Consider the following 461,373-nt stretch of genomic DNA (forward strand, 5'->3'; position numbering starts at 1 on the left):
TGCGCCAGGCGGGGCTCTCCGTGGACGAGGGGCTCTCGGTGATGGGCGCCCCGGCCGGCGAGGTGCGCGCCGCCGTGCAGGGGCTCGGCCGGTTTCGCTCCTTTCCGGCGGGCCTCCGCCTCTCCCGGGTGTCACCGGACGACGACGACGTCACGATCCGGTCGATCCAGGAGCTCCAGGCCGAGAGCGGCCACGCGCCGCTCCCTGGCTGGACGCTGCGCGGCGCCGAGGGGCGCTCCGTGACCCTCGCGCTGCGCGACGGCCGGGGCGCGCTGATCGGCTGCACGACCCTGTGCGTCCTGACGCGGCCCGAGGCCGCCGAGGACGGCGGGCCCAGGGCGCTCTCCCAGCTCGGGCTCCTGGGGGCCCCGCCGCTCTGGATCTCCGACGTCGGCGAGGCCCCCTCGTGGACGGGCATGCCGATCTGCACCTGCCTGCGCGAGGAGTACCGCGGCCGCGGGCTCGGCGCCCCGCTCCAGGCCGCGGCCCTCCGGGAGGGGCACGATCGCTTCGGGATCCGGTGGTTCTACGCGCTCGTCCGGGCCGGCGACGAGATCGCGAAGCGCATGAACGCGCGCTGCGGCCTCGCCCCGCACCGGGCCGAAGGGTTCATCGTCGCGACGGCGGGCCCCGCCGAGAGGGCCCGGCGGCCCGGGGAGGCGCGCCGCGCCTCAGGCTGACGCCGCGGGCGCGGGGATCTGCGGGGGCCGCCGCGCCTCAGGCTGACGCCGCGGGCGCGGGATCTGGCGGGGGCCGCCGCGCCTCAGGCCGACAGCACGGGCGCGAGGATCTGGCCGAGCTCCGCGGCGACCTTCTTCTGCTGCGGGACGCGCGCGCCGATCGAGGCGAGGTAGAGCGTCCGCTCGCACACCGTGAGCCGCGTCGCGTAGAAGTCGTCGTCGCCGGCGACCGCATCGACGAGCGCGTCGAGCTCGGCGTAGCCGGCGATCCTGTCGGCGCAGCCGGCGCCCAGCGCGGCGAGCAGCGCGAGCTCGTCGTCGCTCGCCGCGGCGCCCCCGGGGCGCGCGCCGCCGAGGAGCGCGCCCTCCTCGCCGGCGAGGGCGACGGCGCGCACGCCGCTCCCCTGCGTGGCCTTCGCCAGATAGCGCCCCACGGCATCTCGAGGGACAGCGCTCGGAGTCTTCTGTCGGTTCATCGGGCAGCCTCCGGCCGCGACTCTGCCCCGCCCGGCGCGAATGCCCAAGAAATCGGCGCCCGCGCGCCGGAGCCAGGACGAGCTCGGTGGGAGCGCTAGCCGAGCGTCCACGGGGCCGGCGTCTCGCCCGCGGCGTGGCGGCGGATGCTCTCGAGCGCGCACTCGTAATAGCCGTCGCGCGCGGCCACGAACTCGTCGAGCCGCACGTCGCGCGGCGCGATCTTCACGGCGCCGCTCTCGTCCGGCGCTTGCCGCACCAGGCCGGTCACGCTGGGCACCTCGCCCCGGACGAGGCGCAGCGCCGCGTCGAGCGGGAGCGACAGCAGCGCGGTGACCTCGGCCGGATCGGGGCGGAACGCCGCGAGCGTGCGGCGGGTGGTCGCGAGCAACACGTCCACCAGCTCGCAGTCGATGATGCCGGGCGCGTGGTCGTCCATGTGGCGGCACGTGCCGAGCCGGAGCACGTCGCCCGGCGCGAGCGGCAGGCCGATCTCCTCCTCGGCCTCACGCAGCGCCTCCGCGAGATCCTCGCCGGCGCGGTAGTGCCCCGACACGGCGACCTCGAACGCGCCGGGCCAGGTGTCCTTGTCCGGGCTGCGCTGCTGGAAGAGCACCCAGGGCTCCGCGCTGCTCCGGCGTCCGTCGGGCGCGCGCTCGAGGACCACCCACACGTGGACGCTCCGATGCCAGTCGCCGTCGCGATGGACGAGCTTGCGCGCCTTGCGCACGCCGAGCGGCTTACCGCTGCGATCGAAGATGTCGAACAGCTCGTCCCCGTCCTGCGCCGCCATGGGCCCGAGGGTAGCGCACTTCGAACGGAGGGGCGGCGTTGCTACCCTGCGTGCTCCTCGACGAAGCCGTGCTTCGTCAAGAAGCTCACGGTCCGGGCGACGACGTTGGAGCGCCCGGCGATGCTCGACGAGCTGTTCCGGCGCGCACCGTGCTCACGCGGCGCACAGACACGAACGGCGCAGCCTCGCGGATTCGCGAGCCGCAGCCGCAGGGCGACGCGGAGGAGCTCTCGGTAGCCAGGAGAGCTGAGGTGATGCTGGCGATCCCAGCGGGAATCGAACCCGCGTTACCGGCGTGAGAGGCCGATGTCCTAACCGCTAGACGATGGGACCTTGTACTGTCGAGAAGGCCGATAGCAGAGCTGATCGACCTGGCTGGGGGACAAGGATTCGAACCTTGATAGCAAGAGCCAGAATCTTGCGTCCTGCCGTTAGACGATCCCCCAAGGGGTCAGCGCTGTGTTCATCAGCGCCACGGGCCGCGGAATCTACTCGGACCGGTGGGGTTGTCAAGCGATCAAAATCGGACCCGATCGAGAAATCGTCACGGGCCCGAAAATCCCCTGTGTTTCGCGCGGTTCGCTCCGCCCTCTCCGCCCCCCTCGAGCCCGCCGCTCTCTCTCTCAGCCACCGCCACGCCGTCCGGCGCCGCCGCCCCCTCCGTCCGCAGCGTCATCGCTCGCCCTCGCACCCCCGGCCGCCCGATCTCCCCGGGCGGGCCTCCACGGCATTGTGACGGTTGCCCGGACGCTTTCTCCAGGAACTCCTTCTTCGTTCCGCGCGGACGACGGCCCCGGAAAAGTCGCGACTGTCTGCTGCGCGCCCTTGACGTGCCGGGCGACTGATTTACTTTCGGCCGCGGTTTAGCCACCGGCCTAGGAGAGTGCCAAGCGACTGTGATCCTGGGCACTTAGCTCTCGTCGTGTGGGCGGAAGGCCCCTGCGGGGGGGCGAACGGGACCTCCGGCGAGCCGATGGTCAGTCAACCAGCCGAGGACGAGGGAGCCACCATGAAAATCAGGCCGCTGCAGGATCGGATTGTCGTCAAGCGCGTGGAGAGCGAGACGAAGACCAAGGGGGGCATCATCATCCCCGACACCGCGAAGGAGAAGCCGATCGAGGGGCGCGTCGTTGCGGTGGGCAACGGCAAGGTCCTGAAGGACGGCAAGGTTCGCCCGCTCGAGGTGAAGGTCGGCGACAAGGTGCTGTTCGGCAAGTACAGCGGCACCGAGGTGAAGCTCGACGGCGAGGAGCACGTGCTCATCCGCGAGGACGACGTGCTCGCCGTGACCGAGTCCGCCTCCTGATCCGCATCGAAGGCAACCGAACGCAAGCGCTAGCAGACGCGGCCGCGCGGCCGCGAGGGGATTGAGAGATGGCTGCGAAGCAGATCGTTTATAGCCGCGGCGCCCGCGCCGCGATCCTGAAGGGCGTGAACACGCTCGCCGATGCGGTCAAGGTGACCCTCGGGCCCAAGGGGCGGAACGTCGTCATCGAGAAGAGCTGGGGCGCGCCCGTCGTCACGAAGGACGGCGTCACGGTCGCGAAGGAGGTCGAGCTCGCCGGCAAGCTCGAGAACATGGGCGCCCAGATGGTCCGCGAGGTCGCCTCGAAGACCAGCGACAAGGCCGGCGACGGCACGACGACGGCGACGGTGCTGGCCCAGGCGATCTTCGGCGAGGGCCTCAAGCTCGTCGAGGCCGGGCACAACCCGATGAACCTGAAGCGCGGCATCGACGCGGCCGTCGCGAAGGTCATCGAGTCCGTGCAGCAGGCCGCCAAGCCGACCAAGGACAAGGACCAGATCGCCCAGGTCGCCACCGTCAGCGCGAACGGCGACAAGGAGATCGGCCAGATCCTCGCCGACGCCATGGAGAAGGTCGGCAAGGAGGGCGTGATCACGGTCGAGGAGAACAAGCGCATGACGACGGAGCTCGAGACCGTCGACGGCATGCAGTTCGACCGCGGCTACCTCTCGCCCTACTTCGTGACCGATCCCGAGAAGATGACGGCGGTCCTCACGAACCCGCTCATCCTCGTCCACGAGAAGAAGATCTCGGCCATGGCCGACCTCCTGCCGCTGCTCGAGCAGGTGGTGAAGCAGGGCCGCGAGCTGCTCATCCTCTCCGAGGACGTCGAGGGTGAGGCGCTCGCCACGCTCGTCGTGAACAAGCTGCGCGGCACCATCAAGGTCGCCGCCGTCAAGGCGCCCGGCTTCGGCGATCGCCGCAAGGAGATGCTGAAGGACATCGCGATCCTCACGGGCGCGACCGCGTTCATGGAGGACCTCGGCCAGAAGCTCGAGAGCGCCACGGTGCGCGACCTCGGGACGGCCAAGCGCGTCGAGATCGACAAGGACAACACGGTCATCGTCGACGGCCAGGGCGACAAGACGGCGATCAAGGGCCGCATCGAGGCGATCCGCAAGCAGATCGCGGACACGACGAGCGACTACGATCGCGAGAAGCTCCAGGAGCGGCTGGCGAAGCTCGCCGGCGGCGTCGCGGTGGTGAAGGTCGGCGCGGCGACCGAGACGGAGATGAAGGAGAAGAAGGCGCGCGTCGAGGACGCGCTGCACGCGACCCGCGCGGCCGTCGAGGAAGGCATCGTGGTCGGCGGCGGCGTGGCCCTCCTCCGGGCGGCCGCGGCCCTGGAGCAGCTCAAGTTCAACGACGAGCGCGACGTCGGCGTGCGGCTCGTGCGCCGCGCCCTCGAGGCGCCGCTCCGCCAGATCGCCCAGAACGCGGGCGTCGACGGCACCGTGGTCGTGGAGAAGGTCCGGTCGGGCGCGGCCACGTTCGGCTACAACGCCGCGACCGACGCGTACGAGGACCTGCTCGCCGGCGGCGTCATCGACCCGGCCAAGGTCGTGCGGCACGCGCTCTCCAACGCGGCCAGCGTCGCGAGCCTGATGCTCACGACCGAGGCCCTCGTCGCCGAGAAGCCCAAGAAGGAGAAGCCGGCGGCCGGCGGCGCCCCCGGCGGCATGGGCGGCATGGGGGGCATGGGCGGCATGGGCGGCATGGGCGGCATGGGCGGCATGGGCGACTTCGACATGGGTTGACCGCCTGTCCGGCCGCGCGCCGGTCGTCGCCGCCCTCCGGCGACGCCGGGCGGTCGACGCGGCGCGCGCCGCTCCCGACGAAGCGGGCCGAGGGGTCCTCCAAAGCATACTGGCTTGGAGGGCCCCTCGCGCTTTGTGAGGCCGAGAGCCTTTGCCTGGGTTTTTGACCCGCGGTCACGCGCGGCGCTAGACTCTCGGGCAATGTCGGAGTCGTCGTTCGCCCGCTATGGCCGCGAGTATGTGCCGGGCGACGTGCTCTTTCGCGAGGGCGACCCCGGCGAGGTCATGTTCGTCATCCAGTCCGGCGCTGTGCGGATCACCAAATCGGTCGAGGGCGAGGACAAGGTGCTCGCCGTGCTCGGGCCCGGGGAGTTCGTCGGCGAGATGGCGATCCTGAACAGCAAGCCGCGCAACGCGACGGCCACCGTCAGCGAGCCGTCCCGCTGCCTCGTGGTCGAGGCGCGAAAGCTCAAGGCCATGCTGCAGCGGGACACCGAGATCGCGTTCCGGCTGATCAAGAAGCTCGCGAAGCGGCTCGACGCGGCGGACGCGCTCGTCGAGATCCTCATGCACCGGGATCCGAAGGCGCGGGTGATGCTCGCGCTCGCCCGCCACGCCGAGGCGTTCGGGGAAGAGACGCCGCAAGGAATACGCCTCCGCGCCTCCCCCGCGGACATCGCGCGCGAGGTCGACGTCGAGCAAGGAATGGTGGACGAGGTGATGGCGCGGCTCCGCCGGCTGAAGCTCCTCGCGGAAGGGCCCCCTGGGCAGGGGGCGATCATGGTGACCGACATGCGGAGGTTTCAGGATTTCATCGAATTCCTGGAGACGCCGCAGAAGTTCGGCGGAGCGAGCTGAGCCAGTGGAGCTGCGCGTCATCGGCTGCCACGGCGGGGAGACCCCCCGGCATCGCACGTGCGCGTTCGTCGTGGACGACGTCCTCGCGATCGACGCGGGCTCGCTGACCAGCGGGCTCGAGGTGAAGGAGCAGGCGAAGATCGAGGCGTGCCTCGTGAGCCACGCGCACCTCGACCACATCCGCGATCTGGCCACGATCGCGGACAACCGCTGCCAGCTCGGGTGCCCGCCGCTCGTGATCGCGGGCACGCGCGAGACGCTGCGCACGCTGAAGAAGCATTTCTTCAACAACGTGCTGTGGCCCGATTTCGCGGTGATCCCGACCCCCGCGCAGCCGACCATCGAGTACCTCGAGCTCAAGCCGGAGCGCCCCACGATGGTCGCCGGGCGGCTCGTGCGCGCGGTCCACGTGACGCACACGATCGACGCGTCGGCGTTCGTGATCGAGGGGAGCGGCGGCGCGATCGCGTACAGCGGCGACACCGGGCCGACCGAGCGGCTCTGGGAGGTGCTGAACCAGCAGCAGGACCTCCGCGCGCTGTTGATGGAGGTCAGCTTCCCCGATCGGGAGCAGCGGCTCGCGACCGTGAGCGGCCACCACACGCCGCAGACGCTCGCCATCGAGCTCCAGAAGTTCCGCGCGCCGAAGGATCTGCCGACGATGCTCTACCACATCAAGCCCGTCTTCCAGGCCGAGGTGGAGCGGGAGTGCGCCGCGCTGAAGGGGCTGAACCTGGAGGTCCTTCAGCTCATGGATCACTTCGTCCTGTAGCGGCGCGCCAGCCGTCGGCTGGAGCCGGCTCGACAGCCGCCCGCTAGAGCCGGCGCGACAGCCGTCGGCTAGAGCCGGCTCGACAGCCGCCCGCTAGAGCCGCCGCCAGCCGCCCGCTAGAGCCGGCTCGACAGCCGCCGATGGCCCTGCTGCGCACGGCGCAGCCGGCGCCGCATGGCGCGCGCTCGCCGCCCGGGCGCCGCGGGAGGCGGCGGGGCGGGCGAGCGGCTAGCGGCTCTCCTGCGTGGGCTCGTCGACGAACGCGCGCTTGCCGTCGGGGACCTCCTCGACGCGGGCGAGGACGACCGTGATGTTGTCGGTGCCGCCGAAGTAGTTCGCCCGATCGATGAGCGCCTTGCACGCCGCGTCCAGCGAGCCGCTCGACATCACGAGCTCGAGGATCTGATCGTCGCTCACGAGGCCGGACAGGCCGTCGGAGCAGAGGAGGTAGACGTCACCGTGGCGTGTCTCGTCCGTCACGAGATCGACGAGGACGTCCTCGCGGATGCCGAGCGCGCGCGTGATGACGTTGGCGGGCAGCTGCCGGACCTCCTCCTCGGTCATCCACGGCGCCATGTGCGCCGCGTCGCTGACGAGCGAGTGATCGCGGGTGAGCTGCGTGATCTGGCTGTCGCGCAGGCGATAGCAGCGGCTGTCGCCCACGTGGCCCACGGTCACGTGCTCGGCGTCCTTGGAGAACATCGCCGCCACGATCGTCGTGCCCATGCCGAAGTCGGCGAGCGTCTTCAGCGAGCGATCGAAGATGCGCCGGTTCGCCAGCCTGAGGCCGGTGACGACGTAGTTCTCCTCCTCGGTGAGGTTCGGATCGGCGGGGAACGGCCAGGTGGCGTCCCTCCCCACCGTCACGGACAGGAAGTCCGAGAGGGTGCTCACGGCAAGCTGGCTCGCGACGTCGCCCGAGCGGTGTCCGCCCATTCCATCCGCCACGGCCACCACACGGTACTCCTCGCTGACGAGGAGGTTGTCCTCATTGTGGTCCCGGAGGAGCCCGGTATCCGTCATCCCGGCAAACCGGGTCCGCAACATGGGCAGAGAGTAGACGCGGAGCCGGGGGGCAGCGCAAGTTCAAGGCGAGGGCAAAGCTGAAATCCTGGGCCGGATCTCCCACCGCGGCCGCTCCACGCGGGGCAGAAGCGGCCGGCGGCCGGGGCGACGGACCCTCCCGGAGGCGCCCGCCCGCCGGACGCACTTTGCTCTTGAAAGATGAGAGGGGACGTGGGGTTCCCCGCCGAGCAGCGCCGCTCGCCGCGAAAGCGCGCCCGCGCCGCGCGCTTTCGCCCGGGCGCGCGAGCTCAGAGCCAGCTCTCGCCGATCGCGAGCCCGAGCGCGGCCGCGATCGTCTCGGCGGCGCGCACGCCCGACGCATGCGCCTCCTCGAAGAGCGCCATCCCGGGCTGATCGACGTGCGCCCAGGCGACGCGCTCGTCGAGCGCGCAGACCGGCTCGAACGGCCGCGGGCCGAGGAAGCCGGGGCGCGGGCGCGGCATCGCGTGGCCCCAGATCATGACGTCCATCCGGCCCACGTCGTCGCGCAGGTGCGGGTGCGCCGGCGCGAGATCGCGCAGCACGCCCTCGGCGAGCGACGCCCACGGCGCGCCGAGCAGCGCCGCGCGCGCGCCGGCGACGTCGGGCCCGCCGTACGCGCGGTAGTACGTCAGCACGGTGCGCTGCATCGGCGCCTCCAGGCGCGAGCGCTGCGTCGCGCCCGCGCCGAGATCGGTGAGCTGGTGGCGCGCGTCCACGTAGCCGAGCCCCTCCGCGCCGTAGAGGACGGAATCCCACGCGTGGTTGGGATCGAGGGGCCGCTCGACGTGCAGGTTCGCGACGAGCCACGCCGACGCGACGCGCGCCGGCAGCGCGCCCGCCGCGCCGCCCGCGAAGATGCGGCGCACGACGAACGCCGGCGCCGCGAGGATCGCGGCGCGCGCCTCGACGCGGCGGGCCTCGCCGCGCTGCACGTCGACGTAGTCGACCTCCACGCGGCCGCCCGGCTGCGGGCGCACCGACGTGACGAGCGCGCCCAGCGACACGCGCGGCGCCGCGCGCTCGATCAGCGCCTTCACGAGGCGCCCGTTGCCCTCGGGCCAGATCAGGTAGTGGCTGCCCGCGAGCTCCGGGGTGCGCACCTTGCGCCCCGCGAAGTAGTGCAGCCCCGCCCAGGCCGAGATCTCCTCGAGCTCGCCGCCGAAGTCGTCGAGCATCGCGTAGCGCACGTACCAGCGCAAAAAAGGCGTGCGGTACCCCTCGCGATCGAGCCAGGCCGCCATGCTCATCCGGTCGAGCGCGAGCAGCTCCGGATCGCGCGACGAGCGATCGAGCGGGATCTGGAACGCCGCGCGCCCGTCGCTGCCTCGGAGCTCCGTGAGCTCCTCCTCGAGCGCGTGGAACCGCTCGAGCTCCTCGAGCGCGTCGGCCGGCAGCGCGTCGACGGGCGCGAGGCCGGCGTGCCAGGCGCCCTCGTAGAACAGCCGCTCGCCCGGCGCGTGGCAGAGCCGCCGCGGATCGAACGTGGGGCGGCCGGCCGCGTCCCACCCGGTGACGACGCCCATCTGCTCGAGCAGCCGCAGCGTCGCGCGCGCCTCGACGTTCGGCGCGGCCAGGTAGTGCGCGCCCCACGGGTAGGGCACGACGCCGTCCTCGCCCCACGCGCTCGTGCCGCCCGGCCGCGGCTCGAGCTCGAGGACCCGCAGGTCGAGCCCGGCGCCGGCGAGCCGCCACGCGGCCGACAGGCCGCTCACCCCGCCGCCGACGATGACGACGTCCGCGCGCTCGGCCGGGCCCGACGGCGAGGCGCGCGGCGCGCCGCCGCGGAGCAGGTGGCCCGCGCCGTGGGCCGCGCCCACGATCTCGCCGGCGAGCGGCGCCCGCCCCGGCGCGGCCGTGTGCACGAGCCAGCCGGCGGCCACGGAGCTGAGGAAGCCGCGGCGGTTCACCGGATCACCGCGTCCACTCCGCCCACTCGCGCGTGTAGACGGAGACGAGCTTCTGGTCGTTCAGCCGGTTGACCGGGGCGTCGACGCGGCCGAGATCGCGCGGGAACCGGAAGAGCTCCGGCAGGCCGCTCGAGTCGAGGTAGCGGAGCTTCGACGCGTCGATCCGCAGGGCGCCGGGCGCGGCGAGCCCCTCGCCGCCCGCCAGGATGAACCCCCACTCGCCGAAGCTCGGCACGTAGACGTGCAGCGGCGCGGCCTTGAAGCCGGCCGCCTCGAGCGTCGTCACGACGCACCAGAACGACTCGCGCGCGTAGTGCGGCGACGTCGCCTGGATCACGGCGAGCCCGCGCACGGAGATCCGCTGCCGGAGCAGGTGGTAGAAGGCGTCGGTGTACAGCTTGCCGACGGCGTAGTTGCCCGGATCGGGGAAGTCGACGACCGCGAGATCGAACGACTCGGTCGACTCCTCGAGGTATTTGAACGCGTCCTCGTTGCGGACGACGACGCGCGGATCGCGGAGCGCGCCCCCGTTCAACGCCGCGGCGAGCGGCAGGTCGCGGAAGGCGCCGGTGACGGTGGCGTCGAGGTCGACGAGCAGGATCTGCTCGATCGACGGGTAGCGGAGCAGCTCGCGCGCGGCGAGGCCGTCGCCGCCGCCGAGGATCAGCGCGCGCCGCGGATCGCGGCCGAGGGCGGCGACGGCCGGGTGCACGAGCACCTCGTGGTACCGGTGCTCGTCGTCGGACGAGAACTGGAGGTTGCCGTTCAGGAAGAGGCGCGTCGTGCGCGGGCTCCGCGTGATGACGAGGCGCTGGTACGGCGACTGCGCCGCGTGGACGATGGGCGCGCCGAAGTAGAGCGCCTCCGAGCGCTCGACGAACCGCGAGACGAGCGCGAAGGCGACGCCGAGCCCCGCCATCACGACCACGCAGAGCGCCCGCAGCCGGACGACGACCGAGCGCTCCAGCGGGAAGAGGAACGTGCTCGTGAGCGCGACCGCCGCGTTGAGCAGGCCGAAGAACAGGCTCGTCTGGTGGATCCCGAGGCGCGGCAGGAGGAGCGACGGGAAGAGCAGGCTCGCGGCGAGGGCGCCGATGTAATCGAGCGTGAGCACGCGCGCGACGAGCCGCTTGAGATCCAGGGAGAAGTTGAGCAGCCGGATGAGCAGCGGGATCTCGAGGCCGACGAGCACGCCGATGAGCAGCACGAGCGCGTAGAGCAGCGCGCGGAACGCCCCGAGCGCGGTGTACACGCGGAAGAGCATCGGCGCGGAGAGCCCGCCGACGAGCGCGAGGCCGAGCTCGATCTCGACGAAGCGCTCGAGGAGGCGGCCCTCGATGTACTGCGAGAGGTACGAGCCGATCCCCATCGCGAACAGGTAGAGGCCGATGACGAAGCTGAACTGCGTCACCGAGTCGCCGAGGACGTAGCTCGCGAGCGTGCCGGTGATGAGCTCGTAGATGAGCCCCGACGTGGCGATGACGAACACGCTCGCGAGGAGCGCGGGGTGCACGAGCCGGGGCAGCGGCTGCGCCGCAGGGAGCGCCGCGGCGTCCCCGCGCGGGGCGCCCCGAGCGCCCGTCGAGCTCTCCTCGGTGGCCGACATCGGCGCGGTCCTACCACCGCTCGTGCGGGATCACAGCCGGTTCTCGTGCGCGGATCGAATCGACGCGCGCGCGGCGCGGGCCGACGCCGCGGCGCGGGAAGCAGCTTTGAAACGCTTCCTCTTCCCTGGCCGGCGCTTCTAGTATGGTGCTCGCGTGAGCACGCCCTTCGACCGAGCAGCCGCGTGCCCCTCGTGCGGCGCGCCGATCACGTTTCGCTTCGCGGGCGCGATGGCGCAGGTGTGCAAGCACTGCAAGTTCGTGGTCGCCCGCACCGACCGGGACCTCCGGGCCGTCGGGCGCGTCGCGGACCTGGTCGAGATCCCCACGCCCCTCCAGGTCGGGGTCACGGGGCGCTGGGGCAACGAGCCCTTCGTGGTCGACGGCCGCGTGCAGCTCGATCGCGCCGGCGCGCCGGGCGCGCCCTGGCAGGAGATCTTCATCGCCTTCCCGGCCAGCGGCCGCTGGACGTGGGTCGCCTACGCCCAGGGGCGCTGGTACGCGACCACCGAGGCGCCGCTCCCGCTGAACGGGCTGCCCCCGTGGGCCTCTCTCCAGCCCGGCGGCCGCGTCCACCTCGAGGGGCACGGCATGTTCACCGTCGTCGAGGTCGGCCGCCGGCGCGTGATCTCGGCCGAAGGGGAGATGCCGCACGTCGCCGCGCCGGGGGTGGTGACCGGCTTCGTCGACATCGCGGGGCCGCGGGGCGAGTTCGGGACCCTCGACTACGGCGACGGGCGGACCCTCCCGCCGAAGCTCTACCTCGGTCGGCAGATCGACCCGGCCGTGATGCAGCTCGACGCCGGCGCGCCCGTGGATCGGCCCACCGCGCAGGTGACGGCCCTCGCCTGCCCGAACTGCGGCGGCAACCTCCCGCTCGCCGCCCCGGGGACCGCGGAGCGCATCGTCTGCCGCTACTGCGGCACGGCGAGCGATCTCACGAACGGCGCCCTCGTCGCCCTCGGCCAGGTGCCCCGGCCGCCCATGGAGCCGTACGTCCCGCTCGGCGCCGAGGGCCAGCTCCGTGGCATGCGCGTGCTCTGCATCGGCTTCGTCATCCGCGGCTGCACGGTGGAAGGCGAGCGCTACCGCTGGCGGGAGTACCTGCTCTACGGCGGACCGAGCGTCGGTTACCTGTGGCTGATGGAAGAGGACGGCGCCTGGCAGCTCGTGACGCCGCTGTCACCCGGCGAGGTCCAGCCGATGGGGTCGACCGCGAGCTACCAGGGGAGGACGTACGCGCTCAAACAAAGCGTCCACGCCGAGGTGGAATACGTCATCGGCGAATTCTACTGGAAGGTGGAGATCGGCGAGGGGGTACAAGCCACCGAGTACCAGGGCGAAGGCGGCAAGATCAGCATCGAGCAGGCCCCGACCGAGGTCAGCGTGTCGTTCTGCTCACCGTTGCCTGGCGCGGAGCTCGCCGCCGCCTTCCACCTGCCGCCCCCGCCGAAACCCGGGCTCGGCAGCGGGACGGGCCTGAGCGCCGGCACGGTGATCGTCCTCGTCGTCGTCCTGATCATCGTCCTCCTCATCCTCATCTCGCTCAGCGACTGTGGCGGGGGCGGCGGCGTCATCTTCGTTCCGACCGGGGGGGGCAGCCCGAGCTTCGGGGGCGGGAAGTGATCCAGCTTCACTGCCAGATTCGGCTGAATCTGAATTAAAGGCCGTCGTGGGGCCGGGAATGGCATGGTGCCGGGTGGTGCCGAATCGGGCGCGCGCGGGGCTGGACATGTCTATGTCCACCGTCGCGGAGAGAGCGGCCTCACGTCGCGGGAAACGGTCGAATCCGGGCAGGTGATGGTCAGTTTCGGGTATCGGTCGCCTCCGGCCGCTCCCCTCGATCGAATGATTTCAATGGTTTACACGCTGGCCTGCGGCGGCCCATGACGTGCAATGTGCCGCCCGAAGCCGGCGCGGACCGGTGACGGAGGCCCATGCAAACCGTGAATTCGGTCGACCCGCACGCACAGCTGCGTGCGCTCTACATCTCCCTGCTCCGGAACCAGGAGCACTTCGACGAGTTCAAGCAGCTGCTCTCCCTCTACATCGTCTCGCCCGAGGCCGACGAGGAGCCGGTGGACGCCGCCAGGGTCCGCGCGCAGCTCAACAGCCGCATCCGCTCCTGGATCGGCGGCTTCTTCGATGGGCTGAGCGCCGCCCAGGTGCTCCAGTGGCGCGCGATCGTGGTCGAGGAGCGCATCAACGTGTGCCTGTCGCCCTGGAAGGAGTCGAACATTTATTGATGCTGCGGCGCAGGCGACAGGCGGGGTTGCACCGCCATCGGCGTACGTCCCACCGGCGCGGCTCCGCGCCGGTCCCATCTCCCGGCGCCCGGCGCCCGCGCCGCGCCTCGGCCGCGAGCGCCGGGCCGCGCGCGCCGCGCCCGGCCACGGAGGTGTCCGCCCATGGATGAAGCGCTCTGGGTGGACGAGCTCTACACGGCGTTCTGGCGGACCCTCCCCGGGATGCTCCACGCCGAGGCGCAGGGGCTGGCCTACACGCTCGGCCTGGCCCCGTCGCGCGACGTGCCCTGGAGCGCGGTGTTCCGCAACGAATTCACCCTGGCCGCGCCAGCGCTGCTCGCCGAGGCCATGCCAGGGGTCCGCGGGGCCACCGTGCAGGACGCCCTGCTCGCGCACCTCCTCGCCGTCATCGAGGCGTTCGGCACGGACCGCATCCAGGACGCGCAGGTCCGGCCGACCTGGCAGCTCGAGGCCATCCTGGCCCACGCGCGGCGGGCGCGCGACGAGGCGCTGCGCCGCGTGGCGCCCGACGTCGACGACCCGGCCATCGACTTCGCCCGCGCGGACGAGGCGACGCTGCTCGCCATCGAGGCCGAGCGCAGCGTCCTCGCGAGCGGCGAGCCCGCCGGGTTCAGCCGCTACTACGCGCTCTCCCTCGGCAAGCAGAGCGTCGGCTTCCCGGCGTCGATCGCCCTGGCGCACGCCGCGGGCTGGACCGCCGCGCAGCGCGAGGTGCTCGCGCGGCTGCTCTCGTCGGTGTGGCTCGGCCTGCAGCTCCACGACGATGTCATGGACTGGCAGGACGACTACCAGCGAGGCGGCGCCTGGGCCGTCGTCCTGGCCTCGGAGCTCCGATCGCGGGCGGAAGGCGAGCCCGACGCCACGGCCACGCGCGCGCGCGATGATGACCGCGCGTCCGGATCGTACCACCGCGGCGCGATCGCCTACGGGCCGCTCGGCACGCCGCCCTGGGGGATCGCCGCGACGCCGAGGGCGAAGAGCGAGCCGCCGGCCTCCAGCGCGGCCTCGTCGCTCGTCCCCGTGCGCCGCATGGTCCTCGAGTCGGGCGTGCTCGCGGCGATGCTCGACGGCGAGCGCCGGTGCTTCGGCGCCGCGCGCCGGCGCGCGGCCGCCCTCGGCGCCCGCCGCGTCGCCGCCTGGGCGGCGGCGAGGGAGGCGCACGCGCAGGAGCTCGCGCGCTGCGAGGCCGAGAGCCCGGGCTTCGCCAACCGCGCCCACGCGCTCAACGCCTGGGCCAAGGCCGTGCTGGCATGAGCCGGGGCCGCGACGCGGCCTCGCGGGGGGGAGCGGGCGCTCCGGAGGAGGGGCCTGCGCGCGCTCGCCCGGCGCGCGGCCGCCCGAGCGCGCCGCCCCCCGCGTCGACGGCCTCCCCCAGGGCGCGCCCGGCGCGCCCGCCGTGGGACTTCGGCTACGCCCCGGTGCCCACGGCCGCGGGCGACGACGACGGCGGCCCCCTCGACATCGTCGTGGCCCTGCGCTGCGCCGCGGCCCCCGGCGACGTTGTCGCGGCGCTCTCGGCGCGCTGGTCCGCGGTCGAGGTCGAGCGGGTCATCGAGCGGGCGCCCATCTTCTGGCTCCGCGTCCGGTCGCCCGAGGGCGGGCGGCGCGCCGAGGTCGCCGCCGCGCTCTCGGCCGCGGCGCTCCCGGTGCGCTACGTCGCGTCGGCCCGGCGCCCGAGCGCCGCCGTGGCGCCGCGCTTCGACGCGGCCGCGGGCGCCGCGGCGCGCCCGGACGCGTGGACCGTCCGCGGCGCGTCGTTCGAGGAGGATCCCGTCACGCCCGGCCGCTGGTTCCTGCGCGACGAGGAGGGCGGGATCGGGGTCGACCGCCGCCGCTGCGGGAGCGGCGCGGGGATGCGCCTCGGGGTCATCGACGACGACGCCTGGGCGGCCGACGAGCTCGGCCTCGATCGCGAGGTGCTCGTCATGCTCGAGCACCCGCCGCGCAGCCAGGCGCACGGCTCGTTCATGGTCGCCTGGGCCGTCGGATCCCGCCGCCCCGGCGGCTTCCGCGGCGTCGCGCCGGACGCGTCGCCGCGGCTCTACCTGATCCCGAAGCCGGGCTCGTGCGTCCTGGCCCTCCCGGTCGCGATCGTCCAGGCCGTCAGCGACGGCGCCGACGTCGTGGTCTGCGCCGCGTACGTCGAGGGCTCGACCACGCCCATGCTGGACGACGCGCTCGAGTTCGCCGCCCGCCTCGGGCGCCGCGGCCGGGGCTGCCCGGTCGTGTTCCCGACGGGCCGCGAGGCCTCGAGCCCCCCTGCGTCGCTGCACGCGAGCTTCTCGCTCGGGTTCGGCGAGCCCGCGAGCGACCCGCGGGTGTTCTGCGTCGGCCCGGGCGCCCGCGGCGAGGGGTGGTTCCTCTGGCGGGATCGCCGGGGGCGCAGCCGCCCCTTCGCCAACCGCGGCCCGGCGGTGCGATGGCTCGCGCCCGGCGACGATCTCACCTGCCCGCTGCCGCCGGCGTCCGGCGCGGCGCCCGCCTCCGGCGCCTCCGGCATGGCGCCCGAATCCGGCGCGGCGCCCGCCTCCGGCGCATCCGGCGCGGCGCCCGAATCCGGCGCGGCGCCCGCCTCCGGCGCGGCGCCGCTGTCCGAGCGGCTCTGCCACGCCGAGTCGAGCGGGGCCTCGGCCCTGGCCGCGGGCGTCCTGCTCCTCGTCCTGTCGCGCAACCCCGCGCTGCGCCTGCCCGAGCTCGACGCCCTGGTCCTGCGCACGCTCGCGCCGGTCCCCCCCGCGGCGCCCGCGTCGGCCGAGCCGATCGCCGATCCGTGGGACCTCTTCCCCGACGGGCGCGATCGCGACGGCCACAACGCCAAGCACGGCTACGGCCGCATCGACGCGGGCCGGGCCTGCCTCGCCGCCGGCGACCCCATCGCGCTCGCGCTGGTGCTCATCGGCGAGGACCGCGCCGCGCGCGCCTGGCACGACGCCCGCGCCGCGGGCCCGCTCGCCCGCGGCCTGTACTCGCGCCGCCTCGCGCGCTGGGCCGTCCGCGCGTTGCTCGCCGACCCGAGCCTCTGCCACGGCGTCTGCGCGCTCGCGCGCCACGCCCGCCTCACCGCGGGCGACGACGCGCGCCGGCGCGCCCACGGCGCCGGCGTCGTGCTGCGGCAGCTCTCGGTCCTCGTCCGCGGCCTCGCCGCGAGCCGCCAGGCGCCGCCGGCGCCGCCGCGCGTGCGCGGCGAGGTCGCGGCCCTGCTCGACGACCTCGAGCGCTCGGCGACCGACGCCGCCGCGGTCCAGGCCGTCGAGTCGCGCTTCGGCGAGCTGGCCGACGCCGTGTTCGCGGACGCCGCGGAGCGCCGCGCGCGCCAGGGCGCGGCCTGAGCGCGCTCCCGCACCGGCGGCTCGGCGTGATCCCCCTCTCATCCCCGCATGAAAACGTAATGAAAATCGCGTAACAGCGCCGCCGGGCCCGCCGGGGCGCGGGCGATCGCGGCGCGGCGGGCCGTCCGGCGCGTGAGCCCCGTTGGTTCACCCGGGGTTCCAGCGTATCGTGGGTGGCTCGTGGCGCAATTTACGCGCCGTCGAGTCTCCCGATGCCAGCTATCGAGAATCGGCGTTGGCTCCTTGCGGCGGTCGTCTTCGCGGCGCTCGTACTGGGCGGCTCCGGGATCAGGAGCGCCGTGAGCTGGTACGAGCGCCCGTTCCCGGGCGTCCTCGTCGATCCGGACGGCGTGGTCTCGAGCCTCGGCCTGCCTTCCTGGGAGGGCTTCCAGAAGGGCCTCCGGTTCCCCGATCGCGTCGTCGAGGTCAACGGCTGGCGCCTCGAGAGCACGGAGGGGCGCTACCGCGCCAGCACCTGGGACGCCGCGATCGAGCAGGCGGCGCGCGAGGGGCAGCGCTCCGTGCGCGCCCGCGTCGAGACGGCCGAGGGGGTGCGCGACGTCGAGCTCTCCCTCGTCCCGTTCGATCCGCTCGCGTGGTGGTTCTACGCCGGCGGGCTGATGGTCGTCGCCTCGCTCTACGTGGGCGCCGCGCTCATCGCCCTCAGCGCGAGCCCGCGCGGCAAGCTCGCGCGCGCGTTCGCGACGGCCGCGCTGTTCACCGCGCTCTTCCAGTTCTCGATCTTCGACTACCACAGCTCGCGCGACCTCGTCCCGTTCTTCCACGTCGCCTACGCGCTCGTCCCGATGAGCTTCTTCACCCTGGCGCTGCGGCTGCCGGACGACGTCGCGCTCATCGCGCGCTACCCCGCCTTCGCGCGGATCGCGCATGGGCTCGGCGGCCTGCTCGCCGCCGGCATGCTCGCCTCGCACGCCATGGGCTGGACCACCGTCGGGCTCCGGGGCGTCTGCGCGACCCTGGTCGTCGCCTCGTTCCTCTTCTTCGCGATCACGCTGATCCTCCGCTTCGCCGCCGCGGAGGGGGACCGCCGCCGCACGCTGCGCGCGCTGCTCCTCGCCATGGCGCCGCCGCACGTCGTGATCGCGGTCGGGTTCCTCTTGGCGATGCTCGGCGTCGCGGAGTCGGCGCTCGCGTGGTTCTCGATCCCGGCGCTCGCCCTCACGCCCGTCTCCAGCGTCGTCGCGTTCATCCGCTACGACCTCTGGGGCAGCCGCGCGCTCCTGTCGCGCCCGCTCACGCGGATCATCATCGCCGGCATGATGGTCGCGCTCACGGTGATCGTCTGCTCCGCCTGCGCGGGGTACGCCGGCCTCCCGCTGCTCGGCGCGATCAAGGTCGCCGCGCCCGCCGCGATCGTCAGCGCCGCGCTCGTCGTGTTCGCGCTCGGCGCCGGCGACCGGAAGCTCTTCCCGGCGCGCGCCGAGTACAAGCCCACCGTCGAGCAGCTCAGCGAGGAGCTCACCCTCGTCGCCGATCCCGACGAGGTCGCGGACGCGGTCGAGCGCACGGTGGCGCGCTGGCTGTCCTGCGAGCGCGTCACCTTCCGCCGCATCGAGGTCGACGCCGCCGACGCCCCCGGCGAGCAGGAGCCGAGGGGCGCCGAGGCGAGCGGCGAGCGGCTCATCGGGATCGATCCGCCGCCGGCGAGCGCGAGCGAGCTCTCGCTCACGCTCATGTTCCGCGGCCGGCTGCTCGGCGTCCTCGAGGTCGGCAAGAAGCGCGGCGGCGCCCTGTTCACGAGCGAGGACCTCGACCTGCTCCGCACCATCGGCAACCAGGCCGCGCTCGCCCTCGCGCACGCGCACAGCTACGCCGAGCTGGAGCGGCGGCGGCGCGAGCAGGCCGCCGCCTGGCGGGACGAGCGCGCGGCGCTCATCGAGACGCTCGCGGCCGAGATCACCCACGAGGTGCGCTACCCGATCAACTTCTTCCGCTCGGTGTTCAAGCGCGGCTCGAGCGACCAGAGCCTGGACGCCGAGGAGGTCGAGATCGGCTGCGAGGAGGTCGAGCGCCTCGAGCGGCTCGTGATGGGCCTGCGCCGGGTGACGCACAGGAAGCTCGAGCGCCGCCGCCTCACGGTCGAGGAGCTGGTGAGCCGGGCGGAGATGCTCCTGCGCGATCAGCTCGGCAAGCGGCGGATCGAGGCGCGCGTGAGCGCGACGCCGCGGCTCAGCTGCGACCCCGACCAGGCCACGCAGGTGCTCGTCAACCTCCTCTCGAACGGCCTCGACGCCGCCGGCGACAAGGGGACCGTCGGGGTCACCTGGGAGCCCTCCGAGGGCGGCGCAGAGCTCGTCGTGTGGGACACGGGGCCGGGCTTCGGCGGCGACGCTTCGCGGATCTTCGCGCCCTGGTACACGACGAAGCCGCGCGGGACCGGGCTCGGGCTCGCCATCACGCACCGCATCGTCCGCGCCCACGGGTGGTCCATCAACCCGGAGCGGCGCGACGGCAGGACGCGGTTCGTGATCGCGATCCCGGCCGCCGACGTCGCCATGACCGCAGAGGACGAGGTCGCGTGAAGATCCTGGTCGTCGACGATCAGCGGAGCGGCCGCCGCACGCTCCGGCAGATCCTGGCCGCGCTCGACGAGGTCGAGGTGCTGGAGGCGGTCGGCCTCGACGACGCGATGGCGGCGGTGGAGCGGAGCGCGCCGGACCTCTTGCTCCTCGACGTGCGCCTCTCGGACGATCCGCGCGACCGCGGCGGCCTGGAGATCCTGCGGCGGGTGCGCGCCTCGGGGCGGAGCACGCCGGCGGTGATGGTCACCTCGGTCAGCGAGCTGTCCGAGATCCGGGAGGCCATGCGGCTCGGCGCGCAGGACTACGTGCTGAAGGACGAGCTCTGCCCGGAGATGCTGCTGCCGATCATCGAGGGGCAGCGCGAGCGGCTGCTCCTCAAGGGCGAGGTGGTGCGGCTGCGCGAGCGGGTCGACCGCACGTTCGGGACGAAGGCGCTGCTCGGCTCGTCGGCGGCGATGGAGCGCGTGCGGCGGATCGTCGAGCGGGTCGCCGAGTCGAACAAGACCGTGCTCATCCGCGGCGAGACCGGCAGCGGCAAGGAGATGGTCGCCCGCGCGCTGCACGAGATGAGCTCGCGCCGCGGCGAGCCGTTCGTGGCCGTCAACTGCTCGGCGCTGCCGGGGACGCTCATCGAGTCGCTCATCTTCGGGCACGAGCGCGGCGCCTTCACCGGCGCCGAGAAGCGCATCCGCGGCCAGCTCGAGCTCGCGGGCGCGGGCACGATCCTGCTCGACGAGATCGCCGAGATGCCCGGCGAGCTCCAGGCGAAGCTCCTCCGCGTGCTCGAGGATCGCCGCTTCCGCCCGCTCGGCGCCGAGTCGGAGATCCCGTTGCGCGCCCGCGTCCTCGCGGCGACCCACGTCGACCTGGAGAAGCGCATCAGCGAGGGGCGCTTCCGCGAGGATCTCTTCTACCGGCTCAACGTGGTCACGGTGCACGTCCCGTCGCTCGCCGAGCGCGACGCGGATCTCATCGAGCTCCTGCTCGCCTTCAGCGCCGAGCTCCCGCGCAAGCTCCGCTACACCGACGAGGCGATCGCGTGGCTCGTCCGGCGGCCCTGGCCGGGCAACGTGCGGGAGCTCCGGAACGTCGTCGAGCGGCTCGGGCTGCTCGCGGACGACGATCTCATCGACGTCCCGACGCTCGAGGAGCTCGCGCGCGAGCGGCCGATCGTGGACGCCACGGCGGAGATCGACCGGCTGGCGCGCGCGCTGCTCGCGCTGCCGGAGCGGCTCGGATCGAAGCTCCGCGTGATCGAGCGCGCGGTGCTGCACCACGCGATCGAGAGCTGCGGCGGCAACAAGGCGGCCGCGGCGCGGCTCATCGGCGTCGATCGGAAGATGCTCGAGCGGCGGTGGGACCGGCACACCGGCGAGGAGCCGCCGAGCAGCCGGCGGGTCACGCCCGTGAACGCGCCGCGGTACCTCGGCGAGGAGCCGCCGAGCAGCCGGCGGCTCTCGCCCGCGAACGCGCCGCGGTACCTCGGCGAGGAGCCGCCGAGCAGCCGGCGGCTCTCGCTGCCGTCGGACCCTGGCGACGGCTGAGCCGCGCCCGGGCGGCGCGCTACTTCCTGCCGATGCCGGTGTAGACGAACCCCATGCCGCGGAGCTCGTCGGGCTCCCAGACGTTGCGCCCGTCGAAGAGGGTCGGGGAGCTCAGGATGCGCTTCAGCCGGTGGAAATCGGGGCGCCGGTACTCGTGCCACTCGGTGACGACGACCAGCGCGTCCGCGCCCTCGGCCGCGCCGTACATGCCGTCGCTCAGGAGGATGCGGTTCCCGTAGATGGCGCGCACGTTCGGCATCGCCTGCGGATCGTGCGCCTGGACCGTCGCGCCCGCCTCGAGCAGCTGGTCGATCAGCGTGAGCGCCGGCGCCTCGCGGATGTCATCGGTCTGCGGCTTGAACGCGAGCCCCCAGACCGCGATCGTCTTGCCCTTGAGCGCCCCGTCGAAGTGGGCGCTCACCTTGCTCCCGAGCAGCCGCTTCTGCCGGGCGTTGATCCGCTCCGTCGCCCGCACGATCTCCAGGTCGTGCCCCACCGCGCCCGCGGTGTAGAGGATGGCCGAGAGATCCTTGGGGAAGCACGACCCGCCGAACCCCGGGCCCGCGAAGAGGAACTTCGTGCCGATGCGCGGGTCGGCGCCGACGCCCTTGCGCACGAGCTCGATGTCCGCGCCGAGCTTCTCCGCGAGCACCGCCAGGTCGTTCATGAACGAGATGCGCGACGCGAGCAGGGCGTTCGCGGCGTACTTGGTGAGCTCGGCCGAGCGGGCGTCCATGAGCTGGATGCGGTCGCTCGCCCGCACGAACGGGTTGTAGAGGTGGCGCAGGATCTCGCGCGCCTTCGGGTCGTCCGAGCCGATGATCACGCGGTCGGGCTTCATGAAGTCGTTCACCGCGTCGCCCTCCTTGAGGAACTCCGGGTTCGACGCGACGGCGAACGGCTGGGTGGTGAGCCCGCCGATGATCTGCTTGAGCCGATCCGCGGTCCCGACCGGGACCGTGCTCTTCGTGGCGATCACCTTGAAGTTGTTCAGGTTCTTGCCGATCGTCTCGCCGACGGCCTCGACGGCGGAGAGGTCGGCGGAGCCGTCGTCGGCCTGCGGCGTGCCGACGGCGATGAAGACGATCTCCGCGTCGCGGATGGCGCCGGCGACGTCGGTGGAGAACCGGAGCCTGCCGTCCCGCGTGTTCTTGGCGATGAGCACGTCGAGGCCGGGCTCGAAGATCGGCATCTCTCCGCGCTTCAGCATCTCGATCTTGGCGGCGGACACGTCGACGCACGCGACGTCGTTCCCGAAGTCCGCGAAACCCGCGCCGGCGACGAGGCCGACATACCCTGTTCCCACGACCGCAAGCTGCATGCGCGGGACGCTACCACGACTCTGCGGCTGTTCGAGCCGGGAGGAGCCCGAAGTGTGATCCCCGATCGATCTGTCCCGCTCCTCAAGCGCTCGCGCCCACGCCGGGGCCGGGCGCGGGCCTCGCCGGTCGCGCTCCTCGCGCGCCCTCCGGCGGCGGGGCCTCGCGCTCCTCGCGCGCGCCTCTCCGGGGGCGGCCCTGCCCTCGGGCGCGCGCTGGGCCGGGCGCTCGACGCCCGAGGGGCGCGTGGCTCAGGGGTGCACGAACACCACCGTTCCGGTCAGCGAGCGCGCCGCGCCGTGCCATCCCGGCGGGACGGCCGGCTCGGTCCAGAAGAAGAGGCGGCGGGCGTCCTCCGGAGACAGGTTGATGCAGCCGTGGCTCTTGGGTCGGCCGAACTTGTCGTGCCAGTAGGCGCCGTGCAGCGCGTACCCCTCCTCGAAGTACTGCACGTAGGGCACGTCGCGCAGCTCGAACTCCTCGCCGACGGCGTCCGAGTCCATCGTGATGGAGATGTACTTCGTGTGGATGCGGAAGATCCCGCGCTTCGTCGCGGTGCTCGACTCGTGGTCCTCGAGCCCCGCCTCGCCGCTCGAGATCAGGGTGGCGTAGACCGGCTTCGTGCCCTCGTAGGCGACGAGCACCTGCTTCGTGATGTTGACGTCGAGCCACTTCTCGCCGTTCTTGCCCCAGGCCGGCATCTTCTTGGCGGGGTCGATGCGGCCGGCGTGGCGATCGTCGATCCAGTCGCCGTCCTTCGTCTCGTAGTGCAGCTTGCCGCCGAAGAACTGCTGCTTGCCGGTGAGGGCCACGGCGGCGCGCCACTCGAGCTCCCCGGCGTCGACGAGCTTCTTGCCCTCCACGCGCCACCGCTTGCCGCCGGCGCGGCGCACGAGCGCGAACGGGAAGTCGATGTCCTTGCCGATCTCGACGCCGTGGAAGTCGGACCCGCGGATGGGGCGGAACCGATCGGCGGGGACGACGCGCAGGTCGGTGGTGACGTTGTAGCGCCGGCCCTCGTGGAGGAACGACTCGATGAAGGCCATGCCGTTGCGCCGCGAGACCTCGTCGATCTTCACGGCGTCGTCGGACTTGATGAGGCCGGAGAGGTTGGGGGCCTTCCGGCCGTCGCGCAAGAACCACGGGATCTCGCGATCGGTGATGCGCTGCGCGAGGGCGTCGAGCGCGGGCGGGGCCGGCTCGTTGCTCCATTTGAGCCACACGTCGAGGCCGTAGGTGGCGCCGCTCTCCTCGTCCTTGGCCCAGCGATCGAGGTGCTTCTTGAGGCTCGGCTCGTGGCGCTCGAGGTCGTCCTGCGTCGGGATGCGCGCGTACGCGGGGCCGCCGCGCGTGACGGTGCCGTACATGTACGGGAGCTTGTGGGTGACGTCGGGGCGGCGGGCCGCGGCGCGGACGATCTCGTGGTTCAGGTCGAGGGTCGCGTCGGGGCCGAGGCACACGTAGCCGAACGGCTTGATCTTGCGGAAGCCGCCGGGGCAGCCGTCGGTGCCTGCGGGCTCGGGATCCATCTCGACGACCGCGCCGGCGCGGAGGAAGCCGACGCGCTTGGCGCCGGTGCTGGGCCGGGCGTAGACGCGGGTGAGCATCGCGATGCTCGCGAGCCGCGGGCTGCCCTCGGGGGGCGGCGGGGGCGGGGTGGCGACGCCGCTCAGCGAGACGATGGGCGGGCCTTGGGGCTGGCCGGGCGGGGGCTCATCCTCGGCCGGGGCAGGGGAGGCGGAGGGGGCGCCGGAGGCGGCGGAGGCGGGGCCCTGCGCGGCGGCCTCCTTGGCGGCGGCGCCGCCGTGGGCCTCGGCCGGCGAGTCGGGGGTGCTGCCGGACTGGGACTGGCCGCAGCCCGAGAGGAGCGCGGCGAGGGCGAGAGACGCGAGCGCAGGGCGGCGCGCCGCGCGCGGTGCTGCGGGGCGCGTTCGGGGCGGCGTGTCCATGGCGGGGCGACCGTAATGCACAGGAGGGGGAGGCGGGCCAGTTTTCGGCGGGGTCTGCGCCGGGGATGGTCCGCTCCCGCTTCGCGCCCGGGCCACGTGGAGGGTGGCGTTCTCCACGAGTCGTGGCGTTGAGACGAGCGACACGTGCGTGTGATGGCGACCGTTGCCGAGCGAGGCGCCGCGCGAAGACTCCGCGCCGTTCGGCGGAACACAGCGTCGTTTCAGTGCGCCACGCCGCGGCGGCAGCGAGTTCGGCCCAACTTCCCGCGACGCAAGAGGCCACGCGATCCCGTTGCTCGCGGAAGCCAGAGGGCGAGCAGGTCAGGCGGGCGAGGTAGCCGAGATGGGCGGGGTCGTCTAGGCTCCCGGGGCCCGTGGAGGGCTCCGGTGCAGGACCATGATCGAGACCGTCAGCTTCAAGAATTTCAAGGCGCTGCGGGACATTTGCCTCCCGCTCGAGCGGTTCACGGTGCTGGTAGGGCCGAACGCCTCCGGGAAAACGAGCGTGCTTCAAGGGCTGGCGTATCTCCATTCGGAAGACCCTTGGTCACTCCTGGAAGGTGAGCGACATCCGTCGGTGCTCCGCTCTCATGGCACCGGCGAGCCGATCGAGATTCGATGCACAGGAACTTGGAAGGGTAGGGCGGGCTCGATCAGCTTTGTCGCAGAGGAATATGATGATGATAACTGGGGAATGCACCTGACGGTCGAATCTGGCGAGAGCAGACATCTCCTGCATAGCTCCCGTTGGTCCGACGAAGATCGAGACACGCTAAATACCGTTCGTCCCCCAGCGGACTTGCTCAGGTTGGATGCGACGAAGCTCGCCCAGCCATCCTACAGCGCCTCCCTCGTGCCACGAGTAGAGCCGGACGGCGATGGCCTGGCTGCCGTGCTCGCCGAGATGCTCATCTCGCGCGCGGACGACTTCCGACGTGTGGAGGATGCGCTGCGCGCGGTCATCCCCGCTGTGGAGAGAGTTCGCTTGGAGCGTTCAGCGGTGAAGCGTCCCGAGATCCAGCGGGTTACCATCAACGGCCAGACGATGACGAGCACCGTCGAGCGAGAATACGTCGGCCATCGTGCCGTGCTGGACATGCGGGGTGCGGCCAATCTACCAGCCCACGCCGCGAGCGAGGGGACGCTCATCGTGCTCGGGATCTTGACGGCGATCATCGCCCGTAAGGGCGCACATTTGCTCCTCATCGACGATCTTGAACGCGCGATCCATCCGAGGGCCATCGCCGATCTGGTCGCGCAGATCCGCAAGCTCCTCGACGTGTTTCCTGAGCTGCAGATCGTCGCGACGAGCCATTCTCCCTACCTCATCGATCATCTCGAGCCTGAGGAGGTTCGACTGATGAGCGCCGACGAGACCGGCGCCGTGAGGTGGGCCCGGCTGAGCGAACATCCGCAGTTTGAGCGCTGGAAGGAGTTCATGAGCCCCGGGGAGATCTGGAGCATGGTGGGCGAGGACTGGGTCCGCGAACGAGGCGCGCAGCCCCATGCCTGAGCAAGCAGGTTACTCGATAGCGGTCGTATGTGAAGCGGACGCAGACCGGCGCACGGCATGCGCGCTCTGCGATCGAGTGCTCTGTGAAGCCGTTGAGTGGATCGATGCGGCGACGATCGATTTCATTCGCGGCTATCACGGCATCCGCCGCCAGGATTCTTGCTTGAAGTGGACGAGCATGAAGGCGATGGCGAGGTCGAGGCATGTCGTTGCGCACGGGTTTTCTCGCGGAGAACCGCGCGAGCCGGACGCGGCGATGGCCGAGCAGGCGTTGAAGCTCCTCGCCACGCTCGATCCTCCTCCGGATGCCGTCATCCTCATGCGCGACGCGGACAAGATGAGCCGGCGTCGTGAGGGCTTCGAGCAGGCGCGGCACGCACAGCCGTGGCGCTTTCCGGTCGTCATCGGCGTCGCCCACACCAAACGAGAGTGCTGGATCCTCGCTGGCTACGAGCCTCGCGACGATGCCGAGAGGGCGCTCCTCGAGCGCGAACGCAAGGAGCTCGGTTTCGATCCCCGCTCGCGCGCCGAGCAGCTCACGGCCAGCGAGGATGGCGCGAAGCGGGATGCCAAGCGAGTGCTCCATGCGCTCACAGGAGGAGACCAGGAGCGGGAGGAGGCATGCATGAGAGAGCCTCCCCTGGCCGTCCTGAAGCGTCGAGGCGCCGCGACTGGACTGACGGCTTACCTCGATGAGATCGAAGCGCGCCTCGTGCCTCTCTTCGGCCAGGTCGCGAAGCGCTGACGAGCGTCCCTCGCGCCGGCGGCGCGCGGGCACTCAGGCCGTACACGAGGCCTCAGGGCGGCACCGCAGCGCGCTCCCCTGCGACGAGCACGACGCCGGCAACCAGACAGCCCGTGCTCATCCGGAGCAGCCGTCGCTCCCCGGATGGAGGACCACCGCGAAGGGATATCGCTCTTCTCCTCGGGTGTCGGGGTCGTAAGGGCCCGTGGGCAGGGCCGTCACGACGAGCGTTCGCTGCCCGTCCGCCGCGAGCTCCAGGGGTGCGGGGCCGGACGAGAGGTCGAGGAGCTCGCCGTCGGAATCGGGCGTGAGCCCGGGCACGGCCTGGACGACGAAGCGGCGCCGCTCGTCGTCGGGCGCATCGAGGGATACGCAGACCGACCGCGCGGCGTCCGCGCCCGCCGACAGCTCGATGTAGCTGGTGCCGAGCATCATCGGCGCGCCGTCGCGGATGTCGATCCTGCCCGGCGCGGCCTCGACCTGGGCCGCCAGCGTCAGCCTGGCCTCCTCGAGGTTCTCGCGGCCCCCCGCGAAGTGACGGAAGTGCCGGTCGTCGACGTGATCGCCGGTATACCAGCGCCAGCGCGCGAGCTCGGGGACGACGTCGACATAGCTGGTGTCCGCCACCTCGCGCAGCATGTCGTCGAGCGCATCGACGAAGTCGGGCTCGTTGCGATCCAGCGCGCCCTCGGCGCCTCTAGGGTTGCGCGAGGCGAGCCACATGCGCGAGACGAACGTCGGATCGCCGTCGAAGAACCGGTCCTTGAGGTACAGGAGGACCATGGAGGAGCCGTACATGGCCCACGTCTCGTAGTCGTCGTCGTGGTCGATCGCCCGGTCCGGGTGCCTTTGAAAATCGGCGAGGCCCTCGTCCGCATAGCGATCCATGTAGATCTGGTCGAGGAAGCTGGCCGACATCTCGAAGAGGACGGGGCTCTCGTTCCAGTCGTCGGCGGCCTGCGACGCGTGCGCCATCTCGTGCACCACGGTCTCCTCCAGATCGGCGCCGCCGTAAGGCCCCCACGGATCGACGATCATGAAAGGGTGCCAGTCGTTCCAGGAGGTCGACGGCTCGTCGCCGAGGACGTCGACCACGCAGCTGCGGTGTCCTCGCCACACGAGCACGTCGAACGCGTCGTCGGGGCCGCACTCCCCTGCATCCGTGAGCGGCGGGCGCATGCCGATCCGATTCACATGGTAGTCCCACCCCTTCTCCGCGAAGGCGAGGACCTGGCGGGCGGTGTCGCGCTCCTCTTCCCGGGAGTGGTGGACGAGCACGGGCAGCGTCGCGGACCGGATCGAGAAAGGAAACACCTCCTCGAAGTCGGCTCGACCACAGGCGCTCTCCCCTTCGGACAAGGGATGCGTGTACTCGGGAAATGTGGCTCGGGTTGTATCGTCGCTCTCCGCGCCGCAGCCGGCGGTGAGGATGAGGGGAGAGCAGGCCAGCCACGCCAGGGCCTTGATCATCGTCGACCCTTTAACCGAGCCGTCGGCGAGCCCGCAAGGCGGCCAGGACCCTCCGAACCGGGACGGAGCGGGCTTCGGAGGTCCTCCGGCGGGGTCTCGACCTAGCCCCTAGCCGCCCTTCGGGATGGGCCGCGGGCAGGTCGCGACGTGCCCGCGCGGGCTTTCGAGGCCCTCCGGCTAGGTCGCGAATCGACCCGACCCCCCTCGGAAGGGGTCGTAGACAGGTCGCGACGTGGCGAGGCGGGCTTCGGAGGCCCTCCGGTTCGGTTTCGGATCGACCCGACCCCCCTCGAAAGGGGGTCGCGGCAGGTCGCGACGTGCCGGCGCGGGCTTCGGAGGCCCTCCGGTTCGGTTTCGGATCGACCCGACCCCCTCGGAAGGGGTCGTAGACAGGTCGCGACGTGGCGAGGGGGGCTTCGGAGGTCCTCCGGTTCGGTTTCGGATCGACCCGACCCCCTCGGAAGGGGGCGCGGGCAGGTCGCGACCCCTTCTGCGTATGATGCGACGCGTCAAGCGCTCCCGTCGCCGGACTCCATCCACGCGAGCCACGCGTCCGCGCCGTGCAGGGCATCCGCCACGACGGCGAGCGCGCTGTCGCCGCCGATCCGCGCCAGCAGCGGCGCGAGCATCTCCACGCCTCCCCAGCCGCTCAGGGTCGATGCCAGCGTGACCGAGCCGGCAGCGTCGCCGAGGCTCCTGGCGAACAGCCACGCTGCGTCATGAGGCGACATCCAGGCGGCGCAGCGGATCACCGCCTCCAGCCCGTCCGTGTCCCCGCTCTCGCGGTAGGCCGCGACGGCGCGGGCGGCGAGCGCCGGCCGCGACGGCGCGGGCGCGGCGCAGCAAAGCGCCGCGAGGGCCGCGATGCGCGCCTGACCCGAGCTCCCACCGCGCCCGGCGATCTCGACCGAGGCGTCGAGCCCCAGCGCGTCGATCGACTGGGCGGCATGGTCGGCCACCAGCGCGGCCGCAGCCCACGCCGGCTGGAGCGACGCCACCGCCTCGCGCGCCGCGTCGACGAGCGGACGCCCTCCCCGGGTGGCGGCGGCGCGCAGCAGCGGGCCCGCGCCGTGGACCCCAGCGCCGCAGAGCTGTTCGATGACGTCGAGCGCACGCGCGGTCTCGCCGAGCTCCGCGAGCCGCACGGCGAGCGGCGCGCCCATGCCGGTCATCGGGTCGTCCAGCAGCTTCGAGACCTCGGGCAGACCGAGGAAGGGGGCGAGCGCCTCGGTGCACGATGCGGTGTCGATCGGCTCGCCGTCCGCGCCCTCGCCGGCGAGCAGGGCGTCGAAGAGCGCGGATACGCCGCGCGAGAGCTCCTCCTCGGGCAGCGCCCGCACGAGCGGCGCCAGCGCGTTGGCGCGCGATCCCGGCGGAAGATCCATCGCCGCGCGAAAGAGCGAGCGCGCCTGGCGGGCGTCCAGCGGCGGCGCCGCGGCGAGCTGCGCGAGCGCGTGGCCCCGTCGCGCGTCCGAGCGCGCGCGCTCGACGGCCTCCGCGACCAGCGCCTCGGCCTCGGACGGCGGAAGGAATCGGGCCGCGGCGAGCCACACCGGCAGGCTGGGCCCTTGCTCGTCGCGCAAGGTGGCCGATACTGCCCAGCGCGCGAAGCTCGCGGCATCGTCGCCCGAGCTGGCGCGCGCCGCCGCGAGCAGCGCCTGCGCGTCGCTCCAGGGCTCGCCACGCCAGGCGGCTCCGCGCCGCCGCACGAGCTCGCGCGCCCTCGCCGCGATCTCCTCGCCGGGCCGCCCCGAGGCGCGCGGTGCCTCCGCCGTCCATCACGAAGACTCCCGGGTTCATGTCGGGGCTCTCAGGGATGTTACCGGGGCGGTCCGCACCATGAGAGCACCTCCACACGTCAACAGGGTTCACCGCCCAATGGCTGTCAAGCGCGCTCCGGGCGTGCAGCATTCAGGGATCGCGGGGTGGTCAGCTGTTCTCCGGTCCTCCCGGCGCAGCGGCAGCGCCCGCGCGCTCCGGCTGCCGCCGGCCCGCTCCTGGGACACGCACGTCGCCCCTGATGCCACGCGCTCGCTCGCGCCCCGCATCCGGCGGTCCCTCCGAAGCTAGCCCCGCCCGAACCTGAGCAGCAGCCCGAGCCAGCCCCGCGCCAGGTAAAGGCCGTTGATCAGCACGTAGATCCAGAAGAACACGTCGAGCCGATCCGCGAGCGCGAACGCCCAGATGTGGCTCGGGTAGTGGTTCAGGAAGCGCAGGAACGTCGTCACGAGCGCCGCCGCCCGGGCGGCGGGCGACCGCGGGCGCTCCTCCGTGACGGTCTCGTAGTGCGCCGAGACCGACGTCTCCTTGCCGCTGATCTCCGGGCGGCGGACGAAGTTCGTCAGCGAGATCGCCGAGGCGATCACCGCCACCCCGACCACGCCCGCGAGCAGGAAGCGCGGGTCGCCCGCGGGCCAGAGCGCGCCGTCCAGGCCGAGGCCGCCGGCGCGGAAGAAGCGCACCGAGAGGGCGCCCGAGAGGAGCACCGCCTTGAGCTCATCCGTGAAGAAATCGAAGAGGTGACCCTCCTTCGACGCGACCTGCTTGTGGCGCGCGAGCATCCCGTCGGCGCAGTCGAGGAGGTAGCTCAGCTCGAGCACGGCGATGGCGACGAGGCCCCCCGCCGCCGTGGGCAGCGCGACGAGCAACGCCGCCGCGACCACGAACACGGCGAGGTTGAGCAGCGTGACCTGGTTCGGCGTGAGCGACGTCCGCGCGAGCAGCGCGACGACGCCGCCGGCGAGCGGGCGCATGACGTAGGTGTTGAAGAGCTGATCGTGCTTCTTCCGCGTGGCCAGGTAGATGCGCTTCGCTTCGCCGAGCATGGCGGGCGCATCCTAGAGCGGCGGTCCGACGGGAAGGACACAAACCGCGCCGCGCCGCCCCGCCCGACGCACAAACCGCCCCGCGCGCGGCGCACGCCGCGTCTCCGCCCGCCTCCTCCCGTCCTCCGGGCTCGTTTCCGCCGGGCTTCGTCCCGGTAGCGAAGAGCCCGCCCGCCGCCGCCCGCCGCCGTCGAGGCCGCCTTCTCCGGAGCACGGCCCGCCCCGAGCCGTTGAGCGGCTTCCCTCGTGCGGCGGGAACGTCTATCAAAGGTCTTCATTCCTCAGGCCGGTTTCCCGCTCGGGAACGAAGCGATCCGGCGGCACGACCGCTGTCCAGCCACGCACGGAGTAGATCGGATGAAGCGTTCCATTCGCGGTCTCACGCTCTCGCTCGCGCTCCTCGCCGGATCGCTCGCGCACGCGGCCCCCGGCAAGCGGCCCGACCTCAACGCCTACCTGCGCGCGCCCAGGGCCGCGCGCGCCCTCGGCGACGCGCGCGGCGCGGCCGCCGCCCGCGCCGCGGCCGCCGCCCGCGCCGCGCGCGCCGGCGGGGTCGTCACGTCCATCGACGAGCAGCGCGGCGCGCCGACCTTCCTCTGGGCCGCGAGCGGGGCCGCGCCGGCCGAGGCCCCGTCGGCCGTCGCCCCGGGCGCCACCCCGGAGGCCGCCGCCCGGCGCCACCTCGCCCGCTTCGCCGCGGCCTACGGCCTGTCCCGGGCCGCGCTGGAGGCGGCGCAGGTGGTCCACGTCCACGACCTCGGCCAGGGGCCCGTCATCGTCGTCCTGCGGCAGCGCGTGGACGGCGCCGACGTCTTCCAGACCGACGTGAAGGTGCTCATGCGCCAGGACCTCGCGCTCGTCGCCATCTCCGGCAACCTGCACCCGGCTGCCGTGCCCGCCATGGAGCGCGCGCGCCGCCATGCGTTCCGCCTCTCGCCGAGGCTGGCGCTCGGCCGGGCGCTCGAGGACCTCTACGGGATCCACCCGGGGCAGCGCGGCGTCGTCGATCTCCAGCGCCCCGCCGGCGACTACCAGGCGTTCGACCTCGCGCCGGACAGCGCGCTCCGCGCCGCGGGCCTCCACCTGGTCGAGCCGGCCCGCGTGAAGAGGGTCTATTTCCCGATGCCGGACGCGTTGATCCCGGCGTACTTCGTCGAGTTCATCTCGGGAGAGGTCGAGTCCGTCTCCTCGGACGCCTACGACTACGTGATCGCGGCCGACGACGGCCGCGTCCTCTACCGCCGCGATCTGATCGAGTACGACGCGTTCAACTACCGCGTCTGGGCCGAGACCACGGGCGACCGGCGGCCCCTCGACGGGCCCCAGGCCGACTTCCTGCCGCACCCGACCGGCATGCCGGACGGGTCGCAGCCGGACTTCATCCCGGCGCCGCTCGTCTCGATGGAGGGGTTCAACAAGGGCCCGGACGGCGCCGCCGACCCCTGGCTGCCGGACGACGCGGTCCAGACCTTCGGCAACAACGTGGACGCCTACGCGGACCACAGGGCCCCCGACGGCTACTCGAACGGCGACGTCCGGGCGACCCTCACCGCGGCGCGGACGTTCGACCACGTCTACGACCCCCTGCTCGATCCGGTGTCGAGCGAGGCGCAGACCATGGCCGCCGTGACCCAGCTGTTCTACGTGAACAACTGGCTGCACGACTGGTACTACGACTCGGGCTTCGACGAGGCCGCCGGCAACGCCCAGCTGGACAACATGGGCCGCGGCGGCCTCGGCGGCGATCCGATGCACGCCGAGGCGCAGGACGGCGCCCTGGTGCCGAACGCCCAGCGCAACAACGCGAACATGAACGCGATGTCCGACGGCGCCTCGCCGCGGATGCAGATGTACCTCTGGAACAGCAAGGACGTCCGGCGCACGCTGACGCTCGACCCGGGCGGCGCGAGCCTGAGCACCGGCACGGCCGCGTTCGGGGCCGGGAACTTCAACCTCTCCGCCGAGATCGCGCTCGTCGACGACGGCGTCGACGCCACGCCCGACGACGCGGTGGATGGAACCCGGGACGGGTGCGAGGCGCCGGTCTCCGACGTTACGGGCAAGATCCTGCTCGTCGATCGGGGCGGCTGCACCTTCAAGCAGAAGGGGGTGAACGCCCAGGCCGCCGGCGCGGCCGCGCTCATCATCGCCAACAACGCGCCCGGCGACCCCGCGCCGGGCATGGGGAACGGCGCGCCGGAGGACGCCACGGTGACCATCCCGGTGCTCTCCACCTCCTACGAGGAAGGGATCAGCCTCAAGGCCGCGCTCCTGGAAGGGACGGTCAGGGCGGCGATGGAGCGCGTGCTCGGCGTCGTGCGCGACGGCACGATCGACAACACCGTCACCGCCCACGAGTGGGGGCACTACATCCACCGGCGCCTGACCCAGTGCTTCACCGCGCAGTGCGGCGCGCAGAGCGAGGGCTGGGGCGACTTCATCGCGCTGCACATGGCGATGCGCGACGGCGACGACCTCGGCGGCACCTTCGCGACGGGGATCTACGCGTCGGAGGAGAGCGGCGAGAGCGCCTACTACGGCGGCCGCCGGGCGCCCTACACGATCAACTTCTCGAAGAACGGGCTCACGTTCAGGCACATCTCGGACGGCGTCGCGCTCCCGGAGCACCCGATCCTCGAGGGCAGCGACCCGAGGAACTCCGAGGAGCACAACGCGGGCGAGATCTGGGCGCTCATGCTGTTCGAGGGCTACGTCGAGCTGCTCGCGCGGGAGGACGAGGGCGGCCGCATCTACACGCACGACGAGGCGCGGCGGCTCATGTCGGACATCGTGGTGGCGGGGATGAAGCTCGCGCCGGTGGACGCGACCTACACCGAGCAGCGGGACGCCCTGCTCGCCGCCGCGTTCGCGCGGAGCGAGGCCGACATGATCGCGCTCGCCCACGGCTTCGCGCGGCGCGGCGCGGGGACGTGCGCGGCGTCCGCCCCGCGCGACTCGGAGGATTTCGTCGGCGTGGTCGAGAGCTTCGCGCTGGCGCCGCTGGCCGCCGTCTCGCCGGGGGAGCCGGACGACGGCGTGCGCTCGTGCGACGACGACGGCTTCCTCGACGCGGGCGAGCGCGGCAAGGTGGCGATCGAGGTGCGGAACGCGGGGCCGGTGCCGCTCCTCGGCGCCGCGGCGACGGTCTCCTCGACGAACGAGCACGTGTCGTTCCCGGACGGGACCGCGATCGTGCTGCCCGATATCCCGGCGTTCGGGGCCGGGACGGTCGAGATCGAGGTCGACGTGGACGAGGCCGCGGTCGGGATCGAGACGCTGGAGCTCCGCGTGGACGTCACCGCCCCCCGGGCGTGCGAGGTGACGGTCGCCGGCGTCGCCGGGGCGCGCCTCAACGTCGACGACGTGCCGGCGGCGTCGGCCGTCGATTCGGTCGAGAGCGAGGCGCCCGCCTGGTCGAAGGACGGCGAGGAGGCGGACGCCATCTGGTCGCGCGAGAAGACGGACCTGACGAACCACGCGTGGCGCGGCGCCGACCACCCGAGCCTCTCCGACACGCAGCTCGTCTCGCCGCCGCTCTCGGTCGGCGAGGGCGAGCCGCTCGTGATCTCGTTCAAGCATCGGCATTCGTTCGAGATCTCGCCGGCGACGGAGGACGCGGCGGCGGTCCACTGGGACGGCGGGCTCATCGAGATCAGCGACGACGACGGCGAGACGTGGCAGGACGTCGCGGCGTACGCGGATCCCGGGTACGGCGGCCCGATCGGCAACACGGTGGACGAGCCGTCGGTGAACCCGCTCGCCGGCCGCCAGGGCTTCGTCGGCGCGAACGAGGCCTGGCCCGATCCGGAGCCGGTGACGCTCGACCTCGGCGACGCGTTCGCGGGGAAGACGGTGAAGGTCCGCTTCCGCATCGGCACCGACGCCTACTCGGGCGATTTCGGCTGGGAGATCGACGACATCGAGGTCCGCGGCATCGAGAACACGCCGTTCGGCGCGCTCGTCCCGGACGCGCCCGGGTGCGGCGATCCGGTCGGCGAGGGCGGCGCCGGGGGCGAGGGCGGGGCGGGCGGTGAGGGCGGCGACGGCGGAGAGGGCGCCGTCGGCGGCGCGGGAGGCGCCCCGAGCGGCGCGGGCGGCAGCGGCGGGGCCGACGCGCCGACCGATGGCCCCCCGGTGGTCGCCGAGGGCGACGGCTGCGGCTGCCAGGTGCCCGGCGGCGGCGCGACCCGGGCCGCGGGGCCGCTGGCCACGCTGCTGGCGATGGCGCTGCTCGGCCTGCGGCGGCGCCGGGGCGGGGCCTGACCGGGCTGGGGCCAGCGGGGCGCGTCCCAGCGGGGCGCGTCCCAGCGGGGCGCGGCCCAGCGGAGCGCGGCCCAGCGGAGCGCGGCCTGACCGGGCGCGGCCCAGCGGGCGCGGGCTGACGGGCCGCCGAGCCCGTCAGCGCCGCACGCGGTGCGACGCGGGCGCGTCCGGCGGCTCGTCGCTCCACTCGACCGCGATCGATTCCTCGTTCGCGCCCGCGGGGCGCTCCCACTCGGTGGTGATCGATCCGCCGCTCACGGGCGGCTCGTCGCTCCACTCGACCGCGATGCTGTCGATGGCGGTTGGGCTGCTCGCGGGGCCTACCGGGACCGTGATGGGCCCGTTCTCGTCGTCCGGCGCGGCGGGCGCGCGCTGCCCGTGCAGCGTGATCGCGTCGGGATCGAGCGCGTGCGCGAACCGCGACGCGTACGGGGGCGGCTCGCGGCGCAGCAGGGCGAGGACGTCCTCGAGCATGCGGCGCGCGTCGGGGTAGCGCTGGTCGCGGTCGAAGGCGAGCGCGCGGTCGACGACGAGGCACACCTCGCGCGGCGCGTACGGCGCCCGCTGCGAGAGCGGCGGCGCCGGCTCCCGGCCCATCTTCAGCAGGAGGTCGAAGTCGGTGCTCGCCTCGTGCACGTGGCGGCCGGCGATCAGGCGGAACATGGTGGCGCCGACCGCGAACAGATCGGCGCGGGCGTCGATGTCGCGGCCCTTGGCCTGCTCCGGCGGCATGTACGGCGTCGTGCCGAGCACGAGGCCCATGCGCGTGAGCTCCCCCAGGAGGCCAGAGTCCTGCCGGATCCGCGCGAGCCCGAAATCGAGGACCTTGATGCGCGGGCCGCCGGCGGGCGCGGGCGTGGACGCCGGGTCCCCGCGGACGACGTACAGGTTGGGCGGCTTGATGTCGCGGTGGATGATCCCCTGCGCGTGCGCCGCGCCGAGCGTGTCGAGCACCTGCGCGGCGAAGCCGAGCACCTCGGCGAGCGGCAGGCCGCCGAGGCGGCGCTCGCGCTCGGCGAGCGACTCGCCCTCGAGCAGCTCCATGACGAGGAACGGCGCGCCGTCCTCGGCGACGTCGATGTCGCGGATCTCGACGGCGCCCGGGTGGCGGAAGCGGTTCGCGGCCTGCGCCTCGCGCTCGAACCGGTCGCAGATCTCCTTCGACTGCGCGGCCTGCGGGTGGAGGATCTTGAGCGCGTCGCGGCGCCCGATGCGGTGGACGCCGACGTACACCGCGGCCATGCCGCCGGCGCCGAGCAGCCGCTCCAGCGTCCACTTGTTGCGGATCGTGGTCCCCACGCGTTGTAAGGCCGTGTCGCTGCTCATGGGGTCCTTGCTGGGCCCATGGAAGCGGGGCGGGCGCACGCGGTCAAGCGTATGCTCTGCGCGCGGGGACGCGCGGGAAGGAGAGCGATGGCGAAACCGGACAAGCAGAGCGGGCGGCGGTACACCGAGGCCGAGGTGCGGGCGATCCTGGAGCGCGCCCTCCGGGACGCGCAGGCGCGCGACGTCGGCCATGACGAGCTGGTCGCGGCCGCGGAGGAGATCGGCATCTCGCGGGGCGCGATCGAGGCCGCGTCGCGCGACATCGAGCATGTCCGGGGCGAGGCGGAGGCGCGCGCGGCGATCCTCGCGCGCCGGCGCAAGGGGTTCCGCTCGCACCTGTTCTCGTTCCTCGTCGTGAACGCGTTCCTCTTCGCGGTCAACGCGCTCACGCCCGGGCCGTGGTGGTTCTTCTGGCCGCTGCTCGGCTGGGGCCTGGGGCTCGCCTTCCATGCGCGCGCCGCGCTCTCCAGCGACGTGTCCCCGCGGCAGCTCCGGCGGCAGATCGAGCGCAGCGCCGCGCTGGCGCGGCGGGAGGAGGACCGGCGGCTGAAGGAGCGGCGCAGGGCGGAGCAGCTCGAGCGCAAGCAGCGCCTCGAGCGGAGCGCGGAGGAGCTCGGGCACGCCGTCGAGGAGGGCGTCGCGACGGTGCTGTCGCGGATCGCGCACGAGATCCGCGGCAGCGCGCCGCCGCCGCCGCCGCCGGAAGGCGCGCCGCGCGGGCGGCGGATCGCGCCGCTCGGCGCGGACGAGGCCGGGGCGGACGACGCGGAGTCCGAGGCGCTCGGCGAGGAGGAGGCGGATCGCGCGGCCCGGCGAGGCCGCGGCGGGCGCTGACGGAGGCGGGTGGCGCGAACGCACAACCGAATGGCGCGTTCGTGAACGCGCGCCCATCGCCCCGCGCGTACACATCCTCACGACGATCGCGCGACGGGCGCGCCCTTCGCTCACCCCGGCTGCGCGCTGACCCGCTGCGGCGGGCGGGCGCCGGGGCGCGCGTTCGCGCCATCACAACGAGGGAGTAAGCAGACCATGCTGAAGAACATCTTGATGGCTCTCGGACTCGCCACCTCTGTTGCCGCCTGCATGGCCGAGCCGAGCGAATCGGCACCTGAGGCCGAGGCGGTCGCCGGCGAGGAGGCCGTGGACTCCGCCGAGCAGGCGCTGATGTCGACCGGCTTCACCCGGACCTATTACAGCGACAGCTCGTTCAAGACACCGATTGGCGTCGAGACCCGCGACTGCGACCCCGATTATAATGAGTTCTTCGGAGAAGCGTCGAGGTACTACAAGCAGCGTCGCTACAACTGCCCCGGCAGCACCATGCCCGGGCTCCCCTCGACGAACTGTTACATCTGCTACGACAACGCGGTCCCCGGCGGCCCGCCGTCCGTGGCGTGCGTCGGCTCCTCGTGCCCGGCCTTCTGAGCGGACGCGGCGCGGACTGAGCAGGCTCGGCGCGGACCGAGCAGGCTCGGCGCTGGCGCCCCGGTGGTGCGCCGACCTGCGCCAGCCCCGATGGCCCAGGTTGGCGCGGTCCTAACGCCGGCACCCGGGGCGGCGGTGGCCTACGCGCGCCGGTGCGGACGGCGCGGGGGGGGGCCGGGGCGCGCGCGCTCCGGAAAGCGCGCGGAGAGGCGGGCCCCGCGAGGGCGTGGAGGCGGCTGGCGCCGAGGCGAGGGGCGCGGCCGGGCGCGTGGCATGTCGAGTGCGTTAGTCAGGCTAACGAACTAACCAACCGACAACCCGAGCCCTCCGCGTCGGCGCTGAACGGCCGCAGCGCGCTCCGCGCGCCGCGGCGTACAGCGCTCGATCGATGGCGCACGCCCGATGTCCGCCAATGGTCTCTCTCGACGAGTTGAAGAGCGCTTCCAGCATCGATGAGCTCCTGGCCGATCCGATCGGCAAGTACTTCGTCGACCCGACGTTCGTCTTCTGGTACCCCGAGCGCGCCTTCAAGGGGTTCTCGCTGTGGGGGCGGCCGAGCGCCGGCGACATCGAGCGCCTCAATCGGCTGAACGACGCGGTGCTGACGCCGCACGGCGGCCGTCACGTGTCGTTCGTCGACCTCCAGGGCCTCGAGGGCGCCGACCCGGCGGCGTTCGCGTCGATGGCGGCTTACCTCTCGGCGCGCTGGCAGCCGTTTCGCGAGCTGGTCCTACGGCAGGCGCTGGTGCGGCCGCCGGGCTTCGCCGGCGCCGTGGTCTCCGGCTTTTACGAGGTCCTGAAGCCTTCGTTCCCGGTCGCCGTGTTCGACGGCATCGGCGAGGCGCTCGCCTGGCTCGGCTTTGGCGATCGCGAGGCGCTGGTCGGGCGCGTGATCGGGCTGCGAGAGCAGGCCGGCGAGGCCGCCGGCGTGCTCGGCTCGCTTCGGCGCTCGCTCTGCGCGTCGCCCTGCCGGCCCGCCCTGGCGGAGGCGGCGCGGGCGCTCCACCTCTCCGAGCGCTCGTTGCAGCGGCACCTGCGGCGAGCCGGCACGACGTTCCAGGCCGAGGTGAACGCCGCGCGGGTGCGCGTCGCCCAGGGGAGGATGCTCACGGGCGACGACAGCCTGACGGCCATCGCGCTCGACGTGGGCTGCGCGTCGGCGCAGCACTTCAGCGCGATGTTCCGCAAGGCGACGGGGCAGAGCCCGAGCGAGTGGCGGGCGCGCGCGCGCGGCGCGCCCCGCCGCGCCGCGCCCAGGAGCGCCGCCGCGTGACCCCTGCACGTCAGGGAGCGTCTTCCCCCGGGCTCCGCAGGAATCGAGCGCAAGCAGCGCCTCGAGCGGAGCGCGGAGGAGCTCGGGCACGCCGTCGAGGAGGGCGTCGCGACGGTGCTGTCGCGGATCGCGCAGGAGAGCTTCCTGTGCTCTGCCGGAGCTCGTCCGGCGGCGGTCAGCGCGGCCCGGGGAGATCTTTGCCCATGCACACGCTGAGCGGCGAGCCCAGGTACTCGCCGAACGGCGGGATCTCCACGAAGCCCGCGCGGCGGTAGAGCGCGAGCGCCTCGGGCTGCCTCACCCCGGTCTCGAGCACGAGGCGCGTCCGGCCGAGGGCCAGCGCCTGCTCCTCGAGCGCGCGGAGGATGGCGCCCGCGATGCCGCGTCCGCGCGCTTCCGGGACCACGTACATGCGCTTGATCTCGGCGGCCGTCGCGTCGAGGGCGCGCACGGCGCCGCAGCCCACGGGCACCTCCCGCGCGTACGCCACGAGGAAGGCGCCGCGCCCCGGGGCGACCTCCGCTGCATCCAGCCGGAAATGGGTCGCTCCCTCCTCGGGGTACCGCTCGGTGAGCTCCGCGTTTAGCCGCCCGATCAACGAGAGCGCTACGGAGGAGAGCAGATCTTCGGCCCGGATCACCGCGGGCAGCGCGCGCGACGCCATGCCGCCTCTAGAGCATGGTTTGCAGGCGGGGGGAAGGCCGCGCCGTCGCAATCCACCTTCGCCTCGATGGACAGGAGGGCCATCAACCACGACCGCACGATGCCTGTCCGGACACGGACCCAGCGCTCAGGCGGGCCCTGCTGGCATCGGCCCGCGAGCTCTACTCGAGCCTTCGATGCCGGACGTCATCATGACGAAGAGCGATCGCCGGCACCGCAACTTCGTCTGATCCGTGCCGTGACGTCGCGAGGAACAGCGCAATGTGGGGCGTAACGGCAACCCACAGCCAAACGCATTTTAATCAGCGTGCAGCGCGCGCAGCGTGGCTGTATGTTGGGACGGCCGCTAGGAGAGAGCTTGACTTTAGGATCGAGTTTGGATTTCCTAACATATGGAGAGGATTGGAGGATGGCATGCGGCACGCAGGGGGCGCGGCCCCGGACATCGGCCCCGCGACCCTGAACCCGGACATCGGGCCCGCGACCCTGAAGCGGATCACCCGTCACCTGATGCCGCTCTTCTGCCTGATGTACCTGATCGCGTACATCGACCGGCAGAACGTCTCCTACGCCAAGCTGGAGATGGTGGGCGCCCTGGGCCTCACCGAAGCCGCCTACGGCCTCGGCGCCTCGCTGTTCTTCCTCGGCTACTTCCTGTTCGAGGCGCCGGCCAACCTGATCCTCGTCCGCGTCGGCGCCCGGGTCTGGTTCAGCCGGATCATGGGCACCTGGGGTCTCGTCACCATCGCGCTGGGGTTCACCCAGAGCCCGGCCATGTTCTTCGTCCTGCGCTTCCTGCTGGGCGTGGCGGAGGCCGGGTTCTTCCCGGGCGTGCTCTATGTCCTGACCCTCTGGTACCCGCAGGCGCACCGCGCCCGCATGATCGGCGCCTTCATGATGGCCAGCGCCGTGGCCAACGCGGTGGGTTCCGTCATCGGCGGCGCGCTGCTCGACCTCGACGGCCTCCTGGGGCTGGCTGGCTGGCAGTGGGTGTTCGTGGCCACCGGCGCTCCCGCCGTCCTGCTCGCGCCGTACGTCCTCTGGCGCCTGCCGAGCCACCCCGAGCAGGCCGGCTTCCTCACCCCCGACCAGAAGGCCTGGCTCGCCAGTACCCTTGCCGCGGAGCCCCGCCAACAGGCGGAAGGCTCCCCCTGGCGGGCCTTGCTGGATATACGAGTGATGGCGCTCGCCGGACTGTATGTCGGTTTGCCGCTCGGCGCTTACGGCCTCAGCTACTGGCTGCCCACCCTCGTGAAGGGCTTCGGCGCCTCCAACATCCAGAACGGCTTCATCAACGTCATCCCCTGGGTCTTCGTCGCCTTGGCGCTCTGGTGGGTGCCGCGCCATGCCGCCCGCAACGGCGTCAGCGCCTGGCACATCTCCGGCCCCATGCTGCTGGGCGCCCTCACCCTGGTGCTGAGCGTGGTCGTGCCGGGCGCAGCGCCCAAGTTCGCCCTGCTATGCGTCGCCGCCGCCGCCATCTTCGCCGGCCAGCCGGTGTTCTGGAGCGTGCCCCAGAAGATCCTCGCGGGCCCGCACGCCGCCGCCGGCATCGCCGCCATCAACTCGGTGGGCAACCTCGGCGGATTCGTGGCCCAGAACGTGGTGCCGCGCATCTACGACGCGACCGGCAGCCAGCTCGCCCCCATGCTGTTCCTGGCCGGCTGCCTCATCATCGCCGGCGTCAGCATCCAGGTGCTCGTCCCCCGGCTGGCAGACTGGTAGGGCGCCGGCGGAATCAGCCGGACGCGCCGAGCGTGCCGGTGGCGAACGCCCTCTTCCGCGTTCGCCCTGCGATTCGCATTTCGCAGGTCGTGGCTGTGGAGTGAAGGCGGCGCCTTCGATGCGTGAATCAATGGTGGAGATGGCGTCGCTTTTTCCGTGGGTGGTGGATCGCATTCGATGTGCCGCATCGGCCGGTTGAAGACGAGGCTCGACCATCGAGGAGCTTGACATTTGAATCGCTTTTTGATTCCCTAGCCCAGTTGTTCTTCGGAACGCCTGAGGCGTAGTTTTGCACGCTACCTGCAGCGCGCTGCGCGCTTAGGACGCCGCGGTGAGAATGCAGAATGCGCCAATGCATTGATAGCGCGGGCTGCGGAATTCGATTTTGGCACTGATGCGCGTTGGAGGTCCTCATGCACCTAAAGAACTGGCCTGCTGTCCTTTCGCTCTCGGTCATCTCTGTCCTCCCCGCCGCGGTGTATGCCAGCGACCCCGCTAACCTTCCCGTTCCGCCCGCGGGTTTCGATGCCAAGAACCCCGGCATTCCCCATGGGAAGGTGGACGTCTCCGTCAGCTATCCGACCCGGAACTACGGAATGCGGAAAGTGACGGTTTATACGCCGCCGGGGTATTCGACGGACCGGAAATATCCTGTCGTTTACCTGCATCATGGAATCGGCGGCAATGAGGTTTCCTGGATCGGCCAGGGGAGCAACGAAGGCAATGCCGACAACATCATGGACTATCTGTACTCGAAGAACATGGCCAAGCCCATGATCGTCGTGATGCCCAGCGGCAAGATGGACGGAGCGGACGATTTCGCGCGCTTCGCGAATTTCGGGGACGTCCTGCTCAACGACCTGATCCCCTGGGTCGAGAGGACGTATTCCGCCGCGACGGATGCCGATTTGCGGGCCATCTCCGGCCTGTCGATGGGCGGGGGGCAGACCTTCAACTTCGGGTTCCCTAATACCGATGTTTTCCACTACATCGGGCCGTATTCGGCTGCGCCCAACACCCAGCAGCCAAGTCAGACCATCAAGGATGTGGCTGCGGTCAAGGAGAACGTGAAGCTCATCTTCATCTCTTGCGGGAGTACGGACGGGCTGATCGGCAATAGCAAAAATTATCACGACTTCCTGGACGAGAACAACATCGACCATATTTACCAGATCGAGCCGAATGAAGGCCATACCAAGACCGTCTGGAACCGCAGCTTTTACAACTTCGCCCAACGCATTTTCCTCGACGATGGCGCGACGGGCGGCGGCGGGGCCGGCGGCGGCGGCGGCGGCGGGGCCGGCGGCGGCGGCGGGGCGGGCGGCGGCGGGGCGGCCGGCGGCGAGGCGGGCGGCGGCGGGGCGGGCGGGGCCTCGGGCGACGGCGGTAGTGCAGGGGACGGAGGCGGAAACGGCGGGGGCGCGACCGGAGGTGATGCCGTCACGACAGGCGGTTCTCCAGCGACTGGCGGGCAGGTCGCGAGCAGTGGGAGCAGCGGCACCGACGAAGGTACGCCTCCGACGGACGACTCTGGCTGCAGCTGCTCGGTCCCCGGGTCCAACCCCGGAACGCCGCCTTGGCGCTTCGGGCTCTATCTTGCGGCAATCGGCGCCGTCCTCTTCAGAGCGCGAGCAAGACGGAATCAAGGCTGATCCGTCGAGCGTCGCTCCGTGCGGCTTCACGCGAGGAGCCACAGGCGTCTTGCCGGCACCGTCGACCGGTGCCGGACTCGGCCGGCGAGCGAGGCAGATCGTCGAGACCCTTCGGGCTCCTCTCTACCTCGATAACCTCTTCACGAGCTGGCTCCACCTCGGGATCGAGGAGTAGCGGTCGCTGATCTTCCTCGTGCTCGTGGTCGCCGGGCAGGCCCCGGCGCTCTTCGTCGCGCGGACGCCGCCCGGATCCCGTGGACCTAGGTCGGCGTCGTCTGGATTTGCTGCCTCACCTGGCTGCCGATCGACGAGCTCTTGCCGCGGAGGGAGGGCTCGGAACGTCGCCCTTCCCCAGGGCGAGCCGCGCGCCCCCGGGACAGGGATCGTGGTCCCCGTTCATTTTTCCTGTCCGGAGGGCGGGCCCTCGGTCGTCAGGCCTTCGGAGGCGGCGGGCAGCGTGCCCGTCGGCCTCCGGGAGGACTGAACCATGAAGCTCTACATCGTCCCGGGGTCGCCCAACTGCCGCAAGGTCCAGGCTGTCGTCCACGAGCTGTCCCTACCGGTCGAGACGGTCGTCGTCGATTTCACCAGGGGCGAGCACAAAGGGCGCGAGTATCTGGCGATCAACCCGAACGGCCTCGTCCCGAGCCTCACCGACGGCGAGCTGCGCCTGTGGGAGTCGAACGCGATCATGCAGTACCTGGCCGACGCGCACGGCGAGACCTCGCTGTTCCCCCGCGACCCTGCGCGGCGCGCCGACGTGGTCCGCTGGCAGTGCTGGGAGCTCGCGCACTTCGGGAGAGCGCTCGGCACGGTGCTGCTCGAGCGGCTGTTCAAGCCGTTCATGGGCGCGGAGCCCGATGAGTCGAGCGCGGCGCGCGGCCTCGAGCAGCTCCGGCCGCTCGCGGCGCTGCTCGACGCGCACCTCGCGGGGCGGCCCTTCGTCACCGGGAGCGCGATCACGCTCGCCGACTACTCCCTCGGTTGCCAGCTCCCGCTGGCGGACCTCGGTCGCGTCGACCTCGGGCCGTACGCGAACATCCGCGCATGGCTCGGTCGGCTCGACGAGCGGGAGGCGTGGCGCGCGACCGCGACGCCCGTCGCGACGCGGCAAGCGCTGGAGCAGGTGACCCGGGCGCGTCAACCGAGGTAAGGAGGGGCTCATCCATGAAGAACGCCACCGGCGCGGAGCTCTTCGCGCGCCTCGCCGACCGATGGCTGCTGGAGCCGGGGGTCACGAAGAGCACGATGATGGGCTTTTCGTGCCTCCGCCTCGGCGGCATGTTCTTCGCGTCGGTGGATCGCGAGGGGAAGCACCTGATCGTGAAGCTCCCGGAGGGACGCGTCGCGTCCGCGGTCGCCGCCGGAGAAGGGTCGGTCTTCGCGCCCAATGGGCGGGTCTTCCGCGAGTGGCTCGCAGTGCCGCTCGCGCGCGCCGATCGGTGGGAGGGGTACGTGGGCGCGGCGCATGCGTTCGCGCGCGGGGACGCGTCCTGATCTACGCGCTCCTCATCCACAGCGCGCGCCCCGAGGACGATCCGCTGCCCGCGGCGGAGGAGCGCGCGATCCTGAGCCGCCACCGCGCGCTGCAGGCCGAGGCGATCGCGCGCTCCGAGCTGCTCAGCGTGGCGCGGCTCGACGGGCGTGACAAGGCGCGCACGGTGCGGGTGAAGGGCGAGAAGGCCTCGGTCACCGACGGACCCTACATGGAGACCAAGGAGTGGCTCGTCGGCTTCTACCTGGTGGAGTGCGCCGACGAGGCCACCGCGCTGGCGCGCGCGCGGCAGATCTGCCCGGAGGATGGATCCGTCGAGATCCGCCCCGTCAACTGGCAGCGCACGCCGTGAGCGCCACCGACGAGATCGCGACGCTGCTCCGCCGCGCGTACCCGGCGGCGCTCGCGCGGCTCCTCCGCGTCACGCGCGATCTCTCCGCGGCCGAGGACGCCGTGCACTCGCGCGCTACCCGTATGCCCACCTGGTCCACGGCGCCCTGCTCGCCGACGCAGGGAGGGTGGAGCCAGCCGTCGCGGCGCTCGAGCGAGCGCGCGACCTCGCGATCAACGATGCCGAGCGCGCTCAGATCGAGCAGCGGATCGAGGCGCTCCGCCCGAGCACCCGATGACGCGCCGCCGCGGGTAATGCCTCGCGCGGCGACATGGCCATGGCTACGGTGCGGTGCTGCCGCTACTCGGAGCGCTGCGCGCCGAGCGGCGCCTCGCCGGATTCAGGGCCGAGGCGCTCGACCTCGCTCCAGAGGGCGTCGAGATCGAGCGTGAGCCCCTCGAGGCCCGGCACGCCGGAGACAACGCCGTCTGCCGCGGCGCGCGCGTGCACGTACCGGCCGTCCGCGCCGAGCTCCAGGAGATCGAGCGTCGCTGCCTGCGGGTCGATGAGCCAGTACCAGCGCACCCCGAAGAGCGCGTATTCGTGCAGCTTCTCCACGCGGTCCCGGCGCGCGTCGCGCGGCGAGGGAGAGAGCACCTCGACCATGATGTCGGGCGGGAGGTGGAGCACGCCGCGGCGCGGCGGCTTGCGGCTCCCGGGCAGGTACGCGGAGGCGTCGGGCTTGCGGCCCGACGAGGAGGTCACGGCAAACTTCGCCTCGGAGCCCAGCACCAGCCCGCCCCGCGCGATCAGCCAGCTCCGGAGCACCCCGATGACCCAGGCCACGATGACCTCGTGAACCGCGTCCGGCACCTCTTCCTCCGCGAGCACGCCGTCCACGAGCTCGCCAGGCTCGTCTTCCGGCAGGCTGGTCCAGTCGGCCAGGGTCAGCCTCGGCCTGGCCGGCGCCTCGCTGACCGCGGTCTGCTGACGGATGACGACTGCGCCCTGCACCATGACGACGGGTCCAGCGTAGCACGCCGTCGCCGGTGTCCCCGGAGCATCGCCCGGGCCCAGCGGCGGCCCGGCGCTCCCCGCCCTCCCGCTTCCGCCCCGCGGCCGCCCCGGCTACCCTCGGCCGGATGTTTCACCCCGTCGTCGACCGGTGGTTCCAGGGGCGCTTCGGCGCCCCCGCCCCCGCGCAGGAGCGCGCCTGGCCGGTCATCGCGGCCGGCCGCGACACGCTGATCTGCGCGCCGACCGGCGCCGGCAAGACGCTCGCCGCCTTCCTCTTCTGCCTCGACCGGCTCGTCCGCGACGCGGCGCGGGGCGCCCTCGAGGACCGCACCGACGTCCTGTACATCTCGCCGCTCAAGGCGCTCTCCCACGACGTCCACCGCAACCTCGAGCAGCCCATCGCCGAGATCTCGGCGGCCATGCGGGAAGCGGGCCTGCCCGCGCCGGGCATCCGCGCCGTCGTGCGCACCGGCGACAGCCCGGCGCAGGAGCGGCGCGCCATGGCCGCCCGGCCGCCGCACGTGCTCGTCACCACGCCGGAGTCGGCGTTCATCCTGCTGACGAGCGAGTCGGGGCGGCGCGCGCTCGCCGGGGTGCGCACCGTCATCGTCGACGAGGTCCACGCCGTCGCCGGGGACAAGCGCGGCGCCCACCTCGCGCTCACGCTCGAGCGGCTCGAGGACCTCGTGACCTCCCGCGGCGGCGCCCGGCCGCAGCGCGTGGGCCTCAGCGCCACGGTGCGCCCGATCGAGATCGCCGCCCGGCTCGTCGCCGGCGCGCGCGAGCTGCCCGAGATCGTCGACGTCGGGCAGCGGCGGGACCTCGACCTCGCCGTCGAGGTGCCCCGCGACGAGCTCGGCGCGGTCTGCACGAACGAGCAGTGGGCCGAGCTCTACGACCGCATCGCGGCGCTCGCGGGGGAGGCGCGCTCGACCCTGGTCTTCGTCAACACGCGCCGCCTGGTCGAGCGGGTCGCGCACGCGCTCGCCGAGCGGATCGGCGAGGACGTCGTCGCGGCCCACCACGGCAGCCTCTCGCGGGCCCGGCGGCTCTCGGCCGAGCGGCGGCTCAAGGCGGGGGAGCTCCGCGTCGTGGTCGCGACCGCGTCGCTCGAGCTCGGCATCGACGTGGGCGCGGTCGACCTCGCCTGCCTCGTGGGCTCGCCGCGGTCGATCAACGTCGCCCTCCAGCGCATCGGCCGCTCGGGCCACGCGCTCGCGGCGACGCCGCGCGGGCGGCTCTTCCCGCTGACGCGCGACCAGCTCGTCGAGTGCGCGGCGATCGTGCGCGCGGCGCGGCGCGGGGAGCTCGACCGGATGACGTCGCGCGAGGGGCCGCTCGACGTGCTGGCGCAGCAGATCATCGCCGCGTGCGCGTGCGAGGAGCGGGACGAGGAGGGGCTCTACGCGCTCGTCCGCCGGGCCGCGCCGTACGAGGGCCTGTCGCGCCGCGAGTTCGACGCGATCGTGGCCATGGTGTCGGGCGGCGCCGCGGGCTCGGGCGGCGAGGGCGCCTCCGCGGCCCGGGGCGGGCGGCAGCGGGCCGGGTCGCTCGTCTACCGCGACGCCATCGGGGGCCGGCTGCGCGGGCGGCGCGGCGCGCGGCTCGCGGCGCTCACGTCGGGCGGGGCGATCCCGGACCTCGCGGCCGTCGACGTGGTGCTCCAGCCCGACGGCACGAAGGTCGGCACCCTCGACGAGGACTTCGCGATCGAGTCGTCCGCCGGCGACGTGTTCCTGCTGGGCAACACCTCGTGGCGCGTGCTCCGGCTGGAGGGCGGGCAGATGTGGGTCGAGGACGCCCACGGCGCCGCGCCGACGGTGCCGTTCTGGCTCGGCGAGGCGCCCGCGCGCACGCCGGAGCTCTCGGCCGAGGTCGCGGCGCTCCGCGCCGAGGTCGCCGCGCGGCTCGAGGAGGAGCGGGCCGAGGCCGGCCGGCCGGCGGCGCGGCGCGGCGAGGGCGGGGGCGAGGACGCGCGCGCGGCGAGATCGCGGGCCGCGCGCTGGCTCATGCAGGAGTGCGCGCTCGACGCGCGCGGCGCGCTGCTCGTGCGCGACTACATCGAGGCGGGGCGCGCGGCGCTCGGCGCGGTCCCGGGCGGCGCGACCGTGGTGGTCGAGCGCTTCTTCGACGAGGCCGGCGGGCAGCAGATCGTCGTGCACACGCCGCTCGGCGGCAAGGTGAACCGCGCGCTCGGGCTCGCGCTCCGCAAGCGCTTCTGCCGCTCGTTCGACTTCGAGCTCCAGGCGGCGGCGACCGACGACGGCGTGCTGCTCTCGCTCTCGGCGGAGCACGGGCTGCCGATCGAGGACGTGCTCGATCTCGTCCGCCCCGAGGGCCTCGAGGAGGTGCTCGTCCAGGCGGCGCTCCAGGGCCCGATGTTCCGCACGCGCTTCCGCTGGGCCGCGTCCCGCGCGCTCGCGCTGCTCCGCTTCCGCGGGGGGCGGCGGGTGCCGCCGGCGCTCCAGCGCATGCGCGCCGACGACCTCCTGCTCTCGATCTTCCCCGAGCAGCAGGGGTGCCAGGACAACCACGGGCTCTTCGCGCACGTCGAGCCGCCGGACCACCCGCTCGTCCGCGAGGCGCTGCGCGACTGCCTGACCGAGCTCATGGACGTCGAGGGGCTGCGCAGCCTGCTCGTCGGCCTGCGCAGCGGGGCGATCCGGGTCGTCGCGCTCGACACGCCGGAGCCGAGCGTCTTCTCGCACGAGATCCTGAACGCGAACCCCTACGCGTTCCTCGACGACGCCCCGCTGGAGGAGCGGCGGGCCCGCGCGGTCCGGGTGCGGCGCGGGCTCCCGGCGGAGGTGTCGGAGCGGCTGGGCGGGCTCGATCCCGAGGTCATCGCCGAGGTCGTCGCCGAGGCGCGGCCGGAGGTGCGCGACGCGGACGAACTGCACGAGCTCCTGCTCGACCGGGTGGCGCTCCCCGCCGACGAGGGGATCCGGAGCGGCTTCGCGCGGCTCTTCGAGGCGCTCTGCGCCGCGGGGCGGGCGGCGGAGGTGCGCGCCCCGCGCGACGCCGGCGCGGGGTCGCCGGCCGCGCCGCGCTGGGTCGCGACGGAGCGGCGGCCGCTTGTCGAGGCGATCTGGCCGGGGGCCGCGTTCGCGCCCGACGTCGCGGTGCCGCCCGCGCTGCGCCCGGAGGGCGGGGGCGAAGATCGCGGCGCCGCGATCACGGCGCTCGTGCGCGGCTTCCTGAGCGCCGCGGGGCCGATCTCGACCGCGGAGCTCGCGCGGCGGCTCGACGTGCCCGCGGACGAGGCGCTGTCGGCGCTCGCGCGGATCGAGCTCGCGGGCGGCGCGCTGCGCGGGCGCTTCCTGCGGGGCGCGCCGGCGCAGGGCGAGGCGGGTGCACCGGGCGATCTGTGCGATCCGTGCGATCCGTGCGATCCGTCGATCGAGTGGTGCGACCGCCGCCTCCTCGCGCGCATCCACCGCCGCACCGTCACGGGCCTGCGCAAGGCGATCGAGCCGGCGACCGCGGCGGAGCTCATCCGGTTCCTCCTCGCGTGGCAGGGCGTGGCGCGGGGCACCCAGGCGCGCGGGCCGGGGGGCCTCGGGCGGGTGATCGAGCAGCTGCAGGGCTTCGAGCTCGCCGCCGGGGCGTGGGAGAGCGAGGTGCTGCCCGCGCGCGTGGCCGGTTACGACGAGGGGCTGCTCGACGCGCTCTGCCTGTCCGGCGAGGTGGCCTGGGGCCGCGTGGTCCCGCGCGACGCGTCGGCGCCCACGCGCGCGGCGCCGATCACGCTGGCCCTGCGGCGCGATCTTCCGTGGCTGCTCGCGCCGCGGGAGGCCGAGGGCGAGCCGCCGCCGGCGTCGCTCTCGGAGCCGGCGCAGGGCGTGCTGTCGTTCCTCGCGCGCGCGGGCGCGTCGTTCTTCGACGACATCGCCGCGGGCGCGGGCCGGTCCAGGGCCGAGGTCGAGGAGGCGCTCTGGGAGCTCGTCGCCGCCGGGCTCGTGACCGGCGACGGCTTCGCGGCGCTGCGCTCGCTGCTCGGCGGCGGCGCGGGCGCGGCCGTCGCGCTGGGCGCCGGCCGCTTGCGGGGCGGGGCGCGCCGGGCGGGGCCGGTCGCGTCGGGCCGGTGGTCGCTCCTGCGGACGCGCCCGGACGCGCCCGGCGCCGGCGCCGGCGGGGACGGGGCCGACGGCCTCGACGTGGTCGAGGCGCTCGCGCACCAGTACCTCCGCCGCTACGGCGTGGTCTGCCGCGAGCTGCTCGCGCGCGAGCCGCGGCCGCCGGCGTGGCGCGACCTCCTGCGGGTCTACCGGCGGCTCGAGATGGCGGGGCAGATCCGGGGCGGCCACCTCATCGCCGGCTTCGTGGGCGAGCACTTCGCGCTGCCCGAGGCGCTCGACGGGCTCCGCGCCGTCCGGCGCGAGCCCCCGTCCGGCGAGATCGTCCAGCTGTGCGCGTGCGATCCGCTGAACCTCGTGGGCATCGTCACGCCGGGGCCGCGCATCCCGGCCGCGCTCGGTCACGTCGTGATCTACCGCGATGGAGTCCCGCTCGCGCCCATCGCCCCCGCGGCGGGCGAGCGGCCCCGGGCGCAGGCCGCGTTCTCGCGAGCAGCGGTGTGAGCTCTCCGCCGCGCTCCTCGCCTCCTCCGCTACAGCGTTGAGCGGCGGCCCGCGGATTCAAAGAAACCTCGCGCTCGCGCCGTTTATATACTCGAGGGATGCGTTCACTCAACCATGGCACTCATGTTCGCGCCCTCGTGCTGCTCTCGATCGCCGCCCTCGGCGCCGCGGCCTGCTCGCCCAAGGTGAGGAATTACGGCGATGGAAGCGGCGGTGTCGGCGAGGGGGGCGGCGGCGGCAGCGCTGGCGGAGGTGAGCCCGCCGCCGGCGGCGGCGGAGGCGGCGGCAGCCGCGGCGACGGCGGCGGCGGCGGCGAGGGGGGCGCCGCGGCGGAGCCGGGGCGGCTTCGATGGGCGATCCAGATCGGCGAGAACGGCTTCGACTCGGCCGCGAGCGTCGCCGTGGACCCCGAGGGGAACCCGATCGTCATCGGGCGGTTCGCCGGCGCGATCGATCTCGGCGGCGGCCCCATCGTCGCGCAGGACGGCTCCGCGTCGTACCTCGCGAAGTTCGATGGAGACGGCAAGCACCTCTGGAGCAGGTCGTTCGGTTTGAGCCTCCCCGGCGGCCAGCACGTCGCGCACGGCCCCGGCGGCGGGCTCTTCGTGGGCGGGAGCTATTTCCAGAACCTCGATTTCGGCGGCGGCCCGCTGCCCCAGAACAACGGCGGGCTCGGGCTCGCGAGGTTCGAGAGCGGCACAGGCAACCACGTCTGGAGCAAGGGGTTCGGCGATCAGTACGTGAAAGAGCTCGAGTACGTCGCCGTCGACGGGCAGGGCGCGGTCCTCATCTCCGGGACCCTCGGCGGCACGGCGGATTTCGGCGGCGGGCCGGTCGGCGACGCCATCAGCGGCAATGCGGTCTATGTCGCGAAGCTGGACGCGGACGGCAATCACGCCTTCACGCTCTACATCGATGATGGCAGGGCGTCGCTCGCGGCGGGCGGGCTGGCCGTGGACGGAGAGGGCAACGCCGCGATCGCCGGCACGTTCGATCAGAGCTTCAACCTCGACCCGATGAGCGCGCCGCCCCTCGCCTCCAAGGGGGGACGCGACATCTTCTTTGCCAAGGTCGGCCCGAAGGGCGGGCTGCTCTGGCAAAAGGCGTTCGGCAACAGTCTTTACGACGCGGCCTCTCAAGTGGCCTTCGACGCAGCAGGGAATGTGTTCCTGGCCGGGATGTTCCAGGGGAGCGTCGATTTCGGCGGCGGGCCGCTCGTCGCGCTCGGCACGAAGCCGAACTTCTTCGTCGCCAAGTTCGATCCGGCGGGAAACCACCTGTACAGCCGCGGATTCGGCGACTCCGAGCTGCAGGAGGTCGCGTCGCTCGCCGTGGATCCAGCGGGCAGCGCGGTCGTCACGGGGACGTTCCTCGGGAGCATCGATTTCGACGGCACCGCGCTCGAGAGCCAGGGCACGAAAGAGGACCGCAACGGGTATCTCGGCGGGGGAGACATCTTCATCGCGAAGCTCGGGATCGACGGCAAGCACCTCTTCAGCCGTCAGATCGGCGATCCCGACATGCAGATGGCGGGGGGCGTGGCCCTCGGCCCCAAGGGCGAGGTGTTCGCCGTCGGATCGTTCCGCGGCACCGTGGATTTCGGCGGCGGCCCCTTGACCACGCGCGGCGAGACCGACGGCTACCTGGTGAAGCTCGACCCCTGAGCGACGCGCGGCGCGGGAGCCGCCGCGCCGCCGGAGCAGCGCCCGGCTCCGAGCGCCGAGGCGCGGGCCTCCCGCGCTCCGGCGATCGCGGCCTCGGCGTGCCTGAGCGCACGTTGCGCCCCAACGCTGATGCGTCAATATCCGTTCGCTGCACGCGCTCGGGGGGGCGTTCCTGGTCATCTGAGGCCGCCGACATGTGGATTGCCCATCCAGCGCTTCGCCAACCCTCCAGCCAACCCTCCAACTCGGTCAGCTGTTCCCGCAGTCGGCTCAGGGTGTTCTGGACATCCTGGGCCGCGCTCCTCGTGGCGCTTTTGCAGTGCGCTGCGTGCGACAAGGAGGCAGCGCCCCAGCCTGAAGGCGCGAAGGGGGCGAAGACGGCGCCGAGCGCCAAGGAGGTGACGCTCGCCCCGGTGACAGAGCTCGTCGTTGAACAAACCATCGACATCTCCGGGACCCTGGACGCCGATGAGCAGGTGACGGTCGGGGCCAAGGTGCCAGGCCGCCTCGCATCGATAGCGGTCGATCTGGCGAGCCCGGTCGAGAAAGATCAGGTCGTCGCGCAGCTGGAGACGAGGGATTACGAGCTGCGCATCGAGCAGGCCGCGGCCGCGCTGGCGCAGAGCCGCGCTCAGCTCGGCTTGCCTCAGGACGGGCCTGATGGCGAGCTCGACGTCGAGAGCGTCGCGATCGTGAGGGAGGCCCTCGCGACGTTCAAGGAGGCGCAGGCCAACCTGGTGCGCGCGCGGAGCCTCGCCAAGGAAGGGCTGATGTCGGGCATGGACCTCGACGCGGCCGAGGCGGCGGCGGTCCGCGCGGAGACGGCCGTGCAGTCGGCGCGCGAGGAGGTGCGGATCCGGAAGGCGGCGGTGCGCCAGCGGCGCTCGGAGCTGAGCATGGCGCGGCAGCAGCTCGCGGACGCGGTGGTGCGGTCGCCGATCGACGGCGTCGTCCAGGTGCGGCGGGCGAGCGTGGGCCAGTTCCTCGCCGCGGGGGCGCCGGTCGCGGACATCGTCCGCGTCGACCCGCTGCGGCTGCGCGTGGCCATCCCGGAGACCGAGGCGGCCGCCGTGCGCGCCGGGCAGCAGGTGCGCGTCACCGTCCCGGGGGACAGCGCCGTCTACGCGGGGACGGTCGCGCGCCTCGCGCCCGCGATCGACCCGCAGAGCCGCACGCTGCTCGTGGAGAGCGACATCAAGAACCCCGGCCACCTGCGGCCGGGCAGCCTGGTCACCGCGCAGATCGTCGTGACCTCGAAGCCGGGGCCGTCGGTGCCCGCGACCGCCATCGTCCGGTTCGCCGGCCTCGCGAAGGTGATCACCGTCGAGGACGGCAAGGCGAAGGAGAAGCAGGTCGTCACCGGGAAGACCGCCGGGGATCGCGTCGAGATCGTCTCCGGCCTCGCGGTGGGCGAGTCGGTCGTCGCCCGCCCCGGCTCGCTCCAGCAGGGGCAGCCGGTGCGCGTGGTGGAGGGGAGCTAGATGCAAGCGCTCGCCAGGATCTGCATCCAGCGGCCCGTGTTCGCCGCGATGCTGGGGCTCGCCCTCATCGTCGTCGGCGCCGTGGCGTACTTCCGGCTGGGCGTGGATCGCTTCCCCGCCGTGGACCTGCCGACGGTCTCGGTCCGCACCACGCTCCCCGGCGGCGCGCCCGAGGACGTCGAGGCGGAGATCACCGAGGAGATCGAGGAGGCGGTCAACACGGTCGAGGGGATCACCGAGCTCCGCTCGATCTCGTCGAGCGGCAGCTCCATCGTCATCGCCACCTTCAACCTGGACCGGGACGTCGACTCGGCGGCGCAGGACGTGCGCGATCGCGTGCAGGCGGCGCTGCGCCGCCTGCCGGTGGGCACGGATCCTCCCGTCATCGCGAAGCAGGACAACGACTCGACCCCGGTGATGACGATCGCCCTCTCCGCCGATCGCTCGATCCGGGAGCTCACCGAGATCGCCGACAAGCTCGTGCGCGTGCAGCTCGAGCGCTCCTCGGGCGTCGGCGAGGTGCGCGTCGTCGGCGGGCAGGAGCGCGCGATCAAGATCTGGCTCTCCGCCGATCGGCTCGCCGCCTACGGCCTCCCGGTCACCGCCGTCCGCGAGGCCATCGTCCAGCAGAACGCGAACATCCCCGCGGGCAACGTCACGGGCAAGGAAGAGGAGCGGACGCTGCGCACGATGGGTCGCCTCGAGCACGCGGGCGATTTCAACAACCTCGTCGTCGGGAACGTCGACGGGAGGCCCATCCGGGTGCGCGACATCGGCCGCGCCGAGGACGGCACCTACGAGCAGCGGTCGCTCGCGCGCCTCGACGGGAGGCCCACCGTCGTCCTCGACGTCGTGCGGCAGTCGGGCGCGAACACGGTCGCGGTGATCGAGGCCGTGAAGGCGAACGTGGCGAAGCTCTCCGACCAGCTCCCCTCGGACGTGAAGCTCGAGGTGATCCGCGACCAGTCGGGCTACATCTACACCGCGCTGCACGAGATCAACGTGCACCTCGTCCTCGGCAGCTTCCTGGCGTGCGCGGTCGTGCTCCTGTTCATGAGGTCGTGGCGCTCCACGATCATCGCGGGGGTCGCGATCCCGACGTCGGTCGTGGCGACGTTCGGCATGATGTGGGCGCTCGACTTCACGCTGAACAGCGTGACGATGCTGGCGCTCGTCCTGATGGTGGGCATCGTCATCGACGACGCCATCGTCGTCCTCGAGAACATCTTCCGCTTCGTCGAGGAGAAGAAGATGGACTCCTTCGAGGCGGCCAGGGCCGCCACGCAGGAGATCGGGCTGGCCGTGCTCGCGACGACGCTGTCGCTCGTCGTCATCTTCGTCCCCGTGTCGTTCATGTCGTCGATCTCGGGGCGGTTCTTGTTCCAGTTCGGGATCACGGCCACCGTCGCGATCCTCGTGAGCCTGCTCGTCAGCTTCTCGCTGACCCCGATGATGAGCGCGCGCCTGCTCCGCAAGGAGGCGAGCCGCGCTCACGGGTCGGGCGAGGCGGGCGGCGAGGGCCAGGCGGCGACGCGCACGGGCTTCTACGGGCGGCTCGAGGCCAAGTACATGGGCGCCCTCGCGTTCGCGATGCGGCACCGCGCGCTCGTCGCTGTCGGCGCCCTCCTCGTGACGGCCTCGGCGGTGCCGCTCTACGGGCTCGTGAAGCAGGAGTACATCCCCTCCGGCGCGGACGACGCGGAGTTCGAGATCCGCGTGTCGGCCCCGCTCAACGCCAGCATCGGCGCGATGGACGACGTGATGCGGCGGATCAGCGACGACGTGCGCTCGGTGCGCGGGGTGCGCAGCGTGCTCGCCACGGCGGGCGGCGGCTTCGTCGGCGGCGTCAGCTCGGGCGAGGCCTTCGTCCGGATCGCCCCGCACGACGAGCGCACGTTCTCCCTGACGCGGCTGTTCCGGGAGACGTTCTCCGGCAACCCCCTCCGCGCGTTCAAGGACAACTACGCGCAGAGCGAGGTGATGCAGGAGGTGCGGCGCAAGCTGCGCAAGTACACCGATCTCCGGATCTCGGTCCGCAACGTGCCGTCGTTCAACATCGGCGGCGGGAACTTCGAGATCGACTTCGCGATCCAGGGCCCGGACATCGCGGCGCTCGAGCGCTACGCGAACGAGCTTCGGGACCGGTCCGCGCAGCTCGGCGGCATCGTGGACGCGGACGTGACGCTGAAGATCGACCGGCCCGAGCTGCGGGTGATCATCGATCGCGAGCGCGCCGCGGCGCTCGGGGTCCGGACGGAGGACATCGCGAGCGCGCTGCGCCTGATGGTGGGGGGCGATCAGGAGGTCTCGCGCTTCCGCGACGAGGAGGCCAACGAGAACTACGACGTGCAGCTCCGGCTCGTCGAGGAGGATCGCGATCAGCTGGCGGCCGTCCGCCGGCTCTACGTGCCGCGGACGGCGCGGCCGCAGGCGGCGCCGCAGCCGGGCAGCGCTGGCGCCGCGGCGGGGGCGCCGCTGCTTCGGGGCGACCTGGTGCGCCTCGACAACCTGGTGCGCATCGAGGAGGCGAAGAGCCCGTCGCGCATCGACCGGCTGGATCGCCAGCGGGTCTCGAGCCTGCGGGCCGGCGTGGCGCCCGGCTACGCGCTGGCCGACCGGCTCGAGGCGCTGCGCGGCGCGGCGCGGGAGATGGACATGCCGTCGGCGTACACGACCAGCGTGCGCGGCCGCGGCGCGGAGCTCGAGCGCACGTTCGGCGAGTTCATCTGGGCGTTCCTCCTGTCGATCGTGCTCATGTACATGATCCTCGCGTCGCAGTTCGAGAGCCTCGTGCACCCGGTCACGATCCTGCTCTCGCTGCCGCTGTCGGTGCCGTTCGCGCTCTTGAGCCTGTGGGCGACCGGGAACACGCTGAACCTCTACTCGGCGCTCGGCTTCCTCGTGCTGTTCGGCGTCGTGAAGAAGAACTCGATCCTCCAGGTCGATCACATGAACAAGCTCCGCGCCGAGGGCATGCCGCGGGCGGAGGCGATCCTCCACGCGAACCGCGATCGGCTGCGGCCGATCCTGATGACCACGCTGGCCCTGGTCGCGGGCATGCTCCCGCTCTGGCTGGGCACGGGGCCTGGGGCCGAGGAGCGCCACACGATCGCGGTGGTGGTCATCGGCGGCCAGTCGCTGAGCCTGCTCCTCACCCTGATCGTCACGCCCGTCTCGTACTCGCTGCTCGACGATCTCGCGCACAGCGAGCGCTGGGGGCGCGTCCGGGCGCGCATGGGCGCCTTCCGCGAGCGGACGTCCGCGCGGCTCGGGCGGCTCTTCGCGCGCGCGCGCAGGTCGACGTAGGCGGGGTGGGGCGGTCGGCCCGGGGGCGCCTCAGCCCTTCGCGAGCCCGAGCGCGGCCACGAACACCGCGCCCCAGCCGGCGAGGAAGAACAGCCCGCCGAGCGGCGTGACCGCGCCGAGGACGCGGACGCCGGTCAGGGTCATCACGTAGAGGCTGCCGGAGAAGAGGAGCACGCCGGCCGCGAAGCAGAAGCCGGCGACCGTCGCCGCCGCCCCGCCGGTGCGCGCGGCGAGGTGGGCGGCGAGCGCCAGCGCGAGCGCGTGGACGAGGTGGTACAGCGAGCCCGTCTGCCACCACGAGGCGCGCAGCGCGCCGTCCGGCAGCGCGTCGAGCTTCGACTTGAGGCCGTGGGCGCCGAAGGCGCCGAGCGCCACCCCGAGGAACCCGTAGACACCGGAGAGCAGGAAGAAGAGCCGTTCCATCGGGCGCGGAGCTTAGCCCATGGCCGGAGCGCGTCACGCGGCGCGCGCGGCGTCGACGCAACTGCGGCGCGCTCGCGTCGATGGTCGAGGTGCAGGAGGACGGCGCGTCGACATGGGCAAGCGACACCGCAGGCAGCGATCGGGGACCAGGACGCCGCGCGACGAGCAGGACGACGTCGATCTGATCCTCCGCCACGTATCGCGGCAGTTCCCGCGCGACGTGGCGCGAGGCCTGCTCGGCACGGCCGAGCCCATCGAGCCGCTCGGCTGGGTGGACACGCAGGTCACCGGTCGCCAGCGGCGGCTCGATCGGGCGCTCTCCGTCAGGGTGGGCGGCGAGCGGCGGCTGCTGCACACCGAGTGGACGCTGGCGATGACCGACGAGATGCCCTTCCGCGTGTTCGAGTACAACTGCTTGACGGCGCTGGCGATGGCGGACGAGGCGCGGGCGAGCAAGGGGGCGCCGGCTCCGCGGCTTTCGCCCATCGACAGCGTGGTGGTGGTGCTCTCCGGCCGGGAAGAGCCGTGGCCATCCCACGGCGCTTACAGGACCTCGGCGCCAGGCGAGCCGTTCTCCGGGGTGCAGTTCCGCATCGAGCCGGTCTATCAGCGGACCGTGGCCGAGCTGACGGCGCGGGAGAGCCCGTTCTGGCTGATCTTTGCGCCGCTGGCGGCGGACGCGAACGGGCGGAACCTGACGCACGTAATCGAGGCGATTCGAGCCCGGTCCGGCGAACGTGACTTCGCGGAGCTCGGCGCAGCGATGATGGCGCTCGCCGAGGCGGACAGGCGTGAGCGGGGTCTTGCGGATGTGGTAAAGTCGCTGCTGCCGCGGGAGATCGTCATGCAGAACTCGATTTACAGGGAAGGCAAGGCGGCCGGGCTCAAGGAAGGGCTGGAGAAGGGCGTGGCGCTGCTCGCACACCAGGTCGAGCGGCGGCTGGGGCGCCCCCTCACGGCGGAAGAGCGAGGCCGCCTCTACGGGCGGCTGCACGCCGACGGCCCGGAGAAGGTCGGCGATGTGGTGCTGGACCTCTCCGCGGACGACCTGTCGAGCTGGCTCGCCGCGCCGGCCGACTCCTGACGATCCGGCTGGCCGACGCCGCGCGCCGAGCCAGCACGCCGACGCCGCCCGCGCTCCCGGCCAGCGCGCCGACGCCGCCCGCGCTCCCGGCCAGCACGCCGACGCCGCGCGCCGGCGCTGCGCGAGGCGCGTCAGCCGCCCGGCGCCGGCCGCCGCGGGAAGATCGTCCCCCGGATCTCGGCCATCGACGCGCCGGACATCGCCGCGATGCGGCCGAGGACGACGCGGTTCAGCCGGCCGTCCGGCGGCGCCTTGACCGCCATCACGAACGCGATGTCGACCGCCGCGCCGGCGTGCCTCGCCGCCCGCTCCGCGAGCGCCGCCGCCTCGCCCTCGGAGAGCTCCTGCCGCCGCGCCACGCGGATCTTCACGTAGAGCGCCGCCCGCATCAGCGCGTGATAGCCGTGCATCCACGCCATCCAGCGCTCCTCCGCGCCCCCGGCGAGGGCCCGCGAGAGCGCGTCGTGGCGCCGCTCGATCTCGTCGAGCGGGAGGTTGTCGAGCTCGTTCAGCGCGCCGGGGAACTCCCCCGCGAGCGCGCGGAACACCTCCTTGCCCGGGATCGCCTCGCCGGCCGCCCGCGCGCGCCGCAGCTCCGCGAGCGTGCGGTACTTGCGGGCGAGCTGCGCCAGGATGTCCGGCGAGAGGCGCGCGCCGCCCTCAGGGTCCGCCCCGGAGGTCACAGCCAGCCGTGGGGGAACGCGAGGACGTCGCCGATCGACGCGGCGCCGAGGCACAGCGCGACGAGGCGATCGACCCCGAGCGCGTTGCCCGCCGCCGGCGGCATCCCCTCCTCGAGCGCGCCGAGGAAGCGCTCGTCGATCGGGTAGACCGGCTTGCCCCGGGCCGCCCGCGCCGCCTGATCGGCGAGGAGCCGCGCGCGCTGCTCGACCGGGTCGGTCAGCTCGCCGAAGCCGTTGCAGAGCTCGACCCCCGCGACATAGAGCTCGAACCGCTCGCACACCCGGGGATCGCCCGGCTTGAGCCGCGCGAGCGACGCGAACGGCGCGGGGAAATCGACCAGGAACACCGGGTGCGGCAGCGCCGCGATCGCCGGCTCGACGTCGTCGACGAGCAGGCGAAAGAACCGCTCCTCGTCGCTCGACGCGAGCGCGATCGCGTCGTCCGCGGGCACGCCGGCCCAGCGCGCGAACGCGTCGCCGACGGAGATCCGCGGGAACGGCGGCGTGAGCTGCACCGCCTTGCCCGACACCGAGATCGCGCCGCCCGCGCCGAGCGCGCCCGCGACGCGCTGCACGATCGCCTCCGTGTCGGACATCACCTCGTCCACACCGGAGAAGGCGCGGTACCATTCGAGCATCGTGAACTCCGGGTTGTGCCTGTCCCCGAGCTCGCCGCGCCGGAAGCAGCGCGCGAGCTGGAAGCAGCGCGGGACGCCTCCCGAGAGCAGCCGCTTCATCTGGTACTCCGGGCTCGTGATCAGGAACGTCGGCCGCGCCGCCTCCACCGCGAACGCGTCGAGGTGCAGGTCGAGCCCGGGGGAGGGGACCATGCTCGGCGTCTCCACCTCGAGGAACCCGCGCTCGGCGAACAGCGCTCGCACCGCCGCGAGCGCCGCCGCGCGCCGCGCGAGCGCGAGGCCGAGGCCACGCTGGATCACCCGCTCGGTCTCGCTCGACGGCGGCGCCGCGGCCCCCGAGCGCCCCCGCGGCGGCCTCTGCGGCGCGATCCGCTCGACGAGCCGCGCCGAGGCGAGCGTTCCGCCGGCCGGCGCCCCCTCGACCACCGCGAGATCGCCGATCTCGACCGGCGGCGCGGGCGCGCCCTCCAGCGCGACGCGCAGCGCGCCGAAGGCGTCGCCGAGGACGACGGCGCCCTCCGCGACGTCGAGCACGCGACCGCCGACGCGCACCCTTCCGGGCAGCGTCGCACCGGCGGAGGCGATGTCGCTCGGCGCGAGCGTCGCCGGGGCCCCAGTCAAGACGTCGGTGTGGAGGAGAGTCACAGGATCCTGCGCCGGGTGTGCCGGAGACATATCACGCAAGTTGCCCAAAGACGTTAGGCAAGAAGCCAACGGCCGCTACAGCTCGTTATTTTTCCGGGAGAGCACCGCGCCTCTCCTCCTTGATGAGCCAACGTAAGTCGATACGTTGGTCGCGCTCGTCGGTCCGGCCATGCCGCGCCTCGCGCGAGCGCCGCTCGCAGAAACCCAGCCGGAGAGGAGAATCATGGGACGACAGCTGCTCTTGCTTCCGTTGACCGCACTCGCAACGTTGACCTTTGCGGGGGCCGCTGCCGCGTCCGAGTGGCACACCGTACCGCCGAGCTCGGTGGTGACCGCCCCGTCCCTGCGCGTCGCCGGCGGCGCGCGCAGCGCGGCGGAGGCGTACCTGAAGCGCGCCGTTTCCGAGCTCCGGCTCCAGGGGGTCTCGCTGCGTTATGAGCGCGAGCTCCAGGACGGCGATCACCGCACCGTCCGGTTCGCGCAGTTCCACGCAGGGCTCCCCGTGCTCGGCGGCGCCGCGGCGGTCCACGTCGCCCCGGGGGGCCGCGTGGAGCTCGTGGTGCTCGACGTGGCGCGCGACCTGTCCGTCCCGGCGGCGCCGAAATACCGAGAGGAGGCGGCGCGGAGCGCGGTCGAGGCGACCTACGGGATGAGCCTGCCAGAGCGTCCGAGCGCGGCGCTCGCGGTGTTCCCCGAGGCGGAGACGGGCGGCAAGCTCGTCTGGGTCGTCGACGTCCGGTCGGAGCTCGGCGGCGAGCGCTTCCTCGTGGACGCGCACGCCGGCAAGATCGTCCACCGGCGATCCCTCGCCGTCCACGCGCGCGGGCGCGTCTACCCGATCAGCTCCGCGGTCACGCCAGAGCTCGAGGATCGCGAGCTCGTCGACCTCGACGCGGGGGATCCGCAGACGTTGAGCGGCTGGGGCGGCAACCTCAGGGTGGTGAACTACGTGGATGGCGACCTCATGAGCGGCATCCCGCTCACCCTCGAGCAGAGCGTCGGTCCGAACGCGGGGGAGGACTTCCTCTATGATCCGCCGCGCAGCGCGGACGACGCGCGCGACGAGTTCGCGCAGGTCGGCGTCTATTACCACCTCACCCGGATGCGGGATTACTTCACGACGACCCATCAGCTCGACATGGCGTCGCCGAGCTGGAAGCTCGTCGCGATCGCCAACATGCTGGAGTCGGGCCGGCCGATGGACAACGCGTTCTTCTCGCCGATGGGCTCCGAGGCGCCCTTCAGCGCGCCGAACCTCATCGCCATCGGCCAGGGCTCGTTCTTCGACTTCTCGGACGACTCCGACGTGTTCCTCCACGAGTTCACCCACTACGTCACCGCCAACGCGGTCGGCTACAGCGAGGGCCAGTTCGCGGTGAGCGAGTACGGGCTCTCCCCCTGGGCCGGCAGCATCGACGAGGGCCTCGCGGACTACTTCGCGTGCACCGTGAACGGCGACTCGACGCTCGGCGAGGCGTCGCTCGAGCCCTTCGGCGCGCAGCGCGAGCTCTCGGACGACGTCAAGGTGTGCCCCGACGATCTGGTCGGCGAGGTGCACGACGACGGCGAGCTGATCGGCAGCCTCGCGTGGTCGTTGCACGAGAAATTCGGGGCCGAGCTGGGCGACAAGCTCGTCTGGAGCGCGGTGACGCTGCTGACCCGCAACGCCTCGCTCGGCGACTTCGCCAAGGCGCTGACGAGGGCGACCGACAAGCTGGTGGGCTCCGGCGAGCTCACGGCGGCGGACGCGGACACCGTCGCGGCGCTGCTCAAGAGCCGCGGCCTGGACGACTGCGAGGAGGTGCTCGACCTGAGCGGGGGCAAGTCGCGCAGGACGCACATGTTCGGCATCGACTCGCTGGTCTACGGGACCGGGGCGTCGTGCGTGGAGTGGCGCAGGCAGCTCAGCCTCCAGAGCCTCTTCCACTTCAAGAGCACGCCGGACCGGGCCGCGAAGGGCATCCGCTTCACCGTGGAGCTCGAGCCCCGCGGCGGCACCGATCTCGACTGGAGCATCTACGTGAGGAGCGGCCGGCACGTCGGCTTCGCGATGGGCGACGTGATGCCGGAGGCCAGGAACTACGAGTACAGCGTCGAGGGGATCACGGACACGTACGGGGAGATCGTCATCGACGAGACGTCCGATCCGCCGTTCGACCCCACGCAGACGTACTACATGGTGATCGGTCACGCGAACTGCCCGTCCGCCGCCGTGGCGGTGGACAGCGCCGATCTCGGGGTCGAGCCGCCGCCGGTCGATCCCGTGGACCCGGTCGAGCCAGAGCCGGAGCCCGGCTCGACGGGCGGCGCGACGCCGGGGCCGACCGATCCGGCCGAGGAGACGCCCGCCGAGGCGCCCGCAGCGGGGTGCGCGTGCCGCGCCGCCGCGCCGAGCGCGCCGATCACACCGTGGACGGCGCTCGCGGGGATCGCGCTCGCCGGAGCGGCCGCGCTCAGGCGGAGCGCGCGCCGGAATCAGCGGGAGCCGCGCTGAAGCCGCGCAGGGCGGACGGCTGGCGAGGCGCGCAGCGCTCGTGCGCCTCGCTGGGATAGCCGTGGCGCGGCGTCCGCTGCGCTAACGTCCGCCGCTGCCGCCGCTGCCGCCGCTGCCGCCGCTGCCGCCGCTGCCGCCGCTGCCGCCGCTGCCACCGGCGCCGCCGCTGCCCGCGCCCGCCCCGCCGTCGCCGCCGTTGCCGCCCGTGCCCGCCCCGCCGTTGCCGCCGTCGCCGTCGCCGCCGTCACCGCCGTTGCCGCCCATTCCAGCACCCCCCGTGCCGCTCGTGGTGGTCGTGGTGGTCGTGGTGGTCGTGGTCGTCGCGGTGCTCGTCGCCGGATTCTGGGTCGGATCGCAGACCTGCGTCACCACGCCGGGCGTGCAGCAGCGGTGTTGTTGCTGCTGCTGGCCGATGCCCCTGCACTCGAGGCCACTCGCGCAGTCGTCGTTGCCGTTCGCGATGTCGCAGGGCTCGCCCTCTTGCTGCTGGCTGCAGCTCGCGGCGGAGGCGACGAACGCCGCGGCGAGCGCGGCCAAGAGGAGCGCGGGGCGCAAGGCGTTGCGCGACGTCTTCAGGGCTTTCACGCGCGCTGGTCTAGCAGAACCCGGCGGGCTTGCCTATTGCCCATCTACGGCGGAGGAGCGGCCCGGTTCTTCGCGTCGATCGCGTCGATGAACAGGCCCATGTACTGCGCGGCGCTCGTGATCGAGAAGACGAGCGATAGATAGATGAGCAGCCGGCCCACGTGCACCACGTCGACCTCGCCGAAGTCGACGCCGAGGTGGATGTGGTACGGGTAGCCGAGGATCAGGCAGACGATGCCGATCATCTGCAGCGCCGTCTTGATCTTCCCGCCGTCGCCAGCCGCGATGACGAGCCCCTCGGTCGACGCGATCGAGCGGAGCGCCGTGATCGTGATCTCGCGCGAGATGAGCAGCACCACCGCCCACGCCGGGATCCGGCCCATCGGGACGAGCCACACCAGCGTGCCGGCGACGATGAGCTTGTCGGCCAGCGGATCGAGGAACTTGCCGAGCACGCTCACGAGGCCCTGCCGGCGCGCCAGGTAGCCGTCGAGCATGTCCGTGATCGCCGCGAGCGAGTAGACGCACGCGGCCCAGAAGCAGTCCCGCGGCGCGCCCCTCGAGAGCAGCAGGAGGACGGCGGGGATCATGAGGATCCGCGCGAACGTGAGCAGGTTCGGGAGGTTCCTCGCGTCCTCCCAGAGCGTCCTCCGCCGCTGCGCCTTGATGCCCCGCAGGGACGTGTCCGCGCTAGCGACCATCGACGAGAACCATCCCCTCTCCACCGAACGTCACGAAGCCCTGCAGCCCGCCGGGCGCCTCGGTCGCGGGCAGCGTGCGCGGCAGGAGCCGGCCCATCCACCCGAGCACCGCGGTCGCGCGCATCGACGTCGGCCGCGACGGGGTGATCTCCAGCGCCGCGGCGCGCTCGGGCACCGAGAGCACCATGTGGCCGCGGCCGCGCAGCTGCACCATCGCGACCGCCTCGCCGTCGCCGGCCGGCAGGCGGCCGTTCTCGTAGCCGATCGGCAGCTCGAAGCCGACGAGCACGTCCTCGCGCAGGAAGATCGGCTCCTCCCCGAGCGTCACCGCGTGCAGCCGCCGCCCCTCCAGCGCGCCGAGCACGAGCTCGCAGCGCGCGCCGATCTCGACGAAGGGCGTGCTCGGTCCGCCGAGCGGCTCGTCGAAGACGCGGCCGCGCGCCTGCCGCTTCAGCACGTGCGTGGCCGTCCCGGGGAGCGTGCTCATCGTGCGGAGCGCGTCGAGCCGCGCCACGAAGCCCTTCGCGGCCTGCACGAGGACGACGCCGCTCGCGTGCCGCGCGACCGCGACGTCGCGCGGGAAGACGAGCAGCCGCTCGCGCGCCACCGAGAGCAGCGCCTCCGGCGGCTGCACCGCGAGCGGCGTCGTGGACGGCGGCGGCGTGCCCGGCGCCGCCGTGGGGGGCGGCAGCGACGACGACGACGCACGCGCGGCCGCCTTCCTGCCCGCGAGCGCCGCGTCCCCGGCCGCGGAGACCGGGACCGTGAAGCGGCCCGTCATCGACGGCTCCTCCGGCGCCATCGAGCCGCGCCGCACCGTCGGCGCCGCGCCCCCGCCGGGCGGCGCCTGGACCGCCGCCATCGACGGGACCGTCGGCGCCGCGCTGCCCCTCGGCGCGGGCGATCGGCTCGGCCCGGCCGCGCCCGCCCCGAGGCTCCGGAGCGACGGCGGCGCCGGGATCGTCGGCATCGTCTCGCGGCCAGGCTCGATCGCCGACCAGGTCCCGGACGGGATGCGCGGCAGATCCGAGTCGTGCCGGAAGCCCGCGCCGGCGCGGTCGAGCGCCTGCACCGCCTCGCCCGCGGCGCGCTGCACCTCGGCCCTCGCCTCCGCCCTGGCCTCGACCGGCGGCTGGTCCTCGGTGTCGGGCGGCTCGGCCGGGTACCTGCCCGTGGAGCCGCCCGTCATGTCGAGCAGGCGGCGCGCCATCGCGTCATGGCCGCCCGCCGCGAACGCGTGGCTCGCGCGCTCGTAGTCGCCCATGCGCTGGAACGCGAGCCCGAGGTAACCCCAGGCGCGCTGGTGCTTCGGGTTCTGCTCGAGCGCCTTCTCGAGCTCGGACCGCGCCTGCGCGGGCTGCCCGGTCTTGAGGTACGAGAGCGCGAGGTTGATGCGCGGCTCGACCGCCTCCGGGTGGGCCTGGATCAGCCGCTCGTAGATCGCGATCGCCCGCGGGTAGAGCCCCAGCCTGAAGTAGACGATCCCGAGGAGGTCCTGCCCCTTGGGATCGCTCGGCTGGAGCGAGAGGGCGCGCTCCAGCTCCGCCTTCGCGGCGTGGACCCGGTTGTCCTGCAGGAGCTCGCTGCCCCGGTGCAGGTGGAACAGGAACTCCTCCGCTGCGACTTCGCGGGTGGAAGGCCGGGGGTCGTCGCGCTCGGGCATCGTCGGCTGGAGCGTACACGAAAACGCACACGCGCCGTCAGGCGCTCGCCGCCTCGATCGCCTCGGCGAGCGTGAAGGCCCCCTCGTAGAGCGCGCGGCCGACGATGACGCCGCTCACGCCGGGGATCTGCGCGAGCGCGCGCAGGTGAGAAAGCGAGCCGACTCCGCCGGAGGCCAGCACGGGGAAGCCGCACGAGCCGGCGAGCTCACGGGTGGCCTCCACGTTGGGGCCGACCTGCGTCCCGTCGCGGGAGACGTCGGTGTAGAGGAGCGCGGCGATGGGGGCGCCGGCGAGCGCGCGGGCCACGTCGAGCGCCGTGACCGAGGAGACCTGCTCCCAGCCCTGCACGGCCACGCGCCCGTCCTTCGCGTCGACGGCGACCACGACGCGCCCCGGGAAGCGGCCGGCGAGGTCGCGCACGAGCGCGGGGTCGTTCACCGCGGCGGTCCCGAGCACGATGCGATCGGCGCCGAGCGCGAGGTAGCTCTCGGCCGCGGCGGCGGAGCGGATGCCGCCGCCGACCTGCACGCTGCCCCCGTCCACGCCGAACGCCGCGACGACGGCGCGGACCGCGTCGGCCTGCACGGGCCGGCCGGCCCGGGCCCCCTCCAGATCGACCACGTGCAGCCGATCGCACGAGCGGCGGAGGCGGGCGGCGAGCGCCGCCGGGTCCTGGTCGTAGACGGTGACCTGATCGTAGCGGCCTTGATGGAGGCGCACGGCCTGGCCTCCGAGGAGATCGATGGCGGGGATGAGCTGCACGCGGCGGGTCTAGCGCGCCTCCGCGCCGGCGGGTAGAGGCGGCGAGGGCGCGCGCGCTCGTCCGCGCGGGCGCCGCGCCGCCGCGCCGCCCCGCCGCGTCACCACGCCCCGCTCGCCCCCAGCACCACGCCTTCGGGCCCCGCCGAGAGGACCCCGGCGCGGATCCGCCTTGACGTCGCGCCGGCGGTCGCCTCGCTCTGGTTCGGCTCGGTCAGGTAGAGCACCGCCGCCGCCCCGAGCCCGACCAGCCCCACGCCGAAGCCGATCGTGCTCACGAGCCCCGTGGCGCTCGCGCTCTCGGCGGCGTCGAGCCCGACCTGGTCGCAGGCCGTCTCGTCGCTCGAGCCGATCCCGCTGCCGCAGTGCTTCTCGACGACGCTCTTCCGGCCCAGGGTGAGCGCGCCCGTGATCCCGCCGAGCACGAGCCCCGCCACCCCGACGCCGCCGGCCACGTACACGGCCGTCCGCCGGCCCGACGCGCCGCCCGCGGGGGCCGCCCCGGCGTCGTTCACCTGCAGCTCGACCCGCCTCTTCTCGCCCTGGGCGAGCTGGATCCGCGTCTCCCAGACGGACCCTCCCGGCGCCTGGGTCGACACGACGTGCTCCCCCGGCTCCACCGGGACGCTCGCGCCGAGCGCGGCGCTGTCCACGACGTCGCCGTCGCGCTTCACCACCGTCCCTGTCGGGGCGCCGGGCGGGAGGGCGAGCGAGAGCTCCGGCACGAGCGGGGCCAGCCTGTCGCGCTCCTGCCTGGCCACCTTCGGCCGGTCCCCTTGCCGGCTCTTCTGCTCCGGCGGCAGCTGGTCGTACTGCGCCAGGTACTCGCCGAAGTGCGCGGACGCGGCGGCGATGCGGCCCCACCGCGACTCGCAGGTCGCGAGCGTGAAGAGCGCCCCCAGCTTGGGCTCGAGCCGATGGCTCTCGGCGATCGCCTTACAGCCCGCCTCGTACCGGCCCGCCTCCATGTCGGCGAGGCCTTGGTTGAAGAGGGTCTCCGCGGCCGCGCTGTCCTGCGCCGCGGCGGGCGCCGCGGCGGCGAGCGGGCAGAGGGCGAGGGCGAGGGGGGCAATCCGGCGCAGGCAACGTGTCATGGTCTGGCGCATCCACAGGGCGAGAGGTCGGACGGCGTGGGCGATGAGGGAGCCGGCATCGCGGCGGACATGGATCTCAATCCCGTCCGAGCAAGGGGACTTTGGGGCGCGTCGAGGGGCCCTTTCGCTCGCTCGGGGCCGGCCTCGGCGGCGTCTTCGGGGGAGCGCTCGCCGGCCTGCGCGCGGCCGGGCCGGCGCTGGCGCTCGGCGCGGACGCCGCGGCGTCGGGCTGCGCCGCCGCGGGGTCGGCCGCCGCGGCCGAGGGCTCGGCCGACGCCGCGGGGTCGGCCGCCGCGGCCGAGGGCTCGGCCGACGCCGAGGGCGCCGCGCTCGGCGCGGGGGTGACGGCGGCGCCCGACGCGCCGGCGTCCTGCGCGGCGGCCTCCGGCGACGCGGCCACGTCCGGCTCGGCCCCGGTGCGCATCAGGAGCCAGCTCCCCGCGATCACCAGCACCCCGAGCCCGAGGACCGCCGCCGCGGCGACGAGCGGCGCCCGGCCCGGCTTCGCAGGCGCGATCAGCCCTGCGGGGACGGAGGTCATCGAGGTCTCCATCATGGTCGCCGCGAGCGGCACGCCCGGCACGCGGGCCGGGTGCTCCGGACCGAGCGGGGCGACGCTCGTCATCGCGGGCGTCATCAGCACGGGCGCGGTCATCCCGGGCGCGGGCATCCCGGGCGCGGGCATCCCGGGCGCGGTCGTCCCCGGCGCGGGCATCCCGGGCGCGGTCGTCCCCGGCGCGGTCATCCCGGGCGCGGGCGTGGCGAGCGCCGGCATTCCAGGCGCGGTCGTCCCGGGCTGCGGCATCCCGGGCGCGGTCGTCCCGGGCGCTGGCGTGGCGAGCGCCGGCGTGGGGGCGCTCGCGAGGGACCAGGACGGAGCGCTCGGGTGGGGCGCAGGCCCGCTGCTGGCCGCCGCGAAGCCGAGCACCTCGGAGAGCGCCTGCGCCGCCTCGCTCGCGGTGCGGAACCGCGCCGCCGGATCGACGGCCGCGACCCTGGCGAACCACGCGTCGAAGCCCGGCGGCAGCACCACCCGATGCGCCATCGCGCGCTGCACCGGCGGCTCCTTCGGCCCGTGGACGACCACCAGCGCGAACGCGATCACATCGCCGGCGCTGATCGCCTCCGGGCTCCAGTACGGCGTCCCCACGAGCAGCGTGTACGCGATCATCCCGAGCGCGTAGATGTCGACCGCGCTCGTGAGCTTCGTGTCGACGCGGAACTGCTCGGGCGCCATGTAGATGGGCGTCCCGAGGCTGCGCGTGAGGCCGGCCGCGGTGCCGCCCTCGGCGAGCAGCTTCGCCACGCCGAAGTCGAGGATCTTCATGCGGGGCGTCCCGTCGTCCCGGTGGGTCACGAACAGGTTCTCGGGCTTCAGATCCCGGTGGATGATGGCCGCGGCGTGGGTCCGGTCGAGGGCCGACGCGGTCTGCTGGAGGTACGTCGCGACCTCGCCGGGCGGCAGCCGGCCGAGGCGCTTGAGGCGCTGGCCGAGCTCCTCGCCGCGGAGCAGCTCCATCACCAGGAACGGCATCCCCGTCGCGTCGTCGATGCCCGCGTCGAAGACGTCGACGATGTACTCGCTCTCGATGTCCGCCGTGATCTGTGCCTCGCGCTTGAAGCGGCTGCGCATCTCCTCGCTCTGGAAGAGGTACGCGTGCATCACCTTCAGCGCCCGGCGGCGGTTGGTCTCGAGGTGCACGGCCTCGTAGACGGACCCCATCGCGCCGACGGCGAGGAGGCGCACCACGCGATAGCGGTGCGCAAAGACCGTTCCGTCCGCGAGCGTGGCCGACACGGCGGGAGGGTCGCGCGCGGCGGCGGTCGCGTCAAGGATTCAGGGGGCGGCGAAGGACAGCGCGCGCGCTCCTCATCGGTTTACCGGGATCGGTTACCGGGATCGGTTACCGGGATCGGTCACCGGCGGCGGCCATGGCGGAGCGGGCCCATCACCGCGCGCGCGCGCACCGAAACCCGGTGCCCGCGAACTCCCCGCCGGGGCTGCGCTCCTCGAAGGCCGAGGTGAGCAACGTCTCCTTCTCGCTGCGCCAGCCCCCGCCCCAGATCATGCCGTTCGCGTCCGGGGTGAGGACGGCGCAGTCCTCGCACTCGAGCGGGATGTCCTCGGCGAACGAATCCAGCACCCACTCCCACACGTTTCCGCCCAGGTCTGCATGCCCCCACCGCCCGTCCCCGCGCGGCGACCTCGACCCGCCCGGCTGGAGGTCCGCGATCTCGCACGACCCGTCGAGGCCGCAGCCGTACACCGCGTAGCTCTCGTCGGGCTCCGCGGCGCTGTCCGCGGTCGACCAGGGGTACGGTCGCTGCTCGTCCCCGCCGGCCGCCGCGTAGCGCCGCTCCGCCGCCGTGGGCAGTCGACCGCCGTCCCAGGCACAGAACGCGAACGCCACGAACCAGCTCACACAGGTCACCGGCAGGAGCTCGTGGTCACCGACCTCGTCGGTCCACGAGTAATAAGGGTCTTCGCAGTGCGTCCACGCCATCAACGCGTCTCGATCGACTGGCATCTTGTCGTCCCATTCGGCGCGCCACCCGCTGTCCGGGATCTTCGGGTGCGCTCCCGCGCCCACGACCGGCCACGCCGCCGGGTACTCCGAGACGAACGCCCGGAACCTTCCCACCGTGACCTCGAATCGATCCAGCCGGAAGTCGCTCACCGTCGCCGGGCGCGGCTCGGCGTCGCCGCGATCGAACGTGCCTCCGGGCACCCCCAGGCTCGCGCAGCAGCTCTCGTCCCCCCGCGGCCCGCAGATCGCGTCCATGTCGGCGCAGCTCCTCGGGACGGTGCAGCCGCCGTCCTGGCACAGGGGCGCCTTCTCGGGGCACTCGGCCTCGTCCTGCCATCGGCCGGCCTCGTCGCACGCCTGCGGCCTGTTCTCCCGGCACCGCACCTCGTCCGGCGTGCACGCTTCACCGCCGCCACCGCCGCCGCCCGCGGCCCCGCCGCCGCCTCCTCCGTCCGCGAGGTGGTACGGCTCGTCCACGCCCACGATCGCCGTGCAGCCTCCCATCGTGAGGCATGACGCCGTCCACATCGCCACCGCCGACCTGCTCATGTCCATCTTCTCTCTCCCTAGGGCAATCGCTCCGTCGGCATCGCCGGGCCCGCGCGGCGTCAGCGGCTGACCCCGGTGGCCGGGTGCTGGACCTTACCGCACCTCCGCGCGCGGCGAGGCAAGGCGCGCGCGCGCGCCGGCCGCGAACGGCGTGGCGGAGGTCCGAGGGCTGCTGGTAAGCTCCGGTGCGGGCTCGATCTCCACGTGGCCCGGGGCGGCGAGCGGGCGTGAGGCAGGAGGAGCATGGGGGAGCGGAGGAGCGCACGCGCGACGCGCTCGTCTTGCCCCTGTGACTGCGGATCGCGGGCAAGGCGGGGATGCACATCACAGAGTCGACTGCGCGCGGACACGATGCCCTCGCCGAGCGGCGGGCCGAGCCCATGGACGTGAACGGACCGGAGGGCGCTCGACCGGAGACCCTCCTGATCGTCGACGACACGCCCGCCAACCTGGCTGTCATCATCGATCACCTGGAAGACCAGGGCTTCGAGATCGCGATCGCCCAGGATGGCGAGGAGGCCGTGGAGCGGGCGGAGCTCTTGCGACCCGATCTGATCCTGCTCGACGTCGTGCTGGTGCCCGGGATCGACGGCTTCGAGACGTGCCGGCGCCTGAAGGCGTCCGCGAGCACCCGGGAGATCCCGGTGATCTTCATGACCGCCCTGGCGGACACCGCCGACAAGGTCGCTGGATTCGAGGCCGGCGGGGTCGATTACGTCACCAAGCCGTTCCACCTCGATGAGGTCGTCGCGCGCGTCAGGACACACGTGGCCATGCACGCGATGCGCCGGAAGATCGCGGCGCAGAACGCGCAATTGCAGCGGGAGATCGCCATGCGCGAGCAGTTCGAGTCCGCCCTGCGGCTCGCCCACGGCGCCCTGGAGCAGCGCGTCGCCGAGCGCACGGTCGAGCTCGCTGCGGCGAACGCCACGCTCCAGGAAGAGAGCGCCGAGCGCAAGCGGGCCCTCGCGGCCCTGGGCGAGAGTCAGCACCTCCTCCGGGCCGTCATCGACAACTCGACGGCCGTCATCTACGTCAAGGACGTGGCGGGGCGATACGTGCTCATCAATCGCCACTTCGAGAGGCTCTTTCATGTGACCGAGGCGTCGATCCTCGGCAGGACCGATGACGAGCTGTTCCCGCCCGCGCAGGCCAGCGCGTTCCGCGCCTTCGACCGGCGGGTGCTCGACGCCCGGACGCCGCTGCAGGCCGAGGAGCTCGTGATGCAGGACGACGGCCTGCACACCTACATCTCGATCAAGTGCTTGCTGCGCGACGCGGCCGACGAGCCGTGGGCCGTCTGCGGCATCTCGACCGACATCACCGAGCGCAAGCGGGCGGAGGAGGAGCGGGAGGCGCTCCTCGCCCGCGAGCAGGCCGCGCGCGAGAAGGCCGAGGCCGCCGACCGCCTGAAGGACGAGTTCCTCGCCACGCTCAGCCACGAGCTGCGCACGCCGCTCACCTCCATCGTCGGCTGGGCGCAGCTCCTCTGCACGGGCACGCTGGACGCGGCCACGACGCGGCGCGGCTTCGAGTCCATTCAGCGCAACAGCCTGGCCGAGATGCAGATCATCGAGGATCTGCTCGACGTCTCCGCCATCGTGAGCGGCAAGATGACCCTGAAGGCGCAGCCGGTCTGCCTCGCCTCGGTCCTCCGCGCCGCGCTCGACACGCTGACGCTGGCCGCCGACGCCAAGGGGGTCAGCGTCTCCCTGTCGTTGAATCCGGAGGCCGGCAAGGTCTGGGGAGACGGCGGTCGCCTGCAGCAGGTCGTCTGGAACCTGCTCGGCAACGCCGTCAAGTTCACGCCGCCGGGCGGGCGCGTCGCCGTGTCGCTGGACAAGGTCGGCGCCACGGCTCAGATCCGCGTCAGCGACACCGGGGAGGGGATCAGCGCGGAGTTTCTGCCCCTCGTCTTCGAGCGTTTTCGCCAGGCCGACAGCTCGATCCAGCGCCGGCGCGGCGGGCTAGGCCTCGGCCTCTCCATCGTGCGGGATCTCGTGGAGCTGCACGGCGGCGCGGTCCGCGCCGAGAGCGGCGGTCCGGGCCAGGGCGCGACGTTCACCGTCGAGCTGCCGCTCCTGCCGTCGGCCGAGGAGCCCGCTGCCCCGGGCGCCGCGCTCGCGCCCCGGGGCCGCGGCGCGGCCTCCCCGCCGGTCCTGGCCGGCCTGCGCGTCCTCGTGGTCGACGACGCGCCGGACATGCGGGAGCTGATGGCGCGCCTCCTCTCGGGGGCGGGCGCCGAGGTCCGCGTCGCCGGGTTGGCGCGGGAGGGCTTCGAGCTCGTCGAGCCGTGGCGGCCGGACGTCATCGTGAGCGACATCGGCCTGCCCGGCGAGGACGGTCACGCGCTGATCCGCCGCGTCCGGGCGCTCCCGGCCGAGCGCGGCGGCGCGACGCCCGCGATCGCGCTCACCGCGTATGCCGGCCAGATCGCGCGCGATCGGACGCTCTCCGAGGGATACCAGATGCACATCCCCAAGCCGGTCGATCCCGCCGCGCTCGTCGAGGTGATCGCCCGCCTGGCCCACCCCGGCGGGTCCGATCTCTCCCGCACGTAGCCCGGCGCCATGGATATACTCGGCGATATGTCACTCTCGGAAGCGGCGCGCGCCCTCGAACAGGCCCGGGCGAATCATCGGTTGGACATGGATCGGGGGGTATTCTACTCCTACGGCATCCCCTCGGCGATATTCTGGCTCAACCCGTCGCTCTTCCGGATGCTCGAGCCGCTCGTCGTCGAGGTCGGCGTCCCGCTCTTCCGTCTCCTCGTGGCCCAGCACTCCAGCATGGGCACCGACGAAGATTACCACTCGATGGTGACCACGTTCGGGAAGACGTTCGAGGAGGGGTTTCTCGCCTGGGGGCTCGCCGTCTCGACGGGGGGCTGGGGTCGATTCGAGCTCCCCGTGTTCGACAGGGCGTCTCAGCGCGCCGTGGTGGTCGTGCGCAATCCCTGGGAGCTCGAGATGCAGCGCGGCTCCACGGTGCGCTGGGGCTGCCCGTTCCTCCAGGGGAAGATCATCGGAATCCTCTCTCACGCCCTCGGGGTCAACTGCTGGGCGGATGAGCTCCTGAGCGCGCCGGACGAGGCCCAGGCCTCCGTCGAGTTCCGCATCTACCCTTCGGACAGGACGCTCGACGCGGAGATGGCGCGGCTGCGGCTCGCGCATCACGAGGAGGCGAAGCGGAAGCTCGAGGAGCGGGCGCTGGAGCTCCGGCAGAGCGAGGCGCAGCAGCGGGCGATCCTCGCCTCGCTCAGCGAGGTCGTCTTCACGCTCGACGAGGAGGGCCGGCTCACGAGCTATCATGTGCCGAAGGAGATGAGCGCCTTCCACGAGGCGCCCGAGCGCGCGATCGGCCGGCACGTGCGCGACGTGATGCCGCAGCGGATCGCCGCCGTGCTCCTCGGCGCGATCGACGATCTCGCCCGGGATGGGGCGCCGCGCACGGTCAGCTACGCCCGGGAGCATGGGGGAGAGGAGCGGTTCTTCAGCGCCAAGCTCTCGATCCTGCGGGATCCCGTCTCGGGCCGCGGCGGGGTGACCGTGGTCGAGCGCGACGTGACCGACCGGGTGCGCGCCGAACAGGCGCTCACGGAGCGCCTCAGCGTGATCGAGCGGCAGCAGGAGATGATCCAGGTCCTGTCCACGCCGATCATCCAGGTGTGGGACGGGGTGCTGGCGCTGCCGCTCGTCGGCGTGATCGACGGCCGCCGAGCGGCGTCGATCACCGAGAGCCTGCTGCAGGAGATCGTGAGCACGCAGGCGCGCGTGGCGATCCTCGATCTGACGGGCGTCGACGTCGTGGACTCGGCGATCGCCGATCACTTCCTGCGCATCGTGCGCGCGGTCGAGCTCCTGGGCACGACGTGCCTGATCTCGGGGATCCGGCCCGCGGTGGCGCAGACGATGACGCAGCTCGGGACGGGGATCGAGAAGGCGCGGACGTTCGGCACCATGCGGGCCGCGCTGATGTCCGTGACGCGGCGGAGGGCCTGAGCCCGAGCTCGGGAGGCCGTCGGTCGGCGGCGGGCCTCCTGCGCTCGTGATGCGCTGCGTCCGTCCGGTCCGTCCGCGCGCCGCGAGGCGATCGAGCGAGCGGGCGCCTCGTTCGTGCCGCCGGGCGCCGGCGCTCCCGTCCAGTCCGCCGTGGTCGAGAGGTGCTGCGAGCGACCGGGCCGGACGGGATCGCGAAGCGCCCTGGCCGAGCCAGCGCTGGTTGCGCGAGGTCGGCGGGTGGATACCATCGCTCGCCGACGATGGCTGTTCTGACGCTCGAGCAAGCGGCGGTCCCGCTCCGGCAGGCGTACCGGGAGGGGCGCCTCATCCCGTTTCTGGGCGCAGGCTTCTCCGCCCCGCTCCAGCTGCCGATGTGGAGGGAGCTGATGGGGTGGATGGGCCAGGCGCTCGGCTTCGAGCCCGCGCTCTTCGAGCTGCACGGCCTGCCCCCTCAGCTCGCCGGCTTCTTCGCCCGGGAGTGCGACGGCGGCCTCGACAGCTTCATCGCCGAGATGCGCGCGCGCTTCCACGCGCGCGAGGTCAACGAGCGCCGCAGGAGCTCGTCCCAGCACATGGCGCTGGCGCGCCGCCATTTCCCGACCATCTACACGACCAATTTCGAGCACCACATCGAGGAGGCGCTCCGCGACGCGGGCAAGCAGGCCGTGGCGCTCTCCACGTTCGACGACTTCGCGCGTTGCCCGGCCCAGGGGGCGTGCCACGTCATCAAGTTTCATGGCGACCTCAACCGGCCCGAGACCGTGGTGCTGACCGAGACCCAGTATTTCGGCCGCCTCCGGCTCGAGGCCGCGCCCGATCAGCGCCTGCGGGCCGATCTGCTCAGCAACACCTTCCTCTTCCTCGGTTACAGCTTCAGCGACGTGGACATCCGTTACATCTGGTATCGCATGGAGCAGATGCGCCTCGAGGGCAGCTCGCCCGGCGCGAAGCGCGCGTTGAACCGCCGCGGCTACTGGGCGACCTTCGGCGCCGGGCTCATCCAGCCGGCGCTGCTCGAGGACTGGCACATCGACGTGATCGAGCTCGACCCGAACGACAAGACGAAGAGCGTGGTGGACCTGCTCGACGCGCTGGAGGGGTGAGGGCCGACGATCATGGTCTATTTCGTCTCCTCGAACGAGGACAAGCTCGAGGACATGATCCACGCCTGGAAGGACGGCCCGTCGCCGCTCCGGGTCCTGCGGCTCGACGTGCCCGAGGTGCTCTCCTCGGATCTCGACGTCGTCGTGCGGGAGAAGGCGCTCGCCGCGTACCGGCTGGCGCTCGTGCCGCTCTTCGTGGAGCACGGCGGGCTGTTCATCGAGCATCTGAACGGCTTTCCGGGGCCGCTCGTGAAGCCGTTCTGGGAGCGGCTGCAAGACCGGATATGCTCCCTCATCCCCCCGGGGACGTCGCGCGCCGCGCGGGTCGTCCAGAAGGTGTGTTACTGCGACGGCCGGACGCTCCGCATCTACACGGGCAGCGTCCTCGGGGAGATCGCCTGCGAGCGGCGGGGCGACGAGGGGATGCACTGGGAGCCGATGTTCATCCCGGCCGGGCACGCGCGGACGCTCGGGCAGATGCCCCGCGACGAGCGCCTCCGCTGCTCGGCGCGCACCGAGGCCCTGCGGGCGTTCCGGAGCGACATCGGCCTGTGATCGGCGCCGCGCGGCGCGGCCCGCGCACCCGGGGGCGACGCGCGTCTCCCGATGTCGCTTGACTTTCGGATCGCCCTGGAGTTCCTAACCGTCCACGACCGCGGCAAAGGGGCAAGCGCCTGGTGTCCGGCGTCCGCTCCCTGCGTCGGAGGTTGTCCTCATTACGCGGAGAAGATCCATGGAATTCAGGCTGCTGGGCGGGTCAGGGTTCAAGGTGCCCGTGCTGAGTCTCGGGACGGGCACGTTCGGCGGAGGCAACGAGTTCTTCCGGGGCTGGGGCGCGACCGACGTGGCCGAGGCGACCCGGCTGGTCGACGTCTCGCTCGAGGCCGGGATGAACATGTTCGATTCGGCCGATGTCTACTCCAACGGACTGGCGGAGGAGATCCTCGGCCAGGCGATCAAGGGCCGGCGCGATCGGGTCATCATCTCCACGAAGGCGACCTTTCGCTTCGGCTCGGGCCCGAACGACGTCGGCTCCTCGCGGCACCACCTGCTCCGGTCGGTCGAGGGCAGCTTGCGCCGCCTGCAGACGGATTACATCGACCTCTTTCAGCTGCACGCCTTCGACGCGCTCACGCCGATCGAGGAGACGCTGGGCGCGCTCGACGACCTCGTGCGGGCGGGGAAGATTCGGTACCTGGGCTGCTCGAACTTCTCCGGCTGGCACCTGATGAAGTCGCTCGCGGTGTCGGAGAAATACGGCCTCTCTCGGTACGTGGCGCATCAGGCGTACTATTCGCTCGTCGGGCGTGACTACGAGTGGGAGCTGATGCCGCTCGCGCTCGACCAGAAGGTCGGCGCGGTGGTCTGGAGCCCTCTCGGCTGGGGGCGCCTCACCGGCAAGATCCGGCGCGGACAGCCGTTGCCGGAGGTCAGCCGGCTCCGGAACAAGCTGGCCGCCGAGGGCGGGCCGCAGGTCGATGAGGAGTATCTCTATCGGGTGGTCGACGCGCTCGACGAGGTCGCGAAGGAGACGGGCAAGACCGTCCCGCAGATCGCGATCAACTGGCTGCTCCAGCGGCCGAGCGTCGCGAACGTGATCATCGGCGCGCGCAACGAGGAGCAGCTTCGGCAGAACCTTGGGGCCGTCGGGTGGAGCCTGACGCCGGAGCAGAGCGCGAAGCTGGAGGCCGCGAGCAAGACGCCGCTCGCCTACCCCTACTTCCATCAGACCGGGTTCGCCGAGCGAAACCCGTTCCCCGTCGCGGTCTGACCGTCTGCGCTGGCGGCCGGCGCGAAGGCGTGCACAATCCGCGGCCGTGCTCATCCTCAGCGACTTCGACGGAACCATCACCTGCGCCGACCTGACGAACGAAGTCTGGGACGCCCACCTCCGTTATGACTGGCGGAAGGAGCTGCTCTCGCTGTCGGCCAGCGGCCAGATCACGCCGCTCGAGCTCCTCCGGCGCGGCTATGCCGATGTGGACCGCCCGGCGGACGAGCTCCTGGCCTTGCTCCGCCCCCACGCCGGTCTGCGCCCGGGCTTCGACGAGCTGCTCGCGCTGTGCGCCCGCCGGGGGTGGGTGTTCCATGTGGTCAGCCACGGTCTGCCGTTCTACATCCGCGAGTTCCTGCCGCCGGGCACCGCGTTTTCTTGCTTCGATGCCGTCTTCGACGGCCGCTGGCGCGTGACCGTGCCGGAGGCGGTGCGGCTCGGCCCCGGCGACGACTTCAAGATCCGCGTCCTCGACCAGCTGAAGGCCGCGACCGGCGAGGCCGCCACCGTCTACATCGGCGACGGTCGGCTGGACTATCCCGCGGCGCGGCGCTGCGACCGTGTGTTCGCGGTGCGGGGCAGCGCCCTCGACGTGCTCTGTGCGCGCGACGGGGTGCCGTGCACGCCATTCGACAGCTTCACCGAGGTCTGCGCGGCGCTCGACCTCGGCGACGAGCGCCCGGCGGGCGCCGCCCGTGCCGGAGAGCGAGCTCCCGGAGGCGGTTGACGCGAGCTCGCCTCGGCCCTCGGGCGGCGCCCTCGCCGGGGCTCGAAGGCCCTGAACCGGAGGAGATGGGGGACACCGCGGCCCCGGGCCGGTCAGGCGTGCCAGACGGCGTTGCGGCAAAGCGACCTCCTGGGGTGACGTCACCGTCCGGCGACGCTTTCTTGCGCGAGCAGCGCCGCGGACGATCACTCGGCGGCGGCCCGTGAACCACGCATCGCGACACGAGCCGGGAACACGGGGGAACACGGCGCGACACGGCGCGACACAGCGCGACACGGCGGGACAAGCGACGGTGAACGGCCAGGGCGTCTGAATCGAGCTCAGGGCCCATGCTGCATGGCGCGTATGCCGACTGGGTGCTAGGTTGCAGATTTTACGGGCTGTCCGCGCGCAACCGGCGCGCAATCCTCGCGCAAACACGCGCAATTCGCGCAAACAGTGCGCGTTCTCGCGACCTAGATCGTTTGAGACAGTGTCTATCAGCGGCGGTGTACAGTGTGTCTGTATAATGGGTGTAATTAACGAATAACTTGACTTTCGAATCACATTGGTTAGTTCCTATCCGCTTATCTCGTGCATGTGAAAGCAACGTAGGAGGCGCTCGTTCGTCTTGTCCGCTGCTTGTCAGTGAACACGCTGCAACCCGTCTGATCGCCTGATCGTTCGGGGCAGTATTTTGTGCTGACATCCGCTCAGCCGCGCATCGCCCATGCGGGGCGGCATGCGGCTCGGGGTGAGCGTGGCGCACGTGACCTGCAAACTGCGGCCCTTGCGAGGGGGCCAGCAGAAGGAGATCGGCATGATCAGGCGAATGACCGGCGTGGCATTCCTGCTGTCTGCTGCCGCGTGCAGCGTGGCCCAGGATGATCAGGGGTTGGCAGAGCAGACCGCGGCAAAGGAGACCGCGGTCGAGATCAGTGGCCTCGACGTGGCGTACATCCGCGTGGACGATCGCGGGATGTCCCACGTCACCGCATGGGACGAGAAGGCGGGTTACGGCGGCCTTTGCTATGCGATGGCGCGCGACCGGCTCTTCCAGATGGACGTGCTGCGCCGGAGCGCAGAGGGGCGCCTCTCGGAGATCTACGGGCCCGGCGACGACGACGGCATCCTCGGCCAGGATCTCCTCGCCCGCGCGCAGAACCTGCGCGCGTTCGCGGCGGCGCGCTACGCATCGGCGGCCTCGCGGACGAAGCGCGCGCTGCAGGGCTGCGCGGCTGGCGTGAACAAGTACATCTCCGAAGCCAAGGCGTCGAGCGGTGGCCTGCCGATCGAGTTCCAGACCCTCGGTTATCAGCCGGATCCCTGGACGCCCGAGGACAGCGTCCTCGCCTACATTTACGTGGGTGTCACCTTCGACACCCTGACGTGGTTCACCAAGCTCGAGCGCGCGGCCGTCGCCTCGATCGCGGGGACGGAGGTCGCGACGACGCTGATCAAGGAGGCTGCGAACGAGGTGTCGATGTTCGACGCGCAGGGCAACCTGAACCCGGTCTCGACGTTCCTCGTGCCGCCTGGCCCGACCTCGCCGTCCGCGACCATCGTGAACCCGCCCCCGCCGACGTGCCTGGAGGGGGCGCGCCAGCTCACGGAGCAGCTCCGGCAGATGACGCCCGTGAGCGGGCGCGCGAGCAACGCGTGGGCGGTGGACGGGCACCTCACCTCGACCGGGAAGCCCCTCCTCGCGACCGATCCGCACTTCCCCCACGCTACCCCGTCCGCCGTCTACCTGGCTCAGCTCAAGGTGAACGGGCAGTACAACGTGGCAGGCTGGATGGTGCCCGGGTTCCCCGGGTTCATCAGCGGTCACACCGAGAGCATCGCCTGGGTGCCGACGTTCTCGCTCTTCGACAGCGTCGACCTGTACGTGGAGACGCTCCGCCCGGCGAGCGGGGGACGGGAGGAGGTGCTCATCAACGGCCAGTGGAAGCCGGTCACCAAGCGCGTGGAGACCCTCCGTGTGAAGGGGCAGCCGGATGTGCAGCGGACGTTCCGCTCGACGCCGCACGGGCCGATCCTCAACGACGGTCTGGACGGGCTGGAGGCGTTCGGGACCCTCGCGCTCAAGTCGACCGCGGGCCAGCCGGAGTGGAAGGTCGACGGCTACTTCGAGATGCCGGCGGCGCAGAGCTTCCCGCAGTTCAAGGCGGCGGCGCTGAAGCAGAGCATCGGCTGGAACTTCATCTTCGCGGACTACGCGGGCACGCACGGCCACATCGGCTACCAGAACTCGGGGCTCGCGCCGCAGCGCCAGAGCCCGCTGAACGCGCTCTATCCGGTGCCGGGGACGGGCGGGTATGAGTGGACCGGGTACGCCACGAACGCCGAGCTGCCCTCGGTCTACGATCCGCCGTCGCATATCCTCGTGACGGCGAACAACCGGATGGTGCCGCGCGACTACGCGCCGCAGGGGCGGCCGGTGCACCTCGCGAACTACTGGGACATGCCGTGGCGCGCGCAGCGGATCATGACCCGGCTGACGACGGCGACGCAGCCGCTCACGCCGCAGGACATGGCGTCGATCCAGCTGGACACGCAGACCACGATCGGGTTGCCGCTGCGCGACAGCTACCTGGCTGCGCTCGGGCGCGTCGGGCTGCCCGCGGACGATCCGAGCGCCGTCGCGGCGGTGGAGGCCCTGCAGCAGTGGGACGGGAACGCGGCGGCGAGCAGCCGCGGCGCGGCCGTCTACGAGATGCTGACCTTGATCCTGCTGCGCAACACGGTGACGGACGTGGTCGGTCCCGACGAGTATGCGCTCTTCGCGCCCAACGTGTTCCTCACGAACCAGCTCAACGGCTTGATCGACGTGCTGGAGAACCCGCGCGCGCCGTATTTCGGGATCAGCGAGGGCGTGGATCCTGGGGTCGCGCGGGACGAGGCCGTGCGCCGGGCGCTCGGCGAGGCGGACGCGATGCTCCGCGGGACGCTGGGGTCGGACGTGAGCGCGTGGACCTGGGGCGGGATCCACGAGCTGACCTACAACCACCCGCTTGCGGGCGAGGACGCGCGCTTCGATATCGGCACCTTCCCGGCGACCGGCGATGTGGAGACGGTGAACATCGGCGGGTGGTTCGCGAAGGTCGGGATCCTGGCGCTTCCGCCCGGCGAGTTCGAGGCCGCAGGCGGGGTGCGGGGCGCGCTCGACCAGGACTCGCTCAGCGCGACGCGGCTGGTCTGGAACCTCGCCCCGCTCGACGGCTCGCTCGGGGTGATGAGCACCGGTATCAGCGGGGATCCGCGGACGTGCCATTACGCGGATCATGCGGAGGCGTGGAGGTCGGGTCAGATCTTCCCGATGCCGTTCACGTCCGCCGCGATCCCTTGAGTGGACCGCCGCTGGCGGGCGACCTCACTGTGATCGGCGCATCCGGATAGCGCCGCCCTACCTGCCGCCGGTCGATCTGCTGCCGGCGACCTCCCACCTGTGCGCTGCCCACCCGCCATCGGTGACCCCAACCTGGGTCGGTGACCCCAACCTGGGTCGGCGGTGACCCCAACCCGGGTCGGTGACCCCAACCCGGGTCGGTGACCTCAACCTGGGTCGGTGACCCCCGGTGACCCCAACCTGGGTCGGTGACCTCAACCCCGGTCGGTGACCTCAACCCGGGTCGGTGACCCCAACCCGGGTCGGTGACCCCAACCTGGGTCGGTGACCTCAACCCCGGTCGGTGGCGTCAACCCGGGTCGGTGGCGTCAACCCGGGTCGGTGGCCTCAACCCGGGTCGGTGGCCTCAACCCGGGTCGGTGACCTCAACCCGGGTCGGTGGCCTCAACCCGGGTCGGTGGCCTCAACCCGGGTCGGTGGCCTCAACCCGGGTCGGTGGCCTCAACCCGGGTCGGTGGCCTCAACCCGGGTCGGTGGCCTCAACCCGGGTCGGTGACCTCAACCCCGGTCGGTGACCTCAACCCGGGTCGGTGACCTCAACCCCGGTCGGTGACCCACCGCCGACCGACGCACCTCGGTCGCGCCACCGGCCACCGAACCCGGGTCAGGCCCCCGCCGGTCAGGCCCCCGCCGGCCATGGCGCCAGGCCCTGCTTGACGTGGCCCGCCGCCGCACCAGACGACGTAGCGATGGCGGCGATCAGCGACCGACCCACGGCATTCCGGAGACCCACGCGGGTATCTGGCGTGATCCGCATAACAGTTTCTGCGTTCCCGCCTTATCGCCATCAGGGAATCCAGGAGGCCCGCCACGCCGGCCTCCATCGCGCAGATGCGCGCACCCGGGTTCGTCGTGAGCTCCCTCTCCTGGCGCGAGCCGGATGCGCCATGCCGTTCCCGCGCCGCCTCGCCGCGCGGCGCGCCCGCTGGACAGGTCGAGCGCGCTGCGGTGGCGCCCCTCCGCCCTACATTCCCCGCCTCGCCGGCGCAGCGCGCCCCTCCGACCTCGCCTGCGCGACGACACGGTGCAACGGTGGAGCCGGCGGTCGGCGCGCGCGTCGGCCGGCGCTCGGCAGCGCGCGCAGCTCGCCGCTCCCATGCCTGCTGCTCGGCGGGAACGGTCGGTTCATGGATGGAAACGAGGAAACAGGAGACATCACATGACAGAAGCGACACTGGGAGCCGGGGACATCACCGTGAAGGCCTGCGGCATCACCGACCTCGGGCGAGTTCGCAAGAACAACGAGGACACGCTCCTCATCGCGCACCTCACCTCCGCCGCCAAGACCGCGCCGCCAGCCCATGAGGTCACCTTCGAAGCCTCCTATCCCGTCCTCCTCGCCGTCTCCGACGGCATGGGCGGCGCGGCGGCCGGCGAGGTCGCGAGCGCCCTGGTCGTGGAGGCGCTCCGACGGGCGATGGCCTCGGCGCGCGGCAACTGGGACGACGCGACCCTCCAGGCCGTACAGCGCGCCAACCGCGAGGTGTGGCAAGCCGCGCAGCAGCCGGGCCGCCACGGCATGGGCGCGACGCTCACCGCGATCTGCGTGCACGGGACCGAAGCGCACGTCGCCGAGGTGGGCGACTCGCGCGCCTACCTGATCCGCAACGGGCAGATCCTCCAGATCACGCACGACCAGAGCTTCGTGCAGGCGCTCATCGACGCCGGCATGATCCAACCCGAGGAGGCCGAGCAGCACCCGATGAGGAGCATGCTGCTCCAGGCGATGGGCCTCGATCCCGACGTCAAGGCCAGCGTCGCGCGGCTCGATCTCCGGCGCGACGATCGCCTCCTGCTCTGCTCCGACGGGCTCTCGAACAAGCTCTCGGCCGCGGACATGCTCGCCGTGGTCGAGCGGGGCCCCTCGATCGAGGCCGCGTGCGAGCGGCTCGTCGCGCTCGCGAACGATCGCGGCGGCGAGGACAACATCACCGCCATCGTCGCCGAGCTGCACGGAGGAGGGCTCACGCCGCCGAGGAGAGGCGAGAAGCCGACCCAGACGCTCCACACGGTCACCGAGTTCGACCCGAGAAAGAAGGCCTGACGTCGAGCCCGTCGGCTCCTCGAGCTCCCGGCGCCCGAGCCCCGCCCGAGCCCCGGTCCGCCCGCGCGCCGCGAGGTGACGTCAGGCGCCTCGCCGCGCCGAGCTCCCGTCGCTGCCGCGCGCGGCGACCGCCGGACGGCTCGCGCGCGCGCGCTCGGCTGTGGTACGGGCGGGCGGCAGGCAGGAGAGCGCGCATGGTCCCGGGGAGCTTTCGCGGCGTGGCCTTCGATCTGGACGGGACCCTGCTGCGGTCCGATCATTCGATCTCGCCGGAGATGCGGTCGCTGTGCTCGGCGCTCACCGGGCGGGGGCTCCTGGTGACGCTGATCAGCTCGCGCCCCCCTCGCTCCGTGGGGCAGATCGCCGCCAGCCTGGGGCTTTCGGGCCCGTGGGCGGCGCTGAACGGCGCCTTCGTCGCCGGCTCCGGCGGCGAGAGCCTCGGCCGCTCACCCCTGCCGGAAGCCACCGTCGAGCTCATCCTGGCGCGCTATGGACGCGACGAGCGGATCAGCCTGAACCTCTACGCCGGCTTCGACTGGATCGTTCAAGCCGCGGACCGGCGCGTCAGGGCCGAGGCCGACATCGTGGGCTTCGCGCCCATCATCGATGCCGGCTTCGCGAGCCGCCCCGCGACCGAGAAGCTCCTGATGATCACCGACGAAGAGAGCAGCGAGAACGCGCGGCTGGCCGAGGAGCTCGCGGCGCTCGACGACGGCATCGCGGTCGCGCGCTCGAAGGACAACTACATCGAGATCACGCGCCGCGAGATCGACAAGGGGCGCGCGCTCGCGCTCATCGCGGCCAGCCGAGGCCTGTCCGCGCGCGAGATGGTCGCAGCCGGCGACGGCGAGAACGACGTTCCCATGCTGAAGGCCTGCGGTCTTCCGATCGCGATGGGCCACGGCCCGCAACCGCTCAAGCAGGCGGCGGCGCTGATCGTCGGGAGCAACGACGACAACTCCCTCACCGACGCGATCGGCCGCATCTTCGGGGCCGCTCCGGCGCGCTAGCTCGCGCGGCGTCCGCCTGCTCGCGACGCGCGGGGTCGCTCCGCCAGCGCACCGCCCTCGCCGGCCGCCCCGGCGGCGGACCCCGCGCTCATCGCCGGCCGATCGCCGAAACGGTCGCCCCCGGCGGGAGGACATCGAGCCACGTCACGCCCATCGCTCGTCTCTGCGCGACGCGCAGGTATCCCTTCTGATATGGAAAATTCCACTCCCTCAGGAGGTGCATTTCTATGCCTCGACGAGCGCTGAAGGCGCACATCACCGCGTTGGTCATGGCGCCGCTCTCCGTGCTGCTGCTTCATTGCGGCGACGACGAGTCCACGGAGCCGGTGAACAACACGACCGGCTCCGCGACGACATCCTCGGCCGCGACGGGCGGCGGCGGCGGCGGCGGCGACGGCGGCGGGGGCGACGGTGGCGGCGGGGGCGATGGCGGCGGGGGCGACGGTGGCGGCGGGGGCGATGGCGGCGGCGGCGCGCTCCCCGACCTCGATCCGACGCTCGCGTGGTACGGCGACAACCGGCAGCGGCTCGACGCCATGATCGACGAGCACGGCGCCGTGAGCCCCGGCTACGACCCCGACCGGAAGCCGGTCGCCGTGTTCGACTGGGACAACACCGTCATCAAGAACGATGTCGGCGACGCGACGATGTTCTGGATGCTCCGGCACGACAAGATCCTCCAGCCGCCGGACGGGAACTGGGCGTTCACGAGCCCTTACCTCACGGCCGCCGCGGTCGCCTCGCTCGGCGAGGCGTGCGGCGCCGCCGCCGAGCCGGGCGAGCCGCTGCCGACGAGCACCACGGCCGCCTGCGCCGACGAGATCCTCAGCGTCTATGTCGACGGGGAGACCACCGGCGGCGACGCCGCCTTCGACGGTCACAACCGCCGCACCCTGGAGCCTGCATACGCCTGGTTCGCCCAGCTCGGCGCGGGCCACGCGCCCGACGAGATCGCGGCGTTCGCCGCCTCGGCGATCGAAGAGAACCTGGCGGCGGAGGAGGGGACCGTCCAGACGATCGGGACGCGCGCGGGGCTGACCGCCTGGCTCCGGATCTACGAGCCCATCCAGGATCTGATCGGCGTGCTGCAAAAGAACGGCTTCGACGTCTGGGTGGTGTCCGCATCACCGCAGTTCGTGGTCGAGCCGTTCGCGGCGATGGTGAACATCGCCGCGGACCGGGTCATCGGCGTCCGGCAGGTGACGGCCGAGGACGGCGCGCTGACGTACAACCTGCAGGGGTGCGGTCCGATCCCCGACGGCACCAACGACGGCGCCGGCGAGTTCTCGGGGAACAGCCTGATCACCTACATCGAGGGAAAGCGGTGCTGGATCAACCAGGTGATCTTCGGCGCGTCGGGCCCCGCCGCGCTCGAGAAGAACCCGGACGCATCGCAGCGCCAGGTCTTCGGGGCGGGCGACTCGGACACCGATCTGAGCTTCCTCCAGGACGCCACCGGCCTCAGGCTCGCGATCAACCGCAACAAGAGAGAGCTGATGTGCAACGCGTACAGGAACTACGCGGGCACCTGGCTGATCAACCCGATGTTCATCGCGCCCAAGGGACACCTCGCCTCGGGTTACCCGTGCTCGACCACCGCCTGCGTGGACGAGGACGGCGCCGCGGTCCCGTGCCTCGATGAGGCCGGCGCGGTCATCCCCGACCAGGCCGACAACGTCTACTGATCTCGATCGCTCGCCGCCGCTCGGCGCGGGGAGCCGGGCCGCCGCGCCGAGCGGCCGTCGGATGTGGCCGTCAGATGTGCTTCGGCGGGTTCAGCTTGTCGCTCGCCGACTTCCCCTGAACGAGCGCCTTGGCCTTCTCGTAGAGGACCCGGAGCCGACCGCCCTCGGGCTCCCAGTACTCGGCGCGCTCCACAACCAGCTTCAGGATGGCGGCGTGCGGGTGATCGGGGCCGTCCGGCAGCCACGCCTTCCACGAGGGCTTCCAGAGGCTCCGGATCTTCTCCTCGTTCCTGTCGACCGTCGCGCGCGCCGAGATCGAGATGTACGCCCGATCCCGCGGCCGGTAGCAGCAGACCGCCACCTGGTGCTCGCGGACGATCTCGCCGGTCTTCGGCGTCTCGTCGTGCGTCACGAACCAGAGATCGCAGTCCATCTGCTCGGCCGGCTCCTGGATCTCCATCGGCCGACCCCGCATCAGCCCCTCCGGGGTCATGGTGACGAGCATGGCCGTGTCGAACTCTCTGAGCAGCGCGTGCAGCTCACCCATGGATCCGCGGGCCTGAGCCGTGGCTCCTGGCTCTCCGCCCTGGTGTTGCTCTCCGCTCTGGTGTTGCATGCGGAAAAGCTGCTCCGCGCGCGCTTCCCCGCCAAGCAAGGGCGCGCCCGGACCCGCCTGCGCCGCGGCCCGTCGGCGCTCCGGAGCGGCCCGAGGCGCCGCGCGCGGCAGACGGTCCAGGCGGCTCCCTCCGCGAGGTTTTGCGCAGTCGGTTGCGCAATGCGACGCCTTGAAGCGCGTCCGCTCGGCAGACGTGGCCCTCTCCTGCCGCGGAAAGTGCCGATCTGCGAAGAGCCATGAGCGGCACGAGCCATGCTTTGCCGGGTCACGACCCCCTCTGCCAGCAGGCTCCTCCATGACCGCGTTTTGCGACGAACTCGACGACCGCGTCCCCGCCGTCCCGAGCCGGGAAGACATCGCCCGGCTCCGGGAGGACTTCCTCGTGCTCGCCGCGCACGAGATCAGGACGCCTGTCACATCGCTCCTCCTGCAGCTCCAGCTGACGAAGCGGATGAGCGAGCGGGAGCCGGAGAACACCCCGGCGTGGGCGGCGGCGATGCTGGCCGTCTTCGACCGCCAGCTCGGCCGGCTCGCCCGGCTGTGCGACGACATGTTCCAGGTCCGGCGCGCCGAGCCGCCCCAGCGCGCGCCGGCCCGCTCGCCGGTCGATCTCGTCGCCCTCGTCCGCGAGGTGGTGGCGGCGGCGGTCGCGCATCGGCCGGCTGCGCGCGGCGCCATCGCGGTCGCGGCCGAGGGCGCCGTCGTCGGCCGCTGGGACCGATCCCAGCTCGAGCGCATGGCGTTCCACCTGATCAAGAACGCGCTCACCTTCGGCGAGGGCAAGCCGATCGCGATCGAGGTGCGCGCGACGCGCGCGCGGGCGCGGCTCATCGTGCGCGACCACGGCATGGGGATCGCGCGGGAGGACCAGGAGCGGATCTTCGCGCGCTTCGAGCGGGCGGTGCCGGCGGAGCGCTTCGGCGGCCTGGGGCTCGGCCTCTACATCGCGCACGCCGCGGCGCGCGCGCACGGCGGCGCGATCCGCGTGGAGAGCGAGCTCGGTCGCGGCGCGGTGTTCATCGTCGATCTCCCCCTCGCGCCGCGGCCGCTGGGGCGCGAGCGCGCGGCGCGCGCGGGCCGGGCGCGCCCGTCGCGGCGCGGCCTCGCCCGCCGGCCTTCGGAGCTGCCCCTGAGCGCGCACCTCAAGCTGGCGCACGTCAAGCACGCGCACCACCGCGCGCAGCGCCCGCACTAGGCGGGCCGCGGTCGGCTCACCCGTCGAGGAAGCGGACGAGCAGGCGCAGCCCGGTCTCCTGGCTCTTCTCCGGGTGGAACTGCGTCGCGGTGACGTTGTCCCGCTCGATCGCCGCGGTGATCCGGTGCGGGCCGTGCTCCGTCGTCGCCGCGACCAGCGCCGGGTCGCGCGGGACGGCGTGGTAGCTGTGGACGAAGTAGACGAACGGGCTCTCGCCCGCGAACACGCCGAGCGGGCCCGCCACGTCGCGCGTGATCGCGATGCGGTTCCACCCCATGTGGGGGATCTTGATCCCGACCCACGGCTCGCCGGCCGTCGCCTCGGCCGCGCTCGGCGCCGGGGTGAGGCGCTTGACCGTGCCGGGGAACACGCCGAGCCCCCGCGCGCCCTCCGCCTCCTCGCTCGAGTCGAAGAGCGCCTGCATGCCGAGGCAGATGCCGAGGTACGGCGTCCCCTTGCGGATCTGCTCGCGCAGCGCCTCGCCGATGCCGTTCTGCAGCGCGGCCGCGCAGTCGCGGAAGGCGCCCTGGCCTGGCACCACCACCTTGTCGGCCCGCGCGATGACCTCCGGATCGCCCGTGCGCGTCACCGCGCACGGCGCGCCGGCGTCCCCGGCGGCCTGGAGCAGCGCGCGCTCCACCGAGCGCAGGTTGCCCATCCCGAAATCCACGAGAGCGATCGATTGCATGGTCAGAGGCTCCCCTTGGTGGACGGGATGCCGGCGACGCGCGGCTCGATGCGGGTCGCCTTCATCAGCGCCTTGGCGAAGGATTTGAAGCAGATCTCGACGATGTGGTGCAGGTTGTCCCCCTCGAGGAGGCGGACGTGGAGGTTCGCGCCCACGCCGCGCGCGAAGCCCTCGAAGAACACGGGCGCGAGCTCGACGTCCCACGTGCCGAGCTTCGCCTTGGGCAGCGGCACGCGCCAGACGAAGTACGGCCTGCCGGAGAGGTCCAGCGCGCACTGCGCGAGCGCCTCGTCCATGGGGAGCGTCGCCTCGCCGTAACGCGCGATGCCCGCCTTGTCGCCGAGCGCCTGCTGCACGGCCGCGCCCAGGGTGATGCCGCAGTCCTCGGTGGTGTGGTGGCCGTCGATCTCGACGTCGCCCTCGGCGTGGATGGTGAGGTCGAACAGGCCGTGGCGGGCGATCTGATCGAGCATGTGCGTGAGGAAGGGGAGCGGCGTCCTGATCGACGAGCGGCCCTGGCCGTCGAGATCGATCTCGATGCGGATGTCCGTCTCGCGCGTCTTGCGCTCGACTTTGGCGATGCGGGGCATGGCGCGTAGGGTAGTCGCCCCGGCCGGGGATGGGGAGCGCCACGGATGAGCCGGCCGCCCGGCTCGGCCCTTCTGGGGCCGAGCGCAGGGTCGCCCGAAGCACGGAGACCAAGCGCGTCGACCGGGCGTGACCGGCCGAGGCGAGGTCTTGGATGCGAGCGCCGGATGGAATAAGGTGGCCCCTGGATAACGTGGCGATGGTGGCGCCCTGAAGGCAGCCCCAAGGCAGGAGCGTCCGTGAGCGCACCGGTTGCCGAAGGTCAAATTCTGTCGGGGAAATACCGGGTCGAGCGCATCCTCGGGCAAGGTGGCATGGGCGTCGTCGTCGCCGCCTTGCACGAGCAGCTCCACCAGCGGGTCGCCATCAAGATGCTCCACCCCGGCGCGAACGCCGAGATGGTGGAGCGCTTCGTGCGCGAGGCGCGCGCGGCGGTGCGCCTGAAGAGCGAGCACGTCGCGCGCGTGCTCGACGTCGGGACGCTCGAGACCGGCGCGCCGTTCATGGTGATGGAGTACCTGGAGGGGAGCGACCTGCAGGAGACGCTGCGGCAGCGCGGCCCGCTCGAGCTGGAGGAGGCGGTGGGCTACGTGCTCGAGGCCTGCGAGGCCATCGCCGAGGCGCACGCGGCCGGCATCATCCACCGCGATCTCAAGCCGGCGAACCTCTTCCTCACGCGCGGGGCGGACGGCAGCGGCATGGTGAAGGTGCTCGACTTCGGCATCTCCAAGGCGCTCGCCGAGCCGTCCGCGGCCGGGACCGCGCCGGAGCTCGGGCTGACGAAGACGTCGATGGTCCTCGGCTCGCCGCTCTACATGGCGCCGGAGCAGATGCGCTCGGCGCGCACGGTGGACACGCGCGCGGACATCTGGTCGATGGGCGCCATCCTCTACCAGCTGCTCACGGCGCGGGTGCCCTTCGACGCGACCTCGCTGTCCGAGCTCATCATCATGATCAACACCGAGCCGCCGCCGCCGCCGAGCGCCCACCGGCCCGATCTGCCGCCGGGCCTGGAGGCGGCGATCCTGCGCTGCCTCGAGAGGGACGTCGGGAAGCGCTTCAAGTCCGTCGCCGAGCTCGCGGGCGCCATCGTCGATTTCGGCCCCCCGCTCGCGCTGGCGTCGCTGGAGCGGATCGAGCGGACGCTGGGGCTCGTGCCCGCGGTCGCCTGGCGCGACCGGGCGAGCGCGGCGCGCGATCGGAGGAGCATTCCCCCGTGGCCGACGGCGCAGGACCGGATGAGCGGCGTGCCGGCAGGGACCGCGCAGGACCGGATGAGCGGCGTGCCGGCAGGAACCGCGCAGGACCGGATGAGCGGCGTGCCGGCGGCGACCGCGCAGGGGCGGTCCAGCGCGCCGCCCGCCGGCGTGACCGCAGGCGCCGCGGTCGGCCCCTCGGCGGGCACGGCTCCGGGCTGGGCGGCCGCGGGGCCCGCGCCTTCGGGCCGCAGGCGGACCGGCGTGGTGCTCGCGATCGCCGGGGTGGGCGTCGCGGCGGCGCTCGGTGGGGTCCTGCGCTTCGTCACGTTCCGCGGCAACGCGGCGGATCCGCCGGTCGAGCCGCTGGCCGCGAGCACCTCGGCCGAGCCGCCGGCGGTCGCGCCGACGGCCGCGCCGCCGCCGCCGGAGGTCACCGCCGTGACCACGGTCACCGCCGCGCCGCCGCCGATCACCGCGGCGCCGCCGACGGCCTCGGCGCCCTCGTCGAGCCCCACGACGCCGACGGTCACGACGGCGACCGCGAAGCCGCCCCCGTCGTCCACCGCCACGGCGCCTCGGCCGAGGGTCCCCACGGCGGCCTCGACCGCGGTTGCCGCGACGGCGGCGCCTTCGGCCGCGCCGCCCACGACCGCCACGTCGCAGGGGGACGGCAGCCGCAGCGTCTTCGATGTGCTGAACGACAAAGGGAAGCCCAGATGATTTGGCTTGGAAGCGAACGGCTCCCGCTGCGGAGCCGCGCCAGCTTGCGCGTCTGCGCCGCGCTCGCGCTCGGCGGCGCCGCGCTGACGGGGCTCGCGCCCGCGGCGGCCCAGCCCGCGCCGCCGGCGGCCCAGAGCGCGGCGAAGCCCGCGCCCGCGGCCCAGAGCGCGGCGAAGCCCGCGCCCGCGGCGGCCCAGCCCTCGGCGAAGCCCGCGCCCGCGGCGGCCCAGCCCGCGCCGGCGGCCGGCGCCGCGACGCAGCCGGCGCCGGCCGCCGGCGCGCCTGCCGCGAGCGCTCCAGCTCCCCAGGGGCCGCTGTCCGAGACCCTCACGGGGGAGGCCAAGGCCGAGTACGAGGCCGCGCGCATCCTCTTCAACGACGGCGATTTCCGCAACGCCATCATCAAGTTCGAGCGCGCCTACCAGCTGTCCCGCGACCCGCGGCTGCTCTGGAACATCGCCCTCTGCCAGAAGAACCTGCAGCGCTACGCGCGCCTGCTCGGAACGGTCGAGAAGCTTCTCCAGGACGCGGGCCCGCAGCTCTCGGAGCAGGATCGCAAGGACGCCGCGGCGCTCATCGAGGCGACGAAGGCGTACGTGAGCCGCCTCGATCTCCAGGCCAGCGAGGCCGGCGCCACCGTCTTCGTCGACGGCGAGGAGGTCGGTCAGACCCCGCTGCGCGAGCCCGTCCTGCTCGACGTCGGCACCCGGAAGATCCGGGTGACCAAGAAGGGCTTCGAGGCCTTCGAGGTCTCGCAGCAGGTGCCGGGCGGCGGCGTGGTCACCGTCGCGGCCACGCTCGAGAAAGAGGTCCACGAGGGGCGGCTCATCGTCGCGGCGCCGCCGAACGCCGTCATCTCCGTCGACGGCCGCGTGGTCGGCCGCGGCAGCTACGACGGCCCGGTGCCGAGCGGCGGCCACACGCTCCGCGTCACGGCGTCCGACATGGTGTCGCACCAGTCCGAGGTCATGATCCACGACAACCAGACGCGCCGCGTGCAGGTCTCGCTCGAGCCGGCGCCCAAGAAGAGCAACGTCGAGCAATGGCTCTGGATCGGCGGCGGCGTGGCCGTGCTGACGGGCGCGCTCCTGGTCGGCCTGGGCGTCTTCGCGTCGGAGCCGCCGGTCGACGGCAACCTGTCGCCCGGCTCGGTCGCCCTGTCCGCGCGGGGCGGCGCCTCGTTCTCGATCCCCTTCGGGGGTAGCCGATGAGCCGCGGCCGCCGGCTCGCGCTCGCGGCGCTCGCGGCGCTCGCGTGCGGAGGCTGCGGGGAGGTGGACGAGATCGTCGTCGCCATCTCGACGGACCTCGCCGTGCCGAAGGACTTCGATGTCCTTCAGGTCCAGGTGTTCGAGGGCAACCAGGGCAAGTTCAACCGCCCCTACCGGCGGCTCGGCGAGTCCGATGCCGAGGCGAAGCTCCCGGCGACCATCGGGTTCTTCTCGTCGGACGCCGGGGGTGAATCCATCCGGATCAAGGTCGCCGCCCGCAACAAGGACGATGTCGGCCCGGTGCGCATCCTGCGCGAGGTGGTCACGACGATCCCGAAGGATCGCGTCGCGTTGCTCACCGTATCGCTCGACTTTCTCTGCGACGGCTCGGGGATGGGCGCGGGGATCGACGTCGAGAGCACGTGTGGCGAGGGCATGACCTGCGTCGCGGGGGCGTGCGTATCGAACGAGATCGACTCGAGCACGCTGCCCGACTATTCGCGCGGCGACGTCTACGGCTCCGGGGACGGGGAGTGCTTCGACGTGACGGCCTGCTTCGCGCAGGCGACGCCGGCGGAGGTCGACCCGGCGGGTTGCACGATCGCGGGCGACGGCGCGGCGCTGCGGAACGTGGCGCTGGAGACAGCCGGGGACGACGGCATCTGCGACGGCGACGAGGGCGACGAGGACCGTCGCTGTCTGGTGGCGCTCAACGCCGACAGCGACAACGGCTTCCGGGTGGCGGCCGACGGGCGGATCCAGCTGCCGCCGAAGGTGTGCGAGCAGATGGCGCAAGGCAAGATCGCGGCCGTGCTGACGGCGCCCGCGACGAGCTGCGCCCAGAAGACCACGGGGCTGCAGATGTGCGGGCCGTGGCTCGCGTCGGGGTCCGAGGAGCCCTGACCGAGGGCCCATCGCTGCGCGGATAGCGCCCAGCGGCGTCGGCGCCGCGGGGAACGCGCCCAGCGGCGTCGGCGCCGCGGGGGAACGTCCAGCAGCGTCAGCGCCGCGGGGAACGCGCACAGCGGCGCGAGCCCGGACCCGGCCTCATGCCGCGCGCGCCGGAGCCGCGCGTCACGAGGGCGCCCGCACCGCCGCGCGGCGTCACGCGCGCCGTCGCCGCCACCCGGCGAGGAGCGCGGCAGCGGCGAGCCACGCCGCCGCCGAGGTCGCCGACCCATCGCCGCGCACCGCGAGCCCGCAGCCGTTGCCGTGCGCCCTCGGATCCGCGCCTCCGGGCCGGGGGGCCGCGCCACCGCCGTCCGCGCCGCCACCGCCGCCGTTCCCAGCGTCGCCGCCCGCGCCGGCATCCCCGCCGTCCCCGCCTGCGCCGCTGTCCCCGCCTGCGCCGCCGTTCCCAGCGTCGCCGCCCGCGCCGGTGTCGCCGCCTGCGCCGCCACCGCCATTGCCGGCGTCGTCGGGCACGCAGCCGCCGGCCACGCAGGTGCCGCCGGGGCAGCGGGCGCCCTCGTTCGGGACCAGCGTGCACTCGCCGTACCTCGGGTGGCACCGCGCGGCGGTGCAGACGTTCCCGGAGGGCGCGCACTCGACCGGCGCGCCGCCCCTGCAGACGCCGCCGTCGCACGCGTCGGCCAGCGTGCAGGGATCGCCGTCGTCGCAGGGCGTGCCGTCGGGCTTCGGGGGCGCGTCGCAGGCGCAGGCGTCGCCCACGCCGTCGCCGTTCGCGTCCTCCTGCCCGCGGTTCGACAGGAGCGGGCAGTTGTCGGCGCCGTCGGGCGCGCCGTCATTGTCATCGTCGTCGTCGCACCGGTCGCCCTGGCCATCGCTGTCGGTGTCGCTCTGGCTCGGGTTCGACAGGAACAGGCAGTTGTCGGCGCCGTCGGGCGCGCCGTCGTTGTCGTCGTCGCCGTCGCACGCATCCCCGTCGCCGTCGCGGTCGATGTCGGACTGGTCGACGTTGGGGGTGGAGGGGCAGTTGTCCGAGCCGTCCTCCACGCCGTCGTTGTCCCGGTCGAGCGCGCCCGCGTCGCAGGCGTCGCCCAGCCCGTCGCCATCGGCGTCGGTCTGCTCGGGGTTGGGGACGAGGGGGCAGTTGTCGTCCTCGTCGCTCGACGCGTCGTCGTCGTCGTCGCCGTCGCAGGCGTCGCCCAGCCCGTCGTCGTCGGTGTCGATCTGCTCCGGGTTGGGGACGAAGGGGCAGTTGTCGTCCTCGTCGCTCGACGCGTCGCTGTCGTCGTCGCCGTCGCAGGCGTCGCCCAGCCCGTCGTCGTCGGTGTCGATCTGCTCGGGGTTGGGGACGAAGGGGCAGTTGTCGACCTCGTCGCTCGACGTGTCGTCGTCGTCGTCGCCGTCGCAGGCGTCGCCCAGCCCGTCGTCGTCGGTGTCGATCTGCTCCGGGTTGGGGACGAAGGGGCAGTTGTCGACCTCGTCGCTCGATGTGTCGTCGTCGTCGTCGCCGTCGCAGGCGTCGCCCAGCCCGTCGCCGTCGTGGTTCGCCTGGTCGGGGTTGGGGACGAAGGGGCAGTTGTCGTCCTCGTCGCTCGACGCGTCGTCGTCGTCGTCGCCGTCGCAGGCGTCGCCCAGCCCGTCGCCGTCGTGGTTCGCCTGGTCGGGGTTGGGGACGAGGGGGCAGTTGTCGTCCTCGTCGCTCGACGCGTCGTTGTCGTCGTCGCCGTCGCACGCGTCGCCCAGCCCGTCGCCGTCGTGATTCGCCTGGTCGGGGTTCGGCACCGACGGGCAGTTGTCGTCGGCGTCGCCCGCCCCGTCGCCGTCGGCGTCGTCACCGAGGTCCCAGTTGACGACGCCGGCTCTCTCGGCCGCCGTCAGCCCCAGCAGCGCAGCCGCCGGGAGGGCGTCGAGGGTGACCGCGCTCGCGTGCGCGTCGGCCTGGCTCGCGTGCTGCCCGCCGAAGTGCATGAGGATCCGCGTCCCGCCGGGCGGCACCGACAGCGCGAACTCGACGACGGGCCCCTGCGTCGCCGCGCAGTCGTCGGTGACCATCCCGACGCTCCCCGGCATCGCCGCCGCCGAAGGCCCGTAGAAGTTGAAGTGGAGGCTCGGATCCCCGCCCCCATCGAGGTCGTCCGTGGCGAGCCACCGGTCCGCCGGCGTGAACTCCAGGTCGCCGGTGTGCGACTGCGTGATGACGGTGCTGTTGTCGGAGCCGACGTTCGTCTCGACGCGCACGACCGCGGGCAGCGCGGCGGCCGTCGGGTTGTGGACGATCTCCAGGAAGCGCGCCCAGCCCTCGTCGGTGGGCACGTACACCTTCCGGGTGACCTCGAGGCTGCCGAGGAGCGCCGGCCCATGGACGAGCTGCCGCCCGTCCAGCTCCGCCGCCCGGGTCGACGACGGGAACCTCAACCCGTTCACCCGCAGCAGCATGCCGGTGTCGAAGGCGTCGATGGTCCCGTTGTTGATCACCCCGTCCGTCCCGACGTCCCACAGGAAGGCGCGGCCATCCACGAGCTGCTCAAACGGCGGCGCGGCGCCGCACTGCGCCGCCGCGCTCCGCGGCGCCGCCGCGAGCGCCAGCGCGACGCCGAGCCCCGCGGCCATGACGGTTCGCTTCATGCTCTCTCTTCTGCTCCCCGGGTCCGCGTCTCACGGCCCGATCGCGCGTCGGCGCGGCGGCGCTGCGCGGCCGCCGCCCGCGGGCTACTTCTTCTCCAGCACCACGAGCTCGATCCGCCGGTTCTTCTCCCGGCCGGCCGCGCTCTTGTTGTCCGCGATCGGCTGGCTCGCCCCGTACCCCTTCGCGACCAGCCGCTCGGCCTCGACCCCCTTCTCGACGAGCCACTTGCGCACCGCCTCGGCGCGCGCCGTCGAGAGCGCCTCGTTGAACTTGGCGTTGCCGGCGCCGTCCGTGTGCGCGCCGACCTCGATCTTCACCCACTCCGGGTGCTGCGCGATCACGTCGCGCACCTCGGCGAGCACCGCCTCGCTCTTCGGATCGATCGGCGCCGGGTCGCTCTTCAGCACGCGGAACGCGACGGGCTCCAGCAGCACGACCCGCTCGCCCTGCACCCGCACCCGCGTCGGGCAGCCGCGCGCGGCCGCGTCCTCGCTCGCCGGGCCCTTCTCGCGCGGGCACGCGTCGACGTCGTCGAGAAGGCCGTCGCCGTCCTGGTCCGCGGGCAGGCTCGGCGCCGCGGCGGGGCAGCCCGGGCGCGTCGCGCCGCCCGCCGCGTCGCCCTTCTCCGCGGGGCACGCGTCGAGCGCGTCGGGCAGGCCGTCGCCGTCCTGATCCGCGGGGCAGCCGCGCCGCGCCGGATCGCCGCCCCCGCGGCCCGCGGCCGCGTCGGGGCACGCGTCGTCCGGATCGGCGACGCCGTCCTCGTCCCGGTCCTCCACGGGGCAGCCGTTTCGCCGCGCGTCCGCGCTGGCCGGCCCGTACGCGTACGGGCACGCGTCCGCCGCGCCGGAGACGCCGTCCGCGTCCGGGTCCGGGTCCGCCGCCCGCTCGGGCGGCCCCGCGGGCGGAGCCCACGCCACGGTCCCGATCGCGCGGAACGACGGCGCGCCGATCGCCTCCCCGAGGCCCGGACCGGCGGCCGCCCCGACGACGAGGCCCGCGAGCGGGCGGAGCCTGGCGCCGAGCAGGAGCTCGGCGCTCGTCGTCCGATCCACGGCGACCCGATCGCGATCCGTGAGCGACAGCGAGCCGCCCTGCAGCATCGTCTCGGCGTACACCTCCGGGCCGATCTGCAGCCGCTCGTCCCAGAGCAGCACGGCCGCGCCGCCGCCGTACGTGAGCGTCGACGGGTTCTCGGAGCTCCGCATCACCGCGCCGCCGGCGACGCTCCACACGAAGCGCGCGACCCGCCCGCCCAGCAGGAGCTGCGGCGTCACGCGCACCGCGCCCTCGCCGACGTACGCGTCCGAGCTGCCCGTCGGCAGGTGCAGGGCCGCGCCCGTGCCGATCTGGAACGCGCCGCGATCGTCGCCGAGCAGCCGGACGCGCACGCCGAGGCGCAGGTCGCCGAGCGCCGGGGACGAGGGCGCCTCGGGCGCGCCCGCGCCGGCCGCGGCCGCGGGGCCGTCGCCGCTCTGGGCGAGCGCGATCGGCAGGGAGGCCGACACGAGCAGCCGATCCCAGAGCGAGAGCGAGCCGCCGACGTGGAGGTGCGACTGGCTGCCGACGATCACCCGCTCGGGCGAGACGCCGTCCGAGAGCGTGAGCAGGTCCTCCGCGTGATCGAACAGGACGAGCCCCCGCGGGACGAGGTGCCCACCGATGAGCGGCGACGGCACGCCGAAGAGCGGGTCGCCCGCGGGGGTCGGCTCGAACCGGCTCAGCGCGACGGCGCCGGGCCCCTCCGCGCGCGCCGGCGGCGCGCCCAGGGCGATGCCGAGGAGCGCGCCCGCGAGCGCCGCGCCCACCGTGATGAGGCCTCTCATGATCGGCGGATGGTATCCTCGCGAGCGCAGGCGGAGCAAAGGCGATTTGTCCTCGGCGAATTCCATGTTGCTCGCCGGGCGCGCGCATCGGTTAGCATCACGCTGACCGGAGCGCGGCCTGCGAGGGCCGCCTCCGCCAGCAAGGAGCATCGATGCGAGGGAAGCATCTGGGCCAGTGGGGGCGCGCCGTCGTGGCCGCGCTCGGGGTGGGGCTCGCGGCGGGCAGCGCGGCGGCCCAGCCCACGCCGGCCGCGCCCGCGCCGGCCGCGGAGAAGCCGCTCGCGGAGTCGCTGACCGGGATGGCCAGGGCCGAGCACGGGGCGGGCGACGCGCTGTTCGCCGACGGCGACTACGCGGGCGCGCTCGCGCGGTTCGAGCGCGCCTACGAGCTGTCGCGCGATCACCGCCTGCTCTGGAAGGTCGCGCTCTGCCAGAAGAACCTGCGGCGCTACGCCAAGATGCTCGCGACGCTGCGCCGGATGGAGGCCGAGGCGGGCGCCGCGCTGTCGCCCCGCGACAGGCAGGACATCGCCGACCTGATCCAGGCCGCCGGGGCGTTCGTGTCCCGCCTCGAGATCACGGCGAGCGAGCCGGGGGCCACGGTGTTCGTGGACGACGAGCCGGTCGGGACGACGCCGCTCGCCGAGCCGGTGCCGATCGACATCGGCGACCGCCGCATCCGCGTCTCGAAGCCCGGCTTCGTCGATTTCGTCCGCCGGGAGACGGTGGTCGGCGGCGGCACGCTCGCCCTCGTGGCGCGGCTCGACCGGGCGGTGCACCGCGGGCGGCTCGCGATCGCCGCGGGCCGGGACGATCTCATCGCGATCGACGGCAAGGTGGTGGGTAAGGGCCGCTGGGAGGGCTCGGTGGCGAGCGGGACCCACGCGCTGCGCGTGACGGCGCCCGGCATGACGCCGCACGAGGTCGACGTCCTGGTCCGCGACGAGGAGCTCCGCCGCATCGACGTCTCGCTGGAGCGCGCTCCGGAGCGGGGCGGCGCGCGCAAGTGGCTCTGGATCGGCGGCGGCGCGGCGATCTTCGCCGGCGCGCTCGTCGCGGGGGCGCTGCTGTTCGAGCCGGGGACGCCGGCGGAGCGGGGCAGCCTCGGCACGGTCCCGCTCGGGTTTGGAGGGAGGCGTTGATGCGCGCGAAGCGGACGAGCTCGAGGTCGATGGCGGCGGCGCTCCTCGCGCTCGCGGGGGCGGCGGGGGCCGCGTCCTGCAGCGGGGAGAAGGGGCAGCTCATGGTCGTCTTCCAGACGGACATGTCGCTGCCGAAGGACATCGACACGATCCGGGTCGAGGCCACGCTCGAGGGGGCCATCGTCTACGACGAGACGTTCGAGCGGCTCGGGAGCGAGGCCTCGATCCGCCTGCCGGCCACGCTCGGCTTCCTCACGCCCGACGATCCTTCGCAGGCGCTCCGGGTGCGCGTCATCGCGAGCCGCGGCGGCAAGGAGGGGGTGCGCGTGCTGCGCGAGGTGCTCACGACGGTGCCCGAGGGCCGCACCGCGACGCTCCACATGCCGATCCAGTTCCTCTGCGACGGGTCGGCCGACGTGGAGCGCGACGAGCAGGGCAACGTGGTGCGCGACGCGCAGGGCAACGTGCTCGTCAAGAACAGCTGCCCCGAGGGCCAGAGCTGCGTCGCCGGCGAGTGCAAGCCGCGCGAGATCGACTCGCGCGACCTGCCCGAGTTCGAGGTCCAGGCCGTGTTCGGCGGCGGCGGGGAGAGCGACGGGCTCTGCTTCGACACCGTCCGGTGCTTCTCCTCGGCCACGTCGGCGCAGGTCGATCTGGCGAGGTACGAGGCGAACCCCGACGACTGCGTGGCGACCGCGCCGAGCGGGGACGTGAACGTCGCGCTCCTCACGCAGGGCGGCGGCATCTGCGGCGAGAGCGCGTGCTACGTCCCGCTCGACGCCGAGAGCGAGGCGGGCTTCCGGGTGGAGGAGGGCAACGTCCTCCGTCTCCCCACCGCGGTGTGCAAGCAGGCGAAGGACGGCAAGCTCGCGGGGATCGCGATCGCGATCGCGGGCGAGAACGCGGGCGAGAGCGCGGGCCAGAGCGCGGGGACGTGCCGCACGAAGGGCACGGATCTGCCGACGTGCGGCCCGTGGTCGGCCTTGGCCGGCGGCCAGTACACGGGGCCCGACGCGGCGGCGCCCATCCCGGTCGCGGTCGCGCAGGTCCACCCGGTGTCGCTGCGGGTGACCGCGGGCGGCGTGGCGTGGATCTCCGGCACCACCTTCGACGAGGCCGGCATGGCCCGGGACGACGGGGAGCTGAAGACCGCGCCGCAGGGCGGCGGCGAGCCGCTGGTGCTCGGCGCGGCGCAGGCCTCGCCGCGGGATCTCGTGGTCGACGAGGCGCGGCAGGTCGTCTTCTGGACGAACGCGGCGGACGGCACGCTGAGGGCGGCCCCGCTCGCGGGGGGCGAGCCGCGCGTGCTGCTCGCGGATCTCAAGCAGCCCGAGGGGCTCTCGCTCTCGGGCGACGCGCTCGCCTGGACCGAGCTCTGGGGGGGCGGCGTCTTCAGGGCGACGCTGAGCGGCGAAGGCGCCGAGGTCGCGCTCGGCACGCCGGAGGATCTCGCGCAGCCCGGCTCGGCGTACGCGTCCCCGTACCGCGTGGCCAGCGCGGGGGACGTCGTGTGCTGGACCTACCAGGGCACGCTGGGCAGGCCCGACGGCGCGGTGGCGTGCCGCGTGCGCGGCGAGACGCTGACGGTCGCCGCCGAGCAGCTCACCCCGCGGGAGCTCGCGCTCGACGTGGACGGTCAGGGGAACGCGGCGGCGGTCTACTGGGCGAGCTTCGAGGGCGGCAGCGTCTTCCGGGCCGACCTGAGCGGGGAGGCCGTGGGCGAGCCCGAGGAGATCGCCTCGGATCAGGGCCAGCTGAACGGCATCGCGGTCGACGCGGAGCACGTCTACTGGACGCGCCGCGACGAGGGGACGGTCGTGCGCATGCCGAAGGACGGCGGGGCGCCGGAGGTGCTCGCCTCGCAGCAGGCGCGGCCCGGCGACGTCGCGGTGGACGCGACGACGGTCTACTGGATCAACGAGGGCTCGCCGGATCTGGAGGACGGCACCCCGGTGAAGGACGGGGCCGTCCTGAAGCTCGCGAAGTGACGGGGGCGGCGGCGCCCGGGGCCGGGCGCGCCACGGCGGGCTCGCCCGGCGCGCCGCCTGCGCGCTCGGCGCCGCGTGTGCTATGGCCCGACCCGTGAAGCGCACGGCCCTCCTCCTGTTCACCCTCGCGCTCCCCGCGTGCGGATCGAGCTACGCCCAGCAGGGCCCGAGCGACACGCTCCGGGCCTACGCGCAGGCGCTCCAGGAGGGGCGCGTCGACGCCGCCTACCGGCTGCTCTCGGACGAGGCCAAGCGGTCGATGTCGCTCGAGGCCTTCCGGCGCGCGGTCCGGGACAACCCGGACGACGCGCTCGAGATCGCCCGGGCCATCGCGCGGCCCGCGGCCGATCCGGTGGTGACGGCGACGGTCACCATGCCGAACGGCGAGGAGCTCCTGCTCGTCTTCGAGGGGGGCCGCTGGCGGCTCGACGCCGCGGCGGTCGATCTCTACGGCCAGGCGACGCCCCGGCAGGCGCTCGTGGGGTTCCTGAGGGCGTTCGAGCGGAGGCGCTACGACATCATCATGCGCTACGTTCCCGACGCCGAGAAGGAAGGCCTCGTGGAGCCGGCGGGGGGCGCGGCCGGCGAGGCGGGCGATCCCGGCGAGGCGGGCGCCCTGCGCGCCGAGGGCACGGCACAGCCCGCTGCGCCCGGCGGCGCGGCGGGGAGCGCGGGCGCTGACGCAGCGCAGAAGCCGGGCGGTCGGCCCGGGACGGCGCGGGGTGGGGCGGGCGCGGCGCAGCTCACCCCCGAGAAGCTGAAGGCCGCCTGGGAGGGGCCGCAGAAGGAGCAGATCAACCGGGTCGTCCAGGCGATCAAGGCGGCGCTGCCGACCGCGACCATCGAGGAGACCGGGGACAGCGCCTCGATGGCCTATGGCGCCGGCGGCACGGTCGCCTTCACGCGCGAGCACGGGGTCTGGAAGATCAAGGACTTCTAGCGGCGCGCCCGCTCATGGCTTCGAGAAGAGCGCTGTACTAGGGTTGTCGGCATGCCGACCGGCGATCCTCCTTCGCGAACGCCCCCCTCGCCCGACGCCGACAGCGTCCCGATCCTCCCGCTCCGCAACTCGGTTCTGTTCCCCATGTCGGTCGTGCCGATCAACGTCGGCCGGCCGCGGAGCGTGCGCCTCGTCGAGGATCTCCTCGGCCGCGAGCGCGCGCTGGTCGGCGTGATCAGCCAGCGGTCGCCGGACGTGGACGAGCCGACGTTCAAGGAGCTCTACTCCGTCGGGACCATCGCGCGCGTCGTGAAGGTCATCCGGCTCGGCCCGAACAACTACTCGGTCGTGCTGAACGGGCTCGGCCGCTTCCGCGTGAAGGCGGCGTTCTCGCTCGAGCCGTACATGCGCGCGCGGATCGAGCGCATCCCGGAGTCGCTCGTGCGCGACGTGGAGCTCGAGGCGCTCGGCGCGGGCCTGCGCGAGGCGACGCGCGAGGTGCTCGGCCTCATGCCGAACCTGCCGCGCGACACCGCGGGCATCCTCGACAACGTGCGCGAGCCCGGCGCGCTCGCGGATCTCATCGCCTCGAACTTCCCGCAGGCGCAGGCGTCGGTCGGCGACAAGCAGGAGATCCTCGAGGCGTTCGACGTGAAGGCGCGCGTCCGCCTCGTGCTCGCGATGGTCGGCCGGCAGCTCGAGGTGCTGCGGGTCAAGAAGGAGATCTCCTCGATGGTCCAGGAGGAGATGGGCAAGTCGCAGCGCGAGTACATCCTCCGGCAGCAGATGAAGTCGATCAAGGAGGAGCTCGGCGAGGGCGGCGACGACGACGAGATCGAGGAGCTCCGCGAGCGCATCCGCCGCGCCAAGGTGCCGGCGGAGGTCGACAAGGTCGTGCGCAAGCAGCTCAGCCGGCTGCGCTCGATGGCGCAGCAGTCGGCCGAGTTCAACGTGACCAAGACCTACCTCGAGTGGATCGCGGATCTGCCGTGGTCCAAGACGACGGTGGACAAGCTCAGCGTCGAGAGCGTGCGGCGCTGCCTCGACGAGGATCACCTCGGGCTGGAGAAGGTGAAGAAGCGGATCGTCGAGTACTCGGCGATCCGGCAGCTCCGCTCGGACAAGAAGGGGCCGATCCTGCTCTTCATCGGGCCGCCCGGCGTCGGCAAGACGTCGCTCGGCAAGTCGATCGCGCGCAGCATGGGCCGGCGCTACGAGCGCATCGCGCTCGGCGGCGTGCGCGACGAGGCGGAGATCCGCGGGCACCGGCGCACGTACGTCGGCGCGCTGCCCGGGCGCATCCTGCAGGCGCTCAAGAAGGCGGGGACGAAGAACCCGGTGCTGGTGCTCGACGAGGTCGACAAGATGGGCGTCGACCTGCGCGGCGATCCGGCGGCGGCGCTCCTCGAGGTGCTCGATCCCGAGCAGAACTCGACCTTCCAGGATCACTACCTCGACCTGCCGTTCGATCTGTCGCAGGTGATGTTCCTCGCGACGGCGAACAACTGGGACGGCATCCCGGGGCCGCTCGTGGACCGCATGGAGGTCATCGAGGTGCCCGGCTACACGCGGACCGACAAGCTCGGGATCGCGCGGGAGTTCCTGGTGCCGAAGCAGCTGTCGGCGCACGGGCTGACGGACGAGCGGCTGGAGTTCACGGAGCCGGGCATCGCGTCGATCGTCGACCACTACACGCGCGAGGCGGGGGTGCGCGGCCTGGAGCGGCAGATCGCGGCGGTGTGCCGCGCCACGGCGGTGAAGGTCGCCGAGGGCCACGACGTGCGCGAGGTGGCGACGCCCGAGCACGTGGAGCAGGTGCTCGGCCCGCACAAGCACCGGCCCGAGCTCGCGGAGCGGACGCTCCAGCCCGGGGTGGCGACCGGCCTCGCGTGGACGCCGGCGGGCGGCGAGATCCTCTTCATCGAGGCGACGAAGATGCCGGGCAAGGGCAACGTGGTGCTCACCGGCAACATGCGGAACGTGATGCAGGAGTCGGCGAGCACGGCGGTGAGCTTCGTGCGCAGCAAGGCCGATCGGCTGCACCTCGATCCGGAGTGGCTGAAGGAGATCGATCTGCACGTGCACATCCCGCAGCACGGCACGCCGAAGGACGGGCCGAGCGCCGGGGTGACGATGTTCGCCGCGGTGGCGTCGCTGCTCCTCGGCGCGCCGGTGCGCAGCGACGTGGCGATGACGGGGGAGATCTCGCTGCGCGGGCGGGTGATGCCGGTCGGCGGCATCAAGGAGAAGCTCCTGGCGGCGCACCGGGCCGGCATCCGGCACGTGCTCATCCCGGCGAAGAACCGGCGGGATCTCGAGGATGTGCCGCAGGACGTGAAGGACCAGGTCAAGATCACGATGGTGTCCTCGATGGAGGAGATCCTGCCGCTCGTGCTGGAGCCGCCGCGGCGGGCGTCGACGCAGAGCGCGTCGGCGGACGAGCTCGAGGAGCAGGCGGGGGCGTAAGCGAGAGGCCGTGGCAGGCGGCCGTGCGGGGCCGCCCGGCCCCCGGCGAGGGTGTTCTCGGCGCGGGGCGGGGTGGGGGCCCCGCCGAACTCGCCTGAGAGTTGAACCATCCGGCAAGCCGGATGGCTCAACTCTCAGGCTCAAACATCGGCCCATCCCCCACCCCGCCCCGCGCCGAGAACACCCTCGCCGGGGGCCTTACGGTTTTGGGCCGAGCCTGCTCGTCGAGATCGCCGGGGACGAGCTTCTGGGCTCGCCGCGGGGGGTATACTCGACCGATGCGGATCGCGGTGGTTTCGGGCGGGAATCGGGGAATCGGGCTCGAGATTTGTCGGCAGCTCGCGCGCCGCGGGGTCCACGTCGTGCTCGGAAGCAGGGACGAGGGCCGCGGGAACGCGGCGGCGGCCGCGCTCAAGGAGCAGGGGATCTCCGTGGAGCCGCGGCGCCTCGACGTGTCGGACGAACGGAGCGTCGAGGAGCTCGCACGCGCGCTCGCGGCCGAGCACGGCGGGGTCGACATCGTCGTCAACAACGCGGGCATCGCGATGCAGGGCTTCAACGCCGAGGTCGCGCGTAACACCATCGAGGTCAATTTCTTCGGGGCGCTCCGGCTCACCACCGAGCTCCTCCCGCTGATGCGGGCGGAGGGGAGGATCGTCATGGTGACCAGCGGGCTCGGCGATCGACGCAGCGTCTCCGAGGCGCTCCAGGCGCAGTTCGGGGAGGCAGCGCTGACGCGCGAGGCGCTCGTCCAGCTCATGCGCAAGTTCGTCAGCGACGTGAGCGCGGGGAGGCACACGGCAGAGGGGTGGCCGTCGTCGGCCTACGCGGTGTCGAAGATCGGGCTCAACGCGCTCACGGGCGTCCTCGCGAGGGAGCTCGAGGGCGACCGGCGCAAGATCCTCTGCAACGCGGCGTGCCCGGGCTGGGTGCGCACGGACATGGGCGGCGCGCACGCGCCGCGGTCCGTGGAAGAAGGGGCCGAGACGCCGGTGTGGCTCGCGCTGCTGCCGAGCGGCGGCCCGCAAGGGGGCGTGTTCCGCGACAAGGCCCCCGCGCACTGGTGAGCCGCGCGGCCCAGGCCGGGAGCGCGGCGCCGCGCCCCGGCGAGGAGGCTAGCCGTGGCAGGCCCGCACGAACCCGCAGCGGAGCCTGCGGCACGCCTCGATCGGGACGCCGTCGAAGCGGCCCTCCGCCGTCGCCTCGGAGAAGCGCTCGGCGAGCCGGGCGAGCTCGCGCTCGAACCGCGCGTGCTCCTCGTCGGCGATCGCCCCCATCGGGCCCGACCCCTTGAGCCACACGGGCTCCACCTCGGCGCCGAGGAACAGCACGCCGGCGCGGATCGGGCGGTCCGGGTGGCGCCTCCGGAGGGCGAGCGCGCACGCCCGGAGGCGGAGCTCGTAGGGCGCGAGATCCGCCCGGGGTCGCGCGCGCTTGACCTCGATGACGTCGACAAGCCCGCCCGGATGCAAGACCACCAGGTCGATCGCGAGCGACAGCGCGAGCCTCGCCCCGCGCCGCTCTCCGGCGCTCTGGGGCTCGACGTCGAGCACGAGCGCCTCCTCCCGCAGGAGCGCCGCCTCCTCGCCGCGCGCCTGCCGCGCGTAGGGCCCGCCCAGGAAGCGGGCGATGCCCTCGGCCGTGCGCAGCGCGTCCGGGCCGTTCGGCGCGAGCCCCTCGAAGGCGAGCCGCGCGACGACATCCGCGGCCTCGGTCGGCTCTCCCCAGCGCGCGCGCGGCCAGCGCTGGAGCACCCGGTGCGCGGCGCGGCCGGGCGGGCGCGGATCTGCGCCGTCCTCGAGCTCGACGCGCTCCTCGCCCGGCAGCTCCGGCGGGCCCTCGACGTCGAACAGGCCGAGCTGGCCCTCGCCGGCGGGCTCGCCGATCCCGAGGAGGTGCCGCAGCCGGAAGCGGCGCGCGCACCCCTGGAACGCCGCGAGCGAGGCGGCCGCGATCAGCACGGTCCGCGCCCGCGCGGGCGCCGCCGCCGGCGCGGGCCGGGGGACCGGCGCGGCGCGCGCGTACGCGTCGGTGCCAGGCGCAGGCGGCCTGGCCTCCGCGAGGAGCGAGCGGGCCTCGAGCGTCGCGCCGATCGCCCCGGCGAGCGGCGCGGCGTCCTCGGCGCTCGGCCCCTTCAGCGTGAGCCACGCCGAGCCGCTCCGCGGCTTGGCCGCGGCGCCGACGAGCACCAGCTCGCGCTCGGCGCGGGTGATCGCGACGTACGTGAGCCGCTGCCGCTCGGCCCGCTCCCGCGCCCGCACCTCGGCGCGCGCCGCCTGGAGCGCGGGCGTGCTGAGGGGCAGCGACGGCCCGTGCGCCGACGCCTCGACGTCGTAGAGCGCGCCGAGCCGCGACGTCCGGTCGACGCGCCGCGCGTGGTGGCGCACGAGCAGCGCGGCGGGGCGATCCCCCGCGGCGGGGACGTAGCTCAGGCCGGGCTGATCCGCGCGGGGCTCCGCGTTGAGATCCAGGAGCACCACGGCCGGGAAAGCGAGCCCCTTGCTGGCGTGGATCGTCGTGAGCCGCACGGCGTCGTCCTCGGGCGAGAAGACGGCGGCCTCGGGCTCGTCCGCCTCGTCGCGGATCCGGCGCTCGAGCCAGCGGACGAAGCTCGCGAGCGAGCCGCCCCGGCGGCGCGCGATCGAGATCAGCCGGTCGACGTTGCCGAGCCGGGCCTGGGCGCGGGGGAGCGCGGCGAGGACGCGGTCGAGATCGAAGGCGGAGATCGCGGCGCGGATCGCCTCGCCGGGCGTCGAGCGGAGCGCGGCGCCGCGCAGGCCGGCGAAGCGGGCGCGGAACCCCTCGAGCCGCTCGCGATCCGCCGGGGAGAGCCGCGCGAGCGCGGGGAGGGGGCGCGCGCCGCCGGGCCCCTCGTCCTCGGGCCCCGCCGCGCGGCCCCCCGGCGAAAGAGCGGCGCTCGACCAGCGGCCGAGCAGCGGGACGGTGAGCCCGCGGCCCGGCGGCGCCAGGACCGCGAGCGCCGTGTCGGAGAGCGCCACCACCGGGCCGCGGAGGACCGTCGCGAGCGCCAGGCGATCGCGCGGATCGAGCAGCAGGCGGAGGATCGCGGCCACGTCGCGCACCTCCGGCGCGTCGAAGAGCGCCCGGCCCGCCACCACGTACGGGATCTCGAGGCGCGCGAGGGCGAGCTCGACCAGCGGGATGGTGCTCCGGCGCCTCGCGAGCACGGCGACGTCGCGGAAGCGCAGATCGCCGCCGGCGCCCTCCGCCGCCCCACCGCCGCCGCCCGCGCCGCGGACGCGCCGCGCGATGTACGCGGCCGCGATCAGCGCCTCGCGCAGCTGCCCCCGCGCGTCCCGCACCAAGGCGTCGACCCCGTCCGGGGCGCTGCCGTCGTCGTCGACGAGCACGACCTGCGTCGGGCCGCGCGCGGCCCCGCCCGGCGCCACGACGAGGTGCTCCGCCGCGCTGTAGGCGATCTCGAACTCGCGCGGCGCGCCCGCGCCGCCGCCCGGCGCCCCGGGGGCGCGATCCTGGGCGAAATCGCGCGCCGAGAACGCGTTGATGAACGCGAGCAGCTCGGGCGTCGACCGGCGGCTCTCGCGGAGCGCGACGAAGTCGGCGCTCGGCTCGGGCGACCACAGCGAGGGCGAGAGCTCGAGCGCGCGGCCCGCGGCGGCCCCCGCGAGCTCCGCGCAGACGCGGCAGAAGATCGACACGTCGGCCCCGCGGAACCCGTAGATCGACTGCTTGCGATCGCCGACCAGGAACAGCCCGTGACCCCACAGGCTGGCCGCCGTCGGGGCGACCCCGGCCGGGCGCGCCAGCGCCGCGTCGCCCCGCTCCCGCAGGAGGTACACGAGATCGCGCTGCACCGCGCTCGTGTCCTGGAACTCGTCGACGAGCAGCACGTCGACCGACCCGCGGACCGCCTCGCCGATCGCCGGATCGTCGCGCAGGCCGTCGCGGGCGGCGCGCAGCAGGTCCCCGAACCCGAGGCCGCCCTCGGTGCGGCGGGTGGCCGCGAGCCGCTCGCGGATCTCCTCCAGCAGCTCGATGATCTGCGCCTCGCGGCGCGACAGCGCCGGCGCCTCGCGGAGGAAGCCGAGCAGCTGCAGCGCCTTGTCGCGGTTCGTCTCGCCGGGCAGCGCCTCCCGGAAGGCGAGCAGCGCCTCGTCCGCCGGCGTGCACTTGCTCTTGTGCGGCCTCCGCTGCGTGAGCAGCTCGATCAGCGGGGCGCTCGCCGCGCTCGCGGGGAACGGCGCGCCGTCGCCCTCGCGGCCGAGCGCCGCGGCGAGCGCCGCCGCCGGCTCGCGGAACGCCGCGCTGCCGAGCGCGGCGCTCTCGACCGCGAGGCGGCGCAGCTCCCGCGCCAGCGCGCGGCCCTCGGCGGCGTGGTCGGACACCGCGAGCCGGCGCGGCGCGAGGCCGTCCTCGTCGAGCCGGTCGAGCAGCCGCGTGACCTCGCTCCGCGCGCCCTCCACGCCGCCCGTCGCGGCGACGAGCGCGCGCGCGGCCTCGGCGCGCTCGCCCCCCTCGGCGAACGCCCGGCTCAGCGCCTCGTCGACCGCGAGGTCGCTCAGCGCCTGCGCCTCCTCCTCGTCGAGGATCCGGGCGGAGGGGGAGAGCCCCATCGCGATCGCGTGCCGGTCGACGATCTGCTTGGCGACGCCGTGGAGCGTGTCGATGCGCGCCGCCGGGAGGCGGGCGAGCGCGTCCTCCGCGCGCTTGCGCAGCTCGGAGAGCGACAGCGCCGCGGCGCCGCCCGCGCCGCGCGGGCCGGCGACGGCCGCCTGCCGCGCGCGGAGGATGTCGGCGAAGGGGATGCTCGACGCGCCGTCCCAGCGGGCGATCTCCCGGAGCGATCGCTCGATGCGGTGGGCGATCTCTCGCGCCGCCGCGCGCGAGAACGTCGTCGCCACGATGCGGTCCGGCGGCACCGGCGGCGCGGCGGTCGCGTCGTCGGCCTGGCCGACGGAGGTGAGCCCGAGCGTGAGCAGCACGTAGAGCGCCGTGAGGCGGTGGGTCTTCCCGGTGCCGGCGCTCGCGGCGACCACGACGTTGCGGCGGAACGCGTAGATGAGCGCGTCGCCCTCGGCGAGCTCCGCCCCGTGCGGCGCCGCGCTCACGCGACCTCCTCCGCCGCCTCGTCCGTCGGCACGACCGCGGGGCGCCGGCACACGTCGCGCGCGTCGCAGCGCGCGCACATCGTCGCCACCACCGGCCGCGGCGCGGCCTTGCCCTCCCAGAGCGCGACGACCGCCGCCCGCGCCGCGCGCGCGGACTCGGCCCAGCCCTCGGCGAGCGCGCGCTGCTCCTCGACCTTGCCCGGCCACAGCTCGATGAGCCCGCGCTGGCGCACGCCGATGTAGACGGCGCGCACCTCCTCGGCGCCCAGCGCGCGCGCCGCGATGGCGCTGTACAGCGGCAGCTGGAGCGCCCGCCGCCGCTCCTTCGCGTCCGGGAGCTTCCCGGTCTTGTAGTCGACCACCCGCACCACGCGCCGATCGGTCGACCGATCGATCCGGTCGATCTGCCCGTCGACCCACAGGCTCGGCGCGCCGTCCGCGTCGTCGTCCGACGGCGGCAGCTCGAGCGGCTGCCAGGGGGGCGGCTCCCCCGCGCCGAAGCGCCGCTCGGCCAGGAAGAAGCGGAGCTCCGGCGACGACTCCTCCCCGTCGACGGCGCGCACCACGACCTCCATCACGTCCGCGATCGCCTTCTCGACCGCCTCGCGGCGGAGCGGCGCCATGGGCGCCGACACGCCGAGCGCCGCCTCGGCCGCCGCGCGCGCGGCCGCGAGCTGCTCGGCCGGATCGCGGTCCGGGCCGAGCTCGCGCAGCGCCTCGAACGACGCCTGCAGCGCGCGGTGGATCAGCGTGCCGCGCTCCCGCGCGTCGGCCGACTCCGCGAGGTCCTCCGCGCGGCGCACCTGCAGCACGCGGCGCGCGAACCCCGCGAACGCGCAGCCCACGGCGCGCTCGATGTGGGTGACCGCGATCGGCCGGTCCGGGTGCGCCCCGCCGATCGCCGCCCGGAGCTGCGCGCCGAGCCCGGGATCCTCGTCGAGCACGACCCGCCCCGTGTAGCGATCGAGCGGCGCCCGCGGATCCAGGAAGAAGTCCGCGCGGGCGCGCTCGATCCGGACCCGCTCGGCGATGTCCGGCGCCGGCCGCCCGCCGCCCGCGAGGGCGATGAGCTCCGCGTCGCGCGGCCCGAGCGCCGCCGCGTCCGGCGCCACGCGCGAGGCGGGCTCCGCCCGCTCGGGAGCGCCCGCCGCGACGGCCGCCGCGAAGACCGGGTGCGGCTCGTTCGGCTCGCTGTCGTCCCCGCGCGTGAAGCAAAGCGCGACGCTGCGCGCGCCGGCGAGCGCCCAGCCGAGCTCCGCGCGCTGGGCCGCCTGGCGCTCGCGCCCCGACGCGGGGCGGCTCGGCGCCGGCAGCCTCGCGCGGAGCGCCTCGCCGAGCAGGGTCTCGTCCGCCCCGGGGCTGCCGCCGTAGGCGCGCGCGTCGAGCCCGGTCACCACCACGACGTCGTGCTCGAGCGCCGCGAGCCCGGCGGCGACGTCGACGCGCACCGCGCCGGCGCGGCCCGCGTCGCCGCGCGGCCCCGCGCCCTGCTCGGCGGCGGCCCGCTCGAGCTCCGCGTAGACCTCGGCCGCGCTGGCGGGGCGGTCCTCGCAGCCGAGATCGCGCGCCGCCCGCGCGAGCGCCTCGGCCTGCTCGCGGATCGCGCGCGCGGCCCGCGCGCTCTGGCCCATCGCGCCGATCGCCTCGAGCGCGATCGCGCCGCCGCTCCGCCGCTCCCCGCGCAGCGCCGCGCGGAGCTCCTCGACGCCGGGCTCCCCGAAGCTCAGCTTGTCGAGGAGCGACACGAAGCGCCGCACGATCTCGGGCCGGGTCGTCGCCTCGCCGATCCAGCGGGCGCTGGCGAGCAGCCGCTCGAGGGCGTGCGGCATCCACGCCTCGTCGTCGTCGCCGTGCGCGTCGCCCGCGCGGTGCAGCGCCTCGAGGCCCAGCTCGAGCTCCGCCTCCTCGATCCGCGCGTCGCGCCCGGCGGCCCGCGGCGGCCCCGCGCGGCGGTCGGCGCGGCGGGCGGCAACGACCGAGATGAGGCTCTCGATGAGCAGCCGGCCCGTGCGATCCACCTCGACGGGCACGTCGCGCAGCCGGTGGGCGAGGTCGGCCGAGCGCTTCTCTGCCTCGGCGGCGGACGTGCGGTCCACCCAGGCGCCGGCGTGGACCCCGGGCGCGCGGAGGATCTCGATCGCCTGCTCGCGGCGCACCGGCCCCACGGCGAGGCGGAGGATCGCGAGCGCGACGCGCCCGTCGGGGCAGCTCGACGCGGCGCGGCCGCGCGGCTCCGAGAAGCGGACGCCCGCGTCGGCCAGCGCGGCCCGGAGCGGCTCGAGCGCGGCGTCGTCGAGGGCGGGCACGACCACGGCGATCCGCTCGGGCGGCACCCCGCGCCCGAGCGCGGCGGCCACCTCGGCGGCGGCGGCGCGCGCCTCGCCCTCCGCGGTCTTCGCGCTGATCGCGGCGAGCGGCTCCGCCTCCCGGTCGGGCACCCACGCGATCTCCGGCGCGTCCTCGAGCGAGGCCCAGCGCCGCTCCAGGACGTCGGCGACCGCCGCCGCGCCGTCGCCCTGCAGCGCGGGCAGCTCGACCGTCACGCCCGCGCCGCCCGAGGCGCGGACGGCGGCGTGGAGCGCCTCGACCCAGGCGAGATCGTCGGGCTCCCAGCCGACGGCGCCGCGGATCGTGACCCTGCGCGGCAGCGGCAGCGCGCCCGCCGCGCCCGCCGACCGGAGCGCCCGGCCGAGCAGGAACCCTGCGCCGCGCGGGTCCACGAGGCGCGCCGCCCGCAGGGCCGCGTCCGCCCGCTCGAGGACCTCGGCGATGGCGACCGCGTACGAGGTGCCGAGCGCCCGCAGATCTGCCGGGGACGTCCCGGCGCGCCGGAAGCTCCCGAGGGCGCGGTCCAGGGCGTGCGCGAGCGCGACGCGCGCGGCGGGCTCGGCCGGCTGCCTGAGCCGGTCCGGCGGCAGCGCGTCGAGGGCGAGGCGGGTGGCCAGGCGGGTCGCCTGCGGGCTCGCGACGGCGACGTCGGGCGCCAGCAGGGCGAGCGCCTCGGACACGAAGCTCCACCGAGAGCGCACTTCCTGGCCCGCGGCGCGCGGGTCGAGCGCGGCGAGCTCGCGCTCGACGTGCCGCTCGGTCGGGACGATGAGGAGCGATGTCCTGATCACCGCCACGAGACGGCCAGTCGCCGCTCCTGGGAAGCGCTGGCGCCCGGCGCGGCAGGATGCTGGGAGGGCGCCGGTGCGCCTGGATGCTCGTCCGGCAAGGGATACCTCACCGCAGAGCCTTTACTTCATGCATCCGTCCCCTCGCAACCTCCGCCGGGCGCGTGGGTTGTTGAAAAACTCCCGCGGAATGTGGGAATTCTTGTGGGAAGATCGGAAGGCGTGTTGAAAAGCCGGTTGGGCGCCGCGGGCGGTCCGGGCGGTGATCGCCCGTGATCCTGCGGATTTGCAAGCGGCCGGGCGGCAAGAGGGCACGCCCGGGGCGCTCTCCGGTTATCAACAGGCTCGGCGGTCCGCGGCGGTTACCGGCGGCGACAGCGCTTCACGATGCGCGTCGCGAGCGATCTCGACAGCGATGGAGGGGAAGGTGTCTGGGTCGCTCGGTCGGGAGACGTCCAACCGATGGAGGGGATAGCTACCGGCGCGCCATGTCCTTGTGGCGACGCACGCTGTCGTCCTCGGCCGGCGGCATCTCGGACGCGACCTCGGACGGGGCGGGAGCGGCCTTCGTGCGGCTCGGTTCGCTGGCTTGCGCGGCCGGAGCGGCGCCGCCCGAGGCGGCCGCGGGCGCGCCCGGGGCCGCCTCGGGCGCGCTCGAGGCGGTCGCGGGCGCGCTCGAGGCGGCGGGTGCGCCGGGAACCGCAGCGGCGGTGGTGCCGGCCCGCGCGCCGGCGGGCGCCTCGGCCTGCGCGCGATTCCGCACGGCGGTCACCGCCTTGTCCGCCGCCCGGGTGAGCTGCGTGGTGACGGCCGAGGGCGGGAAGGGGAGCTTCGGGTCCACGAAGAGCTCGAGCTTCAGGATCGTGTGGTGCTCGTCGACCGCGCGGAGCCGCCACCGGGCGCGGAAATCGGCGACGTTGCCGCGCTTGTGGCGCCCGGAGATCACCTCGTCGGCGCCGTCCTTCGTCGGCGGCGACATGTCGGCGACGGTCCAGATGTGCGCGGCGCCGTTCAGGATCGGCACCTGGAGATAGACCTCGCTCGTGCCCTTGCGCTTCGCCAGCACGCGGCTCTGGTCGAAGGAGGTGATGAACGACTTGTAGCTACCGTAGGAGGTGACGATCTTCCGGACGGTCGGCAGGGGCGCCTTGATGAGGATCGCCGCGCCCCCGGTGTCGATCGTGGATGCTGGCCCGGTGGTCTTCAGCGTGTACCGGAGCGCTTTGCCGAGCGAAGCGAGCTTCTCGGACTCGGCATCGGCGGCGCGGGCCGCGCGCGGCGAGAGCGAGAGGGCGAGGACGGCGAGCGAGAAGGCGATCAGGGACAGGGACCACCACTTCTTCATGGACTCTCCTGTGCGAGCAGCGTCCGTCGGCGTGTGGCTGCCGGCCACGTCGCGGGCGTGCGCCTCGGGCGGCGAGAGCGCAGCCGCTCGATAGATGTAACTCGCTGAGCGGGCAGCCGCACCCCTGCACGCTACAGAAAATGTGCGATCTTCGGCGGAGGTCGGAATTCAGCGATCCGCGTCGGAGCGCTTCGCGGTCGGGCCGCGCTGCGCGCCGCCGCCGCTGTCCTCGGCGGTCTTCGCGCCTTGTCCGGCGACGTCGGCGTCTGGCTCGGAGGACGCCGCGGGCGGCCGCAGAGGTCGCTCGCCAGCGTCGTCGTCGAGCGGGGCCATCTTGCACGACCCGTCGAACTGCACGCCGCGATCGATGAAGATGGCGGGCGCGTGCAGCGCGCCGGTCACCTTGGAGGGCGCGTAGAGCTCGATGGCGTCGCGGGCGCGGATGCTCGCCTGGACCTCGCCGCCCGTGACGATGCAGGTGACCACGTGGATCTCTCCGATCACGAGCGCCCCCTCGCCGATGACGAGCACGTCTTCGCCGCGGATCTCGCCGCGGAAGCTGCCATCGATGCGCACCCGGCCCTCGAAGAAGAGCTTGCCTTCGAAGTGCGTGCCGCGGCCCAGGAGGGCATTGATCTCGGTGGGCCGGTGGCCCCCCGTGTCGTCGCCGCGGGGGCCTCCGGGAGATCGCGACGAGAGGGGCGAGTCCCTGTCGCCCGGGAAGGACATCGGGTCCATGGCCTGTTGGCTTACTTCAGCCATCGTCACATTCGCAACGGCGGCGCGCGTCAGCGGGGTAACGCGCGCGCGGTGGTTGCCCTGAATATATAATGGTTTCGAATATTTATCGAGAAACTTCGGCGGGGTACGTTTTCTGCAAAGAGGGCGGATTCCCGGCGCCTAGGCCCGGGGGGCGTGCGGAGCGCGGGCGGACGTCTGGCCGAGCGCGCGGTGGAGCGTGAGGGTCCGAAGGGACCAGGAGAGGGAGTGCAGATGACGTTCCGTTCGTTGCTTGTGGCTGCCGGTGTCCTGGGCAGCATCTCGGTGGCGTCCGCGCAGACGCCGCCCGAGCCGCCGAAAGCGCCGCCGGCCGATCCGGCTCCGCCCGCCGGGCCAGCTCAGCCGACCGCTCCGGCGCCGGCCGCCCCGGAAGCGTCCGCGCCCGCTCCCGGTACCCCTGCCGCTCCTGCCGCGCCCGGTGCTGCTGCCGCGCCCGGTGCCGCTCCCGCTGCTGCGCCGTCCGTTGCTGCTCAGCCCGCGGAGCCGCCGCCTCCCGCGGAGCCGCCGCCTCCGGCGGAGCCGCCGTCGCCCGCGCAGACCCCGGGACCTGAGCCGGGGCCGATCACGTCGCCCGCGGTGCGGTGGAGCCAGGGCACCGCGGCCGACGCCGTGCTGGAGGAGGAAGAGGAGACGACCCTGCGCTGGCGCGGGTCGACGTTCACCTGGAACCAGGGCGCCAGCACGACCCTGTTCGGCGTCGGCGGGGAGTACATCCCTGCCGACCAGGTCTACGGCTGGGACTTCACCTTCCGGCCGAACTTCTACGTGCTCGACCGGCCGAAGGACAAGGTGTCGGTGTCCGCCGAGATCGGCTGGGTCACCGAGCTCACGAACAGCGACATCACGACGACCTACCGTGAGCCGCAGTTCAAGGACATCGCGCTCAACGGCCGGTACAGCCGCGAGCTCTGGGAGAGCGGCGGCGCGGACCGCGGCGAGTACAAGACAGACGCCGCCATGCGGCTGCGCCTGATCCTGCCGACCTCGCCGGCGAGCTGGAACTCCGGCAAGTACTTCACCGTGTCGGTGGGCCCGCAGCTCATCCAGAAGATCAAGCTCCTCGGCGCGAAGGCCGACGGGCTCAACCACGTGACGGCGACGCTCGGCGTGAGCTACTCCCACCTGTTCGCGGACTCGTACACGCCGGTGAGGGAGGGCCTCGCGCGACCGCGGATGACCCCGAGCGGCGAGACGGCGCCGGACGACCAGCTGAGCGGCACGTCGCTGGCGATGGATCGTCTGGCCACGAGCCTCCAGGTCGACGTGCCGCTCTATCAGGACCTCTCCCTGGGGACGAGCTTCGCCTTGCTCAGCGATTTCAAGCACGAGTTCGAGGGGGGATGCGCCGAGACGGCGACCGGCTGCGCCCCGTACGACGGCTCCCAGGGGACCACCTACGTCCCGCAGACGGCCTTCGACGTCAGCCTGAACTACCCGATCTTCGAGGTCGTCGACCTCACGCTCGGGTACAACAACACGAACCGGCAGATCGGCCTCGACGGCAGGCGGCGAAACTTCTTCCACAGCCCCGAAGCGCAGTTCTACCTCGACATCACCGCCAACCTCGACGTCATCTACTCGAAGGTGACCGGCCGCGGGAAGAAGGTCGAGAAGCCGGGCACCGCCAGCGCCGCGAGCCGCCTCCCGCTCTAGCCCCGCCCGTCACGCGCGCCCGCGGCTCTCGCCGGTGGTCAGCCCGCCGGCGATGAGGTGCGCGGCGCGCAGCGGCTCTGGGAGGTTGCCGTGCACGGACAGCCGCGCGAGCAGCGCGGTCGTGTCCTCCAGCGAGAGCCCGGCGCGCTGCACGTACACGCCCCCGACGGGCTCCATCGGCCCGGCGCGCTCGATGAGCGCCCACTTGCGGCGCCCGCCCCGCACGCGCGAGAGCAGCGCGTCGCGGATCGCGTCGAGGTTCGGGAGGCGCCGCGCCACCACCACGACCGGGAGGGCGAGGGCGTCGCGCAGGGCCGCGATGTCGACCACGTTGAACCCCGCCACCGCGATGCCCTGGAGCAGGACCACCTGCGCCTGCGCGTAGAAGCGCGAGCCCCGGATCATCGCGGCGATCGCCGGGGTGGCGTTCCGCCCGTCGCGGCGGGCGCGGGTGGAGAGCACCCCCTCGAGGCGCAGCCCCGCGAAGACGGCCCCGACCACCGGCACGTCGCCGCGGTGATCGCGGGCGAACGGCGCGTCGTCGACGCCGATGACGTGCGAGAGGCGGGCGACGCGGGGCGGCACGCGCCGAGCTTAACGCGCTGCCGTCTTTTCCGGACCCGGCGCGCGTGCTGTACTTGGTAGCGTGCGACCTCCCCGGCATCTCTCGCTGAGCCTCTCGCTGGCCCTCGGCCTCGCCTCGCCGCTCGCCCTCGCGCAGGGCGCTCCCGCCGCCCCGGCCGCCCCGAAGGCCGCGCCGGCGCCCGCGAGCGCCGCCGCCCCGCAGAAGGCGGCGGCCGGCAGCCCGCGCGGCCAGAGCGCCGGCGCGCCGCAGCCCGCCCGGCAGCGCGCCCCCCGCGCGCGCAAGCCGAAGCCGAAGGACGCGCAGGCCGACCTCACCGGACGGCCGGTCGCCACCTTCCCCGGCTTCCGCATGCTCCCGACCGGGGGCTCGCGCGTGTTCGTGCAGATCCACGGCGGCAAGGTCGACGTCGCCGAGTCGAAGGCCGCGGGGCGCCTCGTCTACCGGATGAAGGGGGCGGGGGCGATCCAGACGAACCGCTTCCCGCTCGTCACCTCGTTCTTCGCGACCCCGGTGACCCAGGTGCAGCTCGTCGACCAGGGCAACGATCTCGACATGGTGATCGAGCTGCGCGCGCAGACCGACGCGACCTACCGCGTGATCGAGACCGACCAGGGGATGGTGCTCCAGGTCGACTTCCCCGCGTCCCTCCCCGCGCAGAGCGCCGCGGCCCAGGCCGGAGCGCCGCGGCAGCGCGCGGTCCGCCGCACGATCTCGCAGGAGCCCGAGCGGGGCGACGAGAGCTCGGGCGATCTCTAGCGCGCTGCCGGCCTACCCCGGCGTGGCGACCGCCTCGGGCCGCGCCTTCTCCCCGCGCGCGCCCGCGTCCGGCGCCGGGACCTCCTCGCTCAGCGCGGCGGCCGCGAGGGTGACGAGGACCATCCACAGCGCGTCGGCGAGCAGGAGGTGGACGAGCTGCATCCACACCGGCGCGAGCAGCAGCAGGTTGACGACCCCCGCGCCGATCTGCAGCAGCACGAGCCCTCCGGTCGCCGCGGAGAGCCGCTCGACCAGCGGCGAGGGGCGCCGGGCCGCGATCGCGCCGCGGGCGTAGAGCAGGTAGACGCTCACGACCGCCGCCACGACCGGGTGCAGGACGCGCAGCGACACGAGGAAGTGCGCCGCGGGCGAGAAGTCCTGCGCGAGGCCCTCGCGGAGCGAGCCCGCCGCGAAGAGCGTGTCGCCGAGCGCCGCGATCGCCCCGGTCACGCCCACCGCGAGGACGCCCGCGAGCGCGGCGGCGAGCAGCGCGCCCGTCGCGCCCTGGCCGCGCAGGCGCACCCGCCGGCCGCCGCGCGCCCAGTAGAGCGTGCACGTCATGGCGCCCACGAGCAGGAACGTGTTGATGAGGTGCACCGCCATCCAGAGCGCGCGCGCCGCCGACGCGTCGTGGGCGACGTACTCGAGCAGGACGATGCCGGCGCCCACCGCCGCCTCGGTCACCATGAACAGCATCGACGCCGCCGCGCCGCCGCGCACCGGGTGCCCCGCCGGATAGGCGACCAGCGCCCAGACGAGCTGCAGGGCCACGAGCAGGAAGGCGACGCCCGAGGTGGCGCGGTGCGTGAACTCGATGAAGGTCGCCGCGCTCGGTGAACGTGGGATGACGTCGCCGTTGCACGTCGGCCAGTGGCTGCCGCAGCCGGCCCCCGAGCCGGTCGCGCGCACGGACGCGCCCCACAGGATCACGCCGAGCGTGAACGCCAGCGCGAGCGCCGCGAGCTTCCAGAACCGCGCCTGATTCATGCGGGGTCCTTACCGCGAAACCAGCGCGACGGCAGCCCGCGCGCGACCCCCGCGGCGGCCGGCGCCGCGCGCGACCCCCGCGGCGGCCGGCGCCGCGCGCGACCCCCGCGGCTGCCGGCGCCGCGCCGGCGAGCGGCCCGCGCGACCGGCGGCGAGCGGGCTTCCGCTGTCGTGCGATCTCGTTGCGCCCGGCCCCGCCCGAAGGGAGGATGTGCCCGTGCCGAACAGCGAGGACATCCGAGGCGCTCCGCTCTCCGCGCCGGCCGAGCTCATGAGCAGTCGACCGGCGAGGATCGTGGTCGCCGACGACGACCGCCTCGCGCGCCAGATGCTGGTGAGCATCCTCCACAAGGCCGGGTTCCAGGTCGAGGCGGTCGACGACGGCCAGGAGGCGATCGAGGTCATCGGGCGCGGGGGGGTCGACCTCGCGCTCCTCGACATCGTGATGCCCCGGCTCACGGGCCTCGAGGCGTGCCGGCTGCTGAAGAGCATGACCGCCGAGTCGTTCCTCCCCGTCGTGCTGGTCACGGTGAAGGCCGACACGGCGAGCCGGGTCGAGGGGCTCAAGATCGGCGCCGACGACTATGTGTGCAAGCCGTTCGAGGAGGAGGAGCTCCTCGCGCGCGTCGGGGCGATGCTCCGGATCAAGCGGCTGCACGACCAGGTCGCGGCGCAGCGCGCGTACCTGGAGCAGCTCTCGATCCACGACGAGATGACGGGGCTCTACAACTACCGCTACCTCTTCACGCGGCTCAACGAGGAGTTCAAGCGCGCGGAGCGCTACCACGAGCCGTTCGCCTGCGTGCTCGTCGACATCGATCGGCTGAAGGCGATGAACGAGACCGGCGGGCGCACGCTCGGCGACGCGGTGATCCGGCGCGTCGCCGACGGGATCCGCCGCTCGGTCCGCGAGGTCGACGTGGTCGCGCGCTACGGCGGCGAGGAGTTCCTCATCGTCCTGCCGAGCACGCACTTCGCCGGGTCGCTGACCGTGGCCGAGCGGATCTGGCGCGAGGCGTCCGGCAACCCGGTCGAGTTCGGCGGCGCGTCGCGGCCGTGCAGCGTGTCGATCGGCGTCTCGCTCTACCCCTCGCGCGACGTCCGCTCCAAGGACGCGCTGATCCGCGCCGCCGAGAGCGCGCTCCACCAGGCGAAGCGCGAGGGCGGCAACCGGATCTGCGTCTTCCAGCAGCACGGCCAGATCTACACGCCGACGGGGAGCGCCGATCCGCCGCCCCCGCCGCCCCCGCCCAAGCTCCGGAAGTCCAGCGATCCCGCCTTCGCCGCGGCCACGGACGAGCCGAGGGAGCCGCAGACGCGCCGGGGCACCGATCTCCCGCCGCGCAAGCCGCTCTAGTCCCGCCCCGCCGCTCCGCCTCGTGAACGCCCGAGCTCGCGCCCGCATCCTCCTCGTCGACGACGAGCCGGCCCAGCGCCGCAACCTCGCGCGCGCGCTCGTGCGCGACTTCGACGTCCTCACCGCGGAGGACGGCCCCGCGGCGCTCGGGCTGCTCGCGACCACCCGCGTCGAGGCGGTGCTGCTCGACCTCGCCATGCCGCGCATGAGCGGCGCCGAGGTGCTCGAGCAGATCAGGGCGGCGCACCCCGACGTCGAGGTCGTGGTGATGGCCGGCCACGCCGAGCTCGACGCCGCGGTCGCGGCCGTGCGCGCCGGCGCGTACGCCTTCGTGACGAAGCCGGTCGAGCCCGAGGCCGCGCTCTCGATCGCCGTCGAGCGCGCGATCGAGCGCCGGCGGATGGAGGCCCGCGCGCGGGCCCTCGAGGAGCGCGTCGGCGAGCACGAGCAGCTCGGCGAGGTGATCGCGAGCTCCGCCGCGATGCAGGACGCCTACCGGAGGGCGCTCGGCGTGGCGTCCGTGGCCGCGCCCATCCTGCTCGTGGGCGAGCGCGGGACGGGCAAGGAGCTCGTCGCGCGCGCGGTCCACCGGCGCGGGCCGCGCGCCGGGCGGCGGTTCGTCGCGGTCGACTGCAGCGCGCTCCCGGCGCCGCGCGCCGAGGAGGAGCTCTTCGGCGGCGATCGCGGCGCCTCGCCGGACGGGGGCGCCGGCGGGGGCCTGATCGAAGCGGCGGACGGGGGCACGCTCTTCCTCGACGAGGTCTCGGCGCTGCCGCTCGCGGCCCAGGCCCGGCTGCTGCGGGTCCTCACGCACGGCGAGGTCGCCGCGGCGGGGGCCGCCGTGGTGGCGGACGCGCCGCGCCGGGTCGACGTCCGCGTCATCGCGTCGACGTGCGCCGACCTGAGGTCGCGCGCCGCCGCCGGCGACTTCCGGGAGGACCTCCTCTACCGCCTCGGCGTCGTCGTCATCGAGCTGCCGCCGCTCCGCCGGCGCCGGGAGGACATCGCGCTGCTCGCGAGCCACTTCCTGCACCGGTGCGCGCGCCGGCACGGGCGCGGCGTCGCGCGGATCGGCCCCGAGGCGGCGCGCCTCCTGCGCGAGCACGCCTGGCCCGGCAACGCGGGCGAGCTCGAGAGCGCGATCGAGCACGCCGTGCTCTCCGCGCGCGGCGACGCGATCCTGCCCGCGGATCTGCCGCCCGCGGTGTCGGGGCGCGCCGGGCCGGACCGGCGCCCTCCGAGGGACGCGCTCGTCCTGCCCGCGCAGCTCTGCGAGCTCCCGTACGCGGAGGCCAAGGAGCGCGCCATCGAGGCGTTCGATCAGATCTACATCCGGCGCCTGCTGCAGCGCACCGGCAACAACCTCAGCGAGGCGGCGCGGCAGGCGGGCATGGATCGCTCGAATTTCCGGAGGCTCAAGAAAAAGGTCGCGTCGCGGGGCGACGAGGCGGCGATGGGGGACGCGCCAGGGGAGGGGGAAGGCCCCGGGGAGGGAGGCGGCGCAGGGGAGGGGGAAGGCCCCGGGGAGGGGGAGGTGGACGGCGCGGAGACGGCGGCGCCGCCGCGCAGGGGCGGCGCGGGCTGACGCGCGCGTCGGGCAGAGCGCGCCGCGCAAGCGCGCGGCCAGCTCGTGCTACGTTGCGCCGAAAATGGCCCGACGCGCTGCACGAGGTGCTCTTGTCGCCGCCGCCGTCTCCCTCGCGGTCCGGCTCGCCCCGCTCCCCGCCGCCGCCGCCGACACCGGCGGCGCTCCCCGGCGGCAGGCGGCGGTGGTCCTCGATCTCCCGCGCGTCCTCGCGCTCGCCGATCGCAACCACCCGCACGTCCTCGCCGCCCGCGCGAAGCTGAGCCAGGTCCGCGCGCAGCTCGACGAGGCCCACTACGCCCCGTTCTCGCAGTTCAAGCTGACCGGCGGCGTCGCGCTCGCGCCGACCGTCCGCGGCAACAACATCTTCAGCCCGAACACCGACGTCTCGCTCACCTCGAGCCTCGGGGTCGCCTGGCGCGCGAACATCGACGGCGTGGTGCCGCTCTGGACCTTCGGGAAGATCACGAGCCTCTGGGACGCCGCCGAGGCGAACGTCCGCGTGAACCAGGCGAGCGTGGAGAAGGAGCGGGACGCGGTGCGGCTCGACGTCCGCAAGGCCTACTTCGGCCTCCAGCTCGCGCGCGACTCGCGGAGCCTGCTCACGGACGTGCGGACCGAGATGGACAAGGCGCTCCGGCGCCTGGAGGAGCAGGTCGAGGGCGAGGAGGGCGATCCGATCGAGCTGCTCAAGCTGCAGACCTTCGGGGCCGAGCTCGAGGCGCGCGGGGCCGAGGTCGACAAGTACATCGCGGTCGCGCTGGCCGGGCTGCGCTTCTACACGGGCGTCCCGGAGCTCGACATCCCCGACGTCCCGATCCGCCCGCCGAAGCACCGGCTCGGGCACGTCAGCCGTTACCTGACCGCGGCGCGCCTGTACCGGCCGGAGCTCGCGCAGGCGCGCGCGGGCCTCGACGCGAGGTCCGCCCAGGTGCGGCTCGCGCGCGCGCAGCTGTTCCCCGACATCGGCATCGGGCTGCAGGCCGGGGTGAGCGCCGCGCCCGAGGTCGCGGATCAGCTGAACCCGTTCACCAGCGACCCCGGCAACTACTTCCACTACGGCGCCGCGCTCGTGCTGCAGTGGAAGCTCGACCTGCTCCCGCAGTCGGCGCGCATCCGCTTCGCCGAGGCGCAGCTCGAGGAGATGGCCGCGACGCAGCGCTTCGCCATGGGCGGGGTCGCGACCGAGGTCGAGACCGCCTACGCCGAGGTCGTGGAGGCCCAGAAGCGCCTCGACGCCTACACGAAGGCGGCCAGGTACGGGAAGCGCTGGCTCGTGATGGTCCAGCAAGGAATCGACGTCGGGACGATGGCGGAGAAGGACCTGATTGATCCAGCCAAGGCGTACGCCACGAACCGCTTCAGCCAGCTGAACGCGACGATGGAGCTCGACATGGCGATGTCGCGCCTCGCGAAAGCGACGGGCTGGGACGCGATCGCTCCGGACGGCACGTGACCGAGGGGGCGGCCGCGCTGAGCGCGTGGGCTGCCTCGCCGGCGCCTCGCCGTCCCCGTCCGACCTTCACCGCGGCTTGAACGCGACCGTCCTTGGCACTACGGTGGCGCGCCAGCATATGGGAGCCAACGACGAGCGGGCGCCGCGCAGGGTGGCTTTGGCGGCGAGCGGAGATGCGGCGGGGCGCGGCGCGGGCGGCGCGTCGAGCGCCTCCACCATCGCGTTCTCGGTCCTGCTCGCCGCGTCGGCCCTCGCCATCATCGGGACGCTCCATTTCGTCGCCTACGTCGTGCCGACGGAGGCCTCGATGGGGGTCGTGCAGAAGATCTTCTACTTCCACGCCCCGGCCGGCTACGCGATGTACCTCGGCGCCACCGCCTGCTTCATCGGCTCGGCCGGCTACCTCGCGCGCGGCACGCAGTGGTGGGACTCGCTGGCGAAGGCCGGCGCGCAGGTCGCCGTGGCCATGGGCCTCATCGTCCTCATCACCGGCCCGCTGTGGGCCGCCAAGGCGTGGGGCGTGTACTGGACGTGGGATCCGCGCCTGACGACCTCGCTCCTCAGCGTCCTAATCTACATCGCCTATGTCGTGCTCCGCGCCTTCACGGGCGACAGCGAGGCCGAGCGCAAGTTCGCCGCGGCCCTCGGCGTCCTCGGCGCGGCCAACCTGCCGATCATCCATTATTCGGTGAAGATGTGGGGCGGTAACCACCCCACGGTCATCACGGGCAAGGGCGGTGGCCTGGGGCACCCCGACATGAAGCTGGCGCTCGGCTTCGGCTTCCTCTCGTTCACCCTGCTCTCCCTCGCGCTCCTGTGGTCGCGCCTCCGCGTCGATCTCGCGTCCGCGCGGCTCGCGGAGCTCGAGCAAGAGGCCCTCGAAGTCGGTATCGGAGAGGACTGACAACGTGAAATCCCTTCATTCCTTGTTCTCCCACGCGGCCCTGCAGCAACCGACGGGCACGGCCACGGACGACCGAGCGCAGGCGTTCCGCCCCGTGGAGGGCGGGAACGAGATGCAGAGCGGCGAGAAGCTGCTCGTCGAGGCCTACGCCGCGATCTGGCTCATCATCTTCGGGCTGGTCTTCCTCTCCTGGCGCCGGCAGAAGCAGATCGACCGCCGCATCGACGCGCTCGAGGCCGCCGTGCGGAAGGCGCGGGCGGGCGCGGGTCAGGGGACGAGCTGATGCCCAACCTCGGGGAGATGACCCCGCAGCACGCGCTCTACATCCCCGTGGTGCTGATGCTGGGGCTGATCATCGGCTATATCCTGGGCAGCCGCGCCGTGCGGGCCGAGCTCGAGCGACGCAAGCGCAGAATGAAGGAGTGATCGGGGGCGCGAGCCCTCGTCCCCGTTGCCGGCGGGCTCGGCGAGCGCCGTCCCTGCCGTACTAGCCGGAGGTCACGTGGTCGATTTCTCTCTGAGCGAAGAGCACAAGGCTCTCATCGATACGGCGCGTCGCTTCACGAAGGAGCGCATCACCCCGATCGCGGCCGAGTGCGATCAGAAGTCGCACTTCCCGATGGACGTCTTCGTGGAGGGCTGGAACATCGGCCTCGTCAACCCGAGCTGTCCGGCCGAGTACGGCGGCCCGGGGATGGGCGAGATGGAGAACGCCCTCCTCGCCGAGGAGCTCTCGTACGGCTGTACCGGCATCCAGACGAGCTTCCTCGCGAACGGGCTCGCGCTCACGCCGATCAAGCTCGCGGGCAGCGAAGAGCAGAAGAAGAAGTACCTCGGCATGCTCACCGCCGAGCCGATCATGGCGAGCTACTGCACGAGCGAGCCGGACGCGGGCAGCGACGTCGCGGGGCTCAAGACCCGCTTCACGAAGCACGGGGACGACTACGTGCTGAACGGGCAGAAGTGCTGGATCACGAACGCGAGCTACGCGCGCTACTACGTGATCTTCGCGACCGCGAACCCGGAGCTCCGGCACAAGGGGATCGCGGCGTTCATCGTCGACCGGGACACGCCCGGCCTCCGCGTCGGCAAGAAGGAGGACAAGCTCGGCCAGCGGGCGAGCGACACCGCGCAGGTGTTCCTCGAGGACGTGAAGGTGCCGAAGCAGAACCTCCTCGCGGCGGAGGGGTACGGCTTCAAGCTCGCCATGGAGACCTTCAACCAGACCCGCCCCGACATCGGCGCGGCCGCGACGGGCCTGATGCGCCGCTGCCTCGACGAGTGCGTGGCCTACGCCAAGGAGCGCAAGACGTTCGGCCAGCCGATCGGCAACCACCAGCTGATCCAGTGGATGCTCGCGGAGATGGCGATCCGCGTCGAGGGGACGCGGCTGCTCTACCAGAAGGCCGCGTGGAACCTCGATCACGGGGTGCGCGACCCCATCGTCTCGAGCTTCGCCAAGGCCTACGGCGCCGACAGCGCCATGCAGACCGCCGTGGACGCCGTCCAGGTGTTCGGCGGCAACGGCTACGTCAAGGAGTACCCCGTCGAGAAGATGATGCGCGACGCGAAGGTCCTCCAGATCTACGAAGGCACGAGCCAGATCCAGCGCATCGTCATCGCGCGCCAGCTCCTGTCGTAGCGCGCGGCGCGCCGCGGGGGCCGGCAGGGCGCCGGGGGAGCGATCGCCTCGTCCGGCGTCGCGCCCTGCGCCGGCTCGCGCTCCCCTCGCCGGCGCGCGCCGGCGCCGCTCCGGCCCGCCGCGAGGGCGGACGGCGTCACGTCTGCGGGTGCCAGATCAGCGTCAGCTCGGGGCCCAGCGTGAGGGCCAGGCCCTCGGCGGGGATCATCACGCGGCGCACCTTCTGGCCCGCGTACCTCGTCCCGTTCGTCGAGCAGAGATCGAGGGCCATGACCTCGGTGCCGTCGCGCAGGAGCAGCAGGTGGGTCCGCGAGATGTGGGTGCTCAGGACGGCGCGCAGCCCGCGATCCAGGCAGTTGTCCGCGCGCCCGAGCAGCACGCCGTCGTCGAGCGCCCGCTCGGGCAGCTCGACCGCGGCGCTGCGCTCGCTCGACTGCAGCGTGAGCCGCACGTACCCGGTCTTGGCGCGCGGCGCGACCATCTCCTCGATGTGCGAGACGGGCCGCACCGACGTGATGTGCGAGATCTCCCCGCGGGCGAAGCGGTGGCTGGTCGTGATGCCCTCGGTCGGGGACGGGGGCACGGCGGCGCCGCCTTCGGGCTTCTCCGAGACGCTCTCGAGCCCGCGCGGCGGCTCGCTCATCCCGCACGAGCTCACCTGCAGCACCCGCGACGAGGCGCGCGGCCCGACCGGGAGCCCGCCGACCACGTGCTTGCCGATGCGCACGAGCAGCGGGCCGCTGACCACGATCGAGCGCCGCGGCACGTCGTCGTCCACGAAGAACGGGATCGAGGTCTGCAGATCCATGAGCCGCAGGCCGAAGCCGCCGTCGGGCAGGTTGCAGCACGTGGCGACCAGGTGCCGCACGCACACGTCGTCGCCCGACGCGAACTTCACGTCGCAGCGCGGGTGCGAGCCGAACACGGCGTACGCGCCGGTGTTCGCGGGCATGTCCAGCCACGCGACGTCGCCGCCCGACACCCGGAACAGCCGGTAGCCCTCGATCATCGGCGACTCGGGCGGGTTCAGCGCCATCACCGCCTCGGCGGTGGACAGGGCGCGCCGCATCGTCGCGACGTCGATCCGCGGTTGCACGGTCATCGCGCGCTCCAGACGACGCGCCGAGTCGCGCGCGGGATCGCTCGCGGCGCCGGCCTGCCAGGCTCGAGCGTGAACGGCGGAATCGCTGTGCGGGCCTGCGGCGGCGCCGCGGCAGGAGCGAGCGTGGTGGATGGCAGACAGCAGCAAGGCCTCATGCGGTCGAGCCGAATCCTACCGGAATTTTTCGTCTGAGGCTCTTTCGCTGCACGTCCCGAATCTGCTGCGGCCGCTGGCCGAGGGTCGAGACGACGGATGTCCGGCTCAGCTCACGCCGACGCTGACCTCCGCAACGAGCTCGCCGCCCCAGCGCCAGAAGGCGACCGAGCGGCTGAACAGGAGGATGACCTCCAGCCCGAGCCCACCGCCGAATTCGAGCCGAAAGCGCCCGACGTCCACCTCGATGAGTTGCATGCCCCCGGAAGACGCGAGAGTCGGGCCAACCGTGGATCCGTGCGCGTTGCACGCTGGTGTGTCCGCCGGGGGCACGGCCTCGCCGCGGCCGGTGCGCAGGGCCTGCCGGGCGGCGTCGGCGTGGCCCCGGCAACGAACGCGCGGCGCAGGGTCGGGGCGAGCGCGGACGAGCGCAGGCGAGCGGGCGCGGAGCGACCGCGCGGTCGCCGAGCCCCGCGCGATTTTGACGCCGCCCGCACGGTGTCTATCCTGGTCGCGGTGTCCCGGATCCTCCCGCGCTTCGACTATCGCATCGAGTTTGCCGCATCGACCGATGTCGGCCTCGTCCGCCCGAGCAACGAGGACCGGATCCTCTGTTGCCCCGAGCTCGCCCTCTTCGGCATCGCCGACGGCATGGGCGGCCACGCCGCCGGCGAGGTCGCCGCCCAGATCGCGATCGACACGGTGCGCGACGAGGTGCTCCGCCCGCCCGCGGCCGCCATCCTCGACGCCTACGTGGCCGACCCGAACATCGAGGCGCGCCGCGAGGTGTTCGCGCTGCTCCGCCGCGTGGGCGAGGCGGCGCACGCGGCCATCCTGGAGGCGCGCCGCACCGAGCCGAGCTACCAGGGGATGGGCACGACGCTCGACTTCGTGGTGCTCGCGCACAGCCGGGCCTTCTTCGCCCACGCGGGCGACAGCCGCGCGTACCTCGTCCGCCCGACGACGACCGTCCAGCTCACGCAGGACCACGCCCTCTACGACACGCTCCGCGCGGCCGGCACGCCGACCCCGGCCAGGAAGCCGCAGCGCAACCCGCTCGTGAACGCGATCGGGCTCGCGGGCACCGTCTCGGTCGACACCCTGTTCGTCGATCTCTCGCGCGGCGATCGCATCCTGCTCTGCACCGACGGGGTGCACAACGCGATCGAGAGCGAGGCGTCGCTCTCCCGCTTCTGCGCGAAGGGCGGCCCCCAGGACGTCGCCGAGGGCCTCCTCAAGCACGCGCGCGAGCGCGGCGGGCTCGACAACGCGAGCGTGATCGTCATCGACATCATGGAGCGCTTCGTGAAGCGCGCGGACGACGCCGGTCCGTCCTCGCGCGACCTCTCGGTGCTGTCCGCGTGCCCGCTCCTCGCCGGCATGAGCCCGGCCGCGGTGCTCGGGGCGCTCGCGGCGGGCGTCGAGGTGGAGCTCGGCGCGGGCGATCGCATCCCGCGCGACGTCGCGAGCGACCTGGTCGCCTACCTGGTGCTCGACGGGGCCGTGGACCTGCCCGACGGGCGGCGGATCCTCTCCTCCGGCCTGCTCTTCCCGGAGTCGCTCGTCGGCGCGCGGCGCAAGGGCGACCTGCCGGTCGCCGCGGCGCGGACGCGGCTCATCCGGATCCGCAAGGACGATTTCGCCGAGGTGTGCGAGCACGACGCCGAGCTCGCGGCCGCCCTGTACCAGCGGCTCGCGCGGTACCTCGCCCTGGGGACCGGCTGAGCGGCGCCTCCGCGATGCAGCTCTCCCTGCTCCACCTGGACGATCGCGTCGCGGCCTTCGCGAAGCCGTCCGGGCTGCTCGTGCACCGCGGCTGGGGCAGCGCGCCGGTCGTGTTCGTCGATCTCGCCGAGCGAGCCCTGGGCCGGAAGGTGTTCCCGGTCCACCGCCTCGACCGGGCGACGAGCGGCGTGCTGCTCGTCGCGCTCGACGCGGCCGCGGCGGCGCTGCTCGGCGCGCAGTTCGAGCAGGGCCTCGCGCGGAAGCGCTACCTGGCGCTCGTCCGCGGCGTGCCGCCCGAGCGCGGGTGCATCGATCACCCGATCCCGCGGCGCGAGGGGGGCCCGCGCGTCCCGGCCGTCACCGAGTTCGAGCGGCTCCACGCGCTCGAGCGCTACGCCGTGGTCGAGGCGCGCCCGCGCACGGGGCGGCTGCACCAGGTGCGGAGGCACCTCAAGCACATCAGCCACCCGATCATCGGCGACGTGAACTACGGCAAAGGCGAGCACAACCGCCTCTTCCGCGAGCGCTACGCGCTGCACCGCCTCGCGCTGCACGCGGCCGAGCTCGCCGTCGCGCACCCCGAGACGGGCGCCCCGCTGCGCATCGCCGCGCCGCTGCCCGACGACTTGCGGGGGCCGTTCGACCAGCTGGGCGTGCCGGCGTGGATCGGCGCGGCGCCCGCGGCGTGAGCGCGCCCTCGGCGCGCCGGCGGTCCTCCTCCGCGGGGACTGGAGCGCGCTAGCCGGCTCCCGGATCGCGGCGCTTCGGCGCGGCGCCGTGCCCCGCCCGGATCCCCTCGAGCGAGAGCGCCGGGCCTCGCTGGGCGAAGCCGCCGTCGAAGGGGTTCTCGGCGAGGAACATGGGCGTGTCGAGATCGACGAACGAGAACCCCCCGAGGCCGGCGGCGAAGCAGGCCGACGCCGTCATCGCGAGCACCGACTCGACCATCCCGCCGATCATCAGGCCGAGCCCCGCCGCGCGGGCGACCGCCGCGATGTCGAGCGCCTCGGCGATGCCGCCCTTCATCAGCTTGATGTTGACCACGGTCGCCGCGCGCTCCGCCGCGACGCGGAGGACGTCCGCCGCGGAGGCGGCGCTCTCGTCGGCGGCCACGTCGACCCCGGCGCGCCGCGTGACCTCCTTCATGCCGTCCCAGTCGTCGCGCGGCACCGGCTGCTCCAGGAGCGCGACGGTCGCGCCGAGCCGGCGCGCGTGCGCGACGAGCGCGAGCGCCTCGGCCGCCGTGAGCCCGCCGTTGCCGTCGAGGATCAGCGACGCCTCCGGCGCCGCCGCGACGATCGCCTCGATGCGCGCCGGGTCCGACGCGGCGAGGCGGCCGCCGACCTTCACCTTGAGCGCGCGGAAGCCCATGGCCGAGGCCCGCCGCGCGGCCTCCTCCGCGCGCTCCGGCGAGCCCGTGGTGATGGTGATGTCGGTCGTGAGCGCCGTCCCTGCGCCGCCGAAGAAGGCCCAGAGCGGCATGTCCGCGCGCTTCGTGAGCGCGTCGAGGATCGCCGTCTCGATCGCGCAGCGCGCCGCGCCGGCGCCGCCTCCCGCCGCGGCGCGGAGCGCGACCGCGATGGCGCGCCACGCGCGCGCGTCCGCGCCCACGACGGCGGCGCGCAGCGACAGGGCGGCGGCGCGCGACGCCTCCTGCGTCTCGCCGTTGAAGGCGGGCAGCGGCGCGGCCTCGCCGAAGCCGAGCGTCCCGTCGGCCAGCTCCACGGTGACGAGGAGGTTCGCCGCGCGCTCCTGCGCGCCGCCGGCGATGCCGAACGGCTCGTGCAGCGGGATGTCGAGCGCCTCGACCGAGACGCGCTGGATCAGGGTAGGGGACATGAGGATAGCCGCCGCCTTCGCGCGAGGCTCACGGGGAGGGGCGGGCGCCGCCGCCGGGCGCGGGCGCCTCGGCCGGGGGAGGCGTCGCGTTCGGAGCGGCCGCCGGCGCCGCCGCGTTCGGAGCGGCCGCCGGCGCTGCTGCCGGCGGCGGAGGGGCCGCTTCGCCGAGCAGCGCCTCGATCTCGCGGGCGATCTTCTCCTCTTCGCCGTCCTCGTAGCCGGCGTGGATGTGACGCACGACGCCGCGCCGGTCGACGATGAAGGCGGTCGGCATCCTCCGCGGGTTATAGCTCTTCACCGCGCGCTGGTCCTTGTCCCAGAGGATCTTGAACTTGACGCCTGCCTCGTCCGCGAACGCGACGAGCTGCTCCTTCGAGACGTCCTCGGGGGCGTCGAGGGCGACGGCGAGCACGGCGAGCCCGCCGCCGAAGCGCTCGACGAGCTCCTGGTACTTGGGAAAGGACTTCCGGCAGGGGTGGCAGTAGGTCGCCCAGAAGTCGACGATCACCACCTTGCCGCCCGCCTCCCTGAGCGTGGAGGGCCCTTCGCCGCTCACGACCTCGGCCGCGAGCTCGGGGGCCGCGGAGCCGACGAGGCCGCCGCCCGCCTCGGGCGCCGGGGGGGCGGCGGGCGCGGCGCCGCCGCAGCCGGCCGGCAGCGACAGGGCGAAGGAGGCGCAGAGGACAGCGGCGACGCGGGCGAACGATGGGCTCCGGCTCATGGGGCGATCTCCCTCTCCGATCATCATGGCTCGCGATCGACGACGGAGGCGAGCATCTCCCCCTCGGCGCAGAGCGTCCCGTCGACGCTCGCCTCGCCGCGCAGCTTCCACACGTTCGAGCGGTGGTGCAGCACCTCGACGTAGAGGTCGAGCCGATCGCCGGGCGTCACCGTGTGGCGGAACTTCGCCTTGTCGATGCCGAGGAAGAACATCAGGTTCGACGTCGCGTCGAACGGGTCCGACGCGTAGGCGAGGATGCCGCCGAGCTGCGTGAGCGACTCCAGGATCAGCACCCCGGGCATGATCGGCCGCTGGGGGAAGTGCCCCTGGAACCAGGGCTCGTTGTACGCGACGCACTTGTAGCCGCGGATGCTCTTGTTGGCGGTGACCTCCGTCACCCGATCGACCATCACGAGCGGATAGCGGTGCGGCAGGATCGACAGGATCTGATGGATCTCGAGCGAGACGGGCTCTTGGGTTCGGTCGGGCAAGGCCGGCTCCTTTCGGCGGCGTGGCGCGCGCGGGCAGGGCGCTACTTGGCGTCGTCCTTCTTCTCCGCCTTGTCGCCGCCCGCGTCGTCCTCGCCGCCGCCGGTGTTGTAGAGCTGGACGACCTGCTCCGTCAGGTCGAGATCCGCGCGCACGTAGGGGGCCGCCTGCTTGTCCAGGATGATCTCGTAGCCCGACTTCTTCGCGATCCGGCCGACGATGATCATCATCTTCTTGATGATGGGCCCGGTGAGCTCGCCCTGCTTCTTCTGCAGCTCCTTGTTGTAGTCGACGAACACGGTCTGGAGCTCGACCATCTGGCGCTGCCAGTCCTCCATCCGCTTTTGCAGCGACTCGCGCGAGAGCACGCGCGACTGCTTCTCGATGTCCTCGCGCGCTCGCTGGAGCTCGGTCTGCTTGGCGTCGAGCTCCTGCTGGCGCCGGTCGAAGAGCTTCTTCAGGGTGGCCTGCGCGCGGATGCCGTCCTCGGTCTGCATGACGGCGTGCTGCACGTCGACCACGGCGATCCGGGTCTCGGCGGCGGCGACGCTCGGCGCGGCGAGGGCGAGCGACACGACGGCGGCGCGGGCGATCCGGACGAGGAGCGGCGCGGGACGATGCACGGGGGAGCGGGCGACCATTCGAGGCGATTACCCGCCGCGTGACGGACGGTCAAGGTGTGCGGGGCAGGGCCGCGGAAGGTGAGGGTGCGTCGATGGAGGCTCGTCGTCCGCCGCTCCGCCGCGGCGGAGCGGCGGCGGGGGCCTCGGTCAGCGGCGGTGGATCAGAGGCACTCGCCGGAGATGCAGTCCTTGCCGTCGGGGCAGGGCTCGTCGAGCGTGCACTCCGGCGCGACCTCCTCCCGCGTCTTGCAGAAGCCGTCCTCGCAGCGGACGAAGCGGCTGTCGATGAGCCTGCAGGCCTGCTCGCTCGCGCACGGGTAGTGGCAGTAGCCGTCCTCCATGCACTCCTGGCCCTGGGCCGCGCAGGACGTGGCGGCGCAGCCGGGCTGCGGCGACGGGTCGGCCATGCAGGCGCCGGTCACCGCATTGCAGACCTCGCCGGGGGCGCAGTCGTCGTGGGTGGCGCAGCCCGCGGCGCAGGCGCCGTCGACGCAGAGCGCGCCGCCCTCGCACGGCGCCGCGTCGCTGCACTCGGGGTTCTCGGTGTCGGGGACGCAGACCCCGCGGTCGCAGCGCGTGCCGGGCGCCTCGCAGGGGGCGCTGTCGGAGCAGCCGTCGGCACACTCGCCGTTGACGCACAGCCGGCCCGCGCCGCACTCGTAGCTGAACTCGCACGCCGCGATGCAGAGCCCGTCGACGCACCGCGTGCCGTCCGCGCACGCGTCGTCGCCGTCGCAGGGACATGTGGTGAGGTCCGCGTCGCAGGCGGCCTCTCCGCCGCCCTCGCCGCCCTGGCCGGCGCCGCCCTGGGCGACGCCGCCCTGGCCGGCGCCGCCCTGACCGCCGACGTCGGGCTCCGCCGGGCGACAGCCGTAGCCGTCGCAGATGAGGCAGTTCTCGCCGTCGCGGTCGCAGTGGATCGCGGCGTCACCGCAGCCGCCACAGCCCGTCGCGGTCGCCGCGAGCATCAGGAACAGCGCGCCTCGACCCAGGATCTTCGCAAGGGGGGAATGAAGAAGCATCGAAGTCCTCCAGCGGCGGCCGGCACCGGCGCGGCCCTCCCGCACGACTACCATGCCGCGCGCTAACACGCAGCGTGCCACGGGGCGGCCGGAGAGGCGTGCCGCGGGGCGGCCGGAGAGGATCGCGGGGAAGCCCGATCGGGCTCTCGTTTTGTGAACCTGCGTTCACCAGCGCTCGTCGCGCGAGGTTCACTGGCCGCGGGCGCAGCGCGAGGCGGGGCGGCCGTCGCTCCGGGCGGCATGGCTCCGCCGGACGCAGCAGGGGGTTCCGGTCAGGGCGCAGCTGCGGGCGCGCTCGCGGCGAGCGGCCCGGCCGGTCGCCCCGCGCGGCTCACGAGCGGTAGCCGGCGTTCACGTCGACGTAGCCGTGTCCGAGGTCGCTCGTCAGGTAGGAGAAGTCGCCCGGGCCGCTGCCGAGCACGAGCTCGATGACGTAGGTGTCGCGCGCGAGCACCTCGTTCGCCTTGCGCTCGGCCTCCGCCCCGATCGGCGCGCCGTTCTGCACGATCGGGATGCCGCCGACGAGGATCTGGGCCTCGGTCGGATCGAAGGGCACGCCGGCGCGGCCGGCGGCGGCGAGCAGCCGCCCCCAGTTCGCGTCCTTGCCGAACAGCGCGGTCTTCACGAGCATCGACGTGGCCACCGTGCGCGCCACGGCGCGCGCCGCGTCGCGCGTCGAGAGCCCGCGGACGCGGATCTCGGCGACGTGCGTGCTGCCCTCGCCGTCGGCCACCATCGAGCGCGCCAGCTCGCCGCAGACCTCGGTGAGGGCCGCCGTGAGCTCGTCGCGCGACGCGCGGCGCTGGGACGCGCCGGAGGACAGGAGGAGCACCGTGTCGTTGGTGCTGGTGTCCCCGTCGACGGTGCACGCGTTGAACGTCACGTCGCACGAGGCCGCGAGCGCCTCGTTCGCCTCGCCCGGGTCGAGCACGGCGTCGGTGAACAGGAAGACGAGCATCGTCGCGTGGGGGGGGCCGACGTCGGGGTGGATCATCCCGGCGCCCTTGCCGATGCCGAGCAGCGTGGCGCCCCCGGCCAGCTTGCGTTGAGAGAGCTTCGGCCAGCGGTCGGTCGTGCAGATCGCCTGGGCGAAGTCGAGGTAGCCCTTCGGCGACAGGCGCGCCGTCAGCTCGGGGACGCGCTCGACGATCCGGTGCGCCGGCAGGACGGCGCCGATGACGCCGGTCGACGCGGGGAGGACCTCGTCCTCCGAGGCGCCGATGGCCTCGGCGACGGCGCGCGTCGTGTCGAGGGCGGCCTTCCAGCCGGCCTCGCCCGTGCACGCGTTGGCGCACCCGCTGTTGGCGACGACGGCGCGCGCGCGGCCCGACCGGACGCGCTGCGTGGCGATGTCCACGGGCGCCGCGCGCACGAGGTTCCGGGTGAACATGCCGGCCACCACGGCCGGCTGATCGGCCACCGCGAGCGCGACGTCGATACGTCCGTCTTTCCGGATCCCCGCGCTGATGGCGCCGAAGCGAAACCCTGCAACTGGCTCGAAGCTCATGAGGGCGCGGAGTCTACGCACGAACGCGCGCCGGGAGAAAGCGGCAATGGGGGACCAGAGGCCACGTCGAGCGCTGTTCGGCGGATCGCTCGCGGATCGCTCGCGGTGCTCGGCGCTGCGCTCCGGCGGCGGAGCCCCTCCTCGGGAGCGGCTCCGCCGCCAGGGAGCTCGGATGCGGCGCGTTTCTCAGGGCCGCTCCACTCTTCTTGCTATTCGCGTCGCCGCGAATGACACGTCCGGAGGCGGCCGGGCTGAGCGCGACATTTGCAATGCTCCGGGACGATGGCCGCCGTCCGGATCGTCGATGTCAAAGGCCTGTATCTCCCGGGCTCTCCGGACAGCTCCGCGCCGCCGGGGACGACGCGAGCGGCTGCGTACAGCCCCGGATACACGAGCCTGGACAACCAGGGACGCGTCTACATCAATCGAGATCTCGACGGCCAGTGGGCGAGGAATACGCAGCTCATCGAGCTCACCGTCGAGGTGACGAGCCCCGACGGCGAGCTCCCGGAGGGCGCGCGGATCCGCTGGAGCGCGCGCGATCCCGACGACCCGTTCAACGAGCGGCCGGAGGTGCACCCGGACTGGGCCCCCACCTTCGACGAGAACGATTATGACGCCGCGGGGGCCTACGTGGCGCCGGCCGAAGACGACAACGAGGGGACGCCGGACCAGAGCCCCAGCTGGGAAGAGGTGGACGGCTATCCGATGTCCGACGCCACGGAGACCAGCGCGAGCACGGCCATCGTGGGGATGAGGAGCACGATCCGGCGCCACATGACCGATATCGCCGGCGACAACCTGATCGTCCGCGCCGAGCTCGAGGCCGAGGGCCTCGCGGAGGCCCCCGCCGACGAGACCGGGATCATGACGATGTGGCGCCGGATCGACGTCGAGTACATCCGCATGGAGAGCGCGCCCCCGCTGCCGCTGGACCAGGTGCCGAGCCATTTCGAGCCGGTCTTCACGCAGCTCGATTTCTCCGAAGAGCGGGTGATCCAGGACCGGCAGCACCTCGCGCCCGACGCGAGCACGCTCGGCGAGCATGCGCCGCGCTTCGTGAGCGAGGCCTTCTCGCACGCCGGGGAGCCGGGCTGGTTCTGCCTGATCGCCGCGCTCGAGCCGCACCCGGTGCCCGAGGTCCAGGGCGCGCCGCTGTTCACCGGGATGGTCACGATCCTGGACGGCGGAGAGGGAGAGAGGCGACGGGAGTACGTGGAGATCCCGGGCGATCACCCCGAGGCGGGCCATGTCACGTTCCGCTGGAACGGCGAGCAGATCGGCTTCTCGGTGGCGATCGCGACCGTCCTGTCCGACCCGCCGCGGACGCGGCTCTGGCTCGAGCCGCACGACATCCAGAGCCAGTTCACCGCGGGCGACGGGTCCATCGCGCACGCCTACAGGGACCGCCTCTTCTTCTTCCCTCGCGCTCGCCGCAGGGGCGCCGCGTGGGAGCCCCCGGGCTACGGCATCCCGGCGCGCGTCGAGGCCGTCGTGCGGGGGGCGGGCGCCGCCTACGCCGCCGGCATGAGCCCCACGATCGACGTCGGAACGGCGAGGTACTTCGCCGGCAGGACCATCCTCTTCACCCACCACAGGGCGTGGTGGGACGCCGCGCGCGAGCAGCCCCGGCCCGGCTACGAGCAAGGCACGCTCCACACGATCGTCCACGAGCTCACGCACGCCTTCGGGATGCCGCACAAGTGCGGCTACTTCGACTACCGGACGCCGCGCTCGAGGACGTGCTGCATGAACTACCGCTCCCACTGGATGATCGACGCCGACCAGCAGCTCATCCCGGGGACCGCCGGGCTGGTCGGCGCCGACCTGTGCGGGCGCCACGCGAAGGAGACCCGACGCGTGCGCCTGGAGAGCAACAAGGGACTTCGATGGAGATGAGGGGCTGTCATGTCCGATGAACACGCGCGGAGCGACCGGGATCCGGCCGATCCGCCGGGCCTTTCGCTGCGCTCGCTCGACCACGATCGCCGCTACGTGCTCGGCTTTCCCCTGCACGTGGCCATCACGCTGTGCGCCGACCGACCCGAGACCTGCATCCGGCGCCTGCCGCGCCCGAGCTGGGCGGGCAACGCCGGCGCGATCGGCGTCCGCCTCGCGCGGGCCGGCACCGGCGAGGAGGTCGTGAGGGCCGAGCCGTCGCCGGTCGCGCTCCCCGAGCACGGCACGCCGGTGTTTCGCCTGTGCCCGGGCGCGTGCAGGCGCATGCTCATCGATGTCTCGTCGTACCTGCCCGCGGGGCTCGCGCCCGGGAATTACACGCTTGCGGTCGTCTACGCGGGGCCGCCGGACCGGGTGGAGAGCGCACCGGTGCCGATCGAGCTCGCGGCGCCGAGCGCCGAGGAGCAGCGCGAGCTCCTGCGCCTCGCGCCCGCGGTCGCCCGCGCGGGCTCGTGGGGCCGCTGGACGATCCTCCCCCCGGAGGGCGGCGCGCCGGTCACGGGCCGCGCGGCGCCGGGCGATCCGCTCCGCTTCAACCGCATCTTGCGGACCCTGATGTACGGGCCGGAGTCGCTCTGCGACGTGGATCCGGCCGTGCTCGACGCGCTCGACGGCGTCTATGCGCCGGAGGCCCACGCGCTGCGCGCCGAGCTCCACGCCGCGCGGGGCGACGCGACACGGCTCGCGGAGAAGGCGCAGCTCATCCGGACCACCTACCCGGGGCTCGCCTGGTGGATCGAGCGGATCGAGGCGGGGGAGAGCGAGATCGGCTTCGTCCGGGCATGCCGGGCGACGCCGCGCGGCGGGTGAGCGCCGGCGCCGCGCCCGCGCCGTGAGGCCGGCGCGAGGGCGTCGTGTCCACACGCGGATCACCGAACTGCAACACGACCTTCACCACGCCCGAGGTACTCCTGTCGGGAAGCAATGGTGACGACGAGGCGAGCCATGGCCGGTAGCAGCAGCCGGAGCGCGCGGGCGTGAGCGCGCTCCCCCCCGACATCGTCACGGCGCTCCCCGGCGCCGAGGCCGCCGCCGTCGCCTGGCGCACGCAGGGCCAGCGGTACATCACGATCATCGTCAAGGCGAGCTTCGCGTTCACGCCCGGCGCGGCCATGTGGCGGACGGAGCCGCAGGAGATCCTCCGCGCCGAGGTCCATCACGGCAAGAACCCCGCGCGGAGCGTGCGGTTCACCGGCGACCTCGCGCCGTACCTGGGCCGCGCCGACGTCCTCTTCACGGGTGACGCGCACGCCCCGCTCGGCGCGCAGGTCCTGTCCTTGCCGGTGCGGCTCGCGGTCTTCGGCGCGAGCGGCTGCGCGCTCGACAAGCGCCTCCTGGTCCGCGACAAAAAGCCGTTCCAGCGGGTGCCGCTCGTCTACGAGAAGGCGGTCCGCGGCGCCAACGGGTGCGACAACCCGTTCGGCGTCGACCCGAGCGAGGGCGCGGCGATCGTCGTCGATCCGCAGGACCCGGCGCGGCCCGCAGGGCTCGGCCCGATCGCGCGCGCCTGGCCCGCGCGCAAGCGGCTGCTCGGCAAGATCCGGCGCGAGGCGCTCGAGGGCCCGAACGCGGAGATCCCCGCAGGCTTCGACTGGTCGTACTTCCAGGCGGCGCCCCCGGACCAGCAGATCGATTTCCTCCGCGGCGACGAGTGGATCGTGCTCGAGAACCTGCACCCGGCCGCGCCGCGGCTGGAGATGCGCCTGCCGAGGGCGCGCGGGGTGGCGCGGATCGAGGGGCTCGCCGCGTCCGCGGCGTCCGGGGGCGAGATCCTGGAGCTCTGCGCCGATACGCTCCGCATCGACGGCGCCGAGCAGCGCTGCACGGTCGTGTGGCGCCAGATCGTGCCCGTCCCCGGCGAGGACGACCTCGCGGCCCTGCGGATCGCCGCCGGCGTCGCGATCGACGGCGAGGAGCTCGCGTGGCCCGAGCGGCGCCCCGGGCGCGCCGGGCGCGTCGAGGCAGCGCGTCCGGTCGAGCCCCGGATCGGTCCGGAAGGGACCGTGCTGATCGAGGCGCCGCCCGACGTCGCCGCGCCGGCCCTCCCGTGGGGCGCGGATCCGGGGCGCACGATCCACCTCTCGGACGACGAGATCGAGATCATCGATCTGCTCCAGGGGCCGCAGCAGACGATCGCGCTCTCCGAGGAGCTGAGCGCGACGGCGGTGCGCGCGCCGGCGCTGCCGTTCGAGCCCTCGCCCGCCGCGCCAGCGCCGGCGCGGCCAGGCTCGCCGGGGCTCGCGTCATCGCGGGGCGACGTCGCCGACTCGAGCAGGACGATCGCCCTGTCGGACGCGGACGAGGCGCGCGCCAGCGAGCGGCCGGCGACCCCGTTCTTCCTCCAGCCGACGCCGTCGCCCCGCCTCGCGATCGACCCGCCGATCCCCGGCGCCCCGTGGTCCAGCGAGCGCCCTTCGCCCGCGCCCGATCCGTCCTCGGGCCTCGCGACCCTCGCGCTGGACGACGAGGTCGCGCCTCCGCTCGAGGTCGCGCCCCCGCGCCTTGAGGCCGTCCTCCCGGCCCTCCCGGCCCTGGGCGCCCTCGGCCGCGAGCCCGAGCCGCCGGCCGCCTCCCGCTTCTTTCACGTCCTCCGGTGCCCGGGCGACCCGCCGCCCTCCGAGCCGCTCCCGCCGCTCGGCGAGGACGACGAGGTGAGCCTCGAGCGGTGCGCGATCGTCGCGGCGGAGCTTGAGGAGCGGCCGATCCCCCGCGCCGACGTGCTCGAGGCGCACGGCCTCTCCGAGGCGCGCTGGCAAGAGGCCGACCGCCGCTGGCGCGAGGCGATGGCGGACGAGGTCAGGCGCCGTGAGCGAGCGCTCCGCGACCGGTTCGACAGGGCGTATGTCACCGCGTGGGAAGCGGTCCGCGGCGCCCTGAGCGCGACCGACTACGCCCGGCTGGTCGTCGCGACCGAGCGCAACGGGGTCTCCGCCGCGCTCGGCGAGAGCGCGATCCGGCGCACCGTGTGGGCGCGCATGCGGCGGGTCTGGGCCAGGCGGCTCGCCGACGATCCGCGCCTCCGATCGCGGGTCGAGGCCGAGATCGCGAGCCTTCGCGAGGCGCCGCGGCCGCGCGCGCAGGGCGGCGCGCTGTCGGCCCACGCCCTCTGATCGCGTCGGATCGCGCGCCGTCGTCATCGCGCCGTCCGGTCCGAGGGCGATCGCGCCCCGGCCCCCGCGCCGCGCCCGGCACGTGCGCCGCGCGCCGTGCCCCTTGACCGCGGCGCGCGGGGTTCCGAACATCGCTGCTGGTGCAAGCGATGGTTCGTCCATGATCGACGCGTTGACGCTGGGCAGGGAGCTCGCCGGCCGGTACAGCGTGGATGGGCTGCTCGGCGTCGGCTCGATGGGCGCCGTCTTCCGCGCGCGCCACCTCGCCCTCGCGCGGGACGTGGCGATCAAGGTGCTCACGGGGCACGCGGAGCCGAACGCGGGCGAGCGGATGCTGCGCGAGGCGCGCATCTCGGCGCTCATCAAGTCGCCGCACGTGGTGAGCTGCTACGACTTCGGCTTCCTCTCGAGCCGGTCGCCGTTCATGGTGATGGAGTACGTGGGCGGCCCGTCGCTGGCCGCGCGCCTCCAGGGCGGGCCGCTGCCGCTCGACGACCTGCGGCGCTACATGCTCCACGCGGCGCGAGGGATGGCCGCCGCGACGGAGCTCGGGGTGATGCACCGCGACCTGAAGCCGTCGAACATGCTGATCGCGCCGTCCGGAGAGCTGAAGGTCGCCGACTTCGGCCTCGCGCGCCTGACCGCCACGACCGGGCCCACGGCCCTGCGCGAGCAGCCCCTCACGGCGATGGGGACCGTGCTCGGGACGCCCTTCTACATGGCGCCCGAGCAAGCGTGGAGCCCGCAGGAGAGCGACACGCGCGCGGACATCTACAGCTACGGCGCCTCGTTTTACCACGCGGCCACGGGGCAGCGGCCGTTCGAGGAGCAGGAGCTCCTGCCGCTCTTGCTCGCGCACCGGCAGGACATCCCGGCGCGGCCGCGGGCGCTCCGGCCCGAGCTCGACGAGGACGTGCAGGCCGTCCTGGAGCGCTGCCTGGCCAAGGACCCGAAGGACCGCTTCCAGTCGTTCGAGGAGATCGAGGCCGCGCTCCTGGGCGCGCAGAGCGCGCGCTGGGGGGATCCGCACGATCTGACGCTCAGCGCGTACCTGGAGCAGTACCAGCGCGTCCGCCCCGTCATCCTGGCGGGCGGCCCGATCGGGCCGGTCACCTCGTTCCAGTTCCACGGGGACAGGACGCTGTCGATCGTGCGCGCGAACATCGCGTCCGTGTCGGCCGACGCGCTCGTGAGCTCGGACGACGGGCAGCTCACGATGTCCGCCGGCGTGGCGATGGCCCTGAACCACGCGAGCGGCGGCGTGTGCCACCTGGAGACGCGCAAGTACGTGCCCGTGCGCCACGGCGGGGTGGTGGTCAGCTCCGCCGGCAGGCTGAGCGCGCGGTTCGTCTTCCACGCGATCACGCTCGACTGGGATCACGTGGCGACCTACCGGCCGACCCGCGATCTCATTTTGCGGCTCCTCGAAGGGTGCTTCTACCACGCCGACACGATGAAGCTCCGGAGCATGGCGTTGCCGCTGCTCGGGTCCGGGCGGGCGGGCTTCTCACCCGCCGAGTGCCTGGACACGATGGTCGAGTTCCTCGTGAAGGCGATGCTCCTCGGCGGGACCGGGCTCTCGCACGTCACCATCGTGCTCCGGGACGGGCATGCGTTCTGAGGCGTTTTTCGGCCCGGCGGGGCCGCGCGCGGCCGCGCTCGGGGCCGCGCTCGGGGCCGCGCCGACGCCGTGGGCCAGGAGCGCCATGGGGTGCCATCGCCAGTTGTTCTCGATCGATGTCATCGGTGACCTCGGGGCTCTGTTGCGGCGCGCGCGGCCCCGTGGCCCGGGGCGCTCCGGCGACGCAACGGCGGGTGGATGGATGCCGTTCGCCGGCGAGGCTGTGCACAGGGCCTGCCATGCCGGGCAGCGGGCGCGCCGGCCGGTCCGGCCGCGGATCAGCGCCGCGAAGCCAGGGGAGCGGGCGCCCGCTCGATGACGGAACGCCGCAGGGGCGACGGGCGGGTGAGCCGATCAGGCATCAAGCAAAGCACCGGCGCGGGCACCGAGCCGCGCACGACCGCCGTCGGGGCTCGGCGAGCGAGCCGCCGTCGGCTCGATCGCTCAGCGGGCGCCGGCGCCGTTCTGCGGAGCCGCGACGGGCACGTGCAGCGGCCCGACCCCGGGCGCGCCGGCCGTGGCGCCGACGATGTCGATGACGAGCTCGTCGCCGGACACGAGCGGCCCCACGCCCTGGGGCGTCCCGGTCGCGATGACGTCGCCGGGCTCCAGCGTCATCACCCGGCTGATGTACGCGACAAGCGCGGGCACGCTCCAGAGCATCTGCGCGGTCATCCCGTCCTGCCGCACCTGGCCGTTCACGACGGCGCGCACGCGGAGCGCCGCGGGGTCGAGCTCCGTCTCGATCCACGGCCCGACCGGGCAGAACGTGTCGAACCCCTTGCCGCGCGTGAACTGCACGTCCTTCCGCTGCAGATCCCTCGCGGTGATGTCGCCCAGGCAGGTGTAACCGAACACGTGATCCGCCGCCTCCTCCGGCCGCACGGCCTTGCAGCGGCGACCGATGATCACGCCGAGCTCCGCCTCGTGCTCGACCCGCTGGCTCTCCGGCGGGAGCACGATCGACTGGCCCGGGCCGATCAGCGCCGAGGGCGGCTTGAGGAAGAGCAGCGGCTCGACCGGGACCTCGTTGCCCAGCTCCTGCGCGTGCGCGGCGTAATTGCGCCCCACGCACACGATCTTCGTGGGCGCCACGGGGCAGGCGAGGTCGACCTCGGTCCACGCCACGGCCTCGCCGGTGGTCTTGCCGCCCAGCCAGGGCGGCGCGTCGAGCACGAGCGCGGCCGCGCCCTCGAGGCGCGCGAAGAAGGCCGGGCGATCTTGATCCGGAGGCGAGAGACGGGCGAAGCGCATCGCGCGAGCAAAGCGCGATCCGCGCGTCGCGGCAAGTCCGCGCCCGGCGCGGCGCGCGGTCGCGCCCGCGCCGTCACGTCCGTGTCGTCACGGAGGGGGCGGCGCGGCGCCCCGCCGCCGCGCGACGAGGCGGGCCTCGTGGCGCCCTTCCTCGAGCCACCCTTCGTCGTACCGGACCACCTCGAGCGCGTCGCCGAGGAGGCCGGGGAGCTCGCCGTCCTCGAGCAGCCAGCGCGCGCTCGGGTGCGCGTGCCGCAGCAGGTTCGACCGCGTCGGATGCACGACGACGAGGTGGCCGCCCGGGGCGAGCTCCGCCGCGCAGGCCGCGAGCCTGCGCTCGAGGAAATAGAAGATCAGGATCAGGTCCCAGGGCCCCCCGGGCAGCGGATCGCGCTCCACGTCGAGCAGGGCCGTGCGCAGCGCGAGCCCCTCGCGCGCCGCGGCGCTCCGCGCGACGCCGAGCCCGACCTCGGAGATGTCGGCCAGCGTCACGTCGAACCCGCGCCGCGCGAGCCACAGGGCGTGCCGCCCCGCGCCGCCGGCCAGATCGAGCGCGCGCCCGCGGCGGGGCAGGAGCGGATCGAGCGCCGTGAGCACCGCCGAGGGCTCGCCCGGATCGCCGCCGCCCTCGCGGTAGCGGGCGTCCCACCTGATCCGATCGTCGTCCGACACGCTGGCCTCCTGTCCGGTGGAGCGCGCCGCGCGCAGGGGCAGGCCCCCGCACGGCGACGCGCGCGCGGGCCGCTCGCCCTCGGGCACGAGCCCGCGGGCCCCTCGCGCGGCGCGGAGCCTACCACCGCCCTGTTCGGCGGCGCGAGGGCAGGGCGGGGGCGACGGCGGCTGGACGCGCGAGATGACCTGGCCTACCGCGCCGCCATGCCCGAGTGCCTGACCCTGGCCCCCACCCCGGATCCCCGTCGCTTCCGCGCGCCCGACGGCGCGCTGCTCTCGCCGCCCGAGGGCTGGGCGTGCCTGCCGCCGGGCGACGCCGGGCTCACCCGCCGGGTGAAGCTCGCGGGCCCCTCCTGGATGGTGGTCGAGAAGCGCGGGAGAAAGACGTTTTCCCGGGGCCTCTGGGCGCCGGCCGCCAACATCGAGGCCGCCCGCGCCGCGCTCGAGGCCGAGCGCAGCACGCCCGCCTACGCGAAGAAGCGCGAGGCGGACGCCCGGCGGCGGGAGCGCGACCAGGAGGCGTACGTGCGCGAGTTCGAGGCCGAGGTCGCGGCGTTTCTCCGGTTCTCGCCGCGCTACGCGGCGCTCGCGCGGGCGCTCGCGACCCGGGTGACGGAGCACGCGACGCCCGTGGGCAGCGGCACGGTCGCCCGCACGGAGCGGATCCCGGTCGCGCGGCGCGCCGAGTCGGCCGTGATCGCGTGGATGCGGCACCAGACGACGGCGTACGACTCGATGGCCATCCCGCGCGTGAAGGGGATGCGCCGCGAGGTGCGGCGCGATCTCGCGCAGATCTCGCGCGCGATCCTCGACCTGCACCGCGGCGACGCGCCGCACGCCGCCGCGTCGTGCCCGCTCTGCGGCGCGCTGGCCGGCGCCGGCGCGACGGCGCCCGCCCCGGCCGAGCGGGCCTAGCGCCCTCAGGCGTCGAGCAAGCCCTCGTCGACGAGCCGGGCGCGCAGCCCCGCGGCGCCGTCGAACAGGTGCGCGCGCATCCCGACCGCGGCCGCCGCGTCGCAGTTCTCCGCGCGATCGTCGACGAACAGGCAGTCGCCCGCGTCGACGCCGATGCGGCTCACGAGGCGATCGAAGAACTCGCGCGCCGGCTTGCGCACGCGCAGGTGATGGCTCGAATAGACACCCTCGAACAGGGCGTCGAGCGCGAACGCCTCGCGCAGCTCCTCGACCCACACGGGGTAGTTGCTCGCCACGAACCGGAGCGCGCGGCCCTCCAGCGCCTCGACGAGCTCCCGCACGCCGGGCAAGAAGCGGTATTCCGCGCGGCGCACGCGGTTGAAGGCGTCGATATCGAACGAGACGCCCTCGGCGCCCTCGCGGAAGAACCGGCGGACGAACTCGGCCTCATCGATCTCGCCGCACTCGAACGCGGGCCAGCACGTGGGGTCGCGGTGCCGGGCGACGTCGCCGGGCGCGGCCGCCCGGATCGCCGCGGCGAGCGCCTCGCGGTACGGGTCGTAGAGGACGGTGTCCATCAAATCGAAACAAACCGCGCGGACGGTGCGAACGATGCGGGCCATACGGACCATACGGTACGGAGCCTAGCACCGGCGAGCGCCCGTGTGAGCGCGCAGGTCACATCGGCTTACAGGTTTTGCCGCCACACGGGTGAGTTGCGGTGACGGCGCCTCAGACGGGCACCGACTGACACCGTATTTTAGAAACCATGTCTCGCAATGAGGAGATTTCTGGCTTATACTATTCATGGGTGGCGAGGTCTCATGAGCGCGGTCCGGCGGCGCGTCGGCTCGTGAGGCACTCATGTGGTGGGTTGCTTCTCTCTACCGGCGCACGGCGCCGGCACTTGCTTATAAAGGAGTCAGGCCATGAGATTGCCTGCGATGGGCATTGCCTTGTTCGTGGTGGCTGCGGTCGGTACGGCGTGCGGCGGCTCGGGCGGCGACGATCTCTCCCCGGGCGGCTCGAACAGCTCGGGCAACGGAAGTGGCGGCGATGACGGCGGCTTCGGCTCCGTCGGCTCAGGGAGCGGTCTGACCTCGGGCAGCGGCTCGAATCCGAGCGGCGCCGGCGGCTCGACCGGCGCCGGCGACGCGTGCGCCACGCACAGGGCGAGCGCCGAGCTCCAGCCCGTGTACCTGGCGGTCGCGTTCGACGTCTCGGGTAGCATGGGCGCGAACGATCGGCCCTCGCACAGCAAGGAGCTCAAGTGGGATCCCGTCGTCGCTGCGACAAAGCAGTTCTTCGCGGATCCTGCGTCCGCGGGGCTCACCGCCTCGCTCACCTTCTTCCCCGGCGCGGAGCGGCGGCGGATGTGCTCGGCCAGGACCTACAGCTCGCCGGACGTCGAGATGACGCCGCTGCCCTCCGAGGCGTTCGCCGAGGCGATCGATGACGTCACGCCGGAGAGCGACGACGACTGGCGCATGGGCACGCCGACGGCGTTCGTGGTCGAGGGGACGATGTCGTTCGTCCAGCAGCAGCGCCGGGAGAAGCCCGGTAAGTACGCGCTCGTGCTCGTGACCGACGGCTACCCGCAGCTGTGCGAGGGGTCCGACTCGATCGAGGCCGTGGTCGAGCACGTCGAGGAGGGGCGCCAAGACAACATCCCGACCTACGTGATCGGGGTGGCGAACCCGCCGGACGACAATCCGGGGAACGTGGACAACCTGGCCGAGATCGCCGTGGCCGGCGGCACGGGGGAGGCGTTCATCATCGAGACCGGCAACCCCGACGCGACGGCGACCAGCTTCAGGGCGGCCATCGACCAGATCCGCGGCGCCGCGGTGTCGTGCACGATCGCGATCCCGCCGGCCCCCGAGGGGAGGACGTTCGACAAGCAGCGGGTGCGCGTGACGTACGCGAGCGGACAGAGCGAGCCAAAGGCCCTCGCGTACGATCAGGAGTGCGCGAGCGGCGACGCCTGGCGCTACGACAACCCCGCGAACCCGACGCAGATCGAGCTCTGCGAGGACGCGTGCAGCGCGGTGCAGTCCGACCCCGCGGCGGCCCTGGGCGTCGACTTCACCTGCGAGGACGTGATCGAGATCCCGCTGTGATCGGCGGCGGGGGCGCCCCGTCCAGGGGCGCGCCTGCGCGACCCTCAGGGCGCGCAGGCGGCAGGTGGGCTGAAGAGCGCCGCGGCGAGGGCCCGGTAGTCGTCGTGGTGCACGCCGCCGCGGAGATCGCCGCCGAGCTTGTAATAAAAGCATCGTGAAGGGGCGATCCCCGCGGCCGTGTACGTCGCGACGTCGCTCGGCATGTTGCCGAAGCCGAAGGACGGCACGATGCCCGTCCGCGCCTTGAGCCACCCGAGCTCGATCGTCTTGTACTCGGCGGCCGCGCGGCCGAAGGCGCCGGTGACGCCGATGGTGGTGTGGAGGATGCCCGGCGGGAATCCCTGCCTCCTCAGCCACGCTCGCGTGCTCCCCACGAGCCACTCGGGGCGCGCGGTCACGTAGAAGAGGTGAACCCCGCTGTCGGCCAGCGCGCGCATCGCCTCGGCCGCGCCGGGGTGGGCAGCCGGCGGGGCGCCGCCGAAGAGCTCGCCGACCACCGCCACCTCGCTCGAGGTGAGCGTCCCGTCGACGTCGGTGACGGCCACGCGCGCGCCGGGCGGGAGGACCTCGATGAACAGATCCGCGCTCGTGCCGTCGCCGACCACGGCGAAGTGGACGCGGTGCCGGCCGACGTCGAGGCGCCGCCCCGCCGTGAGATCGAGGTAGACGCGCCCGCCGGTGTCCGGGATGCCCTCCGCGGTCGGGCGCGGGCGATCGTCGCCGCTCGTCCGGAAGGTGCCGAGCCGCTCCCAGGCGCCGCTGCAGCCGCGCAGGAGATAAGCCTCGACGTCCTCGTCCTCGAGATCGTCGTCCTGCGGCCCGTAGGCGAACTTCGCGATGGCCCACTGGGGGCCTCCGGGGCGCGCGAAGAGGTCGCGGCCCCGGTGGCGCGGCCACCCGCTCGCGACGAGGCGCGAGCGCGTGTGCCTGAACCCGCGCGGCAAGGCGGCCGGCGGCGGCGCATCGCAGGCCGGGCGGGGCGGGCAGGCGCCGGCCCTGGCCGGCGGCGCGGGCGCAGCGGTCGGGCGCGGGGCGCCGGCGCAGGCGACGGCCGACAGGACGGCGAGGAGCAGCGGGGCGAGCGGACCGGGGCGCAATGCGAGGCCACCTATACCGCGGCGGCGCCGCGGCGCGATCGGGTCGCGCGCGGCGGGCGCGGCGTACGGGCGCGCTCGGCTCAGGTCCAGAAGCCGGTCGGCTGGCCGAGGAGCGCGGCGCCGGCCTGGCCGAACCACCCCTCCGCGGCGGCGGCGTGTTGAGAGAAGGTGTGGATGTCCCGGAACCGCCGCTGCACGGGCGAGGCGTTCCGGGCGACGCCGCCCCCGCCGGCCTGATAGCAGGCGTCCACGGCGCGGGCCGCCACCTCCGTCACCCAGGCCAGCGCGCCCGAGATCCGCGGCGCCATCGCCAGGGCGGCGCCGGGGTCGTTCACGCACGCGGCCCAGAACTCTTCCCCCGTGTCGCGCAGCAGGGCGCGGGCGGCGCGCACGCTCGTCTCCGCGCGGCCGAGGTGCACCTGGAACACCGGCGAGTCGGCGAGCTGGGCGCGCGCGTACAGCCGCTTCTTGCCCGAGCTCGCGAGCGCCACGATGTCGTCGAGCGCGCCCTGGGCGATGCCCACCGCCACGGCCCCCATGTGGAGCACGAAGTGCAGGACCGGCGCGACGAACCCCGGGCCCGGCACCGACGGCTGGCCCTGGAAGATATCGAAGCTGTGCTCCGCGGGGCAGTACGCCCCTTCCATCATGATGTCGTGGCTGCCCGTGCCGCGCAGGCCCAGCACGGACCAGGTGTCGATGATGCGCACCTCGCTCGCGGGGAACAGCATGCCCCGCATCTCTGGCATTTCGCGCGCATCGCCCGCGGGGCCCATCCGGGGGCGGCCGCCGTCGAGGATCACGCAGTTCCCGAACAGCCAGCTGGCGTGCTCGCAGCCGCTCGCGAAGCTCCAGCGCCCGGTGACGCGATAGCCGCCCTCGGCCGCGTGGGCCTCGCCCTGCGCGTTGAAGCCGCCGCCGATGATCACGTCCGGCCCGCCCGCGTAGACGGCGTCGAAGCGCTCGCGCGACAGGAGCGCGAAGAGGTGCGGGCTCTCCGAGCCGATCATCACCGTCCAGCCGGTGGCCCCGTCCGCCCGGGCGAGCGTCTCCAGGACGTCCATCCCCGTGCGCAGATCCACCTCGTGGCCGCCATGGCTCCTCGGCAGGAACATCCGGAAGCAGCCCGCGGCCTTGAGCTGCCCGAGCAGGTCCGCCGGGAGGCGCCGCGCCTCCTCGATCTCCGCGCTCCGCGCGGCGATCGCGGGGGCCAGGTCACGGACCGCATGCAGCACCTTCGCACCGTCGTCGTTCTTCATCGCTCGCTCCTTGGCGTCGAGGGGTGGCGGAGCCGGCGTAGGCCCCGGCAAAACGGCGCATCGTACCGCGGTTCCCCTGCGCGGCGCGGACATTCGGCGTCCCTCGGCAGGGCCGCCGATCGGGTCACCGCGGATCGGTCACGCGGCCCATGAACAGCACGGCGCCGGTCGCCACGTCGCGGATCAGGAACGCGAACGGGTGATCCGCGCGGAACACCTGCGGCGGCGCCGGGGCCGCCCGCGTCGACACGACGACGCCCGTTGCCGCGGCGGCCTCGGTCCCTTCCTCGTTGACCTCCACGAACGCCTTGTGCCGGACCTGCGAGAGGAAGAGCGGCTCCGCCCTCGTGATCCCGGAGAAATCGGCCTTCGCCGCGTCGAACGCGAGCGGCATGCCGAGCCCCGCCAGCGCCTTCGAGAGCTCGAACTCCGCGGTCATCTTGAAGCGCGGCAGCGCCACGTCGACCCGCGCCGGCTGGAGCGCCTCCACGTACGCCTTGAGCTGCCCGGCCGAGAGGCGCTGCTCCACCTTGGGAAGCCCGTCCGCCTGCGCGGGCAGGATGACGACCATGGCCAGGGGGCGCTCGGGGTCCTGCGCCTCGTAGGCGAGCTCCAGCACCGAAGCGTCGTCGACCTGCCCGAAGCGCGCCTTGAGCGTCTTGCGCATCATCGGCACCGCCGGCGCCGTGCCGGGCTTCACCGTGAACGGCTCGTTCTTGGTCGCCTGCTTGTCGAAGGGCGTCGCCCATCTCCCCTTGAAGTAAATGGCGTTCGTGAGGACGAGCCGCGTGAGGGGCGTGATGCTGCCCGCCGGCATCAGGTCTTTGATCTTCGCGTTCGTCTGCTCGTCGACCCATCGGTTGATGCGCCCTCGCGCCTGCTCGCTCGCGCCCTTGAAGTCGACGAGCTCGATCCCCGCCCCGTAATGCTGCTGGGTGGCGCTCTGGAACGCGGGCTCGATCGGCAGCCCGGCCTGGCCCCACAGACGGTTGGCGATCCGGAGCTCGGGCGCCTTGGGGTCCGCCTGCGTGAGCTGCTTGACGAGCCCGCCGAACGCGGGGTGCAGCGCCTCGGGCGGGAGGGTGAACTCGAGCGCCTTCGCCATCTGGGCCGCCGTCTCGCCCCGGGCGCCGGCGTAGGTCATGGCCAGCGCGGTCGAGACGCTCGCCGGCGAGAAGAAGAGCTTGCCTGTCGTGCCGGCGAGCGCGCCGTAGAGCCGCTGCGCGAACGCTGCGTTCGCGTCGGCGAAGCCCGCGCCGGGCGGCTGCGCGTCCGGGGCGGGCTGGCTCGGGCCCGGGGCCGGCGCCTCGGCCGCCGGCTTCGGGCCGGGGCAGACGTGCTCCCAGCGACACGCCCCGCCCTCGGCGCGCGCGCACTGCGGGGCGGCGGTGGAGCCGTCGTCGCAGATGCGGGCGATCTTCGCGAGCGGGCCGCAGTCGGCCGGCTGGCACGCGGGGGCGTCCGGGGTCGAAGCGGGCGGCGGGGCGTGGCTCTGGGCCTGGCACCCGAGTCCGAGGAGGCTGCACAGCGCGGCGGCGAACAGGAACCGTTGGGCCATGCCGCTTCGGTACCAGCGCCCAAGGCCGCTGGGAAGCCCGACCCCGAGGCGACGTCGCCGGCGCCGCTCAGAAGTTGTGGATGAACGTGAACCGGCCAGCGATCTTGTCGTTGAGCTGGCTCTCCTTCTGCGTCTCGTAGCCGAGGTAGAGGAGCAGCTTGTTCCCCGTGCCGTAGTTCAGCCCGATCACGCCGCCGATCTGCAGGCTGGCGAGGCCGGTGTTGTCGATAGCCTCCTCGTTCACGCCGGCCGTGGCCGGATCGTCCGCGGCGAGCACGACCTCGTTGAGGTCGACCGAGAGCTCGAGGTGCGGGCCGATGCCGAAGTCGTCGGTCGGATAGAAGAGGAGGAAGTCCCTCGAGTAGAGGTAGTTCTGGACGCTCTCGTTGAACATGCTGGAGAACGATCCGAGGATCCACGACTCGAAATACACCGGCTTCGCGTCGATGTAGGTGAACAGCTGCGGGGCGACCAGCGCCGCCGGCTGCTGCGTCACGAAGTTGAACGCGAAGCCCACCATCGGATTGATGGTGACCGGACCGAACGTGAAGGCGGGGCCGATGTCGAACTCGGCGGTTCCCAGCGTGGTGAGATAGATGTCGCTCGAGAGGCTGATCGGGCCGAGCTGGTGCGAGGCGCCGGCCCAGACCTGGAGACCGAGGTTGTCCGCGTCGACCCGGAACCAGCTCGGGATCTGGCTCGGCGCCGGCGGCGGCTCTCCGACCGGCTCGGTGGTGCCCGGCGCCGGCGTGGCGGGCGCCGCCTGGCCGCCCGTCGCCGCGTCGCCCGCCGTCGCGGTCGGCTCTGCCGGGGGCGCTGGCGCAGGGGTGTCCGCGGGGGCCGCCGCGGCGCCCGGATCAGCCGGGGGCGGCGCGGGATCCTGAGCCCAGGCGGCCGGCGACGCGAGCAAGCCCACGACGCACGCGAGCGCCGAGCAACATTTCCCCATAACGTTCTCGATCATTGGAACTGCCTCCTCTGCGCGACATGAGGTGAAAGCAACATGAAACGTGAGAGCAACACGGAGCGTAACGGCAGCGGGACGACAGTAACGTAGTCGAGAGCGCTTAGGCAAAGCCGTTGTGCAGGGGCGCGAGCGATCGACGCCGCGCCCGCGCTCCTGGGCGGCGCGCTCGCCGCCCCCGCCGCGGCCGAGGCGGCGCGCTCGCCGCCGCCCGCGCCCGCCGAACGCCGCAGCCGAGGCGGGGCGCGGCTCGTCCATCGCACCGCGGCCGGCGCTGCAGGCATGGCGCGGGCGATCGGGCGGAGCGCAGCGCGCGGGCCGTGCGGCCGGTAGGCTACATCACGTCCGGGCGCACCGCCGGCCGAGGCGGCGAGCGCTCCGTGCCGCGGGCGCGACGTGCTATGTTCGCGCCGCGAATCGACCGCGAAACGACCGAACGGAGCGCCCGACATGCTCGATGCACGGTGGTGGCAGCGCGGGATTGTCTACCAGATCTACCCGCGCTCGTTCATGGACTCGAACGGCGACGGCATCGGCGATCTGCGCGGCATCCGGTCGCGCCTCTCGTACCTGGCGTGGCTCGGCGTCGACGCGATCTGGATCTCTCCCATCTACACATCGCCGATGGCCGACTTCGGTTACGACGTGTCGGACTACCGCGGCATCGACCCCCGCTTCGGCACGCTGGACGATTTCGACGCGCTCGTCCGCGACGCGCACGGCCTGGGCCTCAAGGTCATCCTGGATTTCGTGCCGAACCACACCTCGGATCAGCACCCCTGGTTCGTCGAGTCGCGCGCGTCGCGCGAGAGCGCGAAGCGCGGCTGGTACCTCTGGCGCGATCCGGCGCCGGACGGCGGCCCGCCCACGAACTGGCTCAGCGAGTTCGGGGGCCCTGCGTGGGAGTCGGACGCGGCGACAGGGCAGTATTACTACCACGCGTATCTGAAGGAGCAGCCCGACCTCGACTGGCGCAACCCCGAGGTGCGCGACGCGATGCTCTCGGTGATGCGCTTCTGGCTCGATCGCGGCGTGGACGGGTTCCGCGTGGACACGATTCACCACCTCATCAAGGACAGCGAGCTCCGCGACAACCCGCCGAACCCGCACTGGAGGCCCGGCATGCCCCCGCACCGCAAGCTCCTCCGGCTGTACACGACCGATCGCCCGGAGGTGCACGAGGCCGTCGCCGCCATGCGCCGCGTGCTCGACGACTACGACGATCGGGTGCTGATCGGCGAGGCCTACCTGCCGTTCGATCGGCTGATGGCCTATTACGGACAGGACCTCTCCGGCATGCACCTGCCCTTCAACTTCCACCTCATCGGCGCGCCCTGGGACGCGCGGGCGATCGCGGAGATCGTGCGCGAGTACGAGGCGGCGCTGCCGGAGGGCGCGTGGCCGAACTGGGTGCTCGGCAACCACGACAAGCCGCGCATCAAGAGCCGCGTCGGCGCCGCCCAGGCGCGCGTCGCCGCGATGCTGCTGCTCACGCTCCGCGGCACCCCGACGCTCTACTACGGCGACGAGATCGGGATGTGCGATGTCCCGATCGCGCCCGGCGAGGTGCAGGACCCGTTCGAGAAGAACGTGCCCGGCCTCGGCGTCGGGCGCGACCCGGAGCGCACGCCCATGCAGTGGGGCGGCGGCGCTGGCTGTGGCTTCACCGCCGGCAGGCCGTGGCTGCCGCTCGCGCCCGACGCCGATCGCAACAACGTCGAGGCGCTGCGCGGCGATCCGGGCTCGATCCTCTCGCTCTACCGCGCGCTCATCGCCCTCCGGCGGGCCGAGCCGGCGCTCGCCGTCGGCGCCTACGCGCCGCTCGCCGCGGGCGAGGACGTGCTGGCCTACGCGCGCGAGCACGGCGGCCGCCGGCTCCTCGTCCTGCTCAACCTGTCGTCGCACCCGCGCCGTCTGGCGCTGGCCGCCGGCGCCGGAGGGGCGCGCGTCCTGCTCTCCACCGGGCTCGATCGGGCAGGGGAGCGGCTCGACGAGGCCGCCGAGCTGCGCCCGGACGAGGGGCTGATCGCCGAGGCCCAGGGCGCGCCGGGCTGAGGGGGCCTGCGCTCGGGCCCCGGGCGATGCCTCGGGGCGGCGCGCCGCCTCAGAGGGGGATGTACTGGATGCCCGCGGCCGCCCCGAGCGACGCGGCCGCGGCGGCCCCGACGAGGAGCAGCGTCGTGACCAGGAGCGTCCCTTCGATCTCGTCCGTGACCAGGTCGTCCACGCCCTGGGCGACCTCGTCCCGCACCTTGACCAGATCGATGCCGCCCTTCTGGTGGGCCTCGTTCCGGAAGCGCGCCAGCGTCAGCGCCTCGATGCTCTTGAGCAGCTGCGCCTCGATCTTGCGCCGCAAGATCCCCCGCAGGCCGCCCCCTTGCGGCGCCGCCTGCACCCTGTGGATCACCGCGAGGCGCAGCCGCTTCACCGCCTCGTTGATCGGCACGCCCTCCACCGCCTGCGCCACCCGCCCGCCGCGCGCGCCCACCTCGGCCTCATCCGAGACGCCGAGCAGCCGCTCGAACACCGCGGTCACGAGCATCCCGCCGAGGCGCTTCGACCGCACGACCTGCAGGACGCCGGCGCCGAGCGCCCGCTTCCACGAGAGGGTGAAGCCGACCACGGCAGAGAGCGCGAGCGCCACGATCGCCGCGAGCGCCCCGCGCAGCGCCGAGCCGTCCGCCGCGATCGCATAGGAGGACCCGGCGAGGACGACCGCCAGGAGCGACATGGTCGCGGCGGTCAGGAAGAACGCGCGGAGCGCGGGCCCCAGCGCCGCGCCGACACCTTGCATGAACGGTCGGAGATCCATGATCGCCCAGCTCACCACGGCCGCGGTCCGGCGAAAATGCCGAACGCGGCGGCGATCGCCGCGATCGCGAGGGCGCGGGGATCCGCGGGGCGCGGCGCCGGCGCGCGGCGTCGGCGCGCGCCGCGGCTTACCGGAGGTGGTCGCGGTAGAACCGATCCCGGAAATCGAAGAAGCGGGCGAGGGCGGGGTCCTCGGTGATTCTGCGCACCGACGTGCCCGCGAGCTCCGGCTTGAAGAGGTGCTTCGACGGCGGGAACTTGAGCGGATAAACGAGGGCCACGGCGGCGACGTCGGCGAGCGACGGCGCGTCGCCGACGAGGTACGCCGAGCCCTCGAGGCGAGCGCACAGCTCGGCGAGGGTCGTGCGCACGGCGCGCTCCGCGGCGTCGAGCCACCGCTCCACGGCGCCCACCCGCGCCTCGGCCAGCGGGAGGACGGCCGCCAGGGCGCCGAGCCCGGCGTGCGCGAACGGCCCCATCGCGGCGCCCAGCGCGTCCAGGTAGTGCTCCTCGCGGAGGCCGCGGCGCAGCAAGCAGAAGGGCGCGTACTTTCCGAGCGTATCGTCGAGGTGCGCCTCCAGGGCGAGGACCTCGCGCCGCTGCTCCGGATCGTCGGGGAGCAGGCGCCGCCTCTCGGGGAAGGTGCGCTCCAGGTAGAGCGCGATCTCGGTGGAGTCCGCGACGACCGCGCCGTCGTGCTCGATCACCGGGAGCTTGCGCTGGCCCGAGAGGCGGTAGATGGCGATCTGCTCGGGACCGGGCTTGTGCTCCTCGATCCGGTAGTCGAGCCCCTTGAAGTCGAGGGCAGCCCGGGCCTTCTCGGAGAAGTGACTGAGCGGGAAGCGATGGAGGACGATCGTCATCGCCCCTCGATACCACGGGCGGGCGGGGGCGGAGGCGCCTCGGGGCCCGCCCGCGCGCGACCGGCGAGCCCGACGGCGCGGCGCTCGGCTCAGATCACGCCGAACTTCTTGCCGACCTTCTCGAACGCCTCGAGCGCGTGATCGAGGTGCTTGCGCTCGTGGGTCGCCATGTAGCTCGTGCGGAGGACCTGCTGCTTCGGCGGGACGCCCGGCGTGATGAACGGGTTCACGTAGAGCGAGTAGTCGTCGAGGAGCGACTTCCACATCATGACGGTCTTGAGGTCGTCGCGGATGTAGATCGGGATCACGGCCGTCTCGGTCTTGCCGAGCTCGAAGCCGAGCCGCTGCAGCTCCGTGCGCATGTAGGTGAAGTTCTCGCGGAGCTTCTCCTGCCGCCACGGCTCCTCCTGCATGACCTCGAGCGAGGCCATGGCCGCCGCGACGCAGGGCGGCGCCGCGCTCGCCGCGAAGAGGAAGCTGTAGGCGAAATGCTGAATGTAATCGAGCACCTTGCGCTCGCCGACGAGCCAGCCGCCGATCGAGGCGAGCGACTTCGAGAAGGTGCCGCCGATGAGGTCGACCTCCTTGCCGAGGCCGAAGTGCGCGGCGGTGCCGCGGCCGCCCGGGCCGATGACGCCGAGGGCGTGCGCGTCGTCGACCAGGAGCCGCGCCTTGTGCTTCTTCACCACCTCGACGATCCCGGGCAGGTTCGCGATCTCGCCCTGGGCGCTGAAGACGCCGTCGGTGATGACGAGCGCCCCCTCGGTGTCGGCGATCTCGGAGAGCGCGCTGTCGAGCGCCGCGGGGTCGCTGTGCTTGTAGCGGACCATCCGGGCTCCGGCCGCCTGCGCGAGCCGCACGCCGTCGTAGATCGACGCGTGATCGTCCTTGTCGATGATCGCGACGCTCCGCTTGTTGCTGAGGAGCGCCGAGATCGTCGCGATGTTCACCTGGTAGCCGGTCGTGAACACGAGCCCCGCCTCCTTGCCGTGGTAGGCGGCGAGCTTCTCCTCGAGCTCGTTGTGGAGGCGCATCGAGCCGTTCACGAGCCGCGAGCCGGTCATGCTCGTGCCGTACTTGTCGATGGCGTTCCGCGCCGCTTCCCGCACCTTCGGGTGGGTCGTCAGCCCGAGGTAGTTGTTCGAGCCGAGCATGATCACGGTGCGCCCCTCGAGCTGCGCCTCGGGGCCGTTGTTGAAGTCGAGCGGGCGGAAGAAGGGGTAGACCCCCATGGCGCGGGCGTTGTCCGCGGTCATGAACTTGTACGCCTTCTCGAACACGTCGCGCCCGCCGATCCGCGCGAGCGACGTCCGCGCCGCCATCTGGGTCGCGAGCTGCTGCTCGGCCGCCGCCGCCACGTAGGTGCCCGCGCCGTTCGCGCCGGCGCCGTTCACGGCCGCGCCGTTCGCGCCGACGCCGTTCACGTGCGGGCGGGCGGCGGCCCGCTCGGACGGGGCGCTCGCCGCCTCCTCCACGGCCGACAGCCCCGCGGCGCCCGCGGCGCGCGCGGACGGCCGCGGCGACGCCGCGCGGGCCGGCGTCGCCCCGTGGACGCCGGCCTCGTCGTCGAGCGCCGGATCGATGTTCGGGAGCGCGTGCCCGTTCAGCAGGATGTCCCACGCCTCCGCGGCCCGCTCCCGGGCGGCGCGCAGGCGGTTCTTCGCATCCATGACCCCGGTGGCGAGCCGCATCACGCGATCGTTGCTGACGACTCGGACGACCGTGCTCGACGAGGCGAGCTTCTTTGCTTGGTCGACCAGACGATCCTTCATGCTCATGCCCTGGCTCCTCACGCGATCGGTTAAGGGACGCGGTCCTGCCCGCGAAGGCCGCTCCGGCGTATCACGTCGGGCCGCGCGCGGCCCTGCTCGCTTCCGGTGCGCGTCGCCGCTAAAGCAGCCTGCGCGACCTGCGTCAACGGGAACAGCCCCGCGCGCCCGCCGCGGAGCACGGCCGCCGCGCAGGCGCATCCCGCGTCGCGCAGCGGCCTTCGCGCGGTGCGCGTCGCCCTTCGCAGAGCCCGCCCGCCGCCCTGTCGTCCCCCCGACACCGCACCCCGCGTTCGAGGTCGGCTCCCCGCGGATGGCCGCACCGCGGCATACGGCAATGTGCAACTCGTTGCGGAGTGATGCGCGCCGGTGTAGGAAAAGTTTTCAGGGTCTATGCGCCGCGTCCTAGTCGTCGACGACGAAGAAAACCTGCGCCTCGTGGTGCGCACGTTCCTCAAGCGGGATGGCTATGAGGTCGAGGCGGTCTCGAGCGGCGAGGAGGCGCTCGCGATGGTCGAGACGTTCGGGCCCGACGTGATCCTCACCGACGTCCGGATGCCCAGGATGGGCGGCCTCGACCTCCTGGCGACGCTCAAGGCGAAGGGGAACGAGGCCACGGTCATCGTGATGAGCGCCTACGGCAACGTCGACATGGCCATCGAGGCGATGAAGGCGGGCGCGTACGATTACATCCAGAAGCCGTTCAAGGCCGAGGAGGTGCTGCTCACGCTCCGCAAGGCCGAGGAGCGGGAGGCGCTCCGCCGCGAGAACCGCGCGCTGCGCCAGGAGATCCGGCGGGAGAACCTGTTCGAGGAGATCCTCGCGAAGAGCCCGCCGATGCAGGCGATCTTCAAGACGATCGCGAAGGTCGCCGACTACAAGACCACGGCGCTCATCACGGGCGAGAGCGGGGTCGGCAAGGAGCTCGTGGCCCGGGCGATCCACCGGAGGTCCGGCCGCCGCGGCGGGCCGTTCGTCGCGGTCAACTGCGGGGCCATCCCGGAGAACCTGCTGGAGAGCGAGCTCTTCGGGTACAAGCGGGGCGCGTTCACCGACGCGGTGAACGACAGGGCGGGGCTGTTCGAGCAGGCGAACCACGGCACGCTGCTGCTCGACGAGATCGGCGAGCTGCCGCTCTCGCTCCAGGTGAAGCTGCTCCGGGTGCTCCAGGAGGAGACGATCCGCCGCCTGGGTGACAACAAGGACATCAAGGTCGACGTCCGCATCCTCGCGGCGACGCACCGCGACCTCCTGGCCGAGACGCAGGCCGGCCGGTTCCGCGAGGACCTCTTCTACCGGATCAACGTGCTCCCGATCGCGATCCCGCCGCTCCGGGAGCGGCGGGAGGACATCCCGATCCTCATGGATCACTTCCTCGCGAGGAACAACGCGCGGTTCGGCATCAACATCCGCGGCTTCGAGCCCGAGGCGCGGCGGCTGCTCCTGGAGTACCGGTGGCCGGGCAACGTCCGGGAGCTGGAGAACACCGTCGAGCGCGCCATGGTGCTCTGCGAGGGCGAGCGCATCGGCGAGGCCGACCTGCCCGAGCGGATCCGCGAGGCGCGCGACCCGATCCAGATGCAGCTGACGAGCGGCGAGCTGTCGATCAAGAAGACGTCGCGCGTCATCGAGGAGATCCTCATCCGGCGCGCGCTCCAGAAGACGAAGGGCAACCGGACCAAGGCCGCCGAGGTGCTGGAGATCAGCCACCGGGCGCTGCTCTACAAGATCAAGGACTACCGGATCGATCTGTGACGGCGGCGACCCGCCTGGAATCTGACGTAGACGATGGAGACGCCGCGGGCGCGCTGGCGATCTTCCGGATCCGGCCGAGTCGAAGCGCGGTATTTCTTCTGATGTCGGCGAGGAGCTCCCGCCGATCTCCAGATGGCGACATCCCCGGGCGGGCGGCGCAACACGCTCTTGCGCCCGTCGCCTCAGGCGGCTACGCCGTCGCGCTCCCCCTATGAAGAAGAATTACGTCCTCGACGCGAACGTCCTGCTCCACGATCCCCACGCGATCTTCAAGTTCGAGGACAACGACGTCATCATCCCGATCTACGCGATCGAGGAGATCGACCAGTTCAAGCGGGAGGGCTCCGAGCGCGGGCGCAACGCGAGGACGATCGCCCGGCTGCTCGACGAGGTCCGCGGCGCCGGCACGCTCGCGACCGGCGTGCTCCTGGAGAGCGGCGGCACCCTGCGGATCGCGATCCCGGAGCGGCGGCCGGAGCTGCTCGTGGGGCTGGAGTCGGGCTCGCAGGACAACGCCATCCTGCAGACGGCGATCGACATCCGCGACCGGCACAAGGACCGGCCGACCATCTTCGTGACCATGGACACGAACCTCCGGATCCGCGCCGACGCGCTCGGGATCCCGGCGGAGACGTACGAGAACCAGCGGGTGCACGATCCGGCCATCGAGCAGTCGGTGGTGGAGCTCGAGGTGCCCGGCGCCGAGGTCGACGCGTTCTTCCAGAACGGCTTTCTCGCCGGCGCCAACCTCGCGGATCTCTTGCCGAATTCGGCGGTGCTCCTCCGCGACGCGGGGGCGCCGAGCCACACGGCGCTCGGGCGCTTCGACGCGGCGCGCGGGCAGATCGTCGCGCTCCGCGTCGGGCGGGAGGGGGTGATGGGGGTCCGGCCGCGCAACAAGGAGCAGGCCTTCGCGCTCGACCTCCTGCTCGACGATTCCGTCCGGCTGATCACGCTCATCGGCAAGGCGGGGACGGGCAAGACGCTCCTGGCGCTCGCCGCGGCGCTCAAGCGGACGACGGAGGACAACGCCTACAGCCGGCTGCTCGTGAGCCGGCCGATCATGCCGCTCGGGCGCGATCTGGGCTTCCTTCCGGGCGACGTGGACGAGAAGCTGAACCCGTGGATGCAGCCGATCTTCGACAACCTCGAGTTCCTGTTCTCGAACGGCGGCACGAAGCCGGGGCGCGACGCGCGCGGCTTCGTGGAGCTCCTGGAGAGCGGGCGCATCCAGGTCGAGCCGCTGACCTACATCCGCGGGCGCAGCCTGCCGCACCAGTACCTCATCGTGGACGAGGCCCAGAACCTCACCCCGCACGAGGTGAAGACGATCATCACCCGGTGCGGCGAGGGGACCAAGATCGTGCTGACGGGCGATCCGCAGCAGATCGACAACCCGTACGTGGATCACGCGTCGAACGGCCTGCTCGTGGTGGCGGAGCGGTTCCGGCGCGAGCGCATCGCGGGGCACGTGGTGCTCGCCAAGGGCGAGCGCAGCGAGCTCGCGGAGCTCGCGGCGAACCTGCTCTGACGCGCGCGGCAGGGGGCGCGCGGCGCGTTCGCGCGGCGAGCAGGACGGGAGCAAGCGGCGTGGGGGCGAGCAGGACAGGGGCGACCGGGGCGAGAGCCAGCGGGGCGGGGGCGAGCGTGAAAGGGGCAGCGGAGCGTGGCGCGGCGTCCTCGGGCTAGGCCCGCCGGGCCGCCGGCCTGGGTGCCGGACGCGGATCGGCTCCTCGGCGCCGCCGCGCGGCGGATCCGCGTGGTCGGCTCGAGCACGCCGGTGAACCTCGTCGAGGAGCTCGCGCGGCTCGCCGCCGCGTGGGGCAAGGGGGGCGGGGAGGTGCCGCGGTTCGTCTACGCGCCCGCGCAGGACCACAGCGATCTCCGGATGGCGATGGACACGGCGGCCGAGCGGCTCGCGGATCTGGGGGAGCTCGGCGCGGTCTACGCCGGGCGCGCCCTCGAGCTCGCCGCGGAGGCCGCGATCTGCGAGGTCGCGGGCGGGGCGGGGTGCTGGGCCGCCGCGCGCCGCCGCTACGCCGCGCGCGACGCGTTCGACGCGCAGGCGGACGCGCTCGCCGCGGCCTGGGTCGAGCAGGGCGCGGGCGCGACCGCGGGCGACGAGGAGCGGGTGCGGAGCGACGACGCGCGCTCGCCCCGGTCGCTCGTGTCGCGGATGCGGCGCGAGATCGGGGCGCGGCGCCTGCCGCTCCGGGTCGTGATCGCCGACATCGCGCCGCTCGCCGCGACGGGCGACGGGGTGATCCAGGTCGCGCGGGGGCGCATGCTCACGCGCGACGACGTGGAGCGCACCGTGCTGCACGAGATCGAGGGGCACGCGGCGCCGGGCGTGCGCGCCGCGGCGCTCCCGCTCGGGATCTTCGCGATCGGGACGGCGAACGGCGGCGACGACCAGGAGGGCTGGGCGCTCGCCCGCGAGCGCGCCGCGGGGTACCTGGTCGGCGCCCGCCGCGTCGAGCTCGGGCTGCGCCACCTCGCCGCGCGCAGCGTCGAGCGCGGCGCCAGCTTCGTCGAGACCGCGCGGCTGCTCGAGGCGCGCGGCGCGCGCTCCACCGCCGATGCCCTGCGCATCGCGGCGCGGGTCCACCGGGGCGGCGGCCTGGCGCGGGAGGTCGTCTATCTGCCGGCGCTGCTGCGGGTCGAGGCGATGCTCCTGGAGCAGCCGGCGCTCGGCGACGTGCTCTCCTCGGGCAGGGTCTCCGTGGGCGCCGCGGCGTCGCTTGCGTCTTGGGCGCGGGTGAGCTGAGGAGGGCCGCGGCGGCCCGGTCCGGCGTCGCTTGCGCCCGGGGCGCGGTCGAGCGGAAGGCCGCGGTTGCCGGGTGATCCGTGGTTGTCCGGCTCACGCGGGAGCATGGGAAGCCGGGAAGAAAAGTCCGATCGTCCCCTGAACTTCCTATCTTCCCGCCACGCCGATCCGATGAAATGGAGGCGCAGCGGGTCGGGCGAGGAGCGGAGAGAAAGGGGGCTGCGTGAAGGGAAGGATCACTTCGGCCGTGCGAGCACGGCATGGAACGCGCTTGTCGTGTCCGCTGGCGAGCGCGGCGCCGCGCGCGCGCGATCGCGCCCGGCGGGGCCGCGCGGCGCGCGGAGGTGGCTCCGGGGGCGCGCGGCTCGGACGGGCCAGCGGGCGGAGGGGGGCATGAACTCGAAGAAGGCCATGGAACGGGAATCCAGGCGGCCGCCGAGGGGAGGCGAGGCCCCGGCGGTGGTCCTCAAGGACGATCTCCACGTCGTGGATCTCGGCGCCGGCGTGATGCTCGACGTGTTCATCAACGTCGAGGGCCGGCTCACCACCTTCGTGAGCCTGGATGGCCAGCTGATCGCGGAGCTCCGCGTCGCGGGCCACGCGTGAAGCGCGCGCCCGGGTTCGACCCGGTCGACGAAGACGCCGCTCACGTTCATCGAACGAGAGGTGAGCCGCCAAGGACGGCAAGAACGCCGAGAACGCCACGAAGAGAATGAAATCTCGGCGTCCTTGGCGCCCTTGGCGGTTCGAATCTCTGCTCTTTCGAGCGGCTTCGACCCGTTCGTCGCTCTAGGCGCCCGAGAACTCCCGCACCACGCGGAGGATGCCCTCGCCGTAGCTCGAGATCTTCGCCTGCCCCATGCCGCGCGCGAGCGCGAGATCGTCGAGCGACGCGGGCCGGATCCGCGCGATCTCCCGGAGCGTCCGGTCGTGCGCGATGATGTAGGCGGGGAGCGATTTCTCCTTGGCCAGCGCGGCCCTGTGGGCGCGCAGCGCCTCGAACAGCGGGACGTCCCGCTCCTCGAGGTCGACCCCGGGCTCCGCCTGCGCGGGCGAGGAGGCGACGGGCGCGGCCGGCGGCCGGTCGTGGGCCGCCGCGGAGGACGCGCGCGCGGCCGGCGCCGGGCGCGCGGCGGGCGAGGGGGCCGCCGGTCGGCGCGGCGGCTTCCGGCGCGCGGCGGGGAGCGGGAGCCGCACCCGGGCGGGCACCTCGCCGCGCATCACGCGCCAGCCCGAGGGCGTGACGAGCGGGACGGGGAACTCGCCGGTGGTGAGATCGATCCAGGCGTTGGCCAGCAGGACCCGCAGGATCGACATGGCCTCGTCGTGGCGCTTCCCCTCGAGGACGCCGAAGGTGGAGAGCCGGTCGAGCCCCATGCGGCGGACGCGCTCGTTCGACTCGCCGATGAGCATCGACGCGATCGCCTGCATCCCGGCGCCGCCCTTCGCCCGCGCGACGCCGGCGAGCGCGCGGCGCACGAGGTCGTTGTCGCGGGCGAGCGCGGCCGGGTCGCTCTCCTCCAGGGCGTCGACCTCGAGGCAGACGTCGCAGTGGCCGCAGCCGCCGAGCGACTCGGCCTCGTCGCCGAAGTAGCGGAGGATGAAGTCGTGCCGGCACGTCGCGGCGTCGATGTAGCGGAGCAGCTCGCGGAAGAGCCCCCACGCGCGCGCGGCGTCGTCGGCGCTGGCCTCGGCGCCCCCCTCGCCGAGCTGGCAGAGCCGGCGGCGCAGCGCGATGTCCGCGGGCGCGAACAGGAGCAGGCCGCGGGCCGGGTCGCCGTCGCGGCCGGCGCGGCCGACCTCCTGGTAATAGGCCTCGATCGACGACGGCGGCTGGGCGTGCACGACGAGGCGCACGTCGGGCCGGTCGATGCCCATGCCGAAGGCGTTCGTAGCGACCACCACGGAGAGGCTGCGATCCGCGAAGCCGGCCGACAGGCGCGCGCGCGACTCGGGGGCGAGGCCGGCGTGGTACGCCTCGGCGTTCCAGCCGGCGTCGCGGAGCGCCTCGGCGAGGCGCTCCGCCCCCTTGCGGGTGGCGGCGTACACGATGCCCGCGCCGCGGGGCCGCCCGGGGTCGCCGAGGGCGTCCAGGAGCGCGCGCGCCGTGAGGCGCCCGGCCTCGCGCGGGCCGTCCACCGCGGAGACCTGCAGGTGGAGGTTGGGCCGGGCGAAGCCGCGCAGGATGACCTTGGGCGGCGGCCCTTCCGGCCCGGGCTCGCCCGCGGCGCCGCCGTCGTCGCCGGGCGAGCTCCGCGGCCAGCCGAGGCGCCGGATGATCTCGTCGCGCGCGTCGGGGGTCGCCGTCGCGGTGCAGGCGAGGACCCGGGGCGGGCGGAGCCGCGCGAGCGCGGCGCCGATGCGCAGGTAGTCGGGCCGGAAGTCGTGCCCCCACTGGACGATGCAGTGCGCCTCGTCGACGGCGACGAGCGAGAGCCGGCTGTCGGCGAGCGCCTCGAGGAAGCCGTCGAAGGCGAGGCGCTCGGGCGCGGCGTAGACGAGCTTGTACTCGCCGCGGCGCAGGGCGGCGAGGCGGCGGCCGTTCTCCTCGCGCGGGAGGCTGGAGGCGACGAACGTCGCGGGGATGCCCCGCGTTTCGAGCGCGCGCACCTGATCTTCCATCAGGGAGATGAGCGGGCTCAGGACGAGCGTCGTGCCGGGCAAGGCGACGGCCGGGAGCTGGTAGCAGAGCGACTTGCCGCCGCCGGTCGGCGCGACGACGAGGACGCGGCCCGCGCCCCCGAGCAGGGCGTCGATCGCCTCGCGCTGCCACGGCCGGAACGACGCGATGCCGAACCGATCCGCGAGCACGGCGTCGATCGACGGGGGCGGGCCCTCCGGGGGGCGCAGCGGGGAAGAGGCGAGGCGCTCGGTCACGATCGGCGAGGGGGGCTCAGCGAAGATCATGGCGGCGGCGTCGAGCGAGCGCCGTGCCCGCCGCGAGCCCTAGCACTTTCGTGGGCTTGCGTCGCGCCGGGGGTGGCGGCGCCATGGCGGCGCGGGGGTCGCCGTGGGGTCCGCCGCCGGCCTCGCGCCGCCGGCGCGCGCGCGCCTGGGCGGCGCGGCGATCAGGCCTGGACCACGCCGAGGCCCTTGGCGAGCGCTTCCATGTCGTCGAAGTGGTAGACGTGGCGGCCGGGGCTCCCCTGGAGCGCGGCCGCGACCATCGCGCCGGCGACGGTCCTCGCGTCGATGGGGCGGTACCTGCGGAGGCCGCCCTTCATCGTGAACCGGAGCGTCTGCGCCGCCGCGACGCCGATCGCCTCGCCCTTCCTGACCTCGCCCCGCTCGCCGAGGAGCAGGCTCGGGCGCAGGACGTGGACCGCCGCGAAGCTCGCCCCCGAGAGCTCCTGCTCCAGCTCGCCCTTCACGCGCAGGTAGAAGCTGGTCGAGCGCGGATCGGCGCCCACGGAGGAGACCAGGACGAACTGCTTCACTCCCGCCTTCTCGGCGAGCCTGGCGATGGTGATCGGGTAACGATAGTCGATCTGGTAGAAGGCCTCTTCGGAGCCCGCTTTGGCGATGGTCGTCCCGAGCGCGCAGAACACGTCGGTGACGCCGGCGAAGTCCGCGCCGTCCAGCCGATCGAAGTCGACGATTCGCTGGGAGAGCCGCGGGTCCTCGATCGGGGCCGGGCGGCGCAGCAGGGCGACGACCCGCGCGTACGCGGGTTGCTGCACGAGGAGGCGCAAGCAGTGGCCGCCGACGAGGCCCGTTCCTCCCACGATGAGAGCTGTCTTGTCGACCGTCATGGATTCCATGTTCCTGCGGAATCACCTGCGGAGGGCGCCGCCGCGGGGATCCACAGCCGTACCGCGCAGCGTAACCCAAGCGGCGCGCGAACCATAGCGGCCGGCTTCGGGCGCCGCGAGCGGACGGCCGGCGCAGATCCCCTACGGTTCCTTCCGCTTCCGCTCCAGGTTCCCCGGTGTGCGCGGGCGCCGCATCGCCGCGGCCGGCTCCCCGCTTTCCTGCGAGCTCTCTCCGGGCCGAGATCGCCACAACCGGGACAGATCACCCGACGGAGATCGCTGGCCTGCGCGGCGGCGGCGCTCGTCGTGGCGGGAGGCCGCGAGGGGGGGCGGGGCCCGCTCGCGCGACCGGCGAGGGGCCCCGCGGCGCGCTGCTCACGTGATCGGCGCGGGGGCGACCTTGGGCGCGAGCTTCGCGCGCTGGGCGTGGAAGGCCTTGATGGCCATCGGAATGAGCTGCTCCCGGTGCTTGGGCACCATGTTGTTCGGCAGCTGCTCGACGGGCCACCAGGCGCCGGTGGCCGGGACCTCGGCGAGCTTCGCCTGATGGACCCGGGAGAGCATCCAGCCGCGCGCGGCGGCCGAGAAGTAGTCGCCGACGAACGTGAAGTCGGAGATCGTCATTCCGACGCGGTGGAGCACGTGCTCGGGCTGCTCGCCGGGCGAGAGGACGCTGCCGGGGCAGCACCACGCTCCGGGGCTCGACTCCGACGCTCCGCGCTGGGTCAGGAGGACCTCGAGCGCGCCGGAGTCCGCGTTCTTCCGGAGGCACACGGCGTCGGCGGCGAGGTGGATGGGCAGCCGGGAGATGGCGTTGATCAGCGAGCTGCCGAGAGGCTCCCTCGGATCGACGTGCCCGAGCAGCCAGCCGGCCATGGACTTGATGAGCCTCATCGCGGGACCCTCCGCGAGGGCAGGGCGTGGGGCCGCTGGCGCATCGCCGCGCGGGCCGCGCCCAGGTGAGCGCGCCCGTTTCGTTCGGGGCCGGACGCCGTGTCAGCGCCGTTCTTCGCGCCGCTACCCGGGCGGCGCGGTGGGTTCGATGGGATCGCAGTTCGAGTTGGATCTAGCATAGGGGGTTGCTGCGTTGGATTCCTTGTGCGTTGTCGCGGGACGTTGTGTGGGCTCAGATCTTCATGTCGTTTCTCCTGAGATGTCGGACCTCTCCGACGACGTTGAACAGCCTACAATGGGCATTGTTTCTTTGTCGTTTCATTCATGCAGCCCGCGCGTGAATCATCATTGGATGTTGTTGCTTGCGCGTTTCGCCGGGGCCCGACGCGGGAGTTCAGGCGTCGAGGGCCAGAGTCGCTCGTGCGCGGAGGGCGCGGGCGCGCGCGTGCGCTCGCCGGAGCGCCGATGTCATTGCGGTGTCAGCGGGGCAGTCGTCGCGTCTCTCGCGCTGGCCCGCCGCGCTCGTCCTCCTCGGTCACCTCCGCCTCGACGTCGATGACCTGGCCAGACGCCGGCCACGCCGGCCGCTCGCGGGGCGCGCCGGGGCGCGCTCTGCCGCGTCCGCCGAACGGCCCGCCGCTGAGGTCGATGACCCTCATGCTGAAGAACGCCCCGTCGACCGGGCCGAACCCGCCGAGGCCGGCGGCGGTCGCCGCGGCCGCGCGCCGCTCGAACCGCTCGCGCACGGCCGCCGCGATCCGGCGGCGCGCGGGCGGGAACAGGAGCACGAGGCCCGCCACGTCGGTCAGCACCCCCGGCGTGACGAGCAGCGCCGCGCCGATGAGCACGAGCAGCCCGCCGGTGAGCCCCTCGTCCGGGACGCGGCCCTCGGCCATCGCGCCCCGCCAGGAGGCGAGCACCTTGAGCCCCTCGCGCTTCGCGAGCGCTGCCCCGAGGACGGCCGTTCCGAGCGCGATCGCCACCGTCGGCCAGAAGCCGATGCGGTCGCCGATCGACAGGAGCAGCCAGAGCTCCAGGATGGGGACCGCCGTGAAGAGCAGGATGAGCTTGCCCATGCCCCCCGTCTAGCGCCGCCCGCCGCGCGGCGCACGCGCGGGCCCGCCCGCCGATGCCGCGCGCCGCGTCGCCGATGCCGCGCGCCGCGTCGCCGATGCCGCGCGCCGCGTCGTCGATGCCGCGCGTCGCGCCCGCGTCGCCGACACCGCGCGCCGCGTCGCCGATGCCGCGCGCCGAGCGCGCCGCTCGCGGCCGGCTGCTCCGGCGCGGCGCTGGCGCCGGAGTACCGGTCGCGGTGAGAGTGCGCTAAGACCGCCTGCCCCGGAGAAATCCATGACGACCGTCCCCGTGGAGCAGGAAAAGGTGGAGGCGTGCCGCGCGTTTGCCGCCGACATCGCGGACGAGGTGCAGCGCTTCATCGACCGCCACACCACGGTCGGCGTCGAGCGCACGGTGGCCCGGGCCTACGGCGTGGTCGGCGCCGACGCGGAGGGGACGCCGCTCGTGAACGCGCTCGTGGATCGCATCCACAAGGCGGGGCAGCTGGGCTGGGGCGTCGCGTACCACCTCGGCCGGGCGCTCTGCGAGGGCGCCGCCTCGGTGCAGGAGGCGGCCGAGGCGCTCGCGTTCAGCGAGGCGGCCGACTTCGGCGCGGGCCCGACCGCGGCCGAGGCGCGCGGCGCGCTCGAGGCGGCGACGCGGGAGGCGATCGCCCGGATCGACCGGGCCCGCGAGGAGCGCGAGGCCAACAAGGCGGCGCACCGGGTCGGCGTGGCGCCGCTCAAGTACGTCATCGTCGCGACCGGCAACATCTACGACGACGCCGTCCAGGCCAAGGCCGCCGGCTTCGCCGGGGCCGACATCGTCGCCGTGATCCGGGCGACCGCTCAGTCGCTCCTCGATTACGTCCCGGAGGGGCCGACCACCGAGGGGTACGGCGGCACGTACGCGACGCAGGAGAACTTCCGGATCATCCGCCGCGCCACCGACGAGGCGACCCGCGACACGGGCACCTACCTGGCGCAGACGAACTACTCGTCCGGCCTGTGCATGAGCGAGATCGCCTGGATGGCGGCGGTCGAGCGGCTCGACATGCTGCTCAACGACGCGATGTACGGGATCCTGTTCCGCGACATCAACATGCAGCGGACGTTCATCGATCAGTACTTCTCCCGCCGGATCATCGCGAGGAGCGGGATCGTCATCAACACGGGAGAGGACAACTACCTCACGACCGCGGACGCCGTCGAGAAGGCCCACACGGTGCTCGCGTCGCAGTTCATCAACGAGGCGTTCGCCCGGCGCGCGGGGCTGCGCGAGGAGCAGATGGGCCTCGGCCACGCGTTCGAGATCAACCCCTGGCTCGAGGACAGCCTCCTCTTCGAGCTCGCCCAGGCCCAGCTCGTCCGGCAGATCTTCGACCGGCACCCGATCAAGTGGATGCCGCCCACGAAGTTCAAGACGGGCGACATCTTCCACAGCCACGTCCACGACGCGATGTTCAACCTGGTCGGGATCACGACCGGCCAGTCGATCGAGCTGCTCGGGATGTTCAGCGAGGCGATCCACACACCGCTCCTCATGGACCGGTATCTCTCGCTGAAGAGCGCGCGCTACATCTTCACGGCGGCGCGCCACCTCGGCGACGAGATCCAGTGGAAGCCGGGCGGCATCGTCGAGACGCGCGCCCGCGAGGTCCTCGACAAGGCGCACGCGCTCCTCGGCGAGGTCGAGCGGGAGACCCTCTGGGACGCGATCGGGCGCGGCGCGTTCGGCGACGTCAAGCGCACGCGCACCGGGGGGAAGGGGTACGCGGGCGTCGTGGCCCGGCACCCGGAGTACCTGAATCCGATCCTCGAGGTGCTGGAGCGGTCGTAGGTCGCCCCGCCTCCCTGCGCTGGCGGGGCGGCGGGAACGGAAAGCGGACCGCCGAGACGCCAAAGACGCCAAGATGCCAAGACGCGAGATCTCTGGTTCTCTTGGCGTCCTTGGAGTCCTGGCGGTTCATCTCCTCCCGCACCGGAGCCGGGCGTGAACCGTTACCGGAAGCCGCCTCACTGACGTCTTCAAAAGGCATTCTTCCTGTCCTCGCGGGCCGCTGCGCGCTCTCTCCGCCGCGCGATGGCCCTGGCCACGCGAGGCCGCCCGGCGCTACTGTTGATGGGGATCGGCCCCTTCCGACCGGTGAGACCGAGGTGAGCATGACACAGCGAAACATCCTGCGTGCGTATGGCGATCGCGAGGGCGACGGGATGGTCCAGATGTCGTTCACCCTCCGCGTCCTGCCGGGCGACCGCGCGCGCGAGGCGGCGAAGCGGTTCGCGGAGGCGCACGGGCTGCGCGAGCCTCTCGTCACGGCCATGGAGCAGGCCAGCCGGGAGCACACCTATTTCGTGGTGTACGGCCACTCCCAGCACGGGGTCGACACCTCGGACATCGAGGTGGAGGAGCTCGCGGCTCAGCCCCTCACGCGCGACCAGATCGAGGAACAGGCGAAGAAGCTCGGCCGCAAGATCGTGGTCGTGGGCGCCTGCACCGGCAGCGACGCGCACACCGTGGGGATCGACGCGATCCTGAACTACAAGGGCTTTGCCGGAGAGAAGGGCCTCGAGAGCTTCAAGTGTTTCGACGCCCACAACCTCGGCGCGCAGGTCGAGAACGCCGAGCTCTGCGAGCGGGCCAAGGCGCTCGGCGCCGACGCCATCCTGGTCTCGCAGGTGATCACGCAGCGGAACTGCCACAAGGAGAACGCGGCGGCCCTCGTCGAGATGGCGACGCGCCAGGGCTTCCGGGACAAGGTGATCCTGCTCCTCGGCGGCCCGCGCATCGACCACAACCTGGCCGTCGAGCTCGGCTTCGACGCCGGCTTCGGCCCCGGCACGAAGCCGATCACCGTGGCGTCGTTCCTGGTCGAGCGCCTCGTGGGCAGGGTCTAGGCGGCAGGCGACGCGCCGGCGGGCGGCAGGCGGCGATCAGGCGACGAGCAAGTGGTAGGCGGCCGAGAGCTCGGCGAACCGCGCGGTGCGATGCGCGCGCTCGGCGGGCTGCGACGCGCCCCGGTCGGGGTGCAGGACCGCGGCGAGGCGGCGGAAGCTGCGGCGGATCTCGGCCTCGGTCGCGCCCTCGCGCAGGCCGAGCACCTCGAGGGCCCGGCGGCGCGGCTCGTCCACCCGGGCGGCGCGCGGCGCGCTCGACGGCCCGCCGCGCGGGGGCGCGCTCGATGACGATGCGCCGCTCGACGCCCCGCCGCGCGCGGCGCGCCGGTAGCGATCCCGCGCGCGCGGGCGGCCGTGGAGGAAGTCGCTCGGCGAGAGCGGGCCGGTCTGCCGCAGCGATGCGGCGAGCGGCCTCGCCGTGTGGAAGCAGATGGTCGCCTCCTCGATGGCGAAGAGCGCCTCGAGGCGGGCGCGGAGCTGGATCCGGAGCGCGCGCTCGACCGCGCTCTCGGGGATGAGCCCCGCGGCCACGAGCACCTCGCCGGTCCGGCGCCCCCGGTGCGCGGCGACGAGCGCGGCGAGCCGCTGGATCGACGGCTCGGGCGCCGAGCCCTCCTGCGCGAGGATCTCGCCGAGCCGCGGCACCCGGAGCGGCGTCTCGACGGCCGTCACCAGGCCGGAGAAGAGCTGGATCCTGTGCTGCCGGCCGGGCACCGTGGAGCCGCTCGGCGTCCGGAGCTCGCAGAGCTCCAGGAGCCCGGTGGTCCTCTCGCGGTAGAGCGCGCCGAGCAGGTCTCCCAGGGTCGACGTGGAAAGGCGGCTGGGCAGTTGCATCGCGATCGCGGCGTTATCATCGCCGCCCGCGATCGGGCAAAGAAGCGGCGCGGCGCGGGCAGGCGGCCGACGTTCGCGCGCGGATAGGCGGGTAGGTAGGCGGCGCCGCCGGAAGGGTCCGCTCGCGCGCGTTCAGGTCGCGCCGCCCGCGCCCGTCCGCCGGCGCGCACGAATGTGCGCCCAGGTCGCGGCCCGCTGTGCGAAGCTCCGCGCGAAATCGGCCCGGCGCGGCGCGCCGGCGCGCGGATCAGGAGGACTCTGCGATGGGCTTGCTCGACGGGAAGGTCGCGATCATCACGGGCGCCGGCGGCGGGATCGGCCGCGAGGAGGCGCTGCTCTTCGCCCGGGAGGGCGCGAAGGTCGTCGTCAACGATCTCGGCGGCGCGCGCGACGGGTCGGGCTCGAGCGATGCGATGGCGGCGCAGGTCGCGGAGGAGATCCGGGCCGCGGGCGGGCAGGCCGCGCCGAGCTTCGACAACGTGGCGACCCCCGAGGGCGCGGCGAAGATCGTGAAGACCGCCGTCGACGCGTTCGGCAGGGTCGACATCCTGGTGAACAACGCGGGGATCCTCCGCGACAAGACGCTCCTCAAGATGGATGAGGGGATGTGGGACGCCGTCATCGCCGTTCACCTGAAGGGGACGTTCCTGTGCACGCAGGCCGCCGCGAAGCAGATGGTCGGGCAGGGTGAGGGAGGGCGGATCGTCAACACCACGAGCGTCTCGGGGATGCTCGGCAACTTCGGACAGGCCAACTACGCGGCTGCCAAGGCCGGCATCTACGGGCTCACCCGCACCGCCGCGATCGAGCTGCAGAAGCAGCGGATCACCGTCAACGCGGTCGCGCCCATCGCCAAGACCCGCATGACGGAGGATCTGCCCATGTTCCAGTCGGCCGGCGACACGCTCACGCCGGCGCACGTCGCGCCCGCGGCGCTGTTCCTCGCGTCCGACCTGTGCGCCGACCGGACCGGCAACGTCCTCGCCGTCGCAGGCGCGCAGATGTACATTTACAAGGTCGTTCAGAGCCCCGGAAAGTTCAAGGACGAGGGCGGTATCTGGACGGCGCAGGAGATCGCGGAGCACTGGGACGCGATCAACAAGCTCTGATCGCGCCGCCCGCCGAGCGCGCGGCGCCGAGGGCGGCGGGCGCGGGCCCATGCGCGCGCGGGGTGCCCGCGCGCGCGGCGGCGGACGCGGCAGAAGCGAGCGCCCGGCGCGCGCCGACCGTTGCTGTGCTGATCCCCGGATGCTAGGTTCGAGGCGCTTCCTGGGTGCGCTTTTCGCATCGGCGTACTGGTGTACTGTTCGAGCAGGTCGTTCACGCGGAGTCTGGAGGTGCCACCGGTGACCGTCGTTCGCTGCTGTTCCGGCTGCGCCGCATCGCGCGGTGCGGCCTCTGCGGCGCGGAGGCGCTGAGCGACCATGTCGCGCGACGCCGCCCACATCCCGCTCGCCCTGTGGGTCTGCGCGGCGATCGTGGCGCACATGGCGGGTGGCGGGGGCGCGGTCGAGGTGGCGCAGGTCATCGAGGATCGGGCGCAGCTCCGCCGGATGGTCCACGCGGTGCGGGAGGGCCTCCGCCCGGCCGACACGACGTTCGAGGTGCTGACCGACGGCGTGGCGGCGACGCCGCCTCCCGCCCCGCTGGCGCCGCCGGAGCGGTCGCCGGACGGCGAGCCCGACAAGGACGCGCCGCCCGAGCCGCAGCAGAAGCCCGAGCCGACCAAGGCGGAGACGACGCCGCGGAAGCCGCCGAAGGCGGAGCCGCCGCGCCAGGCGAAGGCGCCTCCCAAGAAGCCGGAGCCGCCCAAGGAAGAGGTGGCCAGGGTCGTGCCGGTCCAGCCCGCGCCGCCGCCGCCGCCGCTCCCGGCGGATCGGAGGATCGCCGTCCGCCAGCACGTCGAGAAGAACCAGGAAGACAACCCCGAGGCGAACCGGATCGCGGACGACGCCAACAAGGTCGCCGAGGAGACCATGGCGCAGATCCGCTCGAAGGATCAGGACGATCCCACGCCCACGCCCGGGAGCCCGACCGGCCCGCGCGGGCCGGCGGACAAGGTCGGCGACAGCGACCACGATCACAGCGCCCACAGCGAGGAGCGCGCCGGCAACGAGCAGCACGCGCCCGGCGAGAAGAGCCCCGACAGCGAGAGCGCGGAGCACCACAGCCCACCGTCCCCGGCGCAGGCCGCGCAGGCGCCTCGGGCGGCGCCGCCGCAGAGCGTCCCGGGCGCGACCGGCGGCGGCCGCGTGGCGCAGGCGCCCGCCGCGCCTGCGCCGGAGAGGGGCGCCGCGGGCGGCTCGGGCCCGGCGTCGCCCGAGGTCGTCGACGGCTCGCGCGGGGGCTACACCCTCAATCCGGCGAACCCGGGCGGCGACGGCAAGAGCCGCGTCGCCGGGAAGAAGGCGACGCCGCAGCCCTATGAGAGCCCGGTCCGCGTCGGCTCGATCGGCCTCGGCGCGCCAGGGCTGCCCGGCGGCCCCAACCTCAACCTGAACATGGCCGGCGTGCAGGCGGCCGTGGGCAACGAGAAGCTCAGGGCGGAACGGGCCTCGGACGGCGCGTCTCGCAAGAGCGCGCACCGGGGCTCGTGGGAGACGACGGACAAGTGGAAGAAGTGGCGCGCCGCGATCGAGAACTACGACCCCTCGGTCAAGCCCGGCAACCAGACGTCCCTCAACGCCGCGCGGGTGCCGTTCGCGACGTACATCAACATGATCCACAACCGGCTCCACCCGATCTTCGCGGAGGAGTTCCTGGCGTCGCTCGAGAGCCTGCCCTCGGGGCACGCGTTCAACCAGAACCGGGTCACGCACGTGGAGATCGTGCTGAACAAGGACAGCGGCAGCATCGTGCGCCTCGGGGTCACGAAGCCGAGCGGCATGACGGCGTTCGACATGGTCGCGCTCAACTCGGTGCACCGCGCGTCACCGTTCGGAAAGGCGCCGGACGCGATCGTCTCACCCGACGGCAATGTGTACTTGCACTGGGAGTTCCACAGGGATCCGTACGACGCGTGCTCCACCCGCAACGCCCGCCCCTTCCTGCTGAAGGCGGCGTCCGACGCCGCCCCGGCCGAGCCGGCGCCGGTGCGCAGGGCGCCGCGTCCCGTCCCGGGCGACGAGAAGACGCTGGCGCCACCTGGGCCGCTGCTTCCGCTCCGTCGTTAGGTCCCGGCTCTGCACCGGGACCGCGGCGATGTATCCTCGGCGGCATGTCGAAGGATTCCGACGCGGCCGTTCAAGTGACCAACGCGCGCATCGAGGCGGCGCTCGCGGATTCTCCGGCGTTCACCCGGATCGAGCCGCATTTCTATGTGGTCCGCCAGGGGACCGCGTACGTCTACCTGCACGTCCTGCCCTGGGCGCCGGATCGCGCGCTCGTGCGGCTCGTGGCGCAGCTCGCCCGCGGCGTCGAGATGACGCCGGATCTCGCGATGAAGCTGCTCCGCCTGAACGCGCGCATCCGCTTCGGCGCGTTCGGCTACGTCGCGCAGGGCTCCTGTGTGGTCATCGTGCACACGCTCCTCGGCGGCGAGACGCTCGACGCCGAGGAGATCCTGGTCGCCCTCCGAGATCTGTCGGTGCTCGCGGACGAGTACGACGACCGCATCGTCGAGGAGGCCGGCGGCCAGCGGATGCAGGACCTGATCGACGCCTCGGCGACCGCCGCGGTCTTCACCGATCTGGACGCCCCCCGCGCCTGGGACAAGGGCTGAGCGACGGGCCCTCTTTTTCAATGCTCCTCAACATCGATCTTCCCCCCGAAGCCCCTCCTCCCTCCGCCGCACCGGACCCCGCGCCCTCGCCCCGCCGCGAGGAGGGCGGCGACGCCCCGCCCGCCGAAGGGCGCGCGTCGTCCGCCGAGCGCGCTGAAGGGCGCGCGCCGTCGGCCGCGCCGGCCGAAGAGCGCGCGTCGTCCGCCGAGCCGGCCGAAGGGCGCGCGTCGTCCGCCGCGCCGGCCGAAGGGCGCGCGTCGTCCGCCGAGCGGCCGCCGCTCGCCGGCCTGCCCGTGCTCCGGCTGATCCGGCCGCTCGCCGTCCTCGCCCTGCTCGCGATGATCCTCGGCCGCATGCTCGCGCCCGCGATGGTCGGCCTCGCGGTGGGCATCGAGCGCGCCGCGCACACCGTCGAGCTCGCCGGCGCCGGCGCCTCGCAGCTGTTCGCGATCGGCGCGATCGTCACCGCGATGGCGCTGATCGGCGCGGTCGTGCGGAGCCGCGTCCCGTACGCGCTGCGGATCGCCGCGATCGTGGCGGGCAGCTTCGTCATCCTCGTCGTCCTGCACGCGACCGTGCAGCGCGTGCCCGATCTCTCCGCCGCGCTGATCGGCGTGAGCGCGGCGATCCTCGCCGTCGGCAGCGCCTGGGAGGCGCTCCGCGTCCCGTTCATGCGGCCCGTCGCGGCCGCGCTCGGGCTCGTCGGCGCCTCCGCGCTCGTGCGGCTCACCGGCGTCCTCCTCGCCGTCTGGGCGAACGACCGCGGCTCGAAGGCGCTCGCCGGCGCGACCAGCTCGGTGGCGACGGCCGCGTTCGCGCTCGACGCGCTGGCCGTCCTCGTGGCGACGGTCGCGCTCGGCGCTGGCCGCGAGGCGCGCCCGCGCGAGGCCGAGCCGCCGCGGCCGCGCCTCGTCAGCCCGCTCTCGCTCGCGGCGCTCGCCTCGGCGCTGCTCGCGACCCGGGCGGCGCTCGCGGGCGCCTCCGACGACGCGTCCGTGGTCGAGGCGCTCTTCCGCCGCGCGCTCGACCGGCTGCTCACGCGCCCCGCGCCGGTCGTGCCGCTCTCGATGCAGCTCTTCGCCGCCGCGCTCGCGGTGGTGGTCGTCGCGCTCGCGCTCATCGCGCCGCCGCGGCTGCCCGCGCTCGGCGGCGCGCTGGCGCTGCTGCTCGTCGCGCGCAGCGCCCCCGAGGTGCCGCTCGGGGCGCTGTCGCTGGTGATCGCCGCCCTGTGCGTCGCGCTCGCCGCGCGCGACGAGCGCGGCTTCTGGGCGGCCGTGCTCGCGACCGAGCGCGAGCGCCCCTCGAGCGCGCTCCCGGGCGCCGGGAAGCCGGACGCGACCGGGGGCGCGTCCGGTTGACGCGAGCGACGACACTCGTTAAGCACGCCCTCGCCGCGCGGGGATCCGCGCGCAGCGTTCCACCTGATGCTCGCCGCCGGGACGGCGCGGGAGCCGTCCGGTCCCGCCGGTCTCTCCCGCTCACCGGGCCGCGCGGGGCGCGGCCCAGGCTCGCGTGGCGCGCCGTGGGCACGGGAGAGTCCTCATGCATCGTCGCGATCTCGTCTCGCTGTCCACCCTCGCGCTCGCCGCGCTGACGCTCGGCGCCGGGTGCCCCGAGGAGCCCTCGCGGCCCGCCGGCGGCGCGGCGGCGACGTCGAGCGCGGCCCCGCCCGTGGCCTCGGCCGAGAAGCCCAGCGCGCCGCCCAACGCGCCCGAGGCGCCGAAGGCGACAGAACAGGCGGCCGCGCCGCCCGTGCCGCCCACGCCCGAAGCCAAGGGGACGATCAAGGGGGTCGTCAAGCTCACCGGCAAGCCGGTCGAGATGAAGGTCCCGGCCGCGCGCAAGGACGCCCCGGTCTGCCAGGAGAAGGACGTCGTGCACAACGCTGTCGTCGTCAACGACGGCAAGCTCAAGGACACCCTCGTCCGCATCGCGGTCGGGGGCGTGCAGGGCAGCTGGAAGGCTCCCGACGCCCACGCCGTCGTCGACCAGAAGGACTGCATGTATGAGCCGCGCATCCAGGGCGTGGTCTCCGGGCAGCAGGTCGACATCAAGAACAGCGACCGGACGCTGCACAACGTGCACACCTACAAGGGCTCTGAGACGCTGTTCAACCAGGCGCAGCCGCGGGGCGCGGACCCGCTCACGAAGTCGTGGAGCGACGGCATCATCAAGCTCACCTGCGACATTCACCCGTGGATGCGTGGCTTTGTCGTGGTGACGGATCACCCGTTCTTCGCGGTGAGCGGCGGTGACGGATCCTTCGCGATCGAGAAGGTGCCTGCCGGCAAGTACAAGCTCGAGGCGTGGCACCCCCGCTATGGCCTCAAGACGGCCGACGTCACGGTCGCGGACGACAAGCCCGCCCAGGTCACGTTCACGTACGCCGGCACCGAGCCTGAGCCGGCGGAAAACAAGGACGAGCTCAAGGGCCTCTGGTGAGCTCCCTGGCGGCGCTCGCGGCGGGCGTGAGCGCGCCCGGGGCCGCCCGGTTGGCGGCGGGCAGCGCCGGGGAGCGAGCTTCCCTGGCTCGCGCGACGCGAAGAAAGACGCTGGGGCGTCGCGGCGGTTGCCACTCGGCCCCTCGTGCCCTAAAGGGAAGCGGCGACAACGGTCGAACTCGACTCCCCGAGCCGCGTTGCGCGCGCTAGTCTCCCGGCCCCGATGCTGTTCTCACCCGCCACCCGCGCTCAGGCGATGACGTCGTTTTCCGGCCTGGCTATCCCGCCTACATGGGTCTCTGGAGGTGCCGCGCGGTCGCCGCGCGGCGCGAGCGCCGGCCGCCGCGGCGAGGTGCGCGCGTGACCATGAGCGTCGAGCAGGCCACGGAGCGGGCCCCGGTCCGTTACATCCGCCAGGCCGAGGCTTCCGAGAGCGACGGCTCCGCGCTCCCCGCGAGCGCGCGCCCGCTGCTCAAGGTAGCGGCCGATCTGGTGAGCCTCACCAAGCCGCGCATCACGAGGATGGTGGTCGCCACGATGCTCGGCGGCATGTGGGTCGCGAGCCGTTACCTCCGCGCCGGGACGGGCGGAGAGGGCGCGGTCGACCGCGCGGCGGTCCCCGTGACCCAGCTCGCGCTGGCGCTGCTCGGGACGGTCCTCGTCGTGTCGGGCGCCAATGCGCTCAACATGTACATCGAGCGCGACACCGATCGGCTGATGGAGCGGACGCGGAACCGCCCCTTGCCGGCGCGGCGGCTCACGCCGGACGTGGCGCTCTGGTTCGGGATCGCGCTCTCGGCCAGCTCGATTCCGCTGCTGGTGTTCGGGGTGAACGCGGTCACCGGCGCGCTCGCCGCGCTCGCGCTGCTCAGCTACGTGCTCGTCTACACCCCGCTCAAGCGCAAGACGACGCTCTCGCTGCCGATCGGCGCGATCCCCGGCGCCATCCCGCCGCTGCTCGGGTGGACGAGCGTCACCGGGCAGATCGACGCGCCCGGGTTCCTGCTCTTCGCCGTCATGTTTCTCTGGCAGATCCCGCATTTCCTGGCGATCTCGCTCTTCCGTCAGGACGAGTACCGGCGCGCGGGCCTCAAGGTGCTGCCGCTCGAGAAGGGCGATCACACGACGTGGCGCCACATCGTCGGCTATCTCGCGCTGCTCATGGTCGCCTCGATGCTCCTCGTCCCGCTCGGCGTCGCGGGCCCTGTCTACTTCGGCGTCGCGGTCCTCCTCGGCGGGGCCTTCTTCGCGCTGGGCGCCTGCGGCCTGCTCGCGGGCACCAAGGCGCGCTGGGCGCGCCGGGTCTTCTTCGCCTCGATGGTGTACCTGGTGCTCCTCTTCGCCGCGCTGATGGTGGGCGCCTGAGCGGCGCCCGCCGCCTTGACGCGCCTGGGACCGGCCCTTAAGCGTCCGCGAATGGTTGCCATGGAGCCGACGCGCCAGGCGAACGGCGCTCCTCCCGCAGAAAAACCGGCCAGCGAGCTGCCTCCGTCCGTCGGCGCCCGCGCGCCGACGCCCCGGCGCAGGGCGCTCACCCGGCGGCCGCTCTTCTGGGTCGCGCTCGTCGCGCTCATCGGGCTCGCCGCGCCGTTCTTCGTCGGCCGCGCGGTCCGCGGCCACGCCGCGGAGGCGCCCGCGGTCCGCATCCCGCTGCCGGCCTTCGCGCTGACGGACCAGCGCGGCCAGCGGTTCGGCCTGGAGCAGCTCCGGGGCCGGGTGTGGATCGCCGACTTCATCTTCACGACCTGCCCGACCGTCTGCCCCAAGCTCACGCAGCGCATGAAGGAGATCGAGCAGCAGGGGCGCGATCTCGGGGACGCGCTGCACCTCGTGACGTTCACCGTCGACCCGGAGAACGACACGCCGGAGGTGCTCGCGGCCTACGCGGCGTCGCAAAAGCTCCCGCTCGAGCGCTGGACGTTCCTGACAGGCCCTCTCGATCAGATAGAGTCGACGATCCTCAAGGGCTTCAAGATCGCGATGGGCAAGCAGGAGACGAGCCCGGGCCTCTTCAGCATCTTCCACGGCGAGCGCCTGGTGCTCGTCGACCAGGAGGGCGTGATCCGCGGCTATTACGAGGCGAACGACGAAGGGATCCCCGCGATCCTGCGCGACGCCGGCGCCCTCGTGAAGCAGCGGTGACGCGCCCGGGCTCGCCTCACGCCTCGATGGCGAGCCGCTTGATCATCTTCTGCAGGCCGAACCTCGACAGCCCGAGCAGCTTGGCGGCCTGCGTCTGGTTCCCGCGCGTGCGCTCCAGCGCGTCGCGCACGAGCTCCGTCTCCAGCGCGTCGATCCTCGCCCGGACGTTGAGGCCGAGCTCGCGCGGCGCCCCGCCGCCGCCGTGCGCGATCTCGGGCGACAGGTGCTCTCGGTCGATGGTCCCGTCGCAGAGCACGATCGCCCGCCGGATCTCGTTCTCCAGCTGGCGCACGTTGCCGGGCCACCCGTAGGCCGAGAGCCGCTCCATCGCCCCGCGCGTGACCCGGACCGGGCCGCGGCCGTGCTTCGCGACGAGGTGCTGGACGATGAGCGGCACGTCCGTCGCGCGCTCGCGCAGCGGCGGCACCCGGATCGTGATGATGTTCAGCCGGTAAAACAGATCCTCGCGGAAGGCGCGGGCGCGGACCAGCGCCTCCAGATCGCGGTGGGTCGCGGCGATGACGCGCACGTCGACCTTGCGCGCCCGGTCCGAGCCGAGCGGCCGCACGAGGCCGTCCTCGAGCACGCGCAGCAGCTTCGTCTGCATGGCGAGGCTCATCTCGCCGATCTCGTCGAGGAACAGCGTGCCTCGATCCGCCACCTCGAAGAGCCCGGCCCGCGGCCGATCCGCGCCGGTGAACGCGCCGCGCACGTGCCCGAAGAGCGCCGACTCGAGCAGCCCCTCCGGGATCGCGCCGCAGTTCTCGCTCACGAACGGGCGCGCCGCGCGCGGGCCGTTGTGGTGGATGGCCCGCGCCACGAGCTCCTTGCCGCTGCCGGACTCGCCGTGGATGAGCACCGGCACCTCGGACGCGGTCACGCGATCCACGAGGCGCAGCATCGCGCGCACGGCCTCGCTCTCGCCGATGATGGCGTCGTACCGGTAGCGCGTGTCCCGGCCGCCGCGCGCCCTGGCGAGCTCGAGCGCCGCCGCGTCGAGCTCCGCCTCGCGCCGCGCGAGCTCCCCGGCGAGCCGCGACGAGGCGCGCTCGGCACGGCGCACGGCGCGGCGCAGCTCCACCTGCGCGCGCGCGTCGGCGATCGCCAGCGCCGCGACCGAGGCGATGGTGCGCGCCCACCGGAGCTCCTGCGCCCCGAACGCGCCGCGGCGCACGCGATCGTCGAGGTAGACGACGCCGAGCGCGTCGCCGCGCGCGATGAGCGGTACGGCCAGCACGCTCCGGAGCTTCAGCGCGTGCACGCTGCGGTGCACGCTCGGCAGCTCCCCCGCGGCGTCGACGGCGACGACCGGCTCGCGCGCCTCCAGGGCGCGGCGCGCGAGCGTCTCCGACAGCGCGAGCTGCTCGGCGCCGAGGCGCGAGCGCGCCAGGTTGCGCGCCGCCCGCGGGACGAGGCGCCCGTTCGGGGCGCGCAGGAGCAGGAGCCCCCGCTCGACCCCCGTCCAGAGCACGAGCGCGTCGACGACCCGGTCGAGCAGCGGCGCGAGGCGCTCGCGCTCGCCGAGCGCGCTGACGAGCGCCTCCAGATCGCGCGCCTGCTCGGGCCCGAGGCCGGCCTCCGGCAGCGCCCGCGCCCGGGCCACCCACGGCAGCGACCGCACCGCGCCGGCGAGCCCCGGCGCGCCCGGCGAGCCGGCCGTGGCCCCCGCCTCCCCCGCGTCCGCGGTGCGCCCGCAGAGCTCGCGCGCGGCCTCGGCGAGCGCCGCGAGCACCCGGTGCGCGACGTCCGTCTGGCCAGCCTTGACCGCGAGCGCGTGCGCCGCCGCGAGCGCCGGGCCGCGCGACGCGATCGGCGCCCGCGCGCCCGCGAGCGCGGCGAGCGCGGCGAGGACGCGGTCGCTGCGCCCGCCGTCCGCCGCCGGGCGCGCCGCGCCGCCCTGCGGAGGGGCCTCGGCCGGGGCGCCGCCGACGTCGTCCGCGGCGAGCGCGCGCGCGGCGCGCGCCCCCCACCAGTCGAGCCGCGACGCCGCAGCGAGATCCGGGCCGCTCGCGAGCTCGTCGAGCTCCTCGACGCGGGCGGCGTCGATCTCGCCCGCGCCGTGGCGCAGGAGCCGCGCAGCCGCCCGGAGCGCGTCGTCCGCGGATCCTCCGGCGAGGAGCGCCGCCGCGCGCTCCGCCGCCGCGCGCGCGCCTTGGAGCGCGCCGGCCTCCGCGCCCGCGACGCCGTCGCCGCCGCGCGCGGCGGCCACGTCCGCGATCGCCCAGAGCGCGTAGGCCTCCGCCTTCGCGTCGCCCGCGTCGCGGGCCCGCGCGATGGCGTCCTCGGCCGTCCGGCGGGTCTCGTGCGCGAGGCCCGCGGTGGCGTAGGCGGCCGCGCACGCGAGCAGCGCGCGCGCCGCCTGAGCGGGCCGGCCGAGGTGCTCCCAGAGCAGCGCCGCGCGGGTCGAGGTCGCGATCGCGCCCTCGAGATCGCCGAGATCCACCGCGGCCGCCGCCTCCCCGGTCCGGTAGGTCGCCTCCTCGAGCACGGCCCCGGCGCGCACGGCGTAGTCGACCGCGGCGCTGAACGACGCGTGCGCCCGCTCCGGATGGCTCGCGTGCAGCGCGTACCCGCGCACGGCGGCGATCCGCGCGAGCTCCTCGACCGAGCTCGCGAGCGCCTCGCCGCGCGCCACCTCGGACAGCGCCCGCGCGGCGTCCCCGCGCAGCGCCGCGATCAGCGCGCGCACCTCGCAGAGCGGCGCGGTGGCCGCCTCCCCGGCGAGCGCCTCGGCAGCGCCGAGCGCCCCCGCGTCGATCGCCATGCGCGCCAGCACCGCGGCCGCGCGCCCGTCCGGGTCCGCACCGGCCTCGATGGCGGCGCGGGCGCGCTCCTCGGCGAGCGCGCGATCCCCGGCGCGCCGCAGGACCTCGGCCGCGAGCGCCGCGGGCTCCGTCGCGCCCCGCACGGACGCGCGCAGCATCAGGCTCCGCGCGCGCCCGAGATCGCCGCGCAGCCGGAGCGCGTTCGCCGCGGCGACGACGAGGCTGGCGGGCGCGTCGTCGCGCTGCTCGATCGCCTCGAGCGCGAGCGGATCCGGCGGCACCCGCGCGATCGCGAGCGCCAGCTCCGCCGCCTCCGCCGCGGAGGTGGCCTGCGCCGCGGCGCCCCCGCTATCGCGCGCCTCCCCGGCGGCTCGCCGCCGCGCGCCGCGCCCCAGCACGGCCGCCTCGACGTCCGCGAACGTCCAGGCCCGCGGGGGGACCTGCCGCGCCAGGGCGACGAGCGCGTCCGCGAGCGCGCGCTCCGGTGCCGCCGCGAGGGTCGCCATCGGCCACGCCGCGGCGCTGGTCCCCACGAGCGCGGTGAGCCACCGCGCGACGTGGTCCGGGCCGAGCCGGCCCAGCCACGCCCCGTCGCCCTGCGGCGCGCCCGCGCGGGCCGCGACGGCGCCCGCGCTCTCGAGCGCGCGCGCCCGCTGGACCACCGCGAACGCGTCCGCGAGCCACGAGGCGACGTCGTCGCGCACCCCGAGCGCCGCCTCGAGCTCGTGCCGCCGCAGGCGCAGGTAGGCGGCGCGCACGCGGCGCGCGTCGCGGTCCTGCCGATCGCGCTCCTCGCCCGGCGCCCCGGGATCGCGGCCGGCGCGCGCCGGCTGCGCGCCGGCGAGCGCCGCGCGGGCCGACTCGGTGACCCACGCCGAGGACGGCCGCGCCCCGGGTGAAGGCGACAGGAGGGCCCTGCAGATCGCGTCGAGCGCGGGCCCGGCCGCGCTCGGCGCCGCCACCGCGGCGCGCGCCGCCTCGATGGGATCGCCCGCGGCGGCCACGCCGGGGAGCGCGATCTCGGCGAGCAGCGTCCCCAGCGCGAGCAGATCCCTCGCCCGCGCGTCCCCGAGCTCCGCGTCGTGGCGCGCGAGGTACCTGAGCGTCGCCCCGTCCACGGAGGTCTCGTGGATCGAGCAGGCGAGCCCCAGGTCGATCATCCCGATCCGCCCCTCCGGCGTCAGGATCAGGTTCTCCGGCTTGAGATCCCCGTGGGCGAGGCCGATGCCGTGCAGATCGCCGAGCGCCTCGCCCGCGTCGCGCGCGACCGCGAGCGAGAGCGCCGCGCGCTCGCCCTGGGGCAGGCCGCGCACGGCCTCCGCGACGGATCGCCCCTCGAACCAGCGCATCGCCACGAACGCGCGCCCCTCGGCGCCGGGGGCGCCCTCGACGCGCGCGGCGCCGGCGCGCGCCGAGAGCCAGCCGACGTCGACGAGCTCCGGCAGCCGCGGCGAGAGCGCGAGCGCCGCGTGCAGCGCCTCGCGGGCGAGCGCCCGCCGCGCGGCGGCGCGCTCCTCCGCGGGCGCGCCGAGGCCCTGCCGCTCGATCTTGAGCGCCACCACGCCGCCGCGCTCCTGGTCGACCGCCCTCCAGACCTCGGCCGACCCGCCCGACCCCGCGAGATCCAGCAGCCGGAAGCGCTCTGCCAACCGAGGTGTCACGGTCGACGGCTCGCTCATCCCGGGAATGCTCCTGGGCGGCGAGGCACCTGTCAACCTGGTTACGGCCCCGGCGGGCCGCCGTCGGCCGCGTCGCCCGCGCCTGCGTCGGGCGGCGCGTCACCGCAGCTCGGCGCGCCCCCCGCTGGCTGATCGACGTCGACGGCGGCCGCGCTGCTGCACGTGTCTTCCGGGCCCTTGCCGTAGTGTTCCGCCACGAAGCGCGCGAGCGACGGCTTGTCGAGGCACGTCGCGGTGTAGGTGGCGCCCCAGGCCGCGGCGGCGATGGGGGTGTCGAGCGCGCTGTCGGGCGTCATCACGAGGCGCGCCTCGGGCCCTCCGGAGAGCGTGAGGCACTTCGGATCCGAAGCGGCCTCGGTCCGCACCTCCTCGAGCATCGCCTCCACCTCGGCGCAGCCGGACGACGGGCACCGGTAGGCGAGGACGATCGCGCCGTGCTCGAGGTTGTGCACGTAGATCTCCCGCGGGACCTCCGCCTTGTAGCGCTTGAACTCGGCCCAGATGCCCCAGTGATCTCCGCCGCTCGGCGGGTTGGTGTCGTACTGGACGGGCGTGCACTGCGGCACGTGCTGCGCGGAGGCCACGCGGATCCCCGTCTGGACGACGACCCTGCACTCGGCCTCGCCCGGGAGCGGCGCGGCGCCCGGGGAGAGCGTGATGGTCTCGGGCTGCTGCGTCGAAGCGTCGCTCTCGTCGACCGGGGGCGCGCTCTGACCACACCCGGTCAGGGGAGAGGAGAGCGCGGCGGCCGCCGCGGCGGCGGCCCACATCTGCGCGAAACCGCAGCGTTTCATGGTCGAAGCCTACCATGTCCGACGCGCGACGTGCGTTGCTCCGGAACGCCGGCTCTGGTGTACTTGGGTCCTCTAGCGTGGCGAAGCAAGAGAACGATCATCGGCAGACGCTCGTCACCTGCACGTCCATCGCCCCGCCGGCGCTCCCGGTGGAGCCCGGCACCGCGTGCCTGGTCGTGATCTACGGCACGGAGCTCGGGCGCCGCATCGCGCTCGGCACGGGCTCGATCGAGTGCGGGCGCGCGATCCAGACCGACATCCCCCTCGACGACGAGGCGGTGAGCCGCCGGCACGCGCGCATCTCCTGGAACGGGATGGGCTACGTCGTCCGCGATCTCGGCTCGACCAACGGCACCTACGTGAACGACGTCTCGATCGACGAGCGCGCCCTCAAGGACGGCGATCAGGTCAAGATCGGGCGGACGATCTTCAAGTTCATCCAGGGGGGGAACGTCGAGCTCTCGTACCACGAAGAGATCTACCGCCTGATGACCTTCGACGGGCTGACGCAGGTCCACAACAAGCGCTCTTTCGAGGTCGCGCTCGAGCGCGAGGTGTCGCGGGCTTGCCGCTACCATCGCCACCTCGCGCTCATCATGTTCGACATCGATCACTTCAAGAGCATCAACGACACGCGGGGGCACCTCACGGGCGACGCCGTGCTCCGCCAGATGGCCGCGCTCGCCGCCGCGAACGTCCGCCGCGACGACGTCCTCGCGCGCGTCGGCGGCGAGGAGTTCGCGCTGCTCGTCCCGGAGATCCCCGTCGAGAGCGCGCGCCACGTCGCCGAGAAGCTGCGCGCGCTCGTGGAGCGCACGCCGTTCCGCTTCGAGGACGGCGAGATCGCCGTCACCGCGAGCTTCGGCGTCGCCGGCATCACACCGGACGCGCCGGTCTCGCCCATGGAGCTCTACCGCCGCGCCGATGAACGGCTCTACCACGCGAAGAAGGGCGGGCGGAATCGCGTGATGTGACGGCGCGCCGGCGCGTCAGGGCGGGAGCGGAACGGAGCAGTCGCGCGGCGCGGCGCCGTCGAGGATCCACGCGGACAGGATATCCATCCCGTCCACGTACATCGTGACCTCCTGGTCGGGCGACATCTGGGGGTGGAACCAGAACGAGGCGGGGGAGCCCGGGGGCGGCATGGGCAGCCCCATGACGAACGCGGCGCGCAGCCGCTCGATCTCCTCGCGGAGCCGCTCGGCCTGGTCGGCGGGCAGGGAGGGGTCGACCGCGCTCTGCCCGACGATGATCTTGTAGAGGAGGTAGCTGTTCCCCGGGTTTCCCGGGTCGATGAGCGGCATGGCCCTGCCGAAGCGCTCCGGGGTCTTCTCCCCCACGTGCGCGCGCTCGCCCATCTGGGTCTGGTGCGCGGCGTGCCCGATCGCGGTGTCGTAGAGCGGCTCGAGCCGGTTGTACCTGAACTGCTGCACGGCCGGATCGAGCGAGGCCACGCTCAGGTTCAGCCCCGCGGCGGCGTTCGCGTCGCTGTGGCACCCCGCGCAGGCGTTGAGGAGCCTCGCGGCGCCCTTCACGCAGGGGAAGCACGTCGGATCGGCCGGAGGCTCGCCCTGGCACTCTGGCGTGCGCCCGATGCACTCCAGGTCCTGCTGGCAGTAGAAGTCGCCGCTCGGCTGGCGCTCCGGCATCGCCTGGGGCGGGTTGGTCGCCGCGACGGTGAACTCGACGCGGTGGCTCTCGGCCAGGGGCGCGCCGTCGAACGCGCGGATGCCCGACGGCGCCGCGTCGTCCACCGGCCCGAGGACCCAGAGCACGTACCGCGTCCCCGGGACGAGCCCTGGCGTGCCTTCGATCTGGCGGAAGATGACCTCCCGCTGGACGGGGTTGTACGTCGGCGCCAGCGGGATCGGGTTGACGCAATCCGCGTACGTCCGGACCTGCTTCGCGAGATCGCCCGAGACGCACAGCGACTCGGGCCCCACCGCGCCGCTCACCGAGCCGGGCAGCAGGAAGCGATCGAATTTCAGCACGAAGCTCGCGGTCGACAGCACCAGGGTGCTGCCGTCCGGAGCGAGCGGGGTGCGGACGGGCTGGTAGTTCTGGTCGAGGCCGGTCGTGGCCCGCGCCTCGATCAGGTGGACAGGGGGTGCGTCGATCGGCTGGTACGATGCTTCCCCCACGTCGCAGCCGGCCGTCGCGAGGGCTGCGTGCAAGCAGAGGGGGAGGGGAGCGAGGCGCGCCGCTCGGGCCAGCCTGCTCAGCTTTCGGCGTAGAGCGAGAGCTGCTCGCGGACGACCTTCTCGTTCACCCCGCTCTGGATGTGTTCCTTGAGACAGTCGGCCAGCGTGATCAGCATGTCGTCGACCCCTTTCTCCTCGATGAGCTTCGACAAAAGTTGCCGCGCCTCCCGTCCGTCGTCCTCGCGGAGGAAGCCCCGCACTGTCTCCAGCGTGATTTCCCCCTGGAAATCGAGATAGAGGTTGTCGATCAGGTACTTGATCAGCTCCTTCACGCCCGTTCTCCTTGGCGTTCGCGGCGATCGTTAGGGAAGCCGCGCGCACTTCGCTATACCCGTCGCCGGAAGGCCAGGGCAAGGAATATACTGACCGATTTTGACTTTTCACTGGCAACCCCGCAGGGACCTGTCGCTCGACTGATGGCACACCAGGCACGGGCGCGGGTTCCGGGAGAACGCGGTCTTGCAATTGGTCTCGTCGAACCCGATCGGATGCGGGTTCACCCCTTGCCCGCCCGAGATCCCCCGGGTCGCGTGGCAGGTCGCGCAGTCCCGCTCGGTGTGGCAGGAAACGCACGCATTCAGGTTTCGCTCTGCTTCCCAGGCGTGGTGCTTCGCGCCGCGCGGCGCGGTGGTCCACTCGGCCGGCGGGGGGTGGAAGCGGCGCCCTGCGGGCCGAGCGGCGCTCGGCGCCTCGCGCGCCACGCCCGTCCGGCGGTGGCAGTCCGCACAGAACGTCTGCTCCTGATGGCAGCTCACGCAGCGCGGATTGTCCTGCCGGGCCGCCTGCGCGTGCATCGAGAGGAAGTCGTTCGGGTGGACGTTGCGCGGACGGATCTTCCCGTCATGGCAGTCGGTGCAGTAGTTCTCACTGTGGCACGTCCCGCAGAAGGCGCTGTCGTTCGCGGCGATCTGCTTGTGCCGCTCGAGCCAGTCGGGGGTGTGCCCCGCGTTGTGCAGCCACCGCGGCGGCAGCAGATCGCCCGTGGCGAACGCGGTCACGAGCCGCCCGTCGGGGCGCGTCAGGTGGCACACGTCGCAGTCGCTCTTCGCGTCGCCCTGGGCCGCGCCGCTCATGTTGTGGCACGAGAAGCAGCCCGCCATGCGCGGCAGCTGCTCGCGCGTGGCGAGCTCGAGGCGATCGACCCGGCCGTGGCACTGGCTGCACTTGATGTTCCGGCTCACGTGCTTCTGGTGCGGGAACCGGAGGTTCGCGTGCGGCAGCACGAGCGGCGCCACCTTTCCGCCGCTGCCCGCGTCTTCGCCGATGTGGCAGTAGACGCACTGTCCGTTCTCGTTCGTCCCCGCCTTCACCTGGGTGAGGTCGGAGTGATCGACGTCGTGGCAGTTGTCGCAGGTCTGCGCCGGGCTCGGCAGCAGCCGGTCCGTGACCGTGCCGCTCGTGTAGGCCCCCGCGTGGCACGACTTGCACGTCTGCTTGAGCCCCTTGACGTGCTTCTTGTGGTTGAAGCGGATCGTCAGCGTCTGCGGCGGGTAGATCTCGTCGCTCGGGATCGGCGTCGCGCTCGTCCCGGGCGGCATCCAGGCGAGCGGCACCTCCGCGTCGTCGGGCATCGGGTGGAGGCCCGACTTGTACCCGCCCGGCGGCGGCTGCGCGGCCTTTCCCTCCTCGGCGTCGCCTTCCTCCGCGTCCTCGGCCGCGTCGGCGCCGTCGTCTTCTGCGGTCGCCGGCGGCTTCGGCTGGGCGGCCGCCTCGGGGCCCACGATCGCGAGCGCCAGCGCGCCCAGGCACGCGACGATCGCGACCCACCCCGGGACGAGCCTCGGGTGGTCCCGCCGCGCGCGGCGCGGGCCGTCCTGTGTTGCGTCCATGCGTTCCTCGCTCACGGCGCCACCCGAAGGTTCACGAGGCCGACGACGCGGAAGCGCTGGCCCACCAGCCGGTTCATGTCGTGCTCCCACTCGAGCTTGAAGTCTGCGAACTCGCCCGGCCGGTACCCGGCCCCAAGGACGTACCCGAACGACGTCGCGTCCCGGTCCGGCCGGAGCGGATCCGCCCAGTTGTACAGTGACACCCGCGCCCCGAGCGCGTAGCGCTGCCCGTGCAGCCGCTTCTCGCCCGATAGATCGGCGCCTGTCCGGCGCCCGCGCTCCCCGGTCTGCAGCATCCCGCGGAGCTCGACCGACGACGTCCGCGTGCGGTAGCGGCTCGCGAGGTTCGCGAGCACGTCGGTCGTCATCGTCGTGGCGCGGTGATCCTCGTCGCGCGTGTACTTCTCCAGGGCGCTCGGATCGAGCGTCGTCGTCCCGACGCACTCCGGCCCGAGCCGCACGACATCGCACTGGCCGGCGCCGAACTCCTCCGGGTTCCCTTCGGACATCCACATCCGCGTGCCGCCCCAGGCGGCGAGATCGACCTCGCGGGTGATGTCGACCGCGGCCCGCCCGGTGATCGTGGTGATGGGCGCGTGGGTGAACCAGTTCCAGATCGAGTCGGCGTCGAAGGTCGGAACGAAGTAGTCGACGTCCGCGCCCAGCGTGACGCGGCTGCCCGCGTACACCTCGAGGCCGCCGTAGAACGAGCCGACGCGCTCGCTGTAGAGGTCGTATGTCACCCCGCCCTTGAGCCCGCCGAGGTTCGGCACGTTGACGTCGGCCGCGTACCCGAGCCGCTCTTGCGAGATGCGCGACCCGTCGGTCGTCTGGACGTCCCCGTCCGCATCCGGGAACTGCTGGGTGATCGCGGTCCCCGTGTTGTAGACGCGCCGGTAGGTCAGCCGGCCGTGGAGGAAGCTCGGACCGGCGCTCTCCAGCGCGACGCCGAACGCCGGGGCGATCTGCGCCTCCTGGAACGCCGGGTAGTCGGCCGCGCTCCCGGGCAGCGTCCGGTCGTCGCCGAAGCCCCGGTGGCTGCCGCGCCACATCCCTTGCGCCTCGAAGCGCGACGTCGAGAGCGGCAGGCCGCCGCGCTGCTCGAGGCCGCCGTACGCCTCGATCTGGACGTAGTAGGGCGTTGTGACCCGGAGGAGCGCGCCGTCGAACGACCACCATCCGAGCACGTCGCTCACGTACTGGCGGCCGACCCGGAAGCCGAGCCACCCGCTGGCGACGTTCCGCCCCTCGAAGTACGCGTACATCAGATCGAGCGGCGCCTCGCGCAGCCCCGGGATGTAACGCGAGCCGCCGGCGACGCTGTAGTCCGTCTCGCCGCCCTGCTGCGCGCCCTCGAGGTGGCCGTTCACCCCGAAGTCCGCGTCGAGCCGGAGCCGCACGGTCGCCGAGTAGTCGGCCGCGCCTGGCATCGAGTCGCCCTGGATGTTGTAGACGGCGAGCCCCAGCGTCTGGAGGAGACGCCGTCGCTCGATGTTCGTGGCGCCCCAGGGGCTCGCGACCTCGTAGGCCTGGACGCCGGTGGTCGACTGGACCTCGAAGTCGGCTGCCGCGGCGGCGCGCGGGGCGAGCGCGAACGGCAGGAGGCTGGCCGCGGCCATCGCGCGCAGCGTCGAGGAGCGCCGCGCTCGCCGCTCGCGCGCTCCTCGACGCGCCTCGCCGGAGCAGGGGCATGGCTCACGACGTCGTGACGGGAGCTCCGCCATCGACGAGCGGTGCTCAATCACGGACTCTGCGCTCGCTTTCCGCTGCTGCGGGCCGCTCTACGCGACCTCTGCGCTCAGCTGCCGCCGAGGGCTGAACAAGCATGGCGCGGAGTTTCGTCCACGCGCGGCAACGCTGTCAACCCGATCGCAGGGCGAACAGCTTTGTCGCAAAAGCGGGCCGTTCAGCCGTATCCAGCGCCCTTCCGGAGCTTGCCGTCCGCGCCGACGCTGAAGCCGTTCGAGTCCTGGAGCGCCTGGTTCGCGCCGCCCCGCAGCTCCGCGGGCACCGTCCAGCCGCGGGTCATCAGCCCCTCGGCCACCTTGTTCTTCACCCGGACCGACTCTTCGCTCGCGAGCATCTTCACCAGCGCCGGCACGCTCGCCTCGTCGCCCTGAGCGAAGATGGTCTGCACGGCGTGGAACCGGACCGTCTCGTTCACGTCGTCGAGGAACCGCTCCACCGCGACCCGCACGTCGTCGCCCTTGATCTCGCCGAGCGCGATGATGATCTGCTGCTTCGGCTCGATGTTGCGCGCATACTCCGTGTCGCACCGATCGAGCAGCCGGACGAGCTCGGCACGGTAGTCGTCGTCCTCGAGCAGCGCCCGCAGGACCTTGAGCGGCCAGGTGAGGGTCTCCGCCTTGAGGCAGAACTCGACCACGGCTGGCACCGCATCCTTGCCCGCGTCGACGATGCCCCGGAACGCCAGATCTTTCTCTTCCTGATCCGTGATCGAGGGGTCGATCGAGAACGTGAAGCGCCTGACGAGCGCCGCCGCTGCGTCGGCGTTCTTCATCGCCGCGAGCGTCTGGATGGCGTCGAGGCGGTCGTAGGTCTGAGCGCGCTTGTCCGCGACGACCTTGGCCGGCCCGGCCACCTTCTTGTTGTCGGAGGGTACACCTCCGGCCGGAGGGTTGCTTTTGCGGAGAAAATCGAAAATACCCAACGCTGACCTCTGGTGGCTGTCCCGCCGCCGCGGTCCGAGCTGCCCGGCGGTCTTCGCCGGGCTCCACTGCCGAGGGCCGAGCCTGCTGCTCCCGGCATTGGACGCTTCCCGCCCGGGTTACCCCGGGCGGGGCGGCTCGGGTGACCGAGCCGGCGAAGCCGTCTACTCCGTCGTCTTGATGGCGGTGGGGAATTGGATGCTCAAGCTCACGGTGACCATGCTGGTGAAGTGGAATTCGCGATCCTTGTCGTCCACCTTGGTGTCGGGGAACGCCTCATCCGTACCTAGCCCGTGGTTGTCGAAGCCCGAAGTATTCCACTCGAAGGGCAGGGCGCGCCACTCCGCGCCGAAGCCGAGGAAGTCCGACGGGTAGAAATTCAAGCCGAGGCCGAACGTCGGCGCGATGGCCATGCGGCTCTCGAGGCCGAAGGTTTGGGCGCAGTTGGTGGTGCACTGCTTGCGCTCCTTGACCCCGATCGCCGCGACGCCGGCGAAGAAGTTCACGTCGGTGTCCACGAAGAGCTCGGCGAACAGCGCCAGCTTGCCGCGGAACGGCACGACCGTGACCTGCGGCGCCGCGACCCACTGGATCTGGGCGAGCTGGTCCTCGGTGAGGTCGCCCCGCGTCAGGTTGACCCTGGTCAGCTGGCACGCCTTCGTGAACGGCCGGTCGGCGCAGCCGCGGTTGTCGATCGCGACGCGCTGGAGCTCGTCCGTCAGCCCGGTGTTGTACTGGAACCCGTAGCCGCCCCAGGCGCCGATGCCGAACCAGTCGGTGAGGTGGTAGGTGAGGCGCAGCCCCGGCATGATCGTCCGCCGGTACTCGTCCAGGAGCGTGAACGACGCGCCTGGAGCGACCTCAAACCGTCCGTCACGGTGGAGCCGGAGCTTCCGCACGGCGGGCGCACCGGCCAGGGGGCCCGTCAGCTGGATCTCCTGCGCCTCCGCGGGCGCAGCCGTCATCAGAAGTGCACAGCCGGTCAGCCCTGCAACCACGGTGCAGAGGCTTTGGACGAATCGACGCATCATGCCTGTCCCCGTCTTTGGCTGAATCATCCCATGTCTCGCGCTCGGCGTCGGCGCGTCTCCACGTCCAAAGGCCTTACTTCGGCAGCCGGTATTCCCAGGAGAACGGCAGGAAGACCGAGAACCCGACCTGTGCCTGTACGTTGTTGGTGAAGCTCTTCCCCTCGGCGAGCCACGTGCTCTTGTCCTGAGGGCTCTGCGCGACGCTGGGGTTCTCGAGCTCGTCGAAGAAGATGTAGTCGCTGACCTCGGCCATGGCCGCGAACCAGCGGTTGAAGAAGATGCGGAGGCCCCCGCCGACGTGGAAGGCGAGCTTGGGCTTCCAGTTGAAGGTGCGGTTGTCCGGATCGACGACGGCGATGGGCCGCGTCGAGATCGCGCCGACGCCGCCCAGCACGAAGAAGTCGTAGTGGAAGATGAAGTCGCTGAACCCCGCGAACTTGCCGTACGCGGGGACGTACGTGAAGTTCGCGTTCGCGTTCCACTGATACTCGGTGATCGGCTCACCGATACGCGCCGCCCTGCTCGTCTGGAAGTTGAAGTCCGACGGCGTGTTGAGGCCGGCGTACCAGTTGCCGTTGACCCCGATCGCGAGGACGTTGGTGAGGTACCAGTTGATCGCGAGCCCCGGACCGTTGTGCCCGACGAACTGGTCGTTCATCGTCAGCCCGAAGTACGGGTTCACCTCGAAGCGGTGGTAGCGCAGCGCGTAGATCTGCTGCACCGCGTAGGTCTCCGGGTTGAGCTCCTTCGCCGCTTCCTTATTCAAGTCGATCGTGGGACACGCCGAAGGGTCGATCTTACAGATGTCCCCAAGCCCCGCCTCATCGCCGCCCTCGCCCTCGGCCGGAGCCGCGGGGGCCTCCGCCGGCTCCGTGCCCTCGGCAGGAGTCTCTGGCTCGTCGAGGTTAATTTCCTTGGGTTGCTCTTTTGGCTGAGCCGACGCCGTGAGCGGCACCGCGACCAGCGCAGCCGCAACGAGAAGCCCCACGCGAGCCTGGTTCATCGCCATCCCTTCCGAAGTCCGTGCGATGCGAGCGATCGATCGCCCAGGTAGTACAGCTTTCTAACTACGCGAATTCATTAATTAATTCGGTCAACCGCCAAGCCCGACGGACTATATCACGCCGAAAATAAAAGGATCAACAACCAAATCCGTTTGCCTTGGGCGACCGGTCGAGCCCCCGGACGGCGCGCGCCCGGGGGACTCGCGCCGACCGGCAAATTCACTGCACAATCGCCGCCGGCCCGGATCCGCCGTTGCTTGCGCGGGCCGAGGTGCCGGCTCCTGACGGTCCAGCCGGCGCGGGCGAGGCGGTCCGAGGGATCGGACCATCGCCCATTTCTTTGACCGATGTCGAGGGGAGTGATTGGGAGGTGAGGTCGAGATCGCTCGCCGTGAGGCGCCGCGCTCGTCAGGCGGCCGCGTCCTCGGCGCCGCTCGGGCGGCCGAGCATCGCCTCGACGAACTCGTCGGGCTCGAACTCGCGGAGGTCCTCGGCGCGCTCGCCGATGCCGACGTAGCGGACGGGGAGCCCGTGCTCGGCGCAGATGCCGAGGATGACGCCGCCCTTCGCGGTGCCGTCGAGCTTCGTCAGCACGATGCCGGTGATGGGCAGCGCCTCCTTGAAGAGCGCGGCCTGCTGCATGGCGTTCTGTCCGTTCGTGGCGTCGAGCACGAGCAGCGTCTCGTGAGGCGCCCCCTCCATCGCCTTGTTCATCGTGCGCGCGACCCGGGCCAGCTCCTCCATGAGGTTCGTCTTCGTGTGCAGCCGGCCGGCGGTGTCGGCGAGCACGACGTCGGCGCCCGTCTCCTTCGCCTTCTGGATCGCGTCGAAGATCACGGCGCCCGGGTTCGCCCCGTCCTTGCCGCGCACGACCTCGCAGCCCACGCGCTTGCCCCAGACGTTGAGCTGCTGCACCGCCGCCGCGCGGAACGTGTCGCCCGCGGCGAGCACCACCGTCCGGCCCTCGGCCTTGAGCTGCGTCGCGAGCTTGCCGATCGTGGTCGTCTTGCCCACGCCGTTCACGCCGACCACCATCACCACGGTGGGCTGCGTCTTCAGCGACAGCCCGCCGCCGGCGCCGACGCGCAGGATCCGCTTCGCGTGCTCGCGCAGCGCGTCCCAGACCTTGTCGGTGTCGGCGAGCTCGTTGCGGCTGAGCGCCGAGCGGATCTCGTCGAGGAGGAGCTCCGTCGTCTTCACGCCGACGTCCGAGGTGAGCAGCACCTCTTCGATCTGCTCGACGACGTTGGGATCGATCTCCTTCTTGCCGGCGAACAGCGCCTTGAGGCGGCCGAAGAAGCCCTCTCGCTCCCGCACCTTCGTGAGGCCCTTGCGGAGCCCCTCGACGTCGCGCTTGCGCGCGCCCGGGGGCGTCGTCTCCCGCGCCGGCCTCGCGGGGGCCGGCTTCTCCGCGGGCGCCTCGACCACGGGCGCGGCGACGGGCGGCGCCTCCGCGACCGCGGGCTCGGGCGGCAACGCCCGGGCGGAGGGCGGCGGGACGGCGGGCACCTCGACGGGGAAGGGCGTCGCCGCGGGCGGCTCCTCCTGCGGCGCGGGCTCCTTCGCCTTCGCCGGAGGCTCTTCCTCCGCCGGAGGCTTCTTCTGGACGCGCGGCTTGTCGGCCGGCTTTTCCGCCGGCTTCTCGGTGGGCCGCTTCGCCTTCTCCGGGAGCTTCTTCGGTTCGGGGGGCGCTGCGATCTCGGGGGGCGGCGCCTTCTTCGTGACGAAGTAGACGATCGCCGCCACCACGACGAGGCCGACGATAATTAGGGCGATTTCCACGTTGGCGTTCTCCGGCGAGGGAGCCGACTATATGGGACGCACCCCATACGTCAACGTGCGCTCGCGCGGTCGCCCGATCCAGCCAGCGAAACGGCAGGTCGGCGCGGCGTCGGGGCCGCCGCCGCGCGCCCCGAGCGCTCGGCTCACGGGGCGAGCTGCGAGACGCCGGGCTTCGGCTCCGACGCGCCGAGGTCCTGCTCGAGCCGCTCGTCGACGGGATCGGGGCCGAAGGCGGCGTGCTCGATCCGGGTCGCCCACAGCTCGACCTCGCGCTGCTGGACCCTGCTCGCCACGCGGCGCACGTGCCCGGGCGTCGGCTCCGGCGGCCCCTCGAACGGCGCCCCCTGCCGCCGCGCCCACCGGACGAGGCGATCGAGCACGGCGCGGCGCCGCGTGACCAGCGCGATGCCCAGCCTGCTCGGCGGCGGGAGCGCCTGCTCGTAGCTGCTGTGCGTCGGCGCGCGCACGACGAGCTTCGCGTCGTTCCGGTACGGCGCCTCGATCGAGAACTCGCCGGCGTCGTCGGTCACGGCGCGCGCGACGACGCCGCTGCCGTCGAACGCGGGCACGACGATCGTGAGCTCGGCCTGCGCGATGGGCGCGCCGTCGTGCGCGTCGGCGACGGCGCCGCGCCAGCCGGTCGCGTCGTCGATCGACCCGACGATCCGCACGCCCGCGCGGCCGGGCGGCGCGGCGGGCTTCTCGTCGGCCGCGCCGGCGGCCGCGCGCTTCGGAGCGCGCCGCCAGCCGCCGAGCACCCAGCCCGCGATCGCGAGGACGGCGGCGCCGAGCGCGAGCTGCCGCCACACCCCGGGGCCCGCGACGGGGACGTCGATCGCGAGCTCGGCGCCGGGGATCCACCACGGGGCGGCGGGAACGTAGCGGAGCGACAGCGGCACCGTCCCCTCGCGCTCGGCGGTGAACGCGGCGATCACCCGCGCCTTGCCGGCGACCACCGCCGCCGCGCCCACCGGCTCGCCCGCGCGCAGCGCCTCGACGACGCCGCCGTCGACCGCGCCGCCGGACGAGCGCACGTCGACGTCGATCGGCACGCCGTCCTCCGCGCGCGCCGGCTCGACCGGGTGCGAGAGCGCGAGCGTGACCTGCGCGTACCGGACGACGCCCTGGCTGACGCTCGCCTTCGCGAGCGCGGCGGTCCCCTCGAAGCGCGCGCGCAGCGCGCCCTGCCCGGCGCCGCCGAGGCCCTCGGTCGCGAGCTCGAACCGCGCCCGGCCGTCGCCGCCGGTGGGCGCCTCCGCGAGCCGCGTGCCGCGATCGTCCTCGAGCACGACGGCGAGCCGCTCGCGCTCGAACGGCGCGCCGCCCGCGGCGCCGCTGCGATCGATCCGGAGCGCCACGGTGACGTTGACCGTCGGGCGATCCAGATCGATCGCGTCCACCGGCGGATCGAACCGGAGGATCACCGGCGCGAGCGGGGCCGCGTGCGTCTCGATCGGGACCTTCGCCTCGGACGGCTCGTAGAGCTTCCCTCCCGGGAAGCGGACGCGCAGCGTCGCGTTCGCCAGCGTCGCGCGCCCCCGGAGGCAGAACGTGCCCCGCGCGTCGGTCGTGATCGCGTATCCTCCCTGCGAGGCGCGGTGCTCTCGAACGCGCGCCGCGCCGCCCTCCGCGCACCCCTCCGCCTGCGGAAGATCCACGGGGGCGCCGCCGCTCGTGACGGCGTCGATGGAGAGCGGCGCCTCCGCGACCGGGCTCCGCGCGTCGTCGATGACGCTGCCGCGCACGACGAACCCGTCGGGCTCGGTCCACGCGACGGCGTCGATCTGCGCGCTCCCCCGCACATGGATGCGGAGCGGCGCGCCTCGCGTCTGCGCGTGCGCCGGGGGCGCCGCGACGAGCGCGGCCGCCGCGACGAGCGCCGCCTTCAGGCATCGTCTCAAGCCACGCATCTCCCGAACGCCTCCGGCGAGCTCCTCGTCATGGTCGCGCATTATTCGTCACGCGGGCCGAGCCCGGGCAAGGGGAAGCGGATCCGCGGCAGCTCCGAGCTCGAGCTCGCCCGGCGCGCGGCGGCGAGAGCGGGCGGCGAGGGCGAGCGAGGACGTACGCGGACGTGAGCGGACGTGCACGCGACGCGCCGACAGGACGTCGGCAGAGCGCCGGGGAGACGGGTAGATAAGTGGATGATGATGTCGTGTTCACCCTGAAACCCAACGTGTTTCGCGCCTTGAAGCGCCGCGGGCAGGCGGCGTCAAACCGTCCAGTTCGGTGGCAACGAGGAGCGAGCGAATGCAAGGCAAAAGTGCGAGCGTGTGCGCACCAAATTTCGAGTGCAGGTCCGCAGATCGGATCGCCACGGCGGCGATGCGCTCGTGTATCGTCGAACGTGGAATGCGTCGGCCCTTTCCTGCGCTCGTGTTGCTGGTTGTGACGCTCGTACTCTCGCTGATGCCGACGAGGAGCTACGCGGATCAGCGTACGAGCCACTTCGCCGAGCAGCTCAAGACCAACGACGACTACCGCGTCCGGACGCAGGCGGCGCTCGCGCTCGGCGCGTCGGGGGACGACGCCGCCGCGAAGCCGCTCTGCGACGCCCTGACGGACGCCAACGCTTCCGTCAGGGTCGCGGCGGCCGCGGCGCTCGGCAGGCTGGGCAAGCCCGCGGGGCTCGCGTGCCTGCAGCGGGCCGAGGGCCGGGAGCAGACGCCGGCCGTCAAGTCGCAGATGCAGAAGTCGATCGCGACGCTGTCCGCCGGCGGCGGGGGCGGCCCGTCGCAGCCGCCTCCGCCGGGCGCCGACACGAAGTACTACGTGGCCATCGAGATCACGAACAAGAGCGGCCGCCCCGAGTCCGAGATCGAGCCGCTCGTGCGCGCCGCGATGCAGGAGAAGATCCTCTCGAAGGCCGGCTACGCGGTGGCCCCCAAGGGCGAGACGCTCGCCCAGGGCAAGAAGATTCTGAACGGCAAGAAAATGAAGGGCTTCTACCTGCTCGCGACGGTCGAGCCCGCCGTGTACCAGGGCGGCAACCTCACCCAGGTGGTCCGCGTCAGCATGTGGACCTATCCGTCCAAGTCGCTCCAGGGCGAGTTCGCGCCCAAGCTCACGCAGAGCGGCACCCCGAAGAAGGACGTCCAGAGCGAGAACATCCTGATGAAGATGTGCGTCGAGAACGCGGTCGAGACCTTCCAGAAGGTCGCCGCCTCGCTGTGACGCACCATCGCGGCTCGACATCGGCTTTCCCCGTGCCTCACGACCCTTGTCATCTCCAGCCAGCTTCGAGGATCCCATGAGCGACGCTTCCAGCACGGCCCCGCAGACCTCCGCGCCGGAGGTCAGAGCGCGCTACCAGCGGAGCGCGCGGAACTACCTGCTCGATCAGAAATTCCAGCTGAAATACACGGGGTTCCTCGTGGGGATCAGCCTCGCGCTCTCCGTGGCGCTCGGGATCCTCCTCTGGAACGCCAGCTCGAAGATCATCGAGCAGAGCCGCACCGCCGTGCAGCAGGGGCAAGAGACCGTCCGTCAGGGTCAGGAGACCGTCAAGCGCGGCCAGGAGGTGCTCGTCCAGAGCCGCCGGGTCAGCGAGGTCGTCGCGATGAACATCGCGAAGGAGTACAAGGACGACCCCGAGCTGGCGAAGACGTTCGGCGAGGCGGCGCAGCGCGACGAGAACAAGCTCAAGGACGAGCAGGCGCGGCTCGAGCGCGACGCGGCGTCGCTGCAGCAGCGCGCCGAGGCGCTCGAGCGGCAGGCCGCCGAGGTCGCGGACAACCAGCAGATGCTGCTCCGCCTCATCGTCGCGCTGCTGTCGCTGCTCGTCCTCGGCGTCGGCGTGGCGGGCATCGTCTTCACGCACAAGATCGCCGGCCCGATCTTCAAGATGAAGCGGCTGCTCCGCCAGGTCGGCGAGGGCAAGCTGGTCGTGCGCGAGCGCTTGCGGAAGGGCGACGAGCTCCAGCACTTCTTCGAGGCGTTCGAGAAGATGGTCGAGGATCTGCGGGCGCGCCAGCAGGCCAAGATCGCGAAGATGGACGCGATCCTCACGAAGCTGGAGACCGACGCGCACGCGCAGAAGGGCTCCGCCGAGATCGACCCCGACGGCATCGCGCAGCTCAAGCGCCTCCGCACCGAGATGCAAGAGCAGCTCGACGCGTGACCCGCCCGCGCGCGCCCCGAGCGGCGCGCGCCTCCTCGAGCAGCCTCGCAGCGGCTCGAAATCGATCCGAAATCAACCCCGAAAATCGAAGCGCGCTAGAAGGCAGCTTTGATGAGCTCGACGGCGGCCTCTCCGTTCGGGAGGAACGTCACCGACGCGGCGTCGAAGCGCATCCGCTCGACGCCGCGCACGCGCGAGAAGCGGGCGCGCCAGAGCTGCTCTCCGGCGCGCCGCACGCGCGCTCGCTTGCCCGCGTCGATGCTGTCGAGGGCGCGGACGTACGAGCCGGCGCCGCGCGTCCGCACCTCGATGATCGCGATGACCGGGCCGTCCCGCGCGATCACGTCGATCTCCAGGCGGCCGACCCGCGCGTTGCGCGCGACCACCTCCATCCCTCGCGCCGCTAGGTAGGCGACGACGGCGTCTTCCGCGCGCGCCCCGAGCGCTCTCCGCGCATCCACCGGCGGAGCCGCAGCGGGCGCGATCGCCGCTCGGCGAGACGACGCTCCACCGGGGTCGCCGCGCTCTTCGACGCCCGCGGCGCGCGCGCCTCCCGCGAGCCCGCCGTCGCGCGTCGCGCGGACCGGCGGTTCGCCAGTGCGCGACGCGCGCGCCGGTCGCCCCGGCGGCGAGCCGTCGTGTGAGCCAGAACCGTCGCTGGAGGGGAGGGCGCCGCCGGCCTGATCGACCGGCGCACGCCGAGGGCTGCGCGAGGCGCGGCGGCCCGTCACCCGATGCCTAGAAGCCTGCGCACTGGTCCGAGTTGACACGGCCGGGCACGTCGGCGCACTCCCCCTCGCTCTCGAACTGCGAGTCCTGCTTGATGCAGTACTTGCCGGTGAGGAGCGGGTCCCCGAGCCCGACGTTCGGGCGGATCTCGGAGCAGCTGAAGCCCTGCGGGCACTCGCAGAAGTTGAAGTTCGGATCGTCCGGCTCCCCCTCGGCCACGCCGCACCGGCAGGAGCAGTACACCGCCTGCTGTGCGTTCCGTTGCGAGTCGGGGGCGCACTGGCCGCAGACGGGCGAGGCGACGGGATCCTCGGTCCCCGGCACGCAGCAGATCTTGCCCGCGTTGTTCGCTGCTGAGTCGGTCGGGTCCTGGCAGCCGACGAACTTGCCCTCGCCGTTCAGGGGGCGGCACACGTGCGCTTTGCACATGCCGTCCGTGTCGCAGCTCCAGCCCTCGCCGTAGCAGTCGTCGTTGGTCTGGCACCGGCAGTCCTGGTTCCCGGCGCAGTTCGGCGGCTCGACCGCCCCGGACAGGACGCACTCGCCCTTGTCGCCGCAGGACGCCGCGTTGTTCGGATCGCAGGGCGATGGCGCCTCCTGGCCGAGCGGGCAGCTCACGCGCCCCTGGAAGTGGTTCACCAGGCAGATCCGCGTCTGGCACTGGAAGGACCGCGATTCGATGTTCTCTTCCGTCACCTTGAAGCCAGCGAACTGCGGATCGTACTCGTCTTCGGGCAGACAAGGGTCGCCCACGCCGCCGCTTTCACATGCGGCGGGCAGGCTCGCCATAGCGACGACGCTGAGCAGGCCGAGCAGGCCGGACAGAATGGAACGGGTCATCAGAACGTGCTCCTTCGGCGGCGGTGCGCGCCATCGCCTCGGCAGAAGGCGCGCGGACGGGAGGCAAGAAAACGCTCAAGTCGAGGTGCTCAAAGGCACAACGTCAGCGGTTGGACCCTAGACGAAGCGCGCCTTGAGCGTCAACAGCCGGATGGGGCGCGCCCCGCCGAGGTGGGGGGCCGTCGCCGGCGCGCAGCGTTCGACCCCCGCGCCCGGCGGTCCCTTGGCAGGGGGGTGGCCACACCGCCGCGGCGCGACGCCGGCGTGGCGTTCCGGTGTAGGAAGCGGCGCCGCAGCTCTTCGATAATTCCACCCTCGACTGCTACGCAGTGCGCAACCCCAAGGTCGACGCGGCGCCCGGTGTCCGAGGCCGGGAATGTAGCGCAGGCCCATGCCCGGCATCGCTTGACAAGCCGCGCGCCACAATCCTACCATCCCCCGCCACACGCAAGTATCCGTTGATTCTCATTGAACTTTTTGGTTCTCGACCGAGCTGCCTCGGGGGTCTACGGCGCGCGCTTCCGGTGTGTGGAGCCGCGAACGGGGCGAAGGGGCCACGATCTTTACGTCGCCGAAAGCGAGGAACGACGATGCGGAACCGGCTGGCGAGTATCTGCCTTGTAGCTTCTGCCCTCTTGCTCTCCCCCGCCGTGGGGCGCGCGCAGGCCGGCAAGGGTAAGCCCGTCGCGGCTGAAAAGGCGGACGCCAAGGGCGGCACGAAGCCCAACAAGGAGATCAACCTCGACGAGGATGCGGGCCCCGTGACCGCGGGCCAGATGACGGAGGAGGCGGCGCAGGCGAAGCGGCTGTTCGACAGCGAGCGGTGGAGCGACGCCGCGCGGCAGCTGAAGCGCGTCGTCGACGGCGACACGGGGGACGACGAGGGCAACCGCCAGATCGCGCAGTACCACCTCGCGATCGCGCTGTACCGGCTGCAGTTCTACCAGGCGAGCTATGCGATCTTCTCGCAGATCGCCGACAAGCCGAACCACCTCAAGTTCAACGAGACGCTGCTCTGGCTGTCCAAGCTCGCGACGCAGCTCCCCGAGCCGGCGGACATCATCGAGCGCGTCGGCAAGTACAAGACCGAGCAGATCGCGCGGTTCAACAACCCCCAGCAGCGCGACCTCTACTGGCAGCTCAACTACCTGCTCGGCCGCTACAAGTACCGGAACCGGAACTACGAGGAGGCGATCGCCCTCTTCGCGAAGGTCGACCCCAACAGCAAGTACTACGTCCAGGCCCAGTTCTTCAGCGGCATCTCGTACGTGCAGCTGCGCAAGTCGGTGCCGGCGGTCAAGTCGTTCCAGCGGATCGTCCAGGCGATCGACGAGGGCGTCGAGGGCGTCGAGGACGAGGCGCGCATGCGCGACCTCGCGTTCCTCTCGATGGCGCGCACCTACTACTCGGCCTCGGTCCGCCTCGACGACAACAACGTCCCGACGATCGACGCCGCGAAGCTCTCCGCCGCCGTCAAGTACTGGAACCGCGTCGACGTCGCGAGCGAGTACTGGCTGGACAGCCTCTTCGAGCAGTCCTGGGCGTACTTCATGGCCGGCCTGTATCCGCAGGCGCTCGGCAACATCCACACGATCGAGTCGCCCTACTTCCCGAACTCGTTCTATCCCGAGGCCGACATCCTGAAGGCCGTCGTCTCCTTCACGATCTGCCAGTACGGCGACGCGACGACGATCGTCGCGAAGATGAAGAAGAAGTACGAGCCGATCAAGAAGGAGCTCGAGTCGATCCTGAACCGGTTCCAGGGGGAGGGGAACGAGGAGCGCTTCTTCCAGTTCCTCAAGGACGTGAGCGCCGGCAAGGCGAACCTGTCGCCGACGGTCCGCCCGATCGTCGAGAACGCGCTCTCGGATCGCCAGCTCCGCCGCAACATGGAGTACGTGCGCGTGCTCGATGAGGAGGGGGAGCGGTTCAAGAAGGCGCCCGTCAACTTCCGCAACTCTCCGGTGGGCAGCGAGGTGACCGACGCCCTCGAGTTCGCGCGGAGCCTCGCGATCCGGAACGCCGGCACGCTCGGCCGGGAGCGCTACCAGCGCAACCTCGACGAGCTCAACGAGCACCTCCGCGACTCGTCGAAGATCCTCATCGACATCACCGCGGCCGAGCGGAACAAGCTCGACCAGCAGGTCGTCAGCGGCCAGCTCTCGAAGGAGGACGCGCTCACGTACGGCGTCGTCAAGCCCGACGATGAGCACGTGCTGTGGCCGTTCGACGGCGAGTACTGGCGCGACGAGCTCGGCTTCTACCGGCAGGTCGTGACGTCGAAGTGCAGCAAGTGAGAGATTTCTTAAACGTTTGCCCCGCGGCTTGGGACCGCGGGGCAGGGAGCGCTTCCTCACGGGGGTCCGTGGCGGAGGGACGGAGATGGAGATGAAGCAGTCGAAGTTCGGTGTACTGCATGCGCTCCGCGCGGCGGCAGGCACGCTGGCCGTGGCGGCGTGCGCCGTCACGACGAGCCCCGCGTCGGCGGCCGACGCATGCATCACGCAGCCCGCGAAGGACGCGATCGCCGCGTGTCCGGGCGGCAAGCTGCAGGTGTCGGCGGGCAAGAAGCCGCAGGTCAGCTTCAAGTCGGCCCCCACGGGCATCCAGCTGAAGAAGCGCGACGACCTGACGAAGCCGGCCAACCCGACCGCGTCGCAGGCCTCGGCGCAGCGCGACGAGCGGCGCAACCGCCTCGCCCCGAAGGTGAGGAGCCTGCTGATCACCGAGATCCAGGGCCTCGAGAGCCTGTACGCCTCGACGCCGAAGAACGCGCCGGATCGGCCGAAGCTGATGCGGCGCCTGGCCGAGGGGTACGTCGAGCTGGAGTCGGCGGCGTTCCGCGACAAGACCGAGGGGCAGATCAAGGCGGACGAGGCCAAGCGGAAGAACCCGAAGGCCGTCGCCGGGATCCAGGCCGAGGTCGGCAAGGCCGACAAGATCCTCGCCGCCGCGCGGAAGAGCGCGATCAAGTACTACACGCAGCTCAAGACGCAGTACCCGAAGTACTGCCAGAGCACCAACGCGTCCGACCCCGCGAAGAGCACGGGCTGCACGGACGAGGTCCTCTACTACCTCGCGTACGAGTACGAGCAGGCGCAGCAGCTCGAGGACGCGCGCAAGGTCTACTTCGAGCTCATCAAGAACTGGCCCAACTCGAAGTACATCCCCAACGCGTACCTCGCGTTCGGCGAGCTCTTCTTCAACGAGGCGCAGGGTGACCCGTCCAAGTGGGACCTGGCCGAGCAGTCGTACGTCAAGGTCACCCAGTACCCGCCGCCCGAGAACAAGGTCTGGGGCTACGCCCATTACAAGCTCGGGTACGTCTACTGGAACAAGGGCGACTTCGCCCGCGCCATCAGCGAGTTCAAGAAGACGATCGAGTACGGCCAGCAGTTCCAGCAGATGCCGAACGCGGCCCAGCTCGCGGTCTCGGCGCGGCGCGACATCATCCCGGTCTACGCGCTCGCGGGCGACCCGCGGAAGTCCCACGACTTCCTCCGGCCGCTCAGCGGCGACTCGAGCGGCAGCTCCGAGAAGACGTTCAAGATGATGGACGACCTCGGGCAGAACTACCTCGACACCGGTCATTACAAGGAGGGCATCGAGCTCTACACCGACCTGATGACCCGCGATCGGGGCCCGAAGTACTGCGTCTACCAGGGCCACATCGCCGAGGCGACGCTCGCCATGAAGTCTGGCAACAAGGACCAGATCATGGACGTGCTCGGGCGCCAGCTCGACGTCCACAACAAGTTCCTGGGCGAGGGGCACCCGGCGGACGCCAAGCTGAAGTGCTCCAACATCACCGCCGGCCTGATGACCGAGACGGCGATGGCCTGGCACCTCGAGGCGGTGGGCTCGGGCGGCGTGCGCGGCACCGGCGACAAGAAGACGATGCAGCTGGCCGCGCAGCTCTACGACAAGGTCGTCAACAACTTCAAGCAGGAGCAGTTCGCCAAGTTCGAGTTCCCCCGCATCCTGAAGGAGGACTGGCCGAACATCTTCAAGATCAAGTACGCGATGGCCGACCTTCTGTACTTCCAGAAGGACTGGGCCAAGTGCGGCCCCGCCTTCGACTCGGTCGTGGCGGAGGACCCGAACGGCCCGCAGGCAGCGGAGGCCGCGTACGCCTCGGTGCTCTGTTACCAGAACATCTACACCGAGACCCACAAGGACGGCTCCCACCTCAAGGGGTCCGGCAACCTCCCCGACGGGGGGGGGACGGGCAAGAAGGGCGAGAAGGACAAGAAGGCGGACAAGGCGAAGTTCCAGCCCAAGGAGTTCAGCGACAGCCAGAAGGGCATGATCACCGCCTTCAACCGCTACGTCTGCTACATCAAGCCCGCCGCGAACGACAAGGAAGCGCAGGAGCAGTACGTCGAGGTGAAGTACGCGCGCGGCCGCACGTACTTCGAGGCGCAGCACTGGGAAGAGGCGGCGCTCGCGTTCCGTGACGTGGCGCTGAACCACGCCGACAAGGAAGTCGGCATCTACGCGTCCCAGCTCTACCTCGAGTCGCTCAACGTCCTCGGCGCGAACATGGACCCGCCGCGTCCGTCTTGTTACGACGACATGGCCGCGGACGTGCCCAAGTTCATCGACCTCTACTGCAAGGGCGGCAAGGAGAAGGAGAACGCCGAGCAGTGCGGCATCCTGATCCGCATCCAGCGCGACATCGAGCGCCTGCGCGCCCAGAAGCTTGTCGAGGCGGCGGACGCGTCCGGTGGCGTCGAGGCCCTCAAGAACTACGAGAAGGCCGCCGTCGCTTACATGGAGATGTGGAAGAAGTACGGCGAGGCCGCCTGCGAGGCGAAGCAGCCCGCGTGCGAGAAGAGCGAGGAGGTCCTCTACAACGCCGCGAAGGCGTTCCAGGCCGCCCGCCTCATCGCCAAGTCGATCGCGGCTCGTAAGATCCTGCTCGACCCGAGGTACAACCTCCACAACACCGAGCTGGCGAAGACGTCGATCTACGAGATCGGCGGCAACTACCAGGCGATCGCGGTCTACGACGAGGCGGCGAGCTGGTACGAGCGCTACGCCCGCGAGAACCCGAAGGGGGAGAAGGCCGCGGAGGCGCTCCAGGACGCGGTCGTGCTGCGGCTCGGCCTCGGCCAGGAGGACCAGGCCATCAAGGACGCCGACCTCTTCAACAAGAACTACGGCAAGGCGAAGCCCGCGCAGACCGCGCAGATCGCGTTCGCGATCGGCGCGCACTACATCGACCGCGAGGACTGGGATCAGGCGCGCAGGCGGCTGTCGACGGCGATGCCGCAGATCGACCGCAACGCGACGTTCGACGTCCAGGTGCAGGCGCACGCGATGTACGCGCGCGTCCTCCTGCAGACGAAGAGCGTGACCCCGGCGAACGGCGAGTACAACAAGGTCCGCGGTTACTGGAAGGACCCCGCGGCCGCGATGAAGAAGCTCGACGCGATCGGCGGCGAGGAGCCGGAGAAGCTGCGCCGGCTCGGCAAGGTGCTGACCGCGGTGGGCGAGGCCTACTTCCACTTCGCCGAGCAGAAGCGGAAGGACGTCGATAAGATCAAGTTCCCCGAGTACAAGGGCGCCGGGAACCGCGAGGACGTCCTCAAGCACATCAACACCAAGGTCGCGGACTGGGTGAAGAAGAAGCGCCCGGCGATCGAGGCGGCCGACGCGGAGTACCAGAAGATCCTCAAGCTGGAGCCGACGCCTCCGCCGAAGTGGGTCATCGCCGCCGGCGCGCGCGTCGGTCAGATGTGGGGCAAGTTCGTCGCCGAGTTCCGCGCCGCTCCCATCCCCAAGGAGTGGAAGGGGCACGGCATGGTGCCGGGCACCGACGTCTCGTACGACGAGATCCGGGGCGAGTACTACTCGCGCCTGGACGAGGCGAGCGAGCCGCAGAAGCAGATGGCGAAGGGCGCGTTCAAGACCTGCCTCGACCTGTCGGTGAAGTACCAGTACTTCGACGATTACTCCCGCACCTGCGAGGTGTGGCTGTCGAAGAACTACGGCGCCGAGTACCACCTCATCGACGAATTCCGCGGCTCTCCGTCGCGGGTCAACTCCGGCCTGAGCGATCGTCCTGCGCCGCTGAACCTCGACGGGACGCCCTTCCGCGAAGCGCCGACCGTCACGGACAAGCCGGCGGCGGCGGCGGGCAAGGAAGAGGGTGAGGACAAGAAGGCGGCGCCCGGCGGCTCGAAGGAAGGCTCGGCGCTCGATCGGGCCACGACCCGACCCAGGAAGTGATGGAGCGAAACATGAGAAGCTTCACCTCATTGGCAGCGGTTGCGGTGCTCCTCCTGGCCGCAACGGGTTGTGGCGGCGGGAGCGTCAGCGGTACGTCTCGCGCGGCGAAGGATCCGACGACCGGCAAGGAGATCACCGACAGCAAGGGCAACGCCGTGTCGGTCGCGGCGGCCAACAAGTTCAAGACCGCCATGGACGCCATGGTCCAGCACGACAAGGCGGGCGACTGGAACGAGGCGACCTGCAGCTCGACGGCCCAGCTGTTCCTCGACGCGGCGGACGAGCAAGGAGACGCGACGTTCGCGGAGGCCATCTACAACGCGGGGCTCGCGTACCAGCGTTGCAAGAAGGACTCGGAGGCGAAGAAGTACTTCCAGCAGGCGCTCCAGAAGAACCCGAAATTCCACCCGGCGCGGGTCCAGGTGGCGCTCTACAACCTGGCGGAGTCGGGCGAGAGGAACCTCGACGCGGCGATCAGCGAGATGCGCCAGGCCGCCGTCGTCGACGCCCAGTACAAGAATGTCGAGGCGCTCGTGCACCTCGCGCTCCTGTACATGAAGCGCGGCAACAACGTCGCCGACAACGACGGCCCCAACGACTTCCAGCGCGCGAAGCGGTACATCCAGAGCGCGCTGGCGGTCGACGACGCCTTCATGCCGGCGTTCAACCAGCTCGCCATCTACTACCTGGAGACGGCGAAGCAGAAGGCGGGCCGGAAGTCGGGCAAGGCGGTCGCGACCAACGTCAGCAAGCAGAAGAAGATCGACACGCAGGCGCTGGAGCTCGCGGCGCTGGTCTGCTCTCAGGCCATCCGCAAGAACCCGAACTACGCGCCGATCCACAACACTGCGGGCATGATCCAGGTCGAGCTCGCGAACCTGAACGGCGCCGTGCAGGAGTTCAACATCGCGAGGAAGCTCGACCCGACCTTCTACGAGGCGCAGATGAACTACGCGGCGGTGAACCTGCAGTTCCGCGGGTTCCAGCAGGCGGAGGAGGCGTACCGCGCGGCCCTGAAGATGCGTCCGAACGACTACGACGCTCACCTGGGGCTCGCGCTCGCCCTGCGCGGTCAGATCGACGACTCGAACTTCGACAACATGGTGGCGGCCGCCAGCGCCGAGCTCGACGCCGCCAAGAAGCTCGCCCCCGAGCGCCCCGAGACCTACTACAACGAGGCGATCCTGACCCAGGAGTACAAGGCGAAGTCGGGCGGCAAGTCCGCCGAGGGCGCCCTCATGTCGGCGAAGGGTCTGTTCGGCCAGTTCATCCAGAAGGCGGGCGCCAATGCCGAGTTCGCCGACGCGGTGAAGCGGTCGAAGGAGCGCATGGAGGAGATCGATCAGATCATCGCCTTCAACAAGCAGACCGAGGCCGAGCGCAAGGCGGCCGAGGCCGACATGAAGACGAAGGAAGCCGAGCAGGAGGCCGCTGCCGGGAGCGAGGGCGAAGGGGGAGAAGGGGCGACTCCGGCTCAGTAGGCAGCAGGAGCCTTGTCTCAGAGGCTGTCGGATGAGCGCCGCGAGCGGTCCGAGCCGCCAGGGAGAGCTCGCTCGGGACACTGAAGGTTTCCGAGCGAGCTCAACCGGCATGCCTGGCCGTGCAGCGGCGCGTCAGACAGCGCGTCGAGCCCCCTTCTCTCCCTGACGTAAAGAGAAGGGGGTTCGGCGTTTTCGTCGCAACGCTCTGGGAACCTTGGGTGAATTCGGTTGTCGAGGCGAGCGTGGGTCATGCTCTCCGTCGCACCGATGGCATGCGAAGCTGGTTGACCGGCCGCCGTGGTAGGCGGTACAATGGCACTGTAACCGCGTCGGAACATTGTCAGGAGGCTGGAATGAGAGGGTTGACCCGATTGGGTGCGGGAGTCGTGGCTGCCGTTCTTACGAGCGTGGTCGCCTCATCGGCGTTCGCGCAGGCCGCTCAGGGCGGCGGCGGCGGGAAGAAGGAAGAGGGCTACGGGTACGAGTTCTCCGACGATCCGCTGAACGCCGGCGGATTCGGCCCCAACGACGCCACCATCCGCGTGCGGCCCGGCCCCGTCCGGACGACGCTGATCCGGCCCCGTACCTCGTTCGTTCCGGAGATGCTCAAGTCGGTCGAGAACCTCTGATGTGCTGGGCAGGTTGGCACCTGCCCTGTCGATTGATCCCCCGGAGCCGGGGGCGTGCGCCGCGGGGCGTATAGGGAAGGCTGGCGGAGATGGAAGGCAAGCAAAGGGTCGCTCTCACATTTGCGCTCTACCAAAACGAAGCGCTCGTCCGTCGGGAGACGATCACGCAGGATATCGTCAAGGTAGGCAAGGACGCGAAGAGCCATCTGCGTGTCGATGACGAGCTTGCCTCGCGCATGCACGCGGTCATCGAGGTCGCCTCCCCGCAGGACATCACGCTCATCGATCTCGGCAACGAGCCGGGGACGATGGTGAACGGGGCGCGCGTCAACAAGTGCAAGATCAGCCCCGGCGATCAGCTCCAGATCGGCGGCACGAAGATCATGCTGGAGCGCGCCGAGCCGGTGGCGGTTGCCGCGGCAGCGGGCCCTGCCAAGCCGGTCCCCGCGAACCCGTTCGCCGCCGCGCCGCCCGCGAACCCGTTCGCCGCCGCGCCGCCCGCGAACCCGTTCGCCGCCGCGCCGGCGAACCCGTTCGCCGCGACCGCCGCGGGCGGGGCAGATCCGTTTGCCTACAACAACCCGTTCGCGCAGTCGGCGCCCGCGGTCGACGAGGTGCCCCCGGACGCGCCCGAAGGCTCGTACACGTACACGCTCGTGAAGAACGGGCCGGACGTGCCGAGCGAGGAGGTCGAGGTCCCGGCGGCGTCCGTCGAGATCATGATTCTGTGGGATGCCGCGGTGCTTCACGTCGCGCACCTCACGCCGCCGCGCTCCTTCTACGTGGGTGAGGAGGAGGGCAAGAACTTCAAGTGTGACTACTTCATCCCCTCGGAGAAGCTCGGCACCACGCGGGCGCCCATCGTCCTCGCCGACCGCTCCGGCTCGGTCTCCGTGGTGCTCCTGCCCCGCGCCACCGGCACCATCGAGATCCCTGGCACGCCGAAGATCACGGTGCAGCAGGCGATCGACCAGGGCCGCGCGCAGCCGTGCTCCGAGCTGTCGGGCGCCTACCAGATGGCGCTCCCGTCCGGCGCCAAGGCGAAGGTCGAGCTCGACGGCATCGTCTTCCAGGTGTCCGCCGTGAACGCGGGCAAGGTCGTGGCCGGCCACTTCCAGCTGGACACGCAGAGCCTGCTGTACACCGGCCTCTCCATGGCGGTGCACCTCGGGCTGCTCGCGGCGATGGCGTTCTTCATGCCGCCGCTCGGCGACACCGGCGAGGACGGGATCTCCGCGGACCAGCAGTTCCTCATCCAGCAGTACCTCGCGGCGGCCGCCGAGAAGGAGATGGAGGAGAAGGAGACCGAGCAGGTCGCCGAGAACGCCGCGGACAACAAGGAGGGCGGCACCGGTACGCGCGCCAAGGGTGAAGAGGGTTCGATGGGTAACCCGAACACCAAGGCCACCGGCAACCGCTACGGCGTCCAGGGCCCCGCGGACAACCCGGATCCGCACATCGCCCGCCAGGCCGCGCTGCGCGACGCCGCCGAGTTCGGCATGATCGGCCTGCTGAACGCCGGCGCCGGCGGCGACCCGAACGCCCCGACCGCCCCGTGGGGCCGCGACGATTCGCTCGGCAACGATCCGCTGAGCGCCCGCGGCAACATGTGGGGTGATCAGATCGGCGACTCCTTCGGTGCGGGCGGCCTCGGCCTCTCCGGTATCGGCGAGGGTGGCGGCGGGCGCGGCGAGGGTATCGGCCTCGGCTCGATCGGGACCATCGGCCACGGCGCCGGCACCGGCACCGGCCAGGGCTTTGGCTCCGGCCACGGCCGCCTCGGCGGGTCGCATCGCACCAAGCCGCCGCAGGTGCGCATGGGTGCGACGAGCGTGAGCGGCCGCCTGCCGCCCGAGGTCATCCAGCGTATCGTCCGTCAGAACTTCGGTCGATTCCGGCTTTGCTACGAGAACGGGCTCAGGAACAACCCGAACCTGCAGGGCCGCGTTGCGGTGCGCTTCGTCATCGGGCGCGACGGTGCGGTCTCGAACGTCGGTAACGGCGGCTCGGATCTGCCGGACAACGGCGTGGTCTCGTGCGTGGTGCGGGCGTTCTACGGGCTGTCGTTCCCGCAGCCCGAGGGCGGTATCGTCACCGTCGTCTACCCGATCATGCTCAGCCCCGGCGGCTGAGCCCGCCTCGTCGGTCGGCTCGCTCGAACGCCCCGCACGCACCGTGCGGGGCGTTCGCCATTTCCCGGACCGGACGCAGCAGGCGCCGGGCGCCGCGCGGCGTCTCCGGCGGTCGCCGCGCCGCGATCGCAGGGGGGCGCACAGGTCGCCGCGGCGCGATCGCAGGCGGGCGCACCAGGTCGCCGTGCGGCGTCGCGTGGACGCCCACCAGGTCGCCGTGCGGCGTCGCAGGGGAGGGGGCGGGGGCCTGCCGGAAGGCGCTGCCGGCCGGCGCAGGGGCGGGGTCTGAAGCCCTGGACTTCCGCGGTTCCCTCCGCCTATTCTCGCGACGCCGCGCGAGGTTGAACGCGCGCCACCTCAGGAAGCTTGTGACGGTGCCACACGGAGCGGCGCAGCCCGTCTCCGGATTGCTGAAGGAGCGGCGCAGCCGACTCCGGATTGCTGAAGGAGCGGCGCAGCCGGCTCCGGGGACTGTTGGACGGAGCGGCGCAGCCGGCTCCCGGGACTGTTGGGCGGAGCGGCGCAGCCGGCTCCGGGGACTGTTGGAGAGGGGCGACACGACGCCCGCGGTCGCTTGGACGCTGGCAGAGTCGATCCCATTCGAAAGGTGAGCAGATGAAGCTTGGAGCATTCTTGATGGTTGGGCTGGTCGCGGCGAGCGCGGCGGGGATGGGCTGCTCCCGGCATCGGCAGGAGGCCGTCATCCTGGCGAATCAGGCCGACAAGGAGGTCGCCGTCAACCCCGAGGGCGCGGCCAACAAGTACGAGCAGGCGACCAAGCTCGACCCCACGAACCACCGCATCTTCTTCAAGCTGGCGATGGCGTACAAGAAGCGGGACGAGTGGGATAAGGTCGCATCCACGCTGGCCCGCGCCACGCAGATCGCCCCGAAGTTCGCCAATTACTGGTTCGAGCGGGGCTGGGCGCTCGAGCAGCAGGCGAAGAAGAAGACGATCTCGTACGAAGAGGCCAAAGAGCCCTACCAGAAGTGTATCGAGAACGATCCCAACTTCGCGGACTGCTACTCGCAGCTCGGGAACGTCTACCTCTGGACGGACGACGAGCAGAAGGCGCTCGAGAACCTCACCAAGGCGATCGAGCACAACCCGAGCGAGATCCGGTACTACGCGGCGCTCGCCGATCTCTACATCCGCCTCGGCTACACCAAGGAGGCCGAGCAGGTGCTCAAGGAGGCGAAGTCGTTCGCGAAGCCCGGGGACAAGTACCTCTTCGGCGTCCACAGCCTGCTCGCGTCGGTCTACCAGGAGCGCGGGTCCACCGCGGAGATGGTGACCGAGCTCGAGGCCGCCAAGGCGGCCGCGCCGCAGGACGGCCCCGAGGCCGTACAGATCCTCTGGAGTCTCGGGAGCACGTACGCGACCCTGGATCCGCCGCGCAAGCAGGAGGCGATCCAGATGCTCAAGGGGTTCACGACGCGCGCCTGCAAGGGATCGAAGGCGGCGAGCTTCAAGACCGAGTGCGAGACGGCGAACACGCTCGTCGCGCGGCTCGGTGGCTCGTGACGTCGCGCGCGGCGCGGGGCACGTAAGGCGTTTCAATCCGTTCGAAGGTCGGGGCCGAGGGTCGATAATCAATGGATCTTGCGCAGCGTCTCAATCATCTCGAGTCGGTTCATGACTGGCAAGGGCTCGTCGAGGAGCTCGAGAAGGGGATTGCGGCCGAAGGGGACGCGACCCGGAAGGCGGCATATCACCTGAAGCTCGGGCGGCTGCTCGAGGAGAAGTTCCTTCAGGCCGTCAAGGCGCTGAAGCACTTCCAGGACGCCTACAAGCTGAATCCAGCGCTGCTCGAAGCGCTGGAGTCGGCTCGTTCCATCTACTGGGACCTCGGCAAGACCAACATGGTCCAGAAGCTCCTGGAGCTCGAGCTGAGGAACTCGCCGGAGGGGACCGCGGCCGCCGAGCTCCTCGTGGAGCTCGGCGACGTGCTCTGCGACGCGGGCGATTTCGAGCGCGCGACGGCGACGTACGCGCGCGCGCTCGCCGCCTCGGGCGGGACGAGCGAGGAGGCGCGGGCCTGCCTCGGCGACATGCAGGTCGACCAGTCGTCGTGGGCGGCGCACATGGCGGAGCTGGTCGAGGCGGCCGACGCGGCCGCGACCACGAGCGAGCGCAAGCGGCTGCTGCTCCGCGCGGCGCGCCTCGCCAAGCGCTTCGATCGCGGCCAGCTCGAGGGCCTGCTCCGGCGCGCGTACGAGACGGCGCCTTCCGACAAGCAGGCCGCGGCGATGTTCGAGGGGCTGCTCGCCGAGGAGGAGCGGCCGCAGGCGATCGTGGAGACGCAGCGACGCATCCTCGAGTCGCGCACCGGCGTGGCGCGCGGCGAGGCGGCGTTCAAGTTCGGCGTCCGCTGGGCCACGCGGCACCAGAACGTCGAGATCGGCTCGAAGCTCCTGGAGGAATCGCTCCGGTACGACCCCTCGAACGAGGCGGCGTTCGCCTACCTGCGCGAGCTCTGGGGGACGAAGGAAGGCAACTGGGAGCGCGTCGCCGCGCTGGCGGAGAGCGCCGCGAACCAGAACGGCAGCTCGCCGTTCATGATCGCTCAGGCGGGCGGCATCGCCTGGCGGCAGCTCGGCAATCTCATCCGGGCGAGGAGCTGGTTCGAGCGGCTCTCGGCGGTCGCGCCGACGCACCCGAGCGTCAGCGCGTTCGAAGCGCAGATCGGCGAGCGCCTCACGGGCGCCGCCGCGCCCGCGCCCGTCGCGGCGCCCGCGCCCGTCGCGGCGCCCGCGCCGGTCGCCGTCGCGCCGGCCGCGCCCGCGCCCGTCGCGGCCGCAGACGCCACGCCGCTCCCCACGAGCACGCCGGCGCCCGTGAGCGCGCAGGCGCCCGTGAGCGCGCCGGCGCCCGTGAGCGCGCAGGCGCCCGTGAGCGCGCAGGCGCCGGTCAGCACGCCGGCCCCGGTCAGCGCGCCGGCGCCCGTGAGCGGCAGGGCGAGCACCCCCGCGGACGTTCCGGTCGACGAGGTCAACGCGAGGTCCTCGGTCGCCGACGTCGAGCCGGCGCCGCCGCCGCGCGCCCCCGCCGAGAGCCGGCCCGCCGATTCGGAGATCGGCCGGCGGCCGACCGCGCCGCCGCCCCCGGCCGCCGAGGTCGCGGGCCGCGTCGAGGAGCTCAAGGCGAAGGCCCAGAAGCAGGAGCAGGCCAAGCGGTACAACGAGTACGTCAAGACGCTGATCGAGATCGCCGAGGCGGTCTCCGATCCCGCCGAGAAGATCGAGAACTACGCGAAGGCGGCGGAGCTCTACTCGGGCAAGTTCTCGAACGCGGCCGAGGCGGTGAAGTGCTACGAGGCGATCCTCGCGATCGACGGCGAGCACCCGCAGGCGATCGACTTCCTCCGCCAGAGCTACGAGAAGCGGCGCGACTGGGAGAAGCTCATCGGGCTGCTCCGCCGCGAGGCCGCCGCGCTCCCGGAGGGCGGCGAGCGCGCCGCGAAGTACCTGGAGATCGCGAAGCTCGCGTCCGAGCGGGTGAAGAAGGTCGACTTCTGCATCGAGCTCTGGGACGAGGTCCTCGCGAACGATCCGGAGAACCCGGAGGCGCTGAACGCGCTGGCGGGGCTCTACGAGAAGAACAAGGACTACCAGGCGTTCGCGCGGGTGCTGCAGAAGCAGGTCGACACGACCTTCGACAGCACCCAGAAGCTCGCGCTCCTCAGCAAGCTCGCGCAGCTCTACGGCGAGCGCCTCAAGGACGACGAGGCCGCGGTCAAGGCCTGGCAAGAGGTGATCGCGCTGAACCCCCAGGACCGCAAGGCGCAGGAGGCGCTCAAGAAGGCGTACCTCCAGCTCCAGCGCTGGGACGATCTCGAGGTGTTCTACGCCGAGAGCGGCAAGTGGGACGAGTTCATCCGCGTCCTCGAGTCGCAGGAGGCCAAGGAGACCGACGACGCGGCCAAGATCAGCCTGCTGATCAAGATCGCCGAGCTCTGGATGAACCAGAAGCAGAAGGCGGATCGCGCGGCGCGCGCCTACGAGAAGGTGCTCTCGATCGACGGCGCGCACCTCGCCGCGGCCGAGGCGTTGATCCCGATCTACACGCAGGCGAACAACCCGAAGGGGCTCGCCGGCGCGATCGAGGTGAAGCTCTCGCACGACCAGGACGACGTGTCCCGGCTCGACCTCTACCGGCAGGTCGCGGCGCTCTACGAGACGCGGCTCAAGGAGCCGCAGAAGGCGTTCGAGCGTTACCTCTCGGCCTTCCAGATCGCCCCGCAGGACGAGCAGTGCATCGAGGACGTCGAGCGGGCCGCGCGCTCCACCGAGGGGTGGGACGCCCTCATCGGCGCCTACTCGACGGCGATCTCCCGCGCCGAGAGCGAGGGGGACATCGCGCTCGGGGTCGATCTCCGGCTCCGGCTCGGGCGCGTGCTGCTCGACGAGGTGAAGCGCATCGACGAGGCGCTCTCGCAGTTCCGCGCCGTGTACGAGGCGGACGGCGAGAACCAGGCCGCGATCAGCGCGCTGGAGCGGCTCTACCGCGAGACGGGCCGCTTCGGCGAGCTGCTCGGCATCTACGAGAAGAAGCTCGGCATCATCACCGAGCCCGAGGAGCGCAAGCAGATCCTCTACGCGATCGCCGAGCTCTACGAGGGCGAGCTGCGCGACCCGGTGCGGGCGATCGCGACGCACCGCCAGGTGCTCGACGATGAGCCGACGGACCCGCAGGCGCTCGCGGCGCTCGACAAGCTCTACCGCGAGCAAGAGGACTGGGAGTCCTACGTCGACGTGCTCCGCAAGCGGATCGACTCCCCGCTCGACGAGCAGGCGCTCATCGACCTCAAGTTCCGGCTCGGGAGCACCCTCGAGAAGCACCTGAACGATGCGGCCGGAGCGCTCGAGAACTACAAGGAAATCCTGATCCTCGATCCGGGCAACGACGCGGCGCGCCTCGCGCTCGAGGCGCTGCTCTCGAACGAGTCGCTGCGCGCCGAGGCGGCGGCCATCCTCCAGGAGATCTACGAGGGGCGCGGCGACTGGGAGAAGCTGATCCAGGCGCTCGAGATCCTCGCCGCGGCCGAGGGCGACACGGCGACGCGCGTCTCGCTGCTCCGGAAGGTGGCGCGGACGGCGGCCGACAGCCTGAACGACCTGAACCGCGCGTTCGACGCGCAGTCGCGGGCGCTCAAGGACGATCCGTCGCACGCCGAGACGCGGGCCGAGCTCGAGTCCCTCGCCGCGCAGGCGGGCGCCTGGGATCGGCTCGACGTCATCTTCAGCGAGATCGCCGACTCGCTGAGCGACGCGCGGCTGAGCCGCGAGTACTGGATGCGGCTCGCGAGCATCCACGAGCGGCTCGGCAAGGTCGAGGACGCGGCGAACGGCTACCTCCGCGTGCTCTCGATCGATCCCTCCGACTCCGAGGCGCTGGAGGCGATGGACGCGCTCTACCGGCGCACCGAGCGCTGGGGCGATCTCATCGGCGTCTACCGGCGCCGCATCGAGCTCGTGCACGAGCCCGCCGAGCGCGAGAGCCTCTACGCGCAGATGGCCGAGGTCTACGAGCAGCGGCTCGGCCAGCCGGAGGAGGCGATCGCCGCCTACCGCGAGGTCCTCTCCACCGACGACACGAGCCTCGTGGCGCTGACGGCGCTCGACGGGCTCTTCAGCCGCCAGGGCATGTGGGAGGAGCTGGCCGACAACCTCGAGGCGCAGCTCAGCATCGCGGCCGAGGAGGAGGCGCAGATCCGGCTGATGCTCCGGCTCGCCGCGCTGCGGGAGTCGCGGATGCGGCTCGTCGAGTCGGCGATCGACATCTACCGGCAGGTGCTCGAGCGCGAGCCGACCAACGTCGAGGCGCTCGCGGCCCTCGAGCGCCTCGGGAAGCTCCCCGAGCACGAGGTCGCGATCGCCGAGATCCTCGAGCCGCTGTACCGCCAGTCGGGCGACTACCAGAAGCTCATCGGGGTGCACGAGGTGCAGGTGCGCCGCAGCGACGACGTGACCCGTCGCGTCGAGCTGCTCCACCAGATCGCCGTGCTCTACGAGGACGCCGGCGGCGACCTCAACTCGGCCTTCGACACCTACGCGCGGGCGCTGAGCCAGGATCCGGCGTCGGAGTCGACGCAGGAGGGGCTCGATCGGCTCGCGCGCGCGACCGGTCGCTTCGCCGACCTGGCGCGCGTGTTCGAGACGCTGGCGGCCCAGCAGACCGACGCGGAGCTCGCGAGCACGCTCTACACGATGAGCGCGCGCATCTACGAGGGCGACCTCGGCGACATGGACAGCGCCGTCGGGCACTACCGGCGCGTGCTCGAGATCGATCCGCGCAACCTGCACGCGGCCGAGTCGCTCGAGCGGCTGTTCCGGACGTCGGAGCGGTACAACGAGCTGTCGCAGATCCTCCAGCAGAAGGCGGACATCCTCGACGACCTGAACGAGAAGAAGCTCGCCCTGTTCCAGGCCGCGAGCATCGAGGAGGAGGTGCTCGAGCGGCACGACCAGGCCATCGCGGTCTACGGCAAGGTGCTCGAGCTCGACGCCGAGGATCTCCGGGCGATCGACGCGCTGACCAAGCTCTACCTCAGCCTCTCGCGCTGGCAGGAGCTGCTCTCGGTCTACGCGAAGAAGGCCGATCTCGTCCTCGATTCGAACGAGAAGAAGCGCATCTACTACCAGATCGGCGCGGTGTACGAGCGCGAGCTCGGCAACGTCGCGAGCGCGATCGACACGTACCAGCGGGTGCTCGAGATCGATCCGGACGACCTGCAGGCGCTCGGGCGGCTCGACGTCCTCTACCAGACCTCGCAGAACTGGCTCGAGCTGCTCAGCGTGCTCCAGCACGAGGCGGAGATCACCGCGGATCCGGCCGAGGGCATCAGCTACCAGTACCGGATCGCGGAGCTCTACGAGAAGCACCTCGACGACGTGTCGAGGGCCATCGAGCTCTACCGCGATCTGCTCCAGCAGATGCCCGACCACGAGCCGACGCTCCGCGCGCTCGAGCAGATCAAGGACGGCACCCGCGATCCGCTCGGCGCCGCGCTGGTCCTCGAGCCGATCTACGACGCGTCCGGCGAGTGGCAGAAGCTGATCAGCGTGCTCGAGGTCCGGGTCAAGGTGGCCGAGGACCCGTACGAGAAGGTCGACCTGCTCCACCGCATCGCGCGCCTCTCGGAGGAGATGCTGAGCGACCACGTGACCGCCTTCGAGACGTACGCGCGGGCGGTGACGTTCGACATCGGCAACGAGGAGTCGCTCTCGAACCTCGAGCGGCTCGCGATCATGGTGAACCGCTGGCCGCAGGTCGCCGCGCTCTACGACACGGAGCTCGGCCGGCTCGGCGAGGAGCCGGGGCGCTTCGTCGAGCTCGGGCTGCGGCTCGCGCAGATCTTCGAGACGCAGCTCGACGACATCGACAGCGCCGTCGCGCGCTACCGGCGCGTGCTCGAGGTCGAGCCGGAGAACCAGACCGCGATCGCCTCGCTCGACCGCCTGTTCACGGCGACCGAGCGGTGGAGCGACCTCGTCACGATCCTCTCGCGCGAGTCGGAGATCGCGCAGTCGCCGGACGAGATCCTCGAGTTCAAGTACCGGCTCGGCGTGGTGTACCAGACGCGGCTCAACGACCTGCCGGCGGCCATCGCGGCGTACCGCGAGGTGCTCACCGCAGCCCCCGAGCACTCACCCACGCTCGAGGCCCTCGAGGGGCTCTTCGCGGCCGGGATCAAGCAGATCGAGATCGGCGCGATCCTGGAGCCGCTCTACCAGGCGGCGGCGGAGTGGGAGAAGCTCGGCGGGGTGCTCGAGGCGGAGCTCACCCACCTCACCCAGGAGCCGGATCGGCTGTCGATGTACTACCGGATCGGCGAGCTCCAGGAGGAGCGCCTCATCTCGCCGGACGGGGCCCTCGCCGTCTTCATCCGGGCGCTGAAGGAGTACCCGCGCGACGAGAAGACGCTCGAGGAGGTCGAGCGGCTCGCCGGCTCGGTCGACGGCGGCTGGGAGCTGCTCGCGAACGCGTACGCCGACGTGCTGGGCATCCACGCCGACAAGGACGTGCAGACCAGCATCGGCAAGCGGCTCGCGCGCGTCTTCGAGACCGACCTCAGCGACGTCGCCAAGGCGGAGGAGACGTACCGGTACGTGCTCGGCATCGAGCCCCTCGAGGCCGAGGCGCTCTCGAACCTCGACCGGATCTACACGCAGCTCGAGCAGTACCCGGAGCTCGCGAGCGTGCTCGAGCAGCGGGTGCGCGCGACCGAGGATCGCCCGGAGCTCGTCGACCTGTACCTCCGGCTCGGCCAGACGTACGAGGAGCGGCTCGGGCAGCTCGACGACGCCATCCGCGCCTTCCGGCGCATCTTCGACGAGCTCGAGACGACGAACGAGCAGGCGATCAGCGCCCTCGAGCGCATCTACACGACCAAGGGCGCCTGGACCCAGCTCAAGGTCGTGCTGGAGCGGGAGCTCGAGAACGCGATGGGCGACAGCCAGGAGGCGGACATCCGCGCCAAGATGGCGCACCTGCTCGCCGATCGGCTGAACGACGTCCAGGGCGCGGTCGAGACGTGGAAGCGCGTCCTCGACCTCCGCGGCGAGGACCCGGAGGCGCTCGGGGCGCTGTCCAACCTGTACGAGCGGGTCGGGCAGTGGGCCGAGCTCTGTGACGTCCTCGAGCGCCACTACGACATCGCGACCGACGACGAGTCGCGCGTCGCGGTGCTGCTCCGCCGCGCCAAGCTGTTCCACGAGCAGCTCGGCCGCGACGACTCGGCGCTCGACGACTACCAGCGCGTGCTCGACATCGACTACGCGAACCTCGAGGCGCTCTACGCCATCGCGGCGATCTGGCGGCTCCGCAACGAGCCCGAGCAGATCGTGAGCGCGCTCCACCAGACGGTGGATCGGGCGCGCGACGTGCTGCCGGCCGAGAACGTGATCGCGCTCTACCGCGAGCTCGGGACGACCTACCAGCACGTCCTCGGGCAGGCGTACGACGCGATCGACGCCTGGCGGAAGCTGCTCGAGGTCGACCCGAAGGACTTCGAGGCGATGGCCGCCCTGGAGAACCTGCTCCGCGCCGAGGGGCGCTGGGTCGAGGTCATCGACGTGAAGATGGGCCGGGCCGCGGCCTACGAGTCGCCGGCCGACAAGGTGCGCGAGTACCTCGAGGTGGCGCAGATCTGGGAGCACCAGGTCGAGGAGAAGGACCGGGGCACGCTCGCGTACGAGAAGGTCCTGGAGCTCGATCCGACGCACGACCAGGCCTTCGCGGCGCTCGAGGAGCTCCACGACGCGGCCCGGCGCAGCGAGCCGCTCATCGAGCTCTACCTCGCGCGGCTCGAGTCGCGCGAGGAGGTGCACGAGAAGACCGACATCCTCCGCAAGGTGGCCCGCGTCTTCGAGGAGCAGCTCGAGGACAGGCCGCAGGCCTTCGACGCGCTGCTCACGGCGTTCGAGATGGACTACTCCGACATGGAGACGGTCCGGTACCTCGAGCGCATGGCGCAGGCGACGAACCGCTGGCCCGAGCTCGTGCAGACGGTGAACGGGTGGCTCCAGCAGGAGACGGCCCCGGTCCAGAAGATCACGCTCTGCCTGCGCCTGGCCAAGTGGTACTCGGAGGACCTCGGTCACCCCGAGTACGCGCAGCCGTACTACCAGCAGATCTACGCGTACGACCCGAACAACGTGGCGGTGCTGCGCCAGATGGCGAACTTCTTCAAGAAGACCGGCCAGTGGCAGCGGCAGGGCGAGATGCTGACGAACGCCCTCAACGTCGCGGTGATCGACGTCGACCGGAAGGAGATCCTGACCGAGCTCGGCGAGGTGCTCGAGAAGCACATGGGCGAGGTCGAGCAGGGGCTCAGCTTCTACCGGCGCGCCCTCGACGTCGATCCGCTGCACCTCCCGGCCCTCGAGGCGCTGGAGCGCATCTACACGGATCGCGACCAGTCGAACGATCTCGTCGACGTCCTGCTCCGCAAGGCGAAGGCCGTCAGCGAGCCCGACGTCGTCGCGAGCGTGAAGCTGCGCACCGCCGGCCTCTACGAGACCAAGCTCGGCCTCATCGAGAAGGCCGGCGCGGTCTACCGCGAGGTGCTGGACATCGACGCGTCCAACCTGCTCGCGATGCGGGGGCTCGAGCGTGTGTACACGACCACCCACCAGTGGCCGGATCTCGTGCGCGTCCTCGAGATGCAGCTCGACGTGGTCACCACGGAGCGCGAGCGCATCGACGTGTTGATGAAGATCGCGAACCTCCAGGAGGAGCAGTTCCTGAAGCCCGATCTCTCGGCCGCGCGGCTCGAGCAGGTGGTCGAGATCGACCCGTCGCACGAGCCCGCGCTCGAGGCCCTGGAGCGCTGCTACCGCCGGCTGCGGCAGTGGCACGACCTCATCAACACGTACGACCGCCACATCAACGCCGCCGAGGATCGCCAGAAGAAGATCGAGCTCTGGTCCCAGACGGCGAAGGTCTACGCCGAGGAGATCGAGGACCTCGACCGCGCGATCGACGCCTACCTGAACATCGTCGACATCCAGGACACGCACGTCCCGTCCCTGGAGGCGCTGGCCAAGCTCTACGAGAAGCAGGACAACTCGTCGAAGGCCATCGAGTACATGACGCGCGTCGCGGACCTGACCGTGGACGGCAAGCAGCGCGTCGACATGTACTACCGGATCGGCCGGCAGCTCGACGAGAAGCTCGGCGAGCGCGGGCTGGCCCAGGAGCGCTTCGAGATGGCGCTCGATCTCGACCCCACCCACGTGCCGACCTTGGCGGCGCTGCGGGTGATCGCGATCGACGCGGCCGACTGGGATCGCGCGGCGCGCTACCTCGAGCAGGAGCAGATGAACACCGACGCGCCCCGCGCCAAGGCGCGGCTGCTCGTCGAGCTCGGCAAGCTCCGCGACGACATGCTCGGCGAGCACGGGCTCGCCGTGCAGGCGTACGAGATGGCGCTCCAGAGCGACCCCGACAACGAGGACGCCGCGATGCCGCTCCTCAACGAGTACGTCTCCACGGAGCGGTGGGCCCAGGCCGAGCCGCTCGCGGAGATGCTCGTCAGGAAGAGCGGCAAGCGCGATCGTTCAGAGCAGCACCGGCTGCAGCGGACGTTCGGCAAGGTCCTCGAGCGGCTCGGCAAGGACGAGGCGTCGCTCAAGGCGTACACGGCGGCGCACAACCTCGATCTCACCGACCAGGAGACGATCCGCGGCCTCGCCGACGTCAGCTTCAAGCTGAACGACTGGGCGAGCGCGCTGACGAACTACCAGAAGGTGCTCACCAGCCTCGACGAGGCCGAGACCGAGGAGCGCGCCACCGTCTACTACAAGCTCGGCTGCATCAAGCAGGCGCAGGGGCAGTCGAAGCAGGCGGTCAACAACTTCGAGAAGGCGCTCGGCGCCGAGCCGTCGCACCGGCCCACGCTCGAGGCGATGGTCGCCGTCTACGACGCGCTCAAGGACTACAAGCAGGTCTGCCACTACAAGCGGCTGATCCTCGACAACATCATGGACGGCGCCGAGCGGTTCAGGATGTTGAACGAGATCGGCGACATCTGGGTCGAGAAGGAGAACAACATCCCGAAGGGCGTCGAGGCCCTGGAGGAGGCGCTCGATCTCGAGCCGCAGAACCACGTCCTGCTCCACAAGCTGCTCCAGCTCTACCAGCGCACGGGGCAGTGGGAGCGGATGGTGGACTGCCTCCAGCGGATCGCGGACCTCGAGCCGCAGCCGGATCGCAAGAGCCGCTACCTCTACACGATGGCGCAGATCTACCGCGACAAGCTGGAGGACCCGGCGCGCGCGGTGGAGCTGTTCAACGAGACGCTGGACCTGAACCCGCACTCCCTCGAGGCCTTCGAGCGCATCAACAAGATCCTCACGGCGCAGAAGGAGTGGAAGCAGCTCGAGCGGGCGTACCGCAAGATGCTGCACCGGGTCGCCGGCAAGGGGAACACGGACCTCGAGTACAACCTCTGGCACGCGCTCGGGCTCATCTACCGCGACCGGCTCGGCGACCGGACGGCCGCGGTCGAGACGTTCCGCATGGCCTCGCGGCTCAAGCCCGAGGACGCGACGGAGCACCTGATCCTGGCGGAGCTCTACGAGCAGTCGGAGCAGTTCGATCTGGCGACCGGCGAGTTCCAGGCGATGGTCAAGATCGATCCGATGAAGATCGACCCGTACAAGCGGCTCTACCGCCTGTACGTCGACGGCAAGCGCTACGACCAGGCCTGGTGCGTCGCGGCGGCGCTCGCGTTCCTCCGCAAGGCCGATCCGGACGAGCAGCAGTACTTCGAGGACTACCGCCCGCAGGGCCTGATCCCGGCGAAGAGCCGGCTCGACAACGAGCAGTGGATCAGGAACCTGTTCCACGAGGAGGAGAACCTCTACGTCGGCAAGATCTTCGAGATGATCGCGGGGGCCGCGCTCAGGGCGAAGATCGAGACGCTGAAGCAGAGGAAGGAGCTCCCGGTCCTCGATCCGCGGTTCCTGCAGGATCCGGCGACCTCGACGGTGACGTTCGCCCGGACCTTCGGGTGGGCGGCGAACGTCCTCGGCCTCCCGGCGCCGCGGCTCTACGTGCGCAGCGACGTGCCCGGCGCGCTCGTCGCGGTGGCGAACGAGCAGCCGGCGTCCGTCGCGGGGCAGACCGTCCTCACCGGGTTCTCGCCGCAGGAGCTCACGTTCATCGTCGGCAAGCACCTCGCGATGTACCGCGGCGAGCACTACATCAAGACGCTGTTCCCGACGGTCACCGAGCTGACGGTGCTCCTGTTCGCCGGGATCAAGCTGGTCGCGCCCGACACGCCGGTGCCGCAGGACATCGAGAAGCAGATCATGGCCACCGCGCAGACGCTCCGCGGCTTCATGCAGCCGATGCAGCTCGAGGGGCTCCGCATGGTGGTCAAGAAGTTCCTCGCGGAGGGCGCGAAGGCGAACATCAAGCGGTGGGTCCAGTGCGTCGACATCACCGCGGCGCGCACCGGCCTGCTCCTCTCGGGCGATCTCGAGATCGCGAAGAAGATCATCGCCGCCGAGCCGCAGCAGCCCGGGGATCTCCCGCCCCAGGACAAGCTCAAGGAGCTGATCGTCTTCTCGACAAGCGATCAGTATTTTGCGCTGCGTCAGGCGCTCGGCATCGCCATCGGCGAGGGGTGAGCGCGCGCGTCGGTGACACTAAATAACTGAATCTACATCGGAATCAGAGCATCCGAGGCCGGGGGCGGCTCGCTCCCGGCCTCGGATCGCTCTGCGCCGTCGGGAGGCACATCTCCATGAGTCTGCTTGACGAGTCAGCAATCCTTACGAACGATCGGGTGCTGTGACCTCGTCATCGATGATCGTCCGGCTCCCCGTGCAGTCCGCGAGAGGCTTCGGGAGATACAGGCTGATCGCAAAGCTGGGGCAGGGTGGGATGGCCGAGGTCTTCCTCGCTGCGCATCGCGGCCCGCTCGGCTTCGAGAAGCTGGTCGTGATCAAGCGGCTCAAGCCGGGGATCGCCACCGAGCCCGAAGTCAACGCGATGTTCCTCGATGAAGCGAGGCTCGCCGCGCGCCTGAACCACCCGAACGTCGTGCAGACGTACGAGTGCGGTCAGATCGACGACCAGTACTACATCGTGATGGAGTACCTGGAGGGGCACTCGCTCGATCGGATCTGCAGGAAGATCGACCCCTCGCGTCACCGCGCGGTCTACCTGGCGATCCTCTCGGACGCGCTCGCCGGGCTGCACTACGCGCACGACCTGATGGACTTCAACGGGCAGCCGCTCCAGGTGGTCCACCGCGACATCAGCCCGCACAACATCTTCGTCACCTACGACGGGCAGGCGAAGGTCGTCGACTTCGGCATCGCGAAGTGGGCGACGCGCGACGCGGACACGAGCACGGGCGTCGTCAAGGGGAAGATCCGGTACATGGCGCCGGAGCAGGCCCTCGCGACGACGGTCGACCGCCGCGCGGACATCTTCTCGATGGGCCTGATCTTCTGGGAGCTCGTCGTGGGCGAGCGCTTCTGGGGGGATCTCTCCGACGTGCAGATCCTCCAGCGGCTCACGTTCGGCGAGATCCCGCAGCTGCGCGAGCGGTGGCCCGCGGCGCCCGAGGCGCTCGATCGGATCTGCTCGCGCGCCCTCGCGATGGCGCCCGAAGAGCGCTACGCGACGGCGGCGCAGATGCGCGAGGACGTCGAGGCCTACCTCGCGACGATGGGCCGGCGCCCGTCGTCGGCCGAGATCGGCCGCCTCATCGGCGAGACGTTCGCGCACCGCCGGGCCGAGGTGCGGTCCGCCATCAGCGACCAGCTCGGGCGGCTCCACGCGGCCTCGGGCGAGGGCGCGGAGGAGTTCGAGATCCTCCCGGTGCTCGAGGAGCGCGGCGCGGTGCCGTGGTCGCAGCGCATGCCGGTGTCGCAGATGGCGCAGCAGTTCGCCGCCGCGCCGGTCGCGGACCCGATGCTGGGCGACGACGGCGCGCGCGAGGACAGCATCTCGAACCGCCAGACGATCCCCACGATCATGGTCGCCAACACGAAGCCGACCGGGCGCAAGGCGCTCTTCTGGGGCGCGGGGGTCGCGCTGCTCTCCGCGCTCTTGATCGGCGGCACGTGGGCGGTCGTCTCGCAGTTCCCGATGAAGGACGAGCCGGAGACGACGGTCCCTCCGGTCGACACGACCACGCCCATGGTGATCCCGCCGGCGCCGGCGCCGCCGGTCGCCAACCTGATCGAGCTCCGGATCATCGCCACGCCGATGGACGCGAAGATCTACCTCGACGACGTGGAGCTCCCCAGCAACCCGTTCTTCGCGCGGTTCAGCCGGGATGGCACCGGACACCGCATCCGGGTCACGGCCGATGGGTACACCCCGGAGGCGCGCTTCGTGGTGTTCACGCGCGACGAGGTGCTGACCATCAACCTGCGCCCGGTGCAGACGGCGCCCCCCAAGCAGGGCGGCGGCTCCGCGCCCCGGAAGTGACGGGCAGGGCCGCGGGCTCGCCGTAGCCGCCCGGGCGGGCGCGCGGCGGCCCGGAGGGCGCGCGGCGGCCCGGAGGGGCGACGCGGCGGCCCGGAGGGCGCGCGGCGGCCCGGAGGGGCGACGCGGCGGCCCGGAGGGCGCGCGGCGGCCAGGAGGGTGGCGCGGTGGCCCCGAGGCAGACGCGGCGGCGCGGCGGCCCGGAGGGCGGCGCGGTGGCCCCGAGGCAGACGCGGCGGCCCCACTCTCGCCCGCGGCCGCGCCGGAAGCGCGCGGCGCGCAGGCCTACGGCCTGCTGCTCATCATCGCCTCGAGCGACGGCGGCACGCAGCCGTAGGCCTCGGCGGCCGCGAGCAGCGCCGAGTTCTGCGGCAGGTTGAGCAGGAACGAGCTCGCGTAGGGCGTCCCCTCCAGGCCCTTCAGCCGGCGCAGGAGCGGCGGCATTGCGCGCTCCATCGCCTCCCGCGCGCCCACGAGGTCGCCCATGTCCACGCAGGCGTCGTGCAGCGCGAGGTAGATCGGCGCCTCGTTGAGCAGGCTCGGCGCGCCCGCCTCGACGAGCGCCGCCGCCTCCCGCGCGATCTCGCGGGCCTGCTCGGCGTTGCCGAAGCGGCGCTCCGCCTCGGCGCAGAACCCGAGCGCCACGGGGAGGACGTCGCGGTTCTCCGTGACGCGGTAGGCCTCCGTGGCCTTCTTCAGCAGCGAGCGCGCCCGCCCGAGGCCCGACGACTCGACGCGCAGGAGCTCGCAGCCCCGGTAGAACAGGATGCCGAGCGTCACCCGGTCGCGCACGACCCACATGCTCCCGGCGGCCTCGTCCGCGCTCGCGCGCGGCTCGGCCAGCGCGGCGTCGAGCCGCGGCTCGGGGCCGAACGTCGCCGCCCAGCAGAGCAAGATCATCTGCCCGTGCCGCGCCGCGCCCGAGCTGCCGATCGCCTGCGCCCGGGCGATGCCCGCCTCGATCTCCTGGAGCGCCTCGTCCCGCGCGCCGATGGTCGTGAGCGCGAAGCCGACGTTCATCGTCAGCATCGCCTCGCGCTCCTGCAGCCCGGCGCGGCGCGCCGCCCGCGCCGCGTTCCGGCGCGCCTCCAGCGCCGCGGCCGGCTCGCCGCGCGTCTGGTGCGCGACGGCGCGCGTCTGCCAGGCGTCGACCGCCGCCCAGACGAGGCCCCGCCGCGCCGCGAGATCGAGCAGGTGCGCGGCCTCCTGCTCCGCCATCGCGAGCTGCCCGGCGAACGCGTGGACCTGCGCCAGCGTGGCCGAGCACTGCGCCTCCTCCTCGACGAGATCGATCGTCCGGGCGCGGTCGCGCAGCGCCGTCAGGCGCTCCTCCAGATCCATCCCGGAGCCGCACGCGTGATCGTAGCGGGCGCGCGCGGTGAGCGTGCGCAGCTCGCTCGCCTCGTCGTAGACGTTCTCCCACATCGCCCGGATCGCCGAGTCGCGCTCGGGCGAGCGCGCGTCGAGCCGCGAGTACGCCTCCTCCAGGAGGACGGCGCGCGCGAAGGCCGTCGGCTTGTCGGGCGCGAACACGAGCGCGCGATCGGCCATGGTGACCGCGTCGCGGAGCGAGTTCGTCGCGAGGGCGCGCCGCGCGGCGGCCTCCCAGCGGATCGCGGCCTCCTCGTGCTCGCCGCCGAGGTCGAAGTGCTGCGCCACCGTGGCGCTGTCCTCGCCCAGCCGGTCGAGCCAGCGCGCCGCCGCCGCGTGCAGCTTCTTCCGGAGCTCGTCGCCGACCGACGCGTACGCGACGTCGCGGACCAGCGCGTGCTTGAACAGGAACTCGCGCGCGGCCGGGAAGCGCGACGCGGGCTGCTCGACGAGCAGCTCCGCGGCGATGAGCTTCTTCAGCGCGGTCTCCGGCTCGGCCACGCCGACCTCGGCGAGGCCCACGTCCCAGACGGACAGGCCGAAGACGCTCATGCGCACCACCGCCTCGCGCGTCGGCTCGTCGAGCGCGTCGAGGCTCACCTGGATGGCGGCCTCGATGGTCGGCGCCGTGGCCGCGTCCTTGCCGGAGGCGATGACCCGCGCGAGCTCCTCGGCGAAGAGCGGCGAGCCGGCCGCCTGCTGCGCCACGCGGTCGAGCGTCGCGTCGTCGAACGGCCGCGCCGCCGCGGCCGCGCTGAAGACGGCCCGCGCGATCTCGCGCGTGGCCCGGCGCGCGATGGGGCGCAGCTCCACGCGGACGTGGTCGCGGCCGGTGAAGCGCTGGCCCTGGTCGCGCCAGAACGCCGGGCGCACCATGAGCATGATGAAGAGCGCCCTGCCCGTCGCCCGCCCGAGGAGGTGATCGAGCCACGCGACGCTCTCCGGGTCGGCCCACTGCGCGTCCTCGACGAGCAGCGCGCACGGCTCGATCGAGGCGGCGCCGACCGCGATGTCGGTCATCGAGAGGTACAGCGCGTCGCGCGCGCCGCGCAGGTCGACGCCGTCGGGGAACGGCTGGTTCGCGAGGAGGCGCGCGAGGAGCCCGCCGTCGCCGTGGAGCAGCCGCCGCGCGCGCACCGCCTCGTCGGCCTGCTCCAGCGACGCGCCCTTCGGCAGGCCCGTGAGGACGCGCAGCGCGTCGGTGGCCACGCCGAGCGCCTGCGCCCGGCCGAACGACTCGCAGCGCAGCTGGACGAGCCGCGGCGGATCCGGCCGGTCGGCGATGCGGGCGACGAACTCGCGCGCGAGCCGGCTCTTGCCGATGCCCGGCGGCCCCGAGATGCTCGCCACGACCGGCGTCCGGTCCTCCACGCAGCGGTCGAACGCCGCGACGGTGGTGATGAGCTCGGCGTCCCGCCCGACGAAGGGCGTCTGCGCGTCGGGCCGCTTCGGCGCGCGCGAGAGCACCCGCACGGAGCCGCTCTCCAGCGCCTCGCCCAGGAAGCGCCCGCGGGACAGCTCCACCGTGGTCGCGTCCGCGAGGACGCGGCCGAGGCCCGCCTCGCGCGCGAGCGCGACCGCGCGGTCGACGACCTCGCCGGCCGATCGCGTCCGGTCGACGCGCATGCGGCCGGAGGCGACGCCGACGCGGCCCCCGCGGTCGCCGAGCCCGAGCCCGAGCTCGAGGGCCCGCGACGCCTCGTCGCCGTGGGCCTGCCGCACGCCGAGGTGGGCGACGATCGAGTCGGCGCCGAGCGGCAGCGCGTCGGCCCCGCGGCGCCGCAGCGCCTCGAGCTCGCGCTGCCGCTCCTCGCCGGTGGCCACGTGCAGCGCCACGATCGTGGTCACGAGCCGCGTGCCCATCACGCCCGGCGGGTTGTCGCTCACGCGCAGCGGGGAGGGGGTGGGCAGGTGCGGCTCGTGGACGAGCGCCGCGAGCTTCTCCGCCACCTCGCGCGCCGAGCTCGGCCTGAGCTCCCGGTCGGCGAGCAGGAGCGCGTGGATCAGGTCGTCGAGCGCCGGGACCACGTCGAGCAGGAACTCCGACAGCCGCGGCGCGGGCGTGGTCGCGAGGCGCACGAGGGTCGCGATCGAGGTCGGCCCCATGTGCGGCGGCCGGCCGGCGACCAGCTCGAACAGCGTCGCGCCGAGCGAGTAGAGGTCGCTGCGCGCGTCCACCGTCGCGTCGCCGCGCGCCTGCTCCGGCGAGATGTACGCCGGCGTGCCGACGGGGCTGCCCGCGTCGGTCGTGAGCACGACCTCCTTCGACGCCGCCACCCCGAAGTCGACGAGCTTGACCCGGACGCCGGCGTCCGGCGTCCCGCGCAGGAGGAGGATGTTCGACGGCTTGATGTCGCGGTGGACGACGCCCGCGTCGTGCGCGGCCGCGAGCGCGCTCGCCACCTGGCGCCCGACCTCCAGCCCCTCGCGCAGCGACAGCGGGGAGCGCCGCTGGCGCGACGCCAGGTCCTCCCCGTCGAGCCACTCCATCGCGATGAAGGTCGTCCCCTCCTCGATGCGTCGCCCCTCCGCGTCCGCCGTGGTCGAATCGAGCGTCCCGAACGCCACGACCCGCACGATCCCGGGGTGATCGAGCTCCGAGAGGATCTGCCCCTCGCGGGAGAGCCGGGCCTGGCCCTCGGCGTCGACGCCGAGCGCGGTGATGATCTTCAGCGCGACGTACCGCTCGGTCTGCACGTCGTACGCGCGGTGCACGGTGCCGATCCCGCCGCGGCCGACCTCGCGCTCGATGTGGAATCGGCCGGCGATGAGCGGCCTTGCGGGCTCGATGCGCGCTGAGCTCATGCGCTAGCCAACGTGATCCGTGGGATGGGCGCCGAGCGCGCTCCGGCGCGGCGGAGAGGCGATCTCATGACGCCGGGCCGGGCGGGTCTGCGGTGTTCCGACGGGGCGCATTCGCCAAGGAGACTACGCTGTCGTCCAGGGTAGTTCCAGTGTCGCGGTCGCGCCGCGCGCGGTCGCGCCGCGAATCCGGGCCGCGCCGCGACGCCGGGTCGCGCCGCGCGGGAAGGAAGACTGGGCGCGCCGCGAGGGAAGCCTGAGCGCGCGGGGGCCTCTCTTGACGGATCCGAAAGCTCCTCTTACGGTCAGCGGCTCTGCGCTAACGTCGGGAGTCCCTCGATGCTCGATCGCGTCGCCGTTCACCAGACCCGGCTGCGCACGCCCGGCCTCGGGCTCGATGCCAAGGGCGTCGCCCTCGGGGCCAAGGGGCTCGTCCTCCTGCCGTCGATCGATCGGCTCGTCGCCTTCCTGGCGCTCTACACGCGGCAGGGCTCGCTCGGCGACATCCTCCGCTCGCTCGTCGTCGAGGTCGTGCGATCGAAGCTGGGCGCCCGGGAGGTCACCCTCCTGTTCGCCGCGGAGAGCAGCGACCGGCTCGACCGCGTCGCCGAGATCGCCCGGCTGGCCGGCGGCTACTGCTTCACCGGGACGAGCCGGCACTTCGTCCAGTACCGCGACGCCGCCGCGCCGTTCGGGTACGACGTCCCGCAGATCCTGCCCAGCGACGCGGCGCTCTCGCTCTACCACAACGCCTTCTCGCAGACGTACGAGGTCGAGCGGCGCCTCGACGTGCGCGCGCTGCTGCTCCGGCTCGAGCCGCACCTCGATCCGGCCGCCGGGCGCGAGCCCGGGTCCCGCTGGCTCGTCGCGGAGTCGGGGCTCGGCCCGGCGCTCATCCGCTACCTGTCCCGGAGCAGCGTCGAGGCCGAGGTCGGCCTGTGCGAGTGGCCGCCGGAGTCGAGCTTCGACGACGCCCCGGTCCTCCGCTACCTCTTCCGCGTGCCGACCATCCCCGACCGGATGGTCCCGCTGCTGACGAGCACGCCCGGCCTCGGGTACTTCGTCCCGGTCGCCCCCGGCGCCGCGGTGGAGATCGGGTTCCGGCACCCCGTCAACCTCCGCGCCTGCCCGGTGTTCAGCGAGGCGGGCCTCGTGCTTTTCCGGGGGAGGGGCCGCGAGGCGCTGGAGATCACGAAGCTGCCGGCGATGGGGGACGTCTCGGCGTTCGCCCGGGTCGAGCTCAGCCGCGAGCCCGCGGTGGCGCGGGTGACGCCGGAGGGCGACGCCCGGCGCCCCGCGTCGGTCGTGCTGTCGCTCCGCCTGGTCCCGAGCTCCGAGCCGTGGCGGACGGTCACGGCCTCGTGGATCCGGCCCGAGGAGATGCAGCTCCTCCGGCACGTCGCCTACGCGCTCGGCCCCGAGACGCTGCGGCGGGCCCGCATCGCCTTCACGGCCGCGGGCGCGTTCCTCCGCCACCCGACCGGCATCGAGGGGATCCCGGTCGGCGAGTTCTTCCGGGAGGTCCACCCGGGCCTCTACATCCCCGCCGGCTACGACGCGGTCCCCGCGGTCGCGCCCGGCGTGCTGTTCCGCGCGCTGGGCGCCCCGGCCGGGCAAGCGCTGTTCATCGGGCGCGACGGGCGGGCGATCGGCGTGCCCGAGGACGCGTTCGTCCCCCTGGAGACGGCGCTCCTCGAGGCGCAGCAGTGGTCGCCGCTGGCCGCGCAGTCGGCGGGCCTCACGGCCGCGCTGGCGACCGAGCTGCCCGAGGTCGTGCTCGGCGGCGTCGGCATCCGGCCGCTGCGCGACCTCGCCCCGCCCGACGCGAGCGGCGAGCCGAAGGCGCTCCCGCCGGGCGCCGGCCGGGCCCCCCAATGACCGATCCCGACGCGATCGCCGAGCGCCTCTCCGAGCTCCAGGCGAACGTGCTCGCCCCGCTCGTCCTCGGCGGCCCCCTCCACCCGGTGCGCCCGTTCGGCGTCCGGCTCGCGCTCCTCCTCGGCGACGGCGCGCGGGCGCTCGATCGCGACCTCGGCTCGCGCATCGATGTGGTCCGCGTCCGCGTCGCCCGGCTCGTCGCCCCGGTGGACACGCTCCCGGAGCTCACCGCCGCCGACTGGGCGCTGCTCGCCGCGCTGAACGACCTGCTCCAGCTCACGAACCACGAGCTCGCCGGCGTCCTGACGCGCAGCCGCTATCCGCGCCTGCTCGCGAGCGTGCGCGACCTCTGCGAGCTCGTGCCGGCGCCGGCGGACGTCGCGACCGCGCTGTCGCGGCACGCCACGTTCGCGCGCGTGCTCGACAGCTTTCGCACGGACGCGATGGTCGCCTGGTGGACGGGCCGCGCGAGCTTCCGCGGCCAGCGCCCGCCCCCGCGGCTGCTCCGGTGGCGGCAGCTGCGCAACGTCGAGGTCGAGACCCGGCGCGTCGGTCTGGCCGAGATGGGTCACGGCATCCCCGGGCTCGCCCCGCCGGACTTCACGGACGCGCTCGCCCTCTGGATGACGCGCACGCCGCTCACGGATCTCGCGACCGCCACCCGGAAGAGCCCGCCGTTCGCGTGGTCCGCCTCGACGCTCGCGGTCGTCGCCACCCCGCCTGGCCGGAGCCTCGCGTACCGCGTGCTCCTGCGCCAGCCGCACGACCTCGCCGTCGCGACGCTCGCCCGCGCCGCCAGGGAGGTCCCGCCCCGGTTCGGTCGGGCGCGCGCGATCGCCGAGTCGTTCGCCAGCGAGGTCGCCGCCGGGATCAAGCTGCTCGACGAGCGCTCCGGGGCCGCGTGACGCGCGTCCAGCGCGCGGCGAGCGGCGAGCGGCGAGCGCGATCGGTGAGCGACGATCGGCGTGCGGCGCGCCGCGCGGTTTTGATCGGTTCAAACGGGGCGTGATACGCTCCGGCCCCCTTTCACGCGCCTCGCGCTGGAGCGACGAACCGTTTGGACCGGCAAGACGCTGAGAACTCCGACGACATGCTTTCTTTTCCCCGGCGCCCTCTCCGCGTCGGCCTGCTTCGGGAGGCGGCCCGGCGCGCGCGGGGCCCGCGGGCGCGCATCGCCGGCGCGGCGCTCGCGCTCTCGCTGGCGGTGAGCCCGGGCGTCGCGTTCGCCCAGGCGTCTGCGCTGCTCGACGAGGGCAAGGCGCTCATGAAGAAGGGCAAGCTCGCGGAGGCCTGCCCCAAGATCGAGGAGAGCTACCGGCTGAGCCCGAGGTCGGCCACGCTCCTCGCGCTGGCCACCTGCCACGAGAAGCAGGGGAAGCTCGCGACCGCCTGGTCCGAGTTCATCGATCTCAGCGCCGCGGCCCGCAAGGAGGGCAACAAGCGGCTCGAGGCCGACGCGAAGGCGAGGGGAGCGAGGCTCGAGCTGCGGCTCCCGCGGCTCACGGTGAACGTGCCGCGGGCCGCCGCCGTCGAGGGGCTCGAGGTGACGCTCGACGGGGCGCCGGTCGACAGCGCGAGCTGGGGCCAGGCCCGGCCGATCGATCCCGGCGAGCACAAGGTGAGCGCGAGCGCGCCCGGCCGAAAGACGTGGGAGGCGTCGGTCTCGATCAAGCGGGGCGAGCGGAAAGCCGTGGCGGTTCCGGCGCTGGCCAAGGACGGCTCGGCGGCGCCCGAGCCCGCGCCGGCGGAGGAGGCGCCCGCGAAGGAGGCGGCGGCTGCGGCCACCGCGGCGCCGGACAAGGGCGCGGCCGGGGTGGGGAAGGGGGCAGCTGGGGCCGGGAAGGGCGCGGCTGGGGAGGGGAAGGGCGCGGCTGGGGGCGGGAAGGGCGCGGCTGGGAGCGGTAAGGGCGCGGCTGGGAAGGGCGCGGCTGGGGCCGAGAAGGGCGCGGCGGCGCCGGAACAGGCCGCTGCGGGGCCGGAGGAGGGCGCGCAGCCCGAGGAGCCTTCCGCGGCCGAGGAGCCGGAGGCGAGCCCGGGCGCCTCACCGAAACATGCCGGCACCTTCGTGCTCGAGGTCGGCGCGGCGGGCGGCGCGCTGATCGGGCTGATCGACTCCGGCAGCTTCGGCGACCTGAGCACGTATTCGTACAGCTACAACATCCTGCCGGAGGGCGAGCTCATCGCGCCCTGCAACGACGAGGTCTGCCACGCCAGCTTCGAGCCGGCGATCGGGCCGTTCGCCGGCGGCCAGGCCTTCGTCGGGGTCGCGCTCTCCGAGCGGCTGCACCTCGGCGCCCGGGTGCTCGGCGGCTACCGGTTCGGCGGCGGCTACCTGGCCGTCGGCGGCCCGTCTGCGTCGCTGCGCTTCGGGCGCCTGTGGCTCGGCCTGACGGGGCTCGTCGGCGCGGTGGGGCAGGACGCGAAGGTCACCGGCGTGAAGGGGGAGATCCCCTCCGAGCTTGTCGACCGCAACTACGGCCGGACCGAGGTCGACGTGAACGCGCGCGAGGGCAGCCTCCCCGAGACCGCGCTCGTCGAGACGCTCGCGTTCGGCGGCAGCGTCGAGGTGTCGCTCGTGCTCGCGGATCTGCCGAGCTCGAGCTGGACGTCCGGCGCGCTGCTCCTGAGCGCCTGGCCGACGTTCATGAAGGGGCTCGATGGGTTCGTGATCGCCGCGCCGGTGGGCCTCGGGTATCGGTTCTACTGACCGCGTCGTCTACCGGTGTCACGAACGGCGGCGTCGGGGGCGCGCCGCCTCCTGGCTCCGCGGCCCGAGCAGAGAACCGACGCGTTCGCTGCGGGTGGCGCCCCGGTGGCGCTCATGGAACGGCGGAACGGATCGTCGCACGTGAGGCGCGTTCCTGCGCAGAGGAGCTCACCGTTGCGCCTGCGTCCAGCCGAGCGCGGCGATGTCGAGCGCCAGGACCTCACGTCGATCGTAGCTTGCGAGCTCGACCGCGGGCCATGCGGCGAGCTGCGCCTGAACGCGCGCTGGTACGAGGTGCCCTCCGAGGAGAATTCGGGCGAGGTGCGAGAGGGACGCGCGCAGCGCGAGGAGATCCTCGAACGGGAACCTCCTGGCGTCGTCTGCCGACCAGATCTCGAGCGACCGAAGTCGCCGGACGAGAGGATGCGCTCCGAGCGCACGGAGTCCTTCGGGGCGCGTCGGGCGGTACCACAGCGCGAGGTGCTCGAGCGACGGGAGTTTTTCTGGACCGAGCGGTGCAAGGGCTCCTCGTACGTCATCGTCGCCGCGAAATACGGTCAGGTGGCGTAACGCCGGCGCGGGCTGGGCGAGCAGCGGCGCGAGGATGCGCTCCGGCGCGCCCAGCCCGCGTAGGCCAGGGAGCGCCGCGCCGACCGGCGGACTGGACCCACGGATCACGAGCGACGTGACCACCGATGCGCAGCCGTGCGCGTTGAGCAGATCGAGGAATGGCCCGAGCGCGCCAGAGATCATGAGGCGGAGGGATCGGAGCGAGCGTCCGGCGACGCTCGCCAGGAGTCGGCGCAGCCGATGCAGTCCGACGACGCCGAGCGAGACGTCCGGATCGTCGGGCGAGAAGCCGAGCGTGTCGCGTCCGATGAGCGAGAGCTCTGGCCGGAGCTCGTCCTCGATGGTGGCCGCATCTTCATCGTAGGCCCAAGCGATGAGGCCGCCGTGACCGTCATCGATGCACGCGAAGGGCTCGCCGAAATCGGGAATTGGGCCGAAGGTCATCGTCTTGAGCGAGTCGAGGAGCTCGCGTTCCATGGCGCGCGCATCGTCCCCATCGCGAAGCAGCCGCTCGGCTTGAAAGGCGATCAGGGTGCCCGTCGGGTCGCCCCGCCGCTCGAGTTGCGCGCCGATCAGGCGGGGCGCGGTGAGCATGTCTTCCTTGGGAGGAGCATTGATGATGGGTTGACCGCCCGTGACGAACCCCTCCGCGCGGAGTCGAGCAAGCCGGTGCTCAAAGACAATTTCGGCGATATGTGTCCTGGGGAAACGCCGTTCGAAGGGGGCACGGCGGCTTCTCCCGACTGGACGCTCCACGACGCGGGCGCCGTCGATGCGCAGGTCGATGTGCTCGTCGCGGCGGTCTAGCCGCAACGCAAGGCTGGCCGGTGGCGTGACGGTGTCGAGGCCATGGTGGAACGCCTTCCCGGAGCTCATCGCTGCCTCACGAAGCTGCCGTTGTCAGTACTCCACGTACCAAGATTCATGGGTCCGTGTGCGTTCGGCCGGCTGAGGTGGTTCGTGGGATGGGATGAAGAATAGCGACTTGCGTTCGTGCCTCCGCCGATCACGCGCCCGCTCGGCGGCGGTTGTCCAGCCATCGTCCAGAGGCGCGGGATGAGCTGAGAGCCCCGCCCCGCGCTCGTCGCTTGGTACCGCCGCCGACGCGCGCTACCGTCTCGCCGTGACGAAGATCGGGCGGCGCAAGCAGAAACCCACGCCGCGACAGGGCGCCCCGGAGCTCACCCCGAAGAGCGTCGCGCGCATGGACGTCGGCGACGCCGTCTACCGCCTGGTGAAGCTGCTCGCCCGCCACCCCGACGAGCGCCTCGACGCCAAGGCCCGCGGCGCCCTCGAAAAGACCCTGCCCGCCCTCGACGCGCTCCGCGCAAGCCACCCGGACCACCCGCAGGTCGCGTGGGTCGCCGGCATGATCCTCCGCAAGCTCGGCCGGCTGGACGAGGCCGCGCAGCTCGCCCGCCGCGCGTTCGAGCTCGAGCCCACGTTCGCCACCGCCGTGAGCCTCGCGTACGCCCTCCGGGAGCGAGGCGACATCGACGCGGCCCAGGGCGCGTTCGAGGCCGCCGCCCGCCTCGATCCCGAGGACGTCTCGGCCCGCTGCGACCTCGGCGCGATGCTCTGCGAAGCCGGCCGCACCGCCGAGGGCCTGCGCCACCTCGAGGCCGTCCTCGACAAGCAGCCGGCGCACCCCGTGGCCTTCCCGGCCTACGCCTGCCACCGCGCCGTGCGCGATGGCGACGCCTCCTGGTACGACAAGCTCGCGGCGTACGAGAAGGCGCACCCGGAGAGCGCAGCCGCCGCGCGGGCGCTCGAGCGCCTGCGCGCCGAAGGGCTCCACCACCCCGCGCCCATCGCCGTCGTCGAGGGCTTCATCGCCGGCGTCGCCGAGGCGCTCGACCACCTCCACCGCGATCACGACCCGTGGCTCAACCGCTTCGGCGCCCGCGAGCACGGCTACCGGCTCCTCCCGCCGCTCGCGCCGGAGGAGCTCCGCCGCATCGAGGCGTCCTCGGGCACCCGCATCCCCGCCGACTACGCGGCGTTCCTCACCCGCGTGGGCAGCGCCGGCGCGGGGCCCTACTACGGGCTCCTGCCGCTCGACGGCCCGGGGCAGCTCGAGAGCCTCGCGGGCGACTTCCCCCACACGCGGCCCTACCGGCCCCAGCCGCGGGCGATGAGCGCGTCCGAGCGCGCCGCGTACCGGGCCGACGCGACGGTCCGCGGCACGATCGCCCTCGCGCACATGGGCTGCGGCTACTTCTCCGTGCTCGTGGTGCGCGGCCCGCGCGCCGGCACCGTCTGGGCCGATCTCCGCGCGGCGGGCTCGGGCCTGCTCCCGACCCACGACAGCTTCACGGCGTGGTACCGCGACTGGATCGAGGCGCTCTCGAAGGGCGCGCCGGCCGAGCTCCCGATCAGCGCGCCCCGGTGCGCGGCGCCCGCGGCGCTCAGCGACTACCTGATGGCGTGGGAGCGCGAGCGGAGGCTCCCGCCCGGGAGCGCGGGCGAGGCGAGGGTCCGGCAGGCGCTCCGCGAGCTCCCCGACGGCGGGATCGCGATCCAGGCCGAGGCGTCCAGGTACTTCGACGCCGGCGATCCCGTCAGCCCCTGCCCCAGCTGCCGGCACATGTTCGAGCACTTCATCCAGAAGGACATGCTGCGCCCCGCGGCGCTGCGGCCCGGCGTGCCGCCCAGGGCCGCGCGGCGGCTCCGGCCGGAGGCGTAGCGACCCGCTTGCTCCGGCGGCGGTCCCCCCACGGCGGATTGCGTGCTGGCGGCGGTCCCCCCACGGCGGATTGCGTGCTGGCGGCGGTCCCCCCACGGCGGATTGCGTGCTGGCGGCGGTCCCCCCACGGCGGATTGCGTGCTGGCGGCGGTCCCCCCACGGCGGATTGCGTGCTGGCGGCGGTCCCCCCACGGCGGATTGCGTGCTGGCGGCGGTCCCCCCACGGCGGATTGCGTGCTGGCGGCGGTCCCCCCACCGTGAGCTGCGCGCCGGCCGCGCGGCTACCCCGCCTTGTCCGCGCGCCGCCGCCGGGCGCGCCGCGGCTCGCTCCGGGCGGCGCCTCCCTGGCTGGAGGGCTCCGGCTGCGGGGCGAACCCGATCGCCGCGAGCTCCCGCTCGCCGATCACGTCGCCCTTGGCCATGAGCGCCGCGCGGAGGAGGACCGCGCCCATCTCGGCGTCGTTGCCGGGCCACGGATGATCGAGCACCGCCTGCAGGGCGCGCAGGTCCAGGCCGAACGGCCGCCCCCGCAGCCGGACGCCGATGCGCGCGAGGTGATCCAGCGCGAGCGCCCGGAGGTCCTCGGCGCGCGACGACAGCGACGGCAGCGCGACCGCCCGATCGCCGAGACGATCGCCGAGCCGCTCGCTCATCTGGCCGGTCGCCACCAGCGCGTCGACCGTCTGGGGCACCGCCACGACGAGCCGCACGTCGTCCGGCAGCGCCGCGCCGAGGTAGCTCTGCACCTCGGCCGGCAACGCCTGCGCGTCGAGGATGAGCAGCGTGCCCCCCTTCGCCGCCTCGATCGGCGAGCTGTCCGGATCGCGCCACAGCGCCAGCGCGGGCGGCGCCCCCTCCGCGCCCGCGGGCCCGGCGCCGCCCGCCGGCGCGGAGGGGACGCCGCCCGCGGGCCCCGCGGAGGCGCCCCGCGCCTGCGCGAACGCCTGCGCGAACCCCTCGGGCACCGGCGCCGCGCCGTCGACGATCGCCAGCGGGCCGCCCGCGCGCGCGGACGACAGGTGCACGACCGCGCCCCACGCGACCGCGTCGATCCCGGGCGCGGTCAGCAGCGTGACCGGGCCGCCGGCCTCGCCGAGCCGCTCCAGCTGCTCGAGCGCCGCGCGCGCGGCGGGGCTGTAGGCCGCGGCCCGCGCCGGCCGCGAGAGCAGCGCCGCGATCGCGCGGAACCGGCCCGCGCCCTGCGCCACGGCGCGCTCGAGCCGGCTCACCTCCCGCGCGCGCTCCTCGGCCTCGCGGCGGGCGGCGACCTCCCGCCCGCGCGACCCCGACAGCATCGCCGACACCGCGATCACCGCGCCGAGCCGGTCGGCGACCGCGCGCAGGCCGCACACCTCCTCCAGCGTCATCGGCGACGCGCGCCGGCCCCGCGGGATCGCGAGCGCCCCGATCGGCCCCTCCGCGTCGTTCACCAGCGCCACCACGCCGATGTCGCGCTCGGCGAGCCACGCGAGCAGCGGGCGCACCTCCGGCCGCCGGACCTCGACCGCCTCGGCGGCCTCGACGCGCAGGACGCGCTCCGGCTCGAGCTGCGCGAGCTCGACGAGGCGCGCCGGCACCTCCGCCGGCGCGGTGTGCGCGTAGCCCGCGCGATCGACGGTCACCCGCTCGGGCGGCGAGAGCAGGTACAGCGCCGGCGGCGCCTGCCCGGCCGTGCCGGCGTCGGACGCGTCGCGCAGCGCGGAGAGCGCCGCCTCCAGCGCCGCCTCGGGCTCGGGGTTCATGGCCGCGCGCGTCGCGGCGTCGAAGGCGCCGAGCCAGCGCGCCCCCTCCGGCGCGAACCGCCGCGAGAGGGCCGGCGCGGCGAGCCCGGCGAGCGCGCAGAGCGCGCACGCGCCGAACACGGCGACGCCGACCGACGACGCCGGCGCGCCGCGGAGCCCGAGATCGCCGCGCGGCGCCTCGTGCACCGCGTACACCGCGAGGAGCGCCGGCGGGGTCGCGAGCGCCGCGAGCGCCAGCGTGCGGCGGAGCGCGCGCGAGACCTGCGCGGCGTCCGCGGCCACGGTGCAGAACGCGACGCAGACCGCCGCGACCGCGCTCGTGACGGGCAGGATCGACTCGGGCGCCGCGACGCCGACGAACGCCGCCGCGAGGCCGACCGCGAGCGCGGTCGCCGAGAGCAGGAGCGCGGCCTCGACCCGGTCGGCGACGCCGAGCTCGAGCCGCCGCGCGATGCGGACGCGCGCGATCGCCACGAGCATCACCGTGAGCGAGCCGAGCGACGCCGCGGAGGTGGCGTAGTGCACGAGCAGCGGATCGAGATCCGCCGCGCGCTCGGGCGCCGCCGCGGACACGGCGGGCAGGGCGACCGCGACGGTCCAGAAGAGCGAGGCGAACGCCGCGGCGTCGAGGCGCCGCGTGCTGGGCGGGGGCTCGAGCAGCCCGCCGAGGCCGGCGATGCGCGCGAGCCCGACCAGGGCGGCCATCGACGCCGCCGCCGCGCCGAGGTTGCCGAGCGCGATCAGCGCGAGCCCGGTGGGGCCGCTCCGCGCGGCGGCGAGCATCGCGGCGCCGGTGAGGCACACGGCGGCGGCGCCGCGGGCGGCCGGCTCGATCCGGTCCTCCCCGCGCGGCGGCCGCTCGACCCACCGCAGGCCGAGCGCGAGCAGCGCCGGCAGCCCGAGCAGGGCGAGCCACGCGGGCCCGTGGCCGCCGGACGCCCGGAGCGCGGCGAAGGCCGTGTAGGCGACAGCGGCCGCGGCGATCCAGAACGAGCGCCGGCGCAGCATCGCGGCGAGCGTAGCGTCTGGCCGCGGGGGCGCCAACGAGGCGGGCTCGTCGGTGGAACGACGCGCCGCCCCCGCCGCCGCCCGCGGCGTTCCGCTCCCTCAGGCCCTCACGGCGGGAGCGCGGTGATCCAGTCGCGCACGCACGCCTTCTGCTCTTCGGTGAGCGGATTCATGTTGAACGGCATCCGGTTGCCGCACGGCGGATCATCCATGAGCTTCGTGTAGAGCGAGCTCATGTCCGGCTGACCCGGCACGAGCACCGAGCCGCCGCACGACTGGGACGGCTGGTCCCTGAACTTCGTCTCGAACCCCGCCGCCAGGACGATGCCCGAGACCTTCGTGCCTTCGTCGTGGCAGCCTGCGAAGCCGCACGAGTTCGCGATCAGCGTCGGGGCCTCGGCGCACGTCGGGGGGCCGCCGCCGGTGGTCGCGGTGGTGGCCGCCGCGTCGCCGCCGGTGGTCGCCGCCGCGTCGCCGGTGGTCACCGCGTCGCCGCCGGTGGTGGCGCTGGGGGCGCCGCCGCCGCCGGCCGCCGTCGTGGCGCCCTGGCCGTCGCTGGCGCCGGCGCCTTCGTCGCCGCCGGCGGCGTACTCCTCCTTGAAGTCCTCGTCGAGGGTCCCCGCGCAGCTGGCGAGCAGCGCGGCGCCGCTCAGCAGCGCGGCGGCGGCGAACGCCGCGCGCCTGGAAAGGGAAGCGATGGTCGTCACGTGCTACCTCACTCTCAGTAGATGTAGGCCCCGGCGAGCCGAATCCCCAGGTACTGGTCCGTTGCCCCGCCGGCGGCGTAGTCGTCGCTGAGCTCCGGCTGGAACGACGAGAAGAACCGGGCGTACTCGACGAGCAGCCGCGCCTCGATCCCCTTCGCGACCGGGACGAGCACGCCGGCCGTCGCGCCGATGCCCTGGACGCTGGCGCCGGTGAACCGATCGTAGACCGGGCCGGTCGAGAGGGGCATCAGGTAGTCGGCGCCCAGCGCCAGCGCGACCGGGCCGGCCGGGATGCGCGCGTCGAGGCCGGCGCGGAAGATCGTGTAGTCGACGTTCGGCACGGTCGCAGCGAGGTCGTCCGGCGCGTCGATCTCGAAGGTCAGGAACCGGACCCCGGCGTTGATCCCGAGCACCGTCGACTCGCCGAGCGTCAGCCGCTCGCGCAGCCCGAGGTTGATGCGCTGGTAGGTCGTGCTGAGCGGGTCGCCGTCGCCCACCGCCGAGTTGAGGCCGAGCGCCCGCGCGTACCCGGCGGTGATCCCGAGGCCCTTGAGCACCGCGATGTTCGTGCCCGCGAGCGGGTACAGCTCTGCGGAGACCGACAGCGCCGGCTGACCGAAGACGTTGTAGGGCCGGAGGTTCTGCGAGAGCGGATCGGAGTAGTCGAACCAGCGGCCCACGAACTCGACGCCGAGCTCGACCGAGAAGAGCGCCGAGCGGACGTCGTTGCGCTTGCGCGCCGGGCCCCCGTCGTCCTTGCCGCCCTCGGCCTTCTCCTCGCCGTCGCCGTCGCCGTCGCCGCCGTCCTCGCCGTCGCCGCCCTCTCCCTCGCCGTCGCCGTCGCCGTCGCCGCCGCCGTCCTTCTTCTCGTCATCGGCGGGCGGCGGCGCGATCTGCGCCAGCGTGGGGCCGAGCAGATCTTCCAGCGCCTTCTTGCGGTCGTCGTCCGAGCCGCCCAGCGGCACCGCGCCGTCCACCGCGAGGTCGCCCGCGTTCTCGTCGACGTAAACGAGGTAGACCTCTTTCTTCTTCTTCTTGTTCGTCCGCGAGACGCCGTAGATCACGCCCTCCGCCTTCACGGTCTTGCCGGCCTTGCGGATGCGGTCGATGGACTTCTTCCGCAGGCCCTTCATCACCACCGCGTCCCCGACGGGCTTGGTCTGGCCGGCGCCCTTCAGCGCCTTCGAGAACGCGGCAGGCTCGACGACCTCCAGCGTCTTCGGGACCAGCGAGAGGATGTCCTCGCGGATCGCATCCGCGTTGGGCCCCTCGACGTGGACCGCGATCGACTTCGACGCCTTGGGGGCGGCGAGCACGACCGGCGAGACCGCGAACGTGGCTGCGGTCGCGGCGGAGAGCCCGAGGAGGATCCTCCCACAGAGGCTCAAAGAGAGGGACAGCGTGGTGAACCTAGTGAGCTTGCGCACGGGCCTTTTCGTGGTGGCAGCGACGTCGACTGAAGCTTGCACGCGCGCGAGCCTACAAGCGATGTCGGGACGGAATCCAGCGTCTTGCGAAAGGATGGGGGATATTTACGCGCGACACGCAGTGTCGCTAAGAGACTCCGCTACGACCGGATTCTGAAGGCTTGCCGCGTCGCGCGCCCGCCTTCCTTGACTGGCTTCAATCAAGTAGAAAAGTGTCGAGCGATGCGCGGCGCCGCGACGCAACGCATCTCAGACCAGCACGTCCCAGGCAGAGGGCACATGGATCGGTCAAGAGGACGGCACTCCCGCGCGCGGCGCGGCCCTTTCTCCTCGCTGGGGGCCGCGATGATCGCCGTGATGGCGGCAGCCGCCTGCTCGGGCAGGTCCGGCGCCGGGGCGGACGGCGAGCCGACGCGCTGCGCCGAGATCCGGCCGGGCGCCTCGCCGCTCCGGCGGATGACGCGCTTCGAGTACAACAACACGATCCGGGATCTCCTCGGCGACGACAGCGCGCCGGCCGACGCCTTCGTGGTCGAGGAGGAGGCGCTCGGGTTCAACAACCAGGCGGCGGCGCTCGGCGTCACGCCGCTGCTCGCCGAGCAGCTCATGAAGGCCTCTGAGGCGATCGCGGCCCGGGCCGCGCGAAACCCCGAGAGGCTCCTCGAGGGGTGCGATCCGGCGGTGCAGGGGCCCGAGGTGTGCGCCGACGAGCTCATCGCGCGCTTCGGCAAGCGCGCGTTCCGGCGGCCGCTCACGCCGGCGGAGGGCGAGCGGTTCGCGCGGCTCTTCGCCTGGGGGAACGGCGAGCACGGCTTCTCCACCGGCGTCGAGCTCGTGATCCAGGCGATGCTCCAGTCGCCGCACTTCCTCTACCGCGTCGAGCTCGGCATGCCGGATCCGATCGGGGACGGCGTGGTGCCGCTCTCCGATCACGAGATCGCCTCGCGGCTGTCGTACCTGCTCTGGGGCTCGATGCCCGACGACGCGCTGTTCGCCGCGGCCGACGCGGGCGAGCTCCGCACCGCCGCGCAGATCGCCGCGCACGCCCGCCGCCTGCTCGACGACCCGCGCGCCCGCGCCGCGGTCGCGAACTTCCACGCGCAGTGGCTGCAGCTGTCGAACATCGACACCCTCACCAAGGACCCCGCGGTCTACCCGAGCTTCCAGGCCGGGCTCCCGGCGCTCCTCCGGGCGGAGACCGAGGCGTTCCTCGAGCACGTCGTGTTCGACGACGCCGCCGGCGACGTGGCGACGCTGCTGACGGCGCCGTACTCGCTGATGAACGCCGAGCTCCGCGCGTTCTACGGGCTCCCGGAGGGGCCCGCCGGGGCGCCGGACGAGCTCGCGATCGTGCCGCTCGATCCGTCGCAGCGCGCCGGCTTCCTCACCCACGCGAGCCTGCTCTCGGTGCTCGCGAAGCCGAACCAGTCCTCGCCCGTGCACCGCGGCAAGTTCGTCCGCGAGCGGCTGCTCTGCCAGATCTTGCCGCCGCCGCCGCCCGACGTGGACATCCAGCCGCCCGAGGTGCGGGACGGGATCCCGACCCGCCGGCGGTTCGAGCAGCACGCCACGGACCCGAGCTGCTCCGGCTGCCACAAGCTCATGGATCCGATCGGCTTCGGGTTCGAGCGCTACGACGGGATCGGCCTCTACCGCGAGGCCGACCAGGGCGTCCCGATCGACGCGAGCGGCGAGATCGGGGGGACCGGCGGCGCGGACGGGCCGTTCGACGGGGCGGTGGAGCTCGCGCACCGCCTCGCGGAGAGCGACGGGGTGCGCCAGTGCGTCGCGACGCAGTGGTTCCGCTTCGGCTACGGCCGCGCCGAGCAGGCGGAGGACGAGTGCAGCATGACCCAGATCCAGGCGGCGTTCGCCGAGAGCGGTTACAACATCAAGGCGCTGCTCGTGGCGCTGACCCAGACGGACGCGTTCCGCTACCGCCGCGCGCTGCCCGGCGACGGGGGGGCGCCGTGAGCCGCGCCGCGCCGCGCCGCGCGCCGCGGAGCCGCCTGGATCGCCGCGCCTTCCTGCGCGGCGCGGGCGGGCTCGCCCTCGCGCTGCCGTTCCTCGACGCGATGGGCGGCTCGGCGAGCGCCGTCGATTTCCCGAAGCGCTTCGTCGTCTTCTTCACGGGCCTCGGCACCGTCAAGAAGGCGTGGGAGCCGACCGGGACCGGGGCGTCGTTCGAGCTCGGCGAGATCCTCGCCCCGCTCTCGCCCTACCGGGAAAAGCTGCTCGTCATCGACGGCATCAACATGGACTCGGCCTACCACGGGCCGGGCGATCCCCACCAGCAGGGCATCGGCCAGGCCCTCACCGGCACGGAGCTCCAGGAGGGGACGCTCTTCCCGTACGCCTGCAACCCCGCGGCGCGCGTCGGCTGGGGCGGCGGCATCTCGGTCGACCAGTTCCTCGCCGCGAAGCTCGGGCAGAGCACGAAGCTCTCGTCGCTCGAGCTCGGCGTGCAGGTCCAGTACGCCAACGTCTCGTCGCGCGTCTCGTACCTCGGCCCGGCCCAGCCGGTCCCGCCCGAGGACGATCCGCGCGCGGCGTTCGACCGGCTCTTCCTCGACCTCAGCGCCGACCCGGCGGACCTCGAGCGGCGGCGCGCCCTGCGCCGCCGGGTGCTCGGCAGCGTCATGGAGGACTACGGCTCGCTCGCGAGGACGCTGGGGGGCGAGGACCGGCAGAAGCTGGAGCAGCACCTCGACGCGGTGGGCGAGATCGAGAAGCGCCTCGACGCGCCGGGGCTCCTCGGCGGCGCGTGCGCGCTGCCGGAGCTCGGCGATCCGCTCGACGTCTACGCGAACGACAACTACCCGGCGATCGGGAAGCTGCAGATGGATCTGCTCGCGATGGCGCTCGCCTGCGATCTCACGCGGGTCGCGTCGCTCCAGTGGAGCTCGACGCAGGCCGGGAAGGTGTTCACCTGGCTCGGCCAGTCGGACACGCACCACTCGCTCTCGCACTCGAACGTGACCGACGAGACCAAGCAGCAGCAGCTCATCGACATCGGGCGCTGGCACGCGGAGCAGCTCGCGTACCTGCTCGGGAAGCTCGACGCGGTGAAGGAGGGCACGGGCACGCTGCTCGACAACACGCTCATCCTCTGGTGCACCGACATCTCGGAGGGGCAGACCCACTCGCGGCACAACATGCCGTACGTGATCGCGGGCGGCGCCGGCGGGGCGCTCCGGACCGGGAGGTACGTGCGCTACGGCGGCGACGCCCACAACGACCTGCTCGTGACGCTGTGCAACGCGATGGGCGTGGACGTGCCCACGTTCGGCAACCCCGCGTACTGCACGGGTCCGCTGCCGGGCCTCCTGGCCTGAGCGCCGGGCGGCCGTTTTGGGCTTTTCGTCGCGCGCCGTTTTTGGCAAGTACGCGCGCATGGGCGGCCTGCTGTCTTCAGGGAAGCCTCGCCGCGCGGCGCGCTCGACGCGCGCGGCGCGCCTGGTCCTTCGTCTCGCGCGCCTCGCGGCGCTCTCGGCGGCCGCGTGCGGCGCGGTCGGGTGCAAGAAGCCCGCGGACGCGCCGGCGGACGCCGGGGCCCAGGCCGGCGACGCGGGCGCGGAAGCCGTGGCCGCTGCGGCGGCGGCGCCCGCGGCAGCGACGGCGGAGGCGGCCGCGTGGCCGCCGAGCGACAAGCCGCTGCTCGGGGTCACCGCGTTCGTCGCGACCGTTTACAAAGAGCCGCGCGACACCTCGAAGAAGCTCGGCTACCTGCGGGTCGGCTCGAGGGTGCCGCGCGCCGCGGAGCCCGCCGGCACGGCCGGCTGCCCGGGCGGGTGGTACGCGATCGAGCCGCGCGGCTTCCTCTGCGTCGGCGAGGACGCGACGCTCGATCTCGACGACCCCATCCTCAAGGCCGCCGGTCCCGGGCCGAACCTGAGGAGCGCGCTCCCGTACCGGTATGCCTTCGTCCGCGCCGTGCTGCCGCTCTACCTGCGCGTGCCCACCGCCGAGGAGCAGCGGAAGTCGGAGTTCAAGCTCGACGAGCACCTCGCGTGGTTCGAGGAGAACAAGGCGACGGTGCAGCGGGTCGACCTCGGCGCGAACGACGTGCCGATCGACGCGCGGGGCGTGCCGCTGCCGGGCAAGCGGATCGGCGAGCTCGGCCTCGGGAAGAACTCGCTCGAGCTCGGCGAGGGCGCCCTGCTCGGCGCGGAGGGGGAGAACGACCCGATCCCGTTCTGGCTGGAGGGCGGCAAGCGCCTCATCCGCAACATCAGCGACTTCAAGGTCCCGGACTACGCGGTCTTCGCCGATCGGGCGCGCCGCTTCACCGGCCTGTCGCTGATCGGCTCGTTCCCGACCGGGCCGGAGTCGTTGAACCGGCGGTTCGCGATCACGACGGATCTCCGGCTCGCGCCCGCGACGAAGATCAAGCCGGACACGGGCTCGCCGTGGCACGGCGTCGAGCTGAACGACGAGCTCACGCTGCCGCTCGCGTTCGTCCGGGCGCGGAGCGCGCGCGACGTCGAGATCGAGGGGGACAAGGCGACGCCGGGCAAGGAGCTCCCGTTCCGCGAGGTCCTCCCGCTCACCGGCAGGATGCGCCGGCTCGAGGGGGTGAAGTACTACCGGACGAAGGACCAGCGGTACGTGAGCCAGCTCGACGTGGGGCTCGCGGTCGCCCCGTCCGCGTGGCCGGCGGTCGCCGAGAAGGGCGAGAAGTGGATCGAGGTCTCGATCACGCACCAGACGCTCGTCCTCTGGGAGGGCAAGCGCCCCGTCTATGCCACGCTGGTCTCGACCGGTCAGGCGGGGGTGGCCGATCCCAAGACCACGACCGCGACGGTGCGCGGCGTCTTCCGCATGCGCAACAAGCACATCACGGCGACGATGGACTCGAACGAGTCGTCGAGCGTCGGCGGCCGCCCGGAGACGACCGCGGAGGCGCCCTCGGCCTCGCGGGGCGCGAAGCCGGACAAGGGCGGCTCCTCGAAGGAGCGCTCGAAGAAGAAGCCGGGCGCGAGCGCGGCGGAGAAGCCCGAGGCGGGCCAGAAGGCGGTGCCCCGCAAGGGCGACGGGGAGTACGGCGTCACGCGGCGGCGCGGCGAGGGGACGTACGCCCTCAAGGACGTGCCGTACATCCAGTACTTCGCGAGCGGCTACGCGCTCCACGCCGCGTACTGGCACGACGTCTTCGGCACGCCGCGCAGCCACGGCTGCATCAACCTGTCGCCCATCGACGCCCACCGGGTGTTCCTGTGGACCGATCCCCCGGTGCCGCCCGGGTGGCACGCCATCAACACGGGCGAGGAACTGGGCGAGGGGACGACGATCATCATTCACGAGTGAGCTGCCTGTCGGGCGGCTCCGTGACGGGAGAGATTCGAACCACAGAGGGCACAGAGGGCACAGAGGAGAGAGAAGAGAGTTGTTGTTTCCTCTCTCCCCTCTGTGCCCTCTGTGCCTGTGTGGTTCCCTCTCTCCTCCAACCAGGGACGGCGCCGGGCGACGCGGTATCAACCAGCGCTGATCGGCGCCGTGCGGAGGAGGTCGTCGAGCGCGTCGTCGGCGGCGCCGGCGAGGGCGTCGAGCAGCGCGGCGAGGCGGTCGTGCTGCTCCGGCGTGAACGGGGGCATGCCGAAGCGAGAGCGCACGCGCGAGAGCATGAACGCTAGGCCGACGCCGTCCTGGTAGCCGGCGATCCAGGGGCCGCGGGCGAGCTCGTCGCAGATGCGCCGGAGGCGCGCCTCGAAGGCGGGGCGATCGGCGAGGGCGGCGGCGGGGGAGGGGGCGCGCCGCTCGAAATGGTGGATCGAGGCGGCGGCCGCGGTCGGGGGGCCGTCGATGGCGGCGAGGCCGGCGCGGAGGTCGTCGAGGAGGGGGGCGAGGCCGAGCCGGCGCACGAGCGCGCCGTCGAGGCACATCTCCCAGAGCACGTGGGCGAACAGCGCGAGCCGCGGCGCGCCGAGCGCGGCGCCGCGCAGCGCCTCGGCGAGGCGGCGCTCCCCCTCCACGAAGACGGGGGCGGCGTGGAACCAGCGGTCGACGGCGACGTGGTGATCGATGCCGGCCAGCACCTCGGCGAGGCGGGGCGCCGGGGCGGCGGGGGGCTCGGGCGCGCGCGCGGGCTTCACGCGCCGGTCGGCCATGCGCCAGAGGTCGGGGAGCATCGCGCCGGCGCCGGCGGCGACCGAGCCGAGGTCGCGCGCGGCGAGGTGGCGATGAAGCAGGAAGTTCATGCGTTCAGGATGGCGCCGCGGCCTCCGGCGGTCGACGGTGAACCGATGCCGCGCGCCCTGCCTCGCCTGTCGCTCTTCGAGTGGAACGATTCATCGTGGTCTCCCGGTCCGCTGCGCGAGCTCATCATCGAGTCGCTGAGCCGGACGATCCGCTGGGGCGGCATGCTGCGCGGCCTGATCGCGCCGTTCCGGCGCTTCGTCGCCGCCTCGGGGGCGACCGAGGTCATCGAGCTCGGCGCGGGCGCGGCCGGGCCGTCGGAGGTGCTCATCGACGAGCTCCTCCGCGCGGGCGCGGCGCCGCCGCGCTTCGTGCTCACCGACCTCCTGCCGCAGCCGGAGGCGTGGGCGGCGGCGGCCGCGCGGCACCCGGCGTTCGTCGCCTTCGAGCCCTCGCCGGTGGACGCGACGCGCATCCCGCGGGCGCTCGCCGAGGGCCGCGCGCGGCTGATGATCAACGCCTTCCACCACTTCTCTCCCGAGCTCGCGCGGGCGATCCTGGCGGACGCGGTGCGCGGCTCGTCCGGCATCTTCCTGTCCGAGGGCTTCGAGCGGAACCCGCTCGGCTTCTTGCCGATGGTCCCGGTCGGCGTCGCCGCGCTCGCCGCGAACCCGCTGCTCGCGCGCCGCTCCCGGGCCGCGAAAGCGTGGCTCACGTGGGCGACCCCGATCGCCGCCGCGGCCAGCGTATGGGACGGCCTGGTGAGCACGCTCCGCGTCTACACCGAGGCCGAGCTGCGCGAGATGGTCGCCCCGCTCGGGGACGCGTTCGCGTGGGAGTACGGCACCTACGACTTCCCGCTGTGGGGCAAGGGGTACTACTTCTTCGGCGTTCCTGCGCGATGAGCAGGCGCCGAGGGCGCTCGGCGATCCAGCGCAGGAGCCTCCGACGAGCAGCTCACCAGGGATGGACGAGGCAGCTGTATTTTTGCGGCCGGGAACGCCGGTCATTTTGTTGAATAAAAATTTGACCCGTTCCACCCACCCCCGCGCACAGGGGCGGAAGCTGGCGACGCGGTGTCTCCGACGTCGTTCCATGCGGATTCGATGGCTTCCGGCGGCTGGGAAGAGGGGCAAGACATGATGGCTTATCGGCGGATGGTGGTGGCAGTATCGGCGTGCGTGGCCCTCGTGGCGGCGACCGCGTGTGGAGGGGGGACCGGCGACGCTGGTGACGCTGCCTCGGGCGGCGACGGGACGGCGAGCGGCGGCGACGGGACGGCGAGCGGCGGCGACGGGACGGCGAGCGGCGGCGACATCGGGCAGGACCCCTTCGGCGACATCGGGGGTAGCGCGAGCTCGGGCGGTGACCCGAGCGCGGGCGGCGACGCCTGCGGCAGCGAGCTCATCGCGATCGTGCGCGACTTCAAGGATACGCACCCGGATTTCGAGGCCCGGCCCGGGGAGGACCGGGGCATCGTGGAGGCTCAGCTCGGCGCGGACGGCAAGCCGGTCTATGCGGGCGGCAGCGAGGGCACGTTGACCACGACCGGCAAGGAGGCCTTCGATCAGTGGTTCCGCGACGTGCCCGACGTGAACACCGCCATCCAGATATCCATCTCGCTCGTGGACAACGGGAACGGCACGTCCACGTACGACGATGCCGACTTCTTCCCGATCGACGACATGGGGTTTGGCAACGAGGACCGGCGCCACAACTATCACTTCACGCTCGAGCTCCACACCACGTTCGAATACAAGGGTGGCGAGGTGTTCACCTTCTCGGGCGACGACGACCTCTTCACCTTCATCAACGGCCGTCTCGCGATCGATCTGGGCGGTATTCACAAGCCGGAGAGCGCGACGATCGACCTCGACGAGCGCGCGCAGGACCTCGGCATCACGCCGGGCAACACGTACGCGCTCGACTTCTTCTTCGCCGAGCGCCGCACGACCGAGTCGAACTTCCGCATCGACACGTCCATCGGTTGCTTTACCCCGGTCATCAACTGAGCTCGGTCGTCCACTGACCCGGCGCGACCTCAGCCCACAGCGCCCTTCATTTCCCACCGTCCGCGTTCCTCGGCTCACCGCCCCGCCCGCGCCGTATCCCGCCCAGCGGCTCGCGCCGACCGCCCCCCGTTTCCCCCTGGAGCGGCCGCCGTTGCCACCTTGCTCGTGGTTCGGCGCAACAGGTAGCCTAGGCAACGATGCAGGCCAGCGACCCGTTCGGCTGGGTGGGGTCGATCATCGACGGTCAGTTCGCTGTCGAGGCGCTGGCGGGCGAGGGAGCGTTCGGCGTCGTCTACCGGGCCCGGCACCTCGGCTTCGACGCGCCGGTCGCCGTCAAATGCCTCAAGATCCCGACGGGCCTGGGCCCTGATCAGCAGGACGCCTTCCTCGCCAAGTTCCGCGAAGAGGCGCGCCTGCTCCACCAGCTCTCGCGCCGGACCATGGGCATCGTCCAGGCGCTCGACATCGGCGCTGCGGCCGCGCCGAACGGCCCCTGGACGCCGTACATCGTCATGGAGTGGCTGGAGGGCGAGACGCTGGAGCAGGACCTCCGGCGCCGCCGCGCCGAGAACGCGCCGCCGAGGAGCCTCACCGAGGCGATCAAGCTCCTCGCGCCGGTCGCCTCCGCGCTCGCCGTCGCCCACGACGAGAACGTGTCCCACCGCGACGTCAAGCCGGCCAACCTGTTCCTGCTCGGCGACCGCATGAAGGTCCTCGACTTCGGCCTCGCCAAGGTCTTCTCCGAGACGCCGACGTTCGCCGAGGCGCTCGTCCAGACGGGGCGAACGTTCCGCGCCTTCACGCCGCAGTACGGCGCGCCGGAGCAGTTCAGCCCGCGGTTCGGCGCCACTGGACCGTGGACCGACGTCTACGCGATGGCCCTCATCCTCATCGAGGTCGCCAGCGGCCAGCCCGCCCTCTCCGGCGGCGACGTCATCCAGCTCTTCGTCGCCTCGAGCGACGAGTCGATCCGGCCGAGCTTCCGCGCCCGCGGCGTGAGCGCGAGCTCCGACGTCGAGGCGGTCCTCGGCCGCGCGCTCGCGATCAACCCGTCGCAGCGGTTCCGCCACCTCGGCGAGATGTGGTCCGCCCTCGAGGCGGCCCAGCGCTCCAGCGTCGTCGTGGTGGCGCGCGACACCCTGCGCGCGCCCGCGTTCGGCCCCGGCGGCGCCGACGCCGCCGACCCCGTCGACGACGACGGGCTGCTCGACTTCGCCGCCCTCCACCTGCCGCCGCTGCCGCCGCCGCCCGCGCTCTCGGTCCCGCCGCCGTCGCTGCCGCCGCCGTCGCGGCCGCAGCGGCGGCCCCCGGAGAGCAGCGGGGGCCGCGGGAGCGTGGGCCCCGAGCGGAGCGCGCCGAGGGGCCGCGGCGTCGTCCCGTTCGAGGGCGGCGAGCACCGCGTCTGCACCGTCCTGTTCGCCGATCTCTCGGAGGCGACCGCGCTCTCGTCGAGGCTCGATCCCGAGGACGTCAAGGACGTCGTCGATCGCTGCTACCAGGCGCTCGCGGAGCACGTCGAGCAGATGCACGGGATCGTCGAGCGGCCCATCGGCGGGCGCGTCATGGCCGTCTTCGGCGTGCCCCGCGCGACCGACTGCGACGCCGAGCGGGCCATCGTCGCGGCGCTCGCCGCGCAGGCCGCGATCCCGCGCCTCGCGCTGCCGCGCGCGGCGCGGACGGTCCGCCTCTCGGTGCGGATCGGGATCTCGACGGGGCGGGTGTTCGTCGGCGCCGGGAGCTCGGCGCGCCAGGATCTCGCCGTCATCGGCGACGCGGTGGACGGCGCCGCGCGCCTGCAGCAGCTCGCGCCGCGCGGCGCGATCGTGATCGGCCGCGACACCCACCGCCTCGTCCTCGGGCGCTTCCGCGTCGAGCCGGTCGAGGCGAGCGCGGCCCGCGCGGCGCCGGCGGAGCCCGCGGCGCGCGGCGCGGCGCTGCCGATCTACCGCGTGCTCGGCGAGGCCCCGCCGAGCCACGGGCTCGCGCCGGCCGATTTCCACGGGCTCGCGACGCGCCTCGTCGGGCGCGGCGCCGAGATGCAGCGCCTGCGCGATCTCGTCGAGACCGCCTTCCACGAGCGGCGGCCGCGCCTCGTCACGCTGGTCGGCGCGCCCGGCGTGGGCCGGACGCGCGTGCTCGCCGAGCTCGCCGCGGGCCTCGGCGGCGGGCCGGCGTCCGGCGCGCCCTCGTCCGGGCGCGCCGCCGCGCCCGCGCCGCCCGACGCGCCGTTCGTCCTCTCGGCGCAGTGCTCGGCGCTCGCGCGCGAGACGAGCTACGGGCTGGCCGGCGCGCTGCTCCGCCGCTGGTTCGGGATCCACGAGGCCGACCCGGCCCAGGTCATCCTGCGCAAGCTGCGCCTGGGCCTGCGCTGGCTCCGCCTGCGGGCCGCGCGCGCCCGCGCCCGCGCCGAGCGGGAGGCCGCCGGCGCGGGGACGAGGGCCGCGCTCGGGGGCGCGTCGCCCATCGTGACGCGCGCGTCGGCGGTCCCCCTGCGCGGGCCGGTCAGCTCGACCGTGAACGCGCGCAGGGCGGCCGGCGCGGTGCGGTACGAGGACGACGACGAGCTCGATCCGTCCCCGTCGCTGGCGACGTCGAGCGGCTCGAGCGACGTCGAGGACATCCTCGCCCGGCTGGCGGCCATCCTGGGCGCGCGGCCGGCGCCCGCGGGGCTGCTCGAGGCCGCGGCGCGCGGCAGCGTGCTGGCGAAGCGCCGGATCGCCGCCGCGCTCGCGCAGCTCGTCACCTTCGCGCTCGAGCGGACGCCGGTCCTGATCGTGTGCGACGACCTCCAGTGGGCCGACGACGCCACGCTCGACCTCATCGAGGAGCTCGTGGCGCACGCCGAGGGGCTGCCGCTCTGCGTGGTGTGCGCCGCGCGCCCCGAGCTCTACGAGCGCCGCCCGGACTGGGGCATCGCGAAGGAGGCCTACGTCCGCGTCGACGCGCTCCCGCTCGCGCGGCGGCACGCGGAGGAGATGATCCGGGATCGGCTCCGCGGCGCGCCCGAGCTCGACCCGGAGCTCGTGCGCGCGCTCGCCGAGCGCGCCGAGGGCAACCCGCGCACCGTGGAGGAGATGCTCCAGCTCCTCGTGGACGCCGGCGCGATCGAGGCGCAGGACGGCGCGTGGCGCGTCCACGAGGGCGCGGTCGGCGCGCTGAGCTTGCCGCCCTCGGTGCACGGCGCCGTCCAGGCGCGCCTCGACCGCCTCGACGCCGACGCGCGCGGGATCCTCGTCCAGGCGGCCGTCGTCGGCCGGACCTTCTGGGAGGGCGCGGTCGAGCGGCTCAGGAACGACGCCCCGCAGGCGCGCTCGCCCATGTCGAGCGAGCGCATCCTGGCCGAGCTCCAGGATCTCGATCCGCCGTTCTCGGTGCGGCACGGCGCCGGCGCGTCCACCGCCGAGCTGCTCGCGCGCCTGTGCGATCGCCAGCTGATCCGGCTCCGCTCCCCCGCGTCGTTCCCCGGCGAGCGCGAGTACGTGTTCACGGAGCAGGCCACGTGCGAGGTCGCGTACGAGATGCTGAGCCTCAAGGTCCGGCGGCGGATCCACCTGCTCGTCGCGGACTGGCTCGAGCACCGCGCGCTGGGCGACGACGGCGCGGCCCTGCTCGCGCACCACTACGATCGGGGCGGCGATCTGCGGGCCGCCGCGGCGGCGTACGACCGCGCGGCGGCGTACGCCGCGGCGATCGGCGAGGGCGCCGCGGCGGCGCGCCACGCGGCGCGGGCCAGCGAGCTCTGCGACGAGCTCGCGGCCGAGGAAGCCTAGGCGCGCGTCGCTAGCGCGCCTCGCGCCGCAGCCTCGGCAGCCGCGCGCCGGACACGCGCAGCGCGTGGCGCAGGGCGTCCTCCAGCTCCCCGAACGTCTCGAAGGTCCGCGCGTCGCTGCCGAGCTCGACGATCGCCTGCGCCACGCCGGGGGAGATGCCCGAGACGAGGCAGCGGCTGCCGAGCAGGCTCGCGGCCCGGGCCACCTGGAGCAGGTGGTCGACCGTCGGCCCGTCCACGTCCTCCACGCCGGTCAGGTCGAGCACGGCGAAGTGGGCTTGCGTGCGGACGATCTCCCCGAGCAGCTTCTCCATGATCTGCGTGGCCCGGCCGCTGTCGAGCGCGCCGATGATCGGCAGGACGAGGACGCCCTCCCACGCCTGGATGATCGGCGTCGACAGCGCGCGGATCGCCTCCTGCTGCTGGCGCAGGACGCTCGCGGTCCGCTCGCGCTCGGCGTTCTCCTCGGCGAGCATCCGGTTCTTGCCTTCCAGCTCCTCGGCGTACGCCTCGAGGCGCTCGATCGACTGGCGCAGCTGGTCTTCGAGCCGCTTGCGATCGGTGGTGTCCCGCATCGTCACGGCCACGCCGTCCCGGATCGGCACGATCTGGTGGTGCACCCAGACGCGCGGGCGCGACGGCTGGGCGGGGGGCGCGGGCAGGAGGATCTCCTCCTCGAGCGGCGCCCCCTTTCGGACGACGCGCAGGCACTTGTCGAGGAGGACGCCGGCCTCGGTCGAGTGCTGGAGCTCCGAGAGGCGCTGGCCGAGGAGCGCTTCGCGCTGCATCGACAGCATCGCCGCGGCGCGCGCGTTGAGGCCCGTGATCACGAAGTCGGCGACCTCCTCGCCCTCGTCGCGGTGGGACGTCATCGTGAGGAACGCGTCCATGCTGGCCTCGACGGCGGCGTGGAACCGCGCCTCGCTCTCCCGGCGCTGCTCCTCGGCGCGCCGGCGCTCGGTGATGTTCTCGGTCACGATGAGCACGTTCGTGACCTCCTGGGCGCCCCGGATCGGGCTCGCGTGGTTCGCGTACCACGCTCGCTCGCCGTTGGCCCCGAGGCCGACCACCTCGTAGTGCGCCCGGCCGCCGGACTTGAGCACGGTGTCGAGCGCCTGCGTCAGGGTCGCGTGGTACTCCGGCGACGTGAAGTCGTAGATGGTCCGGCCGAGGACGCTCTCCGGAGCGAGCCCCGGGTGTGTCCGGTTGACGGAGACGATCCGCGCGTCCTTGTCGGCGACGATCAGGACGTGCGGGATGCCCTCGTAGAGCGCCCGCAGCTTCTCTTCGGACTCGCGGAGCGCCATCTCGGCGCTCTTGCGCCGCGTGACGTCGCGGACGACGAAGTAGACGAGCCCCTCGTCGAGCGCGAGCATCGCGTTCCACTCGAGCCACCGGTACGAGCCGTCCTTGCAGCGGAAGCGGTTCTCGTAGGTGAGCGTCTGCGCGCCCGTGGAGAACGTGTCGGTCTCCGAGAGGGTGCGCGCCTTGTCTTCGGGGTGGATGAACTCGACGTACGGCCGGGCCATCAGCTCCTGGCGGCTGAACCCGAGGGTCCGCTCCCACGAGGGGCTGAGCTCCTTGAAGCGCCCGTCGAGCGTCGCGATGCCGAGCATGTCGACGGCGAGCGCGTAGAGGCGGCGCTGCTCCTTGTCCTCCTCGCGCACCACCGCGCGCAGGATCGGCCCCGAGCCGTCGGCCAGCGCGAGCTTCGCGAGCTGCGTGTCGGCCTGGATGAAGCCCCCGTTCGGCCGCCGGTAGAGCCACCGAAACCGCTGCGGCTCGCCGCGGCTCGCCGCCTCGATCCGCTGCTTCAGGCCCTCGGCGGAGGCCTGTCCGTCGGGCTGCAGGAGCGGCGAGAGCCCGGTGAGCTCGCGCCCGAGCAGGCCCACCTCGGGCCCGGCGAGCAGCCGCACCGCGCTCGGGTTGGCGTCGATCACGCGCCCGTCCTCGAGGAGGAGGAGCGCGTCCTCGGCCGCCTCGAACGCGGCGCGGTAAAGATCACGATGGCTCATCGTCGGCGCCGCCTGGCGCTGGGAGCGCCCTCGTGCCGGGTTGTCCTCTCGAGCTCGATCGCCAATCCGCACCTCGAGCGGCCGCCTGCGCCCCCCCTCCGTCGCCGCCGCCAACGGCCCATTGTGCAGGAAGCCTCGGTGGAGATCGAGGATCATGAGCCCGCTCGCTCCGCGGGCGACGTCCCGCGGCCGTGCTGCCCCGAACGTCGCCCGCGCCGGCGCGGCGCGCCTGCCTCGGCGCAGCTCGCCCGGTTCGGCGCGCGCGGCCGTCGCGTCGGGCGGCCGCGCGTGTTGTCTGCCTGCCACTTGCCGGCGACGACCTCTCGCGTGCCGCGCGCGTCGTGGTAGCGTTGCTCTGTGTCGGGGAGGTTTCCTTCAGCGCGGCCCGCTGGCGGGTGGTTCTCGTGCGGCGCGAGGTGGGCGCGATGATCTCCGAGGCGTGCGGGCTCTGCGCCTGGCCGGCGAGCCTCGTGGTCGACGACGTGCAGCGGCACAAGAGCGCGCTCATGGATGCGGCGCTGGCGAAGCGCGCCGAGGGCAAGGAGCCGCTCGCGCGCGTGGCGTTCCGCGGCGCGCTCTACTGGCAGCGCTGGCTCATGACGAAGGAGCCCGGGCTGCATGAGGAGGCCCGGGTCGTCTCCGGGCTCGAGTTTGCGCGCGAGGCGGGCGACTGGAAGGAGGCCGATCTGCTCCTCGCCCACGCCGACAGGTCGAGCGCGCTCGCGGAGCTGCCGTTCGTCGAGCACTGGAAGCGGCTCGTCACGGAGCACTTGCCGGAGCAGGTGAGCGACGAGCACGAGCTCGAGGAGGCGTTCCAGGAGTTCCGCCGGCATCCCAGCGAGGAGGCGGCGGAGAGCGTGCGCCGCTGCGCGACGGCGATCGCGCCGCTCGGGTCGCCGGTCCCGGTGCACACGATCCTCGCGCGGGTCGCGGTGGATCTCGGCCAGACCGACGAGGCGGAGTTCCATTTCGCGGCGCTCGTCGTCTGCCGGCCGCTCTGGATCCCATACGTCGTGCAGCTGGCCGAGCACCAGGCGAAGCTCGACCTCCCGCGCGCCCTGCGCACGATCGAGGCCGCGCGCCGCCTCTTCGGCCCCGACTTCTGGCTCCCGCTTTAGTCACGCGGCGGGGGCACGCGCTCGGGGTCCCCGCTCGCGTCAGGCGAGCGCCAGCGTCCGCATCCACCCGCTGATCCGCGTCCCCGCCGGCTTGGGCCACCCCATCCGCGCGAACCGCTCCAGGAGCTGCGGCGTGTGGTCCCCGGTCCGGCTGTCCTTGAACGACGCCCGCGCCGCGTCGAGCTCGCGCGCCGCCTCGTGGAACCGCCCCTCGTGGTACGCGAGCCACGCCAGCGTCAGGTGCCGGTGCTGCCGCGGCTCCGCCTCCGCGAGCGCCACCGCCTCGCACGCCACGAGGTGCTCGCGCGCCTGCTCCGCGTCCCCGCGGTGGAGCGCGATCTGCGCGAACAGGAGCCGCGCCTCGACCAGCCCCCACGGGTCCGCCAGCGTCTCGTAGATCCTGCCCGCCGCGAGCGCGTGCTCCTCCGCGAGCTCGGGCGCGCCCGCGTCGAGCGCGACCATCGAGAGCAGCCGCTCGCACCCCGCCTCGCCGCGCGGGTTCGCGAGATCGCGGAAGCTCTGCCGCGCCGCGAGCGCGCCCGCGCGCGCCGCGTCGAAGTCGCCGAGGCGATGATCCACGTGCGAGAGCGTCAGGTCGCACTGCGCGAGCCCGAGCCGGTAGCCGATCGCGTCGAAGTCGGCCCGCGCGGTCGTGAGCAGCGACCGCGCCGCCTCGGAGAGCGCCCCCGCCTGCTCGACCATGCTCTGGAGCAGCAGGCACTGCGCCCGCCCGAGCCGATCGCCGACCTCCAGGAACCGCGCCTCCCCCGACGCGAGCACCGCCCGCGCCCGCGCGTGCTCCCCGAGCTGGTAGTCGATCTCCCCGAGCAGCACCTCGCACTGCGCCTGCCCGTGGCGGTGGCCGATCTCGTCGAAGATCGCGTGCGCGCGCGCCACGAGCCGCCGCCCTTGCGCCTCCGCGCCGACGTCCGACGCGATGTGCCCGAGCAGGCGCAGGCAGTGCGCCTGGTTCTCCCGGTCGCCGGCGTGCTCGAAGATGCGCCGCGCGTCCTCCGCGTCGCGCCGCGCCTCGTCGAGCCGCCCCGCCAGCCGCAGCGCCTCGGCCCGGAAGCGCAGCTGCGTCCCGAGCCGCGTCCCGGTCAGCACGGGCCGCGCCTCCGCGCCCCGGAGGCCCGGGCGCGAGTCGCTCCCCCCGGGCAGCTTGCCGTCGAGCACGGCGAGATCGCGCAGCGTCGCGGCGATGTCGCGCGAGCTCTGCCAGTGCGCCGCCACGTGCGCGTGCATGAGCGCGGCCGCCTCGTCGGTGTCGCCCGCGCGCAGCAGGCTCACCACCCGGTGCCGGAGGATGCGGCGGCTCGACGCGAACGGGTGCGCGCCGAGCGCGTCGGCGGCGGCGCGGAAGACGCGGGCCGCGTCGGGCTCGAGGAACAGCTGCGAGAGGAGGTGCTCCTGGAGCAGCGCGTGCGGCCAGCGGAGGCGATCGCCCACGGCGAGGAGGATCTGGGCGCGCTGCATGGCCGCGATCGCGCGGTCCGCGGCGATGTCGAGCGACGCGAGCAGCGCGCGCAGGATCTCGCGCCGGATGTCGCCGCCGAGCGCCGCGGCGGCGCGCGCGCCGGCCCGGAGCTCCTCGGGCAGGGCCGCGAGCCGCTCCTCCCACAGGTCGGCCGTGGTCGCGGCCTGCACGGCCATCGACGCCTTCGGCACGAAGTACTTGCCCGCGCGGAGCTGGAGGTGGCCGCCGCCCGCCCACGCGTGCAGGAGCTGCAGCGCGAACAGCGGGTTGCCCTTGCTGCGGGCCGTCGCCGCCTCGGCCGCCGCGTCGTCGAGCGGCAGCGTCTCGCGGAGCAGCGCGTGCGTCTGCGCGGGGTTCAGCGGGGCCACGTCGAGCCGCTCCCCGCCGTAGGCCGCGAGCGCCCCCTCCAGCCGCTTCGCCGCGACCGGGTCGCACTCGACCGCCTCGCTCCGGACCGTCGCCACGACCAGGAGCCCGAGGTTCGGCGCGTCCCGGTGCAGCGTGAGGAGCCCCTCGAACGTCGTCGAGGACGCGTAGTGCAGGTCGTCGAGCCAGAGCAGCACCGGCCGATCGCGGCCGATCCGCTCCAGGGTCTTGCGGATGATCAGCCAGCGCAGCTCCGGCCGGTCCAGGCGGAAGCGCTTCCCCGTCGGGCCGACCGCCTCGCTCCCGGGGGGCGACGGCTTGATCCACTCGGCGGTCGCCGCGACCCACGTCTTGCCGACCTCGTCCTCGGGCGGCACCTCCCAGAGGTTCATCAGCACCTTCTCGACGATCTCGCGCTCGGCCCGCTCCAGCCGGTAGTGCTGGGTCACGGCGCCGAGGACGCCGTCGAGCGGCGCCGCGATCCGCCGGTAGCGCGCGCGGAGCGGCACCATGAGCGCCCGCTCGTGGACCTCCTCGCAGAGCCACTCGGCCAGCCGGCTCTTGCCGACGCCCGCCTCGCCCGCGAGCAGGACGAAGCGGTGCATCGCCTTCGGCGCGTCGACCATCTCGGCGACGACCTCCATGAGGCGCGCCCGCTCGCCGGTCCGGGCCACGAACGGGCTCGGCCGGAGCGCGAGCAGGCCGGTGGTCGTCACCGACGGCGGCGGGTCGTCGTCTGGAGGCTCGATCAGCTCGGGGGTGAGCAGCTCCTTGCGGCTCGGCGGCAGCCGTCCGGTCGTCAGCAGCGCGAGCGGCAGCGGCGTGGCGGTCACGTTCACGTCGCTGCGCGGCTCGAACCGCTTCCAGACCCGCCGCGCGTCGCCCGCGAAATCGAAGCGGTGCCACGGCCGCTTCGCGAGCAGCCGCTTCGCGAACTTCGCGACGTCGCTCGGCACCTCCGGGGGCAGCGGCAGGTCCGGGATCGGCGCGCTCCGGTGCTGCTGGAGGAGCTCGTCGTTCGTGCCGTCGTAGACCTCGCCGCCGGCGAGCAGGGCGTAGAGGATGCAGCCGAGGGCGTAGAGGTCCGTCGGGGGCCCCACGTGGGGCGCCGCGAAGCGGATTTGCTCCGGCGCCATCCAGCCCGGGGTGCCCGCGCCCCAGCGCACGGTAGGCTCGCTCTCCCGCGAGCCGTCGAGCCGGTGATCGATCCGGTCCTGGATCAGCCAGGCGAGCCCGAGGTCGAGCACGTGCACGAGCGGCGGCTCCCCGCCGTGCTGGAGGTCGACGAGGACGTTGGACGGCTTCAGGTCCCCGTGGATCACCCCGCGCGCGTGCGCGTGGGCCAGCGCGCCGAGGACCTGGTCGATGACGCTCCAGATGATCGGCCAGGGCAGCGGGTCCTCGAGCCGGGCGAGATAGAGCCACTCGTGGAGCGACCTCCCCGGGACCGCGTCCATCACGAGGTAAGGCGTCCCGTTGCTGAGCGCCCCGAAGTCGCGGGCCTTCACGAGCGCCGGGTGCGAGAGGCCGGCGAGCGCCCGGGCTTCCTCCTGGAACCACCAGGCGTCCTCGGGGCGCGCGGCCGCGCCCGGCCGGTCGAGCAGCTTCACGGCGACGCGCTCGTCGATCACGAGATCGCGGCACAGATAGACGACCCCCATGCCGCCGCGACCCAGCTCGCGGCGGACCTGGTAGCGACCGGCCAGGATCGTGCCCGGTAAGAACCCTTCTTCGGACATGGCGGTGAGCGGTCCGATGATAGCCGTGCCGGCCGGGCCCGGTAGACTCGATCTCGCCCGGCTGGCCCGAGGTCGCTCGGCCCCAGTTCGTCGTGTCGCTTCCGCGGAGCGATGCTAGGTTGCGGCGATGGATGCGGCGGTTCGCGTGCTCGCTTTCGCTGGCGCGAGGGACGTTCTCGGCGCGGGAGAAGTGGCGTTGCCGCTGCCTGGCCCCTGCACCGCGGCGGAGCTCCTGGATCGGGTCTGCGCGCGCTATCCGGGGCTGATCCCCTACAAGGGCTCTATCCGGGTGGCGGTGAACGGCGTTTATGCGACGCCGAGCGATCCTGTAGGTTTCGGGGACGAGGTGGCGCTCATTCCACCGGTGGCGGGCGGGTAGGGGCCCGCGAGGGACGCGTCATGTCTTCTTCGACCGGCCTCGATTCTGCGCGCGTGGGGGGCGAAGCGCTGGCCCAGCGGCGGCGGTCGCTGCCGCTCGTCGGCGACGGGGAGGGCGGCCGCCGCGCCGCCGTGATCCCGTACCGCGACGGCGCCCGCGGCGCGCCCTCCGCGCACGCCGGGCCCGCGCCGCGCAGCGTGCGCATCTCGGTCACCGATCGATGCGATTTCGCGTGCACCTACTGCCGCCCGTCGCGCCACGACGGCTACACCGACGGCCGGCTGATGACGCCGGCCTGGCGCACCATGTTCGAGGCCCTGCGCGACGCCGGCATCCGGCGGGTCCGCCTGACCGGCGGCGAGCCGCTGCTCCACCCCGAGATCGTCTCGATCGTCGCGTCCCTCGCCGCGCTCGGCTTCGAGGATCTGGCGCTCACGACGAACGCCTCGCAGCTCGCGCGGCTCGCCGCGCCGCTGCGCGACGCCGGGCTGCACCGCCTGAACGTCTCGATCGACACCCTCGACCCCTCGCGTTTCCGCGAGGTGACCCGCGGCGGCGAGCTCGCCCGGGTGCTGGAGGGCATCGACGCCGCGATCGCGGCGGGCTTCTCGTCGATCAAGCTCAACACGGTGGTCCTCCGCGGCGTGAACGACGACGAGATCGAGCGGCTCGCGCTGTGGGCCTGGGAGCGGCGGATGGTCCCGCGCTTCCTCGAGGTGATGCCGATCGCCGAGGGCGCGCGGCTCGTCGGCGAGCACCTCGTCACCGCGGCCGAGATGAGGGCGCGCCTCGCCGAGCACCTCCTCCCGGAGGAGGCGATCTCGGATCCCGGCCTGGGGCCGGCGCGGTACGTCCGCGCGCGCCGCGACCCGTCGCTCCGCGTCGGGTTCATCACGGGCACGAGCGACACGTTCTGCGAGAGCTGCGATCGCCTGCGCGTCTCGTCGACGGGCGTGCTCCGGCCGTGCCTCGCCACCGACGACGGCGTCGACGCCTCGCGCGAGGCGAAGGCCGGCGATCCGGCGGCGATCCAGCGGCGCCTGGAGGAGGCGTGGCGCCTCAAGCCGGACGGCAAGGTCTGGAAGGGCTGCACCGAAGAGACGGCCTCCACGGTGTCGATCCGCGCGATCGGCGGCTGACGCCGCGGCCGTCGCGGGCCCTGGCTCACGGATCGGCTTCCGGTCCTGCGGGCTGCCGTGTCAGATTCCGGAGCGATGTCGCACACTCCTGATCGAGCCGGCGAGGGCGCAGCGCTCTCGACCCACCTGTCCCCGAGCGGCGAGGCCCGCATGGTGCCTGTCGAAGGCAAGCCCGTCACGCACCGCCGCGCGGTCGCGTCGGGCGCCGTCCTGATGCGGCCCGAGACGATCGCCCGCGTCGCGCGCGCCGACGCGCCGAAGGGCGACGTGCTCGCCGCGGCGCGGATCGCCGGGATCATGGCGGCGAAGCGCACGCCGGAGCTCATCCCGCTCTGCCACGGGATCGCGCTCACCCACGTCGCGGTCGAGCTCGACGTGGACGAGCCCTCCGCGGCGATCCGGGTGACCGCCGCCGCGGAGGCGCTCGATCGCACCGGGGTCGAGATGGAGGCCATGGTCGCGGTGAGCGCCGCGTGCCTGACGATTTACGACATGCTCAAGGGGATCGATCGCGAGATGGTGATCTCGGACATCAAGCTCCTCGAGAAGAGCGGGGGTCGCTCCGGTCACTTCCAGAGGAGCGCGCCGTGAGCCGGATCCGCACCGAGCCGCTCCGCCTCGACGAGCTCATCGCCGCCGTGTCCCACCCTGGCGCGGGCGGCGTCGCCACGTTCCTCGGCGTGGTCCGCGACGTCAACGACGGCCGAGCGGTCACGCTGCTGGAGTACGAGGCGTACGGGACGATGGCCGAGGCCGAGCTCGAGCGCATCCTCGCGGAGATCGCCGCGGAGATCCCCGGCGTGCGCGTCGCCGCGACGCACCGGGTGGGCGCGCTCCGGATCGGCGACGTCGCCGTGGCCTGCGCCGCGAGCGCGCCGCACCGGGGCGAGGCGTTCCGCGGGTGCCGCCTGCTCATCGACCGCATCAAGGCGCGCCTGCCGATCTGGAAGCGCGAGCACGGGCCGGACGGCCCGTACTGGGTCGGCTGGGAGGACGCCCGCTGCGGCGGCGAGCACGGGCCCGAGGAGCACCACGGGCACGCGCACGGCCACGGCGGCGCGGCGCCTCCAGGCGGCGCTGGCGGTGGCTAGCGCAGGCGCAGCCCGGGCGGCGGCGGGGTGGAGAGCGGATCGTTCTCCCGCAGGCGGTTGTTGTGCCGGATGTCCGTGCCCTTGACGAGGAACACGACCGACTCGGCGATGTTCATCGCGTGATCGGCGATGCGCTCCAGGTACTTCGCGATCGACTGGATGCGCGTGGCCCTGTACACGGTGCTCGGGTCGCGGCTCATCGTGAGGAGCACCTCCTGGAAGATGCGGGCGTAGTGCTCGTCGATCACGTCGTCGCGCGTGAGCAGCCGCTGCGCCCGGTCGCAGTCGCGGGCGACCAGCGCGTCGAGGGCCTCGTGCACCACCTCGATCGCCTCGTCCGAGAGGCCTTGCAGCTCCGCCGCCGGCGCGAGCGGCGGCTCCTCGTTGAGCTCCTGCACCCGCTCGCAGACGTTCACCACGAGGTCGCCGATCCGCTCGAGATCGGTGACGATCTTGAGCGCGGTCGTGACGAAGCGCAGATCCGAGGCGACGGGCTGGCGCGTCGCGAGGATCCTCATGCAGAGCTCGTCGACCTCGCACTCCAGGCTGTTGATCCGGCGATCGAGCCGTATCGTCGCCTTGGCGAGGCCCGTGTCGCGCGTCGCGAGCGCGGTCGAGCCTTTCTGGATCATCTCCTCGACCAGGCTGCCCATCAGCAGCAGCTTTTCGCGCAGCGTGCGCAGCTCGTGCTCGTAGACCTTGCTCGTGTGCGACGTCGGCATGAAATCCCCACTCCCCTCAGCCGAACTTACCGGTGACGTAGTCTTCCGTCTTGCTTTCCTTCGGATTGGTGAAAATTGTCTGGGTCCTGTCGAACTCCACCAAATCCCCCATGTAGAAGAAAGCCGTGTAGTCAGAGCACCGCGCGGCCTGTTGCATGTTGTGCGTGACGAGCACGCAAGTATAGCGCTGCTTGAGCTCATCGATGAGCTCCTCGATGCGCGCGGTCGCGATGGGATCGAGCGCAGAGCACGGCTCGTCGAGCAGGATCACCTCGGGCTCCACGGCGAGGACGCGGGCGATGCAGAGCCGCTGCTGCTGGCCGCCGGAGAGCGAGAGCCCGGACTGATCGAGCTTGTCCTTCACCTCGTCCCAGAGCGCGACCTGGCGAAGGCACTTCTCCACGAGGCCGGTGGCGTCCTTGACGGAGATGCCGTTGAGCTTGTGTCCGGCGAGGACGTTCTCCCGGATCGACATCGTGGGAAATGGGTTGGGCTTCTGGAACACCATGCCGACGCGGCGGCGCAATCGCACCGGGTCGACCGCTTTATCATAGATGTTCACGCCGTCGATCATGACGGAGCCCTTCGCCGTGGCCCCGGGCACTTGCTCGTGCATCCGGTTGAGACAGCGCAGGAACGTCGACTTGCCACATCCGGACGGGCCGATGACCGCGGTGACCTGGCCGTCCGGGATGTCCAGCGTGATGTCGTGGATGGCGTGGAACTTGTTGAAGTAAGCGTTCAGCCGGGTGACGCTGATCTTGGCCGGCGGCGCCTCGGGTTCGGGCTCCGCAGAGCGGCGGTCGCCCTCCGCGCCGAGCCCGATGCGGCGTTGTCCGGCCTGTCCATGGTGCGGTGAGTCAAACGAGCTCATCGGGTGCCTTTAACGCGCCTTGACGCTCCGGGACGTCACGATTCGGGCGAGCAGATTGAGGAAGAAGACGATGGCGATCAGCACGAGCGCGCCGGTCCAGGCCTCCTGCTGCCACTTCGGGTAGGGCGAGGTCGCGTTCCTCCAGATCTGCACCGGCAGCGAGGCGATGGGTCGGTCGACGGCGACGCTCCAGTACTGGAAGCCGAGCGCAGTGAGGAGCACCGGCGCGGTCTCGCCGGCGATGCGGGCCACGGCGAGCATCACGCCGGTGCCGATGCCCGGCGAGGCCGTCCGGAGCACGACGAGGAGGCTCGTGCGCCACTCCGGGACGCCGAGGGCGAGCGACGCCTCGCGGAGGTGCGCGGGCACGAGCTTGAGCAGCTCCTCCGTCGTGCGGGTCACCGTCGGGAGCATCACGATGGCGAGCGCGATGCCGCCGGCGAGCGCCGAGAAGCGCTTCATCGGGACCACCACGAGGGCATAGACGAACACGCCGATGGTGATCGAGGGCACGCCGCCGAGCACGTCGGCGATGAACCGGATCGCGCTCGCGAGCTTGCCCCGCCCGATCTCGGCGAGGTAGATGCCGGCGAGGATGCCTGTCGGCAGCCCGATGCAGCAGCCGATCGCGACGAGGATGAGCGTGCCGACGACCGCGTTGCCCATGCCGCTCCGCTCGTCGCCGAGCGGCGGCTTCGGGAGCTGGGTGAAGAAGTCGAGGGAGAGCCCGCTCAGGCCCTTGCTGACCACGTAGATGAAGATCAGAAACAGCGGGACCAGGACGACGACGGCGCTCGAGACGCAGAGCCCTTCGAAGAAGTAGCTGCGGGCGCGGCGCAGGCGCTCGCCGGGCGCCGGCTCGAGCAGCGTGCGTCGAGCGGCGGCGGAGGGGCGCGCCGCGGGGGCAGGGGAGTCGTTGCTCATGCGCGTCTCTCCAGCTTGCTCTTGGTCGAGCTCACGAGCCACCGGGCGAAGAGGTTGAGGAGGAGGGCGACCCCGAAGAGGAGCAGCGCGATCTTGGAGAGCGCCGACACGTACATGTCGCTCGTCGCCTCGACGAACTCGTTGGCGATGACGCTCGCCATCGAATACCCAGGGTGGAAGATCGACGCGCTGATCTTCGGGGCGTTGCCGATCATCATGGTGACCGCCATGGTCTCGCCGAGCGCCCGGTTCAGCCCGAGGATGATCGCCCCGATGATGCCCGAGCGCGCCGACGGGAGGACCGCGTAGCGGATGGTGTCCCACGCGGACGCGCCGAGCCCGACCGCCGCCTCGCGGTGCAGCTGCGGGACCGCCTGCATCACCTCGCGCGAGACCGAGGTGATCGTGGGGACGATCATGATCGCGAGGATGATGCCCGCGGCGAACATGCCGATGCCGACCGGCGGGCCCTCGAAGAGCGGCAGGAAGCCGAGGTGCTCGATCAGGAACGGCTCGATGGTCTCCTGGAGCCAGGGGCGGAGCACGGCGATGCCCCAGAACCCGTAGACGACGCTCGGGATCGCCGCGAGGAGCTCGACCATGAAGCCGAGCGGCTTGCGGATCCGGTGGGGGGCCAGGTCCGAGAGGAAGATCGCGAGGCCCAGCGAGACCGGGACGGCGAGCGCGATGGCGATGAGCGAGCTGACGACCGTGCCGTAGATGAACGGCAGCGCGCCGAACTCCTCGCGCGCGGGGTCCCACACGGTGCCGGTGAGGAACGCCAGGCCGAACTTGTCGATGGCCAGCCGGGACGACCGGACGAGCTCCAGCACCATCAGCGTGGGCACCGCGAGCACCGTCAGGCCGAACACCGTCAGGATGACGCGGAACGCTCGATCCGCGCTGCGCGTGCCGCGCGCCACGTCGCCCCCCGACGCGGTCGAGGCGGCTTGTTGCATGGGGACTTCTACCGTGCTCATGGGCCTATCCTGCGCGCGCGCCGGCGGCGCGCGGCGGAGCGCCGTGTGCGCCGCTGACGCGCCTTCTTTCATGGCGTTGGGGTGAGCAGGGGCTTGCCGTCAGGGCCCACCAGCGTGGCGAGCTTCTTGTTGACCTTCTCGACGACCGCCGTCGGCAGCGGCGCATAGTGGAGGTCGCTCGTGAACTTCTGGCCGTCTTGCATCGCCCACTTCACGAAGTTGGCGAGCACCTTACCCTTCGCGAGGTCCTTCTGCTCCTGGTAGACGAGGAGGTAGGTGAAGCCGGCGATGGGGTACGCGTCCTCGCCCTCGGCGTCGACGATCGACATCCGGAGGTCGTCCGGCATCTTGGCGGCGGCGCCGGCGCCCGCGGCGGTCGTGCTCTCGAGCGACGGGGCGACGAACTTGCCGCTCTTGTTCTTGAGCGAGGCGAAGGTGAGCTTGTTCTGCATCGCGTACGCGAGCTCGATGTAGCCGATCGAGGCGGGCGTGCTCGTGATGAGCGCGGAGACGCCGTCGTTGCCCTTGGCGCCGAGGCCGCCCGGCCAGTTGACGCTGGTCCCGGTCCCGGGGCCGCTCTTCCACTCCGGGCTCACCGCGCTCAGGTAGTCGACGAAGATCTTGGTGGTCCCGCTGCCGTCCGAGCGGTGAACCGTCGCGATCTCCTTGTCGGGGAGCTTCACGTCCGGGTTCTCCTGCTGGATCGCCTGGTCGTTCCACTTCTTGATCTTGCCGAGGAAGATCTGCGCGGCCGCCTCCGGCGTCAGCTTCAGCCCCGACGCGACGCCCTCGAGGTTGTAGGTCAGCACGACGGCGCCGAGGCAGGTCGGCAGGTGCAGGATGCCCGCCGCCTTGCCGAGTTGCTCCTCGCTCATCGGCGCGTCGGTGGCGCCGAAGTCGACGGTCCGCTCGGTGATCTGCCGGATCCCGCCGCCGGAGCCGATCGACTGGTAGTTGATCTTGACCTTGGTGTTGGCTTTTTGAAACTCGGAGATCCACTTCGTATAAAGCGGATACGGGAACGTCGCGCCCGCGCCCGTCAGGGTGACCTCCCCATCGGCGCCCGGCTGAGGCGCCGCGTTCGGCTTCGAGCCGGGCAGCGAGCCGGTCTCTTGGGGACCGTCGGAGCGACCGCATCCAGCGGCCAGGAGGAACATCGCCAGGGTGAGCAGAATTCGAGCCATGCACCGTCAGGCGTAGTCGAGCTTTGTGACAGCTGTGTGACGGCAGGGTGGAACAGCGAGTACCGGATTTTCCTGACTTTGCGGGGATCACGCGGCGCGCGCGAGGCGGACGGTGAACTTGGTGCCGCGGCCGATGGCGCTCTCGACCTCGATCGAGCCGTTCATCAGCTCGACCAGGTGCTTCACGATGGCGAGGCCGAGCCCCGTGCCGCCCAGGTCGCGCGAGCGGCCGGCGTCGACGCGGTAGAACCGCTCGAAGATGCGGCCCAGGTGGTGGGGCGGGATGCCGGGCCCGTCGTCGGCGACGGCGATCGTCACCTGCTGATCGACCGAGCGCGCCCGCACCGTGACGTGAGCGCCCTCGCCCGCGTACTTGATGGCGTTGTCGAGCAGGTTCATGAGCACCTGCTCGAGCGCGCGGCGGTCGCACCGCGCGGACGGGAGCGCGGCGGCGTCGACCGTCAGCGTGACCCTGCGGCGGCGCGCCGCCTCGGCGAGCAGCTGCGTCACGTGCTCGATGGCGGGGGCGACGTCGAGATCGGCCAGCGCGAGGCGGAAGTTCTTCGCCTCGATCTTCGAGAGGTCGAGCAGGTCGTCGACGAGGTGGCGGAGCCGCTTCGCGTGCCGATCGATCACGTCGACGAACTCGGCGGCCTCGTGCGGGTCCTGCAGCGCGCCGAGCTGCAGCGTCTCGGCGGCGGTGCTGATCGCGGTGACCGGCGTCCTGAGCTCGTGGGACACGTTCGCGACGAAATCGGTCCGGATCGTCTCCAGCCGGCGGAGATCCGTGACGTCGTGGAACACCGCGATGAGCCCGGGCTCCGTGGGCGCGCCGTCGTGCTCCGCGCGCGCGTCGAGCGCGTCGTGCGCCGGGGCCTTCCGGCGCGACACCCGCACGAGCAGCCGCCGCGGCAGCGTCCGCCCGAGCTCGACCTCGACGTCGACCGGCTCGTCGCGCTGGCCGGCGAGCTGGATCGCCTCGGTGAGGTGCGCGTTGCGGATCGACTCGATGACCGATCGGCCGAGCGCGTCCTCGCCGAGGGAGGCCATCGCGCGCAGCGCCCGGTTGGCGAGGAGGATCCGCCCGTCGCGATCGAGCACGAGCACGCCCTCGCTCATGCCGTCGAGGATGCCCGCGAGCAGATCGCGCTCGGTCCGGACCTCGGCGATGGAGCGGGAGAGCTCGCTCGTCAGGTGGTTGAGCGCGCGCGCGAGCTGGCGGAGCTCGCCCGAGCCGCGCAGGGGCGCGCGCGTCGACAGGTCGCCCTCGGACATCGCCAGCGCGAAGCGGGTCAGCCTCCGGATGGGGCGCGTGATGAAGAAGGTGGTGGCGGCGCCGACCGAGATGGCGACGACGATCACGGCGCCCATGCCGAACAGCATGGTCCGCCGCGAGCGCGAGAGGGCCGCGTCGACGGCGGCGCGCGGGCTGTGCTCCGCGAGCAGCGCCGCCTCCATGTCGCGCGCGGCGAGGCGCTCGATCGGCACGCCCGCGACGAGGAGGACGAGCACCGTCGCCGCTACGAGCTTCGCGCCGATGCCGAGCCGCCTCAACACGAGCATGAGGGCCCCTAGGCGGCCTCGGGCTCGGCGCGGAACCGGTAGCCGACGCCGCGCACGGTCTCGATGTAGTCGCCGGCCGCCCCGAGCTTCTCGCGGACGCGCTTCACGTGGGTGTCGACGTTGCGCGCGGTGACGTCGACGTGCGAGCCCCACACCTCGTCGAGCAAGAGATCGCGCGAGAGCACGCGCCCGCGGCGATCGTAGAGCATCATGAGCAGGCGGAACTCGAGCGCCGTCAGCGCGATCTCGTTCTCCTGCACCCACGCCCTGTGCGCGGCCCGGTCGACCCGGAGGATGCCGAAATCGAACTTCTCCGGGGCCGACGTGGGGCTCTCGGAGCGCTTGAGGATCGCCCGCGCGCGCAGGATGAGCTCTCGCACGCTGAACGGCTTGACGACGTAGTCGTCGGCCCCGAGCTCGAAGCCGACGATCCGATCGATCTCTTCCCCCTTGGCCGTGACCATGATGACGGGGACCGCGGAGGTCTGCGGGTTCTGCTTCAGGCGGCGGCAGATCTCCGTGCCCGACATGTCGGGGAGCATCAGGTCGAGCAGGACGAGATCGAACCGCTCCTCCTTGACCGCGCGGAGCGCTGTCTCTCCGCTCCCGGCGGAGACCACATCGAAGCCAGCTTGACGGAAGTTGTACGTGAGGACGCGCTGGAGGTCGCGCTCGTCCTCGACGATGAGCACGTGGCTCGGCATGGACGGTGGGTGTAGCAGCGCATTGTGACAGCTTCATGGCGATCGCGCGTGCCGCGCGTCGTCGACACGAGCCCACGAGGCGGAGCGCCTGCGAGCAGGCGGTGGAGCGCGAGGGCGACGGAGCGCGAGGCCGACGGGCGCGAGGCCGACGGGCGCGAGGCCGACGGGCGCGCGGCGACGGGCGCCGGACGGCGCACGGGGGGGCGCGCCGGGCGGCGGACGGCCCGATCGGAGGCGGCCCCGGGCGCAGCCGGGAGACCGGCCGGGAGCGGCGAGGCGCAGGCGGACGGGAACGGCGGGAGCGCGGAGGCGCGCAGGGGACGCGCAGCGAGGCCGGTCGCGGACCTTGAGGACGGAATGCGTAGCGCTTGCAACGCTCGGCGTTTTCGCCTAACTGGCCCGCCCATGGCCCTCGAGCGAACCCTCTCAATCATCAAGCCCGACGCAATGGAAAAGAACAAGGCAGGCGCGATCATCGCTCGCCTGGAGCAGGAGGGCTTCACGATCAAAGCGATGAAGCGCATCCACCTCAGCCGCGCGGAGGCGGAAGGCTTCTACGCCGAGCACCGGGGGCGCGGCTTCTTCGACGAGCTCGTGACGTTCATGTCGCGCAGCCCCATCCTGGTGATGGCCCTCGAGCGCGAGGACGCGGTCGCGAAGTACCGCGAGGTCATCGGCGCGACCGACCCGGCGAAGGCGGCGGAGGGGACGATCCGCAAGCTGCACGGGGCGAGCGTGGGCGAGAACGCGGTCCACGGCTCCGACAAGACGGCGACCGCCGCGCGCGAGATCGCCTACTTCTTCGCTGGTTACGAGGTCGCTCCGAGCGCGACCAACTGATGCTCGGCGAGCGGCTCGCCGCCGCGCTCGGCGCGGCGCGGGACGGCGCTGCAGGCATCGAGAGCTTCGCCCACCTGCTCGGCTCGCGCCGCGTCGGGCCGCGCGGGGTCGCCCTCGCGCTGCCGGAGGTGTGCGAGGGGTGCGCGGCGCTGGTCGCCGCCCTCGACAGCCTCTCAGCGGCGGTCCGCGACGGCTTCGTGGCGACCGACGACCCCGCGGCGGCGGACGCCGCGTGCGCGGTGCTCGGGCACGCGGGCGTCGACGTCGCGCGCCTCACGGACGAGCTGTCGCGCGCCGCCGCGGGCGCCCCGACGGGGCGCGGCCCCGGGCGTGGCCGCGGGGAGCGCGCCGGCGCCGAGCGCGGCATCGACGCCCGGCAGCGCCTCGCGCTCGAGGCGTCGGTGCGCAGGACGGCCCGGGAGCTGAGCGGCGCGCTGCGGCTGTCCGAGCTCGTGATCGCGACCCTCGAGCTGCGCCCCACGCCGCTCGATCTCATCGACGTGCTCCGCAACTGGAGCGCCGCCGCGGTCGAGGGGCGGCCCGTCGTCGGCATCTCGGTCGCCTCCTCGGACGGCCGCGCCAACGAGGTCGAGGGCGACGTGCGCGCCGTGAGCGGGCTCATGGAGCTCGCCGTCGGCATGGTCAGCGCCGCGGGCGTCGCGAGCCCCCACCTCGCCGTGTCCCGCCTGCCGGACGGCCGCTCGACGGTGCGCATCGCGGAGCGCGGCCCGCGCGAGGGGGCGCCGGCGGTCGCCCTCGACGTGGTGCTGCGCGACGGCGGCGAGCGGGCCGCCGCCGTGGCCCGCGTCGTCGCGCGGCGCGCGGGCGTCGACCTCGTCGAGGGGCCCGGCGGCCGCGTCGTCACCATGACGTTCTGACGCCGCTGCCGGTGCTGTCGCGGCCGTGCTAAAGGCGCCGCCATGGCCACCGACGAATCCCTGAAGTCCCTTGTTGAGGCGGCGTTCCGCGACCGCGAGCTCCTGCGCTCGCCCGCGCACGAGGCCGCGGTCCTCCGCACGATCGAGCAGCTCGATCAAGGCCTGCTCCGCGTCGCGGAGCCCGACAAGACCCCGCAGGCGGGCGGCGAAGGCGCGGCGCCTCCTGGCGAGGGCGCCGCGCACCGGTGGGTGACGCACGCGTGGATCAAGGAGGCGATCCTGCTCTACTTCGCGCTCCGCGGCATGAGCGTGATGGAGGTCGGCCCCTTCGAGTTCCACGACAAGATCCCGCTCAAGCGCGGGCTCGACAAGGCGGGCGTGCGCGTCGTCCCGCCGGGGACGGTGCGCTACGGCGCGTTCCTCGAGCAGGGCGCGATCGTCATGCCCGGCTACGTGAACATCGGCGCGTGGGTCGGCGCGGGGTCGATGGTCGACACGTGGGCGACCGTCGGCAGCTGCGCGCAGATCGGTCGAGGCGTGCACCTCGCCGGGGGTGTCGGCATCGGCGGGGTGCTCGAGCCGCCGGGGGCGCGGCCGGTGATCATCGAGGACGGCGTCTTCGTGGGCTCGCGCGTGATCGTGGTGGAGGGCGTCGTCGTCGAGGAGGAGGCGGTGCTCGGCGCCGGCGTGGTGCTCACCGCGTCGACGGCGATCCTCGACGTCACGGGGCAGGAGGTCGTCGAGCACCGCGGCCGGGTGCCGGCGCGCAGCGTGGTCATCCCGGGCACGCGGCCGAAGCGCTTCCCCGCGGGGGAGTTCTCGATCCCCTGCGCGCTGATCATCGGCAAGCGGAGCGAGGCGACCGACCGCAAGGTGTCGCTCAACGCGGCGCTGCGCGACTTCGCGGTGCCGGTGTGAGCGCGCGGCCCGATCGGGGCGCGGCGGCCGACGCCGCGCTCGCGGACACGCTGCTCTGGCTGTGCTCGATTCCGTCGCCCATCGGGGAAGAGCAGGAGCTGTGCGCCGCGGTGGCCGAGCGGCTCGGTCGGGCGCAGCTCGCCGCGCCGGTCCGCCGTCACGGCGACTCGCTGGTCGTGCAGGTGACGCAGGGCACGGGCGGCCCGAAGATCGCGCTGGCCGGGCACCTCGACGTGGTGCGCACCTCGCACGACGGGCCGCCGCGGATCGAGGGGGATCGCCTCTACGGCCCCGGCGCGAGCGACATGAAGTCGGGCCTCGCGCTGATGCTCGACCTCGTCGAGGGCGCGCGGGAGGACGTCGCGGGGGTCGATCTGACGCTCGTGTTCTACGCCCGGGAGGAGGGCCCGTACCTCGAGAACGAGCTCGCGCTGGTCATCGAGCGCGAGCCGGGCCTCCGCGCGCTCGATCTCGCGGTGTGCCTGGAGCCGAGCGACAACAAGCTGAGCCTCGGCGCGAGCGGCTCGCTGCACGCGGGGCTGACGTTCCGCGGGCGGACGGCGCACAGCGCGCGGCCGTGGCAGGGGGAGAACGCCATCTACAAGGCGGGCCCGCTCCTTGTCGAGCTCGCCGCCCTCGCGCCGCGCGAGGTCGAGATCGACGGGTTCGTCTACCGGGCCGTGACGACGGCGACGATGGCGCAGGGCGGGCGCGGGCGGAACGTCGTGCCCGACGAGTTCACGATGAACCTGAACCACCGCTTCCCGCCGGGGACCTCGATCCAGGAGGCGCAGCGGACCATCGAGGCGCTCGTGGCCGGCCGCGCCGAGATCGAGTGGCGCGACCTCAGCCCGTCGGCGCTGCCGCACGCGTCGCACCCGCTCGTCGTGGCGCTGCGCGAGGCCGGCGTCGCCGCGGTCGAGCCGAAGCAGGCGTGGACCGACGTGGCCCGCTTCGCAGAGCTCGGCGTGCCCGCGGTGAACTTCGGCCCCGGCGAGAACGCCCAGGCGCACCAGCGCAACGAGTGGGCGTCGCTGCGCAAGCTCTCGGACGGCCGCGCGATCCTCCGCCGCTGGCTCTCGGCGCTCGGACCGGCCTGACGGGGGGCGCGCTCCGCTCTCGAGGGGCGCGCGGCGCGCTCTTCCGCGCGCGGGCTCTCGGTCAGGGCGCCGCGCGCACCGAGAGCCCGGCGGCCGGGATGGTGAAGAAGAACGTGCTGCCCTGGCCGGGCGAGCTCTCGACCCAGATCGTGCCGCCGTGGGCCTCCACGATGCCCTTGGTGACGAACGCCGCGAGCCCCATCCCCTGTCCGAGGGGCCGGCGAGCGGGCGCGTGGCGGGCGAAGAGCAGCGGCTGCTGGTCCGGCGCGATGCCGGGGCCGGTGTCGGAGACCGAGAACCGCGCGTCGTTGCCCGAGGGCTCCGCGCGCACGGTGATGCGTCCGCCCTTGGGCGTGAAGCGCATCGCGTTGCCGAGCAGGTTCGCGATGACCTGGACGATGCGCTCCCGGTCGCACGCGATGGGCGGCACGTCGTGCGGCAGCTCCTTCGCGATCTCGAGCGGCTTCAGCGCGACGGTCGGGGCGACGAGCTCGATCGCCCGGTCGAGGATCGGCTCGACCTCGTGCGCGCCCTTGCCGACCTTCAGCGAGCCGTTCTCGATGCTCATGGCGTCGACGAGGTCCTGCGCGAGCTGGTTGATGTCGTCCGCCGCGCGGGTGATCGCCTCGAGCTGCCGCCGCCCCGGGCCTTCCTGGGGGATCGAGCGCATCAGCATGCGGGCGCTCACCACGATCACGCTCAGCGAGTTCCTGAGATCGTGAGAGATGGTGGACACCGTCTCGCGGAGCATGCGCTCGGCCGTCTCGGCGCGGCGCTCCAGCCGCTGGCATTGCTCCTCGAGCCGCTCGCGCTCGGCCGCGTCGCCCCGCGGGGCGTGCCGGTCCGAGTCCGCCTTCGATCGCCTGGGCACCCTGGCGCGCAGGGTCGCCGGCCCCGCGGAGCGAGGCCCGCTCGCCGCGGCGGACGCCGAGCCCCTCTTCGGCGAGCGCAGGGGCACCGCCGTGGCGCGCCCGCGGAGCGGGCGGCCGTGCGCTCCATCCGCGCTGTCCGTCGCGTCTTTTCCGGCTTTTTTCCTCGTCACCCCCGCCATTCTCGCTCCCTTTTGGCTCTCAAGCGATCAGTTAGCCAGAAAGACTGTGCCTGGGATAGTCAGGTCGTACCTCAGTCAAGTCATGGCAACGCGGGAGCGCGCGTGCGCTGTTTCTGTCGCGGAGCTCGGGTCGCGCGCGCCTCGCGATCTCCGCCATCTCGTGCGGGGCGCGCTCGTGTCGCAGGTTGGCGGGGGAGGGGGGCCCGCGACGCGTCAGGTCGTTCTTTCCGGCTGCGGCGACGGGCCCCGCGCGTCGCCTTCGCGCGACAGGAGGCGGCGAATCTCGAGCACGAGCGTGTCCGGCAGGCACGGCTTGGTGAGGAACGCGTCGCACCCCGCGTCCTTCGCCTCGCGCGAGTGGCCCGCGAGCGTGTGGCCGGTGAGGGCGACGATGGGGATCCGCTTCGTGCGTGGGTCGCTCTTGAGGTGGCGCGTCGCCTCCCAGCCGTCGATCTCGGGGAGCGACAGATCCATCAGGATGAGGTCCGGGATCAGCTCGAAGGCGCGATCGAGCGCCTCCCGACCGGTCGCCGCCTCGGCCACGCGGAACCCGGAGAAGGACAGGTATTCCGCGAACATCTCCCGGTTGTCCTGGAAGTCGTCCACGACCAGGACGAGCGGCGAGAACGTGCTGTCGTCACACTTCACTTCCATCCCAGTGAACCTTTCCATTCCTCGGCGCGCCGCCCGACGATCGCGAACGAGCCCGACACCGTGCGGCCGGTCTCTTACGCAGGTGATGTAGGGGGGCGATCCGCTCGGGTCACGCGATGTTTGTATACCTTATTGCCGGCCGGATGCCGGGCATTTCCCCTCCCGCGCAGGGGTCGCCCTGCACTTGGCCTGAAGGGATCTAAGGTTGTTCCTTACGTGCCCTGGGTAGACCCGTAGGGCCGGCGGACGCCGATGATCTCGTGGAGCAAGCGCGCGGCGCTGTCCCAGTCGACCGGTTTGACGAGCACGCCGTCGAAGGCCGAAGCGTTGAGGGCGGCGCGGGCCTCGAGATCGCGGCGGCCGGTGCACGCGAAGATGGCGACGTGCTGGGTCGCCGGGTCGGCGCGCAGCGCCTCCGCGACGACGAACCCGTCGATGCCGGGCATCCTCAGGTCGCACAGGATCACATCCGGCACGTCCTGTGTGGCGAGGAACACGCCGCGCAGCCCACCCGCCGCCCGCTCGACCAGGAAGCCGTGCGCGGCGAGCGCCGCCTCCGCCATGACGAGGAAATCGGGATCATCGTCCACGATGAGGACCCGGCGGCGTCGCTCGACCACGAGGGTATCGTCGTCGGCCTCCTCGTCGTGTTGCTCGGCGAACTCTCTGCGCTCTGCCTCGGACATGCTCCCCCGCTCGCGGCTCGGCTGACGGCGCTCCCCAGGTGCTCGGGCTTCGATGTGGGGCATCAGGGCCACGATCTCCCGCCGGCGTTCCTGGAAGGTCCCCCTGCGTGGTGGAGGCGAGACCTGAGCCCCGGCTACACCTTGTGCCCAGGTCGCTTATCCGCAACCATCAACTGTCCAGCGCAGATGGGGGCTCTGCGCGGTTCGCCCTCAGCGCCTGGCGACGGCTGTTTCGGGGAGGTCCCGACGACAGTTGGGTTGCTCGTCTGATGCTCGAGGTCCGCGCTGCTGCATATTCGGAGCAGGCGTCTATGTGGATGGATGACGAGTTTTTCGCGCGGGTGGGCCACGATCTACGCGGCGAGCTGGCGACCATGCTGGCGGGGGTGCACTACCTGCTGCGTTACCAGAAGGACCTCGGACCAGCGCCGCGCGACATGCTGGAGCGCGTGCGCGGCGCGGGCGAGCGGCTGAAGCGGCTGCTCGACGAGTTCGACAACTCCATCTGGCTCCGCGCGGACGCGAGCCGACCGATGTCGATCGCCCGCTGTGACGCGGCCGAGCTCGTCCGGCGCGCCGCGGTGCAGCTCGAGGCGATGGCCGCCGCGCGCGGCGTGCAGATCTCGTTCGAGGCCCGGCCGGATGGGGCGGCGACCGTGGAGGGCGATCCGGAGCTCCTCCGGGTGGCGCTGGAATACGTGCTCGGCTTCGCCATCCTGCGATCGCGCGATCGGCCGGTGCAGGTCCGCGTCTCGAGCGCCGACGACGCGCCGGTGGTGACCGTCGTCGACGAGGCGGGCCCCGTCCCGCCGGAGCCGCTCGCCCGGCTGCTCGAGCCGTTCGGCGAGCGGGCGGCGATCCCCGCCGACCCGGTCGCGCCGCGCCGCCGCGAGCGGCTCGGCCTCGGCCTCGCGATCGCGCACGGCATCCTCGGCGCGCACGGGGGCGGGCTGACCGTGGAGCCCTCGTCCGAGCGCGCGGACGGCGGCGCGCCGGCATCGGCCGCCGACCTCTCCGCGACCGGGCTGCGCTTCACCTGCTTCCTCGGCGGCGTTGGGCGGGATCCTCCCACCAGGTTGCCGGAGACGGAAGGTCGCTGCGACGCGGCGAGCGGCCGGTGATGGAGGAGACCCTCCGACGGCTCCAACGCGCGGATCGTGTCCGATAGAGACTTCGTCTAGGATGAACCGGGTCGCACGTCGCGAGCGTGCTCCAACTTCCACCGCACAACGATGAATGCGCCTCGATGCCGACGCTGAGCTCTCTCCTCGTGCAGCATGGGGTTACCTCGATGCGGGTGGTCGAGGAGGCGATCGCCCGCCAAGTGCTCCACGGTGGCGACCTCGCCACGAACGTGCTGGAGCTGGGCGCCGTGAGCGAGCGCGAGCTCACCGCGTTGCTCGCCGAGAGCCTCGGGCTCCCGCCCGCCGTGGGCCGGCTCCGGCCCGCGTCGCCCGACGTGCTCCGGACCATCCCGGCCGAGCTCGCGGTCCAGCACCGCGTGTTCCCGCTCGACGTGCGCACGGGCGTCGACAGCGCGGCGGCGGGAGCCTCGCAGCCGGAGCCGACGCTGGTCATCGCGACGGCCGAGCCGCTCGCGCCCGCCGTGGCGGAGCAGCTGAGCTTCTCGCTGGGGGTCAACCTGCGGCAGCTCGCCGCGCCGCTGGTGCGCATCCGCCAGGCGCTCGCGGAGCACTACGGCGCCGCCCTCGAGCGGCGCCTGTCGCGGCTCGTGAAGCAGCTCGACGCGCGCGCCGAGCCGAGCCCGGCAGAGCCGGTCGAGCCCGCCTCCGCAGCCGTCGCTGCGCTCCCGCCGGAAGCGGCTCCGCCGCCGGCGTCACCCGCCGGCGCGGGCGCGGCTCCAGCGGCAGGAGCCGACCCGGTCGCGCCTGCGCCGGTCGGCGCACCTTCGCTCGCGGCGGCGGGGGCGGCTCCGGCTGCAGAGGCCGACGCGGCGTCGCCCGCGGGAGCCGACGCCGTCGCGCCCGCCGACGTCGACGCGGCGTCGCCCGCGGGAGCCGACGCGGTCCCGCCTGCCGACGTCGATGCGGCCGCGCCTGCGGACGTCGACGCCGACGCCGACGCGACGCTGCCCGACGGCATCCATCCGCGCGAGGAGACGGCGGAAGCGCGGCAGAGAAAGCGGTCGAGCATCGACGATGCGCCGACGGTCGACGCGCCGGCCTCGATCGCTCGCGAGGAGGCGGAGGAAGCGCAGCAGCGAAGGCGATCGAGCATCGACGATGCGCCGACGGTCGACGCGCCGACCTCGATCCATGACGAGGACACCGTCATCGCGGACGTCTCGCTCAACGAGGCCGTCCCCACGCCGAGGAAGCCGCCGCTCCACGAGCTGGATGACGAGCCGACCGTCGTCGCCGAGTACCCGCTCGATCTGCCCTCGTTCCGCTACCTCGAGGCGCACACGCCCGGGGCAGAGGCGCTGGCCTCGCGCCTCTCCAAGGTCGCTCCGCGGCGCGGCCAAGCGGGCGCCGCGGCGCCGGCGAAGCCAGACGTCCCCGCGGCGGATCCGGGCGAGGAGACCGCGCCTCCCGGCCACCTGGCTGCGCCGCCGCAAGAGCCCGCGATCGAGCCGCCAGAGCCGACGCCGCGCTCCGAGCAGCTCGCGCCGCGCCTCGCGGCGTTCGCGGCGGCGGAGGACGTGCCCGCGCCTCCTGCGGTGGAGGCGAGGGCGCCGGCCGTGCAAGCGCCGGCGCCGCCCTTGAAGCCGATGGCGCCGCCCGGGAGGCCGGTGGCGCCGCCGGCGCCGTCCGGCGCGCGGTCGCGGGCGCCCGGCACGCACCTGTTGACCGGCTGGCTGAAGCGAGCGTCGGCCTCGCACCGCCCTCAGCAAGACACGGTGCCGCAAGCTGCCGCGTCGCACCCGCGCCTGCCCGGCGGCTCGGCGCCAGCCGCGCCCGTCCCCGCGGCCTCCGCGCCCGTGGGGCCTGCGGCGACGACGCCGGCGGACGCCACGCCCGTGGCGCTCGCGCCCGCTGCGCTCGCACCGGCGGCCTCCGCTCCTGCGGCCTCCGCTCCTGCGGCCTCCGCGCCGGTGGCGCTCGCGCCTGTTGTGTCTTCACCTGCGGCGCCCGCGATCTCGGCGAGCGCACCGGCGGCGAAGGGCTCGATGCGCGAGGCGGGCCGGTCTGCGCCGACGGCGCAGCGGCGCAAGGGCCCGTTCACGCTGGCCATGGCCGAGCAGGAGCTCGCCTCGGTCGACTCGAGCGAGGCGGTGCTCGCGGTCCTCTTCGACTTCGCGCAGCAGTACTTCGAGTACACGGTCCTGTTCACGGTTCACGGGGAGCGCGCGGAAGGCCGCAACGCCGCGGGCCCTGGCGCCGAGCGCGAGCGCGTCACGAAGATCGCCGTGCCGTTCGAGCGTCCCACCGCCCTCGCCAGGGCGCGCGCTCTCCGTGCGCCGCTCGTCGCCGCGCTCGCCGGCAGCGCCCCGGACGCGGAGCTCCAGCGCGAGCTCGGTCGGAAGGTCCACGCGGCCGCGGTGGCGGTCGTCCCGATCGTCGTGCGCGGCCGCGTCGTGGCGCTCGTCTACGGCGACGACGGCGCCGCCTCGGTCGAGCTCTCCAGCATCGGCGATCTCATCGCGCTCGCCGGCGTCGCAACGACGGTGTTGGAGCGGCTCATCCTGCGAAAGAAGCTGAACCGGAGCGGCGGAGCCCAGGACACCGCGGCCTCTCCGCAGAGGTCGTCGGCGCCGCCGCACGAGGTCGCGGCGTCTCCGCAGAGGCCGTCCACGCTGCCGCACGAGGCCGCGGCGTCTGCGCAGAGGCCGTCCGCGCCGCCGCACGAGGCCGCGGCGTCTGCGCAGAGGCCGTCGGCGCCGCCGCACGAGGCCGCAGCGTCGGAGGACGAGCACGGCGACGAGCACGCCAAGGAGGGCCCGCTCTCCATGCGAACCCGCGCCGCGCTGCTGGAGCTGAGCAGCATGGTCCGCGCAGAGGCGCACGGGCCGACCGCGGCCGACGACGTATCCTCGCCGCCCGCCGCGCACGAGCCTCTCGGCGCAGGCGAGCCACGGCGAGCCGACGGCGCGGACGCCGAGCCGAACGGCCCGCGACCCCAGGGCGGCTGGTCCACGGAGAACGGCGGATCCGGGATCGATGCCGTCGCGCGGGCGTTCGGGCTCCGCGGCACGGGCGTGGAGGCCGAGCCCGTGCGGCCGGACGAAGGCGTCGCGCACGCGATGGCGTTCAGCTCGACCATCCCGCCGGCCCCGATACCGCACGGGCCGAGCCTCGGAGCCGAGCCGCAGTTCCGGCTCGGCCTGGAGGCGGGCGCGGACGTCGTGTCGGGCACGGCCGTCACGGCGCCGATGATGCCGGCGGTCACCCAGCCGCTCATGCAGGCGGTCCCGGCGCCGGCTTCACCGGTCATCGCGGCGCCGCCTTCGCCGCCGGGCATCGACGAGATCCCCGATCTCGAGATCCCCGCGGCGCCGGCCCACGCGCGGTCCGAGGACTTCGATCTCGGCGAGCCTGAAGAGGCGCGGACGAAGCGGTACTCCCGGCCGCCGTGGATGCTCGACAGCTCGATCAAGCCCGGTGCCGAGGAGCAGCGGTCGTCCGCGCCGCCGCCGTCGTCGGTCGCCGCGCGCCCCCACTGGCGCCGCACGCCCGTCGCCCTCGAGGCCGCCGCGGTGTATCCGAGGCCCCCGTCGGAGCGGCGCGCCGCGGTCTCGACCTCGCCGGCCAGCGAGCTGCGCGCGGAGTACAGCTCGCTCGTGCAGCACGTCCTCGCGGGCGGCGAGGCGGGCTCGCGGGCGTTCGCCGAGCTCGTGCGCAACGGAGAGACGGCGATCTCGATCGTCGCGGCGCGCTTCCCCGGTCCGCTCCGGGTCGATCGCCAGCGCTTCCGCGAGCAGCTCGCCGGCCCGGACGGCGCCGCGAACGTCGCCGCCGCGCCGCCTGCCTCCCAGTGCGGGCCGCTGCTCGAGCTCATCGTCGCGATCCGGCGCCCGGCGCTCCCCTTCATGACCGTGCGGAGCGCCTCGCCCGATCCCGAGGTGCGCTTCTGGGCCACGCACGTGCTCGGCGAGCTGCCGTACCCGGAAGCCGCCAACGCGCTGCTCCCGCGGCTCTTCGACGACAACATCGCCGTCCGGCGGATCGCGGTCCGCTCGGCCGCCTTGCTGATCGCGGCGCCGCCCGCGGGCGGCCCGATCCTGCAGGGGCTCGATCACATCGCGCGCGACCGCGAGGAGTCGCCCGCGCGGCGGCTGACCGCCATCGACACCATGTCCGAGATCCGCTCCGGCTCCAGCGTGCCGGCGCTCATCAGCGCGCTCTCCGATCCGCACGACGCGATCGTCGAGGCGGCGGTCCGCGCGCTGACCGCCATCACGCGGGAAGATCTCGGCCGCGACGCGCGCAAGTGGATGGCGTGGTGGTCGAGGAACGGCGAGCGCCACCGCATCGAGTGGATCATCGACGCGCTCACGCACGAGAAGCCCGCCATCCGCCGCGCCGCCATCGACGAGCTGAAGGGCATCACCCGGGAGTACTTCGGCTACTACGAGGACCTGCCGCGACAGGAGCGGGAGGCCGCCCAGGAGCGCTACCGCGCGTGGTGGGTCTCCGAGGGGCGCTCGCGGTTCCGCACCACGGGCTGACGCCTCGCCGGGCCCGCGCGGGGCAGGGAGGCGGGCGGCTCATCCGGTCGTCGGGAGCCGCCCCTCGGGCAGGTGGGTCAGGTTCGGCGGGAGATCAGACCGCGCGCGGGCGGTTCACTTGGGGGCGGCGGGGGCGGCGGCCGGCTGCACGGCGGGCGCCGGCCTCTTGACGGCGTCCACCTTGGCCGCGGCAGGCGCGGTCTCGCCGGCCTCCTTCAGGGCCTTGTCGATCAGCTTCTTGAACTTCGAGAACGGCTGCGCGCCGCTGATGAAGTAGCCGTTCACGACGAACGCCGGCGTCCCGCTGATGCCCGCCTTGTCCGCCACGGAGTTCTCGGAGTCCACGAACGCCTTGTGGGTGTTCGCGTCGAGGGCCTTCTTGAACTTCGTCATGTCGAGGCCCTGCTCCTCGGCGTACTTCTCGAGCGAGGCGCGCGAGAAGGCGTCCGGCTGACCCTGGTTCTTGAAGAGCACCTCGTGGTACGCCCAGAACCCGGCGTTGCCCTTCTGCGCGTAGGCCTCCTGCGCGGCCTCGGACGCGAGCGGCGCGTTCTTGTGCATCGGCAGCGGCCGGTGGCGCCACACGATCTTCAGCTTGTCGCCGTAGGTCTTCGAGATCTGCGCGACCGTGTCCTCGACGCGCTTGCAGAACGGGCACTCGAAGTCCGAGAAGACCTGCATCACGACCTTCGCGCGCTCGCCGCCCTTCCACGGGCTGTTCGGCGGCGGCGCGGCGATCTCCTTGCGCTCGGGCGGCGGCGGCTCCTTGCCGTCCTTGATGATCTCGGCGTAGAGGTCCTTGGCGGCGACGCCCTTCGCGAGGATCCCCTCGGCCTTCTTGATCTCCTCGTCGATGATCGTCTTGAACTTGTCGATCGGCTGCGCGCCGACGAGCCGGCGGCCGTTGATGAAGAAGTGCGGGGTCCCGGACGCCTGCAGGTCGTCCGCGAGCTCCTGATCGGCGGCGATCCCCGCGCCGTGCTTCTTGGTGGCGATCGCGGCCTTCACCTTCTCGACGTCGAGCCCGAGCTCCTTGGCGTAGCCGAGCAGGTCCTCGTCGTTGAGCTTCTGCTGGTTCTTCCAGAGCAGCTCATACGCGTCCCAGAAGCCCTTCTCGCCCTTCTGAGCGCGGGCCTCCATGGCGAGCTCGGCCGCGGGCTCCGCGCGCTGATGGAACGGGAGCGGGTTGTTCTTCCAGACGAACCGGACCTTGTCCCCGTAGGTCTTGAGGATCTCGTCGATCGTCGGGACGACCTTGCTGCAGAAGGGGCACTGGAAGTCGGACCACTCGACGATGGTGACCAGCGCGGTCGCCGGGCCCTTCGCGGGCGCGTCGCCGACGGGCACCTTCCAGACCGTCTTGTCGTCCTCCTGCGGGCGCTCGCGCTCCTTCTGGGGCGGCGCCTTCGCCTTGTTCTCCGCGGCGAGCTTGGCGTACACCTTCTCGGGCTTCGTCCCCGCGGCGATCGCGGCCTGCGCGGCCTTGAGCTGCTCGTCGATGACGGCGGTGAACTTGTCGACCGGCTGCGCGCCGCTCAGGAACACGCCGTTGATGATCGAGGCGGGCGTGCCGGTGACGCCGGACGTCTTGCCGACCGCCATGTCGGCGTCGATCTTGGCCATGTACTCCTGCCGATCGTACGCCGCCTTGAACTTCGCCTTGTCGACGCCGGCCTCGCCGGCCCACTTCTCGAAGTTGTCGGGCGTGAGGCTCTTCTGGTTCTGGAAGGCGAGCTCGTGGAACTTCCAGAACGCCTTCGAGCCGCCGAGGCGGAACACGGTCTCGGCCGCGAGCGCCGCCGGCCGCGCGTTCTTGTGGAACGGGAGCGGGTTGTTCTTCCAGACGATGCGCAGCTTCTCGGGACCGTACTTGTCCTTGAGCTGGTTGATCGTGGTCTCGACCCGGCTGCAGAACGGACACTCGAAGTCGCTGAAGACGACCATCGTCACCGGCGCCGTCCGCGCGCCCCACACGGGGTCCTTCGACGACACGGGCACGGCCGCGTCCTCGTCGCTCCACGCCTGGCCGTCCTCGGGGATCGCCGAGATCTCATGCCCGCGCGAGCCGGCGCTCCGATCGATACTCCACATCAGCCCCATCCCTGCGATGAAGCAGAGAAGAAAGCCGACGATGGCTGTTCCCTTGTTCATGATGTTTCCTCTCTCAACGGTGGTGGAGCTCCGCCAGGCGGGCCCCTCCTTCAACGCGGGCGCGACACGAGGTGCGCGCTCGCGACAAGATCGCCAATCGTGAGCTCCCAGGGCGGCGAGCCACCCTGGGCCGGAGGAGCCGCCGCCGCACGGCGCGGCCGCAGCCCCCGGCGGAGCGCCGGGACCGCTCTGGACCGGTCACGCCAGCGCCAGCGCCCGGCCTCCGTCGCGCGAGGGGCGCCGCCCTCGAGAGGGCGAGCCTGCGCGACGTGGGCCCGGACGAGCGCCTAGCGGGCTCGGGTCAGACCGGCGAACGCTCCGGATCTCGCGGCAAGACCAGCGCGAATCGCCCGCAGCGGGCTCCGAGAGACCACGCGGCGCGATCGGGGGCGGCCCGGCCGGCGAGCTCGCCTCATCGAGGCGGGTGGTAGACGCCCTGCGGCACGCCGGCGCGCGGCCCCCCGGAGGCCGCGAGGAACGAGAAGACCCCCACGGGCGCGCACGGGGCAGGCAGGACGAGCTCCGGAACGAGCACCGCCTGCTGCGGCGGGCTGGAGAGCTCGCTCACAGGGCTGGGGTGACCCGAGTTCGGTCCGACCCTCGGCCAGAGATCGCCCCCCTCGCATCCGGGGGCGGCGTCGATCCGGTCGTCGGTCATCGGCAGCGTGCGGGGCGGGGCGACCGAGGAAGCGCCGCGCGGATCGCAGATGGGCGCGGCCCTCGTCTCGCCGGTCTCGTCGTCGACGCTCGTCAGGACGGTGCACGACGGCTCGTCCGGCGGCGCGACGATCGTCATCCGGTCGTCGTCGCAGACCGGAACGATCGCAGCGCGCGCTCGCAGCGGCAGGACCAGCGCCAACGCGAACGTCAGCAAGGTCATCAGGCGCTGGGCGGCGTGTCGCGACATCCCTGCCAAGGAGTAGCCGAGGCCCGAGAGGAGAGCAATGGCCTGGACTCCCGAAGAACGCGGCGTTTTCAGGTTCCTCTGGACGGATCCCTGCGCCGCTCAGGACGACCGCCCGGGGCCGCGACTTGTCGACAGGGTGTGGATAACCCTGTGGATAACCTGGAGAGCCCCTGTGTCGAAACGGTGTGGCCCGGCGGCGGCGCCCCGGGAGCGTGGCCCGTTTCGGTGCGCCAGCGCGAAGTTGGCCCACCTTGTCCTACATCCGATAGGTTCGGTTCATGGCGAACTCCTCCGCGACCGTGCCCCGCCCGGTTCTTCCGCCCTCGCATGAGCCCACCAAGAGCGGCTTCGCTGCGGACGATGTTCCCCGACCGCTCGGCCGCTACGTGCTCCTGCGGCGCATCGCTCGGGGAGGCATGGGCGAGGTGTTCCTCGCCTCGACGACCGGCCTCGAGGGAGCCGAGCGCCCCGTCGTCGTGAAGATCATCCGCCGCGAGCACGCGTCGGATCCGAGCTACATCGCCCGCTTCCTCGACGAGGCGCGGGTGCAGGCGCAGCTCCAGCATTCCGGCGTCGCGCAGGTCATCGAGGCGGACGTGGACCCGGCGACCGGCGAGCCGTACGCGGTCGTCGAGCACGTCGAGGGCCGGAGCCTCGGCGAGGTCCGGGCGCGCGCGGTGCAGCTCGGGCACCGCTTCGACTGGGCGGAGGCGGTCGCGATCGCGACGATGATCGCCGAGGCGCTCGCCCACGTGCACGAGCGCAAGGACCCGTCGGGCGCCGCGCTCGGCATCGTCCACCGCGACCTGTCGCCCCAGAACGTGATGCTCGGCTTCTCCGGCGACGTGAAGATCATCGACTTCGGGACCGCCCGCGGGCAGAACCGGCGCTGCCACACGGTCGCGGGCGTCGTGTTCGCGAAGCCGGGCTACGTCGCGCCGGAGGTCGCGAACGGCGACCCGGGCGACGCGCGGGTCGACCTCTACGCGCTCGGGATCATGCTCTGGGAGCTGTGCGCGGGGCGCCGCTTCCTCCAGGGCGACGCGCAGACGCACATGGCCGCGGTCGCGCGCAACCAGAACGATCCGCCGCCGATCGCCCTCTCGCTCGGGGCGCCGCCGACGCTCGACGCCGCGATCGCGCGGCTCACGGCCTTCGACCGGGAAGCCCGGCACCCGTCGAGCCGCGCCGCCGCGCGCGACCTCGCCGCGCTCCTCGGCGCGGCGGCCGCGCTGCCGGGCGGCGAGCGCGGCGTGCGCGCGCGGGCCGCGCACCTGATGCAGCGGCTCTTCCCGGGCGAGCCGGGGCGCTCGCGCGGCGAGTTCGCGGCCCTCGTCGCCGCCGCGAAGGCGCACCGCGCCGCGGCCGTCACGCCGGTGAGCCCCCGCGCCGAGGCGATGGCCTCCGCCGAGCGCGGCGACGAGGGCATGCTGCCCGGCACGCGCTACCGGCTGCTGCGCGAGATCGGCACCGGCGCGAGCAGCACCGTCTACGAGGCGGAGCACGTCGACCTCGGGCGCCGCGTGGCGCTCAAGGTCGTCTCCGCCGAGCAGTCCGCGGCGGACGCGGTCGCGAACCGCTTCCGCCGGGAGGCGCGCGTGCTCTCGCGCCTCGCCCACGAGCACCTCGTGAAGGTCCACGACTTCGGCATGGCCGCGGATGGCCGCCTGTTCTGCGGCATGGACCTGCTCGAGGGCGAGACGCTCGACGCCGTGCTCGCCCGCGGGGCCGCGATCGACTGGAGGGACGCGCTCGCGGTGGCGATGAAGGTGCTGAGCGCGCTCGAGCTCGCGCACGCCGAGGGCCTCGTGCACCGGGACATCAAGCCCGAGAACCTGTTCTTGACGCGCCCGAGCGGCGCCGACGCCTCGCCCCCCATCGCGGAGGCGGGCCTGAAGCTGCTCGATTTCGGGCTCGCGAAGTGCCTCGCCGACGATCGCGGCGAGGGCGACGGCGTCGCGGACGCGACCGGCGCGGGGGAGGGGCCGGCCCGGGCCGCGGTCGCGATCGTGGGGACGCCCGAGTACATGGCGCCCGAGCAGGCCGCGTCGGGGCGCATCGACGGGCGCGCGGATCTCTACGCGCTCGGCTGCGTCCTCTACGAGATGCTCACGGGGCGCCTGCCGTTCGTCGAGCCGAGCCTCGTCGCGCTGCTCGACGCGAAGATCAAGGGCAGCCCCGAGCGCCTCCGCGAGCGCGCCCCGGCGCGGCAGATCCCGCCGTTCGTCGACGAGCTGGTGATGCGCGCGCTGGCGCGCCATCCGAGCGTCCGCTTCCAGAGCGCCGCCGAGATGCGTCAGGCCATCCTGAGGGCGCTCGGCGCGCCCGGGCGCGCGCGCGCCCGGCGCCGCGCGGTCGGGTTCGCGGCCGTGGCCGCCGTGATGGCGCTCGCGGGCGCGGTCGTCGTGGGCAAGGGGCGCGAGATCGCGGCGCGCGTCCCCGCCGCCGCAGCGCTGCTCGACGTCCAGGGTGAGGCGTCCCCGCCGCCGGGGCAGGCGGCTCAGGCCGCTGCGCCCGGCGCCGAGGCCGTCGACGCGCCGTCCGCCGGCGCGCCGTCCGGGGCCGCGGAGGCGCCGTCCGGGGCCGCGGAGGCGCCTTCCACCGGCGCAGCGGCGCCGCCCAGCGTCGCAGCCGCGCAGGCCCTCGCGGCCGCCGCGACGGCGCAGGCCGCCGGCGCGCCCGCGCTCGCGGCCGCTGCGGCCGGCGCGCTCGCGCCGGGCGCGGGGCAGGGGAGCGATGCCCCGCGGGCGCTCGCGGCCCTGCCCGCCGCCGCGTCCGATGCGGCCGCGCCCCGCGCAGGGTCCGCGCCGCCCGCTCAGCCCGCCGTCGCGAAGGCCGACGCCGCGAAGCCGCCCGCGAGGGGCGAGGTCGCCCCGCGCAGCCCGGCGGTGGCGGCGCGCGGATCGGCGCCGAAGGCCGACAAGCCCGCGGCGCGCGGCCCGGCGGATCGCGCGTCGCGCGAGGTCGCGAAGCGCGAGACGAAGGCGCGCGAGCGATCGTCCTCGTCCTCGGCCCGCGAGCCGGCGGCGTCGACGCCCGCCCGCGGCGACGCCGACACGGCAGAGAAAGAGGGCAACGGGCACGAGGATCACACCGAGGCGAAGCGGCGCCGTCACAAGCGGCGGTCCCGGGTCGCCAAGGCCGAGTAAGCTGCGCCGCACGCGGCGCATTTCTCTCGCGCGCACGCTGCCGCGTTGTATACCGCGCAGCCTGCGATGGCTCAGATTTCCCTGTCCGCGCCTGGCTCGAACGCCGTTACCTCGGGCCCGCCCCATCGCGCCATCCTGCGGCTCGCGCTGCCGACCGTGGCGGCGATGCTCACCCAGAGCATCGTCAACGAGGTCGACATCGTCTTCTTCGCGCACCTGCCGTGCCCCGAGTCGTCGAACGCGCACGCGGCGCTCCTGCCGTCGCTGATCGTCCTCTGGCTGTTCGGCGGCTCGCTCAGCGCGATCTCGGTCGGCACGCAGGCGTTCACCGCGCGCCGCTTCGCCGAGCAGCGCCCCGGGGACGCGGGCGCGGTCCTCGCGAACGCCCTGTTCTTCGCGCTCGTCGCCGGCGTCGCGTTCTCCGCGCTCGGGTACCTGACGATGCCGTACATCCTGTCGGTCATCATCAAGGTGCCGGACGCGCGGCAGGCGGCGCTCGACTACCTCGGCTGGCGCCTGCTCGGGGTGACGTCGATGGCGGCGACGTTCGCCCTGAAGGCGTTCTTCGACGGCATCGGCAAGACGCACATCCACCTCGTCTCGGCCGTCGCGATGAACGCGCTGAACATCGTGCTCTGCCTCCTGCTCATCTTCGGCAACGCCTCGCTCGGCATCCCGAAGTACGGCATCGCCGGGGCGGGCATGGCGGGCTTCATCTCGACCTACGTCGGCCTCGCGATCATGCTCGCGTACGCGCTCCTGCCGCAGTACCGGAGCGTCTACCGGCCGTTCGCCACGAGCAAGCTCTCGGCCCCGCTCACCTGGTCCATCCTCAAGCTGTCGATCCCGAGCGCCGTCGCCACCGTCGCCATCATGACCGGCTTCGGCCTGTTCTACGCGATCGCCAGCAAGCTCGATCAGGTCGCGCCGGCGGGCGTGGTCTCGCCGCTCTGCCCGGGCGGCCGCGCGGAGCCGGTCTACGGCGCGGCGACCACGGTGATCGTCGGGATCCTGAAGCTCACGTTCACCGCCTGCCTGGCCTTCGGCACGTCGACGGCGACCCTGGTGGCGCAGTCGCTCGGCGAGCGGGACGGCGACAAGGCCGCGCGCTTCGGCTGGGTGAGCGTCCGGCTGGGGCTCGCGATCTTCGGGGTCGTGGGCCTGCTCGAGGCGATCTTCGCCCCGCAGATCCTCGCGTTCGCCAGCAGCAGCGAGCTCGTCCAGGCCGCGGCGCTCCGGCCGCTCCAGGTGATGGGCATCGCCACGCCGCTCGTCGCGGTCGGCATGATCCTGACGCAGGCGCTCTTCGGCGCGGGCAACACGGTGTTCGTGATGGTGGTGGAGCTCATCCTCCACTTCACCTGCCTCGTCCCGCTCGCGTGGCTGCTCGGCATCACGCTCGGCTTCGGCCTGATGGGCATCTGGGGGGCCGGCGTCATCTACGTCGTCCTCCTCGCCGCGACGATGGTGTGGAAGTTCCGCTCCGGGGACTGGAAGAAGATCCGGCTCGACCCCCAGCGCCCGCCCGACGAGGCCGCGCTCGGCGCGGGCGGCGGCCCGGGCGCCTCGTAAAGAGTGGCGCTGACGCGCGCTCAGCGGGGGAACGCCGCGGCGTTCCCGCCGTCGACGGTCACGACGCAGCCCGTCGTGGCCTCGGCGGTGGCGAGGTACAGGAAGGCCTGCGCCACGTCGGCCGCGGTGGTCTCGCGCCGGAGCAGGTTGTCGCGGAAGTAGTCGTCGACGGAGACGTTGCGGGCGCGGGCGCGCGCCTCCAGCAGGCCCGCGCCGAACAGCGCGGTCCGGATGCGGTCGGCGTTGACGGCGTTGGCCCGGACGCCGTGGCGGCCGAGATCGACGGCGTACTGGCGCATCAGCGAGACGAGCGCCGCCTTGGCGACGGCGTACGGGCCGAAGTCGGCCCCCTGGTTGAACGCGCTCTTCGACGCGTTGAACAGGAGCGCGCCGCCCGAGTCCTGGGCGAGGAGCACCCGCGCCGCCGCGCGGGCGACGTTCTGGTGGCCGAGCAGGTTCAGCTCGAGCGAGGCGCACAGCGCCTCGTGCCCCTCCGATGTGTGGATCGGCCCGGAGAACGCGCGGCCGGCGTTCGACACGACGACGTCGACGCCGCCGAAGTGCGCCGCGGCCTGCGCGAACGCCCGGTTCACGCTCGCCTCGCTGCGCACGTCGCAGGCGACCTTCAGGCAGCGGCCGCGGTGGCGCGCCCCGAGCTCGGCGGCGGCCTTCTCGAGCGGCTCCTCGTCGCGATCGGCCAGCACCACGTGCGCCCCGGCCGCGAGGAACGCCGCCGCGGTCGCGTGGCCGATCCCCGAGGCGGCGCCCGTCACGAGCGCGATCCGCCGATCGAGCGGGCCCCTCTGCCCCGCCCCGAGCTTCAGCTTCGCCTGCTCGAGGCTCCAGTACTCCATGTCGAACAGGTCGAGCTCCGGGACCGGCTGGTACCCGCCGAGCGCCTCGGCGGCCTCGATCACCGAGACGGTGTGCTCGTAGACGTCCGCGACGATCTCCGCCTCGGCGTGCGATCCGCCGACGCACAGCGCGCCCACCCCGGGGAAGAGCAGCACGCGCGGGAACGGATCGAGCTCGTCGCGGACGACGCCCCGCGCCGCGCAGGAGCGTCGGAAGTACTCGTGGTACTCGGCCACGTACTTGGCGATGCCCTGCTCGACGGCCGCGCGGAGGCGCGCCGTGTCGGTCACGTCGCAGCCGCTCACGACGAGCGGCCGCGCCTTCGTGCGGATGACGTGGTCCGGGGTCGCGCAGCCGATCTGCGAGACCCGGGCGACGTCGTCGCGCTCGCAGAACGCGATGAGCTGCAGGCCCGTGCGGAGCGTGGAGACCCAGGGGCGGCCCGAGGCGCGGGCGAGCGCGCCCCGCACCGCCGGCCCGACGGCGGCCCGGATGTCCGGGTCCGGCGCCGCGACCGTGGGGTGCGAGACGATCGCGCTGCGCTGGGCGATGTAGCGCTCGGCGCGCGTCACGGCGTCGATCATGCGCGTGTAGCTCTCCTCGGCCGTCTCGCCCCACGTGAAGACGCCGTGCTTGTCGAGGATCATCACGGACGGGAGCCCGCCCTGCGCGAGGCGCCCACGGACGAGCTCGGCGACGCGGCGGGCGAGCGCGAACCCGGGCATGACGTACGGCACGAACAGCGCCTCATCCCCGTAGATCGCCCGCACGATCTCGGCCGAGCCGGGCTGATCGATGACCGAGAGCACGGCGTCCGCGTGCGTGTGATCGACGAACTTCGCGGGGATGATCGCGTGCAGCAGCGCCTCGACCGAGGGCGTGGGGCTCGACGGATCCAGCATCTGGCCGCGCAGGAGCGCGACCATCTGCTCGTCGGTCATCGCCTCGAGCGCGCAGGCGCGCTGGAGCGGCGCGAGGCGGCACGCCGGGAAGCCGCGCGGCTCGATCGTCGCGAGATCCCACCCGCTGCCCTTGATGAAGAGCACGTCGACGCGATCGCCGAGCAGGTCGACGGCCGAGCTCTTGACGCTCGTGTTCCCGCCGCCGTGGAGCACGAGCGACGGATCGGCGCCGAGCAGGCGCGAGGTGTAGACGCGGAGGGCGAGATCCTCGCCGCAGGACGCGGCGTAGGTGTCGAGGTAGCGCTGGGCTTCGTCCTTGCTGTGGCGAGGATCCATCGACCGGCCGCCTACCCCAGCGGCGGAGGCGCCGGAAGCCCGCCGATCAGTAGCGGTAGTTCTCGGCCTTGAACGGGCCCTCGGCGGGGACGCCCAGGTATTTCGCCTGCTCCTGCGTGAGCTGCGTCAGCTCGACCCCGAGCTTCGGCAGGTGCAGCGCGGCGACCTTCTCGTCGAGCCGCTTCGGCAGGAGGTGGACGCCAACCGTATACTTCTCCGTCCACAGGGCGATCTGCGCGAGGACCTGGTTGGAGAACGAGGTCGACATCACGAACGACGGGTGGCCCGTGGCGCACCCGAGGTTCACGAGCCGGCCGCGCGCGAGGACGATGAGCCGCTTGCCGTCCGGGAAGATGAAGTGGTCGACCTGCGGCTTGATGTTCTCCTCCTTGATCTCGGGGTTCTTCTCGAGCCACGAGATCTGGATCTCCGAGTCGAAGTGGCCGATGTTGCAGAGGATCGCCTCGTCCTTCATCGCGAGCATGTGCTCGGCGCGCACGACGTCGGCGCAGCCGGTCGCCGTGACGAAGATGTCGCCGATCGGGGCGACGGTCTCGAGGCGCTTCACCTCGTAGCCCTCCATCGCCGCCTGCAGCGCGCAGATCGGGTCGATCTCGGTGATGATCACGCGCGCCCCGAGGCCGCGCAGCGACTGCGCGCACCCCTTGCCGACGTCGCCGTAACCGCAGACGACGGCGACCTTGCCGGCGAACATCACGTCCGTGGCCCGCTTGATCCCGTCGCCCAGCGACTCGCGGCAACCGTAGAGGTTGTCGAACTTGCTCTTCGTCACCGAGTCGTTGACGTTGATCGCGGGCACCTTCAGCTTGCCGGCGCGGTGCATCTCGTAGAGCCGGTGCACGCCCGTCGTCGTCTCCTCCGAGAGCCCGCGGATCGGGTCGTTGCCGGTGAAGAGCTCCGGGTGCTTCTCGTGGGCGATGATCGTGAGATCGCCGCCGTCATCGAGGATCATGTTGGGACCCTTGCCGCCCTTGAAGGCGTAGAGCTGCTGCTCGATGCACCAGTCGTACTCCTCGAGGGTCTCGCCCTTCCAGGCGAAGACCGGGATGCCGGCCGCCGCGATCGCCGCCGCCGCGTGGTCCTGCGTCGAGTAGATGTTGCAGCTCGTCCAGGTGACCTCGGCGCCGAGGGCGATCAGCGTCTCGATCAGCACCGCGGTCTGGATCGTCATGTGGAGGCAGCCGGCGATGCGCGCGCCCTTGAGCGGCTGCGAGGGGCCGTACTCGGCCCGGAGCGCCATGAGGCCCGGCATCTCCTTCTCGGCGATGCGGATCTCCTTGCGACCCCAGTCTGCAAGCGTGATGTCGGCGACCTTGTAGGAGAGCTTCTTCTCAGCAGTCATGGTGTCCCTTTGCCTTTTCCGGTGAATGCGCTCGAGCGAGCGCCGCGCCAGCCGACGAGCAGCTGCCAAACGAGGTGTCGATCCGGACCTTCGCCCTGCCAGGCGGACGGCAGCCGCCGGATCTCGACGCCGGAGAGCCCGGCCTCCTCGGCCATGCGCCGGAGGTCGTCCGGCGAGAAGCCGAGCCAGATGTCCGCCTCCTGCTCTCGCAGGGCCTGATCGTGGTGCGCCTCGTAGTCGAGCACGCACACCGCGCCGCCGCGGGCGTGCGCGCCGTCCTCGCCGGGGCCGGGCGCGGCGGGACGCGCGAGCTCGACGAGGGCGCGCATCGCCCTCGCCGGCTGGGGCGCGTGGTGCAGCACGCGGGCCGCGAAGACCACGTCCGCGCCCCCGGCGAAGGCCTCGCCCGCCTCCCTCGGATCGACGCCGAGCGCGCGGGCCACGGCGCGGTGCACCTCGGGCCCGTCGAGCTCGCCGCACACGAGCTCGACGTTCTCGAGGCTGCGCCGCCGCAGGCGCTCGCCCGCGAGCTGCAGCTGGGCGCTCGCGCGATCGAGCGCGACCACGCGGTCGAAGACGGGGGCCAGCACCTCGAGCAGCGCCCCGTCGCCGGTGCCCGCGTCGATCGCCAGGCGGCGGTGGGGCAGGAGCGGCGCGAGCGCGGCGAGGTAGGCGGCGAGCTCGGACGGCGGCCCCGACCGCAGCGGGCGCCCGCCGCGCGCGAAGAACTCGCGCGTCTCGGCGTCGCGCGCGGCGAGCACCTCCTCGACGCGCGCGAGCGTCCCGTCGGCCGCGCACGCGCGCTGCCCCGCGCGCACGGCGTCGTCGACGACGGGGTCGCTCGTGGCGCGCGGGTCGAGGCGGAGCAGCGTCCACGTCCCCTGGCGGCGGGCCAGCAGGATCCCCGCCTCGCGGAGCGCGGCCGCGTGGCGCGAGATCTTCGGCTGGCCTTCGCGGAGGAGCTCGGCCAGCTCGCCGACCGCCAGCTCCTCCGCCGCGGCCAGGCCGAGGAGCCGCACCCGCACCGGATCCGACAGGAGCCGGTACAGCTCGCAGCGCGCGACCGCCTCCGTCGGCTGGGCAGGGAGCTCCGTCACCGTGACCACGGATCATATATATGCGTCGATGCGCATAGATGCAAATAGAATGTTCGCGGGGCGTGAGCGCGCCCGCGGCGGCGCAGGCCGCTGCGGCGGCGCGCAGGCGCGCTTGGCGAGCGGTGGCGCTGGCCAGCCTCGGCGAACAGCTGTCAGCGGGCCTACGCCAGGAGACTCTTCCGTGGGTAGGCTCGCCCACCGAGCTCATTCCCACCCGCTCTGGATTTCCAGCCTTCTCGGCAGGTCGCCGTCGCCGCTGACGGGCGCGCGTGCCGACGGGCTCGCGCGCCGACGGACTCGCTTGCTCGCGGGCTCAGCCGAACGAGCGGACGGCCTTTTCCAGCTTCGCCTCTTCCGCGGAGCGGAGCAGGCCCACGGCCACCACGGTGAGGCGCTCCGGCCGGAACAGCGTGCGCGCGGCGTCGCGCACGTCCTCGACCGTGACTCGGGCGAGCTCCTCGTGCCGCGCCTCCGGGGTGCGGGTGATGTCGGCGAGCGCGGCGAGCCCGTGGAAGCCGGCGGTCGCCTCGGCGTCGTCGAGCATCGCCTCCACCGACCAGAGGTGGCGGTCGCGCGCCTTGGCGAGTTCGTCCTCGCGCGGGCCGACCTCGGAGAGCTCGCGGAGCAGCGCGAAGATCTCCCGGACCACCACGGTCGCGCGGTCGTGCTGCACGCCCGCGGCGATGTCGACGACCCCGTCGTCCTCGTAGGCCTCGAACATCCCCGACACGTCGTAGCAGAGGCCGAGCCGGTCGCAGATCCGCTCGTAGAGCCGCGTCGACATGCCGTCATCGAGGACGCGGAGCAGCATCTCCACGGCGGGCTCGCGCGGATCGCGCTCGCTCACGCCCCGGAACGCCACCCGCAGCTCGGTCTGGCTCGACTGGTTCTCGATGAAGCGGAACCTCGGCTTCTTCTGGCCGTTCGGCGGCGGCGAGGCCGGCACCAGCTCGCCGCGCGGCATGGCGCCGAAGTGCCGCTCGACGGCCCGCGCGCACGCGTCGGGATCGATCCGCCCCGCGAGGCAGAGCACCGCGTTCGCCGTCGTGTAGTGCCGGGCGTGGTGGGCGCGCAGCATCGGCTCGTCGAAGCGATCGAGCGCGTCGATGCCGCCGGTGATGGTGAAGCCGAGCGGGTGCCGCTCGTACATGAGGGCGCGCGCGTTGTTGTCCGCGTCGATGTCGCGCCCTTCGTCGTCGAGGTCCTCGAGGATCTCCTCGCGCACGATGCCGCGCTCGACCTCGATCGCGGTGAAGCGGGGCGAGGTGGCGACCTCGCCGAGCAGGGCGAGCACCGGATCCAGGTTCGCCGGCGGGACCGAGATGCTCATCACGCCGTGGTCGACGTGGGTCGCCGCGTAGAGCGTCCCGCCGAGCCGCTCGAAGGCGAGCGCCTGCGCGTGCGCCGACGGCAGCGTCGGCGTCCCCCGGAACACCATGTGCTCCAGGAAATGGGAGATCCCGTTGTTCTGCGGCGTCTCGAACCTCGAGCCGACGCGCAGGTAGAGCGAGGCGACCGCCCGGTGCACGTGCGGCTGCGGGACGAGGACGACCTTGAGGCCGTTCGAGAGGACGATGTCGCGCGCGTCACGCGGCGGGAGCGGCGTCATTCCCCCTCGTCCTCGATCGGGAGCGCCGGCTCGCCGGAGCCGTCGTCGGCCGGCTTGGACTCCTTGAGGAGGTTCTGGTCGTACTTCACCTCGCTGCCGATCGTCGACTTCAGCCGGCGGATGTACCCGACGAGCGCGTCGTTCTGCTTCGCGGCCCGCATCGCGGCGGTGTAGAACTCGCGATCCTTGTCCCATTGCTCCTGGCTCGCGGACGTCTTCTCCTTGAGCTGGATCACGGCGTAGCCGTTCTCCAGCGCCACGACGTCCTTGGGCAGGTCGCCCGGCTTGTCGAGCTGGAAGGCGATGCGCGCGGCCTCGGTGCTGTCCCTCGCGTCCGTGATCGGCGAGCCCGACACGTTGAACGGCAGGCTCGTCTCGACCGTGGGCCGGTTCGGGTGGTTCGCCATCGTGTAGGGCGGCCGCGCGTCGCCGGGCTCGGCCTGGCCGCCGTCCTTCGCCGCCTCGTCCTTCTTGCTCCCGTCCTGCTTCGCGGCGGCGGGCTGCTCGCCCGCCTTCGCCCCGGCGCCGGCCTTGTCCTTCGCGGGCGTGAGCTGGGCCAGGTGCGCGGCGAGCGCGTCGTCCAGCGACTTCCCGCCCGCGGCGGCGGCGAGCACCTGCTTCGCGGCCTCGGCCGCGAGCCGCTCCGACTCGTGGGCCGTGTAGAGGTCGCGCGCCGTCTCCAGCCGGCCGATCTTCTCGGCGTCGGCGTCCTTCGCGATCTGCTCGAGCTTGATCACGTGGAAGCCGTCCTCGGTCTCGATGATGTCCGACACCTCGCCGGCCTTCATCGCGAAGAGCTTGTCCTCGACGGGCTTGCTGAGCCGGCCTTTGGTCACGCAGCCGAGATCGCCGCCGCGCGCCGCGCTCGGATCGTCGCTCGCGCTGCGCGCCACGTCGGCGAAGCTCTCGCCCTTCTTGAGGCGCTGGACCGCCGCCTCGATGCGCGCCTTCGCGGCCGCCTTGCCCGCCTCCGGCCCCTGCTCGGCCTCCGCGGGCTTCACCTCGACCATCAGGTCTCGCGCGACGCGGCACTCGGGCAGAACTTGCGCCTTGCGCCCCTCCCAGGCCTTGTCGAGCTCTTCCTTGTTGGCGTCCGCCCAGGCCTGGACCGCCTTCTCCGACGTGTCGACGACGAGGTCGCCGTAGAAGCGCCGGTCGAAGCGCACGTAGCTGAGCGTCCGGGTCGACTTCTCCCGCGAGAACTGCTCGAAGGCCTCGTTCTCGCCGACCCGGACGCGCGCGCGGATGAGATCGCGCATCCGCGCGGCGATGAGCTCCTTCCGCTGGTAGTCGCGGAAATCGGTCGGGCTCATCTTCGTGATCGCCCGGATCTGCTTCTCGTACTGCTTGCTGTCGAACTTCTTGGTCTGGCGGTTGCGGACGTCCAGGTAGCGAATGAGGTCTTCCCGGAGATTGAGGGCATAACCGACCTGACGGATCTTGTCGGCCGGCAGCGAGACACGCACCCTGCCGGCCACGAGCTCGGACGTCAGCTCGTCGTCCGAGACGGTGATCCCGAGGCGCTTCGCGTCCTCGTTGAGCAGCCACCGCTCGTAGAGCCCCTCCGCCGTGAGCCGCCGGTAGCCCATCGCCCGGAGGCGGTTTTCGTCGACGCTGCGCATCGCGAGCAGGTTCCTCGAGGCGTTGAACTCGACCGAGGAGATGCAGCTGCCTCGGACCTCGACGGCGCAGGTGCTCGCGGCCGACTGCACGGGGCCCGTGTTCGGGCGGAACTGGACGATGAAGACGACGGCGATCGCGATGACGATGGCGGCGCCGAAGATTTGGCTCAGTCTGTTCACGAAGGGCTCGCTCCCGGGGCGTGCGCCGCTCGCTCCTCGAGCGGCCTCCGGCCTTGGCCAGGCGCGGCATAGCACGGCGTCGACGGCGTGTCTTTGACGGCGGTCGAGAGCGGGGCTAGGGGCTCAGGCCATGGCAAGCTCGAAGTCACACCTCCCTGATTGCGGCCTCTACCTGACGACAAAGCCGCTCCCCGGAAACGAAGACAAGGTGCCTGCCGGCATCCTCGTCTCCTTCCACAACCACTCGGACAACGGTCTGCCGACGGTCACGACGCCCGATCACAACGTGCACAACCGCTGGCACTTCCACGGCCCCGCGGTCCCGTTCCGCGGGACGACGTGGGCGGACACGCTTCAGCGCCTCCCCGCGGAGGGGTTCTACACGCTGCGCAAGGAGCTCTCGTTCGACGGCGGCAGCTGGCCCAAGGGCACGCTGGTGCAGCTCGGTTACACGCAGGCGGGCATGCCGATCCTGTTCATCGCCCGCGTGCGCTCGCGGCTCCAGGAGAACGACCTCTTCTTCTCCGACAAGGGCGTGGGCATCAAGCGCGACCAGCTGTCCCTGCTCGAGCCGGTCTCCGTCTTCGAGGAGCCGAGCGACGGATCCGGCCACAAGCCCGACCACGCCGACGCTCACTGAGCGAGCCCGCGCTCACGTCCACGCTGAATATCAGCCTCCGCCGACTTTTCTGTCCTCGGGCACGGCGTGTGCTTGTAATTTTCTTCTGTGATTCGACGCAGAACCCTCACTCCCCCGTCGCTCCAGATTCCCCCTGAGCTCCTGGCCAACCGCCGCAGGAGCGCCCGCCGCGAGCTGAGCGAGCGGGTCCGCCTGGAGACGGGCGATCGCGCCGTCTCCGGCTGGACGCTCAACGTGAGCGTCGGCGGGCTCCGGGTGGTGATAGAAAATTCACTCGACCCCGGTACGGAGCTAACGGTCTGGCTCGACGGCAGGTCCCCGCGACCCGGCCGGATCATGTGGGTGCAGGACGAGCCGGACGGCTCCATCGTCGGGGTGTGCTTCCTGGATGGCCCCGACGGCGCCGAGGGCGGCGCCGGGCTGGACGCCGGAGCGTCGCGATCGTCACGGTCGCGCTCGTGAGCGGCACGAGCGCGCCGGCGCGCCAAAGCGCCACACCCCTGGGGAACGCTGTCAGCTTGACGAGGCACCCGCAATTTTGCGATGGATGTTCCTGCTGACAGCTGGGGGTAGCCGGAAACCAGCGGAAGATGCCGACACCCGCGGAGATAAAGAAGGCCCTGCTCCAAGCCGGATTCGAGGTTTACCGCACCCGGGGCGACGCCGTGCAGGTCGCGGAGCGGGTGCGGGAGAACCTGCTCATGGACTCGGGCATCGTCGTGGGCGCCGAGCCGCTGCGGGTCGGGCTCGTCGTGCGCGCGCAGCGCAACGATTTCCCGGGCGCGACGGACGAGCAGCTCTTCGAGCGGGCGCGCGGCATGGCCGAGCCCGCCGTGGCGCGCGGCTACACCGAGGGCGAGGCCGCCCTCCGTCACGTCCGCGACCCCGGCGACGCCGAACGGACGCTCGACACCTGGTGCGAGGTCCAGTTCGAGAAGCCCGTGGCGTCGCTCGAGCTCGCCGTCAGCGAGGTGGGGTTCGCCCTCTCGCTGGAGAAGACTGCCCTGCCGCGGTAAGCGGTAGACGATGCCCTTCGACCGAGCCGCGAGCCTGCTCGGGCCCTCCGGGCCGTTCGCGCGCGGGCTCCCCGGGTACGAGGACCGGGAGGGGCAGCTCGCGATGGCGAGCGCCGTGGAGCGGGCGATCGCCGAGGACCGCGTCCTCCTCTGCGAGGCCGGCACCGGGACCGGCAAGACGCTCGCCTACCTCGTCCCCGCGATCCTGAGCGGCCGCAAGGTGGTGGTCTCGACCGCGACGAAGGCGCTCGAGGACCAGATCTACACGAAGGACCTGCCGCTCGTCGCCGAGCACCTCCGGCTGGATCCGCGCGCGGCGCTGGTGAAGGGGCTCGGCAACTACCTCTGCCTGCGCCGCTTCAACGAGCTCCGCCACAGCCCCGGCGCGGGCGCCGGGGCGGCGGGGCGCTCGCTGCCGCTCATCGAGGCGTGGGCGCAGGAGACCGAGATGGGCGACGTCGCGGAGCTCGCGTACCTCGCCGAGGGGGATCCGGTCTGGCGGGAGGTGGCGTCGTCCAGCGAGACGCGGCTGGGCGCGTCGTGCGACTACTACGAGGACTGCTTCGTCACGCGGATGAAGCGCGACAGCGAGGCGGCGCGCCTCCTCATCGTCAATCACCACCTCTTCTTCGCGGACCTCGCGCTGAAGATCGCCGGGGCGCGCCGCGGCTTCGCCGGCGCGGGCGCGCTCCCGCCGTACGACGCGGTCATCTTCGACGAGGCGCACCAGCTCGAGGACATCGCGACGAGCTTCTTCGGCGTCCGGGTCTCGCGGGCGCGGGTCGACTCGATGCTGCGCGACGCGGACCGCGCCTTCATCGCCTCGGGCCTCGCCGACCGCATCCTCGGCCGGGGCGAGGGGACGGCGATCACGGCCGTCGTGCGCGAGTCCGCGGACGCCCTCTTCGATCGGCTCGCGGCGCTCGGCGGCCCCGCGGCGGGCAGCGGGGATCGCGGCGACGCGCGCGTCCCGCTCCCCAGGGACGCCTGGTCCGGCGAGCTGCTCGAGGCCTACCACCGGCTCGACAACCACCTCGAGGCGCTCGCCGGGTACGCGAGCGCGAACGCGATCGCCGAGGCGGTGCAGCTCGTCGGCAACCGCGCGGCCCAGCTGCGCGAGGACGCCGCGCGGATCGTCGACCCCGCGACGAACCAGGTCACGTGGGTCGAGGTGCGCGGCCGCGGCGTCTCGTTCGGCGCGTCGCCGGTCGATCTCGGGAACATGTTGCGCGAGCACGTCTTCGAGCGGATCGGCGCCGTCGTGCTGACGAGCGCCACGCTCACGACGGGCGGCTCCGGCGGGTCGGGGTTCCGCTTCCTCCGCTCGCGGATGGGGCTCGACGAGGACGTGCCCGTGCCGATCGACGAGCTCACGGTCCCGTCGCCCTTCGACTACCCGAACGCCGCGCTGCTCTACACGCCGCGCGATCTGCCCGAGGCGACCGACGCGGCGTTCGTCGAGCGCGCGGCCGATCGCATGGCCGAGCTCATCGGCATCACGGGCGGCGGCGCGTTCGTCCTCTGCACCTCGATCCGGGCGATGAACGCGCTCGCCGCCGCGCTGCGCGTCCGGCTCGCGCGCGCCTCGGCCGAGGCCCGGGCGGTCGGGGGCGCGCCGCGGCAGCAGGCGCCGCTGCTCGTGCAGGGGGACGCGCCCAAGGGCACGCTGCTCCGCCGCTTCCGCGCCGAGCGGCACGCCGTGCTGGTCGCGACGATGAGCTTCTGGGAGGGCGTGGACGTCCCTGGCGAGGCGCTGCGCCTCGTGATCATCGAGAAGCTCCCGTTCGCGGTGCCGACCGATCCCGTCGTCGCGGCCCGGTGCGCGGCGATCGAGCAGAGCGGCGGCAATCCGTTCATCGCCTACAGCGTCCCGCAGGCCGCGATCACCCTGAAGCAGGGGTTCGGCCGGCTGATCCGCACGCGGACCGACCGCGGCATCGTCGCGATCCTGGACCGGCGGGTCCGCACGCGCGGTTACGGCCGCGTGCTGCTCGACAGCTTGCCCGACGCGCGCCGGACCGAGCGCATCGAGGACGTGCGCGCGTTCTGGGCCGCCGCGGCGGCGAGAGCGGGGGCGGAGAGCGCGGAGCGAGCGGAAGCGGAGGAGCGCCGGCGGGGCGAGGCGCCCTGACGCGCGCCGCAGGGCGCGCGATCCTTGGGGTGGGCGCGCGAGGTGGGGCGAGCGCGCGCCCCGTCGCTCGTCAGGGGTACGACGTCTTCCCGTAGATGCACCAGGCGCCGCCCTTCTTCAGGCCGATGGCCTGGCGGAGCTTGAAATCCTTCTTGAACCTTGGATCGCCGTACGAGGCGCGCGAGGAGGGCACCGTCGGGTTCTTGCAGTCGGTCCCGGAGGCGATGATCAGGAAGTAGCGCGGGTTCTTGGCGAAGAGCGCGTCGGTGTAACCGGTCCCCACCTTGTTCGTGTACCCGCCCGGGAGGCGCGAGACCTCGGGGCTGAGCAGCCCCAGCATGTCGACCACCGGGAAGCCCGTGCGGTAACCGACGTAGCCGATGTCGGCGATCGCGATGGGGCCGGGCTCTGCGTTCTGGACGAGCCAGTCGGCCGTGCGCCCGGCCGCGTCGTCCCAGAAGCCCTTGTCGTTGACGAGGATGTTCCGCTGGGCCCGCACCAGCTCTCCGGTGCGGGTCGCGAGCGTGATCGCGCCGAACGCGGCGATCGCGAGCGACGCTGCCCGCTCGCGGCGCGCGGCGATCGCGCGGACGGCGTGGTCGGCGAGCAGGAACGCGAACGGCTCCGCGGGGGCCAGGAACCGGAAATACGGCATCCAGTCGCCGCCCACGAAGACGACGTACACGCCGAAGAGCAGCGCGATCGACGCGATCGCGAGGCCGCTCCGCCGCCGGTGGACGAGGGACGAGGCGACCGAGAAGAGCCCGAGCCAGAGGAAGGCGCCGGCGTGCTGCGCGTACTTGCGGACGTAGTCGCTGCCGCCCTGGAGCTGCTGCGAGAAGTTGCCGGTCTTCGCGGCGAGCGTGTTCGGGAGCCACGCGCCGTAGTAGCTGTGCCGCCAGAGCAGGTGCGCGGCGACGGGGAGCGCGAACATGCCCAGGCGGAGCACGTTCCGGCGCGTGAACGCCTGCTCCGCGTGCCAGACGACGAGCAGCCCGAGGAACAGCGGCGCCTCCGGGCGGGTGAGCGCGGCGAGCGCGAACACCGCGCCGGACCAGGGGAAGGCGCGCGCGCCCCGGGGCGCGTCGCCCGAGGCGGCGGCGTCCTCTTCGCGGAAGAAGAGCTCGGTCCCGGCGAGCGTGAGCAGGAGGAAGAGCGGCGTCTCCAGCCCGAACACCGCGTAGCCGGAGAAGAGGATGCTCGTCGCGAGGAACCACGTCGCGAGGCAGGGGACGTTCGAGAACGGGCGCAGCCGCCGCGAGAGGAGGTAGGTGGGGACGAGCGCGAGCGCGGCGCAGGCGGCGCCGAGCACCTTCGCCGCCGTCTCGGGCGTCGCGCCGAGCTTCATCGCCGCGGCGAGGAGCACCGTCCAGAGGAAGTTCGTGTAGCCCTCGACGCGCTCGCCCACGTTGTAGACGAGCCCATTTCCGTTCGCGAGGTTCTCCGCGTAGCGGAACGAGATGTACGCGTCGTCGATCGTGAAGCTCGAGACGCGCACCGCCGCCACGAGCGTGACCAGCATCGGCACGGCCAGCCCGAGCGCGATGTGCAGCCAGTCGGGGAGGGGAGCGCCGGCGAGCCACGCCCGAAGATCGCGCGCCGGCGCCGTCGGGCGCTCCTCTTCCAGCGCCTCCTCGTCTTCCGTCGACTCGTCGCCTCCCGCCGCTTCGTCCGTATCCACCGCGCTCCTGGGCTCGTCGCTCATCGGGCGCGGACGATACCGCGATTGTCACACCCGCAACCTCGGGCTGCGTAAATCAGCACGGAATGGTGTGCGAACATCCCGACGCAGTGCGAACAAAATTGCGCACTGCGGGCGTCGGATTACGCTGTCGAGGTAGCCAGGCGATGGCTTCCCGCGCTGGGAAGGAAGGAGTCGAGTGATGAGCGAGCTCGTTGCGCACCTGCCCGTGGTCTGTCTCGTCATTGCCCTTGCGGCGCTCGCCGCCGCCGTGGGCCTCGCCCGCAGGGCCTCGGCCCCCGGCGCCCCCGCCCGCGCGCTCTCCGTGAGGGAGCGGGCCATCGTGGCTGCCGCCGCCGACGCGCTCTTTCCCGCCGGCGGTCCGATCCCGCTCTCCGGCACCGAGGCGGGGCTTGTCGAGTACATGGAGCGCTACGTCGCGCGCACGCCGCGGCCGCTGCGGCCGTACATGCGGCTGCTCCTCCACTTCGTCGAGCTCTCGCCCTGCGTCTTCGGGCCGCGCCGCGCCCGCTTCACGCGCCTCCCGCAGGCCGATCGCATCGCGGTGCTCGCCTCGATGTCGCAGAGCTGCATCTACCTCCGGCGGGTCACGTTCCTCTCGCTCCGGACGATGCTCTCGATGGGCTACCTCGCGAACGAGAAGGTCGCTTGCGCGATCGGCGTCGCCTGCTGTCCCACGCCCTTCGAGCGGCGCGCGGCCGCGCGCGCTCCTGCAGAGCCGGTCGCCGTGGAGCCCCCGTCGCTCGCGCCGGGGGTGACGGCGTGAAGCTCCCCGGTTTCCAGGAGCCGCCGCGCTCCGCGCACCCCGATCGCGGCGATCGGCGCTCGCTCCCGCTGTCCACGCTCCGTTCGAGGGCCGAGGTGGAGCCGCTCCCGTCCGCCGAGCCGCGCCCGCAGGTGAAGGTGTTCGCCGACTACGACGGCGAGGTGAGGGCCTCGTGCGAGGTGCTCGTCGTCGGCTCGGGGCCGGGCGGGGCGGTCGTCGCGAAGGAGCTCGCCGAGGCGGGGCGCGACGTGATCCTCGTGGAGGAGGGCCCGCCGCTCGGGGTGGAGGATTTCCGGCAGGAGGCGGGCGAGTCGCTGGCGCGCACGCTGCGCGAGGGCGGGATGCGCGCCGCCCGCGGGCGCATGCTCATCCCGACCATGCAGGCGATCGCGCTCGGCGGCGGCTCGGTCGTCAACTCGGCGATCTGCGCGCGCTCGCCCGCCTGGGTGTTCGACAAGTGGGCGGCGCGGACGGGCACCGAGGCGATCACCCTGGACGCGCTGCTGCCCCACTACGAGCGCGTCGAGCGCCTGCTCGGCGTCGCGCCCACGCCGATCGAGGTACAGGGCGAGCGCAACCTGCGCTTCAAGCGCGGCTGCGACGCGCTGGGGCTGTCGAGCGAGCCGACCCACCGCAACGTCCGCGGCTGCCGCGGCTCCGGCGAGTGCTTCACCGGGTGCCGCAACCGCGCCAAGGTGTCGACCGACATCTCGTACGTCCCGGCCGCCATCCGGGCGGGCGCGCGCGTGTTCACCAGCGTGCGCGCCGAGCACCTGCTCGTGTCCGGCAGGCGGGCCGCCGGGATGCGCGGCCGCACGATCGAGCCGTTCACGTGGCGCGAGGGCGCGCCCGTCGAGATCCGGGCGAAGCTCGTCGTGCTCGCCGCGGGCTGCATGGCCACGCCGCTGATCCTGCTCCGCAGCGGCGCCGCGAACTCGAGCGGCTACGTGGGCAACGAGCTGCAGCTCCACCCGGGGCTCGCCATCATGGCGGTGTTCCCCGATCCGATCGACCCGTGGGAGGGCGCGACCCAGGGGTATCACTCGCTCCACTTCCTCGAGCAGGGCATCAAGCTCGAGGTCCTCTGGTCGCCCCCCGCCGTGCTCGCGGCGCGGTTCCCCGGCTTCGGCCACGACTACCAGCGGCACCTCCGGACCTACAACCGGATGGCCCCGTTCGACGTGATCATCGCCGCCGAGCAGTCGCGCGGGACCGTCCGTCCAAAGCGGGGCAGCTGGGATCCCGACGTGCGGTTCGACTACGCGCCGCGCGACGTCGAGAAGATCCAGCGCGGCCTCGGCATCCTGTCCGACATCTGCTGGGCGGCGGGCGCCGCGTCGATCCTGCCCGGGCTGCACGGCGTCCCCGACGAGCTGACGTCGCCGGAAGACGCCGAGATCCTGAAGAGCAAGCGGCTCGACGGGCGCGACACGATCACCGCGGCGAACCACGCGTTCGGCACGGCGCGCATGTCGCGGAGGCCGCGGGACGGGGTCGTCGACGAGGAGGGGCGCTGCCACGACCTCGAGAACGTTTACGTCGCCGACACGAGCGTCTTTCCTGGAAGTCCCGCCGTGAACCCGATGCTTACGTGCATGGCGCTGGCCGATCGCATCGCGTGCGGCATCATCGAGCGCTGGTGATGCGCGCGGCGGCGTGTCACCACAGGAGCCAGCGATCCGGGGGCGTCGCATCCGTCGCGCAGAACCACATGTCACGGACGGCATGTGAGGGGGGCCTTGCACCCGAGAAGGAGGCAACTCCCGAGTTGATGAGAGGCCCCCGCGAGCTACAAGTTTAACGGCACGTTTCATATCGCACGGGGCCGAGCCGTCCGTCCGCCGAGCTGGGAGGGAAGCTTTGGGACCGAACGCAGTTTCAGCTGCAATTCCGCGCGGACAGGCGCGCTCGCCGCATCGAGGCCACAGCCACCACGGCCGGGTGCTCCTCGTCGAGGACGAGCCCGATCAGGCGGCCATCCTCGAGGCGGTGCTGCGCCACGAGGGGCTCGACGTCGTCGTCGCATCGAGCGGCGAGCAGGCGCTCGAGATCCACCAGCGGACGCCGGCTGACGTGCTCGTCACGGACCTCAACCTGCCCGGGATGACGGGGGTCGATCTCATGCGCCGGCTCTCCCCGGGGCAGCTCGAGGGCCCCGAGCCGAAGGCGCCGCCGCCGCACGTGGTGATGGTCACCGGCGCCGCGTCGATCTCGAGCGCCGTCGACGCCCTCAAGCTGGGGGCGGCCGACTACCTCCAGAAGCCGCTCGATCCAGCGCGCCTCGTGCTGCTCGTGCGCGAGCTGCTCTGGTCGCCGCCGACCGAGTTCGACGACGACGATTCCCTCCACGGGCAGCTCGTGTTCGAGGGGATGATCGGCGGCTCGCCGCGGATGCGGGAGGTCTTCACCCGCATCGAGCGCGTCGCCGCGACGATGGCGCCCGTGCTGATCGTCGGCGAGAGCGGCACGGGCAAGGAGCTCGTCGCGCGCGCCATCCACAACCGGAGCCGCCGCCGCGGCGGTCCGTTCGTCCCGGTGCACACCGGCGCGATCCCGCGCGAGCTCATCGGCAGCGAGCTCTTCGGCCACGAGAAGGGCTCGTTCACCGGCGCGTTCGCGGCCGCGGAGGGCAAGTTCGAGGCGGCCGCCGGCGGCACCGTCTTCCTCGACGAGGTGGGCACGATGGACGCTGCCGTGCAGGTCAGCCTGCTCCGCGTGCTCGAGACGTACCGGTTCACCCGCGTCGGCGGCCGCAAGGAGATCGAGGCCGACGTCCGCGTCGTCGCGGCGACGAACAAGGATCTGCTCGACCTCGTCGACGACTGCGTCTTCCGCGAGGACCTGTACTACCGGCTCAACGTGTTCACGGTGACGCTGCCCCCGCTGCGCGAGCGCAGGGAGGACATCCTGCCCATCGCCGAGCGCTTCCTGCTCAAGTTCGCCAAGCGCTACGGCACCCCGGCCCGCCGCCTCTCGGACGCCGCCGTCGAGCGGCTGGCGGAGCACGACTGGCCGGGCAACGTCCGCGAGCTGCGCAACGTCATCGAGCAGACCGCGCTCTTCGCCTCGAACGAGCTGGTCTCGGCGAACGACGTCCAGCTCGGCCAGGGCAGGATCGAGCGGCGGTCTTCCCGGCGCTCGTACGACAGCCTCCCGGCGGCGAAGGCTGCGGCGCCGGTCGCCCACGCCGAGCCGGCCGAGCCGATGTCGGTGCCGATCGTCCACGCGTCGGACATGGCGGTCCCCTCCGACCCGGCGCCGTCGCATGCCATCGTCGCGCCGCCTGCGCCGCCTTCCGTGGGCCCCGCGTCGCTCGCGCGAAGGCCGCCGGGGGAGGCGGGCGCGCACGAGGCCGAGCCGGCGCGGGACGCCGGCGAGGCGGCGGAGCACCCGCTCGTGCTGCGCCTCCCCGTGGGCACGCGCCTCGCGGACGCCGAGCGCAAGCTCATCCTCCTGACCCTCGAGGCCGTGCGCGGCAACAAGCAGCGCGCGGCCCGCGTGCTCGGGATCAGCCGACGCGGTCTGTACTCGAAGCTCCAGGCGTACGGGGAGCACGTGGGCAGCCACGAGGCCCAGGGGCCGAGCGAGAGCGCCGAGCCGCAGGACCCCGTCGACGATGTGCCGGTCGTCACCGACGAGCCCGGCCTCGAAGAGCTCGGCTCCGCGCGCGGCGACGCCTGAACGGAGCGCCCTCGTCCCGCCGCACGGCAGCACTCCAGCACCGCCGCACTCCAGCGCACCTCAGCGCCGCCCGGCCCGCCCGGGTTGTGAGCCGCAGCCCATCGAGGAGCGCCGCCACGGGCGCCCCGCAGGCGTCCGGTCCCACCCGGGGGGGAGCCGGCCTGGGGGCCCCTGCGATGCGTCCCGACAACGGCCCCAACGACGGCCCGTTCCTTTGTGCTTTACGAAGGGACGACGACCTCGGCTATCGTAAAGCGGAGCTGCGAGATCAGACGCGCGACTGGCACGTCAGAGAGCGGGCCACCGGCGCGGTATCAAGGTAAACTCTACGCGACGCCTCGCCGGCACTACACCCCTGCGGGCCAGCCCCCAATGAAGATCACCTGCCAGTCCTGTCAGTCGAAATACACCGTCTCGGACGAGAAGGTCCAAGGCAGAACCGTCAAGATCAAGTGCCGCAAATGCGGCGCGACGATCCTCGTGAACAGCTCGGGCGTGACGACCAACGGCGGGCCCGCCGACCCGGTCTCCGGCACGAGCGTTCCGAACGACGGGACCACGTACCTGGTCAACGTGGCGGACGGCGATCAACGCTCCATGACGATAGCGGAGATCGTCGCCAGCTATCAGGCGGGGGTGATCAACGCCGAGACGTACATCTGGGCGGACGGGATGGCCGACTGGCAGCCGCTCGGCCAGGTCGACACGATCGTCGCGGCGCTGCACGCCGGCAGCGCGCCGGCCTCCACGGCCGCGCAGGAGCCGGCGCCCGTGCAGCCGCAGTCGGTGCCCAGCCCGGCCGCGCCCGCCGGTCCGACGTCCTCCGGGGTCGAGGCGGTCGCGGCGGCCGCTCCTCGCGCGGCGGCGGTGCGCCGCGACCCGGCGCGCCCGACGCAGGACCTCTTCGGCGGCAGCCCGGGGCCCGAGGCGCACCGGCCCAGCTCCGACGACGTGGCCACGAGCGCTCCGCTCTTCAAGAGCGGCGCGGCTCCCGGCCAGCGCGACGAGAACTCGATGCTGTTCTCGCTGAGCGCCCTCACGGCGAAGGCCGCCCCGACGCCGGCGCGGTCGAGCGCCGCCGCCTCGGAGGACTCCGGCCTCATCGACCTGAAGGCCCTCGCCGCGGGGACGGGCGTCCGAGCGCCGTCGCCGGTCGCGAGCATCGTCGCCAACGACGGCGGCCTGTTCCAGCTCAGCGCGCCGATCGTGACCACGGCGCGGGCGCCGTCCGTCGCGCCGCCGACCATCGAGGCGGCTCCCAAGAACCGGGCGCCGATCATCATCGGCGCGGGCATCGCGATCGCGGGCATCGCGATCGCGGGCGTCTTCCTGCTGATGAAGGGCGGCGGCGAGACGCCGGCGCCCACCGCTGCCGAGACCACGCCGCCCGCGGCGGCGGCCCCGGCGACGACGGCGCCCCCGGAGCCCGAGCCGGCGCCGGTGCCCACCGCGACGGCGACCGCGAGCGCCACGGCGGAGGCGGCCGCATCCGCGGCGCCGACCGCCGCCCCGGCGGCCGCGGGCGGGCGCGCGACCTCGAGGCCGGCGCGTCCGGCCAGCGGCGGCGGCAGCACGGCGGGCAAGAAGGAGCCCGCCGCGGCGTCGCCGGCGCCCGCCGCCCCGGCCCCGAAGCGCGGCGGCTGCGGGTGCGCGGCGGGCGATCTGATGTGCGCCATGCAGTGCTCCGCCAAGGGCAAGTGAACGCGCGGGGGCCGTCGATTTGGCCCCGGCGGTGAAACGGCGAGCCTCGCCGCATGCGCCGTGCTCTTGCGGCGAGGCTCCAGCGCACGTCGCGACATGCGCCCGCCGCGCGACACGCGCACGCCGCGCGACACGCGCACGCCGCGGACCGGCGGGCGCGACCTCGCACGGGTGATCCGGCGCTGCCTCCGTCGAGCGCACGGCAGCAAGAACGGTGCGGCGCCCCGGGGCGCGCGCTAGCATCGTCCGTCATGACCGAGCTCGACGGGCGGCTGTACGCGCCGATTCCTCGGTGGACACCGGGCGCTTCGCCGCTCTTCGCCGCGGCGCTGCTCCTCGGCGCGAGCGCCGCAGCGTGCGGCGGACGGGCGGCGGTGGCGCCGCCCGGAGGAGGGCCGGCGTCGCGCGATGGCAGCGGCGCTGCGCAGCCGTCGCTCTCGGGGCCGGGAGGTCGAGCCGCGCAGGGGGCGCTCGTGACGATGGTCACGCCGTCGCTGCTGCTGCCGGATCTCGTCGGAGAGCGCGGCGTGGTGGCCAGCGAGGCAGGGGCCAAGCGGGTGCTCATCGATCGCATGCGCGCCATCGCGCACGACGATGGATCGATCGAGCGCGCCGCCGATCTGCTGCCGTCGGGCCAGATCACCGCGATCAAGCTCCCGACGCGGCTCGGCGGCGGTTACCTGTTCTACGCGTCGAGCCGCGGCAGCGCGCAGCTCTGGCGGGCTCCCGCGTGGCTCGCCCCGCTCGATCCGCTCGTCCAGCTGCCGTCGGAGGCGAACGAGATCATCGCGGGGTTCGATCGCCTCTACGCGCGGCTCTCGCACAGCCACCGGCTCTTCGCGATCGACGCGCAGACGGGCGCGGCGATGCCCCTCGGCCCGCTCCCGGCGGCGAGCTCTTACGGACAGCTCGCGTTCGCCGACGGCTGGCGCGCCGTGGTCGAGGCCGATCTGCGCGGGCTGCTCGTCACCTTCGACGCCGGGGCCACGTGGCGCCCGGTCGACATCGACGCGCGGCCGACGTCCGTGGGCATCATCGGCGGCGACCCGGCGGTGATGACGGCGAACGGGTTCTACTCGGTCGACGCCCGCGGCAGCGTGACGTACCGGACCCTCGAGGCGTCGGACGATGTGCAGGAGCCCCCGGCGCGTGTCCAGGGGCCGTTCGGTCGGCGCCCGCTGCGCGCCGCGGTCGAGGACGGTTGGCCCGACTCGAGCGCCACCGCGGTGGTGGCCCGCGGCGGCGCCCTGGCGCGCGTCTCGCTGCGCGACGGGGCGGTCGTCGACGTCGCGACCGACGCCTACCCCGAGCGCGAGGCGACGTGCCATGCGCTCCGCACGGGCGCGTCGTTCGGCTTCGTCTGCGGCGAGCGCGAGGGCCCGACGACGCTCTACGCGTTCCAGCCGCCGCTCGGCATGCGCCGCCTGATGCGCTTCGACAAGCCCCGCTTCGTGTCCTCGAGCGGCAACGGCGCCCTGGTGATCCGCGGCTCGTGCGAGGAGGACGGCGATGTGCGTGACGGCCGCGCGTACTGCATCGTCTCCGCCGACGGAGGCACCCGCGAGATCCACGTGCGCGCGCCCGCTCGGGACGCCGGCGTCGAGCGCGTCGTCGCGCTCGCGGACGGCCGGGTCGCCGTCCTCTCGCCGCCTCGCCCCGGCGCGTCGGGGCAAGTCACGCTCCTCAAGGGCAGCGACGTCACCGCCGTCCCGTTGAGCCTTCCGACCAAGCCTCGCAGCACGGCCCGCGAGCTGCAGCGCGGGATGTGGCTGGAGGGGTTCGAGGAGCGCGAGCCCGGCGTGCTCGGCGGCTGGGTCGAGGCCGGCGGTCCAATCGTCGGCGTCCGGATCGACGTGAAGAGCGGCGCCGTGAGCGCCGGCGCGCCGCGCCAGGACGCCACGGGTGCGATCCTCTCGGGGCGGTTCGCGCTCTCCCTGGGAGAGGGCGAGCGCGCCGCCGAGTCGACGGACGGCGGCATGACCTGGCGCGCGATCGAGGTGCCGGAGCGCGACGACGACACGGCGGCGTCCAGGACGCGCGCATGCGGGCCTGTCGGCTGCGTCTTCAAGGGCTGGATCCGAGTCGGCTGGGGGAAGACGGCGCTTCCGGACGATCTCGCCGAAGCGAAGCCGCCGCCGGTGCTCCAGACGCCGCTGCGCGCGGGCAGCCCGATCGGGATGCGCTGCGAGGCGCTCGGCTCCTCGACCCCGCCGCTGCCGGACAGGCCGCCGGCCGCGCGCGCCGCGCGCGACGTCCCGACAGCGCGGTCAGCGCGGGCGGCCGCGCGCCCGCAGGCGAAGGAGACGCCGGCCTCCGCGTGGGCTCCGTTCCGCAACACCCCGCCGCCCGCGCTCGGCGCGGATGAGATCGGCTTCGACAACGGAGCGCCGTACGACATCGTGACGATGCGCGCCTATGCGTGGGGCAAGCGCGGCGCGGACTGGGCGCGCGCTGGGCGCTGGCTCATCCGCTTCGACGACCGCTTCGATCCGGAGGGCGGGGTGCGCTCCAGCGGCGTGAGCGCCTCACCCTGGTCGGATGAGGCGTCGGCCGCCGAGGCGCTCGGCGTCGCGACCCACGGGGCTGCGTCCTGGGGGGCGTACCTCGATCCCGGCGGGCGGGCTGCGTTGACCCACGTGTGCCGGGGCGCCGGATGCAACCTGTTCGCTGTCTCCGAGGGGCTCCCGGTCCTTCCATTGCGCGACAGCGCCGGCCGCGCGGGCAATTTCCTCCGGCCGTTTCCGAACGGCGCCGTGCGGCTCGGCGAGACCTGGTTCTTCGCGACGCCCGGCGGCTCGTACGACGCCGTGGCGCTGTGGCGCGCGGATCTCGGGATCGCGCGGCAGCTGGCGACCTACAATCGGCCGGGGCGCACGAGCTACGGCGTCGATCCGCCGCGCCTCGTCCGGCGCGCGCTGGGCGGCGGTGTCGGCCTGCTCATCTCGACGGCCCCGGACCCTGGCGTGCGCGCCGGCTCCTGGCACGTGCTCCCGATCGACCGCGACACGGGCGCGCTGGGCGAGGCGGTGCCGCTCGGTCGCAAAGATCTCGCCGACGCGCCGCTCGACCGCTGCCTCCCGGGTCAGGACGGCTGGCTCCTCGACACCAGCCTGGAGGGCTCGCCGAGCTTCGATCTCGGCGGCAGCTATCCGTCCGTCGATGGCGCCGAGTTCCGGCTTCGCCTGGATCCCGGCAGCGCGTGCGTCGAGGCGATGTCGGTGAGGCTCCAGGGCACCTTCTCGAAGGCGCCCGAGAGGCAGCTCGACATCGCCGCGAACGCGATCCCGCTCGCGGCGACCGAGCGAGCGACGGGCCGGAGGTGGCGGCTGCGCTGCGCGCCGAAGGACGCGGCCAGGTGAGCCCTAGTTGGACACCGCGTTCACCTGTCCCTCGACGCTCACCTCCTGGCCCTCTCCGTCGCGGATGGTTCCGAGCCAGTCTGCCGTCCAGGTGATCGGCGCCGCGGCGCTGTTCACCTGCGCCGGTCCCGAGGCGTTCACGACGATCTCGCCGAGGATCCCGGCGGTCTTCGACGCCTCCACGCCCTCGCGCCAGAGGAGCTTGAGCCCGCCCGCGCAGAGCGCCGCCATGCAGTCGCTGTCGCAGCCGGCGTAGCCGCCGAGCCGCTCGCCGAGCGCCGCGCACTCCGCTGCGGCGGCGAGCGCCGCGGGGACGGACTCCGCCGTCGTCTCCGCTGCGGCCCCGAGCCCAGCCGCGCCGCCGACATAACCGCGCGGGTCCCACGAGAGCGTCCCGGCGAGGCGGAGCACGTCGCCGGGATCCGCTGTCCACGACATGAGCTGCTCCGCGGGTACGCCCGCGCTGTCAGCGGTCACGCTGCCGAGCCAGCTCGCCTCGAAGAGCGCGCTTCCCGTCGCGTCGTTGTCCGCCGGCCCGCGCAGGTGACCGTCGATCGCGAGCGGCGTATCCGCGAGCCCGGCGCGGGCCCATTCACCACACCGGTTGCGCAGGGAGACCGGGAGCGCGCCGAGGTGCGCCTGCGCCGCCGTGTCCCAGTCGCGCTCGAGCCGCTGCGCTGCGAACGCGGCCGCCTGCGCGGGTGGCGCCGCGCGCTGCATCGCGCCGAGCAGGGACGCGGCCTCCGCGCCGGCCGGCAAGAAGTCGTCGATCAGCCGCTCGGCCGCCGCCTCGAGCATCGCGTTCAGGCCATCGTTCGTCGCGAACGTCAGCTTCGCGTCGAGGCGCGTCGCCGCCAGATCGATCGGCAGGTCCTTGACCGGGACGTACACATCGCGAGCGGAGCCGGCCTGCAGCTCCCGCTCGCCCACGCAGCCCCACATGATCCGACCGCTGTGGAGCGCGACGGTGAGGCTCGGACCCACGGGGGCGCCGTCGACGACGACCGGCTCGTCCGGACCGCCGTGCGCCACGAGCGCGCCGACCGGCGCCTGGGGTGCCGCGGTGGAGAGCTCCTCGCAGGTCGCCTCGGCGACGACGCTCGCCGTCCAGCTCTTGGCGACGCGCGTGCCCTGGTAGACCGGAATGACGCGCAGCGTGCCGAAGCCCTCGGCGCTCACCGACACGCCGAGCTCAGCGGACGGGCCTTCCTTCATGGCGGCGCGCAGCCGGAACGTGCTCCCCAGGTTCGAGGCGTGGAGCTGGACCGAGGCCCTGCCGCTCTCGTCCGCGATCGTCGTCGTGCGGTCGACCCACGCGCCCGCAGCCTCACCGAGCAGGGTGAAGCTCACCTCGTAGGGGGCGGGCGGCTGGCCCGTGACCCACACCGTGCGCAGCTCCCCCGGCGCGAGCTGAAGCGTCCCTGGCTCATCGAACGCCAGCGTCACCGGCCGAGAGGCATCCGGGGGAACATCGGCCTCCCCCGCGGCCCCATCGGTCAGACGAAACGAGCAGGACGCCAGTCCGACCATGGCGACCCGGAGCGCCCAGTGCATCGAAGGCAAGTTCACCCGTGGAGTGTACCTCGCACCTCCATGGGCGAAAAGCCGAGGGCCGAGCGCATAGCCGCTTCCCGGCGAGCCGTGGCCAGCGACGCTGACGATCGGCGAGCGGCCGCAGGCGCAAGCGCGAGCGCGCCGGGCGAGCCCGCGAGCAATGCCGCGCGCCGCGGCCCCGTGAGGCGCGAGCTGCGGCGCCGCGCGGAGCCGTGGGAGGCGGGGAACGCGGCGCACGGCCGCGGAGGGAGGCGGCTACTTCACGTAGATCTGGGCGACGGCCAGGCCGCTGCCCCGGACGGTCATGACGGCCTTCGCCGGACCGCCGACGGGGAGCGGGTTCTTGAAGCACTGGCCCTTGCCGCCGAGCGTGGCGTTCGGTCCCGTGGTGTTGTCCTGCGAGAGGACCACCGGAGGCAGCATCGGCGCCGGCTGCGCGACGATCTGCAGGTTGAGCTCCTGGACGCCGAGGCCCACGCCGATGACCGAGTAACACTTGCCCGGCTGGATGTTGAACGGCTGCTCGAGCGTCTGGCCGTCCTGGAACTGCCCGGCGAAGGCGCCGCCTTCCGGCTGCATGCCCTGGACCTCGGAGGCGGCCATGGCGGTGAGCACAGGGGTCGCGGCGCTCACGGCCGCGGGCGCGATCGGGGTCGCCTGCCCGGTGCTCGTGCCGGTCTGCGGCGTGGTGGGGGTCGTGGTGGGGGTCGTGGTGGCCGGCGGCGTGTATCCCGGCTGGGTGGTCGGCTGACCGTACTGGCCCGGCTGGGTGGGCTGACCGTACTGCCCGGGGGGGTACTGGCCGGGCGGGTAGGTAGACGCCCCGTACTGGTTCTGCATCTGCGACGGGTTGTTCGGCTCCGGGTCGCTGCCGCCGCAAGCGAGGGGCGCGAGGCCGAGCAGGGCCGCAGGGATGAGGACGTACAAGCGCATACGAGGCTCCTTCAGGGTTGTGCGGGGTGAGGCCACGACATTGGGACGCTCGCCGCACCCGCGGCGGCTCACGGCCGCTGGTCACGGTCGGTAAGACGGCTGAGGTGGGGGCGTGTTCTACAACGACTTGGCGGCGCGAGGCCAGACGCTGAGCTGCCGGCGGGCTGATGCGTGCAGAGCCGGCGAAAAGCGGAGGTCGCGGCGGCAGCGGCCTCGGTCCGAGGAGCACGCGTCGACCGGCATGCGACGTCTGTGCCCACGGGGAGAGGAGCGCACGGCGCCGCGCCGACGCCGCGGTCTGCCGGGCAGCGGTCGTCCGATCCATCGGCGGGTGCGCTGAGCCCGGCCGATGTGGCCATCCTCCCGTCGCGTCGACGTCGAGGAGGCGCGGAGCCGCCGCCGCATGCGCCCGTGGGCGCGTGGGATCCCTGCTTCCCGGAACGGACCCGTGGGGCGCGCTCGCCCAGTTGACGCGGGCGAAGGACGACACCAAAAACCCCGCCCACAGCTGCGCGTCTGGCGCGCGTCGGTCACGTGGTCCGCCTGGCGATCCAAGGGTGATCCCGCTGCGAGCTCCGCCGGCCGGCATCGGATGCGGTCCGCCAGTCACGCGCCGCTTCCGTGGAGATTGAACAACGGGCGATCCCGCTCGGGGCGGGAAATCAGGAACGAGCCATGAGCGACATCCACCAGACGATCAAGGATACCGTCGAGACCAACCGCGTCGTCCTCTTCATGAAGGGCACGAAGACCTTCCCGCAATGCGGATTTTCGGCGCGGGCCGTCGACATCCTGAAGAAGTGCGGCGTGGACTTCAAAGACGTCAACGTGCTGACCGACCCCTCGCTGCGCCAGGGAATCAAGGATTACTCGCAGTGGCCGACGATCCCGCAGGTCTACGTGGACGGGAAGTTCATCGGCGGCTCCGACATCCTGACGGAGATGTTCCAGTCGGGCGATCTGCAGAAGCTCCTGTCGCAGCAGGGCTAGCCTATCGCTCCAGGGCGCGAAGCCCCGCTGCCTCCAGGGCGCGGCGCAGGACCTCGTCGAACATGTCGCCGGTGAGCCGCCCGGTCTGGGTGTTCTGCTGGCTGACGTGGTAGCTGCCGAAGAGCCGCGCCTCCCCGGCGCCGCCGCGCGGGTCGGGGAGGGTCGCCTCCACGCCGTGCGCGAAGGGCGGCAGGCGCACGTCGGCCTCGGCGCGGCGTCGCGCGCGGTCGCCGGCGGACGCGCCGCGCGAGCGGGCGAGCGCGGCGACGGCGTCGTAGCCGATCTTGCCGAGCGCGAGGTAGACGCGCGCGCGGTGCAGGGCGGCGAGCTCTCGCTCGATCCAGCCGCGGCACGCCGCGAGCTCGTCGGGCATGGGCTTGTTGTCCGGGGGAGCGCAGCGGCAGGGGGCGGTGATGAACACGCCCCGGAGCGAGAGCCCATCGTCGCGCGAGACGCTCGTCGGCTGCGACGCGAGCCCCGCTCGAAAGAGCGCCGCGTAGAGGAAGTCGCCCGAGCGATCGCCCGTGAACATCCGGCCGGTGCGGTTCGCGCCGTGCGCGGCCGGCGCGAGCCCGACGATCACGAGCGGCGCCTCCGGATCGCCGAAGCCGGGCACGGGGCGGCCCCAGTAGGTCTGGTCCCGGTAGGCGCGCCGCTTCTCCCGCGCGATGTCCTCGCGCCACGCCACGAGCCGCGGGCAGCGGCGGCACTCGACGAGCTCCTCCGCGATCTCCTGGAGCGCGCGCGCCGCGCCGCCGCGGCTCACGCGGGCTCTCCGCCCGATCCGGTCGAGGCGCTGCCCTGCGCAGCGTCGAGGACGCTGCCCTGCGCCATGTCGAGATCGCGCTCCCGCACGCGCGTCTCCACGACCGGGCGCGGCGGCGGCGCGGCTTGCTCCGCGGCGCTGCTCTGCTCCCCGGCCACCATCCCGGTGACGATGCGGTCGAGCACCGCGTCGAAGCGCAGGCGGTTGAAGCGCGCGCCGCTCGCCAGCCAGTCGATGTGCCCGCCCTTGCCGGGGAAGTGGCCGACGATGTCCAGGTGGTCGGCCTTGCCGGCCCAGATGAGATCCCCCCAGACCTGCGAGGCGAGCGGGACCACGCCGTCGTTGGCGTCCGGCGGCGGCAGCTCGCCGAGGACGCGCGCGAGCTTCTGCTCGATCGAGCCGTCGTGCGAGCGACACGGGTAGTGCTCGTCCAGGCGGGCCGTGATGTTCGAGAGCGCGGTGAAGATGGCGGCCGACATGGCGCCCCACGGCGATCGCAGCGCCGACACCCAGTCGCGGACGGCGTTGCGCGGCGCGTACGTCGCGACGCTCTGGTAGCGCAGGCCCGCGCGGTCCTCCAGGCCGGCGTGGAGCAGATCCATCGCCTCGGGCATGAGCTGGACGATGGCGCCCTGGTCGTCGCGCAGGAGCTTGAGCCAGGCGCGCAGCTCGCGGCTCGACGCGTCGTCGAGGACGCGGATGAAGCTCTCGACCGAGCGATCGACGAGCTCGATCTCGAAGAAGCCGAGCTGCGCCCGGCCGAGCGCGGCGACGAGCGCAGACGCGGCCGCGAGCGGCGGCGCGCCGAGCTTGAGGCCGGCCACCGTGAGCGCCGTGACGGCGTAGAGCAGGCGCTGGCCGCTCACCGTGGCGAAGAACGCGGCGAGCGGCGTGCCGAAGTGGGGCGTGTTGATCGTGGTGACGGACCGCAGCCGGCTCGTCCAGCCGAGCCGGCGGTGCGCGTTGCCCGGCAGGCGCACCGTCGGCGAGGCGACGAGGCGGGCGTCGAGGCCCCCGGTCGAGTGGCCGACGATGTGGATCGGACCATCGTCGTCCCCGGCGCTCTCGTCCACGAGGCGGGCGAGCTTCGCGGCCCGGCGGAGGATGGATGCCGTCGGGTGCACCTCGCAGACGTGGATCTCGACGGCGCGGCCGCGATCGCGGAAGCGCTCCTCGATCGCGCGGATGAAATGCTCGAAGTACTCGAGGGAGCCCAGGGTGGCGAACCCGAACATGCCTGGCGATAGGTAGACGCGCGTCTTCTGCACGCGCGGGAATGTGCCATTTCCATCGCCCTTCCGCGGCATTTCCCGCGCCGCCCCGGCGCCGCCCGCGCCCGCGCCCGAGAGCCCCGGGCGCTCCGCAAAGTTGCGACGGCATGCCGCCCGGAAATCCGGGTACTCTGCGATCGTGGACGACTCCAGCGCGCGGGAAATCGAGGCGGCTGTCCAGGAGGCCTTGGGCCTGTTCGGAACATCGGGCGCGGTGAGCGTCCAGGGGAGGCAGATCGCGCTGCACGGTCGCGGGGCGCCGGTCGTGATCGATCTGGAGCAGCTGGTCGAGCAGTGGCCGCTCCTGCCGCAGGACCTGCGCACACGCAAGGCGTCCGACCTCGCTCGGCGGCTCGCGCAGGCGCACCGCGCGGTGAGCTCGCTGGCGCCGCCCGCGCCGATCGCGCCGGGGCGGCCGGCGCGGCACGTCGTGATCCCCATCGGCGCCATCGTCCTCGCGATCGTCGGCGTGCTCGTCGCCGTGCGCCTGCTTCGATCGCGGGAGGCGCCGGCCGCCTTGCCGGCCGCGCCGGAGACGACCGCCGGCGAGGACGCGGCGCGCAACGCGCGCACCTGCGAGGCGGCCCGCAAGCGGATCTACTCGGGGGCGTCGATGGGGCCGTTCGAGCTCGCGGGCTGGGTCGCCGAGCTCTGGATGGCGACGCCGCGCGGCTTCGGCGCGGCGCAGGCCGCCGCCGGCGAGGCGGGGCAGGAAGCCCTCTCCGCCGCGTCCGTGGGGGTGGGGGCGCTCGTCGCTCAGGGCAAGCTGACGGCGGCCGCCGACGCAGAGCTCGCGGCGATCACCGACGGGCTCGTCGAGATCGTCCCCGGGTTCGACGAGGCGGAGGCGGGGCGCTCGCCGTCGTGGCGCGCCGTCGTGGCCCGGTTCTCCGGCGGGTACGCGCGGGCGTACTTCGATCCCGCGCTCCGGGCGCGCTTCGTCGCGCTCGCCGATCGCATGGCCGACGCGGCGAGCGCTGAGCTCGGCGCCCTGTACGCGCGCTGCGCGCACCTGCCGTACCACGACGCGGGCGCCTGGTTCCGCGGCCGGGATCCGGCGGCCGCGGCGACGGCGCTCGTCTATGCGTCCGGCCTCTTCGCCGAGATGCCGGCGGTCGATCGAGGCGCGCTGGCCGCGCTGCACGGGGCGGGCCGGATCGACGCGCTGCGGAGCGCCGGCGCGTCGCTCGACGCCGCGGCCCTCGGCAAGCTGGTGGGGGCGCACGGCGGCAGCATCGCCAAGGGCGGGTCGGACGCCGTCGTGATCACGTTTCCCGTCGGCGGGCCGACCCGGGCGACCAGCGCGAGCCGCATCGTCGCGCGCAAGCTGCAGGTCGGCGTGGGGCAGGACTGAACGATCACTCGCCCGCGGCGAAGCGCACGATCGAGTAGACGCGGGCCCCGTCGCCGGCCCGCTGCGCGAGGAGCGTCCGGCCGCCCAGGAAATCGAGCTCGACGACGAAGGCAAAGCCGGCGATCTCGCCGCCCTGCTTGCGCGCGAGCTCCGCGGCGGCCGAGGCCGTGCCGCCGGTCGCGAGCAGGTCGTCCACGACGAGGACCCTGGCCCCCGGCTGGATCGACCCCTTGTGCATCTCCAGCTCCGCCGTGCCGTACTCGAGCGCGTACGCCACCCGATCGGTCGCGGCCGGGAGCTTGCCGGGCTTGCGCACGGGCACGAAGCTCGCGTTCAGCCGGGCCGACAGCGCGCCGCCGAAGATGAAGCCGCGGGACTCGACGCCGACCACGACGTCGACGTGCTCCCCGATGTAGCGCTGGGCCAGGAGATCCAGCGTGATGTGGAACGCCCGCGGGTCGGCGAGGAGCGGCGTGATGTCCTTGAAGAGGATGCCGGGCTTCGGAAAATCCGGGACGTTGCGGAGGTGGGCTTTGAGGTAGCGGAGCGCGTGCTCGGAGGGCAGGGCGTCGTGGTTGAACATGGCGCCGAGCGTAGGCGAGCGCACCCGAGCCGGAAAGCGATCGAGGGCGACGCTCGCGCCGTCAGGCGGCGCGGCCGTCGTTGAGCTCCGCGGCGATCGTCCGCGCGACGCTCTCGTGCTGCGCCGCGAACAGGTCGAGGGTCAGCGGGGTGACGCTGACGGCGCCCTCGTCGTAGGCCTCCGTGTCCGAGCCGGGGACGAGGTCGTGACGCACGCCCGCGCCGCCGATCCAGAGGTACTCGTGCCCGCGCGGATCCTGGCGAAAGATCACCTCCTCGGTGTAGAGGCGCGCGCCGATGCGCGTGGCGCGCACGGGCCAGCTGCTGCCCGCGGGGATGTTGACGTTGAGCAGCGGCGCCGGCCGGCGCGCCTCCTGCCCGGCGGCCCGGTGGAGGGCGAGGGCGAGCTGGACGCCGAGCGCCGCCGCGGCCGGGCGCGACGCGCCCGCGTCGGCGGAGAGCGCGATCGAGGGGATGCCGCGGAGCGCTCCTTCGCGCGCCGCGGCCACGGTGCCCGAGTAGAAGATGTCCGAGCTCAGGTTGAGCCCGTGGTTCATGCCGGACACGACCAGATCCGGGCGGCGCGGCAGCACGCGCGTGCCGGCGTGGAGGGCCACGTAGATGCAGTCGGCGGGCGTCCCGTCGACCGCGAACACGCCGGGCGCGGCCTCCAGCAGCCGGAGGACGCGGTGCAGGCTCAGGGAGTGGCTCGTCGCGCTCTGGTTGACCGCGGGGGCGCACACCACCACGTCGGCGTGCTGGGCGAGCTCGTCGCGCACCGCGATGAGGCCCGGGGCCGAGTAGCCGTCGTCATTGGAGAGGAGGATCAGAGGGCGCATGCGTTCGCTCGATGCTCCGGATCAGCGGCCGAGCAGGCGCCTCGCGAGCGCGGCGACGAGCTCGACCAGGGCGCCGATGCGGCCGAAGAAGCCGGCTCCACCTCGCGCCCGCGCCATCGCGAAGGCGACGGTCCGGAGCGACGGCGTATAAGGGTACCACCACAGCTCGCTCTTCGCTCTGCTCCGATCCTCGAGGACGAAGCGGGGCCGCGTCAGCTCCGCGAGCGCGTGCGGGCTGCTCGTGACGCCGTGGCCGCTGTCGCCGGTCCCCGTCCATGGAGCGGCCGGGAGCGCGCCCGTGAAGCCGTGGTTGTTGATCGTCACCACGCCCGAGCGCAGCCGCCGAGCGAGCGCGTGGGCTCGCTCGTAGCCGCGCGTCCACAGGCTGGTCGTGAGCGCGAAGCGGGACGCGTTGGTGCGCGCGATCGCCTCCTCGGCGCTCTCCACGACGATCACGGGGAGGATGGGGCCGAAGGTCTCGTCCTGGAGCAGCGGCGTGTCCTCGCGATCGAGCTTGATCACCGTCGGCGGGAAGGCGAGCGATCCCGCTTCCGACGCGCCGCCGGCGAGGATCTCCGCCCCGCGCTCGACGGCCGCGTCGAGCTGGCCCCGCACGATCTCGGCCTGCCGCGCGGTGGTCATCGGCCCGACGTCGACGCCGGCTCGCAGCTGCCCGGTGAGCGCGACGACGCGCGCGATGAAGCGATCCGCGATCGCCTGCTCGACGTAGACGCGCTCGATCGAGGCGCAGTTCTGTCCGGCGTTCGTGAAGGCCCCCCAGACGACGCCGCGCGCGGCGCGCTCCAGGTCGCAGTCGCTCAGCACGATGGCGCTGTCCTTGCCGCCGAGCTCCAGCGACGTCGGGATGAGGCGCTCGGCGCACGCGACGGCGATCTTCTTGCCGGTGGCGACGCTGCCGGTGAAGACGACGAGATCCACGCCGGCCTCGATGAGCGCGGCGCCGACGTCGCCGCCGCCCTGCGCGACGGTGAGGACGCCGTCCGGGAGGAGCCCATCGAACAGCGACGCCACGAGGGCGCCGGCGCGCGGCGTGACCTCGCTCGGCTTGAAGACCACGGCGTTGCCCGCGAGCAGCGCCGGCACGATCGTGCGCATCGGGATCGCGACGGGGTAGTTCCAGGGCGTGATGAGCGCGACGACGCCGCGCGGGTCCCTCCGGATGCGCCCGACCTTGCCGGGATAGGCGATCGCGTCGAGATCGACGGGGGACTCGTCGAGGAGCTCCTCGATGGACAGGGTCCAGTAGTCGACGAGATCGGCGTTCGGCAGCACCTCGGCCAGCGCGCCCTCCTCGATCGGCTTGCCGCACTCGCGGTGCAGGAGCGCCGCGATCTCTTCGGCCCGCGCGAGCAGGCGCCTCTTGACCTTCGCGACGCGCTCCGCCCGCTCCCGGATCGGGACCTCGGCCCAGGCGGCCTGCGCCGCCCGCGCGCGCGCGACGATCGCCGCGACGGCGCTCGGCGCTGTCGCCGTGACGTCGTCGAGGAGCTCGCCGCCTGCCGGGCTGCGCATCGGGAAGGGTCCAGCGCTCGCCGTGACGGGCGCCGGCGAGGCCGCGGCTTCGCTCGCCGCCGCGCCTGCCTCGCCGGGATGGGCAGCCGTCTTGGAGTCCATGGAGCGCCGAGCCTAGCACTGCGCTTCCGCCCCCCTGCAGGGCGAGCAGCCGCCCTCGAGGGCGCAGGGGAGGCGACCGGACCAGCGCGGGATGGGGTGGCTACGGAGCGGGATCGGTCGCCGGGGCGGCAGGCGTGGTCTCTTCGGCGGGGGCGGGGGCCGAGCCCTCGTTGTCAGCAGCGGGGTTGGCTTTGCGCTTGGCCGGCCGATCCGGCGACGGGCTCGCCGCGGTGGGCTCGATCGCGACGACGGTCTGCTTGCGGCAGCCGACGATGACCGCCTGGCCTGCGGAGAGCCACGTGGGCGTCGACGCCTTCTCGGTCGTCAGCTTGCCGAGCCGCACGTACCGCGTCCCGCAGGGCACGTCGAGCGTCTCGCCCGTGTTTCCGGCCAGCGAGCCGTTCACGTACACCGACGCTTGCTGGGACGAGTTGATCAGCAGGTGCCCGCGGTTCGACGGCAGATTCTCGGCGCCGCCGGCGGCCGGCGCCGAGCTCGCGGCGGGCGCCGCGGTCTCGGCAGGCGCCGCGGTCTCGGCGGGCGCCGCGGTCTCGGCGGGCGCCGCGGTCTCGGCGGGCGCCGCGAGCTGGGCCGACGGCGCGGGCGCGGTTTCGGCGGGCGCCGCGGCCGGCGCCTGCGGCTGCGCGGTCGTGTCCTGCGTCGCGCCCGGGGAGGTGTCGGGGACGACGTTCGGGAGGGGCGCAGGCTCGGAGCCGAACAACCCGAGCCGATGCGCGACCGCCGCGCCGCCCACGAGGAGCACCACCGCCGCGATGACGAGGCCCGCGCGGGAGCGCGGGCGCGGCGACGGGCGATCGGTGACGCTGACGCTGGCGTCCGCGGGCGGTCGCGTGGTGACGCGCTCGGACGGCTTCAGCTCCTTCTCCGCGGGGATGGGCGGATCCTTGGTGATGACCTTCGGGAGGAGATCGCGATCGACCGGCTTCGGCCTGGGCTTGGCGTCCGCCTCCTCGCTCGCCACCTTGGGCAGCACGCCCGGCGGCGCCTCGACGGTCTCTTGATCCTGGATCGACCGCGCGAGCGCCTGGGCCTCGGACCGCGCGGAACGCACGGCCGTCTCCTCGTCTTCGAGGCCCTCGGGGCGAGAGCGGATGACCGTGGGCTCGTCCTCGAGCATGCCGCGGATGACGGTCGGCTCGTCGTCGACCATCTCGCGGCTGAACTCGTGCTCGCCGGCAGGCTCCCCGATCGCGCGCCGCGTGGCGGCGGCGATCTGCTCCGGCGCCTTGGGGGTGACCGGCTCGCCGGCCGACGGCGCGCGGGCCGTGACCGCGTCCAGCGCGGAGGCGCCCTCCCTGCCGACGGGGGTGGTCGTGGCGTGCGCCGCGACGGGCGCCTCGGCGCGATCGAGCAACGAGCTGCGCGCTGCGGCTTCCGGCCTGCGCTCGGCGGGGAGCTTCAGCGCGGCGCCCGGCCTCTGCGCGGGCTCCGGCTCGTCGGGGAGGAGCCCCGCGAACGAGAGCTCGCTGTCGCTCTCCACGACCTTCGGCCTCGCCGCAGGGTCCTCGTGCGGGAAGAACGGCTTCCCTTCTGCGCGCGGGCTGGAGCCGCGCGCGGGGGGCACCGCCGGGCCGGCAGCGGCCGCGTCCCTGCCCAGCGCGGCAGTCCTGGCGGCCGGCGTGGCGACCTTGGCCGCGGGCCTGGCCGCGTCCCTCGGCTTCGGCTCGGCGGGCTCCGCGGGCGGGCGATAGGTCTCCTGCGGGCCGGCGTCGCGGGCCTCGGCCCGCGCAAGATCGAGGGGAGCGCCGGGCCTCGCGGCCTGCCTTCCGGGGGAGCTGGGAGGCGGCGCGGGGACGCGCGCCGCCGTCGCGGCCGCGGGCGTGGTGGCCGCCGGCTTGCCGGCCGGCGCCTTGGCCCCGCTCGCGGCAGGCGTGGCGGCCGGCGTCTTCACCGCAGGCTGCGGCGGCGTCTTCGCGGTGGGCTGCGGCGGTGCCTTGGCGGCCGCCGCCGGCTGCCTCGCCGCGCCGGCGGCCGCGGTCTGCGGCGCCTGCGCGGCGACCTGGCGCGCATCGCCGGCCGGGCCGTCGAGGCTGCCGACGTCGTCCAGGGCCGGCTCTGCGGCGCGCGGCGCCGACGGACCGCCTGCGGCGACCGCGCCGGCCGCGGCTGCCGGCCGTGCTTCGTTCGCCGGCGACGTTTCCGCCGCGGTCGACCTGGCGTCGGGCAAGGCCGCGCCCGCCGTGTCGTTGGCGATGGCGCCGGGCGCCTCGCCGCGGTGCGGGACGAGCTCGGCGGAGACCGGGAGCTGCGACCGGGTTCGAGGCGCAGCGGCGTTCCGCTGCACCCGCTGGAGGAGCGCTTCGAGGGTGGCGACTTTCTCTGCGACGTTCACGCCGCGCCAGCATATCGCGGCTCGGCGCGGGTTACATCATTCGCGGTGAGGGGGGCGCGATCCGGGCGGGCTCCCCGGCGGAAATCCGGCCGGGGAGCCGGCGGGGAGGGGGGTCAGAGGGTCTCGAGGTAGGCGACCAGATCGTCGATCTGGTCGGCGCTGAGGTGAGACGTCTTGCCGTGCAGGTCGCCGCCGCCGCAGGCGGTGTTGGTGAACCGGTCCCGCAGCGTCGGGGCGCACCCGTCGTGCATGAAGGGCGCGCGCGCGCCGATGCGGACCAGCGACGGGACCTGGAAGGCCTTGCCCGTGCCGACATCGAACGACTGGTTGTTCGTGAGCTGGGCGCCCGCGTGGCAGCGCGCGCAATCCACGGCCTTGTCGTGGAAGAGGGCTTCGCCGCGCGCCACGGCGTTCTGGTCGGGCACCAGCGACACCGGCGGCGCCGGGAGGCTGTCGATCCACCGGGCGAAGAGGTTCACCCGGCGCGGCCCCTGGTGCACGCCGCCCATGCGCCGCTCGAACACCTCGTCCATGATGGCCTCGATGCCCGACATGTCGCCGTCCCAGTGGAACGGCGCGGTGTTGAGGATCCCGCCGCTCATGAACTGGGTGCGCCGAGGGCCGATGGGGTTGAAGACCCACGTGTGGCCGTCCTCGCCGCCTTCCGGATGGCACGACGCGCAGGCCATCGGGCCGGACTCGTTCCTGTGGAACATCTCGTGACCGGTGTCTCTCCGGCTCTCGCCGGGGAGCGTGATGACGCGGTTGCTGGAGATGCCAGGGGTCCCGAGCACGTGGATGGCCGCGGGCTCGCGCGTCTGCACGATCACCGCGCCGCCGGCGAACGCGACGGCGGTGGGCTCGCCGTCCACCGCCACCCGCTGCTCCGCATCGATGCAGGTCCCCTCGCCGTTGTTGAAGCCCGCCCCGTCCCCGAAGTCCATGATCGCGTTCGCGTTCAACATCGTCGAGGTGGTGATGAGGACCTCGCTCCTGCCTGCCGCGACGACGGCGTACGACATGCCGTCGGCCGACACCGCGAGATCGACCGGGAGGGTCGCGGACGGGAAGGCCGGGGAGATCCTCGGGCGCTCGGTGGTGCCGGCGACCCCGACCTCCGTCACCGTGCTGTGCACGATGCTCCCGTCGCACCCGCCGGAGCTGTAGCCCCCCTCGACGACCTCGACGGGCGCGACGAGGGCGCGCTGATGCACGACCGCGACGCCGCCGGACGGCAGGCCGACCGTCCGCCAGGCGACGGTCGGCGCGAACTCCTGCCCGAACAGGTTGAAGTGCGGGAGCTTCTGCCGCTCCGCGACGCTGCCGTCCGCGTTGACGGTGAGCAGCTCGGTCGAGCGGAACTTGCTGACCAGGAGGCGATCCCCGTCCACGACCACGTCGCGCAGGTCGCGGTCGAGCTGCAGGTGGCGCGTCGCGGCTCCGCGGGCCGCCGGGAGCGTCATGAGCTCGCCGCCGAGGCACGCGACGTGGAGCGCGTCGGTCCTCGCGTCGTACGCGATCCCCCTCGGGGCCGGGCACACCGCGCGCCGGCCGACGATCTTCCCGCTGTCCGCGTCGATCGTGACGACCGCGCCGCCGCGGCGGAGCGCGACGTGGAACCGCCCCGCGGCGTCCTCCACGACCCGGCCTGGCTCGTCCCCCTTTTCCAGGGCGATCTCCGCGATCAACCGCTGTCCCTCGAGATCGACGACCCACACCCGGTCGCGGTCCGGGTCCGCGGCGACCGCCCGCGCGGCGCTCTTGCTCACGGCGAGCGTCCCGCCGCTGATGGCGGGGGGCGGCTCCGCCGCGATCGCGACGCTGCTGGGATCATCGACCTGGGGGGGCTCGTCCTCACCGAGCTCCCATGGTGCGCAGGCGGCAAACGATGATGCGGTCGCGAGGATGGCGAGCATCGGGGAGAAGCTGCGGCGAGATGCAAGCAGTCTATGCATGTGAGGCCCTCCGGTCGCCGCCAAGCAAGATGGCGGCCACTTGGTGAGATGTTCTTCCATTCGATAGTGCGCCGCAATAAGCGTTGCCTCCGGGGGAGCGACGGATTTCTGCCATCCAAAGAGCGCGTGTGGACGGTGCGATCGGTCTTTGGGACGCGGGGCTCCCTCCCGGGAGTCGGCCGTCATGTCCCGGCTGTCCTGGCCCATTGCGGCACGGCATGACGAACACGTCAGACCACGGCGCCCGCGCGGTCTTGGCCCGCGCGGGCACCTCCTCGGGTTCATGCGCGCTTGCGCGGCGACACGCGCCGTGCGCCGAGCGCGCCGGCTGCCCGGTCACGTTCGCGCGAGGGCGAGGCGAGCGATCGCCGAGGCGTGATGCGCGCGATCGCCTGCGATCTTGACGGGTGCTTTCACCGCCCATAAGTGACCCACCGGTCATGAAAAGCACCGCACCCTCGTCTCGACGCAGCATCTCGCTGGCCTCGACGCTCGCCGGGCTGCTCGCCCTCGGGCTCATCGCACCGCCCGCCGCGGCGCAGCAGGCCGCCCCGCCTCCGGCCGCTCCGCAGCCCGCGCCCGCGCCACCCGCTGCCGGTCAGCCGCAGCCCCCCCAGGCTCCCGTCGCTGCGGCGCAGCTGCCGGCGCCGAAGGCCGATCCGCTCGCCACCGCGCTCGCCCCCCAGCCGGGAGGGCTGACGCCGGACGAGTTCGCGAAGATCGCCCTGCAGACGCACGCGTCGCTCCGCGCCAAGCAGGCCGAGCTCAGGGCCGCGTCCGCGCGGGTCGACCAGGCGGCGGTGAACTTCTTTCCGCGCATCACCCTCACAGGCAGCTACATGCGCCTGTCCGAGGTGGAGCAGGACCCGCAGCTGGCGCAGTTCGGCCTGGGCGCGCAGATCCTCAACCAGTATTCGCTGTCGGCGAGCCTGGCGGTGCCCATCTCGGACTACGTGCTCCGCATCTCCCAGGGATACGCGGCGGCGTCCCACTCCGAGACCGCGAAGAAGCTCGAGGTGCAGGCCGAGGCCCTGAAGATCGCGGCCGACGCGAAGATCTCCTTCTTCAACTGGGTGGGGCTGAAGGGGCTGGTCGTCGTCCGGGACGAGGCCGTGTCCCAGGCGAAGGCGCACCTCGTGGACGCGCAGCGCACGTTCGAGGTGGGGCTGCTCTCGCGGGCAGACGTGCTCCGTCTCGAGGCGCAGGTGGCGAACGCAGAGCAGCTGCTCACCGAAGCCCAGGCGACGCTCCTCGTCGCCGACGAGCAGGTCCGGATCGCGCTCGGAGCGGCGGCGCAGGGCAGGCCGCTCACGGTCGGGATCGACGTCATGACCGGCAGCGTCGCCGCGCAGCCGCCGACCCAGCCGCTCCCCGCGTTGCAGGAGGAAGCGTTCTCGAAGCGGCTGGAGATCCGCGCCCTCGACGAGACGCTGTACTCGCTCAAGAAGTCGGAGCAGCTCACGCGAGCCGGCTACTTCCCGCGCCTCGATGCGGTCGCCGACGTCACGTACGCGAACCCCAACCAGCGCATCTTCCCGGCGCGGGAGGAGTTCGACCTGACGTGGGCCGCCGGCGCCCGCGCCACGTGGGTCCTCAACGACATCGCGACGACCGCGGCGGCCTCCGCCGAGGCGAGCGCCCGGACGGCGCAGGTCGCGGAGCAGAAGGCCGTGCTGCGCGACGGGCTCCGGATGGAAGTGGCCCAGGCCTACACCGACGTGAGCAAGGCCGCGCGCAGCATCGAGACCGCGGAGCGGCAGCTCGCGGCGGCCCTCGAGGCGATGCGCGTCAAATCGGAGCTGTTCCGGGCCGGGCGCGCGACGAGCACCGACCTCGTGGACTCGGAGAGAGAGGTCACGACGGCGCGGCTGCTGCAGCTCAACGCGCGCGTCGGGGCGCTGGTCGCGAAGACCCGGCTGGACCACGCCCTCGGGCGCGACGCGAACGTCGCGAAATGACCGCACCGCGCGCGTCGTCTTCGCTTGCGCGGCTCACCCGGCCGGAGTAGGGAAGGCGTGCGCCGCTGCAGCGCGGGTTCCTGCGGCGCTTCCGCGGGCACCGCCCGCACTCTCCCTCACCGGCCGAGGCAGCGCGTCCACGGTGCGCGCCCGGTCCGCCCGTCATGACGGAGCTTGCGCTCATCCTCAGCGGCGGCCTGATCGGGCTCGCCTTTGCGGTCTACCTCGCTCGCTGGGTCGTCGCGCGCCCCGCGGTCGAGCCCGAGATGCAGCGGGTGGCCGCGATCATCCAGGGCGTCGCCGAGGCGTATTTTCGCCGCCAGAGCAGCGTGATCGCCGCGGTCTCCGCGATGCTCGGCGGCGCCATCTTCCTCGCGTACGGCCTGCTCCGGAGCGCCGGGGAGAAGAACCCGGTCCCGGCGCTGGAGCTCGGGGTCTGGCTGACGCTCTCGTTCGCGGTCGGCGCCGCCAGCGCCGTCGCCACGGGCCGGGTCGCCACCTGGATCGCGCCCCGCACGAGCGTGCGCGCGGCGAGCGGCGCCCGCCGCTCCCTCGACCTCGCCCTGCAGATCGCCCTGCGCGGGGGGGCCGTGTCGGGGCTCTTCGTCGTCGGCATGAGCCTGCTCGGCCTCGGCGGCCTGTTCGCCGCGGTCCTCGCGTTCCGCGGCGGCTTCGGGGCCGAGCCGGCCGAGGCGCTCGCGCTCGCGCCGACCATCCCCTGGGTCATCGCCGGTTATCCGCTCGGCGCCTCCTTCGCCGCCCTGATGGCGCAGCTCGGCGGCGGCACCTTCTCCAAGGCGGCCGACCTCGGGGCCGACCTCGCCGGCGCCGAGGTCGGCCTCGACGAGGACGACCTGCAGAACCCGGCCACGATCGTCGACCTGGCCGGCGATACCGTCGGAGACTGCGCCGGGCGCGCGGCCGGCGTCTTCGCCTCGACCGTCGCGGAGAACGCGGGCGCCATGGTGGTCGGCGCCATGCTCTTCCGCAACAACGCTGGGCTCCCGAGCGCCCTCGCCGTCGTGCTCTTCCCGCTGGTCAGCCGCGCGTTCGGCCTCATCGCCACGCTCTTCGGCGTCATGGTCGTCAAGACCGACGACCGCGAGGACGCCTTCAACGCCCTGCTGCGGGGGCTCTACGTCACGGCCATCCTGCACGCCGTCGGCATCGCCGGGGCCGCCAAGTGGCTGCTCGGCGCCCACTGGGTCGTCTTCTTCGCGTGCGGCGTCCTCGGCATCGCCACGGGCATCGGCGTGCTGCACGTGACGCAGTACTACACCGAGCAGCGGCACCGCCCGGTGCGCGAGCTCGCCGAGGCCGCCCGCAGCGGCTCCGCGATGGCGGTGCTGCGCGGGCTCGCCATCGGCCTCGAGAGCTCGGTGCTCCCGCTCCTCGTCGTCGTCGGCGCGACCTTCGGCTCGTACCAGCTCGGCGCCCGCTCCGGGCTCGCCGGCGGAGGCCTGTTCGGGACCGCGGTCGCCACGATGGGGATGCTCGGCACCGCGGGCTACGTCCTCGCCATGGATGCGTTCGGCCCCATCGTGGACAACGCGGGCGGCATCGTCGCCGTGACGGTCGCCCGCGAGCGGCCGGACGTGCGCGGGCGGACGCTCGTGCTCGATGCGGTCGGCAATACGACCAAGGCGCTCACGAAGGCGTACACGGCGGGCGTGGCCGCGCTCGCCTCGCTGCTGCTCGTCGCCGGCTACCTCGACGAGTCCCGGCGGCGCGCGCTGACGTCGAGCGCGCCGAGCAGCGGCGAGACGGCCGCGATGGTCGTGCGCCTCGACCGCCCCGAGGTCTACCTCGGCGCGCTGGTCGGGATCCTCCTGGTCTTCTGGCTGGCCGGCCGCTGTATCCGGAATGTGCTCCAGGCCGGCCGCCGCGTCCTCGACGAGGTGAAGCGGCAGGCCCGGGCCCGGCCGCCGGGCTTCGTCGGCGACCACGAGCCGTGCGTCGAGATGGTCTCCCGGGCGGCGCTGCGCCATATGATCGCGCCGGCCCTCGTCACGGCGGTGGCGCCCGTCGTCGTGGGACTTGCCTTGCGCTTTGCAAGGACGGAAGATAATCCTCTGGTCGCGGCGGATTCAGTCGCGGCCCTGATCATGGCCGGGACGGTCGCAGGCGTCCTCGGGTCGCTCTTCTTAGGGAATACCGGGGCGATCTGGGACAATGCGAGGCAGTACATCGCGACCGGCGCGCACGGTGGGCGCTACCTCGTCGACGAGACGGGGGCGCGGGCGGACAACCCCACCTACGGCGCCGCCGTCGTGGGCGACACGATCGGCGATCCTCTCAAGGACGCGGCCGGTCCTGCGATCCACGTGCTCATCAAGATGCTCCCCGCCGTGATCATCGTGTTCTTGCCGTTCTTCATCTGATGACGGTTCTTCATCCAGCGGGATCCGCCAGGGGTCCCGTCCACCCGACCCATCCCGGCGAATTGCCGCCGCATGTATCCCGAGCCCACGACGTGCCGCCTCCGATCTCCGACGCACTCTCCACCCTCAGCGATCGTGGCCTGCGAAGGCTCCTTGGCGCCCGCACCTTCCTCCGCGGGCTGGAGTACTTTCGCCGCCGCGTCGTCGAGGACATCTCCATCAACGAGACGATGGCGAGCGGCACCGTCCGCGCCGCCGACTCCGAGCCGTATCCGGTCAAGGTCGAGCTCTCACCCGATGGAATCCAGTCCCAGTGCTCCTGTCCGGCATTCCAGAAGGCCGGACAGCATTGCAAGCACGTCGCGGCGCTGCTCATCAGCATCCGCGACCAGGCCCGAGGCGCGCAGCCCCGGCGCGAGCCGCCGATCCCGGCGCTCGTCCCGCAGACCGCCCACGCCGGCGGGGACGCCCTGAAGCGCGTGCGCAGGCGCGACCGCCGCGGGCGGCTGGCGATCACGCCGCCGGTGCCCGTCCCGACCGTCGTCGGCACCCACGGGCCGCCGGGCTCCGCCGTCACCCTCACGGCGCCGGTCCTCGACGCCACGGCCAAGCAGACCGGGATCGGCGCCTGGCTCCCGCCCGAGGGGGTCACCGGGGCCCGCCGCGTGGAGTTCCGCCTCCACGTGCGCCAGGGGGCGCTGACCGTCACCGTCCTCGACGCCGAGGCGCGCGTCCCGGTGCTGCCGTCCGCGGCGCTCGCCTGGCAGGCGCTCTACCCGACGCCCGACCGCGACGCGCTCCGGCTGCTCGCCCGGTTCGAGAGCGGCAACCCGCGCCACCCCGCCGTCGACATCCGCGGCGAGGACGTGGCCGAGCTGCTCCCGCTCCTGGAAGGCCAGCGCGTGCTCCTCGAGCCCGCGCTGATGCAGCTCCGCTTCGGCGAGGACAGCCTGCGGCCGCGCTTCGATCTCGAGACCGTCGGCGGCGACACCATCATCGTGAAGGCGAGCTTCGAGCGGGTGAACGACAAGCGCCGCTTCTCGCTCCTGCAAGGCGGGTGGTTCGAGGGCTGGCCGGGCTGGCACATCGACACGCAGGAGGGGCTCGCGCGCCGCATCGACAAGCGCGTCTCCCCCGCGGCGATGCGCCGCCTGCTCCGCTCGCCGACCATCGGCGAGCCGATGAGCGAGCTGCCCCGCATCATCATGCAGGGCCTGCCCAAGATCGCCCTCGAGGTCGGCGCCGAGCTGCCCGACCTGAACCAGATCGCCGAGGTCGTCGACCTCGTGCCCACGTTCCGCATGCGCGCGGGCGGCTCGCTGATCGAGGCGCGCGTCACGCTGTTCGCCGCGTACGGCGACGCGGAGGTCGCCGTGCGCGCCGACGGCATCTCGCCGCCGGTGCTCGTGCAGCCGCCCGAGGAGGGGATGAAGCGCGCCCGCTGCATCCGCGTGGACATCGCCGCGCAGCAGGAGGCGGCGAGCAAGCTGCTCGCCCTCGGGCTCAAGCCCGACGAGACCGGCCAGGGCTTCATCGCGAACGGCGATCAGGCGCTCACGTTCTGGACCGAGGGGCTCGCCGAGCTCCCCGACGACTGGGACCTCTTCGTCCCCGAGGATCTCGTCGACACGCAGGTGCGCAGCAGGCCCATCGGCGTCTTCGCCAAGGTCACCTCGGGGATGGACTGGCTGAACGTCAAGCTCAGCTTCGAGAGCGAGGGCGTCGGCGTCGATCGCGACGAGCTGCGCCGCTGCCTCGCCGAGGGCAAGCGCTACGTCCGCCTCGAGGACGGGTCGTTCGCCGCGTTCGATCCGGACGCCGTGCGCGCGATGCTCGATCGCGAGGTCGAGCTGATGATGGCGGCCGGCAGGAACGGCCGGCTGCCGCTCGCGCAGGCGGGCCGGGTGCACGAGCTGCTCCAGCACGCGAGCGGATCGAACGTGACCGCCTCCGCGCGCGAGCTCTTCCACAAGCTCAGCAACATCGACGAGATCGGCAGCACCAAGCGGCCCCGGAACCTGAAGGCGACGCTCCGCCCCTACCAGGAGGCCGGCCTGTCATGGCTCAAGTTCATCCATGACATCGGCTCCGGCGGCGTGCTCGCCGACGACATGGGCCTCGGCAAGACGGTCCAGACGATCGCCCTCCTGCTCGCCGTCAAGCAGGAGGAGAAGCACATGCGCGCGCTGATCGTCGCCCCGACGAGCGTCGTGACGAACTGGGAGCGCGAGCTCGCCCGGTTCGCGCCGTCGCTCTCGGTGGCCCTGTGGCACGGCGCCGATCGCAAGGACCAGATCGACGAGGTCAAGGCCGCCGAGGTGGTGATCACGAGCTATGCGCTCCTCCGGCGCGACGAGGATTTCCTCGCGCAGCTCGACCTGAGCTACGCCATCCTCGACGAGGCGCAGCACATCAAGAACCCGATGAGCGCCACCGCCGCCGCCGCCAAGCGGCTCCGCGCGAAGCGCCGGCTCGCCCTGACGGGCACGCCCATCGAGAACCGGCTGTCGGAGATCTGGTCGATCTTCGACTTCGTCTCGCCGGGCCTGCTCGGCTCGCTCGACAAGTTCGAGGCCCGCTTCTCGCGGCCGATCGAGGCGGGCGACTACAAGACCGCGCAGCGCCTCCGCGCCGCGATCCACCCGTTCATCCTGCGCCGCACGAAGCAGGAGGTGGCGAAGGATCTGCCGGAGAAGATCGAGATGGATCAGATCTGCGATCTCACCGGCGAGCAGCGGGCGCTGTACCTGCAGGTCGCGCGCGAGGTGCGGGCGCAGGTCCTCGGCGAGGTCGAGCGCGTCGGCCTCGCGAAGAGCCAGCTGCAGATCCTCGCCGGCCTCACCCGCCTGCGGCAGGCGGCCTGCGATCCTCGGCTGCTCGGGTTGCCGCGCGAGTTCGGCGACGACGACTCGGGCAAGCTCGTCGCGGTCCGGGAGCTCATCGCGAACGCGGTCGAGGGCGGGCACAAGGTCCTCGTCTTCAGCCAGTTCGTGATGATGCTGAAGCTCATCGAGAAGGCGATGAAGGAGGACGGCGTCGCCTACGAGTACCTCGACGGCTCCACGAAGGATCGGCCGGAGCGCGTCGAGCGCTTCCAGAGCGACCCGAGCGTGCCGGTCTTCCTCATCAGCCTCAAGGCGGGCGGCACCGGCCTGAACCTCACGGCGGCGGACACGGTGATCCACTTCGATCCGTGGTGGAACCCGGCCGTCGAGCAGCAGGCCACCGACCGCGCCCACCGCATCGGGCAGACGAAGGTGGTCACCGCCTACCGGCTCATCGCCGCGGGCACGATCGAGGAGAAGATCCTGCTGCTCAAGGACAAGAAGCGCCAGCTCGTCGCCTCGGTCCTCAGCGAGGACGCGGGCGGCGCCAAGAAGCTCACCAAGGCCGACCTGGAAGAGCTGTTCGCGGTGGACTGACCGGTCCGCGGCGCGCTCCGGGGGGAGCGCGCCGCTCGCGAGGGGAGCGCGCCGCTCGCGAGGGGAGCGCGTCGCTCGCGAGGGGAGCGCGTCGCGAGCGCGCGAGGGCCGGGAAACCGGCGGCGCGCTTCCCGGAAGGGCAGGGGGGCGGCTTACTGCTTGCTGCCGCTCAGGACCATCAGGTGGTACTTGCCGAACTCGCTCTGCCCGAGGGTGAACATGACCTCGATCAGCAGGCGGTACGGCGTGGTGGCGTCGGCCACGATAATCGCCTCGGACGACGAAGGATCGAGCCCCTTCGCGGCGCGGATGGCCTTGTCCGTCTCGCGCGCGTGGGACAGGGCGTTCGCGAGCGGCACGATGTAGAGATCGTTCGGTCCGCTGCGCTTGTACTTCGCGTCGACGCCGGACTGCGCGAGCTGCTCGCGGTTGGGCAAAAGGACGATCGGGGTCGGATCCTCGCCGACCAGGATCTGCGACTTCGAGACGATGACCACCACGCCCTCCTGGGAGGGCTCGGACTGCATCACCGACTTCGGCAGGGTGAGGTCCTTCGACTGCGGGATGGATGCCGCCGACGACCCCACGCTCTTCAGCAAGAAGACGAGGATGATCGTCATCAGGTCGAGCATCGCCGTGATGTTCAGGAAGTCGATCTCCGGCTCCCGCCGGTTCCTGCGGATCGCCTTCCGGAGGGCCGCCTTGTAGCGGACGATGCTCGCCTTCGGCCGGGGCGGGGGCGGGGGGGGCTGCTCGGCGCTCATCGGGCGACTCCGAAGTGGACCTCCGGGAACAGCTCCTCCCCCGCGTCGCTCCTCAGCGCGTCCATCACGTCGATGATCGTCTTGTAGTCGATGCCCGGGTTCGCCGTGATCGTCACCTGCGTCTCCTCTTTGAACTCGGGGCGGGCGTTCTTGAGGCGCTTCGCGCACGCCGTGAGGGCGGGGAAATCATAGCTGTCGTTCGTCGTCTTCGGCACGGTGACCCCGCTCCCCACGTCCTGGCAGCCGGTCGCGATGTTGCCGCTCGACGTCTTCAGCGAGATCCCCTGGCTGGTGATGAACGCGGACAGGTTCAACGCCTTGCTGGAGAGCTCGCTGCGCACCTTGCCCCCGCCGATGGAGGGCGGCGTCGTGTCGATCGACGACACGAATGTCACCGAGACGCTGGCGAGCACGAAGATGAGGATGTTCGTGATGATGTCGAGGTACGGAACGACGTTGAGCTCGCCGGCCTCCTCCCCGGCTTCGGGCTCCTTGGGCTGCGAGAGGCGCCGGATCTTCGATCGCTGCGCCGAGCTGAGCGGGACGTCTTGCGGGTCCGCCATGGGCTAGTAGCCAGGCTTGCTGCTGATCGTGAGCAGGTTGAAGACGCGCTCCGTGGTCGCCTCCAGATCGTGCTGGATGTTCTTGGAGCGGGTGTGGAGGATGACGTGCGCGATCATGCACACGACGGCGATCGCGAGGCCGAACGCCGTGTTGTACATGGCCTCCGCGATGCCGTTCGAGAGCATCCGCTGCTTGTCGGCCTGCGAGAGGCCCTGGGCGGCGATGGAGGCGAAGGTGTTGATCAGGCCGGAGACCGTCCCGATGAGGCCGATCAGCGTCGCGATGTTCGCGAGCGACCAGAGGGCGCCGATGCGCTTCTCCACGGCGGGCTTGAGCTCGGACAGCTTCTCGCTGAGGGCGGCGTCGATCTCGTCCGCGCCCTTGTTCGCGTGGGTCAGGCCGGCCTTCACGAGCTGCAGGATCGGGTAATCGCTGGCGTCGCAGAGCTTGATGGCGCGATCGATGTTGCCCGCGGCCACCAGCTTCTTGACCTGAGCGAAGAACTCCTTGGAGTTCACGCGGTAGCGTCCCAGCTGGAACGCCGTCCGCTCGATGATGATCGTCACCACGACCGCCGAGACGACCAGGTTCGCGATCAGGAAGGTCGGATTGTGCTTGATGGCCTCCCACATCCCGCCTTCGCCACCACCCTCGGCCGCCAACATCAGCAGATGACGCATCCTCGAAGTCCCTTTCTCAGCGTCGTCAGAAGCCCGACAATCTCTAGGCGCGGCGACTATAACTGCCGCCCGATCCCGTGCGCAAGCTCGGCGATGCGGCCGCGCCGGGGGGCGAGAGCCCGGGATCGCCGCAAATCCCCGCAGAACCAGCGGTGCCTCTCGCGGCGAGCGCGCCGGCCGCGGCGCGGCGGCGCGGGTCGATCGAGGCCGGAGGGGTACGGAGCTCCCTGACTCGCCCCCGTCGCCGGCGCCCGGCCAGGCGGCCGTGCTCTACCGATCCAGCGCTCGCTCGCTCGTTGAGTCACTGCGCATCCTCTCGGGGTAATGCCCCTCGCACTGCCGCGGTGCGCTGTCGCGCCGTCGGCCGTCGGCCGCCGCGCCGCGCGCTGCGTCTCCCCAGGCTTCGCGGGATCCGCTGCGGGCCGGCGCGCGGCGCGCCCGGCGAATGGTGACATAACCCTGCGATTGTTGTAAAGTTTTGCCCGCATCAGAGCGCTCACGTGTGGCCAAATCTCTCTTGACGGCGCCGGGTCTCAATCGCGAAGATGCGCGAGTCCCCCGGGTGCATCGGCGTAGCTTGGCCGGATGGCGGCACGCTCTGCGGTGAACGGGGAGCCGCGCCCAGAGCCATCACGGGCCCCTGGCGTGACGACGCGAAGTCAGTCTTGGACGACAGGTGGGAGAGCTGGGACGGCGCCGGGCGCCGGGACCAGAAGAGACGATCAGGACTCTTGCAGAGGTCAGCGCCGCTCGGCTAGCGTCCCGTGGGCATCTCGCCAGAGAGCGACAGGAGCAAGCCGTCCACGGCCAGCGCCGCCAAGCAAATAGGCCTCTCATCCGTTCTTACGTGTGAGTGAAAGACTGCCGCCCCTCGGCAACACGAGTCTGACATAGGGAACCGATCGAGTTGCGCGAAACCTCATCCCGGGGACGCGAGGCGAACTGGAGGACAGAAGCAATGCACGGAGCGTATGAAGCTTTCAAAGAGGGTGGGTGGGGCATGTGGCCCATCCTGTTCTGGTCGATCCTGACGATCGGCATCATCGTCGAGCGCGCCCTCTACCTGTTCGGCTCGTCCATCAACAAGGACGTCTTCCTCGCGACGATGCAGAAGTGCATCCTGGCGGGCGATGTCGCCAAGGCTGTGAAGATGTGTTCCGCGGCGAACGCCCCGCTGGCCCGCATCGTCCAGGCCGGTCTCGTCAAGGTGAACCGTCCGGACGAGGAGGTCCAGGCGGCGATGGACGAGGCGGCTCTCCGTGAGCTGCCGAAGATCAGCGCGCGCACCTCCTACCTCGCCCTGCTCGCGAACCTCGCGATGCTCTCCGGCCTGCTCGGGACCGTGACGGGCCTCATCAAGTCCTTCGGCTCCGTCGCCGGCGAGTCGGTCGACCCGAGCCAGAAGGCCCGCGTGCTCGCCCTCGGCATCTCCGAGGCCATGAACTGCACCGCCTTCGGTCTCGGCGTGGCGATCATCGGCCTCATCGGCTTCGCCGTGCTCAACGGCAAGACGCAGCACATCGAGGACGACATCAACGAGGCATCGGTGCAGATCCTCAACCTCGTCGTCGCGAACCGCCAGAAGGTGAATGTCGCAGCGGTCGGTCAGGCGGCTGCCTGATGGTCCTCGGCGGGCCCAGGTCGTCGAGCGCGTCCCGCGCGCTTCCGCCTGGGCCCGCTCTCGCGCCTCGAAGCCCCGTGCGGCTCGCGCCGGCGGGGCCCCGGGAACTTCAGAAGAGCGACGAAGTCAGACCCAGCATGGTGGCCCTCCGCGAGCTGCGAGCAGGGTGTTCCCGCAACAACTTGGATAAGTGAGCTCCGGCTCACGTTGGGAAGGCAATATGGGCGGCGTAGACGTCGGCGACGGTGGCGGCAAGAAGCGGTCGACGAACAGCGATATCAACATGATCCCGTTCATCGACCTGCTGATGGTCACGATTGCATTCCTGTTGATCACGGCGGTCTGGGTCACCAACTCACGGATGAACGCGGACGCCCAGGTCCCTGGCCCGCCCGATCCGAACAAGGAGCTCACCCCGCAGACGCCGGAGAAGGTGCTGAACCTGCACATCGGCGAGAGCGAGTTCGGGCTCGTGTGGAAGCAGGGCGCGACCGTGGTCAACGAGGTCAAGGTGAACAAGGCGCCCGTCGAGCTCGGCGACCCGAGCTCCAAGATCATCCGCTACCCGGAGCTGGCGAAGCGGATCGAGGAGGAGTGGAAGACGCACGGCGGCCACCGCGATCCGAGCGACAAGAAGCTCGACCAGGCGATCCTCCACACCGACAACCGCACGCCCTTCAAGGAGATCGTCGCGGTGCTCGACGCGCTCTACGCGCCGAAGCGCGAGATGAGGCTGCCGGAGGGGAACAAGCAGGTCCCCGTGTTCAACATGACGTTCTCGGTCCGCTGAGGCAGGAGCGCGCACATGGATAGGTTCAATCCGAAGCACCACAAGAACCCCCACGCCCACGTGATCCATCAGCCGGGCCGCCGGCTGATGAAGGGCGTGCCGCTGCGGTTCGTGTGGAACAAGGTGTCGGGGCACGGCGCACGCAGCCCGAACGCTGGGCTCAACCTCGTGAGCTTCATCGACTTCCTCGTCGTGACCGTGATCTTCCTCCTGATGTCCTTCTCGGCGTCGGGCGAGATCGCCGTCGACAAGAACGTCAAGCTCCCGAAGGCGGAGAACGTCGAAGACGTCATCGACGCGCCGATGGTGGCGGTGAACGGCAACCAGATCCTCGTCGACGGCGCCCTGGCCGGGTCGACGCGCGCGATCGAGGAGCTCGGGCGCCTCCAGAAGATCGACGAGCTCTTCAACCTGCTCAAGAACAAGCGCGAGCTGTGGAAGCAGGTGCAGCCGAACAAGCCGTTCCCGGGCGTGTGCATCCTCCAGGTCGATCAGAACGTGCCCGCGCTGGTCGTGAAGAGCGTGTTCCAGACCGCGGCGTTCGCCGGTTACCCGAACGTCAGCTTCATGGTCAGCAAGCTCCCGAAGTCGCAGTGATCCTCGCTTCTTGACCTATCGAGCACAGAAGGAAGGGGCGCGCTGGGCGATGCCCGGCGGCCCCGGTCACCATCGGACGTGGTGGCAACAGCGGCGCGCTCGGCGCGGCGTTCCCCTCCGCGCAGCCCGTGTGGAGGAGGCCGCCGCGCGCGCGTGATCGTACCGGTGCCTCCTGCGTGGAGCCTCTCCTATGTCGTCTGAACAGCCGCCCCGCGAACGCGGCTTGCCTTCGGTCTACAGGGCGCGGGAAGCGCGCTCGAAGATGCGCTGGCCCCGGGGGAAGTTCTGGGGTTACACGGCGCTCGTCCTCGCGGTCTCGGCGATCCTCCACTGGAAGTGGTCCCAGGGGCAGATCGAGAGCGCACGCCAGAAGCTGATGGCGCGCCAGCGCGCGGTCGCCGTGGAGCTCGGCCCGCGCTGGTTCCCGATGCGCGAGCGCGTGGAGGGCTGGACGCTCGAGCTGGCGCAGAGCGCGGGCGCCGAGCTCGTGGATCGGGAGGCGCTCAAGGCGTGGAATTTCCGCGAGCTCGCGGGCATTTACCTGCGCCTCCGCGTGGACGAGGCGGGGAGCGTCGACGCCGTCCGCAAGAACGCGCAGCAGTCGCTGCGCGACGCGTTCACCGCGTGCCTCCTGCGCGTGCCGAACCCGAACCCGCTGGCGGGCGCGGAGTGCAAGCGCACGCGGGACTGCTCTGCGGGCGAGTACTGCAACGAGGCCGAGCGCTGCTCGCGGCCCGCGCAGCCGTTCAACCTGCGCGTCGCCTACCGGACGATGCACGTCCTCTCCGACGAGTGGGTGCGCGACGCGCAGGACGCCTCGAGCGAGCTGCGCCTGCGGCTCCTGGAGTCGAGCTTCGAGGACACGATGCGCGACGACGTGCCGCTCGCGGCGGAGCTGCTGACGCGGGCGCAGTACTACCTCCTCGTCCTCGATGAGCCGGCCGAGGGCGCGACGAGCACCGAGGCATTGCTCGGGGTGCCGCACATGGCGCGGGTCGGGGTGTGGCGGCTGTCGGACGGCAAGCCGGTGCTGCGGGTGCGCCGCGAGGCGAGCGGCCATCTCATCGGCGGAACGCCGTCCGTCGAGGGGAGCGTGCTCGAGGCGCGGCAGCGGCAGGCGAACAGCTGCGCGCTCGCCCTCGCCGTGCGCGAGGCGATGGGCGACACGACCGCGGCCGCCGCCGAGCCGCAGTGAGGCCGCGCCGGGCAGCGCGGTGAGCGGCTGAGGCCGCGCCGGGCAGCGCGGTGAGCGGCGCGCGCCCGGCAGCCCGGTGAGCGGCGCGCGCCGGCGATCAGCGCGCGCGCGCGACGATGTGCAGATCGGTGAGGTTGTGGCCCGTCGGGCCGGTCTCGACGCGCGTACCGAGGGCGCGATGCGCGGCCGCGTCGTCGAAGTGCGCGAGCGCCGCGTCGATCGCGCGGTCGTCGATCGCGGCGGCCGCAGGCCGGGCGACGACCGCGCCCGCCGCGCCGGAGCTGCCGTCGACGCCGTCGGACGCCGCGCAGAGGACCGCGACGTCCGGCGGCAAATCGCGCAAGGCCGCGAGCGCGATCCACCCCGCGCGGCCGCCGGCGCCGCGCCGGGCCGGCAGCGCGAGCGTCGGCTCGCACGGGATCACGACCGCTTCGCCCGGGGCGAGCGCGCGCGCGAGCGCGAGGCGGCGCTCGACGATCGCGCGCGCGTCGCCGTCCTCGGCCGGGGCGGCGACCGCGCGCAGCCCCGCGCCGTCGGCGAGGGCGGCCGCCACACGCTCGGCGAGCTTGTCCGGATCGGCGAGCACGCGCGCCTCGACGAGGCGCGCGTCCGCTGGCTTCAGCGACTCGCTCAGCGCGGGCGCGAGCCGCGCGAGCCGAGGGGCCCGGCGGTGGAGCGCGGCGAGCGCGTCCTCCACGCGTGTCGGGTCCGGGACGGTGGGGCCCGAGCTGATGTCGTGCGGGAGCCCGCCGACGACGTCGCTCATGAGCAGGGTCAGCACGCGCGCCGGCGCCGCCGCGGCGGCGAGCCGCCCACCCTTGATCCGCGAGAGGTGCCGGCGAACGAGGTTGACCTCCTGGATCGGGGCGCCCCCTTCCAGGAGCGCCGCCACGAGGGCCTGCTTGTCCGCGAGGGACACGCCTTCGGGCGGCGCCGCGAGCAGCGCCGAGGCGCCGCCGGAGATGAGCGCCAGCAGGAGATCGTCGGGCCCGAGCGCGGCCGCCGAAGCGAGCGCTGCCTCGGCCGCGTCCACGCTGCGCGCGTCGGGGATCGGGTGCGCCGCGCGCATCAGGCGCAGCGGGCGCAGCGCGGCCTCCTCGGGGTCGGCCGGCGCGACGTGCGGATCGCGCGCGGAGGTCGCCGGGGCCGCCACGGTGACCGCGAGCCCTCCGGCGATGCCGTCTCCCCAGCTGCGGAGCGCGCCCCGGGCCATCCCGATCGCCGCCTTGCCGGCCGCGATCACGACCACGCGGCCGCGGCGCGCGCCGGCCTCGGCGTCGAGCGCGCGCTCGACGAGCCCCGCGGGATCGAGCTCCGCCAGCCCGGCGCGGAACGCCGACACGAGCGCCGCGCGCAGCGCGTCGAGCGCGGCGCTCAACGGCCCTCCGCGCCGGCCTCGCTTCGCCTCGCCGCCACCTGGGCGGGGGCGCGGTCGCCGGCGTCGACGATGTGGGCCGAGACGACGTGGTGCCAGCTCAGCGCGATCGACAGGAGCGCCCGCTGCTCGTCGCGCGGGCTCGCGTCGCCCGCGAGCGCCGGTCCGCCCCAGCGGAGCGCGCCCCGCACGCCGAGGAACGGGCCCGTGGCGCGGCCCAGGAGCGGCACGTCGAGCGACAGCGAGAGCTCGAGCCCGGGCTCCGACGCGAGCCCGCCGCCGGGCGGGGCCTCCCAGAACGAGCCCACGCCGAGCGCGACCGAGTCGATGAGCAGGTCGAGCCACGGCGCGCCGAGCTCGAGGTCGCTCGCGTACCGGCCGAGGAACAGCGGTTGAATGAAGACGCCGCCCGCGATCGAGCGCGCGACGGTCGCGCCCTGCGCGCCGAGCGCGTCGGTGTAGTGCGCGTACAGCCCTGCGGTCGAGAGGTAGGCCGCGGCGCCGTGCGCGCAGAGCGCCGGGCCCCCGCTCGCGAACGAGGCGCCCGCGCCCGCGCGCAGATCGAGGTCTCCGTCGAGGCGGCCGTACGCGCCGTCGCCGTCCGCGCGCACCATGCCGTCGCCGTCCGCGCGCGCCGCGGACGCCCCCGCGAGCGCCGCGAGCGCCGCGGCGCCGGCGAGCGCCCTGGCGGCGGCGCGGCGCGGGCGCGCCGGGCGGCGCGCCCGCGCGAGCTCGATCGATCCCCGTGCTGCCTGGTTCGTGGTGGTCATCAGCGTACCAGCGCCTCCCGCACCGGTTCTCGCAGCTCGGGCGCGAAGAGGATCCGGGGGCGCGTCATCGTCTCGTTGCGCAGACGTTCCAGCAAGAAGGACACCTCGGCGGGGCGCCGCGGGCGTCCTCTCGGGTAGACGACCAGGAGCGACTCGTCCTCGGCGTAGGGCGTGTCCTCGGCGACGTCGACGCCGACGTACACCTCCGGGTCGAGCCCGGCGCCCTGCGCGATCTCGCGCACGGTCGAGAGCGCCGCCGCGCGCCGCGCGTCGCGTTCGGCCGGCGTCTCGCCGGGCTCGGGGAACAGCTCGACCGACTTGAAGAGCGAGCGCGCGCGCAGGCGGCGGGCGAGATCGGACAGCACGGGATCGGACGCGTTCTCCCATGCGTGGATGGCCCCGAGCAGGACCTGATCGTCGAGCTCCAGGTACTGCTCCAGGGTGGGCATCTCGCCGACGGCCATCGCCGCGACGGCGGCGGGGACCTCGGGGATCCGGTCGCCGGCGGCGAGGCGGGCGACGACGCGCCGGAGGATGGCGCCGATCATCCACTCTGCGCTCCGCGTGGTCTTGTGGAAGTAGACCTGCTGGAACATGAAGTAGCGGGCGAGGAGGAACGACTCGATGGCGCGCATCCCCTTCGTCCCGTCGATGGCGAGCGCGGGCGCGGGCGGGGCAGAAGCGGCGCCGCCGCCGGGCATCTCCACCTGGACGTCGCTGAACCGGAGGCTGCGCAGCAGCCACGGCAGATCGTACTCGCCGTACCTCACGCCCGTCGCGTGCGCGTCGCGCAGCAGGTAGTCGCAGCGATCGACGTCGAAGGTCCCGCTCACCGCCTTGGCGAGGTACGGCAGCTCGTGTCGCCCGCCGATGAGGTCGGCCACCCGCTGGGGCAGGTACGGATCCTGGCGCACGAGCACCTGGTGCACGTCCGAGGCCGGGTCGAGCAGGATGCGCTCGGTCCAGCGCTCATGGTGGAGCGCGCCCGGCATGGCTTCCTCGAACAGATGCGAGAGCGGGCCATGGCCGAGATCGTGCAAGAACGCTGCGGCGATCGCGTCGCGCGCGCGATCGCTGGTCACCCTCTGCCAGAACGGGAGGTCGCGGTCGATCTGGCGGAACCTCGCGATCAGGAGGCGCATCACGTGAGCGGCCCCGAGCGCGTGCGAGAAGCGGGTGTGCTCGGCGCCCGGGTACGCCAGCGAGGTCAGCCCGAGCTGCCGGATCCGCCGCAGCCGCTGCACCTCGCGGGCGCCGAGCAAGCGAGGGACGATCGCCGCCTCGCCGCTCTCGAACTCGATCAGGCCGTGGACCGGGTCACGAAGGATCACGACGGTTCTCCACGCAACCCCATGGGTGCGAAGGGCGGCAGGTCACTCAGGAGCCGCCTGATGGCGCCCGGCTGCGGGCGTGTGCGCGGAGAGGAGGCCGCGCCGCTCCGGGCGTGCGGTGTGGAGCACAGCATGATGCGCATCGGACAGGGGCGGGAAATCAAGGAGGTGCGCGACGTTCCCACGCGAGCCTACGGGAAGGCAAGCGCGGCACGTCGGGGAGCGTTCCTCGCGGGCGATGGGGCGACCCGGTCGGCTCCCCCGGTGGCCATGCCGCGTGCGCGACACCGCGGCGCAGCGAGCGCGGCGCGCGACGGAATCCTCGCGGCGGCGGGCAGACACGCCGGCGCGGAATGTCGCGGTCGACGTCGAGCGTAGTGTAGCGACGTGCCATGGCCGCGCGTCGCGCGACCGCACCGGCGCATGCGCGTGCGTGCGAGGTCGTGCGATTGCGTGCGGCTCCGCCGTACGACACAAGACCTCGAGACGGCTCAGGCGGAGAGCGAAGTGGCGGTGAGCATCAGGAATCCTGAGCCGGAATCCGGCGATGGCGTTGCACGACGCCGCGAACGAGCGAACGAGAACCACGAGCACCACGAGAACCGAACGATGCGCGAACGAGAACCGAGCGAGAACGCTGCCGAGGCCCGCGACGAAATTGTGAACGGAGAAAATTGTGAACGTCGGAGGAAAGTGCTCGATTTCTTGAAGCTGGACGAGCATCCTGGTGTACGTTAGGAGGCTGGCTATTCCGCTGGTTAACGTGGGTCATCGGAACTTCGGGAGATAGGTCGAACGCATGACCACGACCAACGGACGACAGTCGGGGCGGGGGAATCCTGCAGATGAGGAGCTAGGTCGGGTGACACGCGAATCGGGAGGCATGGCGAGCAGTGATGAGGCTGAGCTCGACGAGTCGCCGAGGCGGCTCGACGCGATCCTCCGCGCCCTCCCGGAGTCAGAGCTCAAGGGCCTCATCACGCGCATGGGGATCCGCATCGACGCGGCGAAGCGCATCGACGCGCCCTCTCAGGCGGCTCGAGCGCTGGTCGGCCTCCCCGACGTGCGCGATCCGTCGCGGCTCCCGACCGCCAGCCGGGAGCTGCTCCACCGCATCGCGGAGGCCGGCGGCGTGCTCGTCGTCCCCTCGCTCCCGGCCGGGCTCGAGCCGCTCATCGCGCGCGGCGTGGTCTACGCGCGCAAGACCGACGAGGGCATCGAGCTCGTGCTCCCCGCGGCGTTCCTGGTCCAGCTGAAGAGCTGGGAGAGCGAGGACCCGCGGGCGATCCGGGCGCTGCTCGCGCAGGCGCCCTTCGAGACGATGAGCGCGATCGCGACGCACTACCTCGGCCGCCCCGCCACGCCGCCCATCGCGCTGTCCCTCGAGGTCGCCTGGGAGACGCTGAGCGATCCGGACCGGCTCCGCGAGGAGATCGATCGCCTCGCGCCGGTCGAGCGCCGCCTGCTCGAGGCGATCGAGTCCGTCGGCGGCGAGGTCGACACGCAGGAGCTGCTCGATCTGGAGCGGGAGCCGATGCGCCTCCGCAGCGCGAGCGGGGTGACGGCGAGCCGGCGCGGCGCTGGCTTCGCGCTCGAGCGCCGCGCCTTCCTCATCCCGATCCACCCGAACCGCCACGTCGTGCCGACCGAGGTCGCCGCCATCGTGGGCGCGGATCGCCGCCGGATGCGCGAGAAGCGGCGGGAGCAGATCCGGTCGTTCGTCCTCGAGGAGGACCACGCCCCGCGGCGCGCCCGGTTCGCGTCGGATCCGGGGATGCTCGCGCTGGCGCTCGCCTACTGCGTGCGCGAGCCGGGGAGCGACGTGCGCCCCGGCGTCGGCACGCCGCGGTCGCTGCTCGTCCGGCTGGGGCAGCGCTTCGGGCGGGACGTCGAGAGCGTCGCGCTCGTCGCCGCGCTGTCGCGGGCGGTCGGGCTCTGGGACGCCTCGGCCGCGTCGCCGGCCACGCCGCCCGGCTCGCTCCAGGTGCAGGAGCTGACGCCGCTCCTGTTCACGACATGGCGCCGTGGCGGCGCGTGGGATGAGGCGCGCGCCGAGCGGGAGGTGCTCCGGGTCGCGTCCGACAACCGCGACGCGAGCCCGATCGGCGCGCTCCGCGAGATGGTGCTCGACGCGCTGCACGACCTCGGCGAGGGCCGCTGGGTGCCGTGGCAGTCGCTGCAGGGCTACCTCGCGGCCGACGAGCGGATCGCCGGGGTCGAGCGGCTCGTCCGCCGCTGGGCCGAGCGCGCCTCGGTCGAGGCGCCGGAGGTCCCCGAGATCACGCGGCGGATCGCGCTGGAGTCGCTGCCGGCGCTCGGGATCATCGACCTCGGCGGGGCCGAGGACGTGGCCAGCGCGGATCTGGCGCTCCGGCTCACGCCGCGCGGGCGGGCGCTGCTCGCCGGCTCGGCGCCGAGCTCGGACAACGGCAAGAGCAAGTTCGTGGAGGCGCACGCGCTGCGCGTCGGCGCGAGCGCCAAGGTCTCGGCCGTGCTCGGGCTCTCGGCCTTCGCCGAGATCGGGCGCGTCGGCGATCAGGTCGATCTCCTGCTCACCCCGCCGTCGATCGCGCGCGCGCTGTCCGTGGGGCTCGACAGCGACGCCTTGCGCTCGCGCATCGAGGCGGTCGCTCCGCTGCCGGACACCATCTCGCGCATGCTCATCCAGGCGAGCGTCGTCATCGGCAAGGCGAGCTTCGTCGGCGCCTCCGGCTTCCTCTGGATCGAGGATCCCGAGATCCGCGAGCTGCTCCGCACGCGGAGGCCCGCGGCCGAGATGTTCGTCGATCCGTCGCCCCCCTCGGGCTTGCTGATCGAGGCGGGGGTCGATCTGGAGCGCCTCATCCGGCGCTGCCGCGCGCTCGGCGTCGAGATCGAGGCCGATCTCGGCAACCTCAAGGCCACGCGGCAGACGCCGGCGCACGGCACCGAGGGGCCGCACCGGACCTCCTCGACGGCGAACATGCGCCGCTCCCGGACCCCGCCGGCGCGCACCCGCTGAGCTCGCTGTCAACCTCCATCGACCTGGCGCGGCCGCGGGTCGATGCCGGTCCTGAGGCAGCGGCAGTGAGCGTCCGCGCCCGCTCGCCGCGGGCGCTGCGCCCGAGAAACGTCGGGGCGATGCGCCCGCGGTGCGTCATGAGCCCAGGCAGGACCTGAATCGCGCTCGCTTCCACCTCTTTCGCGCGCTCCTCCCACCTCGGAGGCATTTTTTCGCAACGCTTTGCATTCCTGCGGCGTGAGGGGAATCGCTTCGGAGAAGCGCGACGTGTATACCTTAGCTCGATGGCGCGCTCCTCTGGTGAGCCGGACTCGACCGAAGGGGAGGACTCCGTCGGCCCGGAGACGGCTGCGTTCCCGCTCGGCGCGGGGGAATCCAAGGCCGACAACGTCTACACGATCGCGCCTGGCACCGTCATTGCGCGCAAGTACCGCGTCGAGCGGACGATCGGCCGCGGGGGCATGGGGCTCGTGGTCGAGGCGCTGCACCTCGACCTCGATACGCGCGTCGCGATCAAGTTCCTGCTCCCGGAGTTCATGTCGTACACCGAGGCGGCCGAGCGGTTCATGCGCGAGGCGCGCACGGTCGCCAAGCTGCAGACGCACCACGTCGTGCGCGTGCTCGACGTCGCCGCGCTGGACAGCGGCGAGCCGTACATGGTGATGGAGCTCCTCGACGGCGTGGACCTCGCCGGCCACGCGCACGAGGCGGGCACGCTCGCGATCGGCGAGTGCATCGATCACATCGTCCAGGCGTGCGAGGCGCTCGCGGAGGCGCACGCGCTCGGGATCGTCCACCGCGATCTGAAGCCGGCGAACCTGTTCCTCACGAAGCGCCCCGACGGCGCCCCGCTCATCAAGGTGCTCGACTTCGGCGTCTCGAAGATCCTCACCGGCGACACGGGCAACGTCTCCCTCACGCAGACGACCACGATCCTCGGGTCGGCGCTGTACATGTCGCCCGAGCAAATGCGCTCGTCGAAGAGCGTCGATCCGCGCACCGACATCTACGCGCTCGGCGTGTGCCTCTTCGAGATCATCGGCGGCAGGCCGCCGTACGTCGCCGACAGCTTCCCCGAGCTGTGCGCGAAGATCTACACGTCGCCGCCCGAGGCGCTCCAGGATCTCCGCCCCGAGGTGCCGGAGGGCCTCGTCGAGGTGATCGAGAAGTCGATCGCGCGCGAGCCGGAAGATCGCTTCCAGACGATCGCGGAGTTCGTGCAGGCGCTCGCGCCGTACGCCGCGCCGGGGACGCGCACGACCATCGCGGGGATCCTCCGCCAGCACGCCGCGGAGCTCGATCTGCCTCCGCCGGCCTCGCGCGCGGCGATGTCGCGGACCATGTCGCGCGCGTCGCGCACGAGCAGCGGCGGCCCGTCGGTGACCGACAAGGCGGCGCGCACCGCCGGCTCTGCGCCCCCGGCGGAGGAAGAGGCCCCGCGCCGCGGGCGCACGCTGCTCTACGTGGGGGTGGGGGCCGTCGCCGTGGCCGTGGGCGCGTGGGGCGCGCTCTATTTCCAGCGCAGCCAGCTCGGCATCGGAGCGGGAGACCCGGCCCCCCCGGCGGCCGCGTCTGCGCCGGGAGACACCGCGACGCCCACTGATCTGGCGCCGCCGTCGCCCCAGCCGACGGACACCGCCGCCGCGACCCCGAAGGTCGTTCCCGCGGGCGATCCGGAGGCCGCCGACGCGGGCGCGAGCGCGTCGAGCGCGAGCGACGCGGGGGCAGCGGACGCGGGCGCCGCCGACGCGGGCGGCAGCGCGACCGAGGCCGCGGCCGACGGTGGGGCCGGGCCGTCCGCCGCGGGCACGGCGGCGGCGAGCGCTGCGCCGGGCAAACCGCAGCGCGGGAGCGCGGGCGGGCGAGGGCGCCCGCGCACGACGGGGGCGACCGACTCGGCGCCGGCCAGCAATCCCGAGCCGGCGCGCCCCGTCTCGACCGTGAACAGCGATCTCTCGATGGAGACGTGCTTCGCGACGATGCCCGACGGCACCAAGAAGGTCATCCCCTGCAAGTGACGCGCGCCCGCGCGTCGATCACGCCGGCATCGCGGCCGGATCCCTCAGGATGGCGCCGGTGAAGCCCGGGCGCAGGTAGAAGCCGCGCGGCAGCGCCGCGATCAGCTCGCCGTCGCGCCCGAACGCGAGCGTCCTCGCGCGCCCGCTCGCGGCCTTGGGCCGCACCTGGAGCCAGCGCCCCGCGTGCGCGGTCAGCCCCTCGACGGCGCCGATGCCGATGAGCCCCATGAGATCCTCGAAGTCCGCGCGCAGGACGCGCTCCTGCGCCTCCGTCGGGCGCCAGAGCCGCGGGGCGCCCAGCCGCCGCTCCTCGCTCGGCACGCCCGGCGCGGCGACGATCGGCACCCAGAGCACGTGGGCCAGCTTCGCGCGGGCGCGCGACGTCTCCCACTCCGCGCGATCGGCGTCCGAGAGCGAGATCGAGCAGACGAACGTCGACTCTTGCGGCGCCCCGGCCCCGTCGACGGGGATCGTCTTCAGCTCGATGCCGAGGTGGGGGAAATCGGGCCTCGACGTCGAGCCGGCGGTCGCGCCGAGCGCGCGCTCGACGAGCGCGCCGGCGGCCCCCTTCGTGCGCACGCCGCCGCGGGGCACCGCGCGCCCGAGCGCGCGCGCCAGATCCGCGAGCGTCAGGCCGGCGAGCGCGGACGCCCGGCATCGGAGCTCGGCTTCGTCGCGAGGCGGTTCCAGCGCGGGGATCAACGACGCCGCCCTTAGAGCATCGCGCGGCGCGACTCCAGCGATCCGACGCGCTCGAGATAGGTTGGCCGCCGGGGTGCGCCGGAACGTCGATGAACATCGAGCAGCGCTGACCCGGGGGCCATGGCGGCCTTGATACGCGGCCCCCCCGAACGCGCCGCCAAGAGAGAGCCTACCGCCGAAATCCGACCTTGCGCCCACAGGATTCGGAGGAAAAAGATGTCAGGAATTTCCTGTATGATTTTTCCGGGATCCTCCGGCGGCTTGCCGCGGAGCCCGCCCGTCGTCGACCGGCCACCTCATGTCGGCGAGCTGGCCCGTGATGCGCAGGAGCATCTCGCGCAGGGACGTCGCGGTCGCGCGGTCCTGTGGGTTATGTCGTAGACATGCGTACATGAACGCCGCGACGTCGGCGGTCCTCGGGTCGTCGGCGAGGCGTTTGACCGGCGCTGGGAGCCCGTCGTGCGTGATGTGCGCCGTGATGAGGGCGACCTCCGTCGGCGCGTCGAACAGCGTCTTGCCGGTGAGGATCTCGTAGGCGAGGCAGCCGAAGCTGTAGATGTCGGCCGTGAGCGGGGTCGCGGTGGCCCCGGGCGGAACGACGCCCCAGATCTCGGGGGCGCCGTAGCAGCCGGTGGCGCAGCCGGGCCGGATGTGGCGGCCGGCGAGGCCGAAGTCGACGAGCACTGGCTCCCGCCCCCCGCGCAGGATCACGTTGGTCGGCTTGATGTCGAGGTGCCCGACGCCGACCGCGTGCATGGCCTCCAGCCCGGCGAGGACGCCGTCGAGCAGCGCCACCGCGCTCCGCGAGGTGAGGCCCCGCGCGTCGAGCAGCTTGTCGCAGCGGATGCCCTCGATGAGCTCCATCACCAGGATCGGCTTCGGGCGGGCGCCCGCGTCGAACGTGACGAAGCGGGCGATGTTCGGGTGATCGGGCAGCGAGAGGAGCGCGCCCGCCTCCTCCCGGAACAGGCGGAGGAAGTCCGCCTCCGAGACGCTCCGGGCCGCCGTGTGATCGTACTCGGGCACCTTGAGGGCGAAGCGCTCGGCCGACGGATCGTGCCGCTCCTCGGTGCGGGTGACGACGAACACCGTGCCGAGCGAGCCGCCGCCGAGCTGGCGGTGCACGTAGAAGCCGCCGAGCGTGCGGCGGCTCGGCAGCCACGCGGGCAGCGGCTGCTCGGACCGGGCGACCCCGCCCGGCGCGCTCGGCCGCCGCACCGGGAGCTGCATGACACGCGGCACGACGAGGGCGACCACGTCGGCGAGCGCGCCCGGGATGCTCGCGCGCGCGGCCGAGACGAGCGCCTCGACGGGCGCCGCGACGCTCGCCTCCGCGTCCGCTTCCTCCTGCAGCGCGACCTCGATCGCGAGGCGCAGCGGCTCGGCCGCGCCGGAGGGCGGGGAGGGCGGGTGGTCGCCGCAGCGGCGGCGGGCGCCGGCGGTCAGCTGCCCGAGGCGCGTCAGGGCGTCCTCCAGGGCGCTGAGCGGCGAGGCGTCCGCGTCGCCGTCGCCCGCCGCGGTGAGCGCGCTGAGCGCGCGGGCCGCGTTCAACGCCCCGAGCGCGCGCGCGAGGCGGGCGAGCGCGCCGCGGACGATCTCGGTGCGCTGCGACGCGCCCGCCGGCAGCGCCGTGACGAGCGCGTCGAGGGCGGCGATGCGCTCGAGCGCCGCGCGCGCGCGCTCGGCCTCGGCGAGCTCCGCGTCGAGCGCCCCCTTCCGCGTCGACCGGAGCGACACCGCGGCCTCCTCGTCGTTCGGCGCGCGCGCGCCGCCCTCGCGCCCGCCGCGCGCGAACCGCGCGTAGGCGCGCAGGAGCTGGGCGACGTCCGGGTGCATGCTCGCCTGGCCGAGCACGTCGAGGTCGTCGGGGTCGCCGCCGCGCATCGCGGCGTGCAGGAAGATGTCGGCCGCGTCGGCCGCGCCCTCGCGCACGAGCGCGTCGAGGCCGCGGGCGACGGACGCGGCGATGGCGCGGCGGAGCGACGAGCCGCGGTCGGCGCGCAGCCGGTCGAGCAGCACGCCGATGGCGCCGGTCCAGCGGGAGAGCACGCGCGCCTTGAGCTCCGGCTCGCCGCCGAAGTCGGTGCTCTCGCCGTCGATCAGGTGGATGAGCGCGCGGAGGTTGCGCTGGTGCACGGTCACGTGCAGCGGCGGCGAGGCGCTCGAGCCGGGCCGCGCGGCGGACCCCTCGGCGCGGAGCAGCCACCGCGCGAGCCGCTCGTCGAGGTCGTCCAGCGAGGCGACGCCGGTCGAGTCCTCGCTCGGCCGGCGGTTCAGGAGCAGGAGGCCCTTCAGCAGGCCGGAGCCGAGCAGCTCGGCGTCGAGCTCGCGCACGAGCCCCACCGCGGCCCTGCGCGCCGCGGCGCTCTGCGCGTCGTCGAGATCGCAGAGCTCGATCTCCTCGAGCGCGCCCACGACCTCGGCCGCCAGGGCGTACGCCTCGAGCGCGCGGCCGTGCGCCTCGCGCGGCCCGGTCTCGACGAACGCCGCGACGGCGCCGTCGAGCGCGCCGCGCAGCAGCGCGACCCCGGCGCCGTCCATCGAGAGATCGCGGTGGACGACGCGCGCGAGCGCCGCGAGGCCGTCGTCGCGGGCGTGCGCGCTGGGCGGCGCATCGATCGCGTCCTCGAGCGCGCGCGCGCACCGCGCCGCCGCGCGGGCGCCGAACGGCTCCCCGCGGCTCGTCACGCCGCGCAGGTCGCGCCGGAGCTCGACGATCGCCTCGGCCGTCGCCATCGGGGCCGCGCGCGCGATCTCGTCGAGCAGCGCGTCGGCGGCCTCGGGCTCCGCGTCGGCCGCGACGGGGAGCCCCCACACCATCGCCGTGGCGATGCCCGGGTCCTGCGCGAGCAGCGGGCTCCGGAGGAGCTCGACGGCGCGGCCGAGCGCGCCGTCCGGATCCACGGCGGCGCTCGCGGCGAGCGACGCGGCGCCGCGCCGCCACTCGGTGGGGGAGAGATCGTGGGCGAGCAGGCCGCGCACCTCCTCGGCGAAGTCGGGCAGCACCCCCGCGAGCAGGCCGCGCGCCGCGGCGACGTGGCGCCACACGAGCGGCTCGCGATCGGCGAGGAGCGTCTGCCACGCGAGCGCGATCCCGTCGGCGCTGCGGTCGAGATCGCGCCGGCGCCCGTCGCTCACGTTGCGGAAGAGCCGGAGCGGGAGGTCGTCGCCCTGCATGGCCCGGCGGGTCGCCTCGCGGGCGGCGCGCTCGAGGAGGCGCGCGGCGAGGCGCCGCTCCGGCAGGGAGCCGGTCGAGGGCGCCGCGATCCAGTCGCGCGACAGCTCGCGCCGCGAGGCGAGCAGCAGCGCGAGCGGATCGACCGGGATGTCCGTGCCCGCGGGGAGCCAGAGCGAGAGCATCACGCGGGCGCGGATGCCGGCGCCGGAGAGGCCACGGGCCGAGCCGGCCGCCATGCGCGTGGCGAGGGCGACGAACGTCGCCGCGTTGCCGGCGTAGAGCTGGTTGAGCACGCGCCGGCCGAGCTCCCGCCGCTCGGGCCCGAGCGGCAGCGCGCCGGCGATCTCGTAGAGCGCCACGCTCGCGGCGGCCGGCGCGAGCCAGCTCAGATCGTCGAGCAGCCCGTCCGCCATGGCGGTCTGGACGCTCCGGAGCAGGCCATCCGGGCTGAGGGAGTCGAGCGGGGTCGAGCCGTCGAGCGCGTCGACGAGCGCGAGCGACGCGATCGTCTGCCGGAAGAGCGCGCGCCGGACGTTCGGGTCGTCGTGGGACGTGAGATCGACGAGCCCTTCGAGGTATTCCGCGCGCGGTCGCATCGACAGGTGGCGCAGTCTAGCGCGACGGCGCGCCGGCCCCCCTCCCACGCCGCCGCAATCCTCGCGCGTCATGGAACCTCCCACCTCGATCCGGAGCGCGCGCGCTCCGCCGGGCTCCGATTGAGCCACCTCCCCCTACGATGATCGGACCGGCCGGGGGCGCGCCCTCGCCGCGCTTTCCGCGGAGTCGCCCGGGGTGACCACGTTGTGGACGAGGCCGGCGCGCCGGCGCCGTCGTCGCGCGACGCGCGGGCGGCCCGGGACCTCTCGGGCCCGGCCGCCTCGGCCGTTGGCGGGCGCGACAGCGCGCTCGGCCCGCGCTGCGCGCTCGCCGAGGACGCAACCGGGCGCACTGGGCGAGCGCGCAGCGCGGGACGGCGCGGATCGAGCGGGTGGAAGTGAACCTCGAAGTGGGTTAAGCGGGACCGCGCGCGGAGCCCGCCGCCCTGCGCGTCCGTCGCGCGGGGGCCGCGCCGAAGAGCTGGAATGCAGGGAGACGTGGAACAGCAGGGCTTCTCGTTCGACCTCGGCGCGCTCCGCGCGGCGTACGCCCGCTTCCTCGCGCCCGTCGAGGGCGCGGCGCCGCGCATCCTGCTCACGGGCCATTCCCATCAGGCGTGGCCCGACGTGGCGCGCGACGCGCTCGCCGCGTGCTTCGACGACGCCGCGCGGCTCGTCGACGACAAGTGGGACGACGCGGTGTTCCCGAAGCGCGCGGCGGTCGGGGCGGCGATCCTGGAGCGGATGGGCTTCGATCGCGGCGACGACATCGCCTTCGGCCAGAACACGCACGAGCTCGTCTACCGGCTGATCTCGTCGCTCCCTCGGCGCGATCGTCCGCGGATCGTCACCACCGACGGCGAGTTCCACTCGCTCCGGCGCCAGCTCGCGCGCCTCGCCGAGGACGGCGTCGAGGTCGCGTGGGTGAGCGTCGAGCCGCGCCACGCGCTCGCCGATCGGCTGCTCGCCGCGCTCGTGCCGGGCACCTCGATGCTCGCGATCTCGGCCGTGCTCTTCGAGAGCGCCACGGTGGTGCCGCGCCTCGACGAGATCGTCGCGCGCGCGGCCGAGGTCGGCGCCGTGCCGCTCGTGGACGCCTATCACGCCTTCAACGTCGTCCCGATCGCGTGGGGGAGCGCGACGCCTCACGTCTTCGCGGTCGCGGGCGGCTACAAGTACGCGGCGATGGGCGAGGGGCTCTGCTGGATGCGCGTCCCGCGCGGCTGCGCGCTGCGCCCGGCCTTCACCGGCTGGTTCGCCGACTTCGGCGCGCTCGCGGGCGGCGGCGGCGTCGGGTACGCGCCCGGGGGCGCGCGCTTCGCGGGCTCCACGTTCGACCCGTGCGCGCTCTACCGCGCCGCCGCCGTGCTCGATCACTGGGATCGCTTCGGGCTCACCGTCCCGCGGCTGCGCGCGATCTCGCTGCGGCAGACCGGGCGCGTGCTCGGCCACCTCGACGCCGCGGGCCGCGGCGGCGACCTCGTCTCGCCGCGCGAGCCCGAGCGGCGCGGCGGCTTCGTCGCCGTCCGCGCCGCGCGGGCGGGCGACGTCGTGCAGCGCCTCCGCGCGCGCGGCGTGCTCGTCGACGCGCGCCGCGACGTGGTCCGCATCGGCCCGGCGCCGTACCTCACCGACGCCGAGATCGACGCCGGCGTCGCCGCCCTCGTCGAGGAGCTCGACCGCTAGCTCCGCCGCCGACGGACGCTCGTTCCATCCCATCCCCTCGACCCCGCCTTCGCCTTGATCCCGGCGTACAGGCCACGCTATTTTCTGAATATGACTATCAAGTTCACGCGCGGCCGGTGGACGCTCGCCATCCTGTGCCTGGCTGCCGTGCTGCTGCGGGCGCCGCTGGCCCGCGCGGATCAGGGCGATCCGCCGGAGGTCGAGGCGCAGCGGCTCGTGCACATCCTCGGCTACATCGGCGCTGACTACGGCGGCTCCGTCGCGAACGGGGTCGTCACGGTGCCCGACGAGTACGCCGAGCAGCTGTCCCTCGCCGCGGACGGCGCGAAGATCGCGGCGCGCATCCAGCCGTCGATCCCGGCCGGGCGCGAGTTCGATCTCGCGGCGCGCATCGCGAAGCTCCGCGAGCTGCTCGATCGGAAGGCGCCGCCCGCGGACGTCGTCGCCCTGATCGCGGGGCTGCGCGCCGAGCTCGTCGGCGCCTTCCAGATCGAGGAGGCGCCGCGCGCCGCGCCGAACGCGGCGCGGGGCAAGAGCCTCTACCTGGAGCACTGCGCGACGTGCCACGGCGAGACCGGGCGCGCGGACACCGCCCGCGCGGCCACGTTCACGCCGCGCCCCGTGAACTTCCACGACCCCGAGCGCGGCGAGGCGATCGCCCCGTACCGCGTCGTGAGCACGGTCCGGTTCGGCGTCGACGGGACGGCGATGGTCCCGTTCAACTTCCTCTCCGACGCCGACCGCTGGGATCTCGCCTTCTACGTGCTGGCCCTGCGCCACGCGGGCGTCGCGCCGGCGCCGGCGGGCGTCGCGCCGGCCTTCACGCTCGCCGAGCTCTCGGCGCGCACGGACGCCGATCTGCGCGAGGAGCTCCGCAGCGCCGGCGTCCCGGCCGACGCCGAGGCCGCGGTGCTCGCGGATCTGCGGCTCCGCGCGCCGTACGAGGATCGCGCCGCCCGCTCCCCGCTGGGCCTCGTGCGCGTGAAGATCGAGCGCGCGCGGCAGGCGATCGCGCGCGGAGAGCGCGACGCGGCCCGCGGGCACCTCATCGACGCGTACCTCGAGGGGATCGAGCCGATCGAGGCCCCGGTCCGCGCCGCCGACGCCTCGCTCGCCGCGGCGCTCGAGGCCCGCAGCATGGAGCTCCGCGGCCAGCTCGAGCGGGGCGCGTCCCCGGCCGAGATGGGCGCCGCGATGGACGCGCTGCTGCGCGACGTCGGCCGCGCCGAGTCGCTCCTGTCGCCCGCGTCGGCGCCGAAGAGCTTCGCCTCGACGGCCCTCTCGAGCGCGGGCATCATCCTGCGCGAGGGGGTCGAGGCCGCGCTCCTCATCGCCGCGCTCCTCGGCCTCGCCGCCCAGGCGGGGCTCGCGGACAAGCGGCGCTTCGTGCACTTCGGCTGGATCACCGCGATCGGGCTCGGGATCCTCACGTGGATCGCCTCGGCCCGCCTCGTCGCGATCTCCGGGGCGCAGCGCGAGCTCATCGAGGGGGTGACGGCGCTCCTCGCCACGGCGGTGCTCTTTTACGTGAGCTACTCGCTCCTCGCGAAGCGCGAGGTCGCCCGCTGGATGAAGTTCTTGAAGCAGCAGATCTCCCCGCGGCGCGCGGCGCTCTCGCTCTTCGGCGTCGCGCTGCTCGCCGCGTACCGCGAGGCGTTCGAGACGGTGCTCTTCTACCAGGCCCTGCTCGCCTCGAACGCGTCCGCGAGCGCGGCCGTCGCGGGCGCCGTGGTGGGCGCGGTGGTGCTCGTCGTGCTGGTCGCGGCGTACACGCGCGCCGGCAGGTTCGCGCCCCCGCAGGTCTTCTTCCGCATCTCCAGCTACCTCCTCTACGCGCTCGCGGTCATCTTCGCCGGGCAGGGCGTGGCCGCGCTCCAGATGGCCGGCAAGGTGCCTGTCCACGCGCTGCCGTTCGGCAGCGTGCCCGCCCTCGGCATCTTCCCGACCGTCGAGACGCTGGGAGCGCAGCTCGTGCTGCTGATCCTCGCGCTCGTCGGCATCCTCGCGGAGCGCCGCCACGCGAACGCCACGCCGAAGCCGCCCGCGCCGCCTGCGCAGATCGCCCCCGGCCCTGCCGCCTGACCGTCGCCGCCGCCGCGGCGTCCTCGCCGCGGCGCTCAGGGTTCGCTGTGGACGCGCGGCGCCTCGGGGTACAGCGACCGGAGCCCGCGCCACGCGACGGCGGTCGCGCTCTCCGCGGGCTCGGCGAGATCCCACTCCAGGTAGAGCTTGTCGCCGTCGTAGCAGCCGAAGCTCGTCGACAGGCAGAGCATCGGCTCGCGCTCGATCGCGTACCCGGAGCGCGCGACGTCGTGCCCGAAGACCGCCACGCGAGCGTCCGGGTCGAGCGCGCGCAGAAAGGCGTAGGCGCGCTCGCTCGAGGTGCTCCGCGCCCAGAGCAGCGCGCCGAGCGTCCCCTGCAGGCTCATCTCCGACAGCGGCACGTCGAGGAAGCCGTCGAGCGGGAGCCGGTCCAGGTCCTCCCGGCTCTGGATGCGGGCGTGCGGCGCGGCGTGGAGCATGACCAGCCGGGCCGCGCGTGCGACGGCGACGAACGGCCATCCGCGGAACCAGCTCCGCATCGCCAGCGTGTCCTCCGGACCGAGGAGCTCCTCGAGCCGCTGGGCCTCGTCTGGAAAGAACTTCGCCACCACCGGACCCCCCACGTGCGCGTGCTCGTGGTTGCCGAGCAGGTAATGGACCCTGCCCGGGTGCCGGTCCGCGAGGCTTCGCGCCTTTTTCAACAAGGTCACGGAATCGCCTCGGTAGAATGAACCCAGGTAGTCGGGCCATTCACCCTCGTCGAGCTCGGGCCCGTGGACCAGGTCGCCCGTAATGACGAGCACCGCCCCGTCAGGGCCGGCCGCCGCCTGCTCGAAGATCTCGGCGATCCGCTCGAAATCCGCGACATTGCCCTGAAAGTCGGTGGCGACGATCAGTCTGCCCCGCTCAGGGAGGTCGACGACACGCTGCACGTCTCCAGCATAGCCGAACGTCCCTGCCTTCGCCTCGCGCGAACTGAGCCCGAGCCGCGGCGCCGCGCCGGCCGGTTGCTGATTCACTTGCAATCCGCCAGATCGTCCAGATTCGTTGCAATACTACAGCGGCACTGTCCCTTGGCGGGGCATCTCGCTCGGGCTAGGCTCCGAGCTGTATGCAAAACCGGAATCTTTCAGCGTGGGTGGACGAGGTCGCGCGCCAGACGCGGCCCGATCGCGTCGTCGTGTGCGACGGCTCCGAGGCGGAGAACCGGGCGCTGATCCAGGGGATGCTGAGCGACGGCACGCTCATCGCGCTCAACGAGGAGAGGTACCCCAACTGCTATCTTCACCGGAGCGACCCGACCGACGTCGCCCGGACTGAGCACCTCACGTTCATCTGCACGCGCGATAGAGAGGATACGGGCCCGACGAACAACTGGATGTCGCCGGAGGAGGCCTCGCAGCGGGTCGGGCGGCTGTTCGACGGGGCGATGAAGGGGCGGACGATGTTCGTCGTTCCGTACCTGATGGGCCCCGCGGGGTCGCCGTCGGCGAAGGTTGGAGTCGAGATCACGGACAGTCCGTACGTCGTCGCCAACATGAGGATCATGACCCGGATGGGCCGGGTCGCGCTCGAGGCGCTCGGCGGCTCCGAGGACTACTGCCGGGGGCTGCACTCGCTCGGCGACCTGAGCCCGGAGCGCCGGTTCGTGTGCCACTTCCCCGCGGAGCGGCTCATCTGGAGCATCGGCTCCGGGTACGGCGGCAATGCGCTGCTCGGGAAGAAGTGCTTCGCGCTGCGCATCGCGAGCACGATGGCGCGCGACGAGGGCTGGTTCGCGGAGCACATGCTCATCCTCGGCCTGGAGGACCCGGAGGGCCGGGTGACGTACATCTGCGCGGCGTTCCCGAGCGCGTGCGGGAAGACGAACCTCGCCATGCTCGTGCCGCCGGCGTCGCAGAAGGGCTGGAAGGTGTGGACGGTCGGCGACGACATCGCCTGGCTCCGGATCGGCCCGGATGGCCGGCTGTGGGCGATCAACCCCGAGGCCGGCTTCTTCGGCGTGGCGCCCGGGACGAGCTCGAGGACGAACCCGAACGCCCTGGCGACGCTGGCCCAGAACTCGATCTTCACGAACGTGGCGCTCACGCCGGAGGGGACGCCGTGGTGGGAGGGCTTCGACGGCCCGGCGCCGCCGGTGCTCACCGACTGGAGGGGTCGCCGGTGGACGCCGGACAGCAAGGAGCCGGCGGCGCACCCGAACAGCCGGTTCACGTCGCCGGCCCGCCAGTGTCCGTCGATCTCGCCGGCGTTCGACGCCGCGGCGGGCGTGCCGATCTCGGCCATCGTCTTCGGCGGCCGGCGCGCGCGGCTCGCGCCGCTCGTCTGCGAGGCGCGCGACTGGGCGCACGGGGTCTACCTGGGCGCGACGATGGCCTCCGAGACGACCGCCGCGGCCACGGGCCAGGTCGGGGTCGTCCGCCGCGACCCGATGGCGATGCGCCCGTTCTGCGGATACAACATGGGCGATTACTTCCGGCACTGGGTCGAGCTCGGCCACGGGCGCCCGGGGTTCCCGAAGATCTTCCACGTGAACTGGTTCCGCCAGGGCGCGTCGGGCAAGTTCCTCTGGCCCGGCTTCGGGGAGAACCTCCGCGTCCTGCGCTGGATCCACGGGCGCGTGAACGGGAAGGCGCAGGGGCGCGAGACGCCGGTCGGGATCATGCCGGCCGACGGTGAGCTCGATACGAGCGGCCTCGACCTGAACGCGGAGGCGATGCGCGAGCTCTTCGCCATCGACCGCGACGCGTGGCTGGAGGAGGCGCGCGACCGCGAGGCGTTCCTGGAGTCGTTCGGCGCGCGCATCCCCGAGGCGCTGCTCCGGCAAAACCGGGACCTCGTGGCCCGGATGCAGGCGTGAGCTAGCGCCGCCCCCGAGCGGACCACCCATCCCCCACACCCATCGCGAGGTCCGGAGCGGCGTCGAGCACGCCGCTCTAAGGACGAGCTCGTCCGTTCTGTGCTGAGGACGGTCGGGAATGTCTTGACGCCGCTCCAGGTTGGCCCACACAGTTCCTTCAAAGAATTTTGAAACTTTCATGAGCCCTCCCAACGACATCCAGCGCCAGGCGGAGCTGCTCGCGGCGGAAGCGATCGGCGACGTCATCGAGCACTGGGGCTTCCGCCGCGTGCTCGGGCGGATCTGGACCGTCCTGTTCATCGCCGGCGGAGCCCTGTCCGCCGCGGAGATCGGCGAACGGCTTCAGGTTTCGTCCGGTGCGATGAGTATGTCGCTGACAGAATTGCAAAGGTGGGGTGTAGTACGAAGGGTATGGAAACCGGGAGAGCGGAAGGAGTTCTTCGAGGCCGAGACGGACTTCTGGAAGATGATTTCCAAAGTGTTCGCCGAGCGCGAGCGGCTCATCGCCGACTCCGTGAGGGAACGCCTCGAGCGCGCGTCGGCGTTGCTCGAGAGCCTGCCTCCCACCGACGCCACCCGGTTCAGCCTCGACCGGGTGGAGCGGCTCCTCTCGTTCGTGATCGTCGCGCAGACGGCGCTCGACGGGTTCATCAAGAGCAGGACCGTCGATTTTTCGCGGTTCGGGGACCTGGTCCGGTTCCCCATCCGGGCCGTTCGGTCCCGGCGAGGCGCCTAGCGGGCGCGTGATTTCGGAGAGCTCGGACGCCACGTGGGCCCCGCGCGGTGCGGGGAGCGCGGGCGCTCGTGCTTCCAGGTGGAGATGGGATGACTGCGACAACAACGTTTACTGGGACGGTCCAGCGGAGCGATGTCGTCTCGAGCCTCGGAGGCATGTGCGCTGGGCGAGGGCTCGACACGCTCGCCGCGCGCCTCGCGGAGCTCAGGCGCCTGCTCGACGGGGACCTCGCGGACGTGGAGCGCGAGCTCGCGAAGGTCGGGCTGGACGGCGAGACGCCGGCGCACCAGAGCGCGCGGCACCTGCTCGGGCTGAACGGCAAGCGGCTGCGGCCGATCTGCGTCGCGCTGGCCGCCCACATCGGCGGCGGCTTCAACGAGGCGGCGCGGACCTTCGCGGTGGCGGTCGAGCTCGTCCACAACGCGACGCTGCTCCACGACGACGTCGTCGACCTCGGCGACCGCCGGCGCGGCGCCGACGCGGCGCGCGTCATCTACGGCAACGCCGCCTCGATCTTCGGCGGCGACTACCTCCTGCTCGACGCGCTCTGCAAGATCCAGGCGGTGGGCATGCCCGACGTGCTCGAGCGGGTGCTCCAGGTGGTCAAGGAGATGGTCGTCGCCGAGGCGCTCCAGCTCGCGTCGCGCGGCCGCGTGCGCACGAGCACGAGCGAGTACTTCCAGATCGTCGACGGCAAGACGGCCTCGCTGTTCCGCTGGGCGATGTTCGCCGGCGCGCGCGCGGGCGGCGTGAGCGAGCCGCTCTGCAAGGCCCTCGAGGGCTTCGGCACGAGCCTCGGGGTCGCGTTCCAGCTCGTCGACGACGTGCTCGACTTCGCGGGCGATCCGGAGACGACCGGCAAGGCGCTGCTCACGGATCTGCGCGAGGGCAAGATGACGTACCCGCTGCTCCTCGCGATGGAGCGCGACCGCGAGCTCACGCCCGCCCTCGAGGCGCATTGCGCGTCGGAGGAGGCGGCGGCGCCGCCGGAGCTCAGCCGGCGCATCGCGCAGATCATGGTCGAGAAGCGGGTCGTGGACGACTGTCTGGAGCTCGCGTCCCGGCTCTGCGGGGACGCGGTGCGGAGCATCGAGCCGCTCCCGGAGAGCCCGGCGAAGGCGGCGCTGGAGGGGGTCGCGATGTCGACGCCCCGGCGGAGGCGGTGAGCGGCGATGACGGATTTACCGATGCAAGGCGGAGGGCGCGCGCCGCTCCCGCGAGCGCGCGCGGCGCGCGGAGGCAGCCGATGAGCCAGAACGTGTCCAGCCGCATCAGCGGGTTCTACAAGCGGTGCCTGGAGGACAGGCTCCGCGCGATCCAGGCGCTCGGGCTGCTCGACGAGGACGCGCTCGCGCACCTCGCGAGCGGGGGCGGGCTGCCGACGGCGGTGGCCGACCGGATGTGCGAGAACGTCATCGCGACGCACGCGCTCCCGCTGGGCCTCGCGCTGAACTTCCGCGTGAACCAGCGGGACGTGCTGGTGCCGATGGCGGTGGAGGAGCCGAGCGTCATCGCCGCGGCGTCGAACGCGGCGCGCATGGTCCGCCTGTCGGGCGGCTTCTCCGGCGAGGCGGACCCGCCGATCATGACCGCGCAGGTCCAGCTCGACGACGTGCCCGATGCGGAGGCGGCCGCGGGCCGGCTGGAGGCGGCGCGCGCGAGCCTGCTCGCGGCCGGCGACGCGGCGATCCCGAGGATGGTGGCGCGCGGCGGCGGCTGCCGCGACCTCGAGGTGCGCGTCCTGTCGGCGGAGCTCGGCGTGCTCGTCGTGCACTTCTACGTCGAGGTCGGCGACGCCATGGGCGCCAACCTGGTCGACACCGTGGCCGAGGCGGTGGCGCCGCTCGTGCAGCGCATCGCGGGCGGGACGATCGGCCTCCGGATCCTGTCGAACCTGACCGTCCGCCGCCTCGTGCGGGTGACGGCGACCGTCGCCGACGACGCGCTCGGCGGCGCGGACGTGGCGAGCGGCATCGCGCGGGCGAGCCGCTTCGCGGAGCTCGATCCGTACCGGGCGGCGACCCACAACAAGGGCTTCATGAACGGGCTTGACGCGGCCGCGGTCGCGCTCGGGCAGGACTTCCGGGCGATCGAGGCGGGCGCGCACGCGTACGCGTCGATGAGCGGCCGGTACCGGCCGATCAGCACGTGGGAGCGCGTCCAGGGCGGGCTCGTGGGCCGCGCGGAGTTGCCGCTCGCGGTCGGGACGGTGGGCGGCTCGACCGAGGTGCACGCCGGCGTGCGCGCCGCGCTGCAGCTCGTGGGCGCGAAGAGCGCGCGCGAGCTCGCGGTGGTGCTGGCCTCCGTCGGGCTCGCCTCGAACCTGGCGGCCCTGCGCGCGCTCGCGAGCGAGGGCATCCAGCGGGGCCACATGCGGCTCCACGAGCGGAAGCGCGCGCTCGCCGTCACGGCGCCGGGGGGCAGCGAGGCGGCCGCTCCGTCCAGCGACGGCAAGCGGTTCGCGCCCGAGCGGGCCGAGGCGCCGCGCGCGGTGCAGCAGGCGGAGGGCGGGACATGAGCCAGACGGATCAGGGCGAGGCGCCGCGCGGCGGGCGCCGGTTCGGCACCGGCGAGATGTTCGACGGGATCGCCGAGCGGTACGACCTCTTGAACCGGATCATCTCGCTGGGGCTCGATCAGGGCTGGCGGCGGCGCGCGGTGCGCTCGCTCGAGCTCGCGCCCGGCGCGACGGTGCTCGACCTGGCGACCGGCACCGGCGATCTCGCGATCGAGATCGCGCGGACGCACGACGTGAAGGTCGTCGGGGTCGACCCGTCGCAGGGGATGCTCGGCGTGGGCCGGCGGAAGGTGGAGGCCGCGGGGCTCGCCGGTCGGGTCGAGCTCGAGGTCGGCGACGCGGAGCAGCTGCGGTTCGGCGACGCGAGCGTGGACGCCATCTCGATGGCGTTCGGGATCCGCAACGTGCCGGACCGCGCCCGGGCGCTCCGCGAGATGGCGCGCGTCACGCGGCCGGGCGGGCGGATCGCGATCCTGGAGCTCAGCGAGCCGCGCGGGGGGATCATGAGCAAGCTCGCGCGCTTCCACATCCACACGGTGGTGCCGTACGTCGGCGGCGCGATCTCCGGGCGGGAGGAGTACCGGTACCTGCAGGACTCGATCGCGAGGTTCCCTCCGCCGGACGAGTTCGCGGAGCTGATGCGGGGCGCGGGGCTGCGCGTGCTGAGCGTGGAGCCGCTGACGATGGGCGTCGTGTGCCTGTTCGTCGCGACGCCCGAGGGGGCCTGAGGTGCGCGCGCGCGCGGGCCTGCGGAGGCGGTGATGAGCGGCTCGAACCTCCACTCGGCCTGGGCGCAGCTGTTCGTCCGCGCGCTCTCGCAGGCCGGGGTGCGCGACGTGGTCCTCTGCCCGGGATCGCGCTCCACGCCGCTCGCGATCGCGGCGATGGAGAGCGAGGAGGTGCGCTGCCACAGCGTCGTCGACGAGCGCGCCGCGGCGTTCTTCGCGCTGGGGCAGGCGCGCGTCACCGGGCGGCCCAGCGCCTTCGTCTGCACCTCGGGCACCGCCGGCGCCCACGCGCTGCCGGCGATCATCGAGGCGCACCACAGCTTCACGCCGCTCATCGCGATCACGGCCGACCGCCCGTGGGAGCTCGCCGACGCGGCGGCCTCGCAGACCATCGATCAGATGAAGCTCTTCGGGGACCACGTGCGCCACTTCGCCGAGCTCGGGCTGCCGGATCCGTCGCCCCTCGCGCTGCGCGCCGTGGCGCGCATCGCGGCGCAGGCGGCCCTGCGCGCGCTCGCCCCGACGCCCGGCCCGGTCCACATCAACGCGCGCTTCCGCAAGCCGCTCGAGCCGGTCGAGGTGGCCGGGCCCGAGCCGTGGCAGGTCGAGTGGGAGGCGCTGATGCGCCGCGCCGGGCCGCGGGTCGTGCCGGCGCGCGCCGGGGTCGACGCGCGGGCGATCGAGGAGATCGCGGCGCGGTGCGCGCGCGCCGAGCGGGGGCTCATCGTGTGCGGCCCCGCCCCGAGCCGCGAGGACGACGCCCGCGCGCGCCGCGCGGTGCTCGCGCTGTCGCGGGCGACCGGGTTCCCGGTGCTCGCCGAGGGCACGAGCCAGATCTACTTCGGGGGCGTCGTCGAGGGGGTCGTGATGCCGGCCTCGTTCGACGCGTTCCTCCGCGCGCCCGAGTTCCGCGCGGCGAACGCGCCCGACCTCATCCTCGAGCTCGGGGCCCCGCCGACGTCGGCCGGGTACGCGACCTACATCGCCGAGCACGCGGGCTGCCGCCGGTTCGTGGTGGCCGCGCACGGCTGGAACGATCCGACGAGCGCCGCGGCCGCCCTGGTCATGGCCGAGCCGACGGACGTGTGCGAGGCGCTCGCGGCGCGCCTCGCGGGGGCGGCGGTGGACCTCGGGCGCGGGCGGCGAGGCTGGGCCGCGACGTTCGCGCGCGCCGGCGAGGCCGCGGCGGCGCAGGCGGCGCGCGCGTGCGCCGGGGACGAGCTCACGGAGGGCGCGATCGCGCGGGCGGTGGCGAGCGCGTGCCCGGAGGGCTCGCTGCTCGCGATCGGCAACAGCATGCCGGTGCGCGATCTCGACACGTACTGCCCGCCGTCGGCGCGCCCGCTGCGCGTCCTGCACCAGCGCGGGGCGAGCGGGATCGACGGCCTCGTGTCGGGGGCGGCCGGCGCCCGCGCGGTCGCGGCCGCGCCGGTCACGCTGCTGCTCGGCGATCTCAGCCTGCTGCACGACCTGACCGGGCTGCTCCTCGCCGCGCGGGCGGCGGGCGACGGCGGCGCGCCGCTCGTCGTCGTGGTGGTCCAGAACGACGGCGGCCGCATCTTCGAGCACCTCCCCGTCGCCAGGCGCGGCGCCGATCTGCTCGATCGGGGCTTCACCATGCCGCAGCACCTCGAGTTCGCGCCCGCGGCGGCGATGTTCGGGCTCGCGTACGAGCGCGCCGATACCGCGAGCGGGCTCGCCGATGCCCTCGCCGGCGCGCACCAGCGGCCCGGCGCGACGCTGATCGAGGCGGTGGTGCCGCCTCACGACGGCGCCGCCCGCGTGGCGCGGCTCTGGTCCGACGTCCGGCGCGAGGTCGCCGCCCTGAGCAGCGCGCCGGCGGCGGAGGGGGCGGCGGCCGATCTCGAGCCTTCCTGAGCGGCGCGCGCGCCGAGAACCCCGAGCTTGCCGAGAGGGATCCACGGTCATGAACCAGAGCAACGCGAACAGAAGCCCCGCACCCGAGCCCCCCGCGCGCGAGGCGCCCGGCGAGGACGGCGCGCCGCGCTCGCGCGATGGCGCCCCCGTAGGCGGGCGCGGCGCCCGCGAGCAGGGGAGGGGATCGTGAGCGCGGCGGCGGCCTCGCAGGCGGCCGGCGCGGCGGCCGCGGGCGGCGTGCGCCCCGGGTCGCTCCGGGCGTGGCTCCTCGCGTGCCGGCCGGCGACCCTCACCGCGGCGCTCGCGCCGGTGATGGTCGGGACGGCGGTCGCCTACGCGCTCGGCGGCATGCGGATCGGCCCGGCGCTCTCGGCGCTCGCGGGCGCGATGCTGATCCAGATCGCCACGAACTTCGCGAACGACGTCTTCGATCACGAGAAGGGCGCCGACACGCACGAGCGGCTCGGCCCCACCCGCGCGGTGCAGGCCGGGCTGCTCACGCCGCGGCAGGTGCGCGTAGGGCTGCTCGTCACGATCGCGCTCGCGCTGCCGTTCGGGGTGCACCTCGCGCTCGTGGGCGGGTGGCCCATCGTCGCGATCGGCGTGGCCTCGATCCTCTCCGGGATCGCGTACACCGGCGGCCCGTACCCGCTCGGCTACCACGGTCTCGGCGACGTCTTCGTGTTCGTGTTCTTCGGCCTCGTCGCCGTCTGCGGGACGGCGTTCGTCCAGCTCGGCGCGGTGCCGCCGCTCGCGTGGGCGGCCGCCGTGCCGGTCGGCGCCATCGCCACCGCCGTGCTCGTCGTCAACAACGTCCGCGATCGCGACACGGACGTCGTCGCCGGCAAGCGCACGCTCGCCGTCCGCTTCGGCCGCAAGGCGGGCGTCCTCGAATACGCGATGCTCCTCGCGGTCGCCTACGCGGTGCCCGTCGCGCTCGCCGTCGGCGAGGGCCGGCGGTGGACGCTCCTCGTCTTCGCCACGTTCCCGCGCGCCGTGCGCCTGCTCCGGGTGCTGGCGACCACCGACGGCCGGCCGCTCAACGAATGCCTCGCCGGGACGGCGAAGCTGCTGCTCGCCTACGCGCTGCTCTTCTCGCTGGGCCTCGCGGCCCAGCTGCATGGGTGATGCGCGTCGCCGCCGCCAGCCTTGCGCCGCGGGCCCTCGAAGGGGCGCGCCGGGGCCTCGTGCTGTCGCTCACCGACGACGAGGGGCGCGTCGGCCTGGGCGAGGCCACGCCGCTCCCCGGCTTCTCGCCCGATACGGGCGACGATGTCGAGCGCGCGCTCGCCGAGCTGCCCGGGGCGCTCGGGGCGATCGACGTGCCCGGCGGGGACGCGGCGACGGCGGCGGCGGCCCCCGCGATCCTGCGCGCGGTCGAGCCGCTGTCGTCGCGGCTCTGCAGCCTGCCGGCGGCGCGCTTCGCCCTGGAGACGGCGCTGCTCGACCTGGTCGGCCAGCGCCTCGGGCTGCCGGCGTCGGCGTGCCTCGGCGGAGACCGGCGGCGCGCCGAGGTTCGGGTGAACGGGCTGCTCGCGACGTCGGCCGCTCTGCCGGAGATGCTGGCGAGCGCTCGCGCGCTCGTCGCGCGCGGCGTCCAAGCGATCAAGGTGAAGCTCCGCTCGCGCGGAGACGAGGGGTTCGCCCGCGATCTCGAGGCGCTGCGCGCGCTGCGGCGGGAGCACCCGTCGATCGAGCTCCGGCTCGACGCGAACGCGGCCTGGTCGCTCGCGGACGCGCCCCGCCGGCTCGCCCTCCTCGCGCCGCTCGAGCCCCGCTTCGTGGAGCAGCCGGTCGCGCCGGAGCTCCTCCACCGCCTCGGCGCGCAAGCGGTCCCGTGGGCGGCCGACGAGTCGCTCGCCGCCCCGGGCATGGCGGAGCGCCTGCTCGAGGCGGAGGGCTGCGCCGCGTTCATCCTGAAGCCGGCGATGCTCGGCCTCCTGCGCGCGCACGACCTCGGCCGGAGGGCGCAGGAGCGCGGCCTCGGCGCGGTGGTGACGCACCTCTTCGACGGCCCCGTCGCGCTCGCGGCCGCGTGCGAGCTCGCGCTCGCGCTGCCGCGGCCGCCGCTCGCATGCGGCCTCGACGCGCACGCGGGCCTCGCGGCGTGGCCCGCGATCCGGATCCCGCAGCTCCGCGAGGGCGGGCTGGTCGTGGCCGGCGATGGGCCCGGGCTCGGCGTCGGACCATGGACGGCCTGAGCCTCCTCGAGGCCGCGCGCGACCCCGCGGTCGCCGCGCGGACGGCGCTCGTCCACGGCGGCTCCGAGGCGGACGCGCCGCGCGAGATCGACGTCCCCGGCCTCGGCGTCGGCCCCGGCGGCGCCCTCCGCTTCGGCGACCTCGCGCCCGCGGTCGCGGCCGTGTGCTCCCGGCTCGCCCGCGCCGGGGTAGGGCAGGGCGCTCGCGTGGCGCTCGTCGCCCCGAACGCGATCGGGACGGTCGTGGTCCTCCACGCGCTGCTCGCGCTCGGCGCCGTCATCGTCCCGATTCACCCGCGGCTCACGGACGGCGAGGCGAGCGTCCTCGTCGACGACGCGCGCCCCGACCTCGTGCTGCGCGAGCCCGCGCTCGCCGCGCTGCTCCGCGACGCGGGGCCGGAGCTCGCCGCGCTCCGCGATCGCGGGCCGCGCTCCGCCGAGGCGGCCGGCGTCCCGCCGCCGGATCCGTCCGGCGATCTCGCGATCGTCTACACCTCGGGCACCACGGGGCGCCCCAAGGGCGCGGTGCTGCCGCGCCGCGCGTTCCTCGCCGCCGCCGCGGGGAGCGCGGCCAACCTCGGCGTGCGCGACGACGATCGCTGGCTGCTCTGCCTGCCGCTCTGCCACGTCGGCGGCCTCTCCATCGTGACGCGCTGCCTGCTCGCGCGGCGCGCCGTCATCCTCGCGCCCCGCTTCGACCCCGCGTCGGTGCTCGCCTCGATCGTCCGCGACCGCGCGACGCTGCTCTCCGTGGTGCCGACGATGCTGCTCGCGCTCCTCGAGGCCGATCGCGACAACGTCCTCGCCCGGCTGCGCGCGGTGCTGGTCGGCGGCGCGGGCGCCCCGGAGAGGACGCTCGACGAGTGCGCGCGCCGCGGGGTCCCGGCGCTCACCACCTACGGCCTCACCGAGGCGTGCTCGCAGGTCACCGTGCAGCGCCCGCGCGATCCGCGCGCCCGCGAGCTGGGCTCCGGCGCGCCGATCGCCGGCGTCGAGCTGCGCATCGAGGGCGCCGGCGGCGACGGCGTGGGCCGCATCGAGATCCGCGGCCCGGTGCTGTTCCGCGGCTATTACCGCGGCCCGGGGCGCCCGCCGGAGCTCCTGGTCGACGGAGGCGGGTGGTTCGGCACCGGCGACCTCGGCGCGCTCGACGCCGCCGGGCGGCTGCACGTCGCCGCGCGCCGGAGCGATCTCATCGTGACCGGCGGCGAGAACGTCTACCCCGCCGAGGTGGAGCAGGTCCTCGCGTCGTGCGCCGGCGTCGCGGGCGCGGTGGTGTTCGGCGTGCCGGACGAGCGGTGGGGCCACGTCGTCGCGGCGGCGATCGTCCCCGACCAGGCCGCGCCCGGCGCGCCGGCCGGCGCCGCGCTCTCGCCCGCGCTGCTCGACGACCTCGCGGCCGTCGTCGCGGCGCGGCTCGCCCCGCACAAGCGCCCGCGGCGCCTCTGCGCCGTCGCGGCGCTCCCGCTGACCGCGGCCGGCAAGCTCGATCGCCTGGGCGCGGCGGCGCAGCTCGCGGCCGCGCTCGCGCCGTTCCCGGCGCGGTAGCGCGAGAGCGCGGCGCCGGCAGCCGCGCTCGTCGCGGTCACCCGAGCGCGCGGCGCAGATCGTCCGGGAGCGGGCACGGGACGAAGCGCGCGCCGTCGATGCACACGTGCACCGTCTGCCCGACGGCGGCGATCCCGCCCGCGGTCGTCACGCGGTAGCCCACCGTGAACGAGGTGTCGCCGAGCTTCGGGGCGAGCACCTCGACCTCGATCGCGTCGCCGAACCGGAGCGGCAGCAGGTAGTCGGCCTCGGCGTGGACCAGCGGCAGCTTGATCGCGCCGCCGGCGATGAGGGCGGGCAGATCGATGCCCCGCTCCCGCAGCGCGATCATGTACGCGTCGCTGAAGTATTCGAGGACCCGCGGGTAGAAGACGATCCCGGCGGCGTCGACGTCCTGGAAGCGCACGGCGCGGCGCTCCACGGCGAGGCGGGGCGCGGTCTGCTTGAGCTCATCGACGCTGAAGGCGCGCTTCATCGCGCCGCAGGCTAGCGCAGGACGCGCCGCGCGCGTCACGAGGAGAGCGCCGCGCGCGTCACGAGGAGAACGCCGCGCCGTCACCGCCCTCCCTGCGGACCGCCGACCCGGCTCCGCGCGACGGTTCGTCCCTTTCTGCTCGCCGCCGCCCGTTTCGCGGTCCATGCTCGCCCCCGATGGCTGACCGATGTCCCGGCGGCCTCGGGGCCGGGTCCCGCAGGCTGGGCCCCGCCGCCGCGGAGGCTCGCGACACGAGCGCGGCGCGACGCCTCGCTGCCGGGGCGCCGCGCGCCCGCGGCGCGGCCTGCGCGCTCGCTTGCCTCCTGGCTGCTGGCCTCGCGGCGGCGTGCGAGCCTGCGCCGACGTCGCCCCCGGCGCCGACGCCCTCCCAGAGCCCGCCCGTCGCTCCGCTCGCGGCGCTGCCGAGGCCCGCGGTCGCGGAGACGCAGGCGCCGACCGGCGCGGCGCACGCGTCGAACCCGCTCGGCCTCCCGGCGTCCCCGATCAAGCTCGATCCAGGCCGCCGCGTCTTCACCGTCTCGGAGCGGATGCTCGCCGGCGCCAAGCTCGGGTCGACGCTCGTGCTCTACGCGGCCACCGTGGTCGGCTTCGAGGGCGATGATCTCATCGTCGAGGGGCGGGGCGGGCCGTCGTACAAGGTCCACCCGGGCTACGTCGTCCCCGTGCCCGACGCGCCGCGCCTCCGGCCCCACGAGCCGGTGCTCACGGAGTGGAACGGGGTGATGAAGCACGCCGTCGTCACCCGCTTCGTGAAAGACAAGATCGAGGTCCGCTACACCGACATGGATCCGCGGACCCCGCTCGCGCAGCTCAAGGGCGTCCGCTTCGTCGTGCAGACCGAGGGCCTCGCGCCCGGCAACTTCGCCGCATGGAAGGACGGCGAGACGTGGCGCCACGTGCTCCTCGTGTCGCGGCTCGGCGGCCCCCCGGCGGAGTCGGGCGCCGTCCTGACGTCGCTGCCCAGCAGCTCGGCCCGGTGGTTCGCCCTCGGTTACGGCGGCGCCGCCCTGCTCGCCGACGAGTCGGCGCTGCGCCCGATCCCGGTCAAGCCGCGCCTCAAGCTCGGGGCGAGCGTCTGGGCCGAGTGGGTCGGCGCGCTGCGCCCCGCGGTGGTGCAGAGCGCCGAGGAGACGGGCCTGTACACCGTCAAGTTCGAGCGCGCCGGGCGGCCGGTCACGCTCGGCTGGGGGCTGCTCACGCCGCCGCTCGAGCCGTGAGCCGCGAGGGCGCCGCGCGGGCGACCGCCCTCGGGCGACGCGAGCCCGGGCCGGACCAGCGAGCCTCCGCGCGCCGCCCACCCCGTCCGGCATAGCGGCGAGAGAGCGGCCCCGGAGGCGCGCCCCAAACCCCGCGCGAAGATGCCCGCGCGCGGCGCAGGTGCGCAACACCCTACGCGTTTTCGCCCGATATGGAGAGTGGTAAGCGCCGTAGGATGGATCTCAAGAGCGCCTGGCTGGCGACGCGCCACTGGGTCCCTTTCTCCCTCAGGACCATGGCTTACGGCACGGTGTCGCTGACGCTGGGCCCGCTCACGCCGCAGCGCTCGGCGAGCCTCTGGGCGATGCGCCGCTGGTGCCAGGCGAGCGCGCACGCGCTCGACATCGAGATCCAGGCGAGCGGCCTCGAGAACGTCCCCCCCGGGGTCTTCGTCTACTGCTCGAACCACCAGAGCGTGCTCGACATCCTGGTGCTCGGCGCGGTGCTGCCGGGCGACTTCAAGTGGGCGGCCAAGCGCTCGCTCATGAAGATCCCGTTCCTCGGCTGGCACCTCAAGCTCGCGGGCCACGTGCCGGTGGATCGCACGGTCGGCTCGCGCGCCGCGGTCGAGGCGATCGCGCGGTTCGAGCAGGTGCTCCGGAACGGCAAGCCGCTGCTCGTGTTCCCGGAGGGGACGCGGAGCGAGGACGGCGTGCTCCGGCAGTTCAAGAACGGCGGCTTCTACGCCGCCGTCCGCGCCGGCGTGCCCGTGGTGCCGGTCGCCATCGACGGCACGCACCTGCTCATGAAGAAGGGGGAGATCGACATGGGCGACGGCACGATGCGGGTCGTCCGCGTCCGGGTCGGCGCGCCGATCGCCGTGCGCCCCGACGGGCGCGAGGGAGCGCGGGTGAACGACCTGCGCGATCGCACCCACGCCGCCGTGAGCGAGCTCCTCGGGTCGATCGGCGGTCGCGTCGAGGCGCCGGCCGGCGCCGCGGCCGCCTCGGAGCCGCCGGCGGGCGGCGTCCAGACCGAGCAGGCGCCCGGCTGACGCGCCGGATCAGTCGCAGAGGCCGGGGAGCTCGTCGATCTCGGCGAGCAGATCGCCGTAGTCGTCGATGCGCCGGCCTCCGAGGAGGTCGTCGTCGAACCGGTAGAACACGCGCCGCGTGAGGGGCGTCACGCCGGCGTTGTGGTAGGCCTCCGCGTCGGTCTCCGTGTTGCCGAACGCCCACGCGGGCACCATTTCCCTCCGCTCGAAGAGCTGCTCCAGCTCCGCCGTCTTGTACTCCGCGGCCGCGTCGCCCGTCGCGCCGGTCAGGCCGAGCGTGGTGTGAACGACGCCGGGCGGGAAGCCGTAGGCCTCGAGGAAATCGCGGGTGCGCTGGACGAGCCACTCCGGCCGCGCGGTCAGGTACATCGGGCGGTAGCCCTTCTCCACGAGCCGGTGGAACGCCGCCGCGGCGTGCGGGTGCGCGTCGGGCAGCTGGCCGAGCAGGAGCGAGGTGAACTCCTCCGTCTCCGTGCCGGTCAGCGTCCCGTCGACGTCGCTCACGAACATCGGGGCGCCGCGGGGGACGACCTCGATGAAGAGATCGGCGCTCGACAGGTCGCCGCGGACGACCATGTGGATCCGGTGCCTGCCCACGCCGAGCCGCTGCGCCGCCGGGATCTGGAAGTAGACGCGGCCGCCGGCGTCGCTCACGCCCTCGACCTCGGGGTGCGTCGAGTCCGCTTCCGTCGTGGTCGCCGAGCCGAGGCGCTCCCACGCGCCGCCGCAGCCGCGGAGCAGGTAGATGTCGACCCGCTCGCCCTTCAGATCCTTGTCGGTGATCCCGTAGGCGAACTTGCCGATGACCCACTGCGGGTCATCCGGGGTCAGGAAGAGATCGCGCCCGCGGTGGTTGGGGCTCCCAGCTCCGGCGATGATGTACGACGACACGTGATCCCACGCGAGCTCCTCGCCCGGATCCGGCGGCTCGGCGTCGCACCGCAGGGGCAGGTCGCACAGGGCGCCCAGCGGCCCGCCGCCGCTCGGTGAACCGCCGCCCCCGCCGCCCGCGAGGTCGCCGCCGCGACCCCCCTGGCCGTCGTCGCCGCCGCCGTCGTCGCCCCCGCCATCGTCGTCGCCCCCGCCATCGTCGTCGCCGCCCTGGCCGTCGTCGCCGCCGCCCTGGCCATCGCCGCCGCCCTCGCTCGAGGAGCCGCCCGGCGGCTCGTCGCTCGGCGTCCACCCGAGCGTCGCGTCGGCCGATCCGCAGCCGATCGCGAGCGCTGTTGTCGCCATGACAAGAAGGATCCTGGTCTGCATCGCGCCCGAGTGTGACCGAGTCGGCCCCGTTAGAACAGCGGCCTCTCCGGCCGCCGGCGCCCCCCGCGGCGGATCGCGCTCGCCCCTTGCGCGCGGGCCTGACTCCGGGCAATCGTAGCTGCCCCAACGATGCCCAAGCCCAACCCGAAGGTGCTGCTCCGCCACGCCGGTGACTACCTCAAGGCTCACCCCGAGGAGATCGTGAGGGCGCTCCGCGGCGCGCTCGGCCTGCGCTTCGGCGTCCCGATCGATGCGCTGCGCTATCTGGCGCGGGAGCTCAGCGGCGGTAAGCGCGCGCCCAAGGACATCGTGATCGAGGCCGCGCCCCCCGGCCTGCGCCTCGCGCTCACCGTGAAGGCCATGGGCGCGCCGATCCGGGCCTCGTTCGCCGTCTACGCCGAGGAGCTCGACGTGCGCGCGGACGCCATCCGGGTCGGCCTGCGGATCGCCGACCTCAAGCTCCACGTGATGGGCGACGAGAGCTCCCCGATCGCCGGGCTTATTAACTCGGGGGCGATCGATCTCAACAAGCCCGGCAACCTCGTCTCCTTCATCCCCAACCGGCCCGCCGCGCTGATCGAGGGCAAGGACGACAGGATCACCCTGGATCTGCTCAAGATTCCCGCCGTGGGCGGCAATCCGACGGTCGCTCGGGCGCTGCGCATCTGCGCGCCGGTGCTCGGTGTTCGTGCGCTCAAGACCAAGGATGACCACCTGGACGTGCACCTCAAGGCCACCCCCTCCGGTGTCCCCGCCGCCATCGCCGCGGCGCGCGCCGGCGTCTGAGGCCCTTTCCGGTCGGGGTTGTCGCCCGCTAGACTTCACCGTACATGTCTCGGCTCCCCGAGCCCGCGCCGGCCGCGCTCTCGCTTCAGTTCCTTGCAGAGATCGCGTCCGGAGCGACCACCCGCGTTGATCTCTGCAGGTCGGTAGGTCCGCACCGGCCAGGGGAGCTGCTCGCCGTCAAGCGGCTGCACCCGCACTACGCGGAGGACGCGACGGTGGCCACCCGGTTCTTCGACGAGGTGCGCACCACCGCGGCGCTCAAGCACCCGAACGTCGTCGAGGTCGCCGGCTGGGGGACCGACGAGCAGGGCTCGTACTTCGCCGTCGAGCTCGTGCAGGGCGTGAGCCTCGCGCGGCTCATGAAGACCGTCTTCGACACGGGCGAGGTCTTCTCCGAGCGGCTCGTCGTCTACATCGGCGCGACGCTCTGCCGCGGGCTCGGCGCGGCGCACGAGCTCCGCGCGCCGAGCGGCGAGCTGCTCAACCTCGTGCACCGCGATCTCACGCCGGGCAACGTGCTCGTCGGGTTCCAGGGCGAGGTGAAGATCGCCGACTTCGGGCTCGCCAAATCGTCGCTCCGCGTGATGACCACGGCCGTCGGGGCGCGCCGGCGCGTGACGACGTACATGGCGCCGGAGCAGGCCCGCGGGGGCTCCGCCGACAGGCGCTCCGATCTGTTCTCGCTCGGCGTCGTGCTGTTCGAGCTCTTCTCGGGCAAGCACCCGTGGCCGTCGTCGAGCGACTACGAGCTCTTGCGCAACATGACGACGCAGCCCGCGGCCGACCTGCGGGAGCTCCGGCCGAAGATCGACAAGGAGCTCGTGGCGATCGTCATGGGCTGTCTCGAGCGGGACCCGGCCTCCCGCTTCCAGAGCGCGGACGAGATCTTCGCGCGGCTCGAGGGCTGGCTGCGCAGCCACGGGTACCTCGAGGGGAACGAGGAGGCGCTCGGCCGGTTCGTGCGGCGCAACGCCATGAGGCAGATGCGCTGGTTCGAGCGCGCCGTCTCCGGCGGCTTCGCCGGGATGGCCAAGGCGCCGCGCCCCTCGCTCTCGGCCGCGACGGCGATCCCGCGCCGGCCCGCCGCCGCGCGGGACAGGGGGGCGAGCGTCCCCGACCGGCTCCGCCCGAACGGCGCGGCGCCCGGCCACGAGGACGATGCGACCGACGTCGAGGCGCGCGACGGCCTCACGCCGTCGCCGCTCACGTCGATCCCCGGCTCGCGCGGAACGGACACGGCGTACGTCAGCTCGCGGCGGCGCGGGGCGCTGCCTTCGGAGGCGGCCGACGAGAAGACCGTCGTCGTCGGGAGCAACGGCCGCGGGCGCGGCGACCCGGCGTCCAGCAGCTCGAGCGGCGGACGGCAGCGCGGCAGCCAGCCCTCGTACGGCTCCATCACCGCGCAGGACGCCGAGCCGCGCCCGATGTCCGGGGCGACGCCGACGTACGCCGAGCCGCCGCCCTCGATCACCGCCGCGGCCGCGTTCTCCGTGGCGCACGACGCCGGGGCTGCTCCTGCGGCCCGCGGCGCGCCGGAGGGCGCGCGGCAGCTCCACGCCGAGGTCGACCGGCTCACGACCGAGGCGATCCGGTTCCGCGAGGAGGCGCGCTTCGCCGTGGCGCAGGCCGAGCGCAAGCTGGCGCTGGCCAAGGTGGCGGCGCACGTCTCCGAGGTGGCGGCCGACGCGCTCCGCCTCTCCGCGAGCGCCGGCGCAGAGGGCGCGTCGCGCCGCCTCGACGAGGCGCTCGCGCTCGAGCGGGCGATGCACAAGGTGATGTCGGCGCCGCTCACGCTCGCGCCCGAGGCGACCGCGCTGCCGCTCGCATGGGGCAACGAGCAGCAAGCCATCCTCGCCCAGCTCGGCCTCGAGCACCTCGGGTCCCCCGCGACGCCGCGGCCCCCGGACCTCGGCATGCCTCCTCCCGGGCTCGCCGCGGCGCCCCTCGACGCCGTCGCGGCGCCGGCCGTCGCGGCCCCGCAGCTCGCGACCACGGCCAGCGCGAGCGGCGGCGCCGCGGGCGCGCCTGCCGCCGCCCTCACCGCCCCGGGCGGCGCGTCCGGCCCTGACGCGCCGCCGACCCCGCCGAGCTCCGTGGACTCGGTCGCGTTCCAGGCCAGCCTCCGGCCGATGCTCCTCGGGGTGCCGCGCGCGCTCGCCCTCGCGGTCGCCGCGGCGGCCTTCATGGCGTTCGTCCTCTTGGCCTGGCTCTACTCCTGACGCGCTCTCGCGCGGGCGCGCTGCGCCGAGACGTCGCTTGATCCCGGCGGGGCTCGGCGGCTACCGTCCTAGGATCATGAGCGAGCAAAGCGACTGGGTGCTGATCGGCCTGGACGAGAACACGGCGCGCCGGCAGGGGCTCCCCGCGCGCATGCCGGTGCCCCGGGGGGAGTTCGAGGGGCTCGCCGACAAAGGGCTCAGCATCGACGCCGCCCGCAAGTGGATCAAGGACTTCCTCACGAACTCCGAGGCCGGCAAGAGCGGCGTCTGGCGCAAGCAGAACAGCGCGGTCGTCTCGCAGCTCGAGGCCTTCCTCGACAAGGCGCCGGTCTGGGAGCGCGCGCAGAAGGCCTTCGGCGAGCGCGACTACGAGAAGGCGATCTCGGCGCTCAAGCGCATCGTCACCATGGACCCCGACGACCACGCCGCGCGGCTGAACCTCGCCTCGGCGCAGGCCAACATGGGCGACCACCCCGCGGCGCTGAAGAGCTTCCAGGCGATCCGGAAGACGTTCCAGGGGGACGCCGACTACCACGTGGCGGTCGGGCAGGTGCACCTCGCGATGCAGAAGAAGGATGCCGCCCTCGACGAGATGGTGCTCGCGCTCGAGGCGAAGCCCGACTGCCAGCCGGCGCTCGACGCCATGGTGCAGCTCGGGGTCCTCGTGCCGATCTACGAGAACCCGCGCGACGCGGCCTCGCTCGTCTACGTGCGCTCCGACGCGGTGCTCGACTACCTGACCGGCCAGTGGGACGCGGCGCCGCGCGACAGCGCCTTCTACCTCGAGCAGCTCGCCTACCACGAGCGCGAGCTCCGCCACGACATCGCGCTGGCCGCCGCCGACCGCGCCGTCTCCGTCGCGGGCGAGGGCGACCGCGTCGAGCGGGCGCACCTCGCGCGGATCGCCGCCCTGCGCGCGCTCGGGCGCACCGACGAGGCGCTCGCCGCGGCCGAGGCGCTCGTGAAGACGGCGCCGTCGTCGTCGGGCGCGTGGGTCGAGCTCGCGAAATGCCTCGCCCAGGCCGGCCGCGGCGAGGAGGCGCCCGCCGCGATCGAGCGCGCGCTCGAGAGCGACCCCGGCGACCTCGCCGCGCTCTCGCTCCGGTTCTGGCCGAGCGACCCCGCCGACATCCTGAAGGTCAACGAGGCGATCCCCGCGCTCGCCGCCTTCGTCGCCGCGCACCCCGACAGCGCGGGCGCGCGCCGCTCGCTCGCCCGCGCCGAGCTCGTCGCGGGCCGGATCGACGACGCGCTCGCCGGCTTCGCCGCGGCGGTCGCGCTCGCGCCCGGGGACGACGACCTCCGCGCCGAGTACTGGACCGAGCTCGGCAAGCAGCAGCGGTACGAGGAGATCATCGCCGACGCCGCGAAGCTCTCGGATCTCTCGAAGCGCGACTGGAAGCTGCGCTGGAACGAGGCGGAGGCTTACGCCGCCCTCGGCAAGAACATCGAGGCGCGGGCCGCGTTCTCGGCCATCAACTTCGACGAGTCGCTGCACGTCGATGTGCGCCGCCGGGCCAAGCGCGCCGTCAAGACGATGGACGAGACGCCGCCGGTCGCGACGTGACGCCGGGGCGCCGGCGGCGCGCGCTCAGAGCGAGCCGGAGACGCCGAGCCCCACGGTGTCGCCGGTGACGATCGGCTTCACGGAGAGGGAGACGTCGTTGCGGACGAGCTTCTGGTCCGGCGCGGCGAGGCCGCCGATGAACATGGCGACGCCGGCGGCCTGGGCCAGCCCGTCGACCATGAGGACGAAGATCCCGCCGCCCTTCGCGTCGGCGGTGCCGATCGTGATGAAGGGCCCGGCGACGGGGATGTAGAGCGGGATGTAGCTCTCTCCGGTGCCGCCGCTCGCGCGATCCGCGCTCTCCGCGACGAGCCCGACCATGGCCGAGAGGATGTACGTGACGCCGAACGTCACGGCGCCGCCGATGACCAGGCCGCGGCGCGCCCTCTCCTCCACGTGGTAGCCCTCGGGGACGGCCTGCCCCTCCTCGTAGTTCATGATCCTCGGGCCGACCGGATACCCGGTGGAGGTCTGGGGGTATCCGGGCGGCGGGGCGTACCCGGGAGGGGGGTACCCAGGCGGCGGGTAATAGCCGGGCTGCTGGCCGTACTGGGCAGGTGCGCCGTACGGCGGGGGGGCGCCATACGGCGCGGCCTGCGGCTGCGCGCCGGCAGGCTCGGCGGCGTCCGCCGACTGCGCGAAGGCCGCGGGTGCGCTGAGCAGGAGTGCGGCGAGGGATGCTGCGCTGGCGAGGAGGGCTCGCGAGGGGTGCGCGGAGGCGCCCTGTCCGGGATGGATGTGCATGGTCTACGACGCTAACGCAGCTCGCGCGCAAAGGTCCAGACGAGCGCAGGACGCCGCGGTTCCGCGCGCGGTCTCGGGCGGAGCGGGCCGCGCGGCGGGCGCGCCGGGGCGGCGCCGCGGCGGGCGCGTCGGGGCGGCGCCTAGGCGCGCGTGCGCGCGTGCTCCAGCGGCTGGGTCCCGAGCGCGCCGCCGTCCCTGCGCGACTCGAGCGCCGGCGCGTGGTGATCCTCGAGGAGCCGCGGGGTCTCTCCCGTGATCAGCCGCGAGGCGCGCTCGTAGGTCATGTACGACAGGGCCCACGAGAACAGCACCAGGAACCGGCTTCGGAAGCCGATGAGGAACAGGACGTGGACGAAGAGCCACGCGAGCCACGCCAGGAAACCGGAGAGCTTCACCTTGCCGAAGTCGGCGACCGCGGCGGCCCGCCCGATCGTCGCCATCGAGCCCTTGTCGCGGTACCGGAACGGCAGCCGCGGCTGCCCGCGCACGGCGCGCGCGATGTTGCGCGCGGCGTGGCGCCCCTCCTGGATCGCCGCCGGCGCCACGCCTGGCACCGGCTTGCCGTCCTCCTGCTTCAGCGACGCGAGGTCGCCGATGACGTAGACGTCCTCGTGGCCGGGCACGGTCAGGTCCGGCTCCACCAGCACGCGCCCTGCCCGGTCGAGCGGCGCCCCGAGGCTCCGGGCGAGGGGCGAGGCGGCCACGCCGGCCCCCCAGAGCACGGTCTTGGCCTCGATCCGGTCGTCGCCGATCGAGACGCCGTCCTCGTCGATCCCGGTGACGAGGCAGCGCGTCCGCACCTCCACGTTGAGCGCCACGAGCTGCGCGCGCGCCTTCTCGCCGAGCTCGGGGACGTACGACGGCAGCACCTGCCCGGCGCCCTCGACGACGACGATGCGCGCGTCGCGCGGGTTGATGCGCCGGAACTCGCGCACGAGCGTGTGTCGCGCGAGCTCCGAGAGCGCCCCGGCGAGCTCCACGCCGGTCGGGCCCGCGCCGACCACCACGAACGTCATCCAGGCCTTCCGCCGCGCCGGATCGGTCTCGCGCTCGGCCGCCTCGAAGGCGAGGAGGACGCGCCGCCGTATCTCCAGCGCATCCTCGACGGTCTTCAGCCCGGGCGCGAACGGCGCCCACTCGTCGTGCCCGAAATAGGAGTGCGACGCCCCGGCGGCCACGATCAGCTTGTCGTAGCCGATCTCGCCGTCCTCGAAGATCACCCGCTTGCGCGCCGGATCGATCGCCGTCACCTCGGCGAGGAGCACGCTCGTGTTCTTCTGCTTGCGGAGCACGCGCCGGATGGGCGCGGCGATGTCGCTCGCGTTCAGGCCCGCGGTCGCGACCTGATACAGGAGGGGCTGGAACGTGTGGTGGTTCCGCCGGTCGATCACGGTCACCCGCACCGGCTCGCGCCGGAGCGCCCGCGCCGCGTAGAGACCGCCGAAGCCGGCACCGACGATGACCACATGCACCATGCCGTGGCCCTGGTTCATGTGAGCTGTCTCAGCAAGCGTCGAACCAGAAGATCGCGCGCTTTGACCCTGGACGTGCAGATCGCTTGTTCACCCGGGCGCGGGGTGGGCGGAGAGGACGGCCGCTCGCGGGCACCGCTCGCCGGCGGCGCCTGCGTCTGGGTGCCTGGCGGCGACGGCGGGCTGCGGCCGACCGGCCGGTGCCTGGGGGGCTAGGTCGGCGCGTCTGGCGGGCGGAACTAGACCGCTCTGCCTTGAGCGATCCACTTGTTCATGAAGACGGCGCTCTTTTCCCACCCCTGCCGCAGCTCCTTTTCAGCGCTGCTCTCGAGCAGGCCGCCGACGCCGAACACCTTCGCTTCGATGAAGAGCTCGGCGATGCGACGCACCTTGTTGTCGCCGAGCGCCTCGACGCGCACCGTGCCCTCGTTGCGCATCTTGTCGGCCAGGGTGCTTGGCGTCAGCTTGAAGGTCCACACCTTGGTGGCCTTGTTCAGCCTGCCTTCCTCGGTATAGCGGAAGCCGGAGCCGAGCAGCTTCTCCACGGGACCGGGCAAATTCATCTTCGGCTTCCCGGCCGACCTCCGGATGATCTCCGTCTCCGTCTCGACCTGCTCCGTGATGGTGTACTCGGGAAACCCGAGCTCCTTCCGGTAAAGCTCCTCGTTGAAGGTCTTGTCCAGGAACAGCTTCCAAAAGGTGTCGACGCTGCAGTTGATCTCGTTCGTGATGGTGAACTTGCCCATGGATCGTTCCTTTGCGGTGCGGGTGAGGTCTTGCTTCGCGTCTACCGCAGCCCGTCCGTGGCGTCCACGCCTCGCCCGGGGCCACGGAGCCCAGGATCTGGGATGACGGTGTGTCCGTCTTGGCCGTGCGCACATCGCGCCCGCGGCGCCGAGCGCGAGCACGGCCGAGCGCTTTCATGAGGAGGCGTGCGGCGGACGCGCGACTCCCACCCGCGGCGCGAGGCGTTGTGGACGCTCGCGCCGCGGGGTGCGGAGATCGGGCGGCGGGCTTCCAACGTTTCCGTATCCGTGTAAACATCTTCATGCTGTGACGTGCACCCTCGTCATCGATGACGACACCGCGATCCGAGGCATGTTTGCCCGCGCGCTCCGCCCGCTCGGCGACGTCGAGGAGGCGAACGGCGGTGCGCCGGCGCTGCGGCGGCTCGCCGCGCGCAAGTTCGATCTCGTGGTGCTCGACCTGCATATGCCGGTGGTCGACGGCTTCAGCGTGCTCGAGTCGCTCTCCGCCAAGGGGGCGCTGAACCGGGACACGCCCGTCTTCGTCGTCACCGCCGACGAGTCGCAGCAGGCCCGCATCCGCGCGCTCCGGCGGCACGCGATCTTCCTGCTCTCGAAGCCGGTGAACCTCGCAATGCTCGTGTCGCTCGCGGATTCGTCCCTGAAGAAAGCCGCGTCCCGCGCGACGCCGGTCCCCGACAAGCCTGCGTCCCGCGCGACGCCGGTCCCCGACAAGCCTGCGTCCCGCGCGACGCCGGTCCCCGAGAGGCCGCAGGCCGACAAGCCGAAGAAGGACTGAGCGCGCCCGGCGAGGCGCGTGGGCCGCGCGGGCGCGCGGCGCCGGCGGAGACCCGAGCGGCGCCCGGTCGGGCGGAGACCAGAACGGCGCCCGGTCGGGCGGCGCTACCGTGGCGCCAGGTCGAGAGGGGGCGGCGAGGCCGGCCCAGGCGGCCGCGGCGGAGGCTGCGTGGGGCGGGGCGGGTTCGGCCGCCATGCAGGCTGCACCGGCGGCTGCGGCGCGGCCGACCCGGTGACGGGCGGCGCCGGCAACGTCCCCGGGGCGCGCGGCGCGGGGGCGACCGGAGGCGACGGGTACGGCGTCGCCGGCGCGGGCGCGGCGCCGCCGGGCCCGTACGCCGGCTGCCCGCTCGGGAGCGGCGCGGCGGCGTCGGCGGGGACCGCGGCGTCGGCGGGGACCGCGGCGTCGGCGGTGACCGCGGCGTCGGCGGGGACCGCGGCGTCGGCGACCGCGTCGGCCGGGGCCGCGGCGTCGGCGGCCAGCTCGGCCGCCTCGGTCGGGGCCGCGGCGTCGGCGACCGCGCCGCTCACGGGCGTCACGGCCGGCGCGGGCGCCGCCGCCGTCGCGCTGGCAGAGGCGTCGGGCGGAGCCAGCGCCGGCGCGGACGCGCTGGGGCGCGCGAAGGGCGACGTCAGCGAACCGAGCCGCAGGCCGCCGGAGCGCCGGACCAGCAGGAACGCCGCCGCCGCGACGAGGCCCAGGACGACCAGCGTGACCAGCGCCACGCGGACGAACGAGCCCCCCTTCGCCGGAACCGGGCGCGGCCGCTGCTCGGGCATCGGCGCGACCGCGCCCGCAGGCCCGTTCGCGTGCGCCGCCCCGACGTGCAGCGGGCCCACGTGCCCCGCCGGACCCGCGTGCGCCGCGGGGCGGCCCGGGAGCACCGGCGGCGGACCCAGCGGCAGCGGGGACAGCCCCGCCGCGAACTCGAGCGGCGAGCTCGTCGCGTCCGGGTGCGACTTGCGGGTCGCGTCCGGGTTCGACTTGCGCGTCGGATCGGGGTTCGACCGGCGCGAGCTGGCGGGCCCGGACATGCGCGAGCTGGCGGGCCCGGACATGCGCGAGCTGGCGGGCCCGGACATGCGCGAGCTCGCGGGCCCCGACATGCGTGAGCTCGCGGGCCCGGACATGCGCGAGCTCGCGGGGCCGGCGGACGGCGGCGCCGCGTCGGCCGCGTCCTCCGACGCCTCCGGCCCGTCCTGCAGGATCGGCAGCATCGAGATGCGCCGGAGCATCACCTCGGTCGCGTCCTCCGGGCGCGCGGCCTGCGGCTTGTGCGGGTGGGCGCGCTCGGCGAGGATGCGGTCGAGCTCCTCGATCGCCTGGTCGATCCGCTCCTTGCGCGCCTCGGCGACCCCGGGGAGCAGATCGCGGACGAGCTGGCCCACCTGCTTGTCGCCGTAGCTCTCGCCGACCGCGAGGCTCACCTGCTCGAGATCGCGGCGCAGCTCCGCGGCCGTCTGGTACCGGTCGTTCGGGTTCTTGGCGAGCGCCCGCATGATGATGCGATCGAGCTCCGGGTGGACCTCGGGCATGATCTCGCGCGGCGGCTGCGGGTTGCGGTTGGCGATCTGCTGCATCGCCTCGAGCGGGCCCTTGCCGCGGAACGGCGTGTGGCCCGTCACGAGCAGGTAGAGCAAGACGCCCATGGAGAAGAGATCGCTCCGGCGGTCGAGCGCCCCGCCCATCACCTGCTCGGGCGAGAAATACCCCGTCTTGCCCTTGATCGCGCCGACGCGGCTGATCTGCGCGCGCGCCCGCGTCTTCGCGACGCCGAAGTCGACGACCTTGACCATGCCGTCGAACGTCACCATCACGTTCTCCGGCGTGACGTCGCGGTGGATGAGGTTGAGCAGCTCCCCCGTGTCGTCGCGGACCTCGTGCGCCGCGTGCAGGCCGGCGCACGCGTCGATCATCACGTGGAGCACCCAGCCGAGCGGCAGGAGCGCGCGCTTCGCCTTCTGGTTCGAGAAGATCTTCGCGATCGGGGCGCCGTCGATCCACTCCATGGCGAGGTACGGCCGATCGCGGACCTCGCCGTACGCCAGGATGTGCACCACGTTCGGGTGGAGGATGCGCGACGCGGTGCACGCCTCGTCGAGGAACATCGCGCGCGCGTCGTCGTCCCCCCGCATCGCGTCCGACAGCAGCTTGACCGCGACGATCTGGACGGTGCCGTTGGGGCGCCTGAGCCGCGCGGCCCAGACGGCGGCCATGCCGCCCACGGCCGCAGGAAACAGCAGCTCGTAGGGGCCGATCGTATCGCCCGGCTGGAAGTTACCGGGGTCGTCGTCGTTCCAATCACTCCACGGATCTTTGGCCACGCGCTCCCCCACCATGTCGGAAGACGTGCAGCGCGACAAGACCTGGCGCTCGGCCCCGCCTCACCGCTCCGCTGCGCCGCCGGTGTCAGGCCCGGCGACGCTCGCCTACCATGCGCTCGAGCCGCCCGAGCGCCCGGACGAGGACGTCCTCGCTCGGGCCGAACGAAAAGCGGACGTGGTGACGGAACCGTGACGGCCGCCCCGCCCGGCGCTTGCCCGGGTTGACGTCGAAGAACTCGCCCGGCACGACGATGACCCGCTCCCCGAGCGCCGCCCGGAAGAAGCCGTGGCCGTCCGACAGCCCCGGCGGAAGGTCGGCGACCGAGCCCCAGACGTAGAACGTGCCCTCGGGCGCCGCGTCGATGGTAACGCCGATCTTGCGCAGCCCCGCCAGCATGAGCTCGCGCTTCCTCGAGAACGCGCGGTGGATGGCCGTCGTCTCGGCGCGGGTGTGCTCGATGGTGAGCAGCTCTGCCGCGGCGCGCTGCATCGGCTTCGAGCCGCCGCCGTCGAGGAAGCTGCCGGCGCTCGCCACCGCCTCGATGACCTCGCGCGGCCCCAGGGTCCAGGTGACGCGCCAGCCGGGGTAGCGCCAGTTCTTCGTCAGGCCGTCGAAGAGCACCACCGGGTCGCGGTCGACCTCCTCGACGTACCGCGCGGCGCTCTCCATCGGGGCGACGTCGCCCATGCCGTAGACGTAGTGCGAGTAGAACTCGTCGAGCAGGAGCGCGCAGTCGAGCTCCTTCGCGGTGCGCACCCAGGCGGCGAGCTCCTCGCCGCGCACGTGCTTCCCGGTCGGGTTGCAGGGGTTCGACGCGAGGATGGCGCTCAGGCCGCGGCCGAGGATCTCGCGGCGGAGGTCGCCGACCGAGAACGAGTAGCCCCGCTCGCCCTCGAGCAGGATCGGGATCGGCGAGAACAGCCGGAAGACGTCGAGCAGCTCCTCGTACGCGGTGTAGTCGGGCAGGAAGTGGCCGAGGTTGATCTGCCCGAGCGCCGCCGCGGCGCGGGTGAGGGCGATGCGGCCGCCGCCCGACACGGCGACGTTCTCGGCCGTGTAGCGCGACGGCATGCCCCGCCGGTACGCGCGGTTGTACAGCGACGCGATCGCCTCGCGCAGCTCCCACAGGCCCGCCACCGGCGCGTACTCCTGGTCGTCGCCGGCGATCGGCACCGCCGCGCAGCGCTCGGGCGCGCCCGGGAGCGGGCCGGTCTCCGGCTGGCCTTGCCCGAGGTTGCACCAGCCGTCGGCCCCCTCGTCGGCGCCGGGCTTGAACCCGAGGCGCGCGGCCTCGGTCGTCACGTAGATGACGCCGGTCCGCGGGACCTTCCGGAAGGCGTGGACCGCCCGCTCCTCGACGCGCCGGGGCGGCGCGGGGGCCGGAGCCCCGGGGTCGCTCGGACGGCCCTCGTCTCCGTGGAGGTCGCCAGGCTCTTCAGGATGCTCTCGCTCTACGTCCGTCATCGTTTGCTTCCCGGCGTCTCCGGGCGTGGTCGGGGGGTGATGTCGAGGGGAAAGCGCGGGGGGAGGCGCCTCAGGCCTGCTGGCCCGCCGGCTTCGCGTCGTCGGCGACCGCCGGCTCGTGGCGCCGCGCCCACGGCGCCGGCTTACCCGAGAAGAGGCAGAGCAGGTAATAGCAGAAGGCGAGTGAGACCGCGGTGAGCGCCGTGTACTTGTCGTCGTTATAGTAGAACGTGATCCAGATGAACTGGCTGAGGGCGGCCAGGCCGAACAGGGGCACCTCGATCTGCCGTTTCAGCCGGGTGAGCGGCGCGCTCAGGATCATGAACGAATAGTAATAACAGGTGAGCTGCGAGAGCAGAATGACGAAGATCTGCGCCAGGCACTGGGCCACCCACAGCGAGCGGATCCGCCGGCACACGTAGACGAAGCCCGCGAAGCTGGCGGCGATGATCCCGTAGGCGACCCACCGGTATCGCGCGTAGCGCTCGTTGCGCATCCGCTTCCAGACCTCGAACGGATCGACGAGCTTCGTGTCCTTCGTGTACTTCATCCGACCGGACTCGACGCCGGTCCCGGGCTTGTGGCCGACGAGCACGCGGAGGCCCATGTGGTTCGTCAGCGGCGTCTGGTCGTGCACCTTGAGGGTGTGCTCGTAGAACTGCTTGTACGAGTCCTTGCCGGAGACCTTGAGGCTCACCGGGATGAGCACGGCCGCGGCGAGGACGCCGCCGATCAGGACCTGCACGTGCGACCGGGCCATCCGCTTGTGGCGGACGAGGTAAATCCCGGCGACGGTCAGCCAGCCGATCACGGGCAGGCCCGGGAAGATGCGCAGGAGGCCGGCGTAGACCATGCTCGCGCCCGCGAGCTTGTAGTAGCGCTTGCGGATGAGGCAGGCCGAGAGGACGAGGTAGAAGAGCCAGTCCTGCCGGAGGAACGCGCCGCCGGTCCAGTAGAACGGCGCCGACGACTGGCAGCCCCAGAAGATCGCCGCGACGGCGAAGACCCGCCACCCGAAGGCCCAGTAGAGGGCGGCGAACATGCCGAGCAGGTAGAAAATATCGAAGCTGGCGAGGAACTGGAGGTAGCGGGTGCTGGCCGGCTGCAGGTCCGCCCAGAATTTGCCCATGATCGTCCAGACCGGCGGCGGGTTGTAGCCGTGGTCCTTCTGCATGTCCTCCCAGTAGCCCTTGTCGGAGGCCGTCCGGAAGAACTGCACGTCGGCCTTGAACGCCTCCCAGCGCTCCGGGGAGAAGTGCGCCTTGCAGATCTCGGGTTTCTCGAGCACCTCGCTCGCCGGCATGAGGAGGTTGTCGCCGCCGAGGTTCCGGATCTTCTTGTCCGGGTGGCGGACCTCCTTGGACATGTCGAGCTTGACGCTCCGCCCGGTGTCCTCGTTCGTGTAGGTGACGAGCCCGAGCTCGTCCTGCGCGATCAGCGCGCACTTGTAGAGGCCGTCGTACCCCATCTCGGGGAAGTACTTGGCCCCCATGTAGTAATGGAACTGATCCCAGCGGTGGTAGTACTTGGGATAGCCGAAGCGGAAGCCGTTGAAGTAGGCGATGATGGCGGCGACCCCGAGCGCCACGCCGACGAACCGCTTCCAGCGCTCCGCGACCGGCCGGCGCATCCCCTCGCGCTGCGTCTCGTAGAAGACGCAGAACGCGGCGCCCATCGCGATGAGCACCTTCGCGAGGTCCACCGCGCGGGCGTGCTCGTCGACGTACCGCTGCAGGCCATAGAAGAACAGCGCGACGCCCGCGGCGACGGTGCCGTACCGCGCGAGCAAGCGAAGGCGCGGCGGGGCGAAGGAGTTGAGCGCGTACGCGGCGCCGAAGTAGGCGCAGAACGCGGCGACGATCTCGATGATTTCTTGTGACGTGAGCTTCATGGCCTGCGGTTCGGGATCGGGAGCGAGGTGACGTGGGGGCGCGCCGGCGGGCCTCTGCGCCGGCCTGCCGCGGCAGCGCGCCCGGCGGCGAGCGCTGCTGCCGCCGCCCCGACCCGCCGCAGCGGGCCGGAGCCCGTCGGCCGGGGCGACGCCGTAGGTGCAGAACGCACCCCGTCCCGGACGGGCTCCACGGGGGAGGCGGGCGCCACCTTAGCCGAAATCCAAGGAGTGTGGCGTTCTCGTTGTGGGGACCGTGGACGCGGCGGAAAGCGCAGGAAACCGACGGGAAGCATGGGAAGCGCGAGAAGCTTGGGAGGCGAACGGAAGCGAACGGGAGCGAACGGAAGCGAACGGAGGCGAACGGAAGCGAACGGAAGCGAACGGAAGCGAACGGAAGCGACGGAAGGCGGCGGAAGAAGGCAGAAGGTGACGGAAGGCAACGGGAGAGAACGGAAGTGCCGAGCGCACCCAAGGGCCGCGTGTGACCTGGGCGGAGCCTTGTCGGTTCGACGTGCTGCGCAATTGAGCGGGCTTCCTCCGCCGAGCGGAGCTCGTGTATCGTCTCCCTTCGTGTCGAACGACAGTTTCTCTTCCGCTTCTTCGGGGGGCTCCGACCGAGAGGGGGCTCGTGGCCCGTACGGCTTCCTGGTCCGGGTCGACGGCGCTCCGCCGCTCTGGTGCCGGGAGGTGCGGGGCTTCCACCGCGCCGCCGTGGCCGCGGCCGATCCGGACGCGATGCCCCCCGCGCAGCTCGTGCTCGTCGGCCTCGACGAGGCCACGCGCGCGTGGCTCGCGTCGTGGGCCGAGGACAGCGAGCGCGTGCGGCGCACGATGACGATCCGCAGGCTGCTCGACGACCGGGAAGCCACCGCGGTCGTGACGCTGGCGTCCTACGGCTACGGCGTCGAGACGGCGCTCGCCGTCGAGTCGGTCGTGGTGCCGGCGGGCGAGGGGCCGGCGGCCATCCTGCGCAGCGGCGTGCACACGAAGGAAGAGATCGACGCGATGCTCGCGGTCCTCGCCACGGCGCTGCCCGAGGCCGAGGAGCCGAGCTGGTTCGTGCACGTCTAGCCGGCGCGCGCAAGGGCCGCCGAGCGCCGGCGCCGCGCCGGCGGAGCTCGCCGCGCCCAGGTCCGCCGCGGCCGTGCTCGCCGTTGTTCCGCTCCGCGGACACGCTCCGTCGGAGGTGCTCCCGTCCCCGGGCGCGCCGCGCATGCCGCCGAGCGCGCCTCGTCCCGTCGGGCCGCTTCGAGCGCGGCCCTGCGCGCCGGAAGGCGGGAATGCGCGGGAATGCGCGGGAATGCGCGGGAATGCGCGGGAATGCGCAGGAATACATGGAAGCGAGTTGCTTTCGAGGTTTCGGTGCGTGAGCCCCTTGCTCGCCTGAACAGCGGTGATAGGCTGGTCCTCGGTCTCGGACGGAGCATCAGCTCCAGGATGGTCCTGCCGTGGAGCACCACGGTGCCGAGGTCGACACCAGATCGGCGGGCTCTCCGCTGATCCGCAATCGAACACCCTTGCCATGCCGGACGATCTCCTTCGATCCGGCGCGGGGTGCCGGCACGCCGGAGGAGGGATGGACACCATGCACAGTACCAGTGGCTCTTCTATACCGGAGGCTGGGAACAGCTGACCCTCGTGGAGCGTGACGCAGGGTCATCGGGGCCTTGCGAGACGCCTCCGCGCTCGGCCAGGTCCGGCGCCTAACAACCTGTTGAACGCCATCGCGACCTCCGCGAGGCCGGCAGAGAGGGAATCGAGGAAGACTCAGGTCTTCCGGGAACGATTCTCACCGGTGCTCCGGGGTCGATCGCTCGTCGCGATGGGGCAGGGGAGGCGCCGCACAGGCGGGATCAAGCGGGGTCCAGACGGCCTCCGGTAGAGGCCCACGGGACGGGTCGGGTGCAAGCGAAGCACCCGACCCGTTTTTTCTTTCCATGACCCGCGAGCTTGATTGCGAGCGCCTTTTTTGCCTGCGCCGCGCCCGTCTGGTACGCGGCGGCGATGCGGATGTTGCTGCTCGCGTCGCTCTTGTCGGTGATGCCTGGGCTCCCGGCGTGCGTCGAGGCCTTCGGGGAGCAGGCCGCGTCGGGTCCGGGGACCGCGCTCGGCACGTTCCACGTGGTCGGGACGCAGACGGGGAACACGTGCGGGGAAGGGGCGCTCGGGGCGACGCGCCTGTGGGAGTTCGATGTCGACCTCGCGCGCGGCGACGGCGCGCTGTTCTGGGACAACGGCGCCAGCGTCATCGAGGGCGTCCTCGGCGAGGACCATGTGAGCTTCTCGATCGAGGGGCGCGTGGTCGTGGACATGCGCGCCGGCGACGGGCCGCCGGGGCCGCCGTGCGCCGTCGAGCGGCGCGACCGGGCGCACGGGGAGCTCGGCGACGCGGGCGACGACGTCGCGCGGTTCGAGGCGAGGCTGTCCTATACGTTCGCGCCCACGGCGGGATCGCGCTGCGAGGACCTCGTGGCCGGCGAGCTCAGCGTCGCGCCGGTGTTCGCGGCGCTGCCGTGCGGGATGGACTACGAGCTTTCCGCCAAGAGGAGCGGGCCCCCGCTCGAGTGAGCGGGGGGTGGGCGTGGACCTCGGGGCGCGCGCCGCGGTAGGGTGCCGCGAGCGTGATGCACGTCATCCATCATCTGGGCGGGCGCGGGGGGCAGCGCTGCATCGTGGTCCACGGCGGCGCGGGCAACGTCGCCCCCGAGCGGCGACCGTTGCACGCGGCGGGGTGTCTCCTCGCCGCGCGCGCGGGGGCGCGCGTGCTGGCCGAGGGCGGGAGCGCGCTCGACGCGGTCGAGCGCGCGGTGCGCGTCCTCGAGGACGATCCGCTCTTCAACGCGGGTACGGGGGCGGTCCTCAACGAGGAGGGCCACGTCGAGCTCGACGCGTCGATCATGGAGGGCCGCGGGCTGCGCGCCGGCGCGGTCTGCGCGCTGTCGGATTTCGCCGAGCCGATCGCGATCGCGCGCGCGGCGCTGGAGGACGGCCGGCACGTGCTCTACGCCGCGCACGGCGCCGCGAAGTTCGCGCGGATGAAGGGGTTCTCGCCCGTGGGCGAGGCGGCGCTCATCACCGAGGCCGCGCGGGAGGCGCTCGCCGCGGCCCAGCAGGGCGCGGGCCGCGCGACCTCCTGGGCGGGGAGCACGGTCGGCGCGGTCGCGCGGGACGCGAGCGGGCTCACCGCCGCGGCGACGAGCACCGGCGGCACGGCGAACAAGCGGGTCGGGCGGGTCGGAGACTCGCCGCTCATCGGGGCCGGGACGTACGCCGACGACGAGGCCGGCGCCGTGTCGACGACCGGCTACGGCGAGGGGATGATCCGGCTGGCGACGGCGCACTCCGCCGTGGAGCGGATGCGCGCTGGCAGCAGCGCCGCCGACGCGGCGAGGGAGAGCATCGCGCACCTGGCAGCGCGGCTCGACGTGACCGGGGGCGTCATCGCCGTCGACCGGAACGGGCGGTTCGGGCTGGCGCGCTCGACGGCGACGATGTCGTGGGCGGCGGCGGGGGACTGGGGGGAGGAGAGCGGTGTGTGAGGAGTCTTGATAAGGCTTCTCTGCTCGCTCTCGACGAGAGCGGTGTTCAGCTGGGACTGATACGCCGTCCTTCGTCTCTCGTCTTCCGTCCTTCGTCTCTCGTCTTCCGTCCTTCGTCTCTCGTCTTCCGTGCGCGTGCGCGTGCGCGATTCCCCGGAGTCCACGCGCACGAGAGACGAGCACGAGAGACGGAAAACGGGAGACGGCAGACGAGAGACCAGCCTCCGGCGGAGCGCCGCCGAGGCCGTCACCTGCCGCGCCGGCGCAGGACCGCCGAGGCGGCGGCGAGCGTCAGCAGGCCGAGCTCCGCGGGCACGCGGCCCGTCGGCTCCGCGGGCGTCGCGACGGCGAGATGGCAGCCGCCCTTGTCCAGGTAGGCGGTGCTCTGCGGCGGCGGGACGCATTCTCCGCCGGCATCGCAGACGAAGCCGTCGGCACAATCGCGGACCGACCTGCAGGGCTTCGTTTGCTCCCCGGTCTGCGGCGAGCAGGCGAAGGGCAGGTAGTCGGGGTGCAGCGACGTGCAGACGCCGTCGGCGGAGGCGCCCCGGAGCGCCGAGCACGCTTCGCAGAGATAGACGTCGCAGACCCGCTCGCAGCAGACGCCGTCGGTGCAGTAGCCGCTGTGGCACTCGACGTCCGCCGCGCAGGGGCTGCCGTCCGGCATCGGGCGGAAGGCGGAGACGCTGTCGAGCGCGCCTTCATCGAGGCCGCCGGCCACGAGGACCCGGCCATCGTTCAGCCGCGTGGCGGTGTGCCAGTACCGCCCTATGGGCAGCGGCTCGAGACGGAGCCACGTCCCGGAGGACGGGTCGAACACCTCGACGGGCTGCAGCGCAAAGCCCTGCATGTCGGCTCCGCCCACGACGAGCGCCCGCCCGTCCGACAGCAGCGTGGCGGTGTGCGCGATGCGGCCGGTGTGCATGGATCCGAGCGGCATCCACCTGCCGGAGTCCGGGATGAACACCTCGGCGCTGTCGAGCGCGCGCGCCGCGTCGAGCCCGCCGGCGACGAGGACCCGGCCGTTCTTCAGCAGCGTCGCCGTGTGCCGCGCACGCGCAGCGATCATGGGCTCGAGGGGCAGCCACCCGCCGGTCGCCGGGTCGAACACCTCGGCGCCGTCGAGCACTCCATCAGGGCCAGACCCGCCGGCGACGAGCACCTGCCCGTTCGGCAGCAGCGTCGCCGTGTGCGCGTGTCGCGGCTCGCGCATGGGCGCGACGAGCGCCCACGTCTCTGAACGTGGGTCGAACAGCTCGGCGCTGTCCAGGATCTCTCCCTCCTCGCGGCCGCCGGCGACGAGCACCTTGCCATCGTCCAGCAGCGTCGCCGTGTGCTGGTCCCGGGCGGTGTGCATGGCGCTGACGATGCGCCATGTGCTGGAGTCCGGCTCGAACAGCTCGGCGTTGCTCAGCGATCGTATCTCGCCCGAGGATCTACCGCCGGCGGCGAGGACCCGCCCGTCCAGCAGCAGCGTCGCCGTGTGCGAGGCCCGGGCTTGCTCCATGCGGCCGACGACGTTCCATGTGCCGGAGTCCGGGTCGAACGCCTCGGCGCTGTCGACGATCGGTCCAGGGTTCGCGCCGCCATCGCCGGCGTCTCCGCCGGCGACGAGGACCCGCCCGTCCGGCAGCAGCGTCGCCGTATGCGAGTACCGGGCCGTGCGCAAGCGGTCGAGGGACGGCCACATGCCGGCGTCCGGGTCGAGCAGCTCGGCGTCGTCGATCGCTGCGCGCAAGGAGCCGTCGGCATCGAGCTCCGAGCCGCCGGCGACGAGCACCTGCCCATCCGGCAGCAGCGTCGCGGTGTGCTCGGCCCGGGACCGCTGCATGGACTGGAGCGATCGCCACTCGCGCGCCTCCGGATCGAACACCTCGGCCCCGTCGATCGAGCCTCCGAGGCCGCCGCCGCCGATCACGAGCACCCGCCCGTCCAGCAGCGGCGTCGCGGCATGGTCGCGCCGGGCGGCGGCCATGCTCCCGGCGGCGCGCCATGTGTCCGACGTGGCGTTGAACAGCTCGGCGGCGTTGAGCGCGCCGTCAGGACCCTCGCCGCCGGCGACGAGGACCTGCCCGTTCGGCAGCAGCGTCGCCGTGTGGGCCGTGCGGGCGGTGAGCATGGGAGACCGCGGGATCCACGCGTCCGCGGCCGGGTCGTAGATCTCGGCACTGTCGAGCGCGCCGTCAGGACCCTCGCCGCCGGCGACGAGGACCTGCCCGTTCGGCAGCAGCGTCGCCGTGTGGGCCGTGCGGGCGGTGAGCATGGGAGCCAGCGCGAACCACGCGTCCGCGGCCGGGTCGTAGATCTCGGCGCTGTCGAGCGCGCCGTCAGGACCCTCGCCACCGGCGACGAGGACCCCCCCGTCCGGCAGCAGCGTGGCCGTGTGGTCGGCGCGGGCAGCGCGCATGGGCTTTCCGGTGGACCATCGGCCCCCTTGGCCGGCTTTCGGGTCGAACACCTCGGTGCTGTCGAGCGCGCCGTCAGGACCCTCGCCGCCGGCGACGAGGACCCGCCCGTCCGGCAACAGCGTGGCCGTGTGATTGGCGCGGGCGGTGTTCGTCGAGCCGTGGACCGACCATTGGCCGGAGGCCGGGTCGAAGATCTCGGCGCTGTCGCTCGCGTCCGCGAGGCGATAGCCGCCGCCGGCGACGAGGACCCGCCCGTCCGGCAACAGCGTGGCCGTGTGCCTGTAGTGGGGGGCGCTCATCTTCCTGCCGAGCCTCCACCGCGGATCTACCAAGACGGTCTCTCCCTCGGCCTCCACCCACAGCTCGATCCGCTCCCCCCGCGCGATGAGCCGCGCGCCGACGGGCCTCCCCCCCGCCGCGTAGGCCTCGGGCGCCGTCACGCGGATCTGCGTCGCGCCGCGCGCGTCCGCCAGCGCCACGGCCTCGCCGTCCTGGCGCAGCGCGGCCCCGTCGACCTGCCAGGAGGCCACGGGCGCATCGCGCCGCACCGCGCGCGGCTCGAGCAGCAGCCACTCCTCGTAGCCGTCTTCGAGGGCGGTCCAGAACGACGCTCCGCCCGCCCGCGAATAGGTCACCGCGCCTTCCGCGAGCTCGCCGGCGCCCGCGGCGCCGAGCTCCCTCACCAGCGCCTCGGAGCCGTCCGGCAGGGGGAAACGGACGACGCCGTCGCCGCCCCGCGGGAACCGGGAGCGCGGCCCGCCCTCACCGGCGCGGCCGGCGGGCACGTCGAGCGCGCGCGGGGCCTCGAACCCGTCGTCCGCCAGGGCGAAGGCAAAGGGGCCTCGAAGGATGGCTTCGGCCTGCTCGGGGAACTGCCGCCTGAGGAAGCGCGCGTCCATCGGATCGGCCACCTCGCTGCAGCCGAGCAACAGGGCCAGCGTCACGAGCCAGAAGAACGCCAGCGTCCACTGGCCAGGTCGGCGCGTCGAACCAGCAATGGGCATATCGAATCCCTCTGTCCTTGTCTGCAGGGCCCGCACGAGCGCCCCTGTCAGTGGAATTCGTAACGGGCGCCGATCCCGGGCGCGACCGCGATGAGCACGGGGCCGGCGAGCCTCTCGACCGGGAACGCGCCGCGGCCGTCCTCCCCCGCGGGCACGGCCTGCCCCGCGTCCCACGCGGGCCGCTCCACGTCGACGAGCACCGGAACGGCGATGCCCGCGGTCAGCTGGAGCTGCCGGCCGATCGGCACGCCGATCCGCACCTCGGGGGTCACGTGGAAGAAGAGCGCCGGGTGCTTCTGGGCGAAGAGGCCGAGCTCGTACATCTTCCCGCCGCTCGCCCGGAACGCGCCGTGCGTGCGCTCGTCGACGAGCGCGCCGGTCATGGTCCCGACGCCGAGGCGGAAGTGCAGCGGGAGGCGCTCGCTCAGCGGCAGCGCGAAGCTGATCCAGCCGCCGATGAGCGCGCTGCGCAGCGCCAGCCGATCGTCGACCGCGCCCGGATTGGGCCGCAGGCCGATCGGGATCACCTCCGTGGCGCGGCCGTGGAGGTGTTGCGAGAGCGCGAGGTAGCCGGCGCTGACGCCGAACCCGAACCCGACGCCGACCTCGTAACCCGCGTGGATCACGGCGGAGCCGCCGATCCCCAGCGCCGCCTCGCAGCCGCCGACGCACGTGCCCGCGACCTCGCCGCCGAAGCTGGGCGTGAGCACGGCGCCCGTCACGACCTCGACGACGAACCGCGTCGGGCGCGCGGGCCGGCGCCAGAAGGGCGAGCTCGGGTCGCGCTCCAGCGTCACGCTCTCGACCTCGGTCTGGTCGCGCGCGAGGACCACGCGGCGCGACTCCGGCAGGAACCCGGGCGCGGCGACCTCCACCCGGTGCGCGCCCGCGCGCAGCCGCCCCTCCCAGACGCCGCGGCCCACGGTCACGCCGTCGATCGCCACGGTGGCGTTCACCGGCACCGGCTCGACGCGCAGCGACGCGGCGAGCTCCTCGGCCGAGAGCGTCAGCCGCACGGTGTCGTCGACCTCGACGTCGACCTGCACCGGCGGCGAGCCGAGGCGGCCCGCGCCGCGCAGCGCCACCGTGTGCTCGCCGGGCGCGAGCAGCCCCTCCCAGGGCGCCGTGGCCACGACGCTGCCGTCCACCACGACCTCGAGCGGCCGGCCCTCCCGCTCCATCACGCGCAGGCGCCCCAGGCGCGCGAGCGGCCGGAGCCGCGCCCTCACGCGCACCAGCCGGTCGCCCGCGACCTCGATGCGCTGCTCGAACGGCTCGAACCCCTCCTTGAACACGCGCACCCAGTGGCTGCCGGAGGTGAGCCGGAGCGGCCCGGGGAGCGGCGCCTCGCCGCGATGTCGCCCGTCGATCGCGATGAGCGCGCCCGGCTCGGCCCCGTCGACCTCGAGGATGCCGACCAGCTGGCGCAGCTCGTCGAGCTGGAGCTGCGCCGCCTCCTTCGCCGCGGCCGGCAGCCGGTGGCCGAAGTTGCGCAGCAGCTCCTCGAACATCTCCAGCGCTTCGTCGTGGCGCCCGAGCTGCTTCAGGCACACCGCGGCGCCGGAGGTCGCGGCCCAGCTGGCGTAGAGCTGCCGTGCGGCGAGGTACTCGGCGAGCGCCCGCGACCACTCGCGCCGCTCGTAAAACGCCCGGGCCTTCACGAAGCGGTCGACCGCCATCTCCCGCGCCGATGGCGCGGCGGGCGGCGCCGGCTCTGCGGCGGGCAGCGCCGGCTCTGCGGCGGGCAGCGCCGGCTCTGCGGCGGGCAGCGCCGGCTCTGCGGCGGGCAGCGCCGGCTCCGCTGGCGCGGCGATGGCCGCGTTCGCCGCGGCGAGCAGGAGCCCCGCGACGAGACAGCGGCAACGGGCGCGGAGGTGGCGTTCGGGCTGGGCCTGGCGAAGAAGGAAGAGCGGCATCGCGGCGAGCGTTCGGTTCGTGTGGCCCCGTCGAGCGAACGGCGCGGGGTGGTCGTGGCGACCGGGATCTTCCTGCTGCGATGCGCGCCCGAGCAACGGCGTTCAGCGCTGCAGAGCGTCGGCGATCCGCGCCGCGCGCGGCGGCGGACGCGACGGCCGTGCTCCCGCACGTAGCCAGCGCTGCCGCGAAGATCTAGTCTGCCGGCCCCATGATCCCTGCCGGTCCCTTGCCCATCCTACCGCTCTCCTCGCCGCCGGAGCTGATCTGGCGTGTCCCCGGCTCGAAGAGCATCACGAACCGCGCGCTCGTGCTGGCGGCGCTGGCCGACGGCGAGAGCACGCTCGAAGGGGTGCTCCACAGCGACGACACGCGCCACATGCGGTCCGCCCTGGAAGCGATGGGGATCGGGATCCAGGACGCCGGGCCGCAGACGCTGGTCGTGCAGGGGGGGCGGCACCGGCTGCGCGCGCCGGAGCGCGAGCTGTTCGTCGGGAACAGCGGGACCACGGTGCGCTTCCTGGCGGCGCTCGCGTGCCTCGTGCCCGGCGAGGTGGTGCTGGTCGGCGACGAGCACATGGCCAAGCGGCCGATCGCCGATCTGGTCGACGGCCTGAGGCAGCTCGGCGCGGACGTGGAGTGCGCGACCGGGTGCCCGCCGCTCCGGATCCGGGGCGGCCGGCTGAAGGGCGGCACCCTGACGATGCGCGGGGACCGCTCCAGCCAGTACTTCTCGGCGGTGATGATGGCCGGGCCCTTCGCCGAGTCCGCCATCGATCTGCGCGTCGCCGGCGAGCTGGTGAGCCGCCCCTACGTCGAGATCACGCGCCGCATGGTCGCGGATTTCGGCGGCCTCATCGACGAGGCCGCGGGCGCTTTCACCATCCATCCCGCGAGCGGATACCGCCCGCGGAGGTACCCGATCGAGCCCGATGCGTCGTCCGCGAGCTACCCGTTCGCGCTCGCCGCGGCCGCGGGCGGCGCCATCACCGTGCCCAGCCTCGGCGAGGGGGCGCTGCAAGGGGATTACCGGTTCGTCGAGCTCCTGGAGCAGGCCGGCGCGCGCGTGAGCAAGCAGGTGGACGCCACCACGGTGCGCAGCGACGGGCGCCTGCGCGGCATCGACGTCGACATGCACCACATCTCGGACACCGTGATGACGCTGGCGGCGATCGCGCCGCTCTTCGAGGGGCCGACGACGATCCGGAACGTGGCGAACATCCGGATCAAGGAGACGGACCGCCTCGCCGCGACGGTCGCGGAGCTCCGGCGCCTGGGGCAGGAGGTGAGCCACGGCGACGACTGGCTCCGCATCGAGCCGCGCCCGCTGACCCCCGCCCTGGTGCACAGCTACAGCGACCACCGCATGGCGATGAGCTTCGCGATCCTGGGGCTGTGCCGGCCCGGGATCACGATCGAGAACCCGGCCTGCGTCGCGAAGACCTACCCAACGTTCTGGGAGGACGTCGAGCGGTGCCGCGCCGCGATCGGCGGTGCCGCGCCGCGGGGGTGACCGCGGGCGGCGGCGATCCGGCGGCTCGTCCTGCCGCCGCGGTGTTCGACCTCCTCGTCCTACTGGCACTCGTTCAGGTGGCACCGGCCGCTGCAGCACTGGGTGTCGAGCGTGCACGCCGTCAGGCGGTCCTGGCAGCAGCGCCCGGAGATGCAGCTCATCGGAGCGGGGCAGTCGAAGCTGCCGTCGCAGGGCCCGCCCGGCGCGACCACGCAGGAGCCGCCCTTGCACTCGAAGCCGTCGCAGCAGTCCGCCCCCTCGTCGCACGCGCCGCTGCGCGAGCAGCAGCGCCCGCCGGCCCCGCACTCGAGGCCATAGCAGCACGGGCGCGCGGCGTCGCAGGCCGTCTGCGCGCCGCCGCAGCACTGGCCGAGGTAACAGCTCCCTTCGCAGCACTCGTCGCCGCGCACGCAGCTCGTCCCGATGGCCCCGCAAGCGCCGCAGCCGGTCTCCCGGTGGCACACGAGCCCCGAGCAGCAGTCGTCGTTGTCCGAGCAGTCCTTGCCCTCGGCGGCGCAACACGCCTCGTCCGCGCAGACGCCGCCGCAGCAATCGCTGGCCACCGCGCACACGTGCCCTGAGCGGAAGCACGCATCCGGCTCGCACGTCCCGTTCCGGCAGGCCCAGCCGTCGCAGCAGTCCTCGGCGCGCTGGCAGGCGCCGCCCGTCTGGCGGCAGCCGCAGGTGCCGTCGAAGCAGCCGCCGGAGCAGCAGTCGTCGGGGCGCTCGCAGCTCTCCCCGGGCGCCTTGCAGGCGCAGCGCTCGTCGACGCAGTCGAGCGCGCCGCAGCAGTCGCCGGCCGCGCTGCAGGAAAAGCCGACGTCGGCGCAGGCGCGGCAGCTGCCCTCCGCGCACTCGAGCCCGGCGCAGCAGGGCGCCTCGTCGGAGCACCCTTGCTCCCGCTCGCGGCAGGCCTGGACGCACGTGGCGGAGTTGCAGACGAGGCCGTTGCAGCAGGCCACCCCGTCGGCGCAGCTCTCTCCCCGCGCCGCGCAGCTCGAGCTGCAGGTGCCGAACGACGAGCTCCCGTCGCTCGACGGCAGGCAGGTCAGGCCCTCGCAGCAGGCGCCGTCGTCGCTGCACGGCTCGTCGTCGCGGTTGCAGCGCGGCTCGCCGCAGCGGCCCCCCTCGCACGCGAGCCCGTCGCAGCAGTCGCCGTCGCGGGCGCAGTCGGCGCCCGCCGCGCGACACCCCGGCCGGCAAGAGCCGGACTCGCAGCGCGCGCCCGAGCAGCAGGCGGCGTCCGTGTGGCAGGCCATGCCGACGGGCGCGCACGCGCAGCTGCCCGCGATGCAACCGAACGAGCAGCAGTCGCCGTGCTCGCTGCAGGTGTCTCCCTGGAGCCCGCAGTCCGGGGCCGGCTCCCACCCCGAGCTGCACCCGAGGGGCCCCCAGGCCACCGCCGCGAGGCCCGCGCAGAGCAGCGCGCCGACCCACCCGAGCGCGAAGCCATCCGCGCCTCGCCTCACCATTGGTACCCTCCCATGATGGCCATCTCGTAGGCCGTGTCCGAGTTTTCCTGTCCGGAGAAGAGGACCCCGAACGGCTGGCCGCGGAGCACCCAGCCCGAGGCGAAGCGATATTCGAGGTGTCCCGACAGCCGCCCGATCACCGCGCTCGCGTGCGTCCACTCGCCGGGCCGAAACGGCATGTCGGGCATCTTCACCCATGCGAACGAGGGCCCCATCCCGAGCCCGCCGCCGGCCGCGAGGCGGCCCTGCTCGGTGGAGAAGATTGCGGCGTCGATCTCGGCGGTCGCGAGGAGCGCGAGCTCGTGGATCTCCAGCTCTCCTTCTGGCAGCAGCCCGCCGACGGGCGCCAGTCCGCCGAGGTCCGCCAGGGATACCGAGTCGTAGGAGTACATCGACGCGAGGTACCCGCGCAGCGCGATGACGTCCGTCAACGGCAGCTGCCAGCCGATATCGAGGCGAACCCCGAGCACCGCGGCGCGGACCCAGGCCACGCCTGCGAGCGCGCGCGGGCCGCTGGTGGCCGGGAGCTTCGGCGCGGACAGGACGGCCGGCGCCGCCTCGGCCGGCGGCGGGCCGCTCGTGCCGCCGGGGGCGGGGACGGCGTGCGCGCCGTGCATGGGCGCCACGGGCTGTGCGCGGGCCGCCGCCGGCCATAGCGACAGCGCCGCGAGCGCGAGCGCGCCCAGCGGAGCGGAGAAGCGTGCGGAGGACAGAGGCGTCGTGATGGTCATCCCGAGCGGCGCGGCACCCTAGTCGAAAGAGGAATCGAATGAAGCGGTGCGCAGGATTCCGGCGGGGCTTTCAATGGATCGAGCCCAGCGGTGCTTTCGATGAGCGGCTCGAGCGTGGCCGCGGAATGAGCGGAGTGTGGGAGGACGATCGACGAATGGATGGCGGATGGTTGACGGGTGGATGACCGATCATTCCGTCCGCCGTCCCCGTCTCCCGTCTCTCGTCTCTCGTCTCCCGTCTCCCGTCATCCGTCTCCCGTCTTCCGTGCTCGTCATTCGTGCGCGTGCGCGTGCGCGTGCGCGATCTTCGTGCGCGTGCGCGTGCGCGATTCCCCGGAATCAGCGCGCACGCGCACGCGCACGCGCACGAAGACGGCAGACGGGAGAGGGCAGAGGGCAGACGGGAGAGGGCAGAGGGCAGACGGGAGAGGGCAGACGGCAGACGGGAGAGGGCAGACGGGAGAGGGCAGACGGCAGCCAGCAGCTCTCCTCACCCCGCCGGTCACCCTCCCGCGCCAGCCTGCCCCGGCGGCGCCGGCTCCTTGTGAAACATCCCCGCGAGGATCCGCTCCGCCGCGTCGGCCAGGATGTCGCGCGAGAGCCGGGTCTCCTCGCCGAAGAACCGCGTGGCCACCCCGGCGTCGAGCGCGTGCGTCGCGAGGAGCGCGAACGCCTCCGCCTCGTCGAACGTCGCCTCGGCGGTCAGCACGCGCTTCCCCGGCCGGAGATCCTCCTGGTCGAAGCGGCCCTGCCAGGTTTCGCCCAGCGTGATCGAGAAGTACTGCGCGGCCACGTTCCCCGGGCGCGCCATGTGCGAGACCGCAACCACGGCCCGGAGCCGCTCGCGCTCGTCGGCCGTCATGTCCCGCTTCCAGGCCTCAACCGTGGCGTGCATCGTCTCGATCTGGTCGCGCGCCGCGTCCTCGGCGTTGAGCAGCACATCCCGCGTCTGCGCGCGGGTGAACGCGGACAGCGCCTCGGGCGCGACGCCGCCCGCCGCGCTCGCCTCGTCGAGGAGCGCGAGCGACGCGCCCAGGATCCGGCGCTGGCGGGCGAGCTGCTCCGGGGTGAAGCCGCGGCCGTCGAGGTCGGCCGCGGCCGCGGCGATGCGCTGCCGGAGCTCGGCCAGCCGGCCGCGCGCCTCGCCGTCGAGCGCGCCGCGCCGGCCCGAGAGCAGCGCGTGGACGGCGAGCGGGGCGTGCGCGACCACCTTGAGCTCGTGGTAACGCCGGGTGCGCGCCGGGCCCTCGAACCGCCGGCCGCCGCGCCTCAGGATGAGGCTGTCGTCGATCTGGGCGATGATCGGCTCGATGCTGGCGAGGACCGCCTCCCGGCGCGCGGCGTACGCGTCGAGGAAGGCCTGGTTGAGGGCGCCGAACGGATCGGCGGGCGCCAGCGCGGCGCTCACCTCCCGCGGCGCCCCGGCGGAGGACGCGCGCTCGACCATGGGCGCGAGCTCCATAGCACGCGCGCCCGGGCCCGCGTCAGGGGCGCGGCCGCGCGTTCGCGTCGAGCCAGTCGAGCGCCTCATCCATCACCCGCTCGGCCTCCGGCATCTCCCCGTGGCGCGCGCCCGGCATCTCCCGATAGACCGCCGGGATCTTCGCCGCCATGAGGCCGCCAGCGCCCTCCTTCATGCGGTACTTCGCGTCGTGCTCGCCGCTGATCATCACCGCCCCCCGGATGTCCCGGAGGCGCGCGGCGGCGGGCGTCGTGGGCGCGCCGATCAGCACGAGCCGCGAGTATCGCTCCGGCCAGCGCTCCGCGAGCCGCTCCGCGATGTACGCCCCCTGCGAGTAACCGATGACCACGAGATCCTCGGCCTCGCCGCCGCACGCCGCGAGCGCGCTCCGGATGCGCCGGTCCTGCTCCTCCGGGTTGGGCGAGTACTTGCTGAACGGCCCGCCGCCGCAGGGCACGTCGCCCTGGAGCCCGAGCACCCCGCCGTGCTCGCGCGCCGCCCCCTGCATGGCCTGCACGTAGCCGAGCCCGTGCCCGCACATGCCGTGGAGGAACACCATCCGCGGGCACGCGCCGCCGCGCCCGGTGACCACGAACGCCGGCAGATCGCCGGGTACGGCCATCTCGGTCGCCACGAGCGGCGGATCCGCCGCCTCCGGCGCGGCGACCTCGGCCGGCTCCGCCGGGCGCTCCTCCGCGAGCGCACGTTCCTCCTTGCCACACCCCGCCGCAAGCACGGCGAGGCTCAACCCTGCTAGAGCTACAGCGGAAATTTCCATCAATCTGGCGTGGTGCCAGGGCCGGCCGACCGCAAGCGGCCCACCGTGAAACCGTTGACATGTCTGTTACAACGGAATAATCATCCGTTTTATTGGATGAGTCTGGCTGGTCCCGAGGCCACGAGCGTCGCGCCTCGCGGCAGCGCCGCCGGGCTCGCCGGCAGTCGCTGGGCGCCGCCGCGTCGTGGCTGGGATTCTCCTCGCGGGCCGCGAGCGCGCCTTCAGCGACCGACGGACAGGAAGGAGCACGATCGATGAGCAACCGCGCCCTGGAGCATTTTGGCGAGCGATACGGCGGCGAGGGGGCGGCGCCCCGCTTCGCGCAGTGGAACGAGGTGATCGAGAGCCTGCTCGGGCACCGCTCGGTGCGCCGTTATCTTCCGGAGCCGCTCCCGGAGGGCACGCTCGAGCTCCTCGTGGCGGCCGCGCAGTCGGCGCCGAGCTCCTCCAACCTCCAGCTCTGGAGCGTGCTCTCGGTGCAGGACGCCGAGCGGCGGCGGCGCCTCGCGGAGCTCGCCGGCGGCCAGGCGCACGTGCGCGACTGCGGGCTGTTCCTGGTCTGGCTCGCCGATCTGCGGCGCCTCGGCGATCTCGCCGAGCACCGCGGCGTGGGCCACGAGGGGCTCGACTATCTCGAGATGTTCGTGATGGCCGTGGTCGACGCGGCGCTCGCCGCCCAGAACGCGCTCGTCGCGGCCGAGTCGATCGGCCTCGGCACGGTCTACATCGGCGCGCTGCGGAACCACCCGGAGGCGGTCGCGGCCGAGCTCGGGCTGCCCGACCAGGTGTTCGCGACCTTCGGCCTGTGCGTCGGCTGGCCCGACCCGGCGGCCCCGGCGAGCATCAAGCCGCGGCTCCCGCAGGAGGTCGTCCTGCACCACGAGCAGTACGGCGCGTTCGAGCGCAAGGTCGGCGCGATCGACGGCTACGACCAGCTCATGGAGCGCTTCTACGCCAAAGAGCGCATGGGCGTGCAGGGCAGCTGGAGCCGCCACTCGGCCGCGCGCGTCGCGTCGGCCCAGGCGCTGCGCGGGCGCGACCGGCTGCGGGCGGCCCTCTCCGCGATGGGGTTCCGGCTGCAGTAGCCCGGGCGTCGGCCTCGCGCGCGGCGCGCCGGTGCGCGAGGAGCAGCACCCGAGCAGCAGGCCCTGGTGCGCCGCCAGCAACGCGAGGGCGCCGCCCGCGAGATCGCAGCGGAAAAACGGGCCATGGCATGTCGGCTGCAATCCAAGGAGAACGGCCGAGCCTCCGCAAGCGCGGTGGGCCGAGCGATGGGTCGGGCGCTCGGCCGAGCGTTCGGCAGAGCAGCTGACCTGAGCAAGGGAGTCGTCCAATCATGAGCGAGGTACGGGAGCCAGAGGGAGAGGTCGGGCGCGTCCTCGACGGGAGCGACACGCTGGCGCTGGAGGCCGACGTCCTGGTGCTGGGCGGCGGGCCCGCCGGGACGTGGGCGGCGCTCGCCGCGGCGGCGCAGGGCGCGCGCGTGGTGCTCGCGGACAAGGGGTACTGCGGCAGCAGCGGCGCCACCGCGCCGTCCGGGGTGGGCGTGTGGTACGTGCCCCCGGCCCCCGAGGCGCGCGAGGCCGCCAAGGCCAGCCGGGAAGGGCTCGGTGGCCACCTCGCCGACCGGGGCTGGATGGACCGCGTGCTCGACCGGACGTGGTCCAGCGTGAACGACCTCGCGACCTGGGGATATCCGTTTCCGGTCGACGACGGCGGGCAGCCCGTCCGCCGCAGCCTGCAAGGGCCCGAGTACATGCGGCTCATGCGCAAGCAGGTGAAGCTCGCGGGCGTCCGCATCCTCGATCACAGCCCCGCGCTCGAGCTCCTCGTCGACGCCGACGGCGTGGTCGCCGGCGCGGCCGGCGTCTGCCGGCAGCTCGGGCAGCGCTGGGTGGTGAAGGCCGGGGCCGTGGTCATCGCCACCGGCGGCTGCGCGTTCCTCAGCAAGGCCCTCGGCACCAACGTGCTCACGGGCGACGGCGGCCTCATGGCCGCCGAGACGGGCGCCGAGATGTCGGGGATGGAGTTCTCGAACGCCTACGCCATCGCCCCGGCCTTCGCGTCGGTCACGAAGACCCTCTTCTACAACTGGGCGACCTTCTATTACGAGGACGGGCGCGTCATCGAGGGCGCCGGCTCGCAGCGCGGCCGCTCCGTGATCGCGGAGACCCTGCTCACGCAGCCGGTCTACGCCCAGCTCGACAAGGCCGACGAGGCGCTGGAGGCCTGGATGCGCAAGGCCCAGCCGAACTTCTTCCTGCCCTTCGACCGCGCCGGCATCGACCCGTTCCGGCAGCGGTTCCCCGTCACGCTGCGGCTCGAGGGCACCGTGCGCGGCACCGGCGGCATCCGCATCACCAGCCACAGTTGCGCCACGTCGACGCCGGGGCTCTACGCCGCCGGGGACGCCGCCACGCGAGAGCTCATCTGCGGCGGCTTCACGGGCGGCGGCAGCCACAACGCCGCGTGGGCCATCTCGTCGGGGCAGTGGGCCGGCGAGGGCGCCGCCGCGTTCGCGCGCAGCCTCGGCGCCCGCGCCGGCCAGCGGGCCGCCCGGGGGGCCGGCGGCGCGGCGCTCCCGGCGGCGGGCGGGACGCGGCAGCTCGACGCGGAGGCGGTGATCCGGTCGGTGCAGGACGAGGTGTTCCCGTACGACAAGAACCTGTTCCGCACCGAGCGGGGGCTCGCGGTCTCGCTCGACCGGCTCGACGCGCTCTGGCGCGACGTGCGGCAGGGCCGGCCGGGGGCGGAGGTGCGCGAGGTCGTGCGGGCGCGCGAGGGCGCGGCCATGGTGGCCACGGCGCGCTGGATGTTCAACGCGGCGCGCGCGCGCACCGAGACGCGCGGGATGCACAAGCACAAGGACCACCCGGGGCTCGATCCGGCGCAGCAGCGGCGGCTGATCACCGGCGGGCTCGATCGCGTGTGGGTGCGCCCCGAGTCGCCGCCGACCGCATCGGTCAGCCCGGCCGCGGCGGAGGCGCACGCGCCATGATCGAGCTCGTCAGCGATGCCCGGTGCATCGGGTGCGATCTCTGCGTCGAGGTCTGCCCCACCAACGTGTTCGATCGCGTCCCGGGCGGCGCGCCGGTGATCGCCCGGCAGCGCGACTGCCAGACGTGCTTCATGTGCGAGGCCTATTGCCCGGTGGACGCGCTCTACGTGGCGCCGGAGGCCGAGCGGCCGGTCCAGGTCGACGAGGAGCAGCTCTCGGCGTCCGGGCTCCTCGGCAGCTACCGGGCCGCGGTCGGGTGGGGGAGCCGGCGCAAGCCCGGCGCCGAGGTCGACCAGACGTTCCGCGTCCTCGAGGCCGCGCGCCGGGGCTGAGGCCGCGCCGCCGCGCGCCTCTCCTGCCGCGAGAGCGCTTTGCCGGCTGGATCGGCGATCCCGCCGGCTCGAACGACGCGCCCTCCCTGGGCGCGTTCAAAATTCCAGTCCATCGACAAAACGCACGGCCTGCGCGCTGAGGGTGACTGGTTCTGCGCGGGTGTCGCAACCTAGGCGAGCGATCCGATCACCGTCCGCTCACGGTCCGGGAGGCGAGCCGCCGACCGGCGGAGGAGCGGCAACGCGAGGTACGCTTATGAGGCGCCCTGTTCTCTTGATCTGTTTCTCGCTCGCTTCTGGGCTCGTGGCCTGCGGTTCAGGCGAAACCGGCGCTGGCGGCGACGGCGGCGGCGACCCCGGCACGGGCGGCGGCAACGCGGCCGGCACGGGCTCCGGCGCGACCGGCACGGCCTCCGGCGGCGGCGCGACCGGCACGGCCTCCGGCGGCAACGCGACCGGCACGGCTTCCGGCGGCGGCCCTGCGTCGGGCAGCGGCGGCGCGGGCGCAGGCACCGGCTCGGGCGGCGGCGGGGGCGTGCCCGCGCCGACCGGGTTCGCGCAGATGGAGAACCTCGACCGCGGCGTCGTGGCCGTTCCCACGAACGGCGGCATCTACGTGGGCTTTCGCCTGTTCGGCTACGACCCCGACGACATCGCCTTCAACGTCTACCGCGACGGCACCAAGGTCAACGACGCGCCGATCACGGACTCCACGAACTTCGTCGACCGCGGCGGCTCCCCGAGCTCGGTCTACACCGTGCGTCCGGTCGTCGGCGGCGTCGAGCAAGGCGAGTCGGAGGCGGCGCCCGTGTGGAAGGATGGATCCCTGTCCATCCCCACGATGGCGCCCCCCGCCGGGGACGGCTACACGTACTCGAGCGGCGACGGCAGCGTGGGAGACCTGGACGGCGACGGGCGATACGAGATCGTCGTCAAGTGGGATCCGTCGAACCTCCAGGACAACTCGAAGGCTGGCCGCACCGGCAAGACCTACCTGGACGCGTACACGCTCGAAGGCAAGCGGCTGTGGCGCATCGATCTCGGCGTGAACATCCGGGCCGGGGCGCACTATTCGCCGTTCCTCGTCTACGATCTCGACGGCGACGGGAAGGCGGAGGTGGCGGTCAAGACCGCGCCGGGGACGCGCGACGGCAGGGGCCAGCCGCTCGGCCTGGGGCCCGCGGCCACCGACGACGATTCGAAGGATTACCGCAACAACGACGGGTACATCCTCACCGGCCCGGAGTATCTCACCGTCTTCGCCGGAGAGACCGGCGCCGAGCTCGCCACGACCGAGTTCAAGGTGGGGCGCGGCGACCCGTGCAGCTGGGGCAACAACGAGTGTTACGGCAACCGGGTCGACCGCTTCGTCGGCACGATCGCGTTCCTCGACGACACCGGCCGGCCGAGCGCGGTGTTCGGCCGGGGCTACTACGCGCGCACCACGCTCTCGGCCTGGAACTACCGCGACGGCGCGCTCACGAACCTCTGGACGTTCGACTCCAGCTCGAGCCGCGACAACGGGGCGTACGGCGGCAAGGGCGCCCATTCCATCAGCGTGGCGAACGTGGACGACGACCCGCAGCAGGAGATCATCAACGGCGGCGCGACGTTCGACAACGACGGCAAGGGCCTCTGCACGGTGGACTACTACGCGCACGGCGACGCGCTGCACGTGACGGATCACATCCCGTCGCGCCCCGGCCTCGAGGTGTTCATGCCGTACGAGGGCGGGGAGTCGCCCGCGTACGCGATGCGCGACGCCCGCACGTGCCAGGTGATCTGGAAGGGGCCGGACAACGGCGGCGAGGAGGGCCCGGGCCGGGGCGTCGCGGCGGACGTCGATCCGCGGAGCCCCGGGAGCGAGGCGTGGGTCAATAACAGCCAGCTCCTGCGCGGCGCGGACGGAGGCGCCGCCGGGAGCCGCCCCTCGTCGTCCAACTTCCTCCTCTGGTGGGACGCGGATCTCAGCCGGGAGCTCCTCGACGGCAACAAGGTCCAGCAGTACGACGGCGAGGGCGAGGGCCTCACGGCGAACGGGTGCGCCGCGAACAACGGCACGAAGAGCAACCCGACGCTCAGCGCCGACATCCTGGGCGACTGGCGCGAGGAGGTGATCTTCCGCTGCGGCGACGCGATTCGCATCTTCACGACGAACCAGGTCGCGAAGAACCGGATCCACACGCTGATGCACGATCCGCAGTACCGCGTGGCCATCTCGTGGCAAAACGGCGCCTACAACCAGCCGCCTCACCCGAGCTTCCACATCGGGGAGGGGATGGCCCCCGTGCCGAAGCCGGACATCCACGTCCGCTGACGCGCCGAGCTTCAGCGCGGCGGGGCGGCGGGGGGGGCGTCGCGCCGGTAGTCGCCGACGGTCTGGCCCGTCCAGCGGCGGAAGGCGCGGACGAAGCTCGGCGTGTCGGCGTACCCGAGCAGGAAGGCCATCTCGCCGACGCCGAGCTCGCCCTCGGCGGCGTAGGCGCGGGCGGCCTCGGCCCGCACCTCGTCGACCACGCGCCGGAACGAGGTGCCGCGCGCGGTCAGCTCGCGCTGGAGCGTGCGCGGGCTCGACGACAGGAGCGACGCGACGCGCGGCAAGAGCGCCTCGGAGTGGGTCAGGTTCTCGCGGACGCTGCGGCGCACCCGGGCGAGGAGGTCGTCGGGGCGCTGGGCGCGCTCGTCGAGCATGCGCGCGGCGTGCTGGTCGAGCACCTCGAGCAGGGCGCCGTCGGCGGCCACCTGGGGCAGGGCCATGACCGCCTCGCTGACGACGAGCGCGTTCTCGCCGCTGTCGAAGCAGAGCTCCGCGCCGAACCAGCGCTCGAGCTCGCCGACGTCGGGCGGGCGGGGGTGGGCGAGGCGCACGAGGCGGGGCACGACGTGCCGGCCGGTGAACTCGCGCGACTGGCGCAGCATCGCGGTCAGGATGAACTCGTTGCCGTGCCGGCCCTGCGCGAGGGGCTCGCCGTCGATCCACTGGCGCACGATGACCTCGCCGTCCCGGCGATCGAGCCGGGCGCTCAAGAGCCCGTTGTTGACGAGCGGCAGGTATTTGACGAAGCGGGCCGCGGCCTCGCCCGCGGTGGGGGCCGACGAGGCGCTCAGCTCGAAGACGCCGAGGTAGCCGCGCGGCAGCGACGTGGCGATGCGAAAGCCGAGGAACGGCTCGCGCGCGGCCTCGGCGCAGGCGTCGACGAGGTCGCGGTAGGCGGCGAGCGGCATCTCGCTCATGCGGTCCTCGAGCGCCGATGGCCCGAGGCCGAAGCGCGCGGCGAGCGCGACCGCGTCGGCGCCCGCCCCCTGCGCCCACCAGAGCGCCGGGCGCACGACGAACGAGCGATAGAGGGGCGAATCGGCGTACGGGGCGGGGCGATCGGCGGGCCCGGGCGCACCTCGTTTCACGCCCCGATGGTCGCGCCCACGGGGCCATGGCGTCAAATGACAACGCGGTGGCGGCTCATGCCACTGGATGGCCGGAGGGCCCCGGGCGCACGATAGGCCTGCCCGTGGTTGCGCCTGCCCAGGTCGGGCCCGAGCTGGCGCCGCGCACGGGCCGCGAAGGGGCCGCCGGGCGCGCCCTGGCCGCGCCGAGCGCGAAGGGCGTGGTCATGGCGTGAGGGCGGCGCCGGGGCGCGTCGCGCGCGGGGGGCGGGCGGCGCCGGCGTCGGGGCGGGTCTTCGTGGTCCTCGGGTTCGTATCGAAGGAGGCTGAGATGGTTCGTCGAACAGTCATCGTTTTACCCCGGGCGCTCGCGCTCGCGCTCTTCGCGGCCGCGGTCGATCCGAGGACGGCCGCGGCGCAGAATGCGTCCGCGCCCAAGCCGTTCGGGCACTGGAGCTTCGACGCCTGCGCGGGGGGCCAGGTCGCCGACCAGGGCGCGACGCCCCACCACGCCCAGCTCCACGGTACCGCCCTCTGCGGCGACGGGCGCTACAACCAGGGGGCCGTCTTCGACGGCGCGCCCGACAGCCGGATCGAGGTCTCGAACGCCTCGGCCTTCGCCGCGCCCAGGTTCACGATCGCCGCCTGGGTGAAGCCCTCGGGGCCGGGCGCGATCGTGAACCGCTGGTGGGGGCCCGACGTGTGGGGCCTGTGGTTCCTCGGCGACAAGCTCACGTTCGCCGTGACCTTCCCCGGCGGGCAGTGGGGCAACCCGATCTCGGTCGCCGCGCCGGCGGTGGCGGGCCGGTGGACGCACGTCACGGGGTCGTACGACGGCACCCGGATCGCCCTCTACGTCGACGGCGTGCTCGCCGCGTGGAAGCCCGCCAGCGGCACGCCGCAGGCGTCGAGCCGGCCCATCGTCATCGGCAACCACCCGTCGTGGGACGGCTTCGAGGGCTCGATCGACGAGGTGCTCTTCTACGACCGCGCCCTCAGCGCCGGCGAGGTCTCCGCCGTCGCGAGCTCGCCCCCGCCCCCGCCGTGGGCGCTGCCCTCGGTCTACGAGGCCGAGGCGCCGTCGAACGTCCTGGAGGGGGTCTACGTCGACGAATTCAGCTGCACATCGGCCTGCTCGGGCGGCGCCGTCGTCCGGGGCATCGGCGTGGGCTCGTCGCTGCGCTTCGAGAATGTCATGGCCCCGGCCGCCGGGCACTACCTGCTCGAGGTCGACTGGCTCGGCGACGAGCGCGAAGCGCTGGTGAGCGTCAACGGCGGGTCGCCGGCGTTCGTGCCCTTCACCGGCGGCAGTTTTTACACGCCGACCACGCGGGTGCTGCGCGTCGAGCTCGACGGCGGCCCGAACACCATCGCCTTCTCGAGCTGGGGCCGAACCGCGCCCGACATCGACCGCGTTCGCCTGACCGAGGGCGCGATCGAACACGTGACCCTCGACGACGTGCCGCCGACGGGATACGAGGTGTACGGGGCCGCCGCGACCCACGAGCACGTCGCCTCCGAGCTCGCCTTCAGCGGCAAGTGGTTCTGGGGCTCGGTCGAGGGCGACGAGGCCTATGCGATGCGGAGCTGCGACGGCTCGGACGACACGCATGCCGGCGTCGCCGGCCTCTGCGAGTTCGGCCAGGGGCACCAGCTGGGCGCCGACGTCTGTTGCCACGGCGGCGGGATCGGCGAATGCAACCCCAAGCGAACCGACGGCTATACCGGCGACCCCGCGCGCGACTACCTCGAGTGGCCCAAATGGGACACCAACGCCCACCCCCGCTACTGGCACGGCCACCTGCGCCGCGCCCTCGACGGCGGCCTCAAGCTCATCGTGGCCCACGCGGTGGAGAACTACCCGCTCTGCTCGCTCGTGAAGAGCGGCGTGGGCACCAACCCCGAGCGGCATGAAGGGTTCGAGTGCGACATGGCCGACTCGAACGAGAGCATCGTCAGGCAGATCGGATTCTTGAGGGCGTTCGCCGCAAACCACGCTGACTTTCTCGAGATCGCCGAATCGGCGGCCGATGCCCGCCGCATCATCAACGAGAACAAGATGGCGATGGTGATCGGCATCGAGGCCGATTACACGTGGTCCCCGTACGAAAACCCGATCGATCGCCTCGACTATTACCACGCCCTCGGGGCCCGCACGGCCTTCCTCGCGCACTCGCTCAACACGCGCATCGCCGGCACGGCCATCTACACGCCCATATTTGCCGCGCAGCAGTCGTTTCTCAACTGCTTTTTGCACAACGTGCAGTGCAAGACCGACCCGGATGACCCCTTCGCGACCGACCCCGAGCACCCCTTCGCCGTCGACCAGAGCAACCAGATCGGCTGCTCGCCCTCGTACGCGACGCGCTACGAAGAGCTCTGCTCGCTCAAGCTCGCCGAACGCCTCAACGACCCCGTCGGCTGGAACGGCTTCAAGTACTATCCGGGCGGCAACGTCATGGCCGGAAGCGACTGGACCATCTACGACGCGCCCGTCGCGGTGAACATGAACACGCTCGGGCTGACCTACGAGGGCGGGCTGGTCGTCGAGCGCATGATGGATAAGGGCATGCTGCTCGAGATCGGGCACATCTCCGAGGCGGCGGTCGAGGACGTGCACGACCTCTCGTCGGCGCGCTACGGCTACCCGCTCGTCGCCAGCCACGTCTACGCCCGGCGCGTCAGCGCCGACGGCAGCGCCGGCTGGGAGGGTAAGCTGGGCGATGACGCCTTGCGGTGGATCGCCGAGACCGAGGGCTTCGCGGGCCATTTCACGGGCGGCGACGTCGCGCTCGGCTACTCGGGCTCGGGCGTCGACAACACCTGTGCCGGCTCGACGCGGTCGCTGGCCCAGAGCGTGGCGTATGCGGCCGACATGGCGGGGATGCGCGTCGCGTGGGCCGGCGACTTTCAGGGCCTCGGCCAGGGGGTCGCCCCGCGGCTCGGCTACACCACCGAGCGCGACGACTGGTGCAAAGGCGACCTCGTCGAGCAGTGCTTGCAGCAGCGGAGTAGCGGCGTGAATGAATGTTTGAATTGCTTGGCGCAGCCCCTGTCGAGCATCGATTCGTGCATTCCGTCGGTCGACCCGAACCTGAGCCACTACAGCACGCAAGACGAGAAGGACTGGGCTTACTTTCACACCCGCGGCTACGCGCACCACGGGCTCATCGCCCAGCTGCACCGGGATCTCGAGGAGGTCGGCCTGCGGCCGGAGTACCTGAGCGCGCTGCGCGACCGCTCGGCCGAGACGTTCATCAGGACGTGGGAGAAATCGGAGCACATCGCCGCGCTGCCGAGGCCGGTGCGCTGACCCGGGGAAGGGCGCCCGCCGCGCGCCGGCCGCGCGGCGGCGGGGCCTACGGCCCGGGAGGGGGGTAGTTGGGCTCGGTCATCCCTTGAATCCACTGCGTGACCAGCTGCAGGCCGGTGTCGTCGACCTGGCGGGTCGCGATGCGCGGCATCTGCCCCTCGAAGCCACGGAGCTCCTGGCGGGCGACGAGCAGGCTGCGCGACGGATCCCCCGGACGGATGTCGTACCAGTTCGCGGGGTCCGGGTTCTTCAGCCCCTCGTACTTCGCGTTCTCCGCCGGGCGCTTGTTCATGCCCGTCCGCACGGCGTCCGTCGCGGCCACGCTGCCCAGCTCGCTCGCCTCGAGCCGCAGGTACAGGCCCGTATCGTGGGCCGCCGACTCGGGCAGGTCGTTGTGGCAGCTCACGCCGCAGTTCGCGTGCAGGTAGCCGAGCGCCTGGCGCTCCACCTCGTCGCCCGGGATCGTCAGGGCGAGCGGGCTCGCGTCGTCGATCACGCCGAGCGCGACCAGCGACTCGCGCGTGACCCCCTCGGCGCCCGGGCCGAGCATCAGCGCGTCCCAGCCGAGGACGAAGTCGGCGCGCCCGACGTGGCACTCCTTGCATTGATCGCGCGTCGGCACCATGTGGCCGGTGCCGTAGAGATCGGGCACGCCGAAGTCGTTCTGCATCTGGATCGCCTGCCGCTCGTCCTCGGACCAGACATAGCTCGTGTAGACCCAGCCGGCGGCCATCTTGCGCAGGAGGCGCGTCTCGGCCATGCGCAGGGCGCCGTCCGCGCCCTTCACGCGGAACTCCTTCCAGAACTGCGTCCCCTCGGGATACACGAACGCGTCCGGATTGCTCACGTCCACCCGCTGCCCCTTCGGGATCGAGACGAAGCGCCGCTTCGCGGCGCCGTCGCTCCAGAGCTCCATCGCAGGCTTGTACTCGAGCACGCCGCACGCGAGCTCGCGCTTGTCGAAGTCCCCGTAGAGGCCGGTACAGCGCAGGTCCACCGGCAGCACGCCGTCGAGCGGCGCCGCGCAGTCCACATCGGTCGGCATCGCGTAGTCGACACACGCCGGCTCCCCCGAGCCGTCCGGCCCGGCGTCGACCTCGGGCGTCGACACGCCCGGCCCCCCCGCCTGGCCCCCGGGCGGCGGATCGCCGCCGCCCGAGCTACACCCCATCGCCACCAGCAGCGCGCCGGCGACAGAACCTTTCCTCACGACATCATGAAGCATGCGCTCATGGTGCCACAGGAATGGAGCGCGGGGGAACGTGGATTCACGGGCTCCGCGCCGCGTCGCATCGCCCCGCGCGCGTCATCCGGCCATGTGAACGTGCACGTGCCGACCGATGAAGTGCGCCGAGCAGAGCTCGTTCGATGACGCCTGATACCGAAAGGGAGCTCCAGTGAAAAAATGAACCTTCGAGTGTCCACTGCTGCTGTACGGCGCGCCTTCAGGCGCGAAACGGTCCAGGGTGGATGTACGGTTGTGGTCTGTCCGCTGCGCGCTCGCGCGCTGGCGGCGCGCGCTCGCGGCGGGCGAGGTGTCGCCTGCGCAGCACGAGGTGCTGGCGGCGTGCTCGCGGGGCAGCACCGGGCGGGTGGGGGCCCGCGAGAGCGCGAGGAAACGCCTGGCACGGCGCGTGCGATGTGCGATCGCCGCCGGGGGTGGACGGGCGCGTCGCCCCGCCGAGAGCGCCCGGCAACCCTCCCTTTCCCGGAGCCTTCGCATGAGTGGACTCAGTCTCGTCTTCGATACGCCGCAGCTCGCACAGGACTACGAGGTACGGAGCGCCGAGCGGCAGTTCCGCCACGGCCAGCGGCTGATCGCCGAGCTCGGCGTTCGCGCGGGCGAGCGCGTGCTCGATATCGGGAGCGGCACCGGGCTGCTCGCGGAGCACGTGGCGGGCATCGTCGGGCCGACGGGCCGGGTGCTCGGGATCGACCCGCTGCCGCTGCGCGTGGAGATCGCCCAGCGCAAGGCGAGGGCGAACCTCTCGTTCCAGGTCGGCAACGCCTACGCGCTGGACGGGCTCGCGTCGGGCAGCTTCGATGTCGTGTACCTCAACGCCGTCTTCCACTGGCTCCCCGAGAAGACCGAGCCGCTGCGGCAGATCCACCGGCTGCTCAAGCCGGGCGGGCGCGTCGGGCTCACCACGGGCGCGAAGGACCAGCCGAACCGGCTGCAGGCCATCAAGCGGCAGGTGCTCTCGCGCGAGCCCTACGCGCGCTACCCGGAGTCGCTGGCCGGCACGCCGCACTGGGTGACGGCCGAGGAGCTCGCCGGCCTGCTCGGCGGGGCCGGCTTCTCCGTGCAGAAGATCGAGGCCCAGGAGAACGTGAATCACCAGCCGGACGCGAGCGCCGCCATCGCCTTCTCGCAGGCGAGCTCGTTCGGCAACTTCCTCGGCCACCTGCCGGAGTCGCTGCGCGTCCAGGCCGTCGAGGACATCAAGCGCGAGCTCGAAGCCTTCCGGACGCCCGAGGGGATCCGCCTCGAGGGCAAGCGGCTGTTCGCGATCGCGCACAAGCCGGCGTCGCACTGACCCGAGCGCCGGTCCGCCGGCACCCGAGCGCGACGCCCTCCCACGATGCTTTTCGGCTGACACAACCACAAGGAAAACTCCGCATGAGCGCCACGACGAACCAGAGCAGCAATGGCAGCAACGTCCTCGAGATCGTGCCCGTCGCCGGCCGGATCGGCGCCGAGGTGCGCGGCGTGCGCCTCTCCGCCGATCTCGACGCCGCGACGGTGGCCGAGATCCGGAAGGCCTGGCTGCGTTACAAGGTGATCTTCTTCCGCAACCAGCACCACCTCGACGACGCCTCCCAGGAGAAGCTCACCGCGATCTTCGACGGCGCGCCCGTCGCGCACCCGACGGTGCCCGTCGTCCAGGGCACCTCCTACATCCATGAGCTCGACTCGCGCTACGGCGGCCGGGCGAACTCCTGGCACACCGACGTCACGTTCGTCGACGCGTACCCGAAGGCGTCGATCCTCCGGGCGCTCGTGATCCCGGCGTACGGCGGCGACACCGTCTGGGCCAACACGGTCGCCGCGTATCAGGATCTGCCGCCGGCGCTGCGCGAGCTGGCGGACAAGCTGTGGGCGGTCCACAGCAACGAGTACGACTACCAGGCGCGAAAGCCGCAGGCGTCGGCGGACGACGAGCGGCGGTATATCGAGGTGTTCACGTCGACCGTGTACGAGACCGAGCACCCCGTGGTGCGCGTCCACCCGGAGACGGGGGAGCGCTCGCTCCTGCTCGGCCACTTCGTCAAGAAGCTCCTCGGCGTCTCGTCGTTCGACTCGGCGCACCTCTTCCAGGTGCTCCAGGACCACGTCACGCGGCTCGAGAACACCGTCCGCTGGCGCTGGGCCGCGGGCGACGTGGCCATCTGGGACAACCGCGCGACCCAGCACTACGCGATCAACGACTACGGCGATCAGCTCCGCGTGGTGCGCCGGGTGACGGTCGACGGCGACGTGCCCGTCAGCATCGACGGCAAGCGCAGCGTCACCCGCAAGAGGGCGCCGCGCGCCGCCGCGGCGAGGAGCGAGAGCGCCGGCGCGGGCGTCTCTGTGGCGGCCGCGACGGCGTAGTGCCCAGCTCCGTGCAGCGCCCAGGAGGGGGTTGGAATCGCCCCAGTTCTTGTAGGGATCGGTGAAGCTGCGGCCGCTGCTCAAATCATGCACCAAGTGCAGGCCGATACCGACCGATGCGTCGCGGGCCTCCGTCACTAGGGCGGCGCGCCAGTCCTTTCTTGCAGGGCGCTTCGTCGTGGCCTCACCGCGGCGGTGGAGTGCCGCGGCGTCATGGCAGATAAAAACCATGGCTCGCCGCCTGCCCGCCCATCTGATTTCAGCGAAAGCCCGTACCTCAGGAACTGCTGGGCCTCTGGTCTGCCTGCCGGCATCTCCGGTGAAAGATCCGGGCCACCTGGGCACCCTGAGCCCATGGCCCCAATGGTCTACGTGGACGATGTCGCTCGGCCTGGGCCACAGCGCTTGGTTTTTCGCTCGATGCCATACGCCCCTTCTTTGCGTCCGGGTCAGCGGCCGCCGAGGGGTCGGCCGCCGCGGAATCGCCTCGCCGGGGAATTGTGGACGCACGGAGCTGGTCGCGAGGGGCGGAGCTACCGGCTCGTCGATCCCGAGATGCCGAGGAGCGACTCGACCACGGCGCACCACCCCGCCGTGAGGTTGGTCTTGTCGTAGCCGGCGCCGAACGCGAGGAGCCGGCTGCCGGCGTACCGGTCCGCGAGGGCGCAGAGGCGCGCCAGGGCGTGGCGCAGGGACGCGGGCGTGAGCAGGAGGCGCGCGAGCGGGTCGCCGCCGAGGCAATCCGCGCCGCTCTCGAGCACCACGAGCGCCGGCCGGAAGCCCTCCAGGAACGCCTCGACCTCGCGCCATGCCTCCAGGAACCAGGGTTTCTCGTCGTAACCATGCGCCCCGAGCTCCCGGCCGACGTCGATCCCGACACGCGGATCCATGGAGACCCAGTTTTCCTGGGCGCCGCGCCGGCGCCGGCGCGCCCCGCCGGGCGGATCCTTGACGGCGCGGATCGCCTGCGCTTCATCTGCGGCGGAGGAGTGCCCCGTGGGTGAAGCAGGCAAGCGCGATGACGCTCGAGACGGAGCGCAGAACACCGCGCACGTCGTGGTGATCATGCTGATCGTGGCCTTCGGCGTGCTCGCGCTGCCGTGGATGGTGCTGCGGAAGCTGGAGACCCGGGCCCAGGGGCGCGGCGACGCGGCCTCCGGCGTCGCGGACGAGGACCTCGCCCAGGGGGGCAAGATCTATTACCGCTCGTGCACCGGGTGTCATCAGGCGAGGGGGGAGGGGAAGCCTGGCCGGTATCCGCCCCTCGTCGGCGCGTCATGGCTGCTCGAGGACAAGGAGACGCCGATCCGGATCACGCTGCTCGGCGCCGCCGGGCCGATGGAGGTGAACGGCGCGCAGTACAACGACGTGATGCCCAACTTCGGCGTGAACCTGTCGGACGAGGAGATCGCGCTGGTGCTCACCTATGTCCGATCGAGCTGGGGAAACAGCGCGCCCGCCATTACGAAGGATGAGGTCGCGAAGGTGCGCGCCTCGCTGGGAGACCGGGTGGAGCCGTGGGCCGGCGGCGCGGCGCTCTCGGCGGCTCGGGAGACGCGCGTCCTGCGCTGAAGCGCGCAGGCCGGCGACGACGGGCGCGCCGCGGGTCGAGCGAGGCGCGCCCGCGCGCCCTCAGGCTCGGCGGCGATGGGCCCAGGAGGAGCGGTCCGAGCTCGGCCGCGAGGCGGGCAACTCCATGGTGTGGATGCGGCGCGCGCGGCGCAACGTTTGCTGGCGCTGCTGGCGCTGGGGCGGGGCGATCTCAGGCGCGCAGCTGCCCCTGCGAGAGGTCGTCCGATCACCGATCGCGGCTGGCGTTGAGCCACCGCAGCTTGTCGGGATTGGCCATCGCCCGGATGGCGCGCACCACGCCCCCGTCGATCTCGAGCGTGATGACGACGCGGATCGCCGCGTTCGTGCGGTCGCGCAAGAGGAGCGCCGGCTCACCGTTGATGTCGCCGATCGCCGCGTCGAAGGGGCCGGCCGGAAGCCGCTTGGTCGAGGCGACGAATCGCGCCACCGCCTCGCGGCCGCGCAACGGCGCCAGCACGGCGCCGGGAAATCGGCCGCCGCCGTCGGCGTCGAGCACGACGTCCTCGGCGAGCAGGTCGATCAGCCCGCGCAGGTCGCCCGAGCCCACGCTGTGGGCGAAGCGCGCGACCAGCTCGCGGTGGGCCTCGGGGGTGGGCGGGAACCGCGGTCGCTGCCGTTCGAGGTGCTCGCGGGCGCGAGACCCGAGCTGGCGGCAGGCGGCGGGCGTGCGCTCGACGATCCGCCCGATCTCGGCATAATCGTAGTCGAACAGCTCGTGCAGGACGAAGACCGCGCGCTCGAGCGGCGAGAGCTGCTCCAGCACCACCAGAAACGCCACTGACACCGACTGCCAGCGGTCCAAGGGTGACGAGGCGTCGAGCGCGTCGACCTCGCTCCAGATCGGCTCGGGCAGCCAGCTGCCGATGTAGGTCTCGCGCCGGCGGCGCGCCGAGCCCAGCAGATTGAGGCAGAGCCGCGTGACGATGGTGCCGAGCAGGGCCTTCGGCGACGCTACCTCGGTCTCGGGTACGGCCAGGTACCGGATGTAAGCGTCCTGCACCACGTCCTCGGCGTCGGCCCCGCTGCCGAGCATGCGGTACGCGATCGCGAACAGGAAGGGGCGGTGGATCTCGGCGTCGGGTTTCATGGTCGTTGGCTTGCCTCGATCCTGGGACAGCGCGGCCGGCGCGGATGTGACATCGGCCCGGATGTCACACGACGCTCAGCTGCGTGGTCTTGCCGGGACCATGCGCAACCTCACCTTGCTCGTTCTCGTCCCGCTGTTCTCCGCCTGCAATGAATCCTCGCCGCCGTCGGGCTTCGAGGGCACCTGGAACTACGACCTGCCCGACCGCGCCAGCGGCACCAACCTGGCTCACGTGTCCTGTCCGGCCCAGGGCGGCGCCCCCGCGGTGGAGCTCGACATCCCGCAAATCGGCGCTCTGGTGCTGACCCGCGACGGCGAAAAGACGCTCGCCGGCCGCACCGATCAGGGTTGCTCGTGGACCTTCCACGACGCCGACGGTGAGCACGCGACCTTCGCATCGGCGGAGGCGACCTGCAACAACCCGGTCATCGGGTCCAGCTACACCATCACGAGCTGGACCCTGGCCCGCGACGGCGCCGGCGCCGCCGAGGTCGTCGACGCCATCAGCCACCGCCCCGGCGGCCCCGACTGCGACTTCGTGCTCGCCGCCGGCAAGCGCACCTGGGTCGACCCCGACGCCGACGACGACCCCGCCGCGGCGTTCGTCGGCGCGTGGGCTTACGCCCCGTCCGATCCGCTCACCCGCACCAACGTCGCCACCGTCGCTTGCGCCGACGCCGAGGGCAACCCGCTGCCGCCGAGCTACGAGCCCCAGGCCGGCAGCATCGCGATCGAGCGCACCGGAGCGCACAGCGTTGCCGCGACCGACGGCGACGGCTGCACCTGGACCTTCGCGGTCCACGGCAACACGGCGTTGCTCGACCCGCCGGCGCAGCGCTGCGGCCCGCTCACGCTCCACCACTGGGCCCTGGCCGGCGACGGCGGCCACGCCTTCGAGGTCCGCAGCGGCGAGCGCGCCGGCTGCCGCGTCGTCCTGACCGTCGGCGAGCGCACGCGCCAGTAGGAGCTCGTCCAGCGCCTTCATCACCCGCGGGTCGCCGCCCTTCACCGGATCGACCCCGAGCTCCGCGAGCTGCCCGCCGAGCTCGTCGGCGAGCCTCGCCGCCGGCTGCGACCCTTCCAACCAGCACCCGTCGAGATCGATCGCCCCGAGGATGCGCAGCGGATCGGTGGCCGTGAGCGAGCGGAAGGCGAGGGCATTCATGCACGCGGAGCCGCCGCGATGCGAGGCCTCCTCTCTACCGCTAAGGCATGATGTCGAGCCGCATCCCCGCGCGCAGCGTCTCCGAGGGATAGAGCGTGCCTCGCCAGACGATCCCCCCGCGGCGGAAGCCGAGCCAGCCGGCGCGCAGCATCATCGCGACGAAGAGCGCAGTTCCCACGGGCCAGAGCAGCGCCGGGAGCACGCGGCGCCCGGACCACCGCGCGACGCCGATGGACGCCGCGAACGCGAGCCCGGCCGCGCACAGGCCGAGCCCGCGGAGCCACGCCGGCGCCCACGGCAGGAGCCCGAGGAGCGGCGCGAGCTCCAGGGAGAGCAGCGCCGCGCAGGCGACGACCACGCGCGGCAGCGAGCACCTGCCGAGCACCGCGTACCCGTTCTTCTCCGACCCGCGCGCCATCTCCCCGAGCGAGCCATAGAACCGCAAGCCGACCGCGCCCCGGCCGCTCATCGCGCGGCTCCTCGCGCCAGATCGCTTGAGGATCTGCCCGAGCGCGACGTCGTCGGCGACCTCGAGGCGAATCTGGCGGAACCCGGGGCAGCGGTCGTACGCCTCGCGCCGGACCAGGTTGAACGCGCCAGAGCCGATCGCGGCCTTCGACGCCGGATCTTCGATCGCCCACAGCCGCCCGCCGAGGCACATGATCCGCACGAACATCGTGATGACCGCATCGAGCAGCAGGCTCACCGGCCAGAAATCCGGGATGACGGCCAGGTGATCGATGCCGTCGCGCTCGCACGCGGCGATGGCCCGCCGCAGCGTGCCTCTCTCGAAGTGCGCATCGGCGTCGCTGAAGAGCAGCCATTCGCCGCTCGCCCCCTGCGCCCCGCGCTCGAGCGCGTGCAGCTTGCCGAGCCATCCCTCGGGGAGCTCCTCGATGTGGATCGCGACGATGCGCCCGTCCCGGGCCGCAATGCGGTCGACGATCTGCGCGGTCGCGTCGGTCGACCGGTCCTCCACGAGGACGAACTCGATATTCGGGTAATCGTCGCGGAGCTTGGCCTCCATCGCACCTTCGAGGGTCTCCGCCTCGTCGCACGCCGGGATGATCACGGAGATCTTCGGCCATGCCCGCCGATCTGGGACGTGGACCTCGGACAGCCGGCGCAGCACGCGCGCGGTGACGACGACCGTCGCCACGCCGGCGAGCCAGTAGAGCGCGCTGGCGGCCAGCAGCGCAGAGACGATCACCGTCGCGACGGACACCCTCGCCTCCGTGCATCCACGAGCGTCGCGAGAGAACGAGCTCGCCGCGTCATGCGGGCTCAGCACTACGCTCCTCCTCGAGGGCCGTCAATGCGCCTGGGGCCGCGGCGCGCGCGGTGCCGGCCGCCGTCTGGCGCGCCGCCCGCATTGCGCCGCGGCGCGCCCCGTCCCTAGAGTGATCGCATGTCCGACCTGCTCATCAACATCGACGTGCCGGCGATCGAGCCAGCCATCTCGTTCTACACCCGCGCGTTGGGATTGCGCGTGGGGCGGCGCTTCGGCGGCGCTTTCGTCGAGCTCCTCGGCGCGGCCGCGCCGATCTACCTCCTGGAGAAGCCGGCCGGCAGCGCGCCTGCGATGGGCGCGCCCCCGCGCGACTACCGTCGTCACTGGACGCCGGTCCACCTCGATTTCGTCGTCGACGATCTCGAGGCCGCCGCGCGCCGGGCGCAAGAGGCGGGCGCGGTCCCCGAAACCGACATCGAGGTGTTCGCGTGGGGGCGCATGCTCCGCCTGGCCGATCCGTTCGGCCACGGCGTCTGCCTGCTTCAGTTCACCGGCCGCGGCTACGACGAGATCGCCACGCCCGGCTGAGCGCGCGCCGGCGACCTCGACACCATGTCTCCAACGACGCGCGAGGGATGGCCACGATGAACTCGGGACAATAGCCACCGAGCTCATCGATGTTTGGAACGACTGTTGTATCTATCACTCCTGAATCACGCGACCGGGCGGGCGCATCCAGCATTCAGGCGTAGAAGGGCGATCTCCGGAGCAGAGGCTCTGGTAGGATCGCTGTACCAACCATGGACGGCGTCACCTGTGGACCTGCGGGGGCGCCACGACGCAAGAGGGGAATCCATGCCCGTCGTCTCGCCCGAAGCGCTCCTGAGCTCGCTCAGGGAACCTGCGGCCATCCTGGATCATGAAGGGCACCTCGCGGCCGTGAACGCGGCATGGTCGCAGGTGAGCGCGGAGCAGGCGCTCGCGGGCGGTCGTTTCGGGATCGGGAGCGACTACCTGACGTGCTGCGCGGAGGTCCGCGGCGCGGAGATCGGCGCGGTCCTCGCGCGAGGGGTGCGCGACGTCCTGGCCGCTCGATCGCGGTCGTTCACCCTGGAGTACGCGTGCGACCGCGCGGCGCCCCCGCTCCATTTCGAGCTGGTCGCGAGCGCGCTCCCGACCGGCGGCGGACCCGGAGCGCTGCTCACCCATCACGATGTCACCGAGCGGCAGCGGCTCGCGCAGGCGCGCAGCGAGGCGGAGGCGCAGCTGAAGTACGTGCTCGAGATGCTGCCCGAGGGCTACTGGGAGTGGAACATCGAGACCAACCACGTCCACTACAGCGACCGGTGGTGCGAATCGCTCGGGTACGCTCCCGGGGAGATCGAGCCTCACATCGACGCCTGGGCGAAGCTGGTCCATCCGGACGATCTGCCGCGCGTGCTGGACACCGCGTACGGCTACATCGAGGGGAGATACCCGAGCTACCAGTGCGAGACCCGCGTCCGGATGAAGAGCGGGAAGTATCGTTGGAACATCGACCGGGCCAGGATCGTCGCCCGCGACGCGAGCGGGAAGCCGCTGCGCATGGTCGGGATGGAGATCGACATCACCGAGCGTAAGGAGGCCGAGCTCGTGATCCAGGAGCAGTCGAAGCGGCTCCGGGACCTGTCGACCCCGCTGATCCCGATCACCGACAAGGTCGTGGTGATGCCGCTCGTCGGTCTCGTCGACGCGCAGCGCGCGGATCAGGTGCTCTCCACGCTGCTGGAGGGCCTCAGCCGGCACCAGGCGAGCGTGGCCATCCTTGATGTCACCGGGGTGAGCCTCATCGACTCGCACGTGGCGTCGGTCCTCGTCAACGCGGCGAAGGCCGTGGGGCTGCTCGGGGCCCGGGTCGTCCTCACCGGCCTGCGCCCCGAGGTGGCCAAGACCCTGGTCAAGCTGGATGTCCCGTGGGGCAACATCGTGATGCGCGGAACGCTCCACGCGGGGATCGCCTACGCGACCAGCGTCGAGCGCGCCCCGTCGGCGTCCTGACACCGGGCGCTCTCCAGGCGGGCCCGGCCAGAACGCCGATCACCTCCGGCCGCCGGCCGCGCGGTCGACGTCGCGCCCGCCGCGCAGGCGGCGCGGCTCGCCGATCGGTACCGGCCTCCGGTGCCCGTCGGGGAGCGGAGCATCTGCCACCTTTGCACGCAGCGATCTCAGGATCGAAAGCCTCGGGGGAAACCCGATGGGTAAACGCTCGAAAGGCGTACGGCGAGCCCCTGGCCCGCGTCCTGCTAGAGATGCAGGGCAGAGCGCCCGTGACGGTTTCCCCCCCCCACCGTCGAGCGGGCGCTCTGTTTTTTTGTCCTCCGGCGCGGGGAGCGCCCGGCAGGCCGCCCGGCCGCTGCGATCACGGGTCGGCGGTGACGAGGGCGACGGCGAGGCCGTCGTAGCCCTTGGCGCCCACCGTCTGGATCGCCGTCGCGCTCACGCGCCGCTCGGCGGCGAGCAGCTCGTAGAGGCGGCGCACCCCCTGGACGTTGGGATCGGCGCTCCCGGGGTCGACCACCGCCCCTCTGCGCACGACGTTGTCGACCACGATGACGCTGCCGCGGCGAGAGAGCTTGAGCGCCCACGCGAAGTAGTCGGGGTTGCTCGGCTTGTCGGCGTCGATGAAGATGAGGTCGAACGGGCCGCGGCCCTCCGCGGCGAGCTTCGGCAGCGTGTCGAGCGCCCGCCCGAGCCGCAGCTCGACGCGGTCGGCCACCCCGGCGCGATCGAGGTTCGCGCGGGCGACCTCGGCGTGCTTCGGCTCCGACTCCAGCGTGATCAAGCGGCCGCCTTCGGGCAGCGCCCGCGCGAGCCAGATGGTGCTGTACCCCCCGAGCGTGCCGATCTCCAGGATGGTCCGCGCCCCATGGATCCGCGCCAGGAGATTCAGCAGCTTGCCCTGGTTCGGCGCGACGTTGATCGGCGGCAGGCCGGCCGCGGCGCTCGCCTCGAGCGCCGCGTCCAGCGCGGCGTCGGGCGGCACGAGCAGATCGGTGATGTAACGATCGACAGCTGACCATTGCTCCTGAGCCATGAGTGATCCTCCTCACGTCGCGACGACGCGGAGCGCCGCGCACGGGTGTGCCGAGCTTCTTGTGGTTGATTCTGCAACCATCAAGGCAGCAAGCGCCCCAGCCAGGCCGCCTCGCTGCCAGACCAAACGTTGGATGTTTGTCCGCTATAACAGATGACGGCGGCGGGCACATCGCCCGCGCCGCCGCGCGGGGCTCGATCTAGCGCGGCACGAGGACGCGGGCGTCCCAGGGCCCGAGGTCCAGCGCGACGGAGCCCGCGTGGAGGTGCGCGCCGGCGCCGCCCAGGGCGTCGCGCAGGCCGCCGCGCGCGTGGCCGGCGAACGGCTCCGGGACGGCGAGCCGCTTCCTCGCCGGTCGCTCGCTGAAATTCAGGGCGACGAGCGCGAAGCTCGACGCGTCGTCGCCGTGCCTGACGTAGGCGAAGACCTCGTCGTCCTGGCCGGCGTGCACGACGCGGAGCCCCGGCGACCGGAGCGCCGCGAGGGAGCGCCTGAGCCGGATCAGCCGCTCGTAGTGCCGGGTCAGCGGCCCGCGCGGCGGCCGCGGGACCGGGGCGAGGCCGCCGTAAGGCTCGTACTCGGCGCCGAGCTCGTCGAACGCGTAGACGCACGGGATGCCCGGCAGCGTCAGCAGCGCCGCCGCGGCGACGCGCGTGAGACCCGGCCCGTGGCGCGTGATGAAGCGGGCCCCGGTGTCGTTGTTGTTGATGAACCTCAGCGTGCGCTCGGGGCGCGCGGCGCGCGCCGCGGTGGCGGACAGCGCCGCGCCCAGCCGGGCCGCGATGCCGCGCGGCGCGCCGAACACGTCGCTCCACGCCCACCGCCCGAGCTCCTCGGTCCAGTCGTACGCCGCGTCGAACCCGCTCTGCAGGTAGTACGGATCGCGCGCCGAGGCCTCGGCGATCAGCGCGAGATCCGGGCGCACGCGCCGGAGCTCGGCGGCCCACGACGACCAGAGCTCGCTCCGCCGCTCCTGGACGCCCCACGCGGCGTCGACGCGGTAGCCGTCGATACCGAAGCGCTTCACCCAGCGCAGCGACACCTCGAGCATCCAGCGCGCCACCTCGGCGTTGTCGTAGTTGAGGTTCGGCAGGTGCTCCCAGTCGAAGTAATGGGTGGGCTCCCCGCCGGCGTCGCGATCGTAGAACGCGAAGGTGTGGGCGCGGGTCCGCTGCCGCTCGGCTTGCTGGAAATACGGGTGCTCGACCGAGGTGTGGTTCGGCACGAGGTCGAGCAGCACGCGCAGGCCGCGCCGGTGCGCGTCGTCCACGAGCTCGCGCAGGTCCTGCTCCGTTCCGTAGTCGGGGCGCACGCTGAGGTAGTCCGTGACGGCGTACCCGAAGTCGCCCTCGGGCGCGGCGAAGATCGGAGACAGCCACAGCGCCGTGACGCCGAGCCGCTCGAGCGCGGGGAGGGCGGCGCGGACGCTCCGGAGCGGGGGATCGCCGAAGAAGGGCGGCACGACGCCGTAGAGGACGGCGTCGTCGAGCCACGACGGCGCGCTCGCGCCCGGGGGCGCATCGAACGGCGGCGCGACGCGCGCGGTGTCGCTGCGGCCGCGCGCGTCGCGCACCGTGAGCTCGATCATGGCGCGCCCGGCGGCGTCCGGCGCCGGCACCTCGATGCGGGCTCCCTGCCCGAGGCGCTCGGCGGTCCCGTCGCCGCGCGGCCGGGACCACGCGAAGGCGACGAGCTCGGCGCGCGAGCGCTCGCTCGGCTCGCTGCCCGTGGCGTCGAGGACGAGCCGGTCGCCGGCCCGCGCCGCGCGGGCGCGGGCCCGGGGCGCGTCCTCCAGCCGGACGCGGTAGGTGACGGGCGGCGTGGCCAGCTCGCCCGCGCCCGTCGCGCGGCAGCGCGCGGCGATCTCGTTCTCGCCCTCGAGCAGCGGCACGTCCGCCGCGAAGCGCCGCTGCTGCTCGATCGCGGCGGGGTGGACGTCGCTGCCCACCTGGATCGCGCAGTCCTCCAGCGTCCCCGGCCCGGCGAGGGCGCCCTGGATGCGCGCGCTGAAGGCCCACACCTCGGCGTCGTCGGCGTGCAGCTCCAGCCGGGCGTCCGCGGCCCCGGACGGGCGCGGCGACGAGGAGGTGGCGGCCGACTCGCACGCGGGCGCCGCGGAGAGCAGCGCGACGATCCCTCCGACGGCGGCGAGCGCTCGCGGGCGCCGCGCCGGGCCCGGGGCGCGCCGCCGGCGGACGCCCGCGCGCGGGTCGATGGCGACGGACGGCGGCGACGGGGCTGCACCGGGGGAGGAGGCGGCGGGCGAGCGAAGGAGGCGAGTCGACATGGGGCTGCGCGGCAAGCGGGGGAGCCCTCTATTGCAGAACGACCTCCGGCGATCGCCGCTGGGCAGGAAGCGCGGAGGATTTATGTCGCGATGTCCCCGGTCTCCGTCGGGGCCGCCGTGCCCTGGTGATCGGGGCAACGCATTCCGGTCGTCTGCCGCGCGCCGCCTGTGCCCGGGATCAGGCGGCGGTGCGGAGGGCGGCGCGGCTGCGGGCGCGCAGGGCGAGCGGGACGCCGCCGGCGGGGCCCAGCGTGAGGTTGCGCCGCACGGGGCGCGGCGGGCGCTCGTCGAGCAGGCGGAACTCCCACGCCGACAGCGCCACGCCGAGCACGATCTTCATCTCGAACATCGCGAAGGCCGCGCCGATGCAGCGGCGGTTCCCGCCGCCGAACGGCAGGTACTCGAACGGGGAGTACTTGCGCTCGAGGAAGCGCTCGGGCCTGAAGCGCGACGGCTCGGGGTAGAGCTCGGGGCGGTGGTGCACGAGCAGGATGCACGGCGCCACCCCCGTCCCCGCCGGGAGGGTGTGCTCGCCGATCCGGAACGGCTGCGCCGCCATGCGCGGGGCCTCGGTGACGATCGGGTGCAGGCGCAGCGCCTCCTTGCACACCGCGTCCAGGTAGGGCAGCGCGGCGAGGCGCTCCGGGTCGGGCTCCGGGCCGAGGGCGTCGATCTCGTCGCGCAGCCGCGCGAGGACGGTCGGGTGGCGGTGCGCGTGGTCGAGGGCCCACGCGAGGGCGAGCGCGGTGGTCTCGTGGCCGGCGAAGAGCAGCGTCCGGAGCTCGTCGAAGATGGCCTGGTCGCTCATGCTCGAGCCGTCGTCGTAGCGGGCCGCGACGAGGAGGCTCAGGATGTCGTCGCCCGGCGCCGCGCGCGCCCGCTCGATCTGCTCGCGGCACAGGGCGTCCAGGTGGTCGACGCGCCGGCGGAAGCGCGCGTAGGGGCCGAGGCCCCCGAGCTCGCGCTGCAGGACCGGCAGGAAGGTCAGCGCCGGGGTCAGCGCGTCGGTCATCGCGACGATCGCGCGCGCGAACGCGCTCATGCGCGACGGCTCCTCCACCCCGAAGACGGCGCGGAGGATGACGTCGAGCGAGATCGCCTGCGTGATGTCCTGGGCGACGACGCGGGGCGCGCGCGCCGCCTCGGCGAAGCGGCGGGCGGCGACGTCCGCCATCGCCGCCGCGTAGGCGCGCATGCGGTCGCCGTGGAACGGCGGCGTCAGCAGCTTCCGCTCGCGCCGGTGGCGCTCGCCCGAGAGCATGACGAGCGAGTGCTCTCCGACGAGCGGGGCGATCGACTTGGTGGCGTACGGGACGAGCGCGTCGGGCGGCGCGGTCATCACCTCCTGCACCGACGCGGGGCTGCCGGCCATCACGACGTCGCCGTTGTACATCGGGACGTTGAAGACGTCGCCGTACGTGGCGGCGCACCGGGACAGGAGCTCGATCGGACGCGTGAGGAACTGGTAGGTCGTCAACAGGCGGCCCTGCGGGCCTCGGGGCAATTGGCTCATGGCGCACCTCGGCAGGAGCTCGATCCCGGTGGCGCGCGGCGCCTCGCCGGGATCGATCCAACGATGAGGCCGGCGCGGCGGCGCGGCAGCGGCGTCGGGCGCCAACGTTGCGACGGATCGCGCCAGGGGGGCGCGCGGCGGCGGGAGGGCGCGCGGCGGCTGGAGGAGCACGAGCGCGGCGGCCGGTCGTGGTTGGCGCGCGCGGCTCGGCTTGCGATCATGCCGCATGTCCAGGTACCGAAGCGACATCGAGGTGGTGCGGCTCCGCATCCACGAGCTCGAGGAGCGGCTGCGCCGCGTGCGCGCGCAGCAGATCCGCGCCGAGGCGGCCGCGAACCTGGGTCCGGAGGCCGCGCGGCCGTTCAGCCGGGGCATGTACCACCTCGGGCGGGCGCTCAGGCGGCTGCTGCGCAGGCGGGGTCCGGCGCCCGCGCAGGCGCTCGCGGCGGCGCGGGCCCGGCTCGCCTTTCTGGAGCAGCGGGTCGCGATGGCCGAGGTGGAGCTCTCGCGCGCCGAGGCCGAGCGCTCGCGCACCGAGGCGGAGCGCTCGCGCGCGAGCCTCGGGGCCGATCGGTGGGAGCCGGTGAGCGGCGCTCACCCCGGGTCGATGCCAGCGGTTGACCTCGCGCCGGAGGTGCCGCAAAGCGCGCCGTCCGGCCGGCTGGCCTACCGGCTTGGCCGGGCGATCGGGCGGTTGAGCCGGCGCTGAGCCGGCGCAGCCTCGCCACCAGGAGGTTTTCCCATGGCACGAGCCCTCGGCATGTTCACGTCCCTCGTCGCAACGGCCGCGGTGGTCTCCTGCGGCGGGGAAGCTCCGCCGCCCGCGCTGGCACCGGCGGCCTCCGCTTCCGCTGCGCCCATCGCGACGAATCGCGTCGAGCCCCCGCCTGCGGCTCCGGCGGCTCCGGCGGCTCCCGCGGCGTCCGCGGCGTCCGCGGCGGCGCCCGAGCCGCCCAAGCGCGCCGCGCCGAGCCCGGTCGCGAGGTACACCGGCTTCGCCAAGCCGGAGAGCGTGCTCTACGACGCGGACAACGACCGCTACCTCGTCTCGAACATCAACGGCAATCCGGGCGAAAGGGACAACAACGGCTTCATCTCCGTCCTCTCGCCCGACGGTCGGGTGACGAGCCTGAAGTGGATCGAGGGCGGCAAGAACAAGGTCAAGCTCGACGCGCCGACGGGCTCGGCGATCGCGAAAGGCGTGCTCTACGTCGCCGACCTCACGACCCTCCGGATGTTCGATCTCAAGACCGGGGCGCCGAAGGGGGAGATCGCCATCCCCGGCACCACGTTGCTGAACGACGTCGCGGCGGCGCCGGACGGCAAGGTCTACGTGTCCGACTCCGGCTTCACGATTGGCGCGACCGGCAACCTCGAGGCGACGTCGACCGACGCCATGTACGTCATCGAGAAGGGCAAGGCCAGGGCGCTGGCGAAGACCACCGACCTGCGCATGCCGAACGGCCTCGCGTGGAGCGACAAGGGGCTCGTGGTTTGCTCGAGCGGCGCGCCCGAGGTCTTCATCCTCGACGAGAAGGGCGAAAAGCGGGACGTGACCACCACGGCGCCCGGCGGCCGCCTCGACGGCCTGATCTCCCTCGGCGACGCGCTCCTCGTGACCAGCCACGACGCGTCGGCGGTGCTCCGCGGGAAGCTCGGCGGGACCTTCGAGGTCGCCATCCCCGAGCAGAAGACGCCCGCGGATATCGGGTATGACACGAAGCGCGGACGCGTCCTCGTGCCCCACGTGATGGCGGACACGGTGGACGTCTACGAGCTGAGGTGATCTGCGGACGAAAGATGCGCGCTTCGGGCCTCGCTCCGGCAGGCTGGCGTCGTCGCGATATGTTGAGGAAGAGATGAACGTGTCCATCATCGACGCATGGCGCACGCGGGAAGCGCGTGAGTTCTTCCGGAACGTTTGGCCGATGTATGTCCACGAGCTCTCCGGCTTCGACACGAGTTTCTACGCTCTGGACGAGGCCGGTCGATGGCAGCCGGACATCGTCGACGATTGGGTCTCGAGCGTCACGCCGCCCGCCAACCTGCGAGCTCCGCGATCGGAGCAGGACCCGATGCAGCCGTTCCAGCGAGCGCACGTGATCACGAGCGACGCCCGACCGGTCGGGTTCGTCTGTGTCGGCCTGCGACCGTTCAGATACATGCCGGACGACGTCGATTTCATCATCGCGGAATTCTTTCTGATCCACGGGAGCCGCGGCACCGGCGCGGGCCGACATGCGCTCCAGTTGCTGCTCCACCGGTATCCAGGGCGGTGGCACCTCTGTGCCATCCATGACAACGCTCGGGCGATCCGGTTCTGGACCAAGACGCTGCCGCTCCTCGGCGTGCGAGATCTCGAAACACGGCACGAGAGCGGCGATGTCACCTGGCGGTTCGTGGCAGAGGGGTGACGCGCGCTGGGCTCTCGATACTTCGACTTCCTGCGACCGCTCGTGATCGACCGGTCGTTCGGGCCGGATGTCCGACGCACCGAGCTACCGGACGCGGGTGCGCCGGTACTCGCCCGGGGTGGTGCCCGTCCAGCGGCGGAAGCTGCGGTAGAAGTGGCGCGGCTCGCCGTAGCCGAGCAGGAAGGCGATCTCCTGGAGCGCGAGGTCGCGCCGGCGGAGGAGCTCGAGCGCCTTGCCGCGCCGGGCCTCGTCGAGCTGCGCCGTGAACGACGTGCCGAGGTCCTTGAGGGCGCGCTGGAGCGAGCGCGTGCTCATGCCGAGCGCGCGCGCGATCCGCCCCTGATCCACCTCGCCGCGATCGAGCCGCTCGCCGATGAGGGCGCGCACGCGCGCGTCGAGCGGCGCCGCGCCGGCGGGCGCCGCGCGCGCGGCGAGGAGCTGCTCGGCGTGGCGCACGAGGTAATCGCGGACCGAGGGATCCGCGCCGACGACGGGCGCGTCGAGCACGCGCGCGTCGTAGACGAGGCCGGTCGCGGCCGCCTCGAAGCGCACCGGGGCGCCGAGCGCCTCCTCGTAGAGCGGGGTCGGGTGCCGGCGGGGGTGGCGGAACATGGCCTCGAGCGGCCGCGCGGCGCCGTCGAGGTAGAGCGCGATGAAGCGCGCGAGCCCCGCGGCCATCATCTCGATCGGCTCGGCCATCGCGACGACCCGCGGCTCGTGCTCGAGCGCGAGGTGGAAGACCTCGCCGCGCTCCTCGATGACGATGCGGAGGTGCGGGTCCATGAGCCTGAAGAAGCGGCCATAGACCGCGACCGCCTCTCGCAGGGTCCCGCTGTGGCGCGCGACGTGCCCGACGATGCCCACGACCGAGACCGGGATCCAGCGCGCGTAGGTCAGCCCGAGCGGCTCGCCGGGGAGGCGCTCGAGCATGAGCGCCCACAGCGACAGGAGCGACGCGTACGGCACGAGCTCGTCGGGCGCGGCGAGCGCCTCGGCCGAGACGCCGGCGGCGCGGAGGAGATCGTCGCGAGGGACGCCGCGCGACGAGGCGAACTCGATGAGCGCGGCCGGCAAGGATGCGAAGACGAGCTCGCCGTCGGACATGGCGCGGGCCGAGGATAGCGCACGCGACGCCTATCCCGTGCGGGCGGGGCGCTCCCACGCGGCGTACACGTCGGGGCGGCGCTCCGAGAGGTAGCGGTTGTCCGCGCGCGAGGCGCGCTGGAGCTCGGGATCGAGATCGGCGAAGAGCAGGTCCTCGCCGGCGGCGCCCGCGGCGGCCAGGACCGAGCCATCGGGGGCGGCGATGATGCTCTGGCCGCACAGGACGGTGTCTCCTTCCTGTCCGCAGTGGTTGGCGTAGGCGACGAACACCTGGCTCTCCAGCGCGCGGGCGGGCGGCAGCGTGCGGGCCACCACGCCGAACGGCTCCGGGAGCGCGGTCGGCGCGCACACGAGATCGGCGCCGGCCAGCGCGACGCCGCGCACCGCCTCGGGAAACTCGATGTCGTAGCAGATCAAGAGGCCGATCCGGAAGCCGTGCAGGGCCGCGATGGGCAGCTCGCCGCGGCCCTGGGTGAAGACCGCGGCCTCGTCCGGGCCGTAGAGGTGCGTCTTGCGGTAGGTCGCGAGGCGCGCGCCGGCGCGATCGAAGAGGTGCGCGGCGATGAAGAGCTCCCCGTCGGGCCCGCGGTCGGGCGCGCTGGCGACCAGCGCGACGCCGCAGCTCGACGCGATGTCCGCGAGCCGCCGGACGATGACCTCGGGCGAGGTCTCGAGCAGCGTCCGGGGCACCAGCGCCGGGACGTAGCCCGTCGTGAACAGCTCCGGAGTGACCAGGAGGTGAGCGCCGCCCTCGGCGGCGCGCCGGGCCGCGCCGGCGATGCGCGCGACGTTGGTGTCCACCTGTCCCGGGACGGCGTTGGCCTGCAGCACGGCGATGCGCATGAGATCGACCCTCCAGCGGCTTTCGGGGGCGTCAGCGTACCCGAGGGGCCCTGTGCGCGATCGCGCGAGCGAGGTTGACGCAATGCGGCAATGCCGAGTACCATGGCGCGGATGCTTGGGTTCGAGCGCTCGCCGGGGTCGAGCTCCCCTCGTTCAAGGCCGCGCGCCGCCACCGCCGCCGCGGTCCTCTCGCTGGTAGCCGTCTCGGCCTGCTGCGGCGCCCCCGATCGCGCGGATTCGCCCGTCCAGAGCGCGACCACGGGCGAGGCGCCGCCGACCGCTGGCGCGGGCGATGCGGAGGGCGCCGGGGCGGGCCTGGGCGGCGCTGGCGGCGCTGGCGGGGCCGGGGCGGGCGCTGGCGGCGCTGGCGGGGCCGGGGCGGGCGGCGCGGGGGCGGGCGGGGCCCCGCCCGCCGATCTCCAGGGCTGTCACGGCGAGAAGCGGCCTCTCGTGATCTCCAGCCAGATGCCTTATGCCGTCGCGCGCGTCGGCGCCGCGGAAGGCCATTTCCTCCTCGATTTCGGCACCACGGCCAGCACCATCGACCCGCAGGGCTTCGCGGGCGGGGTGGTCCCCGAGCCCGTCGCCGGCAGCGCCGATCGGTTCGCCGACTTCGATTTCTACGGCCCCTGGGGCACCGTCCGCCTCACGGTGCAGGACCACTCGGGCATCCAGGGCACGGTGCGCCAGGCCGGCATTCTCGGCACGGACTTCCTGTCGCTCCATGCCTTCACGCTCGATTACGAGGACGGCGCCGTCTACCGGGCCGACGCCGGGGCGCTCTGCCCCGATGAGATCCTGCGCGCCGAGGGCATGAAGCCGCTCTGGACCGCGGGATACTATTCGTCCGATCTCGCCGAGGTCCAGGCGGGCTTCCCGAACGTGCCCACCGTCCCGGCGCGCATCGGCGCGGCGCAGGCCGTCGCGCAGCTCGACACGGGGTACGACGACGCGGTGTACCGGCGCTCGGTCAACATCAACCGCGCCTTCTTCGCGGCGATCGAGGCGGCCGGGATCGACCTCGCGCCGGTGCCCGAGGCCGCGATGTCGCTGAGCACCTGTGTCCCAGGGCAAGCGGAGCAGGTCTCCGCCTACCGCATCCTCCGGGGCGCGCCGTTCGAGCTGGTCAGCACCGACGGATCCGCGGCCGTCGCCGCGCAGGACGTGATGCTCTTCCTCAAGGACACGCCGCCCGAAGCCCGGCAGTGCGGCGGGATCGGGACGTGGTCCATCCCCGCAGCGCAGGTGGCCGCGTCGTTCTACGTGGAGGCGAGGCGGCTCGTGTTCGACCCCGTCACGTCCCGCGTGTGGATGGGGACGCCGCGGTAGCGGCGAGCGCCCCGAGCGCACCGCGCTCGCGGCCCTCGAGATCTCGCCGTTCGGAACGAAGCAGCCTTATCGGCCGAGCGGGGGCACGCGCGGCTCATCCGCGTTGCGCCGCGACGCGCGAGCGCTCGAGTGACGGGGCGATGGGATGGCATTCACCTTGAACGAGCTCGCCCGCTCGTGGCATCATCGTCCTGCACAAGGGGGGTACGATGGGGGTGCATCATATCGCGCTGGCGGCCGGAGATCTGGTCGCCACGCACCGGTTTTATACCCAGGTGATGGGGTTCCGCCTCGTCAAGGTGATGGCGGTCCCTTACGAGGGCAGCCGTGACGGGGGCTGGGCGAGGCACGCCTTTTATCAGACGAGCGAGCCGGAGGGGCCGCTCCTGGCGTTCTGGGAAGTGCATGAAGAGGCGGTGCGGGGGCGCTTCAGGACGGATATCTCGACGGGGCTGGGGCTGCCGGCGTGGGTGAACCACCTCGCCTTCACCGCGCCGACCAGCGAGTTCTACAGCCGGATGCTCGCGCGGTGGCTCTCGCACGGTCACGAGGTCACCGAGGCGGATCACGATTTCTGCCGTTCCATCTACACGATGGATCCCAACGGCATCCTGGTCGAGTTCTGCCAGACGCTGCGGCCCTTCTCGGCGGAGGAGGTAGCCGAGGCGGAGCGCTCGCTCCTCGATCCCATGCCGCCGCTCGAGCTTCCGCGGCCCGTGATCGTCCACCGGCCGCAGGTGGCGTGATGAGCGCGCCTGTCGTCGATACGATGCTGGGGCACGGCCGCCGCCCCGCGGCGTTCGGTCATTGGCCCTTACCCGAGGACGAGCCGGCGGTTTCCCTGGGGCGGGAGCCGGTCGCGGCCGTGGGGAGCGACGGCGCGCTCGTGCGGGGCCTGTTCTGGACGCCGCCGGGCGGCCGGTTCAAGGTGGCCGCGGTGCTCGCGCACCCGCGGGCGGATTTCTCGGTCCATTACCTCTGCCCGCTGCTCGCGGCGCGCGGGGTGGCGGCGCTCGGGGGCGCGACGCGCTACGTGAACAACGACACCGACTGTCTCCACGAGAAGGCGGCGCTCGACGTCGAGACCGCGGTGGAGGCGGCGCGGGCGCGGGGCGCCGAGGCGGTGGTGCTGCTCGGCAACTCGGGGGGCGGCGCGCTGCTCGCGCTGGCGGAGGCCGGCGCGGCGGCCGAGGGGCGGCGGCTGGGGGACGCCTTCGTCGCGCTGGCGGCGCACCCGGGGCAGGGGGTGTTCCTGGAGCAGGCGATCGACCCGTCGGTGGTGGACGAGGGAGATCCGCTGTCGGTCGATCCGTCGCTCGACATGTACGATCCGAGCAACGGCTGGCGGCCGTGGCCGGAGCCGTGCAGGTACGGCCGCGCGTGGCTCGCGCGCTACCGGGCGGCGCAGCGGGCGCGGGTCGCGCGCATCGACGCGGCGGCGCGGGCGGCGATCGAGGCGCAGGCCGACGCGGCGGCGGCGCTGGAGGGGATGGCCCCGGAGCACCCCGAGTGGAGCCGGATGCGGCGGCGGAGCGCGCATGGGCGATTCATGACCGTGTACCGCACGGTGGCGGATCCGGCGTATCTGGACCCGACCATCGAGCCGGACGACCGCGCGCTCGGGTCGATCTTCGCGTCGCCGGATCCGTTCGTCGCGAACTATGGTTATGGGGGCGTGGCGCGGACGCTCACGGCGCGAGCGTGGCTGTCCACGTGGTCGAGCCTGTCGTCGCGGGCGCGGCTCGCGGACAGCCTGCGCGCGGTCGCGATCCCGACGCTGCTCGTGCACGCGACCGCGGACACGGAGATCCGGCTGCGGCAGGCGCGGGAGAGCTTCGAGGCGAGCGCGGCGCAGGACAGGAGCTACGTGGAGCTCCAGGGGGCGACGCATTTCCTGAAGGGGCACCGGCAGGCCGCGGCGGACCTCATCGCGGCGTGGATCCGCGAGCGGCTCGGATAGGCCCGGGGCGCGGCCCGGCGGGGCGGATGCGCCCGGCATGAGTGATTGCGTGCGAGCCCGTCAGGCTCGACACCTCGCGCGAGCAGCGCGGCGGAGCTTCACCGTTCTTCGGCGCTGCGCGGGCAGGGCGCCACCCGATCCGCGCCCCCGAAGAACTCGCCCGCGAGCAGCGACCACGCCCGCGCGTTCTCCGGCGGACCGCATTTGAACGGCGCCTTCCCGAGCCGGTCGCCGCGGAGCGCCGCCCGCTGCTCGCGGTAGTACCGGATCGCGAGCTCGGCGGCGTACTCCCCGACCCCGTTGCCCGGCTGGAACGCGTAGTACGTGCCGCCCTTCACGATCGTCTCGTTCGGCGCGTACGCCGCGAGGCACGGGATCCTCGTCCCGCAGCGCGCGACGATCCCGTCGTAGATCGGTGAGAGCGCCGCCTGGGACCACCCGCCGTGCGCGCCGTCGTTCAGGTGGAAGATCTCGTGGAAGAGCGTCTCTCGCACGGCGTCCCGGGAGCGGTGGAGCGAGCCGGCGAGGTTGTACGCGACCGTCCAGCCGGAGGCGTAGGCGGAAGGCGTCCTCGCGCGCACGGATCGGAAGTACCGCAGCGCGAGGGCGCGGTGGCGGTAGCGCACGGGCGAGCTGGCCGCGGCCGCGAGATCCGCGAAGAACGCGTCGAAGTCGGCGAGGGCCGCGGCCGTCCACTCCAGGTGGCGGCGCTCGGCGCGCACCGGCAGCTCCGGCACGAGGTGGAGCGTGCCGCGGTAGCCGCCGTCCATCAGGTGCTCCCGCTCGAGCCCGGCGACGCTGCCGGTCCGCTCGAAGAGCGCGGTCGCGCTCGCGGCGGCTTGCCCGTCGCCCTGGTAGCGGAGCGCGAGCAGGCAGCGAACGCGCTCGTGCCCCGGCCGGGGGGCGGCGGCCGCGCCGGCGTCCCCGCGCCGGCAGGCGTCGATGCCGCCCTGGTGCGCGGCGGCGTCTTCCGGGAACAGGAGCGCCTCGGCCTCGTCGACCGCGATGAAGGGCGCCGGCTGGGTCGCGGCCGGGGAGGGGACATCGCCCGTCGCGCCGCTCGCCGGCGATGCCCCCGCGGACGCCGCGCCGGCAGGCACCGGGCGGCTCGGGCCGGAAGATGCGCCGGCCGCCGCGCGCACCGGCGAGCCTGGAGGCGGCGCGGCCTTGCCGGCGGGGGCCGGGCTGCCGGGGCTGGACGGCGCACACGCGGCCGTGAGCGCCGGGAGCGAGAGCAGCAACGCGGCGAGGAGCGGCAGCGCGGCGTCGGGGCACATCCTGCCCAGGATGCCAAAATGCGCCGCGCCGATCACCAGCCGGACGTGGCGGCCGGCGTCGCCGCGCACCGACGCCCTACGGCACCACCACCGTATCGTTCGTCTGCAGCGGCAGATCCCCGCGGAGATCCCCTTTCTCGACGACCTCATCGAACACGAACGGAATCCTGCGCTCGCCGAGCGCGTCGCGCCGCACGATCACCACCTCGTCGGGATCGGCGAAGCGCGTGAAGCCGCCGGCGAGGGCGAGCGCCTGCAGCACGGTGATCTGCGCCCTCGGCGTGAACTCGCCCGGACGCGACACCTCGCCCATCACGTAGACGCGGTAGCTGTGGAGCTCCGCCACCTCCACGCTGACGACCGGCTTCTCATGGTAGAACTTGGCCGCCTGCGTCGCGATCTCCTCGGCGATGCCCGTGACGGTGCGCCCCGACGCCAGGATATCGCCGACGAGCGGGACCGTGATGAACCCGTCTGGCCGCACCGTGACGCGGTGGCTCAGCGCCTCGTTCTTCCAGGCGCGCACCTCCAGCACGTCGCCGGGGCCGACCGCATAGGCGCGGGTTGCGCGGCGCTCGGCCTCGAAATCGACCCGCGGGGCGCTCGCGCCGCAACCCGAGGACGCCACGAGGGCCATCAGCGCGGAGCAGAGCAGGGCAATCCGGACACAGCGGGACCACATGCGGTGTTCACCCTCCATGATGGAATCGCGCACCAGCAAGCGCCGATCCCGCGGCCGCGCCACGCGCCTGCTCCTCGCGCGCGCACCGGCGCTTCCCGCGTGCCGGTCGAGCCCACGGTGCTAGATCCGTCGCGCGGAAGGGGGGAATGCGCGCCGCGCCTCATCGCGCTCGCGCAGGGCGCCTCACCGCGGCCGTCGCGAGCTCGCGGCGCGGGCGGCCTGCGCGGCGCTCGCGGCGCGCCACACCATGGCAGCGTGGGTCGTGTGCGCGCTGTGCGCGCTCGTCATCCTCAAGCCGCAGGAGTTCATCCCCGCGCTCGAGGGGATTCCGCTCGTTCACGCGGCGTTCGGGCTCACCCTGCTCTGCGTCGCCCTCGACGTCGTGTGGCGCCGGCTCAAGCCGACGCTCGCGCCTCAGGTCGTCTATGCGCTCGCGTTCCTCGCCTGGGCGGCCCTCACCACCGCGCTCAAGCGCCCGGCCGCCCTCGAGGAGCGCGGCCTGCAGCTCGCGACCGTCGCGGGCGTCTTCCTCGCCGTCGCCTTCGCCGCCGCCTCGCCGCGCGGGGTGCGCGCGCTCGCGATCACGCTCGTCGGCTGCGCCGTCGTCACCACCGCGGTCGCGATCGTGCAGGCGTTTCAGCCCTACGGCTGCATGCTCGCCGCGCCCGACGACTGGGAAGGCAAGGGCGAGCTCGAGCCGGATGGACGCCCCTGCGAGACCAACCTCGACTGCCGCAAGGACCCGCCCGTCCCCGACGGCAACTACCGGTGCGAGCGCCCCGGGCCGCTCGGCACGTCGACGATCGACGGGCGCGTCCGCTACCGCGGCTCGCTCGCCGATCCGAACGAGCTGTCCCTGATGGCCGGCATGTCGATCCCGCTCGCGATCGCGCTCGCCGAGCGGCGCGGCCGCCGGCGCGCGCCCGCGGCTCCTGGGAGTGCCGTCCCGCGCGCGCCAGCGGCCCCAGGCGACGCCGGCCGGCGCGCGCCCGCGCCTCCCTGCGGGGCGCGCCTTCGGCCTGCGCTGCCGCTCCTGCTCACCGACCGGCTGCTCTCGCGCGCGGCCGCGGCGCTGCGCGCGCTCCCCGTCGTGGCCGTCATCGCGGCGATCGGCGCGATGGTCGTCCTGTCGCGCTCGCGCTCGGGGGTGCTCGTGTACCTGGCGGTCCTCGGCCTCACGTTCATCCGGTGGAGCGGGACCCTGGGCGTCGTCGCTGCCTGCTTCATCGGCCCGCCCATGCTCCTGCTCGGCGGCCGGAGCGGCGACGAGGCGAGCGAGAGCTCGGAGGAGCGCGTCGAGCTGCTCCGGGAGGCGTTCGAGATGATCCGGCGCACCCGGGGGATCGGCGTCGGCGCAGGGCAGTTCGGCGACGAGTCGTCGCTCGGCCTGACCGCCCACAACTCCTACCTGCTCGCCGCGTCCGAGACGGGCCTGCTCGGGATGTGCCTGTTCGCGCTCGTCCTGTATGCGTCGATCAAAGTACCGCTCTCGATCTGGCTGGGCGACGCCGAGGTCGGCCCTGCGGCGAGGCGGTTCGCGCCGGCGATCTTCGTCAGCCTGTGCGGCGCGCTGCTCGGCATCTTCTTCCTGTCGTGGGCTTACAAGGACGTCCTTTACATGACGCTCGGCGCTTCCGCGGCGCTGTATGGCGCGGCGCGGGCCGAGGACGCCCGCATCTCGGTGCGCGTGTCCCTGAGGGAGGTCGCGCTCGTGTGCGGCGGGATGTTCGCCGTGCTCGTGCTGCTCAACGTCCTGCTCCGCTTCCTCGGGTGAGCGCGCCCCGGGGTGGTATGCTGGTCGGCATGTCGGTCCCCATCCGCAAGCCGGGCGACCCCACCGCGGCGCCGATCCCGGCCGAGGCCCCCCGGGCTCCTACCGAGGCGCAGTGGGCGGCGATGTCGCCCGCGCAGCGAGAGCAGGCCGTTCGAGCGCTGCTCGCCTCGGAGTCGCAGGAAGAGCTCGACGAGCGCGAGGCGATGGCCGAAGGGGATCCGCACCTCGACGCCAAGATGGAGGCGCGCGACACGCTCCGCGCGTGGTTCGGTCGGCGCGGTCGGCGCATCTACGTCGGCGCCGAGATCAAGGTCTACTACCCGGGCGAGAAGGGCTTCACGCCCGACGTGATCGCGGTGGCCGACGTCGATCCCGGCCCGCGCCTCTGCTGGATGGCCAGCGCCGAAGGCAAGGGGATCGATCTGGCGATCGAGGTGCATTACGCTGGCGACTGGCGCAAGGACTTCGTCGACAACGTCGTGAGGTATGCGGCGCTCGGGATTCGCGAGTACTTCGTCTACGACATCCCGCGCGGGCACATCCGAGGCTACAGGCTGCCGTCCACAAGCGTGCGGCGCTACGAGAGCATCCCCTCGCGCATCGGGCGGTACCGATCGGAGGTCCTCGAGCTGGATCTCACGGTGGAGTCAGGTCGGCTACGATTCTATGCGGACACGGCCGAGCTGGTCACCGCCGGCGAGCTGGTGGGCAAGCTGGAGAGGATGATCGAGGCCGCCGAGGCCCGGATCGAGCGAGAGCAGGCGCGGGCAGAGCAGGCCTTGGAGCGGCTGTCGGCGGCGATCCTGATGATCCTCGGCGCGCGCGGCATTCAGGCGAGCGAGGAGGCGAGAGGCCGGATCCTGAGCGAGACGGACCTGAGCGTGCTGGAGCGATGGCTCCAGCGGGCGGCGACCGCGACGGCGGTGGAAGAGCTGTTCCTGGAGTCGTCGGGCCGCTGACCGCGAGAGGCGAGCACGGCGCTCCATCGTGATGCACGTCCACGATACGGGCCGCGCCGCGAGGTCCCATGGAACCCGCCTCGCGGGCAGGCCTTTCGCGCTGCCGGGCGCCTCGGGCCGGAGGAGACGTGGGGCGCGGCGCCGCGCGGAGGCGGCGACGGATCGAGGGGTGGACGAGCGCGACGGGGCGCTGGTAGCCTCGCCGGCGCTCGGATCGGACCGCTCGGCCAGAGCCGGCCCGGCTGGAGCGGCCGAGACGACCTCGCGCGGATCGGTCCCATCCCTTGGCCTCGAATCGGCGGATCGGCAGCTCACCGGTCCGCCCCCTGAGAGAAGAGAAGCGAGATGCCCAAGATCACGGTATGTGCATTTGGCTGGGTTCCGCCCTTTGCCCGGGGGCTGGTGCGCGATCTCCGCGTGCGCTGGGCGCTGGCCGAGGCGGGCCTCACCTACGAGGAGCGGCTGATCGGGAACGAGGAGCAGGCGTCCGCGGACTACCGCCGCCTTCAGCCGTTCGGGCAGGTGCCCGCCTACGAGGAGGACGGGCTCGTGATGTTCGAGTCGGGCGCCATCGTGCTGCATATCGCCGAGCGCTCCGAGGCGCTGATGCCGTCCGATCCCGTCGGTCGGGCGCGCGCCAAGTCGTGGATGTTCGCGGCGCTGAACTCGGTCGAGCCGCACGTCCAGAACCTCGCCGAGATCGACCTGTTTTATCCGAAGGAGGAATGGGCGCAGCTGCGCCGGCCGTTGGCGGTCAGCGCCGTCAAGGCGCGGCTGACGAAGCTGTCCGACTGGCTCGGCGAGCGGGACTACCTCGAGGATCGCTTCACCGCGGGGGACCTGCTCATGACCACGGTGCTGCGCATCCTGCGCCATACGGAGCTCGTCGCGGAGATCCCGACCCTCGAGGCGTACCGCCTGCGGTGTGAGGCGCGGCCGGCCTTCCAGAAGGCGCTCGCCGAGCACATGGCGCCCTTCGCGAAGCACGCGTAGCAGCGCGCGACAGCGGGCGAGCGCGGACGCGGCCGACGGGTCTTCGTAGTCCCTGGGGGGCCTCGCGCCTCGTCGGCGCAGCCTGAGATCGGCATCTCCGGACGCCCATCAGGAAACAACGTACAATGCATTCAGCGCGGCCTGGAGCCCGGTGGCGCATGCCGGTCGCGGCGTCGCCGAGAAGCTCGCTCGGCGCTCGCTGGCGCGCGAACCGCTGCACTCTGCCGTTGCCTCGCGCGGCGCATCGTGCTTTTGAAGACAGCGTGTCTTCGCTCGCTCAGCAGATCGCCGCGCTCCCCGCCCCGCTGCTCGCCCGCCTCCGGGCTCGAGGGTTCGACCCCGACCGTGTCGTCCGGTGGGCCGCGTCCATCGGCAAGGACCGGGACGCCCGCAACCGGCTCCCTGGCACGGTCGAGCCGCCCGCGCCCGGCGACGTCATGGAGCTGCCGGCCGAGGGCACGCCCGAGCACGCCCGCTGCCGCGAGGCGGGCCTGGCCGCGCTCCGGCGCGGCGAGGTCGCGCTCTGCGTCCTCGCGGGCGGGATGGCCACCCGGATGGGCGGCGTGGTCAAGGCGCTCGTGGAGGTGCTGCCCGGCCGGACCTTCCTCGATCTGCGCCTCGCCGAGAGCGATCACCTCCGGCGCGCGACGGGCGTCCCGGTGCCGCTGTGGCTGATGACCAGCGAGGCGACGAACGGCCCGATCCGCGAGGCGCTCGGCGCGCGCCTCGACGAGCAGGGCGATCTCTGCACCACGTTCGAGCAGCACGTCTCCCTGCGCCTCACCCCGGAAGGGGATCTGTTCCTCGACGAGGACGGCGAGCCGAGCGTCTATGCGACCGGGCACGGCGACCTGCCGGACGCGCTCCGGGAGAGCGGCGTCCTCGGCCGCTTCCTCGCGCGCGGCGGAAAGACCGTCTGGATCGCCAACCTCGACAACCTCGGCGCGACGGTGGATCCGGTCATCCTCGGCTGGCATCTCGGCCACGGCGGGCCGCTCACGGTCGAGGTGGTCGACAAGGGCGGCGACAAGGGGGGCGGCCCGTTGCGGTGGAACGGCCGCCCGGTGATCGCCGAGGACTTCCGGCTGCCGGTCGGCTTCGATCCGAAGGTGGTGCCGGTCTTCAACACCAACACCTTCCTTGCGAGCGCCGAGGCGCTCAGCGCGCTCGCGATGGACTGGGTCTACGTGGAGGTCGAGAAGAAGGTGGGAGATCGCAAGGCGATCCAGTTCGAGCGCATCTTGAACGAGATCACCTTCGGTCTCCCGGCCAGGTTCCTGCGTGTGCCTCGAGACGGGCTCGCGGCCCGGTTCCTTCCCGTCAAGGATACCGACGAGCTGGAGCGGCGACGGCCGGCGATCGAGGCGATCGCGCGAGCGCGGGGGTTTCTGGGCTGAGCCGAGGAGCAGCTGAGCCAGCGTGATGTGCCACGCTGTGCCGAGCGCGCCGGCGGAGGAGCCCTGAATTCCGCGAATCTTGCTGGTATGCAGGATGCTTCTCGATGGTCCAATGACCATCAAGCCCCCTGCTCCCGCTCATTTTCGAAGCGCATTCGCTCGCCGTCTGACCCGCGCAATCCTCGCCACCGCGACGCTCGGTCTGGCGGTTGACAACGTCGCCTGCGCCAACGTGGTCATGGATGACCCCTCGCCGGGCGATGGCGGCGGCGGCGCGAGCGAGGATGGCTCGGGGGGGCGCGGTGGAATGGGCGGGGAGGGCGGTGGGGGCGCCGATCCCGTCACGACGGTGCAGGCCGGCGGCGTCTCGTGGGACGAGGAAGGAACGGTGTGCGTGGACCCCGGGGCCCAGGGGGGCGGCGGGGAGGGAGGCGCGGGGGGGCAGGGCGGGGCAGGGGGCTCCGGCGGCGTGTTTGCGGGCGCGTGCGAGCCGCTCGATCCCGTCGGCGCGAACGTCCCTCTCCCGCCGCCTGGGTGCTGGTACAGCAGCATCGGTGGCGGCGTCTTCAGAAATGGCGAGTGCTGCTACGAGTTCACCGCGAGCTGCGGCGGCTCGGGCCGGCCTTTTCTCGTGGGCGAGCGCGCCCGCACCGCGCGGGAGCAGCGGAGGGATGCGGGCGGGTGGGGCGGCGCGCCGCGTCCGGACCTCGCGGGGCTCGGGCAGGGGGCCCGCGCCGCGCTGGCCGAGGCGTGGCTCCGCGACGCGTTGCTCGAGCACGCATCGGTCGCCTCGTTCTCGCGGTTCGCGCTGGAGATGATGGCGGTCGGCGCCCCCGCCGAGATGCTCGCGGCCGCGCACGATGCGGCGCGCGACGAGGTGCGCCACGCGGCGCTCTGCTTCGGGCTGGCGAGCGCGTACGCCGGCGCGGCGCTCGAGCCGGCGCCGTTCGCGTTCGGCGGCGTCGTCGAGGTCACGTCGGACCTGGCGGAGCTCGCGGCGCGCGCGGTGCGTGAAGGCTGCATCGGCGAGACGCTGGCGGCGGTGCAGGCCAGCGAGCAGCTCGCGCACGCGACCGACGCCGCGGTCCGGAGCGTCCTCGCGGCGATTGCGGACGACGAGGCGCGGCACGCCGAGCTCGCGTGGCGCTTCGTGGCCTGGGCGCTCCAGACGGGCGGGGAGGCGGTGCGCCGCGCGGTCGCGGCGGCCTTCGAGGCGGGTCTTGCTGCGCCATCGCCGTCCGCCGCGGCGACGGACGCCGCCGACGACGCGCTCGCTGCGCACGGTCGCCCCGGCGGCGCCGTGATGGCCGCCTCGTGGAGCCGCGCGATCGCGGAGGTCGTGACGCCTGCGATGCGCGCGCTGCTGTCAGCGCAGGCGGCGGCGTGACCCGACCCGGGTTGAGCCGACCGGGGTTGAGCTGATCCAACCAACCGGGCCGACCCGGGTTGAGCGGCCGACCCGTCCGACCTGACCCGGGTTGGGACGCCATTGTTCTTCACCCGGGTCAGTCCGGGGTCGCTTCGGTTGCCTCAACCCGGGTCAGGTAGACCCGAACCAGGTTGCGGCGCAGCAACGCCGCAGCAGCGCAGCGATCCGACCCGGGTTGGGGCGTGACCCCAACCCGGGTCAGCTGTGGGTTGCCTCGGGTCGCCTCAACCTGGGTCAGGTCGGGTCCCCTCAACCTGGGTCAGATCGCAGCGACCCGGGTTGGGGCGTGACCCCAACCCGGGCGTGCCCCCAACCCCGGTCAGCTCTGGATTGCCTCGGGTCGCCTCAACCTGGGTCAGGTCGGGTCCCCTCAACCTGGGTCAGGTCGCAGCGACCCGGGTTGGGGCGTGACCCCAACCCGGGCGTGACCCCAACCCCGGTCAGCTCTGGGTTGCCTCGGGTCGCCTCAACGTGGGTCAGGTCGGGTCCGCGGGTCCGAGTCGCCGCACCCCGCGAAATTTCTTGACCCGCTCACCTGTTCCACCCTATTTTTATTGAAAATGAAGATCATTATCAATCCAAGGCGCGCTCTGGCAGGGTTCGAGGACGGCCTGGTTGCCTTCTGGCGGCACTTCTCGCTTCGCGACGCTGGGTACCGCGCATTTCGCGGCGTGGCGGGCGGCGGGGGGAGGCGCTCGTGAAGGGCGGTCCGGCAGCGCCGTCGCCGATGGTCGGCGAGCGCGCAGCGGCTCTTCGGGGGTGGGGGAGCGCCGCCCCGCCGCTCGATGCAGCGCTCGTGCGCTCGCTCGCCCCCCCGAGGGCCCCGCTCGGGCTCGCCGGCTCGCGCCCGTGGCATTGCTCGCCGCGCGTCCTCCGGCTGATCGTGGCGCTCGCGCTCTCGTGCGAGGCGATCGGCGCCCTGGTGAGCGCCGCGATGGGAAGAGACGACGGCGCCGTCGCAGAGGAGCCGTCCGGCGAGGCGTTGCGCGTCCTCATCGACCGCGCGCTGACGAACGCCCGCGCGGCGCGCCGGCTCGCGAGCGCCCTCGACGCCGTGCTCGCCGACGAGGTGCGCACCTACCGTGGGCTCTGCGTCGCGGCGCTCGCGGCCCGCTGGGCGAGCGCGCGCGCCGCTGCGCCGGCGAGGGAGGCGGCGGCGCTCCTCTGGGCGGGCGCGCGAACGCCAGGCTCGCCGATGCGCTTCCTCGAAGAGCGCATCGCCGACGACATCGAGCTCCGCGCGCTCCGCGCCATGGCGACGTCGATGAAGGCGGCCGGCGCGCGACGCTGGGCCAGCCCGACGCGCCTGCCGCGCCGCTCCGGGGAGCGACCGGTCGAACGAGGCCTCGGAGCGGTCGCCCTTGCCGGGAGAGGACGGTAGCCGCCTCACCGCGGCGGCGCCGTCGGCCAGGTGCTGGGCACGCCGCTGGTCAACCTGGTTGGGGGCCGCCGGAGCGGTCGCCCTTGCCGGGAGAGGACGGTAGCCGCCTCACCGCGGCGGCGCCGTCGGCCAGGTGCTGGGCACGCCGCTGGTCAACCTGGTTGGGGGCCGCTGGTCAACCTGGTTGAGGTCACCGCAGATCGCCGAGTCGCCAACTTGACAAGCAACCCACAGATCTGTCATGAAAATGAAAATGACTTTCAATGTCGACCAGGCCCCTTCGTTTGCTCGACGCGAGCTCGCGGGCGTCGCCGCGTGCGCCTACGCATCCGACGCGTTCCCGGACCTCGGGTTCCACGACGAGGAGGCCCGCCGTCTCGCGCGCCTCCTCGAGGTCGAGCGCGCCGGCTTCACCGAGCAGGAGCTCCGCCCACTCGCGGCCCGCGCCCGGCTCGTGGACGACGTCGTGCACGACTTCTTCCGCCGTCACCCGGACGGCCTGGCCATCGGGCTCTTCACCGGCCCGTGCACGCGATTCTCACGCATCGACAACGGCCTGCTCCACTGGATCGATATCGACGTCCCCCGCGTGGTCGCCTGGAAGCGCCCGCGCGCCCCTCGCACGCCGCGGTACGCCCTGGCCGCCGCGTCTCCTGGCTGCGATCACTGGATCGATCAGCTCTCCGAGGCGCGCGGCTGGCCCACGTTGATCCTCGGCCTCGGCCTCTTCTCCCAGCTCGGCCCCGAGCGGATCTCCGCCTTCTTGACCCAGGCCTCCCTGCGCCTCGAGCGAGATGTGGAGCTCCTGCTCGACGCGACCCCCTGCCTCCGCCTTCGCCCCGCCACCGCGAGGGGCGCGCGCCACGTGGAGCTCCACCGCGATGACGGGAGCGTCGAGACGTTCCCGTGGCTGCGGGTCCTCCACGACGACGACTACCCCGAGCCGCTCGGCGCCCGCGTTCGCGCCACGAACGGGCTCGCGCGCTTCCTCCGCAAATCTCGCTTACCGATCCTCCGCCACCTCCGGCGCGTGTGAGCCCTCAAGAACAGACCAGGAAACAACACAAGGATCTCGATGAACCTCCAGGAACACGTTGACGCACCGGCGCCCGACGGCGCCGCGCTCCCCCCGCGCGACGCGCGCGCTCTCTCGCGGAGGGCCTGGCCATGAGCCGCTACACCGGACCTCGCGTCAAGGTCATGCGCGCGCTCGGGGTCGAGCTCCCCGGGCTCTCGGCGAAGAAGACCGAGCGCCGGCCCTACCCACCCGGACAGCACGGCCAGGCCCGCAAGAAGCTCAGCGAATATGCGCTCCGGCTGCGCGAGAAGCAGAAGGTCCGCCTCAACTACGGCCTGACCGACACGCAGCTTCGGACGCTCATGCTCGAGGCGCGCAGGAGCAAGCTGGCCGCCGGCACCAAGCTCATCGAGCTCCTGGAGCGGCGGCTCGACAACGTCGTCTTTCGCGCCGGCTTCGCCCGGACCATCCCGGCCGCGCGACAGCTCGTGACCCACGGGCACGTGCTCATCGACGGGAGGCGCGTCGACATCCCCTCCTACCGCGTCAGCTCCGGAGAGACGGTGAGCGTGCGCGAGCGGCGCCGCGATCACCAGACCGTCGTGGAGGCGCTCGCGAGAGCGGACCTCCTGGCCCCCTCGTGGCTCGCGGTCGACAAGGACGCACGGCAGGCGCGCGTGACCAGCCTGCCGGACGAGACGAGCATCCCGTTCCCGATCCAGGTCCAGCTCATCATCGAGTACTACTCACAGCGGCTGTGACGCGAAGGCGCGCCTCGCCGCGCCAGCGCGCGGCGAGGCCGCTGCCCCGGCCCGCGGCGCGGGGCTCAGGTGCGGTCGAGGTGCTCGACCATGAACGGGTACACGTCGGTCGACGCGCTCTTCCCGAAGATGCAGTCGATGTGGCCGTACCCGGGGATGACGTTGCGCGAATACAGGCCCGCGCCGTTCCTCGCCGACAGCACCTCGACGGTCTTCGCGGTGCTCGCCGGCACGAAACACTGGTTCTCCGCGCCGTGGATGAAGCGGATCGGGATCGCCATCCGATCGAGGTGCGGCAGGTACACGTCCTTCCCCTCGGCGTCGACCACATGACCCTTGCGGGTCATCAGCGCGAGGCCCTCGAAGGCGCGCATCGTCGCCTCTCCGAAGAGCTCGTAGAGCCGCTCGTGCGTGGCGTAATTGAGCTGCGCGTGCTCGTAGAGCAGCGAGTACATGAACGAGATCCGATGACACACCGCGCTGTTGCAGTGCTCGCCGTCCCCGACGGGATACAGCGCGAGCGCGCGATCGTAGAGGCGTGAGAAGAACCCCTCGTGCGACGAGGCGTTCGTCGTGAGCGACTCGACGCCGAGCGCGTCGAGCACGCTGGGCGCGTGCAGCCCCGCCTTCAGGTGCACCATGGTCGGCGTGACCACGTGCGTGGAGATCTGCGAGATCACCGACGAGCGGACGCCCTTCAGCCCGGCGAGCATCGCCATCGTGAACGTCGTCGCGCCGTAGCAGTGGGCGACGACCTGCACGCCCGCCGCGCCCGTCGCCTCACGCACCTTCGCCACCGCGGCGGGGTAGTCGTAAAGCGCGATCTGATCGGCCGTGTACTGCGTCTTCGACGCGGGGAGCAGCACGCTCGACCGGAAGTCGAGGAGCCAGACGTCGTAGCCGTGCGCCACGAGGTGCTCGAGCAGGTTCGTCTCGATGGTGTCGGTCGAGAAGATGCGGCTGGAGACGCCGAGCCCGTGCGCGAGCATCACCGGGCCCTTCGAGCCGCCCTGGTACCGCGTCAGGAGGAGGTCGACTCCATCGCCGCTCTTGAACGGGTAGAGGCGCGGGCCGGGCACCCGCAGCGGCCTGCGCTTCTGGGGCGGGGAGTTCGAGTCGGCGAACTCCAGGGGCGCCGCCACGCCGCCGTAATAATCGTAGACCACGCCCGCGAAGTAGCGCCCGAACTTCACCGTCGTCGCGAGGCGCTCCTCGGCGTTCTTCGCGTTCGTGACGTCGAGCGTCCCGAGCTGGCGGATGAAATCCTCGGGCTCGATCACCAGGATGCCCTTGCCGATCGCCGGGCCCGTCTCGTCCTCGCCCTCGTGGATCGTGATGTAGAGCGTGGTGGTGTCGTGCCACGCGTCCCAGAACGGGCGGTCTTTGATCACCTTGAACCCGTAGAAATAGAACGATCGCCCCTCCTCCGACCGCATCCGCATCTTGTACTTCATGAGCCGCGTGTCGGCCGCGTCCGGATCTTGCACGAAGAGGTTGAACGTCCCGTGCGTCACCGTCAGCGGCCGCCCCGAGAGCGCGGGCGCGTCCACCGTGCCGAGCGTGCGCGCCTCGTGCTCGGGGCTCGCGAGCATGGCGTCGACGTCCTCCGACACGATCGTGAGGATGAACTTGAAGCTCGAATCCTCTTTCTTCCCCAGGTCGGCGGCCGTCTGGAAATCGCTGTCGACCGCCTTCGAGAAGTAGCCCTTCATCGTCTCGGTGAAGCGGATGCCCGGCTTGCGCGTCTGGGGCTCGGGCGGGATCGGACCCTTGTCCGAGTAATCGATGTGGAGCCCGCGGTCGCGGGCGAGGTGGATGGCGCAGCGCTCCGCCAGCGCCGAGATCGTGAGCAGCGGGTTGACGCCGAGCGAGACGGGGACGATCGACCCGTCGCACACGTAGAGCCCCTCGTGGACCGCGGTGCCCGCGCTCGACGCGAAGACCGTGCCCTTGTGGTTCACGACGCCCGACTCGGCCGAGTCGGCCATCATGCAGCCGCCGAGCGGGTGCACGGTGATCAACTTGTCACCGACCTTCGGGGACCAGATCGGGTCCTTGACCGAGATCCCCTCGAGCGGCGCCGTCGTCTCGAAGAGGCGCGCGTTCATCTTCTCGAAGATCGGCTCGGTGCCCACCTGCGGCCAGTCGATCCGCAGCTGATCGCCCTCCAGCTTCATCGTGCCGCAGTTCGCCTCGTGCCCCATCACGAGGTAGGTTTGCGTGTGCATCGTGGCGCCGTGATACGCGCCGAGGAGGAGCGACTCGGCCTCGCGCACCCCCTGGGCGATCGCGTTCTGCGGCGCCGTGTTCGAGCCGCCGGTGCAGGAGGCCACCTTGAACATGAGCGGCAAGAGCGGCGCCAGCGCGCCGGGGATCGCGCCCTCCTCGATGATGATGTCGTCCTTGATGTCGGCCTGGTTGCGCATGTCGATCACGCCCGTGATGCACGGCCCCACCGGCGACGTCGCGGAGACCGTCCGGTGCCCGAAGCCGAGCCCGTCCAGCTGAGGCGTGCAGTTGTAGCCGAACCCGAGCATGTCCCCGTTGCCGCTGAACCCCTGGCCGAGCTGGTCGGACAACGGCAATCCGAGCTCCTTCGAGCGGAGCAGGATCTCGGTCGAGCCCAGCGTCCCGGCCGACAGGACGACGATCTTCGCGGTGACCACCAGCGTCGGTGCGTCGAACGCCTCGCGGCCGGTGTCGAGCACCTGGTAATGAACGTTCCATTTCCCGTCGCTCCGCCGCTCGACGTGGCGCACGCTCACCTGGACGAAGATGTGGGCGCCGTGGCGCTTGGCGTCGGGGAGGTAGTTCATCAACACGGTGTTCTTCGAGCCGTAATTGCAGCCGGAACAGCAGTCGCCGCAGTTGTTGCACGCCTTCTGCGCGACGCCTGCGGCGTTGATGCCGTCCTTGAAGGTCACGTTGATGTTGGTGCGCCGGAACGGCTGCCCCATCACCTCGGCCGAGCGCTGCAGCGCCGTCAGCTTGGGCAGCGGCGGGTAGCTCTCGGGGTAGGGGTTCGGCGAGAGCATCCGCTCGGCGAGCCTGTATCCGGTGTTGAGGTGCTCCATCTTCTCGCTCCGGAGCTCGGCCGGCCAGCGCGGGTCGTCGAAGACGCGCGGCTCGGCGCGGATCGAGACGTTCGCGTTGATGAGGGAGGTGCCGCCGAGGCCGCAGCCGACGAGCACGCCGATGTCCTTGTTGACATGCAGATCGAACAGCCCCGTGCGCGAGCCCTCGTGGCCCACCTCCGGCAGGTTCATCTGCATGTCGGCGACGGCCTCGAGGGCGGTGTTCGGGTACTCGCCCGGCTGCCGCTCCCGCCCGCGCTCGAGCACGCAGACCTTCATGCCACCGCGCGCGAGCCGCGACGCCATGATCGCGCCGCCGTAGCCCGAACCCACGACGACGACGTCGTACTCACCGTCGATCTCTTCGATGTCGGACGAAAGACGATTCATGCTCTGCTCCATGGATATTTCGGGTTCCTTGACGATTCGCTGCCGCGCTGCGCGTCCATCCGCGTCCATCACCGGTGCGACTCGCCGGTCGTCACCGGCCCGGCGTCGCGGGCGGGGAGGTGATCGGCTCGACGATCCAATGATAAGCGCTCCTCTGGGTCTTCACGCCGTTGCCGTCCGGGGCCAGGTACGCCCCGGATCGCTTGTTCCTGAAGGCCACCGCGTCCCCGAACCGGACGGGTCGGCCCTTCTCCGCGGCCTCGAGGATCCAGGTCTGCTTCTCGTACCTGTCCTCGTCCACGGCCGGATCGTAATCGTTGAAATAGTAACAGTCCCCGGTGAGGCTCCACGCGCCCAGCGTGTTGTAGGCGCCGATCTCCACCTCGGTCGAGACGAGGGCGACCTCGTCGCCGTCGCGCACCTTCCCCGAGCTGGCCTCCCTCGCGCTCTTCTCCAGGAAGAGCTGGACGCCCTCGCCGCCGAGGGTCGGAAAGTACTCCGCGACCTTCGGGTCCGAGAGCGAGAGCAAGCCCAGGATCGTCGACTTTCGGGCGGCGGTCGAGACGCGCTCGCCGGCGTGGCCCCGCAGGGTGAACCGATCCAGGTACTTGAACGGCTGCCCCGGCTCGCGCTTCACCTGGAGGAACCGGACGTCGCGCTCGTCGCGGCGGGGCTCCTCCAGCGTGAGGACCTCCTCGAACGTGGGCGCGCCCATCGCGCGCTCCTGGAACGCGGGCAAGCGGCGCTCTTCCCCGTACCACTTGAGGAGCGTGGCGATGAGCGAGGTGTGATCGTACGGCTGCTCGCGGGTCGAGCGGAACACGGTGCCTCGCCGGATGCGCGGCGACACCAGGATCGCGGGCACCCGGACGCCATAACGATCGAAGTTGAAGCCGTGCTGGGTCGTGGGCGCGGAGCCGCCGCTCCCCCAGGGGGGCACCGCGGCGGGCGGCGGCACGTGGTCGAAGGTGCCCACGCCCTCGTCGAACGTCACGATGAGCAGCGTCTTCTCCCAGGCCGCCCGGTTCGCGATGAGGCTCATGTAGACGCTCTGCAGGAACGTCTCCCCCGCGCTCAGGTTCCCGGGCGGGTGGTAGTCGTTCCCCATCGCGGTGGCGAGGCTCTGCTCCCACGTCAGATCCGTGGATTCCTGCGAGACGGTCCAGAACGGCTCGATCAGGCTGAACCGCGGGAGCGTCCCGGCGCGCGCCTGCTCGTGGAACCGCTCCATGCGCGCGAAGCGGCGCTCCACGCCCGGGATGGCGCGCAGGCCGGGGAACAGCCGGTACGTGTAGCAGGACGGGAGCTCGCCGGACGAGAGCTCGATCAGGTACTTCTGGTGATCGGCGTCGAGGTCCTCCGCAAACTGGACGATGTGCTCGATGAGCGGCTGGAGGCGGGTCTTCCCGCCGGTGAGGGCGATCGAGATCTTCTCGGGGAGGGTGCTCGTCTGCCAGAAGATCGTCCAGTCGTCGTGGCCGGCCTCATGGAGCGCGTTCCAGAGGGTGGTCGTCGCGAACTGGTCGTCGCCGAGGCGATACCCGACCTTCTCCTCGACCAGCTTGGCCCTCGGGTCCTTCTCGAGCCAGCCGTTGTCCGTCAGCCCGAGGGACGTACCGCAGAAGGCGAACGCCCGGTTGGGGTTCGTCTGAGAGGGGACCGACGAGAACCACATATCGCAGACGGCGTAGTGCTCTGCGAGCCCGTTGATCACCGGGAGCTGGTCGGGGGTGTAGCTCTCCATGACCTCTCCGGCGAGGTCCCGGAGCGCGTCCGGATCGCCGCCGGCGACGCCCGATTTCTTGAGGGCCGCCATGTAATCCTTGACGAATCCCTTCATGGTGGGGGCGTCGCCGGGCCTGACATCGTCGCTTCCGAAGAGCTGGACGTTCACGCTCGCGAACTCCTCATTCGGCGCGACGCAGGGCACGTTCATGGCCGATGCCCCCTTCACGGGCGCGCAGCTGAGCCCCTCCGCGACATTGGTGAACGCCGCCAGATCGAGGCCCGCCAGGCCCTCGAACCGGCGCTCTCCCGGCGCGGGCTCCGGGATGTTCAGCGCCGGGCCCGCGCTCGGGTCTGCGTACAGCCAGCCGAGGACGCTGTCGAACGAGCGATTTTCGAGGATGACGAGCACGACGTGCTCGATGGATTTCATGCTCACGTTCCGCCTCCGCACGATGCTCGCGCCGGATCCGTCGCGTCGATGGACCACCGCGCAGTCCCCCGCGGCGCGCCGCCGCGCGAGCTCCCCAGCGCACTCTCCTCAGACGCCACTCGCCCGACGAGCGGTCCGCAGATCAGCTCTGCGTCGACCCCCTGCGCCCCCCGTGCCCACCGAGCGCAACAAGCAGATTATGCCAACCGCATCTCGATCACAAGATCGTTTAGCGGGCGAGCGAACATTGCGCGGCCTACACGACAGGCTCCGCGTGTCCGATGTGAACGGACGTGGCCTCAGGCGCGTTCGGAGGTGTGATGTGAAGGATTGAGTGCGTGTGTGGTCTGCGGATGACCGATGTCACGACATCGGATCAGCGCCCGTGTCGCGAGGTCACCCCGCGGGGGCGCGCGATGCGGGCTGCGGCCCTCGGCGCGGCCTCGGCGCGCCGGCGCCGCCGCGCGGATCACGGGCGCCGGCCGGGGCGCTTCTCCGGGTCTTCGCCGAGCAGCTCCTCGATCTCGGCCGCCGCCTTGTCGAGCACCTTCACCGTGCGAGCGAGCACGGCGGGCGTGATGCGCCCGCGGCGCATGGCGTGGCGCAGCATCCTCATGAGCGTGCCGATGCGCTTCATGACGTCGCCGAAATCCTCGGCGAAGCGCTCCCACGAGGTCTCGGCGAAGCGCTCGTAGAACTCGTCGACGTACTCGCGGTTCGCCTGGAGGTCCTCGCGCCCGGCGTCGGTGATCTCGTAGATCTTGCGGCCGTCGGCCTCGATGACGCGCGCGTGGCCGAGCTCCTCGAGCATCTGCAGCGTCGGATAGATGACGCCTGGGCTCGGTCGGTAGGTGTCGCCGCTGCGCTGCTCGATCGCCTGGATGACCTCGTAGCCGTGGCGGGCCCGCTCGGCGAGCACGTCGAGGACGAGGTAGCGCACGCCGCCGCGATCGGCGCGGAGCGGCGGCCCTCCGAACCAGTCGCCCCACCAGCCGGGCGGCCCGCCGCCGAAGCCGCCCCGGCCCCGCCCGAACGGACCCCTCGGCCCGCGCGGGCCTGCGTGATGGTGGTGGCCATGATGATGTTCACATCCCCAGAACATAGACGCGATCCCTCTCTTGCTCGGCGGCGGACCGCCACGGCGGCGAGCACTCAGCTGCCGCGCGCGCGTGGGCGGACCAACCCGGCCCCACGGTCCGGGCCGCCCTGCGGCGCCGGGCCGATAGTCTAAAAGATATATCTAGACGATAGCTCTCGACCTGCCGCTGTCAAGGGACCGGCGGCCGGCTGCGCTCCGCGTGGCGGCCGGCGGCGGGGCGAGGAGGCCGGCGACGGCGAGCAAGAGGCGACGGCGACGAGGCCGGCGACCGCGAGCAGGAGGCGACGGCGAGCAGGCGGCGACGGCGCGTCACCGCGGCGCGTCGAGGGAGCCGGCGCTTCACCGATGCCGCGCAGCTTCCGTCGTCAATTCATTCCATCGCTCCGGATCAAAACAGAGACGCGTCCACCTACATAGGTGCAATCGTACAGGCGATTGCGGCATGCTGTTCGACCGCGCGTTTGCAGCGTCGTCGCCGCTGCGCTGATATCATTGCCTATCGCGCGCAGCGGCGGCGCGGGGGCCGCTCGTGTGCAGATCCACCCTTGCTGGAGAACGCGATGGCGACGCGATCGAATGTAGGACGCTGCGGGTTGGCCTCTCTGACCCTCTTCCCGGCGCTTACCGGGTGCGCGGAGCCGGACTCGACGGTTGCGGCCGGCGCGGCGCGCGTCGCCGCCGTCCGCGGCGCGCTCGGCCTCGGCCTCGCGCCCAGCTCGCGCCACGACCTCGCCAACGGGTGCTATGCGCTCAGATCCGTGGCCAGGAATGCGTACGTCGCCCGGGGGCTCGGCGGCTACGCGGCGCGCGCGGCGAACCTCGGCGACGCCGACCCGTTCTTCATGAAGCCGACCGCGCTCGGCAAGTACCTCTTTCACGACAGGCACGCCTCGTTCCTCGCCGCCGGCAGCCTCCTCACCCTCGGCGGCCTCCTCGGCGCCGCGGCCGTCCCTGCGCCCAGCGATGCGGCGGAGTGGATCGTCGACACCGACGCCGACGGCCGCTTCAGGGTGGTGTCTGCCTCGTCGGCGAGGGCGCTCGCCGTCCATCCGCTGAGCGGCCAGCTCGTGTTGGTCCACCCGGCGAGCGCCGGCGATGCGGCCAAGTTCTCCTTCGAGGCGGCGAGCGGCTGCGCGGCGTTCCCGGAGGTCGCGACGAACAGCGTCGGCGCGCCGTTCACGGGCAGCGGCGCCGCGGGCCCGGTGCTCGGGTTCGCCGACGTGCACGCCCACGCGAGCGCCACGAGCTTCCTCGGGGGCGCGCATCACGGCCTGCCCTTTCACCGCTTCGGCGTCCTCGGCGCGCTCGGCGACTGCACGCTGTCGCACGGGCCCGGCGGCGTGAAAGACGTGGTCGGCAGCTTCCTGGCCCAGGACGGCTTGCCTGTTCACGACACCCGCGGCTGGCCCGAGTTCGTGGACTGGCCGGCGGCGAGGTCGCTCACGCACGAGGGCATGTATTACAAATGGATCGAGCGAGCGTGGCGCGCCGGCCTTCGGCTCATGGTCAACAACCTGGTCGAGAACGAGACGCTGTGCGCGCTGCAGCGCATCGCCTCGCTCCGGCCGCTCCAGAGCTGCAACGAGATGGACAGCGCGATGGCGCAGGCGCAGCTCATGCGCGATCTGGAGGCGTACATCGACGCGCAGGAGGGAGGCCCAGGCCGGGGGTGGCTCCGGGTGGTGGAGAGCCCCGCCGAGGCGCGGCAGGCGATCGGCGACGGCAAGCTGGCGGTGGTGCTGGGCATCGAGATCTCGCACCTCTTCAATTGCGACGTGCAGAACGGGCTCCCCGGGTGCGACGAGGCCGACATCGACGAGCAGCTCGATCGGCTCCACGCCGCCGGCGTCCGCCAGATGTTCCCGGTCCACGAGTTCGACAACGCGCTCGGCGGCAACGGCATCTTCGACGGGTTCGCGCTCAACCTCGGCAACAAGGTCGACACCGGCCAGTTCTGGCAGACCTACGATTGCCCGGAGCAGGACTATTTCTACGACGCCGGGGCGATCCTGCTGAGCGCGCTCCCGCCGGGCGCGGGCGACGACCCCTTGACCGGGCTCCTGATCGATCTGGCGGGGGGCACGCTCCCGCTCTATCCGCCGGACCGGAAGCAGTGCAACGCGCGCGGTCTGACCGCGCTCGGCCGCTACGCGATCCAGAAGATGATGGAGAAGCGGATGATTATCGAGGTCGATCATCTGGAGCTCTCCAACAAGGCGGAGGTGATCGCGCTGGCCGAGCAGCAGACGCCGGGATATCCGCTGGTCTCGACGCACGGCGGGCACGGGGGCCTCACCGTGGATCAGGCGCGCCGCATCCTGGCGCTGGGCGGGCTGATCTATCCCTACAAGGGCAATGGCAAGGAGTTCAAGGAGGCGCTCGACAAGCTCGCCGCGATCGGGAACGACGGTTATTTCTTCGGCATGGGCTATGGCGCCGACACGAACGGACTCGGCCCCCAGGCCGGCCCGCGGGGCGCGGGCGCGGTGCCGGTGAGCTACCCCTTCACGCTGTTCGAGGGGCCGGACTGGGGACCGCAGTTCGCGGGGATCGCGCCCGTGACCTTCGATCGCCAGGTGAGCGGCGAGCGCGTCTACGACACGGACGTCGACGGCATGGCGCATTACGGGCTGGTCGCGGACTGGGTGGAAGAGGTCCGCATCGAGGGCGGCGAAGCGGCGCTGACCGCGCTCTACAACTCCGCCGAGGCGTATCTACAGATGTGGGAGCGCACGCTCGACCGGTGATCCGCCGCGCTCGGTGAATCCGTGCGCGCTGGGATTCCTGAGCACGTCCGCGAAGGACCTCTCCCGCACCGCACGCAGAACGTCCACGGCGCTCGTCCTCCTCACCCCACCTGCGCCCCTCTCGACCCCTCGCGCGGGTGCGTCCCTGGGTGACGCGCCCGTGAGCACGCGCCTTGCCGTGCGGGGGCAAAGCGCCCCGGGCGCGCCCGTTGCGCCGCGCGGCGCCGGACGGCGCTGCCCGCGGTGCGGGGAACATCATGTCCAGCCTGAGCACGGAGAGCACACCCCGCGAGCGCCTCGATCGCGCGATCAGCGTCCTCGGCCGCGTCCGGATGTACTGGCGCGGGATGGCCGCGATGATCGCCGTCGGGATCTCCATCTCTCTCGCCCTGGCGCTCGCCACGAAGCGGGTGTGGCGGAGCGAGGCCACCATCCTCTACCGCGAGACCATCCAGACCGGCCGCGACCCGCAGAGCAGCGCCGCGCGGGCTGCGCGCCTCGGGCCCAAGCTCAAGGACACGCTGATCGCGCGCGGGACGCTCGCCGGCGTCATCGAGGCGTTCGGGCTGTACCCGGAGAAGACCGCACGCTCGATGGTCGAGGCGGTCGAGGAGATGAAGAGCCATGTCGGCTTCCGCGCGCAGAGCAGCGATACGTACGTCATCTCGTTCACCCACGACGACCCGCACGTCGCGCGGCAGGTCGCCGCCCGCCTCACGCAGATCCTGATCGACGACTACCGCCGCGACAGCCTCGGCACGGCGACGATGACCCGCGATTTTCTGCGGCGGGAGCTCGCCGAGGCGAGCGCCAAGGTCGACGAGGCGAGCCGCGCGCTGGCGACGTTCCTCGCCAAGAACCCGCAGTTCCAGTGGGGTCTCAACGACTCGCCGTACGCGCCGGCGCCCCAGCCGCTCGGCCCGCCCGGCGCCCCCGCGCCCGCGGCGGCCCGCGTCTCGCCGCCGCTCCGCCCCATGGACCCGCAGCTCGCCGCGCTCGAGCGCCAGCTCGCCCGGGTGGAGGCGCTGCTCGGGGCCGCGCGCTCGCCCGCGGCGGCGCCGGGGCAGCCGTTGCCCCCGAGCGTGATCGACGCGCAGCGGGCCCGCGACGCGGCCGCCGCGGCGCTCGCGTCGGCCGAGGCGGCGCTCGCCGAGAAGATGTCGACCGTGACCCCGATCCACCCGGACGCCATCGCCGCGAAGCGCCGCGTCGAGGCGGCCAGGGGCCAGCTCGCGGCCGCCGAGAGCGCGCTCGGGCTCGTGCGCGCCGGCCTCACCGAGGTCCCGCGCGGCGAGGCGGGCGAGCTCACGCCGTCGCGGCGCGCGGCGCTCTCGGCGGAGCGGAGCGCGCTGCTCCGGCAGATCGCGGGGCTGCGCGCGCGCGGCGGTAGCGGCAGGGCAGCGGCGGGGGGCGAGGCGCGGCGCGCGCCGGCGGGATCCGACGGGGACGCGGAGGAGCGGGTGATCGAGCTCGAGACCGAGTGGCACCGGCTCCGCCTCGACCTCGAGCGGGCGCGCGAGTACCTGAAGGCCGTGCAGGCCAACGAGCGCGCCGCGGACCTCTCCGCGGACGCCGCGGAGAACAAGAGCGAGACCGAGCTCGACGTCCTCGATCCGGCCTACCTGCCGAGCCGGCCGGATCGCGGTCGGGGCCGCGTGTTCTTCGCGGGCGCCGCGGTGACGTTCTTCTTCGCGCTGGGCGTCGCCGGGGCCCGGGTGCTGCTCAACGACACGCTGTACGACGGCGGCGACATCCACGCGCTCGGCGGCCCAGCCCTGCTGGCAGCGATGCCGGAGCTCCCGCCGCAGCCGCCGCTCCGCGAGCGCGCGATCGTGCCGGCGTACGGCGCGGCGCCCGCCGCCGCGCCCGAGGACGGCGAGCGGCCCGGCGAACCGGCGGGGTCGGCGTCGGGTCGACCCGGGTTCGGCGAGGCGGGTCAACCCGGGTTCGCCGAGGCGGGGCAACCCGGGTTCGGCGAGGCGGGGCAACCCGGGTTCGGCGAGGCGGGGCAACCCGGGTTCGGCGAGGCGGGGCAACCCGGGTTCGGCGAGGCGGGGCAACCCGGGTTCGGCGAGGCGGGGCAACCCGGGTTCGGCGAGGCGGGTCAACCCGGGTTCGGCGAGGGCGAGGAGGACACGCTCCCGGACGGCCTGGAGCTCGAGGGCGACGCCGGCCCGGGCTCGGCCTGGAGCGCGCCGGAGCCGACCTCCAGCGCGGCCGACGACGCCTGGAGCGCGGCCGAGCCGGCCTTCGGCGCGCCCGGCGGGCCGCTCGCCTGCGTGGGCCCGCGCCACGTCGCGTACGCCGGCGGCGCCGGGTTCCGCGAGCCCGAGGTGGAGATCCTCGGCGGCGACGTCGACCCCGAGGGGTACGGCGTGTTCGAGCTGCTCCGGGGCGCGCCCGCGTCGGCGCTCGCCGCCCTCCGGGTGCTCCGACACCGGCTCGATCAGCGGCGAGGGGGCGAGCCGCTCACGGTCGCGGTGGTGAGCCCCGGCCGGGCCGAGGGCAAGACCGCGGTCGCGGCGCGCCTCGCGATGACGCTCGCCGAGGCCGAGCGCGCGCGGGTCCTCCTCGTCGAGGGCCACCTCGCGTGCCCCCGCGTCGCGGCGACCCTCGGCCTCCGGCTGCCCCCGCACGCGAGCTTCTCGGACCAGCTCCGCCGGCGCATGGCCGGCGAGGCCCGCCCGCTCGGCGTGATCGCCGTCAGCCCCTCGCTCTCGGTGCTCGCGGAGCCGTCGCTCGAGGCGAGCTACCCCGCGGCGCTCCACTCCATCCACTTCGAGGCCGCCATGCGCGCGCTCCGGCGCTACTACGACTACGTGGTGCTCGACGGCCCGCCGGTCCTCGGCTCGGGCGACGCCAACGTCATCGAGGACGCCTGCGACGGCGTCCTCATGGTCGCCCGCGCCTCGGTGACGCGGGCGTCCTCGCTCACGCGGGCCCTCGAGCAGCTCGGCGAGCGCCGCATCCTCGGCGTGGTCCTCAACGACGTCGCGGCGAGGCCGGTCGCGAGGAAGCGAATCGAGGTGGAGGAGCCGGCGACGTGACCCTCAGCGCGACGGGCCGCGACGCGCTCGCCGGG

The 461,373-nt window shown here is 73.0% G+C and carries 324 protein-coding genes and 2 tRNA genes (1 of these 326 only partly in view); 181 read left to right on the forward strand and 145 right to left on the reverse strand.

Annotated elements, in window-relative coordinates:
* Positions 1-680 carry the 3' portion of a hypothetical protein gene (locus WME83_RS16910; protein ID WP_437320317.1) on the forward strand. Its footprint begins 292 nt before the window's first position, so only the last 680 of its 972 coding nucleotides appear in the window; its start codon lies beyond the left edge, outside the window; its stop codon occupies positions 678-680.
* A gap of 83 nt (positions 681-763) precedes the next feature.
* Here WME83_RS16910 and WME83_RS16915 read toward each other — a convergent pair whose 3' ends face one another.
* From WME83_RS16915 to WME83_RS16930, 4 genes are all read right to left on the reverse strand, one after another.
* Positions 764-1,156: a hypothetical protein gene (locus WME83_RS16915; RefSeq protein WP_437320318.1), complete on the reverse strand. Its 393-nt coding sequence runs from the start codon at positions 1,154-1,156 to the stop codon at positions 764-766.
* A 95-nt stretch (positions 1,157-1,251) separates the two neighbouring features.
* Positions 1,252-1,947, reverse strand: coding sequence for an NUDIX hydrolase (locus tag WME83_RS16920; protein WP_437320319.1), 696 nt, complete (start codon positions 1,945-1,947; stop codon positions 1,252-1,254).
* 258 nt (positions 1,948-2,205) lie between these two features.
* Positions 2,206-2,280, reverse strand: a tRNA-Glu gene (locus tag WME83_RS16925).
* A 39-nt stretch (positions 2,281-2,319) separates the two neighbouring features.
* Positions 2,320-2,393, reverse strand: a tRNA-Gln gene (locus tag WME83_RS16930).
* Between the two features lie 563 nt (positions 2,394-2,956).
* Here WME83_RS16930 and groES point away from each other — a divergent pair.
* The 4 genes from groES (at position 2,957) to WME83_RS16950 (ending at position 6,640) form a co-directional block, all read left to right on the forward strand.
* A complete protein-coding gene (groES, locus tag WME83_RS16935) occupies positions 2,957-3,253 on the forward strand; it encodes a co-chaperone GroES (protein ID WP_129575258.1) in 297 nt (98 codons plus the stop codon).
* A gap of 68 nt (positions 3,254-3,321) precedes the next feature.
* Positions 3,322-5,010 (forward strand): chaperonin GroEL, encoded by a 1,689-nt coding sequence (gene groL, locus WME83_RS16940; protein ID WP_437320320.1) that lies wholly within the window; start codon positions 3,322-3,324, stop codon positions 5,008-5,010.
* A 201-nt stretch (positions 5,011-5,211) separates the two neighbouring features.
* The gene (locus tag WME83_RS16945; RefSeq protein WP_437320321.1) at positions 5,212-5,868 is read left to right on the forward strand and encodes a Crp/Fnr family transcriptional regulator; all 657 of its coding nucleotides are present in this window, start codon (positions 5,212-5,214) and stop codon (positions 5,866-5,868) included.
* 4 nt (positions 5,869-5,872) lie between these two features.
* Positions 5,873-6,640, forward strand: coding sequence for an MBL fold metallo-hydrolase (locus tag WME83_RS16950; RefSeq protein ID WP_437320322.1), 768 nt, complete (start codon positions 5,873-5,875; stop codon positions 6,638-6,640).
* 228 nt (positions 6,641-6,868) lie between these two features.
* On the opposite strand, the gene WME83_RS16955 is transcribed toward WME83_RS16950, so the two are convergent.
* The 3 genes from WME83_RS16955 to WME83_RS16965 form a co-directional block, all read right to left on the reverse strand.
* Positions 6,869-7,687: a PP2C family protein-serine/threonine phosphatase gene (locus WME83_RS16955; protein ID WP_020735368.1), complete on the reverse strand. Its 819-nt coding sequence runs from the start codon at positions 7,685-7,687 to the stop codon at positions 6,869-6,871.
* Between the two features lie 266 nt (positions 7,688-7,953).
* On the reverse strand, positions 7,954-9,594 hold the full coding sequence (locus WME83_RS16960) for an FAD-dependent oxidoreductase (RefSeq protein WP_437320323.1): 1,641 nt from the start codon (positions 9,592-9,594) through the stop codon (positions 7,954-7,956).
* A 4-nt stretch (positions 9,595-9,598) separates the two neighbouring features.
* A complete protein-coding gene (locus WME83_RS16965) occupies positions 9,599-11,200 on the reverse strand; it encodes a polyamine aminopropyltransferase (protein WP_437320324.1) in 1,602 nt (533 codons plus the stop codon).
* 154 nt (positions 11,201-11,354) lie between these two features.
* Between WME83_RS16965 and WME83_RS16970 the strand changes: the two genes are divergently transcribed.
* From WME83_RS16970 to WME83_RS16995, 6 genes are all read left to right on the forward strand, one after another.
* Entirely contained in the window at positions 11,355-12,824 is a 1,470-nt protein-coding gene (locus WME83_RS16970; RefSeq protein ID WP_437320325.1) for a DUF4178 domain-containing protein, read from the forward strand.
* 311 nt (positions 12,825-13,135) lie between these two features.
* Positions 13,136-13,444, forward strand: coding sequence for a hypothetical protein (locus WME83_RS16975; protein ID WP_020735372.1), 309 nt, complete (start codon positions 13,136-13,138; stop codon positions 13,442-13,444).
* A 162-nt stretch (positions 13,445-13,606) separates the two neighbouring features.
* On the forward strand, positions 13,607-14,719 hold the full coding sequence (locus tag WME83_RS16980) for a hypothetical protein (protein WP_437320326.1): 1,113 nt from the start codon (positions 13,607-13,609) through the stop codon (positions 14,717-14,719).
* Positions 14,716-16,794: a hypothetical protein gene (locus tag WME83_RS16985; protein WP_437320327.1), complete on the forward strand. Its 2,079-nt coding sequence runs from the start codon at positions 14,716-14,718 to the stop codon at positions 16,792-16,794. The genes WME83_RS16980 and WME83_RS16985 overlap by 4 nt, the downstream gene beginning before the upstream one ends.
* A gap of 299 nt (positions 16,795-17,093) precedes the next feature.
* On the forward strand, positions 17,094-19,337 hold the full coding sequence (locus tag WME83_RS16990) for an ATP-binding protein (protein ID WP_437320328.1): 2,244 nt from the start codon (positions 17,094-17,096) through the stop codon (positions 19,335-19,337).
* Positions 19,334-20,881, forward strand: coding sequence for a sigma-54-dependent transcriptional regulator (locus WME83_RS16995; RefSeq protein WP_437320329.1), 1,548 nt, complete (start codon positions 19,334-19,336; stop codon positions 20,879-20,881). Before WME83_RS16990 ends, WME83_RS16995 begins: the two co-directional genes overlap by 4 nt.
* Positions 20,882-20,900: 19 nt before the next feature.
* Here the strand turns inward: WME83_RS16995 and WME83_RS17000 are convergent, their stop codons facing one another.
* Positions 20,901-22,202, reverse strand: coding sequence for a UDP-glucose dehydrogenase family protein (locus tag WME83_RS17000; protein ID WP_061629311.1), 1,302 nt, complete (start codon positions 22,200-22,202; stop codon positions 20,901-20,903).
* A gap of 249 nt (positions 22,203-22,451) precedes the next feature.
* Complete coding sequence (locus WME83_RS17005) at positions 22,452-24,149, reverse strand: L,D-transpeptidase (RefSeq protein WP_437320330.1); 1,698 nt, start codon at positions 24,147-24,149, stop codon at positions 22,452-22,454.
* A 397-nt stretch (positions 24,150-24,546) separates the two neighbouring features.
* Here WME83_RS17005 and WME83_RS17010 point away from each other — a divergent pair, with 397 nt between their 5' ends.
* Complete coding sequence (locus WME83_RS17010) at positions 24,547-25,662, forward strand: AAA family ATPase (protein WP_437320331.1); 1,116 nt, start codon at positions 24,547-24,549, stop codon at positions 25,660-25,662.
* The gene (locus WME83_RS17015) at positions 25,655-26,407 is read left to right on the forward strand and encodes a hypothetical protein (RefSeq protein WP_437320332.1); all 753 of its coding nucleotides are present in this window, start codon (positions 25,655-25,657) and stop codon (positions 26,405-26,407) included. Before WME83_RS17010 ends, WME83_RS17015 begins: the two co-directional genes overlap by 8 nt.
* A gap of 117 nt (positions 26,408-26,524) precedes the next feature.
* Here WME83_RS17015 and WME83_RS17020 read toward each other — a convergent pair whose 3' ends face one another.
* The 3 genes from WME83_RS17020 to WME83_RS17030 all read right to left on the reverse strand — a co-directional run bounded on the left by WME83_RS17020 (position 26,525) and on the right by WME83_RS17030 (position 30,702).
* A complete protein-coding gene (locus WME83_RS17020; RefSeq protein WP_437320333.1) occupies positions 26,525-27,877 on the reverse strand; it encodes a hypothetical protein in 1,353 nt (450 codons plus the stop codon).
* Between the two features lie 509 nt (positions 27,878-28,386).
* Positions 28,387-29,586, reverse strand: a complete 1,200-nt coding sequence (locus WME83_RS17025; RefSeq protein WP_437320334.1) for a hypothetical protein — start codon at positions 29,584-29,586, stop codon at positions 28,387-28,389.
* A 357-nt stretch (positions 29,587-29,943) separates the two neighbouring features.
* Positions 29,944-30,702: a CDP-alcohol phosphatidyltransferase family protein gene (locus WME83_RS17030; protein ID WP_437320335.1), complete on the reverse strand. Its 759-nt coding sequence runs from the start codon at positions 30,700-30,702 to the stop codon at positions 29,944-29,946.
* A 357-nt stretch (positions 30,703-31,059) separates the two neighbouring features.
* On the opposite strand from WME83_RS17030, the gene WME83_RS17035 reads away from it, so the two are divergent.
* The gene (locus WME83_RS17035) at positions 31,060-34,965 is read left to right on the forward strand and encodes a M36 family metallopeptidase (protein ID WP_437320336.1); all 3,906 of its coding nucleotides are present in this window, start codon (positions 31,060-31,062) and stop codon (positions 34,963-34,965) included.
* Positions 34,966-35,100: 135 nt separating this feature from the next.
* Here the strand turns inward: WME83_RS17035 and WME83_RS17040 are convergent, their stop codons facing one another.
* Positions 35,101-36,264 carry a serine/threonine-protein kinase gene (locus WME83_RS17040; RefSeq protein WP_437320337.1) on the reverse strand — a complete coding sequence of 388 codons (1,164 nt, stop codon included), beginning with the start codon at positions 36,262-36,264 and terminating at the stop codon, positions 35,101-35,103.
* 114 nt (positions 36,265-36,378) lie between these two features.
* Between WME83_RS17040 and WME83_RS17045 the strand changes: the two genes are divergently transcribed.
* From WME83_RS17045 to WME83_RS17055, 3 genes are all read left to right on the forward strand, one after another.
* Complete coding sequence (locus tag WME83_RS17045) at positions 36,379-37,125, forward strand: 2TM domain-containing protein (RefSeq protein ID WP_437320338.1); 747 nt, start codon at positions 36,379-36,381, stop codon at positions 37,123-37,125.
* A 195-nt stretch (positions 37,126-37,320) separates the two neighbouring features.
* Complete coding sequence (locus tag WME83_RS17050) at positions 37,321-37,716, forward strand: DUF6289 family protein (RefSeq protein WP_148313642.1); 396 nt, start codon at positions 37,321-37,323, stop codon at positions 37,714-37,716.
* Positions 37,717-38,128: 412 nt separating this feature from the next.
* On the forward strand, positions 38,129-38,989 hold the full coding sequence (locus tag WME83_RS17055; RefSeq protein ID WP_437320339.1) for a helix-turn-helix transcriptional regulator: 861 nt from the start codon (positions 38,129-38,131) through the stop codon (positions 38,987-38,989).
* A 175-nt stretch (positions 38,990-39,164) separates the two neighbouring features.
* Here WME83_RS17055 and WME83_RS17060 read toward each other — a convergent pair whose 3' ends face one another.
* Positions 39,165-39,653: a GNAT family N-acetyltransferase gene (locus WME83_RS17060; RefSeq protein WP_437320340.1), complete on the reverse strand. Its 489-nt coding sequence runs from the start codon at positions 39,651-39,653 to the stop codon at positions 39,165-39,167.
* A 413-nt stretch (positions 39,654-40,066) separates the two neighbouring features.
* Here WME83_RS17060 and WME83_RS17065 point away from each other — a divergent pair, with 413 nt between their 5' ends.
* From WME83_RS17065 to WME83_RS17085, 5 genes are all read left to right on the forward strand, one after another.
* Positions 40,067-41,377, forward strand: coding sequence for an MFS transporter (locus WME83_RS17065; protein WP_437320341.1), 1,311 nt, complete (start codon positions 40,067-40,069; stop codon positions 41,375-41,377).
* A gap of 413 nt (positions 41,378-41,790) precedes the next feature.
* Positions 41,791-43,029: an alpha/beta hydrolase gene (locus WME83_RS17070; protein WP_437320342.1), complete on the forward strand. Its 1,239-nt coding sequence runs from the start codon at positions 41,791-41,793 to the stop codon at positions 43,027-43,029.
* Between the two features lie 487 nt (positions 43,030-43,516).
* Entirely contained in the window at positions 43,517-44,182 is a 666-nt protein-coding gene (locus WME83_RS17075; protein ID WP_437320343.1) for a glutathione S-transferase family protein, read from the forward strand.
* Between the two features lie 14 nt (positions 44,183-44,196).
* Positions 44,197-44,526 carry a hypothetical protein gene (locus tag WME83_RS17080; protein WP_437320344.1) on the forward strand — a complete coding sequence of 110 codons (330 nt, stop codon included), beginning with the start codon at positions 44,197-44,199 and terminating at the stop codon, positions 44,524-44,526.
* On the forward strand, positions 44,472-44,876 hold the full coding sequence (locus WME83_RS17085; protein WP_437320345.1) for a YciI family protein: 405 nt from the start codon (positions 44,472-44,474) through the stop codon (positions 44,874-44,876). The genes WME83_RS17080 and WME83_RS17085 overlap by 55 nt, the downstream gene beginning before the upstream one ends.
* 339 nt (positions 44,877-45,215) lie before the next feature.
* Here WME83_RS17085 and WME83_RS17090 read toward each other — a convergent pair whose 3' ends face one another.
* Positions 45,216-45,872 (reverse strand): Uma2 family endonuclease, encoded by a 657-nt coding sequence (locus WME83_RS17090; protein ID WP_437320346.1) that lies wholly within the window; start codon positions 45,870-45,872, stop codon positions 45,216-45,218.
* Between the two features lie 125 nt (positions 45,873-45,997).
* Between WME83_RS17090 and WME83_RS17095 the strand changes: the two genes are divergently transcribed.
* The 4 genes from WME83_RS17095 (at position 45,998) to WME83_RS17110 (ending at position 56,903) form a co-directional block, all read left to right on the forward strand.
* Entirely contained in the window at positions 45,998-50,452 is a 4,455-nt protein-coding gene (locus WME83_RS17095; protein ID WP_437320347.1) for a DEAD/DEAH box helicase, read from the forward strand.
* Positions 50,453-50,550: 98 nt separating this feature from the next.
* Complete coding sequence (locus WME83_RS17100) at positions 50,551-52,116, forward strand: hypothetical protein (RefSeq protein ID WP_437320348.1); 1,566 nt, start codon at positions 50,551-50,553, stop codon at positions 52,114-52,116.
* Between the two features lie 275 nt (positions 52,117-52,391).
* Positions 52,392-53,597: an efflux RND transporter periplasmic adaptor subunit gene (locus tag WME83_RS17105; RefSeq protein ID WP_437320349.1), complete on the forward strand. Its 1,206-nt coding sequence runs from the start codon at positions 52,392-52,394 to the stop codon at positions 53,595-53,597.
* Complete coding sequence (locus tag WME83_RS17110) at positions 53,598-56,903, forward strand: efflux RND transporter permease subunit (protein ID WP_437320350.1); 3,306 nt, start codon at positions 53,598-53,600, stop codon at positions 56,901-56,903.
* A gap of 30 nt (positions 56,904-56,933) precedes the next feature.
* On the opposite strand, the gene WME83_RS17115 is transcribed toward WME83_RS17110, so the two are convergent.
* Positions 56,934-57,326 carry a DUF423 domain-containing protein gene (locus WME83_RS17115; RefSeq protein ID WP_437320351.1) on the reverse strand — a complete coding sequence of 131 codons (393 nt, stop codon included), beginning with the start codon at positions 57,324-57,326 and terminating at the stop codon, positions 56,934-56,936.
* Between the two features lie 112 nt (positions 57,327-57,438).
* On the opposite strand from WME83_RS17115, the gene WME83_RS17120 reads away from it, so the two are divergent.
* The gene (locus WME83_RS17120) at positions 57,439-58,410 is read left to right on the forward strand and encodes a hypothetical protein (protein WP_437320352.1); all 972 of its coding nucleotides are present in this window, start codon (positions 57,439-57,441) and stop codon (positions 58,408-58,410) included.
* Between the two features lie 131 nt (positions 58,411-58,541).
* Here WME83_RS17120 and WME83_RS17125 read toward each other — a convergent pair whose 3' ends face one another.
* A complete protein-coding gene (locus tag WME83_RS17125) occupies positions 58,542-59,093 on the reverse strand; it encodes a hypothetical protein (protein WP_437320353.1) in 552 nt (183 codons plus the stop codon).
* Positions 59,090-60,376: an EF-P lysine aminoacylase EpmA gene (gene epmA / locus WME83_RS17130; protein WP_437320354.1), complete on the reverse strand. Its 1,287-nt coding sequence runs from the start codon at positions 60,374-60,376 to the stop codon at positions 59,090-59,092. Before epmA ends, WME83_RS17125 begins: the two co-directional genes overlap by 4 nt.
* A gap of 328 nt (positions 60,377-60,704) precedes the next feature.
* Between epmA and WME83_RS17135 the strand changes: the two genes are divergently transcribed.
* The gene (locus WME83_RS17135; protein WP_437320355.1) at positions 60,705-62,870 is read left to right on the forward strand and encodes a hypothetical protein; all 2,166 of its coding nucleotides are present in this window, start codon (positions 60,705-60,707) and stop codon (positions 62,868-62,870) included.
* 81 nt (positions 62,871-62,951) lie between these two features.
* On the opposite strand, the gene WME83_RS17140 is transcribed toward WME83_RS17135, so the two are convergent.
* The 7 genes from WME83_RS17140 to WME83_RS17170 all read right to left on the reverse strand — a co-directional run bounded on the left by WME83_RS17140 (position 62,952) and on the right by WME83_RS17170 (position 70,750).
* Positions 62,952-63,455 (reverse strand): hypothetical protein, encoded by a 504-nt coding sequence (locus tag WME83_RS17140; protein WP_437320356.1) that lies wholly within the window; start codon positions 63,453-63,455, stop codon positions 62,952-62,954.
* Positions 63,456-63,499: 44 nt separating this feature from the next.
* Complete coding sequence (gene pgsA, locus WME83_RS17145; RefSeq protein WP_437320357.1) at positions 63,500-64,156, reverse strand: CDP-diacylglycerol--glycerol-3-phosphate 3-phosphatidyltransferase; 657 nt, start codon at positions 64,154-64,156, stop codon at positions 63,500-63,502.
* Entirely contained in the window at positions 64,146-65,819 is a 1,674-nt protein-coding gene (locus tag WME83_RS17150; RefSeq protein WP_437320358.1) for a tetratricopeptide repeat protein, read from the reverse strand. The genes pgsA and WME83_RS17150 overlap by 11 nt, the downstream gene beginning before the upstream one ends.
* Positions 65,820-65,856: 37 nt before the next feature.
* On the reverse strand, positions 65,857-66,582 hold the full coding sequence (hisA, locus tag WME83_RS17155; protein WP_437320359.1) for a 1-(5-phosphoribosyl)-5-[(5-phosphoribosylamino)methylideneamino]imidazole-4-carboxamide isomerase: 726 nt from the start codon (positions 66,580-66,582) through the stop codon (positions 65,857-65,859).
* A gap of 98 nt (positions 66,583-66,680) precedes the next feature.
* Positions 66,681-67,673 (reverse strand): hypothetical protein, encoded by a 993-nt coding sequence (locus WME83_RS17160; RefSeq protein ID WP_437320360.1) that lies wholly within the window; start codon positions 67,671-67,673, stop codon positions 66,681-66,683.
* 76 nt (positions 67,674-67,749) lie between these two features.
* Positions 67,750-69,471, reverse strand: coding sequence for a protein kinase domain-containing protein (locus WME83_RS17165; protein ID WP_437320361.1), 1,722 nt, complete (start codon positions 69,469-69,471; stop codon positions 67,750-67,752).
* Between the two features lie 151 nt (positions 69,472-69,622).
* Positions 69,623-70,750, reverse strand: a complete 1,128-nt coding sequence (locus WME83_RS17170) for a formylglycine-generating enzyme family protein (protein WP_437320362.1) — start codon at positions 70,748-70,750, stop codon at positions 69,623-69,625.
* Positions 70,751-71,067: 317 nt separating this feature from the next.
* On the opposite strand from WME83_RS17170, the gene WME83_RS17175 reads away from it, so the two are divergent.
* From WME83_RS17175 to WME83_RS17220, 10 genes are all read left to right on the forward strand, one after another.
* The gene (locus WME83_RS17175; RefSeq protein WP_437320363.1) at positions 71,068-73,311 is read left to right on the forward strand and encodes a response regulator; all 2,244 of its coding nucleotides are present in this window, start codon (positions 71,068-71,070) and stop codon (positions 73,309-73,311) included.
* An 87-nt stretch (positions 73,312-73,398) separates the two neighbouring features.
* The gene (locus WME83_RS17180) at positions 73,399-74,751 is read left to right on the forward strand and encodes an STAS domain-containing protein (RefSeq protein WP_437320364.1); all 1,353 of its coding nucleotides are present in this window, start codon (positions 73,399-73,401) and stop codon (positions 74,749-74,751) included.
* A 260-nt stretch (positions 74,752-75,011) separates the two neighbouring features.
* Positions 75,012-75,854: an SIR2 family NAD-dependent protein deacylase gene (locus WME83_RS17185; protein ID WP_437320365.1), complete on the forward strand. Its 843-nt coding sequence runs from the start codon at positions 75,012-75,014 to the stop codon at positions 75,852-75,854.
* A 12-nt stretch (positions 75,855-75,866) separates the two neighbouring features.
* Positions 75,867-76,409 (forward strand): non-canonical purine NTP pyrophosphatase, encoded by a 543-nt coding sequence (locus WME83_RS17190; RefSeq protein ID WP_437320366.1) that lies wholly within the window; start codon positions 75,867-75,869, stop codon positions 76,407-76,409.
* A 178-nt stretch (positions 76,410-76,587) separates the two neighbouring features.
* Positions 76,588-77,625: an aldo/keto reductase gene (locus WME83_RS17195; RefSeq protein ID WP_437320367.1), complete on the forward strand. Its 1,038-nt coding sequence runs from the start codon at positions 76,588-76,590 to the stop codon at positions 77,623-77,625.
* Between the two features lie 46 nt (positions 77,626-77,671).
* Complete coding sequence (locus WME83_RS17200) at positions 77,672-78,355, forward strand: HAD-IB family phosphatase (RefSeq protein WP_437320368.1); 684 nt, start codon at positions 77,672-77,674, stop codon at positions 78,353-78,355.
* Between the two features lie 799 nt (positions 78,356-79,154).
* The gene (locus WME83_RS17205) at positions 79,155-81,683 is read left to right on the forward strand and encodes a penicillin acylase family protein (protein ID WP_437320369.1); all 2,529 of its coding nucleotides are present in this window, start codon (positions 79,155-79,157) and stop codon (positions 81,681-81,683) included.
* A 1,219-nt stretch (positions 81,684-82,902) separates the two neighbouring features.
* Entirely contained in the window at positions 82,903-83,787 is an 885-nt protein-coding gene (locus WME83_RS17210; protein ID WP_437320370.1) for a PP2C family protein-serine/threonine phosphatase, read from the forward strand.
* 194 nt (positions 83,788-83,981) lie between these two features.
* Positions 83,982-84,797: a Cof-type HAD-IIB family hydrolase gene (locus tag WME83_RS17215; RefSeq protein WP_437320371.1), complete on the forward strand. Its 816-nt coding sequence runs from the start codon at positions 83,982-83,984 to the stop codon at positions 84,795-84,797.
* Positions 84,798-85,024: 227 nt separating this feature from the next.
* Positions 85,025-86,482 (forward strand): HAD family hydrolase, encoded by a 1,458-nt coding sequence (locus tag WME83_RS17220; protein ID WP_437320372.1) that lies wholly within the window; start codon positions 85,025-85,027, stop codon positions 86,480-86,482.
* A 70-nt stretch (positions 86,483-86,552) separates the two neighbouring features.
* Here WME83_RS17220 and WME83_RS17225 read toward each other — a convergent pair whose 3' ends face one another.
* Positions 86,553-87,029, reverse strand: coding sequence for a pyridoxamine 5'-phosphate oxidase family protein (locus tag WME83_RS17225; protein WP_437320373.1), 477 nt, complete (start codon positions 87,027-87,029; stop codon positions 86,553-86,555).
* A 364-nt stretch (positions 87,030-87,393) separates the two neighbouring features.
* On the opposite strand from WME83_RS17225, the gene WME83_RS17230 reads away from it, so the two are divergent.
* Positions 87,394-88,293, forward strand: a complete 900-nt coding sequence (locus WME83_RS17230; protein WP_437320374.1) for a sensor histidine kinase — start codon at positions 87,394-87,396, stop codon at positions 88,291-88,293.
* Positions 88,294-88,309: 16 nt separating this feature from the next.
* Here the strand turns inward: WME83_RS17230 and hisH are convergent, their stop codons facing one another.
* Both hisH and hisB read right to left on the reverse strand, forming a co-directional pair.
* Positions 88,310-88,981: an imidazole glycerol phosphate synthase subunit HisH gene (hisH, locus tag WME83_RS17235; protein WP_437320375.1), complete on the reverse strand. Its 672-nt coding sequence runs from the start codon at positions 88,979-88,981 to the stop codon at positions 88,310-88,312.
* Between the two features lie 2 nt (positions 88,982-88,983).
* On the reverse strand, positions 88,984-89,571 hold the full coding sequence (gene hisB / locus WME83_RS17240) for an imidazoleglycerol-phosphate dehydratase HisB (protein WP_020735415.1): 588 nt from the start codon (positions 89,569-89,571) through the stop codon (positions 88,984-88,986).
* A gap of 237 nt (positions 89,572-89,808) precedes the next feature.
* Between hisB and WME83_RS17245 the strand changes: the two genes are divergently transcribed.
* Genes WME83_RS17245 through WME83_RS17255 form a run of 3 tightly spaced genes read left to right on the forward strand, consistent with a single transcriptional unit; the run spans position 89,809 to position 93,601 of the window.
* Complete coding sequence (locus tag WME83_RS17245) at positions 89,809-91,488, forward strand: serine/threonine-protein kinase (protein ID WP_437320376.1); 1,680 nt, start codon at positions 89,809-89,811, stop codon at positions 91,486-91,488.
* Entirely contained in the window at positions 91,485-92,699 is a 1,215-nt protein-coding gene (locus WME83_RS17250; RefSeq protein ID WP_437320377.1) for a PEGA domain-containing protein, read from the forward strand. Before WME83_RS17245 ends, WME83_RS17250 begins: the two co-directional genes overlap by 4 nt.
* A complete protein-coding gene (locus tag WME83_RS17255) occupies positions 92,696-93,601 on the forward strand; it encodes a hypothetical protein (protein WP_437320378.1) in 906 nt (301 codons plus the stop codon). Before WME83_RS17250 ends, WME83_RS17255 begins: the two co-directional genes overlap by 4 nt.
* 201 nt (positions 93,602-93,802) lie before the next feature.
* Here WME83_RS17255 and WME83_RS17260 read toward each other — a convergent pair whose 3' ends face one another.
* Complete coding sequence (locus WME83_RS17260) at positions 93,803-96,232, reverse strand: thrombospondin type 3 repeat-containing protein (RefSeq protein WP_437320379.1); 2,430 nt, start codon at positions 96,230-96,232, stop codon at positions 93,803-93,805.
* An 84-nt stretch (positions 96,233-96,316) separates the two neighbouring features.
* A complete protein-coding gene (locus WME83_RS17265; RefSeq protein WP_437320380.1) occupies positions 96,317-98,059 on the reverse strand; it encodes an OmpA family protein in 1,743 nt (580 codons plus the stop codon).
* Positions 98,060-98,211: 152 nt separating this feature from the next.
* Between WME83_RS17265 and WME83_RS17270 the strand changes: the two genes are divergently transcribed.
* The 5 genes from WME83_RS17270 (at position 98,212) to WME83_RS17290 (ending at position 105,662) form a co-directional block, all read left to right on the forward strand.
* On the forward strand, positions 98,212-99,201 hold the full coding sequence (locus tag WME83_RS17270) for a PEGA domain-containing protein (protein ID WP_437320381.1): 990 nt from the start codon (positions 98,212-98,214) through the stop codon (positions 99,199-99,201).
* Positions 99,201-101,189 carry a hypothetical protein gene (locus tag WME83_RS17275; protein ID WP_437320382.1) on the forward strand — a complete coding sequence of 663 codons (1,989 nt, stop codon included), beginning with the start codon at positions 99,201-99,203 and terminating at the stop codon, positions 101,187-101,189. The genes WME83_RS17270 and WME83_RS17275 overlap by 1 nt, the downstream gene beginning before the upstream one ends.
* Positions 101,190-101,283: 94 nt before the next feature.
* Positions 101,284-102,129: a hypothetical protein gene (locus WME83_RS17280; RefSeq protein WP_437320383.1), complete on the forward strand. Its 846-nt coding sequence runs from the start codon at positions 101,284-101,286 to the stop codon at positions 102,127-102,129.
* A 51-nt stretch (positions 102,130-102,180) separates the two neighbouring features.
* Entirely contained in the window at positions 102,181-104,595 is a 2,415-nt protein-coding gene (lon, locus tag WME83_RS17285) for an endopeptidase La (RefSeq protein ID WP_437320384.1), read from the forward strand.
* A gap of 278 nt (positions 104,596-104,873) precedes the next feature.
* Positions 104,874-105,662: an SDR family oxidoreductase gene (locus WME83_RS17290; RefSeq protein WP_437320385.1), complete on the forward strand. Its 789-nt coding sequence runs from the start codon at positions 104,874-104,876 to the stop codon at positions 105,660-105,662.
* Between the two features lie 48 nt (positions 105,663-105,710).
* Here WME83_RS17290 and WME83_RS17295 read toward each other — a convergent pair whose 3' ends face one another.
* The 4 genes from WME83_RS17295 to WME83_RS17310 form a co-directional block, all read right to left on the reverse strand.
* Positions 105,711-109,685, reverse strand: a complete 3,975-nt coding sequence (locus WME83_RS17295) for a UvrD-helicase domain-containing protein (protein ID WP_437320386.1) — start codon at positions 109,683-109,685, stop codon at positions 105,711-105,713.
* A complete protein-coding gene (locus WME83_RS17300; RefSeq protein ID WP_437320387.1) occupies positions 109,682-112,804 on the reverse strand; it encodes a PD-(D/E)XK nuclease family protein in 3,123 nt (1,040 codons plus the stop codon). The genes WME83_RS17295 and WME83_RS17300 overlap by 4 nt, the downstream gene beginning before the upstream one ends.
* Before the next feature lie 472 nt (positions 112,805-113,276).
* Positions 113,277-114,146, reverse strand: a complete 870-nt coding sequence (locus WME83_RS17305) for an SRPBCC family protein (RefSeq protein WP_437320388.1) — start codon at positions 114,144-114,146, stop codon at positions 113,277-113,279.
* 168 nt (positions 114,147-114,314) lie between these two features.
* Entirely contained in the window at positions 114,315-114,908 is a 594-nt protein-coding gene (locus tag WME83_RS17310; RefSeq protein WP_437320389.1) for a bactofilin family protein, read from the reverse strand.
* Between the two features lie 594 nt (positions 114,909-115,502).
* On the opposite strand from WME83_RS17310, the gene WME83_RS17315 reads away from it, so the two are divergent.
* Positions 115,503-116,579: a hypothetical protein gene (locus WME83_RS17315; RefSeq protein WP_437320390.1), complete on the forward strand. Its 1,077-nt coding sequence runs from the start codon at positions 115,503-115,505 to the stop codon at positions 116,577-116,579.
* Positions 116,580-116,588: 9 nt separating this feature from the next.
* Here the strand turns inward: WME83_RS17315 and WME83_RS17320 are convergent, their stop codons facing one another.
* Positions 116,589-117,164 carry a DUF99 family protein gene (locus tag WME83_RS17320; protein ID WP_437320391.1) on the reverse strand — a complete coding sequence of 192 codons (576 nt, stop codon included), beginning with the start codon at positions 117,162-117,164 and terminating at the stop codon, positions 116,589-116,591.
* 61 nt (positions 117,165-117,225) lie between these two features.
* Between WME83_RS17320 and WME83_RS17325 the strand changes: the two genes are divergently transcribed.
* On the forward strand, positions 117,226-117,921 hold the full coding sequence (locus WME83_RS17325) for a hypothetical protein (protein WP_437320392.1): 696 nt from the start codon (positions 117,226-117,228) through the stop codon (positions 117,919-117,921).
* Between the two features lie 12 nt (positions 117,922-117,933).
* Here WME83_RS17325 and WME83_RS17330 read toward each other — a convergent pair whose 3' ends face one another.
* Entirely contained in the window at positions 117,934-118,908 is a 975-nt protein-coding gene (locus tag WME83_RS17330; RefSeq protein WP_437320393.1) for a COX15/CtaA family protein, read from the reverse strand.
* Between the two features lie 217 nt (positions 118,909-119,125).
* On the opposite strand from WME83_RS17330, the gene WME83_RS17335 reads away from it, so the two are divergent.
* The 7 genes from WME83_RS17335 (at position 119,126) to WME83_RS17365 (ending at position 125,852) form a co-directional block, all read left to right on the forward strand.
* A complete protein-coding gene (locus tag WME83_RS17335) occupies positions 119,126-120,265 on the forward strand; it encodes a GGDEF domain-containing protein (protein ID WP_437320394.1) in 1,140 nt (379 codons plus the stop codon).
* A 22-nt stretch (positions 120,266-120,287) separates the two neighbouring features.
* The gene (locus WME83_RS17340; RefSeq protein ID WP_437320395.1) at positions 120,288-121,850 is read left to right on the forward strand and encodes a sigma-54-dependent transcriptional regulator; all 1,563 of its coding nucleotides are present in this window, start codon (positions 120,288-120,290) and stop codon (positions 121,848-121,850) included.
* A 64-nt stretch (positions 121,851-121,914) separates the two neighbouring features.
* Positions 121,915-123,306, forward strand: a complete 1,392-nt coding sequence (locus WME83_RS17345) for a TolC family protein (RefSeq protein ID WP_437320396.1) — start codon at positions 121,915-121,917, stop codon at positions 123,304-123,306.
* A 118-nt stretch (positions 123,307-123,424) separates the two neighbouring features.
* A complete protein-coding gene (locus WME83_RS17350; RefSeq protein ID WP_437320397.1) occupies positions 123,425-124,210 on the forward strand; it encodes a cytochrome c biogenesis protein in 786 nt (261 codons plus the stop codon).
* Positions 124,211-124,214: 4 nt separating this feature from the next.
* Positions 124,215-124,493 (forward strand): CcmD family protein, encoded by a 279-nt coding sequence (locus tag WME83_RS17355; RefSeq protein ID WP_148313652.1) that lies wholly within the window; start codon positions 124,215-124,217, stop codon positions 124,491-124,493.
* The gene (locus WME83_RS17360; RefSeq protein WP_020735434.1) at positions 124,493-124,636 is read left to right on the forward strand and encodes a hypothetical protein; all 144 of its coding nucleotides are present in this window, start codon (positions 124,493-124,495) and stop codon (positions 124,634-124,636) included. The genes WME83_RS17355 and WME83_RS17360 overlap by 1 nt, the downstream gene beginning before the upstream one ends.
* A 76-nt stretch (positions 124,637-124,712) precedes the next feature.
* Positions 124,713-125,852 carry an acyl-CoA dehydrogenase family protein gene (locus WME83_RS17365; protein WP_437320398.1) on the forward strand — a complete coding sequence of 380 codons (1,140 nt, stop codon included), beginning with the start codon at positions 124,713-124,715 and terminating at the stop codon, positions 125,850-125,852.
* A gap of 136 nt (positions 125,853-125,988) precedes the next feature.
* Here the strand turns inward: WME83_RS17365 and WME83_RS17370 are convergent, their stop codons facing one another.
* Both WME83_RS17370 and WME83_RS17375 read right to left on the reverse strand, forming a co-directional pair.
* The gene (locus WME83_RS17370; protein WP_437320399.1) at positions 125,989-126,954 is read right to left on the reverse strand and encodes an FHA domain-containing protein; all 966 of its coding nucleotides are present in this window, start codon (positions 126,952-126,954) and stop codon (positions 125,989-125,991) included.
* A gap of 261 nt (positions 126,955-127,215) precedes the next feature.
* Positions 127,216-127,365 (reverse strand): hypothetical protein, encoded by a 150-nt coding sequence (locus tag WME83_RS17375; RefSeq protein WP_020735437.1) that lies wholly within the window; start codon positions 127,363-127,365, stop codon positions 127,216-127,218.
* 240 nt (positions 127,366-127,605) lie between these two features.
* Between WME83_RS17375 and WME83_RS17380 the strand changes: the two genes are divergently transcribed.
* Positions 127,606-128,832, forward strand: a complete 1,227-nt coding sequence (locus tag WME83_RS17380) for a protein phosphatase 2C domain-containing protein (protein WP_437320400.1) — start codon at positions 127,606-127,608, stop codon at positions 128,830-128,832.
* 14 nt (positions 128,833-128,846) lie between these two features.
* Positions 128,847-129,521, forward strand: a complete 675-nt coding sequence (locus tag WME83_RS17385; RefSeq protein WP_437320401.1) for a pseudouridine synthase — start codon at positions 128,847-128,849, stop codon at positions 129,519-129,521.
* 49 nt (positions 129,522-129,570) lie between these two features.
* Here the strand turns inward: WME83_RS17385 and WME83_RS17390 are convergent, their stop codons facing one another.
* The 6 genes from WME83_RS17390 to argJ form a co-directional block, all read right to left on the reverse strand.
* Positions 129,571-130,671 (reverse strand): enolase C-terminal domain-like protein, encoded by a 1,101-nt coding sequence (locus tag WME83_RS17390; protein WP_437320402.1) that lies wholly within the window; start codon positions 130,669-130,671, stop codon positions 129,571-129,573.
* Positions 130,672-130,699: 28 nt separating this feature from the next.
* Positions 130,700-131,392 (reverse strand): TlpA family protein disulfide reductase, encoded by a 693-nt coding sequence (locus tag WME83_RS17395; protein ID WP_437320403.1) that lies wholly within the window; start codon positions 131,390-131,392, stop codon positions 130,700-130,702.
* Positions 131,393-131,415: 23 nt separating this feature from the next.
* Positions 131,416-131,883 (reverse strand): 3-hydroxyacyl-ACP dehydratase FabZ, encoded by a 468-nt coding sequence (fabZ, locus tag WME83_RS17400; RefSeq protein WP_020735442.1) that lies wholly within the window; start codon positions 131,881-131,883, stop codon positions 131,416-131,418.
* A 41-nt stretch (positions 131,884-131,924) separates the two neighbouring features.
* A complete protein-coding gene (locus WME83_RS17405; protein WP_437320404.1) occupies positions 131,925-132,503 on the reverse strand; it encodes an OmpH family outer membrane protein in 579 nt (192 codons plus the stop codon).
* Between the two features lie 161 nt (positions 132,504-132,664).
* Complete coding sequence (locus WME83_RS17410; protein WP_437320405.1) at positions 132,665-133,525, reverse strand: hypothetical protein; 861 nt, start codon at positions 133,523-133,525, stop codon at positions 132,665-132,667.
* 331 nt (positions 133,526-133,856) lie between these two features.
* Positions 133,857-135,032 carry a bifunctional glutamate N-acetyltransferase/amino-acid acetyltransferase ArgJ gene (gene argJ, locus WME83_RS17415; RefSeq protein ID WP_437320406.1) on the reverse strand — a complete coding sequence of 392 codons (1,176 nt, stop codon included), beginning with the start codon at positions 135,030-135,032 and terminating at the stop codon, positions 133,857-133,859.
* Between the two features lie 282 nt (positions 135,033-135,314).
* Here argJ and WME83_RS17420 point away from each other — a divergent pair, with 282 nt between their 5' ends.
* The 4 genes from WME83_RS17420 (at position 135,315) to WME83_RS17435 (ending at position 141,722) form a co-directional block, all read left to right on the forward strand.
* Entirely contained in the window at positions 135,315-136,931 is a 1,617-nt protein-coding gene (locus WME83_RS17420) for a hypothetical protein (RefSeq protein WP_437320407.1), read from the forward strand.
* Positions 136,932-136,940: 9 nt separating this feature from the next.
* Positions 136,941-137,801, forward strand: a complete 861-nt coding sequence (locus tag WME83_RS17425) for a hypothetical protein (RefSeq protein WP_437320408.1) — start codon at positions 136,941-136,943, stop codon at positions 137,799-137,801.
* 167 nt (positions 137,802-137,968) lie between these two features.
* On the forward strand, positions 137,969-140,101 hold the full coding sequence (locus tag WME83_RS17430; RefSeq protein WP_437320409.1) for a DUF2169 domain-containing protein: 2,133 nt from the start codon (positions 137,969-137,971) through the stop codon (positions 140,099-140,101).
* A gap of 160 nt (positions 140,102-140,261) precedes the next feature.
* Entirely contained in the window at positions 140,262-141,722 is a 1,461-nt protein-coding gene (locus WME83_RS17435; protein ID WP_437320410.1) for a serine/threonine-protein kinase, read from the forward strand.
* Positions 141,723-142,166: 444 nt separating this feature from the next.
* On the opposite strand, the gene WME83_RS17440 is transcribed toward WME83_RS17435, so the two are convergent.
* Positions 142,167-142,976, reverse strand: a complete 810-nt coding sequence (locus WME83_RS17440; protein WP_437320411.1) for a fumarylacetoacetate hydrolase family protein — start codon at positions 142,974-142,976, stop codon at positions 142,167-142,169.
* 87 nt (positions 142,977-143,063) lie between these two features.
* Entirely contained in the window at positions 143,064-143,648 is a 585-nt protein-coding gene (locus tag WME83_RS17445; RefSeq protein ID WP_437320412.1) for a class I SAM-dependent methyltransferase, read from the reverse strand.
* A gap of 204 nt (positions 143,649-143,852) precedes the next feature.
* On the opposite strand from WME83_RS17445, the gene WME83_RS17450 reads away from it, so the two are divergent.
* Entirely contained in the window at positions 143,853-144,563 is a 711-nt protein-coding gene (locus WME83_RS17450) for a DUF2293 domain-containing protein (protein WP_437320413.1), read from the forward strand.
* Positions 144,564-144,568: 5 nt separating this feature from the next.
* Here WME83_RS17450 and WME83_RS17455 read toward each other — a convergent pair whose 3' ends face one another.
* Positions 144,569-145,195, reverse strand: a complete 627-nt coding sequence (locus WME83_RS17455; protein ID WP_437320414.1) for an HAD family hydrolase — start codon at positions 145,193-145,195, stop codon at positions 144,569-144,571.
* A 297-nt stretch (positions 145,196-145,492) separates the two neighbouring features.
* Here WME83_RS17455 and WME83_RS17460 point away from each other — a divergent pair, with 297 nt between their 5' ends.
* Positions 145,493-146,683 carry a vWA domain-containing protein gene (locus WME83_RS17460; protein ID WP_437320415.1) on the forward strand — a complete coding sequence of 397 codons (1,191 nt, stop codon included), beginning with the start codon at positions 145,493-145,495 and terminating at the stop codon, positions 146,681-146,683.
* Positions 146,684-146,727: 44 nt separating this feature from the next.
* Here the strand turns inward: WME83_RS17460 and WME83_RS17465 are convergent, their stop codons facing one another.
* From WME83_RS17465 to WME83_RS17480, 4 genes are all read right to left on the reverse strand, one after another.
* A complete protein-coding gene (locus WME83_RS17465) occupies positions 146,728-147,780 on the reverse strand; it encodes an LNS2 domain-containing protein (RefSeq protein WP_437320416.1) in 1,053 nt (350 codons plus the stop codon).
* 80 nt (positions 147,781-147,860) lie between these two features.
* The gene (locus WME83_RS17470) at positions 147,861-149,039 is read right to left on the reverse strand and encodes an acyl-CoA dehydrogenase family protein (protein ID WP_437320417.1); all 1,179 of its coding nucleotides are present in this window, start codon (positions 149,037-149,039) and stop codon (positions 147,861-147,863) included.
* A 124-nt stretch (positions 149,040-149,163) separates the two neighbouring features.
* Positions 149,164-150,597, reverse strand: a complete 1,434-nt coding sequence (locus WME83_RS17475; protein ID WP_437320418.1) for a serpin family protein — start codon at positions 150,595-150,597, stop codon at positions 149,164-149,166.
* A 67-nt stretch (positions 150,598-150,664) separates the two neighbouring features.
* On the reverse strand, positions 150,665-151,546 hold the full coding sequence (locus tag WME83_RS17480) for a hypothetical protein (RefSeq protein ID WP_437320419.1): 882 nt from the start codon (positions 151,544-151,546) through the stop codon (positions 150,665-150,667).
* A gap of 465 nt (positions 151,547-152,011) precedes the next feature.
* Between WME83_RS17480 and WME83_RS17485 the strand changes: the two genes are divergently transcribed.
* Positions 152,012-153,616, forward strand: coding sequence for an alpha-amylase family glycosyl hydrolase (locus WME83_RS17485; protein WP_437320420.1), 1,605 nt, complete (start codon positions 152,012-152,014; stop codon positions 153,614-153,616).
* A gap of 49 nt (positions 153,617-153,665) precedes the next feature.
* Here the strand turns inward: WME83_RS17485 and WME83_RS17490 are convergent, their stop codons facing one another.
* The 3 genes from WME83_RS17490 to WME83_RS17500 all read right to left on the reverse strand — a co-directional run bounded on the left by WME83_RS17490 (position 153,666) and on the right by WME83_RS17500 (position 157,013).
* On the reverse strand, positions 153,666-154,373 hold the full coding sequence (locus WME83_RS17490) for a hypothetical protein (RefSeq protein ID WP_437320421.1): 708 nt from the start codon (positions 154,371-154,373) through the stop codon (positions 153,666-153,668).
* Positions 154,374-154,500: 127 nt separating this feature from the next.
* A complete protein-coding gene (locus WME83_RS17495; protein WP_437320422.1) occupies positions 154,501-155,235 on the reverse strand; it encodes a glutathione S-transferase family protein in 735 nt (244 codons plus the stop codon).
* An 89-nt stretch (positions 155,236-155,324) separates the two neighbouring features.
* A complete protein-coding gene (locus WME83_RS17500; RefSeq protein ID WP_437320423.1) occupies positions 155,325-157,013 on the reverse strand; it encodes an aminotransferase class I/II-fold pyridoxal phosphate-dependent enzyme in 1,689 nt (562 codons plus the stop codon).
* Positions 157,014-157,397: 384 nt separating this feature from the next.
* Here WME83_RS17500 and WME83_RS17505 point away from each other — a divergent pair, with 384 nt between their 5' ends.
* The 4 genes from WME83_RS17505 to WME83_RS17520 all read left to right on the forward strand — a co-directional run bounded on the left by WME83_RS17505 (position 157,398) and on the right by WME83_RS17520 (position 162,132).
* The gene (locus tag WME83_RS17505) at positions 157,398-158,759 is read left to right on the forward strand and encodes a sigma-54-dependent transcriptional regulator (RefSeq protein WP_020735460.1); all 1,362 of its coding nucleotides are present in this window, start codon (positions 157,398-157,400) and stop codon (positions 158,757-158,759) included.
* A 211-nt stretch (positions 158,760-158,970) separates the two neighbouring features.
* On the forward strand, positions 158,971-160,290 hold the full coding sequence (locus WME83_RS17510) for a PhoH family protein (RefSeq protein ID WP_437320424.1): 1,320 nt from the start codon (positions 158,971-158,973) through the stop codon (positions 160,288-160,290).
* A gap of 180 nt (positions 160,291-160,470) precedes the next feature.
* Positions 160,471-161,526, forward strand: coding sequence for a tyrosine/phenylalanine carboxypeptidase domain-containing protein (locus tag WME83_RS17515; protein ID WP_437320425.1), 1,056 nt, complete (start codon positions 160,471-160,473; stop codon positions 161,524-161,526).
* 393 nt (positions 161,527-161,919) lie between these two features.
* Complete coding sequence (locus tag WME83_RS17520; protein ID WP_148313657.1) at positions 161,920-162,132, forward strand: hypothetical protein; 213 nt, start codon at positions 161,920-161,922, stop codon at positions 162,130-162,132.
* A gap of 183 nt (positions 162,133-162,315) precedes the next feature.
* On the opposite strand, the gene WME83_RS17525 is transcribed toward WME83_RS17520, so the two are convergent.
* The 4 genes from WME83_RS17525 to WME83_RS17540 form a co-directional block, all read right to left on the reverse strand.
* The gene (locus tag WME83_RS17525) at positions 162,316-164,433 is read right to left on the reverse strand and encodes a RecQ family ATP-dependent DNA helicase (RefSeq protein ID WP_437320426.1); all 2,118 of its coding nucleotides are present in this window, start codon (positions 164,431-164,433) and stop codon (positions 162,316-162,318) included.
* A 161-nt stretch (positions 164,434-164,594) separates the two neighbouring features.
* Positions 164,595-165,287 carry an oxidoreductase gene (locus tag WME83_RS17530; protein WP_437320427.1) on the reverse strand — a complete coding sequence of 231 codons (693 nt, stop codon included), beginning with the start codon at positions 165,285-165,287 and terminating at the stop codon, positions 164,595-164,597.
* A 366-nt stretch (positions 165,288-165,653) separates the two neighbouring features.
* Entirely contained in the window at positions 165,654-166,172 is a 519-nt protein-coding gene (locus WME83_RS17535; RefSeq protein ID WP_437320428.1) for an NUDIX hydrolase, read from the reverse strand.
* 479 nt (positions 166,173-166,651) lie between these two features.
* Positions 166,652-167,248 carry an FxsA family protein gene (locus tag WME83_RS17540; RefSeq protein WP_437320429.1) on the reverse strand — a complete coding sequence of 199 codons (597 nt, stop codon included), beginning with the start codon at positions 167,246-167,248 and terminating at the stop codon, positions 166,652-166,654.
* A 274-nt stretch (positions 167,249-167,522) separates the two neighbouring features.
* Here WME83_RS17540 and WME83_RS17545 point away from each other — a divergent pair, with 274 nt between their 5' ends.
* Positions 167,523-169,067, forward strand: coding sequence for a lysine 5,6-aminomutase subunit alpha (locus tag WME83_RS17545; protein ID WP_437320430.1), 1,545 nt, complete (start codon positions 167,523-167,525; stop codon positions 169,065-169,067).
* A 323-nt stretch (positions 169,068-169,390) separates the two neighbouring features.
* Positions 169,391-170,125, forward strand: a complete 735-nt coding sequence (locus tag WME83_RS17550) for an OAM dimerization domain-containing protein (RefSeq protein ID WP_061621541.1) — start codon at positions 169,391-169,393, stop codon at positions 170,123-170,125.
* Between the two features lie 36 nt (positions 170,126-170,161).
* On the opposite strand, the gene WME83_RS17555 is transcribed toward WME83_RS17550, so the two are convergent.
* Complete coding sequence (locus WME83_RS17555; RefSeq protein ID WP_437320431.1) at positions 170,162-170,959, reverse strand: J domain-containing protein; 798 nt, start codon at positions 170,957-170,959, stop codon at positions 170,162-170,164.
* 263 nt (positions 170,960-171,222) lie between these two features.
* On the opposite strand from WME83_RS17555, the gene WME83_RS17560 reads away from it, so the two are divergent.
* From WME83_RS17560 to WME83_RS17590, 7 genes are all read left to right on the forward strand, one after another.
* Positions 171,223-172,068, forward strand: a complete 846-nt coding sequence (locus WME83_RS17560; RefSeq protein WP_437320432.1) for an SDR family NAD(P)-dependent oxidoreductase — start codon at positions 171,223-171,225, stop codon at positions 172,066-172,068.
* A 315-nt stretch (positions 172,069-172,383) separates the two neighbouring features.
* Positions 172,384-174,132: a hypothetical protein gene (locus WME83_RS17565; protein WP_437320433.1), complete on the forward strand. Its 1,749-nt coding sequence runs from the start codon at positions 172,384-172,386 to the stop codon at positions 174,130-174,132.
* A gap of 44 nt (positions 174,133-174,176) precedes the next feature.
* The gene (locus tag WME83_RS17570) at positions 174,177-174,680 is read left to right on the forward strand and encodes a T3SS (YopN, CesT) and YbjN peptide-binding chaperone 1 (protein ID WP_437320434.1); all 504 of its coding nucleotides are present in this window, start codon (positions 174,177-174,179) and stop codon (positions 174,678-174,680) included.
* Positions 174,681-174,700: 20 nt separating this feature from the next.
* Positions 174,701-176,038, forward strand: a complete 1,338-nt coding sequence (locus WME83_RS17575; protein ID WP_437320435.1) for a hypothetical protein — start codon at positions 174,701-174,703, stop codon at positions 176,036-176,038.
* Positions 176,039-176,222: 184 nt separating this feature from the next.
* Entirely contained in the window at positions 176,223-177,122 is a 900-nt protein-coding gene (locus WME83_RS17580) for a carboxypeptidase regulatory-like domain-containing protein (protein WP_437320436.1), read from the forward strand.
* 365 nt (positions 177,123-177,487) lie between these two features.
* Positions 177,488-178,486, forward strand: a complete 999-nt coding sequence (gene cyoE, locus WME83_RS17585; protein WP_437322009.1) for a heme o synthase — start codon at positions 177,488-177,490, stop codon at positions 178,484-178,486.
* Between the two features lie 60 nt (positions 178,487-178,546).
* Positions 178,547-179,263, forward strand: a complete 717-nt coding sequence (locus tag WME83_RS17590; protein ID WP_437320437.1) for an SCO family protein — start codon at positions 178,547-178,549, stop codon at positions 179,261-179,263.
* A gap of 16 nt (positions 179,264-179,279) precedes the next feature.
* Here WME83_RS17590 and WME83_RS17595 read toward each other — a convergent pair whose 3' ends face one another.
* Together WME83_RS17595 and WME83_RS17600 are read right to left on the reverse strand one after the other, a co-directional pair.
* The gene (locus WME83_RS17595) at positions 179,280-183,707 is read right to left on the reverse strand and encodes a sigma 54-interacting transcriptional regulator (RefSeq protein ID WP_437320438.1); all 4,428 of its coding nucleotides are present in this window, start codon (positions 183,705-183,707) and stop codon (positions 179,280-179,282) included.
* Between the two features lie 41 nt (positions 183,708-183,748).
* Entirely contained in the window at positions 183,749-184,501 is a 753-nt protein-coding gene (locus tag WME83_RS17600; RefSeq protein ID WP_437320439.1) for a DUF3105 domain-containing protein, read from the reverse strand.
* Positions 184,502-184,578: 77 nt separating this feature from the next.
* On the opposite strand from WME83_RS17600, the gene WME83_RS17605 reads away from it, so the two are divergent.
* Complete coding sequence (locus WME83_RS17605; protein WP_020735482.1) at positions 184,579-185,475, forward strand: GGDEF domain-containing protein; 897 nt, start codon at positions 184,579-184,581, stop codon at positions 185,473-185,475.
* A 15-nt stretch (positions 185,476-185,490) separates the two neighbouring features.
* Here WME83_RS17605 and WME83_RS17610 read toward each other — a convergent pair whose 3' ends face one another.
* From WME83_RS17610 to WME83_RS17650, 9 genes are all read right to left on the reverse strand, one after another.
* On the reverse strand, positions 185,491-186,642 hold the full coding sequence (locus WME83_RS17610; RefSeq protein ID WP_437320440.1) for a hypothetical protein: 1,152 nt from the start codon (positions 186,640-186,642) through the stop codon (positions 185,491-185,493).
* Positions 186,643-186,719: 77 nt separating this feature from the next.
* Positions 186,720-186,974, reverse strand: a complete 255-nt coding sequence (locus WME83_RS17615; RefSeq protein WP_020735484.1) for a hypothetical protein — start codon at positions 186,972-186,974, stop codon at positions 186,720-186,722.
* Between the two features lie 108 nt (positions 186,975-187,082).
* Positions 187,083-188,531 (reverse strand): cytochrome c3 family protein, encoded by a 1,449-nt coding sequence (locus tag WME83_RS17620; RefSeq protein ID WP_437320441.1) that lies wholly within the window; start codon positions 188,529-188,531, stop codon positions 187,083-187,085.
* Between the two features lie 11 nt (positions 188,532-188,542).
* Entirely contained in the window at positions 188,543-190,150 is a 1,608-nt protein-coding gene (locus tag WME83_RS17625; protein ID WP_437320442.1) for a hypothetical protein, read from the reverse strand.
* Between the two features lie 287 nt (positions 190,151-190,437).
* Positions 190,438-191,202 (reverse strand): HEAT repeat domain-containing protein, encoded by a 765-nt coding sequence (locus WME83_RS17630; RefSeq protein WP_437320443.1) that lies wholly within the window; start codon positions 191,200-191,202, stop codon positions 190,438-190,440.
* 162 nt (positions 191,203-191,364) lie between these two features.
* Complete coding sequence (locus WME83_RS17635) at positions 191,365-192,165, reverse strand: hypothetical protein (RefSeq protein WP_437320444.1); 801 nt, start codon at positions 192,163-192,165, stop codon at positions 191,365-191,367.
* Positions 192,166-192,304: 139 nt separating this feature from the next.
* Positions 192,305-192,997, reverse strand: a complete 693-nt coding sequence (locus tag WME83_RS17640) for an outer membrane beta-barrel domain-containing protein (protein ID WP_437320445.1) — start codon at positions 192,995-192,997, stop codon at positions 192,305-192,307.
* 646 nt (positions 192,998-193,643) lie between these two features.
* Positions 193,644-195,017, reverse strand: a complete 1,374-nt coding sequence (gene ftsY, locus WME83_RS17645) for a signal recognition particle-docking protein FtsY (RefSeq protein ID WP_437320446.1) — start codon at positions 195,015-195,017, stop codon at positions 193,644-193,646.
* Between the two features lie 143 nt (positions 195,018-195,160).
* Positions 195,161-196,927: a carboxypeptidase regulatory-like domain-containing protein gene (locus WME83_RS17650; RefSeq protein ID WP_437320447.1), complete on the reverse strand. Its 1,767-nt coding sequence runs from the start codon at positions 196,925-196,927 to the stop codon at positions 195,161-195,163.
* 499 nt (positions 196,928-197,426) lie between these two features.
* On the opposite strand from WME83_RS17650, the gene WME83_RS17655 reads away from it, so the two are divergent.
* The gene (locus tag WME83_RS17655) at positions 197,427-198,191 is read left to right on the forward strand and encodes a HEAT repeat domain-containing protein (protein ID WP_437320448.1); all 765 of its coding nucleotides are present in this window, start codon (positions 197,427-197,429) and stop codon (positions 198,189-198,191) included.
* Between the two features lie 76 nt (positions 198,192-198,267).
* Positions 198,268-199,137, forward strand: a complete 870-nt coding sequence (locus tag WME83_RS17660; protein WP_437320449.1) for a HAMP domain-containing protein — start codon at positions 198,268-198,270, stop codon at positions 199,135-199,137.
* A 95-nt stretch (positions 199,138-199,232) separates the two neighbouring features.
* On the opposite strand, the gene WME83_RS17665 is transcribed toward WME83_RS17660, so the two are convergent.
* Positions 199,233-199,598, reverse strand: coding sequence for a YraN family protein (locus tag WME83_RS17665; RefSeq protein WP_437320450.1), 366 nt, complete (start codon positions 199,596-199,598; stop codon positions 199,233-199,235).
* A 277-nt stretch (positions 199,599-199,875) separates the two neighbouring features.
* Positions 199,876-200,706: a hypothetical protein gene (locus tag WME83_RS17670; RefSeq protein WP_437320451.1), complete on the reverse strand. Its 831-nt coding sequence runs from the start codon at positions 200,704-200,706 to the stop codon at positions 199,876-199,878.
* A gap of 635 nt (positions 200,707-201,341) precedes the next feature.
* On the opposite strand from WME83_RS17670, the gene WME83_RS17675 reads away from it, so the two are divergent.
* From WME83_RS17675 to WME83_RS17710, 8 genes are all read left to right on the forward strand, one after another.
* A complete protein-coding gene (locus WME83_RS17675; protein WP_437320452.1) occupies positions 201,342-203,003 on the forward strand; it encodes a tetratricopeptide repeat protein in 1,662 nt (553 codons plus the stop codon).
* Between the two features lie 91 nt (positions 203,004-203,094).
* Positions 203,095-206,940: a hypothetical protein gene (locus WME83_RS17680; RefSeq protein WP_437320453.1), complete on the forward strand. Its 3,846-nt coding sequence runs from the start codon at positions 203,095-203,097 to the stop codon at positions 206,938-206,940.
* An 11-nt stretch (positions 206,941-206,951) separates the two neighbouring features.
* The gene (locus WME83_RS17685; RefSeq protein ID WP_437320454.1) at positions 206,952-208,421 is read left to right on the forward strand and encodes a tetratricopeptide repeat protein; all 1,470 of its coding nucleotides are present in this window, start codon (positions 206,952-206,954) and stop codon (positions 208,419-208,421) included.
* Positions 208,422-208,807: 386 nt separating this feature from the next.
* Positions 208,808-209,050, forward strand: coding sequence for a hypothetical protein (locus WME83_RS17690; protein WP_437320455.1), 243 nt, complete (start codon positions 208,808-208,810; stop codon positions 209,048-209,050).
* Between the two features lie 89 nt (positions 209,051-209,139).
* On the forward strand, positions 209,140-211,182 hold the full coding sequence (locus tag WME83_RS17695; protein ID WP_437320456.1) for an AgmX/PglI C-terminal domain-containing protein: 2,043 nt from the start codon (positions 209,140-209,142) through the stop codon (positions 211,180-211,182).
* 615 nt (positions 211,183-211,797) lie between these two features.
* Positions 211,798-212,706, forward strand: coding sequence for a tetratricopeptide repeat protein (locus tag WME83_RS17700; protein ID WP_437320457.1), 909 nt, complete (start codon positions 211,798-211,800; stop codon positions 212,704-212,706).
* A 71-nt stretch (positions 212,707-212,777) separates the two neighbouring features.
* On the forward strand, positions 212,778-224,321 hold the full coding sequence (locus WME83_RS17705) for a tetratricopeptide repeat protein (protein ID WP_437320458.1): 11,544 nt from the start codon (positions 212,778-212,780) through the stop codon (positions 224,319-224,321).
* A gap of 196 nt (positions 224,322-224,517) precedes the next feature.
* Entirely contained in the window at positions 224,518-226,137 is a 1,620-nt protein-coding gene (locus tag WME83_RS17710; protein WP_437320459.1) for a protein kinase domain-containing protein, read from the forward strand.
* A gap of 282 nt (positions 226,138-226,419) precedes the next feature.
* Here WME83_RS17710 and WME83_RS17715 read toward each other — a convergent pair whose 3' ends face one another.
* Positions 226,420-230,310, reverse strand: a complete 3,891-nt coding sequence (locus WME83_RS17715; RefSeq protein WP_437320460.1) for a serine/threonine-protein kinase — start codon at positions 230,308-230,310, stop codon at positions 226,420-226,422.
* 336 nt (positions 230,311-230,646) lie between these two features.
* Here WME83_RS17715 and WME83_RS17720 point away from each other — a divergent pair, with 336 nt between their 5' ends.
* The 3 genes from WME83_RS17720 to WME83_RS17730 all read left to right on the forward strand — a co-directional run bounded on the left by WME83_RS17720 (position 230,647) and on the right by WME83_RS17730 (position 234,892).
* Complete coding sequence (locus tag WME83_RS17720; protein ID WP_437320461.1) at positions 230,647-232,185, forward strand: hypothetical protein; 1,539 nt, start codon at positions 230,647-230,649, stop codon at positions 232,183-232,185.
* A complete protein-coding gene (locus WME83_RS17725) occupies positions 232,182-233,090 on the forward strand; it encodes a hypothetical protein (protein WP_437320462.1) in 909 nt (302 codons plus the stop codon). Before WME83_RS17720 ends, WME83_RS17725 begins: the two co-directional genes overlap by 4 nt.
* 185 nt (positions 233,091-233,275) lie before the next feature.
* Positions 233,276-234,892 carry a hypothetical protein gene (locus WME83_RS17730; protein ID WP_437320463.1) on the forward strand — a complete coding sequence of 539 codons (1,617 nt, stop codon included), beginning with the start codon at positions 233,276-233,278 and terminating at the stop codon, positions 234,890-234,892.
* 168 nt (positions 234,893-235,060) lie between these two features.
* Here the strand turns inward: WME83_RS17730 and WME83_RS17735 are convergent, their stop codons facing one another.
* Entirely contained in the window at positions 235,061-236,338 is a 1,278-nt protein-coding gene (locus WME83_RS17735; RefSeq protein ID WP_437320464.1) for a hypothetical protein, read from the reverse strand.
* Positions 236,339-236,585: 247 nt separating this feature from the next.
* Here WME83_RS17735 and WME83_RS17740 point away from each other — a divergent pair, with 247 nt between their 5' ends.
* On the forward strand, positions 236,586-238,148 hold the full coding sequence (locus WME83_RS17740) for a tetratricopeptide repeat protein (RefSeq protein ID WP_437320465.1): 1,563 nt from the start codon (positions 236,586-236,588) through the stop codon (positions 238,146-238,148).
* A gap of 281 nt (positions 238,149-238,429) precedes the next feature.
* Here WME83_RS17740 and WME83_RS17745 read toward each other — a convergent pair whose 3' ends face one another.
* The 3 genes from WME83_RS17745 to WME83_RS17755 form a co-directional block, all read right to left on the reverse strand.
* The gene (locus WME83_RS17745) at positions 238,430-240,898 is read right to left on the reverse strand and encodes a hypothetical protein (protein ID WP_437320466.1); all 2,469 of its coding nucleotides are present in this window, start codon (positions 240,896-240,898) and stop codon (positions 238,430-238,432) included.
* Between the two features lie 107 nt (positions 240,899-241,005).
* Positions 241,006-241,605, reverse strand: a complete 600-nt coding sequence (locus tag WME83_RS17750; RefSeq protein ID WP_437320467.1) for a hypothetical protein — start codon at positions 241,603-241,605, stop codon at positions 241,006-241,008.
* A 14-nt stretch (positions 241,606-241,619) separates the two neighbouring features.
* Positions 241,620-243,032: a hypothetical protein gene (locus WME83_RS17755; RefSeq protein WP_437320468.1), complete on the reverse strand. Its 1,413-nt coding sequence runs from the start codon at positions 243,030-243,032 to the stop codon at positions 241,620-241,622.
* A 357-nt stretch (positions 243,033-243,389) separates the two neighbouring features.
* Between WME83_RS17755 and WME83_RS17760 the strand changes: the two genes are divergently transcribed.
* The 3 genes from WME83_RS17760 to WME83_RS17770 are packed head-to-tail and all read left to right on the forward strand — an operon-like array spanning position 243,390 to position 248,339.
* On the forward strand, positions 243,390-245,006 hold the full coding sequence (locus WME83_RS17760; RefSeq protein WP_437320469.1) for a DUF1592 domain-containing protein: 1,617 nt from the start codon (positions 243,390-243,392) through the stop codon (positions 245,004-245,006).
* Complete coding sequence (locus tag WME83_RS17765; RefSeq protein WP_437320470.1) at positions 245,003-246,367, forward strand: DUF1552 domain-containing protein; 1,365 nt, start codon at positions 245,003-245,005, stop codon at positions 246,365-246,367. Before WME83_RS17760 ends, WME83_RS17765 begins: the two co-directional genes overlap by 4 nt.
* Positions 246,368-246,425: 58 nt before the next feature.
* On the forward strand, positions 246,426-248,339 hold the full coding sequence (locus WME83_RS17770) for a L,D-transpeptidase (protein ID WP_437320471.1): 1,914 nt from the start codon (positions 246,426-246,428) through the stop codon (positions 248,337-248,339).
* Positions 248,340-248,506: 167 nt separating this feature from the next.
* On the opposite strand, the gene WME83_RS17775 is transcribed toward WME83_RS17770, so the two are convergent.
* On the reverse strand, positions 248,507-249,229 hold the full coding sequence (locus WME83_RS17775; protein WP_437320472.1) for a hypothetical protein: 723 nt from the start codon (positions 249,227-249,229) through the stop codon (positions 248,507-248,509).
* On the opposite strand from WME83_RS17775, the gene WME83_RS17780 reads away from it, so the two are divergent.
* The 3 genes from WME83_RS17780 (at position 249,212) to WME83_RS17790 (ending at position 254,949) form a co-directional block, all read left to right on the forward strand.
* A complete protein-coding gene (locus WME83_RS17780; protein ID WP_437320473.1) occupies positions 249,212-250,072 on the forward strand; it encodes a hypothetical protein in 861 nt (286 codons plus the stop codon). The two genes, WME83_RS17775 and WME83_RS17780, sit on opposite strands and share 18 nt — an antisense overlap.
* Before the next feature lie 234 nt (positions 250,073-250,306).
* Entirely contained in the window at positions 250,307-251,179 is an 873-nt protein-coding gene (locus tag WME83_RS17785; protein WP_437320474.1) for a fibro-slime domain-containing protein, read from the forward strand.
* A gap of 197 nt (positions 251,180-251,376) precedes the next feature.
* Positions 251,377-254,949 carry a protein kinase domain-containing protein gene (locus WME83_RS17790; RefSeq protein WP_437320475.1) on the forward strand — a complete coding sequence of 1,191 codons (3,573 nt, stop codon included), beginning with the start codon at positions 251,377-251,379 and terminating at the stop codon, positions 254,947-254,949.
* A gap of 10 nt (positions 254,950-254,959) precedes the next feature.
* On the opposite strand, the gene WME83_RS17795 is transcribed toward WME83_RS17790, so the two are convergent.
* Positions 254,960-256,963: a PAS domain S-box protein gene (locus tag WME83_RS17795; protein WP_437320476.1), complete on the reverse strand. Its 2,004-nt coding sequence runs from the start codon at positions 256,961-256,963 to the stop codon at positions 254,960-254,962.
* A 425-nt stretch (positions 256,964-257,388) separates the two neighbouring features.
* Between WME83_RS17795 and WME83_RS17800 the strand changes: the two genes are divergently transcribed.
* A complete protein-coding gene (locus WME83_RS17800) occupies positions 257,389-258,081 on the forward strand; it encodes a hypothetical protein (protein WP_437320477.1) in 693 nt (230 codons plus the stop codon).
* Positions 258,082-258,120: 39 nt separating this feature from the next.
* Here the strand turns inward: WME83_RS17800 and WME83_RS17805 are convergent, their stop codons facing one another.
* Positions 258,121-261,663, reverse strand: coding sequence for a protein kinase domain-containing protein (locus WME83_RS17805; protein WP_437320478.1), 3,543 nt, complete (start codon positions 261,661-261,663; stop codon positions 258,121-258,123).
* A 127-nt stretch (positions 261,664-261,790) separates the two neighbouring features.
* Here WME83_RS17805 and WME83_RS17810 point away from each other — a divergent pair, with 127 nt between their 5' ends.
* From WME83_RS17810 to WME83_RS17825, 4 genes are all read left to right on the forward strand, one after another.
* A complete protein-coding gene (locus WME83_RS17810) occupies positions 261,791-262,042 on the forward strand; it encodes a MoaD/ThiS family protein (protein ID WP_063823977.1) in 252 nt (83 codons plus the stop codon).
* Positions 262,043-262,062: 20 nt separating this feature from the next.
* Positions 262,063-263,181, forward strand: coding sequence for a GTP 3',8-cyclase MoaA (gene moaA / locus WME83_RS17815; RefSeq protein ID WP_437320479.1), 1,119 nt, complete (start codon positions 262,063-262,065; stop codon positions 263,179-263,181).
* Between the two features lie 75 nt (positions 263,182-263,256).
* On the forward strand, positions 263,257-263,772 hold the full coding sequence (gene moaC / locus WME83_RS17820) for a cyclic pyranopterin monophosphate synthase MoaC (protein WP_020735523.1): 516 nt from the start codon (positions 263,257-263,259) through the stop codon (positions 263,770-263,772).
* On the forward strand, positions 263,769-264,272 hold the full coding sequence (locus WME83_RS17825) for a molybdenum cofactor biosynthesis protein MoaE (protein ID WP_437320480.1): 504 nt from the start codon (positions 263,769-263,771) through the stop codon (positions 264,270-264,272). Before moaC ends, WME83_RS17825 begins: the two co-directional genes overlap by 4 nt.
* On the opposite strand, the gene phoU is transcribed toward WME83_RS17825, so the two are convergent.
* The 7 genes from phoU to WME83_RS17860 form a co-directional block, all read right to left on the reverse strand.
* Positions 264,269-264,994 carry a phosphate signaling complex protein PhoU gene (phoU, locus tag WME83_RS17830; RefSeq protein ID WP_437320481.1) on the reverse strand — a complete coding sequence of 242 codons (726 nt, stop codon included), beginning with the start codon at positions 264,992-264,994 and terminating at the stop codon, positions 264,269-264,271. The two genes, WME83_RS17825 and phoU, sit on opposite strands and share 4 nt — an antisense overlap.
* A gap of 16 nt (positions 264,995-265,010) precedes the next feature.
* Positions 265,011-265,868, reverse strand: a complete 858-nt coding sequence (gene pstB / locus WME83_RS17835) for a phosphate ABC transporter ATP-binding protein PstB (protein WP_437320482.1) — start codon at positions 265,866-265,868, stop codon at positions 265,011-265,013.
* A 9-nt stretch (positions 265,869-265,877) separates the two neighbouring features.
* Complete coding sequence (pstA, locus tag WME83_RS17840; protein WP_437320483.1) at positions 265,878-266,792, reverse strand: phosphate ABC transporter permease PstA; 915 nt, start codon at positions 266,790-266,792, stop codon at positions 265,878-265,880.
* The gene (pstC, locus tag WME83_RS17845; RefSeq protein ID WP_437320484.1) at positions 266,789-267,772 is read right to left on the reverse strand and encodes a phosphate ABC transporter permease subunit PstC; all 984 of its coding nucleotides are present in this window, start codon (positions 267,770-267,772) and stop codon (positions 266,789-266,791) included. Before pstC ends, pstA begins: the two co-directional genes overlap by 4 nt.
* Before the next feature lie 68 nt (positions 267,773-267,840).
* Positions 267,841-268,956, reverse strand: a complete 1,116-nt coding sequence (gene pstS / locus WME83_RS17850) for a phosphate ABC transporter substrate-binding protein PstS (protein ID WP_437320485.1) — start codon at positions 268,954-268,956, stop codon at positions 267,841-267,843.
* 87 nt (positions 268,957-269,043) lie between these two features.
* The gene (locus WME83_RS17855) at positions 269,044-270,519 is read right to left on the reverse strand and encodes an ATP-binding protein (protein ID WP_437320486.1); all 1,476 of its coding nucleotides are present in this window, start codon (positions 270,517-270,519) and stop codon (positions 269,044-269,046) included.
* An 8-nt stretch (positions 270,520-270,527) separates the two neighbouring features.
* Positions 270,528-271,223 (reverse strand): response regulator, encoded by a 696-nt coding sequence (locus tag WME83_RS17860; protein ID WP_020735531.1) that lies wholly within the window; start codon positions 271,221-271,223, stop codon positions 270,528-270,530.
* 405 nt (positions 271,224-271,628) lie between these two features.
* Here WME83_RS17860 and ndk point away from each other — a divergent pair, with 405 nt between their 5' ends.
* From ndk to dapE, 4 genes are read left to right on the forward strand one after another with little or no spacing between them, the layout of a single operon-like run.
* Positions 271,629-272,063: a nucleoside-diphosphate kinase gene (gene ndk, locus WME83_RS17865; RefSeq protein ID WP_061629540.1), complete on the forward strand. Its 435-nt coding sequence runs from the start codon at positions 271,629-271,631 to the stop codon at positions 272,061-272,063.
* A complete protein-coding gene (locus tag WME83_RS17870) occupies positions 272,063-272,941 on the forward strand; it encodes a hypothetical protein (RefSeq protein WP_437320487.1) in 879 nt (292 codons plus the stop codon). Before ndk ends, WME83_RS17870 begins: the two co-directional genes overlap by 1 nt.
* A gap of 42 nt (positions 272,942-272,983) precedes the next feature.
* Complete coding sequence (locus tag WME83_RS17875) at positions 272,984-273,859, forward strand: 2,3,4,5-tetrahydropyridine-2,6-dicarboxylate N-succinyltransferase (RefSeq protein ID WP_437320488.1); 876 nt, start codon at positions 272,984-272,986, stop codon at positions 273,857-273,859.
* The gene (dapE, locus tag WME83_RS17880) at positions 273,856-274,959 is read left to right on the forward strand and encodes a succinyl-diaminopimelate desuccinylase (protein ID WP_437320489.1); all 1,104 of its coding nucleotides are present in this window, start codon (positions 273,856-273,858) and stop codon (positions 274,957-274,959) included. Before WME83_RS17875 ends, dapE begins: the two co-directional genes overlap by 4 nt.
* Before the next feature lie 61 nt (positions 274,960-275,020).
* On the opposite strand, the gene WME83_RS17885 is transcribed toward dapE, so the two are convergent.
* From WME83_RS17885 to WME83_RS17895, 3 genes are all read right to left on the reverse strand, one after another.
* A complete protein-coding gene (locus WME83_RS17885) occupies positions 275,021-276,010 on the reverse strand; it encodes an ATP-binding protein (protein WP_437320490.1) in 990 nt (329 codons plus the stop codon).
* A 213-nt stretch (positions 276,011-276,223) separates the two neighbouring features.
* The gene (locus WME83_RS17890) at positions 276,224-276,664 is read right to left on the reverse strand and encodes a response regulator (RefSeq protein ID WP_437320491.1); all 441 of its coding nucleotides are present in this window, start codon (positions 276,662-276,664) and stop codon (positions 276,224-276,226) included.
* 212 nt (positions 276,665-276,876) lie between these two features.
* On the reverse strand, positions 276,877-277,350 hold the full coding sequence (locus WME83_RS17895) for a response regulator (protein WP_437320492.1): 474 nt from the start codon (positions 277,348-277,350) through the stop codon (positions 276,877-276,879).
* Positions 277,351-277,667: 317 nt separating this feature from the next.
* Here WME83_RS17895 and WME83_RS17900 point away from each other — a divergent pair, with 317 nt between their 5' ends.
* Together WME83_RS17900 and WME83_RS17905 are read left to right on the forward strand one after the other, a co-directional pair.
* The gene (locus tag WME83_RS17900; protein WP_437320493.1) at positions 277,668-278,471 is read left to right on the forward strand and encodes a sensor histidine kinase; all 804 of its coding nucleotides are present in this window, start codon (positions 277,668-277,670) and stop codon (positions 278,469-278,471) included.
* A gap of 125 nt (positions 278,472-278,596) precedes the next feature.
* Complete coding sequence (locus WME83_RS17905) at positions 278,597-282,979, forward strand: hypothetical protein (protein ID WP_437320494.1); 4,383 nt, start codon at positions 278,597-278,599, stop codon at positions 282,977-282,979.
* A gap of 114 nt (positions 282,980-283,093) precedes the next feature.
* On the opposite strand, the gene WME83_RS17910 is transcribed toward WME83_RS17905, so the two are convergent.
* Positions 283,094-285,130 carry a DsbA family protein gene (locus WME83_RS17910; RefSeq protein ID WP_437320495.1) on the reverse strand — a complete coding sequence of 679 codons (2,037 nt, stop codon included), beginning with the start codon at positions 285,128-285,130 and terminating at the stop codon, positions 283,094-283,096.
* A gap of 412 nt (positions 285,131-285,542) precedes the next feature.
* Positions 285,543-286,037 carry a hypothetical protein gene (locus WME83_RS17915; protein ID WP_437320496.1) on the reverse strand — a complete coding sequence of 165 codons (495 nt, stop codon included), beginning with the start codon at positions 286,035-286,037 and terminating at the stop codon, positions 285,543-285,545.
* A gap of 278 nt (positions 286,038-286,315) precedes the next feature.
* Here WME83_RS17915 and WME83_RS17920 point away from each other — a divergent pair, with 278 nt between their 5' ends.
* Positions 286,316-289,186, forward strand: a complete 2,871-nt coding sequence (locus WME83_RS17920; RefSeq protein WP_437320497.1) for a serine/threonine-protein kinase — start codon at positions 286,316-286,318, stop codon at positions 289,184-289,186.
* A 66-nt stretch (positions 289,187-289,252) separates the two neighbouring features.
* Positions 289,253-290,758, forward strand: a complete 1,506-nt coding sequence (locus WME83_RS17925; protein ID WP_437320498.1) for an MATE family efflux transporter — start codon at positions 289,253-289,255, stop codon at positions 290,756-290,758.
* Positions 290,759-290,778: 20 nt separating this feature from the next.
* Here the strand turns inward: WME83_RS17925 and WME83_RS17930 are convergent, their stop codons facing one another.
* From WME83_RS17930 to WME83_RS17950, 5 genes are all read right to left on the reverse strand, one after another.
* The gene (locus tag WME83_RS17930; RefSeq protein WP_437320499.1) at positions 290,779-292,851 is read right to left on the reverse strand and encodes a bifunctional aldolase/short-chain dehydrogenase; all 2,073 of its coding nucleotides are present in this window, start codon (positions 292,849-292,851) and stop codon (positions 290,779-290,781) included.
* 46 nt (positions 292,852-292,897) lie between these two features.
* On the reverse strand, positions 292,898-294,214 hold the full coding sequence (gene ahcY, locus WME83_RS17935) for an adenosylhomocysteinase (protein ID WP_437320500.1): 1,317 nt from the start codon (positions 294,212-294,214) through the stop codon (positions 292,898-292,900).
* On the reverse strand, positions 294,211-295,320 hold the full coding sequence (locus WME83_RS17940) for an ArsR/SmtB family transcription factor (RefSeq protein WP_437320501.1): 1,110 nt from the start codon (positions 295,318-295,320) through the stop codon (positions 294,211-294,213). Before WME83_RS17940 ends, ahcY begins: the two co-directional genes overlap by 4 nt.
* Positions 295,321-295,624: 304 nt before the next feature.
* Positions 295,625-296,920, reverse strand: coding sequence for a M16 family metallopeptidase (locus tag WME83_RS17945; RefSeq protein WP_437320502.1), 1,296 nt, complete (start codon positions 296,918-296,920; stop codon positions 295,625-295,627).
* Positions 296,917-298,722 carry a peptidylprolyl isomerase gene (locus tag WME83_RS17950; protein WP_437320503.1) on the reverse strand — a complete coding sequence of 602 codons (1,806 nt, stop codon included), beginning with the start codon at positions 298,720-298,722 and terminating at the stop codon, positions 296,917-296,919. Before WME83_RS17950 ends, WME83_RS17945 begins: the two co-directional genes overlap by 4 nt.
* A gap of 130 nt (positions 298,723-298,852) precedes the next feature.
* Between WME83_RS17950 and WME83_RS17955 the strand changes: the two genes are divergently transcribed.
* The 4 genes from WME83_RS17955 (at position 298,853) to WME83_RS17970 (ending at position 302,509) form a co-directional block, all read left to right on the forward strand.
* Positions 298,853-299,362, forward strand: a complete 510-nt coding sequence (locus tag WME83_RS17955) for a hypothetical protein (RefSeq protein WP_061622969.1) — start codon at positions 298,853-298,855, stop codon at positions 299,360-299,362.
* Positions 299,363-299,449: 87 nt separating this feature from the next.
* Positions 299,450-299,824, forward strand: a complete 375-nt coding sequence (locus tag WME83_RS17960; protein WP_437320504.1) for a PilZ domain-containing protein — start codon at positions 299,450-299,452, stop codon at positions 299,822-299,824.
* Positions 299,825-299,952: 128 nt separating this feature from the next.
* A complete protein-coding gene (locus WME83_RS17965; protein WP_020735556.1) occupies positions 299,953-300,378 on the forward strand; it encodes a hypothetical protein in 426 nt (141 codons plus the stop codon).
* A 10-nt stretch (positions 300,379-300,388) separates the two neighbouring features.
* Complete coding sequence (locus tag WME83_RS17970; RefSeq protein ID WP_437320505.1) at positions 300,389-302,509, forward strand: ATP-dependent DNA helicase; 2,121 nt, start codon at positions 300,389-300,391, stop codon at positions 302,507-302,509.
* Positions 302,510-302,579: 70 nt separating this feature from the next.
* Here WME83_RS17970 and WME83_RS17975 read toward each other — a convergent pair whose 3' ends face one another.
* Positions 302,580-304,190 carry a hypothetical protein gene (locus WME83_RS17975; RefSeq protein WP_437320506.1) on the reverse strand — a complete coding sequence of 537 codons (1,611 nt, stop codon included), beginning with the start codon at positions 304,188-304,190 and terminating at the stop codon, positions 302,580-302,582.
* Positions 304,191-304,392: 202 nt separating this feature from the next.
* Between WME83_RS17975 and WME83_RS17980 the strand changes: the two genes are divergently transcribed.
* From WME83_RS17980 to WME83_RS18000, 5 genes are all read left to right on the forward strand, one after another.
* Positions 304,393-304,977 (forward strand): gluconate 2-dehydrogenase subunit 3 family protein, encoded by a 585-nt coding sequence (locus tag WME83_RS17980; protein ID WP_437320507.1) that lies wholly within the window; start codon positions 304,393-304,395, stop codon positions 304,975-304,977.
* Entirely contained in the window at positions 304,974-306,620 is a 1,647-nt protein-coding gene (locus WME83_RS17985) for a GMC family oxidoreductase (protein ID WP_437320508.1), read from the forward strand. Before WME83_RS17980 ends, WME83_RS17985 begins: the two co-directional genes overlap by 4 nt.
* 298 nt (positions 306,621-306,918) lie before the next feature.
* The gene (locus WME83_RS17990) at positions 306,919-308,658 is read left to right on the forward strand and encodes a sigma-54-dependent transcriptional regulator (RefSeq protein ID WP_437320509.1); all 1,740 of its coding nucleotides are present in this window, start codon (positions 306,919-306,921) and stop codon (positions 308,656-308,658) included.
* A gap of 372 nt (positions 308,659-309,030) precedes the next feature.
* Positions 309,031-310,359 carry a zinc-ribbon domain-containing protein gene (locus tag WME83_RS17995; RefSeq protein ID WP_437320510.1) on the forward strand — a complete coding sequence of 443 codons (1,329 nt, stop codon included), beginning with the start codon at positions 309,031-309,033 and terminating at the stop codon, positions 310,357-310,359.
* Positions 310,360-310,610: 251 nt separating this feature from the next.
* Positions 310,611-313,718: a hypothetical protein gene (locus tag WME83_RS18000; protein ID WP_437320511.1), complete on the forward strand. Its 3,108-nt coding sequence runs from the start codon at positions 310,611-310,613 to the stop codon at positions 313,716-313,718.
* A 3-nt stretch (positions 313,719-313,721) separates the two neighbouring features.
* Here the strand turns inward: WME83_RS18000 and WME83_RS18005 are convergent, their stop codons facing one another.
* Both WME83_RS18005 and WME83_RS18010 read right to left on the reverse strand, forming a co-directional pair.
* Positions 313,722-315,287 carry a hypothetical protein gene (locus WME83_RS18005; RefSeq protein WP_437320512.1) on the reverse strand — a complete coding sequence of 522 codons (1,566 nt, stop codon included), beginning with the start codon at positions 315,285-315,287 and terminating at the stop codon, positions 313,722-313,724.
* Positions 315,288-315,527: 240 nt separating this feature from the next.
* On the reverse strand, positions 315,528-316,205 hold the full coding sequence (locus WME83_RS18010) for a hypothetical protein (protein WP_437320513.1): 678 nt from the start codon (positions 316,203-316,205) through the stop codon (positions 315,528-315,530).
* Between the two features lie 675 nt (positions 316,206-316,880).
* On the opposite strand from WME83_RS18010, the gene grxD reads away from it, so the two are divergent.
* Positions 316,881-317,195: a Grx4 family monothiol glutaredoxin gene (grxD, locus tag WME83_RS18015; protein ID WP_437320514.1), complete on the forward strand. Its 315-nt coding sequence runs from the start codon at positions 316,881-316,883 to the stop codon at positions 317,193-317,195.
* A 1-nt stretch (position 317,196) separates the two neighbouring features.
* On the opposite strand, the gene WME83_RS18020 is transcribed toward grxD, so the two are convergent.
* Together WME83_RS18020 and WME83_RS18025 are read right to left on the reverse strand one after the other, a co-directional pair.
* Positions 317,197-317,961 carry a uracil-DNA glycosylase gene (locus tag WME83_RS18020; protein WP_437320515.1) on the reverse strand — a complete coding sequence of 255 codons (765 nt, stop codon included), beginning with the start codon at positions 317,959-317,961 and terminating at the stop codon, positions 317,197-317,199.
* Positions 317,958-319,229: an esterase/lipase family protein gene (locus tag WME83_RS18025; RefSeq protein ID WP_437320516.1), complete on the reverse strand. Its 1,272-nt coding sequence runs from the start codon at positions 319,227-319,229 to the stop codon at positions 317,958-317,960. The genes WME83_RS18020 and WME83_RS18025 overlap by 4 nt, the downstream gene beginning before the upstream one ends.
* A 190-nt stretch (positions 319,230-319,419) precedes the next feature.
* On the opposite strand from WME83_RS18025, the gene WME83_RS18030 reads away from it, so the two are divergent.
* On the forward strand, positions 319,420-320,586 hold the full coding sequence (locus WME83_RS18030) for a hypothetical protein (RefSeq protein WP_437320517.1): 1,167 nt from the start codon (positions 319,420-319,422) through the stop codon (positions 320,584-320,586).
* A 4-nt stretch (positions 320,587-320,590) separates the two neighbouring features.
* On the opposite strand, the gene WME83_RS18035 is transcribed toward WME83_RS18030, so the two are convergent.
* The 5 genes from WME83_RS18035 to WME83_RS18055 form a co-directional block, all read right to left on the reverse strand.
* A complete protein-coding gene (locus tag WME83_RS18035) occupies positions 320,591-321,193 on the reverse strand; it encodes an adenine phosphoribosyltransferase (RefSeq protein ID WP_020735568.1) in 603 nt (200 codons plus the stop codon).
* A 37-nt stretch (positions 321,194-321,230) separates the two neighbouring features.
* Positions 321,231-322,007 (reverse strand): 5'/3'-nucleotidase SurE, encoded by a 777-nt coding sequence (surE, locus tag WME83_RS18040; RefSeq protein ID WP_437320518.1) that lies wholly within the window; start codon positions 322,005-322,007, stop codon positions 321,231-321,233.
* Positions 322,008-322,028: 21 nt separating this feature from the next.
* A complete protein-coding gene (locus tag WME83_RS18045) occupies positions 322,029-323,642 on the reverse strand; it encodes an aldehyde dehydrogenase family protein (RefSeq protein WP_437320519.1) in 1,614 nt (537 codons plus the stop codon).
* Between the two features lie 100 nt (positions 323,643-323,742).
* On the reverse strand, positions 323,743-325,995 hold the full coding sequence (locus WME83_RS18050) for a hypothetical protein (RefSeq protein WP_437320520.1): 2,253 nt from the start codon (positions 325,993-325,995) through the stop codon (positions 323,743-323,745).
* Between the two features lie 113 nt (positions 325,996-326,108).
* Positions 326,109-327,950, reverse strand: a complete 1,842-nt coding sequence (locus tag WME83_RS18055; RefSeq protein ID WP_437320521.1) for a cytochrome-c peroxidase — start codon at positions 327,948-327,950, stop codon at positions 326,109-326,111.
* A 440-nt stretch (positions 327,951-328,390) separates the two neighbouring features.
* Here WME83_RS18055 and WME83_RS18060 point away from each other — a divergent pair, with 440 nt between their 5' ends.
* The 3 genes from WME83_RS18060 (at position 328,391) to WME83_RS18070 (ending at position 335,711) form a co-directional block, all read left to right on the forward strand.
* The gene (locus WME83_RS18060) at positions 328,391-329,908 is read left to right on the forward strand and encodes a TolC family protein (protein WP_437320522.1); all 1,518 of its coding nucleotides are present in this window, start codon (positions 328,391-328,393) and stop codon (positions 329,906-329,908) included.
* Between the two features lie 164 nt (positions 329,909-330,072).
* Positions 330,073-332,289, forward strand: a complete 2,217-nt coding sequence (locus tag WME83_RS18065; protein ID WP_437320523.1) for a sodium-translocating pyrophosphatase — start codon at positions 330,073-330,075, stop codon at positions 332,287-332,289.
* Between the two features lie 92 nt (positions 332,290-332,381).
* A complete protein-coding gene (locus tag WME83_RS18070) occupies positions 332,382-335,711 on the forward strand; it encodes an SNF2-related protein (protein ID WP_437320524.1) in 3,330 nt (1,109 codons plus the stop codon).
* A 152-nt stretch (positions 335,712-335,863) separates the two neighbouring features.
* On the opposite strand, the gene WME83_RS18075 is transcribed toward WME83_RS18070, so the two are convergent.
* From WME83_RS18075 to WME83_RS18085, 3 genes are read right to left on the reverse strand one after another with little or no spacing between them, the layout of a single operon-like run.
* The gene (locus tag WME83_RS18075; protein ID WP_437320525.1) at positions 335,864-336,475 is read right to left on the reverse strand and encodes an ExbD/TolR family protein; all 612 of its coding nucleotides are present in this window, start codon (positions 336,473-336,475) and stop codon (positions 335,864-335,866) included.
* On the reverse strand, positions 336,472-337,038 hold the full coding sequence (locus WME83_RS18080; RefSeq protein WP_020735579.1) for an ExbD/TolR family protein: 567 nt from the start codon (positions 337,036-337,038) through the stop codon (positions 336,472-336,474). Before WME83_RS18080 ends, WME83_RS18075 begins: the two co-directional genes overlap by 4 nt.
* Before the next feature lie 3 nt (positions 337,039-337,041).
* Positions 337,042-337,704: a MotA/TolQ/ExbB proton channel family protein gene (locus tag WME83_RS18085; RefSeq protein WP_236644648.1), complete on the reverse strand. Its 663-nt coding sequence runs from the start codon at positions 337,702-337,704 to the stop codon at positions 337,042-337,044.
* A gap of 1,015 nt (positions 337,705-338,719) precedes the next feature.
* Here WME83_RS18085 and WME83_RS18090 point away from each other — a divergent pair.
* The 4 genes from WME83_RS18090 to WME83_RS18105 all read left to right on the forward strand — a co-directional run bounded on the left by WME83_RS18090 (position 338,720) and on the right by WME83_RS18105 (position 341,922).
* Positions 338,720-339,340, forward strand: coding sequence for a MotA/TolQ/ExbB proton channel family protein (locus WME83_RS18090; protein WP_231864858.1), 621 nt, complete (start codon positions 338,720-338,722; stop codon positions 339,338-339,340).
* Positions 339,341-339,560: 220 nt separating this feature from the next.
* Positions 339,561-340,130, forward strand: a complete 570-nt coding sequence (locus tag WME83_RS18095) for a biopolymer transporter ExbD (RefSeq protein ID WP_020735581.1) — start codon at positions 339,561-339,563, stop codon at positions 340,128-340,130.
* 15 nt (positions 340,131-340,145) lie between these two features.
* A complete protein-coding gene (locus WME83_RS18100) occupies positions 340,146-340,727 on the forward strand; it encodes an ExbD/TolR family protein (RefSeq protein WP_020735583.1) in 582 nt (193 codons plus the stop codon).
* A 262-nt stretch (positions 340,728-340,989) separates the two neighbouring features.
* Positions 340,990-341,922: a hypothetical protein gene (locus WME83_RS18105; RefSeq protein WP_437320526.1), complete on the forward strand. Its 933-nt coding sequence runs from the start codon at positions 340,990-340,992 to the stop codon at positions 341,920-341,922.
* Positions 341,923-342,019: 97 nt separating this feature from the next.
* On the opposite strand, the gene WME83_RS18110 is transcribed toward WME83_RS18105, so the two are convergent.
* Genes WME83_RS18110 through WME83_RS18120 form a run of 3 tightly spaced genes read right to left on the reverse strand, consistent with a single transcriptional unit; the run spans position 342,020 to position 345,398 of the window.
* Positions 342,020-343,300, reverse strand: a complete 1,281-nt coding sequence (locus WME83_RS18110; RefSeq protein ID WP_437320527.1) for a DUF4147 domain-containing protein — start codon at positions 343,298-343,300, stop codon at positions 342,020-342,022.
* Positions 343,297-344,067: a hypothetical protein gene (locus WME83_RS18115; protein ID WP_437320528.1), complete on the reverse strand. Its 771-nt coding sequence runs from the start codon at positions 344,065-344,067 to the stop codon at positions 343,297-343,299. The genes WME83_RS18110 and WME83_RS18115 overlap by 4 nt, the downstream gene beginning before the upstream one ends.
* On the reverse strand, positions 344,067-345,398 hold the full coding sequence (locus tag WME83_RS18120) for an HD domain-containing protein (protein ID WP_437320529.1): 1,332 nt from the start codon (positions 345,396-345,398) through the stop codon (positions 344,067-344,069). The genes WME83_RS18115 and WME83_RS18120 overlap by 1 nt, the downstream gene beginning before the upstream one ends.
* Before the next feature lie 507 nt (positions 345,399-345,905).
* Between WME83_RS18120 and WME83_RS18125 the strand changes: the two genes are divergently transcribed.
* From WME83_RS18125 to WME83_RS18135, 3 genes are all read left to right on the forward strand, one after another.
* A complete protein-coding gene (locus WME83_RS18125; protein ID WP_437320530.1) occupies positions 345,906-346,136 on the forward strand; it encodes a hypothetical protein in 231 nt (76 codons plus the stop codon).
* Between the two features lie 145 nt (positions 346,137-346,281).
* Positions 346,282-348,399: a hypothetical protein gene (locus WME83_RS18130; protein ID WP_061627911.1), complete on the forward strand. Its 2,118-nt coding sequence runs from the start codon at positions 346,282-346,284 to the stop codon at positions 348,397-348,399.
* 284 nt (positions 348,400-348,683) lie between these two features.
* The gene (locus WME83_RS18135; RefSeq protein WP_437320531.1) at positions 348,684-350,417 is read left to right on the forward strand and encodes a serine/threonine protein kinase; all 1,734 of its coding nucleotides are present in this window, start codon (positions 348,684-348,686) and stop codon (positions 350,415-350,417) included.
* An 18-nt stretch (positions 350,418-350,435) separates the two neighbouring features.
* Here the strand turns inward: WME83_RS18135 and mutH are convergent, their stop codons facing one another.
* Together mutH and WME83_RS18145 are read right to left on the reverse strand one after the other, a co-directional pair.
* Positions 350,436-351,119 carry a DNA mismatch repair endonuclease MutH gene (mutH, locus tag WME83_RS18140; RefSeq protein WP_129575458.1) on the reverse strand — a complete coding sequence of 228 codons (684 nt, stop codon included), beginning with the start codon at positions 351,117-351,119 and terminating at the stop codon, positions 350,436-350,438.
* A gap of 219 nt (positions 351,120-351,338) precedes the next feature.
* Entirely contained in the window at positions 351,339-354,893 is a 3,555-nt protein-coding gene (locus tag WME83_RS18145) for a protein kinase domain-containing protein (RefSeq protein ID WP_437320532.1), read from the reverse strand.
* 486 nt (positions 354,894-355,379) lie between these two features.
* Between WME83_RS18145 and WME83_RS18150 the strand changes: the two genes are divergently transcribed.
* Together WME83_RS18150 and WME83_RS18155 are read left to right on the forward strand one after the other, a co-directional pair.
* Positions 355,380-356,579: an aminotransferase class V-fold PLP-dependent enzyme gene (locus WME83_RS18150; protein ID WP_437320533.1), complete on the forward strand. Its 1,200-nt coding sequence runs from the start codon at positions 355,380-355,382 to the stop codon at positions 356,577-356,579.
* A gap of 90 nt (positions 356,580-356,669) precedes the next feature.
* Positions 356,670-358,661, forward strand: a complete 1,992-nt coding sequence (locus WME83_RS18155; RefSeq protein WP_437320534.1) for an FTR1 family protein — start codon at positions 356,670-356,672, stop codon at positions 358,659-358,661.
* A 35-nt stretch (positions 358,662-358,696) separates the two neighbouring features.
* On the opposite strand, the gene WME83_RS18160 is transcribed toward WME83_RS18155, so the two are convergent.
* Positions 358,697-359,641, reverse strand: a complete 945-nt coding sequence (locus tag WME83_RS18160) for a metallophosphoesterase (RefSeq protein WP_437320535.1) — start codon at positions 359,639-359,641, stop codon at positions 358,697-358,699.
* 92 nt (positions 359,642-359,733) lie between these two features.
* Between WME83_RS18160 and WME83_RS18165 the strand changes: the two genes are divergently transcribed.
* From WME83_RS18165 to WME83_RS18205, 9 genes are all read left to right on the forward strand, one after another.
* Positions 359,734-361,482, forward strand: a complete 1,749-nt coding sequence (locus tag WME83_RS18165) for a phosphoenolpyruvate carboxykinase (GTP) (protein ID WP_437320536.1) — start codon at positions 359,734-359,736, stop codon at positions 361,480-361,482.
* A gap of 178 nt (positions 361,483-361,660) precedes the next feature.
* Entirely contained in the window at positions 361,661-362,218 is a 558-nt protein-coding gene (locus WME83_RS18170; RefSeq protein ID WP_129575463.1) for a GbsR/MarR family transcriptional regulator, read from the forward strand.
* A gap of 89 nt (positions 362,219-362,307) precedes the next feature.
* Positions 362,308-363,384, forward strand: a complete 1,077-nt coding sequence (locus tag WME83_RS18175; RefSeq protein ID WP_437320537.1) for a polyprenyl synthetase family protein — start codon at positions 362,308-362,310, stop codon at positions 363,382-363,384.
* Between the two features lie 80 nt (positions 363,385-363,464).
* Positions 363,465-364,736, forward strand: a complete 1,272-nt coding sequence (locus WME83_RS18180) for a hydroxymethylglutaryl-CoA reductase, degradative (protein ID WP_437320538.1) — start codon at positions 363,465-363,467, stop codon at positions 364,734-364,736.
* Positions 364,733-365,464 (forward strand): bifunctional demethylmenaquinone methyltransferase/2-methoxy-6-polyprenyl-1,4-benzoquinol methylase UbiE, encoded by a 732-nt coding sequence (gene ubiE / locus WME83_RS18185; protein ID WP_437320539.1) that lies wholly within the window; start codon positions 364,733-364,735, stop codon positions 365,462-365,464. Before WME83_RS18180 ends, ubiE begins: the two co-directional genes overlap by 4 nt.
* Before the next feature lie 33 nt (positions 365,465-365,497).
* Positions 365,498-367,342 (forward strand): 2-succinyl-5-enolpyruvyl-6-hydroxy-3-cyclohexene-1-carboxylic-acid synthase, encoded by a 1,845-nt coding sequence (gene menD / locus WME83_RS18190; protein WP_437320540.1) that lies wholly within the window; start codon positions 365,498-365,500, stop codon positions 367,340-367,342.
* Positions 367,343-367,528: 186 nt separating this feature from the next.
* The gene (locus tag WME83_RS18195; protein ID WP_437320541.1) at positions 367,529-368,470 is read left to right on the forward strand and encodes a 1,4-dihydroxy-2-naphthoate polyprenyltransferase; all 942 of its coding nucleotides are present in this window, start codon (positions 367,529-367,531) and stop codon (positions 368,468-368,470) included.
* Entirely contained in the window at positions 368,470-369,543 is a 1,074-nt protein-coding gene (locus WME83_RS18200; RefSeq protein ID WP_437320542.1) for a mandelate racemase/muconate lactonizing enzyme family protein, read from the forward strand. The genes WME83_RS18195 and WME83_RS18200 overlap by 1 nt, the downstream gene beginning before the upstream one ends.
* On the forward strand, positions 369,531-371,090 hold the full coding sequence (locus WME83_RS18205; protein WP_437320543.1) for an AMP-binding protein: 1,560 nt from the start codon (positions 369,531-369,533) through the stop codon (positions 371,088-371,090). The genes WME83_RS18200 and WME83_RS18205 overlap by 13 nt, the downstream gene beginning before the upstream one ends.
* Positions 371,091-371,127: 37 nt before the next feature.
* On the opposite strand, the gene WME83_RS18210 is transcribed toward WME83_RS18205, so the two are convergent.
* Entirely contained in the window at positions 371,128-371,565 is a 438-nt protein-coding gene (locus tag WME83_RS18210; RefSeq protein WP_437320544.1) for an acyl-CoA thioesterase, read from the reverse strand.
* A 176-nt stretch (positions 371,566-371,741) separates the two neighbouring features.
* Between WME83_RS18210 and WME83_RS18215 the strand changes: the two genes are divergently transcribed.
* Together WME83_RS18215 and WME83_RS18220 are read left to right on the forward strand one after the other, a co-directional pair.
* Positions 371,742-372,803, forward strand: a complete 1,062-nt coding sequence (locus WME83_RS18215) for a hypothetical protein (protein WP_437320545.1) — start codon at positions 371,742-371,744, stop codon at positions 372,801-372,803.
* Between the two features lie 215 nt (positions 372,804-373,018).
* Positions 373,019-373,837: a lysophospholipid acyltransferase family protein gene (locus tag WME83_RS18220; RefSeq protein WP_437320546.1), complete on the forward strand. Its 819-nt coding sequence runs from the start codon at positions 373,019-373,021 to the stop codon at positions 373,835-373,837.
* A gap of 9 nt (positions 373,838-373,846) precedes the next feature.
* Here the strand turns inward: WME83_RS18220 and WME83_RS18225 are convergent, their stop codons facing one another.
* Entirely contained in the window at positions 373,847-375,073 is a 1,227-nt protein-coding gene (locus tag WME83_RS18225) for a lipin/Ned1/Smp2 family protein (protein WP_437320547.1), read from the reverse strand.
* 153 nt (positions 375,074-375,226) lie between these two features.
* Here WME83_RS18225 and WME83_RS18230 point away from each other — a divergent pair, with 153 nt between their 5' ends.
* The 3 genes from WME83_RS18230 to WME83_RS18240 all read left to right on the forward strand — a co-directional run bounded on the left by WME83_RS18230 (position 375,227) and on the right by WME83_RS18240 (position 379,669).
* Positions 375,227-375,883 carry a hypothetical protein gene (locus WME83_RS18230; protein WP_061623338.1) on the forward strand — a complete coding sequence of 219 codons (657 nt, stop codon included), beginning with the start codon at positions 375,227-375,229 and terminating at the stop codon, positions 375,881-375,883.
* Positions 375,884-375,927: 44 nt separating this feature from the next.
* Positions 375,928-378,102, forward strand: coding sequence for a serine/threonine protein kinase (locus tag WME83_RS18235; protein ID WP_437320548.1), 2,175 nt, complete (start codon positions 375,928-375,930; stop codon positions 378,100-378,102).
* A gap of 76 nt (positions 378,103-378,178) precedes the next feature.
* A complete protein-coding gene (locus tag WME83_RS18240) occupies positions 378,179-379,669 on the forward strand; it encodes a tetratricopeptide repeat protein (RefSeq protein WP_437320549.1) in 1,491 nt (496 codons plus the stop codon).
* Between the two features lie 24 nt (positions 379,670-379,693).
* Here WME83_RS18240 and WME83_RS18245 read toward each other — a convergent pair whose 3' ends face one another.
* The 3 genes from WME83_RS18245 to WME83_RS18255 all read right to left on the reverse strand — a co-directional run bounded on the left by WME83_RS18245 (position 379,694) and on the right by WME83_RS18255 (position 382,631).
* Positions 379,694-380,413 carry a hypothetical protein gene (locus WME83_RS18245; RefSeq protein ID WP_437320550.1) on the reverse strand — a complete coding sequence of 240 codons (720 nt, stop codon included), beginning with the start codon at positions 380,411-380,413 and terminating at the stop codon, positions 379,694-379,696.
* A 140-nt stretch (positions 380,414-380,553) separates the two neighbouring features.
* On the reverse strand, positions 380,554-381,906 hold the full coding sequence (locus WME83_RS18250) for an NAD(P)/FAD-dependent oxidoreductase (RefSeq protein WP_437320551.1): 1,353 nt from the start codon (positions 381,904-381,906) through the stop codon (positions 380,554-380,556).
* A gap of 218 nt (positions 381,907-382,124) precedes the next feature.
* Positions 382,125-382,631: a DUF2505 domain-containing protein gene (locus tag WME83_RS18255; protein ID WP_437320552.1), complete on the reverse strand. Its 507-nt coding sequence runs from the start codon at positions 382,629-382,631 to the stop codon at positions 382,125-382,127.
* A gap of 307 nt (positions 382,632-382,938) precedes the next feature.
* Here WME83_RS18255 and WME83_RS18260 point away from each other — a divergent pair, with 307 nt between their 5' ends.
* Positions 382,939-383,430 (forward strand): response regulator, encoded by a 492-nt coding sequence (locus WME83_RS18260; protein ID WP_437320553.1) that lies wholly within the window; start codon positions 382,939-382,941, stop codon positions 383,428-383,430.
* Between the two features lie 104 nt (positions 383,431-383,534).
* Here the strand turns inward: WME83_RS18260 and WME83_RS18265 are convergent, their stop codons facing one another.
* The 3 genes from WME83_RS18265 to WME83_RS18275 form a co-directional block, all read right to left on the reverse strand.
* Positions 383,535-385,754 carry a protein kinase domain-containing protein gene (locus tag WME83_RS18265; RefSeq protein ID WP_437320554.1) on the reverse strand — a complete coding sequence of 740 codons (2,220 nt, stop codon included), beginning with the start codon at positions 385,752-385,754 and terminating at the stop codon, positions 383,535-383,537.
* Positions 385,755-385,839: 85 nt separating this feature from the next.
* Complete coding sequence (locus WME83_RS18270; protein WP_437320555.1) at positions 385,840-387,219, reverse strand: pyridoxal phosphate-dependent aminotransferase; 1,380 nt, start codon at positions 387,217-387,219, stop codon at positions 385,840-385,842.
* A gap of 70 nt (positions 387,220-387,289) precedes the next feature.
* Complete coding sequence (locus tag WME83_RS18275; RefSeq protein WP_437320556.1) at positions 387,290-389,110, reverse strand: hypothetical protein; 1,821 nt, start codon at positions 389,108-389,110, stop codon at positions 387,290-387,292.
* Between the two features lie 570 nt (positions 389,111-389,680).
* Here WME83_RS18275 and WME83_RS18280 point away from each other — a divergent pair.
* The 3 genes from WME83_RS18280 (at position 389,681) to WME83_RS18290 (ending at position 392,649) form a co-directional block, all read left to right on the forward strand.
* Positions 389,681-390,181 carry a hypothetical protein gene (locus WME83_RS18280; protein ID WP_437320557.1) on the forward strand — a complete coding sequence of 167 codons (501 nt, stop codon included), beginning with the start codon at positions 389,681-389,683 and terminating at the stop codon, positions 390,179-390,181.
* A gap of 933 nt (positions 390,182-391,114) precedes the next feature.
* Positions 391,115-391,678, forward strand: coding sequence for a hypothetical protein (locus tag WME83_RS18285; RefSeq protein ID WP_437320558.1), 564 nt, complete (start codon positions 391,115-391,117; stop codon positions 391,676-391,678).
* Positions 391,679-391,734: 56 nt separating this feature from the next.
* Positions 391,735-392,649: an isoaspartyl peptidase/L-asparaginase gene (locus WME83_RS18290; protein WP_437322010.1), complete on the forward strand. Its 915-nt coding sequence runs from the start codon at positions 391,735-391,737 to the stop codon at positions 392,647-392,649.
* Positions 392,650-392,896: 247 nt separating this feature from the next.
* On the opposite strand, the gene WME83_RS18295 is transcribed toward WME83_RS18290, so the two are convergent.
* Positions 392,897-396,061: a kelch repeat-containing protein gene (locus tag WME83_RS18295; protein WP_437320559.1), complete on the reverse strand. Its 3,165-nt coding sequence runs from the start codon at positions 396,059-396,061 to the stop codon at positions 392,897-392,899.
* Positions 396,062-396,108: 47 nt separating this feature from the next.
* Positions 396,109-397,977, reverse strand: a complete 1,869-nt coding sequence (locus WME83_RS18300; RefSeq protein WP_437320560.1) for a PEGA domain-containing protein — start codon at positions 397,975-397,977, stop codon at positions 396,109-396,111.
* Positions 397,978-398,186: 209 nt separating this feature from the next.
* Here WME83_RS18300 and aroA point away from each other — a divergent pair, with 209 nt between their 5' ends.
* A complete protein-coding gene (aroA, locus tag WME83_RS18305; protein WP_437320561.1) occupies positions 398,187-399,488 on the forward strand; it encodes a 3-phosphoshikimate 1-carboxyvinyltransferase in 1,302 nt (433 codons plus the stop codon).
* A 59-nt stretch (positions 399,489-399,547) separates the two neighbouring features.
* Here the strand turns inward: aroA and WME83_RS18310 are convergent, their stop codons facing one another.
* From WME83_RS18310 to WME83_RS18325, 4 genes are all read right to left on the reverse strand, one after another.
* Positions 399,548-400,960 carry a hypothetical protein gene (locus WME83_RS18310; RefSeq protein WP_437320562.1) on the reverse strand — a complete coding sequence of 471 codons (1,413 nt, stop codon included), beginning with the start codon at positions 400,958-400,960 and terminating at the stop codon, positions 399,548-399,550.
* Positions 400,954-401,691: a hypothetical protein gene (locus tag WME83_RS18315; RefSeq protein WP_437320563.1), complete on the reverse strand. Its 738-nt coding sequence runs from the start codon at positions 401,689-401,691 to the stop codon at positions 400,954-400,956. Before WME83_RS18315 ends, WME83_RS18310 begins: the two co-directional genes overlap by 7 nt.
* Before the next feature lie 502 nt (positions 401,692-402,193).
* Positions 402,194-403,138: a hypothetical protein gene (locus WME83_RS18320; RefSeq protein WP_437320564.1), complete on the reverse strand. Its 945-nt coding sequence runs from the start codon at positions 403,136-403,138 to the stop codon at positions 402,194-402,196.
* A 37-nt stretch (positions 403,139-403,175) separates the two neighbouring features.
* Entirely contained in the window at positions 403,176-403,901 is a 726-nt protein-coding gene (locus WME83_RS18325; protein WP_437320565.1) for an alpha/beta hydrolase, read from the reverse strand.
* A 284-nt stretch (positions 403,902-404,185) separates the two neighbouring features.
* On the opposite strand from WME83_RS18325, the gene WME83_RS18330 reads away from it, so the two are divergent.
* From WME83_RS18330 to WME83_RS18345, 4 genes are all read left to right on the forward strand, one after another.
* A complete protein-coding gene (locus WME83_RS18330; protein WP_437320566.1) occupies positions 404,186-405,016 on the forward strand; it encodes an NADPH-dependent oxidoreductase in 831 nt (276 codons plus the stop codon).
* A 251-nt stretch (positions 405,017-405,267) separates the two neighbouring features.
* Complete coding sequence (locus WME83_RS18335) at positions 405,268-406,929, forward strand: FAD-dependent oxidoreductase (RefSeq protein WP_437320567.1); 1,662 nt, start codon at positions 405,268-405,270, stop codon at positions 406,927-406,929.
* The gene (locus WME83_RS18340) at positions 406,926-407,261 is read left to right on the forward strand and encodes a 4Fe-4S binding protein (RefSeq protein WP_437320568.1); all 336 of its coding nucleotides are present in this window, start codon (positions 406,926-406,928) and stop codon (positions 407,259-407,261) included. Before WME83_RS18335 ends, WME83_RS18340 begins: the two co-directional genes overlap by 4 nt.
* A 274-nt stretch (positions 407,262-407,535) precedes the next feature.
* Positions 407,536-409,578 carry a rhamnogalacturonan lyase gene (locus WME83_RS18345; protein WP_437320569.1) on the forward strand — a complete coding sequence of 681 codons (2,043 nt, stop codon included), beginning with the start codon at positions 407,536-407,538 and terminating at the stop codon, positions 409,576-409,578.
* Between the two features lie 11 nt (positions 409,579-409,589).
* Here WME83_RS18345 and WME83_RS18350 read toward each other — a convergent pair whose 3' ends face one another.
* The gene (locus WME83_RS18350) at positions 409,590-410,666 is read right to left on the reverse strand and encodes an AraC family transcriptional regulator ligand-binding domain-containing protein (RefSeq protein WP_437320570.1); all 1,077 of its coding nucleotides are present in this window, start codon (positions 410,664-410,666) and stop codon (positions 409,590-409,592) included.
* Positions 410,667-410,976: 310 nt separating this feature from the next.
* Between WME83_RS18350 and WME83_RS18355 the strand changes: the two genes are divergently transcribed.
* Entirely contained in the window at positions 410,977-413,958 is a 2,982-nt protein-coding gene (locus tag WME83_RS18355; RefSeq protein ID WP_437320571.1) for a LamG-like jellyroll fold domain-containing protein, read from the forward strand.
* 46 nt (positions 413,959-414,004) lie between these two features.
* On the opposite strand, the gene WME83_RS18360 is transcribed toward WME83_RS18355, so the two are convergent.
* Positions 414,005-415,168 carry a hypothetical protein gene (locus WME83_RS18360; protein ID WP_437320572.1) on the reverse strand — a complete coding sequence of 388 codons (1,164 nt, stop codon included), beginning with the start codon at positions 415,166-415,168 and terminating at the stop codon, positions 414,005-414,007.
* Between the two features lie 511 nt (positions 415,169-415,679).
* Here WME83_RS18360 and WME83_RS18365 point away from each other — a divergent pair.
* Both WME83_RS18365 and WME83_RS18370 read left to right on the forward strand, forming a co-directional pair.
* A complete protein-coding gene (locus WME83_RS18365) occupies positions 415,680-416,495 on the forward strand; it encodes a class I SAM-dependent methyltransferase (RefSeq protein WP_437320573.1) in 816 nt (271 codons plus the stop codon).
* Between the two features lie 83 nt (positions 416,496-416,578).
* Positions 416,579-417,553, forward strand: a complete 975-nt coding sequence (locus WME83_RS18370; protein WP_437320574.1) for a TauD/TfdA dioxygenase family protein — start codon at positions 416,579-416,581, stop codon at positions 417,551-417,553.
* 533 nt (positions 417,554-418,086) lie between these two features.
* Here the strand turns inward: WME83_RS18370 and WME83_RS18375 are convergent.
* Entirely contained in the window at positions 418,087-418,443 is a 357-nt protein-coding gene (locus tag WME83_RS18375) for a hypothetical protein (RefSeq protein ID WP_437320575.1), read from the reverse strand.
* Between the two features lie 106 nt (positions 418,444-418,549).
* Between WME83_RS18375 and WME83_RS18380 the strand changes: the two genes are divergently transcribed.
* On the forward strand, positions 418,550-419,125 hold the full coding sequence (locus tag WME83_RS18380) for a c-type cytochrome (protein ID WP_437320576.1): 576 nt from the start codon (positions 418,550-418,552) through the stop codon (positions 419,123-419,125).
* Positions 419,126-419,351: 226 nt separating this feature from the next.
* On the opposite strand, the gene sigJ is transcribed toward WME83_RS18380, so the two are convergent.
* Complete coding sequence (sigJ, locus tag WME83_RS18385) at positions 419,352-420,233, reverse strand: RNA polymerase sigma factor SigJ (RefSeq protein WP_437320577.1); 882 nt, start codon at positions 420,231-420,233, stop codon at positions 419,352-419,354.
* A gap of 100 nt (positions 420,234-420,333) precedes the next feature.
* On the opposite strand from sigJ, the gene WME83_RS18390 reads away from it, so the two are divergent.
* Positions 420,334-421,197, forward strand: coding sequence for a hypothetical protein (locus WME83_RS18390; protein WP_437320578.1), 864 nt, complete (start codon positions 420,334-420,336; stop codon positions 421,195-421,197).
* Between the two features lie 241 nt (positions 421,198-421,438).
* Here the strand turns inward: WME83_RS18390 and WME83_RS18395 are convergent, their stop codons facing one another.
* Entirely contained in the window at positions 421,439-422,623 is a 1,185-nt protein-coding gene (locus WME83_RS18395) for a glycosyltransferase (RefSeq protein ID WP_437320579.1), read from the reverse strand.
* Positions 422,624-422,806: 183 nt separating this feature from the next.
* On the opposite strand from WME83_RS18395, the gene WME83_RS18400 reads away from it, so the two are divergent.
* Both WME83_RS18400 and WME83_RS18405 read left to right on the forward strand, forming a co-directional pair.
* Entirely contained in the window at positions 422,807-423,217 is a 411-nt protein-coding gene (locus WME83_RS18400) for a VOC family protein (RefSeq protein ID WP_437320580.1), read from the forward strand.
* A 267-nt stretch (positions 423,218-423,484) separates the two neighbouring features.
* A complete protein-coding gene (locus WME83_RS18405; protein ID WP_437320581.1) occupies positions 423,485-424,666 on the forward strand; it encodes a PAS domain-containing protein in 1,182 nt (393 codons plus the stop codon).
* A gap of 361 nt (positions 424,667-425,027) precedes the next feature.
* On the opposite strand, the gene WME83_RS18410 is transcribed toward WME83_RS18405, so the two are convergent.
* The 3 genes from WME83_RS18410 to WME83_RS18420 form a co-directional block, all read right to left on the reverse strand.
* The gene (locus WME83_RS18410; protein WP_437320582.1) at positions 425,028-425,702 is read right to left on the reverse strand and encodes an O-methyltransferase; all 675 of its coding nucleotides are present in this window, start codon (positions 425,700-425,702) and stop codon (positions 425,028-425,030) included.
* Between the two features lie 199 nt (positions 425,703-425,901).
* Positions 425,902-427,989: an alpha-amylase family glycosyl hydrolase gene (locus tag WME83_RS18415; RefSeq protein ID WP_437320583.1), complete on the reverse strand. Its 2,088-nt coding sequence runs from the start codon at positions 427,987-427,989 to the stop codon at positions 425,902-425,904.
* Between the two features lie 178 nt (positions 427,990-428,167).
* A complete protein-coding gene (locus WME83_RS18420; RefSeq protein WP_437320584.1) occupies positions 428,168-429,502 on the reverse strand; it encodes a cytochrome P450 in 1,335 nt (444 codons plus the stop codon).
* A gap of 226 nt (positions 429,503-429,728) precedes the next feature.
* Here WME83_RS18420 and WME83_RS18425 point away from each other — a divergent pair, with 226 nt between their 5' ends.
* From WME83_RS18425 to WME83_RS18435, 3 genes are all read left to right on the forward strand, one after another.
* Complete coding sequence (locus WME83_RS18425) at positions 429,729-430,211, forward strand: hypothetical protein (protein WP_437320585.1); 483 nt, start codon at positions 429,729-429,731, stop codon at positions 430,209-430,211.
* A 33-nt stretch (positions 430,212-430,244) separates the two neighbouring features.
* Positions 430,245-431,288 (forward strand): SMP-30/gluconolactonase/LRE family protein, encoded by a 1,044-nt coding sequence (locus WME83_RS18430; RefSeq protein WP_437320586.1) that lies wholly within the window; start codon positions 430,245-430,247, stop codon positions 431,286-431,288.
* Between the two features lie 79 nt (positions 431,289-431,367).
* Positions 431,368-431,916, forward strand: coding sequence for a GNAT family N-acetyltransferase (locus WME83_RS18435; RefSeq protein WP_437320587.1), 549 nt, complete (start codon positions 431,368-431,370; stop codon positions 431,914-431,916).
* Between the two features lie 84 nt (positions 431,917-432,000).
* Here the strand turns inward: WME83_RS18435 and WME83_RS18440 are convergent, their stop codons facing one another.
* Positions 432,001-433,020 (reverse strand): AraC family transcriptional regulator, encoded by a 1,020-nt coding sequence (locus WME83_RS18440; protein ID WP_437320588.1) that lies wholly within the window; start codon positions 433,018-433,020, stop codon positions 432,001-432,003.
* A gap of 30 nt (positions 433,021-433,050) precedes the next feature.
* On the reverse strand, positions 433,051-433,863 hold the full coding sequence (locus WME83_RS18445; protein WP_437320589.1) for a nitrilase-related carbon-nitrogen hydrolase: 813 nt from the start codon (positions 433,861-433,863) through the stop codon (positions 433,051-433,053).
* A 102-nt stretch (positions 433,864-433,965) separates the two neighbouring features.
* On the opposite strand from WME83_RS18445, the gene WME83_RS18450 reads away from it, so the two are divergent.
* From WME83_RS18450 to WME83_RS18460, 3 genes are all read left to right on the forward strand, one after another.
* Positions 433,966-435,192, forward strand: coding sequence for a hypothetical protein (locus WME83_RS18450; RefSeq protein WP_437320590.1), 1,227 nt, complete (start codon positions 433,966-433,968; stop codon positions 435,190-435,192).
* Positions 435,193-435,401: 209 nt separating this feature from the next.
* Positions 435,402-435,938 (forward strand): VOC family protein, encoded by a 537-nt coding sequence (locus tag WME83_RS18455; RefSeq protein ID WP_437320591.1) that lies wholly within the window; start codon positions 435,402-435,404, stop codon positions 435,936-435,938.
* Positions 435,938-437,152: an alpha/beta hydrolase gene (locus WME83_RS18460; protein ID WP_437320592.1), complete on the forward strand. Its 1,215-nt coding sequence runs from the start codon at positions 435,938-435,940 to the stop codon at positions 437,150-437,152. Before WME83_RS18455 ends, WME83_RS18460 begins: the two co-directional genes overlap by 1 nt.
* 98 nt (positions 437,153-437,250) lie before the next feature.
* Here the strand turns inward: WME83_RS18460 and WME83_RS18465 are convergent, their stop codons facing one another.
* Both WME83_RS18465 and WME83_RS18470 read right to left on the reverse strand, forming a co-directional pair.
* Positions 437,251-438,498, reverse strand: coding sequence for a hypothetical protein (locus WME83_RS18465; protein WP_437320593.1), 1,248 nt, complete (start codon positions 438,496-438,498; stop codon positions 437,251-437,253).
* A gap of 7 nt (positions 438,499-438,505) precedes the next feature.
* The gene (locus tag WME83_RS18470; protein WP_437320594.1) at positions 438,506-439,111 is read right to left on the reverse strand and encodes a polysaccharide biosynthesis/export family protein; all 606 of its coding nucleotides are present in this window, start codon (positions 439,109-439,111) and stop codon (positions 438,506-438,508) included.
* A 247-nt stretch (positions 439,112-439,358) separates the two neighbouring features.
* Here WME83_RS18470 and WME83_RS18475 point away from each other — a divergent pair, with 247 nt between their 5' ends.
* The 8 genes from WME83_RS18475 (at position 439,359) to rpsD (ending at position 448,823) form a co-directional block, all read left to right on the forward strand.
* Complete coding sequence (locus tag WME83_RS18475) at positions 439,359-440,885, forward strand: O-antigen ligase family protein (RefSeq protein WP_437320595.1); 1,527 nt, start codon at positions 439,359-439,361, stop codon at positions 440,883-440,885.
* Between the two features lie 29 nt (positions 440,886-440,914).
* Complete coding sequence (locus WME83_RS18480; RefSeq protein WP_437320596.1) at positions 440,915-441,844, forward strand: Uma2 family endonuclease; 930 nt, start codon at positions 440,915-440,917, stop codon at positions 441,842-441,844.
* A 345-nt stretch (positions 441,845-442,189) separates the two neighbouring features.
* Positions 442,190-442,837 (forward strand): glutathione S-transferase family protein, encoded by a 648-nt coding sequence (locus WME83_RS18485; protein WP_437320597.1) that lies wholly within the window; start codon positions 442,190-442,192, stop codon positions 442,835-442,837.
* A gap of 263 nt (positions 442,838-443,100) precedes the next feature.
* Entirely contained in the window at positions 443,101-444,234 is a 1,134-nt protein-coding gene (locus WME83_RS18490; RefSeq protein ID WP_437320598.1) for a UTP--glucose-1-phosphate uridylyltransferase, read from the forward strand.
* A gap of 238 nt (positions 444,235-444,472) precedes the next feature.
* Positions 444,473-445,621 carry a ferritin-like domain-containing protein gene (locus WME83_RS18495; RefSeq protein ID WP_437320599.1) on the forward strand — a complete coding sequence of 383 codons (1,149 nt, stop codon included), beginning with the start codon at positions 444,473-444,475 and terminating at the stop codon, positions 445,619-445,621.
* Positions 445,622-446,459: 838 nt separating this feature from the next.
* Positions 446,460-447,044: a hypothetical protein gene (locus WME83_RS18500; protein WP_437320600.1), complete on the forward strand. Its 585-nt coding sequence runs from the start codon at positions 446,460-446,462 to the stop codon at positions 447,042-447,044.
* 253 nt (positions 447,045-447,297) lie between these two features.
* The gene (locus WME83_RS18505) at positions 447,298-448,080 is read left to right on the forward strand and encodes a class I SAM-dependent methyltransferase (protein ID WP_437320601.1); all 783 of its coding nucleotides are present in this window, start codon (positions 447,298-447,300) and stop codon (positions 448,078-448,080) included.
* Between the two features lie 131 nt (positions 448,081-448,211).
* A complete protein-coding gene (gene rpsD, locus WME83_RS18510) occupies positions 448,212-448,823 on the forward strand; it encodes a 30S ribosomal protein S4 (RefSeq protein WP_437320602.1) in 612 nt (203 codons plus the stop codon).
* A gap of 65 nt (positions 448,824-448,888) precedes the next feature.
* Here the strand turns inward: rpsD and WME83_RS18515 are convergent, their stop codons facing one another.
* The 3 genes from WME83_RS18515 to WME83_RS18525 form a co-directional block, all read right to left on the reverse strand.
* On the reverse strand, positions 448,889-452,287 hold the full coding sequence (locus WME83_RS18515; protein WP_437320603.1) for an alpha/beta fold hydrolase: 3,399 nt from the start codon (positions 452,285-452,287) through the stop codon (positions 448,889-448,891).
* A gap of 91 nt (positions 452,288-452,378) precedes the next feature.
* Positions 452,379-454,445: an alkaline phosphatase family protein gene (locus WME83_RS18520; protein ID WP_437322011.1), complete on the reverse strand. Its 2,067-nt coding sequence runs from the start codon at positions 454,443-454,445 to the stop codon at positions 452,379-452,381.
* Positions 454,446-454,914: 469 nt separating this feature from the next.
* Positions 454,915-455,547 carry a PadR family transcriptional regulator gene (locus WME83_RS18525; RefSeq protein WP_437320604.1) on the reverse strand — a complete coding sequence of 211 codons (633 nt, stop codon included), beginning with the start codon at positions 455,545-455,547 and terminating at the stop codon, positions 454,915-454,917.
* Between the two features lie 590 nt (positions 455,548-456,137).
* Between WME83_RS18525 and WME83_RS18530 the strand changes: the two genes are divergently transcribed.
* Complete coding sequence (locus WME83_RS18530; protein ID WP_437320605.1) at positions 456,138-458,291, forward strand: peptidase M19; 2,154 nt, start codon at positions 456,138-456,140, stop codon at positions 458,289-458,291.
* A 257-nt stretch (positions 458,292-458,548) separates the two neighbouring features.
* Entirely contained in the window at positions 458,549-461,338 is a 2,790-nt protein-coding gene (locus WME83_RS18535; RefSeq protein ID WP_437320606.1) for a hypothetical protein, read from the forward strand.
* The last annotated feature ends 35 nt before the right edge of the window (positions 461,339-461,373 follow it).

The sequence above is a fragment of the Sorangium sp. So ce385 genome, assembly GCF_051474135.1.
GTDB classification, from domain to species: Bacteria; Myxococcota_A; Polyangia; order Polyangiales; family Polyangiaceae; genus Sorangium; species Sorangium cellulosum_D.

Bases quoted from the DNA above. Each gene is read 5' to 3' on its own strand.
- WME83_RS17495 (WP_437320422.1), bottom strand. From the start codon at position 155,235: ATGACGATCGTCCTCCATCGCTTCCCGCTCAGTCACTTCTCCGAGAAG.
- WME83_RS18065 (WP_437320523.1), top strand. From the start codon at position 330,073: ATGACGGAGCTTGCGCTCATCCTCAGCGGCGGCCTGATCGGGCTCGCC.
- WME83_RS17065 (WP_437320341.1), top strand. From the start codon at position 40,067: ATGCGGCACGCAGGGGGCGCGGCCCCGGACATCGGCCCCGCGACCCTG.
- WME83_RS17980 (WP_437320507.1), top strand. From the start codon at position 304,393: ATGAGCGAGCTCGTTGCGCACCTGCCCGTGGTCTGTCTCGTCATTGCC.
- groES (WP_129575258.1), top strand. From the start codon at position 2,957: ATGAAAATCAGGCCGCTGCAGGATCGGATTGTCGTCAAGCGCGTGGAG.
- WME83_RS18105 (WP_437320526.1), top strand. From the start codon at position 340,990: ATGCGCTGGCCCCGGGGGAAGTTCTGGGGTTACACGGCGCTCGTCCTC.
- ndk (WP_061629540.1), top strand. From the start codon at position 271,629: ATGGCCCTCGAGCGAACCCTCTCAATCATCAAGCCCGACGCAATGGAA.
- WME83_RS17225 (WP_437320373.1), bottom strand. From the start codon at position 87,029: ATGGGTGAGCTGCACGCGCTGCTCAGAGAGTTCGACACGGCCATGCTC.
- WME83_RS18180 (WP_437320538.1), top strand. From the start codon at position 363,465: ATGAGCCAGAACGTGTCCAGCCGCATCAGCGGGTTCTACAAGCGGTGC.
- WME83_RS17385 (WP_437320401.1), top strand. From the start codon at position 128,847: ATGCAGCTCTCCCTGCTCCACCTGGACGATCGCGTCGCGGCCTTCGCG.
- WME83_RS18535 (WP_437320606.1), top strand. From the start codon at position 458,549: ATGTCCAGCCTGAGCACGGAGAGCACACCCCGCGAGCGCCTCGATCGC.
- hisH (WP_437320375.1), bottom strand. From the start codon at position 88,981: ATGCAATCGATCGCTCTCGTGGATTTCGGGATGGGCAACCTGCGCTCG.
- WME83_RS17395 (WP_437320403.1), bottom strand. From the start codon at position 131,392: ATGAGCCGGAGCCCATCGTTCGCCCGCGTCGCCGCTGTCCTCTGCGCC.
- WME83_RS17275 (WP_437320382.1), top strand. From the start codon at position 99,201: ATGCGCGCGAAGCGGACGAGCTCGAGGTCGATGGCGGCGGCGCTCCTC.
- surE (WP_437320518.1), bottom strand. From the start codon at position 322,007: ATGCGCCCTCTGATCCTCCTCTCCAATGACGACGGCTACTCGGCCCCG.
- WME83_RS17650 (WP_437320447.1), bottom strand. From the start codon at position 196,927: ATGCGTGGCTTGAGACGATGCCTGAAGGCGGCGCTCGTCGCGGCGGCC.
- WME83_RS18170 (WP_129575463.1), top strand. From the start codon at position 361,661: ATGAGCCCTCCCAACGACATCCAGCGCCAGGCGGAGCTGCTCGCGGCG.
- WME83_RS16915 (WP_437320318.1), bottom strand. From the start codon at position 1,156: ATGAACCGACAGAAGACTCCGAGCGCTGTCCCTCGAGATGCCGTGGGG.
- WME83_RS17310 (WP_437320389.1), bottom strand. From the start codon at position 114,908: ATGGCTGAAGTAAGCCAACAGGCCATGGACCCGATGTCCTTCCCGGGC.
- WME83_RS17810 (WP_063823977.1), top strand. From the start codon at position 261,791: ATGGATGCGGCGGTTCGCGTGCTCGCTTTCGCTGGCGCGAGGGACGTT.
- WME83_RS16945 (WP_437320321.1), top strand. From the start codon at position 5,212: ATGTCGGAGTCGTCGTTCGCCCGCTATGGCCGCGAGTATGTGCCGGGC.
- WME83_RS17435 (WP_437320410.1), top strand. From the start codon at position 140,262: ATGATCGACGCGTTGACGCTGGGCAGGGAGCTCGCCGGCCGGTACAGC.
- WME83_RS17110 (WP_437320350.1), top strand. From the start codon at position 53,598: ATGCAAGCGCTCGCCAGGATCTGCATCCAGCGGCCCGTGTTCGCCGCG.
- WME83_RS18215 (WP_437320545.1), top strand. From the start codon at position 371,742: ATGGCTGACCGATGTCCCGGCGGCCTCGGGGCCGGGTCCCGCAGGCTG.
- WME83_RS17635 (WP_437320444.1), bottom strand. From the start codon at position 192,165: ATGACGGCTGCGCCCGCGGAGGCGCAGGAGATCCAGCTGACGGGCCCC.
- pstB (WP_437320482.1), bottom strand. From the start codon at position 265,868: ATGAGCTCGTTTGACTCACCGCACCATGGACAGGCCGGACAACGCCGC.
- WME83_RS17410 (WP_437320405.1), bottom strand. From the start codon at position 133,525: ATGCTTCTTCATTCCCCCCTTGCGAAGATCCTGGGTCGAGGCGCGCTG.
- WME83_RS17290 (WP_437320385.1), top strand. From the start codon at position 104,874: ATGCGGATCGCGGTGGTTTCGGGCGGGAATCGGGGAATCGGGCTCGAG.
- WME83_RS17220 (WP_437320372.1), top strand. From the start codon at position 85,025: ATGCCTCGACGAGCGCTGAAGGCGCACATCACCGCGTTGGTCATGGCG.
- WME83_RS17350 (WP_437320397.1), top strand. From the start codon at position 123,425: ATGGGAGCCAACGACGAGCGGGCGCCGCGCAGGGTGGCTTTGGCGGCG.
- WME83_RS18505 (WP_437320601.1), top strand. From the start codon at position 447,298: ATGACTTTCAATGTCGACCAGGCCCCTTCGTTTGCTCGACGCGAGCTC.
- WME83_RS18480 (WP_437320596.1), top strand. From the start codon at position 440,915: ATGTCGGTCCCCATCCGCAAGCCGGGCGACCCCACCGCGGCGCCGATC.
- WME83_RS17995 (WP_437320510.1), top strand. From the start codon at position 309,031: ATGAAGATCACCTGCCAGTCCTGTCAGTCGAAATACACCGTCTCGGAC.
- WME83_RS18085 (WP_236644648.1), bottom strand. From the start codon at position 337,704: ATGTTGGCGGCCGAGGGTGGTGGCGAAGGCGGGATGTGGGAGGCCATC.
- WME83_RS18445 (WP_437320589.1), bottom strand. From the start codon at position 433,863: ATGCGCATCGCCGTGCTGCAGGCCAACGCCGTCCCGGGACAGGTGGAC.
- WME83_RS17485 (WP_437320420.1), top strand. From the start codon at position 152,012: ATGCTCGATGCACGGTGGTGGCAGCGCGGGATTGTCTACCAGATCTAC.
- WME83_RS17800 (WP_437320477.1), top strand. From the start codon at position 257,389: ATGATCTCCGAGGCGTGCGGGCTCTGCGCCTGGCCGGCGAGCCTCGTG.
- WME83_RS17190 (WP_437320366.1), top strand. From the start codon at position 75,867: ATGGTCTATTTCGTCTCCTCGAACGAGGACAAGCTCGAGGACATGATC.
- WME83_RS17015 (WP_437320332.1), top strand. From the start codon at position 25,655: ATGCCTGAGCAAGCAGGTTACTCGATAGCGGTCGTATGTGAAGCGGAC.
- WME83_RS17945 (WP_437320502.1), bottom strand. From the start codon at position 296,920: ATGACGCCGCTCCCGCCGCGTGACGCGCGCGACATCGTCCTCTCGAAC.
- WME83_RS18100 (WP_020735583.1), top strand. From the start codon at position 340,146: ATGGATAGGTTCAATCCGAAGCACCACAAGAACCCCCACGCCCACGTG.
- grxD (WP_437320514.1), top strand. From the start codon at position 316,881: ATGAGCGACATCCACCAGACGATCAAGGATACCGTCGAGACCAACCGC.
- WME83_RS17590 (WP_437320437.1), top strand. From the start codon at position 178,547: ATGGAGCCGACGCGCCAGGCGAACGGCGCTCCTCCCGCAGAAAAACCG.
- WME83_RS17730 (WP_437320463.1), top strand. From the start codon at position 233,276: ATGCTTTCTTTTCCCCGGCGCCCTCTCCGCGTCGGCCTGCTTCGGGAG.
- WME83_RS18300 (WP_437320560.1), bottom strand. From the start codon at position 397,977: ATGCCGCTCTTCCTTCTTCGCCAGGCCCAGCCCGAACGCCACCTCCGC.
- WME83_RS18135 (WP_437320531.1), top strand. From the start codon at position 348,684: ATGGCGCGCTCCTCTGGTGAGCCGGACTCGACCGAAGGGGAGGACTCC.
- WME83_RS17470 (WP_437320417.1), bottom strand. From the start codon at position 149,039: ATGAAGAACGACGACGGTGCGAAGGTGCTGCATGCGGTCCGTGACCTG.
- WME83_RS17790 (WP_437320475.1), top strand. From the start codon at position 251,377: ATGCAGGCCAGCGACCCGTTCGGCTGGGTGGGGTCGATCATCGACGGT.
- WME83_RS18520 (WP_437322011.1), bottom strand. From the start codon at position 454,445: ATGAAATCCATCGAGCACGTCGTGCTCGTCATCCTCGAAAATCGCTCG.
- WME83_RS17575 (WP_437320435.1), top strand. From the start codon at position 174,701: ATGCTCCTCAACATCGATCTTCCCCCCGAAGCCCCTCCTCCCTCCGCC.
- WME83_RS17770 (WP_437320471.1), top strand. From the start codon at position 246,426: ATGGGCGGCCTGCTGTCTTCAGGGAAGCCTCGCCGCGCGGCGCGCTCG.
- WME83_RS17920 (WP_437320497.1), top strand. From the start codon at position 286,316: ATGGCGAACTCCTCCGCGACCGTGCCCCGCCCGGTTCTTCCGCCCTCG.
- WME83_RS17035 (WP_437320336.1), top strand. From the start codon at position 31,060: ATGAAGCGTTCCATTCGCGGTCTCACGCTCTCGCTCGCGCTCCTCGCC.
- WME83_RS17060 (WP_437320340.1), bottom strand. From the start codon at position 39,653: ATGGCGTCGCGCGCGCTGCCCGCGGTGATCCGGGCCGAAGATCTGCTC.
- WME83_RS18330 (WP_437320566.1), top strand. From the start codon at position 404,186: ATGAGCAACCGCGCCCTGGAGCATTTTGGCGAGCGATACGGCGGCGAG.
- WME83_RS16975 (WP_020735372.1), top strand. From the start codon at position 13,136: ATGCAAACCGTGAATTCGGTCGACCCGCACGCACAGCTGCGTGCGCTC.
- phoU (WP_437320481.1), bottom strand. From the start codon at position 264,994: ATGCCGACGTCGCACACGAGCAAGGTCTACGAGCACGAGCTGCGCACG.
- WME83_RS18375 (WP_437320575.1), bottom strand. From the start codon at position 418,443: ATGGATCCGCGTGTCGGGATCGACGTCGGCCGGGAGCTCGGGGCGCAT.
- pstC (WP_437320484.1), bottom strand. From the start codon at position 267,772: ATGAGCACGGTAGAAGTCCCCATGCAACAAGCCGCCTCGACCGCGTCG.
- WME83_RS18495 (WP_437320599.1), top strand. From the start codon at position 444,473: ATGGATGACCCCTCGCCGGGCGATGGCGGCGGCGGCGCGAGCGAGGAT.
- sigJ (WP_437320577.1), bottom strand. From the start codon at position 420,233: ATGAAACCCGACGCCGAGATCCACCGCCCCTTCCTGTTCGCGATCGCG.
- WME83_RS18220 (WP_437320546.1), top strand. From the start codon at position 373,019: ATGGATCTCAAGAGCGCCTGGCTGGCGACGCGCCACTGGGTCCCTTTC.
- cyoE (WP_437322009.1), top strand. From the start codon at position 177,488: ATGAGCGTCGAGCAGGCCACGGAGCGGGCCCCGGTCCGTTACATCCGC.
- WME83_RS17785 (WP_437320474.1), top strand. From the start codon at position 250,307: ATGATGGCTTATCGGCGGATGGTGGTGGCAGTATCGGCGTGCGTGGCC.
- WME83_RS17230 (WP_437320374.1), top strand. From the start codon at position 87,394: ATGACCGCGTTTTGCGACGAACTCGACGACCGCGTCCCCGCCGTCCCG.
- WME83_RS17660 (WP_437320449.1), top strand. From the start codon at position 198,268: ATGAGCGACGCTTCCAGCACGGCCCCGCAGACCTCCGCGCCGGAGGTC.
- WME83_RS18235 (WP_437320548.1), top strand. From the start codon at position 375,928: ATGTCTCGGCTCCCCGAGCCCGCGCCGGCCGCGCTCTCGCTTCAGTTC.
- WME83_RS17725 (WP_437320462.1), top strand. From the start codon at position 232,182: ATGACCGATCCCGACGCGATCGCCGAGCGCCTCTCCGAGCTCCAGGCG.
- WME83_RS17255 (WP_437320378.1), top strand. From the start codon at position 92,696: ATGAGCCGCGGCCGCCGGCTCGCGCTCGCGGCGCTCGCGGCGCTCGCG.
- WME83_RS18470 (WP_437320594.1), bottom strand. From the start codon at position 439,111: ATGTGGTCCCGCTGTGTCCGGATTGCCCTGCTCTGCTCCGCGCTGATG.
- WME83_RS17775 (WP_437320472.1), bottom strand. From the start codon at position 249,229: ATGAACTTCCTGCTTCATCGCCACCTCGCCGCGCGCGACCTCGGCTCG.
- WME83_RS17195 (WP_437320367.1), top strand. From the start codon at position 76,588: ATGGAATTCAGGCTGCTGGGCGGGTCAGGGTTCAAGGTGCCCGTGCTG.
- lon (WP_437320384.1), top strand. From the start codon at position 102,181: ATGCCGACCGGCGATCCTCCTTCGCGAACGCCCCCCTCGCCCGACGCC.
- WME83_RS17540 (WP_437320429.1), bottom strand. From the start codon at position 167,248: ATGGGCAAGCTCATCCTGCTCTTCACGGCGGTCCCCATCCTGGAGCTC.
- WME83_RS18295 (WP_437320559.1), bottom strand. From the start codon at position 396,061: ATGCCCATTGCTGGTTCGACGCGCCGACCTGGCCAGTGGACGCTGGCG.
- WME83_RS17860 (WP_020735531.1), bottom strand. From the start codon at position 271,223: ATGCCGAGCCACGTGCTCATCGTCGAGGACGAGCGCGACCTCCAGCGC.
- WME83_RS18450 (WP_437320590.1), top strand. From the start codon at position 433,966: ATGGCGCGGATGCTTGGGTTCGAGCGCTCGCCGGGGTCGAGCTCCCCT.
- WME83_RS17080 (WP_437320344.1), top strand. From the start codon at position 44,197: ATGAAGAACGCCACCGGCGCGGAGCTCTTCGCGCGCCTCGCCGACCGA.
- WME83_RS17620 (WP_437320441.1), bottom strand. From the start codon at position 188,531: ATGGACGCAACACAGGACGGCCCGCGCCGCGCGCGGCGGGACCACCCG.
- WME83_RS18165 (WP_437320536.1), top strand. From the start codon at position 359,734: ATGCAAAACCGGAATCTTTCAGCGTGGGTGGACGAGGTCGCGCGCCAG.
- aroA (WP_437320561.1), top strand. From the start codon at position 398,187: ATGATCCCTGCCGGTCCCTTGCCCATCCTACCGCTCTCCTCGCCGCCG.
- groL (WP_437320320.1), top strand. From the start codon at position 3,322: ATGGCTGCGAAGCAGATCGTTTATAGCCGCGGCGCCCGCGCCGCGATC.
- WME83_RS17970 (WP_437320505.1), top strand. From the start codon at position 300,389: ATGCCCTTCGACCGAGCCGCGAGCCTGCTCGGGCCCTCCGGGCCGTTC.
- WME83_RS17525 (WP_437320426.1), bottom strand. From the start codon at position 164,433: ATGATCTTCGCTGAGCCCCCCTCGCCGATCGTGACCGAGCGCCTCGCC.
- WME83_RS18440 (WP_437320588.1), bottom strand. From the start codon at position 433,020: ATGTCCGACGGCGAGCTCGTCTTCGCATCCTTGCCGGCCGCGCTCATC.
- WME83_RS17925 (WP_437320498.1), top strand. From the start codon at position 289,253: ATGGCTCAGATTTCCCTGTCCGCGCCTGGCTCGAACGCCGTTACCTCG.
- WME83_RS18390 (WP_437320578.1), top strand. From the start codon at position 420,334: ATGCGCAACCTCACCTTGCTCGTTCTCGTCCCGCTGTTCTCCGCCTGC.
- WME83_RS18340 (WP_437320568.1), top strand. From the start codon at position 406,926: ATGATCGAGCTCGTCAGCGATGCCCGGTGCATCGGGTGCGATCTCTGC.
- WME83_RS17005 (WP_437320330.1), bottom strand. From the start codon at position 24,149: ATGGACACGCCGCCCCGAACGCGCCCCGCAGCACCGCGCGCGGCGCGC.
- WME83_RS17535 (WP_437320428.1), bottom strand. From the start codon at position 166,172: ATGAGGCTCATCAAGTCCATGGCCGGCTGGCTGCTCGGGCACGTCGAT.
- WME83_RS17780 (WP_437320473.1), top strand. From the start codon at position 249,212: ATGAAGCAGGAAGTTCATGCGTTCAGGATGGCGCCGCGGCCTCCGGCG.
- WME83_RS18285 (WP_437320558.1), top strand. From the start codon at position 391,115: ATGCGGATGTTGCTGCTCGCGTCGCTCTTGTCGGTGATGCCTGGGCTC.
- WME83_RS18210 (WP_437320544.1), bottom strand. From the start codon at position 371,565: ATGAAGCGCGCCTTCAGCGTCGATGAGCTCAAGCAGACCGCGCCCCGC.
- WME83_RS18205 (WP_437320543.1), top strand. From the start codon at position 369,531: ATGGACGGCCTGAGCCTCCTCGAGGCCGCGCGCGACCCCGCGGTCGCC.
- pgsA (WP_437320357.1), bottom strand. From the start codon at position 64,156: ATGGTCGCTAGCGCGGACACGTCCCTGCGGGGCATCAAGGCGCAGCGG.
- WME83_RS17720 (WP_437320461.1), top strand. From the start codon at position 230,647: ATGCTCGATCGCGTCGCCGTTCACCAGACCCGGCTGCGCACGCCCGGC.
- WME83_RS17700 (WP_437320457.1), top strand. From the start codon at position 211,798: ATGAAGCTTGGAGCATTCTTGATGGTTGGGCTGGTCGCGGCGAGCGCG.
- WME83_RS18250 (WP_437320551.1), bottom strand. From the start codon at position 381,906: ATGAACCAGGGCCACGGCATGGTGCATGTGGTCATCGTCGGTGCCGGC.
- WME83_RS17930 (WP_437320499.1), bottom strand. From the start codon at position 292,851: ATGGATCCTCGCCACAGCAAGGACGAAGCCCAGCGCTACCTCGACACC.
- WME83_RS17265 (WP_437320380.1), bottom strand. From the start codon at position 98,059: ATGAGAGGCCTCATCACGGTGGGCGCGGCGCTCGCGGGCGCGCTCCTC.
- WME83_RS18320 (WP_437320564.1), bottom strand. From the start codon at position 403,138: ATGGTCGAGCGCGCGTCCTCCGCCGGGGCGCCGCGGGAGGTGAGCGCC.
- WME83_RS16955 (WP_020735368.1), bottom strand. From the start codon at position 7,687: ATGTTGCGGACCCGGTTTGCCGGGATGACGGATACCGGGCTCCTCCGG.
- argJ (WP_437320406.1), bottom strand. From the start codon at position 135,032: ATGAGCTTCGAGCCAGTTGCAGGGTTTCGCTTCGGCGCCATCAGCGCG.
- WME83_RS17560 (WP_437320432.1), top strand. From the start codon at position 171,223: ATGGGCTTGCTCGACGGGAAGGTCGCGATCATCACGGGCGCCGGCGGC.
- WME83_RS17625 (WP_437320442.1), bottom strand. From the start codon at position 190,150: ATGGCCGCGGCCAGCCTCCTGCCGTTCGCGCTCGCCCCGCGCGCCGCC.
- WME83_RS18145 (WP_437320532.1), bottom strand. From the start codon at position 354,893: ATGCGACCGCGCGCGGAATACCTCGAAGGGCTCGTCGATCTCACGTCC.
- WME83_RS17260 (WP_437320379.1), bottom strand. From the start codon at position 96,232: ATGAAGCGAACCGTCATGGCCGCGGGGCTCGGCGTCGCGCTGGCGCTC.
- WME83_RS18275 (WP_437320556.1), bottom strand. From the start codon at position 389,110: ATGAAGCTCACGTCACAAGAAATCATCGAGATCGTCGCCGCGTTCTGC.
- WME83_RS17490 (WP_437320421.1), bottom strand. From the start codon at position 154,373: ATGGATCTCCGACCGTTCATGCAAGGTGTCGGCGCGGCGCTGGGGCCC.
- WME83_RS17210 (WP_437320370.1), top strand. From the start codon at position 82,903: ATGACAGAAGCGACACTGGGAGCCGGGGACATCACCGTGAAGGCCTGC.
- WME83_RS17455 (WP_437320414.1), bottom strand. From the start codon at position 145,195: ATGGTCCGTATGGCCCGCATCGTTCGCACCGTCCGCGCGGTTTGTTTC.
- WME83_RS17370 (WP_437320399.1), bottom strand. From the start codon at position 126,954: ATGACCGTGCAACCGCGGATCGACGTCGCGACGATGCGGCGCGCCCTG.
- WME83_RS18060 (WP_437320522.1), top strand. From the start codon at position 328,391: ATGAAAAGCACCGCACCCTCGTCTCGACGCAGCATCTCGCTGGCCTCG.
- WME83_RS17100 (WP_437320348.1), top strand. From the start codon at position 50,551: ATGCGTTCACTCAACCATGGCACTCATGTTCGCGCCCTCGTGCTGCTC.
- WME83_RS17855 (WP_437320486.1), bottom strand. From the start codon at position 270,519: ATGCTCGTGTTGAGGCGGCTCGGCATCGGCGCGAAGCTCGTAGCGGCG.
- WME83_RS16980 (WP_437320326.1), top strand. From the start codon at position 13,607: ATGGATGAAGCGCTCTGGGTGGACGAGCTCTACACGGCGTTCTGGCGG.
- WME83_RS18410 (WP_437320582.1), bottom strand. From the start codon at position 425,702: ATGGCTCAGGAGCAATGGTCAGCTGTCGATCGTTACATCACCGATCTG.
- WME83_RS17305 (WP_437320388.1), bottom strand. From the start codon at position 114,146: ATGAAGAAGTGGTGGTCCCTGTCCCTGATCGCCTTCTCGCTCGCCGTC.
- hisB (WP_020735415.1), bottom strand. From the start codon at position 89,571: ATGCCCCGCATCGCCAAAGTCGAGCGCAAGACGCGCGAGACGGACATC.
- WME83_RS17735 (WP_437320464.1), bottom strand. From the start codon at position 236,338: ATGAGCTCCGGGAAGGCGTTCCACCATGGCCTCGACACCGTCACGCCA.
- WME83_RS17215 (WP_437320371.1), top strand. From the start codon at position 83,982: ATGGTCCCGGGGAGCTTTCGCGGCGTGGCCTTCGATCTGGACGGGACC.
- WME83_RS17670 (WP_437320451.1), bottom strand. From the start codon at position 200,706: ATGACCCGTTCCATTCTGTCCGGCCTGCTCGGCCTGCTCAGCGTCGTC.
- WME83_RS18010 (WP_437320513.1), bottom strand. From the start codon at position 316,205: ATGCGCTTGTACGTCCTCATCCCTGCGGCCCTGCTCGGCCTCGCGCCC.
- WME83_RS17715 (WP_437320460.1), bottom strand. From the start codon at position 230,310: ATGAGCTCAGCGCGCATCGAGCCCGCAAGGCCGCTCATCGCCGGCCGA.
- pstA (WP_437320483.1), bottom strand. From the start codon at position 266,792: ATGAGCAACGACTCCCCTGCCCCCGCGGCGCGCCCCTCCGCCGCCGCT.
- pstS (WP_437320485.1), bottom strand. From the start codon at position 268,956: ATGGCTCGAATTCTGCTCACCCTGGCGATGTTCCTCCTGGCCGCTGGA.
- WME83_RS17440 (WP_437320411.1), bottom strand. From the start codon at position 142,976: ATGCGCTTCGCCCGTCTCTCGCCTCCGGATCAAGATCGCCCGGCCTTC.
- WME83_RS17480 (WP_437320419.1), bottom strand. From the start codon at position 151,546: ATGGGGAAATGTTGCTCGGCGCTCGCGTGCGTCGTGGGCTTGCTCGCG.
- WME83_RS16965 (WP_437320324.1), bottom strand. From the start codon at position 11,200: ATGTCGGCCACCGAGGAGAGCTCGACGGGCGCTCGGGGCGCCCCGCGC.
- WME83_RS17695 (WP_437320456.1), top strand. From the start codon at position 209,140: ATGGAAGGCAAGCAAAGGGTCGCTCTCACATTTGCGCTCTACCAAAAC.
- WME83_RS17705 (WP_437320458.1), top strand. From the start codon at position 212,778: ATGGATCTTGCGCAGCGTCTCAATCATCTCGAGTCGGTTCATGACTGG.
- WME83_RS17050 (WP_148313642.1), top strand. From the start codon at position 37,321: ATGCTGAAGAACATCTTGATGGCTCTCGGACTCGCCACCTCTGTTGCC.
- WME83_RS17530 (WP_437320427.1), bottom strand. From the start codon at position 165,287: ATGGAATCCATGACGGTCGACAAGACAGCTCTCATCGTGGGAGGAACG.
- WME83_RS17895 (WP_437320492.1), bottom strand. From the start codon at position 277,350: ATGTCCGAGGCAGAGCGCAGAGAGTTCGCCGAGCAACACGACGAGGAG.
- WME83_RS18355 (WP_437320571.1), top strand. From the start codon at position 410,977: ATGGTTCGTCGAACAGTCATCGTTTTACCCCGGGCGCTCGCGCTCGCG.
- WME83_RS18400 (WP_437320580.1), top strand. From the start codon at position 422,807: ATGTCCGACCTGCTCATCAACATCGACGTGCCGGCGATCGAGCCAGCC.
- WME83_RS17390 (WP_437320402.1), bottom strand. From the start codon at position 130,671: ATGTCCCCTACCCTGATCCAGCGCGTCTCGGTCGAGGCGCTCGACATC.
- WME83_RS18000 (WP_437320511.1), top strand. From the start codon at position 310,611: ATGACCGAGCTCGACGGGCGGCTGTACGCGCCGATTCCTCGGTGGACA.
- WME83_RS18455 (WP_437320591.1), top strand. From the start codon at position 435,402: ATGGGGGTGCATCATATCGCGCTGGCGGCCGGAGATCTGGTCGCCACG.
- WME83_RS17900 (WP_437320493.1), top strand. From the start codon at position 277,668: ATGGATGACGAGTTTTTCGCGCGGGTGGGCCACGATCTACGCGGCGAG.
- WME83_RS17000 (WP_061629311.1), bottom strand. From the start codon at position 22,202: ATGCAGCTTGCGGTCGTGGGAACAGGGTATGTCGGCCTCGTCGCCGGC.
- WME83_RS17565 (WP_437320433.1), top strand. From the start codon at position 172,384: ATGTCGCGCGACGCCGCCCACATCCCGCTCGCCCTGTGGGTCTGCGCG.
- WME83_RS17345 (WP_437320396.1), top strand. From the start codon at position 121,915: ATGGCCCGACGCGCTGCACGAGGTGCTCTTGTCGCCGCCGCCGTCTCC.
- WME83_RS18230 (WP_061623338.1), top strand. From the start codon at position 375,227: ATGCCCAAGCCCAACCCGAAGGTGCTGCTCCGCCACGCCGGTGACTAC.
- WME83_RS18090 (WP_231864858.1), top strand. From the start codon at position 338,720: ATGTGGCCCATCCTGTTCTGGTCGATCCTGACGATCGGCATCATCGTC.
- WME83_RS18075 (WP_437320525.1), bottom strand. From the start codon at position 336,475: ATGAGCGCCGAGCAGCCCCCCCCGCCCCCGCCCCGGCCGAAGGCGAGC.
- WME83_RS17090 (WP_437320346.1), bottom strand. From the start codon at position 45,872: ATGGTGCAGGGCGCAGTCGTCATCCGTCAGCAGACCGCGGTCAGCGAG.
- WME83_RS18245 (WP_437320550.1), bottom strand. From the start codon at position 380,413: ATGCACATCCATCCCGGACAGGGCGCCTCCGCGCACCCCTCGCGAGCC.
- WME83_RS18425 (WP_437320585.1), top strand. From the start codon at position 429,729: ATGTCCAGGTACCGAAGCGACATCGAGGTGGTGCGGCTCCGCATCCAC.
- WME83_RS17375 (WP_020735437.1), bottom strand. From the start codon at position 127,365: ATGCAACTCATCGAGGTGGACGTCGGGCGCTTTCGGCTCGAATTCGGC.
- WME83_RS17010 (WP_437320331.1), top strand. From the start codon at position 24,547: ATGATCGAGACCGTCAGCTTCAAGAATTTCAAGGCGCTGCGGGACATT.
- WME83_RS18335 (WP_437320567.1), top strand. From the start codon at position 405,268: ATGAGCGAGGTACGGGAGCCAGAGGGAGAGGTCGGGCGCGTCCTCGAC.
- WME83_RS17425 (WP_437320408.1), top strand. From the start codon at position 136,941: ATGTCCGATGAACACGCGCGGAGCGACCGGGATCCGGCCGATCCGCCG.
- WME83_RS18270 (WP_437320555.1), bottom strand. From the start codon at position 387,219: ATGACGGACGTAGAGCGAGAGCATCCTGAAGAGCCTGGCGACCTCCAC.
- WME83_RS18460 (WP_437320592.1), top strand. From the start codon at position 435,938: ATGAGCGCGCCTGTCGTCGATACGATGCTGGGGCACGGCCGCCGCCCC.
- moaC (WP_020735523.1), top strand. From the start codon at position 263,257: ATGTCGCACACTCCTGATCGAGCCGGCGAGGGCGCAGCGCTCTCGACC.
- WME83_RS16985 (WP_437320327.1), top strand. From the start codon at position 14,716: ATGAGCCGGGGCCGCGACGCGGCCTCGCGGGGGGGAGCGGGCGCTCCG.
- WME83_RS17910 (WP_437320495.1), bottom strand. From the start codon at position 285,130: ATGAACAAGGGAACAGCCATCGTCGGCTTTCTTCTCTGCTTCATCGCA.
- WME83_RS17510 (WP_437320424.1), top strand. From the start codon at position 158,971: ATGAAGAAGAATTACGTCCTCGACGCGAACGTCCTGCTCCACGATCCC.
- WME83_RS17595 (WP_437320438.1), bottom strand. From the start codon at position 183,707: ATGAGCGAGCCGTCGACCGTGACACCTCGGTTGGCAGAGCGCTTCCGG.
- WME83_RS17875 (WP_437320488.1), top strand. From the start codon at position 272,984: ATGGCCACCGACGAATCCCTGAAGTCCCTTGTTGAGGCGGCGTTCCGC.
- WME83_RS17760 (WP_437320469.1), top strand. From the start codon at position 243,390: ATGGCGGCAGCCGCCTGCTCGGGCAGGTCCGGCGCCGGGGCGGACGGC.
- WME83_RS18485 (WP_437320597.1), top strand. From the start codon at position 442,190: ATGCCCAAGATCACGGTATGTGCATTTGGCTGGGTTCCGCCCTTTGCC.
- WME83_RS18370 (WP_437320574.1), top strand. From the start codon at position 416,579: ATGAGCGCCACGACGAACCAGAGCAGCAATGGCAGCAACGTCCTCGAG.
- WME83_RS17070 (WP_437320342.1), top strand. From the start codon at position 41,791: ATGCACCTAAAGAACTGGCCTGCTGTCCTTTCGCTCTCGGTCATCTCT.
- WME83_RS17680 (WP_437320453.1), top strand. From the start codon at position 203,095: ATGAAGCAGTCGAAGTTCGGTGTACTGCATGCGCTCCGCGCGGCGGCA.
- WME83_RS17570 (WP_437320434.1), top strand. From the start codon at position 174,177: ATGTCGAAGGATTCCGACGCGGCCGTTCAAGTGACCAACGCGCGCATC.
- WME83_RS17545 (WP_437320430.1), top strand. From the start codon at position 167,523: ATGACGACCGTCCCCGTGGAGCAGGAAAAGGTGGAGGCGTGCCGCGCG.
- WME83_RS17270 (WP_437320381.1), top strand. From the start codon at position 98,212: ATGCGAGGGAAGCATCTGGGCCAGTGGGGGCGCGCCGTCGTGGCCGCG.
- WME83_RS18080 (WP_020735579.1), bottom strand. From the start codon at position 337,038: ATGGCGGACCCGCAAGACGTCCCGCTCAGCTCGGCGCAGCGATCGAAG.
- WME83_RS17805 (WP_437320478.1), bottom strand. From the start codon at position 261,663: ATGTCCGAAGAAGGGTTCTTACCGGGCACGATCCTGGCCGGTCGCTAC.
- WME83_RS18240 (WP_437320549.1), top strand. From the start codon at position 378,179: ATGAGCGAGCAAAGCGACTGGGTGCTGATCGGCCTGGACGAGAACACG.
- WME83_RS17915 (WP_437320496.1), bottom strand. From the start codon at position 286,037: ATGTCGCGACACGCCGCCCAGCGCCTGATGACCTTGCTGACGTTCGCG.
- WME83_RS17505 (WP_020735460.1), top strand. From the start codon at position 157,398: ATGCGCCGCGTCCTAGTCGTCGACGACGAAGAAAACCTGCGCCTCGTG.
- WME83_RS17550 (WP_061621541.1), top strand. From the start codon at position 169,391: ATGACACAGCGAAACATCCTGCGTGCGTATGGCGATCGCGAGGGCGAC.
- WME83_RS17500 (WP_437320423.1), bottom strand. From the start codon at position 157,013: ATGAGCATGAAGGATCGTCTGGTCGACCAAGCAAAGAAGCTCGCCTCG.
- WME83_RS17905 (WP_437320494.1), top strand. From the start codon at position 278,597: ATGCCGACGCTGAGCTCTCTCCTCGTGCAGCATGGGGTTACCTCGATG.
- WME83_RS18115 (WP_437320528.1), bottom strand. From the start codon at position 344,067: ATGACCACCACGAACCAGGCAGCACGGGGATCGATCGAGCTCGCGCGG.
- WME83_RS17030 (WP_437320335.1), bottom strand. From the start codon at position 30,702: ATGCTCGGCGAAGCGAAGCGCATCTACCTGGCCACGCGGAAGAAGCAC.
- WME83_RS18045 (WP_437320519.1), bottom strand. From the start codon at position 323,642: ATGGACTCCAAGACGGCTGCCCATCCCGGCGAGGCAGGCGCGGCGGCG.
- WME83_RS18055 (WP_437320521.1), bottom strand. From the start codon at position 327,950: ATGCATAGACTGCTTGCATCTCGCCGCAGCTTCTCCCCGATGCTCGCC.
- WME83_RS18175 (WP_437320537.1), top strand. From the start codon at position 362,308: ATGACTGCGACAACAACGTTTACTGGGACGGTCCAGCGGAGCGATGTC.
- WME83_RS17745 (WP_437320466.1), bottom strand. From the start codon at position 240,898: ATGCTGCGCCGGCGCTCGTTCTGGATCGCCGCGGCCGCTGTCGCCTAC.
- WME83_RS18225 (WP_437320547.1), bottom strand. From the start codon at position 375,073: ATGGCGACAACAGCGCTCGCGATCGGCTGCGGATCGGCCGACGCGACG.
- WME83_RS17180 (WP_437320364.1), top strand. From the start codon at position 73,399: ATGGATCGGGGGGTATTCTACTCCTACGGCATCCCCTCGGCGATATTC.
- WME83_RS17870 (WP_437320487.1), top strand. From the start codon at position 272,063: ATGCTCGGCGAGCGGCTCGCCGCCGCGCTCGGCGCGGCGCGGGACGGC.
- WME83_RS18420 (WP_437320584.1), bottom strand. From the start codon at position 429,502: ATGAGCCAATTGCCCCGAGGCCCGCAGGGCCGCCTGTTGACGACCTAC.
- WME83_RS17185 (WP_437320365.1), top strand. From the start codon at position 75,012: ATGGCTGTTCTGACGCTCGAGCAAGCGGCGGTCCCGCTCCGGCAGGCG.
- WME83_RS17965 (WP_020735556.1), top strand. From the start codon at position 299,953: ATGCCGACACCCGCGGAGATAAAGAAGGCCCTGCTCCAAGCCGGATTC.
- WME83_RS18130 (WP_061627911.1), top strand. From the start codon at position 346,282: ATGGCGAGCAGTGATGAGGCTGAGCTCGACGAGTCGCCGAGGCGGCTC.
- menD (WP_437320540.1), top strand. From the start codon at position 365,498: ATGAGCGGCTCGAACCTCCACTCGGCCTGGGCGCAGCTGTTCGTCCGC.
- WME83_RS17120 (WP_437320352.1), top strand. From the start codon at position 57,439: ATGGGCAAGCGACACCGCAGGCAGCGATCGGGGACCAGGACGCCGCGC.
- WME83_RS17020 (WP_437320333.1), bottom strand. From the start codon at position 27,877: ATGATCAAGGCCCTGGCGTGGCTGGCCTGCTCTCCCCTCATCCTCACC.
- WME83_RS18430 (WP_437320586.1), top strand. From the start codon at position 430,245: ATGGCACGAGCCCTCGGCATGTTCACGTCCCTCGTCGCAACGGCCGCG.
- WME83_RS17475 (WP_437320418.1), bottom strand. From the start codon at position 150,597: ATGGCCCAACGGTTCCTGTTCGCCGCCGCGCTGTGCAGCCTCCTCGGA.
- WME83_RS17890 (WP_437320491.1), bottom strand. From the start codon at position 276,664: ATGGAAGTGAAGTGTGACGACAGCACGTTCTCGCCGCTCGTCCTGGTC.
- WME83_RS17150 (WP_437320358.1), bottom strand. From the start codon at position 65,819: ATGCCCGAGCGCGACGACCCCCGGCCTTCCACCCGCGAAGTCGCAGCG.
- WME83_RS17420 (WP_437320407.1), top strand. From the start codon at position 135,315: ATGGCCGCCGTCCGGATCGTCGATGTCAAAGGCCTGTATCTCCCGGGC.
- WME83_RS18150 (WP_437320533.1), top strand. From the start codon at position 355,380: ATGCAGGGAGACGTGGAACAGCAGGGCTTCTCGTTCGACCTCGGCGCG.
- ubiE (WP_437320539.1), top strand. From the start codon at position 364,733: ATGAGCCAGACGGATCAGGGCGAGGCGCCGCGCGGCGGGCGCCGGTTC.
- WME83_RS17330 (WP_437320393.1), bottom strand. From the start codon at position 118,908: ATGAATCAGGCGCGGTTCTGGAAGCTCGCGGCGCTCGCGCTGGCGTTC.
- WME83_RS17520 (WP_148313657.1), top strand. From the start codon at position 161,920: ATGAACTCGAAGAAGGCCATGGAACGGGAATCCAGGCGGCCGCCGAGG.
- WME83_RS18310 (WP_437320562.1), bottom strand. From the start codon at position 400,960: ATGGTGAGGCGAGGCGCGGATGGCTTCGCGCTCGGGTGGGTCGGCGCG.
- WME83_RS18200 (WP_437320542.1), top strand. From the start codon at position 368,470: ATGCGCGTCGCCGCCGCCAGCCTTGCGCCGCGGGCCCTCGAAGGGGCG.
- WME83_RS18290 (WP_437322010.1), top strand. From the start codon at position 391,735: ATGCACGTCATCCATCATCTGGGCGGGCGCGGGGGGCAGCGCTGCATC.
- WME83_RS17885 (WP_437320490.1), bottom strand. From the start codon at position 276,010: ATGGCGGGGGTGACGAGGAAAAAAGCCGGAAAAGACGCGACGGACAGC.
- WME83_RS18405 (WP_437320581.1), top strand. From the start codon at position 423,485: ATGCCCGTCGTCTCGCCCGAAGCGCTCCTGAGCTCGCTCAGGGAACCT.
- WME83_RS18515 (WP_437320603.1), bottom strand. From the start codon at position 452,287: ATGAATCGTCTTTCGTCCGACATCGAAGAGATCGACGGTGAGTACGAC.
- WME83_RS17075 (WP_437320343.1), top strand. From the start codon at position 43,517: ATGAAGCTCTACATCGTCCCGGGGTCGCCCAACTGCCGCAAGGTCCAG.
- WME83_RS17170 (WP_437320362.1), bottom strand. From the start codon at position 70,750: ATGAGCAGGTCGGCGGTGGCGATGTGGACGGCGTCATGCCTCACGATG.
- WME83_RS17655 (WP_437320448.1), top strand. From the start codon at position 197,427: ATGCCGACGAGGAGCTACGCGGATCAGCGTACGAGCCACTTCGCCGAG.
- WME83_RS17555 (WP_437320431.1), bottom strand. From the start codon at position 170,959: ATGCAACTGCCCAGCCGCCTTTCCACGTCGACCCTGGGAGACCTGCTC.
- WME83_RS17460 (WP_437320415.1), top strand. From the start codon at position 145,493: ATGAGATTGCCTGCGATGGGCATTGCCTTGTTCGTGGTGGCTGCGGTC.
- WME83_RS18315 (WP_437320563.1), bottom strand. From the start codon at position 401,691: ATGACCATCACGACGCCTCTGTCCTCCGCACGCTTCTCCGCTCCGCTG.
- WME83_RS17955 (WP_061622969.1), top strand. From the start codon at position 298,853: ATGGCAAGCTCGAAGTCACACCTCCCTGATTGCGGCCTCTACCTGACG.
- WME83_RS17685 (WP_437320454.1), top strand. From the start codon at position 206,952: ATGAGAAGCTTCACCTCATTGGCAGCGGTTGCGGTGCTCCTCCTGGCC.
- WME83_RS18255 (WP_437320552.1), bottom strand. From the start codon at position 382,631: ATGGGCAAGTTCACCATCACGAACGAGATCAACTGCAGCGTCGACACC.
- WME83_RS18095 (WP_020735581.1), top strand. From the start codon at position 339,561: ATGGGCGGCGTAGACGTCGGCGACGGTGGCGGCAAGAAGCGGTCGACG.
- WME83_RS17360 (WP_020735434.1), top strand. From the start codon at position 124,493: ATGCCCAACCTCGGGGAGATGACCCCGCAGCACGCGCTCTACATCCCC.
- WME83_RS17450 (WP_437320413.1), top strand. From the start codon at position 143,853: ATGCCCGAGTGCCTGACCCTGGCCCCCACCCCGGATCCCCGTCGCTTC.
- WME83_RS18155 (WP_437320534.1), top strand. From the start codon at position 356,670: ATGACTATCAAGTTCACGCGCGGCCGGTGGACGCTCGCCATCCTGTGC.
- WME83_RS17115 (WP_437320351.1), bottom strand. From the start codon at position 57,326: ATGGAACGGCTCTTCTTCCTGCTCTCCGGTGTCTACGGGTTCCTCGGG.
- WME83_RS17175 (WP_437320363.1), top strand. From the start codon at position 71,068: ATGCACATCACAGAGTCGACTGCGCGCGGACACGATGCCCTCGCCGAG.
- WME83_RS17160 (WP_437320360.1), bottom strand. From the start codon at position 67,673: ATGACACGTTGCCTGCGCCGGATTGCCCCCCTCGCCCTCGCCCTCTGC.
- WME83_RS17580 (WP_437320436.1), top strand. From the start codon at position 176,223: ATGCATCGTCGCGATCTCGTCTCGCTGTCCACCCTCGCGCTCGCCGCG.
- moaA (WP_437320479.1), top strand. From the start codon at position 262,063: ATGTCTTCTTCGACCGGCCTCGATTCTGCGCGCGTGGGGGGCGAAGCG.
- WME83_RS17205 (WP_437320369.1), top strand. From the start codon at position 79,155: ATGATCAGGCGAATGACCGGCGTGGCATTCCTGCTGTCTGCTGCCGCG.
- WME83_RS18365 (WP_437320573.1), top strand. From the start codon at position 415,680: ATGAGTGGACTCAGTCTCGTCTTCGATACGCCGCAGCTCGCACAGGAC.
- WME83_RS17250 (WP_437320377.1), top strand. From the start codon at position 91,485: ATGATTTGGCTTGGAAGCGAACGGCTCCCGCTGCGGAGCCGCGCCAGC.
- WME83_RS17055 (WP_437320339.1), top strand. From the start codon at position 38,129: ATGGTCTCTCTCGACGAGTTGAAGAGCGCTTCCAGCATCGATGAGCTC.
- WME83_RS17095 (WP_437320347.1), top strand. From the start codon at position 45,998: ATGTTTCACCCCGTCGTCGACCGGTGGTTCCAGGGGCGCTTCGGCGCC.
- WME83_RS18415 (WP_437320583.1), bottom strand. From the start codon at position 427,989: ATGTCGACTCGCCTCCTTCGCTCGCCCGCCGCCTCCTCCCCCGGTGCA.
- WME83_RS18475 (WP_437320595.1), top strand. From the start codon at position 439,359: ATGGCAGCGTGGGTCGTGTGCGCGCTGTGCGCGCTCGTCATCCTCAAG.
- rpsD (WP_437320602.1), top strand. From the start codon at position 448,212: ATGAGCCGCTACACCGGACCTCGCGTCAAGGTCATGCGCGCGCTCGGG.
- ahcY (WP_437320500.1), bottom strand. From the start codon at position 294,214: ATGACTGCTGAGAAGAAGCTCTCCTACAAGGTCGCCGACATCACGCTT.
- WME83_RS17795 (WP_437320476.1), bottom strand. From the start codon at position 256,963: ATGAGCCATCGTGATCTTTACCGCGCCGCGTTCGAGGCGGCCGAGGAC.
- WME83_RS17600 (WP_437320439.1), bottom strand. From the start codon at position 184,501: ATGAAACGCTGCGGTTTCGCGCAGATGTGGGCCGCCGCCGCGGCGGCC.
- WME83_RS18525 (WP_437320604.1), bottom strand. From the start codon at position 455,547: ATGTTCTGGGGATGTGAACATCATCATGGCCACCACCATCACGCAGGC.
- WME83_RS17045 (WP_437320338.1), top strand. From the start codon at position 36,379: ATGGCGAAACCGGACAAGCAGAGCGGGCGGCGGTACACCGAGGCCGAG.
- WME83_RS16920 (WP_437320319.1), bottom strand. From the start codon at position 1,947: ATGGCGGCGCAGGACGGGGACGAGCTGTTCGACATCTTCGATCGCAGC.